Source organism: Paraburkholderia sp. IW21, assembly GCF_041321145.1.
In the GTDB taxonomy this organism is placed as follows: Bacteria; Pseudomonadota; Gammaproteobacteria; order Burkholderiales; family Burkholderiaceae; genus Paraburkholderia.
The window spans coordinates 344,127-726,889 of the sequence record NZ_JBGGWA010000003.1 but is presented as its reverse complement, the minus strand read 5'-3'; the positions used below and the strand labels follow the sequence as shown (position 1 = coordinate 726,889).

318 protein-coding genes, 9 tRNA genes and 6 pseudogenes (1 of these 333 only partly in view) are annotated in these 382,763 nt (G+C 62.2%); 220 read left to right on the top strand and 113 right to left on the bottom strand.

Translation table 11 applies throughout. The features are described from left to right. Window positions 1-384 (bottom strand): helix-turn-helix domain-containing protein (locus ACAX43_RS10445; RefSeq protein WP_370708296.1); only part of this gene is annotated, 384 nt, incomplete at its 3' end. Window positions 385-938: 554 nt separating this feature from the next. On the opposite strand from ACAX43_RS10445, the gene imuA reads away from it, so the two are divergent. Genes imuA through ACAX43_RS10430 form a run of 3 tightly spaced genes read left to right on the top strand, consistent with a single transcriptional unit; the run spans window position 939 to window position 7,091 of the window. Next, a complete protein-coding gene (imuA, locus tag ACAX43_RS10440) occupies window positions 939-1,778 on the top strand; it encodes a translesion DNA synthesis-associated protein ImuA (RefSeq protein ID WP_370708295.1) in 840 nt (279 codons plus the stop codon). Next, window positions 1,678-3,459, top strand: coding sequence for a DNA polymerase Y family protein (locus ACAX43_RS10435; RefSeq protein ID WP_370708294.1), 1,782 nt, complete (start codon window positions 1,678-1,680; stop codon window positions 3,457-3,459). The genes imuA and ACAX43_RS10435 overlap by 101 nt, the downstream gene beginning before the upstream one ends. 5 nt (window positions 3,460-3,464) lie before the next feature. Then, window positions 3,465-7,091 carry an error-prone DNA polymerase gene (locus ACAX43_RS10430; protein WP_370708293.1) on the top strand — a complete coding sequence of 1,209 codons (3,627 nt, stop codon included), beginning with the start codon at window positions 3,465-3,467 and terminating at the stop codon, window positions 7,089-7,091. A 174-nt stretch (window positions 7,092-7,265) separates the two neighbouring features. Here ACAX43_RS10430 and ACAX43_RS10425 read toward each other — a convergent pair whose 3' ends face one another. Together ACAX43_RS10425 and ACAX43_RS10420 are read right to left on the bottom strand one after the other, a co-directional pair. Then, window positions 7,266-8,186, bottom strand: a complete 921-nt coding sequence (locus ACAX43_RS10425) for a dTDP-4-dehydrorhamnose reductase family protein (RefSeq protein ID WP_370708292.1) — start codon at window positions 8,184-8,186, stop codon at window positions 7,266-7,268. A 13-nt stretch (window positions 8,187-8,199) separates the two neighbouring features. Continuing rightward, window positions 8,200-8,418 carry a heavy-metal-associated domain-containing protein gene (locus tag ACAX43_RS10420; RefSeq protein ID WP_370708291.1) on the bottom strand — a complete coding sequence of 73 codons (219 nt, stop codon included), beginning with the start codon at window positions 8,416-8,418 and terminating at the stop codon, window positions 8,200-8,202. A gap of 123 nt (window positions 8,419-8,541) precedes the next feature. On the opposite strand from ACAX43_RS10420, the gene cueR reads away from it, so the two are divergent. The 4 genes from cueR to ACAX43_RS10400 all read left to right on the top strand — a co-directional run bounded on the left by cueR (window position 8,542) and on the right by ACAX43_RS10400 (window position 11,289). Further along, window positions 8,542-8,964 (top strand): Cu(I)-responsive transcriptional regulator, encoded by a 423-nt coding sequence (gene cueR, locus ACAX43_RS10415; protein ID WP_370708290.1) that lies wholly within the window; start codon window positions 8,542-8,544, stop codon window positions 8,962-8,964. A 294-nt stretch (window positions 8,965-9,258) separates the two neighbouring features. Then, on the top strand, window positions 9,259-9,405 hold the full coding sequence (locus tag ACAX43_RS10410; RefSeq protein ID WP_370708289.1) for a DUF3563 family protein: 147 nt from the start codon (window positions 9,259-9,261) through the stop codon (window positions 9,403-9,405). 229 nt (window positions 9,406-9,634) lie between these two features. After that, complete coding sequence (locus tag ACAX43_RS10405; protein ID WP_370708288.1) at window positions 9,635-9,985, top strand: hypothetical protein; 351 nt, start codon at window positions 9,635-9,637, stop codon at window positions 9,983-9,985. A gap of 266 nt (window positions 9,986-10,251) precedes the next feature. Further along, complete coding sequence (locus tag ACAX43_RS10400) at window positions 10,252-11,289, top strand: ABC transporter substrate-binding protein (protein WP_370708287.1); 1,038 nt, start codon at window positions 10,252-10,254, stop codon at window positions 11,287-11,289. 21 nt (window positions 11,290-11,310) lie between these two features. On the opposite strand, the gene ACAX43_RS10395 is transcribed toward ACAX43_RS10400, so the two are convergent. Together ACAX43_RS10395 and ACAX43_RS10390 are read right to left on the bottom strand one after the other, a co-directional pair. After that, window positions 11,311-12,156 (bottom strand): 23S rRNA (adenine(2030)-N(6))-methyltransferase RlmJ, encoded by an 846-nt coding sequence (locus tag ACAX43_RS10395; RefSeq protein WP_370708286.1) that lies wholly within the window; start codon window positions 12,154-12,156, stop codon window positions 11,311-11,313. Window positions 12,157-12,348: 192 nt separating this feature from the next. Next, on the bottom strand, window positions 12,349-13,320 hold the full coding sequence (locus tag ACAX43_RS10390) for a potassium channel beta subunit family protein (protein WP_370708285.1): 972 nt from the start codon (window positions 13,318-13,320) through the stop codon (window positions 12,349-12,351). A gap of 223 nt (window positions 13,321-13,543) precedes the next feature. On the opposite strand from ACAX43_RS10390, the gene ACAX43_RS10385 reads away from it, so the two are divergent. Both ACAX43_RS10385 and ACAX43_RS10380 read left to right on the top strand, forming a co-directional pair. Beyond that, window positions 13,544-14,341, top strand: coding sequence for a 3-hydroxybutyrate dehydrogenase (locus tag ACAX43_RS10385; protein ID WP_370708284.1), 798 nt, complete (start codon window positions 13,544-13,546; stop codon window positions 14,339-14,341). A 10-nt stretch (window positions 14,342-14,351) separates the two neighbouring features. Next, entirely contained in the window at window positions 14,352-15,590 is a 1,239-nt protein-coding gene (locus ACAX43_RS10380) for a DUF3734 domain-containing protein (RefSeq protein WP_370708283.1), read from the top strand. Between the two features lie 218 nt (window positions 15,591-15,808). Here ACAX43_RS10380 and ACAX43_RS10375 read toward each other — a convergent pair whose 3' ends face one another. Further along, window positions 15,809-17,008: an amino acid aminotransferase gene (locus ACAX43_RS10375; protein WP_370708282.1), complete on the bottom strand. Its 1,200-nt coding sequence runs from the start codon at window positions 17,006-17,008 to the stop codon at window positions 15,809-15,811. Between the two features lie 508 nt (window positions 17,009-17,516). Between ACAX43_RS10375 and uvrB the strand changes: the two genes are divergently transcribed. Beyond that, window positions 17,517-19,610: an excinuclease ABC subunit UvrB gene (uvrB, locus tag ACAX43_RS10370; protein WP_370708281.1), complete on the top strand. Its 2,094-nt coding sequence runs from the start codon at window positions 17,517-17,519 to the stop codon at window positions 19,608-19,610. 341 nt (window positions 19,611-19,951) lie between these two features. Further along, the gene (locus ACAX43_RS10365; protein ID WP_370708280.1) at window positions 19,952-20,500 is read left to right on the top strand and encodes an iron transporter; all 549 of its coding nucleotides are present in this window, start codon (window positions 19,952-19,954) and stop codon (window positions 20,498-20,500) included. Window positions 20,501-20,529: 29 nt separating this feature from the next. Here ACAX43_RS10365 and ACAX43_RS10360 read toward each other — a convergent pair whose 3' ends face one another. After that, a complete protein-coding gene (locus tag ACAX43_RS10360) occupies window positions 20,530-20,664 on the bottom strand; it encodes a hypothetical protein (RefSeq protein ID WP_370708330.1) in 135 nt (44 codons plus the stop codon). On the opposite strand from ACAX43_RS10360, the gene ACAX43_RS10355 reads away from it, so the two are divergent. The 3 genes from ACAX43_RS10355 to ACAX43_RS10345 all read left to right on the top strand — a co-directional run bounded on the left by ACAX43_RS10355 (window position 20,630) and on the right by ACAX43_RS10345 (window position 23,273). After that, window positions 20,630-20,962, top strand: coding sequence for a cupredoxin domain-containing protein (locus ACAX43_RS10355; protein ID WP_370708279.1), 333 nt, complete (start codon window positions 20,630-20,632; stop codon window positions 20,960-20,962). The genes ACAX43_RS10360 and ACAX43_RS10355 overlap by 35 nt on opposite strands. A gap of 62 nt (window positions 20,963-21,024) precedes the next feature. Continuing rightward, a complete protein-coding gene (locus ACAX43_RS10350) occupies window positions 21,025-21,870 on the top strand; it encodes an FTR1 family protein (protein ID WP_370708278.1) in 846 nt (281 codons plus the stop codon). After that, window positions 21,867-23,273: a 4Fe-4S binding protein gene (locus ACAX43_RS10345; protein WP_370708277.1), complete on the top strand. Its 1,407-nt coding sequence runs from the start codon at window positions 21,867-21,869 to the stop codon at window positions 23,271-23,273. Before ACAX43_RS10350 ends, ACAX43_RS10345 begins: the two co-directional genes overlap by 4 nt. 294 nt (window positions 23,274-23,567) lie before the next feature. Here ACAX43_RS10345 and hemP read toward each other — a convergent pair whose 3' ends face one another. The 4 genes from hemP to ACAX43_RS10325 all read right to left on the bottom strand — a co-directional run bounded on the left by hemP (window position 23,568) and on the right by ACAX43_RS10325 (window position 26,078). Then, window positions 23,568-23,822, bottom strand: coding sequence for a hemin uptake protein HemP (hemP, locus tag ACAX43_RS10340; RefSeq protein WP_370708276.1), 255 nt, complete (start codon window positions 23,820-23,822; stop codon window positions 23,568-23,570). A 200-nt stretch (window positions 23,823-24,022) separates the two neighbouring features. After that, entirely contained in the window at window positions 24,023-24,505 is a 483-nt protein-coding gene (locus ACAX43_RS10335) for an SRPBCC family protein (protein WP_370708275.1), read from the bottom strand. Window positions 24,506-24,583: 78 nt separating this feature from the next. Beyond that, window positions 24,584-24,982, bottom strand: coding sequence for an OsmC family protein (locus ACAX43_RS10330; RefSeq protein ID WP_370708274.1), 399 nt, complete (start codon window positions 24,980-24,982; stop codon window positions 24,584-24,586). 217 nt (window positions 24,983-25,199) lie between these two features. After that, the gene (locus ACAX43_RS10325) at window positions 25,200-26,078 is read right to left on the bottom strand and encodes a pirin family protein (protein ID WP_370708273.1); all 879 of its coding nucleotides are present in this window, start codon (window positions 26,076-26,078) and stop codon (window positions 25,200-25,202) included. A 122-nt stretch (window positions 26,079-26,200) separates the two neighbouring features. On the opposite strand from ACAX43_RS10325, the gene ACAX43_RS10320 reads away from it, so the two are divergent. Then, window positions 26,201-27,187 (top strand): LysR family transcriptional regulator, encoded by a 987-nt coding sequence (locus tag ACAX43_RS10320; protein WP_370708272.1) that lies wholly within the window; start codon window positions 26,201-26,203, stop codon window positions 27,185-27,187. Between the two features lie 395 nt (window positions 27,188-27,582). On the opposite strand, the gene ACAX43_RS10315 is transcribed toward ACAX43_RS10320, so the two are convergent. From ACAX43_RS10315 to ACAX43_RS10280, 8 genes are all read right to left on the bottom strand, one after another. After that, a complete protein-coding gene (locus tag ACAX43_RS10315; protein WP_370708271.1) occupies window positions 27,583-28,002 on the bottom strand; it encodes an ExbD/TolR family protein in 420 nt (139 codons plus the stop codon). 16 nt (window positions 28,003-28,018) lie between these two features. After that, complete coding sequence (locus tag ACAX43_RS10310) at window positions 28,019-28,750, bottom strand: MotA/TolQ/ExbB proton channel family protein (protein WP_370708270.1); 732 nt, start codon at window positions 28,748-28,750, stop codon at window positions 28,019-28,021. A gap of 25 nt (window positions 28,751-28,775) precedes the next feature. After that, entirely contained in the window at window positions 28,776-29,513 is a 738-nt protein-coding gene (locus ACAX43_RS10305; RefSeq protein WP_370708269.1) for an energy transducer TonB, read from the bottom strand. Window positions 29,514-29,783: 270 nt separating this feature from the next. Continuing rightward, on the bottom strand, window positions 29,784-30,020 hold the full coding sequence (locus ACAX43_RS10300; protein WP_370708268.1) for a bacterioferritin-associated ferredoxin: 237 nt from the start codon (window positions 30,018-30,020) through the stop codon (window positions 29,784-29,786). A 216-nt stretch (window positions 30,021-30,236) separates the two neighbouring features. After that, the gene (gene murI / locus ACAX43_RS10295; RefSeq protein WP_370708327.1) at window positions 30,237-31,124 is read right to left on the bottom strand and encodes a glutamate racemase; all 888 of its coding nucleotides are present in this window, start codon (window positions 31,122-31,124) and stop codon (window positions 30,237-30,239) included. Between the two features lie 168 nt (window positions 31,125-31,292). Continuing rightward, window positions 31,293-31,772, bottom strand: a complete 480-nt coding sequence (gene bfr, locus ACAX43_RS10290; RefSeq protein ID WP_370708267.1) for a bacterioferritin — start codon at window positions 31,770-31,772, stop codon at window positions 31,293-31,295. A 189-nt stretch (window positions 31,773-31,961) separates the two neighbouring features. Further along, window positions 31,962-33,485, bottom strand: coding sequence for a fumarate hydratase (locus tag ACAX43_RS10285; protein WP_370708266.1), 1,524 nt, complete (start codon window positions 33,483-33,485; stop codon window positions 31,962-31,964). 55 nt (window positions 33,486-33,540) lie between these two features. Continuing rightward, the gene (locus tag ACAX43_RS10280; RefSeq protein WP_370708326.1) at window positions 33,541-34,107 is read right to left on the bottom strand and encodes a TIGR00645 family protein; all 567 of its coding nucleotides are present in this window, start codon (window positions 34,105-34,107) and stop codon (window positions 33,541-33,543) included. Between the two features lie 768 nt (window positions 34,108-34,875). Here ACAX43_RS10280 and ACAX43_RS10275 point away from each other — a divergent pair. Both ACAX43_RS10275 and ACAX43_RS10270 read left to right on the top strand, forming a co-directional pair. Then, window positions 34,876-36,072, top strand: a complete 1,197-nt coding sequence (locus ACAX43_RS10275; protein ID WP_370708265.1) for an acyl-CoA desaturase — start codon at window positions 34,876-34,878, stop codon at window positions 36,070-36,072. A gap of 242 nt (window positions 36,073-36,314) precedes the next feature. Beyond that, a complete protein-coding gene (locus tag ACAX43_RS10270; protein WP_370708264.1) occupies window positions 36,315-36,650 on the top strand; it encodes a hypothetical protein in 336 nt (111 codons plus the stop codon). A 115-nt stretch (window positions 36,651-36,765) separates the two neighbouring features. Here the strand turns inward: ACAX43_RS10270 and ACAX43_RS10265 are convergent, their stop codons facing one another. Further along, entirely contained in the window at window positions 36,766-37,902 is a 1,137-nt protein-coding gene (locus tag ACAX43_RS10265) for a sensor histidine kinase (protein ID WP_370708325.1), read from the bottom strand. A 455-nt stretch (window positions 37,903-38,357) separates the two neighbouring features. On the opposite strand from ACAX43_RS10265, the pseudogene ACAX43_RS10260 reads away from it, so the two are divergent. After that, window positions 38,358-39,794, top strand: a pseudogene (locus ACAX43_RS10260) (dihydrolipoyl dehydrogenase). Between the two features lie 84 nt (window positions 39,795-39,878). Next, window positions 39,879-40,304, top strand: coding sequence for an OsmC family protein (locus tag ACAX43_RS10255; RefSeq protein WP_370708263.1), 426 nt, complete (start codon window positions 39,879-39,881; stop codon window positions 40,302-40,304). Between the two features lie 206 nt (window positions 40,305-40,510). Here the strand turns inward: ACAX43_RS10255 and ACAX43_RS10250 are convergent, their stop codons facing one another. After that, entirely contained in the window at window positions 40,511-41,587 is a 1,077-nt protein-coding gene (locus tag ACAX43_RS10250; protein ID WP_370708262.1) for an alpha/beta hydrolase, read from the bottom strand. A gap of 359 nt (window positions 41,588-41,946) precedes the next feature. On the opposite strand from ACAX43_RS10250, the gene ACAX43_RS10245 reads away from it, so the two are divergent. After that, window positions 41,947-42,531: an RNA polymerase sigma factor gene (locus ACAX43_RS10245; protein WP_370708261.1), complete on the top strand. Its 585-nt coding sequence runs from the start codon at window positions 41,947-41,949 to the stop codon at window positions 42,529-42,531. 62 nt (window positions 42,532-42,593) lie between these two features. Here the strand turns inward: ACAX43_RS10245 and ACAX43_RS10240 are convergent, their stop codons facing one another. The 4 genes from ACAX43_RS10240 to ACAX43_RS10225 all read right to left on the bottom strand — a co-directional run bounded on the left by ACAX43_RS10240 (window position 42,594) and on the right by ACAX43_RS10225 (window position 48,039). Beyond that, complete coding sequence (locus ACAX43_RS10240; protein WP_370708260.1) at window positions 42,594-43,784, bottom strand: MFS transporter; 1,191 nt, start codon at window positions 43,782-43,784, stop codon at window positions 42,594-42,596. 75 nt (window positions 43,785-43,859) lie between these two features. Beyond that, a complete protein-coding gene (locus tag ACAX43_RS10235) occupies window positions 43,860-45,236 on the bottom strand; it encodes a nucleobase:cation symporter-2 family protein (protein ID WP_370708259.1) in 1,377 nt (458 codons plus the stop codon). Window positions 45,237-45,283: 47 nt separating this feature from the next. Next, window positions 45,284-47,569 carry a molybdopterin cofactor-binding domain-containing protein gene (locus ACAX43_RS10230; protein WP_370708258.1) on the bottom strand — a complete coding sequence of 762 codons (2,286 nt, stop codon included), beginning with the start codon at window positions 47,567-47,569 and terminating at the stop codon, window positions 45,284-45,286. After that, the gene (locus ACAX43_RS10225) at window positions 47,566-48,039 is read right to left on the bottom strand and encodes a (2Fe-2S)-binding protein (protein ID WP_370708257.1); all 474 of its coding nucleotides are present in this window, start codon (window positions 48,037-48,039) and stop codon (window positions 47,566-47,568) included. Before ACAX43_RS10225 ends, ACAX43_RS10230 begins: the two co-directional genes overlap by 4 nt. 164 nt (window positions 48,040-48,203) lie before the next feature. On the opposite strand from ACAX43_RS10225, the gene ACAX43_RS10220 reads away from it, so the two are divergent. The 3 genes from ACAX43_RS10220 to ACAX43_RS10210 all read left to right on the top strand — a co-directional run bounded on the left by ACAX43_RS10220 (window position 48,204) and on the right by ACAX43_RS10210 (window position 52,828). After that, window positions 48,204-49,130 (top strand): LysR substrate-binding domain-containing protein, encoded by a 927-nt coding sequence (locus tag ACAX43_RS10220; protein WP_370708256.1) that lies wholly within the window; start codon window positions 48,204-48,206, stop codon window positions 49,128-49,130. A 731-nt stretch (window positions 49,131-49,861) separates the two neighbouring features. Beyond that, window positions 49,862-50,896, top strand: coding sequence for a porin (locus ACAX43_RS10215; RefSeq protein WP_370708324.1), 1,035 nt, complete (start codon window positions 49,862-49,864; stop codon window positions 50,894-50,896). 375 nt (window positions 50,897-51,271) lie between these two features. Continuing rightward, window positions 51,272-52,828, top strand: a complete 1,557-nt coding sequence (locus ACAX43_RS10210; RefSeq protein ID WP_370708255.1) for a methyl-accepting chemotaxis protein — start codon at window positions 51,272-51,274, stop codon at window positions 52,826-52,828. Window positions 52,829-52,944: 116 nt separating this feature from the next. Here ACAX43_RS10210 and ACAX43_RS10205 read toward each other — a convergent pair whose 3' ends face one another. The 3 genes from ACAX43_RS10205 to ACAX43_RS10195 form a co-directional block, all read right to left on the bottom strand. After that, on the bottom strand, window positions 52,945-53,556 hold the full coding sequence (locus tag ACAX43_RS10205) for a hypothetical protein (RefSeq protein WP_370708254.1): 612 nt from the start codon (window positions 53,554-53,556) through the stop codon (window positions 52,945-52,947). Window positions 53,557-53,662: 106 nt separating this feature from the next. Further along, window positions 53,663-54,064, bottom strand: a complete 402-nt coding sequence (locus ACAX43_RS10200; protein WP_370708253.1) for a hypothetical protein — start codon at window positions 54,062-54,064, stop codon at window positions 53,663-53,665. A 139-nt stretch (window positions 54,065-54,203) separates the two neighbouring features. Further along, window positions 54,204-54,518 (bottom strand): ribbon-helix-helix domain-containing protein, encoded by a 315-nt coding sequence (locus tag ACAX43_RS10195; RefSeq protein WP_370708323.1) that lies wholly within the window; start codon window positions 54,516-54,518, stop codon window positions 54,204-54,206. A gap of 519 nt (window positions 54,519-55,037) precedes the next feature. On the opposite strand from ACAX43_RS10195, the gene sctC reads away from it, so the two are divergent. From sctC to ACAX43_RS10110, 17 genes are read left to right on the top strand one after another with little or no spacing between them, the layout of a single operon-like run. Further along, window positions 55,038-57,044 carry a type III secretion system outer membrane ring subunit SctC gene (gene sctC, locus ACAX43_RS10190; protein WP_370708252.1) on the top strand — a complete coding sequence of 669 codons (2,007 nt, stop codon included), beginning with the start codon at window positions 55,038-55,040 and terminating at the stop codon, window positions 57,042-57,044. Further along, window positions 57,034-58,131, top strand: a complete 1,098-nt coding sequence (locus ACAX43_RS10185) for an FHA domain-containing protein (RefSeq protein WP_370708251.1) — start codon at window positions 57,034-57,036, stop codon at window positions 58,129-58,131. The genes sctC and ACAX43_RS10185 overlap by 11 nt, the downstream gene beginning before the upstream one ends. Further along, window positions 58,109-58,372, top strand: coding sequence for a hypothetical protein (locus ACAX43_RS10180; protein WP_370708250.1), 264 nt, complete (start codon window positions 58,109-58,111; stop codon window positions 58,370-58,372). The genes ACAX43_RS10185 and ACAX43_RS10180 overlap by 23 nt, the downstream gene beginning before the upstream one ends. Window positions 58,373-58,384: 12 nt before the next feature. Further along, window positions 58,385-58,708: a hypothetical protein gene (locus ACAX43_RS10175; RefSeq protein WP_370708249.1), complete on the top strand. Its 324-nt coding sequence runs from the start codon at window positions 58,385-58,387 to the stop codon at window positions 58,706-58,708. A gap of 55 nt (window positions 58,709-58,763) precedes the next feature. Continuing rightward, complete coding sequence (locus ACAX43_RS10170; protein ID WP_370708248.1) at window positions 58,764-59,222, top strand: tetratricopeptide repeat protein; 459 nt, start codon at window positions 58,764-58,766, stop codon at window positions 59,220-59,222. Window position 59,223: 1 nt separating this feature from the next. After that, window positions 59,224-59,547, top strand: a complete 324-nt coding sequence (locus ACAX43_RS10165; protein WP_370708247.1) for an acyl carrier protein — start codon at window positions 59,224-59,226, stop codon at window positions 59,545-59,547. Next, window positions 59,547-60,467, top strand: coding sequence for a type III secretion system inner membrane ring lipoprotein SctJ (gene sctJ / locus ACAX43_RS10160; RefSeq protein ID WP_370708246.1), 921 nt, complete (start codon window positions 59,547-59,549; stop codon window positions 60,465-60,467). Before ACAX43_RS10165 ends, sctJ begins: the two co-directional genes overlap by 1 nt. Beyond that, window positions 60,464-61,039, top strand: a complete 576-nt coding sequence (locus ACAX43_RS10155; RefSeq protein WP_370708245.1) for a hypothetical protein — start codon at window positions 60,464-60,466, stop codon at window positions 61,037-61,039. Before sctJ ends, ACAX43_RS10155 begins: the two co-directional genes overlap by 4 nt. After that, window positions 61,033-61,812, top strand: coding sequence for a FliH/SctL family protein (locus ACAX43_RS10150; protein ID WP_370708244.1), 780 nt, complete (start codon window positions 61,033-61,035; stop codon window positions 61,810-61,812). The genes ACAX43_RS10155 and ACAX43_RS10150 overlap by 7 nt, the downstream gene beginning before the upstream one ends. Then, a complete protein-coding gene (locus ACAX43_RS10145; RefSeq protein ID WP_370708243.1) occupies window positions 61,809-62,780 on the top strand; it encodes a FliM/FliN family flagellar motor switch protein in 972 nt (323 codons plus the stop codon). The genes ACAX43_RS10150 and ACAX43_RS10145 overlap by 4 nt, the downstream gene beginning before the upstream one ends. After that, window positions 62,777-63,421, top strand: coding sequence for an EscR/YscR/HrcR family type III secretion system export apparatus protein (locus tag ACAX43_RS10140; RefSeq protein ID WP_370708242.1), 645 nt, complete (start codon window positions 62,777-62,779; stop codon window positions 63,419-63,421). The genes ACAX43_RS10145 and ACAX43_RS10140 overlap by 4 nt, the downstream gene beginning before the upstream one ends. Then, window positions 63,418-63,693, top strand: a complete 276-nt coding sequence (sctS, locus tag ACAX43_RS10135; RefSeq protein ID WP_370708241.1) for a type III secretion system export apparatus subunit SctS — start codon at window positions 63,418-63,420, stop codon at window positions 63,691-63,693. Before ACAX43_RS10140 ends, sctS begins: the two co-directional genes overlap by 4 nt. Next, window positions 63,690-64,418: an EscT/YscT/HrcT family type III secretion system export apparatus protein gene (locus tag ACAX43_RS10130; protein ID WP_370708240.1), complete on the top strand. Its 729-nt coding sequence runs from the start codon at window positions 63,690-63,692 to the stop codon at window positions 64,416-64,418. The genes sctS and ACAX43_RS10130 overlap by 4 nt, the downstream gene beginning before the upstream one ends. Beyond that, window positions 64,415-65,155, top strand: coding sequence for an EscU/YscU/HrcU family type III secretion system export apparatus switch protein (locus ACAX43_RS10125; protein ID WP_370708239.1), 741 nt, complete (start codon window positions 64,415-64,417; stop codon window positions 65,153-65,155). Before ACAX43_RS10130 ends, ACAX43_RS10125 begins: the two co-directional genes overlap by 4 nt. Before the next feature lies 1 nt (window position 65,156). After that, window positions 65,157-67,235 (top strand): flagellar biosynthesis protein FlhA, encoded by a 2,079-nt coding sequence (locus ACAX43_RS10120; RefSeq protein WP_370708238.1) that lies wholly within the window; start codon window positions 65,157-65,159, stop codon window positions 67,233-67,235. Window positions 67,236-67,273: 38 nt separating this feature from the next. Continuing rightward, window positions 67,274-68,575: a FliI/YscN family ATPase gene (locus ACAX43_RS10115; protein WP_370708237.1), complete on the top strand. Its 1,302-nt coding sequence runs from the start codon at window positions 67,274-67,276 to the stop codon at window positions 68,573-68,575. Then, the gene (locus tag ACAX43_RS10110) at window positions 68,572-68,991 is read left to right on the top strand and encodes a hypothetical protein (protein WP_370708236.1); all 420 of its coding nucleotides are present in this window, start codon (window positions 68,572-68,574) and stop codon (window positions 68,989-68,991) included. The genes ACAX43_RS10115 and ACAX43_RS10110 overlap by 4 nt, the downstream gene beginning before the upstream one ends. Before the next feature lie 62 nt (window positions 68,992-69,053). Here ACAX43_RS10110 and ACAX43_RS10105 read toward each other — a convergent pair whose 3' ends face one another. The 3 genes from ACAX43_RS10105 to ACAX43_RS10095 all read right to left on the bottom strand — a co-directional run bounded on the left by ACAX43_RS10105 (window position 69,054) and on the right by ACAX43_RS10095 (window position 75,235). Continuing rightward, complete coding sequence (locus ACAX43_RS10105) at window positions 69,054-70,628, bottom strand: hypothetical protein (protein WP_370708235.1); 1,575 nt, start codon at window positions 70,626-70,628, stop codon at window positions 69,054-69,056. A gap of 354 nt (window positions 70,629-70,982) precedes the next feature. Continuing rightward, window positions 70,983-71,948, bottom strand: a complete 966-nt coding sequence (locus ACAX43_RS10100) for a DUF1521 domain-containing protein (protein ID WP_370708234.1) — start codon at window positions 71,946-71,948, stop codon at window positions 70,983-70,985. Between the two features lie 233 nt (window positions 71,949-72,181). Continuing rightward, entirely contained in the window at window positions 72,182-75,235 is a 3,054-nt protein-coding gene (locus tag ACAX43_RS10095) for a hypothetical protein (protein ID WP_370708233.1), read from the bottom strand. A gap of 438 nt (window positions 75,236-75,673) precedes the next feature. Between ACAX43_RS10095 and acs the strand changes: the two genes are divergently transcribed. The 4 genes from acs (at window position 75,674) to ACAX43_RS10075 (ending at window position 80,353) form a co-directional block, all read left to right on the top strand. Next, a complete protein-coding gene (gene acs, locus ACAX43_RS10090) occupies window positions 75,674-77,656 on the top strand; it encodes an acetate--CoA ligase (RefSeq protein ID WP_370708232.1) in 1,983 nt (660 codons plus the stop codon). A 148-nt stretch (window positions 77,657-77,804) separates the two neighbouring features. Then, on the top strand, window positions 77,805-78,179 hold the full coding sequence (locus ACAX43_RS10085) for a DUF4212 domain-containing protein (RefSeq protein ID WP_370708231.1): 375 nt from the start codon (window positions 77,805-77,807) through the stop codon (window positions 78,177-78,179). Window positions 78,180-78,183: 4 nt separating this feature from the next. Continuing rightward, window positions 78,184-80,202, top strand: coding sequence for a sodium:solute symporter family protein (locus ACAX43_RS10080; protein ID WP_370708230.1), 2,019 nt, complete (start codon window positions 78,184-78,186; stop codon window positions 80,200-80,202). Window positions 80,203-80,262: 60 nt separating this feature from the next. Then, window positions 80,263-80,353, top strand: a tRNA-Ser gene (locus ACAX43_RS10075). Between the two features lie 78 nt (window positions 80,354-80,431). Here ACAX43_RS10075 and ACAX43_RS10070 read toward each other — a convergent pair. Then, the gene (locus ACAX43_RS10070) at window positions 80,432-80,578 is read right to left on the bottom strand and encodes a hypothetical protein (RefSeq protein ID WP_370708229.1); all 147 of its coding nucleotides are present in this window, start codon (window positions 80,576-80,578) and stop codon (window positions 80,432-80,434) included. A 206-nt stretch (window positions 80,579-80,784) separates the two neighbouring features. On the opposite strand from ACAX43_RS10070, the gene ACAX43_RS10065 reads away from it, so the two are divergent. Further along, window positions 80,785-81,027, top strand: coding sequence for a hypothetical protein (locus tag ACAX43_RS10065; protein WP_370708228.1), 243 nt, complete (start codon window positions 80,785-80,787; stop codon window positions 81,025-81,027). Window positions 81,028-81,099: 72 nt separating this feature from the next. Here the strand turns inward: ACAX43_RS10065 and ACAX43_RS10060 are convergent, their stop codons facing one another. Then, complete coding sequence (locus ACAX43_RS10060) at window positions 81,100-82,011, bottom strand: DMT family transporter (RefSeq protein WP_370708227.1); 912 nt, start codon at window positions 82,009-82,011, stop codon at window positions 81,100-81,102. A 123-nt stretch (window positions 82,012-82,134) separates the two neighbouring features. Here ACAX43_RS10060 and ACAX43_RS10055 point away from each other — a divergent pair, with 123 nt between their 5' ends. Together ACAX43_RS10055 and ACAX43_RS10050 are read left to right on the top strand one after the other, a co-directional pair. Further along, complete coding sequence (locus ACAX43_RS10055; protein ID WP_370708226.1) at window positions 82,135-83,055, top strand: LysR family transcriptional regulator; 921 nt, start codon at window positions 82,135-82,137, stop codon at window positions 83,053-83,055. Between the two features lie 122 nt (window positions 83,056-83,177). Then, complete coding sequence (locus ACAX43_RS10050; protein ID WP_370708225.1) at window positions 83,178-84,275, top strand: asparaginase; 1,098 nt, start codon at window positions 83,178-83,180, stop codon at window positions 84,273-84,275. Between the two features lie 21 nt (window positions 84,276-84,296). Here the strand turns inward: ACAX43_RS10050 and ACAX43_RS10045 are convergent, their stop codons facing one another. Beyond that, window positions 84,297-85,076 carry a hypothetical protein gene (locus tag ACAX43_RS10045; RefSeq protein WP_370708224.1) on the bottom strand — a complete coding sequence of 260 codons (780 nt, stop codon included), beginning with the start codon at window positions 85,074-85,076 and terminating at the stop codon, window positions 84,297-84,299. Between the two features lie 101 nt (window positions 85,077-85,177). Continuing rightward, window positions 85,178-86,134 (bottom strand): chemotaxis protein, encoded by a 957-nt coding sequence (locus ACAX43_RS10040; RefSeq protein ID WP_370708223.1) that lies wholly within the window; start codon window positions 86,132-86,134, stop codon window positions 85,178-85,180. Between the two features lie 403 nt (window positions 86,135-86,537). Here ACAX43_RS10040 and ACAX43_RS10035 point away from each other — a divergent pair. The 4 genes and pseudogenes from ACAX43_RS10035 (at window position 86,538) to ACAX43_RS10020 (ending at window position 90,747) form a co-directional block, all read left to right on the top strand. Then, a pseudogene (locus ACAX43_RS10035) lies at window positions 86,538-87,097 on the top strand (DUF4142 domain-containing protein). Window positions 87,098-87,443: 346 nt separating this feature from the next. After that, the gene (locus ACAX43_RS10030; protein WP_370708222.1) at window positions 87,444-89,171 is read left to right on the top strand and encodes a tetratricopeptide repeat protein; all 1,728 of its coding nucleotides are present in this window, start codon (window positions 87,444-87,446) and stop codon (window positions 89,169-89,171) included. A 102-nt stretch (window positions 89,172-89,273) separates the two neighbouring features. Further along, window positions 89,274-90,299: an aldo/keto reductase gene (locus ACAX43_RS10025; RefSeq protein WP_370708221.1), complete on the top strand. Its 1,026-nt coding sequence runs from the start codon at window positions 89,274-89,276 to the stop codon at window positions 90,297-90,299. A 130-nt stretch (window positions 90,300-90,429) separates the two neighbouring features. Continuing rightward, on the top strand, window positions 90,430-90,747 hold the full coding sequence (locus ACAX43_RS10020; protein ID WP_370708220.1) for a single-stranded DNA-binding protein: 318 nt from the start codon (window positions 90,430-90,432) through the stop codon (window positions 90,745-90,747). Between the two features lie 12 nt (window positions 90,748-90,759). Here ACAX43_RS10020 and ACAX43_RS10015 read toward each other — a convergent pair whose 3' ends face one another. Beyond that, the gene (locus tag ACAX43_RS10015) at window positions 90,760-91,650 is read right to left on the bottom strand and encodes a LysR family transcriptional regulator (protein ID WP_370708219.1); all 891 of its coding nucleotides are present in this window, start codon (window positions 91,648-91,650) and stop codon (window positions 90,760-90,762) included. Window positions 91,651-91,759: 109 nt separating this feature from the next. On the opposite strand from ACAX43_RS10015, the gene ACAX43_RS10010 reads away from it, so the two are divergent. The 7 genes from ACAX43_RS10010 (at window position 91,760) to rfbC (ending at window position 105,702) form a co-directional block, all read left to right on the top strand. After that, window positions 91,760-93,526 carry an acyl-CoA dehydrogenase family protein gene (locus ACAX43_RS10010; protein WP_370708218.1) on the top strand — a complete coding sequence of 589 codons (1,767 nt, stop codon included), beginning with the start codon at window positions 91,760-91,762 and terminating at the stop codon, window positions 93,524-93,526. Then, the gene (locus ACAX43_RS10005) at window positions 93,523-94,731 is read left to right on the top strand and encodes a CaiB/BaiF CoA transferase family protein (protein ID WP_370708217.1); all 1,209 of its coding nucleotides are present in this window, start codon (window positions 93,523-93,525) and stop codon (window positions 94,729-94,731) included. Before ACAX43_RS10010 ends, ACAX43_RS10005 begins: the two co-directional genes overlap by 4 nt. Before the next feature lie 76 nt (window positions 94,732-94,807). Then, complete coding sequence (locus tag ACAX43_RS10000) at window positions 94,808-96,121, top strand: MFS transporter (RefSeq protein WP_370708216.1); 1,314 nt, start codon at window positions 94,808-94,810, stop codon at window positions 96,119-96,121. Window positions 96,122-96,500: 379 nt separating this feature from the next. After that, window positions 96,501-97,115, top strand: a complete 615-nt coding sequence (locus tag ACAX43_RS09995) for a hypothetical protein (RefSeq protein WP_370708215.1) — start codon at window positions 96,501-96,503, stop codon at window positions 97,113-97,115. 239 nt (window positions 97,116-97,354) lie between these two features. Next, the gene (uvrA, locus tag ACAX43_RS09990; RefSeq protein WP_370708214.1) at window positions 97,355-103,240 is read left to right on the top strand and encodes an excinuclease ABC subunit UvrA; all 5,886 of its coding nucleotides are present in this window, start codon (window positions 97,355-97,357) and stop codon (window positions 103,238-103,240) included. Between the two features lie 811 nt (window positions 103,241-104,051). Next, window positions 104,052-105,047, top strand: a complete 996-nt coding sequence (locus ACAX43_RS09985; RefSeq protein WP_370708213.1) for a GlxA family transcriptional regulator — start codon at window positions 104,052-104,054, stop codon at window positions 105,045-105,047. Between the two features lie 103 nt (window positions 105,048-105,150). After that, window positions 105,151-105,702: a dTDP-4-dehydrorhamnose 3,5-epimerase gene (gene rfbC, locus ACAX43_RS09980; RefSeq protein WP_370708212.1), complete on the top strand. Its 552-nt coding sequence runs from the start codon at window positions 105,151-105,153 to the stop codon at window positions 105,700-105,702. Between the two features lie 29 nt (window positions 105,703-105,731). On the opposite strand, the gene ACAX43_RS09975 is transcribed toward rfbC, so the two are convergent. Continuing rightward, entirely contained in the window at window positions 105,732-106,622 is an 891-nt protein-coding gene (locus ACAX43_RS09975) for a DMT family transporter (RefSeq protein ID WP_370708211.1), read from the bottom strand. Between the two features lie 101 nt (window positions 106,623-106,723). Here ACAX43_RS09975 and ACAX43_RS09970 point away from each other — a divergent pair, with 101 nt between their 5' ends. After that, window positions 106,724-107,635, top strand: coding sequence for a LysR substrate-binding domain-containing protein (locus tag ACAX43_RS09970; protein ID WP_370708210.1), 912 nt, complete (start codon window positions 106,724-106,726; stop codon window positions 107,633-107,635). 129 nt (window positions 107,636-107,764) lie between these two features. Here ACAX43_RS09970 and ACAX43_RS09965 read toward each other — a convergent pair whose 3' ends face one another. Then, window positions 107,765-107,926, bottom strand: coding sequence for a DUF1328 domain-containing protein (locus ACAX43_RS09965; protein WP_006051149.1), 162 nt, complete (start codon window positions 107,924-107,926; stop codon window positions 107,765-107,767). A 204-nt stretch (window positions 107,927-108,130) separates the two neighbouring features. Between ACAX43_RS09965 and ACAX43_RS09960 the strand changes: the two genes are divergently transcribed. From ACAX43_RS09960 to ACAX43_RS09910, 11 genes are all read left to right on the top strand, one after another. Further along, window positions 108,131-109,108 carry a LysR substrate-binding domain-containing protein gene (locus tag ACAX43_RS09960; RefSeq protein ID WP_370708209.1) on the top strand — a complete coding sequence of 326 codons (978 nt, stop codon included), beginning with the start codon at window positions 108,131-108,133 and terminating at the stop codon, window positions 109,106-109,108. Window positions 109,109-109,990: 882 nt separating this feature from the next. Continuing rightward, on the top strand, window positions 109,991-111,481 hold the full coding sequence (locus ACAX43_RS09955) for a 2-hydroxymuconic semialdehyde dehydrogenase (RefSeq protein ID WP_370708208.1): 1,491 nt from the start codon (window positions 109,991-109,993) through the stop codon (window positions 111,479-111,481). Next, complete coding sequence (locus tag ACAX43_RS09950; RefSeq protein ID WP_370708207.1) at window positions 111,478-112,299, top strand: fumarylacetoacetate hydrolase family protein; 822 nt, start codon at window positions 111,478-111,480, stop codon at window positions 112,297-112,299. The genes ACAX43_RS09955 and ACAX43_RS09950 overlap by 4 nt, the downstream gene beginning before the upstream one ends. 11 nt (window positions 112,300-112,310) lie before the next feature. Continuing rightward, window positions 112,311-113,255, top strand: coding sequence for an acetaldehyde dehydrogenase (acetylating) (locus tag ACAX43_RS09945; protein ID WP_370708206.1), 945 nt, complete (start codon window positions 112,311-112,313; stop codon window positions 113,253-113,255). Between the two features lie 13 nt (window positions 113,256-113,268). Continuing rightward, the gene (dmpG, locus tag ACAX43_RS09940; protein WP_370708205.1) at window positions 113,269-114,312 is read left to right on the top strand and encodes a 4-hydroxy-2-oxovalerate aldolase; all 1,044 of its coding nucleotides are present in this window, start codon (window positions 113,269-113,271) and stop codon (window positions 114,310-114,312) included. Further along, window positions 114,309-115,082 (top strand): 2-keto-4-pentenoate hydratase, encoded by a 774-nt coding sequence (locus ACAX43_RS09935; RefSeq protein ID WP_370708204.1) that lies wholly within the window; start codon window positions 114,309-114,311, stop codon window positions 115,080-115,082. The genes dmpG and ACAX43_RS09935 overlap by 4 nt, the downstream gene beginning before the upstream one ends. Continuing rightward, the gene (locus ACAX43_RS09930) at window positions 115,079-115,510 is read left to right on the top strand and encodes a RidA family protein (protein WP_201075509.1); all 432 of its coding nucleotides are present in this window, start codon (window positions 115,079-115,081) and stop codon (window positions 115,508-115,510) included. The genes ACAX43_RS09935 and ACAX43_RS09930 overlap by 4 nt, the downstream gene beginning before the upstream one ends. 32 nt (window positions 115,511-115,542) lie before the next feature. After that, complete coding sequence (locus ACAX43_RS09925; RefSeq protein WP_370708203.1) at window positions 115,543-116,067, top strand: 3-hydroxyanthranilate 3,4-dioxygenase; 525 nt, start codon at window positions 115,543-115,545, stop codon at window positions 116,065-116,067. Between the two features lie 15 nt (window positions 116,068-116,082). Then, window positions 116,083-117,105 carry an amidohydrolase family protein gene (locus ACAX43_RS09920; protein WP_370708202.1) on the top strand — a complete coding sequence of 341 codons (1,023 nt, stop codon included), beginning with the start codon at window positions 116,083-116,085 and terminating at the stop codon, window positions 117,103-117,105. Window positions 117,106-117,161: 56 nt separating this feature from the next. Further along, window positions 117,162-118,391 carry a kynureninase gene (gene kynU / locus ACAX43_RS09915; protein ID WP_370708201.1) on the top strand — a complete coding sequence of 410 codons (1,230 nt, stop codon included), beginning with the start codon at window positions 117,162-117,164 and terminating at the stop codon, window positions 118,389-118,391. Window positions 118,392-118,519: 128 nt separating this feature from the next. Then, on the top strand, window positions 118,520-119,920 hold the full coding sequence (locus ACAX43_RS09910; protein ID WP_370708200.1) for an amino acid permease: 1,401 nt from the start codon (window positions 118,520-118,522) through the stop codon (window positions 119,918-119,920). A 36-nt stretch (window positions 119,921-119,956) separates the two neighbouring features. Here the strand turns inward: ACAX43_RS09910 and ACAX43_RS09905 are convergent, their stop codons facing one another. Then, window positions 119,957-120,913, bottom strand: a complete 957-nt coding sequence (locus ACAX43_RS09905) for a hypothetical protein (RefSeq protein ID WP_370708199.1) — start codon at window positions 120,911-120,913, stop codon at window positions 119,957-119,959. Window positions 120,914-121,540: 627 nt separating this feature from the next. Between ACAX43_RS09905 and ACAX43_RS09900 the strand changes: the two genes are divergently transcribed. Then, window positions 121,541-122,062, top strand: coding sequence for a hypothetical protein (locus ACAX43_RS09900; protein ID WP_370708198.1), 522 nt, complete (start codon window positions 121,541-121,543; stop codon window positions 122,060-122,062). 78 nt (window positions 122,063-122,140) lie between these two features. On the opposite strand, the gene ACAX43_RS09895 is transcribed toward ACAX43_RS09900, so the two are convergent. The 4 genes from ACAX43_RS09895 to ACAX43_RS09880 all read right to left on the bottom strand — a co-directional run bounded on the left by ACAX43_RS09895 (window position 122,141) and on the right by ACAX43_RS09880 (window position 126,599). Then, window positions 122,141-123,934, bottom strand: coding sequence for a hypothetical protein (locus ACAX43_RS09895; RefSeq protein ID WP_370708197.1), 1,794 nt, complete (start codon window positions 123,932-123,934; stop codon window positions 122,141-122,143). An 18-nt stretch (window positions 123,935-123,952) separates the two neighbouring features. Beyond that, window positions 123,953-124,993, bottom strand: a complete 1,041-nt coding sequence (locus ACAX43_RS09890) for a porin (protein WP_370708196.1) — start codon at window positions 124,991-124,993, stop codon at window positions 123,953-123,955. 224 nt (window positions 124,994-125,217) lie between these two features. After that, window positions 125,218-126,174, bottom strand: coding sequence for a 2-hydroxyacid dehydrogenase (locus ACAX43_RS09885; RefSeq protein WP_370708195.1), 957 nt, complete (start codon window positions 126,172-126,174; stop codon window positions 125,218-125,220). After that, complete coding sequence (locus ACAX43_RS09880) at window positions 126,171-126,599, bottom strand: VOC family protein (protein ID WP_370708194.1); 429 nt, start codon at window positions 126,597-126,599, stop codon at window positions 126,171-126,173. The genes ACAX43_RS09885 and ACAX43_RS09880 overlap by 4 nt, the downstream gene beginning before the upstream one ends. Window positions 126,600-126,802: 203 nt before the next feature. On the opposite strand from ACAX43_RS09880, the gene ACAX43_RS09875 reads away from it, so the two are divergent. Together ACAX43_RS09875 and ACAX43_RS09870 are read left to right on the top strand one after the other, a co-directional pair. Then, window positions 126,803-127,759: an alpha/beta hydrolase gene (locus tag ACAX43_RS09875; protein ID WP_370708193.1), complete on the top strand. Its 957-nt coding sequence runs from the start codon at window positions 126,803-126,805 to the stop codon at window positions 127,757-127,759. Window positions 127,760-127,798: 39 nt separating this feature from the next. Continuing rightward, window positions 127,799-128,746 (top strand): dihydrodipicolinate synthase family protein, encoded by a 948-nt coding sequence (locus ACAX43_RS09870; protein ID WP_370708192.1) that lies wholly within the window; start codon window positions 127,799-127,801, stop codon window positions 128,744-128,746. Window positions 128,747-128,811: 65 nt separating this feature from the next. Here the strand turns inward: ACAX43_RS09870 and ACAX43_RS09865 are convergent, their stop codons facing one another. Continuing rightward, window positions 128,812-129,471, bottom strand: coding sequence for a GntR family transcriptional regulator (locus tag ACAX43_RS09865; RefSeq protein ID WP_370708191.1), 660 nt, complete (start codon window positions 129,469-129,471; stop codon window positions 128,812-128,814). 254 nt (window positions 129,472-129,725) lie between these two features. Here ACAX43_RS09865 and ACAX43_RS09860 point away from each other — a divergent pair, with 254 nt between their 5' ends. The 13 genes from ACAX43_RS09860 (at window position 129,726) to ACAX43_RS09800 (ending at window position 148,702) form a co-directional block, all read left to right on the top strand. Further along, entirely contained in the window at window positions 129,726-130,646 is a 921-nt protein-coding gene (locus tag ACAX43_RS09860) for a fumarylacetoacetate hydrolase family protein (RefSeq protein WP_370708190.1), read from the top strand. 63 nt (window positions 130,647-130,709) lie between these two features. After that, the gene (locus ACAX43_RS09855; RefSeq protein ID WP_370708189.1) at window positions 130,710-131,717 is read left to right on the top strand and encodes an ABC transporter substrate-binding protein; all 1,008 of its coding nucleotides are present in this window, start codon (window positions 130,710-130,712) and stop codon (window positions 131,715-131,717) included. Window positions 131,718-131,926: 209 nt separating this feature from the next. Then, the gene (locus ACAX43_RS09850; protein WP_370708188.1) at window positions 131,927-132,523 is read left to right on the top strand and encodes a VOC family protein; all 597 of its coding nucleotides are present in this window, start codon (window positions 131,927-131,929) and stop codon (window positions 132,521-132,523) included. Between the two features lie 12 nt (window positions 132,524-132,535). After that, entirely contained in the window at window positions 132,536-133,279 is a 744-nt protein-coding gene (locus ACAX43_RS09845; RefSeq protein ID WP_370708187.1) for an ABC transporter permease, read from the top strand. After that, window positions 133,279-134,130, top strand: coding sequence for an ABC transporter ATP-binding protein (locus ACAX43_RS09840; RefSeq protein WP_370708186.1), 852 nt, complete (start codon window positions 133,279-133,281; stop codon window positions 134,128-134,130). The genes ACAX43_RS09845 and ACAX43_RS09840 overlap by 1 nt, the downstream gene beginning before the upstream one ends. Window positions 134,131-134,785: 655 nt before the next feature. Beyond that, window positions 134,786-137,560 (top strand): sugar ABC transporter, encoded by a 2,775-nt coding sequence (locus tag ACAX43_RS09835; protein ID WP_370708185.1) that lies wholly within the window; start codon window positions 134,786-134,788, stop codon window positions 137,558-137,560. Next, a complete protein-coding gene (locus ACAX43_RS09830) occupies window positions 137,550-141,572 on the top strand; it encodes a tetratricopeptide repeat protein (protein ID WP_370708184.1) in 4,023 nt (1,340 codons plus the stop codon). The genes ACAX43_RS09835 and ACAX43_RS09830 overlap by 11 nt, the downstream gene beginning before the upstream one ends. 34 nt (window positions 141,573-141,606) lie before the next feature. Further along, a complete protein-coding gene (locus ACAX43_RS09825; RefSeq protein ID WP_370708183.1) occupies window positions 141,607-142,158 on the top strand; it encodes a penicillin-binding protein activator LpoB in 552 nt (183 codons plus the stop codon). Window positions 142,159-142,250: 92 nt separating this feature from the next. Beyond that, on the top strand, window positions 142,251-143,657 hold the full coding sequence (locus tag ACAX43_RS09820; protein ID WP_370708182.1) for a PelD GGDEF domain-containing protein: 1,407 nt from the start codon (window positions 142,251-142,253) through the stop codon (window positions 143,655-143,657). Next, window positions 143,650-144,660, top strand: a complete 1,011-nt coding sequence (locus ACAX43_RS09815; protein ID WP_370708181.1) for a hypothetical protein — start codon at window positions 143,650-143,652, stop codon at window positions 144,658-144,660. Before ACAX43_RS09820 ends, ACAX43_RS09815 begins: the two co-directional genes overlap by 8 nt. Beyond that, window positions 144,657-146,321 carry a GT4 family glycosyltransferase PelF gene (gene pelF, locus ACAX43_RS09810; protein ID WP_370708180.1) on the top strand — a complete coding sequence of 555 codons (1,665 nt, stop codon included), beginning with the start codon at window positions 144,657-144,659 and terminating at the stop codon, window positions 146,319-146,321. The genes ACAX43_RS09815 and pelF overlap by 4 nt, the downstream gene beginning before the upstream one ends. Further along, window positions 146,321-147,694, top strand: a complete 1,374-nt coding sequence (gene pelG / locus ACAX43_RS09805) for an exopolysaccharide Pel transporter PelG (protein WP_370708179.1) — start codon at window positions 146,321-146,323, stop codon at window positions 147,692-147,694. Before pelF ends, pelG begins: the two co-directional genes overlap by 1 nt. Window positions 147,695-147,799: 105 nt before the next feature. Further along, window positions 147,800-148,702 carry an endo alpha-1,4 polygalactosaminidase gene (locus tag ACAX43_RS09800; RefSeq protein ID WP_370708178.1) on the top strand — a complete coding sequence of 301 codons (903 nt, stop codon included), beginning with the start codon at window positions 147,800-147,802 and terminating at the stop codon, window positions 148,700-148,702. A gap of 55 nt (window positions 148,703-148,757) precedes the next feature. Here the strand turns inward: ACAX43_RS09800 and ACAX43_RS09795 are convergent, their stop codons facing one another. Next, complete coding sequence (locus ACAX43_RS09795) at window positions 148,758-149,393, bottom strand: LysE/ArgO family amino acid transporter (protein WP_370708177.1); 636 nt, start codon at window positions 149,391-149,393, stop codon at window positions 148,758-148,760. A 97-nt stretch (window positions 149,394-149,490) separates the two neighbouring features. Here ACAX43_RS09795 and ACAX43_RS09790 point away from each other — a divergent pair, with 97 nt between their 5' ends. Then, window positions 149,491-150,384 (top strand): LysR family transcriptional regulator ArgP, encoded by an 894-nt coding sequence (locus ACAX43_RS09790; RefSeq protein ID WP_370708176.1) that lies wholly within the window; start codon window positions 149,491-149,493, stop codon window positions 150,382-150,384. 22 nt (window positions 150,385-150,406) lie between these two features. Here the strand turns inward: ACAX43_RS09790 and ACAX43_RS09785 are convergent, their stop codons facing one another. The 6 genes from ACAX43_RS09785 to ACAX43_RS09760 all read right to left on the bottom strand — a co-directional run bounded on the left by ACAX43_RS09785 (window position 150,407) and on the right by ACAX43_RS09760 (window position 155,683). Beyond that, window positions 150,407-151,828 (bottom strand): SulP family inorganic anion transporter, encoded by a 1,422-nt coding sequence (locus ACAX43_RS09785; RefSeq protein WP_370708175.1) that lies wholly within the window; start codon window positions 151,826-151,828, stop codon window positions 150,407-150,409. Window positions 151,829-152,052: 224 nt separating this feature from the next. Beyond that, the gene (locus ACAX43_RS09780; RefSeq protein ID WP_370708174.1) at window positions 152,053-152,679 is read right to left on the bottom strand and encodes a carbonic anhydrase; all 627 of its coding nucleotides are present in this window, start codon (window positions 152,677-152,679) and stop codon (window positions 152,053-152,055) included. A 28-nt stretch (window positions 152,680-152,707) separates the two neighbouring features. Next, window positions 152,708-153,022: a DUF4148 domain-containing protein gene (locus ACAX43_RS09775; protein WP_370708173.1), complete on the bottom strand. Its 315-nt coding sequence runs from the start codon at window positions 153,020-153,022 to the stop codon at window positions 152,708-152,710. Window positions 153,023-153,134: 112 nt separating this feature from the next. Continuing rightward, window positions 153,135-154,568, bottom strand: a complete 1,434-nt coding sequence (locus ACAX43_RS09770) for a heavy metal sensor histidine kinase (protein ID WP_370708322.1) — start codon at window positions 154,566-154,568, stop codon at window positions 153,135-153,137. A gap of 68 nt (window positions 154,569-154,636) precedes the next feature. Further along, a complete protein-coding gene (gene irlR / locus ACAX43_RS09765) occupies window positions 154,637-155,320 on the bottom strand; it encodes a heavy metal response regulator transcription factor IrlR (RefSeq protein WP_370708172.1) in 684 nt (227 codons plus the stop codon). A gap of 123 nt (window positions 155,321-155,443) precedes the next feature. After that, window positions 155,444-155,683: a hypothetical protein gene (locus ACAX43_RS09760; RefSeq protein WP_370708171.1), complete on the bottom strand. Its 240-nt coding sequence runs from the start codon at window positions 155,681-155,683 to the stop codon at window positions 155,444-155,446. Between the two features lie 853 nt (window positions 155,684-156,536). Between ACAX43_RS09760 and ACAX43_RS09755 the strand changes: the two genes are divergently transcribed. Beyond that, complete coding sequence (locus ACAX43_RS09755) at window positions 156,537-156,917, top strand: DUF4148 domain-containing protein (protein ID WP_370708170.1); 381 nt, start codon at window positions 156,537-156,539, stop codon at window positions 156,915-156,917. A gap of 72 nt (window positions 156,918-156,989) precedes the next feature. Here ACAX43_RS09755 and ACAX43_RS09750 read toward each other — a convergent pair whose 3' ends face one another. Beyond that, window positions 156,990-158,369 carry an NAD(P)/FAD-dependent oxidoreductase gene (locus ACAX43_RS09750; protein WP_370708169.1) on the bottom strand — a complete coding sequence of 460 codons (1,380 nt, stop codon included), beginning with the start codon at window positions 158,367-158,369 and terminating at the stop codon, window positions 156,990-156,992. Window positions 158,370-158,524: 155 nt separating this feature from the next. Between ACAX43_RS09750 and ACAX43_RS09745 the strand changes: the two genes are divergently transcribed. The 3 genes from ACAX43_RS09745 (at window position 158,525) to ACAX43_RS09735 (ending at window position 162,875) form a co-directional block, all read left to right on the top strand. Continuing rightward, entirely contained in the window at window positions 158,525-159,496 is a 972-nt protein-coding gene (locus ACAX43_RS09745) for a LysR family transcriptional regulator (protein ID WP_370708168.1), read from the top strand. Between the two features lie 267 nt (window positions 159,497-159,763). Next, window positions 159,764-161,392: a cytosine permease gene (locus tag ACAX43_RS09740; protein ID WP_370708167.1), complete on the top strand. Its 1,629-nt coding sequence runs from the start codon at window positions 159,764-159,766 to the stop codon at window positions 161,390-161,392. A gap of 91 nt (window positions 161,393-161,483) precedes the next feature. Then, on the top strand, window positions 161,484-162,875 hold the full coding sequence (locus tag ACAX43_RS09735) for an NAD(P)/FAD-dependent oxidoreductase (RefSeq protein WP_370708166.1): 1,392 nt from the start codon (window positions 161,484-161,486) through the stop codon (window positions 162,873-162,875). A 104-nt stretch (window positions 162,876-162,979) separates the two neighbouring features. On the opposite strand, the gene ACAX43_RS09730 is transcribed toward ACAX43_RS09735, so the two are convergent. Beyond that, on the bottom strand, window positions 162,980-163,351 hold the full coding sequence (locus ACAX43_RS09730; protein ID WP_370708165.1) for a cupin domain-containing protein: 372 nt from the start codon (window positions 163,349-163,351) through the stop codon (window positions 162,980-162,982). Between the two features lie 192 nt (window positions 163,352-163,543). On the opposite strand from ACAX43_RS09730, the gene ACAX43_RS09725 reads away from it, so the two are divergent. Continuing rightward, window positions 163,544-164,980, top strand: a complete 1,437-nt coding sequence (locus ACAX43_RS09725; protein ID WP_370708164.1) for an aldehyde dehydrogenase family protein — start codon at window positions 163,544-163,546, stop codon at window positions 164,978-164,980. Between the two features lie 85 nt (window positions 164,981-165,065). Here the strand turns inward: ACAX43_RS09725 and ACAX43_RS09720 are convergent, their stop codons facing one another. After that, a complete protein-coding gene (locus ACAX43_RS09720) occupies window positions 165,066-166,016 on the bottom strand; it encodes a LysR family transcriptional regulator (protein ID WP_370708163.1) in 951 nt (316 codons plus the stop codon). 117 nt (window positions 166,017-166,133) lie between these two features. On the opposite strand from ACAX43_RS09720, the gene ACAX43_RS09715 reads away from it, so the two are divergent. Then, a complete protein-coding gene (locus ACAX43_RS09715) occupies window positions 166,134-167,306 on the top strand; it encodes a M20 aminoacylase family protein (protein ID WP_370708162.1) in 1,173 nt (390 codons plus the stop codon). 144 nt (window positions 167,307-167,450) lie between these two features. Continuing rightward, a complete protein-coding gene (locus tag ACAX43_RS09710) occupies window positions 167,451-168,806 on the top strand; it encodes an MFS transporter (RefSeq protein WP_370708161.1) in 1,356 nt (451 codons plus the stop codon). An 882-nt stretch (window positions 168,807-169,688) separates the two neighbouring features. Here ACAX43_RS09710 and ACAX43_RS09705 read toward each other — a convergent pair. Both ACAX43_RS09705 and ACAX43_RS09700 read right to left on the bottom strand, forming a co-directional pair. Further along, on the bottom strand, window positions 169,689-170,942 hold the full coding sequence (locus ACAX43_RS09705; RefSeq protein WP_370708160.1) for an MFS transporter: 1,254 nt from the start codon (window positions 170,940-170,942) through the stop codon (window positions 169,689-169,691). Further along, window positions 170,939-171,895: a PRC-barrel domain-containing protein gene (locus ACAX43_RS09700; protein ID WP_370708159.1), complete on the bottom strand. Its 957-nt coding sequence runs from the start codon at window positions 171,893-171,895 to the stop codon at window positions 170,939-170,941. Before ACAX43_RS09700 ends, ACAX43_RS09705 begins: the two co-directional genes overlap by 4 nt. 505 nt (window positions 171,896-172,400) lie before the next feature. Between ACAX43_RS09700 and ACAX43_RS09695 the strand changes: the two genes are divergently transcribed. Then, window positions 172,401-173,783: an NCS2 family permease gene (locus ACAX43_RS09695; RefSeq protein WP_370708158.1), complete on the top strand. Its 1,383-nt coding sequence runs from the start codon at window positions 172,401-172,403 to the stop codon at window positions 173,781-173,783. Between the two features lie 343 nt (window positions 173,784-174,126). Further along, window positions 174,127-183,072: a hypothetical protein gene (locus ACAX43_RS09690; protein WP_370708157.1), complete on the top strand. Its 8,946-nt coding sequence runs from the start codon at window positions 174,127-174,129 to the stop codon at window positions 183,070-183,072. Between the two features lie 53 nt (window positions 183,073-183,125). Here ACAX43_RS09690 and ACAX43_RS09685 read toward each other — a convergent pair whose 3' ends face one another. Continuing rightward, a complete protein-coding gene (locus ACAX43_RS09685; protein ID WP_370708156.1) occupies window positions 183,126-183,308 on the bottom strand; it encodes a hypothetical protein in 183 nt (60 codons plus the stop codon). Between the two features lie 109 nt (window positions 183,309-183,417). Beyond that, complete coding sequence (locus ACAX43_RS09680) at window positions 183,418-184,419, bottom strand: NAD-dependent epimerase/dehydratase family protein (RefSeq protein ID WP_370708155.1); 1,002 nt, start codon at window positions 184,417-184,419, stop codon at window positions 183,418-183,420. Window positions 184,420-184,524: 105 nt separating this feature from the next. Here ACAX43_RS09680 and ACAX43_RS09675 point away from each other — a divergent pair, with 105 nt between their 5' ends. From ACAX43_RS09675 to hutG, 8 genes are all read left to right on the top strand, one after another. Continuing rightward, entirely contained in the window at window positions 184,525-185,421 is an 897-nt protein-coding gene (locus ACAX43_RS09675) for a LysR substrate-binding domain-containing protein (RefSeq protein WP_370708154.1), read from the top strand. A gap of 392 nt (window positions 185,422-185,813) precedes the next feature. Continuing rightward, window positions 185,814-187,337 carry a histidine ammonia-lyase gene (hutH, locus tag ACAX43_RS09670; protein ID WP_370708153.1) on the top strand — a complete coding sequence of 508 codons (1,524 nt, stop codon included), beginning with the start codon at window positions 185,814-185,816 and terminating at the stop codon, window positions 187,335-187,337. Window positions 187,338-187,374: 37 nt separating this feature from the next. After that, complete coding sequence (gene hutC, locus ACAX43_RS09665; RefSeq protein WP_370708152.1) at window positions 187,375-188,070, top strand: histidine utilization repressor; 696 nt, start codon at window positions 187,375-187,377, stop codon at window positions 188,068-188,070. 80 nt (window positions 188,071-188,150) lie between these two features. Further along, on the top strand, window positions 188,151-189,839 hold the full coding sequence (hutU, locus tag ACAX43_RS09660; protein WP_370708151.1) for a urocanate hydratase: 1,689 nt from the start codon (window positions 188,151-188,153) through the stop codon (window positions 189,837-189,839). A 20-nt stretch (window positions 189,840-189,859) separates the two neighbouring features. Beyond that, entirely contained in the window at window positions 189,860-190,459 is a 600-nt protein-coding gene (locus ACAX43_RS09655; RefSeq protein WP_370708150.1) for a HutD family protein, read from the top strand. A 97-nt stretch (window positions 190,460-190,556) separates the two neighbouring features. After that, complete coding sequence (gene hutI / locus ACAX43_RS09650) at window positions 190,557-191,786, top strand: imidazolonepropionase (RefSeq protein WP_370708149.1); 1,230 nt, start codon at window positions 190,557-190,559, stop codon at window positions 191,784-191,786. Window positions 191,787-191,801: 15 nt separating this feature from the next. Further along, the gene (locus ACAX43_RS09645) at window positions 191,802-193,187 is read left to right on the top strand and encodes a formimidoylglutamate deiminase (RefSeq protein ID WP_370708148.1); all 1,386 of its coding nucleotides are present in this window, start codon (window positions 191,802-191,804) and stop codon (window positions 193,185-193,187) included. Between the two features lie 95 nt (window positions 193,188-193,282). Then, entirely contained in the window at window positions 193,283-194,104 is an 822-nt protein-coding gene (gene hutG, locus ACAX43_RS09640; protein WP_370708147.1) for an N-formylglutamate deformylase, read from the top strand. Window positions 194,105-194,380: 276 nt separating this feature from the next. On the opposite strand, the gene ACAX43_RS09635 is transcribed toward hutG, so the two are convergent. Beyond that, the gene (locus tag ACAX43_RS09635; protein ID WP_370708146.1) at window positions 194,381-194,518 is read right to left on the bottom strand and encodes a hypothetical protein; all 138 of its coding nucleotides are present in this window, start codon (window positions 194,516-194,518) and stop codon (window positions 194,381-194,383) included. 317 nt (window positions 194,519-194,835) lie between these two features. Here ACAX43_RS09635 and ACAX43_RS09630 point away from each other — a divergent pair, with 317 nt between their 5' ends. Continuing rightward, window positions 194,836-195,501 (top strand): hypothetical protein, encoded by a 666-nt coding sequence (locus ACAX43_RS09630; protein WP_370708145.1) that lies wholly within the window; start codon window positions 194,836-194,838, stop codon window positions 195,499-195,501. Between the two features lie 52 nt (window positions 195,502-195,553). Here ACAX43_RS09630 and ACAX43_RS09625 read toward each other — a convergent pair whose 3' ends face one another. After that, window positions 195,554-196,111, bottom strand: a complete 558-nt coding sequence (locus ACAX43_RS09625; RefSeq protein ID WP_370708144.1) for a hypothetical protein — start codon at window positions 196,109-196,111, stop codon at window positions 195,554-195,556. A gap of 109 nt (window positions 196,112-196,220) precedes the next feature. Here ACAX43_RS09625 and ACAX43_RS09620 point away from each other — a divergent pair, with 109 nt between their 5' ends. Beyond that, the gene (locus ACAX43_RS09620) at window positions 196,221-197,120 is read left to right on the top strand and encodes a helix-turn-helix domain-containing protein (RefSeq protein WP_370708143.1); all 900 of its coding nucleotides are present in this window, start codon (window positions 196,221-196,223) and stop codon (window positions 197,118-197,120) included. 17 nt (window positions 197,121-197,137) lie between these two features. Next, a complete protein-coding gene (locus ACAX43_RS09615) occupies window positions 197,138-199,021 on the top strand; it encodes a DUF3857 domain-containing transglutaminase family protein (RefSeq protein WP_370708142.1) in 1,884 nt (627 codons plus the stop codon). Window positions 199,022-199,128: 107 nt separating this feature from the next. On the opposite strand, the gene ACAX43_RS09610 is transcribed toward ACAX43_RS09615, so the two are convergent. From ACAX43_RS09610 to ACAX43_RS09580, 7 genes are all read right to left on the bottom strand, one after another. Then, window positions 199,129-200,280, bottom strand: a complete 1,152-nt coding sequence (locus ACAX43_RS09610; protein WP_370708141.1) for a branched-chain amino acid ABC transporter substrate-binding protein — start codon at window positions 200,278-200,280, stop codon at window positions 199,129-199,131. Window positions 200,281-200,742: 462 nt separating this feature from the next. After that, window positions 200,743-201,204, bottom strand: coding sequence for a hypothetical protein (locus ACAX43_RS09605; RefSeq protein WP_370708140.1), 462 nt, complete (start codon window positions 201,202-201,204; stop codon window positions 200,743-200,745). Between the two features lie 200 nt (window positions 201,205-201,404). Next, window positions 201,405-202,271 (bottom strand): pyridoxal kinase PdxY, encoded by an 867-nt coding sequence (gene pdxY / locus ACAX43_RS09600; RefSeq protein WP_370708139.1) that lies wholly within the window; start codon window positions 202,269-202,271, stop codon window positions 201,405-201,407. A 265-nt stretch (window positions 202,272-202,536) separates the two neighbouring features. Continuing rightward, window positions 202,537-203,997: a glycogen synthase GlgA gene (gene glgA, locus ACAX43_RS09595; RefSeq protein WP_370708138.1), complete on the bottom strand. Its 1,461-nt coding sequence runs from the start codon at window positions 203,995-203,997 to the stop codon at window positions 202,537-202,539. A gap of 59 nt (window positions 203,998-204,056) precedes the next feature. Next, the gene (gene glgC / locus ACAX43_RS09590) at window positions 204,057-205,322 is read right to left on the bottom strand and encodes a glucose-1-phosphate adenylyltransferase (RefSeq protein ID WP_370708137.1); all 1,266 of its coding nucleotides are present in this window, start codon (window positions 205,320-205,322) and stop codon (window positions 204,057-204,059) included. Window positions 205,323-205,649: 327 nt separating this feature from the next. Continuing rightward, a complete protein-coding gene (locus tag ACAX43_RS09585) occupies window positions 205,650-206,648 on the bottom strand; it encodes an LLM class flavin-dependent oxidoreductase (protein WP_370708136.1) in 999 nt (332 codons plus the stop codon). Window positions 206,649-206,922: 274 nt separating this feature from the next. Next, window positions 206,923-208,122 carry an MFS transporter gene (locus tag ACAX43_RS09580; RefSeq protein ID WP_370708135.1) on the bottom strand — a complete coding sequence of 400 codons (1,200 nt, stop codon included), beginning with the start codon at window positions 208,120-208,122 and terminating at the stop codon, window positions 206,923-206,925. A 268-nt stretch (window positions 208,123-208,390) separates the two neighbouring features. Here ACAX43_RS09580 and ACAX43_RS09575 point away from each other — a divergent pair, with 268 nt between their 5' ends. After that, window positions 208,391-208,876: a DUF2569 domain-containing protein gene (locus ACAX43_RS09575; protein WP_370708134.1), complete on the top strand. Its 486-nt coding sequence runs from the start codon at window positions 208,391-208,393 to the stop codon at window positions 208,874-208,876. A 16-nt stretch (window positions 208,877-208,892) separates the two neighbouring features. Here ACAX43_RS09575 and ACAX43_RS09570 read toward each other — a convergent pair whose 3' ends face one another. The 6 genes from ACAX43_RS09570 to ACAX43_RS09545 form a co-directional block, all read right to left on the bottom strand. Further along, complete coding sequence (locus ACAX43_RS09570) at window positions 208,893-209,720, bottom strand: phosphodiesterase (protein ID WP_370708133.1); 828 nt, start codon at window positions 209,718-209,720, stop codon at window positions 208,893-208,895. Between the two features lie 45 nt (window positions 209,721-209,765). Continuing rightward, entirely contained in the window at window positions 209,766-210,812 is a 1,047-nt protein-coding gene (locus ACAX43_RS09565; RefSeq protein ID WP_370708132.1) for an ABC transporter ATP-binding protein, read from the bottom strand. Beyond that, window positions 210,809-211,717 (bottom strand): ABC transporter permease, encoded by a 909-nt coding sequence (locus ACAX43_RS09560; RefSeq protein ID WP_370708131.1) that lies wholly within the window; start codon window positions 211,715-211,717, stop codon window positions 210,809-210,811. Before ACAX43_RS09560 ends, ACAX43_RS09565 begins: the two co-directional genes overlap by 4 nt. Before the next feature lie 32 nt (window positions 211,718-211,749). Continuing rightward, entirely contained in the window at window positions 211,750-212,574 is an 825-nt protein-coding gene (locus ACAX43_RS09555) for an ABC transporter permease (RefSeq protein WP_370708130.1), read from the bottom strand. Beyond that, window positions 212,571-213,650: an ABC transporter substrate-binding protein gene (locus ACAX43_RS09550; RefSeq protein WP_370708129.1), complete on the bottom strand. Its 1,080-nt coding sequence runs from the start codon at window positions 213,648-213,650 to the stop codon at window positions 212,571-212,573. The genes ACAX43_RS09555 and ACAX43_RS09550 overlap by 4 nt, the downstream gene beginning before the upstream one ends. Window positions 213,651-213,741: 91 nt before the next feature. Next, window positions 213,742-214,824 (bottom strand): LacI family DNA-binding transcriptional regulator, encoded by a 1,083-nt coding sequence (locus ACAX43_RS09545; RefSeq protein WP_370708128.1) that lies wholly within the window; start codon window positions 214,822-214,824, stop codon window positions 213,742-213,744. Window positions 214,825-215,008: 184 nt separating this feature from the next. Between ACAX43_RS09545 and ACAX43_RS09540 the strand changes: the two genes are divergently transcribed. From ACAX43_RS09540 to ACAX43_RS09530, 3 genes are all read left to right on the top strand, one after another. Next, window positions 215,009-215,093, top strand: a tRNA-Leu gene (locus ACAX43_RS09540). Window positions 215,094-215,592: 499 nt separating this feature from the next. Beyond that, the gene (locus ACAX43_RS09535) at window positions 215,593-217,470 is read left to right on the top strand and encodes a filamentous hemagglutinin N-terminal domain-containing protein (protein WP_370708127.1); all 1,878 of its coding nucleotides are present in this window, start codon (window positions 215,593-215,595) and stop codon (window positions 217,468-217,470) included. 90 nt (window positions 217,471-217,560) lie between these two features. Further along, on the top strand, window positions 217,561-217,851 hold the full coding sequence (locus ACAX43_RS09530) for a hypothetical protein (RefSeq protein WP_370708126.1): 291 nt from the start codon (window positions 217,561-217,563) through the stop codon (window positions 217,849-217,851). 168 nt (window positions 217,852-218,019) lie between these two features. On the opposite strand, the gene ACAX43_RS09525 is transcribed toward ACAX43_RS09530, so the two are convergent. Next, the gene (locus tag ACAX43_RS09525) at window positions 218,020-218,331 is read right to left on the bottom strand and encodes a hypothetical protein (protein WP_370708125.1); all 312 of its coding nucleotides are present in this window, start codon (window positions 218,329-218,331) and stop codon (window positions 218,020-218,022) included. Window positions 218,332-219,125: 794 nt separating this feature from the next. Between ACAX43_RS09525 and ACAX43_RS09520 the strand changes: the two are divergent. The 5 genes and pseudogenes from ACAX43_RS09520 to ACAX43_RS09500 all read left to right on the top strand — a co-directional run. Further along, a pseudogene (locus ACAX43_RS09520) lies at window positions 219,126-219,389 on the top strand (filamentous hemagglutinin); the annotation flags it as partial. Window positions 219,390-219,430: 41 nt separating this feature from the next. Further along, window positions 219,431-219,508 (top strand): annotated as a pseudogene (locus ACAX43_RS09515) (peptidylprolyl isomerase); the annotation flags it as partial. Between the two features lie 6 nt (window positions 219,509-219,514). Further along, window positions 219,515-219,664 (top strand): hypothetical protein, encoded by a 150-nt coding sequence (locus ACAX43_RS09510; RefSeq protein WP_370708329.1) that lies wholly within the window; start codon window positions 219,515-219,517, stop codon window positions 219,662-219,664. A gap of 279 nt (window positions 219,665-219,943) precedes the next feature. Continuing rightward, window positions 219,944-220,588: a hypothetical protein gene (locus ACAX43_RS09505; RefSeq protein ID WP_370708124.1), complete on the top strand. Its 645-nt coding sequence runs from the start codon at window positions 219,944-219,946 to the stop codon at window positions 220,586-220,588. An 8-nt stretch (window positions 220,589-220,596) separates the two neighbouring features. Beyond that, window positions 220,597-221,100 carry a M48 family metallopeptidase gene (locus ACAX43_RS09500; RefSeq protein WP_370708123.1) on the top strand — a complete coding sequence of 168 codons (504 nt, stop codon included), beginning with the start codon at window positions 220,597-220,599 and terminating at the stop codon, window positions 221,098-221,100. Window positions 221,101-221,170: 70 nt separating this feature from the next. Here the strand turns inward: ACAX43_RS09500 and ACAX43_RS09495 are convergent, their stop codons facing one another. Beyond that, complete coding sequence (locus ACAX43_RS09495; RefSeq protein ID WP_370708122.1) at window positions 221,171-223,486, bottom strand: FdhF/YdeP family oxidoreductase; 2,316 nt, start codon at window positions 223,484-223,486, stop codon at window positions 221,171-221,173. Window positions 223,487-223,654: 168 nt separating this feature from the next. Between ACAX43_RS09495 and ACAX43_RS09490 the strand changes: the two genes are divergently transcribed. From ACAX43_RS09490 to ACAX43_RS09450, 9 genes are all read left to right on the top strand, one after another. Beyond that, window positions 223,655-225,088 (top strand): PLP-dependent aminotransferase family protein, encoded by a 1,434-nt coding sequence (locus tag ACAX43_RS09490; RefSeq protein ID WP_370708121.1) that lies wholly within the window; start codon window positions 223,655-223,657, stop codon window positions 225,086-225,088. A 21-nt stretch (window positions 225,089-225,109) separates the two neighbouring features. Next, window positions 225,110-225,421 carry a helix-turn-helix domain-containing protein gene (locus ACAX43_RS09485; protein ID WP_370708321.1) on the top strand — a complete coding sequence of 104 codons (312 nt, stop codon included), beginning with the start codon at window positions 225,110-225,112 and terminating at the stop codon, window positions 225,419-225,421. A 101-nt stretch (window positions 225,422-225,522) separates the two neighbouring features. Further along, a complete protein-coding gene (locus tag ACAX43_RS09480; RefSeq protein ID WP_370708120.1) occupies window positions 225,523-226,065 on the top strand; it encodes a nucleoside deaminase in 543 nt (180 codons plus the stop codon). A 161-nt stretch (window positions 226,066-226,226) separates the two neighbouring features. Further along, window positions 226,227-228,545, top strand: coding sequence for a putative bifunctional diguanylate cyclase/phosphodiesterase (locus tag ACAX43_RS09475; protein ID WP_370708119.1), 2,319 nt, complete (start codon window positions 226,227-226,229; stop codon window positions 228,543-228,545). Next, window positions 228,518-229,918 carry an FAD-containing oxidoreductase gene (locus ACAX43_RS09470; protein ID WP_370708118.1) on the top strand — a complete coding sequence of 467 codons (1,401 nt, stop codon included), beginning with the start codon at window positions 228,518-228,520 and terminating at the stop codon, window positions 229,916-229,918. Before ACAX43_RS09475 ends, ACAX43_RS09470 begins: the two co-directional genes overlap by 28 nt. Before the next feature lie 79 nt (window positions 229,919-229,997). Continuing rightward, window positions 229,998-230,384 (top strand): DUF488 domain-containing protein, encoded by a 387-nt coding sequence (locus ACAX43_RS09465; RefSeq protein ID WP_370708117.1) that lies wholly within the window; start codon window positions 229,998-230,000, stop codon window positions 230,382-230,384. Window positions 230,385-230,442: 58 nt separating this feature from the next. Further along, window positions 230,443-231,018, top strand: coding sequence for a TMEM175 family protein (locus ACAX43_RS09460; RefSeq protein ID WP_370708116.1), 576 nt, complete (start codon window positions 230,443-230,445; stop codon window positions 231,016-231,018). Window positions 231,019-231,020: 2 nt separating this feature from the next. Beyond that, a complete protein-coding gene (locus tag ACAX43_RS09455; RefSeq protein WP_370708328.1) occupies window positions 231,021-231,224 on the top strand; it encodes a hypothetical protein in 204 nt (67 codons plus the stop codon). 24 nt (window positions 231,225-231,248) lie between these two features. Further along, window positions 231,249-231,737, top strand: a complete 489-nt coding sequence (locus ACAX43_RS09450) for a metallophosphoesterase family protein (RefSeq protein WP_370708115.1) — start codon at window positions 231,249-231,251, stop codon at window positions 231,735-231,737. A 131-nt stretch (window positions 231,738-231,868) separates the two neighbouring features. Here the strand turns inward: ACAX43_RS09450 and proP are convergent, their stop codons facing one another. From proP to argA, 3 genes are all read right to left on the bottom strand, one after another. Next, entirely contained in the window at window positions 231,869-233,371 is a 1,503-nt protein-coding gene (proP, locus tag ACAX43_RS09445; RefSeq protein ID WP_370708114.1) for a glycine betaine/L-proline transporter ProP, read from the bottom strand. Window positions 233,372-234,031: 660 nt separating this feature from the next. Then, window positions 234,032-234,307, bottom strand: a complete 276-nt coding sequence (locus ACAX43_RS09440; protein ID WP_370708113.1) for an oxidative damage protection protein — start codon at window positions 234,305-234,307, stop codon at window positions 234,032-234,034. A 52-nt stretch (window positions 234,308-234,359) separates the two neighbouring features. Then, window positions 234,360-235,748, bottom strand: a complete 1,389-nt coding sequence (gene argA, locus ACAX43_RS09435) for an amino-acid N-acetyltransferase (protein WP_370708112.1) — start codon at window positions 235,746-235,748, stop codon at window positions 234,360-234,362. Window positions 235,749-235,771: 23 nt separating this feature from the next. Between argA and hrpA the strand changes: the two genes are divergently transcribed. Beyond that, complete coding sequence (hrpA, locus tag ACAX43_RS09430; protein ID WP_370708111.1) at window positions 235,772-240,130, top strand: ATP-dependent RNA helicase HrpA; 4,359 nt, start codon at window positions 235,772-235,774, stop codon at window positions 240,128-240,130. Between the two features lie 180 nt (window positions 240,131-240,310). Here hrpA and ACAX43_RS09425 read toward each other — a convergent pair whose 3' ends face one another. After that, window positions 240,311-243,043 carry an ESPR-type extended signal peptide-containing protein gene (locus ACAX43_RS09425; protein WP_370708110.1) on the bottom strand — a complete coding sequence of 911 codons (2,733 nt, stop codon included), beginning with the start codon at window positions 243,041-243,043 and terminating at the stop codon, window positions 240,311-240,313. A gap of 607 nt (window positions 243,044-243,650) precedes the next feature. Here ACAX43_RS09425 and ACAX43_RS09420 point away from each other — a divergent pair. The 4 genes from ACAX43_RS09420 to ACAX43_RS09405 all read left to right on the top strand — a co-directional run bounded on the left by ACAX43_RS09420 (window position 243,651) and on the right by ACAX43_RS09405 (window position 247,591). Further along, window positions 243,651-244,670 (top strand): beta-propeller fold lactonase family protein, encoded by a 1,020-nt coding sequence (locus ACAX43_RS09420; RefSeq protein WP_370708109.1) that lies wholly within the window; start codon window positions 243,651-243,653, stop codon window positions 244,668-244,670. A 48-nt stretch (window positions 244,671-244,718) separates the two neighbouring features. Further along, the gene (locus ACAX43_RS09415; RefSeq protein ID WP_370708108.1) at window positions 244,719-245,717 is read left to right on the top strand and encodes a sterol desaturase family protein; all 999 of its coding nucleotides are present in this window, start codon (window positions 244,719-244,721) and stop codon (window positions 245,715-245,717) included. A 183-nt stretch (window positions 245,718-245,900) separates the two neighbouring features. Next, window positions 245,901-246,746, top strand: coding sequence for an EI24 domain-containing protein (locus tag ACAX43_RS09410; protein WP_370708107.1), 846 nt, complete (start codon window positions 245,901-245,903; stop codon window positions 246,744-246,746). Between the two features lie 14 nt (window positions 246,747-246,760). Beyond that, complete coding sequence (locus tag ACAX43_RS09405) at window positions 246,761-247,591, top strand: competence/damage-inducible protein A (RefSeq protein ID WP_370708106.1); 831 nt, start codon at window positions 246,761-246,763, stop codon at window positions 247,589-247,591. A gap of 64 nt (window positions 247,592-247,655) precedes the next feature. On the opposite strand, the pseudogene ACAX43_RS09400 reads toward ACAX43_RS09405, so the two are convergent. After that, window positions 247,656-248,000, bottom strand: a pseudogene (locus tag ACAX43_RS09400) (rhodanese-like domain-containing protein); the annotation flags it as partial. Between ACAX43_RS09400 and ACAX43_RS09395 the strand changes: the two are divergent. The 6 genes from ACAX43_RS09395 to ACAX43_RS09370 all read left to right on the top strand — a co-directional run bounded on the left by ACAX43_RS09395 (window position 247,978) and on the right by ACAX43_RS09370 (window position 255,242). After that, window positions 247,978-248,058: a hypothetical protein gene (locus ACAX43_RS09395; RefSeq protein ID WP_370708320.1), complete on the top strand. Its 81-nt coding sequence runs from the start codon at window positions 247,978-247,980 to the stop codon at window positions 248,056-248,058. The pseudogene ACAX43_RS09400 and the gene ACAX43_RS09395 sit on opposite strands and share 23 nt — an antisense overlap. 162 nt (window positions 248,059-248,220) lie before the next feature. After that, a complete protein-coding gene (locus ACAX43_RS09390; protein WP_370708105.1) occupies window positions 248,221-248,508 on the top strand; it encodes a hypothetical protein in 288 nt (95 codons plus the stop codon). A gap of 48 nt (window positions 248,509-248,556) precedes the next feature. Then, a complete protein-coding gene (glnA, locus tag ACAX43_RS09385; RefSeq protein ID WP_370708104.1) occupies window positions 248,557-249,972 on the top strand; it encodes a type I glutamate--ammonia ligase in 1,416 nt (471 codons plus the stop codon). Window positions 249,973-250,160: 188 nt separating this feature from the next. Next, on the top strand, window positions 250,161-251,303 hold the full coding sequence (gene glnL, locus ACAX43_RS09380; RefSeq protein WP_370708103.1) for a nitrogen regulation protein NR(II): 1,143 nt from the start codon (window positions 250,161-250,163) through the stop codon (window positions 251,301-251,303). Between the two features lie 138 nt (window positions 251,304-251,441). Then, window positions 251,442-252,959: a nitrogen regulation protein NR(I) gene (gene ntrC / locus ACAX43_RS09375; RefSeq protein WP_370708102.1), complete on the top strand. Its 1,518-nt coding sequence runs from the start codon at window positions 251,442-251,444 to the stop codon at window positions 252,957-252,959. A gap of 150 nt (window positions 252,960-253,109) precedes the next feature. Continuing rightward, the gene (locus ACAX43_RS09370; protein WP_370708101.1) at window positions 253,110-255,242 is read left to right on the top strand and encodes a prolyl oligopeptidase family protein; all 2,133 of its coding nucleotides are present in this window, start codon (window positions 253,110-253,112) and stop codon (window positions 255,240-255,242) included. Window positions 255,243-255,268: 26 nt separating this feature from the next. Here the strand turns inward: ACAX43_RS09370 and xth are convergent, their stop codons facing one another. Then, window positions 255,269-256,045: an exodeoxyribonuclease III gene (gene xth, locus ACAX43_RS09365; RefSeq protein ID WP_370708100.1), complete on the bottom strand. Its 777-nt coding sequence runs from the start codon at window positions 256,043-256,045 to the stop codon at window positions 255,269-255,271. A 252-nt stretch (window positions 256,046-256,297) separates the two neighbouring features. Here xth and ACAX43_RS09360 point away from each other — a divergent pair, with 252 nt between their 5' ends. Together ACAX43_RS09360 and ACAX43_RS09355 are read left to right on the top strand one after the other, a co-directional pair. After that, the gene (locus tag ACAX43_RS09360) at window positions 256,298-256,585 is read left to right on the top strand and encodes a hypothetical protein (RefSeq protein WP_370708099.1); all 288 of its coding nucleotides are present in this window, start codon (window positions 256,298-256,300) and stop codon (window positions 256,583-256,585) included. Between the two features lie 113 nt (window positions 256,586-256,698). Beyond that, a tRNA-Met gene (locus ACAX43_RS09355) sits at window positions 256,699-256,775 on the top strand. An 88-nt stretch (window positions 256,776-256,863) separates the two neighbouring features. On the opposite strand, the gene ACAX43_RS09350 is transcribed toward ACAX43_RS09355, so the two are convergent. After that, the gene (locus ACAX43_RS09350; RefSeq protein ID WP_370708098.1) at window positions 256,864-257,562 is read right to left on the bottom strand and encodes an aspartate/glutamate racemase family protein; all 699 of its coding nucleotides are present in this window, start codon (window positions 257,560-257,562) and stop codon (window positions 256,864-256,866) included. Between the two features lie 210 nt (window positions 257,563-257,772). Between ACAX43_RS09350 and ACAX43_RS09345 the strand changes: the two genes are divergently transcribed. Continuing rightward, on the top strand, window positions 257,773-259,074 hold the full coding sequence (locus ACAX43_RS09345) for an amidohydrolase family protein (RefSeq protein WP_370708097.1): 1,302 nt from the start codon (window positions 257,773-257,775) through the stop codon (window positions 259,072-259,074). 103 nt (window positions 259,075-259,177) lie between these two features. Here the strand turns inward: ACAX43_RS09345 and ACAX43_RS09340 are convergent, their stop codons facing one another. Further along, the gene (locus tag ACAX43_RS09340) at window positions 259,178-261,286 is read right to left on the bottom strand and encodes a M3 family metallopeptidase (RefSeq protein ID WP_370708096.1); all 2,109 of its coding nucleotides are present in this window, start codon (window positions 261,284-261,286) and stop codon (window positions 259,178-259,180) included. 295 nt (window positions 261,287-261,581) lie between these two features. On the opposite strand from ACAX43_RS09340, the gene ACAX43_RS09335 reads away from it, so the two are divergent. Next, window positions 261,582-262,697, top strand: a complete 1,116-nt coding sequence (locus tag ACAX43_RS09335; protein WP_370708095.1) for an acyltransferase family protein — start codon at window positions 261,582-261,584, stop codon at window positions 262,695-262,697. 102 nt (window positions 262,698-262,799) lie between these two features. Here the strand turns inward: ACAX43_RS09335 and folD are convergent, their stop codons facing one another. From folD to fixL, 5 genes are all read right to left on the bottom strand, one after another. After that, window positions 262,800-263,660, bottom strand: a complete 861-nt coding sequence (gene folD / locus ACAX43_RS09330) for a bifunctional methylenetetrahydrofolate dehydrogenase/methenyltetrahydrofolate cyclohydrolase FolD (protein WP_370708094.1) — start codon at window positions 263,658-263,660, stop codon at window positions 262,800-262,802. Window positions 263,661-263,981: 321 nt separating this feature from the next. Beyond that, window positions 263,982-264,923, bottom strand: a complete 942-nt coding sequence (locus ACAX43_RS09325) for a DUF2950 domain-containing protein (RefSeq protein ID WP_370708093.1) — start codon at window positions 264,921-264,923, stop codon at window positions 263,982-263,984. A gap of 20 nt (window positions 264,924-264,943) precedes the next feature. Then, window positions 264,944-266,305, bottom strand: a complete 1,362-nt coding sequence (locus tag ACAX43_RS09320) for a DUF3300 domain-containing protein (protein WP_370708092.1) — start codon at window positions 266,303-266,305, stop codon at window positions 264,944-264,946. Between the two features lie 524 nt (window positions 266,306-266,829). Further along, complete coding sequence (gene fixJ / locus ACAX43_RS09315; RefSeq protein WP_090685570.1) at window positions 266,830-267,474, bottom strand: oxygen response regulator transcription factor FixJ; 645 nt, start codon at window positions 267,472-267,474, stop codon at window positions 266,830-266,832. Further along, entirely contained in the window at window positions 267,471-269,987 is a 2,517-nt protein-coding gene (gene fixL / locus ACAX43_RS09310; RefSeq protein WP_370708091.1) for an oxygen sensor histidine kinase FixL, read from the bottom strand. Before fixL ends, fixJ begins: the two co-directional genes overlap by 4 nt. 275 nt (window positions 269,988-270,262) lie before the next feature. On the opposite strand from fixL, the gene aceE reads away from it, so the two are divergent. From aceE to ACAX43_RS09290, 4 genes are all read left to right on the top strand, one after another. Then, window positions 270,263-272,959: a pyruvate dehydrogenase (acetyl-transferring), homodimeric type gene (gene aceE, locus ACAX43_RS09305; RefSeq protein ID WP_370708090.1), complete on the top strand. Its 2,697-nt coding sequence runs from the start codon at window positions 270,263-270,265 to the stop codon at window positions 272,957-272,959. Window positions 272,960-273,045: 86 nt separating this feature from the next. Beyond that, a complete protein-coding gene (aceF, locus tag ACAX43_RS09300) occupies window positions 273,046-274,677 on the top strand; it encodes a dihydrolipoyllysine-residue acetyltransferase (protein WP_370708089.1) in 1,632 nt (543 codons plus the stop codon). Window positions 274,678-274,985: 308 nt separating this feature from the next. Beyond that, a complete protein-coding gene (lpdA, locus tag ACAX43_RS09295) occupies window positions 274,986-276,791 on the top strand; it encodes a dihydrolipoyl dehydrogenase (RefSeq protein WP_370708088.1) in 1,806 nt (601 codons plus the stop codon). A 34-nt stretch (window positions 276,792-276,825) separates the two neighbouring features. Continuing rightward, entirely contained in the window at window positions 276,826-277,035 is a 210-nt protein-coding gene (locus ACAX43_RS09290) for a hypothetical protein (protein ID WP_370708087.1), read from the top strand. A 91-nt stretch (window positions 277,036-277,126) separates the two neighbouring features. Here ACAX43_RS09290 and ACAX43_RS09285 read toward each other — a convergent pair whose 3' ends face one another. After that, on the bottom strand, window positions 277,127-277,699 hold the full coding sequence (locus ACAX43_RS09285) for a phasin family protein (RefSeq protein ID WP_063496642.1): 573 nt from the start codon (window positions 277,697-277,699) through the stop codon (window positions 277,127-277,129). Between the two features lie 778 nt (window positions 277,700-278,477). On the opposite strand from ACAX43_RS09285, the gene pbpG reads away from it, so the two are divergent. After that, the gene (gene pbpG / locus ACAX43_RS09280) at window positions 278,478-279,662 is read left to right on the top strand and encodes a D-alanyl-D-alanine endopeptidase (RefSeq protein ID WP_370708086.1); all 1,185 of its coding nucleotides are present in this window, start codon (window positions 278,478-278,480) and stop codon (window positions 279,660-279,662) included. A 106-nt stretch (window positions 279,663-279,768) separates the two neighbouring features. Here pbpG and ACAX43_RS09275 read toward each other — a convergent pair whose 3' ends face one another. Then, window positions 279,769-280,575, bottom strand: coding sequence for an IclR family transcriptional regulator (locus ACAX43_RS09275; RefSeq protein WP_370708085.1), 807 nt, complete (start codon window positions 280,573-280,575; stop codon window positions 279,769-279,771). Window positions 280,576-280,754: 179 nt separating this feature from the next. Here ACAX43_RS09275 and ACAX43_RS09270 point away from each other — a divergent pair, with 179 nt between their 5' ends. Further along, window positions 280,755-281,477, top strand: coding sequence for a (Fe-S)-binding protein (locus tag ACAX43_RS09270; protein ID WP_370708084.1), 723 nt, complete (start codon window positions 280,755-280,757; stop codon window positions 281,475-281,477). A gap of 82 nt (window positions 281,478-281,559) precedes the next feature. Continuing rightward, window positions 281,560-282,975: a lactate utilization protein B gene (locus ACAX43_RS09265; RefSeq protein ID WP_370708083.1), complete on the top strand. Its 1,416-nt coding sequence runs from the start codon at window positions 281,560-281,562 to the stop codon at window positions 282,973-282,975. Between the two features lie 90 nt (window positions 282,976-283,065). Here ACAX43_RS09265 and ACAX43_RS09260 read toward each other — a convergent pair whose 3' ends face one another. Further along, window positions 283,066-283,647 (bottom strand): hypothetical protein, encoded by a 582-nt coding sequence (locus ACAX43_RS09260; protein ID WP_370708082.1) that lies wholly within the window; start codon window positions 283,645-283,647, stop codon window positions 283,066-283,068. A 269-nt stretch (window positions 283,648-283,916) separates the two neighbouring features. Between ACAX43_RS09260 and ACAX43_RS09255 the strand changes: the two genes are divergently transcribed. The 10 genes from ACAX43_RS09255 to iscX all read left to right on the top strand — a co-directional run bounded on the left by ACAX43_RS09255 (window position 283,917) and on the right by iscX (window position 291,166). Next, a complete protein-coding gene (locus tag ACAX43_RS09255; protein WP_370708081.1) occupies window positions 283,917-284,156 on the top strand; it encodes a hypothetical protein in 240 nt (79 codons plus the stop codon). Between the two features lie 173 nt (window positions 284,157-284,329). After that, complete coding sequence (locus ACAX43_RS09250; protein ID WP_370708080.1) at window positions 284,330-284,827, top strand: low molecular weight protein-tyrosine-phosphatase; 498 nt, start codon at window positions 284,330-284,332, stop codon at window positions 284,825-284,827. A gap of 131 nt (window positions 284,828-284,958) precedes the next feature. Beyond that, window positions 284,959-285,489, top strand: coding sequence for a Fe-S cluster assembly transcriptional regulator IscR (gene iscR, locus ACAX43_RS09245; protein ID WP_370708079.1), 531 nt, complete (start codon window positions 284,959-284,961; stop codon window positions 285,487-285,489). Window positions 285,490-285,563: 74 nt separating this feature from the next. Continuing rightward, window positions 285,564-286,787 (top strand): IscS subfamily cysteine desulfurase, encoded by a 1,224-nt coding sequence (locus ACAX43_RS09240; RefSeq protein WP_370708078.1) that lies wholly within the window; start codon window positions 285,564-285,566, stop codon window positions 286,785-286,787. Window positions 286,788-286,866: 79 nt separating this feature from the next. Beyond that, complete coding sequence (gene iscU, locus ACAX43_RS09235; protein WP_370708077.1) at window positions 286,867-287,280, top strand: Fe-S cluster assembly scaffold IscU; 414 nt, start codon at window positions 286,867-286,869, stop codon at window positions 287,278-287,280. 160 nt (window positions 287,281-287,440) lie between these two features. Then, window positions 287,441-287,764, top strand: coding sequence for an iron-sulfur cluster assembly protein IscA (gene iscA / locus ACAX43_RS09230; protein ID WP_370708076.1), 324 nt, complete (start codon window positions 287,441-287,443; stop codon window positions 287,762-287,764). 167 nt (window positions 287,765-287,931) lie between these two features. Then, window positions 287,932-288,459 carry a Fe-S protein assembly co-chaperone HscB gene (hscB, locus tag ACAX43_RS09225; protein WP_370708075.1) on the top strand — a complete coding sequence of 176 codons (528 nt, stop codon included), beginning with the start codon at window positions 287,932-287,934 and terminating at the stop codon, window positions 288,457-288,459. A gap of 110 nt (window positions 288,460-288,569) precedes the next feature. Beyond that, window positions 288,570-290,441 (top strand): Fe-S protein assembly chaperone HscA, encoded by a 1,872-nt coding sequence (gene hscA / locus ACAX43_RS09220; RefSeq protein WP_370708074.1) that lies wholly within the window; start codon window positions 288,570-288,572, stop codon window positions 290,439-290,441. 170 nt (window positions 290,442-290,611) lie between these two features. Then, a complete protein-coding gene (fdx, locus tag ACAX43_RS09215; protein WP_370708073.1) occupies window positions 290,612-290,953 on the top strand; it encodes an ISC system 2Fe-2S type ferredoxin in 342 nt (113 codons plus the stop codon). A 15-nt stretch (window positions 290,954-290,968) separates the two neighbouring features. Continuing rightward, entirely contained in the window at window positions 290,969-291,166 is a 198-nt protein-coding gene (gene iscX / locus ACAX43_RS09210; protein ID WP_007181290.1) for a Fe-S cluster assembly protein IscX, read from the top strand. A gap of 125 nt (window positions 291,167-291,291) precedes the next feature. Here the strand turns inward: iscX and ACAX43_RS09205 are convergent, their stop codons facing one another. The 5 genes from ACAX43_RS09205 to ACAX43_RS09185 form a co-directional block, all read right to left on the bottom strand. Then, a complete protein-coding gene (locus ACAX43_RS09205) occupies window positions 291,292-292,017 on the bottom strand; it encodes a glycine zipper 2TM domain-containing protein (RefSeq protein ID WP_370708072.1) in 726 nt (241 codons plus the stop codon). Window positions 292,018-292,335: 318 nt separating this feature from the next. Continuing rightward, complete coding sequence (gene lysS, locus ACAX43_RS09200) at window positions 292,336-293,892, bottom strand: lysine--tRNA ligase (protein WP_370708319.1); 1,557 nt, start codon at window positions 293,890-293,892, stop codon at window positions 292,336-292,338. 122 nt (window positions 293,893-294,014) lie between these two features. Then, window positions 294,015-295,119 (bottom strand): peptide chain release factor 2 gene (prfB, locus tag ACAX43_RS09195; protein ID WP_370708071.1). Its coding sequence is split into 2 segments (ribosomal slippage): window positions 294,015-295,037 and window positions 295,039-295,119, totalling 1,104 coding nucleotides; the frame shifts between segments, so codons are not numbered across the junction. A 110-nt stretch (window positions 295,120-295,229) separates the two neighbouring features. After that, window positions 295,230-296,936, bottom strand: a complete 1,707-nt coding sequence (gene recJ, locus ACAX43_RS09190) for a single-stranded-DNA-specific exonuclease RecJ (RefSeq protein WP_370708070.1) — start codon at window positions 296,934-296,936, stop codon at window positions 295,230-295,232. A gap of 16 nt (window positions 296,937-296,952) precedes the next feature. Further along, on the bottom strand, window positions 296,953-298,080 hold the full coding sequence (locus tag ACAX43_RS09185) for a regulator (protein ID WP_370708069.1): 1,128 nt from the start codon (window positions 298,078-298,080) through the stop codon (window positions 296,953-296,955). Window positions 298,081-298,148: 68 nt separating this feature from the next. Here ACAX43_RS09185 and ACAX43_RS09180 point away from each other — a divergent pair, with 68 nt between their 5' ends. From ACAX43_RS09180 to ftsB, 10 genes are all read left to right on the top strand, one after another. Then, on the top strand, window positions 298,149-298,445 hold the full coding sequence (locus ACAX43_RS09180) for a hypothetical protein (RefSeq protein ID WP_370708068.1): 297 nt from the start codon (window positions 298,149-298,151) through the stop codon (window positions 298,443-298,445). 384 nt (window positions 298,446-298,829) lie between these two features. Beyond that, complete coding sequence (locus tag ACAX43_RS09175) at window positions 298,830-300,083, top strand: lipoprotein-releasing ABC transporter permease subunit (protein ID WP_370708067.1); 1,254 nt, start codon at window positions 298,830-298,832, stop codon at window positions 300,081-300,083. After that, the gene (gene lolD / locus ACAX43_RS09170; protein ID WP_370708066.1) at window positions 300,076-300,819 is read left to right on the top strand and encodes a lipoprotein-releasing ABC transporter ATP-binding protein LolD; all 744 of its coding nucleotides are present in this window, start codon (window positions 300,076-300,078) and stop codon (window positions 300,817-300,819) included. Before ACAX43_RS09175 ends, lolD begins: the two co-directional genes overlap by 8 nt. A gap of 48 nt (window positions 300,820-300,867) precedes the next feature. Further along, complete coding sequence (locus ACAX43_RS09165) at window positions 300,868-301,656, top strand: TatD family hydrolase (RefSeq protein ID WP_370708065.1); 789 nt, start codon at window positions 300,868-300,870, stop codon at window positions 301,654-301,656. A gap of 113 nt (window positions 301,657-301,769) precedes the next feature. Continuing rightward, window positions 301,770-304,541 (top strand): DNA internalization-related competence protein ComEC/Rec2, encoded by a 2,772-nt coding sequence (locus ACAX43_RS09160; protein WP_370708064.1) that lies wholly within the window; start codon window positions 301,770-301,772, stop codon window positions 304,539-304,541. A 106-nt stretch (window positions 304,542-304,647) separates the two neighbouring features. Further along, complete coding sequence (locus ACAX43_RS09155) at window positions 304,648-305,451, top strand: alpha/beta fold hydrolase (RefSeq protein WP_370708063.1); 804 nt, start codon at window positions 304,648-304,650, stop codon at window positions 305,449-305,451. A gap of 152 nt (window positions 305,452-305,603) precedes the next feature. Beyond that, a complete protein-coding gene (locus ACAX43_RS09150; RefSeq protein ID WP_370708062.1) occupies window positions 305,604-307,277 on the top strand; it encodes a CTP synthase in 1,674 nt (557 codons plus the stop codon). Next, on the top strand, window positions 307,274-308,128 hold the full coding sequence (gene kdsA, locus ACAX43_RS09145; protein WP_097389693.1) for a 3-deoxy-8-phosphooctulonate synthase: 855 nt from the start codon (window positions 307,274-307,276) through the stop codon (window positions 308,126-308,128). The genes ACAX43_RS09150 and kdsA overlap by 4 nt, the downstream gene beginning before the upstream one ends. Before the next feature lie 318 nt (window positions 308,129-308,446). Continuing rightward, window positions 308,447-309,730, top strand: coding sequence for a phosphopyruvate hydratase (eno, locus tag ACAX43_RS09140; protein ID WP_370708061.1), 1,284 nt, complete (start codon window positions 308,447-308,449; stop codon window positions 309,728-309,730). Window positions 309,731-309,837: 107 nt separating this feature from the next. Then, on the top strand, window positions 309,838-310,269 hold the full coding sequence (ftsB, locus tag ACAX43_RS09135; RefSeq protein ID WP_370708060.1) for a cell division protein FtsB: 432 nt from the start codon (window positions 309,838-309,840) through the stop codon (window positions 310,267-310,269). A 19-nt stretch (window positions 310,270-310,288) separates the two neighbouring features. Here ftsB and ACAX43_RS09130 read toward each other — a convergent pair whose 3' ends face one another. The 3 genes from ACAX43_RS09130 to ACAX43_RS09120 all read right to left on the bottom strand — a co-directional run bounded on the left by ACAX43_RS09130 (window position 310,289) and on the right by ACAX43_RS09120 (window position 312,376). Continuing rightward, window positions 310,289-310,669 (bottom strand): hypothetical protein, encoded by a 381-nt coding sequence (locus ACAX43_RS09130; RefSeq protein ID WP_370708059.1) that lies wholly within the window; start codon window positions 310,667-310,669, stop codon window positions 310,289-310,291. 168 nt (window positions 310,670-310,837) lie between these two features. Further along, on the bottom strand, window positions 310,838-311,788 hold the full coding sequence (hslO, locus tag ACAX43_RS09125; protein ID WP_370708058.1) for an Hsp33 family molecular chaperone HslO: 951 nt from the start codon (window positions 311,786-311,788) through the stop codon (window positions 310,838-310,840). Window positions 311,789-311,851: 63 nt separating this feature from the next. Continuing rightward, the gene (locus ACAX43_RS09120) at window positions 311,852-312,376 is read right to left on the bottom strand and encodes a gamma carbonic anhydrase family protein (RefSeq protein WP_370708057.1); all 525 of its coding nucleotides are present in this window, start codon (window positions 312,374-312,376) and stop codon (window positions 311,852-311,854) included. A gap of 270 nt (window positions 312,377-312,646) precedes the next feature. Here ACAX43_RS09120 and ACAX43_RS09115 point away from each other — a divergent pair, with 270 nt between their 5' ends. The 10 genes from ACAX43_RS09115 (at window position 312,647) to ACAX43_RS09070 (ending at window position 321,785) form a co-directional block, all read left to right on the top strand. After that, window positions 312,647-313,555: a ferritin-like domain-containing protein gene (locus tag ACAX43_RS09115; protein ID WP_370708056.1), complete on the top strand. Its 909-nt coding sequence runs from the start codon at window positions 312,647-312,649 to the stop codon at window positions 313,553-313,555. A gap of 83 nt (window positions 313,556-313,638) precedes the next feature. Then, window positions 313,639-314,523 (top strand): alpha/beta fold hydrolase, encoded by an 885-nt coding sequence (locus tag ACAX43_RS09110; protein WP_370708055.1) that lies wholly within the window; start codon window positions 313,639-313,641, stop codon window positions 314,521-314,523. 102 nt (window positions 314,524-314,625) lie between these two features. Beyond that, window positions 314,626-315,456 carry a 3',5'-nucleoside bisphosphate phosphatase gene (locus ACAX43_RS09105; RefSeq protein WP_370708054.1) on the top strand — a complete coding sequence of 277 codons (831 nt, stop codon included), beginning with the start codon at window positions 314,626-314,628 and terminating at the stop codon, window positions 315,454-315,456. Window positions 315,457-315,599: 143 nt separating this feature from the next. Next, window positions 315,600-316,235, top strand: coding sequence for an L-threonylcarbamoyladenylate synthase (locus ACAX43_RS09100; protein WP_370708053.1), 636 nt, complete (start codon window positions 315,600-315,602; stop codon window positions 316,233-316,235). Window positions 316,236-316,282: 47 nt separating this feature from the next. Then, a complete protein-coding gene (locus ACAX43_RS09095) occupies window positions 316,283-316,945 on the top strand; it encodes a site-2 protease family protein (RefSeq protein WP_370708052.1) in 663 nt (220 codons plus the stop codon). Between the two features lie 6 nt (window positions 316,946-316,951). Next, a complete protein-coding gene (locus ACAX43_RS09090; protein WP_370708051.1) occupies window positions 316,952-318,154 on the top strand; it encodes a tryptophan--tRNA ligase in 1,203 nt (400 codons plus the stop codon). A gap of 14 nt (window positions 318,155-318,168) precedes the next feature. Next, window positions 318,169-318,780: a class I SAM-dependent methyltransferase gene (locus ACAX43_RS09085; protein WP_370708318.1), complete on the top strand. Its 612-nt coding sequence runs from the start codon at window positions 318,169-318,171 to the stop codon at window positions 318,778-318,780. Between the two features lie 43 nt (window positions 318,781-318,823). After that, window positions 318,824-319,735, top strand: coding sequence for a 4-hydroxy-tetrahydrodipicolinate synthase (gene dapA / locus ACAX43_RS09080; protein ID WP_169483937.1), 912 nt, complete (start codon window positions 318,824-318,826; stop codon window positions 319,733-319,735). 129 nt (window positions 319,736-319,864) lie between these two features. After that, the gene (gene bamC, locus ACAX43_RS09075) at window positions 319,865-321,004 is read left to right on the top strand and encodes an outer membrane protein assembly factor BamC (protein WP_370708050.1); all 1,140 of its coding nucleotides are present in this window, start codon (window positions 319,865-319,867) and stop codon (window positions 321,002-321,004) included. A gap of 7 nt (window positions 321,005-321,011) precedes the next feature. Next, window positions 321,012-321,785, top strand: a complete 774-nt coding sequence (locus ACAX43_RS09070) for an MBL fold metallo-hydrolase (protein WP_370708049.1) — start codon at window positions 321,012-321,014, stop codon at window positions 321,783-321,785. Window positions 321,786-321,934: 149 nt separating this feature from the next. Here the strand turns inward: ACAX43_RS09070 and ACAX43_RS09065 are convergent, their stop codons facing one another. Continuing rightward, on the bottom strand, window positions 321,935-322,633 hold the full coding sequence (locus ACAX43_RS09065; protein WP_054038214.1) for a Bax inhibitor-1/YccA family protein: 699 nt from the start codon (window positions 322,631-322,633) through the stop codon (window positions 321,935-321,937). A 302-nt stretch (window positions 322,634-322,935) separates the two neighbouring features. Between ACAX43_RS09065 and ndk the strand changes: the two genes are divergently transcribed. The 17 genes from ndk (at window position 322,936) to ACAX43_RS08980 (ending at window position 342,314) form a co-directional block, all read left to right on the top strand. Then, a complete protein-coding gene (ndk, locus tag ACAX43_RS09060; protein ID WP_012433533.1) occupies window positions 322,936-323,361 on the top strand; it encodes a nucleoside-diphosphate kinase in 426 nt (141 codons plus the stop codon). A gap of 173 nt (window positions 323,362-323,534) precedes the next feature. After that, window positions 323,535-324,686, top strand: a complete 1,152-nt coding sequence (gene rlmN / locus ACAX43_RS09055; protein WP_370708048.1) for a 23S rRNA (adenine(2503)-C(2))-methyltransferase RlmN — start codon at window positions 323,535-323,537, stop codon at window positions 324,684-324,686. A gap of 232 nt (window positions 324,687-324,918) precedes the next feature. Continuing rightward, complete coding sequence (locus tag ACAX43_RS09050; protein WP_370708047.1) at window positions 324,919-325,995, top strand: helix-turn-helix domain-containing protein; 1,077 nt, start codon at window positions 324,919-324,921, stop codon at window positions 325,993-325,995. Window positions 325,996-326,082: 87 nt separating this feature from the next. Continuing rightward, the gene (gene ispG, locus ACAX43_RS09045) at window positions 326,083-327,399 is read left to right on the top strand and encodes a flavodoxin-dependent (E)-4-hydroxy-3-methylbut-2-enyl-diphosphate synthase (RefSeq protein ID WP_370708046.1); all 1,317 of its coding nucleotides are present in this window, start codon (window positions 326,083-326,085) and stop codon (window positions 327,397-327,399) included. 20 nt (window positions 327,400-327,419) lie between these two features. Continuing rightward, window positions 327,420-328,760 (top strand): histidine--tRNA ligase, encoded by a 1,341-nt coding sequence (gene hisS / locus ACAX43_RS09040; protein ID WP_370708045.1) that lies wholly within the window; start codon window positions 327,420-327,422, stop codon window positions 328,758-328,760. A gap of 66 nt (window positions 328,761-328,826) precedes the next feature. Further along, window positions 328,827-329,456, top strand: a complete 630-nt coding sequence (locus tag ACAX43_RS09035) for a YfgM family protein (RefSeq protein WP_370708044.1) — start codon at window positions 328,827-328,829, stop codon at window positions 329,454-329,456. Between the two features lie 61 nt (window positions 329,457-329,517). After that, window positions 329,518-330,663, top strand: a complete 1,146-nt coding sequence (bamB, locus tag ACAX43_RS09030; RefSeq protein ID WP_370708043.1) for an outer membrane protein assembly factor BamB — start codon at window positions 329,518-329,520, stop codon at window positions 330,661-330,663. Between the two features lie 428 nt (window positions 330,664-331,091). After that, window positions 331,092-332,429 carry a ribosome biogenesis GTPase Der gene (gene der / locus ACAX43_RS09025; protein ID WP_370708042.1) on the top strand — a complete coding sequence of 446 codons (1,338 nt, stop codon included), beginning with the start codon at window positions 331,092-331,094 and terminating at the stop codon, window positions 332,427-332,429. 142 nt (window positions 332,430-332,571) lie between these two features. Then, window positions 332,572-332,808: an RNA chaperone Hfq gene (gene hfq / locus ACAX43_RS09020; protein ID WP_006051315.1), complete on the top strand. Its 237-nt coding sequence runs from the start codon at window positions 332,572-332,574 to the stop codon at window positions 332,806-332,808. Between the two features lie 30 nt (window positions 332,809-332,838). Further along, window positions 332,839-334,053, top strand: coding sequence for a GTPase HflX (gene hflX / locus ACAX43_RS09015; protein ID WP_370708041.1), 1,215 nt, complete (start codon window positions 332,839-332,841; stop codon window positions 334,051-334,053). 49 nt (window positions 334,054-334,102) lie between these two features. After that, the gene (gene hflK, locus ACAX43_RS09010) at window positions 334,103-335,485 is read left to right on the top strand and encodes an FtsH protease activity modulator HflK (protein WP_370708040.1); all 1,383 of its coding nucleotides are present in this window, start codon (window positions 334,103-334,105) and stop codon (window positions 335,483-335,485) included. 12 nt (window positions 335,486-335,497) lie between these two features. Next, the gene (gene hflC / locus ACAX43_RS09005) at window positions 335,498-336,400 is read left to right on the top strand and encodes a protease modulator HflC (protein ID WP_370708039.1); all 903 of its coding nucleotides are present in this window, start codon (window positions 335,498-335,500) and stop codon (window positions 336,398-336,400) included. A 44-nt stretch (window positions 336,401-336,444) separates the two neighbouring features. Next, window positions 336,445-336,636, top strand: a complete 192-nt coding sequence (locus ACAX43_RS09000) for a DUF2065 domain-containing protein (RefSeq protein ID WP_064266070.1) — start codon at window positions 336,445-336,447, stop codon at window positions 336,634-336,636. A gap of 204 nt (window positions 336,637-336,840) precedes the next feature. Continuing rightward, window positions 336,841-337,992, top strand: a complete 1,152-nt coding sequence (locus ACAX43_RS08995; protein WP_370708038.1) for an ATP phosphoribosyltransferase regulatory subunit — start codon at window positions 336,841-336,843, stop codon at window positions 337,990-337,992. A 205-nt stretch (window positions 337,993-338,197) separates the two neighbouring features. Beyond that, on the top strand, window positions 338,198-339,544 hold the full coding sequence (locus ACAX43_RS08990) for an adenylosuccinate synthase (RefSeq protein WP_370708037.1): 1,347 nt from the start codon (window positions 338,198-338,200) through the stop codon (window positions 339,542-339,544). 3 nt (window positions 339,545-339,547) lie between these two features. Beyond that, window positions 339,548-340,135 (top strand): phosphoribosyltransferase, encoded by a 588-nt coding sequence (locus ACAX43_RS08985; RefSeq protein WP_370708036.1) that lies wholly within the window; start codon window positions 339,548-339,550, stop codon window positions 340,133-340,135. A 292-nt stretch (window positions 340,136-340,427) separates the two neighbouring features. After that, window positions 340,428-342,314: a potassium transporter Kup gene (locus tag ACAX43_RS08980; RefSeq protein WP_370708035.1), complete on the top strand. Its 1,887-nt coding sequence runs from the start codon at window positions 340,428-340,430 to the stop codon at window positions 342,312-342,314. A 157-nt stretch (window positions 342,315-342,471) separates the two neighbouring features. Here the strand turns inward: ACAX43_RS08980 and ACAX43_RS08975 are convergent, their stop codons facing one another. After that, the gene (locus ACAX43_RS08975; protein WP_370708034.1) at window positions 342,472-344,823 is read right to left on the bottom strand and encodes a Tex family protein; all 2,352 of its coding nucleotides are present in this window, start codon (window positions 344,821-344,823) and stop codon (window positions 342,472-342,474) included. Between the two features lie 303 nt (window positions 344,824-345,126). Here ACAX43_RS08975 and ACAX43_RS08970 point away from each other — a divergent pair, with 303 nt between their 5' ends. The 3 genes from ACAX43_RS08970 (at window position 345,127) to ACAX43_RS08960 (ending at window position 348,794) form a co-directional block, all read left to right on the top strand. After that, window positions 345,127-346,113 carry a hypothetical protein gene (locus ACAX43_RS08970; protein WP_370708033.1) on the top strand — a complete coding sequence of 329 codons (987 nt, stop codon included), beginning with the start codon at window positions 345,127-345,129 and terminating at the stop codon, window positions 346,111-346,113. Window positions 346,114-346,241: 128 nt separating this feature from the next. Next, window positions 346,242-346,460: a DUF465 domain-containing protein gene (locus ACAX43_RS08965; protein WP_370708032.1), complete on the top strand. Its 219-nt coding sequence runs from the start codon at window positions 346,242-346,244 to the stop codon at window positions 346,458-346,460. A 63-nt stretch (window positions 346,461-346,523) separates the two neighbouring features. Beyond that, the gene (locus ACAX43_RS08960; protein WP_370708031.1) at window positions 346,524-348,794 is read left to right on the top strand and encodes an ATP-dependent DNA helicase; all 2,271 of its coding nucleotides are present in this window, start codon (window positions 346,524-346,526) and stop codon (window positions 348,792-348,794) included. 144 nt (window positions 348,795-348,938) lie between these two features. Here ACAX43_RS08960 and ACAX43_RS08955 read toward each other — a convergent pair whose 3' ends face one another. Both ACAX43_RS08955 and ACAX43_RS08950 read right to left on the bottom strand, forming a co-directional pair. Continuing rightward, complete coding sequence (locus ACAX43_RS08955) at window positions 348,939-349,199, bottom strand: hypothetical protein (RefSeq protein ID WP_093633513.1); 261 nt, start codon at window positions 349,197-349,199, stop codon at window positions 348,939-348,941. Window positions 349,200-349,432: 233 nt separating this feature from the next. Continuing rightward, a complete protein-coding gene (locus ACAX43_RS08950; protein ID WP_370708030.1) occupies window positions 349,433-350,683 on the bottom strand; it encodes a JmjC domain-containing protein in 1,251 nt (416 codons plus the stop codon). Between the two features lie 32 nt (window positions 350,684-350,715). Between ACAX43_RS08950 and ACAX43_RS08945 the strand changes: the two genes are divergently transcribed. After that, on the top strand, window positions 350,716-351,258 hold the full coding sequence (locus tag ACAX43_RS08945) for a peptidylprolyl isomerase (RefSeq protein ID WP_370708029.1): 543 nt from the start codon (window positions 350,716-350,718) through the stop codon (window positions 351,256-351,258). On the opposite strand, the gene ACAX43_RS08940 is transcribed toward ACAX43_RS08945, so the two are convergent. The 4 genes and pseudogenes from ACAX43_RS08940 to ACAX43_RS08925 form a co-directional block, all read right to left on the bottom strand. Continuing rightward, window positions 351,238-352,581: a hypothetical protein gene (locus ACAX43_RS08940; protein WP_370708028.1), complete on the bottom strand. Its 1,344-nt coding sequence runs from the start codon at window positions 352,579-352,581 to the stop codon at window positions 351,238-351,240. The genes ACAX43_RS08945 and ACAX43_RS08940 overlap by 21 nt on opposite strands. After that, window positions 352,568-355,255 (bottom strand): DNA mismatch repair protein MutS, encoded by a 2,688-nt coding sequence (gene mutS, locus ACAX43_RS08935; protein ID WP_370708027.1) that lies wholly within the window; start codon window positions 355,253-355,255, stop codon window positions 352,568-352,570. The genes ACAX43_RS08940 and mutS overlap by 14 nt, the downstream gene beginning before the upstream one ends. A gap of 158 nt (window positions 355,256-355,413) precedes the next feature. After that, window positions 355,414-356,847, bottom strand: a pseudogene (gene lplT / locus ACAX43_RS08930) (lysophospholipid transporter LplT); the annotation flags it as partial. 96 nt (window positions 356,848-356,943) lie between these two features. Then, window positions 356,944-357,747, bottom strand: coding sequence for an inositol monophosphatase family protein (locus ACAX43_RS08925; protein WP_370708026.1), 804 nt, complete (start codon window positions 357,745-357,747; stop codon window positions 356,944-356,946). A gap of 355 nt (window positions 357,748-358,102) precedes the next feature. On the opposite strand from ACAX43_RS08925, the gene ACAX43_RS08920 reads away from it, so the two are divergent. Together ACAX43_RS08920 and cysE are read left to right on the top strand one after the other, a co-directional pair. Then, a complete protein-coding gene (locus tag ACAX43_RS08920) occupies window positions 358,103-358,939 on the top strand; it encodes an RNA methyltransferase (protein ID WP_370708025.1) in 837 nt (278 codons plus the stop codon). A 179-nt stretch (window positions 358,940-359,118) separates the two neighbouring features. After that, window positions 359,119-359,964 (top strand): serine O-acetyltransferase, encoded by an 846-nt coding sequence (gene cysE, locus ACAX43_RS08915; protein WP_370708024.1) that lies wholly within the window; start codon window positions 359,119-359,121, stop codon window positions 359,962-359,964. A 98-nt stretch (window positions 359,965-360,062) separates the two neighbouring features. Here the strand turns inward: cysE and ACAX43_RS08910 are convergent, their stop codons facing one another. The 4 genes from ACAX43_RS08910 to ACAX43_RS08895 form a co-directional block, all read right to left on the bottom strand. Beyond that, a complete protein-coding gene (locus tag ACAX43_RS08910; RefSeq protein ID WP_370708023.1) occupies window positions 360,063-360,860 on the bottom strand; it encodes a UDP-2,3-diacylglucosamine diphosphatase in 798 nt (265 codons plus the stop codon). A gap of 36 nt (window positions 360,861-360,896) precedes the next feature. After that, a complete protein-coding gene (locus tag ACAX43_RS08905; RefSeq protein WP_370708022.1) occupies window positions 360,897-361,391 on the bottom strand; it encodes a peptidylprolyl isomerase in 495 nt (164 codons plus the stop codon). A 143-nt stretch (window positions 361,392-361,534) separates the two neighbouring features. Then, entirely contained in the window at window positions 361,535-362,116 is a 582-nt protein-coding gene (locus ACAX43_RS08900) for a peptidylprolyl isomerase (protein WP_370708021.1), read from the bottom strand. Window positions 362,117-362,165: 49 nt separating this feature from the next. Then, window positions 362,166-362,894: a tetratricopeptide repeat protein gene (locus tag ACAX43_RS08895; protein ID WP_370708020.1), complete on the bottom strand. Its 729-nt coding sequence runs from the start codon at window positions 362,892-362,894 to the stop codon at window positions 362,166-362,168. 268 nt (window positions 362,895-363,162) lie between these two features. Here ACAX43_RS08895 and cysS point away from each other — a divergent pair, with 268 nt between their 5' ends. The 13 genes from cysS (at window position 363,163) to ACAX43_RS08830 (ending at window position 377,756) form a co-directional block, all read left to right on the top strand. Beyond that, window positions 363,163-364,560, top strand: coding sequence for a cysteine--tRNA ligase (gene cysS, locus ACAX43_RS08890; protein ID WP_370708019.1), 1,398 nt, complete (start codon window positions 363,163-363,165; stop codon window positions 364,558-364,560). 47 nt (window positions 364,561-364,607) lie between these two features. Beyond that, on the top strand, window positions 364,608-365,669 hold the full coding sequence (locus ACAX43_RS08885; protein ID WP_370708018.1) for a DNA repair protein: 1,062 nt from the start codon (window positions 364,608-364,610) through the stop codon (window positions 365,667-365,669). Between the two features lie 125 nt (window positions 365,670-365,794). Beyond that, complete coding sequence (locus ACAX43_RS08880) at window positions 365,795-366,766, top strand: acetyl-CoA carboxylase carboxyltransferase subunit alpha (RefSeq protein ID WP_128589679.1); 972 nt, start codon at window positions 365,795-365,797, stop codon at window positions 366,764-366,766. 48 nt (window positions 366,767-366,814) lie between these two features. Then, window positions 366,815-368,317: a tRNA lysidine(34) synthetase TilS gene (tilS, locus tag ACAX43_RS08875; protein WP_370708017.1), complete on the top strand. Its 1,503-nt coding sequence runs from the start codon at window positions 366,815-366,817 to the stop codon at window positions 368,315-368,317. Window positions 368,318-368,702: 385 nt separating this feature from the next. Next, window positions 368,703-369,953, top strand: a complete 1,251-nt coding sequence (locus tag ACAX43_RS08870; protein ID WP_370708016.1) for an aspartate kinase — start codon at window positions 368,703-368,705, stop codon at window positions 369,951-369,953. A gap of 180 nt (window positions 369,954-370,133) precedes the next feature. After that, window positions 370,134-370,227, top strand: a tRNA-Ser gene (locus ACAX43_RS08865). A gap of 364 nt (window positions 370,228-370,591) precedes the next feature. Further along, complete coding sequence (locus ACAX43_RS08860) at window positions 370,592-370,924, top strand: hypothetical protein (protein ID WP_370708015.1); 333 nt, start codon at window positions 370,592-370,594, stop codon at window positions 370,922-370,924. Between the two features lie 99 nt (window positions 370,925-371,023). Then, window positions 371,024-371,170 carry a hypothetical protein gene (locus ACAX43_RS08855; protein WP_370708014.1) on the top strand — a complete coding sequence of 49 codons (147 nt, stop codon included), beginning with the start codon at window positions 371,024-371,026 and terminating at the stop codon, window positions 371,168-371,170. A gap of 146 nt (window positions 371,171-371,316) precedes the next feature. Further along, window positions 371,317-373,137: an extracellular solute-binding protein gene (locus ACAX43_RS08850; protein WP_370708317.1), complete on the top strand. Its 1,821-nt coding sequence runs from the start codon at window positions 371,317-371,319 to the stop codon at window positions 373,135-373,137. Between the two features lie 41 nt (window positions 373,138-373,178). Next, window positions 373,179-374,216 (top strand): microcin C ABC transporter permease YejB, encoded by a 1,038-nt coding sequence (locus ACAX43_RS08845; protein ID WP_370708013.1) that lies wholly within the window; start codon window positions 373,179-373,181, stop codon window positions 374,214-374,216. After that, a complete protein-coding gene (locus tag ACAX43_RS08840) occupies window positions 374,216-375,322 on the top strand; it encodes an ABC transporter permease (protein WP_370708012.1) in 1,107 nt (368 codons plus the stop codon). Before ACAX43_RS08845 ends, ACAX43_RS08840 begins: the two co-directional genes overlap by 1 nt. A 32-nt stretch (window positions 375,323-375,354) precedes the next feature. Continuing rightward, complete coding sequence (locus ACAX43_RS08835) at window positions 375,355-376,953, top strand: ABC transporter ATP-binding protein (RefSeq protein ID WP_370708316.1); 1,599 nt, start codon at window positions 375,355-375,357, stop codon at window positions 376,951-376,953. Between the two features lie 137 nt (window positions 376,954-377,090). After that, window positions 377,091-377,756 carry a C40 family peptidase gene (locus tag ACAX43_RS08830; RefSeq protein WP_370708011.1) on the top strand — a complete coding sequence of 222 codons (666 nt, stop codon included), beginning with the start codon at window positions 377,091-377,093 and terminating at the stop codon, window positions 377,754-377,756. 187 nt (window positions 377,757-377,943) lie between these two features. Here ACAX43_RS08830 and ACAX43_RS08825 read toward each other — a convergent pair whose 3' ends face one another. Further along, the gene (locus ACAX43_RS08825) at window positions 377,944-378,891 is read right to left on the bottom strand and encodes a patatin-like phospholipase family protein (RefSeq protein WP_370708010.1); all 948 of its coding nucleotides are present in this window, start codon (window positions 378,889-378,891) and stop codon (window positions 377,944-377,946) included. 428 nt (window positions 378,892-379,319) lie between these two features. On the opposite strand from ACAX43_RS08825, the gene gltX reads away from it, so the two are divergent. From gltX to ACAX43_RS08790, 7 genes are all read left to right on the top strand, one after another. Beyond that, window positions 379,320-380,729 (top strand): glutamate--tRNA ligase, encoded by a 1,410-nt coding sequence (gene gltX / locus ACAX43_RS08820; RefSeq protein WP_370708009.1) that lies wholly within the window; start codon window positions 379,320-379,322, stop codon window positions 380,727-380,729. Window positions 380,730-380,851: 122 nt separating this feature from the next. After that, window positions 380,852-380,927: transfer RNA gene (locus ACAX43_RS08815), tRNA-Ala, on the top strand. A 165-nt stretch (window positions 380,928-381,092) separates the two neighbouring features. Next, window positions 381,093-381,168 (top strand) — tRNA-Glu (locus tag ACAX43_RS08810). Between the two features lie 83 nt (window positions 381,169-381,251). Continuing rightward, window positions 381,252-381,328 (top strand) — tRNA-Asp (locus ACAX43_RS08805). Between the two features lie 61 nt (window positions 381,329-381,389). Beyond that, a tRNA-Glu gene (locus ACAX43_RS08800) sits at window positions 381,390-381,465 on the top strand. Window positions 381,466-381,560: 95 nt separating this feature from the next. Further along, window positions 381,561-381,637 (top strand) — tRNA-Asp (locus tag ACAX43_RS08795). A 143-nt stretch (window positions 381,638-381,780) separates the two neighbouring features. After that, a complete protein-coding gene (locus ACAX43_RS08790) occupies window positions 381,781-382,245 on the top strand; it encodes a GNAT family N-acetyltransferase (RefSeq protein ID WP_370708008.1) in 465 nt (154 codons plus the stop codon). A 39-nt stretch (window positions 382,246-382,284) separates the two neighbouring features. Here ACAX43_RS08790 and ACAX43_RS08785 read toward each other — a convergent pair whose 3' ends face one another. Beyond that, window positions 382,285-382,763 carry the 3' portion of a helix-turn-helix domain-containing protein gene (locus ACAX43_RS08785; protein WP_370708007.1) on the bottom strand. It continues 421 nt past the right edge of the window, so the window shows 479 of its 900 coding nt (coding positions 422-900); its start codon lies beyond the right edge, outside the window; its stop codon occupies window positions 382,285-382,287.

Here is a 382,763-nt window from a genome sequence, read left to right as displayed (position 1 = left end):
AACGGTGAAGTCGGCTTGCATCTGCTTGCCCGGCGCCGTCTCGAAGCGCACCACGGGCTCGGCTTCGGGACGCTTGTATGGCGCCAGGAATGCCTTGAGCTGACTGATACCGCCTTCATAGCCAGTTTCCTGCAATTCGCGAAGCAGAACCGTCGCCGGAATCCAGTGCGGCCGGGCAGCGGCAACGCGCTCCAGCACATAGTCCTTGAATGGGTCGAGCTTCGTCGCTCGCGGCTCCCGTTGTTTGTAACGGATAGCCTGTTCGTCCCGCAGATAGCGGCGCACGGTGTTACGCGATAAACCCGTTTGCCTCGCTATCTCCCGCACCGCCGTCCCGCGCCGGGCCAATACCTTGATTTCCACTGCTTGCTCCTGAGTCAGCATCGGCGGCAAAAGCCGCCATCGTCTACCAGGTGGGTCAGGTTTACTGCGGCGACAGGGTCATTTTTACATCGGCGCTAACAGTTGGCGGCAGGCGTCGACTACCGCCGCCTTCAGTTCTGCCCGATGCGTACGACGAATTCTCTTTGCTTCCATAGTGTCCACCTGGCTATCCTCGTGGACACTATCCTCACGTGCTATACCGCGTCGCTCAAGATGGGTTCGCCGTGCGCTTACAGTTCTTCTCCAAAGCACGCCAGTTCTTACCCTACTGCGGCATGCATGGTCGGACATTCGTACCCATCTCTCCCAAAATAGACCAACGCTGGCTTCGTTCGCTTAGCAGCCGCGCCAAAGAACAACTCTCTCCTCAGACGAAAGGCCTGCGTACAACGAGCTTTACCGCAGCCTGAATGTTTTTCCCGCGCGCATTTCGCTGCGCCCTCTGCCTTAACATCCGTCTCAGAATACTGTATAAATATACAGTTAAAGATCGTCGCCCCATGCTTGCCTAATGCCGAGCAGGGCGGAGCATTCCCTATTAAAAGAGCGTGTCTATGGCAGCAGCGATTCAGCTTGCGATGACCGCATTGTCGTCTCAATTGCGGCGTCAGATATGGCAGGGCAATGAGCTTGCCGAGGCGGATTCGTGGGTGATTTCCAGCGGCTATGCCGCGCTGGATCAGTTGCTGCCGGGACAAGGCTGGTCGGCCGGCGGCCTGACGGAGTTATTGATCGAACATGGTGGCGTAGGCGAAGTGCGCCTGCTGGCCAACGTGCTTCGACATCTTACGGCACACGCCGAGCGGTACGTCATGCTCGTGGCACCCCCTTATCAACCCTGTGCGGCGGCACTGAGGGCGTGGGGTGTCGATGTCAGGCGAGTCTTATGGGTGCGCTCGAGTGAGGACCAGGCCTTATGGGCCGCCACTCAGGCATTGAAGCAGGATGGCATCGGCGCGGTGCTGGTATGGCTTCCGAATGCTCGCGCCGATAAGGTTCGGCGTCTGCAGGTGGCGGCTCAGGAGTCGGCATCGCTGGCATTTTTGATCCGGCCTCTCGAATCAGCCACGCAATCTTCGCCCGCGCCGTTGCGAATGATCTGCGAGCCGCTCTTGCCCGCCAATGCGCAGACGATCAACCGTCGTCAATGGCTGCAGGAGATTGGCCTGTCCATCGACATATTCAAGCGCCGCGGGCCACCACTAACAGAGCCTCTGCGTCTCATTTTGCCGTTACAAAGCGTCTTGTTTCCGGAAAACCGAGTCGGCAGCAATCAAGGACGAGAGATCAAACATGTTGTGGATCGCAGTCACATTGCCACTCTTGTCACTGGAAGCGGTGAAGCCTCTCGTGCCGCTCCCGGATGGTTCGCCCGAGAAGCCGAATCGGTGTGAGCCGCGCGACGAGGCAAGCCGATCTCGAGGTACCGAAGACGTCACCGAGAGGCGTTGTTATGCGCTGGCCGATCACGCACACATCCTGCTGCCAGACTTCGACGCATTGCGTGCCGGGGTGCATGCGGGTCATTCGCGCTCGTATGCATTGGCTTTGGCGCCAGGTCTCAAGATGCTTGCTGCCGACACAGCCCGCGAAACTCAGGCATTCGAAGCAATGGCGCTCGCCTTGCTGACGTACACACCGAAGGTATCGCTCGCTCAGGCGCACACCTTGTTGCTGGAAGTCGGCTCCGGTTTGAGGTTGTTCGGCGGTTTGCGCGCGTTGCTGTCGCGGGTGTCCGCCACGGTGGCTGAATTCGGCTATACGGCGCGCATTGCCTGTGCACCGACAGCCTGGGGTGCATGGCTGTTGGCGCAGGCCCACGTCGATCGGCAGGGGCATCGTTGGCATGTGATAAAGGAATCTTCGCTTGCACGTGTCCTCGACCGCTTATCCGTGTTGTTGTTACCGGTTGCGCAGGCGCATCGCGATGCGTTTACGCATGTCGGTTGCACTACGCTGGCCGATTTGCGTCAACTGCCAAGGTCGGGTGTAGTGCGGCGTTTCGGTAGCGGCATTCTGGATCTGCTGGCGCAAGCGTACGGCACGCGTCCGGATCCGCGCGAATCGTTTCGTGCGCCGGCGTCGTTTCATGCGCAGTTGGAGTTGCCGTCGCGGGTCGATAACGCCGACGCGCTGTTGTTCGCGGCGCGTCGGCTGATCGTGCAGTTGGCCGGCTGGTTGAGCGCGCATCATGCGGCACTAAGTGGTTATACGCTGCTGCTCGAACATGAATTAACGTCACGTCATGCACCGAAGACGTCGAGTCTGAAGGTCGCGTGGGCCATACCGTCGCGCGATGCCGAGCATCTGATCTGGCTGTTGCGTGAGAAGTTGAATCAGACGGTTCTGGTGGCGCCGGTCATCGAACTGAAGCTGGTCGCGGATCAAATCGGCGAGTATGCCGGGCAGTCAGACACTTTGTTTCCGATGCCTGAATCAGACGGGGATTCGATCGCGCGTCTGCTCGAACGCTTGAGCGCGCGTTTGGGGCCGGAGAACGTGTTGCAGATGTCGGTGCAGGACGATCATCGGCCCGAGCGGGCAATGGTCGTCGAGCCTTACCAGGCGCAAGCGTTTTCACGCAAGAAACGTTCGCCGGCGAAGGGCCGGGCAAAAGTCAAAGCGGATAAAACCTGGCTAACCGAAGAGTTGCAGCACGCTGCATTGGAGAATGAGCGCGCAGACGGCGATGCGGCGATACAGGCGACATACACAGCACACACAGCCCGACAGCCTGACAAAACGGGTGACGATAAAAACAGTCACACGTTCGCAGCGCAATCTGGCGATGATCCGCCGGCTTTGCTCGATCTGCCCGACAGTGCGTTGCCGTCTCAGCCTCGCCCTGTGTGGATGCTCGACAAACCGCTACGTCTGATGATGTGTGACCAGCGGCCGATCTATCGTCGGCCGTTGAAAATGCTCACGCATACCGAGCGGATTGAGGCAGGGTGGTGGGACGGTAACCGCGTCGAGCGAGATTACTACGTCGCCGCCGACGATCGCGGCCATATGTTCTGGGTGTATCGCGAACGTCTTGGCGGGGAGTGGTATTTGCAGGGTTTGTTCGGCTGAGCATCATGGCAAATTCGCGGCCCTCATTCCTATTGGAGCAGGCGCGTGCGGCCCAATTGCCCGCGTATGCAGAATTGCATTGCCTGACTAATTTCTCGTTTCTGCGCGGCGCTTCGCATCCGCATGAACTGGTCAAGCAGGCGATGTCGCGCGGCTATAGTGCGCTTGCTATCACCGATGAATGCTCGTTGGCGGGCGTCGTGCGCGCGCACACCGCAGTGAGGGAAATCGAACAGGAGCGAGCCCGTCAGCAGAAGGAGCGTGAAGACAAAGCGAAAGCCGCGCAGGCAGGAACATCTTCAGACGACGCTGCAGAGCCAGGAGCCGCACCACAAGAGGTCGCACAACGAGCCGCACAACAACAGGAAGCCGCAGAAGAAGTCGCAGAGCCGCAAGCCGAGGAGGAAGAAGCGCTAAAACCGATTCCTCACCTGATCATCGGCAGCGAACTCAATCTGACCGACGACGCAGGCGAGCCGTTCTGCACACTGGTTGCGCTCGCAACCAACCGGAACGGCTACGGCAATCTTTCCGAACTGATCACGCTGGGCCGCTCGCGTGCCGACAAAGGCAGCTATCGCCTCAGCCCGTCGGACTTCACCGAATTGCTACCGCATCTCGAGCATCTCAAGGCGTTGCCCGATTGCGTCCTGATCCTCGTGCCGCAGCGCACGGCAACGCTCTCGCACACACTGCGTTGTACGCATTGGCTTGCCTCATTGGCTCCGCAACGTTCATGGATCGCACTCGAACTCTGGCAAACCGGCAGCGACGATCTTCAGATCGACGCGTTGCGAATAATTTCAAAAGCGAGCGGCTTACCTCTGGTGGCGGCAGGTGGTGTCCTGATGCATGCGCGATCGCGCAAGCCGTTGCAGGACACCATGACCGCGATCGGCCTCGTCAGGCCACTATCGGCTTGCGGCCACGCGCTCGAGGCCAATGCCGAACGGCATATGCGCACGCGCGTGCGGCTCGGCAAACTGTATCCGCGCGATACGCTCGAAGAAACGCTGCGTATCGCAGCCCTATGCCGCTTCTCGCTCGACGAACTCAAGTACGAGTACCCGGAAGAACTGGTGCCTGCCGGTGAATCGCCAGCAAGCTATCTGCGTAAGCTGGTCATGGCCGGCGCAATGGAGCGTTGGCCGGACGGCATGGATCTGAAGCGAATCGGTCAGATCGAGAAAGAGTTGATGTTGATCGCCGAATTGAAATACGAAAAGTACTTCCTGACGGTGCACGACATCGTGAGTTTCGCACGCTCCAGAAACATTCTGTGTCAGGGGCGAGGTTCGGCGGCGAACTCGATCGTATGTTACTGCCTGCATGTGACGGAAATCGATCCGGGGCAAATGAACATGCTGATCGAACGGTTCATCTCGCGCGCGCGGAACGAACCGCCTGATATCGACGTCGATTTCGAGCATCAGCGCCGCGAAGAGGTGATTCAATATATCTACGGCAAGTACGGCCGGCATCGCGCGGCACTGACTGCATCGCTGATCACGTATCACGCGCGCAGTGCGCTGAAAGACGTCGGCAAGGCGTTGGGGCTCGAAGTGTCGCTAATCGAGCGGATCAGTAAATCACAGCAATGGTGGGACGGCACGGATGCGGTCGCCAACTATCTGGCCGAAGCGGGCTTCGACGCCAGCTCGCACATCACGCAAAATCTGATTCGCCTCACCAAAGAGTTGCGCAATTTTCCACGTCATCTGTCACAACACGTCGGCGGCTTCGTGATCGCGAAAGACAAACTGTCGCGTCTCGTGCCGATCGAGAACGCGACGATGAAAGATCGCAGCGTAATCGAGTGGGACAAAGACGATATAGATGCGCTCAATTTGCTGAAAGTCGACGTGTTGGCGCTAGGCATGTTGTCGGCGATCCGGCGCGCGCTGGAATTTGTCGCGTTGCGGCGCGGTTTTCCAAAATTCAGGGTGCAGGATATTCCGCGCGAGGATCGGGCCGTCTACGAGATGTGCGGACATGCCGATACGATCGGCGTATTCCAGATCGAATCGCGTGCACAGCAAAGCATGTTGCCGCGGCTGAAGCCGAACAAGTACTACGATCTCGTGATCCAGGTCGCCATCGTGCGGCCCGGGCCGATCCAGGGCGGCATGGTGCACCCGTATCTGCGCCGCAAGCAGGGCCTGGAGATCGTGGACTACGCGAAGGATGAATTGCGGCCAGTGCTCGAACGCACGCTCGGCGTGCCGATTTTCCAGGAGCAGGTGATGCATCTCGCGATGGTCGCGGCGAAATACACCGGTGAGCAAGCCGACCAGTTGCGACGCGCGATGGCCGCATGGCGACGCACCGGCAACCTGGCGAAGTATCAGAAGGATTTGAGTGACCGCATGTTGGCGCGCGGGTACGAGAAGGAGTTTATCGAGCGCATCTGCAACCAGATCGAAGGCTTCGGCGAGTACGGCTTTCCGGAGAGTCATGCGGCGAGCTTTGCGTTGCTCGTTTATCTCAGCGCCTGGCTGAAGCGTTATGAGCCGGCCGCTTTTCTGGCGGGGTTGCTCAACAGTCAGCCGTTGGGGTTTTATTCGCCGTCGCAACTGGTGCAGGACGCGAAGCGGCATGGCGTCAAAGTATTGTCGCCTGATGTGACATTGAGCGACTGGGAATCGACCTTTGAAAGACGTGCTCATGAAGGGCAACGGATTTCATCGAGCGAGACCTGTTTGCATCGTCAGCAGGCCGTACTATCCGCGCAGCAATTGCGCGATCTGTCGCTGCGGCGTCTCACGGTGGGTCGAACGATCCGGCGCGCGGCAAAACGGTTGACCGCACGCGTGTTTCAGCCGTCGAATACCTATGGTGCGAGCGGTCCTGCCGTGCGCATCGGCATGCATCTGATCAAAGGACTTTCGCAGGCGGCGGCCGAACGCATCATGACAGCTCGCAACGACGCGCAGTTTGTCGACGTCGACGATCTGGCGCGACGCGCGGCATTGACGCGGCGCGATCTCGAAGCGCTCGCCGCGGCGAACGCGCTGGTCAGTATCGCAGGCCATCGGCGCGAAGCGTGGTGGGCGGTGACCGCGCAGCACACGGTGCCCAAGCTGCTGCGCGATGCGCCAATCGCCGAAGCGCCGCTCTCGTTGCCGCAGGCGGCCGAAAGCCGCGAGATCGTCGACGACTACGCGAGCCTCGGCCTCACGCTCAATCGTCATCCGCTCGCACTATTGCGCGCTCGTCTTGCCAGACAGCGTTTTCGCACGGCGGCCGAACTCGCTGCGTGTCAGCACGGCACGCTGGCGCGCGCCTGCGGCATCGTCACCGTGCGGCAGCGGCCGGGCACGGCAAACGGCACGGTGTTCGTTTCCATCGAAGACGAGACCGGTTCGATCAATGTGATCGTCTGGCCATCACTGGTGGAAAAGCAGCGCAAGATATTGCTGGGTGCATCGTTGCTGGCGGTGTATGGCGTCTTGCAGCGTGACGACGGCGTCGCTACCGGGGGCGACAATGCCGGCAACGTAGTTAACGCAATTAAAGCGGGCGGGGCGAAACAGAAACACAAAGGCGAGGTGATCCATCTCGTTGCGCATCGCCTCGAAGATCACAGCGAATGGCTCGGCGAACTCGCCACGGCGAGCCGCGATTTTCATTGATGCGGACTTGTTGCGGCTCCCTCGCATGCGCGACGCCAGGCCGGCGTATCGTCGGCCCGTAGAAGCGCGGGCAGCATCTATCGTGGCTAAAATCGCTGCGAAGTGTTAGGTCGACGCATCGTCGGGCCATGAAAATGCGGGAAGCACCTGTTGCGGCAAGCTCGCTGCGAGATGTCAGGCCGGCGTCTCGTCTCGCCACGGAAACCGGGCCAGCACCTGCCGGATCGCTGTGTCGAACGATGTGCGCCGACCGATGCCGAGCGCCTCGAGCCGATCCGAAGCGAGGTGGCAGTTATGCGGGCGCGGCGTCGCGTCGGTGGGCGTGTGCTGTGGCGTCAGGTGTGCGTCGAGTTGCAGCGCTTTGGCCAGACGCACGGCGATTTCATATTTGGTCATCGGCTCGTCGCCTGACCATTGCACGATGCCGCGGATCGCTTCGCCATGCGCATGCCGTTCGAGCATCTGTCGAATCACGAACGCGACGTCCGGCGTAAAGGTGGGATAACGGATCGCCCATGCATCCATGACCGCGGCCTTGCCATCGCGCGAAGCCGATGCGGCAATCGCCGGCACGAGACTCGTCACGGCCGATTCCGCCCAACTGACGATCGGTCCATACAGCAGCGGCAAACGCAGCACGCAGCCGAGCTCGGTGGTTTCAGTCAGCGCACGCTCGCCGTCGAGTTTGCTGTGCCCGTAGGCGTTGAGCGGCGCGGGCGCGGAGTCGTGCTGATAGGGCGGGTGAGTGCCGTCGAACACGTAATCGGTGGAGATCGACAGCGTCCATGCGCCGCGCCGGTTTGCTGCCGCGGCCAGGGTGCGCACCGCATCGACGTTCAACGCGCGGGCGAGCGCCGGATCGTGCTCACACACATCCGGCCGACGTTCCGCTGCGGCAATCACAAGCGCATCCGGCGCTTCGCGTTCGACAAACTGCTCGATCGCCCCTGGGTCGCGAATATCCAGCGCGATCGTGTTCGGCCCCGGCCTGCTGAACGCCGTGGCAATAACCTGCCAGTCGGCCTGCTCTGCCAGTTCGTCGACGAGAGCCCGGCCGACCAGCCCGGACGCACCAATGACAGCAACTTTGAACATGACGGGCGCTCGCTTAGCGGGCCGCGCCGCCGGTCACGCCCGTGACCGTGTAACCGGCCTCGTCGATGGCTGCCTTCAGCGTGTCAGCCGGTTGTACGGATTCGACCGCCACCCGACCGGATGCCAGATCGACCTGCACTTGCGCAACTCCATCGTGTTCACGGATCGCGTTCGTGACTGCCGTCACGCAATGCTGGCAGCTCATGCCTTCTACCTGGAATTCGATTGTCATTGGGATTGCCTCGAAAAATTGAATGTTGCGATGGTTGAATTATGCCTGCTGGAGCGCACTTGAGTGGCTGACCTTCCCATCATAGGAAGGTGTACGATCGACGCATACCTTGGGGAAACAGTCATGAATATCGGTGAAGCGGCCCGCGTGTCGGGCGTCACGGCGAAGATGATTCGCTACTACGAAAGCGTGGGCTTGCTGGCGGCCAAAGCGCGCACGAGCGCCGGCTATCGCGTATACGGCCCGCAAGAGGTCCATTCACTGCGCTTTATCCGGCAGGCGCGCCGACTGGGCTTTCTGGTGGAAGATATTCGCCGGTTGCTGGCGCTATGGCATGACCGGTCGCGCGCCAGTGCCGAAGTGAAGACGATCGCGCTGGAGCACGTCGCGGACCTTGATCGACGCATTGCCGAACTGACTGACATGCGCGATACGTTGTCGCATCTCGCTGACCATTGCCACGGCGATGAGCGCCCCGATTGTCCCATTATCGAACGGCTCGCCGACATCGATCTGGTATCGGGGAAGAGTTGCCATCAGATTTAACGGCATCGGGTGCAACCGGTGGCGGAATTTGTTGCAACCGAACCTCGATTTGCACCATAAATGTGCAAATTGATTGAGGTGGTATCTAGCCTTGTGAAAAAACTCATCTCATATCAATTAAATCAATGTTCTCAGTGCACCATGGATGTGCATTATTCCAAAATGGAATGCACATCATGCGGGCATTTCACTAGCAAGGTTGCACCATAGGGCTATAATTCGGGTTAACCCTTTTACGGGAAATCCCTGATGCACAACTCACCGGGGATTCGATCTGATTCCTTGGAGAACATCATGTTTGCATTCTTTCTTGAAAAGCTGAGCACCTGGTTTGAAACCGCAGAACGTAGCCGCCGTGAAGCCTATCTGGCGTCGTCGTCGGACATCGTTCAGCTTGAACAGCGCATCCGCTCGCTCGAAACCAACGGCTACTCGCTGTAAGGTTCATCGCATCAAGTTTGACCCGGCAGCGCGTGTTGCGCGGCCATCGCGGTAAAGTGTTGAGCCCCGTATAGACGGGGCTTTGTCACATCTGGACCCCGAAAACCTCCCGGCAAATGGCGCTCGAAGGCGATTCATGGCCAATCTCGACTAGCCTGAAGCTTGTCGCCGCGGTAAGGTAAGGCGTTTTCTGCGCAATCCGGCATTCTGACACTCAACCGGTCCGCCCATGCTTCCTGTCCGCTCGTACAAATCCGTCCTGGCTGTGGCCATCGCAGCCTCGCTGACAACAGTTTTCGCAGTACCGGCGACTTTCGCCGCGTCGAACCACGTCCGCAAGCCGGAGATACTCGACTCGCAGAGCGGCATTAGCGACGGCCAGAGCGGCACCGTGCTACAGACCGCGCCGCTCTCGCGGCAGCCGATCGTCGGGGCGCAGCCCATCGCGACGCCTACGGAGTTCGCACCGAATTCGTCGATACCAATCGTTGTGGCGCCCTACATCCAATTGCCCGTCGGCGGTGGCACGCCGCAGCCACCGCCACCGCCACAGTCTCGCCCGGTGCATCGTCCGCAATAAACGTCTTCCAGCGTCATCTCTCCCGGCAGCTTCTTTTCCATCAATTGACGCTTCGAGCGGCGAGCCATATATCAGGCCGCCGCGCCGACATATCGCGCGCTGTCGGCTAATGCGCGCGATATGTCAGCGCGCCATTCGGGTTTCGGCGCATGGCGCGAGCGAAACCATCCGACGACAATCGTTGCGCGCTCTCTCGCCACCGATGTGGGCCATGCACGTTGTGCTGCGCCATCGCATCGAATGAAAACAGAATAAGGAGACATCACATGCCTACTCACTGGATGCGGCGTGCCGCCGGCACCTGCGCCACGTTGCTCGCGCTTGTCACGCTGCCCGCCGTCTCGCTCGCCAAAGACACGCCGGAAAAGCCCACGCTGACAATGGCCGTCGGCGGTTTGCCGGGCCTTTACTATTTGCCGGTACTCGCCGCGCAGCAGTTAGGCTACTTCAAGGACGAAGGCCTCGACGTCACGCTCGAAGATTTTGCGGGCGGCTCGAAAGCGCTGGAAGCGGTCGTGGGCGGCAGCGCGGACGTGGGTGCCGGTGCGTTCGAGCACACGCTGTTCATGCAGGCAAAGGGGCAGCACTACCGCGCGTTCGTCCTGATGGGCCGCGCGCCGCAGATCGTCGTCGCGGTGTTGAAGTCGAAGGCCGACCAGATCAAGACGCTGGCGGACTTCAAGGGGGCTAAAGTCGGCGTGAGCGCGCCGGGTTCATCGACCGATCTCGTGCTCACCGTGGCCTTACGTAAGGCCGGCGTACAGCGCAATGAGATTTCGGCGATCGGCGTGGGCAGCGGCGCTTCGGTCCTGGCCGCAGTGAGCGGCGGTCAGATCGACGCGCTGTCCAATGTCGATCCGATGATGACCAAATTGACGCGTAGCGGCGCGATCAAAGTGCTGGTGGATACGCGCACGGTGAAAGGCACGCAAGAGGTATTTGGCGGGACGATGCCGGCGGCGACGCTCTATGCTTCTGAGACTTTCATCCAGAAGTATCCGAAGACGACGCAGGCGCTCGCCAATGCAATCGTGCGCGCGGACCACTGGTTGCAGACCGCGAGCGATGCCGACTTGCTGAAGATGGTGCCGCCCGCTTACCTGCTCAACGATCCGGCGCTCTATGTGGAAGCTTTCCACAACGTGCGCGACGCCTATTCGCCGGATGGCTTGATGCCCGCGGACGGTCCGGCGACCTCATTGCGCGCGCTGTCGTCATTCGATAGCCGGCTCGATCCGAAAAAGATCGATCTGAACGCCACCTATACCAACGACTTTGCCGGCAGGGCGGCGCAGCTCAAGTAAGCACTCTGGCGGTTGGCTAATTCAATCGCCGCGATATTCGACCTTGAATTGCGCGGCGTTGTCCTCGCCCAGCGCTTTGACGAGCCAGGGCATCTGTTCCTTCAGCGTTTTTGCCAGCGTGTACGGCGGATTCAGGATGAACATGCCGCTGCCGAACAACCCGAAGCCGTCGGTTGGCGGATTGCTGACGGTCAGGCTCACGTGCAGCCAGTTGCGCTCCTGGAGCTTCTTCAACTGATCGGGAAAGCGCTGCGATTCAAGACGCCTCACCTGCGGATACCAGACCGCGTAGGTGCCGGTCGGAAAGCGCTTCAGGCTTTCCTCGACGCAGCGCAGCGTGCGCGTGTAGTCGCGCTTGTCCTCGTACGACGGATCGAGCAACACCAGCGCGCGGCGCGGCGCCGGCGGCAGCAACGCGAGGATACCGTCGAAGCCGTCGCCCGCATAAAGCATCGCGCGGCGCCCCGCGTCGCGGAAGTTATGGCGCAGCACGTCGATTTCAGTGGTGTGCAGTTCGAACAGGCGCATGCGGTCCTGCTCGCGCATCTGCCGCCAAGCGATATACGGCGAGCCGGGATAGAAGCGCAACTGGCCGTCCGGATTCAGCGCGCCCACTTCGTCGGCGTAGTCGGCGAAGATCGACGGCAGGTCGTTGCGCTCCCATAGTTTGGCGATGCCGGTCTGGAACTCGCCGGTTTTGGTCGCGTAGCCTTCCTTCAGCGAATAGACGCCGGCGCCCGCGTGCGTGTCGATATACCAGTAGGCTTTGTCCTTCTGGCCGAGATAGCGCAGTAGCTGCAACACGACGGCGTGTTTCAGAACGTCGGCGTGATTGCCTGCATGAAAGGCGTGGCGGTAGCTGAGCATGATGAGGAGACGCTGAAAGAGGGCGTGCCGGTCCAGGGCGGATTCGGCGATGCGGGTGCAATGCGGCAGCACAACTGAAGTGCGGCGCGGTCGCGTATTGTACGCGACGCCGCGTTGCGCTCCGCAGTGCGTTGCGCGTGACATGGCCCTGATGGTGCGCGGGCCATGTTTCGCGCTCCGGCGAGCGACCAGTCAGTCGTAGGCGTCGCCAATGATCTCCTCGATCCGCTGCTTGATCTCCGGCGTGATCCGTGCGGCCACATCGGCGGATTTCATGTTCTCGGCGATCTGTTCGACCCGCGACGCGCCCGTGATCACCGTGCTGACATGCGGATTCTTCAGAATCCACCCTATCGCGAGCTGGCCGACCGTGCAACCCAGTTCGTCGGCCACGTCGCCTAGCTTGCCGACCACGTTGTTCTTGCCGGCATCGGTGACCTGCTTGCGCAGCCAGTCGTAGCCTTGCAACTGCGCGCGGCTATCGGCAGGTACGCCGTCACGGTACTTGCCGGTGAGCAAGCCGGACGCGAGCGGGCTCCAGGTGGTGAGCCCAAGGCCGATATCTTCGTAAAGCCGCTTGTATTCCTGCTCGACCCGCTTGCGATGAAACAGGTTGTACTGTGGTTGCTCCATGACTGGCTTGTGCAGATGGTGCCGTTCTGCGATCTCATGAGCAGCGCGGATTTCATCGGCGCTCCATTCCGACGTGCCCCAGTACAGGGCCTTGCCGCGCGTGATCATGTCGCTCATGGCCCAGACGGTTTCCTCGACGGGCGTGTTCGGATCAGGACGATGACAGAACACCAGATCGACATAATCGAGCTGCAGGCGTTTGAGCGACGCGTCGATTGCGTTCAGCAGATATTTGCGATTCAGCGTGTGGTACTGGTTCGGCGCTTCCGCGAGACCCCAGAAGAATTTCGTCGACACCACATAGCTCACGCGCGGCCATGCCAGTTCCTTGAGCGCCTGACCCATGATTTCTTCTGACTGGCCGGCGGCGTAAACCTCGGCGTTGTCAAAGAAGTTGACTCCCGCATCGCGCGCGGCCGCGAGCGATTCGCGCGCCGCACGATGATCCACCTGATTACCGTAGGTGACCCATGAGCCGATGGACAGTTCGCTGACTTGCAGGCCGGAACGGCCCAGACGTCGATAATTCATGCATTCCTCCTTGGTAGTGATGCCGCCGGAATCCCGCTGAAAACGTCTAGTTTAAAGAGATAAGTCCGCTTGTGCGTTTTGCGGATGTAGTTCACACGGTTCATGCACAATAGCAGCGTTGGCCGCAGTGCAGCATTCGGCCAAACGGCCTATGCCGTTTGGCGGACTTCACGCCGCCTGCGGCACGTGGTTTCATTGCTCATCAACTGCATGGAGGTTCTGGATGTCGTCATTGAACACGAATCTGAATGGCAAGGTTGCGGTGGTTACCGGCGCCGCGAGCGGCATCGGCAAGCAGATTGCCCTCACGCTTTCCGCAGCGGGCGCGGCGGTCGCGATTGCCGACCTGAACCAGGACGGCGCGAACGCCGTCGCTGAAGAAATCAAAAAGGGCGGCGGCAAGGCCATCGGCGTGGCGATGGACGTCACGAACGAAGACGCCGTCAACCAGGGCATCGAGAAAGTCGCCGCCGAGTTTGGGTCGATCGACATTCTGATTTCCAACGCCGGCATCCAGATCGTCAATCCGATCGAAAACTACTCGTTTTCCGACTGGAAGAAGATGCAGGCAATCCACGTGGACGGCGCTTTCCTCACCACCAAGGCCGCACTCAAGCACATGTACAAGGACGACCGCGGCGGCATCGTGATCTACATGGGCTCGGTCCATTCGCACGAAGCCTCGCCACTGAAGTCCGCCTATGTGACGGCCAAGCATGCGTTGCTGGGGCTTTCGCGGGTACTGGCCAAGGAAGGCGCAAAGCACAATGTGCGCTCGCACGTGGTGTGTCCCGGTTTCGTGCGTACGCCGCTTGTCGACAAACAGATTCCCGAACAGGCCAAGGAGCTCGGCATCAGCGAAGAAGACGTGATCAAGCGTGTGATGCTGGGGGGCACGGTCGACGGCGTCTTCACCACAGTGGAAGACGTCGCGCAGACGGTGCTGTTCCTGTCCACTTTCCCGACTGCGGCGCTGACCGGCCAGTCCTTTATTGTGAGCCACGGCTGGTATATGCAATAAGGAGGTGCCCATGGCGCAACGCAATCTCAAGCGGGCGCGCGTCGGCGCGCCCGGCGACGGGGAAGGCGAGGGCGCCGGTCCGGCGCCCGCCGCGCACCCCGGCCGGCACCTCCATTTGCCGAACTATGAAACCGTCGCGCTAATGCTCCAGGGCGGCGGCGCGCTGGGCGCCTATCAGGCCGGCGTCTTTCAGGGGCTTTACGAAGCCGGCATCGAGCCGAACTGGCTCGCCGGCATTTCGATCGGCGCGTTGAACACGGCCATCATTGCAGGCAATCCGCCGGAGAAGCGCGTCGAGCGGCTGCTGCAATTCTGGGAGACGATCTGCCAACCGGCGTTCGGCCCACCGTTGCCAGCCTTTATCGAACACGCATTTTTCAATTCCAGTGAAGCCGTTCGGAAGGCCTTCACGGCCAGCCAGGCGATGAGCGCTATCGTGGAAGGACAAAAGGGCTTTTTCGTGCCGCGCTTCCCGCCGCCGTTGCCCACCGTCTCCGGACCGCCGCAAATGGCGAGCTACTACGACACCACGCCACTGAAAGCGACGCTCGAAGCTTTATGTGATTTCGACCGGATCAATTCCGGTGAGATGCGCGTGTCGGTGGGCGCGGTGAATTGCGGTACGGGCAATTTCGCGTACTTCGACAACACGCATACGAAACTGAAGCCGGAACATTTCATGGCCTCAGGCGCGTTGCCGCCGGGCTTTGCGGCAGTCGAAATCGACGGCCAGTACTACTGGGACGGTGGCTTGATGTCTAACACGCCGCTCTACGAGGTGATCCAGTCCACGCCGCGTCGCGATACGCTCGCATTCCAGGTCGATCTATGGAGCGCGATCGGGCCCGTGCCGGACAACATCACCGATGTTCAAGGGCGTATGAAAGACATCCAGTACTCGAGCCGCACGCGTCTCGTGACCGATATGCTGCAACGCTCGCAGCGTTTCCGGCATGTGTTGCGCGAGGTGCTCGATCGCGTGCCGTCTGATCAGCGCGACGATCCGTGGTGCAAGCTTGCGGAAGATCTGTCGTGTTCGAAGCGCTACAACGTTGTCCATCTCATCTATCGGCAAAAGGAGTACGAAGGGCACTTCAAGGACTTCCAGTTTGGCCTGTCCACCATGCGTGAGCATTGGGAAAGCGGGCTGGAGGATATTCGCCACTCGCTTGCACAGCCTGATTGGCTGGCTATGCCCGACAATGACTCGGGTTTTGTCACGCACGATATTCATCGCGATTCGCGCTGAAACGGCAGCACGGTAAGCCGGGCGCTGACAGCAGCGCGGCAGTTGCCGGTAGTCGGCAACAGGAGCACGCGCCATCCGTAGGTGCCAGTCGCGTTGCGCAGACAATATGTGCCACCAGAGATAGTCAGCGGTCAATAAAAAACGGCGCCCAAAGGGCGCCGTTTCTACAAGCAGTTTCAGCAAAGCGCGTGCAATGAATGCTCGCGCTCCGAAGTGCCTTACTTCAGCACGTGAGCGATCGCGCTAGCCACCACGTCGAGGTTGCGCGTATTCAGTGCAGCCACGCAGATGCGGCCGGTGCTCACGGCGTAGATGCCGAATTCTTCACGCAGACGGTCCACTTGCGGCGCCGTCAGACCCGAGTACGAGAACATGCCGCGTTGTGCATTCACGAAGCTGAAATCGCGATTTGCGCCGCTTGCCTTCAGGCGTTCGACCAGACCGTTGCGCATGGCGCGGATACGGTCGCGCATTTCGGCGAGTTCCGCTTCCCACGTGGCGCGCAGTTCGGGCGAGGCGAGCACCGCTGCGACCACCGAGCCGCCATGCGTGGGCGGGTTCGAGTAGTTCGTGCGGATCACGCGCTTCAGTTGCGACAGCACACGAGCAGCTTCTTCCTTGCTTGCCGTGATGATCGACAGTGCGCCGACGCGCTCGCCGTACAGCGAGAACGACTTCGAGAACGACGACGACACGAACACATTCAGTTCCGATGCCGCGAACAAACGCACTGCAGCGGCGTCGGATTCGATGTTGTCGCCGAAACCTTGGTAAGCGATGTCGAGGAACGGCACCAGATTGCGCGCCTTGACGACTTCGACCACCTGCTTCCATTGGTCGACAGTCAGGTCGACGCCGGTCGGGTTGTGGCAGCACGCGTGCAGCACGACAACCGTGCCTGCGGCATAGCTATTCAGCGCGCTTAGCATGCCTTCGAAATTCACGCCTTGGGTGCGCGCGTCGTAGTACGGGTAGGACACGACTTCAAAGCCGGCGCCTTCGAACAGCGCGCGATGGTTTTCCCAGCTCGGATCGCTGATCGCGACCTTGGTGTTCGGGTTCAGGCGCTTCAGGAAGTCGGCGCCGATTTTCAGCGCGCCCGTGCCTCCCAGTGCCTGTGCCGTCACGACGCGGCCGGCGGCGATCAGCGGCGAGTCGTTGCCGAGCAGCAGCTTCTGCACGGCAGCGTCGTAGGCCGCGATGCCTTCGATCGGCAGGTAGCCACGCGGCAGCGCGGCTTCGACGCGGGCCTTTTCCGCCTCGCGCACGGCGCGCAATAGCGGGATCTTGCCTTCTTCATTGAAGTACACGCCAACGCCAAGGTTGACCTTGGTGGCGCGCGCATCGGCGTTGAAGGCTTCGTTCAGGCCCAGAATCGGGTCGCGGGGAGCAAGTTCGACGGCGGAGAACAGAGACATGATGGGTGGGCAGCAGTAGTGAAAAGAGGGCGGCTTCGAGCGCGGGCGGCCCGGCCAAAGGTGTCTGACGGACAATTCGGACGGAGGGCGGGCATCGGCGAGCGAGCGCAGCTTGGCATTGTAGCGAATCCGCGGGCATTTTTTGGGCGACAAAGCCCGTTGCACCGAATTATTTGCTTGAAAAACAGGCACTCCGGCGCCATGTGGCTGTAACGAATCTGTCCGGGACGAAGCCGGCGAAGGCTGGCAAGCCGCCCCAAACCGGCGGGAAATCGCCCCTGTATCGGCCGCCTGACGTGCGTAAGCGAAATGCGGCGCCCGTTGGCCATGAATGTCACGAGAAGCCACCCGAGCAGGGGTCCCAGCGGCGCAAGCAAGCCCCTACCAAGCCCCGAAAAGAGGGGCCGCAAGCATCCGCCGCCGCCGTCACTCCTGCGCAGCCCCGGCTCAGCCCGCGATCCCGCAACCCGTTAGAATAGTTCTTTGCCTAAGGCCCGGTGCCGCCCCCATGTCCGAACAACATCTGACTGAAGTTGACGATACGCTCGACGAATCCAAATTCGTCACGTTCGAAGGCTCGCCGTTCCAGCTTTACCAGCCGTATCCGCCCGCCGGCGACCAGCCCACGGCGATCGACACGCTCGTCGAAGGCGTCGAGGACGGTTTGTCGTTCCAGACGCTGCTCGGCGTGACCGGCTCCGGCAAGACCTTCACGATGGCCAATACCATCGCGCGGCTCGGCCGCCCGGCGATGGTGTTCGCGCCGAACAAGACGCTTGCCGCGCAGCTTTACTCGGAGTTTCGCGAGTTTTTCCCGCGCAATGCGGTCGAGTACTTCGTTTCGTACTACGACTACTACCAGCCGGAAGCGTACGTGCCGCAGCGCGACCTGTTCATCGAGAAAGATTCGTCGATCAACGAGCACATCGAGCAGATGCGGCTGTCGGCCACCAAGAGCCTGATGGAGCGGCGCGACGTGATCATCGTCGGCACGGTATCGGCGATCTACGGTATCGGCAATCCGTCCGAGTATCACAAGATGATTCTGACGTTGCGTACCGGCGACAAGCTCGGCCAGCGCGACATCATCGCCCGGCTGATCGCGATGCAGTACAACCGCAATGAAGCCGACTTCCAGCGCGGTTCGTTCCGCGTGCGCGGCGACACGATCGATATTTTCCCGGCCGAGCACGCCGAAATGGCGGTGCGCATCGAGTTGTTCGACGACGAGGTCGAAACGCTGCAACTGTTCGATCCGCTTACCGGCCGCGTGCGGCAGAAGATTTCCCGCTTCACCGTCTACCCGTCGTCGCACTACGTGACGCCGCGCGACACGGTGGTGCGCGCGGTCGAAACCATCAAGGACGAACTGCGCGAGCGGCTCGAATTCTTCTATAGCAACGGCAAGCTCGTCGAAGCGCAGCGGCTCGAGCAGCGCACTCGCTTCGATCTGGAAATGCTGCAGGAATTGGGCTTCTGCAAAGGCATCGAGAACTACTCGCGACACTTCTCGGGTGCGGCGCCCGGCGAGCCACCGCCGACGCTGGTCGACTACCTGCCGTCCGACGCGCTGATGCTGCTCGACGAATCACACGTGCTGATCGGTCAGTTGAACGGCATGTACAACGGCGACCGGGCGCGCAAAGAGAATCTGGTCGACTACGGTTTCCGCTTGCCGTCAGCGCTCGACAATCGCCCGCTCAAGTTCAACGAGTTCGAGCGCAAGATGCGTCAGGTCGTGTTCGTGTCGGCCACGCCGGCGGATTACGAGAAGAAAACGGCAGGGCAGGTGGCCGAGCAGCTTGTGCGTCCTACCGGCCTCGTCGATCCGGAAATCGAGGTGCGTCCGGCGCGAACCCAGGTCGACGATGTGCTCGCCGAGATCAACGAACGCGTCAAAGTGGGCGACCGAGTGCTGGTCACCGTGCTGACCAAGCGAATGGCCGAGCAACTGACCGAGTTTCTGGCCGATCACGGCGTCAAGGTGCGCTACCTGCACAGCGACATCGATACCGTGGAGCGGGTCGAAATCATCCGCGATCTGCGGCTGGGCACGTTCGACGTCCTGGTCGGGATCAACCTGCTGCGCGAGGGGCTGGATATCCCGGAAGTCTCGCTGGTCGCGATTCTCGATTCGGACAAGGAAGGCTTCCTGCGCGCCGAGCGCTCGCTGATCCAGACCATTGGCCGGGCGGCGCGTAACGTGAACGGCAAGGCGATTCTCTACGCGGACAGAGTGACCGACTCGATGCGCCGTGCCATCGACGAAACCGAACGGCGGCGCACCAAGCAGATCGCCTACAACCTGGAGCGCGGCATTACGCCGCGCGGGGTGGTCAAGCGCATTCGCGACATCATTGACGGCGTGTACAACGTCGACGATGCCCGCGCCGAGTTGAAGGAACAGCAGACTCGGGCGAAATTCGAGGACATGTCCGAGAAGCAACTCGCCAAGGAACTCAAACGTCTCGAAAAGCAGATGATGGAGCACGCGAAGAATCTCGAGTTCGAAAAGGCCGCGCAGACCCGCGATCAACTGGCGTTGCTTCGGCAGCGCGTGTTTGGTGCCAACGTGGGCGATCACATCCCCGGCGTGCAGTAAGCTCTCCCTCCCGCTCAAGGCGCGGCAATGTGCCGCGCCTTGTCTGCATAGACTGGCGACACGCCTCGCCACGCGTCAACACACCGCACCTACTTCCTTAAGTCTGCCTTAAGACCCTGCTGCCATAAGGCTTTGCGTGCGTCCGCATTTGTTCTCCCCGTCGATAAATGATAAACTCAACCAATATTGAGAATGGTTCGCATTAGCGTTCCATAAATGCGGTTCGTCAATGCGATTGGCTGCCGGTCCATCGCATCCGCTCAAGGACTGCGGCATCCAGGCATGCGCAACGCACTGTTCCAATGGGTTCGATTCCAGTCAGATAAAAACAAGGAGTTTCAATGCGGATTTCTTCATTTGTGCGGGGTGGCGCCGCCGCCGTGGCCGCGGTAGTGGCTCTTTCGGCAACGGCAGCGGAATACCCGATCGGCAAGCAGCAGATCCAGGGCGGCATGGAAATCGGCGCGGTCTATCTGCAGCCGATCACGATGGAACCCGAAGGCATGATGCGCAAGGCGTCGGATTCGGACATCCACCTGGAAGCCGACATCCACGCGGTCAAGAACAATCCGACGGGTTTCGCCGAAGGCGACTGGATGCCGTATCTGCAGGTGCGCTATGAACTGACGAAAGCCGGTTCGAGTCAGACCCAGAAGGGCGACATGATGGCGATGGTCGCCAACGACGGCCCGCACTACGGCGACAACGTCAAGCTGCAAGGCCCGGGCAAGTACCACCTGAAGATGATCGTCGAAGCGCCGATGCAAACCGGTCACATGGCTTTCGGCCGTCATGTCGACAAGGAAACCGGTGTGGGCCCGTGGTTCAAGCCGATTACGCTCGAGTACGACTTCACGTTCGCGGGTATCGGCAAGAAGGGCGGTTACTGATCGCCGCAAACGCAGATCGTTACGGCTTGTCACGCATCGCCGCGTGGCCCGGCGTGAATGAGTGAAATGCATGCAGCAGGCGGCGCGCGGACAACGAAACCCGCCGCGCCGCGTTTTCCGGAAAGGCTAATGAGAATTAACCGAAAGATCGCGATCTTTGCCATGACAGCTCTGCTGGCGGGTGCCGCGCACGCAGCCGACCTGCCGACCTTCAAGCTGGAAATGACCGACGGCAAGCTGAACCCGGCCCGCATCGAAGTGCCGGCGGGGCAGCGTATCAAGATCGAAGTGCGCAACACCGGCAAGGGCGCGGCCGAGTTCGAAAGCGTCCAGTTGCGTAAAGAAAAAGTGTTGGCGCCAGGCGCGGATTCGTTCGTCGTGATCGCTCCGCTGGAGCCGGGCGAGTACAAGTTCTTCGACGATTTTCATCAGCAGGCGCAGGGCGTGATCGTCGCGAAATAGCGGCCTGGGACGCGAGCGCGAGCAAGTCCCGCGTTCGCCACAGCAGGAGAAGGGAGAGCTAGATGGGTCAGATTTTGTTCATCGTATGGCGGGAAAGTGTCGAGGCCTTGCTGGTCGTCGGCATCCTGTACGCGTGGTTGAAAAATGGCGACGACGATGCGCGCCGCGGTTTGCCCTATCTGTGGGGCGGCGTCGCGGCCGGTGTCATCGCGGCGGTGGCGCTGGGCGCGGCGCTGGTCGGTTTCACCGAAGTGCTCTCCGGTGACGCGCAGGATTATTTCCAGACCGCGATGGTGCTGGTCGCGTGCGTGCTGATCGTGCAGATGGTGCTGTGGATGAAGCAGCACGGCCGATCCCTTAAGCGCGACATGGAAAAGTCGCTGCAAAAGAGTAAGCACGATTCGAACTGGTGGGGCGTCGCCTTGCTGGTCGCCTTGGCGATCGCACGTGAAGGCAGCGAAACGGTGATCTTCCTGTACGGCCTCGGTTTCGGCCAGTCCGGCCATGTGGACGGCAGCCAGATGCTCGCGGTGGTGATCGGCCTCGGCCTCGCATTCCTGACCTTCTATGTACTGCAATTGGGCGGCAAGTACTTCTCGTGGCGGCTCTTTTTCCGCGTCACCGAAATCATGCTGCTGTTCCTCGGCGCGGGCCTGTTCCAGACCGGTGTCGACAAGCTGATCGACAAGGAAATCCTGCCAACCCTCATCGACCAGATGTGGAACTCGTCGGCTATCCTCGACGATTCGAGCACCTTCGGTTCGCTGGTCGCGACACTCACCGGTTATCGCGCTCACCCGGCGCTGATGAATCTGATCGCCTACGCCGCTTACTGGGCCGTGGTCTATCTGCTGGTGCGCCGTGCGAATCGCAAACCGGCGCAGCAGACTGCAGGACGCGCGGCATGAGTACCGTCATGACCCGCCCCGGCCGTCTCGCAGCGGCCGGTCAGTGGATGCAGCGTCACGGCGGCCTGATCCGCGGCATTCAGTGGGTTGTGGTAGCGCTGTACGCGTTTCTGATTCTCGTACCGGCGGTGATGCCGTTGCCGGACGACACCGCGCATCTTTGGACCAACCTGACGCTCGCCGCGCAGTTCGTGTTCTGGGGCATCTGGTGGCCCTTCGTGCTGCTGTCGATGGTGATGCTCGGCCGTGTCTGGTGCGGCGTGCTGTGTCCGGAAGGTGCGCTCGCCGAGTTCGCCAGCAAATATGGCCGCGGCTGGGCGATTCCGCGCTGGATGCGCTGGGGCGGCTGGCCGTTCGTCGCGTTCGGCATCACGACCATCTACGGACAGATGGTGAGCGTCTACCAGTATCCCAAGGCAGTCCTGCTGGTTCTTGGCGGCTCGACCTTCGCGGCGATGATCATCGGCTTGCTGTACGGACGCGAGAAGCGTGTCTGGTGCAAGTATCTGTGCCCCGTCAACGGGGTTTTTTCGCTTCTGGCGCGTCTCGCGCCATTCCACTACAAAGTCGATGAAGACGCGTGGCGCCGTTCGTACAAGAACGGCGAGCATGGGCATCGCGTGATTCCGATCAATTGCGCGCCGCTGGTGCCGCTGCGCAATATGAAGGGCGCGTCGGCCTGCCATATGTGCGGCCGTTGCAGCGGGCATCGCGACGCGATCGCGTTGACGTGGCGCGCGCCGTCGTCGGAGGTCGTGCAGCTTGGCGACAAGCAGGCGAGCGCATGGGACACTGCGTTGATCCTGTACGGCCTGCTCGGCATCGCGATCGGCGCATTCCACTGGACCGCCTCGCGCTGGTTCGTCGACCTGAAGATGTTCTTCGCCACGTGGCTGGTCGATCACAACATCACCTGGCCGCTCGACACCAACGCGCCGTGGTTCCTGTTCACGCATTACCCCGAGCAGAACGATGTGTTCTCCTGGCTCGACGGCACGATGGTGATCGGCTACATCCTCGCCACGGCGCTGGTGTACGGCACCGCGCTGCTGGTGCTGCTGATGGGCGCGACGCGCATGCTGGGGCGTTTCAACACGGTGCGTCTGCATCATTTGACGCAAGGGCTGATTCCGATTGCCGGCGCGGGCGTGTTTCTCGGCCTGTCTGCGACCACGCTGTCATTGCTGCGCGCGGAACATGTGTCGTTGTGGTGGGCGTCCGACCTGCGCATCGGCATTCTGGCGATCGCCAATCTGTGGAGCGCGTGGCTGGCTTGGCTCGTCACACGCCGCTACAGCGAGCGCTTCGTTCAGCGCGGCCTTGCCATGGTGTGGTTCGTCGCGGCACTGGCCGTGGTCGATAGCGCGTGGTGGCTGATGTTCTGGGGCTGGGCCTCGAAGTAAGTCTGAACGTTTAGACGCGCTATCGAAACCCGATCGGCGCTTTGCTAAACCAAAAAAGCCGTGGAGATGACGACATCCCACGGCTTCTCATTTTCTGCATGTGCGATACACGTCGTTTCGTCTATCCGCATTGGGTGAGAACCAAAAAAGCGGCCTGGCTGGCTGCGACGGCTGGCTTGGTGTCTGCACGAAGGGGTCTAGTTCTCACGTGCAAGCCGTCGTGGCTGGCTAATGCCTAACACCTCTCGAGGAGGTGGTCCCCACAATACCCGGTACTTACCTCTCTATTCGTCCTTACTTCGTCAGGATCAGCTTGCCTAGGCGCGTCGCCCGCAACTGGTAGGTTTCGCCGTTATGCACAATGCTGACGTGGCTATGTCCTTGCAGCAGGGCGTCGCTGCGCACAACCCGATTCGACGTTTCGCCCGAACCGTCGGCGCGATCCGCTGCGGGCTTCGCGGTGGTCGCAGTCGATGCTTTCGGACGGCTGGTCAGCGCGGCCGCCGGGCGGCGCAGGCTGAGCGTGGAAGAGCGCGTGAGATCGGTCATTCGTTTTAGCTGTCGTCGATTCGATGGATCAATTCTAAATGATAACAATTCCTATTTACAAGAAAGAGAAATTGATCGGATCCGACTTTCGATAGCTGAACGACAAGGAAGCAAAGCGACAAGGGAGCGGTGCGGCCGCCTTTGTATAGCGGCCTCAAGCAATGCAGCGTGGCGGCGCGGGCAGAGCGCCCGCGCGCAATTCAATGCAGCGAACCGGGTTCCTGCCTGGTTTGCACGTACTGACGAATCAGCCGCACGGTATCGATATCGTTCTCGCGATACGCCGACTTCACGATTTCCTGCGTCTGCACGGCGTCCCGGTCGTCCGAGACGGGCAGGGTGGTCGTGTATTCGAAGCGCAGGAACAGTTGCAGCTCGTCGGGTTGCTCGATGGTCATGGTCAGCGAGCCGCCGACATAGTCCGCCGTCGGCAGAATGTCGTAGCGCACGCTCTGGCTATCTTGCAGCGTGACACGGTCGCGCACGGTGGCCTGGCCGTAGTGCAACTCCCGTTCGAGCGTGTTGCCTTCGCGCGAAAGGATGGTGCAACTGTCGAGTCCGATCACGAACAGTTGCGGCTGTTCGGCGCGCAGCACGAGACCTTCCCACAACTGCTCGCGGGTCATCGAGTCGACTAGTGGATTCAACGGATCGTTGATCTGGATAAGGTGTTCGAAATTCAAAACGACAGCGTCCTATGAAAGCGTTGCAATACGTGCGGCGTGGTCAGCCGATGCCTGCACGCCAGGGTCATTCGTGCATCAGGCGACGGCAAGACCCGAACGGATCGTAATCGAATGCGTGAGGATCTTGTGAACCGGGCACGCATTGGCAATTTGCAAGAGCCGTTCCCGCTGCTCATCGGACAGATCGCCTTCCAGCAGGATCTTGCGGTCGATGGTGGAGCCCGCATCGCCGGTTTCCATCGACAGCGCCACGCGCACGCCGGCAAGTGGCCAGTCTTTGCGCTGAGCGTACATCTTCAGCGTGATCGACGTGCAGGCGCCGAGGCTCGACAGCAGCAGCGCGACAGGCGTCGGCCCGCGATCACCGCCGCCAAGCGACTCAGGTTCGTCGGCGAGCCACGTGTGCTTGCCGTCGTCGAAAAAGACCTGGTAATTCGTCGAACCGATGTGGGCGGTGACGGTGGACTCTGCCATGCGCGCTCCTGAACAGGGACGGAAATCGCCGCGCGCCACGGTCCGTTAGGTTGAACGGCGCGGCGCGCGGCATGAATCGCTATTGTGAACGAATTTACCGGCCTTCGCGCCATGGGCTGAAGCGCGGGCGGTGTGTTGGGCCACGAGCGGGCGGTAGCGCGCTGGTAGCCACCGCGCTACCGCGATCTTCAGCGTCGGCGCGATTCGGCGCGGTCAATCAGTGCGTGATCGCACCCATGCGCCCGGCCTGATAGTCGACGACTGCCTGGCGGATTTCATCTTCCGTGTTCATCACGAACGGGCCGTAGCGCACCACCGGTTCTTTCAGCGGCACGCCGCCGAGCAGCAGCACGTCGAGCGGCTCGGTGCCGGCCGTGAGTGTGACCGTATCCCCGTCGTTTTGAAACACGACCATTTTCTGCGCGTCGATTTCCTGGCGCGCTTCGCCTTCGCCGTAGAAGCCCTTGCCGGAAAGGCTATAAGCAAACACGCGATAGTCGGCCGGCACCGGTTGCTGGATAGTTGCACCGGGTTGCAGCGAGAAATGCTGATACAGAATCGGCGTGCGGGTTTCGATCGCAGCTTTCACACCGAGCGCCTCGCCGGCGATCACCTTGACGCGCACCTTGCCGTCCGCGGACGTCGCCACGGGAATGCTCGACGACGGCATCTCCTGGTAGCGCGGCTCAATCATCTTGTCGCGGCGCGGCAGATTCACCCACAACTGCAAGCCGTGTACGCGCCCGCCGGTGCGCACGAACGACGGGTCCGGCATTTCGCTATGCACGACGCCTGCGCCTGCGGTCATCCATTGCACGTCGCCGGCATGCAGCGTGCCCGAATGGCCCGCCGAATCCTTATGGCCGAACTGGCCCTCGAGCACATAAGTGACCGTCTCGAAGCCGCGATGCGGATGGTCGGGCGCGCCTTTGGCCTCGCCCGGCGCATAGTCGATCGGGCCCATTTCGTCGAGCAGCAGGAACGGATCGAAGTCCATCAACAGGCGGGTCGGAAACGGGCGGTGGACGATAAAGCCGCCGCCTTCGGTCGTGCGAACGGCGGGAAACGTGCGTTCGATCGTGCGTGTCGTGCTCATCAAAGTCACCTCGAAAAATGGGGAATAGCGCTATTTTTGAAACATGGAGCTATTATAGGGACCGTTTTTCGCGGTGCCAGCCGTCGTCACGCAATGGATTGTTCTATTAATGGAACGATGAGATGAAGATCGATTCACACAATCTGAATGACCTGATGTATTTCTCGCAGGTCGTCGAACACGGCGGTTTTTCCGCCGCCGAGCGCGTGCTCGGTATCTCCAAGTCGCGTTTGTCACGCCGGCTGACCGAGCTGGAAGCGTCGCTAGGTGTGCGTTTGCTGCAGCGTTCCACGCGCAAGCTGGCGCTCACCGAAGCCGGACAGCTGTTCTACCAGCATTGTCAGGCGATGCTGAGCGAAGCGCAGGCGGCCGTCAACGTCGTGCAGCAACTGCGTTCGTCGCCACGCGGCAACGTGCGCGTGAGCGTGCCTGTGACGATCTCGCAGACCATTCTGTCGCAGATCCTGCCTGAATTCATGCATCGCTACCCGGAGGTGCGCGTGGTGATGCGGGTAACAAACCGCGTGGTCGATCTGTTCGAGGATTCGATCGATGTCGCGTTGCGGGTGCGCTCCGATCCGCCGGAAAACGCCAACATCGTCGTGCGGCCGCTGTGGCGCACGCAGCAAATGCTGGTCGGCGCGCCGAGCCTGTTGCAGCAGAATGCGCCGCCGCTGTTGCCTGCCGATCTGAACCGTTTCGACACGCTCGACGTGCCGACGGGCGACGGTCGCCACGTATTCAACCTGATCGCCCCTGACGGCACGCGCCACGCGCACGAACACGAACCGCGCCTCGTGACCGCCGATCTCATGACGATTCGCGAAGCGGCGCTGTCAGGCGTCGGTATTGCCGCGTTGCCGGAGATGATGTACGGCAGCGCGTTGCGCGCGGGGCAGTTGTCGCCGGTGATGCCGGGCTGGACCTTTCCGACGCCGCAGTTGTACGCGGTATTCGTCTCGCGGCAGGGGATGGTGCCGGCCGTACGCGCATTCGTCGATTATCTGGTGGAGATGCTCGATCCGGACGACGGTAAACACATCACGGGCGAGTGTCCTGCGCGCGAGGAGAAAGCCGCTGCGCAACCGGTGCTCGCGGTCGCGTCATAGCACGTCTTACGTGCTGCAAGATCGCTTTTAGCATTTAAGCGCGGCCTGTCATGAGTACTTTCAATGGCGGTTTGCTTGAATGCGCGCGCTCCTGGGCCTATAGTGAAATCCCTTCGCTAAGGAGTCTCTTATGCGAAAACTCATGGCCGCTATGATAGTCGGCCTGATAGGGCTGACCGCGCTGTCCGTGTCGATCACGGCTGTCGCATGCGGAGACTCGAGCTATCAGTCGTCTTCTGATGGCAAATGATCCGCCGCCCGAAGGCGCCGAGTGCGCACAAAAAAAGGCCTTCATCTGACGATGAAGGCCTTTTACTTTTACCCCTTGTTTCAAGGGGTTTTCCGCGGTTTCGGCGGCCACTGGGTGGCCGCGGCGCAGTGCGTCGATGCGCGACTCACTTACCTTTAGGCTGCGTGACGAAGCCGATCTTCGTGAGGCCGCCGGCCTGCGCCGCCGACATCACTTCCGCCACTTTTTCGTACGCGACTTTGCGATCCGCATCCAGATGCAGCTCCGGTTGCGGATTCGCTTGTGCGGCCTGCGCAATCTTCGCGCGCAGCGCAGCGTCGTCGACCTTCTTGTCGTCCCACAACACATTGCCACCCGCATCGACGACGACCGTCACTTGCGCGGGCCTGGTATCTTCCTTCTGACTGCTTGCGTGCGGCAGATCGATCTTGACGGCGTGACGAATCACAGGAATCGTCACCATGAAGACGATCAGGAGAACCAACATCACGTCGACGAGCGGCGTCATGTTGATTTCGTTCATCAGGCCGTCGTCATCGTCGCCGGCGAAGGGGCTCATTGCCATCGGAATGCCTCGTCGATCAGTTGGTGCGCGTGGCGAGGCGCAAACCGTCGCCGCGTCGGGACGACGACAGACGGGCGCCCGTCACGAAGAACGCATGCAGGCCATGCGCAAAGCGGCTCAGCTTGGCAACGATCGTCTTGTTGGCGCGCGTCAGTGCGTTGTAGCCGAGCACGGCCGGAATCGCGACGAACAGGCCGAACGCGGTCATGATCAGCGCTTCGCCGACCGGGCCGGCGACCTGATCGATGGACGACTGGCCACTCGCGCCGATCGCCAGCAACGCGTGATAGATGCCCCATACCGTGCCGAACAGTCCGACGAACGGCGCCGTGCTGCCGATCGACGCGAGAATCGCCAGACCGCTCTGCATGCGCGCGACGCTTTCATCCATCGTGTCCTTCAGGCAGCGCGTGACCCAATCCGACACGTCCATGCGATCGTGCAGATGCGGCTGGGTCTGGTGATGATGGTCGGCCGCTTCCTGGCCCGACAGCGCCAGCGCGAGGAACGGGTTGTCCTGCGGCGTCGACGATCCGGCGCCGAGCTTCTTCACGCCGTCGGCGAGATCGTCCGAATGCCAGAACGCCTGCTCGGCATTCTTCGTGAGACGCTTCAGGCGCATCACGTTCCAGCCTTTGACGACGATCACGCTCCACGACATCACCGACATGACCAGCAGCGCGAGCGCGATACCACGCGTCACGAAATCCCCTTGCGCCCACACGTGCGCCAATCCGTAGTTTTGCATTGCAATTCCTTTTTTAAAATCGGCCTCAATCGTTCAGATTGAAGTCGTAAGGCTGGGTATATGCGGCCCGAACCGGTTGGCCATTCTCGAGGTACGGTTTGCAGGCGCTCGCATGCACGGCGGCGAGCGCGGCGTCGTCAAGGCGACTGAAGCCGCTGCTCTTTTTCAGTTCGACGTTCTCTAGTTTGCCGGTCAGGCCGACCACGAACTTCACGTATGCGGTGCCGGTTTCGCCGCGTCGCTTCGAAAGCGATGGGTATTCCGGCCTGGCGATATTGCAGTCGAGGTGCGAGACGTTCTTCGGTGCGGTGATCTCCATCGTCTGACGGCCGATCGCCGGGGCAGCCTGAGGAGCCGGAGCAGCCATTGCGGCGGCCGCGGGCGGCGTCGGATCAGGCGCTGCGACCGGTGTAGGCGACGGCGCGGCGGCCTCCGGCAACGGCGTAGGCGTTGGCTTGGGCGTCGGTGTCGGCTTCGGCTGAACCTTGGGCTTGGTATGAACCGGCGGAGTGGGCTTAGGAGGCGGCGGCGCGATCGACTGCAGCGCGACGGGCGCGGCGACTGGCGCCGGAGCCAGCAACTGCGCAGTCATGACGCGCGATTCGAGCGGCGGCTGCACGGGTTCATGACGCAACGTCAGGACCACGGCCAGCAACGCGACGTGAACCGCGGCGACCGCGACAGTCGTGGTCAAGACACGGAAATTCATTCTGGCGGACGAAGCCGGCGTAGCGCCGGCTGAAACGGTATGCGAGGCCTGCATGTTAGCGTGGCGGCGCGCTGTTGGCACAGCGCGTCAGACAAGACGTCGTCATGTTCGGAAGATCAGCAGCGAAATGGACAAAGTAGTCACGAAACCAATCAGCAATTCCATCTCGAACTCCTTTTAACGGGTGAGCGGGTAGCTGGCTGGTACGGATACTGGCTTGCTGACGGCAGTGGGTACGCACGAAGCGACGCACGAAGCGGCGCATAAAGCGGTGGGGCAGTGAGCGCCGGAGGCGCGGCGTGGGCCGCGCCCTAAAATCCGGCCTCAGGCGGCCTTGCGTTCGTAAAACGTCAGCGGCACGGCTTGGGAGTGATGGTCGATGCCGCAGCGGCTGGCACATACGCCGCTTTTCATCATCACATCGCGCACGGAGTCCGCGCACTTGCCACAGCAGGAGGCGACGCCCAGTTCGAATTGAAGCTCGTCGAACGAATCGACGCCTTCCGCGATCGAGGCACGGATCTTTCGGTCAGAAACAGACTTGCAGACACAGACAATCATGGCAGGGCGTCATAGCTAACGTTAATGCGAATTATTATCATTTTGTTTGACCCGTTTGGCAAGCGTCCTGCGGGAATTTTTGTAACAAAACCAGACTGTTAGAAGGGATTTCGTCTGTGGGATGGATTTTGCGGGAGCGGCCGAAAGGGCGCAAATACGTCTAAAAAGCGCGCAAAAAGGCCGCGCGGCGGCCCCAAAGCGGGGCGCGGGCCGGCTTTATGCGGCTTGGGAATCCGGCGCTGCCGTGCGGCGCGAAGGGATCACGACCTGTTCAACCGCCGCATTGATCTGCAGAAGAGTCGCGGCAAGTTGTTGCTGATGCGTGCCGTCGCCGGTCGAATAGAAACGGGGCGGAGCGGTATCTGCGCCTTCCGGAGTGGCGCGCAGGCCGTGCTGGCCGAGCACCCGTTCCAGCTGACGCGCAATGGCCACGCTCGTATCGATCAGCGCCAGCCGGTCGCCGACGATGTCGCAGATCGCCGCATCGAGAAATGGGTAGTGAGTGCAGCCGAGTACCAGTGTGTCGGCGCCGGCGTCGAGCATGGGCTGCAGGTAGCTGTGCAGCAACGTGCGGAGTTCCGCCGAACCTACGTCGCAGCGTTCCACCGCCTGCACGAGCCCGTGCCCCGGCTGACAGAGGAAGCGACAATCCGCGGCGTAGCGCTCCAACAGCCCCTGAAAGCGGGCACTGCGCAAGGTTACCTGCGTGGCAAGCACGCCGGCGACCCGGGTTTTAGACTGCAACGCCGCCGGCTTGATGCCCGGTTCAACGCCCACCAACGGAACAGGCAGCTTTTCGCGGACCAGCGCGATCGACTGCGCGGTCGCCGTATTGCACGCGACCACCAGCGCCTTCGCGCCTTGCTTGACCAGCCATTCGCAGATCGCGAGAGTGCGGTCTGCGATGAAGTCGTCATCGCGTTCGCCGTAGGGGGCGTAGAGCGAGTCGGCCGCGTAGATGAGCGCTTCGTCGGGCAGTTGCGTGCGGACCGCGCGCAGCACCGACAAACCGCCCAGACCGGAATCGAAAATGCCGACTGGCGCCCGCGAATCGGCACGTGGGGTGACAATCCGGGCACTCGAAGACGGCGATTCGGCGGACATAGGCGAAGAGGACGCGCGCGGCGCAGCGGTCACGGCAAGCTCAAGAAAACAGGGAAGTGCGCAAGTATATCGTCCGCGCGGCGCCTATCCGGGCAAATAAGCCGACAAATGAAATGGCGTAGGCGCCAGCCCACGATCCGACGCGCGGGCTTTTGCAACGTGATTCGATCAGGATTCGATCGGACCCATCGCGGTTTGCTGGTAGTTCTGAATGCCGATCTTGTCGATCAGGTCGATCTGGGTTTCGAGCCAGTCGATGTGTTCTTCGGTGTCGTCGAGAATCTTCACGAAAATTTCGCGCGAGACGAAATCGCGAACCGATTCGCAATACACGATCGCTTCTTTACAGGTGCTTTGTGAAATCTGTTCGAGCTTCAGATCGCATTCGAGGATTTCTTTGGTTTCCTCGCCGATCAGCAGCTTGTGCAGATCTTGCAGGTTCGGCAGGCCGTCGAGCATGAAAACGCGTTCGATCAACCAGTCGGCGTGCTTCATTTCGCCAATTGATTCGTCGTATTCATGCTTGCCGAGTTTCTCGAGGCCCCAGTGCTTGTACATCCGCGCGTGCAGGAAGTACTGGTTGATGGCGGTGAGCTCGTTCTTCAGTTGAGCGTTCAGATACTCGATAACTTTCTTGTCGCCTTGCATGGGAATTCCTTATGGGGGCTTTGAATTTTCAACAACAATAAACGCCAGACCTGAAAAAGCCAAGGAAACAGACACATCTTTTAACTTTGTCCCCGGCGTCACGTGCCCCGTCTCGCGCAGCAATGAAAAAGCCGGGACCTGAACTGCAGCCCCGGCTTCTTGACAGACGTGACAGGCGTTAGCGGCGAATTAAACCGTCGCGACCGGAATCTTGCCGATCCTGGCTTGCCATTCCTTCGGGCCGGTCTGATGCACCGAGGTACCGGTCGAATCGACGGCGACCGTCACAGGCATGTCCTGCACGTCGAACTCGTAGATCGCTTCCATGCCCAGATCTTCGAACGCGAGAACCTTCGCGCTGCGAATCGCTTTCGACACGAGGTACGCCGCGCCGCCCACGGCCATCAGATAGGCGGCCTTGTGCTTCTTGATCGACTCGATCGCGACCGGGCCACGCTCGGCTTTACCGATCATCGAAATGAGACCGGTTTGCGACAACATCGTCTCGGTGAACTTGTCCATGCGCGTCGCGGTGGTCGGGCCTGCCGGGCCAACGGCTTCGTCGCGCACCGGATCGACCGGGCCGACGTAGTAGATCACGCGGTTCGTGAAGTCGACCGGCAGCTTTTCGCCCTTTGCGAGCATGTCGGCGATACGCTTGTGCGCAGCGTCGCGGCCCGTCAACATCTTGCCGGACAAGAGCAGCGTTTGGCCCGGCTTCCAGCCGGCGACTTCTTGCGGAGTCAGCGTGTTCAGGTCGACGCGCTTGCTGGTTTCCGTATTCGGTTCCCACTGCACCTTCGGCCATGCGTCCAGCGACGGCGCTTCCAGCTTCGCCACGCCCGAGCCATCCAGCGTGAAGTGCGCGTGACGGGTCGCCGCGCAGTTCGGGATGATCGCGACCGGTTTGCTCGCAGCGTGCGTCGGCGCGGCCATGATCTTCACGTCCAGCACGGTAGCGAGGCCGCCGAGACCTTGTGCGCCGATGCCGAGCGCGTTGACCTTCTCGTGCAATTCCACTCGCAGTTCTTCGATCCAGTCCTTCGGGCCGCGTGCGATCACGTCCTGAATGTCGATCGGATCCATCAGCGATTCCTTGGCCATGACCATAGCTTTTTCAGCCGTGCCGCCGATGCCGATGCCGAGCATGCCCGGCGGGCACCAGCCCGCGCCCATGGTCGGCACGGTCTTCAGAATCCAGTCGACGATCGAATCAGACGGATTCAGCATCGCGAACTTCGACTTGTTTTCCGAACCGCCGCCCTTTGCTGCGACTTGCACGTCGACCTTGTCGCCCGGCACGATCTCGTAGTGGATCACGGCCGGCGTGTTGTCTTTCGTGTTCTTGCGCGCGCCTTCAGGCGGGCTGACGATCGAAGCGCGCAGCACGTTGTCCGGGTTCAGATAACCGCGGCGCACGCCTTCGTTGATCATCTCGGTGACGCCCATCGTCGCACCGTCCCAACGCACGTCCATACCGACCTTTACGAACACCGTGACGATACCGGTGTCCTGGCAGATCGGCCGCTTGCCTTCGGCGCACATGCGGCTGTTGGTCAGGATCTGCGCGATCGCATCCTTGGCGGCCGGGCTCTCTTCGAGTTCGTACGCGCGGCCCAAGGCCTGGATGTAATCGAGCGGGTGGTAATAGCTGATGTACTGAAGCGAATCAGCAATGCTCTGAATCAGATCTTCCTGTTTGATGACGGTCATGGCTAGCTCAGTGGGGACAAGTGGCGCCTGGTGTTCCGATCGCGGGGCAGTGCGGTCAGTCGTGCGCCTTTAGGGGAGGGGAACTGTTCGAACCCAGCGCTTGCAACCCCGCGGGTTCCTGAAAATGTTTCGGATGCGTATGGGTGGTGAGGCGGTCGACAAATGCCATCACCAGCGCCGAGACGAGGAACGCGACGTGAATGATCACCTGCCACATGATGGTGTGCGTCGAATTCTGGTCGGGGCTGATGAAGGTCTTCAGCAAATGGATCGACGAGATGCTGATCAGCGCCATCGACAATTTGACCTTGAGCACGCCGGCGTTCACGTGGTCGAGCCATTCCGGTTCGTCCGGATGACCTTCCACACCCAGGCGCGACACGAAGGTTTCATACCCGCCGATGATTACCATGATCAGCAGGTTCGAGATCATCACCACGTCGATCAGGCCGAGCACGACCAGCATGATGTTGGTTTCGTCGAGCGTCATGGACGCTGTGACCAGATGCCAGACTTCCTTGACGAACAGGACGACGTATACGGCCTGGGCCACGATCAGGCCCAGATAGAGTGGCACTTGCAGCCAGCGGCTCATGAAGATGATGACGGGCAGCGGGCGCATCGGGCGGCGCTGACGGGCAGAGTCGGGTCGCGGGGCGGACATAGGCAAGATTCAGATGAAACGCAGGTAACGGAACACGGACTCAATGCGCTGATCCGAAGCGCAAACCCAACGCGCGGATCAGGCTCGCAAGCCGAGGCGCGGACGGCGCGGTGCACGGCCCGGGGAGGCCGAAAAAGCCCGCGTCAGGCGCGGTATTGTACAGCGTTTGCTGAATTTTCTGCCGCGCGGGAGGTAGTGGGCTTATGCCTATATCCGGATGCTGACCGGCGGCGCGCGAGAGTCGGCGTAGCAAAGCCCTGGCACGCGAGGCGCCGGCATCAGCAGCAGGCTGAACGTATGCGTGCAACTCGTAGCGATGGCACGAAGCGGTCAACCACGCCGGCGAGCGGCCGTTCCAGCTCTTGCGCGCGCGTTTTTCGTCCCGGTACGGGACCGTACCGACATCCCCGGCAGTTGCCTATACCGTCTGCTAAGTCACCTCGCGGTGACACCACGCGAAGGTCGGCATATAGACGAAATAACCCAACCGGATGTGGCCGATAGGCTGGCGTACATTCTCCCAATCGGGATACCTGTCATGAATCCGCTAACACTGTTTCTTCTCACCGCGCTCGTTTTCGCGTCGCTTGACATCTGGGCGTTGGTTCGGCCAAAACCGCTGCTTTGTAGCAGCATATGAAGGGTATGTCGGCTACGCAACTTCTTGGGTAACTGCCGCGCGCTATCTGGTCTTCACACGCGGCTATATCTATTACGAAGGTCGTTTTGTCTACCACGTCAATTGCATTTTTTTCCCACGGAATCCTTTCGCTATTGTGGTGGCAGGTTCTGCTGGTGACGCTAGTCTTGACTCACGTCACGATTGTCAGCGTGACCATTTATCTCCATCGCTGCCAGGCACACCGTGCGCTGGATCTGCATCCGATCGCGAGCCATTTCTTCCGATTCTGGATATGGATGACAACGGGCGTGCTGACGGGACCGTGGGCTGCGATTCATCGTAAGCATCACGCGAAGTGCGAAACCGCTGAAGATCCGCATAGTCCACAGATTCGTGGCATCTGGCAAGTGCTGCTTGCAGGTGCTGAACTTTATCGCGCCGAACTGAAGAACGAAGAAACGCTGCGCAAGTTCGGTCACGGCATGCCGGACGACTGGGTGGAACGCAACCTCTATTCACAATACCCGAATCTCGGCATCAGCTTGCTGATGGTGATTGACGTCGCGCTCTTCGGTGTTGTTGGGGTGTCGGTCTGGGCTGTCCAGATGATCTGGATTCCATTCTGGGCGGGTGGCGTGGTCAACGGCGTCGGACATTATCTGGGTTACCGCAACTTCGGCTCCGCAGACGCGAGCACGAACTTTATCCCCTTTGGCATCCTGATCGGCGGCGAAGAGCTACACAATAACCATCATGCGTTTGCCACCTCCGCGAAGCTGTCGAGCAAATGGTACGAGTTCGATATCGGCTGGATGTATATCTGCATCCTTTCTGCCCTGCGGTTGGCGAAGGTAAGGAAAGTGGCGCCGACGCCGCACCTGATCAAAGGCAGGATGGTGCTCGACGATAGTACGGTGCAGGCCATTCTCAGAAACCGCTATGAGGTGATGGCGCGCTATGCAAGGACGGCTGAACGCGCATATCGGCAGGAACTGGCGCATATGGCGCATATCAGCGGCTTTGAAAAACTACGGCTCATGCGCGACGTCAGGAATACATTTCGTGTCGTGGACCTGGCGCAAGAAGATCGGGGTCAACGGCGGGTGGCGGAAATATTTTCCCGCAATCAACGGTTGCGGACCTACGTCGAATTGCAAATCGATCTCGCGGCAATGTGGGAACGATCGAACAGGTCGCGCGAGCAGTTGCTCTTTCAGTTGCAGGAATGGTGTCACCGTGCAGAGCATAGCGGCATCCTTGCGCTTGAGGAGTTTTCGTTGCGCCTTCGCCAGTACGCGTGATTCGGCGAAACATTGATGGGACGCGCAGCAGGACTTGCCAAACTCCATCCGCCTCGAGTCGTGCTGACCATTTCCAGGCAGAGGTCTGCAGTTGCTTCGGATGCATGCTTCGACGCGACCGGGTCAGGCAAGGCGCTATGTGGGGCAATGGGCTTCGGCGTGCGCGGCGGGACCGAATAATGCGGAGCCCATGACAGCACCTGCATATCGTATGCGGGTCATGACTAGCAATGGAGCTTGTGATGAAACACACAAACAGATTGGTATGGGCTGGCGCGTTGGTACTCGTATTGTCGGGTCCTGCACTCGCTCAGTCGGGCGGTGGCGCAGGCGGCGGGTCTGGTGGAGGATCGTCGGGTGGTCCGACCGGCGCAGCGGGTTCGACCTCGATGGGCGGTCACGGTGCCGCGACCGCATCGCCGACGGAACAGGGGATGCCTGCGTCGGACGCGATGGGGATGAAACATACCGGTACGGCGGGTACGACCATGCACAAGCAGAGCAAGGCGATGTCAGGGAAAGGCAAAGGGGCCGCCGCTTCGGCAGCCGGGACGAGCGACAAGGGCACGCCGCAATAATCGTATGGGTGCTGACAAGCCAGGACGCGCAGCCAACCGGTAACAATCGTCGACGGATTGTAAAGTTGGGCGCGACTGGACAGCGGACGGCCTGTTGACCGGGCAGCAGCCATGCTCAGCTTGCCGCCGCCGCATATCGGGGCAGGCTGATGGTGAAGACGCAGCCAATGCCAGGCAAGTCCCGAACGCTTAGGATACCGTTATTTGCCTCGACGCTACGTCGCGCGATCGAAAGTCCCAGGCCCAAGCCGGTTCTGTCCTCGCCGTTCTGGGTGAAGGGCAGGAACATCCGTTCCGCATCGCCGGGCGGAAGACCGCCGCAGTGATCCTTCACGTCGATCAGGATGCGATCCGCCACGGCATACGCATCCAGCGTCACCTCGCTATGGGAATGCGTGAACTTGAAAGCGTTCTGCAGGAGGTTCCCTAGTGCAGCATAAAGCTGGTCACGGTCTCCGCTGACAGCCAGCCGCGGGTCCACGGCGGACACCGTCAACGCGCAGCCCCGGGCCTGGGCCGCAAGCTCGGCGGCGCGTTTGACTTCCGCGATAAAGCCGGCAACCGGAAACATTCTGGACTGCACGGAAATGCCGGCCGGCGTACGAACCTCATCTAGCGAATGGGCGATCAGATCGCGCAGTCCGTCCAGGCTTCGCTGCAGCACCGTCCCGGTGGCGCCGGACAGACTCAGATTTCCGGTTTTGGCGGCAGTGAACGCGAGCGTGGCGGTCTGGAGAAAGTTGCGCAACTCGTGCGCGAAGAATCCCAGCCGTTCATGCAGCTCAATCGCCTGCCTGTCCGCCACGGCAAAATCGCGCTGGTAGCTGAATTCGGTGACCGCGTCGGCAATCGCATTGTCCAGACAGCGGTTGAGCGTGCGAAACTCGTCAATCTGGAACGGCGCATCGCGCTCGTAGGCGAGATCTGTCACCGCCTGGCACAGGTCTCCATAGTCGTGCACGACCTGGTCAACCGTAAACCCGAGCGTCAGCAATTCCCGGCCGTGCTGTGCCGCTGTCTCGCCGATTTCGGATAGAGACGCCCCTCCGCCCGACGGACCTGAAATCCTTCGGCTGTCCATCGGCTCCGAAGTCTGCTCCATCCGCAGCGTTCTGATGAGCTGGTCCAGGAACAGCGGCACGCCGTTCTGAAGTTGCTGCGCGGTCGCCGCACGGCCGGGTCGCTGCGCCACCTTCGCACGGCACCGTTCTATCAGTTCATTGCGATTGTTCGCGAGAAAAACATGCATCATGAGCAACCCCTCGACGCCGCTTTGCGGCACTTCCATCAGTGGCTAACGGTCGCTGCGGGACGCAACCTGCTGCGACGCCGTCTTTGCTCGTGTGATTTCGATTCAACACGATTTGTCGATGTGGAAGCGGTGAAGACGCCGATATCGCGATGTGCGATATGGAAGCACGATCGCGCACGGCGCTTCATTTCCGACCCGGAATAGATCGTCTGGTCAGGCTGCGATACGCGCGCAAAATCTGCTGATGCACTCGCGATCGGCATGACCGATCCTTTCGGGCAATCCCGCACCTTTACCCACTCATACTACGCTCCTATTTCCCTCAGCGCGAAGGGCGCGGTCCGCGGGCATAGCGATTGCGGCAGCGGTTTTTGTACCATCCGTTGTGTCAGCGTTTCGCAAAATGCGATCGAACGATGGGGTGGCTTTCGGACGCGGTATTTCATGGGGACGTGATGCAATCCAGGGAAGTGGATGTCGCTATCATCGGTGCCGGTAGTGCGGGGCTCGCTGCGTTTCACGCGGCCCGCGCGGCAGGCAAACGCGTATTACTCATCGAATCGGGCGATCTGGGGACATTGTGTGCGCGCAGCGGCTGCATGCCATCCAAACTGCTGATCGCGGCCGCGAACGGGCTGCACGATGCCAGAGCGCTTGGCGCGCTAGGGGTCACCGGTCTCGAACACGCAAAGCCGGACGGCCGTGCGGTGCTGGCCTACGTGCGTGCCGAACGCGATCGTTTCGTAGCGTCGGTTCTGGCGGACATGCGCTCATTTCCCGAGGATTCCGTCGTGCAGGGGCACGCACGTTTTTTGTCGAATACGGTATTGACTGTCGACGACAGGTTCGAGATTCGCGCCCGCAGCGTGGTTATCGCGACCGGGGCAAGGGGCGTCATACCGGACAACTTAAAGGTACTCGGTGAACATGTTGTGCTCAGCGACGCGGTTTTCGAATGGGACACCCTGCCGGAGAGCGTGGGGATCTTCGGCGCCGGCCCGATTGCCCTCGAGTTGGGGCTCGCCCTCGCGCGACTGGATGTCAGGGTTCAGATCTTTGGCCGGGATGGCGCTGCTGCCGGGCTGACCGACCCTCAAGTCCGCGCTGCACTGGTCCATGCGTTGCAACGCGAGGTCGACCTGGACGTCGACGCGAAGATTCTCGAAACGAAACTTGAAGATGGAATGCCCACGGTCCGATATCGCGCGCCCGACGGCAGCGTGATGACCTCGCAGTTCGCGACCGTGCTGGCGGCGACCGGGCGGCACCCGGCATTAGACACTTTGTAACTGGACAAGACCACGCTCACGCTCGACCAACACGGTGTGCCGCTCTTCGACGACACGTCAATGCAGTGCGGCGACAGCACCATCTTCATTGCCGGCGATTGTGACGGTACGCGACCGTGGCTCACCGACGCCACGGATGAAGGCACGCTCGCTGGGTGCAACGCTGCGAGTTTTCCCGACGTGCAACATCACAAGCGCAGCGCTTCGTTGTCGATCGTCTTCACCGAGCCTCAAGCCGCGATGATCGGCGCCTCATACAAATCGCTCGCGGGTCGGGACATCGTGGTCGGCAAGGTGTCGTTCGAAGACCAGGGCCGGAGCAAAATCATGCGCAAGAACAGCGGAGCGCTTCACGTCTATGTGGATGCCTGCAGCGGAAAACTGCTCGGCGCCGAAGCGAGCGGCCCGGAAATCGAGCACCTTGCACACCTGCTCGCCTGGGCCGTGCAACTCGAGCTGAGAGCACAGGAGGTGTTGTCACTTCCGTTTTATCACCCGGTGGTGGAAGAAGGTTTGCGAACGGCTCTTCGCGACGCAAGCCGACAGCTTTGCGAGCGGCATGCTGAGCCGATGCCAATCATGGCATCGGCAGTGGGTTGCTGATACCTGTTCGGGCACCGCGAGCTGTGTTTTGTGGTGCGTGAGTGTCAGGACGAGGTGCTTGTTGTACAACCAAGGAGAGATCAGATGAAGAAGACTGCATCGGCAAAGTGGCAAGGCGGAATCAAGGATGGCGGGGGCTCAATCTCGACGGGGAGCGGTGTTCTGAAAGACGCGCAATACGGCTTTAACGCGCGTTTCGAAGATGGTCCGGGTACCAATCCTGAAGAGTTGCTGGGCGCCGCGCACGCGGGCTGTTTTTCGATGGCGCTTTCGCTGCAACTGGGCGAGGCCGGTATGGTACCGCAGAGCATCGAAACTACGGCTACGGTTACGCTGGACAAGTCTGACGGCGGTTTTTCGATTACGGCCGTTCACCTTGACGTGAGAGCCCGGATTCCGGGCGCGGAGAAACAGGCTTTCGAAAAGGCAGCCAATGCCGCCAAGGAAGGGTGCCCGGTTTCGAAAGTACTCAATGCGGAAATAACGATGGATGCGCACCTGGAGACGTGAGGTCGCGGCCGTGGATCCTGAGATGCGGATCCACGGCCGTATGCACATGCGAGCGATCCCATGCCGACAGTCCTTCCTCACGATTCGACTGCCGGCCAACTCAGGCACATGCTGGCGCGCGTCACTCGCCCAGACTATGCGGCGTTACGCGCGAACGGCCCGAATTCATTCGACGAGTGTTTGCACATTTTTCTTCAGCGCTTCCTCTACCGTTTTGCCGAAAATGCATTCCGCAAATCAGCCGACGCCTTTTGTTCGGCTTCCTTTGCTTTTGGGACGACGGCTCCCATGCCAAAGAACTCATGCGTAACACCGACGTAATTTTTATAAGACACCTTGACGCCCGCGCTACGTAACCGATCGGCATAAGCCTTGCCCTCGGAGCGCAACGGATCGATCTCATCAGTGATGATGGTCGCCGGCGGCAAACCGCGAAGGGATTCCGCTTTTAGCGGCGATACATAGGGATTGTTTGCCTCCTTGGCGTCCGGCGCGTACTGCTTGAAAAACCATTCCATCATCGGCTTGCTTAACGGCTTGGCGGTGGCATTTTCAAGGTAAGAGGGCGTACTGAAGTCGTTGTTGGTGATTGGATAGACGAGCAATTCATAGACCGGCATCGGCGTCTTTTTATCGCGTGCCATCATTGAAACCACGGTGGCCAGATTGCCGCCGGCGCTCTCACCGCCAACAGCGACCCGATGGGGATCGGCCTGAAATTCCCGGGCATGGCTCAGCACCCATTGATAGGCAGCGTAGGCATCGTCGCTGGCCGCCGGGAATGGGTGTTCGGGCGCTTGTCGGTAATCGACCGCCACGATGATTGCTTTTGCGCCATTGGCTAGCGCGCGGGGCGAGGCGTCGTAAGTCATGGTATCGGCAATGACCCATCCGCCGCCGTGGTAGTAGACCATGACCGGGAATGGACCCTTGCCCTTAGGGCTGTAAATATGAATGGGAATATCGCCGCCAGGGCCCGGAATGCTCATGTGCTTCAGACTGCCGACTTCCTCCGGTGCAGTACTTTTACCCTCCTGCGTCAAAACTTTTTTGACCGCATCAGCGGGCGTTGGCTGCTTACGGGCTTCCTCCGGCGTGAGTGTTTCAATTGGCTTGCCGCCGAGGCTGGCGAGCGCGTCCAGCACCTTTTGCATGTGCGGTTCGGCCTGGGCGGGAGCCGACATCTGTTTCGTGCCGGCTGGATCAGACTCGTCGGCATTGGCCGGTGCTGGTGAAAACGCCAGCAAACTTGCCGGCAGCAGGGTGAGAGCAATTTTGTGCATGGTGGGTAGCCTTTTGTTTAGACATGAAAGAAGCCGCGCAAGTCTTCGCGCTGCATTCCATTCCACGCGCAGCATAAAACGGACCCCGAAACTGGCTCACCGCTTATCGGTCAATCAATCGTGGTAACGAGCGTAATCAGGCTGATGATTGACTGCGATGCTGAGCAATCCTGCGCAGCTATCCATTGCGTAACGAAACGGCGGCGAGCGCCGCCGCTGAGTAGATCCACGAGCGTTAATCGGATGCGCAAGCATGACATCGCCGCGGCACGTTTTCTGCTTAATCGCTAGAGCTACCGTACCCCGCTGCCGATTGTTTCGACAGGTTCGTTGGTCGCGCAACCTATACGGACGGTCCCATGACGTCGGCCCTTTCTCGCAATTCAACGCCTGACGCGCTCACCGAACTTCTCCGGAGCGTCGCCAGCCAGGATGCCGTGGCGTTGCGCGCGCTCTATGATCGGACGTCACCGCAACTGTTCGGCATTGCGCTGCGCATACTGCAGCGGCGCGAGTGGGCTGAAGAAGTGCTGCAGGAAGCGTTCGTCAATATCTGGCGATATGCGGGCGATTACGAGTGCAACCGTTCCGCGCCGATGATCTGGTTGGTGGCGATCGTGCGCAACCGGGCACTTGACTGCCTGCGGCAGCAGAGGGCATTCGGCGCGAATGCGGAAACGCAATGGTCTGACGCATTCGATGACATCCTGCCAGCGTTGGATTCCGATCCGTCGGATCGGGTACTGGCGAGTCAGGAGGCGCGGCAACTCGCAGCCTGCATGGCCCGCCTGCGCGCATGCGAGCGCAACGCCGTGGCCCTCGCGTATCTGTACGAGCGGAGCTACGACGAGATAGCCGATGTTCTGAACGTGCCGATTGGCACGGTGAAATCGCAGATTCGGCGCGGGTTGAAGAAACTCAGGACACATCTTGCGGCGGTTTAGCGGGAAAAACCCAAGTTGGCGCGAGAACCCGCGAGCAAGGCTTTGACGTTGACTGTATTGCCTCAACGTTCTGAAAAGAGCGATCGCGTGAGCCCTTGGGACATAATCCACAAGAAGAGCGTGATGCCGGACAGCGTGGCCCCTGCAAGACACAGCCCTCTCCATCCCTCGGTTGCATAAGCAAGACTTGCCATACTCGAGCCGACCGCACCACCAATAAAATAGCTGGCAAGATAAATCGTGGTAATGCGGCTCCGGGCATTTTCGGTTAACGCGTAGATCACACTTTGATTCGAAATATGCAACCCTTGAACACCTACATCGAGCAGCACGATTCCCGACACGAGCAGGACCAGTGAGGTAGTGCCGCCCGCGATTAACGCAAAGGAGATCAGAATCGCCGCGGCGAATAACCCGGTTGCCCTATTGCCATATCCGCGATCGACGAGGCGGCCGGCGGAGTTTGCGGCCAGTGCGCCGACTACCCCGACCAGCCCGAACATGCCGATCTGGCCGTCGTTGAAACTGTAGGGGGGCTGACTCAGCAGGAACGTCAGGCCGGTCCATACCAGACTGAAGCAGGCAAAAGCCAGTGCACCGTACAGCGAACGCAGCATGAGGACGCGTTCGCTACATAAAAGCTGTGTGAGCGAGCCCATCAGACTGACGTAGTTGAAGCGGACTGTACGTGGGTTGCGTGGAAGCACGGTATACAGGACTATCGCCAGCAGCAAAACCGTCATGGCGGCAATTCCGTAGACCAGCCGCCAGTGCGTGTACTGCGCCACGATCCCCGCTGCGACGCGCGCAAGCAAAACACCGAGTAGCAAACCGCTCATGACGACACCGACGACACGACCGCGCGATTGCTCGTCTGCGAGCGACGCCGCTAATGGAATGAGTAATTGCGTCGAGCAGGACGTGATACCGAGGCAGATATTAGCGACTGCGAAGACGATATAGTTTGGACTGAGGGTGATGGCCAATAGCGCGATGACATTGGCGAGCAGGAGTCGAACGATCAACATGCGTCGATCAAGCACGTCGCCGAGCGGCACGATCAGCACGAATCCGCTCGCATATCCGAGTTGCGTGAGCGTGACCAGATATCCCAGGTCGGCCGGGGCCCTGTCAAAGGTCCGTGCAATCGTGGCGAGCAGGGGCTGGGAATAGTAGATGTTGGCGACGATGATGCCGCATGCGCAGGAAAACAGAAAGGTCATCCCGCGCGTAAGAGCAGGTTTCTCGTTCATGAAGTCGTGTCTTTCATTACGCATCCGCCGGGCTTCACCCACGTGCAGGCGGAACGCTTCTGGGACGAGGCCGTCTTAGTGCTTGGCGAGACCCATGGAGGCCCCCTCGTTGGTTAGCGAGTGAGGATCGGCGCGCGGTATCCCATTGAACAACAGGTTCAGGCCGACAGAAGTCACACAGGCCAACAGGATGCTACTGTGCAGGAAGGGCTGAATCCACTGCGGCAGCGCTTTGAAGATGGTCGGCGCAACGGTTGGCAGCAGCGACAGGGCGAGCGTGGCAGCGACGATATAGACATTGCGCCGACCGCTCTCGAAATCCACCTTGGCCAAAGTCCGGACGCCCGCCGCGGTCACGACACCGAACATGAAAATTCCCGCGCCACCCAATGCGGGCAGAGGCACCGATGCCACAACTGTCGCGAGCTTCGGCAATAGCCCGAGTAGACAGAGGATCACACCCGCGCCCACCGCGACCCAGCGGCTTTTCACGCCGGTGACGACCAACAGACCGATGTTCTGACTGTAAATTGTGTAGGGGAACCCGTTGAAGATGCCGCCGATCACGCTCGCAAGTCCATTGGCGCGCAAGCCATCGGCCATGTTCATTGCCGATAGCGGCTTGCCGACAACGTCGCTTGTTGCAAGAAAGAGGCCCATCGATTCGATCATGATGATGACCATCACCACGACGATGGTCGCGATCGCCATCGGGTCGAACACAGGCCAGCCGAAGTAAAAAGGCTTGACCATGTCGACCAGCGGCGCCTGCTCAACGCCATGGAAATTGACCATGCCGAACGGGATCGCCACCAGCATGCCGGCCGCCAGCGCCAGCAGCACCGACACATTTGACCAGAACCCCTTGAGCCAACGGTTGATCACCAGAATCATGGTGAACACGAACGCAGCCAGCGCAAGATGATGGGGTGCGCCGAAGTCCGGCGCGCTCCTGCCACCGCCAATCCAGCTCACGCCTACGGGAAAAAGCGACAGGCCGACCACCATCACGATCGAGCCGCCCACGATTGGCGGGAAGAACCGCACGAGTTTGCCGAACACCGGCGAGATCAGCATCGTCAGCATGCCGCCGGCCATCACCGCGCCGATCACGGCGGTCAGTCCGAGGCCTGGACTAGTGGCAATCACGAGGATCGGTGGGATTGCGCTGAACGCCACGCCCTGCATGACAGGCATGCGCACGCCGAAGCGCCAGAAGCCACCCGACTGCAGGATCGTTGCAATGCCGCAGGTGAATAGATCCGCATTGATCAAAACGGCGATCGATTCCTTCGGCAGCTTGAGCGTGCTGGCGATGATCATCGGAACTGCGATGGCGCCGACATACATCACCAGCACATGCTGGAAACCGAGCATGAACAGCAGACTTGGCTTCGGCACCTGGTCGACAGGCGCAGGTTCGGGACGTGCGAGTTCGTGTTGAGCGGGCATGGATTGTCTCCTGTCAGTTCTGGCATGACGCCAGTTATTGTGTGTATTCAGGACTCGGTTGCGGCCAGCACGAACGGCGTCGCACGCAGCCGCTTGCCGGTTGCGGCGAAGATCGCGTTGCCGATAGCCGGTACGACAGGCGGATTGGACAGTTCGCCAATTCCACCCGGTTGGCGTCCCGAGGGCGGCAGCACCTCGATCTCCAACAAAGGGGCTTCGTGCATGCGCAGAACGGGGTAGTCGTGAAAATTGCTTTCGCGCACCGTGCCGTGTTCGATATGAATTGCATTCATCAGCGCAGTTGAAACACCCCAATAGATGCCGCCCGCCAGTTGCTGTCGTACCGAACCCGGATCGACGGCCAGCCCGCAGTCGACCACACAGGTGATCTTGTGCACCTTGATGGCGTTCTCCTGGACGCCTACATCGGCAACGATGGCGATGTAGCTCTTGTAGCCTTCGTAAATGGCCACGCCCAGTCCGCGCCCTGTTCCGCCGATGTTGGGCGAGGCACCCGGTTTCCAGCCTGCGAGGCTGGCCGCCCGATCGAGCACCGCCCTCAACTCGGGCCGGCTCGCAAGTGCCTTGCGGCGATAGTCGACCGGATCCTGTCCGGCTGCTTGTGCAGCTTCGTCGACGAGGCTCTCGATCGCGAAGATATTCGGCACGTAGCTCACGGCGCGCCACCACCAGATCGGGAACCCGGGCTCGTGCCGTACCCACGCCAGGTCGAGCGACGGGACGTCATAGTAGAAATCGTCGCGCATGGCCTCGGTACAGCTCGGGTCCACCGGGACCTTGGCCAGAAAACCTGGATCGTCGGGTTCCTTGATCGATGGCACCACGGCACGCAGACTGAAGCCGAGCAAATTGCCCGTGGCGTCGAGCGCGGCACGCGCCTTATGCACGCTGGCAGTCTGGTAGAACAGTCCGCGAATATCGTCCTCGCGGCTGTATAGCAGCTTGACGGGCTTGCCCATGCGCTTCGAGATCAGGGTTGCTTCCAGGATCTGATGCAGTCCCTCGCGTGCGCCAAAGCTGCCGCCCGCTTCAGTCATATGAATGCGGACCTTGTCGCGCGGCACTCCCGCTATCGTTTCTGCCGCTTGCGCACAGCGCGACGGCACCTGGATTCCACCCCAGTACTCCACCGCATCCGGCTTCACCCACGCCACGACACTGAGCGGCTCCATCTGGGCATGAGCCTTGTAGGGCATGCTGTAGACAGCCTCCACGACATGCGCCGCCTCCCTGAACGCCGTGTCGGCATCGCCTTTTACCTTCGATTTTTTGCCGGAGTCGTCGATGTGCCTTGTCATCTCCCGAATGACGTCGTCGGAGCTGAAGTTCGCCAGATCGCTTTCTTGCCACTCGACCTTCAATACCTGTCTTGCGCGCTGAGCCGCCCAGAAATGGTCGGCGACGATCGCCACACCCGGCTGGCCGGCGCCATTTGCAACGGGCATGGGCGGCATGTTCTCGCGGAAATGCGCTATTACATCCGGTATTTCAATGGAGAAAACATCGCGTATGCCAGGCAACGCCTTGACTTCGACGGCGTTGAACGACTTTACTTTCGCATTGACTACCGGCGGATGGACAACGATGGCGGTCAGCATGTCCGGCAGCTTGACGTCAATGGCGTATTGCGCGCGCCCGGTCAACTTGTCGGCGACGCGATAGCTGCGGCGCTCCTTGCCGATGAGGACAAATTCGTCCGGCCGCTTGAGCCTCACCTCGGTGGGCACCGGTTGCGCCGCGGCGCCCTGGGCAAGATTGCCATAGACAATCCGCCGCCCGCTGGGTAGATGGACGACCTCGCTCGCCGCGGTCGTGCAACTGCCCGGATCGACCGACCAGCGCCGGGCGGCTTCCGCCACGAGCATCGCACGAGCCGTGGCGCCGGCGCGCCGCAAGGTGGTCCATTCCAGCGACACGCTCGTGCTGCCACCCGTTGCATGCATGCCCCACAACGGGTGGAGATAAGACTTCGCGAGTGGATCGTCCGGCTGGATCACCCGCACGCGAGCCCAATCGGCGTCGAGTTCCTCGGCCAGCATCAGGCCGAGTGCATTCTTGACACCGGTGCCGCTGTCGAACTTGTGGACCACCAGCAGCACCTGGTTGTCCGGCGTGATGCGGACCCACGCATTGGGCGCGAAATTGCCGGCCGTGCTGTCCGTGACCGGTGCTGCGTGGGCGCTGCGAATACTCACTCCGCCCGCGTGAATCTCGAGCAGCAGGCCACCGGCGAGCGCCGCACCGGTCTGCAGGAAGCGCCGGCGGCCTGCGGACACACGTTGTGCGCTGATGATTGCTTCGTCGCGCTTCATGCTGTGGTCTCCTTGCGGAGTGCGGCGGCGGCTCGATGGATCGCGCGACGAATGCGATCGTAGGTGCCGCAGCGGCATATATTGCCTGCCATCGCCGCGTCGATGTCGTGATCGCTGGGGTTGCGCGTGCTTCCAAGCAACGCGGCTGCCGACATTATCTGGCCGGACTGGCAGTAGCCGCATTGCGGTACATCCTCTTCCTGCCATGCCTTTTGCACGATGTGCAATGTTTGAGGTGAGCCAAGGCCTTCGATGGTGGTAATGCGCTTGCCCGCCACGGTCGCCAGCGGTGTCTGGCACGCCCGCACCGCCGCACCATTGACGTGAACCGTACAGGCGCCGCACAGGCCCATCCCGCAGCCGTATTTGGTTCCTGTGAGATTGAGTTCATCGCGCAGCACCCACAGCAGCGGGGTGTCGCCGGGCGCGTCGACCGTGCGGTCGGCGCCGTTCACCTTCAGCGTTGTCATTGTTGTCTCCTCAGGCACCGTCGGGCGCGGTGACCTTCTTGTATCGTCGGAATCGCAAAGCACGGCGACTGCGCGTGACGCTTTTTTGCCGCGTGATCAAAGACTATGTGCACAAATTCAATATGTGAAATATGATTTAGGAATCCAATCGATACGAGATGCATATGGATATCCGTCAGCTGCGTTACTTCATAGCGGTCGCCGAGGAAGGCAACTTCAGCCGGGCGGCCGAGCGCCTGCACATGTCCCAGCCGCCGCTGAGTCAACAGATCAAGGCTCTGGAGGATTCGCTCGGCGTCACGCTATTCATGCGTGGGCGCCTGGGAGCCCGGCTCACGCGTGCGGGGGAAGCGCTCCTGGTGCGCGCACGAAGTATCGTCAACGATTGCGATTCGGTGGAAAAGCTGGTGCGTAGGGTGGCCGACGGGCTTGAGGGCTATATCCGCATCGGCATCATCAACTCGGTGATGTATGGTCCGTTGCCCAGGACCATGCATCTGTTCCAGAAACGTAACCCGGAAGTGGAGTGGACGCTGCATGAGCTGTTGCCCGATCGGCAGCAGGAGGCCCTGATACGTGGGCAGATCGACGTCGGCTTTGCCTGCAGTTCAACAGAGCACCGCGAACTCCGGTCCATCCTGATCTACCCGCAACGACTCGTGATCGCGCTGTCGGGCAGTCATCCGCTGGCCGGACGCCGGTGCGTCACTCTGCGAGAGCTCGCTCACGACCCATTCGTCTTGCTGAACACGCAAAGCCCAATGATTCGCGGCATTCTGGCCGCCTGTGTTCGGGACGGCTTCGAGCCCCGTGTGCTGCATGAATCGGCTGATCCGGAGACGGTACTTAGCCTGGTGGGCGCTGGCGTGGGCATCAGCATTCTGCCCGAGTCGCTCTCCACCACGCCCCGCGAGAATGTCGCTTTCGTCAAAATGGACGAGCAGGTGATGAATGCCGACCTCTACGCCACCGTGCGGCTCGATGACTCCTTGCCCGCACTCGAACGATTTCTCGCGTTGCTGGCCGAGGTCACGGATGCATGGCGCCGGGAATCATCCGACAAGCGTGTCAACGAAGAGGGCGGCGCCTAGCATTGGATGAAGGTTTTTCTTTTGCCTGTCATACGCATTTTTTTCGCCTCCAATTTTATTTTGCCTCCTTGACAGCGAAATCTTGATGGCTGCATCATGCGTGCGTGGGTAGAAGCGGTCGATTGAACAAGCAGCGGTGCAATGCCGCAATCGTTCAACTGGAGATTGCTCACTGGCGGAGTCATTGTCAGTGGCGCTAATCGTCCATCGCAGCCCCCAAGACAATGCTCCCGAACGCAAGATGCAGTCCATCGGCCTTTGCCGCGGCCTGCTTGCCTTCAACCTGAAGCATTGCGAGGAGATCCCGCATGATTCTCGACACCCGCTGCTACCCGACAGATCTCGTCCGGTGCTCGTCGCTTTGGCCGCGTTCGTACAACCGGAAGAGGTCAATGAGACCTCCTGCATGAGTGATAGGTGACGTGCCGCATGCCGGACAGCGCATAGACAATTGGAATGGTTCTGAGTCTGGCGCTCCCGCGCAGCCGGTAAGCTGACGGGATCTGAATCGCTTATATGTAGGATAACAAACGAAATTTATTTTCGCGCGAACGATCCGCGAAGATTGGTTCGCCGGGCACGCTTTGCAGGTGAGACAGACGGAAACCACATGAATACGTGGCGAACCTGGCGGCCGCGATCAACGATCATCATTATCTGGAGACCATATGAAATCGGGACGACAAGAAGGCTGCCGTGAGGTGAAAGCGGCACTCGTGAGCACATTTTTTATGACAGCGCTGATGGCGGGGCCGGCTCACGCGCAATCCAGCGTACAGCTCTATGGGCAAGTGGACGAATGGGTCGGCGCGCAGACGTTTCCGGGTAACAAGCGCGCGTGGGTCGTCGCGGGGGGCGGGATGTCCACCTCGTACTGGGGCATGAAGGGCAGTGAAGACCTGGGCGGGGGACTCAAGACGATCTTCGCACTGGAGGCGTTTTTCCGCGCGCAGAACGGCCAGGCCGGGCGCTTCCAGGGCGACACCTTTTTCGCGCGTAACGCCTATGTCGGCATTCTGTCGCGGTACGGTACGCTGACAGCGGGCCGAATGACGTCGAATCTCTTCGTCTCGACGATCCTGTTCAACCCGTTCGTCGATTCATACCCGTTCTCGCCGATGATCTATCACACGTACCTCGGCACCAGTACATTTCCGGCGTACCGGACAGACCAGGGCGCGGTCGGCGACTCCGGCTGGAGCAACGCGATTGCATACGCCTCGCCGAGCTTCTCCGGGCTGACGGGTTCGATCATGTACTCGCTGGGTAATCAGGCAGGCGCGGCCGGCCGGCACAAGGACAGCGCACAAGTGCTGTACGTGAACGGCGCGTTCGCTGCGACCGCGGTCTACCAGTATGTCAACTACAAGAACGTGGCCGACGACTTCTCGACTCCTGCCGCGGCGAACGTCGTCGCAGGCCTGCGCAGCCAGAGCATCGGCCAACTCGGCGTGAGGTACGACTTCAAGATCATCAAGCTGTATGGCCAGTACATGTACACGGGCAACTCGGTCACCACCGGCGACTACCACGTGAACACCGGTCAGGCCGGCTTCACAATACCGCTTGCGGGTGGCAACGTGATGGCGTCGTACGCCTATTCGAAGGACTCGGGCGGTTTCGATCAGAACCGCAAGACCTGGGCGCTCGGGTACGACTATCCGCTCTCCCGGCGAACGGATGTGTACGCCGCGTACCTTAATGACAAGATTTCGGGCGAATCACACGGCGATACATTTGGCGTGGGCATCCGCGCAAAGTTCTAGGACTCGCTAATAAGGAGGAGCGCTCGAAGCGGTTCTGGAAGCGTGGCGTACGGCTTTTTCGGGCTGTTCCTCATTATTTCTGCGCAGCGAATCAAGCTGAAGACTGCACGCACGCATGTCCGCTCCAGGCGAGGGCGGACGTGGGCCGCCAAGGCGGAAGACGCGAAGCAGGGTCGTTCATGGCCCATCGCGCTATTAAGAGAACTCTCCCTATCTCAGCCACGTTTGCCGCCCTCCAATGCTTAGGCGTGCCGCCCATATCGAAACTGCTATGCGCAGATTTTGAAGTCAAGAACAGCGTGCGAACGGCCGATAGAGATAGGGCAACGACGACCGCCGAAATGGGCGGAGGGTACACGCATGACGAGGTTGACGATGAAAGTTATGGCGAAGTTCACCGTATTGCAAAGACTCCTGGCGGGGTTTGGCACTGTCGCACTGATCGGCGCCGCAGGCGCGGGTGTGGGCATGATCACGCTCGCGCGCCTGTACGACATCACCCAAACGATCGATGAGCAGCATCTTCGCGGCCTCTATTACCTGGGTGAAGTCGCCCGCAACAAATTCTCGGCCGACCTTGACGCAGCAAATCTGAACCACGTGAAGGCCGACGCGGCCCGCCAGCACCTGATCGACGACATCCTCGTCCGGCTGGCGGGAATGAATGACAATATGGCCGCCTACCGCAAGACGATCGCGACCCCGCGTGGCCGCGAACTCTATGCTGAAGTCGAACGCACCACGGCGGCCTGGACGCCGGTTCTGCGGCAGGAAGTGGGCCTGCAACCGGTGCCCCCGGAGTTCACCGACCACGACGCGCTGGTTGCTCGGGCGATTGCGTCGAGTGCCGAGATGAAAAAGGCGCTCGCTCAATTGACGGAGTTTGAAAAGGATGCCGCTAGCGAGGCATCACGCGGCGCGCGCGATATGTTTCTGCGAATGCGGCTGTTGCTGGGTTCGCTTGCAGTTGCCGGTTTTGTGATCAGCATGGGATTTGGTCTATTGATCTCACGGCAGTTGTCCCGGCAACTCGGTGGCGAACCGGCCGACGCTGCAGCGCTCGCGCAGCGCATCGCGTCCGGCGATCTGAGCGCGACGGTCGCCACGCGCCCAGGCGATCGAACCAGTCTCATGCATGCATTGAAGGAGATGTGCGAACGGCTGGGCGAAATGGTCCAGCACATTGGACGGTCAAGTGAATCCATTCTGGTCGCCTCCGGCGAAATCGCCCAGGGCAATGCGGATCTGTCGCAACGGACCGAAGAACAGGCCGCGTCGCTTGAGGAAACCGCATCGAGCATGGAAGAGCTGACGTCCACCGTGAAGCAGAATGCCGGACATGCGCAGCATGCCGCAAGCCTGGCACAGAACGTCGCCATGGCCGCGCAAACGAGTGGTGCAAAGGTCAATGACGTGATTGCCGCGATGCAGGGTCTGGTCGGCGACGCCGCGCAGATGGCCGCGATCATCGGCGCGATCGAAGGTATTGCGTTCCAGACCAACATCCTCGCGCTCAATGCGGCGGTGGAGGCGGCGCGCGCCGGTGAACAGGGACGTGGTTTCGCGGTCGTGGCGGCGGAGGTCCGCGCACTCGCGCAACGCAGCGCGTCGTCCGCGAAAGAGATCAAGGCGCTGATCGACACATCGTCCGGCAATGTGCACAACAGTTCGCAGATCGCGCGTCATGCGGGTGAAGCGATGGACGCGGTGGCTCAGGAAGTCGCACGGGTCACCGCATTGATGACGGAAATCGCTGCCGCGTCGGACCAGCAAAGCGACGGCATCGAGCAGGTGAATCGAGCTGTCGGTCAGATGGATTCCGTGACCCAGCAAAACGCGGCGCTCGTCGAGCAGGCTGCCGCTGCCGCGCAAAGTCTCGCCGAACAGGCTCACAACCTCAAACGGTCCGTGTCGGTGTTTCGCATGGCGTGAGGTCGGTTCGCAAAACAACCGGATCGATGAGGACTACGCCAGAGCGCGCGTTTTTCGCCAGTTTGCCGGATGGCCTGGTGCATCGCCCCCGCTGCGCCCTGGCTGGTGATGTTGCGTCAGTCGCCTGGCGTGCCGTTGTAGAGATCGTATGGCGTATCGCATGTCTGATCCCCCCGAACGAAATGCGCGACGACGCGGGGGCGGCCCGGGCCTGCGGCGCCTTGGTCTGTGATGATGCGCAGGGTCTTCAGGCGCAGCGGCGCGCCCGGCGGCACGACGACACAATCCGCGAGGAGTGCGGTCGACAGATTCTTCTGCGGGACCGATTCGTCGAAGATCGAAAACAGCCGGAACGCGCCGTCGCGCAGTTGTGCCGTAGCCGCGTGCCTCGCCCATGCGGCCGCGTTGGACGGCAGCACGAAGGCACACTGCGCGCCGAGATCCGCGAAGCGCCGACCGTGGCCGCGTTGCAGCGCGGCGAGACCATTGCGGGTGATCTGCGACACCCGGTATGAGGTGCCGAGGTAATCCGGCATCAACTGCAGTTCATCGAGGAAACGCTGCACGAGCGCATCTGGCGGCGAACCGCCGCGCAGCGACTCGCCGATATGGCGATGGCCGCCGTCGACGAAACCGGTAATGGCCGTGTGCAGTCCTGCATTGGCGCGCCGGACGAGGTCGTTGAGCCGAAGGAAATCGGCGGGACCGAGCCCGCGGGAATGGTTCATGGCGTCTTGAGATGGAAGTACCGGATGTGAAGCGGGGCGACCCTCCGTAGAGCCGCCCCGGCCCCGGCCGGCGTTACTGCGACGGCCGGCTGCTTTCAGCGCGCTGTCAAGCGGCGCCCGTTCCTGATGTACCTGCTTTGCCCATCATCGAAGTGACCATGCCGAGAAGAGGCGGCGCCAACTGCATCGCGGCGGAAATGGCGGTCTTGATGATGTCCATGATCTGACCCAGCGCGTTCGACATATCGGCACCCTTACCGCCTCCCTGTGCCCCTGCGCCGGCGCCTTGTGTGCCGAAGCCGTCATCGTTCGCGGCCGCGTGCCGGGCGTGATGCGAGGCTGCCGCGAAACTCGGCTGCGTATTGCCGATATCACCGGTGTCGTCAGGGGAAAACATTCGCACGGTGCTGAAGCTGGCGTGGGTTTGCACGCCGTTTTGCGCCGGCGCCGGCAGGTCGCCCATATCGAACGGCGTGCTGCCGCCGATGTCGTTGATCGCATTGCTCATTATCAAATCCTTATGATTAAGAAATTAAACCGGTCAGTTGTTTTTTTAGCTCGACTAATTGCGCCTGGTACTCGGCGATTGTCGTTCCGAAACATATTAAAAAAGTGAATGTAGCTATTGGGATAGACCTCCTTGACGGTTATTGAAGAGCGCTTCTTTGTGCCTCTGGATCGATCGTCCTCATGTCGATCAGATGTTTTTGTTCAATTATTTGAGTTACGCAAATAATCCTGATTAGTCCAGTGAAATTGCAGACGGTTTCTTGCGTCATATCAATTTCAAGGGCCCACTTTGAAATCAGCTTCCCTACTGTCAGAGATTCCTGACGCGCGATTTCTTCGATGATTCGCCAATAGATCTCCTCAAGTCGCAGACATGTTGCAAATCCGTTAATTCTGACGGAACGCAGCCTCGGCTTTGCGAGTAGAGGAGTGAAGTTGCAATACCGTGTCATCCGCATGTGAGTGCGTCTGTAGGAATCGGTGGATGCAAAATTTCTTTGAGGACTTCGAAGCCCGTCAACGCGCCGAATAACTTCGAGAGAATCTGAGCGTTGCAGTGTGAGTTGTGTGGTTCGTCTGTCATGGTCGGATTAATAAAATTGGCGGTTCATCAATCCTCTCTCTCCCTGAGCACAGCAGGTCATACAGATATACGACTTGCGAAAATTTGCATCTTCGCTCTATTTTTGGATAAGGGAATTTTTCCGGGTGAATTCGAAGCGGAAAGGAATGCCATGCATTGATGTTCTATCGGTGGGACGGAATGACGCTCACCGCGTTCATGTTGATCATCCGCGGATGTCATATATGTATATGACCTGGGATTGATGAGATGCCTTTAAATTTCTCGCTAACGTAGTCAATAACGCAGCCAGGGATTTTTAATGCTTATGATGTGGCGCATCGATTCGATTATCAAGAAGGGCAGCGGCAGAGTCGCATTCTTGCCACCGTGCGCGACCCGGGCCGCCATGCGTCACGTTGCGGGTCCGTTCGGCGTGGCCTGGGCCGCGTTGCTCATACCCGTGGCGAACGCCGCGACGCCGGTATGGCAAGGTGCGCCGATTCACTACGCAGTGAACGGCGCACCATTGCCCGATGTGTTGCGCGACGTGCTCGCCGTCGAGGGCTTGAGCGCCGACATCGGCCGCGATGTGAAAGGCGCGGTCAATGGCCGCTTTGACGACACGCCGGGCAATGTATTCACCCAACTGGTCGAGGCATACGGCCTCGTCTGGTATTTCGACGGCAAGGCGATGCATGTCGCGACCGCGTCGGACGTGCGCAGCCGGGTGATCCCGTTCGCGCCGATGACCCGCGAGGCGGTCGCGTCCCTGCTTCGCAACCTCGATCTCGACGACGCCCGCTTGCCGATCAAATACTCGGCGACGACCGTCAAGGTAGCCGGCCCGTCGAAATTCGTCGACGCGGTGGCCGAGGCGATCGACAAGGCCCAGCGACAGACCACCGTCAAGCCGTCATTCGACGAGACCGTGATTCGGGTTTTTCCGCTGCGCCACGCGCAGGCCCAGGACGTCCACTACACGGTCGGGTCGCGGGAGCAAGTCGTACCGGGCGTCGCTGCGCTGCTGCGCCGGCTGATGGCGGACACCTGGCAGGCCACTGCGTCCCGCACCCCCCGCTCGCGCGCCGATGCTCGCGCCGATGCCCGCAGCGCGCGCGGCGGGCCACCGCCGCTGCCGAGCCTTCTCGGCCTCGGTCTTGCCGGCGCGCCGCCCGATAGCGATGTCGTGCAACCGCCGCTGCCCGACTCCGACTCCGACACCACGCAGCCAGCCGCGACACCCGCGCGGCGCAACATCGTCGCTGATCAGCGCACCAACTCGGTCGTGATCAGCGACCTCGTGTCGATGATGCCGAATTACGAGCGCGCCATCACGATGCTCGACCAGCCGCAGGAACTGGTCGAAATCGACGCGGTAGTGATCGATGTGTCGTCGAATGCAGCGCGCTCGCTTGGCGTGAATTGGGGCGGCGCGAATGGGCGTATCAACGGCGCCTCGGGGACCGCGAGCGCGCCGCTCAACTTCGGCACCCCGGACCTGGTGACGTCGGCCAGCGCGGCGGCCGGATTGAATCTCGCCACGCTGGTCGGCAACTCGGCGCAATACCTGTTCGCACAGATCCATGCGCTGGAGGATGCCGGCAAGGCGCGCGTGCTGTCGCGCCCACAGGTCCTCACGCTGAACAACACGGAGGCGGCGCTGACCTCGCGCAGTACGGTGTATGTGCGCGTCGCGGGCAACCAGGCGGTCGACCTCTTCAACATCGATACGGGGCTCACGCTGAAGGTGACGCCGAGCGTCGAATCGACGGGCGACCCGCGCCGCAATATCCGGCTCAACATCCAGATCGAAGACGGCACGTTCAACACGTCGACATCGGTGGACGGCATTCCGAAGGTCGAGAACCACTCGGTCGTCACTCAGGCGATCGTGCGCGACGGCGAGAGTCTGCTGATCGGCGGCTATCAATATGAGCGCAGTGAAAACACCACGTCGAAAGTGCCGGTGCTCGGCGATGTACCGTATCTCGGTGCGCTCTTCCGCGCGACCCAGACCACGCACGAGCGTCTCGAACGGCTGATCCTGATCACGCCGCGCCTGAAGCGCCTGTCGGGCGACGGGGCGCCGAACGTGGCGCGGGCCGTCGGGGAAACGACGATGGACGCCGCAAGTGCGAGTCTGGATGCCACTCGAGCGCGAACGGCCGGTACCGCGACTGCGTTGCCCCCGTTGCCCGCGCTGTCGGCGCTATCGGCGGGTGCCGCGCCCGTTGCGACGCGACCGCTGCAACCGATGGCCGCCAGCATTGCACCAGACGTCGATGCCGCACTGCGGAAGCCGGCGCAGCCGGCGGCCCCCGGCACGCCGGAGTCAGCTACGTCACCTCCCGTGTTACAGCCCATTTTGCCGCCGGTGCGCAAGATGCCGTGGGAGAACCGCCATGACCGCTGATGCACAGATCGTCGTGATGGACGGCGTGCACGCCGGTGCAAGTGTGGTGCTGCCGTCCGGCAAGCCGCTGCGGATCGGCAGCGGCGGCGATGCCGACCTGATGGTGATAGACGAGGGCGTCGAAGCCCTGCACGCCACTGTCGAGTTGCGCGGCGCGGCGCTTGCACTGCTCGCCGAGCATGCGGAAGTCGCGGTGTTCGGCCGGCCCGTACCGTCTGGGCGGCGCGTGATGTTGGAGCGTGGCGCCTGGTTTTCGGTGGGCGTCGTCACCTTCCAGTTCTGTGGCCGCGATGCGCCAGGCGCGACGATGGCGCGTGACGCCGAACGTGCCTACCTGCTGCGCCATGCGCCGTTCGCATATCTCGCCAGGCGCTGGTCCGATGCGTCGCCCGTGACGAAAGCCATGGTGCTTGGGGTACCGGTCGCATTTGCTCTGCTGGCATGGACCACGTCGATCCAGTGGTCGGGCGGACCGCGCGCGACGCGCACCAACGATGCGTTCCAACTGGTGACGACGCATCTCGACCCGAAGTCCGGTGCGCTCGTCTACGAGGGCTATGTGCAGTCAGCCGCCGATCTGGCCGCGCTGACGGCTAGCGCGTGGTCGCGACAGCGGGCGCCGGTGATGCATGTGATCGTGCTTGCGCAGTTGCAGGAGCAAGTCGGCGAATTTCTCGCGCGCTACTACCGCGACGCCGAGGTGCGCGCCGCCGAACCCGGTGCGTTCACCGCGATGCTGCCCGGCGCCCATGGCTTTCTGTTGCCCGAATCGTGGGACTACGCGCGTGTCGCGCGCCTCGCGCGCGCCGAGATCAACGGGCTGCGTGGTCTCACTTTTCCTGGTCATGCCCAGCCGGGCGAGCGGGTGCGCGTGCCGCTCGAAGCGCTCGGTCTGAATCTGCTCGCCAGCCGTCACGTGGTCTGGCTCACGGATGCGCAGGGCGTGCGCTACTTCGTCGGCGCGCGACTGCCCATTGGACGGATCACGCGAATCTCGGCCTGCGCAGCGGATGTCACGCGCGACGACGACGGTTCGGTCTACGAATTCTTTATGGATGCTGCCCATGCCCCCAGAAGCTGCCGGTAAAAGTACGCTCGGCGCATGCGCCGATTTGCCGCTCGAGGCGCAACTTGCCGAAGCCGGGGGCGCCGGGCGCGAGGCGATCGCAGCACGGCTGACCGTTGAAATCGGCTGCATGAACAGCGCGCTGGCGACCGCGTCGCCGACTGTGCAAAAGGAACTGATTCTGCTTGTCGAGTGTTTGCGAGCGGCTCGGCAAGTGGTGGAACGAAGCGCCAGCTTCACAAACGCCCGCGATCAAAAGTAAGGAATAGAAAACATGAATCAGGTCAATACGACACTGTCCCCGAATCTGGCCGGCAATGGTTTTGCCGGCGGTGGCGGTGGCTCGACAGTCGGCGCGACAGGCGGCCTGTCGGCCCAGAAGGTTGCCGAGGTGCTGGCAAAGATCCTCGAAAAGCAGAACCAGGACTTCGACAGCAAATTGCAGCAGGCCGAAGGCGCCGACGACAAGCAGCAGAACGCGGCAATGATGAAGGTCCAGCAGGCGATGGGCGCGGTGAACACGACCCAGAGCATCGCGACCGCTTGTGTGCAGGGCCTGACCGACGCACAGAAGGAAACCGCGCGCGCATCCCACTAACGTTGTCTTAACCAGGACGAAGACGCCCTTGCGGCGTCTTCGGGAGCCATTGCAGATGCAGGACGACACACTGGAACTGCTGATTTCGATCGGTCACTACGCCCGCGTCTATCGGCGCTTCGACGAGGCACGCTATCTGTTCGACCGGCTCGCCTTGCTGTATCCGCAGCGGGCCTTTCCGTATCTCGGGCTGGGCCTTGTCGAGCTCGATCGCGCGAACTACCGCAGTGCGTCGCAACTGTTCGGCCGTGCGGTGCAGGTTGCGCCCGACAGCGCGCTGGCACACGCCTGGCTCGGCGTGTGCCAGGTGTTCGAAGGCCATTACGCGCTCGGCGCGCGAACGCTGATTGCTGTGGCAGAGGGCAGCGAACCCGGTGCGAGTTCGATGGCGGCGGCGTTTTTGAACCTGCCTGAATGCGCGCTCCACACCCGCGCCGCTCGCGCCGCGCAGGCGGCGCACGCTGCGGTTCCCATTTCAACCATTGAACGATTGATGATTCGAGGCGGCCATTGATATGTTGCAATTCCCTGTCACAACCATGCCGGTGCAAACCGGCGCATTGTCCCCCACGTCTGCTGCGAGCGGCGGGGTCGCCGGCGGAGCGGCCGACGGAGGTTCGCTGATCGAGCGCCTGCTGATGCGCGCGCAGGACGCGCAGGACACATCGGCGCTGCAGCTGTCGCAGCACCTCGATCAACTCGATTCCGGCCGCATCTCGACGTCCGACATGCTGCGTCTTCAGGCCGACATGGGCGCCTTCGCGGTGCGGGTGCAGATGACGGTACGCGCCGCCGACGAGACCGGCCGCGCCATCCAGACGCTGTCGCAGCGAAGCTGATGCGCCGCGCCCTGATCCTGCTGCCGGTCCTGCTTCTCCTCGCCGGCTGCAGAACCTCATTGTTCGAAGGTCTGGACGAGGACCAGGCGAATCGCATCGTCGCCGCGCTGAGTCATCACGGCATCAGTGGCTATAAGGAGCGCAACACGGACCGGACCTGGAACATCACGGTCGACGACGCCGATGCGGTGGTGGCCACCGAGCTGGCCAGCGCGTATGCGCTGCCGCGCGGCGGCCATGCGAATCTCGGCGAACTGTTCAGCCGCCAGGGCTTGATTTCGAGCCCCGAGGAGGACCGGGTCCGCTACGCGTATGGGTTGTCGCAGGAACTGTCCGAAACGCTCGAAAAGATGGATGGCGTGCTGCTCGCTCGCGTGCACATTGTGCTGCCCGAAAAGGATCCGATGGATCCGGCGCAGGACACGCTGCCATCGGCGTCGGTGATGATGCGTTACCGCAGCGACTACAACCTCGAACTGATGCGCGACCGGATTCGCGCGCTGGTGGCGGGCGGTGTCGAAGGCCTGACGCCCGCGCGCGTGTCGCTGACGCTGCTGGCGGTGACGCCGGTGCTGACCTTTCCAGGTCGCTGCGCGGACGGCGCGGACATCGCCAGCGCCGCGGGCGCGGTCGATGCAACGGCCTGCGGGCGTGATGGCGGAGTAGCGCCATCACGGACCACGGCGATGCTGTGCGTGTTGACGGTGCTGGTGCTGCTGGTAGCCGGATTCCTGTGGTTATGGCGCTCTGAGACACGCACGTGGTTCAAACGGAAAGTGCGCGGCGACAGCCCGGGAACAGCGCCTGGACATCTCGGGCAGACCAACCCGAAAGCGACGCGCGACGCGTCTGACGCAAACACCGCCGACACCGGCGTCGGTGTATCGAAGTCCGCAACCCGTACGGGAGGCGACGCATGAAACACGTCTACGCCTGCGCACCCGGCTATTGGGCGCATCACAGCTGGCTCGGGACGGGGCATCCCATCCGTAACGAGCGTGCCGCGCGTGCCGCGCATGCATTTCTGTTCGGCCGTTATCCGCAGCTGGTTCAGGTAGTCGTCCCCGATGTGCCGGCTGGGCTGCCGGTCTGGCCGCGGCCGGCGTGTGCGCGTTTGTGCCGTATCGTTGCCGCGCTCGCATTCGCCTGTTCGTTGCGCCGCGTGATCGCCGCGCAGACCCGCGCTGCGTTCGCGGCCGGCGTCGCGCCGGACGTGCTTGGTGCGATCCAACGGCACCCGCGTGCCAACACGGCCGACCTGACCGTCGAGCCGGCACCTTCGTTGTTCAGCCGGCGCGACATGACGGCGCTCGGGCTGGCGCTGGCGACACAAGCCGCCGTGGACTCCTGCCATGCGTTCTGGTGGAGCCTGCGCCTGCCGCGCGAGATAGCGGCTGCCGCGACGCGCTATCGCGTGCACGGACTGTCGGCGCTCGACGCGCGGGAACTGGTGGCCGCCGCGCGGCGTTTGATGGAGGGGCCGTCATGCTGATCTGTCGAAGGGGTGCGTGGCAAATTGAATCTGACGGGCATTTAAGCGCGTTCGAACTGGCGTCGCTCGAAGGACTCCGTACCGTCGAAAAGGAGCGCGCCGCCGAAGCAGTACAGGAGCGCGGCCGCCTCGCTGCGCAGGTGCGCGAACTCAAACGGCGCGCGTGGCGTCACGGTCACTCGGCCGGCAACGCGGCGGCGCTGCGCGAACACGTCGGACGCGCGGCTGCTGCGGCGTTTGCCGCACAGCGTCTCGAGGCCCGGCTGACGCAAATCGTGCTCTGTGCGGTGAGCGACATTGTTGGCGACCTGCCGCCATCAGCCGCGTTGACCAATCAATTGCGCCGCGCGCTCGCCGTGTCGCAGTCGCAACGGCTGGTTTCCGTGCGCGTTGCACCGGCGGTGTTCGAGGAAACGACGCAACTGATCGCAACGATCGAGCAGGAACTCGGCGCGCCGTTTTGCACGGTGCTGGCCGATGCGGGATTGCCCGTGCATTCGTGCGTCCTCGAGACCGAGGCCGGCGTGATCGATGGCGGTCTGAAGGTGCAGTTGCGGGCGCTCGAATGCGGCATCCGCGACGGTGTGGCCGCTGTGCTGCGCACCTACGACCTCGCTGACGGCGCGCGACGTACGGCACTCGACACGCTTGAACACGGCGTGCGGGAGACCCTGGCCGCGCTGGCCACGCCGCTTGCCCGACAGTCGACGCCTCCCCCTGCGCCTGACAGAGTTTGTGTCGTGCGCCGTCCATTCGTGAGGGAAGTGGCATGAATCTTTGGCCGGACCTGGAAACCCTCGCGCTGGCGGACGCCGAGCGCCACAACCTGGCGATCCGGCATTTCGGCCGGCCGCGGACGGTGAATGTCGGCACGCGCCGTTTCACGCTGGAGTTCGAACCGTGCCGGGCGCGTTATCCACTGCGAGTGTCCGGCATGGCCGCGCAAGCGCCGTTCAGCGCCGCGTGCGATGCCGGTGCACTGCTACCGGAGTTGACGCCTGACGTGATCGGCGAGCGCGGTGACACCGCCGTGACGCACGTCGTCGACGCGTTGAGCGACTACCTGTGCGCGCTCGAAGGCCTGTTCGGCTTCACGATCGACATCACCGCCGTCAGATTCGACACAGTCCCGCAGGCAGGCGAATACGGCATTGCCGTCACGCATGTGGCGAGCGGCCGCGCTGCCCATTTCTCGTTTTACGGCTCTGCGGTCGATGCATGGCTGCGACTCCATCCGCCGACACCACCGTCCCGCGACGCGCTGCTGCGCCGTCTGTACGTGCGGATGCCGATCTGTTTGCCCGGCCCGTCGATGTCGCTGCCGCGCGTGCGCAAGGTCGCGGTGGGCGACGCGCTGCTGTTCGACCGTCTTTCGTGTTACCTGCGCGTGCCCTTGCGGTTGGGTGCGTGCCGGATCTTGTTGAAGTTCACTGAGGAGTACACCTTGATAGACCATGTTCTGAATGATGAAACCCCGCCCGTCGAAGTGACCAGCGAACTGCTGCCGATCGACGCCCTGACGTTCGCGTTCGAAGCGGTGCTCGGCACGCTGTCGCTGTCGGTCGCTGAACTGGCCCATCTGCGGCAGGGATCGATCGTCGCGTTCCGGCTGCCCTCGCGTGAACGAACCGTCACGCTGCTGTGCCAGGGGATTCCATTTGCCCGCGGCGAGCTGATCGATATCGACGGTTCGCTCGGCGTGCGCGTGACCCGGCTGACCCAAGGGGACCTGCCGGCATGACTGCCCAACTCGACCAGCTGCAGGTTGTCAGCGTGTTCTTCATGCTCGGTCTGCTACCGCTCGCGGTCGTGATGACGACCTCGTTCACGAAGTTCAGCATCGTGCTGACGCTTCTGCGTTCGGCGCTCGGCGTGCAGCAGGCGCCGAGCAACCTGGTGATCTCGGGGATCGCGCTCGCGGCGACGCTGGTCGTGATGTCGCCGACCATCGCAAAGATTGAAGCCGCGCTGCCGGCCGGCGACAACGGCGAGGTTGCGTTGCCGCGTCCCGCCGAACTTCTGCAGGCGGTGCGCGGTCCGCTCGGCGAATTCATGCTGGCGCATTCGCGGCCCGACGAACGCAAGTTTCTCGTCGGCGCCGCGAAGCGTATCGATCCGGAGCGCGATGCGCGCGAGACCGATCTGCAACTGCTGATTCCCGCGTTTCTGATCAGCGAAATATCGAGCGGGTTCGAGGCGGGCTTTCTGCTCTATATCGCGTTTCTGTTGGTGGACCTGGTCGTCGCCAACGTGCTGACTGCCATGGGCATGATGATGCTGTCGCCGAGCACGGTGTCGATTCCGTTGAAGCTCTTCACCTTCGTGTCGGTGTCAGGCATCTCGAAGCTGATGCACGGCCTTATCGTCGGCTATGTCAAATGAACACGGTCCCGTCTCTTGCCACCTTGTCCAGCGATGCGCTCATGCTGGTGTTCTGGTTGTCGCTGCCCGCGCTTGCTGTCGCGACGGTCGTCGGTTTGCTGATCGGCTTATTGCAGTCGGTGACGCAGATTCAGGATCAGAGTCTGCCGTACGGCGCCAAGATTATCTGCGTCGGCGCAGTGCTGATCGTGACAGCGCCCTGGGGGAGCCGCGAACTCGCGCGCTTCCTCGCCCATGTATTCACCTTCATCGCGGCGGGGCGTCTGCATTGAACGCGAATTACATCGATTATCTCGAGGGCTTTGCGTTCTGCACGATCAGGCCAGCGGTGGCGCTATTCCTGATTCCGTTCGGCCAGAGCGGCTCACTCGGCATTCTGCTGCGGCTACCGGTGCTGCTCGCGCTGGCGGTGCTGCCGCAACAGGTCGGTTGGCCGCCGCATCTGCTAGCGGCCGGCTGCGTCGAAGCGGCGACCGGCGTTGCGCTCGGCCTGCTGCTCGGCACGGTCTTTCAGGCGGCGTCGGCGGCCGGCGCGGTGCTCGACCAGCAGGGCGGCTACGCGAGTGCGGCGATCTACGATCCGCACTTCCAGCAGGAAGCAGCGCTATTCGAAACGCTGTTCTCGCAGTTTGCCGCGTTGACGATGTTCACCGGCCCCGGCCTGCCACTCCTGTTCGGCTTTTTCACGGATGCGTGGGTACTGTGGCCACCGGGCCGTTGGCGCGTCGATCTGATCGACGTGTTCCGGCACATCGCGCTGCGCGACCTGGCCGGTTCGCTGACTGAAGGCGTGCGGCTCGCCAGTCCGTTGCTCGGTCTCGTGCTGCTAGTCGATGTCGCGTTCGGACTGATGTCACGACACGCGAAACGGCTCAACCCGTTCGCCACCGCGCGTACCGTCAAGGCGCTGATCCTGTCCTTTGCGGCGATGCTCAGCGTGCCGCCGCTGTTCGCGCAGCTGCGCATCGCGTTTGACCATGTGATTCATCTGCCATGAGCAACAAGACCGAAGCCCCGACCCCCAGGCGCATCCGCCGCGCCCGCGAGGACGGCGAGATCGCGAAGAGCACGCATCTGACGGTGACGTTCAGTGGCCTGTGCTGGTGGTTGTATCTGTTCATCGAGGCACCGCACCTGTACGCGCTTGGCACACGGCTGATGCTGCATGTGACGACCCTGGATGCATCACTTGCGTTCGGGGACCGGCTCGTATCGACGCTCGCTGCGTTAAGCGCCTTCCTGCCGTCGATACTGATCGCGCTCGGTGTCGGTGCGCTCGCGGGTCTGGTGCCGGAGCTGATGCAGACGCGTGGACTGCTCGCGTGGAAACGTGTGACCCCCGATGTGAAGCGTCTGAATCCGATCAACGGGCTCAAGCAGCTGTTCAGCCTGCGCCTGCTGTGGGACACGGTGCTCACGCTATTCCAGTTCGCCATCCTGCTGTTTCTGTTCGGGCAGGCGCTCGCCGCATGGTTGCGGCAACTCGTGCCCATCTGGGCTTTCTCGGTGCCGGTTCACCTCGGCTATACGGCGACGTCCCATTCGCATCTGCTGGCCTGGATGGCCGCCTCGCAGATCGTGCCCGCCGTCGCCGACTATTTCATCCAGCGCTTTCTCTGGCTGCGCAATTTGCGCATGGACAAGAGCGAAGTCAAACGCGAATTCCGCGACGACGAAGGCGACCCCTACGTTAAGAGCCGTCGCCGCGCACTTCATCGGGAGCTTGGCCAATAACATGTTGAACCGTTCTATTCTCAGCCGCTACGATCTCTCGGCCTTCTTTGTGCGTCACGCCGACGTGGCCGTCGGCATCGGCATGCTGACCGTGCTCGCGCTGCTGATCGTGCCCGTGCCGCCGTTTGTGCTCGATCTGTTCATTTGCGTGAGCTTCGCGTCCAGCCTGACAATGCTGACCACTACGCTGTATGTGTCGAAGGCCGCGGACCTCGCCAGTTTTCCGTCTCTGCTGCTGATCACCACGCTGCTGCGCCTGGCACTGGCGATTGCATCGACCAAGATGATCCTGCTGCATGCGCACGCTGGCCAGATCATCGGTGCATTCGGCGAAATGGTGGTGGGCGGCAATGTGGCAGTCGGCCTGGTCGTGTTCATCGTGCTCGCGGCGATCCAGTTCATCGTGGTCGCGAAAGGCGCGGACCGGGTGGCCGAAGTGGCGGCACGCTTCACGCTCGACGGCATTCCAGGCCGCCAGATGAGCATCGACGCCGACATGCGCAACGGCGTGATCAGCGCTGCCCAGGCGAGCCGGATGCGCGCCGCGCTCGAACGCGAGACGTACTTTTACGGCTCCCTCGACGGCGCGATGAAGTTCGTCAAGGGGGATGCCGTGGCAGGCGTCGTCGTCGCGCTGGTGAATATCGTCGGCGGCCTCGCGGTCGGCATCGCGCAACGCGGCATGTCGTTCGGCGATGCGCTGCACGCCTACACGATTCTCACCGTCGGCGATGGCCTGGTATCGCAGATTCCGTCGTTGATCGTGTCGGTGGCGGCGGGCATTCTCGTCACCCGCGTGGCCTCGGCCGATGGCGTGGACGCGCATCTCGGCGGCGACATTTACCGGCAACTGGCGGTGCATCCGAAGGCGATCGGCATGGCCGGGATTGCATGTTTGTCGTTGGCGGCGATTCCCGGTTTCCCGCACGTCCAGTTTTTGGTGGCGGGCGGTCTGCTGCTTGCGCTCGCGATCACGCTGATGCGCAACGCCGCGCTCGCGACGAACTCGCAGCGCGCACTGATGCCCGAGATGACGCGTGACGGCGGCAACTACGTCCCGCGAATCCTGGACGACGTCGAACTGGGCACCAGTGCGACATTGCGGCTGCGGCTCGGCCTGAAGGCCTTCGATGCGCTGCGGCCCGAAGCGCTGAACCGGCGGCTTGCCCAGTTGCGCCGCAATCTGATGGTCGACCTGGGCGTGCCGTTTCCGGGTCTTGCGCTGCTGCGCGACTCGCGGCTCGCCCCCGAGCGCTACATTGTCGATATCGAGGACGTGCCGTTTGCGAGCGGCACGCTGGTTGCCGCTCACACGCTGGTGAGCGGCGACGAGAGCCGCATTGCGTTCGACGGTATCGAAGGCTACCGGCCACGCGCCGCGAAATCGGTCTGGGTGCCGAACGCGACGGCGGCTTCGGTCAACGAGCCGGACATTCACAAGGCGAGCGTCGACGAAGCGCTGTGCGATCACCTGGCCGAAGTCTGCGAACGCTCGGCGGCCGATTTTCTCGGCACGCAGGAGACACGCTTCCTGCTCGATCAACTGGCGATCGAATTTCGCGAGCTGGTCGCGCAGGCGGGTCAGGCCGCGAGCACGGTGCAGCTCGCCGGCGTGCTGCGGCAATTGCTGCAGCAGCGTGTGCCGATCCGCAATCTCCGCGCGATTCTCGAAGCCGTGGTACGCGTGCCGGCGGGTGAGCGCACGATCGACCGGATGGTGCGGGAGGCGCGCATCCAGTTGGGGCGGCAGATCGTGCGCGGCTACGCTGACCTCGAGACATGGACGATCGCCGCGGCCGTGCTGGAGCCTGCGTGGGAAGCCAGTCTCGAAGCACAGATCAGAAGCGGCGTTGACGGCGAGCCGCAGTGCGTACTGTCCGCTGAAGACCTGACTCGCGCACAGCAGATCTTTGCCGCGGACCAGTCCGGGATCGACCTGATCGTGACGAATGCGGTACTGCGTCCGCACCTTGCGCGTTTGTCGCGCGACTTCGGCTGGCGCATCGAGGTGCTGGCGATCGAAGAGATTCCGCTCGACGTCTACCGCATTCAGACTGTCGCGACGCTCGGTGCGGCATAAAGGGGACCGTCATGCGATCGTCTGGAAAGAGTGTGCCCATGTTCATGTCCGCGCCGACGTTGTGCGGGCGGGTCGTCGAAGCGCGCGGCGTGATCGCGAGGGTAGTGGGCGTGTCGTTGCGAATCAGCGAGAAGGTGCGCCTGGTGCGCCCGGACACCCTCGAAGCGCAGTACGGCGAAGTGGTCGGCTTTGCGCACGACGGTGCGCTGGTGATGCCGCTTGCCGGTCTGGCCGGCCTCTCGGATATCACCGAGGTGCAGGGTTGCGGGTCGACGTGGGGCAGCGTCGATGCCGCCGGGTTGCTCGGACGCGTCGTGGACGGTCTCGGCAATCCACTTGACGGCGGCCCGATGCCGCCGCCATCGGCGACGGCTGTGAAAGGCACACCAAGCGACGCCATAGCGACGCTGAATCCGCTCGAACGGCCCGTCATCACTACGCCGTTCGCCACGGGCGTGCGCGCGATCGACGGTCTGCTGACCTGTGGCATCGGTCAGCGCTCCGGCATTTTTGCGCCGGCCGGCGGCGGCAAAAGCACCATCATGGGCATGATCGCGAACGGCGCATCGACCGATGCGATCGTGGTTGCACTGATCGGCGAGCGCGGCCGCGAGGTGGCCGAATTCATTCACGACCATCTCGAACACCGGCGCGCGTCGACCATCGTGATTGCCTCGACGTCCGACCGTCCCGCCGCGGAGCGGATCAAGGCGGCGGAACTTGCGTCGCAGGTTGCGGTGGGATTGCGCGCAACCGGACGCAACGTGCTGCTGCTATTCGATTCGCTGACACGCTATGCGCGAGCGCTGCGGGAGCTAGGACTTGCAATCGGCGAGCCGCCGCTGCGCGGCGGCTTTCCGCCGAGCGTGTTCGCGCAGTTGCCGCGTCTGATCGAATCAGCCGGTGTGACCGCGAAGGGCAGCATCACCGCGTTTTATACCGTGCTTGCGGACGAGGCCGATTTGTCGGATCCGGTGGCGGAAGAAGCGCGCTCGTTGCTCGATGGGCATATTCAGTTATCGTCGAAACTCGGCGCGTCAGGCCACTATCCGGCGATCGACATCCTGAAGAGCCGCAGCCGCTTGATGAATCGCGTCGCGGATACCACGCAACGCGCCGACGCGAACCGTGTGCGCGACTGGCTGGCGCGTTATGAGGAGGTCGAGATGTTGTTGCAGATCGGCGAATACGAGCGGGGTCACGATCCCGAGACGGACCGGGCGATCGATCAGCGCCCGGCGATCCAGCGCTTTCTACGTCAACCGTACGACCAGTGCAGCCCGTGGGCCGAGACGCGCGCGCAGTTGCACGGCTTGTGCACCGGCGATCGCCCGGCATGATGCGTGGCGCCGCGCAGGAGGCGGAGCTTTGGCAACTGCTCGCGCGCGTGCGCGGTTTGCGGGTGCGCCGCCGGCTGCGTGCACTGGCCGATGCGCGCCGGCGCGAGCGGCAGGCGGCGGCCGCGGTAGCTGAACAGGTTGTCGCGCTCGAACGATACGCCGCGGAACGGCAGCGCGTGCTCGCGTTCTGCCGGCGCGACCAGCGCGCCGGCGGGCAGTGGCATGCGACGCTGCGCGCGCACGACGCACGGGCGCCCGCGCTGCATCGGCAATTGAGCGACGCGCGGCACGCGCACGCGATGGCGTGCCACGAAGCGAACCAGGCGCTGCGGGACTGGAGTATCGAGCGGGTCGGGCATGACGACGCAAAACACCGCTGGCGGGTGGCGCTCGCGCGTGGCGTGCGCGGCGGATGACGGACGGGACGGGGGCTAGCGCTGCCGAAAAAGGCGGCGCTAGCCCGCCCGGTCAACGCCGGTTAGGCATGAGGATCAAACTGCACGAACATCTGCATCGCCCGGCGCAGATCGGCCGATTGATCGCGGCCGAAGTGGTAGTTGTTCAGATCGAACTGGGTCATGTAAGCCGGCGCAAACACGCCGTTCAAGACCATGCCGAACGCTGCGGCAGCACGGTCTTTCATCGGCAGGTTCGGGTCCGCAACGTCGCGGGCGAAGGTCCAGACTTCGCGCGCCGACGCGCTGGCGTGGGCGATTTCTCCTGCATTCACCTTATGCAAATTGTTGATGATGGCATCGGCGGACTGGTCCGATAAATTGATGTCGAGGCGTTTCAGCAGGTCGTTGACTATTTTCACGGAGCTGGGATACGAGCCCGGCACGTTGCCCGTTGGTGAGTCCGTCGCCATGTCGTGGAGCCGATCGCGGTTGGCCATGGGGTTGCCGCTGCCCGCGGTAGCGCCGGGGTTCCCGCCCTTGAGGCCGACGTCGTCGTGCACCTGCCAGTTGCCCTGTTCGTCGAGTCCGACGGGATATTGAAGCTTCGCGGAGTCGTCGGGTTGATAGACGCGCCACGTGCCGTTGTCTTTGTCGTATCGGACCGGCCAGTTTTGCTCGCGTGCCTGGATGTAAGGTTGGCCCTTCTCGTCCCTGAATACGCCCGGACTGCTCGGCTCAGCTTCGAGATTTCCCTTCGGTTTGCCGGCGTATTGCGCAGGGACATCGAAGTGCGAGCCGCTCGCAGACGGCGTGTTCGTCGTGGGTTCGTCTGCGTGCGGTGCATTGGCCTGCGGTTCACCTGCCTTGGATCGAGGCGTCCCGGATTGGGCCGGCTTCGATTGAACGGGCGCAACCGGTGCGCCGCCACTACCGGTAGATGGGCTCTCCGAAGGCGGGGGCTGCGTGCCGGGCTTCGTGTTCGAAGGGAGTTCGGATGAGGGTTTCTCTGCTGGTTGGCGCGGCTGGCCGCCCTTGACAGAATCGCCCGGCACCTCCGGCTGAACGTTCGGCTGCGGTAGTTGTGGATTGCCGTCCGGATCTTTCTCGCCTGCGGCCCCGCGCGTGATAGTGATTGCATCGCCGACAACGGGCAACTGTTTCAGTACGTCATCGACCTTCTTGCCGCTTTTCTCGCCGCTATGTGACTTATCACCCGTCGCTATATCGTTGATCTTGCCCATGGTTTGTGCCGGATGCGTTGCGCCATCCTTGAAGCCGCGCTTAAAGACGTCCCATTGCGTCTCGTCCTTGCTGGAGTCGTGCGGAGGAAGTGGCGCCGGGAAGCTTCCGAGATAGATGTGTTCGCCGTTAGGGCCCAGCTTCCAGTTGGTCCCGACATTGTGAATCTGCGTCGGGTCCTGAGTGGAACTGTCATTGGACGAGGCCGACCGCTGCGTACCACTGGAACCGGAGGTATCGAATACCACGGGCTGCGCCGCTGGTTGAGCAGCCTGCCCGCCGCGTTGCGCTGTCACGAACTGGTCAAACGCGTTCTGTTGATTGCTGGATGATGCGACTTTCATTTTGCGATCCTGAATTAAATCGACTGTAAAAATCGGCTTTGCCGAACACGTCTCCGGAGGAGAGGTGTGCATCCATTGGAACGCATGGAATCCGTGCAAGGGTCTTATTTGCCGCCGGATTCTCGTGTGTCTTTTCGCCGCATCATGCGGTGAAGATAGACAGGTGCGTGGGCGGTGCGGTGTGCGTGGGGGCGCAGTCGGTGCGCGTACAGGCAGGTTGCACGCGCTACCCGGGAAGGTCGGTGCGCGTACAGGCAGGACGCACGCGCTACCCGGGAAGGTCGGTGCGCGTACAGGCAGGACGCACGCGCGACCGGGGGCGGTCCGTGTGCAGGCGGTCGGATGCCGCCCCATGCGTCGATCGCGAGTGCGGCATCCATTGGAGGCAACGGCTGGCGCCGTTGTCCCCAGTAGCGTGGGGTGAGCTTACGTGTTGGCCTTGCGGATGTCGGCCGCCGTGGGCTCCTTGCCAGTGGTCGGATCGATCCAGCCACTGCCGTTGCGGTTGGCCTGGACGGTGTAGCCGTCCGGCGCGGCGGCGTCGAGCGCGCGACCGTCGCGGCTCTTCTGCACGCTGAGACCTGCCTTGTCCTCCTGGCTCAGCCCCGTGACCTGATAGGCCTGATTGCCGCGGGTGATCGTCACCTGATCCGCGTACGACACCGACTTGTTGTTCGCGCCCGGCTGGGTGCCGACCGTGACCTTGGTGTTGTCCGGCAGCATGAATGTCATCGGGCCGTTGAACATCGCGGTCGATTTGTTGGCACTGTTTTCGTGCTGGGTGAGGTGCGGGTCGCCCCAGACCTTCGTCGTATCGCCGGTTTTCGCGTTGGTCATGGTCATCGACGAGTCCGACTTGTTGAAGTCGAGCTTGTAGTCGCCGAGATTGATGCTCGCCTTGTTGTTGCTGACCGCGGTATTGCTCCACTGGGTCTGGTTGCTCTTGCCGGAGTCGTTGCAGCCGCAGTTGTTGCGCGACGAGATGTTGATGTTGGTCTGGGTGGAGTTGCCGTAGCGGTTGTCGCAACGGTTGTCATACCGATTGTCGTAACGACTATCGGAGCGATTGTCATACCGACCGGCGCTCGCAGGACTGACGTAGTCGCCACGATTGCCATTGCCACCCCAGTCGAGCGGTTGCGGGTTCGCGGCCTGACCGCGACTGCTGGTCGACCCTTGCGCGAAGAACGTGCTGCTCTGACCATTCTCCGAGGTCTGGCTGAAGACGGAGAACGATGTCTTCGAGAAACCGCTCAGCATATTCGACATCTGGCTGGACTGGTTGAAACCGCCATTGAACCCTGCGGCAGGCGAGCGCTGCGCTTGCGTGCCGCTGCCAAAGAAAGAGTTGATATTGCCCTGGAGTGAGAGCAACGGAGTGTTCAATTGCATGGCTGCTTGCATGTGGTGATTCCTGAACGAAAAGAGTCGGCTTGAACTGGACGGTCGGAGCCGCGTTGCCGACGGTATGAGATTGGCTCCGCTGAGGAAATAGTAGCGAGATCATGTTTTAATTCGGCATACTTATCTATAGAGATACGCGATGACAGATAAGTTGATTGATTCGTCAGCATGCGGTGATGGGACGCATCGTCGCTGCCGCACCGATCCCGGTCGCATTCATGTCATGGTTTCGACGGTCCCGGCTGGTTTGGACTGCCATGCGTTGGCGGTGGTGGCTCGTGAGGGTTTTGCGGCGACGGCCGGCCGGGCGGCACGCTGGTCGGCTGTAGCGTTGTATAAGCCGGTGTTGTTCCCGGCGGATAGACCAGTTCCTGCTCGCCTGTGTGAATGTTCTTCGCGAAGGTGGCCTCATTGATTGGCACCTCGGTCAGACGTATGCCGATGCGCGGAGCCCGCGTCCCGTCTTGAGACGTTGCCGTGGCGATTTCGTCGACTCTCAATACAGTGTTGGGCCGGAATAGCCATTCACTCTCGTTGGGGGCCAATGTGGTAACGCGATTAATAAAGGGCGTTGCCGACTTCGACTGGATGTCGTAAAGCGCTAACGCAGCCCCATGCCCGGCGTCAAATTCAGTGTCCGCCAAGCTTGCCTTTGCGTATTCACTTTTGCTGGCTGCGGACATGAAAGCCGGTGAATTGGTTACGTAGTCGCTCACTTTAAACTGACCCGCATAGTTGGCGGGGACATCCGCGATACGAATCAGGCGGCTGTCGCCGGGGGGCCTCGGCAGACTGCTCAGCGCGGTCTGCAAAGCCTGGGCGCGCGCGGCGGTGTCGCTTTCATAGGAGCGATCGCGCAACTGCCGATTGAGCTGGAAATTGACGTCGTCGTAGTCCGAGTCCTTCGAGTAGGTACCGCTGACATCATCCAGATACGTCCAGTCTCTGAGGGCGTGTTGCTCGTCGAATGGAAGAAGATTGAATGCGGTTCGGTAGAGTGTGGTGAAGCTCGGGTCGTCGAGCCAGTCGTTTGCCCCGGAGTGCCATGACGCGGGATCGAGCGTTTGCAACATGTTGGCGGACGGCGGGGTGCCGGTCGCGGTCGAGACGTGAAAGGTCTGCTCGAAGGGGGGGCCTTCCGGAGATCCCGAAGATCCCGAAGATGGCGGACTATTCGGGTTCATACCGCCTTTGAGCCCAACATTGTTGTGGACCTCCCAGTCACCTTGAGCGTTGAGCCTGACCGGATATTGAGGCCGGTATGCGTTATCGGGCTGGTACACGCGCCAGGTATTGTTGTCCAGGTCGAAACGAGCGGGGTAGGTCTTTCCGCCACTGGTGATGTAGTGCTGCCCGTTGTTGTCGATTAGTACATTTTTCCAGCCCATGGCGGCTTTCAGTGAATCGGCCTCGGGATGTACGGCATAGCTGTCAGGCAAGCTGGCCTTCGTCCCGCTGATGCGCTGCGATGCCTCGGCGGCGGCTGCGTCCACACTCAGGCCTTGCGTGGCAGCACGGGCCGCCGGCCGCGTGCTTTGCACGCCTGCCTGGCCGGACTGGACGGCTGGCCCAGATGGGAGAGGCGCCCCTTTGTCGTCCGTCGTGATCGGGCGCCCGGGGAGATGTTCCTCAGAAGCCGCGTTGATGATGGCACCGGCCTCCTTCGCGGCAAGCCGCTCGGCGAAAGCAGCCTCACCTCCGCCCGCGACGAGCCCAAGCAGGTTGGATGCGAGGTCGATGCCTAGCCGCGTGTTTTCCGACAGTGACGAGTGCGGGTCGAGCGCAGCCACGACAGGAGCGAACGGCGTCAGGCCGAGCAGAAAACGTGTGGCGCCTTCGAAAATCTGCTCGGCCAGCTTTTCCCCACGCACGCGCGGCGTGATCGAATAGTCCTTGTACGACGAGTCGTGCAGCACGGCGTTGTACCGGTCCGCGAGATCGCGGACATAGTCGGGACCGGCGGGCGGAAGGTTATTCAGGATGTCCAGATAGTTTTTCTGCGCGTCGACGCCGTAGGCGTTGAGTTTTCGTCCCGCTTCGACTGACCATTTGACGAGCTTGTCGTGCAGCGTGGGGTCGTCCTGCATCCGTTGCGTGAACGCCAGCAGCCGACGGTCAGCCAGCTCGTCGCGACCAGTGCCTGGATTGGTGCTGTACAACTGGCGGGCGATCAGCTCGTAGCGTTTGCCCGGGTCGGTGGTGGGCATGTCGGCTTCGCGGATGATCCGGTTGACTTCCCCGTCCGCCGCTTCCCATTTGCGGGCTTCTTTTGTCGTGTGTTGATCGATCGCTGTGCCGACCTTGTGCTGCAGGTTGTTCTTCAGCTCGGCCGCCAGTGTGAAATAGCGTTCACGTGCAGCCGGAGTGGCGGCGGTGACAAACCCCTGGCGCAGGCGCGTCAGTGCGCTGAGTTGCTGCCGGTCGCCCAATTCGGTCAGATAACCTGCACCGACTGGACGGTTGAAGACACTCAATGCGCGTTCGACCGGATCGTTCTCCGCGATAGTGGCGCGGCCGATCAGCGCGTCGCTCAATTGCGACAATTGTTCGTCGGCACGTCGACGGCCATCGGCGTCCTTGCTGTCGCGGAATGCGACGTCGAGCGTTGCAAGAGCGCCCGCGTAGGCCTGGTGCTCGGCCCGAGGCAGCGTGTTGATCTGGGCCTGAAGCGCATTGACGCTCTGCTCGAATTCCTGAACCTCGGCAGGGTAGCCTTTGAGGCTCATTTTCAGATCCGTCGCCAGCTTTGCCTGGTTCTGCTCGTCGGCGTCGTTGCTCCTCGACAGATGCGTCATGTTGGACAGCGTCTTTGTGTCGTATGTGGCCAGCAGTTGCTTAAGCTCGGTTTGGGTGGCGCCGATCAGCAACGGCCGCGCGGAGGGTGTGGAAGGAGTGGGCGCGGAGAGTGGGGCCCGTCCGGAGGGCGGCTCTACCGTGACGGGTTTCGCCAACGACACCGCCGACGTGAGATTCACTGAAGACGGCGTCGTTCTGGTGGTAGCACTGTCGGGAGTGCGCTGGTTTCGGTCTGCAGTCATGCCGCCCTCACCCTGAGATCGATGAGGCAACCCAGGCGGCACCCGTTCGTCGCCGCTCGTGCCATGCCGGGCGCGTAGGGACGCCTTGCCGGCATCAGTCGAATCGGATGAGGTGTAGCGGATCGGCGGCCGCCGCGCAGACTGTGGCGTGTCGGGCGGCAGAACGGTGTCGCCGGCCGCATCGAGACGTTGCTCGGTCACAGCGGAGCGGGTGGCACCGCCAGTGGACGTCGTCATATGAATGCTCCTGTTCCATGCAAGGTGAAGAGCCTGCGTGATCCGGGCTCGCGGATGAGCATCGATTGCGATGCATGCTCAGGAGACCACCCCAGGACCAACCCTGGGTGTCATTCATGTATGGCGGCGCTTTGCATCCGTGCGAGGGCGAAGTTCATGACAGAGCGCGAGCGCTTCAGTTAACATGGGAAACCTGCGCACGCGAGCCGATGGGGCGCAGGGCAGGCGGCGTAAGTGACGGGTAAGTTGCTGCAGTTATCGTGACTGCAATCCGACAAGGGGTTGCTCAGGTGACGCAGTGCCGCAGTGCCGCATGCCCGCCCGTTTGTCCGCGGATCAGGAGACACGCGCCGCATCGTCGCGTGCAACAACATGACAAGGCGCGTCACAGGTGCGCCGGCACAGGTTTTACGTTTCATCTTCACCAAGGGGTTGTCGATGTCTGCGATTGAATCGGTTCTTCAGGAACACCGTGTTTTCCCGCCCTCCGCTGAAGCAGCGGCTGGTGCGACGATCTGTGGCATGGATGCGTACCGGGCGCTGGCCGCCGAAGCGGAACGCGATTACGAGGGCTTCTGGGGGCGCCTCGCTCGCGAGACGCTCAGCTGGAACAAGCCCTTCACCAAGGTGCTCGACGAATCGAAGGCGCCGTTCTACACGTGGTTCGAGGACGGCCAGATCAACGCGTCGTATAACAGCATCGACCGCCACGTGGAAGCCGGCAATGGCGAACGCGTCGCGATCATCTTCGAAGCCGACGACGGCACCGTCACCAACGTCACCTATAACGACCTGCTGCAACGCGTGTCGCGCTTTGCGAACGCATTAAAGAAACGCGGGGTGCAGAAGGGCGACCGCGTTGTGATCTATATGCCGATGTCGATCGAAGGCATCGTCGCGATGCAGGCCTGCGCGCGCATCGGCGCGACCCATTCGGTGGTGTTCGGCGGCTTCTCGTCGAAGTCGCTCAATGAGCGTCTCGTGGATGTGGGCGCGGTCGCGCTCGTCACCTCCGACGAACAGATGCGCGGCGGCAAGGCATTGCCGCTGAAGAACATCGCCGACGAAGCAATCGCAATGGGCGGCTGCGACGCGGTCAAGAGTGTGATCGTCTATCAGCGCACCGGCGGCAAGATCGCGTGGAACGCAAGCCGTGATCTGTGGATGCACGAACTCACGCAGGCCGAATCGGATCAATGCGCGCCCGAGTGGGTCGGCGCCGAGCATCCGCTCTTCATCCTCTATACGTCGGGTTCCACCGGCAAGCCGAAGGGCGTGCAGCACAGCACCGGCGGCTACCTGCTGTGGGCCGCGCAGACCATGAAGTGGACTTTCGACTGGAAGCCCGCGGATGTGTTCTGGTGCACCGCCGACATCGGCTGGATCACCGGCCATAGCTACATCGCCTATGGCCCGTTGACGCTCGGCGGCACCCAGGTCGTGTTCGAAGGCGTGCCGACCTATCCGGACGCCGGCCGCTTCTGGGACATGATCGCGAAGCACAAGGTCACGTTGTTCTATACCGCGCCGACCGCGATCCGCTCGCTGATCAAATACGCGGAAGCGGACGAGAAAGTGCATCCGAAGAGCTACGATCTGTCGACGCTGCGCATCATCGGTACGGTCGGCGAGCCGATCAATCCGGAAGCGTGGGTGTGGTATCACGAGAACGTCGGCGGCGGTCGTTGCCCGATCGTCGATACGTGGTGGCAAACCGAAACCGGCGGCCACATGATCACGCCGCTGCCGGGCGCGACGCCGCTGGTGCCGGGTTCGTGCACGCTGCCGCTGCCGGGCATCATGGCCGCGGTCGTCGACGAAACCGGCCAGGACGTGCCGAACGGGCAGGGCGGCATTCTGGTGGTGAAGCGCCCGTGGCCGTCGATGCTGCGTAACGTGTGGGGCGATCCGGACCGCTACAAAAAGAGCTACTTCCCCGAGGAACTCGGCGGCAAGCTGTACCTCGCCGGCGACGGCGCGGTGCGCGACAAGGAAACCGGCTACTTCACGATCATGGGCCGCATCGACGACGTACTCAACGTGTCCGGCCACCGCCTCGGCACCATGGAGATCGAGTCGGCGCTGGTGTCGAACCCGATCGTGGCCGAAGCCGCCGTGGTGGGCCGCCCTGACGACACGACCGGCGAAGCCGTGTGTGCCTTCGTGGTGCTCAAGCGCGCGCGTCCGGAAGGCGAGGAAGCGGTGAAGATCGCCAACGAATTGCGCGCATGGGTCGGCAAGGAGATCGGTCCGATCGCCAAGCCGAAGGACATCCGCTTCGGCGAGAACCTGCCGAAAACGCGTTCGGGCAAGATCATGCGCCGCCTGTTGCGCTCGCTTGCGAAGGGCGAGGAAATCACTCAGGACGTGTCCACGCTGGAGAACCCGGCGATTCTCGATCAGCTCGGCGAGTCGCTCTGAGCCTGGGTTTGGCTGTATCAGGGGCAAGGGCGTGCCGCACGATGCACCCTTGACCGGACCCACGAATGGATCCCCCGGGCCAAGCCATTCAAGCCACCGCGCGGACAATCCCGATTGCCTGCTCGGTGGCTTTTTGATACATAGGCGCATGGCCGCGCCACACCACTCTTCTCACGCTACGCTCAATCCCGCGCCCGAACCCCCTGCGGTCTCGGCAGCGATGGCGCGCGCGCATCAGAAGTACTGGCGCTTCAATCTCGCGCTGATCGCCACGTTGATGACCGTGGGCTTCGTGGTGTCGTTCGTTTTGCCGCTGGTGGCGCCGGCGTTGGAGGAGGTGCGCTTCCGCGGCTTCAGGTTGCCGTTCTACTTCGGTGCGCAAGGGTCGATTCTGATCTACGTCGCGTTGATCGTCGTCTATATCGTGCTGATGCAGCGCGCAGACCGTCGTCTGCAACGCGCATTCGATGCCGATGCCAGTGCCAGTGCCGATTCCGGTGCGCCTACGGCGCGCGGAAACTGAGCCGATGAAGCTCACGCATCGGCTGATCCGCTCGTACGCGCTCTATACGCTAGGTTTCCTGCTGTTCATCTATGTGATGTGGCGTATCGAGCGCACGACCGGTCCCGGCGTGTGGATCGGCTATGTGTTCCTGTTCGTGCCGATCGCGGTGTATGCGGTGATCGGGTTGCTGTCACGCACGTCCGATCTCGTCGAATACTACGTCGCGGGGCGGCGCGTGCCTTCCGCGTTCAACGGCATGGCGACTGCCGCCGACTGGTTGTCTGCTGCCTCCTTCATCGGTCTCGCCGGGTCGATCTATGTGAGCGGATATGACGGTCTCGCGTACCTGATGGGCTGGACCGGTGGTTATTGCCTCGTCGCGTTCCTGCTTGCGCCGTATGTGCGCAAGCTCGCGCGCTACACGATTCCCGATTTTCTCGGCACGCGCTTTTCGAGCAACGCCGTGCGTGGGCTGGCTGCGTTAGCGGCGATCCTGTGCTCCTTCGTCTATCTTGTCGCGCAGATCCAGGGCGTCGGATTGATCGCGACGCGCTTTATCGGCGTCGACTTCGCGGTCGGCATTTTCTGCGGACTCGCCGGTATTCTGGTGTGCTCGTTTCTAGGCGGCATGCGTGCCGTGACGTGGACCCAGGTCGCGCAATACATCATCCTGATTTCGGCGATCCTGATTCCTGTGTCGATGATCGCGCACAAGGACGGCCTCGGCTGGGTGCCGCAGTTCAACTACGGGCGCTTGATGGAGCGCGTGGAAGGCCTGGAGAAGCAGGTGCGCGACGCGCCGCTAGAGCAGACCGTACGCGACGACTATCGGCGGCGCGCCGCGCTGGTGCAGATGCGCCTCGCCACGTTGCCGCAATCGTTCGTCGACGAGAAGCTGCGCCTTACGCAGGAAGTCGCGGACTTGCGGCGTCATAACGGCCCGCTACGCGAGATCAAGGAGCACGAAAAGGCGCTTGAACAGTTTCCACGCGATGCCGCGGCCGCGCAGATCGTGTGGACCCAGCGCCGCGACGAGATGCTGATGCGCGCGGCTGCACCGGTGCCGATGCATGAGCCGTTTCCCGTCACGAGCGATGAGGACCGGCGCACTCATGAGCGCAATTTCCTGTCGCTGCTGCTGTGCCTTTCGCTCGGCACTGCAAGCCTGCCGCACATCCTGACCCGCTACAACACGACGACCTCGGTGGCTTCCGCGCGACGCTCGGTCGGCTGGACGCTGTTCTTTGTCGCGCTGTTTTATCTGACGGTGCCGGTGCTGGCGGTGCTGATCAAGTACGAGATGCTGACGAATCTCGTCGGTCATCACTTCGCCGATTTGCCGCAATGGCTGACGCAATGGCGCAAGGTCGAGCCGAATCTGATCAGCCTGGCTGACACGAATGGCGACGGCATCGTGCGCTGGAGCGAGATCCAGATGCAGCCGGATATGGTGGTGCTCGCCGCACCCGAGATCGCGGGGCTGCCGTATGTGATGTCCGGGCTGATCGCGGCCGGCGCGCTGGCTGCGGCGCTTTCGACCGCGGATGGTTTGCTGTTGACGATCGCCAATGCCTTATCGCACGACGTCTACTATCACATGATCGATCCAACGGCATCGAGTCAGCGGCGCGTCACGATCTCGAAGATTCTGCTGCTGGGCGTGGCGCTGTTCGCGTCGTATGTGGCATCGCTTAATACGGGGAATATTCTGTTTCTGGTGGGCGCGGCGTTTTCGTTGGCGGCGTCCAGCCTGTTTCCGGTGCTGGTGCTGGGGGTGTTCTGGAAGCGCACCACGCGACTGGGGGCCGTGGCGGGCATGGTGGCCGGGCTGGTGGTGTGCATCTATTACATCGTGTCGACGTATCCGTTCTTCACGCAGCTGACGGGTTTCGCGGGCGCGCGGTGGTTCGGCATCGAGCCGATCAGTTCGGGCGTATTCGGCGTGCCGGCGGGGTTTCTGGTGGCGATCGGGGTGAGTTTGGCCGACCGGAAACCGGATGCTTATACAAGGGCGCTGGTGGACTACATCCGGCATCCTTAGGCGGGTTTGCGCAGGGGTGTGGCGCAAGGCGCGAAGTTTGCTATAATTCGGCTCCCCGCCGGAGAGATGGATGAGCGGTTTAAGTCGCACGCCTGGAAAGCGTGTATAGGTTAATAACCTATCCGGGGTTCGAATCCCCGTCTCTCCGCCAGAAATATCAATGAAAAACGGGCCTTTGGCCCGTTTTTCATTTGTACCCGCCAAACATTTAATTTGGCTTCGGGCATCACTAATGCCTGTGGTGCATCAGGTCCCGAAGATGATGTTCGTGGAACCACTGGGTGAGCTTCTCCCGGTTGCTGGTCGCTGCCCAGATCGCGGCGCCACACATAACCACGATGATCCCGATCAGAATCGCCAGCATTGAATCAGTCATGGCACACCTCCGTTGAAGTCATGGCCACGCTTAGATTTTAGGCGACGGTTTGCACCAATGCCTACCTTGGGTGCTGCCAGCTTGCGCGACGCCACGATCCTCTTCGCGTCATACGTCATCTCTCGATACAACTGATTGCGGTTCTCCCCGTTAGTCCCGAACCAATACCTTCCCATATCTCTCTAACTTGAATAGGGAGATAAATCATGATCAGACTATTCAGTATTTTCGCGCTGGCGGCAGGCCTCACGGGTTGCGTAGTCGCTCCGCCGTACGGTTATGGATACGGTTACGCGCCAGCCCCCGCATATGAATCCGGGCCAGGCTATTACGGCTATGCGCCCGGCTATTACGCGGCGCCGGCCGTTGATGTTGGCATCGGCTTCGGCTTCTTTGGCGGCCACGGCGGCCACGGCGGCCATGGCGGCCATGGCGGTCACGGAAGATGAGCGAGCGCGGCAGGGTAGCGTCGCGTTGATCGAAATGCCTATGCAGCGAATGGCGCGGGCTACCTCTATTCTTCATGCCTCCGCCGCGCTCACACGCAACGCCGTCCATCGCACCGTCGCGAGAATCGATGCAGCGACGATCAGCGCACCGCCGATCCACGCCATCGTCGAAATCCGTTCCCCTAACCAAAGACACGCGAACATTGCGCCGAATGCCGGTTCGCTGCCCATCAGCAGCGACACCCGCGTCGGGCTGCTGCGTTTGATCGCGAAGTTCTGCGCGAAAAACGCGAACAGCGTGCACGCGAGCACCAGATAGCCGACGTAGCTCCAGAACATCGCATGTCCGGCGAGCGACGGCACGGGCTGCCACTGTTGCGGCGCTATCAGCAACGCAAACGCCGCGCTGCCGAATGCCACCACGCCCGACTGAACCGCGGTCACCGACAAGGGCGGCAACGTCGAATCGCGCATCACGCGCTTGGTCACGCACACGTTCAATGCGCGCAGCAGCGCGGCGAGCAGAATCAGCGCATCGCCGGGATTGAAGACCAGCGTGCCGTCGCCTGCCAGCAGCCACGCACCGAACAGCGAAAGCGCAACCGCGGCCCATTCGATGCGGCTCGGCCTGCGCTTGAGCAGCCACCATTCGACGAGCGGCGTCAGCACCACGCACAGGCTGATCAGAAAAGCCGCATTGGCCGCGCGCGTCAGCAGAATGCCGAAGGTTTCGCACAGAAAGATGCCGAGCAGCAGCGCGCCCGCGATCAGCACGCCGCGCAGCGTGCGGGCATTGGCGGCGCGCAAATGACGCAAGGTGGGCGACAGGATCACGAAGGTGATGCCGAAGCGCATCGCCAGCAAACCGAGCACCGGATAAAACACCAACGCGCTTTTGACGACGCCGTAACTGGTGCCCCACACGACGGCGACCGCGAGCAGCATCAGGTCGGACAGCAGGAGCAGGCGATCTTGTTTCGACATGGCGGACCTCGAGCAGATGAACGCGTATTGTCGAACTTTGCATGCACGGTGATAATTGGGCCATTGCGCACAGCGTTTATGTCGCAAACGCATTAATAGAGTGAATCCCGCGAGCGTCCCACGATGAACCCAACCGAGCTTTTTGCCTTGCTGCCGGACATGGCCGTTTTCGCGCGCGTCGTCGATGCCGGCAATTTTTCGGTAGCCGCGCGTCAGCTCGGCAGCACGCCGTCTACGGTCAGCCGTCAGATCAAGCGGCTCAAGGACGCCTTGGCGACACGCCTGCTGGAACGGTCGACGCGCACGGTGCGGGTGACGGAATCGGGCGTCCAGGTGGTGCGATTCTGTCGCGACATGGTGAGCGCCGCGTCGGGTGCGGTCGATGCCGCCGGGCAACTGGCCGACAGACCGCAAGGCAAGGTGAGCGTCAGTGCGCCGACCGCGTTTGCGAAGACCGTGATTCACCCGCTGATTCCCGGCTTCCTGCGCGCCTACGAAAAAGTCGACCTGCAACTGCTTTTCACCGATCACGACGTCGACCCGCTTGCTGACAATGTCGATCTGGTGATCCGTCTGACTGAGCATCCTCCGCAGGGGCTCGCGGGGCGCAGGCTGGGTGCGGTGCGCTGGCTGGTGGTTGCGTCGCCGGCTTATTTGCGTGAGCGCGGGATGCCGGCGCAACCGCGCGATCTACTCCAGCACGATTGCATCTACCTCGGCGAAACTGCCGACGACAACCGCTGGCGCTTTCGCCGTGGCACGGAGACGCAAAGCGTCGACGTGAAAGGGCGTTACATTGCCAATCATGCCGGCGCGCGGCTCGAAGCAGCGCAGCAGGATTTCGGCATTGCGAGCGTGCCGGAGTTTGCCGCCGCCGATGCATTGTTAAGCGGCGAGCTGGTGCAGGTGCTGCTCGACTGGAATCTCGAAGCGCGCGCTTACGTGGGGTCGGTGTGGCTGTTGTATCCGTCCAACCGTTTCTTGCCGCCGAAAGTGAGGGCGTTCATCGACTATCTCGTCGAGCATATTCACGCAGCGGAGTGAGGGCCGGCTCAACCCGTCGTGCAGCGCGGACTTGGTTCCAGCGAAAGACGAACGTAGAATCGCTCGCATCACGACAATTCATAGCGATCGCAACAACCGAAGCGATCAGGAGGAGAACGAAAATGACCTTGCGCGAAACCGGGCCGATTGCGGCGACTGTCTATCGCGGCGAAGCAATCGAGAACACGCATGTCGCCCACGTCGCGGTGGTTCAGGCCGATGGCCGCCTGCTGTATTCATTCGGCGATCCGTCACGTATCACACTGGCACGCTCAGCGGCGAAGCCCGCGCAGGCTTTGGCCGTGCTAGAGACCGGCGCGCTCGAGCGTTTCGGTTTCGACGAAACCGATCTCGCGTTGATGTGCGCTTCGCACAGCAGCGAGCCGCGCCACGTCGAACGCACGCGGCAGATGCTGGCCAAAGCGCAGGTCAGTGAAGCGGATCTGCGTTGCGGCGGTCATCCACCGCTGTCCGACGCCGTCTACGTCGACTGGCTGAAGCGCGATTTCAAGCCGGGCCCCGTGTGCAGCAACTGCTCGGGCAAGCACGCCGGCATGCTGGCCGGCGCACGTTCGATCGGCGCGTCGATCGAGGGGTATGAACAGCCGGCGCATCCGTTGCAGGTACGCGTGAAGCATACCGTCGCCGAAGTGTGCGACTTGCCGGACGACGCAGTGCAATGGTCGATCGACGGCTGCAATCTGCCGACGCCGGCGTTCGCGCTCGACCGACTCGCGCGCCTGTTCGCGAAGCTCGCTGCTGCGCAGGACGCGGCGTCGGTCTCCTCTTCCGCTGCTTCTTCCATTTCGCCACGCACCGCCGCGCTCGCCCGCATCTATCGTGCGATGGCGGCGCATCCGGAATGGGTAGCGGGCGAGGGGCGCTTCTGCACCGCGTTGATGCGGGCGTTCGATGGTGCGCTGATCGGCAAGGTCGGCGCCGACGGCAGCTACGCAATCGGCGTGCGGGCTTCGCGTCGGACTGCGCAGCTTGGCGCCGACGGTGCGCTCGGTATTGCGGTGAAGGTGGAGGACGGCAACATCGCGATGCTCTATGCGGTCGTTGCCGAACTGCTCGCGCGTCTCGATATCGGCAGCCCAGAGCAACGTGCGCAACTTGACGCTTTTCACGCGCCGCGGATGATCAACACGATGGGCATCGAAACGGGCCATCTGGCATTTTCGCTTGCCCTCGAAGCGCATGCGCGCCCTCAGGCGTGAAGGCGCGCGGAAAGGCGTCGTCTAGACGTCGTCTTTCTTGAAGTGCGACTGTATGGACACCAGTTGATCGTCGCTGGTGGCCACGATCCACCGGCGGGCGCGCTCGACCATCAGGCGATTGTGATCCTTCAGCGCGCCCATCGACACGGCGGTTTTCCACGCGACCGGTGCGGCGCGGCTGGTTCTGCCTGACGGCGTACCGACCAGCAATGCATAGGGCCCAAGCGGCAGCGAGACGAACGGCATGGCCGGCTTGACGCGCACGCGCCAATCGATGAATGGCGAATCACTGAAGAGAAGTGGCGTGGGCAGACCATGCAGCACGGTGAAGTCATAGAGCGCGAGCTGTTCGCGCATTGGCATGTAGACCCGGCGAATATCGTCGACGAGCGCCGCGCGGATTTCGTCGTCGAACATGGCCTCCTGGGCGTAGCGGTCGACTGCTTGCTGCGCATCGTGCTGATAGGCGCTGAAGATCGCGAGGTCGATGCAATCGTGAACGGCGCGTTGGACTTCTGCAGCGGAACCGGCTTCTTCGGGTTTGCCGAGTTGCGCCGCACGCAGGAAGCGGGCGAGGGCGGCGTCCTGGGTTGACGGCCCGGTGGCCAAGGGGTCGTCGGTGGCGTCTTTGTCTAGCGGGACGTAGAGGTATTTTTCTGCCGCGAAGCGGGATTTTTTGCCGTCATCGAAGGTGATCTCGCCGGTGGCGCAGTTTATATAGCGAGTGCCGACTTGGCCGTGTTCCCACACGTAGTTTTTCAGGAAGGGGCGTAGGGGATGGAGTGGGTCTTGGTGCTGCATTTTGCCTTTGCACTCCGTACGGGTTGGGTTGGGGTATGGTCACATAGAATTTGGTTTTTATCGGATTTTTTTGCCTGTGCGGCAGGCAAAAGCCCCCATCATTACCCCCCAAGCGCATTACGAATAGCGTCAGCCAGCTCGGCAGCGGCAAACTTGGCCACGTACCCATTCGCTCCGGCATTCTTCACATGCGCCTCATTCGCCGCGCCGGTCAAAGAAGAATGAATGATCACGGGAATATCCCGGGTCCGCGCGTCAGCCTTGATCTGACGGGTCAACATAAACCCATCCATCTCCGGCATCTCGAGATCGGTCAACACCAACGCAATACTGTCCGTCACCCGCGTACCCGTAGCCTGCGCTTCACGCGCGGCTTGCTGCAACGTATTCCACGCCTCCTCGCCGGTCCTGGTCATCACGTAATCGGCGCCGATCGCGCTCAGCGCCTGTTCGATCAGCTTGCGCGCAAAGCCGGAATCGTCAGCGGCAAGAATTTTCGCGCCATGGCGAATGCCAAGCGCCTCGCCAACGGAGGTCGGGTCGACACTCGGATGCTGCGATGGAAACACGTCACGCAACACCTGCTCCACATCGATCACCTGTGCGAGCCGCGAGTCGCCGGTATTGCCGTCGATCCGCGCGATGCTCGTCACCAGATTGCCACCCGCCGCGCCCTCGGCGGACAGCACCTGATTCCATTCGAGGCGAACGATCTCGTCCACATCCTCGACCGCAAAGGCCTGCGTCGAGCGCGCGAATTCCGTCACCAGCAAAATGTTCAAACCCCGCGTCGGCTCGCATCCCATCAGGCGAGGCAAATCGATCACGGGAATAATTTGCCCCCGAATGTCGACTGCGCCCATCACGTACGGTGAAGCGCCGGCGATCGGCGTCACCGTCGGCATCGTCGAGATTTCACGCACCTTGAAAACGTTGATGCCGTACAGCTCGTGCGCGTCGCTGCCGGGAACGGAACCCAGCCGATACAGCAACAACTCGAATTTATTGGAACTCGTCAGGTTGCTGCGTTCGTCACTCGCGCGGTGATCTACTGCCATCAAATCTCTCCAGGAATTGCGGTGTGCGGGGTGCGCCATGCATGCGTTACGTTCGACCCTGGCGCGCGCCCTATCTTTTTGTTATCGGCGCCGCAGCGGGAAAGTTCAGTGAGTTCAGGCGGTTTGCTGAGGTTCTCTGGTTACCACGCAGATGCTATGCGGGTCAGGAAGACAGCGGCGGTATTACAGCAAAGATGGGTAATTCATATGAAGGTTACCTGGCGTTACAGAAGCGACAGCATCGTCTCACCTGCTGAATAACGCGCCTCCTAGAATGCACAGCGATAGGAGCGCGGCGCCGCCGGCTAGTCGCAAGCGAACTGCAAGGTAATCATGCAATCGCACGCGCGGGCCAAGGCGCACACGCATCGCAGCCATTTCGCTTCCGCTCCAAGGAGAACGTATGATCCGCTTGCCTCTCGCCGCCGTTACCAGTGCCTGCATGGCCGTCTTCTGGTCGTCGCTGCCGCAGCCAGCGCTCAAACTGCGCCGGCCCCGGCAGCAGCGGATGCCGGTCGTCTGCATGCCGCCGACCAGGCATTCATCGCCGACGCCACCCAGGCCGTCGCCACCCAACGCGACGCCGCGCGCATCGCCACGTCGCGCTCCACCGACCGCGACGTCAAGGCATTCGCCGAACGCGTGTCGCGCGACAACGCGAAAATCTCGGACGCGTTGCGCGCAGCCAGCCCGCGTGGCGTCGACGTGCCGAAGAACGACCCGGACACGGCGGTGCTCGCAAGCATCAACAACCTGCGCGGCGCCGACTTCGACAAGACCTATATCGAGCAGGTCGCGCTCGCCGGCGAACAGAAGGCCTTGTCGGCATTCCAGGCGGAAATCGCTTCGGGCCGCGACGAGCAACTGAAAGACGCGGCGAAGAAGGCGCTGCCGACCATCCAGGCGCACTGCGCGATGGCCCAGGATCTCGCGAGGCGTAAGCATCTGACCACTGCCCAGTAAGCCGCACACGTGGAAAAGTAAGGCACCCTGCGCGCGTCACGTTGCGGCGTGACGTGCGTCATAGCGGTATCACCACGCGGCAAGAACACGGCGAAAGAACACGGCGAAAGAACACGGCGAAAGAACACGGCGAAAAATCGCGACGTAATAGAGTCGCCATCAAGACCGGCAGCCGCCTTTTAGCTCGCGCTCAATCACGAGCATGTGCATGTAGCACGCTGAATTGCATTCTTTTCGGCGATAATCGGCTTCGTTCTTTTGAACCTGCCCTGCGCGGCGTCCAGCGCGATTCAGGCGGTTCGAAAGCGGTTTCCCGATTCCACGCGTATTCAATCAAGCTCACCTCATGAGCAAGCCCGCCAATCTGCCGCAACAGTTGGACCACATGCTTCGGCAAGCCGTCGCGCTTCAGCACAACGGTGCATTCGCCGAGGCCGAAGCGCTCTACCGCGAGATTCTCGAACTCAAACCACGTCATTTCGACGCGCTGCAATTGTTGGGCTCGCTCGCGCTGCAAGCGGGCCGTCTGCAAGAGGGCATCGAGCTGCTCGGAAAGGCACTCGCCATCAATGCGAAACAGGCGCCGCTCCATTCGAATCTCGCCTATGCGCTCAATGCCCTGCAACGTTTCGACCAAGCGCTTGCGGGTGCCGATCGCGCGCTCGCATTGCAGCCCAATTTCCCGGACGCACTGAACAATCGCGGCAATGCGCAGGCGGGTCTGAACTTGCCGCTCGAAGCGCTCGCCAGCTTTGATCGTGCGATCGCTTTGATGCCGGATTTCGCGCAAGCCTGGAACAATCGCGCCTGCGTGCTGCGCGATCTGGGCCGTTCTGCCGATGCATTGGCAAGCTGCGATCACGCGCTCGCACTGCAGCCGAATTATCCCGACGCATGGAGCAATCGTGGCAATGCGCTCAGCGATCTCAACCAGCCGCAGGAAGCCGAGCGTTGCTATCAGCGCGCACTTGAACTAGCCCCTGCATTCGCCGACGCCTGGAACAATCTCGGCCTGACCCAGATCGATCTCAACCAGCACGCTCAAGCGCTCTTGAGCTACGAGCGCGCGCTGACCGTGAATCCCGCAGCGGCAGAAACGCACTGGAACGAATCGCTTTGCCTGTTGCAACTGGGGCAGCTGGAAGCAGGGTGGCGGAAATACGAATGGCGTTGGGAGCGCAGCCGCATCAAGGCAAGCAGGCGCGCCTTTGCACAACCGCTTTGGCTGGGTGATTTTTCAATCGACGGCAAAACGATTCTGCTGCACGCCGAGCAAGGCTTGGGTGATACGCTGCAGTTTTGCCGCTATGCCGCGCTTGTGTCGAAGCTCGGCGCAAAAGTCGTGTTAGAAGTACCGTCCGAATTGAAACGACTGATGTCCACGCTCGATGGCGTGGATCAATTGATCGAAGCTGGGCAAACACTGCCGCCGTTCGATTGTCACTGCCCTTTATTAAGCCTGCCGCTCGCGTTCAAGACCGATCTCGCGAGTATTCCGGCACAGACGCCCTATCTGTTCGCCGACCCGCAAGCCGCTCGTGAGTGGCACGAGCGTATCGCGGCACTCCCGGCAGCGCGGTTGAAAGTCGGACTCGTTTGGGCTGGCGGAAACCGGCCGCATGTCGCCGAGCTCCGCAAGAACGACGCGCGCCGTTCGATTGCGTTCGAGCGGCTTGCGCCGATTCTCGATGTGCCGAACGTGCGGTTTTTCAGCCTGCAAAAAGGCCACGCAGCGCTCCAACTGCCTCGCGGCGAGCTGGCTTTCAACGTCGTCGACTACACCGAAGAACTCGACGACTTCGCCGACACCGCTGCACTGGTGGCAAACCTCGACCTGGTGATTTCGGTAGACACGTCCACCGCGCATCTGACCGGCGCGCTGGACAAGCCGGTATGGATTCTGAACCGCTTCGACACATGTTGGCGCTGGATGCTGGAACGCGCCGATACGCCCTGGTATGCGCAAGCGAGATTGTTCCGGCAGCCGGCATTGGGCGATTGGGACAGTGTGATTCGAAACGCACGTGATGCGCTGGTGGCGTTGAGCGCTGCGGCAAAGCCTGCGGCACACTAAGGGACCTCCTCCTCGCGACAATGCGAGTCCGCCGACGCATTTACCCAGACGCGCGTAGACTGAATGTCCCTTTATCGACGGCTAGGCCATGGAGAATCATCAATGGAATACAGACATCTGGGTGCGTCCGGTTTCAAGGTGCCGGTACTGAGTTTCGGCACGGGCACGTTCGGCGGCAAGGGCGAATTTTTCGAAGCGTGGGGCGCCACCGACGTGGCCGAAGCGCGTCGCCTGATCGACATCTGTTTCGATGCGGGCGTCACGATGTTCGACAGCGCCGACATCTATTCGAACGGCGCTTCCGAGTCGGTGCTCGGTGAAGCGCTCAAGGGCAAGCGCGACAAAGCGATCATTTCGACCAAGGCGACCTTCCGTTTCGACGACGGTCCGAACAGCGTCGGCTCGTCGCGTTTTCATCTGATTCAGGCGGTGGACGCCGCGCTCAAGCGTCTTCAAACCGATTACATCGACCTGTTCCAGTTGCACGGTTTCGACGCCAGAACGCCGATCGCCGAAGTCATGTCGACGCTCGACGATCTCGTGCGCGCCGGCAAGATTCGCTACACCGGCGTGTCGAACTTCTCCGGCTGGCACTTGATGAAATCGCAGGACACCGCGGACCGCTACGGCTATCCGCGCTATGTCGCGAATCAGACTTATTATTCGCTGGTCGGCCGCGATTACGAGTGGGAGTTGATGCCGCTCGGCATCGATCAAGGCGTGGGCGCGGTGGTGTGGAGCCCGCTCGGCTGGGGGCGTCTCACTGGCAAGATCAAGCGCGGTCAGCCGTTGCCCGATTCGAGCCGTTTGCACAAGACCGCCGACATGGGGCCGCCCGTGCCGGAAGACTATCTTTTCCGCGTGCTCGATGCGATCGACGAAGTCGCTGCCGAAACCGGCAAGACGGTGCCGCAGATCGCGCTGAACTGGCTGTTGCAGCGGCCTACGGTGTCGACTGTACTGATCGGCGCGCGTAACGAAGAACAGTTGCGGCAAAACCTCGGCGCCGTGGGTTGGAATCTGACGCCCGAGCAGATGGCGAAACTCGACGCCGCCAGCGCCGTGCGTCCCGCGTATCCGTACTGGCATCAGGAAGGATTCGTGGAGCGTAATCCGAAGGCGGTTTAAGCGCGTTTTTTCGGCAAACATCGCCGGCGTTTCCTTCACCCGTGCGGGTGGCGCCGCTTAACGTGGGATCATATGCGCCGTGCTGGGCGATATTGCTTTTTGCACGGTACGGAATAACGGGAGCAGGGCGATGATCGATGGACTGGTGGGCGGGCGGTTGTACGGCGAGGCGCAGATTCGCACGGGACAGAATGGGAAGCGGTTCGTGACCTGCAAGGTGCGGGCAACCACCAATGATGGCGATACGATTTTCGTCAATGTGATTGCGTTCGACGATGACGTGCAAACGGCGCTGCTCGCGCTGGGTGACGCGGATAGCGTCGCCCTTAGCGGGGCTTTGACGCCTAAGGTTTGGACCGACAAGAACGGGTTGATCAAACCGGCTATGGATATGGTCGCCCACAGGGTTCTCACGGCTTACGAGGGGCGCCGCGAGGGCGACGATTGAGACGCTTTTTTCTTACCGAGGGACACGCCCGGCGTCGCTGAGATACTCGACGAACCGGTCCGCGACAGGCTCCGGGCCGCCGCCCCTGCGCAATAGCAAAACCTGCGACAGAAGCGTTTCGCCGCGCAGGGGCAAAAAGCAAACCCGCGGGTCCTGCACCTGCCGCAAGGTAAAGGGCACCAACGCCACCCCCATCCCAAATCCGACCATCGTCACCACGGTCTGCCACAAGCGCGCCTCATGGCGAATCAAAGGGCTGAAGCCCGCGCCCACACACTGCGCAATGATCAGATCGTGATAATGCGGCGACACGGTGCGCGGAAACAGAATGAACGGCTCCTGCGCCAGCGCTCGCAGATCGACCCTGCGCTTTCGCGCCAGCGGATGATCGACCGGCAGGCAACACAAAAACGGCTCGGAAAAAATCGGCGTCGAAATCACACCCGAGGGAAAATTGCCCCAATGCGCGCAGCCCATGTCGATCTGCATTCTCTGGATCGCATGTACCTGCTCGCTGGTGTTCATCTCCTTGAGCACGATTTCAACGCCCGGGTAGTCTGCCTCGAAGCGGCTCACTGCCTGCGGCATACCACGGTACAACATCGAATTCACGAAGCCGATCCGCAAGCGGCCGGCCAGGCCGTGAGCCGATCGAACCGTGATGCGTTCAGCTTCGCTAGCCTGCAGCAGTAACCGGCGCGCTTCGCCAAGCAGCACCTGCCCGGCATTGGTCAGCGCGACCGTCTTATTGGTGCGCGCGAGTAGCTGCACGCCGAGCTGTTCCTCGAACTTGCGGATATCGAAACTGAGCGCCGGCTGCGAAATGAATAGCCGCTTGGCCGCGCGGCCGAAATGCAATTCCTCGGCGACCGCCACGAAATAGCGCAATTGCTTCAGGTCCACGGCAGTCTCCAGTTCTTTTATCGATAAGCTACATCTATCGTACCGGATAAAAGTTGTATTAGACGATTATCGAAGCCGCTTCTATGCTCCTTCCACAAAGGAGACACGCATGAGCGAAATCACCGCGCAGCCGGCACACGGCTCGTCCAATATTCCCGACAGCCGGGGCATCAACTTCTTCAGCAGCGATCCCGACCTCGCCCGTTTGCTCACCTTGCATCTCGGCGAGGCGCTTTACCAGGAACTCGAAAGCCAATTGGTCTCGCTGGGCCAGCGCGCGTCCGATGAACTCGACGTCTGGGCACTGTCCGCCGACAGGAATCCGCCGCAATTGCGACATCGCACGCGACGCGGCGAGGCGCTGCAAAGCATCGACAAGCATCCCGATTACGTCGCGCTGGAACGCGTGGCCTACGCGGAATTGGGGCTCGCGTCGATGAGTCATGACACCCGCGAAGGAAAGAAAGCGCCGCCGCCGCTGGTCAAATATGCATTGACCTTCCTGTTTGTGCAGGCGGAATTCGGCCTGTGCTGTCCCGTCAGCATGACCGATTCGCTTACGCGGACGCTGCGCAAGTTCGGCGCGCCTGAACTGATCGCGCGATTTCTGCCGATGCTGGCGTCGCGCGATTTCGACACGCTCTTTCAAGGCGCGATGTTCATGACCGAGCAGGCAGCGGGCTCCGACGTCGCGCGTATCGCAACGCGCGCGGCGCGCGAACCAGGCGCGAACGGCGAAGAAGCGTGGCGTCTGTACGGCGACAAATGGTTCTGCTCGAACGCCGACGCCGATCTCGCGATGGTGCTTGCGCGTGCGGACAATGCGCCGGCCGGCATCAACGGCCTCGGCTTGTTCCTGTTGCCGAAAACGTTGCCGGACGGCTCGCGCAACAGCTATCGGATCGTGCGTTTGAAGGACAAGCTCGGCAGCCGTTCGATGGCGAGCGGCGAGATCGTGCTGGAAGGCGCCGTGGCGTATCTGATCGGCGAAGTGGGGCGCGGCTTCCATCAGATGGCGGACATGATCAACATGTCGCGTCTGTCGAATGGCGTGCGTGCGGCGGGTTTGATGCGTCGCGCGCTGACGGAAGCGCTGCACATCGCGCGTAACCGCGAAGCGTTCGGCCGCAAGCTGATCGATATGCCGTTGATGCAGCGGCAATTGCTCAAGATGATGCTGCCGGCCGAACAGGCGCGTTCAATGTTCATGCGGATCGCCTTGCTGCTTGAGAAGGCCGACGCGGGCGATCGGCAGGCGGCGAAATGCGTGCGTATCCTCACGCCGCTGATCAAATTCCGCGCTTGCCGCGATGCCCGGCGCGTGACCGGCGACGCGATGGAAGTGCGCGGCGGCACCGGCTACATCGAAGAGTGGAGCGACGCGCGCCTCGTGCGCGACGCGCATCTCGGCTCGATCTGGGAGGGCACCAGCAACATCGTCGCGCTCGACATCGCGCGCGCGGCGAAACGGGATGGCGCGCTCGAACCGCTGCGCGCGTATCTACAGGATCTGCTGGGCGAAGCCGGCTTGCCCGCCGGGAGTCTCAAGTTGTTGCGGCTTACTTTGACGCGCGCTTGCGATGCACTGGCAGGCGTCGCCGAATCCGGCCGCGACGAATCGGTCCGGCAGGCAGGCACGGCGTTGTATCACGCGAGCACCGCCGTGCTGATGGCCTGCGAAGGCGTGCGCCTCGCGCCGGACTTCCGGCGTCTTGCGCTCAGTCATCTGGTGTTGCGGCACAAGCTGTTGCCGTCCGATCCGCTCGACCTGCAAACCTCATCGGATGAAAGCGGCGTGATCGATGCGCTGGTCAATGCACGCAGCGTCACGCTCGATCAGGCGGCGCGACTGCTGCCGGCAGGGAGCGGGCAATGACCGGACACGCAATGACCGAACGTGCGAGTCTGGGCGCGTTGCAAGGCATCAAAGTCATCGACCTGAGCCGTGTACTCGGGGGCCCCTACTGCACGCAGGCGCTGGCCGATCACGGCGCCCAGGTCATCAAGCTGGAGCCGCCCGCCGGTGATGAAACGCGCGGCTGGGGGCCGCCGTTCCACGGCGACACCGCGTGGTATTTCGCCGGTGTGAACCGCAACAAGCAGGGCCTCGCCGTCGATCTGTCGTGCGACGAGGGCCGCGACATTTTGTGGAAGCTGCTCGCAGACGCCGACGTGCTGGTCGAAAACTTCAAGCCCGGCACGCTCGCGCGCTGGCGCATGGATTACGAGCGCGATTTGCGCGAGCGCTTCCCGAAGTTGATTCATTGCGCGGTATCGGGCTTCGGTCCCGATGGCCCGCTTGGCGGCTTGCCCGGCTACGACGCCGCGATTCAGGCGATGACCGGCTTGATGAGCGTAAACGGCGATCGCGACGCTCCGGCGATGCGCGTCGGCTTGCCGGTCGTCGACATGGTCACCGGTTTGAATGCGCTCGCGGGCATTCTGCTGGCGCTGGCCGAGCGCACGAAGAGCGGGCGTGGCCAATCGATCGATATCGCGCTGTACGACTGCGGCGTGTCGCTCCTGCATCCGCACTTACCGAACTATTTCGGCTCGGGCCGCACCCCGCAGCGCAGCGGCAACGCGCATCCGAACATCACGCCTTACGACAGCTATCGCACCGCGACCGCGCCGATCTTTCTCGCCGTGGGCAACGACCGGCAGTTCGCGCGGCTGTGCGCGCATCTCGGCGCAGCGGAACTGGCCGACGATCCGCGCTACGTCGATAACCGCAGCCGCTGCGCGCATCGCGAGCCGCTGAAGGCGGCGCTCGAAAGCTTGCTCGCCTCGCACGACTGCGAGCCGCTCGCGCACGCGCTGATCAATGCAGGCGTGCCGTGCGGGCCGGTGCAAACCGTCGACGTCGTCGCGCGTCATCCGCATACGCTGCATCGCGGCATGGTGATCGAGATGGGCGAGTATCGCGGCACCGCGTCGCCGATCAAGCTGTCGCGCACACCGGCCACGTATCGAAGTGCGCCGCCGACCCTCGGCGGCGACACGCGCGAGGTACTCGACGCACTGGGCATCGACGCGGCGACCCAGCAGCGTTTGCTCGAAGCGGGCGTACTCAAAGCCTGACCGTAAGCAAGCAGTTTTCCGGTGACGGCACGAAGAAGCCGCGCCACTCAGAAGAACGACCTTGGAGACGAAACACATGAATCGCGCACCAGACGACCACGCCGCAGGGCGGCAACCCACTCGCGCCGCGGCCGCGGCATTTGTGGGCACCACGATCGAGTGGTACGACTTTTACATCTACGCTACAGCGTCGGCGCTGATTTTCGGCAAGCTGTTCTTTCCCGGCAGCGATCCGTTTTTCGCCACGCTGGCTTCGTTCGGCACATTCGCGGTGGGCTTTTTCGCGCGACCGTTCGGGGGGCTCGTGTTCGGCCACCTCGGCGACCGCATCGGCCGCAAGAAGGCGCTCGTGGCGACGCTGGCGATCATGGGCGTGGGCACGGTCGGCATCGGTTTCCTGCCGACCTATGCGAGCGCCGGCGTATGGGCGCCGGTGTTGCTGGTGCTGCTGCGCGTCGCGCAGGGCATCGCGATCGGCGGCGAGTGGGGCGGCGCGGTGCTGATGGCAAGCGAACATGCGCCGCAGGGAAGGCGTACTTTCTTCGCTTCGTTTGCGCAGCTCGGCAGTCCGGCCGGATTGATCCTGTCACTGCTCGCGTTTCGCGCGGTTGCATCCATGGATAAAGAAGCGTTTCTCAACTGGGGCTGGCGCTTGCCGTTTCTCGCGAGTGCGGTGTTGCTGGTGGTGGGTTTGCTGATCCGCGCGGGTGTCGACGAATCGCCTGAATTCAAGGCCCTCAAGGCACAACGGCGGGTTGCCGCGCTGCCGGTCGCCGAGGTGGTGCGCGACGCGTGGCGCACGGTGTTGTTGTGTCTCGGTGCGAATGTGATCGGCGTGGCCGGCGCGTGGTTCGTCAACACGTTCATGCTGAATTACACGACGCAGACGCTTGGGCTCGATCGGTCGCTGATTCTCGATTGTCTGTTCGTGGTGGCGTTCATTCAGTTGTTCACGCAACTGGGTTCGGGGTGGTTCGCGCAACGGATCGGCACAGGACGGTTTTTGAAGGGGGCGGCGGCGTTGGCGATGCTTTCGCCTTATCCCATGTTCGCTCTGGTATCGACCGGGCGGCCGGTTGCCATTGTGGTCGGCATCGCGCTGGCAGTGATGTGCATGTCGAGTTCTTATGCCGTGATGGCCGGGTTCATGTCGAACGCGTTCCCGGTGAGGGTCAGGTATTCGGCCATTTCGCTTTCTTATCAAGTGTGTGCCGCGCTGGCCGGCGGATTGACGCCTTTGATCGGGACCTTGCTCGCGCATCGGTATCCGGGCGCCTGGTGGCCGTTGGCCGTGTTTTATAGTTTTCTGGCGGGCGTGTCGCTGGTTTGTATTGGCACGTTGGAGCGCCGCAAGCAGGGTGCGGCGCGAGGTGTCGTCGAAGTGGCCTAAGAAAAAGGTATAGCTGGGATATATCCAGCTGAATGCGCAAGTCCCTTACGATCGAATCGAAGAGTGCATAAGGCCACGCAAAAATCTGTCATGGCCGATGTGCAAGCGCAGGCCGGAAGCGGCGGCACACGAGTGACATTGCAAGATGCGCGACGATCGTGGCGGCCCGCAGGCGCATTCGTGGCGAAAGTGGACGCGCGCCCGAATACTTGAAGCCGGTAAGCCGGTAAGCCGGTAAGCCGGTAAGCCGGTGAGCCGCGCCGGATCGAGTTTGTGCGAGGCGAGCAGGGTCTGCGCGTAGATAACTCTTCTAGGGCGATTCGTCGATGACCGTTTGATCGGTGAGTCGGGACGTGGGCCGGGAATAGGGAGTATCGAGATGAGCGTAACCGTCGTTCAGCGCAAGGCAGTCGATGCTGGAGAATATGGCGTACCGGGCAACGTGCGTGACGCAGCGTCGTCCGCACAGGAGGCACTGCAATCGAAACCGGATGAGCAGTCGGCGAGGCAGCACTCGATGCGTGAGCTGCTTCGTTCAGGGAAGGACCTGGCAAAATATGAAGCGCTGGGCAGCGCGCAAAAATCGGCACCGCCGGCGGGCACCGCTTCGCGGGCGATGCCGGACGAGCGGCCGGCCTTGCAGCCGTCCACGCTGGGCCGAGTCCAGCATGCCATGGCGCGTCAGCATCGTGCCCCGGACGCCCGTGCCGGCGACCCGGCAGCCGCGGCTTTCGATACCGCTGCGGCAACCGGCGAGAGAAATGGGGTGGACGTATCTGCTTTGTCGTCGGGGGTTGCCGTGTCGGGCAAGTCAGTCCCATCAACGGACAGCGGTGCGGGGAGGCTGGTTGACCAATACGACGGCGGCAGCCGCAAAGAATCACTTAACTATACTAACGATCAACGCGCGGCAGAGCAGCTTGCGAAGTATACGAGCCTCACGTTGACAGGCATGCCGCCGGCAACCGTCAAGGATAATTCACGCTACGGTTGAGTCGATGCGTAGTTGCCCGAGTCGACGGCCGTTCCCAAAGCGGCTTGGAGCAGCCCCAGGAACGGTACAGACAAATGGTGCCTCGCTTGGGCACGCGATAGAAAACTGTATAAATATACAGTATAGTATCCCGTTGCAACCCGGCCTTTGGCGTGTCCATCCGCCAGCCGGTGTCCCGAACTTGCGCGGTCGCGAGGCGTCCGTGAGAGGTGATCCACTCATTCAGACGGTCGGAAAAATTGGCATCTAACGGAATCATCCGCATTCGCGGCGCGCGCCAGCACAACCTGAAGAACGTCGATCTCGACATACGAACCGGCGAAATGACGGTCGTCACGGGGCCGTCCGGTTCCGGCAAATCGAGCCTCGTGTTCGACACGTTGTACGCGGAAGGGCAGCGGCGCTACGTCGAAACCTTCAGCGCCTACGCCCGGCAGTTTCTCGACCGCATGGACCGCCCGCAAGTCGACCGGGTCGACGGCGTGCCACCCGCCATCGCGATCGACCAGACCAATCCGGTGCGCAGTTCGCGCTCCACCGTCGGCACCATGACGGAGCTCAACGATCACCTGAAGCTGCTCTATGCGCGCGCGGCCGAGCTGTTCGATCGCAAGACCGCGCAGCAGGTGCGCCACGACACCCCGGAGACGATTTACGCGGAACTGCTCGAGCGCACCGCGGAGCATGATCCGCGGCTGGTCGTCACGTTTCCGGTCGAGTTGCCGGAATCCGCGTCCGAGCAGGAAGTGGAGCAATGGCTGTCGGCGAGCGGCTACACGCGCGTACAGGCGCAGCGTGAAGTCGATTCGCCCACCGGCAAGCGCAAGCTGCTCGACGTGGTGGCCGACCGCTTCCGCTTGAGCTCGGTCGACAAGCAGCGGGTGGTCGAAGCCATCGAGGCGTCGCTCAAGCGCGGCGGCGGACGCGTTGACATTTACGTGCTGCCCGCCGCACCGGAAGCACCGGAAGCGAAAGAAGCCGAGCCGCAAATCTGGCGTTTCTCCACCGGTCTGCACAGCCCCGAGAGCGACCTGCGTTACGCCGACCCGCAGCCGGCGCTGTTCTCGTTCAACTCGGCGTACGGCGCGTGCGAAGTCTGCCGCGGTTTCGGCCGCGTGATCGGCGTCGACCTGGGTCTGGTGATTCCCGACGCGCGCAAGACCCTGCGCGACGGCGCGATCAAGCCGATGCAAACACCGGCCTGGAAAGAATGCCAGGACGATCTGATGCGCTATGCGGCGAAAGCCGATATCCGCCGCGGCACGCCTTGGGGCGAGTTGACGGAGGCCGAGCGCGACTGGGTCATCAATGGTTCGCCGGACTGGAACGGCAAGTGGCAAAGCCATTGGTACGGTGTCAAACGCTTCTTCGAGTATCTCGAATCGAAGGCGTACAAGATGCACATTCGCGTGCTGCTGTCGAAGTACCGCAGCTATACGCCGTGCGAAACCTGCGGCGGCGCGCGTCTGAAAACGGAATCGCTGTTGTGGCGCCTCGGCAATAAAGCAAATGCGGACGAGGTGCTCGCACCCGAGAAGCGCTTCATGCCACGCGGCGTCGAGTGGAGGCGTCTGCAGCTCGAAGCCTTGGCGGGTCTGACCGTGCACGATCTGATGCTGATGCCGATCGAGCGCATCCGGCGGTTCTTCGACGAGATCAGCCTGCCGAGTGCCTTACTCGACGACGCACTCAAGCTTTTGCTCGCGGAAGTGCGCACGCGCCTCAAATATCTGTGCGACGTCGGCCTGGGGTATCTGACGCTCGACCGGCAAAGCCGCACGCTGTCGGGCGGCGAGGTGCAGCGGATCAATCTGACCACGGCGCTCGGCACGTCGTTGACCAAAACCCTGTTCGTGCTGGACGAGCCGAGCATCGGCCTCCATCCGCGCGATCTGAACCGGATCGTCGAAGCCATGCATCGGCTGCGCGACGCCGGCAATACACTCGTGGTGGTCGAACACGATCCGTCGGTGATGCTCGCGGCGGATCGCCTGATCGACATGGGGCCGGGGCCGGGCGAGCGCGGCGGTTCGATCATTTACGACGGCGCGCCTGAGGCGATCCGCTCGTCCGGCACGCTGACCGGCGAGTACCTCGGCGGCCGCCGGCATGTGGCGGACGCGGCCCACTGGTCGCAGCGTCCGGTGGATGCCGGCACGCCGCGCATCGTGCTGGAAGGGGCGACTGAACACAATCTGCGCGACGTCACGGTCGAGATTCCATTGCAGCGGCTTGTCTGCGTGACGGGGGTGTCGGGTTCCGGCAAATCCACCTTGCTGCAAGACGTTTTGTATCCAGCGATGGCGCGGCACTTCGGCCTCGCCACCGAATCGCCCGGTGCCTTCAAAAGCCTGACGGGCGCCGACCAGGTTACGGACGTTGTATTCGTCGACCAATCGCCGATCGGCAAGACCGCGCGCTCGAACCCGGCCAGCTACGTCGGCGCATTCGACGAAATCCGCAAGCTGTTTGCCAAGGCGCCGCTCGCACAGCAACGCGGTTACGGCCCCGGCATGTTCAGCTTCAATTCCGGCGACGGGCGCTGCCCGACCTGCGGCGGCTCGGGCTTCGAACACATCGAAATGCAGTTCTTGAGCGACGTTTACCTGCGTTGCCCGGATTGCGATGGGCGCCGCTATCGCGCGGAACTGCTCGAAGTGAAAATCGAGCGCGGCGAGCCGGCGCGTGCCTTGAGCATCGCCGACGTGCTGGAACTGACGGTGAGCGAAGCCACCGCCTACTTCGCCAAGGATGTCGAAGTATTGCGCGTGCTGCAGCCGATCGTCGACGTGGGTCTTGAATACGTGAAGCTCGGCCAGCCGGTGCCCACGCTATCCGGCGGCGAAGCGCAGCGGCTCAAGCTCGCCGGTTTCCTCGCGGAATCGGCACAGGCGCGCACCGCGCGCAGTGCGAAGCAGGCGGTCGCAAAACGCCTGTTCATGTTCGACGAGCCGACCACCGGCCTCCATTTCGACGACATCGCCAAGCTGATGCAGGCGTTCGGCAAGCTGCTGGCGAGCGGCCATTCGTTGATCGTGATCGAACACAATCTCGACGTGATTCGCGCGGCCGACTGGCTGATCGACCTCGGCCCTGAAGGTGGCGATGGCGGCGGCAGGGTGCTGTGCGCGGGTACGCCGGAAGACGTCAAGAATTGCCCGGAATCGCATACCGGCGAGGCGCTGTTGCAATACGACCGTGCCATGAACGCAGCGGCCGGACCTGCGTCGCAGGGTATTCCGCTGCAAAAGGCACTGAGCGCGGCGCGCGCGCGGCGGGTGATCGAAGGCGAGGACGTGGTGCGCATCGTCAATGCGCGCGAGCACAATCTGAAATCGCTGGACGTGGACATCCCGCACGGCAAATTCAATGTGATTACCGGCGTGTCCGGTTCGGGCAAGTCCACGCTGGCCTTCGACATTCTGTTCCACGAAGGGCAGCGCCGTTACCTCGAATCGCTGAACGCGTACGCACGTTCCATCGTGCAGCCGGCCGGGCGGCCTGAAGTCGACGCGGTGTATGGCATCCCGCCCACCGTCGCGATCGAACAGCGTCTGTCGCGCGGCGGCCGCAAGAGTACCGTGGCCACGACTTCCGAAGTGTGGCACTTCCTGCGTCTGCTGTATGTGAAGCTCGGTTTGCAACATTGCATTCACGACGGCACGCCGGTCACATCGCAAAGCGTCGAATCGATTGCGGCGCAGTTGCTGCGCGATCACAAAGGGCAGCACGTCGGCTTTCTCGCGCCGCTGGTCGTGAACCGCAAGGGCGTCTACACCGACCTCGCGAAGTGGGCGAAAGCGCGTGGCAATACGCATCTGCGCGTGGACGGCGAATTCGTGCCGGTGGACCCGTGGCCGAAGCTCGATCGGTTCCGCGAGCACACCATCGAGTTGCCGGTGACCGACCTCGTCGTCTCGGCGGACAACGAAACCGAACTGCGTGAGGCGCTCGATCAGACGCTGGAAATCGGCAAGGGCGTGATGCATCTGCTGGCGCCGCTCGACGGTTTGCACGACACGATCCGCGGCGGCCATTCCACGGCTAAACTCGGCACCGTGAAGGTGCTGTCCACCAAGCGCGCGTGTCCGGTATGCGGCACGAGCTACCCCGAACTCGACCCGCGCATGTTTTCGTACAACAGCAAGCATGGCTGGTGTACGACCTGCGTCGGCACAGGCCTCGCATTGACGCGCGAACAACGCGCGGCGTACGACGATACCGTGATCGTCGAAGACAGCCGCGGACGCGAGCAGAGCTTGCCGTCGGAGGAGCAGGAACCGGAAGGCCTCGTCGACGAGCCGTGTCCGGATTGTGTCGGCACGCGTCTGAACCCGACCGCGCGCGCGGTCACGTTCGGCGAGCGTGCCATCGTCGACGTCGCGCAATGGACGGTGTCCGACACGCGCGCGTGGATCGACACGTTGGAGATGAGCGGCCGCGATGCGGAAATCGCGCGTGACGTGGTCAGCGAAATCGGCAGCCGCCTGCAATTCCTCGAAGAAGTCGGGCTCGGTTATCTGAGTCTCGATCGCGCGGCGCCGAGCCTGTCGGGCGGCGAAGCGCAGCGCATCCGGCTTGCCGCGCAACTGGGCAGCAACCTGCAAGGCGTGTGCTACGTACTGGACGAGCCGACCATCGGTCTGCATCCGCGCGACAACCAGATTTTGCTCAACGCTTTGCGCAAGCTGGGCGAGAAGGGCAACACACTGGTAGTCGTCGAGCACGACGAAGATACGATTCGGCGTGCCGATCACATCATCGATATCGGACCGGGCGCGGGCAAGCGCGGCGGTACGCTCGTCGCGCAAGGGAGTGTGGCCGATCTGTCGGCGCAACCCGATTCGCTGACCGGACAATTTCTCGCGCATCCGATCGTGCATCCGTTGCAGCCCCGCCGCAAGGTGGTCGCGCCGGGCAAACGTGCGGTCGCGGTGCCGGAGAACTGGCTGACGGTGCACGGCGGCACGCTGCACAACCTGCGCAACGTCACGGTCGGCATTCCGCTTTCGCGTCTGGTGGCAGTGACCGGCGTGAGTGGTTCAGGCAAGTCGACGCTCGCGCGCGATGTACTGATGGCCAATTTGCTGGATGCGGTGGGACGCTCGGTGCTGTCGTCGCCCGCCACGCGGCGTGCGCGCGCGGCGGCCGAAACCCAGCCGGCTGCGAACCGCCGCTCGAGCGTGTTGGCTCGCACGGCGCCACGTGCGCCGCTGAACGTCACGCATGCATGGCAAGGATGCGATTCGATCAGCGGCTGGGAAACGATCGACCGCGTGCTCGAAGTCGATCAGACACCCATCGGCAAAACCCCGCGTTCGTGTCCGGCGACCTATATCGGTGTGTGGGACGCGATTCGCAAACTGTTCGCCGGCACGCTCGAAGCGCGTGCGCGTGGCTACACCGCATCGCGTTTCTCGTTCAACACCGGGGAAGGTCGTTGCCCCGCTTGCGAAGGACAAGGTGTACGGACCATCGGCATGAGCTTCCTGCCCGACGTAAAGGTGCCGTGCGACGTTTGTCACGGGCAACGCTTCAATCCCGAGACCCTCGCGGTCACGTGGCGCGGCAAGAACATCGGCGAGGTGCTGACCATGGAAATCGACGAAGCCGTCGAGTTCTTCGCGCCGATTTCGAACATCGCGCATCCATTGCAGTTGATGAAGGATGTCGGCCTCGGCTATCTCACGCTCGGCCAACCATCGCCTACGTTGTCGGGCGGCGAAGCGCAGCGGATCAAGCTGGTCACCGAGTTGAGCAAGGTGCGCGACGACATCACGCGGCGCGGTCAGAAGCCGCCGCACACGTTGTATGTGCTGGACGAGCCGACGGTCGGCTTGCATATGGCGGACGTCGCGAAGCTGATTCGCGTGCTGCATCGTCTCGCGGACGGCGGCCACAGCGTCGTCGTCATTGAGCACGATCTCGACGTGATCGCCGAGGCGGACTGGATTATCGATCTCGGTCCGGAAGGCGGTGTGGGTGGCGGCACGATCGTCGCCGCTACGGATCCGGAAGGACTGTCGCGCGTCGCCGCCAGTCATACCGGCGCCGCGTTGCGGCCCGTGCTCGCACGAACGCAGAACGACGCGGCAATGGTCGCAGGCGAGGGAACGAACGGCTAAGGCAAAGGAGCGCTCTTCGGACGATGCGGCGCAAGCGTATCGCGACTGGTTTGCGAACGGGTTTGCCATCGATGCCGCGCAGTTGACGCATTTTTATCGGCTGCTCGGCGTGCTCGGCTTCGAGTAGGTGCTCGTTTTGCGGCCCGTTTTAAGGACGCTGCACGGCGGTGCTGCAGGCGGCGTTCAATCATCTGATGTTTTCGAGGCATGACGCGAATGACCGTCGCATTAAGTCATATGAAAAATCCGGATGTTTCAATATAGAAACATTTTTAGTCGATTGAAAATTCAGCATCGAAATACGCAATCAGAAATGTATCGGTAAATGTGCGGCTTACCACATTGGCAGCGTCTATAAATTCCCGGTTTGCGAATAAAGGCCGGATTGAACGTTCATTATTCGCGAGCTCTGGTGTTCAAGTTTGAAACATTTCCATGCGAGTCAAGCGAATAGGGGTCGCAATTCCAGTGATCACGAGATAAATCCGATAGCGACGGAACAGCCTCGAAAGCGAGTCTGCATAAGCTTCCCAAGCCTGGAGAGGAGCTTCGGGCCGGTATCATTTGCCGCTGTCCGGAGCGCTTTGCGAACAGTCATATGAAACACGCAATAATGGGTTTCTTCATACATTGGATTTCTTTATTCTGTTTTGATTTTCAAATTTACTATAGCGAGCCATTCCGCTAACATCACGCATAATCCGTTAAACGGCGTTGCCGGCGGTTTTCACCCGCCGTAATTCAATTCGACCATATCGACCGGCCGACGGGGCAGCGGGGTCCACAACGTACGACTGATTGGGGAAAGATCATGCCGCACATGCACCTTGATACTGCGAGGATTACCTGGTTACATACGCCGACATTGAACGTGCGTAGTGCAGCGCGGCGAATCGGCGTGTTGCTGTTCGACGGCTTCTGGCTGCTCGGGCCGGGCACGGTGGTCGAGATGTTCCAGACCGCCAATGAACTTTCGGGCGCGCGAGCCGGCGACGAGCCGCCTTACGAAGTGCAGTTTCTGTCGATGGACGGTGGCAGTGTGGCCAGTTCTTCGTCGGCGCGAATCTGGACCGACCGTATCGACACACGCTACGGCAGCGGTTTCGACGTGTTGTTCATCGCAGGCGGCTACGGCGCGCATGAGGCCGCGCGCGACGAGCGGCTGCTGGGCTGGCTGCGCTCGGTGCAAACCCGTACCCGCGCGATCGAGACGATCGGCGAGGGCCGTCTCGTGCTGGAAGCCGCCGGGCCGGCCGAGCATGACAGCTTGCAGATCAACCGCTATCTGGGCAGCGCCACGACCGACGCCGCGTTCAGCGCCGCCAACGATCGTAACGACTGTGCGCGCAGCGCGCTGATGGTCATCAAACGGGACCTCGGCGCGGAACTCGCGCGCGGCGTCGCCGATCGGGTGATGCCGGGCATGGCCGCCACATGGATACCGTTGCCCGCGGAAGGCGGCACACTCAGCGTGGCCGAAAAAATCCGTGCCGCTGCGCGCTGGATGGAGGCGAACTGTGATCGTCAGGTGTCGGTTGCCGATGCCGCGCAAGTGGCCGCAATGAGCGAGCGAAATTTTCTGCGGCGCTTCAAGCATGAAATGCAGGTCACACCTTCCGACTATCTGCTGCAGGTGCGGCTGCGCATTGCCTGCAACTTCCTGACCGAAACAGAATTGCCAGTCGACAAGATCGCGCGCCGCAGCGGCACCGGCAACGGCGATCGCCTCGCGAAGATCTTCCGCAAGCGCATGGCGCTGTCGCCCACCGAATATCGCGCGCGCAGCCGGGTGGCGACCGAGGCTTAGGGTTGGGCAGGTGTCGTGCTGACGGTGCGCCTCATCGTCGTGTGACGCGGTCGCATCGGCGGCCGTGCTTTCGCCGGGCAGGCTTCTTACGAGCACAGTGGCCATGGGCAACAAGGTAATGGCGACAGCATTGCCGGAGGTGAAACTCATCGAGCCCGAGGTGTTTTGCGACGAATTCGGCTTCTGTTTCGAGAGCTTCAGCGCGGACGAATTTACTGACGGCGTCTCGCACGGGTTCAACTTCGTGCAAGACCGTCATTTGCGTGCAGTGCATGGCGTGCTGCGCGGGCTGCACTATCAGGTGCAGCGTCCGCAAGGCCGGCTCGTGCGGGTCGTGCTGGGGGAAGTGTTCGACGTCGCCGTGGACGTGCGTCTCAATTCTCCGAACTTCGGCAAGTGGACCGGCACTCATCTGAGCGCGGCCAACCAACGGCAGGTGTGGGTGCCACCGGGCTTCGCGCACGGTTTCGTGGTGCTATCCGACGTCGCCGAGTGCCTGTGGAAGACCACCGAATACTGGTTCCCCGAACTGGAGCGCTGTATTTTGTGGCGCGACCCTGATATCGGCATCGAGTGGCCGATCGAATTCGAGCCGACCCTCGGCGCGAAGGATGCAGCGGGCCGGCGTCTTTACGAAGCGGAAAATATCGCCTGAACGCTGCACTCGCAGAAGTTCAGCGATGCTCAGCGGGTCGCCGCTACGGCGCCCACGCTCGCGGCCACGACGAGCAGCGTGCCCGCTATCTGCAAGACACCCATCGGTTGATGCAGCACGACGAAGCCGGCCAGCGCGCCGATCGCTGGTTCGACACTCATCAGGATGCCGAACGATGCGGCCGGCATGTGCCGCAATGCCACCATTTCCAACGCATACGGCAATAGCGGGACCAGCAGCGCGAGGCCCGCGGTTGCCGCGATCTGCGTGGTCGCGATGTGTATGCCGCTTTGCGCGAGGCCGAACGGCGTGGCGACCAGCGCCGCTGCGATCAGCGACACCGACAGTCCTTCGAGTCCGGCGAACACGGTGCCGATCTTTTTCATCAGCACGATATAGCTGCCCCAGCCCAGTGCGGCCGCGAACGCGAGCAGCACGCCGAGCGGCTCGCCGATCCAGCCGGCGCGATCGCGCGAAAGCAGGACCACGCCGGCAATCGCCAGCGCCGGCCACAGTAGCGCTCGCGCACGGCGCACCGCGAAGGTCGCCACCGCTAGCGGCCCGAGAAAATCGATCGCGACGGCGAGCCCCAATGGAATTCGCTGGAGCGACGCGAAAAAGCATAGCGTCATGCCGGCCATCGCCGTCCCCAGAGCGCCCGCCGCGAGCCAATGCGAGCGCGAATAGGCGAGCAGGCGCGGGCGCACCAGCAGTGCGAGCACCACGGCCGCCCAGCAAAGACGCAGCCAGGTGGTGCTGAGCGAACCGTACGCTGTCATCGTCGGCGCGGAGAGCGCCGCGCCGAACTGCACGCTCGACATCGACAGCACGCACAGCAGCGCCGCGCCGGCCGCCGCGCTGGCTGGCTTCAGCGGGGGTTGGGTGGGATGCAGCGCCGGTTTGATCGTGGTGTCCTGCATGGTGGCCTCGGTACCGCTTTCGGATTCGTTGGACGCTATCTTATCGGTGCAGGCGATATTAAGATAAGTTGATATTTCTTATGATGACTTCAAGAAACGTGATGACCCGAGATCTCGACAGCAGTCTCCTGCGCGCGTTCGTTACGGTTGCGGAGACCGGCGCCGTGGGTGTGGCGGCGGTGCGCCTTGCACGCACCCAGGCGGCGGTCAGCATGCAATTGCGCCGGCTCGAAGAAGACCTGGGGCAGCGGTTGCTGGACCGCTCGCCGCGCGGCGTGCAGCTCACCGAAGCGGGGCATCTGTTGCTGCCGTACGCCTATACGATTCTCGGCGCGAGCGCCGATGCGCGGCGGGCATTGAGCGCGGGGCAGGTGTCCGGCACCGTGCGGCTCGGCATGCTGGAAGACATCGCAGTCGGGCGGCTGCCGCGCGCGTTGCGGCGCTTTTCGAGCGCTTATCCGCAGGTGGCGCTGGAGATCGTCGTCGATACCAGCCCAGCGTTATCGAACCGGCTGGCTGACGGCGGCCTCGACGTGGTCGTCGGCGATCCCGCGCTGGTCGACTCGGTGCCGTTGCTGACCTGGACACAGCCACTCTTCTGGGTCGGTGCCCGCGGGTTTAGCCGCGACAGCGAAGCGGCATTGCCAGTGGTCGCGTTTGGCGGCGCGTGTCTGTGGCAGCAGCAGGTGTTGACGGCGCTGCGGCGTGCGGGGATTGCGTGGCGCATTGTGTGCACCAGTACCAGTTTGCCGGCGGTGCAGTCGGCCGTTGAAGCGGGGCTTGGGGTGTCCGTGCTGCTCGACGGCAATATCCGTGCGGAGTCGATGCGCGTACTCGGCCAGGCCGATGGATTGCCCGATGCGCCGACTGCCGATTTTGGGCTCTTCATGCGTCCGGTCTCCGGCGTCCAGGCGGCCGCCGTGCAGACGTTACAGACTTTCCTCTGCGAAGAATTGCATCTCTGCTTGCGCGACAGCGAACCGCTCGCGCCGCTTGTGCCCTCTGCGGGCTAGTGCGTGGGCCCTGCGTTAAAAAAACACCGGCGCAGAGAGCAACTATTGCAATACGGTGTGGCAAGTATTGCAATAGTTGCTCTCTGCGCCGGGGCGGGTGTTGCTTCGCTTACTCGGTCAATGCGATGATCAACGTCGCATCACGCCCATCAGCAGCGTCACGAGGAAGATCACCACGAAGATAAAGAACAGGACCTTGGCGATTTCCGTTGCGCCTGCGGCAATGCCGCCAAAACCGAATACCGCGGCGATGATCGCGATGACGAAGAAGATTGCAGCGTATCGAAGCATGGGGCCTCCCACCGATGGATTGCTGGACTGAAGTTAAAAACGGCTACCCGTCGTGGGCACGCGGTGCTTGACGGGTTTTTTTGCCGGCGAGCGATATAGAGCAATAGGTGTGCCCAGCGTAGGAAGGGCACGTGGAGGCCTTAATCGGGCTGCCGATTTTGTGCTGTTACCATCGCGGATCATTGATTTCCGTCCACGTCCGCCATGCAACACAATCCGCTCAGCGAGATTTCCCTGATCCGCAAGCTGAAGCTCAATCAGTTGATGATCTTCGAACGCGTGCTGGAAACGCGCTCCGTCGTGCGCGCAGCTAACGAGATGCGCTTGACGCAGCCGGCCGTCACCAAGGTGATCCACGAACTCGAATCGTGTTTCGACGGCGCGCTGTTCGCGCGCTCGAATCGCGGCGTCGTGCCGACGGAGTTGGGATTGCTCCTCGGGCGACGGGTCAAATCGCTGATGGCGGAGCTGCGTTATATGACCGACGAGCTCAACGACTTCCGGCTCGGCACAAGCGGGCATGTGATCGTCGGCACGCTCATCTCGGCGTCGGCACGGCTGCTGCCCGCGGCGATCGCCATGCTGAAAGCGCGCACGCCGAACGTCCTGGTGACCGTGCGAGAGGGCACGACGGCGCATCTGTTCCCGGCGCTGGCGACGGGGGACCTCGATATCGTGGTCGGGCGTTTGCCGGAGCGCGAGTTGCCGATTGCGAGTGCTTTTCCGTTGACGCATGAGGCGCTCTTTGACGAGTCGTTGTGCGTGGTAGTCGGGAAAGGTTATGGGCCTGCAGCGGCTGATGTGACGCATCTGTCGGAGTTGGTCGGCTCGCCGTGGATTTTGCCGACGCCGGATTCGCCGGCGCGGCTTTCGGCGGAACATCTGTTTCGCGCGGCGGGGTTGCCGTTGCCGACGGATATTGTGGAGTCGTTGTCGTTGTTGACGAATATCGGGTTGCTGCTCGATACGCCGCGGATTGCCTTGATGCCGCGGGGCGCGGCGCAGCAGTTTGAAGATGCGGGGTTGTTGCGGATTCTGGATTTGCCCGAGAGTGGGGCGTTTGGCACTGTCGGGTTTTCTGTGCGCTCGCATAAGGAGCAGAGTGCGGCTTGCCAGGCTTTTGTTGAGTGCCTGCGGGAGGCGGTGGGGGTGGCTAGTGGGGGGGATGGTGTTGGTGTTTGAGGGTTTGCTTTGCCTTTGGCGGCGGCATTGGTTGTGGGCTTGTGGGGGGGGCTTCCTTGATTTGTTTGTGGTCTATTAGTGTTCCCCCTGTGCGGGGGGGCACCTACTTTTCTTTGCCGGCTGCAAAGAAAAGTAGGCAAAAGAAAGCAGCTCAAACCGCTAATTCTAAGCGGCTCCCGCAGTCAGCCAACGGTAGTGGCTCCGTGGAATCTGTGTTCTCGCACATTCGGCGCTAGTGACAAGGGCGTCATACTTCCGGCGGCGCTGCGCGCGCCGAAGCGTAGTTCATACAATCGCCTGCTGCGTTTTGCGTTCGCGTTTTCCCCCCACTGTGACTCGCCGTTATATCGCGGCAGTCACTGCGATTGCGACACACCCACGTCTCATTCGAGGTGCGGGTTCCCCCTTGAGTACAGAGGCACCTCGCCGAGGCGAAGCCGATGGCCCCCACATGCACAAACGAAGCTCCCGGTTTCCCATGCAGACCCGTCCGCGACGCACGTAGTGCGGAGTGGGAGCTGATGACGCCTTTGTCACTTCGGGTTGAATGTGCGAGGGCCCGGATTCCACGGGGCCACTGGCCCCTCCAAGCCAGGAGAGCCGCTTAGCATTAGCGGTTTGAGCTGCTTTCTTTTGCCTACTTTTCTTTGCAGCCGGCAAAGAAAAGTAGGTGCCGCCCCGCACAGGGGCAACGCTAATAGACCACAAACAAATCAAGAAAGGCCCCCCACAAGCCCACAGCCAAATGCCGCCGCCAAAGGCAAAAACCCCCCAACCCCTCTGATATTCCCCTTTAGCATACCCACCACCGAATCTTTGATTACCGCCCCGCGAGGACCCCCCTTTAGACTCCTGCAAACACTCAATCGAGCAGGAGACGTTGTGACCTTCACCCCGGCCGCCGCGCAGCGCGCTCAACCCTTGCTTCGCCATTACATCAATGGCGAATTCATTGCGACCGCAACCACATTCCCCAACATCAGTCCCGTCGACGGCCACGAACTCGCACAAGTCTGCGAAGCCGACGCCGCCACCGTCGACAGCGCAGTCCGCGCGGCAGCCGCCGCCCAACGCGCCGGCTGGCGCAATACCACCCCGGCTGAACGCGCCGACTGGCTGCATAAAATCGCCGACGGCATAGAAGCTCGTTTCGACGATTTCGTCGCGGCAGAAGTGGCCGATACAGGCCGCCCGCTCGAGCAAGCCCGCAAGCTCGACATCGCCCGCGGCATCGCGAATTTCCGCACCTTCGCGGACCTCATCCGTACCGCGAATAGCGAGTTCTTCGAAACGCATGCAGCCGACGGCAGCGAACTGATCAACTACGTCACGCGCAAACCGCTCGGCGTGGTCGGCATCATCTCGCCGTGGAATCTGCCGCTGCTGCTGTTCACGTGGAAAGTCGCGCCGGCCCTCGCAATGGGCAACTGCGTCGTCGCCAAGCCCTCGGAAGAAACGCCCAGTTCCGCCACGCTGCTCGCCGAAGTCATGCACGACATCGGTCTGCCGCCCGGCGTGTTCAACCTGATCCACGGTCACGGGCCGAACGCGGCCGGCGAGTTCCTCACGCGTCATCCTGACATCAGCGCGATCACTTTTACCGGAGAGTCGCGTACCGGCAGCACGATCATGAAGACGGTCGCCGATGGCGTGAAGGAGATCTCGTTCGAACTGGGCGGCAAGAATGCAGCTGTAGTGTTCGCGGATGCGGATTTCGATGCAGCCGTGGCCGGCGTGTTGAAGTCGAGCTTCACGAATGCCGGGCAGGTTTGTCTGTGCAGTGAGCGCGTATACGTCGAGCGGCCGATCTTCGAGCGCTTCGTCGCCGCGTTGAAGGAAAAAACCGAGGTGCTGCAAGTCGGCGCGCCTCACGATCCGGCTACCACGATGGGGCCGCTGATTTCACGCGGGCATCGCGAGAAAGTGCTGTCGTACTTCCGTCTCGCAGTCGAAGAGGGCGCAACGGTCGTGACTGGCGGCAAGGTCCCGCATTTCGGCGACGAGCGCGACCAGGGCGCGTTCGTGATGCCGACGATCTGGACCGGTCTGAATGATGATGCGCGCTGCGTTCAAGAAGAAATCTTCGGACCGGTGTGCCACATTGCGCCGTTCGATAGCGAAGACGAAGTGATCGGCCGCGTCAACGACAGCGCCTACGGACTCGCCGCGAGTATCTGGACGACGCAGCTCTCGCGCGGCCATCGCGTGGCGCGGCAGATCGAAACCGGCATCGTTTGGGTCAACGCATGGTTCGTACGCGATCTGCGCACGCCCTTCGGCGGCACCAAGCTCTCGGGCATCGGCCGTGAAGGTGGGCGTCACTCGCTCGATTTCTATTCGGAACTGACTAACGTTTGCGTGAGGATCGCATGAGCGAGGTTGACCTGAACGCCGCGCAACACATCGCCTACGCACTGTGGCAGGCGCAGCAGAGCGGCATGCCGGTCGAGCCGGTGCGCGCAGTCATTGCGGAGCTCGGGGGTGACGCACTCGAAGCCGCTTACGCGGTGCAGCGTTTGAACACCGAACGCAAGCTGGCGACCGGCCGCCGTCTGGTGGGCCGCAAGATCGGTCTGACGTCGAAAGCAGTACAGACTCAACTCGGCGTCGATCAGCCGGACTTCGGCATGCTGTTCGACGATATGTCGATTGCGGATGGCGAAGAGATCGCGATGCCGCGCACGCAGCAGCCCAAAGTGGAAGCAGAGATCGCGCTCGTGCTCGCGCGCGATCTGCCGCATGAACGTCACACGATTGCCGATCTGATCGGCGCAACGGCTTACGCGTTGCCCGCGATCGAGATCGTCGGCAGCCGCATTGCCAACTGGGATATCCGGTTGACGGACACGGTAGCCGACAACGCGTCGAGCGGTCTGTTCGTGCTCGGCAATCGTCCGGTCAAACTCGACGCTTTCGACGCGGTCAACTGCGGCATGGTGATGGAGCGGCGCGGCGATCAGGTAAGCGTCGGCGTTGGCGCCGCTTGCCTCGGCAATCCGCTCTACGCTGCGGTGTGGCTCGCCAACACCATGACGCGTGTCGGCGCACCGCTGAAAGCGGGCGATATCGTACTGACCGGCGCGCTCGGACCGATGGCCGGCGTGAATGCCGGCGACGTGTTCACCGCGCATATCGAAGGACTCGGCTCCGTGAGCGCGAGCTTCGCCCACCTCACTGAATCCGCGTCGTGACAGACAAAACCATGGACGATAAACAAGAAAAGCAGGCCGTCGCCATCATCGGCTCCGGCAATATCGGAACCGATCTGATGATCAAGGTGTTGCGTAATGCGAAGCACCTCGAAATGGGAGTCATGGTCGGCATCGATCCGGCTTCGGACGGTCTCGCCCGCGCCGAACGGCTCGGCGTGCCGACCACGGCGCGGGGGATCGACGGCCTCGTGGACATGCCGAACTTCAACGACATTCGCCTTGCATTCGACGCGACGTCGGCCGGCGCGCATCACCGCCATGCGGCCGTGCTGCGCGAACACGGTGTCACTGTGATCGATCTGACGCCGGCCGCTATCGGGCCGTTTGTGGTGCCCGTGGTGAATCTGTTCGCGCATCTCCACGCGCCGAACCTGAACATGGTCACGTGCGGCGGCCAGGCGACGATTCCGATCGTGCATGCGGTATCGCGTGTGGCGCCGGTGCATTACGCCGAAATCGTCGCGTCGATCGCAAGCCGTTCGGCAGGACCGGGCACGCGCGCCAATATCGACGAATTCACCGAGACCACCTCGAAGGCGATCGAAACCGTCGGCGGGGCGGCGCGCGGCAAGGCAATCATCGTGCTCAATCCGGCCGAGCCGCCTTTGATGATGCGCGACACCGTCTATTGCCTGACGGAAGAAGACGCCGATACGGACGAAATCGAAACCTCGATTCACGCGATGGTCGCCGCGGTAGCGAGCTATGTGCCGGGCTATCGTCTGAAGCAGGCCGTGCAGTTCGACCGCTATACCGCGGCTAACCCGCTCGCCTTTCATGCGAACGAGCGCCGTGCCGGTCTGAAGGTGAGCGTGTTCCTCGAAGTGGAGGGCGCTGCGCACTATCTGCCCTCGTATGCGGGCAATCTCGACATCATGACTTCGGCGGCACTGGCCGCGGCCGAGCAGATCGCGGCGAGCCGCGTGGCAGTGTGAAAGGAACGACGCAATGACCCATGGCAACAAGAAAATCTACGTGTCGGACGTGACGCTGCGCGACGGCATGCACGCGATCCGCCATCAGTACTCGTTGGAAAACGCGGTGGCGATCGCGCAAGCGCTCGATGAAGCGGGCGTCGACAGTATCGAAGTCGCGCATGGCGACGGTCTGTCGGGTTCCAGCTTCAACTACGGCTTCGGCGCGCATACCGATCTCGAATGGATCGAAGCGGTGGCCGGCACGGTGAAGCGTGCGCAAGTGGCAACGCTGCTGCTGCCCGGCATCGGCACCGTTCACGATCTGCGCGCGGCGTACGACGCCGGCGCGCGCATCGTGCGAGTCGCCACGCATTGCACCGAAGCGGATATTTCGAAGCAGCATATCGAATACGCCCGCTCGCTCGGCATGGACACCGTCGGCTTCCTGATGATGTCGCATATGACCACGCCCGAGGCGTTGGCGACGCAGGCCAAACTGATGGAAAGCTACGGCGCGCAATGCGTGTACGTGGTCGATTCGGGCGGCGCGTTAAATATGCGCGACGTCGCCGAGCGTTTCGATGCATTCAAGGCCGTGCTGGATCCGGCGACGCAAACGGGTATGCACGCGCATCACAATCTGTCGCTGGGTGTGGCGAATTCTGTGATCGCACTCGAACATGGTTGCGACCGCATCGATGCTTCGCTGACCGGCATGGGCGCGGGCGCAGGTAATGCGCCGCTCGAAGTGTTCATCGCAGCGGTGGATCGAATGAAGCTCAATCACGGCTGCGATGTGAAGAAGCTGATCGACGCCGCGGAAGATATCGTGCGCCCGTTGCAGGAGCGGCCGGTGCGCGTGGATCGCGAAACGCTCGCGCTCGGTTATGCCGGCGTGTATTCGAGCTTCCTGCGTCATACGGAAGCGGCCGCTGCGAAATACGGCTTGTCGGCGTTCGACATCATGGTCGAGCTCGGCAAGCGCCGCATGGTCGGCGGTCAGGAAGACATGATCGTGGACGTCGCGCTGGATATGCTCAAGGCGCGCGAACTCGCGCGGAAGGAGGCCGCATGATCGATCTCGACGCCATTGCCGAACGTATCGACAACGCCGCGCGCCACGCCGAGCCGATCGCGCAACTCACCACGTCCACCCTGTTTTCACTGGACGACGCCTATGGGATTCAACGCGCGTCGATCGAGCGGCGCATTCATCGTGGCGAGAGCATGGTCGGCGTGAAGCTCGGCTTTACGAGCCGCGCGAAGATGATCCAGATGGGCGTCGACAGCCTGATCTGGGGCTGGCTGACCGATGCGATGCTCGATGAAGACGGTGGCCGCGTCGCGCTCGATCGCTTCATTCACCCGCGCGTCGAGCCGGAAGTGTGCTTTCTGACGAGCCGTGAGATCGACCGTCCGTTGACCCCGCTCGAAGCGTCGCGCTATCTGGAGGCGGTGGCCCCGGCGATGGAGATCATCGATTCCCGCTACCGCGATTTCAAATTCACGCTGGAAGATGTGGTCGCCGATAACTGTTCGTCGGCGGGGCTCGTGATCGGTCCGTGGACCCGGCGTTTCGACGGTCTGCGCAATGCCGGCGTGGCGATGCGCATCGACGGCCGCATCGTGCAAGCTGGCTCGACGGCGGCGATTCTCGGCGATCCGCTGCGCTCGATCGTGCAGGCCTCGCGGCTGATTTCGCAAAGCGGCCTGGTGTTGCCGGCCGGCTCGCTGATCATGGCGGGCGCCGCCACCGCCGCTCATCCATTGCCCGTCGACGCGCACGTGCATTGCTTCGTCAACGGCCTTGGCAGCACCGAATTCACGACCTATCGACTCTCATGACCAACGAACCGACCATTCAAGGGCGCGTGGTGCCCGGCAAAGCCAAACCGCGCGGCCGCTTCCCGCATGTGACGCGCGCTGGCGACTTCCTGTTCGTCTCCGGCACCAGTTCGCGCCGTCCCGACAATACAATTGCAGGCGCCAGCGCCGATGAACTCGGCACCGTGCAACTCGACATTCGCGAGCAAACGCGCGTGGTGATCGAGAACATTCGCGATATTCTGCAGAGTGAAGGCGCGGACCTGTCGAACCTTGTCGAGATCTCGTCGTTCCTGGTCAACATGAACGACTTCGGCGGCTATAACGCCGTGTACGGCGAGTACTTCGACGAAACCGGTCCGACGCGCACGACGGTCGCCGTGCATCAATTGCCCCATCCGCATCTGCTGATCGAGATGAAGGCGATTGCATACGCACCGAAAAAATAAACACGCGCATAAAACACCACAAAGAGACAGCCATGCTCACGTACGGCAAACCGTTCAATTTCCAGCGCTGGATCGACGACCACGCGCATCTGCTGAAGCCGCCGGTCGGCAACCAGCAGGTGTGGCAGGACAGCGACTTCATCGTCACGGTGGTGGGTGGCCCGAACCATCGCACCGATTTCCACGACGATCCGCTCGAGGAATTCTTCTATCAGTTGCGCGGGAATGCGTATCTGTATCTGTGGATCGACGGCAAACGCGAGCGCGTCGATCTGAAGGAAGGGGACGTGTTTCTGCTGCCGCCGCATGTGCGTCATTCGCCGCAACGGCCGGAAGCGGGCAGCGTCTGCCTCGTGATCGAGCGGCAACGCCCGGAAGGCGTGGTGGACGGCTTCGAATGGTATTGCGATGACTGCGGACATCTCGTCTATCGCGTCGAGGTGCAACTGAAAAGCATCGTCAACGATCTGCCGCCGCTTTTTAACGGCTTCTATGCCTCAGAAGAAAAACGCCGCTGCGCGCATTGCGGCCATGTCCATCCAGGCAAGGCCGTCTAAACAAACAGAATCACGATGACACTTCGAATCGACATGCATTCCCACTTCTTCCCGCCGATCGCGCGAGAAGAGGCCGCACGCCTCGACGCGGAACACGCGCCGTGGCTGAAGATCGACGCGGACGGCGAACGCGGCATGATCATGACCGGCGAGAAGAGCTTCCGTCCGGTGTATCGCGCGCTGTGGGATCCGGCCGCACGCATCGCTGAAATGGATGCGCTCGGCGTCGATATCCAGCTGATGTGCGCGACGCCCGTGATGTTCGGCTATCGCTACGACGCGGTCGCCGCGCACGCCTGGGCCGCGCGGATGAACGACCACGCGCTCGAACTTTGCGCGCATGCGCCGCACCGTCTGATGGCGTTGGCGCAAGTCCCGTTGCAGGACGTCGAGCTCGCTTGCCGTGAAGCGACGCGGGCGCATCGAGCCGGGCATCGCGGCGTGCAGATCGGCAATCATCTCGGTCCGCGCGATCTCGACGACGAACACCTCGTGACGTTTCTCACGCACTGCGCGAACGACGGCATTCCGGTGCTCGTGCATCCGTGGGACATGATGACCGACGGCCGCATGAAGAAGTGGATGTTGCCGTGGCTCGTCGCGATGCCGGCGGAAACGCAATTGAGCATGGTGTCGCTGATTTTGTCGGGGGCTTTCGAGCGGATTCCGAGGTCGCTGAAGCTGTGCTTCGCGCACGGCGGCGGCAGCTTTGCGTTTTTGCTGGGTCGCGTACAGAACGCGTGGGAGCAGCGCGACATCGTGCGCGAGGATTGCCCGAATCCGCCGGTGTCGTATCTCGACCGCTTTCACGTGGATAGCGCGGTGTTCGACCAGGGCGCATTGCGACTCCTGGTCGACACGATGGGCGAGGACCACGTACTTCTCGGTTCCGACTACCCGTTCCCGCTCGGCGAGCAGAAGATTGGCGACCTGGTCGCGCATCACCCGCAGCTGAGCGACACAGCCAAAGAGAAGATCCTCGGCACCAACGCTCGGCGCTTTTTCGATTTGCCCACGACAGTCGCGCACGCCGCCTAAGCAGCAGACGCCACAGACTTTGCATTTGCAATAAGAACACACAGGAAACCAGCCAGATGATCACCCGGGAACACTGCGCCGCGCTCGACGCCGCCGACACCTTGGCCCACTGCCGCGCGCGCTTCGATCTGCCCGCCGACACGATTTACCTCGACGGCAACTCGCTGGGCGCGATGCCCGCGAATGTGCCCACACGCATCGAACGCGCCTTGAAGCAGGAATGGGCGCACGGTTTGATCCGCTCATGGAACGACGCCGACTGGTATCCGGCGCCGCAGCGCACCGGCAACAAGATTGCCAAACTGATCGGGGCAGGGCAGAACGAAGTGATCGTCGCCGATTCGACCTCGGTGAATCTGTTCAAGGTGCTGGTTTCGGCCACGCGCATGCGCCCGGGCCGCAACGTGATCCTGGCCGAGCGAACCAATTTTCCGACCGACGTGTATATCGCGTCGAGCGTCGCCGAAATGACCGGTTGCGCGTTGCGCTGCGTTGATCCTGACGACATCGTCGCGGCGATTGACGACACGGTGGCGATCGTGTCGCTGACGCACGTCAACTACAAAACCGGCAAGCGCTACGACATGGAAGCGGTGACGCGTCAGGCACATGAAGCCGGCGCGCTGATCGTGTGGGACCTGTGTCACTCGGCGGGCGCGATGCCGGTGAATCTGAACCGCTGCAATGCTGACTTCGCGGTGGGCTGCGGCTACAAGTATCTGAACGGCGGCCCGGGCGCGCCGGCCTTCGTGTTCGTCGCGTCGCGCCATATCGAAGCAGTGCGCCAACCGCTGACGGGCTGGCATGGTCACTCGAAGCCGTTCGAATTTACGCACGACTACGCGCCTCATCCCGACATTGACCGCATGTTGACCGGCACCGCGCCGCAACTCGGCGTGATCGCACTGGAGAGCGCGCTCGAAGCCTTCGACGGTGTCGATCTCGACGTGTTGCGCGACAAGAGCGTGGCGCTTGGCAATCTGTTCATCGAGCTGACCGATCAGGAACTGAGGGGTCTCGGTTGCACGCTTGCTTCGCCACGCGATGCCGGGCAGCGCGGCAGCCAGGTGTCGCTTGGTCATGCGGAAGGTTACGCGATCATGCAAGCGCTGATCGCGCGCAACGTGATCGGCGACTTCCGTGCGCCGGACATTCTGCGTTTCGGCTTTGCGCCGCTGTATGTGCGATACGTGGATATTTGGGACACCATCGCCCAGCTCAAGGACATCATCGCGACCAATGCATGGAATACGGATGAATTTAAGGCACGCAAATCGGTAACGTGATCCGCCGAGCGTATTTGAAGACTTAAGCAAGCATTGAAACGCTGCGATTGAAGCAATACAAGTAATACGACCAGGCGACACCGGCGGTTGCGTCCCTGTGCGCAACCGCATCCAGGAGGAGATACAAGATGACGCAAGAGCAGCGAGGCTTCGACACGATTGTCGAACGCGAGAAGGGGTTGCACCGGGGATTGTCCACGGGGCAGTTATCGATGATCGCGATTGGCGGTGCGATCGGCACCGGGCTTTTTCTCGGCAGTGGATTCGCTATCGGCTTTGCTGGCCCGAGCGTGCTGGTGAGTTATGCGATTGGCGCGCTGATTGCGCTGTTGTTGATGGGCTGCCTCGCCGAGATGACGGTTGCGCATCCTACTTCAGGTTCATTCGGCGCGTATGCCGAGCACTACATCGCGCCGTGGGCCGGATTTCTGGTGCGCTATGCGTATTGGTCGTCGATTGTGTTCGCGGTCGGCACCGAGGTGACGGCGATTGCCGTGTACATGAAGTACTGGTTTCCCGGCGTGCCCGGCTGGTACTGGATCGTCGGATTTTCCGCGGCGCTGATCGGGATCAACTCGGTGAGCGTGAAGGTATTCGGCGCAGTCGAGTATGTCTTTTCGATGCTGAAGATCGTGGCGATTGTGGGGTTCATTTTGCTGGGCGCCTATGTGGTGTTCGGCGCGCCTGCGAGTTCGGGGATCGGTTTTGTCAACTACACGTCGCACGGCGGCTTCTTTCCGAAGGGCGTGTGGGGCATGTGGGTGGCGGTGATCGTGTCGATTTTCAGCTATCTGAGCATCGAGATGATTGCGGTGGCGGCGGGTGAGGCACGCGATCCGCAGAGAGCGATTACGCAAGCGTTTCGCGCGACGATGTTCCGGTTGGTGTTCTTCTATCTGCTGACGTTGGCTTTGATGCTGGCGATCGTGCCATGGAATGCGGCGGGTACGGACGAGAGCCCGTTCGTGCGGGTGATGGCGGCGACGCATGTACCGGGGGCCGCGGGCGTTATTAATTTTGTGATCCTGGTGGCGGCGTTGTCGGCGATGAATAGCCAGCTCTATATCACTACGCGGATGATGTTCAGTCTTTCCCGTGCCGGCTACGCGCCGCGGCGATTGGGCGCTTTGAACCGCAAAGGGGTTCCGCTTGCTGCGTTGTGGCTTTCGACGATTGGCATCGCGTTGGCGACTGTTTTGAACGTGGTTTATCCGGATGCATCGTTTGTGTTGATGATGTCTGTTTCCATGTTTGGTGCCATGTTTACGTGGCTGATGATTTTTGTTACGCACTTGTTTTTTCGCCATAAGCACAAGGGGGTGCCGTTGGCGTTCAGGATGTGGGGGTATCCGCTTACTTCCGTGCTGGGCGCGGCGCTGATGGTAGGTGCGCTTGCAACTACGTGGTTTACCAGGGAGTTTCGGATGACCCTGGTGATTGGGGTGCCATTTGTTGTCGCGCTGCTCGTTGTTTATTTTGTCTGGTATCGGGGGCGGCGCGCCGAGGCGGCTCATACAGAGATGGCTTGATCGGAGATCATGGCGATAACGATTGGGTCAGCAACTCTACTTCGAAAATTCGTTGGGCACTTCGGTTACGCGACGCTGCGATATATGGCTCATCCATTCGGTGTCCGCGGAGTTGTCGTGACGTACGGTCGGCTGCGCGACTACCGTGTTGTGAGGACGCGCGTCAGTCGGCATCGTGACGGACGCATATTCGTCGATGCCGAGCCTTACCGGCGCAAACGGCGAGTACTCGCCTGCTGCCGACGATCGAGCCAACGAACGATGCGTCATGGCCTGTGGCGCGACGCGTTGCGATGCTGTGGACGATGATGCCACGGTGCTTAAGCGCCGTGCGGCGCCGATAGTCTGCGACGCAGGATGGTGCGCCGGGTGGCGTCCAGCGCGACTCGTTTCAGACATCCGACGGCGCGCATGGCGCGCTTCAACCGGATGCGGCGGCGAGGCGACCTGCGGGCGTTTTTGGGTGATCTCATGAGGCCCGACGCTAAGCGGCGGTACCCGTGCGGGCGCGTCTTTCGCGAGGTCCCGCTGCGGCGCCGACGTGGCGTCGCGTTCCATGTGACGCTGTGCCAGATAGCCGATGACGATCCACGCGCAAATCGCGGCGCCGCCGATTGCGCACGCACCGGCGGCACGCATCCCGACACGGTTCTCCCGGCTGCCTGGCGCCACAGGCGCCATGCGCATGGCGGACGCCACGGACGCCACCGGGGGCGCACTCGCGCCAGTCGGCCTGGCGATCGAATGGCGCGGCTCGGACAAAGGCTCGGACGGTTGTTCCGGCCGCGCGGACACCCAATGGCACATCGACCAGATGGTCTCGTCCTGGAGACAGACCGTTCGCAGAAACGCGCCGAGTTGTACAGGCAGGCTGCCTTCGAGAGGCAGCAGTGCCCACTCGCTGCCGAAGGGGCGGGGGACATGGCGGGACGCACGCGGCTGCGGCTGGCTGATGCTGCCTTCGATACGTACAAAAGGGCTGATCGTTGACATCGGTTCTTTCGCAGCGCCTCCCTGTAAAGTCCGGAGCCTATCGGCCGAGAGCCGGACGCTTTTCAAAAAACGCCCGCCACTGGCGGGCGCAATCACCACTCACGGCTCGGGAAGCCTCGGGATACCCGGTATTGAAAATTGAATGGGAATCTTAGCTCATTATCGGATGATGCTGTGGTTAATTACGTAGGAATAAAAAGCAAAATATCTGTTTGGCATGTGTCAAGTTGCTGCCTGTTGCAGTGCATTAATTTTCACCAAATAGTGAATTAAGCCTGATGGCGCGATTGTTGTTGATTAAGCGCTCGCTAAAATTAATATTAACTTCTCATTGTGATAAAACTTTAGTATTGTGGCGGCTCGCGTATTTAAATAAAAACCGTCGATGCCTGGAGGTTATAAATGACGAAAGCTCCGTTCTCTGACGTAGAAGTCTTCAGGTCGGTCATTACAAGCGGCGCGCAATTCGAGGGATATGTCAACGCAATAGGGCGCCCCAGGTTCGCTGTCAGTTGTGGGGGCGACGATCCGGGCGCAGCTCGGGCCGAGCCGGATGAATGGCTTTTCGCCGATGATATTGAATGCCTGATGCGGGCGTTTCTGGATTGGGATGCACGCGGTATCCATATGGAATTGGATCAGCCGGCAGCGGACGAAACGGAAGCGAGTGCGTGCTGGGGCGTCGTGGGACTGCCTGCTCATTTCAACGATGCCACGTCGAATCTGAACTGCGGGCTGCTCGGTGAGAGGTGGAAGGCGATGGGGGCTGACGGAGCCCGCCGGGCGTTCCTCGAATCGGTGTTCAACGACGCGTGGCTGTACGATTTCGTTACGTTGCGCTCGAACCGTTACGAGAGTTTCATCGAAGAATGGAAGTCAGATGACGACAAGAATGCCCGGCCGGACCACTATCGGGCACAGAAACATTTCGGCGTGGTCGCGGATACGGGTGAACTAGGTATCGGTATCGGACCATCGCAGTACTGGGTGTATATCGGCGTGGCGAGCGGCAGCCTGACGGCTCAACAGATCAGCGACGCCGGCCTGACCTGCGAAGGGCTGATCGGTCAGGCGTGCGTAATCAATGGGCTCGGCGAAGTTGAACGGATCGGCAATATGCCGATTCCGCGCGCAATTGCACCCCAGTGAATAAAAAAAACCCCTGCCGGCGAAAGCCGCCGGCAGGGCAAAGCGCTCAGCAAACAGATAGGAATAAATCCCACCGCATTACCGCGGCGGCCACGCTTTAGCCGGAGCACCCATCACAGGTTTTCCCAATAGCGGCGTCGACAACGCATAAGCACCATTTTCCGTAAAGGCCCAGATGATATTGCGGTCGTACTCGGTATAAATCGCCAGCACACCCTTGCCGAGGGTATAACTCGGCAGCTCGCTCTCGTCCGCCAGCGCCGGGACGAAATATCCTGCAATGGTCGGCTTTGCCGGATTGCGGACATCGAAAATCTGTACGCCGGCGTTATAAAACGAATACGGAATCACGCCCTGACGCGAGCCGCCCGGCTGACCGGTCGCGTTCGAACGCTTCGGGCCGAAGTTGCCGCCGCGCTGGCAGAAGCTCGTGAACGGCGCACCATCGGGGGGTGTCGGCTGCGGCAGCTTGGCCGCTACCTTCAGGTGCGACGGATCGCGTGCATCGACGACGAAAATATCCTTGTACGGCTCGTAGCAATCGCGGTTCATCGGATAGCCGCTGGTCAGCACGAAGCCCGTGCGTTCGTACTGGCTGACGTCGGCGTTGTCGTACTCCGTGCCCGCAAAGCTCGGCGCCGTATTCACATTGCCGAGGACCTTCGGCCTGGCCGGGTTGGACAGGTCGAACGAATAAAGACCCAGGCCGCCCATCGCGCCGAAGCCGATCTTGCCGCCTTCTTCCAACGGCTTCGGCAGGAAGATGGGAATACGCGAGCCCATCCACGAGGTGCGATTGCCCGCGCGCGGGTTCGTCAGATAGGCCTGTTCGTGTGCTTCGTCGCCAAGAATCTGCCCCGGCACCGAGATCTGCGAGACGAACTTCGGATCAGCGGGATCCGCCATGTCCCACACCTGATAGCCCGGCGAATACAGATAGTTCGGGTATTCGGTCAAACCGTAGCGGTCGTCCGGTGCGGCCGACAGGATCATATACTTGCCGCCGTAATATTCAGGTGCATCGAGCGAGCCCGAACCCTGCTGTTGACCGATCGGCGCATCGGGATGTTTGTAGTCAGTCGTGCGCGTGGCGATCAGCTTCCATTGGCTCGGCAACGGGCCGTCCATTTCGAAGACCTTGAAGCCCTTGAGCGAGTTGTAGTGGCGCTGTGCTTCAACCTTGTCGGGCTGCTCGCTCTTGTCGGTCATCAGGCCGTAGCGGCCGATTTCGAACGAGGCGACGAGCACCGGTTTGCCGAGCTTCTTGCTCCACACAATGGTTGCGCCGCCGAGATAGTCATGCACGTTGTTCGGGTCGAACTTCTCGGTGGGTCCCTTCGGTCCCCACGTGCCGCCCTGAGAAAACACGACCTTGCCGTTGGCGGGATCGGTGACGTCCATGATCCGCAAATAGTCGCGGTCGTGAATGTACAGATAACGGCGCCCGTCGAAGTCGGCGATATTGTTCCAGGCGTGGAAGGGTGAATCGACGAGGGGATAGAAGGCCAGAACCTTGACGTCCTTGGCATAACTCTTCTTGTCCCACGTCGTCATTTCGTCGGGGAAGTGCTGGCCCTGGTGCACTTCGGGCGTGGCCTTCGGCCACACGAACTGGCCGGTTGCCGGATCCATGCCGTAGTCGACACCCGGTTTGAGCGGGGCAGGCCGGCGCTCGGGCGTGAGGCGCAGCCATGCGGAGAGGTAGGGGTCCTTGACATTCGGCGTGCCGGGCGTGACCTGTGCAGCAGGTGCAGCAGATACCGAGGCGGGCGCGGTCTGCGCGACTTCCGTGCCGGCACACCCCGCCGCGGACAGGAAGGTCAAAAAGGCACCTGTTGCGAGAGCTGATTTCAGATTGCGTTTGCGAAGCATGGGCTTCCTCCTTTTTTATTAGAACGCGTGACGAATCCCGAACTGGAAGCCGCTCGGATTCTGTCCTCCGTTCGGATAGACCTGGAACGTCACCGGATAGGGGATAGGCACATCGTGCTGATGCGTCACGTGCGCGAAAGTCGCGTACAGGTCTGTCCGTTTCGACAAACCGTAGATGTAGCCGATCACGCCGCCGGTGGCGCTCGAAATACTCGTGTTGTTGTCGTCGTGACGATGCACCACGCTGGCATACACGCGATTGCGCCCGTCGATATTCCAGCGCGCGCCGATCTGCACATCCCAACCCTGCGAATTGAACGCGACGTACGGCGGATACGCGTAGTAGCCGTTGTAGGTGTGATAGATCACCGTCGGTTCGAAACCGCCGAACTTGTAGACGGCAGAGAAATAGTTATCGCGCGACGAGTGGATCTTCGAGGACTTGAAGATATCGCGCGTGTATTGCAATTCGCTCACGGCGCCGACGAAAATCGGGCCGTGCCGATAGTCGATACTGGTGCTCAGGAAGCGTCCCGCGCGGGTGCTGTCGCCCACGCCGGTTGTCGCCATGATCCGCCCGGTGAAGCCGTAGAAAGTCGGCGTCTTGTACTGGATCGCGTTATCCACGCGATACGACGCGTAGAAGAACTCCATGTTGTTGACCATACTGAAGTCGGCGGCCCAGCTCGGATCGGCGTAGCCCGCAATCCAGTATGAGGGCGTGAATTGCCGGCCCATCGTCACTTCACCCCAGTTGCCTTTCAGGCCCACGAACGACTGGCGGAACTGCGTCGACTGCACGCCGGTATTCGCGGAGAACATCGGCTCGACGGTGAACACCGCCTTGTTGCCGCCACCCAGATCCTCCACGCCGCTCAAGTTGAAGCGCGAGTTGTTCAGACCGCCGCTCGACATGCGGGTCACGTTTCCGCCGGCGCCGGAAGAAATCAGATGTTCGATATTCAGGTCGACATAACCCGACAACCAGACGCTCGACTGAGCGTGTGCCCCGGCGCATGCGAGCATGACGGCGCCTGACACGAGTGCCTTCTTTTTCATTCAATCTCCAATTAGGTCGTTGTTGTTTTCGTGGGGTAGAGCGTGCTGTCGTCGCGCGCGACAGCCGCGGTTACGTCCTTTTATGTCGTGTATACACAAACTGTAAAAAATTATACCCACGGCAAAATTTGGATTTCGAGCTTTATTTTTTTATACAAAACAGCGGTTTGGTTATAGCGGGTTGACCCTGATGGCATCGCGCGTCAAAACAGAGGCCGGCTTTCTTAGCCAGCGCGCACCGCGAATTCGACGGGTGTTTGTGCGAAGTGCTGGGACAGGCTCGCGAGCAGCGCGTCGCGCTGGGCGATCAATGAAGCGGGGGAGCGGCCCGCGATGTGCGGCGTGATGAGCACGTCGGGATGATCGAGCAGCGCGGGCGGCACCTCGGGTTCGTCTTCGATCACATCGAGTCCCGCCCCAGCGATCACGGCGTGAGCGAGGGCGTGGATCAACGCTTGTGTGTCGAGCACGGAGCCGCGCGAGACATTCACCACGTAGCCGTTCGGCCCCAAGGCTTGCAGCACCTCGCGATTAATCAGATGCTGCGTCGCGGCGCCCCCGTTGCAGGCGATCACGAGGAAATCACTGTGAGCGGCCAGCTCGGTGAGATCCGCGTAGTAGCGGCCCGGCGCATCGGCATGGGGCTGTCGTCCGTGATAGCCGAGCGTCATGTCGAAGCCCTGTGCACGCGCCGCGATCAGCCTGCCGATGCGGCCCATCCCGACAATGCCTAAGCGCGCGCCCGTCAGCGTGGGCCGCTCGGCGCGCGAGGCGCGCCAACGGCCGGCACGTACCGCCCCGGTAAGCGGCGCATAGCCGCGTGCGAGTGCAAGCAGCAGGCCCACGGCGTGATCGGCGACGGTGGCTGCATTCGCGCCGGGCGCATGTGTGACAACGACTCCGCGTCGCGCGGCGGCGGCTACGTCGACATTCTCGTAGCCCGCGCCGAACGCGCTGACGATCTCGAGCGCGGGCAGCAAAGCCATCTGCGCGTCGGACAAACCGGTCGAGCCGTTCGTCACCACTGCGCGCAGGTTCGCTGGATCAACGCCGGCTGGCAAGGCATCGCCCCAACCGTCGGGATGATAGTGAAGCGTGTAGTCGCGCCGCAGCGCGTCGAGGGTCGCGTCGGGCAACGCGATCAGCGCCAGCACAGGCGGGCCGCCCATGAATGGACTCATGAGCGTGGCTCCGCCGATTGCGCTGCCGGCGCCACTTCCTTCACCGCGCCTTGCCAGCCGTTTTCGGTGATGTCGAACACGGTGCCGTCGGGCATCCGGTACTTCACTTCGTAGAACACGTTCGGATCCTGTTCGTGGCGTCCCGTCAAATACGTGCCGCCCGCCGCGACCACGCGCGCCGCGGTGTCTTCGACGCTATCCACCCACATGCCGAAGTGGATCACGCCGCGCACGTCTTTCAGGCCCGCATAGCCGGGCACGGTCTCGTTCCTGAAGTTGAGGAGCGCCACGTTCATGGTGCCGTCCGTCATATAGACGCCGCGCATCGCGTTGCCCGCGCGGCGCATGCCGAATGCCTGCTCGAAGAATTGCGCGGCGGCTTCCGGATCGTCGACCGAAAGCGCGATGTGGCGGAGCTTGTCCATGGGATGTCCTTGGGTTGTGGAGGTGAATCGCCTGCGGGCGAAGGGAGGGTTGGCGTGACTGTGAATCAAGTGGGTCCGCAACTTCACCAGGTATACTACGTATAACAAATGTATACACAAAACCAAATTGATATACCAGAATGGTTCTCATATGCCGCCCGCAGCCGGTAGCGCCGAATCGCTGCGATGTATGAGGACCACCGATGCACACCTTGCAGGAACCGTTGGGCAGTCTTTCCGCCACGCTCAGGCAGCGCTTTGCGCAAATCGGGCCGGTGTGGGGGCGCGATATCAATACGCATCGCGATCTGGTGATCGACGCGTATTCGCCGTTGGTGGCGGCGGCTCGGGATGCGGGGGAGTCGTTCGAAATGGCGCGCGACGTTGCGTACGGCGGCCATGAGCGGCAGCGTCTGGATGTGTTTGCTTCTTCAGGGACGCGAGAGGCGGGCAATGCCGACGTGGTGCTGTTCGTCCACGGCGGCGCGTTCCTGCGCGGCAGCAAGAGCTTCAACGGGCTCATTTACGACAACGTGTCACGCTGGTTTGCACGGCAGGGCTGCGTTGCCCTGAACGTCGAATATCGTTTGGCGCCTGAAGCGCCATATCCCGCCGGCGCCGACGATATCGCCGCCGCCTTGGCCTGGGCGTACGCTCATGTCACGGAATTCGGCGGCAATCCGCACAGAATCTTTCTGGTCGGCCATTCGGCAGGCGGCGCGCACGTCGCCACGTATCTGTGCGATCCGCTCTTTGCCGAGTTGCGGGAAAGCGCGGCTGCCGTAACGGGCGCAGTCCTGATCAGCGCGCGCCTTGCGGCCGACGTGCTTCCCGACAACCCGAACGCAGCAGGCGTGCGCGCCTATTTCGGCACGGACGAAACGCGCTACGCCGCGCGTTCGCCGTTGACGCATGCCGCGCATGTCGACACACCGCTGATGGTGGTCGTCGCCGAATACGAGAACCCTTATCTGGATGCCTACGGCGCGGCTTTTTTCGAGCGCGTGCTGCAAGCGCGTCAACGCGCGGGCGACGCGGCGCCCAAACGCGCGCCGCGCTTCATGCAGATGCTGCGGCACAACCATACATCGGTGGTTGCGCATTTCGATTCGGGCGAGACGCTGTTAGGCGACGCGATGCTCGACTTTTTCAGCGCGTGATCGTCCACGTCTATCCGTCTAGCCCATCAGGAGAGCCCCATGTCCGTCAGCCGTCCGTCCGCATTTGCGAAGCCGCGCGTATTCGCGCCGGTCGTTACGCCATTCACCGCTCAACTGGGTGTCGATGCATCGCGTTTCGTCGCGTTCTGTCAGTGGCTGTGCGGGCAGGGTGCCGGGCTCGCGTTGTTCGGCACGAATAGCGAAGCCAACTCGCTGAGTCTTGCCGAGCGTCACGCGTTGCTGGACCAGGTGATCGAAGCCGGTATCGACCCCGCACAGATGTTGCCGGGCACCGGCGCATGCGCGCTGCCCGACGCGATTGCATTGACGCGCCACGCAACTGAAGCCGGATGCGCGGGCGCGTTGATGCTGCCGCCGTTCTTCTACAAAGGCGTCAGCGACGACGGCTTGTTCGCGTACTACTCGGAGGTGATTCAGGCGGTCGGTTCGGATCAGCTACGCGTGCTGCTGTATCACATCCCGCAGTTCACCGGCGTGCCGATCGCGCACACGCTGATCGAGCGGTTGATCGCGGCGTATCCGCAAACAGTGGTGGGCATCAAGGACAGCTCAGGCGATTGGGCCAACACCCAGGCGACGCTGGAAAAGTTTCCCGGCTTCGCGGTGTTTCCCGCTTCCGAGGCTTTGCTCGGCAAAGCGCTGCCGCTCGGCGCGGCCGGCTGCATTTCAGCGACGGCGAACATTCAGCCGCATGCGATCGTGAGCCTGCTGAATGCGGCGACGCTGGAAGAAAGGGCGGTGTGGGAAGGCAAGGTCGCGACTATTCGCCTCGCGGTGCAAGCGCAACCGATGATCCCCGCATTGAAAAGCATCGTCGCGCACTTCGCGAACGATCCCGAATGGACCCGCGTGCGCCCGCCGCTCACGCTGATGAATCCGGCGCAGTCAGGCGCGCTGTTGCAGCAGCTTCAGGCGCTGGATTTTTCGATGCCGTCGATGGCATCGCTCGCGCCGGTGGCCGCGTGAACATGCAGCGAGGGCCGGCACAGCAACGCACGCAGCATGCGCATCGCCGCGCGGCGCACAAAAACTCAGGCGTTCTCGCGCTCGACGCGCTGGCGCTTGAGCCGGCCGAGCACGACGATCGACAGCCGCGCTGTGTGGTCGCGCATGGCGTTGTAGGCGCGTTCCGGTTCGGAGTTGAGGATCGCGGAGACGATCTCGCGATGTTCGTCGGTGGCCGCTTCGAAGCGCGACGGCGAAGCTGGCTGCGCGGCGCGAAAACCCGCCAGACGCTGCCGTTGTACGGACATGATCGACGCCAGCGACTTGCTTTGCGCGCCCTTGCAGATCAGTTCGTGGAATTCGCGATTGAGCTGGAAGTACTCCGTTTCATCGCCGCGCGCGATCGCGGCGTTCATTTCGGTCTGGAGTTCTTCGAGCTGTTTCTTCTCGACGAGGCTCATGCGCTGCGCGCTCAACCGGCAGCACAGCGCTTCGAGTTCGCACATCGCCTCGAGCATGTCGGCCAGTTCGTCGATGCTGAATTTGGCGACCACCACGCCCTTGCGCGGGGTCAGCTCGACCATGCCGCGCGCGGCGAGTTCGCGCAGCGCTTCGCGGATCGGCGTGCGCGAGGCGTTGAAGCGTTCGGCGAGCGCGGCTTCTTCGAGCTTTTGGCCCGGTTCGAGCGTGCCGTCGATGATCTCGTCGCACAGCAGTCGGTAGATCTTGGAGGAGAGCGTCGTCATCGTGATGGTCGTGGGTTGAGCGAAACCGTGAGCAAGCGGCCCCATTATGCGCCAGCGGCCCCACCGCCTCAATCGCCACCGCGCATATTCGCCCTCTGCAGGCCCATGCAGTGTACGCGCGAACGTGTTCACGCCAAGATTAGTGTATACGAGAATTTCAATAAAAATACAAAAGGCGAATAAATGTATACGAAATATTGAATCCTCGACAGCAGCTAACTAACACCCTACAAACACAAAAAGCGAGGCAATACGTGATCTGGTTTGGTATCGCAACTTATGAACTGAATGGCCGCACGGCCACCGGCCTGGCGGTCGGCGACAAGCTCTACGACGCACACGCGGCGCTGAAGCAAACGGCTTCAGAGGCGCCGCTTGCCGATGTCGGCACCCTGATCGCCGGTTGGGAGGCCGGCGGCGCGGCAACCGTCGAACGGCTCGAAGCCGCGGCGCGAGCGATCGAGGCCGGCACGCTCGATGTCGCGCCGCTCGCCGGCCATAAGCTCTGTGTACCGTATCAGCCGCGGCGCATTTTCGCGGCGGCGTCGAACTATTACGAGCACGCGCAGGAGATGGGCACCGAACTGGCGCCGCGCGAGGAGAGCACGCCGTACATGTTCATGAAGGCTGAAACGAGTGTGGTGCCGACGCTCGCCAACGTGGTGATTCCGCCGCACGCGGAGCGGGTCGATTGGGAAGTGGAGCTGGCCGTGGTGATCGGCAAGACGGGCCGCCACATCGCCAAAGAAGAGGCGTACGACTATATCGCCGGCTACACGATTCTCAACGACGTCAGTGCGCGCGACCTGAATCGCCGCACCGACTATCCGTTCAAACACGACTGGTTTCGCGGTAAGAGTTTCGATACCTTTGGTCCGCTCGGCCCGTGGTTCGTGCCGCGCGCGTGTATCGCCGAGCCGCAGAATCTGCGCATGCGCCTCGCGGTGAACGGCGAAATGATGCAGGACGGCAACACGTCCGGGATGATTTTCAACATCGCCGAGCAGATCGAATATTTGTCGACGATCCTCACGCTGCAGCCTGGGGATCTGATCGCGACCGGCACGCCAACGGGTGTCGGTATGGGGCGCGGCATTTATCTGAAGGCGGGCGACGTGATGGTCGCTTCGATAGACGGGATCGGCTCGATCGAGAATCCGCTGGTCGCCGGCTGAGCGCATTCACTCACTCCACTCATAGCGGGGGAACACGACATGTTGCAGCGGATACGGCGCGCCGTGCGACGGTGGGTACATCCACAGAAGCAACAGACGGCGTTGGGCGCAGTTGCATTCGCAGCCGCGGCGCTCTTCACGAGCGCCCACGCGGCCGACGCGGTGCGCGTCAATCTGGCGTGGCTGCCGCAGGGCAGCACGGGTGGCATTCTGCTTGCGCAAGCGAAGGGCTACTACCGCGAGGCCGGACTCGACGTTAGCGTGATGCGCGGTTACGGCGGTCAGCGCACCGTCAATGAAGTGGATGAGGGCCTGTTCGAATTCGGCTACGGCGACCCGGTCAGCGTGATGCTGAACCGCGCGCACGGCGGCCACGCGGTGATGGTCGGCGCGATCAACACGCGCTGGCCGGGCGCGATGTGCTATCTCGAACGGCCCGGCTTCAAGGTGAACACACTGAAGGATCTCTCGGGGAGGACACTCGGCGGCGGTGGCGCCTCGCCGGTGCAGAACATCATGCCTGCCTGGCTCAAGCAGAACGGCATGGCGCCGGACGCGATCAAGACCGTGCGACTCGACCCGGCCGTGATCAACACGGCGCTGCTGCAAAAGCGGATCGACCTGTCCGAGTGCTGGGAAGGTGCGAGCCTGCCGGTGCAAGCGGCGTTGGCGAAGCGGGCGGGCCAGCAGCTCGGCAAGGTCTACTACCGGGATTTTGGTCTGGATATGATGGGTAACGGCATCGTCACCACGGATAGCTTCGTTGCTCGGCATCCCGACGTGGTCAAACGTTTTGTCGCCGCGACGTATCGTGGTTATGCGCTGATGCGCGCGCATCCACAGGAAGCGGCCGAGGCGATTGGCGCGCTTTATCCGGTGCTCGACAAGGCGATTCTGCTGCAGCAGATCGTCGAAACCAACGGCCTGATCGTCGACGATTCCGCGCAGCATAAAACCGGCTGGCTGCGTCCCGCTCGCATGGATGCAACCGCTGCTTTTGTGTCGCGTGCGTTCGGCACCGGCACGCGGGTGAAGCCGGCCGATCTCTATACGAATCAGTTTGTCGAATAAACCCGATTAGGCCCATTCGGGAGTGAGCGCATCTTTGAACAATGCGCTCACTCCAACCAGCCCGCGCGGCGCGTGGGCGCACGGCAACTATGTTGCATGGGATCGGAGTAGTGCTTTGCATGGGACTAGAGTAGGCGCTAAAGCGCCAACTCTAGTCGACAGCAGAAGTGCTAACTCTGGTCGACCACTTTGCAGGGGAGGAGACAGGCATGAACAGTTTGCGTCCGAAGCGGCTTGGACACATGGTGCTGATGGTGCGCGACATCAAGAAGTCCGCGCAGTTTTATACCGACGTGCTGGGCCTCAAGGTATCGGATTGGATCGGCGACCAGATGGTGTTTCTGCGCGCCGGCAGCGATCACCATGATCTCGCGCTTGCGCAGTTGCCGAAAGATTCCGCCGACTTCAACGATCTGCCGCGTTACTCGCGGCCGGGCCTCGAACACTTTTCGTATCTGATCGACAGCTACGAAGAAATGGAGCGCTCGGTGAAGGTGCTGCAGGAGCACGGCGTCGAGATTGTGCGCGGTATCGGCCGGCATGGTCCTGGCAATAACCTGTTTCTGGTCTTCAAGGACCCGGACGGCAATAACGTCGAGGTGTACTGCGAAATGACGCAAATCGGCGAACGCGACGCACACGAACCGCAGGTGTGGGAGCGCACGATCGAATCGTTCGATCAGTACCGCTTCGAGCGCTTTGTCGTGCCGCCGCCGCCGCATCTGGTCGCGCAAAAATCGGCACAAGCAGCGGCGCGGGCTGCGGCTCAAGATTCAGCGAAAGCCGATCCGTCCGATAACGAATAATTCGGAACCCTCATGAAGCGATTGATCGAAACCGTCTCGTTCTGGATCGTGATTGGCTTGATCTGGGAGTTCGGCGTGCGCTGGACGGGCACGCGCGACTATGTGCTGCCGGCGCTGTCGCAAGTGTTCGCCGCCGGTTGGGACATGCGCGGACAGTTGCTGTCCGATGCGTTCGCGACCGCCTGGGAAGTGTTCGCCGGTTTCGCACTGGCGCTCATCGGCGGCCTGGCGATCGGTTTGCTGGCGGGCATGTCGAGTATCGCGCGGCGCACGCTGTTTCCGCTCGTCACCGCGTTGCAGAGCATGCCGAAGATCGCGCTCGCGCCGTTGCTGATCGTATGGTTCGGCTACGGCTTTGCATCGAAGCTGGCAGCGGCCGTGCTGTTCGCCTTCTTCCCGATCGTGATCGCGACGATGGGCGGCCTGGCCGGCGTGCCGCGCAACCTGGATGAACATTTTCGGGCGCTCGGCGCCTCGCCGGCGAAGACCTTCTGGCACTTGCGTTTGCCCGCCGCGTTGCCCGCGTTGATCGACGGCTTGAAGATCGCGATGCCATTGGCGGTGATCGGCGCGATCGTGGGGGAGTTCATCGGTTCCGAGTCGGGGCTGGGGCATCTGATCGTGTTTGCGACGTCGAACGCGCAGACCGCGTTGTCGTTCGCGGCGATCCTGATGGTGACCGTGCTGGCGATGCTGTTTTACTGGGCCGTCGAACTGGTTTCGCGCGGCGTGTGGTGGCGAGGAGTGACGCTCTGATGGCATGGGTCGACAAGTTGCGTATCGTGCAGCGCGCCGCGGCAACCGGCGCACAGGTTCACCCCTTGCATCGCGACGAAACGGCGCCCGCGCTGATTTCCGTCGAGAAGGTCGGCAAGCGATTCGCCGCGCGGGGCGCAGCGGAGGCGTTCAGCGCGCTCGACGGGGTGTCGATGCGGATTCGCCAGGGCGAGTTCGTATCGATCCTCGGGCCGAGCGGCTGCGGCAAGAGCACGTTGCTGCGGATGGTGGCGGGCCTGGTGCCATGCGATGGCGGCCGGATTCTGCTGGGTGCCGAGCCGATTTCCGCGCCGGTGGCGGATATTGGGGTGGTGTTTCAGACGAGCAATATGCTGCCCTGGCTGACGGTCGGGGCGAATATCCGGTTAGGGGCGAAGTTGAGGAACGTGCCGCGCGCGCAGGTGGAGGAGCGGCTTCCCGCGTTACTCGAGACCTTGGGGTTGACGGCGTTTGCCGACCGGTACCCGCACGAGTTGTCCGGTGGGATGAGGCAGCGTGCCGCGATCGGGCAGATTCTGTTGCTCGGGCCGCGGGTGATGTTGATGGATGAGCCCTTTGGGGCGTTGGATGCGCTGACGCGGGACCGCTTGAATGTTGAGTTGCTGAGGATCTGGCAGCAGAGCACGCTGACTGTTTTGCTGGTTACTCACAGCATTCACGAGGCGGTGTTTTTGTCGGATCGGGTGTTGGTGATGTCTGAGCGGCCGGGGCGCATGGTCCATGACGTCAAGATCGATTTGCCGCGGCCACGGGAGCCGGATCGCGTTAAGAGTGCGCCGCGGTACGGCGAATATGTTTCGCAGCTTTCCAGGTTGATGGGCGTGTTCTAAGCCGGGCGGCTCCTGAAGGCCGTCAAACGTGTCACCCCGCCCGATTCATTGCTCACAAGGGTGCGCTTGCGTCGAGTAGGAGTTTTTTTCGTCTCACGTCGATTTACCGATTTAGATTTTTGGGGTTTCCCGTCACGTGTGGCGCTGTTCGTTATACGGGCGTAGCGCTAATCGCCTGACTCGAAGATTATTAAGTGAGTCGGTAAAAACTTATCAACAGAGGCGGCAGTGTATTTTTTGCCGACGCGTTATTGATCGGAGGATTTTCGGGCCGGGACGTGTGTGGGAGCGTTATGAGGCTATTTGCCACATAGTGTGGGCGACTCCGGGGCAGCGAGCGGCAGCGAGCCGGCGTGAGATTGCTTGTGCGCGGACTCGCAATCGTTTGCAGGTCGACTTAATGAAAGTCTGCTTTCGATATTTACCTTTCATATTCCGCTGCTGACCGAAGCGATCTTGAGTGGGTTGCATTTGGTGTGCTATCTTCTTGCGCTCACATCGCAAAAAAACAAAAGTCGGTTCCGCATTCCGGCGCAACGGTGGATTTGCGTTGCGTAAATAATGCCAACGGACCGGCTCAAAAATCAGCCAGCGGAAGATTTTTCCATTTGGAAAATAACACCGCTCGCCTTCAAAACGGGAACAGATTTTGGCCATGAAGAAGCGGACCCGGGCATGCGCCGGCGAGAACGCTTGCGCGGTTGCCGAGCGGGCGGGCGGGCAGTTTTTCACGCGGACTTTGATCGCGATACTGCTGGGCACGGTCGGCGTCACACCGCTCGTGACGCGAGCCCAAGCTGCCCCGTTGCAGTCCGCGGCTACCGCCGGCAGCGCAACGGTGGCTCAGCCCAACCTGGCTTTTTTCTACGCGGCCAATCCCCCGGTAGGCCTATTGCAGGCGTTCGATGCCGTCGTGATCGACCCCGCTACGGGATTCGATCCGCTCGCGCATCCGTTGCGTCACACCACGTGGATCGCGCGTACCACCGGTGCCGAGTCTGCTCAATCCATCGACGCCTTCATTACCAACCAGATCGAACCGCTGTGGCAGCGCGGTTATCGTGGTTTCCTGCTCGATACGCCTGCCGCCATCGCGGCTGCCGAGCGCATTCATGCCGCGCATCCGGATGCACGCCTCGTCGCGGGCGGCGCGGACGTCCTGCGTGTCGCGCTGCCGTATGCCAAGTCGCTCTACGCGGTGCAGGGCGAATCGCTGGTTCGCGGCCTCGACGAAAACGGCCGGCCCGTCGAGATCGCCGAGTCGTTGCGTGCGCAACGGATTGCGGCGGCTCGCGCGTTCACCCGGCAGACGGGCGTCGCGGTGGTGTCGGTGGAGTTTTGCGCGCGCGGCGACCGGCAGTGCGCCCGCGAGACCGCGGCGCAAGTCGTGGCGGCCGGCATGCTGCCGTACGTCACGAGCACGGCGCGCGACGTGGTCGGCATCGGCAAGATCGAAGTGGTGCCGCGCACGATTCTGGTCGTGCAGGACCGCGACACCAAAGACCCGCTCGACTCGAGTGTCGGCGTGCGCGATCTGGCAACGCCGCTCAATTACATGGGCTACGACGTCCAGTACGCCGACTTCTCGTCGGGTTTGCCGGACGACATCACGCCTGATCGCTACGCGGGCGTGGTGGCGTGGATCCAAGGCGGCGCGGTGCCCGATCCCGAAACCTGGCAGCGCTGGGTCGCAGCCCGGATGGCGGATCACATTCCCGTTGCGTTCCTCGGCCAATTCGGTTTCGACGCGGCCGCGTCGGCCGGTGCGGCGCTCGATCTGGAAGCCGTGTCCGGCAAGCTTGCGGCGCCGGTGACAGTGGTCAGGAGTGATCCGCTAATTGGTTTTGAAATCAGTTTGAAGCCCGAGCCGGGCGATCTGCAGGGCGTACGCATTGGCTCGCACAGCCAGAGTTTGCTGCGCGTATCGGCCAACGGCGTGCTGCTCGATCAGGTCGCGCTCACGCCGTGGGGCGGCTACGCGCTCACCCCGTACACCGCGGCGTCCCTCGACAGCATCGAGCAGCAGCGCTGGGCGATCCAGCCGATCGCTTTCATGAAAGCGGCGCTTCGTCTGCAGGACCTCCCTTCGCCGAGTGTCACGACTGAAAACGGCCGGCGTCTATTGATGTCGCACGTGGACGGAGACGGCTTCGCGTCGCGCACCGAATTCCCTGGGCCCGACTATTCCGGCGAAGCGCTGTACCAGCATATTTTTACCCGCTACCCCGTGCCGATGACGCTGTCGGTGATCGAAGGGGAAGTCGGGCCGAAGGGCCTGTATCCGAAGATCTCGCCGCGCCTCGAAGAGATCGCCCGCAAGATGTTCGCGCTGCCGTACGTCGAGATCGGCACGCACACCTATTCGCATCCGTTCCAGTGGGAGCAGGTGGACAGCAGGACCGGCAAACAGGTGGACCGTGGAGGCGGCGACGCGGCGTTCTCGCTGAACATTCCAGGTTATCACTTCAACATCGACCGTGAGATCACCGGCTCGATCGACTACATCAACACGCGTCTCGCGCCGCCCGGCAAGAAGACCGTGCTGCTGCAATGGTCCGGCGATTGCCAGCCGCCCGCGTTCGTCGTGCGCAAGGTATACGAGGCCGGCGTCTACAACTTCAATGGCGGCGATACCGTCATCACCAAATCGGCCAATAGCTGGACCAATATCGCGCCGATCGGCGTCGACAAAGGCCCAGGCGCCTATCAGGTCTACGCGCCGAACCAGGACGAGAATGTCTACACGAACGACTGGCAAGGCCCGTTCTATGGTTTCACGCGCGTGCTCGAAACTTATGCGATGACCGACCGGCCGCTGCGTTTCAAGCCCATCGACATCTACTACCACATGTACAGCGGCACCAAGATCGCGTCGCTGCGTGCGCTCGAACAGATCTTCACGACAGTGCTGAAACAGCCGGTGTTGCCGGTGTACGTGAGCGAGTACATTCGCAAGGTACTCGACTGGCGCACGTTTGCCGTGGCGAAGGAAGTGGGTCCGAATGCGAACGAGTGGCTCGTGCGCGGCAACGGCGAAGTGCGCGAACTGCACTGGCCGGTCGCCGCCACACCGTCGCTAGACCGGGCCTCGGGCGTGACCGGTTTTGCCTCCGGTCCGGACGGCATCTATATCCATATCGACGACGGCAACGCGCGCTTTGCGATCGGCGGCGCGGCAACGGTGCCGTATATCGAAGAAGCCAATGGTTTCGTGCGCAACTTCAGGCGCACGCCGAATGGCATGCGATTCGAGTTTGCCGGGCACTACCAGCCGTTCGTCAAGCTGGCGAATGCGCAGTCGTGCAAGGTGAGCGTCGACAATCAACCGGTTGCCACGCATCGTGATGGCGAATTCCTGCGTTTCGATACGGCGGCGACGGTCGGCCAGAAATTGAACTACGTGTCAGTCGAGGCGACCTGTGGTCGGTAATCGTCCCCGTATTGCGCCCACCTGGCTTGTCCTGCTGCTCGCGGGCGTCGTGCTGGTCACGCTTTACCTCGTGCATCCACGCGGTGGCTTGCGTACCCGCATGACGTTGACCGATGCGCCGAGCGCTCTCAGCATCGCCTATCTCGAAGCATGGCTGCGTGTACAGCCCAACAACACGGAATTCCTTTCGGTCCTCGGTACCCAGTACGTGCGTCTGGGACGCGACGAGGATGCACGCCGCATCGCTACGCGCATGGCGGCGATTCCCAGCGATGCCATGCATCGCGCGGCGCTGTTGCTGCGTCTGACGGTCGATACGCGCGAGGCTTTTGCGCTGCCCGCTAACAGCCCCGGCCGCGACGCGGCGCTGGCGCGTTTGCGCGTGCAACTGGCGAGTGCGTCTTCGCTGACGTGGTCGAACGCCGACCTGCAAATGCTGGCTGCGGCGGCCATCTCGGTCAATGCGCAACAGCTCGCCGCGCAACTGTATGCGCGCCTGGCCATCCAGGACGTGGCGCAGCAAGCGCGCTGGGACCGCGAAGTGGTGCGTTTTGCGATGTATGCAGGCGACTATCGCGGCGCGGCGAACGGCTGGTTCCGCCTGCAGGCGAGCGCGACCACGTTCGAGGCGCAGCGCCGCTATTTCATCGAGGGCATTCGGGCGTTGCAATCGGGTAATTTGCTCGACGACGCGCTCGCCGCCGCCGACGAACACGGCGCCGCGTTCGCCCACGATCACGAGACGCTCATCGTGCTGCTGAACCTGGCGCGCGCGGCGCATCGTCCGGATCGTGTGGATCGTTACGCCAAGGCGCTGGCCGGCTACGCGCAGGCCCAGCCCGACGATGCCGGCGCGCTGCGGCTGGTCGACTTCATCCGCCAACACGCGCCTCGCGATGAGGCGCAAGGGCAATACGCCTATATGGACGGCCCGCAGGCCGGATTTCGCATGGCCATGCGGGTTCGCACGCACGGTTGGGGCGATGCGCATCTCGTGCGGGTCGCTGCGTCCGCGAAGGTCGCAGGGGCCGTGCTTGCTGGGTCGGCACCGGCATCGAGCTCCGCCGCGGCTTCGGCCGTAGCGCCGGCAGCGGCGTCGAATACGGCATCGACCACCTCGGCCGCCGCGGCGAACGACGTCCCCGGCTTGCTGTATCAGTCGTTCCTCGAATCGAACGATCTGCCGAACGCGCAGCGAGTAGCCGCCGAACAGGTCGAAAAGAATCCGCGCTCCCCGGTCTGGACCAGGCGCCTCGCTCAGGTCGCCGAATGGAACCACGCGCCACCGCTCGCGCTGCAGATGTGGCTCGCCTACGCGCAGGCCACGCACGATCCGGAAGGTTGGAAAAACGTGATGCGCCTCGCGCCGATGCTGAACGACGACAATGCCTATCTGGCAGCGTTGATCCAGGCGTCGAACGCGGCACCCGCTGATCTCAAACTTATCGATTCGGTGGTCGCGGCCTATGAACGTCTCGGTCGGCCAGACGATGCGCTGGCATTCCTGCGCGGGCGCCAGCTCGATTCGCAGGCCGAAGCAATCGATTCCCGTCTGGCTTTGCTCGCCCAGCGGGCCGGGCATGACGACCAGGCGCTGGCCTACAACCGCAAGCTGAACCAGCTGTATCCGGCGAATACGCAATACGCACTGCGCACGGCAAGCATTCTGTATCGCCACGGCGACTACGAGGGCGCGCTCGCCACGCTGCTCACCGCGCGCAACGGCGCGAAGGACAGCGACGTGCTGTTCTGGCGCAATGTCGCGCAACTCGCGCGTCTTCTGCAACGCGACGACATCGCCAACGATGCCTACAAGTATCTGCTCGCGAGCGGCGAGGCGACGCCCGAAGACCTGAGCGCGATGACGTATTTCTATGACCCGTATCCCGCCGACGCGGGCCGCACGGCGGAATTGCAGTTTCGCCGTGATCAGTCGCAACGCGCGCTTCAGAGTGCCATTCACTATTACACGGATGCCGAGGAGTACGATCGCGTCACCGCTTTGCTGCAAAGCCTGATGCCGGAGCAACTGAGCGCCTCCGAACAGGACCCGGGCTTTCTGCAGGTGCGGGCCGAGTACTATCGTCAGATCGAGCGTCCGCTCGACGCGCTGCGCGACCAGCAAATCGCGGCGAGATTGCCTCACGCATCGCTCGATCTGCGTGCCGCGCTGTTGTGGACACTGGTCGACTACGGCACAGAGGCGCAACTCCGCGCCGCGGTGGCCGAGTGGCGCGATGCGCTTGCTCAGGCGCCGGCATTGTGGGGGCCGCTGGCGGCCGCCGAGATGCGTCTGAACCGGCCGCAGGCCGCGCTGAAATATCTGCGTTTGCAGTCGGCCTCGATGTCGCGCGATCCGCTTTGGCAGCTTGCCTACGCCGACGCGCAGGAGATGGCTGGCCGCAGCGATCTCGGCTGGTCGATCCGGCGCAATGTCTGGCGCCAGATGCAGCAGGAGGAGGCCGCCATCCGCGACAAGACGCCGCAAGGCCAGGCGCTGCTTCGCACGCGTGCTTCGCAGGACAGAGAAGCGCGTGAACAGATGCTCGGCCGCCGCGTCACGCTCGCGTCGATCTTCGAAAACGCGGACGTGTCGAAAGCTTTCCTGATCGATCTGCTCGCCGGCGACGCCGGTCGCAAGGACAACGCCGAGGTGCGCCGCACATTGCTCGGCGACGTGGCGGGTCTGCCGCCCGCGCAACCGGCTCAGGCGGAGCACGTGAAAGCCGCTGCAACGCCGCAGGCGCAGGCGCGTTTGACGTCCTCGGTGGCGAAGGATGTGGCGCTCGCATGGGCGATGTCGCACGAAGCGAATCCGATGGCGAAGCGTTGGCTGGCGCGCCAGTACGCGTCCGTTCTCGCCCAGCCTTCGGAGCAGCTGATTGCGCTTGCGCTCGCCGACAACGACAAGCCCGCGATGGAGCGTCTGCTCGATCAGCAAGGGGCCCGCTTGCCGCTCTACAGCCGGATCGATGCATCGATCGCGGTCGATCGTCCGGGTGCCGCGGAAAACCTCGCGTTTCAGGGGCTCGAAGGCGCACCCTACGATTCGGAACTGCATAGCCGCTTGCAACAGACCGCGTTGACGTGGCCGCAATCGCTCGACGCGACAGTGACCAGCTACGTCGAACATCCGCTCGATTACATCGAGCAGACGGTGGCGGGCAGCATCAAGGTCGCCGATCTGTATATGGTCGGCGTGACCGGCATGCAACGCTTTCAGCATTCCACGGATTCCGCGCAGTTGACCAACGTGCCGTCGGTAGACCGCTCGGTGGACTTTTTCGCGCGGCGCCAAACTTACGATTCGGCCTTCATGGTGACCGCGGGGCGCCGCGAAGCGCTCGACAGTTTTTACAGCGTGTCGGTGGGCGCCGAGTGGGGCAGGAATTCGCCGTTGTCCGTGGCGCTCAAGGCGGGCCGCAACCAGACGGCGCTCGAATCGCAGGCCCTGCAGGTGGGCGGAGTGAAGGACAACGTCGTCGGCACGGTGACGTACCGGGTCACGCAGCAACTGTATGCGACGGGTACCGTCGAAGCGGATCGCTTCTATAGCCAGGCACGTCACTATCTGGGCAGCGGCGTGTTGTCGAGCGGCGAGCTCGGATACCGGATTCGAACCGGCTACCCCGACTACACCGTGCGGCTGATCGGCGTGCATGGCGACTACAGCGCGACGGGCGAGGCCGATGGCCTGATCTCGCGGCTGATTCCGGTGAGCGCCGGTCCGGTCGGCGCATCCACGTTCGTGCCGCAGACGTATTCGCAATACGGGCTTTTCTTCGGTTTCGGCAACGATCTGATCGACCAGTACACGCGTGCGTGGCAGCCGTTCCTCGACGTCGGCGTGCTGCACGACTCGTTTCAGGGTTGGGGGCCGGAAGTCAGCCTGGGCCTCGCGGGCACCGTGTTCGGCGGCGATCACGCGGCACTGTTTTTCTCGCGTCAGCGCGTGTCGCGTCTCGGCACGCCGGTGACCCAGATCGGCGCGCGTTATAGCTGGTTTTACTGAATCGGATTTCGAATCCATCCAAGGAGAATTGTTCATGAACGGCATTAAAAGATTGGCTCGCACGAGCGCCTGGTGTGTCGCGGCAACCGCGCTGGCGCTGATCGTCAGCGCCTGCGGGACGGTGCGTCAGACCTCGGCTCCCACGCTGTCGAAAAGCGACAAGGTGGCGGTGGTCTCGATCGCCAACTACACGGAAACACCGGATGCCGGTCATAGCGCCGAATCGATCGCGGCTAACACGCTGCGCGCCGGCGGTATCGCGGATGTGCGCATCGCCCCAGCCGATTCCAGCCGCAATTCGCTGTTCGACACGACGCAACGCGCCGATGGCGACAAGACGCTCGAATGGGCGCGTTCGCAGAACGCCCGTTATATCCTCTCGGGCGCGGTCGAAGAATGGCGCTACAAGACCGGCGTGGACGGTGAGCCGGTGGTCGGGGTGACCTTCGAACTGATCGACGTATCGAACGGCGCCGTGGTCTGGAGCGCGACGGGTACGCGCACGGGCTGGAGCCGTTCGGGTCTGTCGAGCGTGGCCACCTCGTTGATCGGCAAGGTTCTGTCACCGCTGCAGGCGCGTCAGTAAGGCGCGCAAATAAGCTTATCCCCAAGGTTGCGGCTTGCGCCCGGAAGACGGCGCGCAAGCCGCATCCCGATATGTAAAAAAAGGAAATGGCCGTGAATACCGCAGCCGTGGAAACCAACTCGAACGCAGCGAAGCCGCGTCACGCGCATCCGTTCGGCAATCTCGGACGCGTGCGCCGCTTTCTGGCGCCTGCAGTGACGCGGCCGTTCGCGATCGTGGAAACCGTCGCGCTCGTGCTGGTCGTACTGGCCGTGACCCGTTGGCTTCATGCCGACGATCCGCTTCTGCTGCACACCGGTTTTCCGTGGCTGTGGCTGGTGTCGTTGCTGGTGGCCTTGCGCTACGGCAGCCTGCTCGGCCTGCTGGCCGGCGCAATCACGCTGGGTGCGTGGGCATTCTTCTATCCGGCCGGCGGCGCGTTTCCCGTGATGTTTTTTGCGGGCGGCCTGATCCAGACGATTCTCGCCGGGCATTTCGGCGATACCTGGGGCAGCCGCGCGGAGCGGGCGTCGTCTCTGAACGATTACCTGAACGACCGTCTCGTCGCGTTGACCAACAGCCACTACCTGATGCGGCTGTCGCACGAGCGGCTCGAAAAGGACCTGCTGTCCCGGCCGACGACGTTGCGCGATTCGATCACCGAGCTGCGTCGCTTGTCCGTCGCGACGGACACCGCGCTCGCGGTGCCGACTAAAGAGGGCGCGCCGCTGGCGGGCGCGAACGGTCTGCTCGAGTTCGTCGCGCAGGCCTGCCAGATCGAGGTGGCGGCGTTGTACCCGGTGCACGGCGGCAAGCTCGGCGCGCAGGCGATTGCACGAATCGGCGACTCGTTCGAACTCGAAGCGGGTGACGAACTCGTCACGCATGCGCTGAACACGCTGAGCGTCACGCATCTGAAGAACGAAGACACGGTCGTGCCGGTCAGCCAGTATCTGGTGTGTGCGCCGCTGGTGTCGGCGGATGGCGAGCTGCGCGCGCTCCTCGTCGTCAAGCGGATGCCGTTCCTCTCGCTCAACTTCGACAATCTGCAATTATTGCTGGTGCTGCTGGGCTATTACGCCGACGGCGTCGAGCACTCCGCCTTCGTGCAACGCATTCTCGACAGCGTGCCGAACTGCCCGTACGAATTCGCGCTCGACCTGAGCCGCCTCACGCGTTTGCAGCAGAAGGCGGGCGTGGCGTCCTCGCTGGTCGCGCTGGCTTTCCCGCGGGACGAAGAGGGCGACTCGCTGTTCGAGCACGTCATGCGCCGGCGTCGTTCGCTCGACGTGATGTGGCCGGTGCAGACGGACAAACATTCAGTGCTGCTCAATCTGATGCCGGCCACCGACGCGACCGGCATCGACGGTTATCTGGCGCGGATCGAAGCGAGCCTCACGGCACAGTTCAATACCGACCTGGAACAGGCGCGCGTCGGCGTGCATACGCTCCACCTCGATGGCGACGAGCCGGGTGCGGCGCTGCTGCGCCTTCTCAAACGAAGCGGCCTCGATGTCTAAGACCCTTTCCCTCATCGTGAGCGCGCTTGCCGCGCTGGTGGCCGCAGTCCTGCAATATCTGGCGATCGCCAGCCTGCAGCAGCCGGCCGGCACGATCGATCCGCTGCTGCGCTTTTTCACGTTCCAGGCGCCGGCAGGCCTCGCCGAAGCGGTCGCCTTCCGCTTCTGGCTGCCGCCGCGTTATCGCGAGCCGCGGGCGATGTCGTTGCTGCTGTTGTGGCTCGGCTGCACGTTCGTGCCGCTATTCGGCGGCGTCGTCGTGCTGACCAGCTGCATCTGGGCTGCGCTCTTTCCAGGCCGCAAGGAGAGCGATCAGCTCGCCGACGTGCCGCGTCCGGAGTTCGTTACCTATCTGGTCTCGCGTGTCTCGCACGGCGGCGGCGCACGGCTGCAGGCGCGTCTCGCGAACACCCAGGTGTCGGCCACCGACCGTCTGTCGGCGCTGGTGGCGATTCAGAGCATGCCGACCCGCACCACCGGCACCCTGCTGCGCGAACTGCTCGCCGATCCGCTCGAAGACATTCGCCTGATTGCGTACGGCACGCTGGATCACGCCGAAAACGAAATCATGCAGCAGATCTTCCGCATCAGTAAGACACTGGAAGCGGCCGACAACGACGCCGAGCGTCATGGGCTCAACCGTTTGCTGGCCGAACTCTATTTCGAACTCGTGTATCAGAACCTGGTGCAGGGCGCGGTCTATCGTCACACGCTGCAACAGGCGGACCGCTACGCGCAGGCCGCGCTCGAAACCGAACCCGGCGACGCCGCACTGTGGCTGATCCGCGGCCGTCTCGCCCTGGCCAATGGCTTGCCCGATGCCGCGCAGGAACATATCGCCCGCGCGCTCGAACTGGGCTTCCCGCGTGAGCGGCTGGTGCCGTGGCTGGCGGAGGCGGAGTTCCTGCGGGGCAATTATCCGAGCGTGTCCCAGCTTCTCGCGTCGCTGGGCAATGCTGCCGCGCTGCCCACACTCAAACCGGTTGTGAACTACTGGTCATGATGAAAGAACTCCCGATCCGCCGTGCCGCCGACGCCGATGTCTGCCTGTTGCTCGAAGGCACCTTCCCCTTCGTGCGCGGCGGGGTATCGAGCTGGGTCAATCAAATGATCCGGGCCTATCCGGCAACCCGCTTTGCGATTGTCTTCATCGGCAGCCGTCCGGAGGACTACGCGGGTGTCGCCTACGCGTTGCCGGACAACGTCGTGCACATCGAAGCGCACTACCTGTATGAGCAAGGCGCGGCCGATGTTCCGCAGCCGCGTGCGGTCAAGGGCGACGCCGCGGCGTTCGCGCGCTCGCAGGAATTGCACGATGCGCTGCGCGATCCGCGTAACGGCCTCGACGCCGGCGCGTTGATGGCCGGCATGATTCCGATGCTCGGGGAACACGGTGCGCTCAACGAGAAGGCGTTCCTGTCGAGCCGTGCGGCATGGGACACCATCGTCGATCAGTATCACAAGTACTGCACCGACCCCTCGTTCACCGACTACTTCTGGACTGTGCGCATCATGCACAAGCCGCTGTGGCAACTGGCACGCGTGGCCGAAAAGCTGATTCCGGCGCGCGTCTATCACACGGTATCGACCGGATACAGCGGCTTTCTCGGCGCACTGATGCACTACCGCACCGGTCGGCCGCTGCTCATCTCCGAGCACGGCATCTACACGAAGGAACGCAAGATCGATCTGCTGCAAAGCCAGTGGATTCGCGATAACCGCGGTGTTTTCGAACGCGATATTTCGCGCGTCAGCTACTTCCGCGAACTGTGGGTGCGCTTCTTCGAAGCGATCGGCAAGCTCGCCTACGACGCCGCCGACGACATCGTTGCGCTATACGAAGCGAATCGCCGGCGCCAGGTCACGGACGGCGCGCGCGCCGAGCGCACGCAATGCATTCCGAACGGAATTGACGTCGACGCGCTGGCGCCGCTGGTCGCCGAACGCAAGCCGCGTTCGCACAAGGTGGTGGCGTTGATCGGACGCGTGGTGCCGATCAAGGACATCAAGACGTTCATTCGCGCGATCTTCATTGCGTCGCGCACCTTGCCGGATCTCGAAGGCTGGATCATCGGGCCGGAAGAAGAGGATCCGGCCTATGCGCTCGAATGCCGCGCGCTCGTGGAAAGCCTTGGGCTCGGCCGGCATGTGAAATTTCTCGGCTTCCAGCGCATCGACGAGATGCTGCCGCAGATCGACGTGATCGCGCTGACCTCGATCAGCGAGGCGCTCCCGCTCGTGGTGCTGGAGGGCTTCGCGGCCGGCGTGCCGGCCATCACCACCGACGTGGGATCGTGCCGCCAACTGATCGAAGGCGTCGACGATGAAGACCGCGCGCTCGGTTCGGCCGGCATGGTGGTCCAGCTCGCCGATCCGGCGGCGTTTGCCCAGGCGGTGCTGTCGCTGCTCGCCGACGAGGCGCGCTGGCTCACCGCGCAGCAGGCGGGACTTGCGCGCGTGCGCCGCTATTACACGAAGACACAGATGATCGATCGCTATCGCGAACTGTATGACCGGCTGGCCGCGATGCCGGACCGCGAGCGCAACGGGCAGGGGCAGGGCGCCGACGCGGCCCGCTGCCCGATGCACCCCGGCACTCAATCGAACGGAACGCCGCTTCGCGCGCGCGCGGAGCCGCCCGTTCAGTCGCAGGAGACACGCTGATGGCGGGTATCGGCTTCGAATTACGCAAGATCATGCGCCGCGAGACGCTGGTGGGCGTCGCGCGTGCTTATGCGTATGCGGGTTTGATCAGTTCAGGGCCGCTGATCCTGTCGATCTTCGGCATCCTGATCATCGGACTCATCAGTCTCGCCTCGGTGATACCGACCTTTGCGATCGTGCAGTTTCAGGTCTCGGTGACCTATCTGATCGCGCTCAGCCTGGTGTTGACCGGGGTACTGCAGCTTTCCTTCACGCGCTTCATTTCGGACCGGCTGTTCGAAAAGCGCGACGACCTCGTGCTGTCGAACTATAACGGCGTGGTGCTGGTGTCGTCGCTGCTGGCGAGCGTGGTTGCCGTGATCGCGATGCTGGCGGGCTTTCGCGGCGAGCCGCTGATCTATCGCCTGTTGATGATCACGGGCTTCGTCGTGGTCAGCAATATCTGGATCGCCGTCATCTTCCTGTCGAGCGTCAAGCAGTACCGTCAGATCCTGCTGGTGTTTTTCGTCGGCTACGCCAGCGTGGTTTGCCTCGCGCTCGCGTTGAACGGCTATGGACTCGTCGGCCTGCTTGGCGGCTTCGTGGCGGGGCACATCGTTCTGCTCGGCGGCTTGTCGGGGCTGATCTACCGCAACTACCGCAGCGAGCGTCTCGTTTCGTTCGAAGTGTTCGAGCGGCGCTTCGCCTATCCGAGCCTCGCGCTTGTCGGGCTGTTGTTCAATATCGGCGTATGGCTCGACAAGTTCATGTTCTGGTATGCGCCGGGTACGGGCACGCAGGTCATCGGTCCGCTCCATGCATCGGTCATTTACGACATTCCGATCTTTATCGCTTACGTCTGCGTGATGCCGGGCATGGCGACCTTCCTCGTGCGCATCGAGGCGGATTTCGTCGAGTATTACGACGCGTTCTACGACGCGGTGCGCAGCGGCGCGACGCTGCACCATATCAACGAAATGCGCGACATGATGGTGGGCAGCGTGCGGGCCGGCCTGTACGAAATCATCAAGGTGCAGGCGGTGGTGCTATTGCTGATCATCTGTTTCGGCGAGCGGGTGCTCAGTTCGCTCGGCATTTCGCCGCTCTATATGCCGCTGCTCGTCGTGGACGTCGTCTCGGCGAGTTTGCAGGTGCTGCTGCTTGGTCTCCTCAACGTGTTTTTCTATCTGGACGGACGGCGTGTCGTGCTGCGGCTCACCGCGGCATTCGTGGTGCTGAACGGGCTCTTCACGGGCATCACGCTCAAGCTCGGCCCGGATTTTTATGGGTATGGTTTCGCCCTGGCACTGCTGGTCGTGGTGGTGGCCTCGGTGAAAGTGCTCGACCGGAAATTCATGTCGCTGGAATATGAAACGTATATGTTGCGGGGTTGAACGCCGGTTTCCGAATCGGGCGATCGTGCCGAATGCTGTCGCAGTCTCGGCAATCGGCTGACTACCGGCCGCGTTGCGCGCACGACATATAAAAAGGAATTGGATTTGACTGAGTACGATCGCGACGGATGGTTTTCATGGCACGCGAGTTTGCGCTTCCTGCGCAGACTCGCGCGCGTGGCCGCGCTCGGCGCGCTGGCTTCGGTTGCGCACGCGCAGGGTGCGGCGGGCACGCCGACCGGCCCGTCAATCGCGCTGTTCTATGGTGCGAATCCGCCGGTCGAGGAGCTTGCCGGGTTTGATGTCGTGGTAGTCGAGCCGGATGCGAAGTTCGATCCACGTGCCCATGCGAAGCAACATGCCGCGTGGTTCGCCTACGTGAGCGTCGGCGAAGTGAACGCGCACCGCGCTTATCTCAGTGCGATGCCTCGCGCGTGGCTGTCGGGCGTCAACAAGGCGTGGGCGTCCCAAGTCATCGATCAGACCGCGCCGGGCTGGCCCGCGTTTTTTGTCGACAAGGTGATCGCGCCGCTGTGGGGGAAAGGCTATCGCGGCTTTTTCCTCGACACGCTCGATTCGTATCAGCTGGTCGCCAAAACAGATGCCGCGCGCGCCGCGCAGGAGGCCGGGCTGGTCAGGGTTATTCGCGCGATCAAAACGCGTTATCCGAAGGCGAAACTGATCTTTAACCGCGGCTTCGAGGTATTGCCTCAGGTCCACGATCTTGCCTATGTGGTCGCCTTCGAGTCGTTGTATCGCGGTTGGGACGCGGCGAAACAGCAATACACGGAAGTGCCGCAAGCCGATCGTGACTGGTTGCTGATGCAGGCCGGCACCATCCGCGAAAAATACCGGCTGCCGGTGCTGGCCATCGACTATTGCCCCCCTGCCGACAACCTGTGCGGACCCGCCACGGCCGCGCGCATCAGCGACGCGGGTTTCGTGCCGTATGTCACCGATGGAGACCTCGCGACCGTTGGCGTAGGTCCGGGCAACCCATCCCAGTGAGCGGGCAGTGTCATTGACACGGCTGGACGATCGGCATCGCCGTGCCGGCGCGGTGTCACCGCAACTGCGTCACCGCCAATAGCAACACCATGCTGCCGATGGCTCCATCCAGCACCCGCCACGCCGTAGCCCGGCGAAACAGCGGCGCCAATGCACGGGCGCCGTAACCCAGCCCGATAAACCAGACCCCGCTCACCGCCATCGCGCCGAGCGCGAATGCCGCCCGCGCGCCGTCCGGTTCACGTGCGCCGGCCGTGCCGATCAGCAGGAAGGTGTCGAGATACACGTGCGGATTGAGCCACGTGAAGGCCAACGTCATCAGGATGATCGGCACGGCGCGTTGCGCGGGCGGCGCGCTCGTGCCCGGCGCGCCGCCATTTGCATCGGCGTCCAGCACCGCATGACCAGGCCGCACCGCGCGGCGCAGCGCGTTAATGCCGAACCACGCCAGATAGGCGAGTCCGACATACAGCATCGTGTGGATGAACACCGGATAGCGCTCCACCAATACCGACGCGCCGCCGACGCCCGCACCAATCAGGATGCAGTCCGACAGCGCGCACAGCGCGACGATCTTGCCGACGTGCGAGCGCATGATGCCCTGACGCAGAACAAAGGCGTTCTGCGCGCCGATTGTCACGATCAGCGAAGCGCACAGCGCCGCTCCGTGGGAAAAAGACAGCCAATTCATAATCGATCCAGTAGACGGGGAAAGCGAACGAGGCTAGTCTGCGGGTTTGCTGCTCATAAGAGAAGCTAATTTACTTAATGCAGATTAAGGAAAGCTAATGCTCGACTACGCCTTGCTCGATGCACTGGCCGCCGTGGTGCGTCACGGCTCGTTCGACCGTGCCGCCAGCGAACTGAATGTGACGCCGTCCGCGGTGTCGCAGCGGGTCAAGCTGCTGGAGGAGCGGGTGGGCAGCGTGCTCGTGAAACGCGGCCAGCCGTGTGTCGCGACCCCCTCGGGCGCGCTGCTGTGCCGTCATACTGAACGCGTGCAGTTGCTGGAAGCGGAGCTCGCCGGTCGGCTGCCGGCATTGCCCGGCGCGTTGGTGGAACCGTGGCCGGCGTTGCGCGTGGCCGTCAACGACGACAGCGTGGGCACCTGGTTTATCGACGCCGTGGCGCAGTTCTGCGTCGAACGGGAGATGCTGCTCGATCTGGTGATCGACGATCAGGACCACACCGCGCAGCGGATTCGCGACGGCAGCGTGCAAGGCGCGGTCACCACGCAAGCCGAGCCGGTGCAGGGGTGCCGCTCGACACGGCTCGGGCGCATGCGTTATCTGGCGGTGTGCACGCCGGCGTTTCGCGCGCACCATTTCGCCGGCGGCGTGACGCGCGACACGTTGCGGCGCGCGCCGTGCGTGGATTTCAATCCGAAAGATCAGTTGCAAAAGCGCTTCATGCGGCGCGTCACGCGCGCGGAGCTCGATCCGCCGTTGCACTGGATTCCGCACGTTGCCGGTTTTTTGCGCGCCTGCGTGACGGGCCTCGGCTGGGGCATGTGCCCGGAACGGATGATCGCGCCGCATCTGGCCAGCGGCGAACTCGTGGACATGGCGCCCGGCAAGCACATCGATGTCGATCTGTACTGGCAGAGCTGGCGTTTGTCGATCGGCTGGCTCGATGATTTCGGCGCGGTGCTGCGCCAGCGGGCGACGGAGTTTCTCGATTGAGCGCCGCCCCTGCCGGCTCGCGCTAGCGGCGCGCCGGCCACTGCTTGTATTCGACGCGCACCCCGCTAGCCCTCGCTCGCGCGGCGTAACTGTCGACCACCTGACGCACGTCGTGGTCGATATGATCGGCGTGGGTCGCATCGAGAATCAAGGTCGCCCCTGACGGAACCTGACCGAGATAGTGCTTCAATTGCGGTGTGCAGAAGAAGGTCGCGCTCTTTCGCACCGTCAGCAGATAGTGGTCGCCGTTGCGTGTGAAACTCAATACGCGGCGGATGTTGCGTTCGACCACCAGCACGACGCTCAGCGCGAAACCGATCGCGATGCCGATCAGCAGATCGGTCGCCAGCACGCCCACGATCGTGCCGGCGAACGGCACGAACTGGGCGAACCCCGCCTTACCCATCGACACGAACAATTGCGGCTTGGCGAGTTTGTAGCCGGTATGAATCAGGATCGCTGCGAGGCTTGCGAGCGGAATCATATTGATCACGCGGGTCAACGCGAGACAGGCGATCAACAGCATGACGCCGTGAGTCACGCACGACAGGCGGCCGCGCGCGCCCGCATGCACGTTGGCGGCGCTGCGCACCACCACGGCGGTGAGCGGCAAGGCGCCGAGCAGGCCGGCGAGCAGGTTGCCGACTCCTTGGGCCTTCAGTTCGCGATCGGGCGCCGCCTTTCGATGATCCGGGTCGATCTGTTCGAGCGCTTCGAGACTCAGCAAGGTCTCCAGACTCGCGACGATCGCGATCACCACGGCTACACGCCATACATCGGGACTGAGCCACTGCGTGAAATCGGGGAACGTGAATGCCTGACGTAGCGTATCCCATGAGCCGAGCGGCGGCATCGCGACGCGCTGTGTGGACGCGAGCGCAAAATCCGGCGCGAAGGTGTCGACGAGCGCGGTCGCGGCAATGCCGAAAGACACGACTGCGAGCGGTGCGGGAATCGCGCGCACGACGGCGAAGGCGCGCAATTCAGGCGTCTCCCATGCGAGGAGAAGCGCTAGCGAGACGAGCGCCAGCAACGGTATCGCGGCCGATATGTCGCCGTTGGCGAGACCCGCCGCCAGCGGCAGCTGATTCACGATCAGCAGAATGCCGATCGCGGCGAGCATGCCATTGATCACCGGCGGCGGCACGTAACTGGCCAATTTGCCGGCGCGCAGAAAACCGAACACCAATTGCAAGGCGCCCGCCAGCACCAGCGCGGTCAGAAACGCAGAGAAACTGCCCAGCGTGGCAAGCGCCTGCAGGACGATCACCACCAGACCGGCTGCCGGGCCGCTTACGCTGAGCCGCGAGCCGCTCAGCAGTGCCACCACGAGTCCGCCAATCACGCCGGCGAGAATGCCGGCGAATGGCGCCACACCTGAGGCTGTCGCAATGCCCAGGCATAGCGGCAGCGCGATCAGGAATACGCTGATGCCGGCCAGCATGTCGGTGCGCCAGGACGATGCCCGGCAAGTGTGAGGTGAACGGGCATGAGATGGAGTGGCGTGAGCTTGCGTCATCGTGGGACTTGCCTCGAAGCTGGGGGGCGAAATAGGGGGAGAGCGGCGCTCGCAGCGCAGGCGAGTCGCCGCATCGGAAGAGTGGGTTGCGCGGCGATCGTGCTGCTGTTTCGCATGCGCCGATAGCAAACGCGCGTGCGGCTCGGAGTTCAGCCGACTGCCTCCTGAGCGTCGGCGGCGTCGCTGAGCGCCCACTGCGGGTCGGTCAGCGCCTTCAGGCGGCCGTCGTGCATCGAGAAGATCCAGCCGTGAATCTGCACCGGGTGTTCCGCGCCTTGAATCAGCGGCATCGCACGCAGCGTCTTTATCTGGGCGAGCACGTTGAGCTCGGCGAGACGGTCGGCGCGTGCGTCGAAAGCATCCAGCAGACGGAGTTCCGCTGCATGCAGCGCGGCCAGCCGGCGAATCGGGTCGATGCGGCGATTGACATTCGGCAACGCGTCCGCCGGCGGCCGCAGTGCCGCTTGCACACCGCCGCAGCAATGATGGCCGCATACGATGATGTGCTGCACGCGCAGCACGACGATCGCATATTCGAGCACGCTCGCCAGACTGTCGTCGTGTTCGCCCACCAGGTTCGCGATATTGCGATGAACGAAGACCTCGCCCGGCATCGCGCGCGTGATGGCTTCGGGCACGCGGCTGTCGGAGCAGCCGAGCCACAATACGTTGGGCCGCTGGTCGCTGGCGAGGCGCTGGAAGTAGGCAGGATCGCGGGTGCTGATCTCGTCGGACCACGCGAGGTTTTCGACCAGCATGCGTTGGGGGTAGGTCATCGGTGCTCCTGGTATCGTTGGGTCCGCGTCAGTCCTTGCTGGCCCAGTAACGCTCGAATATCTGATTGCGGGCACGGTTCGCGTCGATGGTGCGCTGGCTCGGCGGGTAATCGGCCTCAGTGGTAGGGATGGTTCCAGCGCGGCGCGCTTCGATGAGTTCCTGATGGACTTGCGCGCGTGTCTTTCCAGGTGGGTGCGGGTGTGCGGTGGGCGCGCTTTGCGACGAGGGCGGGGCGATCCGGGGTGAGTCGCCCGGTGCCGGGCGGGTGTTGTCGTCGGCCAGCACAGCCGTGGACAGCGCGCTCATGAGAAGGGCGGTTAGAGCAACTCGCTTTGATTCCATATTTCTCTCCATACTTGATTGGCATGCCGAAGTGTTGTTCCGGTGTGAGCCATTCTGCTAGGGGAGCAATGAGGTGGCGGTGATCACGGGATGATAATTCTGTCATCTGCTTTCATTTGTCATGCCGTTTGCGGAGCCTCTGGCGGTGAATTTTAAGTGTCGGCAGAGCGGTGGGCCGCTTCGAAAAGCGCAGGCTGAATGTGGTGCGCACGTGCGGGATGCTCTCGACGCTGCATTCGCCGTGGTGTTCGTTCATGATCGACTTGACGATCGCAAGTCCGAGGCCGGTGCCGCGCGCCGAGTTGGAGCGCGCCGGATCGACGCGATAGAAGCGGTCGAAGATTCTTTCCAGGTGAGGCTCGGCGATGCCGGCGCCGCTATCTGAGACCGATAGCTGGGCGTAACGAAGCCGCTCGGTGCACTGCAGTTCGACCGTGCTGCCGCGCGGCGCGTGCGCCAATGCGTTCGACACCAGGTTGCTCAGCGCGCGCTGCACCAGCAGCACATCGCCTTCGAAGCGCGCGTCGCCCTTCACGACGATCTCCACACCCGCGTCCGCCGCCATGCTTTCGTAGTAGCCCGCGACCCGCAACGCTTCGCTGCGCGCGTCGACCTTTTGCAACGACAAGCGTCGTTGCGCGCTGTCGGCGCGGGCGAGGAACAGCATGCTGTCGATCAGGCGCGACAGGCGCTGGAATTCGTCCACGCTCGACTCGATCACCGCGCGGTAATCATCGGCGGAACGGGGTTGCGAAAGCGCAACTTGCGCTTCGGCCAGCAAGTTGGTTAGCGGCGTGCGCATGTCGTGCGCGAGGTCGGATGAGAATTGTGTGAGACGCGTGAAGGATTCGTGCAACCGCGCCAGCATCCGGTTGAAGGCGTGGCTCAAGTCCTTGAGCTCGCCTGGCATGTCACGTTCGGGCAGCGGCCGCGCGAGGCGGCTGCTGGAGATCTGTTCGGCGCGGGCCGTCAGACGGGCCAGCGGCCGCAGCCCGAAACGCGCGATCCACCAGGCCAGCAATGCGTTCACCAGGGTGCCGATCACGCTCACGAACAGCACATTGAGGGCATAGGCGCTTAGCAAGACTTGCTCTGAGCTGGCGTCGTATTGAACGACCACGCGCACGCGCGCGCCGGATTGCCCGCCGAGCGGCGCCATCGCCACCAGAAAACGCCTTGGCATGCCTTTTACCTTCACTTGCACGGGTGCAAGCCCGGCGTGCACCGCGAGCGTCTCGGCGTTCGGCCAGTAGCCGTTCGTGCGGGTGAGCGGCGCACCCTGCGCGTCGAACATCGCGATGTCGAGATTCTGATGGCCGTGCAATTGGTCGTACCAGATCTCGCGATCGGCGCGGATCGCGTCGAACCCGGGCATGGTTTGCAGGGTCAGTTGCAGGGCGGTGAGGGTCGCCGTCATCTCGCGCGCCGAGGAGGCGTCGAGGCGCGTCTTGAGGCCGTGATACAGCAGCACACCGTTGAATACGAGCAATAAGGAAGTCGATACCGCGAACAGGATCGAGAGCCGCGCCCTCAGGGTGTGCGGCATGAGCGGCGCGAGCGGCTTGACGAGCCATAGCACCGCCGGCGCAACGATAGAGCAGGCCCAGCGCCACATCATCGCGGCACACTACTGCGTTCTTCGAGCACGTAGCCCATGCCGCGCACCGTGTGGATCAGCTTCGGTTCGTAGTTGTCGTCCACCTTCGCGCGTACGCGCCGGATCGCGGCATCGACTACGTTGGTGTCGCTATCGAAATTCATGTCCCACACCTGCGAGGCAATCGTCGAGCGCGGCAGGATCTCGCCGTGGCGGCGCATCAGCAGCCATAACAGCGCGAATTCCTTGGCGGTCAACAGGATCGTGTCACCTTGGCGCGTGGCCTTGCGGCGCGTCAGGTCGAGCGCCAGATCCGAAACACGCAGCGAGGCGGCATCGCGTGCATGGCCACGCCGCAAGATCGAGCGGACACGCGCCAGCAATTCAGCAAAATCGAAGGGCTTCACCAGATAGTCGTCGCCGCCCATTTCCAGGCCACGCACCTTGTCGTCCAGGTCGTCGCGTGCGGTGAGCAGCAACACTGGGGTAGAGCGTGTGCGGCGCAGGTTTTTCAGTACGGTCCAGCCGTCCTGGCCGGGTAGCATTACGTCGAGGATGATCAGATCGTAGTCCTCGGTCAGCGCGAGATGCTGGCCGGTTACACCGTCTGCCACCCAGTCGGCGACAAACCCCGCTTCTGTCAGCCCCTTTCGGAGGTAGGTGCCGGTTTTCGCTTCGTCTTCGACGATCAGAATTCGCATGGTCGTTCTCCTGGTGACGCCCTCGCATGCCGCACCGCCAGCGCGATGCGGCATGCGAGAGCCGCGCGGATAGGGCCGCGCCTCGCGTCGTGAGCGACAGGCGCGAACGGGTAGGTACGCCCTTTACGATGGCGCGCGCGGGTAAGCGCCGGCGCCAACGAGCCGTATGCCTTGCTCGCCCCGATAGAGGCAGCATGGATGCGTGATGGGGTTCGGGTGGTGCCGCGTGAGTCCGGCTATCGGGATTGAATCTGCCGATGCGGTTGCGCGGATGCGGATGTAGACGAGCGCGCCGTGGACTGCGAGCAGCGCGATCGGCGAAAGACGGATCGCTTGAGTGTTCTCTTTCATATCGTCAGGCATGCATGGGACCTTACCGAAGCGGCGACTAATTTTGAGACGCTTGGTCGCGGAAATCGGATAGGCACATTTGTCATGGCCTCCTGAATGTATGCAGTACTTATACCATGGTGTGATTTAAAATAGCTGTCATTCCTGAAAGCCTGGCGTGAGTTGGAGGCGGATGGCTGTCTGTCGGGTCGACTGCGCCGGCCATACGTCGGAGGGGTTGCTGAAAGTGTCAATGTGCGTTTGCACGGTGCGTGCACGCGCGATAGCTTTGAACCTCGTGGGAAGCCGGCGAGGCTATCGCGGAGCCGTTCAGTTCGCAGCGTTCGTTGGCGGCTATCGCACGACGGGGCGTCGGTCCCGGCGAGGCGCGCTGCATGGCGGAACGCAGTTCAAGCGATAGCAAACCGTGCGTGAACGGCGAACTCGTACGATTCCGGGGTGGGGCGGTTGCGGATGCCGAGGACGACACGCCGCCGTTGAACAGATGGGCGGGCTGATTTAGCCAGAACGCAAGCGAGCCGATTGCGATGGCCACGAGGCCTGCCGCCAGAGAGAGCGTCTCGCCTTTGCATCTGCGCAGCCGCATCTTGAGCGCCGACATGACTGCTCTTATGGTTGAGGCGCGTATCGCCACGCATCGCGGTGATTGAACACGTCGCATGGGATTCCGGGTCGAAGTCGAGAACCTCCATCGTATGAACGCCTTGCCGATATCATGATGAGAAGAACATGACAATTCGGTCATGCAGTCGTCAAACGAGCTTGCGCCGATGCCCGTCGTGGATGACGGATTTGTCATGTGGCGCTCACCTTCGTGCATCGGGCCACACTTAGGATCGGAACTCAGTCAAACGGAGAATCGATCATGCGAAATGCAATGTGGTTGGCAGGATTCGTGCTGAGTTGCGCCTGTGCGAGTGCGGCGGTGGCCGTCGACACTATCCCGTTGCGGGAACCCACGCCGGGACCTCATGAGTTTTATAAATCGCACGAGCGGGTGTTGCCGAAGCCGCAGGTGGAGAGCCTGCGGCGTCCCGCAGTACCTGCGCTTCAACATGCCTTGAATGACCCGCAGGCGTCATCATTGTCCGCAGCGTCGCAGGCAAAGACACGCGACGAGGTGAAGCGCGAACTCGCCGTCGCGCGCGCGTCAGGCTGTATGGACGTGCCGGATAGCCAGTACCCGCAGCCGTGCCCGTCGCACGGCGCCATACGCTCGATGGCGGATGCGTTCAAGACCGAGTAGCGCTCGCGCAGGCGGTGAAGCGCACGCGTGCCACCCTTCGCGAGGGGGCGCGCGTGCGCTGTTCGAAAGCGCTCAATGCAGCCGGATCACCGGATGCACCCGTCTGCGCAACCAGTGGCTCGCCGTATCGAGCGCCATGCGCGCGAAGCCTGTCAATGTCATCACGTGGCGGCGATAGATGAGTTTGTAGACGGCGGTGGCCAGCCAACCGTCGATGAACACCGGCTGTGTCAGCAAGCTGTTGCTCAGGTTGCCGATCGTGCCTTCGCGGCCGAAGCCGACTAGCGTACCGGCGTCGCGATAGACGAATTCGGGCAGTGCCTCGCCCGCCACCCGGCACTTCAGCGCACGCGACAGAAAGAGGGCCTGTTGGTGCGCTACCTGTGCACGAGGCGCGAGAAACGCACCCGCGTTTTCGGCAGGGCAGGCCGCGCAATCGCCAAGGCCAAATATGTTCGCGTCGTTCGTGCACTGCAGCGTGCGGTTCACCTGCACCTGCGCGTTGCGATTCACCGCGATGCCGTCCAGCGTGCGCAAGACCGGTGGCCCGGAAATGCCGGCAGTCCAGATCGCGATGTCGCTGGCGAGCGGCGCGCCCTCGTTCGTCAGCACGGCATCGGCGCGCACTTCGGTGACGCGCGTTGCGTTCAACACTTCTACGCCGAGACTGTTGAGCATCCGTTGTGCGCGCACCGAAATCGTTTCGGATAGCGCCGGCAGGACGCGCTCGCTGCTTTCGATCAGCCGGATGCGGAAGTCGCGCACGGGATCGAGTGAAAACGGGCTGTACCGGTTCAGCAGACGCACCGTGTCGCGCACCGCCGCGGCCAGTTCGACGCCGGTCGCGCCCGCGCCGATGATGTTGATGGACACCGGCGTGTCCGCTTGCGCGGTCCGTGCACGGCGTGCGTGGTTCGCACGCAGGCAGGCATCGAGCAGCTTGCGGCGAAACGCTTCCGCATGCGCGACCGACTCGAGCGGTAATGCATGTTCGGCCGCCCCGGGCACGCCGAAATATTGCGTGACGCTGCCCATTGCCAGCACCAGCGTATCGAATGCAAGCTGCCGCGACGGCAGGATTTCGCGGCCGTCGGCGTCGTGCAGCGCGCTCAGTGTGATGCGCCGATTTGTACGATCGAGCGCCGCGAGTTCGCCCTGCTCGAATTCGAAGCCATGCCGTTGCGCCTGCACCGCGTATTGCAGCTGATGCGTGGCCGGATCGAGTTGGCCCGATGCGGCTTCGTGCAGCAAGGGCTTCCAGAAATGCGTCGGCCAGCGGTCGACCAGCACGACCTGCGCGAGGCCGGCGCGGCCGAGCATGTCGGACAGACGTGTGGCGAGTCCAAGGCCGCCGACACCGCCACCGACGATCACGATGCGATGTGCCGCCGCGCGTGCAGTCTGCTGCGTACATTGCGTAGTAGAGGTTGCTTGCTGATCGATTGCGGCCATGATCCTTATCCTCCTGAAGTTATCCGTGCCGAACCGGTGAAGGTGCTCCCGGGCTATACCGGGTATTCACCGGCCGCATCTGTCAGGGCCAGTATAGAATCGGTGAAAACCGCAGCACAATTTAATGTTTATATAGAACATATAGGTGTTCACTTATGTTAAAAGCCGCCACGTTCCGCCAGTTGAAAACCTTGCATACGGTCGCGAAGCTCGGCAGCGTGTCGCGCGCGGCCGAGGAACTGAAGCTCACGCAACCGGCCGTGTCGCTTCAGGTGCGTCTGCTCGAAGAGGCGGCGGGCGCACCGCTGCTGCAGCGGGTGGGGCGCGGTGTGCAGTTGACCGCGGCGGGCGAAATCCTCGCACGCTATGCGCTGGAAATTCTCGATCTATGGAACGGCGCATCGGACGACCTCGCCGCCTTGCAAGGCGAGCAGGGCGGCACGCTGCGCATCGGCGCGATCACGACCGCCGAATATTTGATCCCGCCTTTTCTGGTGCGCTTCACCGAGTTGCGTCCGCAAGTAAAGGTGCAGTTCAAGGTCGGCAATCGCGCTGACATCATCCGCATGCTGGCCACGCACGAGATCGATCTCGCGGTGATGGGCAGCGCGCCGCGCGAATTGCGCACGGTGGCCACCGCGTTCGCCAAGCACCCCATGGCGTTCGTCGCCTCGCCCGCGCATGCGTTGATGAAGAAAAAGCGCCTGTCGCTCGATGATCTGCAAACCGCGAATCTGTTCGTGCGCGAGCGGGGCTCGGGCACGCGCTCGACGGTGGAGAATCTGTTTCGCCTCGCCGGCCACAAACTGCATATCGGCTCCGAACTCTCGAGCAACGAGGCGATCAAGCAACTGGTCGAGGCGGGCCTGGGCGTCGCGTTTCTGTCGCTGCATGCGTGTTCGCTGGAATTTCAGGCCGGCTTGCTGGCGTTGCTGCCGTTGCCCGCCAATCCGATCGAGCGCGACTGGTATGTGATGCATGTGTCCGATAAGCGCCTGCCGCATGTCGCCGGGCTGTTCCGCGATTTTCTGATCGAGCACGGCATGTCCGGCGCGGTGCCGGTGCCGCTGCCAACCGTTGCCGCGGCGAAGCGGCGCCGTCAGGCGGGCCAGGCGCACCTGGCTTAAGGCGCGGATTCTCGCGATTTGCTTCGACGTTTGCGCGCTGCAAGGCTCGAAGCCAGTGCTCATGTGGCCTTTCATTGCCTTCGCATAGCCTTGCGGGGCGGGGCTTTCAGGTTACATCGCCCGCGATCGAAGTAAAGGTTGGGCGAGCGATATTTTTGCCCGCGTCGATTGTCTTTACAGTGGCGCCCAGACATCTGAGAAAAGTGGACGCCGCATCCTCGTGGCGAGCCATCGTGATTGACCTGGCCGTTACAGGAGTCGGAGACAATGAGCAGCAACAGCATCACCCAAGTCGAAACATTCGGCTTCGAACGCATTCCGGATCGCTCGCGTTATGCGCGGCCGATCGATCTGTTCCGCTTGCTGTTCGGCGGTTGCAATACTTTTTCCACGTCGGTGCTCGGCAGTTTTCCCGTGCTGCTCGGCTTGTCGTTCAAGGCAGGGGTCTGTTCGATCGTGCTCGGCGTGCTGATCGGTTCGTGCATCCTTGCGCCGATGGGCCTGTTCGGCCCGCGTAACGGCACCAGCGATCCGGTTTCGTCGGGGGCGCATTTCGGCATTCACGGCCGGATCGTCGGCTCCTTTCTCGCGGTGTTGACCGCGGTCGCTTTCTTCTCGCTGGCGGTGTGGAGTTCGGGCGATGCGCTCGTGGGCGGCGCGAATCATTTGCTTGGCCTGCCGGTCAACTGGATGACGTTGAGCTTCGCATACGGTCTCTTTGCGGTGCTGGTGCTCACCGTCTGCGTCTATGGTTTTCGCTTCATGCTGTGGGTCAACAAGATCGCCGTATGGGCGGCGAGCCTGCTGTTCGTGGTCGGCATCTTCGCGTTCTCCGGGCCGTTCGATAGCGCCTATGCCGGCAAGGTCGCGCTCGGCTCGATCGGTTTCTGGCCGGCCTTCGTGAGCGCCGTGCTGGTTGCGATGAGCAATCCGGTGTCGTTCGCCTGCACGCTCGGCGACTGGGCCCGCTATATTCCGCAGAACACGCCGAAGCAGCGCACGATCCTCGCGGTGATGCTCGCGCAACTGGCCACTTTCGTGCCGTTCTTCTTCGGTCTCGCCACGGCGACGATCATCGCCAGCAAGGCGCCGGATTTCATCGCGTCGAATAACTATGTGGGCGGTCTGCTGGCGATCTCGCCGAACTGGTTCTTTCTGCCGGTGTGTCTGATTGCGATCATCGGCGGCATGTCGACGGGCACGACCGCGCTGTACGGCACCGGGCTCGATATGTCGAGCATGTTTCCGAAGTTTCTGAACCGCGTGCGCGCCACGCTGCTGATTGGCAGCCTCGCAATCGGCTTCATTTTTCTTGGCCGGTTCGCGTTCAACCTGGTCGAAAGCGTGTCGACGTTCTCGGTGCTGATCAACGTCTGCAGTTGCCCGTGGATGGTGATCATGATTATCGGCTTCGTGACGCGGCGCGGCTTCTATCTGTCCGACGATCTGCAGGTGTTCAATCGCGGCGGCCGTGGCGGTCATTACTGGTTCACGCATGGCTGGAACTGGCGCGCGATGGGCGCGTGGATTCCGAGCGCGCTAATCGGCCTGTGCTTCGTCAATCTGCCGGATCAGTTCGTCGGCCCGCTCGGTCAACTCGCCGGTGGTCTCGACATCAGCATGCCGGTTTCGTTGGCGCTTGCCTGCGCGTTGTACATCGGGTTGTTGCAGTGCTTTCCCGAACCGGATGGCGTGTATGGACCGCTTGGCCGCCGTTGGTTGCGTGGCGGTTCACAGCGCAATGTGACCGTGCATCCGGTGGTGCCGGCGACTAAGCTTAAAGCCGGCGGCCCGCAATTGAAGGCGCAAGCGAAATCGCAAGCGCAAGCGCAGCAGCGCGGCACGCAACGCGAACGCGAACTGGAAGAAGCGCTGGACACGCAGGACGCTGGTTGACGATGACGATTCGATGCAATCGAACCGGACGGCACCCAGGCCACAATCAAACAGTAAAAGCAATGGTATTCAAGTTGATCAGGCAAACAAGATGAGCGAGTCAGTAAAGCGCGCGTTCGAAGGTGTAAAGCTGTTTCCGTTCTGGCTCGACAATCCGCGCGCGCCGGCTGTCGAACGGGAATTGATCGGTCCGACCTTCGCGGATCTGGTGGTGGTGGGTGGGGGCTTTACGGGTTTGTGGGCTGCGATTCAGGCGAAAGAAACCGACCCGTCGCTCGACGTCGTGCTGGTCGAAGCGGGGAAGGTCGCCTACGGCGCGTCGGGCCGTCCGGGCGGGATCATTTCCACTTCGGTGATGCATGGCCTGCCGAACGCGACCCGCGTCTTTCCGCAGGACCTCGATGTGCTGGAAAAGCTCGGGCAGGAAAATCTCGACGGCTTCAAGGCGTCGTTGACGCGCTACGGCATCGAAGCGGATGTCGAATGGAACGGCGAGATGACGGTCGCGGTCGATTCGGGCCACCTCGATCATCTGAAAGGCGATTACGAGTTGCACGTGGCGCACGGGCACGACGTGGTGTTGCTCGACAGCAAAGGTGCACGGGAACAACTCGATTCGCCGCTGTTCGCTGGCGCGATGTGGTCGCGTAATCGCAGCGGCACGATTCATCCGGCGAAGCTCGCGTGGGGCCTGAAAGCCGCTGCGCTGAAATTGGGTGTGCGTTTGCACGAACATTCGCCGATCACGCGCCTGGAAGATCTCGGCGCGACGATGATCGTGCACACGCAGGCGGGCCGCATCGAAACGCCGCGCGTGCTGCTCGGCACCGGCACCGCGGATGTGGGCGTGACCGATATCAAGCGCCGGGTGATGCAGGTGCGTGATCACATCATCGCGACCGCGCCTTTGAGCGACGAGCAGATGGCGCGCATTGGCTGGCGCAATCGCCAGGGCATCTACGATACGCGTACGCAGCTCAATTATTTTCGCCTTACCAAGGACAACCGGATCATCTTCGGCGGCCGCGTGAGTTATCACTTCGGCGGCGATCCGAACCCGGCGGCGGATCGTGACGAAAGCACTTACTACAAGCTCGCCGAAGCGTTCTATCGCACCTTCCCGCAACTGGGCGACGTGCGTTTCACCCATGCATGGGGCGGCCCGATCGACTACTGCTCACGCGGCGCCGTGTTCGCGCGCCGCTATCACGGCGGCAAGAGCGTGTTCGTCGCGGGCTATACGGGTTTCGGCGTGGCGGGCAGCCGCTTCGGTGCGAAGATGGGTCTCGACATGCTGTGGAATCGCGATACGCTGATTACGTCGCTGGATATTTCGCGCAAGGGGCCGTCGTACATTCCGCCGGAACCGCTGCGCTGGATTGCCGCGAAGATCACCTTCAACGCGTTCGACGGTGCCGACGATCGCGGCGGCTGGCGGCGTCTCTGGATCAATTCGATCAAGGCGCTGGGCTTCCCCATGTAGTTGCCCAGCTCGTGGGCGGTGCGGTTTTCCATAGCCGCCAATATAAAAAGCCGCACCTTGACGGGTGCGGCTCTTGATGAAGCAACGTAGTGATGTAGTGTGAATCAACCGCAGTACACGATGCTGTACTTCTTGGTCGCCACCGGCATATGCCACGTGCCCGAGAAGCCCTTGTGCAGGATGAAGGCGTCGCCGGCGGCATAGCGTTCGCTGCGGCCGTCGTCGCTGGTGACGACGACTTCGCCTTCGATCAGCACGCAGACTTCGTGGATCGGCAGGTCGGCCAGCTTCAGCGTGCCCGCATCGCATTGCCACACGCCGGCGGACAGCATGTTGGTCGCGTCCGAAAATGCGTTGAGGGCGTGCGGTGCCTTGGCACCTTCGAGAATGACGTCGGCGGGATCGTGCAGGGCAGGGTTCAGGCCGGAAGCGCCGGGGCCTTTAGCGTCGATGCGGGTGAAAGTGAGGGTGCTCATGTGTCTCTCCTGGTTGACTGGATTCGATGACGAAATCGAAGCAGAACCGGAGTCTGAGCCAAAGCTGCGTAGCGATGAATTTCGATTTGAAGACATTCAGATTGAGCGGCGTCGATGTAAAGCGTTCGATGCCGCTGCGGGCGCTTTTTCGGCCCCCCGTCTGACCCAACCATTCATGTAAAGGGTACGCCCATGCAACACGCCAAACAGTTCTATATCGACGGTCAGTGGGTCGATCCGCAAGACCCGGCTACCGCTGCCACGCTCGACGTGATCGATCCGTCCACCGCCACTGCATTCGCGCAGATTTCGCTCGGCAGCACGGCCGATGTCGATCGCGCCGTGGCGGCCGCGAAGCGTGCGTTTCCTGCCTACAGCGAAACCACGATCGCGCAGCGCATCGATTTGCTGCAAGCGATTCTGGACGTCTATCGCAAACGCTACGACGACATGGTGCATGCGATCAGCCGCGAGATGGGCGCGCCGCTGCAATATGCGAACGACGCGCAGGCGTGGACCGGCGTCGCGCATCTGGAGACGATGATCCGCACGCTCGATACGTTCGAATTCGAGTCCACGAAGAACAGCATTGTGATCCGCAAGGAAGCGGTTGGCGTGTGCGGCCTGATTACGCCGTGGAACTGGCCGGCGTTGCAGATCACCACCAAGGTCGCGCCCGCGCTCGCGGCCGGTTGCACGATGGTGCTCAAGCCTTCGGAGCTGGCGCCGCTCTCGGGTATCGTCTTCGCCGAAATTCTCGACGAAGCGGGCGTGCCCGCCGGCGTGTTCAACCTCGTGAACGGCGACGGCCTCACGGTGGGCGAAGCAATGTCGCGCCATCCTGACATCGACATGATGTCGTTCACCGGTTCGACGCGTGCGGGCGTGCAGGTCGCAAAGGCCGCGGCGGAGACGGTCAAGCGCGTGCATCAGGAACTGGGCGGCAAGTCGGCCAACCTGATTCTCGAAGATGCCGATCTGAAGCAGGCCGTGATGCGCGGCGCACGTGCCTGTTTCGACAACAGCGGTCAATCGTGCGATGCGCCCACGCGCATGTTCGTGCCGCGCGCACGCGTGGAGGAAGCGTTGGCGTATGCGAAGGAAGCCGCTGAAGCCCTGGTCGTCGGTCCCGCGGATGCCAGGGGCACCGATCTTGGACCCGTCATCAGCGAGCAGCAGTTCGACAAGATCCAGCGGCTGATCGGCGTGGGCATCGAAGAGGGCGCGACGCTGGTGGCCGGCGGCCTGGGCCGTCCCGCAGGACTGAAGGACGGTTACTTCGTGCGCCCGACGGTATTCGGCAACGTCACGCCGAACATGACGATTGCGCGTGAAGAGATTTTCGGACCGGTGTTGTCGATTCTGGGCTACGACTCCGAAGACCAGGCGATCGCGATGGCCAACGATAGTCTCTATGGTCTCGCGGGCTATGTGCAATCCGCCTCGCTCGAGCATGCGTATGCGGTGGCCAAACGCCTGCGTACCGGCACGATCTATCTGAACTATGCGGACTACAACCCCGATGCGCCGTTTGGCGGCTTCAAGCAGTCGGGCAATGGCCGCGAGTACGGCGAGTTCGGTCTCGAGGACTTTCTGGAGATCAAGGGCGTGGTCGGCTACTCGGGTTGAGCCGGCGTTACGTCGCTTCACCGCGCCAGCGCCAGCCTCTATCCGGTCAGTAGCGGGTAAATATTCAGGTCATTCGGTTACGTTGCTAGAGCAGCAATTCGATCGAATGAAACAGGCGGCGCTGTTCCGGGTCCTGCGAGCGCGCCCCTTCGTCGATCACTTCGCGCAAACATTCGAGAAAACACGTGGCCGCCGGACTCGTCGGCGCGCCGCGGCGTGACGTGATGCTGACGATGGTTTCATCCACCGTTTCGCGCAAGGGCAGCGCCCACAGATTCTCCTTCGCGATGCTCACCTCGACGAGCGGCCACGGAAAGATACTGAGCATGTCCGTGTGCGCGAGCAGGCCCAGCACGACCGCCAGCGAATGCGCGAGATGGATCGTGTGCGGCACCTTCATGCCGCGCTTGCGGAACAGGTTGTCCGAAATCGACTCGCGGCTCGCGGGGTCCCAGTTCAACACCCATTCAGCGTCTTCCAGCTCGAGCAGCGTGCGGCAACCGGCCTTCGGATGATCGCGGCGCGCGACCACCGCCGAATGCGTCGAAAACAGCGGCACGTTGTGAAACTCCGATTGCGGCGACGCGGGCGGTGGGCGGCCGATCGAAAAATCGAGGCTGCCGTCGCGCAGACGCGGTTGCACCACCGCGAGCAAACCTTCGAAAAATTCCAGCTGCACTTCCGGCATGCGTTGCCGGAACCGCTGCACGGTGGGCGACAGAAAGGTTAGCGCGACCCACGGCGTGACGCCGATCGACAGTTTGCCGGCCGCCGCGCCGCGCATCGCTTCGATCTCCGCTTCCGCACGCTGCAATTGACCGAGGACGAGCCGCGCATGCACGACCAGCGCGCGGCCGAACTCGGTAAACGCGACGCCGCTTGCACCGCGCACCACCAGCGGCGCGTGCAGATCGGCCTCCAGTTCGCGCATCGCCTTGGTCACGGCGGCCGGCGAAAGTCCGAGCGAGCGGGCGGCGGCGCGGATACTGCCGGTATCCGCAATGGCCGCCAAGGTGCTGAGTTGATGCAGTTTCATCTGACAAGCTTGTAGGAAGGTGGCAACCACAGGTTGCTGCTGCAACGATTCTACGCCTGCCGCCGGAATATCGGCGTCGCTATGCTGGGTTCACGCTTTCATAGACGGAGACGACACGTGAACACCATGGCTATTCCGGCGGGCATCGCCGAACTCGAAGACGAAATGATCGCGCTGCGCCGTCGCATCCATGCGCAGCCCGAGCTTGCCTATGAAGAGTTCGCCACCGGCGACCTGGTCGCCGAACGTCTGCAGGAGTGGGGCTACACGGTGCATCGCGGGTTGGGTCAAACCGGCGTTGTCGGCCAACTGAAAGTCGGCAACGGCACCCGCAAACTCGGCTTGCGCGCCGACATGGACGCACTGCCGATCCACGAAACCACCGGTCTGCCGTATGCCAGCACCGTCCCCGGCAAGATGCACGCATGCGGCCACGACGGCCATACGGCGATACTGCTGGCCGCCGCCAAGCACCTCGCGCAGGAAAAGCATTTCGACGGTACGTTGAATCTGATTTTCCAACCCGCTGAAGAGGGCCAGGCCGGCGCGAAAAAAATGCTTGAAGACGGGTTGTTCGACAAATTTCCGTGCGATGCCGTCTTCGCGATGCATAACATGCCGGGCTTTCCTACGGGCAAACTCGGCTTCCTGCCGGGCTCGTTCATGGCCTCGTCGGATACGGTGATCATCAAGGTGACCGGACGCGGCGGTCACGGCGCAGTGCCGCATAAAGCCATCGATCCGGTCGTGGTGTGCGCGCAGATCGTACTGGCGTTGCAGGCCATCGTCTCGCGCAATATCGCGCCGCTCGACATGGCGATCATCACCGTCGGCGCGATTCACGCCGGCGAAGCCCCGAACGTGATTCCCGAGACCGCCGAGATGCGCTTGTCCGTGCGTGCGCTGAAGCCCGAGGTTCGCGACCATTTGCAGGAGCGCATCACGGCGGTCGCGTGCGGGCAGGCTGCCGTGTTCGGCGCGCGGGCGCATGTGGATTATCAGCGCCGCTATCCGGTGCTCGTCAACGATGCGGACATGACCGGCCTCGCCCGGCAAGTCGCACTCGACTGGCTCGGCGAAGACGGCTTGATCGCCGACATGCAGCCGCTGACCGGCAGTGAAGATTTCGCGTTCCTGCTCGAGCGTTGCCCCGGCAGCTACCTGATCATCGGCAATGGCGACGGCGAGGGCGGCTGCATGGTCCACAACCCGGGCTACGACTTCAACGACGATTGCCTGGCCACCGGCGCGGCCTATTGGGTGCGGCTCGCGCAGAAGTTTCTGGTCTGACGCCGGCACCGGGCCGGAACAGGGCCGGAAAGGCCGCGAAGCCATCAAGGCCGTGTTGGAGTCAGTCAGACCCGGCACGGCCGCAAAGCACCATGTAAGGCCGCAGAGCCGCGCATCAGCAGGAAGTACACCACGGAGACACAGATGGACTATTCCGCTACACCGCAACCCCCAGGCGCCGACGCCTTGAACATGCAGAACATGTCGACGGCGCAGCCCGCCGAGCGCACGAGCCACGTTAAGGCGATCGCCGCGATCACGTTGGGCAACGGCCTGGAGTTTTTCGATTTCACGATTTACAGCTTCTTCGCGACAATCATCGGCAAGCTGTATTTCCCGGTGGAAGGACAGCTTGCGCAACTGATGCTTGCAGTCGGGACATTCGGCGTGGGTTTCATCATGCGGCCGGTGGGCGGCATTATCCTCGGCGCTTACGCGGATCGCGCCGGCCGTAAGGCGGCGATGAGTCTCACGTTGTGGCTGATGACGCTCGGCTCCGCGATCATTGCGTTCGCACCGACTTACGCGGTGATCGGCGTGGCCGCGCCACTGCTGGTGATTCTTGCGCGGCTGATACAGGGATTTGCGTTGGGTGGCGAGATCGGCGCATCGACGTCGTTATTGCTGGAGTACGGCAGCGACAAGACGCGCGGTTTCTATGGCAGTTGGCAGTTCGTGAGCCAGGGGTTGAACACGGTATGCGGCTCGCTGCTTGGCGTCGCGCTGGCGGCGGCGTTGTCGACAGCCGCATTGGAGAGTTGGGGCTGGCGTGTGCCGTTTGTGATCGGCATGGCGATGGGGCCGATTGGAATTTACATCCGGCGTCATCTGGATGAGACGTTGCCGGGCGTTGAGGACGGCAAGGGCAAAGCAGAGCCGGTGCCGGCTGCGCAGCCGGTGCGCCAGCTGTTTCACGAGCATGGCCGCGTGATTACGACTGGCGTGTTGACGACGATTGGCGGCACGGCGGCGAACTATATCGTGCTGTTTTATCTGTCCACTTACGCGATTCGGATTCTGCATTTGCCGATGTCGTCGGCGCTGTGGGCTGCCTGGACCGCGGCAGTGGTGACGGTGATCTGTTCGCCGTTTGCGGGGGCGTTGTCCGATCGTGTCGGTCGTAAGCGGGTTTTGTGGGTTTCGCGTGTGTTGTTGATTGTGACTGTGTATCCCGCTTTTATGATTATCAATGCGACGCCGAGTGTGCCTGTGTTGCTGTCGGTTGTTGCTGTGCTGGCGGTGTTTGTTGCTTTTACTGCCGTGCCCAATATCGTCATGCTGCCGGAGATGTTTCCGCGCGAGATTCGCGCTACCGGGATGTCGGTGGTTTATTGTCTTGGGGTTTCTATTTTTGGTGGGTTCGCGCAGTTTTTTGCCACCTGGCTGATTCAGATTTCTGGGAGTAATCTGGCTCCCGCCTGGTATTTGATCGGATGTGGGTTGGTGTCGTTGTTGCCGCTGCCTTTCATGCGGGAGACTGCGGGGCGGGCTATTGATTGAGGTTCGGGTTTTTTGCCTGCTCGGCGGGTTTTTTGGGGCGCTTATGGTGGTGGCCTTTCTTTGATTTGTTTGTGGTCTATTAGTGTTCCCCCTGTGCGGGGGGGCACCTACTTTTCTTTGCCGGCTGCAAAGAAAAGTAGGCAAAAGAAAGCAGCTCAAACCGCTAATTCTAAGCGGCTCCCGCAGTCAGCAAAGGGTAGTGGCTCCGTGGAATCTGTGTTCTCGCACATTCGGCGCTAGTGACAAGGGCGTCATACTTCCGGCGGCGCTGCGCGCGCCGCAGAGTGCTTCTTAAAGCCGAGCGCTACGTTTTTACGCTGGCGTTTCGCCTGGCTGGCGCCCGTCGTTGAATCGCCTCGGATTCTCCGGGGGCGCCCCCGTTTTATTCGGCATGCGAACCTTGTACCTGCATGCGCAGGCGCGACGCGTTGGTCGCTTTTGGGGCAACGGCGTTGCCGAAGCACCAGTAGATTCAGTTTCTCGCCGAGGCGAAGCCGACGCCCCCACCTTCCTGAACGAAGCCCATGTTTTCCCATGCAGACCGTCCGCGACGCACGTAGTGCGGAGTGGGAGCTGATGACACCTTTGTCACTATCGCCTGAAGGTCCGAGGGCTCGGATTCCACGGGGCCACTGGCCTCTCCAAGCCGGGGGAGCCGCTTAGAATTAGCGGTTTAAGCTGCTTTCTTTTGCCTACTTTTCTTTGCAGCCGGCAAAGAAAAGTAGGTGCCCCCCCGCACAGGGGGAACACTAATAGACCACAAACAAATCAAGGAAAGGCCACCACCGTAAGCACCCAGAAAAAAAAGCACTGCTAGGGCAAAAAAAAAAGAAAAGCCCCACCCCAAACCAACACCGCCGCCAAAGGCAAAAACCCCAACTTTTATCTAACCGCCGACTCCCCATCGGCCACCGGCGCCCCATCCTCTTCCGCAGCAGCATCCCGCGTCTCCGGCATCGCCGCCCACACCAGCAAAACAGCAAGCGCACCCGCAGCGGCCAAACCAAAAAAGCTCACCGCGTTACCAAAATGATCCGCCACAAACCCAGCAGCAGTCGTGCTCAAAGTAGCCCCAATCCCGGCAGCCAACCCGAACAACCCGATACACAGGTTATACCGCCCCTTACCGCCGGCCACATCGGCGGCAATCAACGGCAGCATCACACCGAATACCGCGGCGCTCAAACCGTCCAGCATCTGCACGGGCACCAGCAAATAAGGGCTGCTGATCCCGGCAAACAACAACGCACGTATCGGCAGCGCGGAAAAGCCGAGCAGCAAAATCGGCCTGCGTCCCCAGCGCTCGGCAGAGCGCCCAACCCATGGCGACATCATCGCCACGATCGCCTGCGGCACGATAATGCACGCGGCAATCACGAGCTGCACGTTGTCGCCCATGCCGGCCGTTACTTCGCCCGCGGCAAGATTCAACATCGCCGCATTCGACAAATGGAACAACACGATGCACGCCGCAAACAGCAACATCCGCTTGTCACGCAGCAATTCGCGCAGACTCTCGCGACGTTCGATCTGCTGCGGTGTCGGTGCGGCCTGGGGCAATTCGACCGTGTCGGTGCGCTGGATCATCGTGAGCGCAAACAGCGCAGGGACGGCCAGCGCCGCCGTCAGCCAGAACACCGCGCGTGCGGAATAGTATTCGCCGAATACGCCCATCAGTCCGGCCGCCACGGCACTCCCGATCGACGCCCAGCGCGCGTTGCGTCCCAGCCGGTCGCCGAGGTTCGCGCGTCCCACCAGCGCGAACGAGATCGCGGCCAGCGCCGGTGTCAGCATGCAGCTGGCAAAGCCGTGGAATACCTCGGCGGCGATCACCGGCAGCACGGTCGGACTCGCGGCCAGCAGCACCGCGCTCAGGATGATCGCGACGATCGCCCAGGCGGCGGCGCCTTTCTTGTTGCGCAAGGCGTCGACTGCGGCGCCGCCCGGCACCTGGCTCACCATTGCACTGATCGTGCCGACCGACAGCGCCATGCCGATCTCGCCCTGTGTCCACTTGTGCGAAGCGAGATACGACGCGATGAACGGTCCGAAACCCGTCTGCACGTTAGCGACGAAAAAATTCAGCCAATCGAGCGCGCGCAGGCTGCGCGCGGTTACCAGAGTGCGGCCTGTCATCGGGCCGCCCGTGCGTTGGAACCCGCGGTCACGGTAGCCGGTGCGGCGGATGCGGCAGCGGCGGGCGCGGGCGCAGGGGCAGGCGATACCGCGCGGATCGGTTTGTCGCTGGCGTAGGGCGGTGCCGCGTTGATCTGGGCATCGCTCAGATCGATCAGCGGATGCAGCGTCTTGTCTTTAGTGACGAAACGCAGCGCCGACCAGTTCGCGGCAATCGTGCGCCGCTCGGTGCTGACCATGCCGTTGACGTCGAGCACGACCGCCTGCGGTTGCGCGTTGGCGTCGATCAGCACGTCGATCACCCGGCCGACCTTGGCGCCGTTCGAACGCTCGACGTCCGCGTCGATCAGCGGCAATTGCGCGGCGCTGGACTTCGCCGTGGGAGTGGGTGCGGCCGCCACGGTGAGCGTGATCGGTGCAGTCTTCGCGGTCGGCGTGAAACGGAGCGCGCTCCACGGGAAATGGACCTTGCGGTCGCCAACACCCAGGAAGCCTTGCAGATTGACCACCATCTCGCGCGGTTTGCCGCTCGCGTCCGCGATCATATCGACTGCGCGGCCCACAACTTTGCCGTCGGACTTCTGCACTTCGCTATCGAGCAGCGCGCGCGCCTCGCTGCGCTCGATCGTGCGCAGCACGATCAGCGGCGGCGGCGCCGGCGGAGGCGGCGTGGGCGTGGCGACGGGCGGCGGTGGCTCGACCTTGTGCGGCTTGACGACCGGCTTTTTCGGTTTCTTGGGCTGCTCGGGCTCGGCCGCTTCCGTCTCGACCGGTTCCGGCGCGGAGGCCACCACCGGCGCGCTCGCGGGGGGTTCGACGGGCATCACCGTGGCTTCCACGATCGGCGCCTGCTGCGGGCCCCGCAGCAGGCTGCTGCAACCGGACAGCGCGAATAGCGCGAACACCGCGAGAATCAGAAGACGCCCGCCAGGACGCGAAAAACCGCCACTCATCAAGAAGGACTCCATGGGCCAGGGCGGACGGGTACTGTGGACCGCCGCAGTTAAGACAGGTACGGGCCAGAGTGTAACCCGCGGCGTCGCCCGGCCCGGTTATGCAGGCCTTCTGACAGGTGTCCCCGACGCACGGTTCATGCCGCGTTGCGCGCCCTTTACCCTGATTCGCGGCCGGTTTTCGCGCGCCAAACCTCTCGAAACCCCTTCACAGCTTCATGACAAACCGTAGGTGTAAACACGCGGACCGCCCGCCAGGTTTGCCGTGGCTTAAACGATATAAGCGTCGCGACATGTCGGGCATGCCATTCATGCGATGGGAGACATATTTGTGTTGCCCTACATTTCGGGACAGCAAAAGAAGAACGGAGCATGCGGGTTGTCCGGACGCATCGCAAACCGACGTTCAAACCTTGCCCTACCTCATTAGATCAACGCAACGAGACGAACCTGATGACGGCCGGAATACGGCCGTTTCAGCCCGCTGATAAAGGAGTCACTCATCATGATGGAACCCCACGCCCAACCGATTTCTGAAGTCGGCGTCGAATCATTCGACGGAAAAGGCTTTCTCGACCGCTACTTCGAAATCTCCTCACGCGGCAGTTCGCAGCGGACGGAAATCGTCGCGGGCATCACGACCTTCCTCGCGATGGTCTATTCCGTGTTCGTCGTGCCAGGCATGTTCGGCAAGGCGGGCTTTGACACCAGCGCGGTGTTCGTCGCCGTGTGTTTGACTACCGCGTTCGGCTCGCTGCTGATGGGCGTGTGGGCGCGTCTGCCGATCGCGATCGGTTGCGCGATTTCGCTGACCGCGTTCACCGCGTTCGGTCTCGTGCTCGGTAAAGGCTTGCATCCGAACGTCGCGCTCGGCGCAGTGTTCCTGATGGGCGTGGTGTTTACCGGCATCTCGGTGACCGGTGTGCGTTCGTGGATTCTGCGCAATCTGCCGACAGGCATCGCGCACGGGACGGGCATCGGCATCGGCCTGTTCCTGCTGCTGATCGCCGCCAACGACGTGGGTCTGGTCGTGAAGAATCCGGGCGCCGGTCTGCCGGTCTCGCTCGGCAATATCACGGCGTTGCCGGCGATCATGTCGGTGGCGGGTCTGGCCGCGATTTTCGGTCTGGTACGCCGTCGTGTGCCGGGTTCGATCCTGATCGTGATCGTCGCGATCTCGGCGATCGCCTTGCTGATCGATCCGGCGGTGGCGTTCCACGGTGTGTTCGCGGTGCCGTCGCTTAGCGCGCCGGGCCACGCTTCGCTGATCGGCGCAATGGACATCAAAGGCGCACTGTCCATGGCCGTCTTGCCGAGCGTGCTGGCGTTGGTGATGACGGCCGTGTTCGATGCGACCGGCACGATTCGCGCCGTTGCCGGACAAGCCGGTCAACTCGACGAAAACGGCCGCATCATCAACGGTGGCCGCGCATTGACGGCGGATTCGCTGAGCTCGATTTTCTCGGGCCTGCTCGGCGGCGCACCGGCGGCTGCGTACATCGAATCGACGGTCGGCGTTGCCGCCGGCGCGAAGACGGGGATGGCAGCGGCCGTGGTCGGTCTGCTGTTCCTGGTGGTGATGTTCTTCTCGCCGCTCGCGAGTCTGGTGCCTTCGTATGCAACGGCGCCGGCGCTGATGTATGTGGGCCTGCTGATGCTCTCGAATGTGAGCAAGCTGCACATGGACGACATGGTCGACTCGATGTCGGGCCTGATGTGCGCAGTGTTCATCGTGCTGACCGCCAACATCGTGACGGGCATCATGCTCGGCTTCGCGACACTGGTGATCGGCCGCGTGGTGAGCGGCGAGTATCGCAAGCTGAACGTCGGTACCGTGACGATCGCTGTCGTGCTGGTCGGCTTCTATCTCGGCGGCTGGGCGATCTGATTCTGCTGTATGCGCGCTTTGCGCGTTTTTGCTGTGACGCGAAAGCAGGGCGGTTTTTCTCTGCCGCTTTGCTCGAACGTGTAGTCGGTTGTTCTCCACCTTGACGCGGCGTGTTGCAGATGCTTTATCTGCGATGCGCCGCGTATCTTTTTTTGCCCGCTTCCCTTCGAATCCTCTTGCCGGGTTGAATGACGCCCTTGTTCGGGTGCGGCTTTATGCCATTCGCTTTTCAGCGAACTTGATGCAGACAATACGCCGGGTTGACTCAATATGCCGGGTTCGCGAAATTGCGCGAATCTGATGTGGACATATTCTTGCCGTTAAAGCCGATGCGAGGTTTGCCGTGCCGATCTACGAGGCCATAAACCATAAATTAATAAAACATAGGAATGGCGCCAAATCCGGGAGCAATGCGTCGCATCTGGAAAGTCAGGATAATGATTTGCCGCCAGGGGTGTCCGGGTATCGATCTCATGTGTCGATTGACCTGGCGGATGAAAGTGAGGATGAGGACTATTTCGAAGGCTTTCATCAATTTGAGGCGATAAATCTTCCGGTTATTGAGCGGCATGATCTGCAACGAACGCCGGAAGTCATGATGTTGCGGTCGGAGCACTCGCATCATGAACGCTCATTAACCAGATCAGGGTCTCCGTTTGATCCGTTAGAGCGCGTGGCGACCGAAAGCAGTGATGATGACGAATTCGCGGATGCCGCGGAAGAGGTCGGTCCGCCGGTGGTCCGTTACGAGGCCTTGGCCGACTGTCTGGTGACGCTCGCTTGCAGGATTCAACAAGAGACTGTCGCCGGGCTGATGTCAGGCCTGTCTGTCGAACAGCGGGTATTGTCGACGCAATACCGCTTTGCAAGAAAGTTAAATGCCGAGTTGTCAGCGGTTTACGAGGATGCAAATCTAAGTCTTCTGCAACGCTTCACCGAAATGGCGAAGATTATTTCCTGCTACGAAGAGTGGGTGCCGGAAAACATCAGATCGTTGCAACAGGGGTTGAAGTTGACGTCCAAAGTGGAGCGTTTGCTTGATATCGCACAGGGTGAGTATGGCGAAACAAACGTGAGAGGCGTGATCGCCGAGATTCGGGGCGTACTGAATAGTGGCGCGGTGCAATCAGCTTTATCGAGAGAGCGGAGCGAGCAGTTCCTGACGATCCTCGACAGGAGTGCGCAGACATTCGAGTTTCTAGCGAAGCTGAATAGCCTTGAGGACGGGGCCGGTTTTAGCGACTATTTAGAGTTGGTCGCGTCCGATCAGTTGATCAATGAGCTGGCGCCAGAGAGCTTAACTTCGCTGGTCAGTCTCGCTGCGGATGTAAAAAAGAGAATTGAGTTGCTATACGCTGGCGTGGGCAATCCATGTGCTGATTTCCCCACCAATGGGACGCACACGGAAAAGCTCGGCTGGCTGGTACAGATTCTGGAGGTCGATGAAGTTCGTCAGGCGTTGTCGCCTTTCCTCGGGCCTCAGTGGCTGGCTTTGTTGACTACTCCGCAGGCTGTGGTCAAGTTGCTCGGCGATTATCCTGACGAAGCCGGTTCCCTGGAAAAACTGCGCTGGATAGCGAGTCTGGAAAGTTCACCCAGTGCAAGGAAAATTACCGAAGGTACGCTGCTTCGGCCTGTCGTGGAGGGCATGAGCCGGGCAGTGGGTGGCAGCGATCAAACATTACCGATAATCGACTTCTTAACCAGACTCACCGCACAGGACGTCAGCCGGTTCGAACAGGCGAGAATGCTCGCATCGGCTCTGCTTGGCCCGGTGAAAACGAGGAACATGGTTTCTCTGCTGGCGCCGTTCTCGCCGGCGGCGAAGGTTGGTGCGGGCGTGTACGACTGGTATATGAACATTCCCGTCGGCATGACGTGGCGGGAGACGGCGCAATATTTTGTCGACGAGGCAGCGCACTACGTCAGAGATAAACCCGCGTTGATCACTTCGATAACCGGCGTGGATATCACTTATGCGTTATCCGTTGCCGAAATTATAAGAAAACTGCCGGCGATAAAGAGGGACTGGAGCTGGGAGGAAACAGCCGCGTGGTTGGTGCAGGAGACAATCAGGAATCCCCATGCCCGCTGGTACTTTGATCGTTTCCTGGAGGTGTGCCTGGCCTGGCAGTTCTATCAGATACTGACGCGGCAGGATGCCATTGAGGACCCCGAGGCGTTGCAGGGGGTCGTAAAAATTCTGCAATGCTATCTCCCCGATGGCGGCGAGGTAGTGATCGACGCGCTTCTGACTGTGTGGCCGCTATTGCCGGGGTTGATCGCGCTGAGAGAGGAGCTAGGCACGCTGCCCCCTACCGACTCGTGGATTACGTGGTTGAACGTTGTCGTCGAGCGTTCGAGGCAAAGCAGCCATCCCGCGATAGAAGGCTTGGCGGCCCGGATAGAGGCGCTTGCTTGCCGTCTCGGTACGCACGCAATGCTCAGCGTATCTGGAACCCTATCGAGTGCCATGGCGAGTGTGTTGGGCACGTTGCGCTCACCAGGACTGCGGGTCACGCCCCGCGGCGAGGAGCGCCCTCGAACTGACAACGCGCCAACCGGCGGCGCGCTTGATGCTATTGACGCGGCGACTGCCCGGCGCACCCAGGCGACCGTGGCGCTCGCGCGGTATCTCGCCCAACCCCTGGCGTCGTTGCAAGATGTGATCTCCGATTATGTCGACGCCCTCGCTGTCTTTGCATTCAAGAAAATGCCGCCGAACAGCGAAGAATTGGGCGTGACCTTTGCGTGTCTGATGGTTCTGGAAGCCCTCGACCGTGGCGGAAACATTCCAGATGAGACAACGAGCTCAGCAGCAAACACTGTACGGCCGGATGAGCTAGCCGCCGCAGCGCCATCCGGCCTGTCGTCGATACCTGATACGCGGCCTGTCATTTGGGGCGATGAGCAGGCAAAGCGCGAAAAAATACTCGCAGGGCTGTCGCTGGCGGCTTACTGGCTGGCGACAACGTGGGCGGCCTATAAAGTGCTGTCCCCGAGGTTCGGCTCTGTAGAAAATGAGGCGCCTGACGCGGCGATGGATGCCGGTTTGATCGAAGTAAAAATCGATGGCAGCACTGACCGAAAAGCAGATGCGAAAGTAGGTGAGGACATACCAGAGGCGGCGCAGAAGCTGGTAGACAATGCGGCCGACGATCATGAGCCTCCATCGACCGGAGGCGCGCGTCATTTTCTGAAAAAATATCGTGGCGAGCTGGCGGTTGGCGCGGCGGTGATGATGGGGGCCGGTCTAACCGCTTATTTTGTTGAAAAGTACTTTTTGTGCGACGACCTGGATGCCGCCATTGACAGGATACTGGGCAAGCTGGAGTTCATTGATGTCACGTCAATTCCAGAGTTTCAAGACTTACTTTCAGGCGGACATGCTCGCCAATCAAGAAGGGTGCTTTCCGAGGGCGCATTGGAGAGTTCCGAGGAAAAAATAAAGGAATATCTGTTGGCTCTGAGTGGGCGACTCGGTAAAGAAGGTCCGCTGAAAATATTCTTCGAAAATTTGACGGCTCGTCTACTCCCACACATTTTAAGTAAGCAGGGCGTGGTAGGCCGGCTGGGTGACGATTTTGCCCTGCTGGCTGAACTCGATCTGATGCTGATGAAAATGCAGAGGTACATTGTTTCAGTAATAATTGCTTTCGACAATTTCACCGATTTTAGAATGCTCCTGATGCTTAATCAGTTGCGAAATTTCATCTTGCAGGTGTTGCTGGATAAATACAACGACAGGACCCTGAGCTATTATGCGGCGCTGGTCAGCCAGAGAGAATTTCAGGAGTTAAATGAGTTCTGGAAAATAAAAATACCCGGAAGCTACCTGCGCTACCTCTTGCACGGCGAAGGGCTCTCGGATAAGGAAATTGAATTTTACTGCAACCTCCTGAAGACTACTCTGGAAGCTGCCATGCTTTCTGACAGTGTGTCGACGCGGGACGGCGCCGTGGGCTTCATTGGCGAAGACGGGGTTATCAAGTTGATTATCGAGGGGGTGGAGGGGACATTTAAATATTACGATGGAAAGCTTCTATGGGATGAGGCTCGCAGCGCAGAGGAGAAGGATGATGCCGAAAAGTCAGTTGATGCAGAGTTAATAGACAGAATCACAAAAGTGGCTGGATATCTGGAGCGAGCCTCAAAAGCCCTTTCGAAACCGGGCGCGCGAGATTTCACATATCCAGGCAGCGAAAAGGATTGCAAGGACTCGGTTTTTATAAAAGGACGTATAAGGGAAATCGTTGGGCCAGGCAACGAAATCGATCAGATAATTGCCGTGACCTACGCATGCGAGAATGAAAAAAGGGTTGCGCTGTTTAGTATTGAACAAATAGTTATGGGTCTTCATCTGAAACATGCGAATTATAAAAACAGAAATGCTGAAATTAAATGGCCGGTCGCTCTTGGGGATGAGCTAAAAGGAAAAATCCTGGCTATTTCCAATGAAATGAGTGAGGCGAAGAAGATCGTGGCTAATGCCGACCGGATTCGCGCTTACCAGGCAACCTTGAAGGGGGTCAAGATCGGCGGCATTGTCAAATATGTCGACAATGCGATCCGGCGTGAGGCGGCGAAACTCGGCATAACGGGGGACGTCAATATCGATACGCGGGTTGTCGTGTCGACAACCGAAATGAAACCTGCTCCGATTTCTCAAATGTTCCCCTCCAAACACATTTTCACCGTGGAAAATGAGTATCGGCTTGGGGAGATTTCGCTGAGAAAACTGAACTCCACGAGGGACATGAAAGTGTCCGATGCGCGCCTGGGACCAGTGGTAGAGCGTCTGCTGGCCCGGGATTTTCAGTCTGAGTACCAAGGCGAGGTAAGCAGCCTGATGGAGATGAAGCAAATAAAAGAAGCGTTTGATGCCGTCATGGTTTCCAAGATAAAGCCGCTTCTCGACCAGCCGGGGCGGCTGCATTGGATCAAGTATTCCGGTTTCGAGCTGGCCGGACTTTTGATGTATAGGAATGAGAATGATCGGATTAACATCCTGTCCTTGCTTGACGACTCCCTGAAAGAGTTCCTTTCTTTAAAGGATGTCGAAGAAAAATTCAAGCTGGACAAAGAATTGGCGCACTGGATGCTAGGACACAGTGTGGATACCTCGGCCGCCTGGATTTACGATAAATTTGGCCGCTATCCGACTGGAGCCGTAATTCCGATCAGTTTCGATGAAGACGCGAAATTGTCGAGTAGGCTGACCTATCACCAGATCGATTCGTCATCATTTTCTTTTTATCAGAATTTTCTTACGAGATTATACCGGGAAGCTGATTTGCTCGCCAAATCAAGGAGTGAGATTGACTGGCAGACTGCCCTGGACTGGCTGGAGGTGTTCGCCATTGCTGCGGCGATTTTCTCGTTGCCTTTAGGCCCGTTAGCCGGCTTTGTGATTGGTTTGGTAACGGAGGCGGGGCCGGCAATTGGAAGGGCGATTATAGAGGACGATCCAGAAGAGCAGGATTCGTATTTATGGGATGCTGCTATAAGTCTCATGTCTGAGGCTGCATTGACAGGAGCCCCGTATGGGTTAAGCGGAATCACAAAAAAAATCAGATCGTCGCCGAGTTACCGGAAATTAATTTCATGGATGGCGAGCGAGAATTCCGGAAAATCGACCAATATTTTAAGAAATAGAGCGCGGGGCGAATCTGGATCGTTGTCGTCACTTGAATGGAACAGAAAGCTTGATCACGAAGCTCGGGTTAGGGTGAATGCAAACATAGAAAAATCCATGTCGTGTGTCGGCGGCGTGCTACGGGACGCCCGGTTTCGAGGAAAGACTTCGCTTGAGACAGCGGCAGAGTTGGATAATATGAAAACATCCGGAAAATTATTACCGGACTTGAATCGCGATCAGAGTTTCTCGATAAAATTCAGGTCCATCAATCAGTGGGATCGTTTGCATCCAGACTCGCGAATCGATCACCTTGTCACGGTCATCGATCTGGATAATGTGAAGTACGTTATCGATCCTACGCCAATTTCGATGGAATCGGTTAAGGGAAGCGGCCAGACTGTGATGCTGGAGCAGGAATGGTTCAGGCGCCACCAGGAAGGGACGAAATCGAAATTAGTAAAATATAAGGATTTCTACAGTCTCAAGAAGGCGAAAAAATACAATGACCGGACATTCGTATTCGACGTCGATAAAACGGAAAGCGGTACGGTTGTCCTGAGTTCGCCTGCCTGGTATGAACCGGATTTAGGGAATTATGGTGGATTGAATGCCAACTGGCGGGCAAATGTCAGTCTTGAAGGCGTCACGCCCGATTCAGCGGGTATCTATCGGATCCCTCAGCCCGGAACGTCTACTTCGCTGCCTGTCGAGTGCTACATCCGCAATCAGGACGGCGGGGTATTTCGGGTGAAGTGGGATGACGACGCGCGTACCTGGCGTGTGATCAATCCCAGCAATACTTCAGGCTATGCGCCGCCGGTCAGGCGAAGCGGTAACGGAGCGTGGGTGAGACATCTCGATCTGGCGGGTAAGGGTGGGGCCCCCGTGCGTGCGCGGCAGACGTTGTTGACCGGCCAGCCGCTGAGTCAAATGACGCAGTTCATGAAAAATGGTCAGCGCGGGGCGTTGGAACACCTGGATGTCGCGCAGGCTGCGCTGAAAAACGGCTTGGATAGCGAGATGGTTGCCACGATCGCGGAGTGTCTGTGGGGCAGGCAATGGCTGGACAAATTTGCGCGTCCGCAACTCATTGAGAAGCTGGCAAGCAACCTGGAAATCATCCGAAAGCGCGTCAGGAAGTTCGATCCGGCCGCGCATGTGAGTTATTACAACACCAAGGCCAGTGCGGGACCCGAGGGGCCGGCGGCCAGTAGCAGCACAACAGTCGCGGAACTCGATCAGTGGAAGTATCAGGACGTGGTTCAGGATAAAGAACCCGGCACCTATGTGAATGCCTATGAAACCGGGGTGAATTTCATCAAAAGCAGGGATGACTTGGGAAAGGCATATATGGGGAGGGTCATCGTTCATGAAATGACCCATGCCACCGGGAAAACCGGGGAGTTGAGCACGGTTGACAATGCCTATATTGGAATTTTACGGGCGGACAAGAAACACGATCTGACCGCACTGGCCAGACTTCCCTTGGACCCGGGCGCGGCGGCTAACAATGCAGACTCTTACGCAACCTTCGTCCAGTACGTGACGCAGTTCAAGCGAAATCCTGAGAAATTCACTGAATTTAAGGCTGCCTTCGGAAAATGGAAGGCGGACAGGGTGCAAAACGCGGAGGCGGCGCTTTTATTCGATTTCAATGTGCCGCAGACACCTGCGGTGGGTCGCGTCATCCAACGTAATCTGCAGGATATGGCCTTGAATGTCGCCTGGCGACGGGCGGACGATCAAGGAAAGGTCAATCTGCTGATTCAGCGTTCGGCCAAACTTCCGGAGTTTATCGAGCTGGCTTATCTGGTCGGCGGTGATGTATTGGAACGATCTGTCGGTAAGAGCCTGCGGTTCGATTTCGATGGTGTGGAAAAGACCCGTTTTTCGTGGGGAGCGACCCATGACGTCGATCTGGAAAAACTTCGCGTTCGAATTGCCAACGATCTGCTCAGGTACAAGGAGGCGCAGGCACACCTGAAGTCATTGCAAAAAAATCCGCTCAAGCTGACCCGGCAGTTGGAAGAAGGGGCTTCTGTCGACGAGGCTGCCGCAGAATGGATTCTGGGCGCCAATCGTTCTGACAGGCGTGCGGTCGGCGATATGGTTAATACGTTGCAAAAATTCAAATCGGCCGATCTATTCGACAAATCTGTGATTGAGTCGATTCATCACGACGTCTATCGGCCGGCCGCAGGCGAAGTGCCTCGACATTTCAGAACGGCGGATGATCCGACGTTCATGAGTCTCGACATCGCCGACGAGTTTTTGCGGCGGCGACTCAACGATATCAGCACGGTGTCCGCTGGCGGCGGCGATCTGTTGTTTGCCGCCATGGCCCGTGGTCGTCCCTATGGCGATGGCAATATACGTACGGCGCGAACGCTATACGCATTGCATGAGCTGCGTTCGAACCCCTCGGCCTTCAGGCGCCTGACGGCCGAGGACGAGGACTTGCTGAGCGGATTGGCAATCCTTGCGCCCGCGAAGCCAGCGGGCGGCGCACCGCCGGCGCTTCCCCCGTCCGGGCCTCGTCCGGCCACGCCGAATCCGTCGACTATCCGTGTGGAAGTCGAGGTCGTGGGCGCGTTGCGATCCGCCGCGCAGCGCGAATACAAGATTCTGGATTTAGGCAGCGATGTCGAGGTGGGCATTGCCGAAACAGGAAAAAAATCCAGGCACATGACCGTTTGGCGGGCGGGAGAGAAGCCGCTTGATAATCCACCGGACGACATCATCGTGAGCGCCGGCGAACTGGACACAACAAGGCTTGGCGTGTCGAGTGGGGGCACCCCTGATTCCAATGTGATGACACTGCTTTTCTATCGGCCTGGCACCTATCGTATTGTCGATCGGAATCTGGCTTTTCTGATGAGAAGCACCTCGCGGTTCGGTACTGAAGGCGATGATTCAGGGGGCGTCGCCGGATTTAAATCCAGCGAGTTTCAGCTCTCGCCGAGCGGCACGTGGACGCATCCCATTGGGGCATCAAGTCAGTCTGTCCTTGACTATGCCGGCGGCCAGGAAAAGAACACGCCGACCGGTGCCGCGCTCAGCAAAGTGTCCGAATATACCGTGACGCACTACGAGTACGACGACCTTGAAATCCAGAAAATGGCGCTCATTCCCGGCCGTGCCGGGGCCGAGGTGCAAGGTGCCGACATCCTGAGTATTGCCGTTGATTCGCCGACCGGCGCGCGCATGTCGATCGACGAGGTGCGTCGTCAAGTTGCCGACGTCGGGCCCAACTACAAGCGTGTCCATCTGTGCGTATGCCGGCCGCTCGGCGAGGCTGCAACGTTGACGATGGATCAGTCGCGGAATCCTTCGGTTGCGGACCAGTTGCGGCTCAGCGAATCCGAATCCGAATCCGAATCCGATGTGACGGTCACGCCAGGTCGCGAAGCGGCATCCGGAACACGCGTGCCGATTACTCACCTTGTCACGCTGATCACCCTGGACAATGTGCGCGGAACGGCCGAAGAGACAGTGCAGGGCGTGATTGCGAAACACAACGGCGAATATATTGAAATCGATCCCGCTGTCGGGGACAAATTGTCTCTACCGGGCTATGAGGTGAAGGAGTGGCATGCGTCGACGCCTTGGGGAGACCTCAGCGAAGATGTGATCAACGCTGCGAAATTGTGATCAACGCTGCGAAGCGAACTCATGAAACGTCGGCCCGACTCGAATGGCGCCGCTCACAACGCCATGTCGAAAGCGGGCTTGAGGAACTGTTCGATCGCCATCACGACGAGTCCCATCGCGGCCGCTGACAGCGTCAACGTGCCGTACTCGTCGTAGCGTGAATCGTACAGGCACGCCGTGACGAAAAGAATCGCCAGCAGATTGGTCAGCCAGTCGAGATTCAGGGCCAAGTTCATCGATCAAATCCGGGCTCACGCGCGACTCGTATCGTCGAATCGCGCTATTACGTGAGCCGGATTCTAGCGAGTTGAGCTTACGGATTCGCAACGGCCGTGCTTACACAAATTACGCCCCGAAGGAAGTCCCCTTGGGGGACGCCCCGAAGGAAGTCCCCTTGGGGGGCGCCCCGAAGGAAGTCCCCTTGGGGGGCGCCCCGAAGGAAGTCCCCTTGGGGGACGTCATCTCGTGCTCGATCCAGTCGATCACCGACGTGAATTTGGGCTGCCAGCCGAGCAGTTTGCGCGCGCGCTCACCGCGCACGCGGCTGTTCGAACCGAGCCCGTACGAGGCCATTTCGTAGCCCCACTCCTTTTGCGCTTCTTCGAGCGGCCAGTCTTGCTCGCCCAGTTTCATCACGCGGGCGATCGCGGCGCTCATGTCGCGAAACGATGCTTCGCCGCTTTCGACAAAGTAGAAAGTGCCCGCCGGCGTCTTCTCCAGCGCAAGGCGATAGAGTTCGGCGACGTCGTCGATATGCACGTTCGACCAGATGTTGCCGCCGCTGCCCACATGCCGCACCACGCCGCTCTTTTGCGCCTGACGCACGAGCCGCGGCAACTGTACGCTCGCGCTGCCCGGCACGGCGCCATGGCCGTAGATCAGCGTGTTGCACAGCACCGCCGAGCGAATGTTCTGCCGCGCCGCGTTGAGCACCCACTGATCGATGGCGACGCGTGCCGCTTTATCCGCAGTCGGTTCGGGCAGGCTGTCTTCGTGATAGATGCGTGCGTCACCCGCTTCGCCGCCCGACGCATCGCCGACGATGCTCGAACCGCTCGTATGCAGAAACGGCTTGCCGGAACCGGCAAGGCCCTCGATCAGCGCTTTCACTGCGCCTTCATGGTCGCTGCTAGCCGCGTTGATCACTGCGTCGGCGGCTTTCGCTTCGGCGATCAGCTGTTCGCGGTCGTCAAGCGTGCCGATCACGGGTTCGATGCCGAGGCGCTGCAGCTCAGCGCTGTGTTCGGGCTTGCGGATCAAACCACGCACCTGATGGCCGGCGCGCACGAGGTGCGCCGCGATCGAACCGCCGATAAAGCCGCTTGCGCCTGTAATGAAAATCTTCAAGACGTTCTCCCTGGTGGAAATACGATGACATGCACGCAGTATCCGCCGTCCTGATTCTCGCAAAAAGCGTGTTAGTCTCAAATCAATCTTGATTCGAAATCAACAATGAAGACTTCTACCGACGAGTTGCTGGTGTTCGTCACCGTGATCGACTGCGGTTCGATCACTGCGGCAGCCGAGAAATTGCAGCAGACGGTCTCAGGCGTGAGCCGTGCGCTCACGCGCCTGGAAAAGAAACTGGACACCGCGCTGGTGCGGCGCACCACCCGCCGTCTGCATCTGACCGAAGAGGGCGAGGCGTTCCTGCGGCGGGCGCGGGCGATCCTCGACGCCATGGAAGAGGCCGAGGAATCCGTCACTCGTGGTCGTGAGCGGCCCTCGGGGCGTTTGCGTGTCGATGCGGCGTCGCCGTTCATGCTCCATTGCGTGGCGCCCCATATGAAGGCCTTTTCTGCGCTGTATCCAGAGATTCGTCTGGCGTTGTCGAGCAACGAGCGGATCGTCGATCTGCTCGAACAGAAGGTGGATATCGCGATCCGCATCGGCGCCTTGCAGGATTCGACCTTGCATGCGCGTGCCCTTGGCAGCAGCAAATTGAGGGTGGTCGCAAGTCCGGCGTATCTCGCCGAATACGGCGTGCCCAGTTCGGTGGAAGCGTTGCGCGCGCATCGCCTGATCGGCTTCACGGCGCCGGAGCATTTGAATCGCTGGCCGTTGCGTGAGGGTGGAAAAGGCGAGTCCGCGTCGCTGAAGATCGAGCCGGCGATCACCGCATCGAGCGGCGAGACCTTGCGGCAACTGGCACTGTCGGGATGGGGCATCGCTTGTCTTGCCGACTTCATGACCGCGGCCGACGTACGCGAACAGCGGCTGGTGCCGATTCTCGGCAACGTACTGGTGGACGAGCGGCAGCCGGTGAGCGCGGTCTACTACCAGAGCGCGACGCTGGCGGGGCGCGTGCAGTGTTTCCTGGATTTCATCGCAGCGCGGGTGAGGCTCTAACGAGTCCTGCGCGGGTAGTGCGGTTGGAAAAACTCCGCGGCTCGTGCTCGTATGAGTGCGCGGGCTTTTTTTGCGCCCTCAGTGCGCTCTCCTATAACTCTCTAAGTAATCCTCCGCGCGGCTTCGGCTGCGCCCCCACGGCGCGCCGAATCTTTTTGTCAGCTTGTCGAGGCGGAATTTGAACGTGTATATACAAGTTGGCGTCAATGAGAAGCAGCGGCGGCGCGGAGCGCTGTGTCACGTTCAGCCCTGCCCGAAGCGATGCGTATGCCGCGCAAACGTCCTGCCCTAATGGAAACCCCTAAGCCAGAAGCTGCAAAAACAAGTTGTATATACAAGACGCCACCGCTAGACTTCACTCAGATTGTATAGACAAGACAGGACACAACATCATGATGATTCTGAAGCCCGGCCACCTGACCCTCCCGCAACTGCGCCAGATCGCTCGCGAACACGTCGCGCTGCAACTCGATCCCGCCAGCCACGCCGCCATCGACGCCTGTGCCCAAGCCGTTGCCGATATCGCCGCGAAGGGTGAACCGGCCTATGGCATCAACACGGGTTTCGGGCGCCTTGCCAGCACGCACATCCCGCACGACCAGCTCGAACTGCTGCAACGCAATCTGGTGCTGTCGCATGCGGTCGGCGTGGGTGAGCCGATGTCGCGGCCGGTCGTGCGTCTCCTGATCGCGCTGAAGCTGTCGAGCCTTGGCCGCGGCCACTCGGGCATTCGCCGCGAAGTGATGGAAGCGCTGATCACGCTGTACAACGCCGACGTTCTGCCGGTGATCCCGGTCAAGGGTTCGGTCGGCGCATCGGGCGACCTCGCGCCGCTCGCGCATATGTCGGCAGCCTTGCTCGGCGTCGGCGAAGTGTTCGCCAGGGGCGAGCGCATGCCGGCCACCGAAGGTCTCGCGCTGGTCGGCCTGAAGCCGCTCACGCTGCAAGCGAAGGAAGGCCTGGCGTTGCTGAACGGCACGCAAGCGTCGACCGCGCTCGCGCTCTACAACATGTTCGCGATCGAAGACCTGTATCGCACCGCACTGGTGGCGGGCGCACTGTCGGTGGACGCAGCAGCGGGTTCGGTCAAGCCGTTCGACGCGCGCATTCACGAACTGCGTGGCCATCAAGGTCAGACCGACGCGGCAACGGCCTACCGTTCGCTGCTGCAAGGCTCGGGCATCAATGTCTCGCACGCCGATTGCGACAAGGTGCAGGACCCGTACAGCCTGCGCTGCCAGCCGCAAGTGATGGGCGCGTGCCTGGACCAGATGCGTCACTCAGCCGACGTGCTGCTGATCGAAGCGAACGCCGTCTCCGACAATCCGCTGATTTTTCCGGACACGGGCGAAGTGCTGTCGGGCGGCAACTTCCACGCCGAGCCGGTCGCCTTCGCGGCCGACAACCTCGCGCTTGCCGTCGCCGAGATTGGCGCGCTTGCCGAACGTCGCATCGCATTGCTGATCGACGCGACGCTGTCGGGCCTGCCGCCGTTCCTCGTGCGCGACGGCGGGGTGAATTCGGGCTTCATGATCGCTCACGTGACCGCTGCGGCGCTCGCCTCCGAGAACAAGACGCTCGCGCATCCGGCTTCGGTCGATTCGCTGCCGACGTCCGCGAACCAGGAAGATCACGTTTCGATGGCGACCTTCGCTGCCCGCAAGCTCGGCGACATCGCCGAAAACGTCGCGAACATCCTGTCGATCGAGTTGCTCGCCGCTGCGCAAGGCGTCGATCTGCGCGCGCCGCACAAGACCAGCCCGAGCCTGCAGAAAGTGATGGACGCGGTGCGCAAGGATGTCGCGCATTACGAGCTCGATCACTATTTCGCACCGGATATCGCGGCTGTCACGCGGCTTGTGCAAAACGGCACGATCGCGAAGCTGAGCCCGTTCTCGTTCGCGTCCGAACAGTAAGCTCCAACACCACCTTTCAAGCGCGCAAATCAAGCCAATGAACGCACCGGCCTACCAGGGCATCAAGGACTTCATCCTCGGCCGCATTCATGCGGGCGAATGGGCTGAAGGCGACCAGGTGCCCTCCGAAAACGAGCTCGCGCGCGAATTCAACGTCGCGCGCATGACGGTCAACCGCGCGTTGCGCGAGTTGACTTCGGAGCAGGTCCTCACGCGCGTGCAGGGCTCGGGCACGTTCGTGGCGCGTCCCAAGTACGAATCGACACTGGTGGCGATCCGCAGCATCTCCGACGAAATCGTCGCGCGCGGTCATCGCTATCAGGCGAACGTATTGCACATCGGCGCGAGCATCGCCGACGAAGCGCTCGCCGAGGAAATGCAGGTGAGCGCGGGCAGCCCGGTGTTTCATTCGCGCGTGCTGCATTTCGAAAACGACGAGCCGGTGCAACTCGAAGAGCGCTGGGTCAACCCGGCGGTCGCGCCCGAGTATGCGTTGCAGGACTTCACGAACACCACGCCGAACCAGTATCTGGTGCGCGTGGCTCCGTTGCAGCGCGTCGAGTACCGCATCGAGGCATTGGCCGCGGATGCCGATACGCGCGAGTTGCTGACCATGGATGAACTCGAGCCTTGCCTTGTGCTGCATCGGCGCACGTGGTCGCAAAGCCAGGTCGCTTCGATTGCCAATCTCTGGCATCCCGGCAGCCGCTATCGCTTCACCGGACATTTTTGATTTCGCCGCTTTTTTCGACTCATTTTCCGACTCATTTTCCGACTATCTCCCGAACCTTTTCGAGCATTCCGAGGGCCACCATGAACAACCCCAAACACATCGACCCGCGTCTGGACCCGACCCGCACGATCCGCGCACCGCGCGGCGCGGAAAAGACCTGCAAGACCTGGATTGCGGAAGCCGCGTACCGCATGATCCAGAACAATCTGGACCCGGAAGTCGCCGAGCATCCGCACGCGCTGGTCGTGTACGGCGGCATTGGCCGTGCCGCGCGTAACTGGGATTGCTTCGATCAGATTCTCGCGTCGCTGAAGGACCTGAACGAAGACGAGACGCTGCTGATTCAATCGGGCAAGCCGGTCGGCGTGTTCCGCACGCATGCGGACGCCCCGCGCGTGCTGCTGGCCAATTCGAATCTGGTGCCGCATTGGGCGACGTGGGAACACTTCCACGAACTCGATCGCAAGGGCCTGATGATGTACGGCCAGATGACGGCGGGCAGCTGGATTTACATCGGCAGCCAGGGCATCGTGCAGGGCACTTACGAGACGTTCTTCTCGGTGGCGAACCAGCATTTCAACGGCGATCCGTCAGGGCGCTGGATTCTGACGGGCGGCCTGGGCGGCATGGGCGGCGCGCAGCCGTTGGCCGCGACGATGGCCGGCTTCTCGATGATCGCGGTGGAATGCGACGAGACGCGTATCGACTTCCGTCTGAAGACCCGTTACGTCGACAAGAAGGCGAAGACGCTCGACGAAGCGCTCGCCATGCTCGACGAAGCGAAGAAGGCAGGCAAGCCGGTCTCGATCGGTCTGCTGGGCAATGCCGCCGACGTGTTCGCTGAATGCGTGACGCGCGGCATCACGCCGGATTGCGTGACCGATCAGACCAGCGCGCACGATCCGATTCACGGTTATCTGCCGCAAGGCTGGCGCGTCGAAGACTGGCGCGAACGTCAGAAGACGGCGCCGGACAGCATCATCACGCCGGCCAAGCAGTCGATGGCCAAGCAGGTGCAAGCGATGCTGACGCTGCAGGAACGCGGTGCGGCCACGCTCGACTACGGCAACAACATTCGTCAGATGGCGCTGGAAATGGGCGTCGAAAACGCCTTCGATTTCCCGGGTTTCGTGCCGGCGTATATTCGCCCGCTGTTCTGCGAAGGCAAGGGCCCGTTCCGCTGGGTCGCGCTGTCGGGCGATCCGGAAGACATCTACAAGACCGATGCGAAGGTCAAGGAACTGATCCCTGACGATCCGCATCTGCACAACTGGCTCGATATGGCGCGCGAACGCATCGCGTTCCAGGGCCTGCCGGCGCGAATCTGCTGGGTCGGCGTGAAGGATCGCTATCGGCTGGGCCAGGCGTTCAACGAAATGGTCAGGAACGGCGAACTGAAGGCGCCGATCGTGATCGGCCGCGATCACCTCGACACCGGTTCGGTGGCAAGCCCGAATCGCGAAACCGAATCGATGAAAGACGGCTCGGACGCCGTCAGCGACTGGCCCTTGCTCAACGCACTGCTGAATACGGCAGGCGGCGCGTCGTGGGTCTCGCTGCATCATGGCGGCGGGGTGGGCATGGGCTTCAGCCAGCACGCGGGCGTCGTGATCGTGGCCGACGGCACGGATGCCGCTAAAGAGCGCCTCGGCCGCGTGCTGTTCAACGATCCGGCCACCGGTGTGATGCGTCACGCGGATGCAGGCTATGAACTCGCCCAGGAAACGGCGCGCGAGGCAGGCCTGAATCTGCCGATGCTGGGCCGTTGATCGTGGCGGTTGTCGATAGCATGGCAACCACGGCGCTGATTCGCGGCGCCGACCTCGTGGCGGCGCCGTGGAAGAACGGCGGCGGCGTCACGCGTGAGGTGGCGGCGTTCCCCGCGGGCGCGGGGCTCGATGCGTTCGTGTGGCGCGTGAGCATCGCCGATGTGGCGCAAGCGGGGCCGTTCTCGCGGTTCGCGGGCATCGATCGCACGCTGGTGTTGTTGTCCGGCGCGGGGATGTTGCTCGATGAAGCGTCTGAGGGGAACAGTACGAACACGCATGCGTTGACGCAGCCGCTCGACATCGCACGTTTTGCTGGTGAAGCGCAAATCGACGCGCGCCTCGTCGACGGTGCTACCCGCGACTTCAACCTGATGGTGCGCCGAAGCGCAGCGGTGGGCGAGGCCGAAGTATGGCGTGGCGATACGCAGCACACTTTGTCCGCCGACGTGGGGCTGCTGTTCTGCGCAAGCGGTTCGGTGTCGGTCACGCTGGGTGGCGACGCTCAACCGCGAGTGCTTGAAACCGGCGACACGCTGCGCATCGACACGCCGAACGCGCTGTCATGCACGATTGAGGGCGCGGGCGCACTGCTCGCGATCAGCATCCGCTACACGCAATGATGACGACGGTTCGCGTGCGCGCTTAAATTTTGGCTCAGGCCTGGCGAAGCGCGCCGCGAACCCCCACGGACACGCAACGAGCTGCAAAGAGCACGCGATGAAGCAAACCGTCTGGCATCACCTGAAACTTTGCCCCCAGGGCGATCCCCAACACACGCTGCCCGACGCCGCGATTGCCGTTGAAGACGGCAAGATCGCATGGCTCGGCGCAGCCTCCGAATTACCCGCTGACTACGCCACATGGCCGCGCGAAGATCTGCACGGCGCGTGGGTGACGCCGGGGCTGGTCGATTGCCATACGCATCTGGTGTATGGCGGCCAGCGCGCGGATGAATTCGCCCAGCGCCTCGCCGGTGTCAGCTATGAAGAAATCGCGCGGCAGGGCGGCGGCATCGTCTCGACGGTGCGCGCCACGCGTGCCGCGGATGAAGATTCGCTGTTTCGCCAGTCCGCGGCGCGGCTCGAGCCGCTGCTCGCCGACGGCGTCACGGCGGTTGAAATCAAATCCGGCTACGGCCTCGATCTCGCCAGCGAGCGGAAGATGCTGCGCGTCGCGCGCCAGTTGGGCGAGCGCTATCCGGTGACGGTCTACACGACGTTTCTCGGCGCGCACGCATTGCCGCCTGAATTCGCGGGAAGAGCCGATGCGTATATCGACGAAGTCTGCACCACGATGCTGCCCGCGCTCGCCGACGAAGGCCTGATCGACGCCGTCGACGTATTCTGCGAGCGCATTGGTTTTTCGCTGAAACAAAGCGAGCGGGTGTTCAAAGCGGCGGAGCGCTACAAACTGCCGGTGAAAATGCATGCCGAGCAGTTGTCGAACGGCGGCGGCGCGGCATTGGCGGCACGCCACCATGCGCTCTCTGCGGATCACCTCGAATTCCTCGACGAAACGGGCGTGGCCGCGATGAAAGAGGCGGGCACCGTCGCCGTGCTCTTGCCCGGCGCGTACTACTTCATCCGCGAGACGCAGTTGCCGCCATTGGACATGTTGCGGCGCTATCAGGTGCCGATTGCGATTTCCACCGACAGCAACCCCGGCACGTCGCCTGCCACATCGCTCCTGTTGATGATGAACATGGCGACCACGCTCTTTCGTATGACCGTGCCCGAAGTACTGCAAGGCGTGACCTCGCATGCGGCGCGTGCGCTCGGCAAAGCGGAGTCGCATGGCTCGCTGCAAGCTGGGCGCGCGGCGGACTTCGCGGTGTGGTCGGTCGAGTCGCTGGCCGAGCTGGCCTACTGGATTGGACGGCCGTTGTGCGCGCGGGTCGTGCGCGCGGGCGAGACCGTTTATACGCGGCGTGAATCGAGTGTGAATTGAGCCAGAGCCTGAGAGATGACGCAAACTAAACCATCACTATTCGCCGATCACGCCTATCTTCCTGACGGCTGGCGCCGCAATGTGCTGCTGGAGTGGGACGCAAACGGCACGCTTACGTCGGTCACGCCCGATACGGCGGCCGTTCCGCAAGGTATTCAGAAAGCCGCCGGCCCCGTGTTGCCTGGCATGCCGAATCTTCACTCGCATGCGTTTCAGCGCGCGATGGCCGGCCTCACCGAATATCGCGCGAACGCGACCGACAACTTCTGGAGCTGGCGCGATCTGATGTATCGGTTTGCCGCGCGGATCACACCGGACGGGCTCGCGTCCATCGCGCAGTGGCTGTACATCGAGATGTTGAAGGTGGGCTATACGTCGGTCTGCGAATTTCATTACGTGCATCACACGCCGGACGGCAGCCGCTATGCAAACCAGGCTGAACTGGCGCAACGCGTGGTGGATGCGGCTTCGGCGAGCGGCATCGGCATGACGATGCTGCCCGTGTTGTATCAGTACAGCGGTTTCGGTTCGCGCGCACCACGCGAGGATCAACGGCGTTTCATCAATACGCCGGAGAGTCTGCTCGATCTGCTCGGCACGTTGCGCGCGGCGCGTCCTGAGAGCGCCGCATTGCGTTACGGCGTCGCGCCTCATTCGCTGCGCGCTGTATCGGCCGATTCGCTGCGTGAATTGCTGCAGGGCATCGATGCAAGCGCCCCGGTGCACATCCACATCGCCGAGCAAACCGCCGAAGTCGATGCATGCCTCGAAACCGAAGGCGCACGGCCGGTGCAATGGCTGCTTGATCGATTCGACGTGGACAACCGTTGGTGCCTCGTGCACGCCACGCATGTCGATGCGGACGAAACGCTGGCGCTCGCGAAAAGCGGCGCGGTTGCCGGTTTGTGCCTGACCACCGAAGCCAACCTGGGTGACGGCATTTTTCCGGCGCAGGAATATCTCGACGCGCAAGGGCGCATCGGCGTCGGCTCGGATAGCCATATCGGCGTCGACTGGCGTGCGGAGTTGCGTTTGCTCGAATACGGCCAGCGTCTTACACGGCGTCAGCGCAACGTGTTGGCATCGGCGCAGGCCACGCACGTGGCTGACCGTCTGTTCGACGCCGCGCTCGAAGGCGGCGCGCAGGCGACGGGCCGCGCGGTTGGCGCATTGCAAGCCGGTCGTCGTGCCGACTGGCTGGTGCTCGACCCGGCTCATTCGAGCATCGCCGAGCACGCGCCGGACGCGTGGCTCTCGGGCGTTGTATTCTGCGAGCATGGCGAGACGCCGATTCGCGACGTCTACGCGGGCGGCGACAAGGTCGTCGACAACCGCCGGCACCGCGATGAGGAGGGCGCGTACGCGCGCTATCGCATGGCGCTCGCCGACCTGCTCAAATGATCTGCTCAAATGAGTCGTTGAAGTGAAAGGCTCAAGTGAATTGCTAACGCACCTGAGCCTTCGATTTTTATCGATCCCCTCGATTCCGGACTGACATGACTGCTTCGCCTATTGCAACTACGCCGCCGGTCTTCTCGCTACACCAGGGAAGCCTGCCGCTGCTGATTTCGATCCCGCATCTGGGCACGCAAATCCCCGCCGATATCGCCGGGACGATGACGCCCGTCGCGCAACGCACAGACGACTGCGACTGGCACCTTGATCGTCTCTACGCGTTTGCGAAGCGCATGGGCGCGTCGATTCTGTCGCCGACGTACGCGCGTTATGTGATCGACCTGAACCGTCCGCCCGATGGCGCGAATCTGTATCCGGGGCAAGACACGACCGGTTTGTTACCGGTGGATACCTTCGACAAGGAACCCTTGTACCTTGAAGGCCATCTGCCGACCGACGCTGAAGTCGCGCGCCGGCGCGATGCCTACTGGAAGCCTTATCACGACGCGCTGGCAGGCGAGCTTGCTGCGCTGAAGGCGAAGCACGGCAAGGTGCTGTTGTGGGAAGCGCATTCGATTCGCTCGCACGTGCCGCGTTTCTTCGAAGGGCGTCTGCCGGATTTCAATTTCGGCACGTCGAATGGCGCAAGCGCGGTGACTGGCCTGGGCGAGGAACTGGCCGCTGTGGTCGAGCGCCATGGTGGTTATTCCGCTGTCGCCAATGGACGGTTCAAGGGCGGGTACATCACGCGACAGTATGGGCAGCCCTCGAAGGGGGTGCACGCGGTACAGCTCGAGTTGTCGCAGATTACGTATATGGAAGAGCAGATGCCGTATGCGTATGACGAAACGCTGGCCATGAAGGTCGAGCCTGTCCTTGAAGCACTCGTGGTGACGGCATTGGAGCGTGTCAAGGCAGGTTGACTGACCGGTCGCGCGCGTCGACCCGATCGGCGCGCTGTCGGTTGTTTTTCTTCTAATCCTCCCTCCGGCGTTCATGGCGCTTCGCGTTCCGCGAGGCTTCCGTGTCCTCGCACACTGCAAAGGTGTAACAGCATGTGTCCGTGATTGCATGCTGCTGGTTTCGCGCAGAACTTATAGAGCGTTGAACAGCATGCCGGTACGCGAGCCCGGGCGGCCATAAAAAAGCCCCGCATAAGCGGGGCTCTCGATGTCACCCTCGCGGGCGAGACCGGGCCATTAGCGGCAGCGGTTTTCCCAGTGATGGTGGACGCGCACTTTGTGGCATTGCTTGTGATGATGTTCGTAAGCTTGGGCGGGAGCGACCGCGCTGAAGGCGACTACGGTTGCCGCGAGAGCAAGAATGATTTTCTTCATTACAAAATCCTTAATCGACGTGGTGGTGCTAACGCTACAGCACGAGGCGTGCCGCAACGGCCCGAAAGGATGCCACAGATCGCCCGCTCAGCGCAGGAACGCTGGCCGAATGCATGGGTCCACTCAAAATGACGGGCTTCGTGACGTTTTCTCCCCGGACGGTGGCGCGCAGTAGCGTGTAATTTCGACCCATCTACTGCCGCCATAGGTTCGCTTCGGGATTGCGCGCCACGCCGCGAAACGGCTACCCTTTCAGAACGATGACGTGCGCGAGCGCGTCGTCCATACATCGGGCAAAAAAGATGGAAGACCCAGCGATGGAAGATTCCGACGAACTGCTGCTCCCGGTATGGCGAGCGAACCTCGTGCTGTTGACTCGCGAGGTTGGCGCGGCAACCCGGCTCGCGCGCATGATGACCTTTTCCGCGAGCCACCTGAAATTGATGTTGTCCGGCAAGCGCGAATTCAGCGAGGAGTTCGTGCGCGGTATCGAGGCGGTCACGGGTTTGCCGAATGGCTGGATGAACGTGCCGCATACGGAACAGGACATACCGGCCAACGCGCGTGAGGCGATCGACAACGAACAGCCGCTTGCGCGTTTTCGCGGCACTGCACATCCGGTGCGCAAGAAGACGGTGCTGCGGCCGCCCGAGCCGATTTTCGGCCAGACCGGGCCAGGCAAACGCCTGGAAGAGGAGGCGCTGGATGCCGAAGCGCATCGGCGCCTGGCGCATTTCCGCAAGGTCCGCGATCTGGCGATGCAGGACGTGCGGCGTTTCGAGCGGCATCTGAGTCAGGCGCCGGTCGAACTGGCATCGATGCGCTCGAAAGTAGAAGAGGTGATCGCCGCCGCCGATCTTGACGATCCGATTCAAGCCGACCTCGCGGGCCGGCTGGAGCAGATCGAAAAGCATCGGCATTTGCTGCTGCGGCATGTGGAGCGACTGCAGGCTTTGCTGGGGCAAATTGGGGAAGGGGTTTGATACCTGCCGCGGCGGGGTCACCGTGTTGCATGCAGACGAAAACCCCTTGGGGCTAGCCAGCCGACGAAGGCCTGCGCCGCGCATGGAACTCTGCCTCGAGCGTCCATGTCACCCCGTCCTGCGCGAGCGCGACCCCGGTCCACCGAAACGAATCCCGCGTGATATCGGTGAAATTCCATCGAATCGGCGTGCCGTCGGCATGCGTGCCGATCTGCACGAGATCGTCGCCGACGCGCCGGCCTACCAGCTCATCGCGCTGGCCGCTCAGCGGATTGATGTAAGTCACGCGCCACGCCCGCAGAGCCGGGTCCCACACCCGCAGCGTGGTGCCGTACATCGCGTCGCCGGCTGCTAGCCCGGCGTGACGCTCGCTGCGTGGCGGCATGATCCATACGTCCTGCACGGCGCGGCCCTCCAGCACCCAGCCGAAATGAATCTCGCCGCGGCGGCGCGCGTTGCCGAGGTCGACGCGGTAATGCACGACCTCCATGTCCCAACTGCCGATCAGCCAGCCGTAGACGTCGTCGGCGGCGTCGATGTCGGCGGCGCGCGCGGGCGCGCTCAGTGCGGCGTAAAAGCTGAGGTCGACGGTGTGGTCCAGTATGTTCATCGTGTGTGCTCCTTCGGGTGTTCAATGAAAGGGTCATCGCCGGAATCGGCAAAACCGCACCGGCCGCCGATGTGCTAAAACCACGATACGGACTCAGCCGAGGTGCATCTTGGGGAAAATTGCCGTTACGCTGCAGCAGGCACTCGCGCAACGCGCACGGGAAGGCGCACGCGGCAGCACCACCGCGCGTGGGTTGGCCGAGGGAGCGGGCTGGGACGTCGCGGACATCCTCTGCACCTTCGGCCCGCGCGACCAGCCGTTCGAAGAGCGGCACGCCGGCGTATGCATCGCCATGGTGGTGGCCGGCTCATTCGGCTACCGGGCAGCGCCGGGCCGTGAGTTGCTGACCCCCGGCGCGCTGCTGCTCGGCAACACCGGTGACTGTTTCGAATGCGGCCATCGGCATGGGGCCGGCGATCGGTGCATCGCGTTTCGCTATGCCCCGGCCTACTTCGAGCGGCTCGCCGCGGATGCGGGTATTGCGAGCGCTCATCTGAACTTCGGGCGCGCACGCCTACCGTCGCTGCGTGCGCTGTCACCACTGATCGCGCGGGCGTGTGCCGGCGCTTCGGATACGGGCGAAGCGGTGTGGGACGAACTCGCGGCCGAGCTGGCCGTCGCGGTTTTGAATGCGGCTGGTGCGTTGACTCGCCCGGAACGGACGGCAAGCGCCGCAGCCTGGTCACGCGTTGCGCAGACCGTGCGCCTGATCGACGACACACCTGCCGCGCCGCATACGCTCACGCGCCTCGCTGCCGCGGCGGCCCTTAGCGAGTTCTATTTCCTGCGCACGTTCCAGCGGGTGACCGGCGTGACGCCGCATCAATATGTCCTGCGCGCGCGTTTGCGAGCGGCGGCACTGCGCCTTCACGACGATAGCGCGAAGGTCGTCGATATCGCGCTGGATTGCGGCTTCAACGATCTATCGAATTTCAATCACGCGTTTCGTGCGGAGTTTGCGTCGAGTCCGCGTGCCTGGCGCGCGCGGGGCGCGGCGCGTCGCACATGATGCGGTGCGCGGCAGGCATGAAGCTGGCCGCCGCGTTGGCGCTGGTTGCGTGCGCAACCGTCGCGCATGCTGGTGGCGATGGCTCCAGCATCTCCAGCACCTCCAGCGACGACCTCTCCCCCTCGACGACGGAGCGCGACGTCCACCTCTTCGTGATCCAGAAAGACGGCTCCATTGAAGAACACGACGACACGGTCTTACGGGCCAACACGACGAGCGGCGTCGACGACATCGCGCAACGTTACGTGTGGTTCAACAAGGACATCGAGCAGGTGCAATTGCTGGCTGCCGAAACGATCGACCCGAATGGCGTCGCGCATCCGGTCGGCCCGGAGGCGATTCGCGACGTGCAGGAGCCGCGCTCGGCGGGCGCACCGAGTTTCGAAGACGGGGTGTTGCGTACGGTGATCTTTCCGGGCGTGGAGCCCGGCTCGCGCGTGCATCTGGCGTTTCGCAAGACGCGCACGAAGCCCTTGCAGGCCGGCACATTTGCATACCTGGTCGAACCGACGCGCGACCCCGTCGAGATGCAGCGCCTGATTTTCGATCTGCCCGCCGACGTGCCGCTCTATGCCGATGCACGCGGCTACCTTGCACTTCCACCGGTCACGGCGAACGGCCGCACACGCTACGAATTCGACTATCGGCACGGCCCGTATGCGCCGCTCGAAGCGGGCGCGGTGGGCTATGCGAACTGGGGCGACCGGCTGATGGTGTCGACAGTGCCGGACTTCGCAAGTTTTGCCGCGCGTTATCGCGGTCCTGCCGCCGACGCGACAATGAGCGACCCGGCGATCGTCCGGCTCGCGCAGAGCCTGACCGCCCGCGCCACCGACCCGCGCGCGAAAGCACAGGTGCTATATGACTGGATGCGCTTGAACATCCGCTACGTCGCGTTGTTTCTCGGTGAGACGGCGGCGATTCCGCATAAGTCGATCGATATCCTGCGCAACCGCTATGGCGACTGCAAGGATCACGTGGCGTTGTATAGCGCGCTGTTGGCGGCGGTGGGCATCCGCAGCGAGGCCGTGCTGCTCAACCTCGGGCCGTACTACAGTTTGCCGGACGTGCCCGGGTACGGAGAAAGCGCGATCAATCATGCAATCGTCTGGATTCCTGAGCTATCGCTATTTGCCGACACCACGGCAGGTGGCGTGGGTTTTGGTTATTTGCCACCCAGCGTGATGGACCGGCCGGTTTTGCTGGTCGACGACGGCGTGTTGGCGCGCACGCCGGCCACCCAGTTACGCGAGCGCATGGCGCGCCTGCAAATCGACGTCGATGAAGGCGGGGGGGCGAACTACGCTTATCGAGTGGAAGATGCCGGCTATACCGCGGAGCTCGAACGCAATATGTTTAGACGGGCAACCCGTCAACGTACGCAACAGATCGGAGCGAACCGTCTGTTGCAGACTGGCTTGCATGGCACGGCGCAATTGCGCACCGGGGACGTGGCCGCCACTGATGAACCCTTTTCCACGTCGATGCAGGGGCGAGTGGAGCATTTTGTCTGGACCGATGGGACTACCGCTGTGCCGGCCCTGACGAGCCTATCCGGCGGAATGGGCGGGCAGGTGCAGGTGTGGCTGGCAGAGCCTTCGAGGACGCAGCCTTGGGCGTGTATCGGCGGAGCGTTCGATGAGACGCTGGAAATGACGCTGCCGAGGTTCGCCAGCGTGACGGATGTGCCGCCGGATGCCACGGTGAAGGATCGCTTCTTCGAGTTTTCTTCTCGCTACGTGTTCGATCCTGCCACGCGGGTCTTGCAGGTCAGGCGACACCTTCGGGCCGCGTTTGGGCATCAGATGTGCACGGCCGATGAATTTGCCGGCGTGAAGGATGATCTTGTCCGGATCGAGCGGGATCTCGATGCCGAGGTGGTGGTGAAGGCTATGAAGTAGAGGGTGTTTGCCTCTGCGGCGCCTGGCGTCAGTGGATGCGCCTGCTGCGATGCCTTTCCATCGCAGCAGGCGCATCCACTTTTGTCGGCGCCAGAGGCAACAGGACCTTAACTGCCGCTCTTGGTGACGACCGGAACCCAATTCCCGCTCTTCACCTGATAGAGCGTCGACGCCCCGCTTTTCAATGCGCCATTGTTGTCAAAAGAAATCTTCCCGGTGACGCCGTCAAAATCAATTGCCTTGAGAACAGGTCGATAAACCGCCGGCGAGGTGGATTTAGCCTGCTGCATCGCCTTGATCGCGGCCCATGCCCCGTCATACCCAAACGGCGCGTACGACAGGATATCCACTCCGAACCGCTTCTTGAACTTCGCGGAAAAGTCCTTGCCGGCAGGCAACTGGGCCAATGGTCTGCCATATTCCCAGGCCATCACGCCTTCGGCCGGCTCGCCGGCGAGCTTGATGAAGTCCTGGTCCATCACGCCGCCACCGCCCACCAGTTGCGCGTTCATCCCCAACTGCTTCATGCGCTTCGCGAAGCCCGCCGCCTGCGTATCCAACCCGCCGAAGAAGATCAGATCCGCATTGGTCGACTTGATCTTGGTGAGCTGCGTGCTGAAATCCACCGCGTGATTGTCGGTGTACTCCCGCGCCACGAGGTTGCCGCCGTGGGCCTTCACGGCCTTCTCGAACTCGTCGGCCTCGCCCTGGCCGAACGCGGTGCGGTCGTCGACGATCGCAATGCGTTTGGCCTTCGTCACCTCGACGGCGTAGACGCCTGCATTGCCGGCGTTCTGCGCATCGGTGGAAATCACCATGAAGGTGTTCGCAAAGCCTCGCCCGGTAATGACCGGATTGGTGGCGGCCGGGTCGATCACGGGAATGCCGGCCTGTTCGTACACCTGCGAGGCGGGAATCGTCGTGCCGGAATTGAAGTGGCCGACGACCGCCGATACGCCCGCGTCGACCAGCTTCTGCGCGGCCTGCACGCCGATGCGCGGGTCGGCCTGGTCGTCCTCGGAGACGATCTGGAATTGCGCGACCTTGCCGCCGATCTTGATCTTCTGCGCATTGGCCTCTTCGATCGCCAGCCGGACGCCGTTCTCCAGGTCCTTGCCGTAGCCGGCGTTGGCACCGGTTAGCGGAGCGGCAAAGCCGATCTTTACCGGCAGGTCGTCGGCGAAACTGGCCAGCGGCGCGATCGCGAAGACAGCGCCAACGAACAAGGCAAGCGGTTTCAGCGTGTTGCAAGTACTCATGGTCTCTCCTTCCATCGACAAGTTTCAGGGTGAGAAAGCGGCAAGGCTGTAACGCTGGATCGGCGCGCAGGCAGCAGGTGTTGACTTTGCATGGCGCGCATCATGAAGACTACGGATGATCAGTCGCCATAAACAATGCTGGAATACGCCCATAGAAAGTCCTATTTGAGGGGCGCGCAGTGGCGTTCATATGCCGGTCAATCTGGCGCGAATATAGAAAACCAATTTGCAACCGTCTTGGCAGTTCGCGGCGCTTTGAATGAGCATTTCGGCATAGCCCGCGCAGCGCTTTGGCTGGCGGCCTGTGGGTGGCGGCACGCAGATGCGGATTGCGGCATATGCTTAAGAAACCGGCGCGAGCGCGCCGGCCGTACTATCGCGGTGCAAGCCGCGCAAACAAATCCGGACGCATGCGCCGGCGACAACAATCCAGGCTTCAGACCGCAGGCTGCTGCCAGGCCCTCAATGCTCGCCTTGCTGGCGCAGCAACTCTTCACGCAGACGCAGCAACGGCGCCTTGGTTTCTTCGTCGGCCCAGGTGTCGAGATCGTCGATCGCACGCTGGCAGCCATCGAGTACGAGATCGAGGTCCACCGGCACGCCGTTGTTCAGTGCGAATTGGATGGTCTCGGCAAACTGCTGGCACTCGTCCTCGCCGTACGAAATGTCGAGGTTGTCGGCAATCACTTCGGCGATGTTGCTGCGCGCCTTGTCGTCGGGCGTCACCATGTCGACGATGCCGCGCGCCACTGCCGGCGAATAGTAGAGCGCGATGTCGAGCCACTGTGCAGGATCGAAGTCGGCCTGGTCGAACTGGTTCTCGAAGTACTCGATCGCTTCCTGCTCGTGCGCTTCGTCGGCGTCGACGCTCATGCACAACTGCTCAAAAAATTCTTCCCGCTCGCTGCGGATATAACCGTCCATCGATGCCTCGTCTGCTGAATGCCGGATGCCTGAAAATGCGATGCGGGCGAGTAATTGCCTCGCCCACGCGGCACGCATTATAGGACGGCCGGCTGACAAGCGCGGGTCGTACGACCCACGGCGCTCGTCATGGATTGCTCGTGCGGCGCGGAACAGTGCCTTCCGGTGGCTACCCCGATCCCCTTTGCGGCCGACACTGTCTACGTCGTCTCGGCCATCCAGGCGTCGAACCATTCACGCGGTTGCGCGATTTCGTTCTGCGCGGCCACCAGTTCCAGCTCATAGCGCCCGGCCTGCCAGGTCGCCTTGACCACGGCGTTCACGGCCGCCAGCGTGTGTTCGAAGGCCGCGCGTATCGAATCGCCGAGCAGCGTGCGCGCGACAAACACCGCACTCGTCAGGTCGCCGACGCCCACCGGCTGCCGCGCGAACGGGTAAAGCGGGCGTTGCCCCATCCATGCCTCGTGCTCGGTCACGACCAGCATGTTGAAGCGGTCGGCGGGACTGTTGCGATCGAGCAGATGCTTGACCAGCATAAGCTTCGGCCCGCGGGCGATGACCTCGCGGCACGCGCTCACAGCCTCTTCGAGCGTGTCGATCTCGCGGCCTACCAGCCGCTGCAACTCGGTGTGGTTCGGCGCCATCGCGTCGGCCACTTCCGGCATGGTGCGCACGAGAAATTCCTGAATGCCCGGTTCGACCTTGCAGCCGCTCACGGCGCCCATCACCGGATCGCAGAAGTACCACGCGCGCGGATTGGCGGCCTTGACGGCCTTGACAATCTCCAGCACCGCCTGAGCCTGCTCGGGCGTGCCCAGATAGCCGGACAGCACCGCGTCGCAACGCGGCAGCATGCCGATCGCGCCGATCCCTTCGACCAGCTCTTCCATCTGCGAAGCGTCGATCGCACCCCCGGTCCAATGGCCGTATTGCGTGTGGTTCGAGAACTGCACGGTATTGAGTGGCCAGACGTTGACGCCGAGCCGGCGTATTGGGAACACGGCCGCGCTGTTGCCGGCGTGCCCAAATACGACATGTGACTGGATGCTCAGAACGTTTTTCGTCATGGTGTGGCCCGCGCAAGGGGTCATGCGCGATCAATGAAAGCGGGAAGGATTGCCGCGGTAGGGAACCGGCCTTGGCCCGGGCGCCTGACGCGACATGACTATGTCAGATGGTGCAAGAAAAATGCATGATCTGCGTAGTCAGGAAACAATACATGAGTTTGTCACGCGCGAGTTGATCCGTCCCCGTGCTGTTGCGTCGAACCATCAACACGCATCGACAGCGGGGTGATCCGGCTCAGGGCGGTTCGACGCCGCCAGCCCTTGCTCAGGCGAGTTCGCGATACAGCGACAGATAGCGCTCGGCCGACGCGCCCCAGCCGAAATCCTGACGCATCGCGCGACGCTGTGTCGCTTTCCACTCGGTACGGCGTCCATGGAGTGCAAACGCGCGGCGGATCGCCGCTGTCAGGCCCTTCGGCTCAAAATGTTCGAACACGAAGCCGGTCGCGAGATCGTCGGCGAGATTTTCGAGTGACGCGTCGACCACCGTATCCGCGAGGCCCCCGACGCAATGCACAAGGGGAAGCGACCCATAAGCCAGCGCATAAAGCTGCGTCAGCCCGCATGGCTCGAAGCGCGACGGCACCGCGATCACGTCGCTGCCCGCGACGATCGTATGCGCGAGCGTTTCGTCGAAACCCAGTTCGACCGCCACCGATTCCGGATGCGTATGCGCGACATGTTTCAAGCCGGTTTCGAGCGCCGGGTCGCCGGTGCCGAACACCACCAGTTGGCCGCCGCGTTTGACAATTTCGGGGGCCGTCTCGAGCAGCAGATCAAGGCCTTTCTGTTCCGTCAGGCGGCTCACCACGCCGAACAGCAGTGCATCGCTTTTCTGCGCGAGGCCAAAGCGCTTTTGCAGCGCTTCCTTGCAGGCCAGCTTGCCGGCCAGTCGCGTGGCCGTGTAGTGGTCTTCGAGCAGCGCGTCGGTGGCCGGATTCCACACGGTGTAGTCGACGCCGTTCAGGATGCCGCTCAACTGGTGCGAACGATGGCGCAGCAACGCATCGAGGCCGCCGCCTTGAGCGAGCGTCTGGATTTCGCGTGCGTAAGTCGGGCTGACGGTGGTGATGCGGTCGCTGTAGTAGAGGCCAGCCTTGAGGAACGACAACTGCCCGTAGAACTCGACGCCGTGCATGCTGAAGAAATCGTCCGGCAGCGCCATTTGACCGAACTGATGCGCCGGAAAGACTCCCTGATACGCGAGGTTGTGCACCGTAAAGATGCTGCGCGCGAACGAGCGGCCATGCTGGCGTTCAGCCGCCTTCAGATAGGCGGGCGCGAGCCCCGCATGCCAGTCGTGCGCGTGAATGATCTGCGGCGCCCACGCGGGATCGAGATGCTGCGCCAGTTGCGCGGCGACCCAGCCGAGCAGGGCGAAGCGCTGCGCGTTGTCGCCGTACGGCACGTGTTCATCGTTCAGATAAGGATTGCCCGGCCGGTCGTACAGCGTGCCGGCGCGGATCATGTAGACGATCAGGCCGTTCGACGGCAGCGTGCCCTGTTCCAGCGTAACCCCAGGCGAGTCGAAACGGCGGCCCAGTTGCGCCACCGGGCGCAAGTCGGCCAGGCCGGCCTCGACCGCCGGAAAGCCAGGCAGCAGCACGCGCACATCGGCGCCGCGCTCGATCAGCGCGGGCGGCAACGCGCCCGCGACGTCGGCGAGACCGCCCGTTTTGAGGAGGGGATACAGCTCGCTTGCGACGTGCAGGGCGCGAATCGTCATAGGCTGCGTTTAATCCTGTTAGTCATGCCTGTTAGTGCGAGGCAAGGCGGCGGCCCGCGTTACTCCACCGTCTGCCGCAGCGCCTCGGGCGTGACCAGCACGACGCCGTCGTCGGTGCGATAGAAGCGTTCGGCGTCGCTCACCGGATCTTCGCCGATCACCATGCCCTCCGGTATCGTGCAGCCGCGGTCGATCACCACTTTCTGCAGGCGGCAGCTCGCGCCGACGGTGACCTGCGGCAACAAGACTGCCTCATTGATATTACAGAATGAACTCACTTTCACGTTCGACGACAGTACCGAGCGCGAAATCTGCGACCCCGAGATCACGCACCCGCCGCACACGATCAGATTGTTGCCGGAGCCTTGCAACCCTTTCATGTCGCGGACGAACTTGGCGGGCGGCAACTGCTCCTGATACGTCCAGATCGGCCAATTGCGGTCGTACAGATCGAGCGTCGGGATGGTGGAGGCGAGGTCGAGGTTGGCTGCCCAGTAGGCGTCAATCGTGCCGACATCACGCCAGTACGGCTCCACGTTCGGGTCCGACGAGACACACGACATGCTGAACGGATGCGCGATCGCTGTTCCTTGCGTGACGACACGCGGCAGGATGTCCTTGCCGAAATCGTGATCGGTATCGATGCTCGAGATGTTCTCTTCGAGCAGCGAATACAGGTAATCCGCGCTGAACACATAGATGCCCATGCTCGCGAGCGCCATATCCGGGTGCCCCGGCATGGCGGGTGGATCGGCGGGTTTTTCGACGAAGCCGGTTACGCGGCGGTTTTCATCCACGGCCATCACGCCGAAGGCCACGGCTTCCATGCGCGGCACCTCGATGCAGCCGACCGTGCAATCCGCGCCGCTTTCCGCGTGATCCGCGATCATGCGCGTGTAGTCCATCTTGTAGATGTGGTCGCCTGCCAGCACCACCACGTATTTCGGCCGGATCGAGCGGATGATATCGAGGTTCTGGAACACCGCGTCCGCGGTGCCGCGGTACCAGTGAGCGCCTTCCACACGCTGCTGCGCCGGCCACAGATCGATGAATTCGCCGAATTCGCCCCGCAGAAAGCCCCAGCCGCGCTGCATGTGACGCAATAGCGAGTGCGCCTTGTATTGCGTGACCACTGCGATGCGGCGGATGCCGGAGTTCAGGCAATTGGAGAGCGCGAAGTCGATGATCCGGTATTTGCCGCCGAAGTGCACCGCCGGCTTGACGCGCTTGTTGGTGAGCGGCCCGAGCCGCGTGCCCCGGCCGCCCGCGAGGACAATGGCGAGGGTGGTGCGTTGCAGATCGTTCAGCCGTGCCGGAGTTTCCATGTCTGTCTCCTTGATTAGTATGCCCCGGATGGTCTTTCGCCTGGTTCTTTCCGCCTCTCTCCGCTAGTCTCCGCCAATGATTGGTGCTGCCGGGCGGCGCCGTTTTCGCGGACCTGTCTGCTAGTTCTAGCACCGATTTGCCGCGAGCGAGTAGTGTGAATTGTGCGGACGGCGCTTGCGAACGATCAACCCTTGCGCGGGCCGCATCCGTGCGCCACGACACATAGAGCGTGAGGTGAGCCTGCGCAATATGCGTGCCAAACCGGCCGACAAATAAAAAAGGGCGACCCTTGCTGAAAGGGCCGCCCTTTTTGTTTCTTGCCGATGTTATGACTTGCCGGCGCTCAACGCTTCATGCACTTGCGCTGCGATCTCAAACGATCGCAGCCGCGCGTTGTGATCGTAGATTTGCGCGGTGAGCATCAACTCGTCCGCGCCGGTCTGTTCGATGACGGACAGCAGTGCTTCGCGCACCGCGTCGCGATCGCCGATTGCGGTGCAGGCGAGTGAATGCGCGACGCTGTTCAATTCCATTTCCGACGCTTCGAGCCGCTCGACCGGCGGCTGCAACTGACCCGGCGTGCCGCGCCGCAGGTTGATGAACTGCTGTTGCAGCGAGGTGAAGAGATGCCGCGCGTCTTCATTGGTGTCGGCGGCGAACAGATTGACGCCGACCATTGCGTACGGTTTATCGAGCGTCGCCGACGGCCGGAATTGTTCGCGATAGAGCCGCAGCGCGGAGAGCATGTGATCGGGCGCGAAGTGCGACGCGAACGCGAACGGCAGCCCGAGCGCGGCAGCCAGTTGCGCGCTGAACAGAGAAGAGCCGAGCAGCCAGAGCGGCACATGCAGACCTGCGCCTGGAACGGCACGGATGCGCTGACCCGGCACGGGGTCGGCGAAATAGCGTTGCAACTCCACGACGTCATCCGGGAAAGACTCGGCGCTGTTTTGCAGATCGCGGCGCAGCGCGCGGGCGGTGCTCTGATCAGTGCCGGGTGCGCGGCCAAGGCCCAGATCGATCCGGTCCGGATAAAGCGAGGCGAGGGTGCCGAATTGTTCCGCGATGACGAGCGGAGCATGGTTCGGCAGCATGATGCCGCCGGAGCCGACGCGGATTTTCTCGGTCCCACCGGCGACGTAGCCGATCACCACCGCAGTGGCCGCGCTGGCGATGCCGGTCATGTTGTGGTGTTCCGCTAGCCAGAAGCGGCGGTAGTGCCAGCTTTCCGCATGCTGGGCGAGGTCGAGTGTGTTCTTGAACGCGTCTGCGGGTGTGGCGCCTGCGGTGACTGGCGACAGGTCGAGGATCGAGAAGGGGATCATTGTCTGTTCATTTGCTGTTTCTGGCGCTTTCGCGCGATGGGGCATTGTGGCGAAGGTTTTGGTTTTCTGCTGACAGGGTGGAGATGGCCATGTTCGTGGAAGGGGGTTTGGGTGGGCATCCTGCTCGCCGGGCGCCTTCAGCGTCACCACGCCCTCGGCCTCGCCGCTGCGGGCAACGACGGTGACGCGCTTCCAGTTACGCGCATCGACGCGCATGCAGAACGGGATCTCACGTTGCGCGAGTGCAAACAACAAGCGCCACGCAGGCAAAACCCTAATTTTTACCGCGCGCCGGAAGCCCCAAATGATTCCACGCCGCCAGCCCGGCAAAAACAACTCCAGCAACGCTAACCCCCACCCATCCGAAGGTCGGCCAAACCACCGCGCCGACACCCGACCCGATGGCTCCGCCAATGAAATACGCCACCATATAAACCGTATTCACGCGGCTCCGCGCCTCGGGCTTGAGCGCGTAAATCCGCGATTGATTGGAAATCTGTGCCGCCTGCACGCCAATGTCGAGGATGATCACGCCGATCACCAATCCGACAATGCTCTTCGCCGACGAGGCAAAAACAACAAACGAAATCGCCACCAGCACGATCGATATCGTGATGATCGCCCGCGGCCCGCGTCGATCGGAAAATTTGCCGGCCAGCGGCGCGGCCATTGCACCGGCAGCACCAACTATGCCGAACAGACCCGTCGCCTGCGGTCCAAGATGAAACGGCGCGCCCGCCAGCAGTAAGGCGAGCACAGACCAGAAAATACTGAACGCCGCGAACATGGCAGCGCCGGTCAACGACGCTTCACGCAGTTCGCGAAGCTCGACCAGCAGGTGCCACATCGAGACCAGCAGCTTGCCGTACGGCAATGTCGACGTCGGCTTACTCTTCGGCAGACGCAGAATGATCACCACTGCCAGCGCCAGCAGCGCGATGACCGAAGCGCCGAATACCGCGCGCCAGCCGAAATACTGGGCGACGATGCCCGCCGCAGTCCGTGCCAGCAAAATCCCCAGCAACAGCCCGCTCATCACCATGCCGACTGCATGGCCGCGCTCCGACGGCGGCGCGAGTTCGGCCGCGAACGGCACGGCCTGCTGCGCGATCGTGGCGAGTACGCCGATCGCCAGGCTGGCGATGATCAACACCGACAGCGTCGGTGCGGCAGCCGCCAGCACCAGCGCGACGCACATGCCGGCGATCTGCAACAGGATCAGCCGGCGTCGATCGAAGCGGTCGCCGAGCGGCGCCAACAACAGCATCCCGGCTGCATAGCCGAGCTGCGTCGCGGCCGGCACCGCGCCGACCCACGACGCGCTGTTCGGGAACGATTGCCGTAAATTGTCCAGTAGCGGCTGGTTGTAATAGATGTTTGCGACCGCCACGCCGGCGATCGTCGCGAGCAGAAGCAGCAACCCGCGCAACGACCGGTCGGCGGAAGCGGAAGTAGAAGCGTCGGAAGTGGACATGAGAGGGACTGTCGATGGACCGGCCCATGCACGGTCCTCAAGCGTGCCGATCATACCGGAGCAGTGCGGATCGTGCTGACGGCCCCTGATGCGTGCTGCCCGCATTGGAGGGACGTATAGGCAGAGCAGGCGAGAAACAGGCGCCGCGCAACCGGGAAGCGAAAGCCGCCTTGAATGCCGCACGGCAAAAATGAGATGGTCGTTCGGTTTTAGTTCGTAGAATCGGCACGCGCCGCGACAGGTGCCATTCAAACTATGACGTGAAAAGATGAACACAACGACACAACCCGCACCGCGGGCCATCGGCGGCTGGCTGCTGCTGGTCCTGATGTGCCTCGCCGCATGGGCGCTTTCAACCGCGCTCGCGATGCGCGATCCACTCAAGCTCATGCTCGAATGGGAGTTGCTGGCGGTGTTCGCGCGCCCCGAAACACATGGCTGGTATCGAACCGTGATCGCGATGGTCGGCTGCGACGTGATCACCGGCGTGTTCATTGTTGGCGGCGCGGGCTGGCTCGCGCTGCTCGCGCGGCGTAAATCGGTGCGTTTCCCGGTTCAGGCGCAGGCGTGGCTGTTGGCCATTGTCGTCATGCGAACCATTGCCTACCTGCTTGGCGATCACATGACCCGCGCCATTGGCATCGACATCGCCATTCCATTCGACGGTTTCATTCAGGCTCTCGTCGCCGCCGCGCTCGGGATCCCCTATTTCAGGCTGTCCCGGCGCGTACAGCAAACTTTCGTCGCCGCTTGAACCCCGGGCGACACCATCAGTCGATTAACTCGCCCTCAGACTCGTAAAACGGATACGGACCCTCTGCTGCATCGACATACGCGTGATGCGTGACGATGCCCGTCGCCGGATCATAGCGATGCAGCGCGTAAGCGGGTGGCTCCATCACGAATGCGGACGGCGCATCCTCGCGCAGATCGAGTCCGACCTGATGCGCGGGCGCCGGCACCGCTGAGGCAATCGTGCCGCCAAAACGCACGAACATCGGCCGATGCACATGGCCGCAGATCACCCGTTCGACGTTCGGGTAACGCGCGATCAACGCGGCGAGCTTGTCGGCGGCAACAGGATCGAGCCGCAATTCATCCATATGTCCGATGCCGCAGACGAACGGCGGATGATGCAACGCGACCACCGTAGGCTTGCCTTGGGCCGCATCGAGTTGCGACGCGAGCCATGCGAGCCGCGCGTCGCACAGATTGCCGGTGCTTTGGCCCGGCACCAGCGAATCGAGCGCGATCACCCGCAGCGGTCCGACGTCGACCGCGTATTGCACGAATTCGCCACCGCTGTGCAATTCGGCGCGCTCGGGAAACGCCGCCCGCAACGCGGCGCGTTCGTCGTGATTGCCCACCATCAGGAAATAGGGGATATCGAGCGGCGCGAGCAGCGTCTTGAGGTGCTCGTACTGTTCCGGATCGCCCTGATCGACGAGATCGCCGGTCATGATCACCGCGTCGGGACGCGGCTCCAATGCATTGAGCGCGGCGATGCAGCGTGCGAGATAGGCGCCGGTATCGACTCGGCGGTAAGCCAGCGCGCCGGGCCGTTTGATATGCAGATCGCTAATTTGAGCCAGCAGCATGGGGATGTCCTCTTTGTGACGCGCTAAAAACACAGCGCGGCTTCATTACGATAGCGCAATCAGCGCGTCCTGCACGATCGAAATGCCGACCGGCGTGCCGCGCGCGAGTTCGACGCGGCCCGCGACGTCGATCAGCAAAACGTCCGGTGCGGCACCACCGATCGTCAGCCGGGTGCGCTCGCCGAGAAACGCGGTGCTTTCGATGTTGCCGCGCAGGTGCGCACTGGCCGGGTCGGCAAGGTAAGCGTCTTCCGGGCGAAAGAAAATTTCGGAGGCTGCGTTCGCATTCGCGGCACCTGAGGGAAGCGGGACCGCGCCGCCCGTGGTCGTCAGCAGGCCATCGCGCCGCTCGCCCGCCAGCCGGTTGATCGTGCCGACGAACTGCGCGACCGTGCGATTCGCCGGGCGATAGTAGATGTCGCGTGGCGAACCGATCTGCTCGATGCGCCCCGCGCTCATCACGACGATGCGGTCGCCGAGTTCCATGGCTTCGGCCTGATCGTGCGTCACGTAGACGGTCGTGATGCCCAACTCGCGCAGCAGCGTATTCATCTCGCTGCGCAAGGTGTCGCGCAAACGTGCATCGAGTGCAGTAAGTGGTTCGTCGAGCAGCAGCACGCGGGGTTGCACAGCCAGTGCGCGGGCCAATGCAACACGCTGACGCTGACCGCCGGAGAGTTGATCGATCGGTTTGTCCGCGTGCGCGGTGAGACGCATCATCGCGAGCAGTTCGTCGACGCGTTGCCGTGCGGTTTGAGCCGGTACGCGTTTGATCTTCAGTCCGTAGCCGATGTTGCCGCGCACAGTCAGGTTCGGAAACAGCGCGTAGCTCTGGAACACCATGCCGACCTGGCGTTTTTCGATCGGCAGCGCCGTGACGTCTTCGTCGCCGAACGCGATGCGGCCACCGGCGTCGGGGGTTTCGAGGCCGGCGATCATGCGCAGCGTGGTGGTCTTGCCGCAACCGGACGGGCCGAGCAGCACCAGCGTCTCACCGGCGCCGATGTGCAGATCGAGCGGTTCGAGCACGCGCGTGCCGCGAAACGTTTTCGCGCATTGCGTGAGCGCGATGGGAACGGAGTCGAGTTTCATGGCGTAGGGGTGGACTTCGAAAGAGAGGCATCCGCGCGCTTTTTCCCCGCGTTGCGCTGGCCGGTCGCATCGACGCCGAGCCATTGCATCGCGACGAGCAGCGGCATCGTCATGATAAAAAACAGAATCGTGTACGCGCTGCCGATTTCGATGCGTAACGACGCATAGGTGTCGGCGAGACCGACCGGCAGGGTCTTGGTGTCGGGCGTGTGCAGCATCCACGTCAGGTTGAATTCGCCGATCGAGAGCGTCAGCACGGCCAGCGCGCCGGCGACGATCCCCGGCCGCGCATTCGGCAGCACGATCGTCACGAAGCGCTGAAAGAAGCTTGCGCCAAGGCTGGCCGCGCCTTCCTCGAGCGTACGCAGATCGCTGCTCGCGCATACGGCGGCGACCGCGCGCACCATGAACGGCAGCGTGAACACCACATGCCCGACGACGATAAACGCGACGCTCATGCGGAACATCGTGAAGCCGCCGTAAACCACCAGCAGTGCGAGCGCGGACGCGAGGCCGGGCAGGGCGATCGGCAGCACTAAGAATTCTTCGATGATGCGCGAGAGGCGCGTCTTGCTGCGCGCGAGCACGTAGCCGGCGGGGACGCCGGTCAGCAGCGTAATGAACACGGTCGCCGCAGCCACTTCGAGTGAGAGAAATACCGAGTCGTGATACTGCGTCCACACTTCGATCAGCCAGCGCAGCGTGAGTCCGCTCGATACGCCCTTGAAGTAGTTGACGGTGAGCCCTGCCACGATCGACATCACGACGGGCACGATCAGAAACGCGCACAGCAGCAGCGTAACGAGCCATTGACCGGCTGCAAGCCACGTGCGTGAGGTTGGCAGCCTGAGCCGCCGCGCGCGCGGTTTGGCAGCAGGCTGAACGGGAGCGGTGATGGAATTCATCGAAATCTTGTCATCCGGTTTGGAAACGCCACTCATGCGCTTGCCGCGACAGCGGAGCCGCTCACACTGCGCGCGAACGCGAGCACGAGCCACGTGACGATGCCGAGCACGATGGAGAGGCCTGCGGCCGTCACCATGTTCGCGTTGAGCGTGAACTCGGTGTAGATGGTCGTCGGCAATACGTCGATGTCAGTCGCGAGCGTGAAGGCGGTGCCGAACGCGCCCATCGCGGTGGCGAAGCACACGGCGCCCGCCGCGATCAAACCCGGCGACAGCGCGGGCAACACGATATCGCGCGTGATGCGCCACGGCGACGCGCCGAGCGAACGCGCGGCTTCTTCGAGCGAGGCATCGAGCTTGGTCGCCGATGCCATGACGGTGACGATCACGCGCGGAATCGAGAAGTACAGATAGCCGAGAAAGAGACCGCTCATCGAGTACGCGAACACCCAGCGATCACCGGTGAGTTTGAGCGACAGCGCGCCGATCAAGCCTTGGCGTCCTGCCAGCATGATGACCATGAAGCCGACCACGACACCTGGGAATGCCAACGGAAACGTCAGCAGCGCGAGCAACGTGCGCTTCAACGGAAACTCGCGGCGCGCCAGCAGCAAACCGGCGATCACCGAGAGCACCAGCGTCGCCGCCGTCACCGCCGCGGACAACGCGACGGTGGCGCCGAGACTCGACATGTAGCGAGGATTCGTCAGCATCGCGCGATAGGTGGCGAACGCGTGGCCGTTGCCGCTGATTTGCGCGAGCGCGCCCATCGGCAGCAGCCAGAAGGCGATGAACACCGCCAGCGCCGGCGCGATCAACGCGATGCGCCAGCGCAGCGGGAATGTGACGTCGCTCAATGCATCACCTGTAGATAACGCTCGCCGAAGCTCGACTGCTTCCCGGCCATCTTGCCGAAGTCGACCGGCTTGACGCGGGCGTAGTCGCTGGCAGGCAGGAATTTGGCGGCGGTTTCCGGGCTCATCGCATTCGCGCGCACCGGACGCAGATACGCTTCGGCCCACAGCTTCTGGCCTTCGTCCGACAGCACGAAATCGAGCACCTTCTTGCCGTTCGCTTCGTGCGGCGCGCCCTTCACGAGACTCATCACGTAAGGCACCGAGATCGTGCCTTCCTTCGGAATCACGAATTCGACGTTCGCGTGATCCTTGTACTTCGCGCGGTAAGCGTCGAAGTCGTAATCGAGCAGGATTGGAATTTCGCCGGACATCACACGCGCATAGGCGGTCTGCTTCGGCACGATCGGCGCGTTCGCCTTGAGCTTGCGGAACCAGTCGAGGCCTGGCGCGAAGTTGTCGAGCGTGCCGCCGAGCGCCTGATTCACCGCGACCGCGCCTGCATAGCCGACAAACGCGCTCGACGGATCCAGGTAGCCGATCATGCCTTTGTACTCAGGCTTCAGCAGATCGGCCCACGAACGCGGGACCGGCTTGCCTTCGAGTGCGTCCTTGTTGACGAAGAAGCCCAGCGTGCCCGAGTGGATCGCGAACCAGTAGCCCTGCGGGTCCTTCATGTTCGCGGGAATGTCGTCCCAATGCGCGGGCTTGTATGGCTGGATCACGCCTTTGTCTTTCGCCTGGAAGGCCGACGACACGCCGAGATATACCACGTCGGCGACTGGGCTCTTCTGCTCGGCCATCAGTTGCGCGATGGACTGGCCGGAGTTCTTGTTGTCGAACGGCACACGGATGCCGGTCTTTTGCTGGATCGCCTTGATCTGGCTCGCCCAGTCGGCCCATTCGGGCGGGCAGTTGTAGCAGATCGCGGTTTCATCGGCGTGGGCTGCTGCCGGCGCGAAGGCGGCGAGTGCGGCGGTGACGAGCATGCCGGCCGACAGCGCCGTGGCCGTGGTGCGGGCAAGGCGGTGCCAGAGCGGTTTGATCGACGATGCGAAGCGGGTGGACGAGCGGATCACTGCGGGTCTCCTGAAGAGGAAGAGAGCGGGTGGTTCGAGGTTCGAAGAGGGTGATTCAAGGGAGCGTTGGCGACGCGTCATGGCGAACGGATCATGCAAAGGGTCGGTCGGCACGCGCCGACGCATGCGCAGGCGCAGGCGCAGGCGCAGTTTCGTTACGGTTCGAAATTGCCGCGATGGTGGCGCCCTCGCGCAAGCTGTGCGGCAGCGTCAGCGTGAGCGACGTTTCACCGAATGTCTCGTAGGGGCCCGCTACGCGCGCCAGCAACCGCTGCCATGCGGCGCAGCCGATCTCGCGATTCGGCGCGCAGACGCTTGCCAGCGGTGGCGACAGCAGTTCGCCCATCGCGAGGCCGTCGAAGCCGAGAATCGACATATCGTGCGGAATCTGCAGACGCGCACGGCGCAGGCCGCGCATCACGACCATCGCCAGCAGATCGTTACTGCAGAAGAGTGCGGTCGGGCGGTTCGGACCGCTGGTCAGATGCGCGAGCACGGATGGCGATAATTCGTCGGCGTTGAAATCGACCTCGAGCGCCGGCGCAGGGGTGAGGCCGGCCTGCTGCATCGCCTGCGCGTAGCCGAGATGCCGCTGACGGGCACGGTCCGAGGCGGCCAGCGTGCCTGCCAGCATCAGGATGCGGCGGTGGCCGTGCGCGATCAGCATGCGCACGCCGTCGAACGCGGCAAGGCGGTTGTCGACCGAGACCGACGGACGCCGTACCGTGTCGTTATGCATCAGCACGTAGAGCAGGCCGGCGCGGTCGAGGTCGTCGAGAAGCGGATGCGTGTCGGCATCGGCAACGGTCAGGATCAGGCCTTCGACACGATGTTCGCGCAACGTTTCGATCGCGTGGCGTTCGCGGTCGGTGTCGTACTGCGTGGTCATCAGCATGAGCCGGTAGCCTTGCGCCGATGCGAGCTCGTCGATGCCTTGCAGGCATTCCGCGAACACAGGGTTGGCAAGCGTCGGCAGGATGACGCCGATCAGGCGCGTGCGTTCGCCGCGCAGTTGCCGGCCGAGCGGGCTGGGGCGGAAGTTGAGGGCGTCGATGGATTGGCGCACTTTGTCGAGCGTGACCGGGTTGACGGTGTGAGGCGCGTTGATCGCGCGCGAGACCGTGGCGATGGAGAAGCCCGCGTGGGCGGCGACATCTTTGATCGTCGGGATCATGGTTTCCGCTCTTCGTGTAAACGTTTTCGTGAGCGGATTATCGGGAAGGTTTGTGACTTCCGGATGACTCCGTATTCGGCTTCGAAGAGGCCGAGCGTGGATCTTGGGTGCGGCGCGTTGGCGCGGGTTGGGTGCGCTTGCCGTGCAATGGTAGAATTCGCGTCCGCGCGCGGTTCTGACCCCTGCCGGGGTGATGAAATTGGTAAACATAGCGGACTTAAAATCCGCCGCTTAACAGCTTGCCGGTTCAAGTCCGGTCCCCGGCACCAAGTACTGTTCCGACGTGTCCGATGTAGTCAAGAAACCCGCGATAGATAAACGATTCGCGGGTTTTTTGTTTCCGGATGGGTCGGAAGTGTGTATTGCCAGGGTATGAGGAGGTTTTTATAGGGGGGCGTTTGCCTTTTTTGCTTCCTTCTTTTGACTACCAACCAGGATTGACCCGGCAAAAGCTTTGTCGGCCCGCAGCGCTTTAGGCAGCACCTGTACCGGCATCTCGAAGCATTCGCGAAATATAAATGTAAGGTTACGCTTCTGGAATTAATGCACCGTCAATCTGTGTCTTGCAAAAGACAGGCGATCATTTCTTGACATTCATTCGTCGGAAGATTGGGTAAGATTCGATCCGAAAAACAAATTCGGATAAAAAATAATGCTACGGGTGCTCGTGAGAGCAGGTTGCGACTCGCCCAAAGAGAGGCGGCGCGGCAGGCAAATTCTTTTGAAGCGGCGGCAAACAGCAGAGCGGAACAGACACGACCGCTATGGATGAAAGCGACCGCATGCGTGATGGCGGCGGTGACCTATCTGCTTCCCGGCGTGCTTTCGCTGGACGAGGTCGCGCATGCCGCGCCGATTGTCGACCCGCGCGCACCTATTCCGTTTCAACCAGCCATCACACAGACCAGCATCGGTGTCCCCGCGGTCAATATCGCGGCGCCTAATGCCAACGGCATTAGCGTCAACAGCTACCAGTCGTTCAATATCGACAGCAACGGACTGGTACTGAACAACAGCCTCACATCTGGGACGCCACTGCTTGGCGGCACGCTTGCCGCTAACCCGAATCTCGCCGGCCGTGCAGCGAGCGTGATCGTCAACCAGGTCACGACGACTGGGGCCGCGTCGACGCTGGTCGGTCCGCTCGAAGTATTCGGCAGTCCGGCATCGCTCATCATCAGCAATCCCAATGGGGTATCTGTCAACGGCCTCTCGTTGACGAACGCCACAGGCCTCGTATTGACCACGGGCACGCCGCAATTCCTGACCGGTGTGGGAGGCCCTGCGACGGACTTCGCACACGCGGGTTCGCTTGCCTACAACGTGAGCTCGGGCAATGTGTCGATCAGCGGTCCAGCCGGCGTAAATGGCCCGGGGGCCGGTATCGAGGGCACGGTCGGCAACATCGACGTGATCGCGCAGACGATCAGCCTTAACGCGCCGCTGCGTGCAGACCAGCGTATCAACCTGGTTACCGGCAATCAATTGGTGAGCCCAACGTCATCGGACGCATCGGGCACGAACTATGGCACGGCATCCAACGGTGCGGTCAATACGGCTGCCGCGATCGGAAACAACGCAGTAGCGATCGATGCAAACCAGTACGGATCGGTGACGAGCGGGCGGATATATATCGTCGCGACGGCCGCCGGCATGGGCGTGAATACGCAGGGCGCGTTGACGGCGACGGCAGGCAATCTGACTGTCACGTCGAACGGCGACATCGCTGTGAACTCGACTTACGCACAGCAGGCGGCAAGTCTGGCGGGCGCCGGCAACGTGTCCATGTCCGGCAGCAATCTGGCGAATCAGTACACCGTTAGCGCGACCGGGGACGTCACTGCAGCGACAGCGTCCGTGCAGTCAGTGCAGGACCTGAACATGACCGCGGGCGGCGGCTTGAATGTCGGTACCGCGCAATCCAACGGCAGCGTCGATCTTCGGGCCGGTGCCGACATGTCGGTCGGATCGGTGCGGACAGGCAATAACCTGTCGATGACGACGACGGGCAGCACAGGCAACGGTGACATGACCCTCGGCGGCGCCGTGTCCGCGCCCGGCGTGATCGCGCTGAGCGCTGCTCGCGATGCGACCGTGAACGGGGCTATTGCTGGCGGCAGCACCGTGCAGGTTCTCGCACAGCGCAGTGCGACGGTTAATGGGCGCGTGTTGTCGACGGGCGATCTCACGCTGGTCGGTCAAACCGGCAACGTAAACACCACGGGAGATGTGCAGACGAGCGGGAATCTCAGCGCCACTGCCGGTCAGACGATGACGCTGGGCGGCAACGTTGCGGCAAACGGCAACACGACACTAAACGCGGGTGCCGATCTTGATGTCTCCGGCACCCTGTCGGGTAACGGCACTGGTGTGCTGGGCGCGGGTGGCAATCTCACGGCGAACGGCGCCGTGACCTTCGGCCAGAATGCGACGCTTACTGCGGGCCAGACCGTCAGCCTGCCCGGTGCTGTGACGGCGGGCGGAAACCTGAACGTGACCGCCGGCAATAGCCTGACCGTGGGTTCCGCGGCTGCGGCAGGCGATACAACACTGGCAGCTAGCGGTGGCGCTGCAACGATCAACGGTGCAATCCTCAGCGGTGGAAACACCGCCGTCAGTGCTGCGACGGACGTGACCTATCTATGAAGTGACGGTGAACGGTCAACAACAACGAATCGCCGTTACAGTCGGAAGCAACGGGTATATCGTGGGTGCGAATCCAAGGGGTAGCGTCAAATGAGAAAGATCAAAGTAATGGCCGACTATCAATGCCATCCCCTATGGGACATGTCGCCCGGAATGTACGGCGACATCGACCCGAATACGATGCCCCTCTCGGTGGAACTCAAGCGACAGTTTGCAGACTGGGCACGAGTGTTCGATGAAACTTTGAATATGTCAGACCCCGCAAGCTCCGGATTTAAAAGCGCGGAAGCAGAGACCGCTTTCAAAGCGAAGGGAGTTGAGCTTGCTGCGCAGCTGCAAAAAGAACTTGGAGGCGATTTTTTAGTCTCCGTCAAGGTGTAACTTGCCACAAACAGTGGAACAACCCCGGATAGCTCATCGATCGTTTGTCGAGGCGGTACGTGTTTGGCCGATAACTTTGCAAATGGCAGTGGCGTTACGCAGAATGCAGATGGAACCCTTAACGGTGTTTCTACCCAGAGCAGCAATAATGGGACTACTCTAACGTTGTCACAGCCGTTCAAAAACGGGCAAGTAGGGGTCACTACCGTAGGCGACATTGAGGCCGCTGGCGGAAAGATCGTCTACGATGGGACGTCGAATAACCCTAGCCACGCAACCATAAGCGGGCTCACGGCTGAGCAGTTGCAGAATCTTTTTACGCCAACAATAAAAAATCCAGCGAAGATTGGGAAATAACAGTTGACCATGCAAAAACCATATTTCTACGTCGATTTCAACGAAATGATCGACCCTAATACCGTACTGCTCTCTGCTGGCGACAGTAAGCTCGATGCGCGTGGTGTTACGGTTCAACTGCACGAAGGCATGCTTGTTAGCGTGTACATGGATGACTTGGATGCGAACGGGAACGTCGACAACTTGGTGGCGAATGGAGTCGTCACGAAAAATACAGAGGTCGGTTGGGCAGCGCACGTAAAGTGGTGCTGCCGAATCGACAGCGATGGCATTCGATCGCAATCGGAAATAACTTGATCAGTCTGAGATCAGAATAGGCTTGCGCCGGTATTTGCACGGCCAGCAGCATGATCAGAACCCGGCCTGAGCGCCGGGTTCTGCATTTGTGGGGAGTCAAGCGTCGCGGAGCTGCCGCCCGGGTTGTGCAATTCGCCAGCGGTTGAGCGTTCAGCGCGCGAGACTAAAATAGCCTTTGTGCCACTTCCCTGCGCGCATTGTCATTCTGATGCATTTCCCTTATTCCTTTCATCGCGCGCTGTAGCCATTCGTCGGCAATAGCGCGATGTGCGTCGTGTTGCGGGTCGGCTGGTTCGCTTGCCGGATTGCACGATTGGTCGTGGTGGTTCGCCATCGAAATCCCCTCCTTGAAGCTACAGCCTAAGCGGCTTTAAGGGTGGTTTTATATGTATTATATTGCCCTCTTACGTTACACAGCGCATCTGCCGTTAATTCTCTATCTTTAATCTTCGGCGGAGTTGCTTGCTAGACCTTCGAAGGAACTGTAGGTCTCTGTTGAAACCGACCTCACTGAAACATGCCGCTTACAACGGTCAGCACACGTAAAAGCTAAAAACTCGGGGAAGTACTTGAACACCAACATTCGAGGGACGAAGCGTTCGCCGCGCCTATCCCGCCTACTGTTCGTCATCACCATCGACGCAACCTTCGCAGTCACAGCGTCCGCAGCTCACGCCGCCGGCATCGTCCCCGACGGCGGCACAGCCACGGCCGTCATCACGTCTCCAGCCGGCCGCCAAACCGTCAACATCGCCCCCACGATCGGCGGTGTTTCGAACAACACCTACACCTCATTCAACGTATCGAAGGCCGGCGCCGATCTGAACAATGTCGGCATCAACGCGCGCACGATCGTCAATCAGGTAACCAGCACGAACCCAGCTTCAGAACGCCACCTGCCGATGGACATACTCAGGGTGTTCCGTTGCCAATCGCACAGGCGCTGGCGCAGTTATCTCCTGGCGGCGTTACACCTGCGCCGGTCGTCGTCGATAATGCACGCGTGCTGGTGAAGCTGGATGCAAAGCGGCCGACGGTGATCCCAGCGTTCGATCAGGCAAAGGGGGCGATCCGTCAGCAGTTGCAGGTGGTGGCGCTGGAAAAGGCGGCCGCGAGTCTGGTAGCGGGATTGCTAAAGGACGCACGCATCCAGCAATAGCGTATGGGAAATGCGAGCCGGTAGATTTTCAAGGGAATTGGTGTCTGACCGCGTTGACGAAGATCGCCGGCGGGAAGGAATCGAGAAGATGCGCACGACTGCTTCTGGTCATTGCGCTCGAGGTATATCGATCGATGAATATGTCCTGCACAGCCGCTAGATAGGCCTCTGCCGGGCAGATCCAGCCAAATCACTGCATGAAAAACCACCGATGCCGACCACGACGTCGGATTAATATAGGTTAGGCGTTCATGCGAGCGCCGCAGAGGGGAGAAACCAATGAAAAAAGGAAAGACGAAGTTTACCCGTCAGCACGCTGACGGACTGTTTCCCGATTTGAAGCCCACTGGCGCCCATGTCGGGAGCCGGCCCGATAATCCGTTCGGGGCAGGCGCATTCGAGACAGTCGGCCCGCAGGAGCGTGACGACAAATCGCTCTGGAAAGACAACCTCGTAACCTTGCCTATGGGGATCGAGTTGCCGCCCGGATATGAATCAGTTGCTCATTTGCGCGAGGCGATGGCGCGGGCGTGGGGTATGAAATGGGTCAGGGAAAGCAGGAACGAGGTCGTCGCGGAGTGCCCGGAAGGCTGGGCGGCCATTAGACCCAAAAGCGGCCCGGTGGAGTTGCGGGACGCGAACGGCGTTGTCCGGGCGCTGTACGGTTGGGCAGAGGATGCGGAACTCAGGATTTTGCCGCGGTATCTGGTGGAATCGCAGGAGAACAGCTCGAGCGGTCTCGGCAGTTTGCTTGTCCGTGATCGCGAGAACGGTCAAATTCTCGAGCGATCGTCGATCTGGTCCGCGCAGACGGGTACCAATCATCCGGATTGGGCCAGACTGTCCGCGTGGCTCGACAGGCAGTACCCGCTTCATCGGGATCCGCTGCGGCTCTGGGCGGATTGCGAGAACAATCTGCGTTGAACACCACCATGTCCCACCTGAAATACCTGACAGGTTACCCGGCGCCGCTACAGGAAAAAGTCAAGAAGCTGATCGCCGAGGAACAATTGGCCACGTACCTCGCGAAGAGGTACCCCAACTCGCACGAGGTGCAAACCGACAGGGCGCTTTACGACTACTGCGCGGAACTGAAGCGCGAACACCTGCGCAGCGGCGCGCAAATCGACAAAGTCACCTACGACAGCAAGCTCGACGTAGTGCGCCATGCACTCGGCCTGCACACCAGCATCTCCCGCATACAGGGCGGCAAGCTGAAGGCGAAAAAAGAAATCCGCATCGCCTCGTTATTCAAATCGGCGGCCCCGGAATTCCTGAAAATGATCGTCGTGCACGAACTCGCTCACCTGAAAGAAAGCGACCACAACAAGGCGTTCTATCGCCTTTGCGAGTTCATGCAACCGGGCTACCACCAGATCGAATTCGATCTGCGCTTATATCTCACGCACCGCGATCTGACCAAAAACCAGACCTGAGCGTCAAAGCGTCAAAGCCGCAGGCGTCGAGCTTTGGGCGCCACGCGGAAAGCCTTGCAAGCGGCATCCGTCAAGCAGCCGCCGCCTCGACCGCCGATGCACTCAACAACACCGGAATCGACTTCGAAGTCGGCGTCCCCGCGCCGTCGGCGACCGAAGAGAGCGGCACCAGCGGATTCGTCTCCGGATAGTAAGCGCCGAGACACCCACGCGGGATGTCGTACTCCACCAATAGAAACCCGGCCGCGTGACGCTCGATCCCATCGGCCCACACGCTCGTGATATCCACGCGCTGGCCCGCAACGAAACCCAGCATTGCCAGATCGTCCTTGTTGGCGAACAGCACACGCCGTTGTCCGTACACGCCGCGATAACGGTCGTCGAGACCATAAATCGTCGTGTTGTACTGGTCGTGCGAGCGGGTCGTCATCAATGTCATTAGCCGCTCGCCATGCTCGGCGCGAGCGCGATGAATCGGCGTATCAACGTCAATCGCATGCACCAGGAATTGTGCCTTGCCACTCGGCGTTTGCCAGATCCGCTCACGCGACGCCACGCCGAGGTGAAAGCCGCCCGGGTTCTTGAGGCGCTCGTTGTAATCCTTGAAGCCGTCGATCACCTTCGCAATGCCGTCACGGATCAGCGCGTAGTCGGCGGTCTGTGCGAGCCAGTCCACCTTGTCGCTGCCGAGCGTGGCGTGCGCCATCCGTGCGACGATCGCAATCTCCGACAGCAGATTCTCCGACGCCGGCTTGTTCATGCCGTACGAGATATGCACCATGCTCATCGAATCCTCGACGCTTACGCCTTGCGCCACGCCGTTCTGCAGATCGATTTCGGTGCGGCCGAGCGTCGGCAGAATCAGCGCGTCGCGGCCATGCACGAGATGGCTGCGGTTCAGCTTGGTCGTGATGTGCACGGTGAGATCGCACGAGCGCATCGCGTCCCACGTGCACGGCGTATCCGGCGTCGCGATGGAGAAGTTGCCGCCCAGGCCGATGAACACCTTCACCTTGCCGTCGAGCATCGCCTGGATCGTGTTGACGACGTCGAGGCCATGCTCGCGCGGCGGCTCGAAATCGTAGACTTCGCCAAGCCGGTCCAGGAATTCTTGGGTCGGCCTTTCTTCGATGCCGACCGTGCGGTCGCCCTGCACGTTCGAGTGTCCGCGCACCGGGCACAAACCTGCACCGAGGCGGCCGATATTGCCGCGCATCATCATCAGGTTCGACAGGATCTGCACCGTCGGCACCGAATTCTTGTGCTGCGTGAGGCCCATGCCCCACGTCGAAATCACCGCGCGGCCCTTCGCATAGATGTCGGCGAGCTTCAGCACGTCTTCGAACGGCACACCGGATTCGGCGACGATGGTGTCCCAGCTTTCGGCGCGCAGGTCATTCGCGAACGCAGCGAAACCAACGGTATGTTCGGCGATGAACGCGAGGTCCAGCACGCGGTCGAGACCTGAGGCCAAAGCTTCGTCGTCGAGTTCGATCACGCGTTTGGCGACGCCCTTGATCAGCGCGAAATCGCCACCGACTTTCGGCCGGATGAACACGGAGCTGATCTTCGTGCTGCCCATCGTAATCATTTCTACCGGATGCTGCGGGCTCGCGAAGCGTTCGAGACCACGTTCCTTGAGCGGATTGATCGAGACGATCGTCGCGCCACGCTTCGCGCACTCGCGCAATTCACCGAGCATGCGCGGATGGTTGGTGGCCGGATTCTGGCCGAAAATCAGCAACGTATCGGCGTGTTCGAAGTCGTCGAGCGTGACCGTGCCCTTGCCGATGCCGACCGTGTGCGGCAAGCCGCGGCTGGTCGCTTCGTGGCACATGTTCGAGCAATCAGGGAAGTTGTTGGTGCCGTACATGCGCACGAACAACTGGTAGAGGAACGCGGCTTCGTTGCTGGCGCGGCCCGAAGTGTAGAAGGCGGCGCGATCGGGGTTGTTAAGACGCTTCAGGTGGTCGGCGATCAGGTCGAAGGCTTCGTCCCAGCCGATCGGCACGTAGCGATCGCGCACCGCGTCGTAGACGAGCGGGTCGGTCAGGCGGCCGTGCTGTTCGAGCTCGAAATCGGACTGCGCCATCAGTTCTTCGACCGTGTGTGCCTCGAAGAACGCCGGCGTCGCGCGCTTGCTGGTCGCCTCGGCGGCCACGGCCTTGACGCCGTTTTCGCAGAACTCGAAGGTCGACGCGTGTTCGCGATCCGGCCACGCGCAGCCCGGGCAGTCGAAGCCGTCCGGCTGGTTCTGTTTGAGCAGGGTGCGGTAGTTGCCACCCGTGACCTTTTCCTTGAGCAGGTTGATGGCGACGTATTTGAGCGCGCCCCAGCCCGCGGCGGGGTGCGTGTACGGTTCAATGCGAGCTTCGGGTTTCTTCATGATCTTGCCGCCGGAGGGGCCTGGACGAGGCTTAAAGCCAATACGTAGAAGCCTACTGTGTTCCAAAACCTGCGCTGCATACAGAAAATCGGAAAGCGAAGGGATACAGTTGATTGATATTTGTCATAGACTGGCGCTCCAGCCCGCGCTTTTGCCTGAGCCAGATCCTTGAAACTGTACGAAAAACTCGCCGATGAAATGACCGAAGCCGTGCGCCGCGGCGTCTTCGGCGCGGGCGAGCGGATTCCGTCCGTGCGGCAGGCGAGCCAGCAACACGGGGTCAGCATCAAGACCGTGCTGCATGCCTATGCGTTGCTGGAAAGCCGCGGGATCGTCGAGAGCCGCCCGCAGTCAGGCTATTTCGTGCGCGATGCGGCCGCCGTGGCAGCGGCGCTCGGCGAATCGCGCCTGAGCCGCCAGCCGGCTGCCCAAACGCAGCCGGTGGCCGCCGCGGTCGACGTGAGCCGGCTCGTGCTGTCGACTCTGCGCAGCATCCGCGCGCACGACGCCGTGCCGCTCGGCTCACCGTATCCTGATCCGTCGCTGTTCCCATGGCGGCGCATCAACCAGTACGCGAACGCGATTGCCCGGCGCCAGGCGAGCTGGAATCTGATCGACGATTTGCCGCCCGGCAATCCCGAGCTGATCCGGCAGATCGCACGGCGCTATGCCGAGAACGGCGTGCCGGTGGCGCCGGAGGAAATCATCATTACGCTCGGCGCGACCGAGGCGATCAACCTGAGCTTGCAGGCGGTCGCCAAACCGGGCGATACGGTCGCCGTCGAGTCGCCGACCTACTATGCGATGCTGCACGCCATCGAGCGTCTCGGCATGCGCGCGATCGAAGTAGCGACGCATCCGGTCCACGGCATCGATATCGAGGCGCTCGCCCAGATCATTGCCGGGCAGAAGATCGCCGCGTGCATGGTGATGCCCAACTTCCAGAATCCGCTTGGTTTCCAGATGCCCGACGCGCGCAAACAGCAACTGGTCGAACTGCTCGCCGCGCACGAGATTCCCGCGATCGAAAACGATGTGTATCAGGAGCTGTACTTCGGCGAGACGCGGCCGTCGACCTTGAAGAACTTCGATACTAAGGGGCTGGTGCTGCATTGCGCGTCGTTTTCGAAGAGCCTGACCGCGTCGTACCGGATCGGTTGGGCGATGCCGGGACGCTACCGCGCGCAGGTCGAGAAGCTGAAGTTTCTCAATACGCTGACTACGCCGTCGGTGCCGCAAGTCGCCGTCGCCGATTATCTCAGGCAGGACGGTTATGATCGGCATCTGCGGCATGTGCGCAAGGTCTACCGGCAGCAGGCGAGCATCATGACGGCGATGGTGCTGCGGTTTTTCCCCATCGGCACGCGTACCTCGACACCGCGAGGCGGTTACGTGCTGTGGGTGGAATTGCCCGGCCGCGTCGATTCGATGCGGCTCTATGAGGCGGCGCTCGCGCGCGGCATCACGGTCGGGCCGGGCATGATGTTTTCGATGCGTAACGATTTTCGCCACTTTATCCGGCTCAACTACAGCTATCCGTGGACGGCGCAGACCGAGGCGGCACTGAAGACGCTGGGCGAACTGGTGGCGCGGATGGCTTGAGAGGAGACACGAATGACACCCATGGATAACGACGACGAACTCGATCCGGTGCTGGTCGCCGTGCTGGCGCAACTGTGGCGCGCGCATCGGGAAGCGCCTGGCGGCGCGTGGTCGCTCGCCAGACTGTCCAAGCAGGCGGGCGTGCCGATGAGCGGCTTGCGGCGGCAGTTGACGGCGCTTGTCGACGGCGATCTGGTGGAGACCACCTTCAACGAGGAGGGCACGGGCACCGCGCGCTTGAGCGAGATCGGCCAGGGCTTGTGCGCGGCGCTGTTCGGCGATGCGGAGCCACCCGACGACAATCACGCGGACCCGGTGTCGAAGTTCCACTAAGCCCACGGTTGCCCTGGACCAAAATCGTGCAAGCGTCGATAGTTCGCCGCCGAAGTAACCAATTGTTTGGTTTGCCTAACTATGTTTAAAGGAGATCGCCCATGAGTCTTACCGTCCCGACCGATGCCGATGGAGCGGCGACCATTTATCCGCCACAAGGTTTAACGCCGTCGCACGAGCAGATCGTGCGGCATCTGCGGCACTCGAGCCGGGTGGCCGAGCGCGCGACGCTGCTCGGGCACCATCCGTTCGGCGCGGTGCTGGTTGGGCCGGATCAGGAGACCGTGTTGATGGAGCAGGGCAATGTCGACACGGTGAATCACGCCGAAGCGGTGTTGGCTCGCGTGGCGGCGTTGAATTTCACACCCGGGTATTTGTGGAGCTGTACGTTGTACACATCGGTTGAACCTTGCTGCATGTGTGCGGGCACGATGTATTGGGCCAATATCGGCCGAGTCGTGTTTGGAATGACCGAGAAGCGATTGCTGGAGGCGACCGGGGATCATTCGGAGAATCCGACGATGAGTGTGGATTGCCGGTATGTGTTCGATCATTGCCAGAAGCCCGTCGAGGTGATTGGGCCGGTGGCGGAGGTCGAGCGTGAGGTGATGGACGTTCAGCGGAGATTCTGGAGCGGCAGGTAGCGGCAATAGCCTGGACTGAACGTTCTCAGGCACGCGCCGTGCGGGCGCTCTGAGTAGACGCCCGGCTCGCGAACACGGTCTGAAGCCGGACCCCGACGCACTCGCCTAAACCCCGGTGCGTCGCGTACACTAATCTGCCGATGCCGGATCAGGGCGCACATATGATTTGCGAAACGACATCAGATTCCACGATGGGAGCAACGCCTGAAGGCACCCGCTATGGGCCGAATCGGGCCGAGGGGGTATTGGCGTCGGAGCGTACGGTGTTGCGGCTGATTACCCGCAACACGCCGCTACCGGAATTGCTCGACGAAGTATGCCGCCGCGCGGAAACGCTGCTTGGCGAAGGCGCGTCCTGTTCGATCCTGCTGCTGGACGCTGACGGCGTGCATGCGAGAGTGGGCGGCGCGCCCTCGATGCCGGCGCACTTCAGCGCCGCGCTCGACGGCCTGGCGATCGGCCCCCAGGCGGGGTCCTGCGGCACGGCGATGTATGAGCGGCGCATGGTCGCGGTCGAAGATATCGAAACCGATCCGCTGTGGGCCGGTTATCGGCACCTGGCGTTGCCGCTCGGCTTGCGTGCGTGCTGGTCGGTGCCGTTCGAAAACGACGCCGGCACCGTGCTCGGTGCGTTCGCCGTCTATCACCGCGCGCGGCGCCGTCCGAGTGCCGAAGAAGAAGCGATGCTGCACGACATCAGCCACAGTGTCGGTCTAGCCGTCCATCAGGACGCCATGGCGCAGCGTCTCGCGCACAGCGAGGAGCATCACCGGCTGGTCGTCGACCATCTGAACGAAGGCATTGTCGTGCAGTCGCGCGACGGCGTGGTGCTGGCCTGCAACCCGAGCGCGCAGCGCATTCTGCGCGCAAGCGACGAACTGGTCGGCCACGACATTCTGACGGTGATGGTGCGTGCATATCATGAGAACGGCTCGCCGGTCACCGAAGCCGATCGCCCGACTACTCAGGTGCTGGCAAGCGGCCAACCTTTGATAGGCGCCACAATTGGTCTGGAGTTGATCGACGGCGATATCATCTGGATTACTGAGAATGTTGTGCCGATCATCAAGCCCGGCGACAGCGAACCCAGTTCGGTGCTGATCTCGTTTACCGACATCGGCCCGGTGCGCGAGGCGCAACGGCAACTCAAGTTTCTGGCCACGCGCGATTCGCTTACCGGTCTCTACAACCGTGCCTATCTGACCGAGCGGATGCGCGATCTGTGCGCGCCGGGTGGTGCGGTCGGTATGGGAGAGCTGGCGCGGGTCGCCGTGCTGTTCGTCGATCTGGACGGGTTCAAGAAGGTCAACGATACCGCTGGTCACGAGGCCGGGGACGTGCTCCTGTGCAGCGTGGCGGAACGGTTGTCCGCGTGCATCGCGCTGGACGACACGCTCGCGCGAGTGGGCGGCGACGAATTCGTGATCGTGGTCAGCGCTTACGAAAACACGGCTCATCTGATCGCGCTGGCTCAGCGGATCCTCGACATGATCGCGGTGCCGTTCGCGGTGGCGGACAACGAGTACTACCTGGGTGCGTCGATCGGCATCAGTCTCTTTCCCGAAGACGGGCAGGACGTGCCCACGCTCATGCGCAACGCCGACTCGGCGATGTACCACGCAAAACAATGTGGCCGCAACAATTTCCAGTTCTTCACCGCCGAGCTGAATCGGCATTTGCAACGCCGCTTCACGATTGAACAGTTGTTGCGGCGCGCGCTTGCCAGCGGAGAGCTGAGCCTTGTGTATCAGCCGATCGTCGACAGTCAATGCGGCCACACGATCGGCGCCGAGGCGCTGCTGCGCTGGTACAACAGCGAACTGGGCAATGTCTCGCCGGTGGAGTTCATCCCCGTGGCGGAAGACGCCGGCCTGATCGTCGAGATCGGCGCCTGGGTGCTGGCGCGGGCCTGCGAACAGGTGGCGCAATGGCGGCGCACGCTGGCGCCGGATTTGATCGTCGCGGTGAATCTGTCGCCGCGCCAGTTCAGCGAGGGTCTGGTGGAGCGGATCGAGCGCTGTCTCGCGCAGTCCGGGCTCGAGCCGGCGGCGTTGGAGCTGGAGATCACTGAACGGCTGTTGATGAGCGACAGCGACACCGTATTGCCGATGCTGAGCGCGTTGAGCGCGATGGGCGTGCGTATTTCCGTCGACGACTTCGGCACGGGTTATTCGTCGCTATCGTATTTGAAGCGGTTTCCGCTGCATAACCTGAAGATCGATCGCTCTTTCGTTGCGGGATTGCCGGATCATCGCGATTCGATTGCGATCACGCAGGCGGTGGTGGCAATGGCCCATTCGCTTGGGATGAATGTCACGGCCGAAGGGGTGGAGACGGCCGAGCAGGCGGCGTTTTTGCGCGGGATCGATTGCGATAAGCAGCAGGGGTATTTTTATAGCCGGCCGGTTGGCGCGAGTGCTTATGCGCGCAGTTTGTGCACGGGAGATCTGTCATGCCACAGCACTTCGACGCAGTCGTGATCGGTACGGGACAAGGCGGCGCGCCGCTCACTGTCCGTCTCGGCCAAAGCGGCCGTAAAACCGCGGTCATCGAACGCGCGGCCTTTGGCGGGACTTGCGTGAATGTCGGCTGCACGCCGACCAAGTCGTATGTGGCCAGTGCCCGCGCGGCGCATGTGGCGCGCCACGCGGCGGACCTGGGTGTGCAGGTGAGCGGGGCGGTCAGTGTCGATCTGGCCGCAGTCAAGGCCCGCAAGGACGGAATCATCGGCGAGTCGCGCGACGGCGTCGAGAAATGGCTGCGCGGCGCGGATAACGTCACCGTCTTCAACGGCCACGCGCGCTTTACCGGCGCGCATACGCTCGCCATCAGCGGGCCGCACGGCGCACTGCTCGACGAACTCAGCGCCGACGAAATCTTCATCAATACCGGCACGCGCGCAGTCGTGCCGCCGCTCGAAGGTCTCGAGCGAATTCGCTACTACACCAACTCCACGCTGCTCGAACTCACGGAATTGCCGAGCCATCTGGTGATTGTCGGCGGCAGCTATATCGCGCTCGAATTCGCCCAGGTCTTTCGACGCTTCGGTAGCCGGGTGACGGTGCTGGTGCGCGGCGACCGCGTGCTCACGCGCGAGGATGCCGACCTCGCCGAGTCCGTGCAAAAGGTGCTGGCGCGCGAGGGCATCGCGTTCCGCTTCGGCGTGCAGCCGTCCCGGGTCGAACCGCATCCGCATCACGAGAACGAAGTGTGCATCGGCTTCGAGCAGAACATTCCCGCGCTCGAAGCATCGCACCTGCTGTTCGCCACCGGCCGTGAACCGAATACCGATGATCTCGGGCTGGACGCTGCCGGCATCGCGAAGGACAAGCACGGCACGATTCCCGTCGACGGCCAGTTGCGCACTAACGTGCCGGGTGTGTGGGCAATCGGCGACATCAACGGACGCGGGGCCTTTACCCACACTTCCTACGACGACTTTCAGATCGTCGCGGCCAATCTGCTCGACGGCGGCGCACGCAGCGTCGATACGCGGATCATGGCGTATGCGGTGTTCGTCGACCCGCCGCTCGCGCGCGTCGGGCTCTCGGAGGCCGATGTGCGCAAGGCCGGCCGCGACGCACTGATCGCCACCATGCCGATGACGCGGGTGGGCCGCGCCCGCGAACGCGGCGAGACCGACGGTTTCATGAAGGTACTGGTCGACGCACAGAGCAAGCAGATCCTCGGCGCGGCGATCCACGGCATTGAAGGCGACGAAGCCATCCACACGTTTGTCGATATCATGACGGCCGGTGCGCCGTATCCGACGCTGCAGTACGCGATGCATATTCATCCGACCATCGGCGAACTGGTGCCAACCTTGCTCGCTGGGCTCAAGCCGATGAAATGAGCGGTGCCGCCTTTCCTGGCACGGAGTGAGGACTTTATGGTTCTGCCCGACAGCGGCCGATAAATCATCAGGGAAAAACATGAGCATCAGCATCGTTCAACTAGGGTCTCCGAGGGCGGCCGACGAAGGGGTGCGGATCGGTACTGTTCGGCGCCCGCCGCGCGGAATACCCCGGTCTGAATTCGCCTCGCGCGACTACTACGATGTGTGGCTACCTAATCTGTCGCCTGGCGCGACGTTGATGAAAGAAGGAAAGGCGGCCGCCAGCAACGCCGATTGGGACGCGTTTGTGAAAAAATTCCGCACCGAGATGAACGATAGCGATACCAGTAAGGTGTTGGACTTGCTTGCCGCACTGTCAAAGGCGGCGCATTTTTCCATCGGGTGCTACTGCGAGGACGAAAACCGGTGCCATCGCAGCGTTCTTCGTCAGTTGTTACACGAGCGCGGTGCGCTGATCAGGTAATGCTCCGGGACGAGCATTTGCATTCACACTCGCGACGATACGATCAGGAAACCAACCGATGGGCAAGGGACGCGTCGAAGCCTTCAGCGATGGCGTGATCGCCATCATCATTACGATCATGGTGCTCGAACTGAAGGTGCCCGAGGGTTTCGATCTCGCTGCGTTGCGCCCGGTGGTTCCCGTGTTCTGCGCCTACGTGTTGAGCTTCATCTACGTCGGTATCTACTGGAACAATCATCACCACATGTTCCATGCCGTGCAGAAGGTCAACGGCGCGGTGCTGTGGGCCAATCTCCATCTGCTGTTCTGGTTGTCGCTGCTGCCGGCCGTCACCCATTGGGTCGGCGAAAGCCATCTGGCTTCGTGGCCGACCGCGATGTACGGCGCCGTGCTGTTCATGGCGGCGATTGCCTATTTCATTCTGACCCGCGTGCTGATCCGCGAGCACGGCAGGGAGTCGACGATCGCGAAAGCGCTCGGCAACGACTTCAAGGGCAAGGTCTCGGTCGTCGTCTATCTGGTGGGCATCGTGCTGGCATTCGTTCAGCCGTGGCTCTCGGCCGCGCTCTATACGCTGGCCGCGGCGTGGTGGCTGGTGCCTGACCGCCGCATCGAACACCTGATGGAGGCGTAAGCATGCTGCTTGCACTCAAGCTCGCGCTGGTGCCCGCGTTTCTCGCCGCGCTGACCGTGGCGGGGCGTGTGTGGGGACCGTCGGTGGCGGGATGGCGGGCGGGGTTGCCGGTGGCGGTGCAGGGCGCGACCAAACGGATGCTCGGCGCGAAGCGGCCGGTGCAGACCTTGACTCGCGAACTTGCCGAACAGCAGTCGGCAGGCTGAGGCCGTCTGGCCGATACTGGCATCATGACTTCGCGCACCCAAAGCTCCCCGCCTGTTCGCATCGGCCTGATTTCCGACACGCACAACCTCGTGCGCCCTGAAGCCCTGCAGTATCTCGCAGGCTGCGATGCGATCATCCACGCGGGCGATATCTGCAATCAGGCGGTGCTCGATGCACTGGCGCAGATTGCGCCGGTCACGGCAGTGCGGGGCAACAACGACATCGGCGAGTCGGTCGCCGCACTGCCGACGCACGTCAAACTGACCGTCCAACAGGTGACGATCCTCGTCGTGCACGACCTCGCCGACGTGGGCGACGATCCGCGCAGTGAAGGCATCGACGTGATCGTGACGGGACACTCGCACAAGCCCGCGATCAGCGAGCGCGACGGGGTGCTATTCGTTAATCCAGGCAGCGCCGGACCCAGGCGTTTCAAGTTGCCGATCTCCGCCGGCATGCTAATCGTTGAAGGCGCGCACGCGAGCGCGACGCTTGATTTTCTCGTGACATAAAAAACGGGCCGGCAGATCTGCCGGCCCGTTTTCGGACACGCTAACGCTAATTGCTGCAGTTGACTGCCGACGCCCACTGCGGCGTGTGATATGCGTACTGCTTCAACTGCTAGCTACCGCGCAACCCGGAATCACGCACGCGCCGTTGCTGCCGCTGCGTAGCGTTCATCCATCTCTGCCGCTTCATGCTCGCCGCGCAGCACCGCATGCGCTTCCGCACGCGTCGCGACACAGGGGCCCGAACCGAGCAACGGCTTGCGGGCCGTTTCGTGCAGTGCGAACACCGATACGATACCGATCAGCGACGCACCCATCAGGTAGTACGCGGGCATCATCAGATTGCCGGTGCTGTCGACCAGCCATGCCGTCACGAGCGGCGTCGTCCCGCCGAACAGCGACACCGAAATGTTGAAGCCGATCGCCAGCGCGCCGTAGCGGATCTTCGTCGGGAACAGCGCCGGCAGGGCCGACGGCATCACGCCGGTAAAGCATGACAGCAGCACGCCAAGAATCATCAGGCCGCCGAACACCGGCAGTACCGTGCCCATGCGGATCAGGAGCAGCGCGGGAATCGACAGCGCGAACAGGCCCACGCAACCGAACAGCATCACCGGCTTGCGGCCGATCGTGTCGGACAGGTGGCCGGCTGCGAGCGTCATCGGCATCATCAGCACCATGACGAGCAGCACGAGGAACAGGCCGTGCGTTTCGTTGAAGTGCAGCGTGGCCGACAGATAGCTCGGCAGATACGACAGCGCCATGTAATCGGTGACGTTGAAGATCAGCACGAGGCCAACGCACAGCAGAAGCGGCTTCCATTGTTGCGCGAGCAACTGACGGAACGATTGCTTCGGCGCGGCTTTATCTTCGGCTTCGCGTTGTTCAGCCTGCTTCTTGAACGCGGGTGTTTCTTCGAGCTTCATCCGGATATACAGACCGACCAGACCCAGCGGACCCGCGATCAGGAACGGCACACGCCAGCCCCACGACAGCAGTGCGTCGTTCGACAGTGTCGCTGTCAGGACCGCAACCGTACCCGCGCCGAGTACGTAGCCGATCAGCGTGCCGAACTCAAGGAAGCTGCCCATGAAGCCACGGCGCTTATCCGTCGAGAATTCAGCGATGAAGGTGGCGGCACCCCCGTACTCGCCACCCGTCGAAAAGCCTTGCACCAGACGCGCGACGAGCAGCAACCCCGGCGCGAAAATGCCGATCGTCGCGTAGCTCGGGATCAGGCCGATCGCGAAGGTGCCGAGCGCCATCATGATCATCGTCATGGCCAGCACGCGCTGACGGCCGATGCGGTCGCCCAGCGGTCCGAACACCATGCCGCCGACCGGCCGCACGAGGAACGCCGCGGCGAACGTGCCGAAGGTGGCGAGCAACTGGGCGGACGGGCTCGACGACGGGAAGAACACGTGGCCGAGCGTGACAGCGATGTAGCTGTACACGCCGAAATCGAACCATTCCATCGCGTTGCCGAGCGCCATGGCGCCGACGGCCCGCTTGAGGAGAGATTTGTCGACGACCGTGATGTCGTCGAGGGAGAGGCGTTGTTCTTCTTTGTGGTGTCGCCAGAAGCCGTTGCTGGAAGCGGTCAAGGTGAAAACTCCAATGACTGCGACGAAACTCATGAATGCGCATGAACGTTCCGCCACGGGTGCTGGGGAAGTGCAGTTTCGTGAGCAGGGCGATGGCGTCTCTCTCGCTCGAAAGCGATAAAAGGGGCGCGAAAAAGAAAATAAAACGCCCGTGCCTCGCGAACTATTCGCGAAAAAACACTCGTCTAGATTGTGCTGACTGTTGCATCTGCGTGGCCGTGAAAGGGGGGCAGATGCATGAGGACGCTGGGGTGGCTGAAAGCTGGCCCACGCGCCGCTGGAAGGCTCGAAACGAAAAAGGCCGGTGCTGTATTCGCCGCTCATGGTGTGAGATGAAGCGGGGAAACGACCGACAAGCCTTCTTGTATAAAAAACTGTTCAATTCAGCACGGCGCCGCGCAGGAAAATGCACGCCGCAGCGGCATGAAAAGAACGTGAATGAAGGTGAAATGCTGTTGGAACGGTGCACATGATAGCATGATGACCGAGGATCGTGCAAACCTGGTAGCTGGAAGGAGACTGTGCGAGGGCGCTAATCCCTTGCGGGGTGGGGGATTGAGCGGATTACGGCGGCATGCAAAAAAGGCTTAAAAGCGGCCGGAAACGCGCCGCAAAGCAGGCGAAAAAAATCCGCGCTCGCGGCGCGGATTTTTGTCAGGCGGATCGCCAGGGCTGGCGTGCAACCGAAAGCCGTTACTCAGCCACCGGCGGCACGTAGCCTTGCGCCGTATCCGCGCCTTCGCCGAAGAAGAACTTTTCGGTCTGCTTCATCAGATATTGGCGCGCGCGCGGATCGGCCATGTTCAGGCGGTTTTCGTTGATCAGCATGGTCTGCTGCTTCAACCAGGCCTGCCAGGCTTCCTTCGAAATGCTTTCGTAGATCCGCTTGCCAAGTTCGCCCGGCAGCGGCGGGAAATCGAGGCCTTCGGCTTCCTTGCCGAGCTTCGCGCATTGAATCATACGAGCCATGCTGTGCTTCTCCTGTAATCGATGTGGGGTGGCAGTCGCCTGTATGGGACGCTCAGAGCTGCTTCATCAGCACGAGCGACTTGCGCTGCCAGTTATAGAGTCTGCGGCGGTCTTCAGGCAGGTCGTCGACCGTGACTTTAACGAAGCCGCGCTTGAGGAACCAGTGTTCGGTACGCGTGGTGAGCACGAAAATGCGCGTGAGGCCGCGCGCCCGGGCGCGTTGTTCGATGCGCTTGAGCAGGCGTTCGCCGTCGCCGGTGCCTTGCGCTTCCGGCGCAACCGTCAGGCAGGCCATTTCACCGATGCGCTCTTGCGGGTACGGGTATAGCGCCGCGCAGCCGAACAGCACGCCATCGTGCTCGATCACCGAGAAATGGTCGATGTCGCGCTCGATCTGGTGGCGGCCGCGCCGCACCAGCGTGCCGTCGGATTCGAGCGGCTCGATCAGCGAAAGAATGCCGCCGACGTCGTCCGGCGTGGCTTCACGCAGGCTTTCGAGGTTCTCGTACGAGATCATCGTGCCGACGCCATCGTGCAGGAACAGTTCGAGCAGCAGGCTGCCGTCGAGCGCGTAGGGGATGATGTGCGCCCGTGCCACGCCGCCGCGGCAGGCGCGGATCGAATGTTTCAGGTAGAAGCCCGCGTCGCCGGTGACTTCGCCGCTTTCATGCAGCTTGTAGGCGTCGTCGAGCGACAGTTCGCGGACCAGTTCAGGACCTTCTTCGCCGGCTTCCATCAGGCCCGGCGTTTCGGTCAGGAACACAATCTTGTCGGCACGCAGGGCGATCGCGGCAGCCGAGGCGACGTCTTCCATGGCCAGATTGAACGCCTCGCCGGTGGGCGAGAAGCCGAGCGGCGAGAGCAGCACCAGCTTGCGGCTTGCGAGCGAATGGCGGATCGAATCCGCGTCGATCTTGCGCACCACGCCGGTGTGGGCGAAATCGACGCCGTCCAGAATGCCGACCGGCCGTGCCGTCACGAAGTTGCCCGACACCACGCTGATGTGCGCGTGCGCCATCGGCGTGTTCGGCAAGCCCTGGCTGATCGCGGCCTCGATGTCCAGCCGCACTTCGCCGGCCGCTTCTTTCGCGGACTCCAGCGCGCGCGCGTCGGTGATGCGCATGCCGTGCGAAAACTCGGATTCCACGCCGTGCAGGCTCATCTGTTCTTCGACCTGCGGTCGCGAGCCGTGCACCAGTACGATCTGGATGCCCATGGCCTGCAACAGCGCGATATCGGAGACGAGCGCATTCAGGAGCCCCTGATGCACGACCTCGCCGCCGAAACCGACGACAAACGTCTTGTTACGGAACGCATGGATGTAAGGGGCGACTGAGCGCATCCAGTCGACGAATTGCGCGTGCTGGGCGAGATTTTCCGTTGCCCCGGCGGGGGCCGGAACGCTCGCGGGCGCGGGGACGAGGTCGGTTTGGGAATTCATGCCGGGGATTATAATGCGCCCCCATGTCGAATGTACCCAAAAGTCCCGCTACGGCGAACAAGAATGCGGCGCCGGCCGCCGATCAGGTGAACGCCGGCGACGCGCAGCGCCGCAATGCGCAGGACGCCAACCGCAACACGCCGCCAGCGGCGCGCGAGCCGCGACGTGCGGCCGAAGGCGCGGACGCGCCTGCGCAGAAAAATAATCCGCCACGTGACGCGCGCCGCGAAGCAGGCGCGCAGGTGCCGAAAACGGCTCATGAAGCGCGCGAGCCGCGGCCGCGAGGCGATGCCAGGCGCAAGCAACCGGCCGGCAGCGGTGCCGCGCCTGGGCAAAAAGCGCCGCAAGCCGGCGACGCCGAACGCAACGCCCGTCGCGAACCACGTCCGCCGCGCGTGCAGCGCGTCGTCGAACCGAATCCGATTCCACCGATCACTTTTCCCGAGGCGCTGCCGGTCTCCGGCCGCCGCGACGAGATCGCCAAGGCGATCGCGCAGAACCAGGTCGTGATCGTGTGCGGCGAGACCGGCTCGGGCAAAACAACCCAGTTGCCGAAAATTTGCCTCGAACTTGGCCGAGGCCTCGGCGCCGGTGGCGCCGGCCTGATCGGCCACACGCAGCCGCGCCGGATCGCCGCGTCGGCGACGGGCCGCCGCATTGCCGAAGAACTCGGCACGCCGTTCGGCGAAGTGGTCGGCTACAAGGTGCGCTTTACCGACAATCTGTCGCCGGGCGCATCGGTCAAGCTGATGACCGACGGTATTCTGCTGGCCGAAACGCAGACCGATCCGCTGCTGAAAGCCTACGACACGCTGATCATCGACGAAGCGCACGAGCGCAGCCTGAACATCGATTTTCTGCTCGGTTATCTGAAGGAAATCCTCGTCAAGCGTCCCGATCTGAAGCTGATCGTGACCTCGGCGACGATCGACGCGGACCGTTTCGCGCGCCATTTCGGCAGCGAAGAAAAACCCGCGCCGGTGATCGAAGTGAGCGGCCGTCTTTATCCGGTCGAGGTGCGCTATCGGCCGGTCGCGGAGGACAGTCCGGCGGTGAAGGCGGCGGAAGGCTCTTCCTCATCGTCTTCGCGTGAATCGCGTGAGAGGCCGAAAACCCAGCGCGAAACGGACCGCGATCTGATGGAAGCGATCGTCGACGCGGTCGACGAGTTGTGTCGCGAAGGCCCCGGCGACGTGCTGGTCTTCCTGCCCGGCGAGCGCGAAATCCGCGATGCGGCCGAGGCGCTGCGCAAACATCACCCACCGCATACGGAGATTCTGCCGTTGTTCGCGCGCTTGTCTGCTGCCGAACAGGAGCGCGTGTTCCGCACGTCGAACGCGCGCCGCATCGTGCTGGCCACCAACGTCGCGGAAACTTCGCTGACGGTGCCTGGTATTCGCTATGTGGTCGATACCGGCCTCGCGCGCGTGAAGCGCTACTCGTATCGCAACAAGGTCGAACAGTTGCAGGTCGAGTCGATCTCGCAGGCCGCCGCGAATCAGCGGGCGGGGCGGTGCGGGCGCGTCGCGGATGGCATCTGTATTCGTCTGTACGAAGAAAGCGACTACCAGGGCCGAGTCCGTTTTACCGATCCGGAAATTTTGCGCTCATCGCTGGCTTCGGTGATTCTGCGCATGAAGTCGCTGCATCTGACGGAGATCGAAACCTTCCCGTTCATCGAGCCGCCGCCAGGCCGCGCGGTTGCCGACGGTTACCAACTGCTCAACGAACTCGGCGCCGTCGATGACGACAACCAGCTCACCCCGCTTGGACGCGAACTCGCGCGCTTGCCGCTCGATCCACGCGTCGGCCGGATGATTCTCGCGGCGCGCGATCAGCAGGCCTTGAAGGAAGTGCTGATCATCGCCAGCGCGCTGTCCGTGCAGGACCCGCGTGACCGGCCGATCGAAGCGCAGGAGCAGGCCGACCAGGCGCATCGCCGGTTCGCCGATGAGCGCTCCGAGTTCCTGCAATGGCTGAAGATCTGGAACTGGTTCGAAGAAGCGATCGCGCACAAGAAGTCGAACAGGCAATTGCAGGACGAGTGTCGCAAGAATTTTCTGTCGCAACTGCGGTTGCGCGAGTGGCGCGACGTGCATTCGCAACTGCTGACGGTGGTGCGCGAGCACGGCTGGCGGCTGAACGAGGCCGAGGCGACGTTTGAGCAGATTCACCTTGCGTTGCTGACGGGCTTGCTGGGCAACATTGGCCTGAAAGCCGATGACGAACCGTATTACCTCGGCGCACGCAGCATCAAGTTCTATTTGTGGCCGGGCTCGGCGCTGGTGAAGAAGGCCGGCAAGTGGGTGATGGCCGCGGAACTGGTCGAGACGAGCCGTCTCTACGCGCGTTGCATTGCGAAGATCGAGCCGGAATGGATCGAGCGGATCGGCGCGCATTTGCTGAAGAAGTCATTGTCCGAGCCGCATTGGGAGAAGCGCGCGGCGCAGGTGTCGGCGTTCGAGCGAGCGGTGCTGCACGGGCTGCCGATCTATCATCGGCGGCGCGTGAGCTTCGGCAAACAGGACCCGGCGCGCGCGCGCGAATTGTTCATTCGCGGTGCGCTGGTGGAAGGCGAATTCGATACGAAGCTCGCGTTCTTCGCGCATAACCGCAAGCTGCTTGCCGATATCGAGCAGCTGGAACACAAGTCGCGCCGCCAGGACGTGCTGGTCGACGACGAACTGATTTTCGGCTTCTACGATCAGGCATTGCCGCAGGGCATTTACACGGGCGCATCGTTCGAGCGCTGGTATCGCGACGAGTTGAAAAAGAGCGGTCAGCCGGAAGACAAGCTGCGTCTGCTGTATCTATCGCGCGACGATCTGATGCGGCACGAAGCGGCCGGCGTGACGACCGATCTTTTCCCGAAGCGGATGACGATGGCAGGCGTCGAGATGGTGCTGACGTATCACTTCGAGCCGGGTTCGCCACGCGACGGCGTCACGCTGGCGGTGCCGCTGTATGCGCTGAATCAGGTCGACGCGCGGCGGTGCGAGTGGCTCGTCCCGGGCATGCTGAAAGAGAAGGCGCAACTGTTGCTGAAATCGTTGCCGCAGAAGCTGCGGCGTCATTGCGTGCCGCTGCCCGAGTACGCGGCGGGTTTCGTCGAACGGCATGGCGGACCGCGCTTCGGCGCGGGCGGTTTGCTCGAGTCGCTGATCGCCGATATTCGCGAGCAGACGCAGGTCGCGATGAAGCAATCGGACTTCAAGCTCGAGACGTTGACGCCACATCTGTTCATGAACTTCAAGGTCGTCGACGAGCATGGGCGGCAGCTCGCGATGGGCCGCAATCTGTCGCAGTTGCGCGCGGAACTGGGCGTCCAGGCGCAGCAGCATTTTCAGAAGATTGCGTCCAGTGCGGCGGGTGCGGCGTTAGCGGGGGCGGGCGGCGGTGGTGTCGCGGTGGGTTCGCAACCGGCAGGCTCAGCGGGATCGGACAGCCCAGCAGGCGGTGCGGCACAGCGAGGCAAGGGCACGGCGGGTTCCGGTCCGCAAAGCGCGCCGCAAGACGGCGCAACAGGCACCGCGCTGTACGAAAAACTTACAACGTGGAATTTCGGCAAGCTTCCCGATTTGCTCGAAATTCGCCGCGGCGGGCAGACGCTGTTCGGCTATCCGGCGCTGGTGGATCGCGGCACGCACTGCGACGTCGAGGTGTTCGATTCGCCGGATGAAGCCGCGCGCATTCATCGCGCGGGATTGCGGCGTCTCTTTGCATTGCAGCTCAAGGAGCCGATCAAGTTTCTGGAAAAGAATCTGCCTGGTCTGCGCGAAATGGCGATGCAGTTCATGCCGCGCGGCACGCAGGAAGCGTTACGCGATCAACTGATCGACACCGCGCTTGATCGCGCCTGTCTGCAAGACCCGCTGCCCGACGACGTCAGTTTCCACACGCGCCGCGACGAAGGCCGCAGCCGTCTGACGCTATTGGCCCAGGAAATTGCGCGGCTGGTCGGGCAGATTCTCAGCGAATACGCGACGGTGACAAAAAAGCTGATGCAGGCGAAGACGTTCACGGCGGCCCATGCGGATATGTCGAATCAGCTTGAAGCGCTGATCGGCAAACGCTTCGTGGTCGATACACCGTATCCGCAGCTGGCGCATTTCCCGCGTTACCTGAAGGGTATCGCGATGCGTATCGACAAACTCAAGGCGGATGCCGCGCGGGATGCCCGGCAGTTTGCCGAATTCCATCCGCTGTCGCAGAACTACCAACGCGCGCTCGCGCAACGCGGCGGCGTGCTGGATACGCGCTTGTCGGAATTCCGCTGGCTGCTCGAGGAATTGCGCATTTCGCTGTTCGCGCAGGAGTTGCGTACGCCGATGCCGGTGTCGGTGAAGCGTCTGTACAAGGTGTGGGAATCGATGCAGCGCTGAGAGCGCTTCAGGGGGAGTTGGGGTGAGTTAGGGCGCGGCGCATTGTTTGCACCGCATTTGACAAAAAAAAGCGCGCGACGCCGGTTCAATGAAGAACCCGCATCGCGCGCAAAGGATGCAGGTCCGCCCGGACCCGCATCGGCTCGCTATTTCCCGTTATTTGTCTGCTAGCGCTGGTGCTTACCAGTGCATGCCGGCGCCGACCGACGCGCCGAACTGGCCACGCGAGTCACTCGTGCCCTGGATCTTGTAGACCCACTTGCCGGTTTCCGACAACTGCGACACGCCGATCGCCACCGCCGATTGGCCGCCGTAGGTGCCGGCGGCCATTGCCACCATCCCGTGACCCGGCAAGACCGCTTGCGGCAAGCCCGCCACCGCCAGCGCCGACGCCGTGCCGCCGTAGGCATCGCGACGGGCTGAACGGATCTGGTCGTTGGTATAGCTGTTGGCCTGGCCAACTGCGCCGCTCACGCTCTGCTGCAGCTGATTGACGTTGACCGCGTCCGTGCCTTGCACGCCGGCTGCGACGTTGGTGATCTGCCGCTCCTGGCCCGCTGCGCCGACCGATACCGTATTCGCCCGATCCGCGACCGAGCCCTGGCCCAACGCGACCGAGTTGTCGGCGCTTGCGTTAGCTGCCGCGCCGAGCGCGGTGGCGTTGTTGCCGCTTGCGACCGAATTTGCACCGATTGCCACAGCGTTGGTGCCCGTGGCTTGCGCGTTCGCGCCCGATGCGACCGAGTGCGTGCCGGTTGCCACCGCGCCTTCGGTATCGCGATCGCCTTCCGCGCTGAAGAACGGATTGGCGGTATTGACCGTGATGTTGCTGACTGCGCCGTTGATGGCCGCGTTCAGCTGACCGAGGTTGACGGCATCGCTTGCGTCGACGCCGTCGGCGACGTTGTGAATCGCGGTGCCTGCATCGCCGCCGAGCGTCACGCTGTTCTTGTTGACGCTGCCGTCGGCGTTCTGGTCGTACATCACTGCGCCGTCCAGCCTGGCGGCCGTGGCGGCAGTTTGATCGCTGACTGCCTTCAACTGGGAGACGTTGACGGCGTCGGTGTCGGCGGTGCCGGCTGCGACGTTGGTGATCTGACGTTCGCTGCCCGCCGAGCCGACCGAGACGCTGTTTGCGCGATCGGCGATGGAGTTTTGGCCGAGCGCGACGGAGCCAGCGACAGTGGCGCTCGCGCCTTGGCCCAATGCAACCGAACCGCCGGCGCTGGCCTCAGCCATGTTGCCGAGCGCGACGCTGCCGAACGCGGTGGCCGAGGAATTGCTGCCGATTGCGGTGGCGAGCGGGCCGGTTGCCGTTGCGCCGCCGCCTACCGCCGTGTCGCCGACGTCGCTGGCGATGGCTTTGGCGCCGACCGCCGTCGAGATCACGCCGGTTGCCGTGGCGAGGGTGCCGACGGCGGTGCTGTCGGTAGCGTTCGCGAATGCGGACGTACCGGCGGCAAAGGATTTCGCGCCCGACGCGCCGGCCCCGCTGCCGATTGCGACTGAATGGTCGCCGGTGGCGGAGGCGTCGTCACTGCTGCCCTCGATACCGGTCGCCTTGAAGTAGCGCGAGGCGCTGGCGGTAGCAGCCTGCAGTTGGCTCAGATTGACGGCGTCGGTGGCTTGCGTGCCGTCTGCGACGTTGGTGATCTGGCGTTCGCTGCCCGCCGAGCCGACCGAAACGGTGTTGGCGCGATCGGCGATCGAATTTTTGCCCAATGCGACCGAACCGCTGGCAGCGGCGCTTGAACCTTGGCCTAATGCGACCGAACCGTCGGCGTCGGCTTCGGCCATGTTGCCGAGCGCGACGCTGCCCAACGCCGCTGCGGATGAATTGGTGCCAATTGCAGTACTGCCTGCGCCCGTTGCTTCCGCACCGGCGCCCACTGCGGCGGCCCCCGAGGCGCTGGCGACGGAGTTGGCGCCGAGCGCTGTCGAGCTTCCGACGCTCGAGGAGGCGTTGTAGCCGACTGCGACGGAGTTGGTCTCAGTTGCGCTGGCGTTGACGCCGGCCGCGAGCGCGTGCGTGCCGCTGGCAACTGCATCGTCCGACCCGTCACCGGCACCGTTGGCCTTGAAGTAGTGCGTGCCGTTTTTAGCGACGGCGTCGACCTTGCTGTCGACGGCACTCAACTGGCTGACGTTGACGGCATCGGTCTCGGCGGCGCCCGCTGCGACGTTCGTCACGCGACGTTCATTGCCAGCGGAGCCGACGGATACTTCGCCTGCCGCAGTGGAACCTGCAATTGTGGCGGGGTCCGCGCCGAAGCCTTGGGCCGCCTTGCTCAGGTCAGCGGTGGTGGTTGAATCTGCACCAAGCGCGACACTGTTGGTGTTTGTGGCCTGCGCGTTGTAACCGATAGCGACGCTGCTGTCGCCAGTGACCTGCGCGTTGGAGCCGAATGCGACCGAGTTCGCTCCGCTCGCTGCACTATAGGCACCCACGGCTGTTGCGCCGACTGCGCCCGAAGTGGCCCAGCCGCCGAGGGCGATACCGGACTCCTCCAGTGCCCACGCTGCCGTACCGGCCGAAACAGCGCCAAAGCCCAGTGCGTGCGCATTGCTGCCGAACGCAACTGCACCTGATCCCGCTGCCAACGAGTTAAAACCGACTGCGGAGGAGATTTCCCCGGAAGCCACGGCGTTCGCACCGGCTGCCAACGAGGAAATTTGAGTTGCCGTTGCGCCGCGATCCGTTCCGCTAGCCGACTGTGTGGCCACGAAATAGTTGGGTGCTGTCTCCGCCTGCGCGACCGAAGCACCGGCAAAGAGCGCTGACCCGGCCAACACGACCTGCGCTACGGCTACCTTCGTTGCCGCTCCCCGTTTTGTCTTCGACCGAGCCGTTTCCGACGTGGCCACCCACGTTCCCGTCGCTTCACACCAAACCGATTTGTAAATCTTATTCATACTTTCAGAAACTCCGCGGAATTACGAGCGTGGACGGCACGTGAAAGCATTTTGATTCGGAAAAGGCGTCATCGCCCCTGGGGTGTCGCGCACAAATAGAACATATCGACCGCGGTTATTTCCGGCGATCGTTTTCCGTGTCCTGCTGAATTTATCGCGCGTCCGAATCGCCTGCGTCACGCTCTTAAGTCCACAGGATTAAGTGCATGGGCGATGATCGGCGGGATTGTCAGACCTGGCGCGGCTGCGGCGATATAAGCAAATTCCTAATTGGTTGAAAATAAATAATCGTTTGTAAATTATTTTTAATTAATGTTATGAAGTTGTATAAAACAAAGAATAATCTTATTTTGTCTTATAGAAAATAGATTGATATAAGAATGCAATAATTTGTTATTTGTAAATTAAAATGATTTTATAAAAATTATCCGACCGTTTTTCCTACGTTGAATTGACGTCGTAGCGTCGATCCGCCGGAATTGCCTGACAAGGCCGCGCGTGGACTCCCTTGCCATGTTGTTTTTCCGCGCGCCATACCCGCATCCACGTCAACCGCTCGCGCCGGCAAACGTTCTACAATGACGGTTGTTCTCAGAAGTGAGTTTTCATGCGTAAATTTTTTCTTCCCGGCTTGACTGCCACGTTCGCCGCGGGTGCGGCGCTGGTCGCCGCCGCAGGCTTTTTTTCTCCGGCGGCGCACGCCAACAACGTGATCGTGCTCAATTCCGGCGAAGCCACGCTGAGCCTGATCGACGAGACGACCCACCAGGTCGTCGGCACGGTGCCCACGGGCAAGGAGCCGCATCACTTGATGGCCACGCCGGACAATTCGTCGTTGATCGTCGCCAATTCGGTGTCGAACAACCTGATGTTCGTCGACCCGAAGTCGGGCAAGGTGCAGCGCTGGGTTGAAAACATCGAGGATCCGTACCAGATCGGCTTTTCGCCCGACCGCAAGTGGCTCGTCACCACCGGCCTGCGTCTGGACCGCCTCGACATCTATCACTACGACGGCCAGAAGAACCAGATGACGCTGGCTTCGCGTCTGCCGCTCGCGGTGATGCCGAGCCACATGGCGTTCACCAGTGACAGCAAGACGGTCTTCGTCACGCTGCAGATCTCCGGCGAACTGGCCGCGATCGATCTGGCCACGCAAACCGTCAAATGGAAGATGAAGGTCGGCAAGGTGCCGGCTGGATTGTGGATGACGCCGGGCGAGAAGTACCTGCTGATCGGCATGACCGGAGCGGATTACGTCGCGGTGGTCGACTGGCGCAACCAGAAGATCGTCAAGACGATCCAGACGGGCAAGGGGGCGCACAACTTCCGTTCGCTGGCGGACGGCAAGCACGTGGCGGTGTCGAATCGCGTCGCGAGCACGATCAGCATCATCGACGAAGACACGCTCACCAACGTCGGCGACATTACCGGTTTGATGCCGGGGCCGGACGACATGGAACTTTCCGCCGACAAACGCTATCTGTGGGTTACGTTCCGCTTCGCGAAGCATGTCGGCATCATCGACCTGAATACGCGTAAGCTGATCCAGACGATTGCCGTCGGCCGTTCGCCGCATGGCATCTATTTCTTCAATCGCGCGCCGGTCACGGCGCCGAACGGCGCCTGATGCAATACGTTACCGAGCCGCCACGAATGAAGTAAACGGGCCAGCACCATGTTCCATCTGATTTTTTCTTCTCTCGACAGTTTCGTCTCAGCGGTGCAGACGCTGCTGTACGTCGACGTGGTGCAGCCCCTGCTGTTCCGCTTCGATTTGATGGACTACGACGAAGACACTTACGACAGTCTCTACTGGGTGATCGTCGGCGTCTTCGAGGTACTGGCGATGTACGCGGTGCTGCGCCCGCTCGAGGCACTGCGCCCGGTAGAGCAGTGGGAAAACCGCAAGTCAGTGCGCGTCGACGTGATTTACACGTGGATCGCCAAGCTCGGCATCCTCAACCTGTTCTTCTTTTTCGCGCTTCAGCCGTTCTTCGACAACGTCCAGGCCTGGCTGCGGCTGCACAACATCGCGAACATCGAATTCGACAATCTGTGGCCGGGCGTCACCACGCTGCCGCTCGTCACGTTCGTGATGTATCTGCTGGTACTCGATTTTGCCGGTTACTGGTATCACCGCTGGGAGCATAGGATCGGCGTGTGGTGGGAACTGCACGCGGTGCATCACAGCCAGCAGCAGATGTCGCTGTGGTCCGACGATCGCAACCATCTGCTCGACGATCTGCTGCAAGCATCGTTTTTCGCGGTGATCGCCCTGGTGATCGGCGTGCCGCCGTCGCAATTCGTCGTGCTGGTGGCGATCACGAACCTCGCGCAGAGCGTGCAGCACGCGAACATTCGTCTTTACTTTGGGTGGCTCGGCGAGCGGCTGGTGGTCAGCCCGACATTCCATCGCCGTCACCATGCGATTGGCTACGGCCACGAAGGGCTGCAGTACGGTTGCAACTTCGGTGTGCTGTTCCCGTGGTGGGACATGCTGTTTCGCAGCGCGTCCTGGAATCGCGAGATGGAACCGACCGGCATCCGCGATCAGCTCGAAGGCCGCCGCTACGGCGAGGGTTTCTGGGCGCAGCACTGGCTAGCCTTCGTGCGCATCGCCGGGCGGCTTGCGCCGAAGCGCCGCACCGAAGGCAGCGACACTGCCGCCGTTTGAGCATTCTTCCCCTCGCGCCGCCGGTTTCCCCGGCGGCGCGTCACGTGGTTTATCCTGTCCACGTTTGCGCGCGCGTTCCTGGTTCGTTTTCCGGTCCGCATTCTGGTTCGTTTGCGGGTCTACCCGTCGGTTCGCCGCGCAGTTTCCCTTATTCCATCGTTTCGTTCACCGGCACTGGCTCGCATGAATGATCTGTTGCGCTCGTTCGGGCGCGCGCTTGCAAGCGCGCTCCACCCGCGCATGCTCTGGCTGACTTTCGTGCCGTTTCTCGCGGCAACCGTCGTGTGGGGCGTGATCCTGTGGTTTTCCTGGCAGACGCTGGTCGGCGCCACCCGCACGTGGCTCGAAAGCTGGTCGTTCACGGTCACGCTTTATCAGCTGTTCGACTGGCTGGGTTTTTCCGCGCTGCACGCGGTGATCGCGCCGTTCATCGTGATTGCGGTGACGATGCCGCTGATCGTCGTCACGGTGCTGCTGCTGATCGCCACGCTGTCGATGCCGGCGGTGATCCGCTATCTGTCGGCGCGGCAATTCGCCGGCCTTGAAATGCGCCGCGGCGGAACGTGGTACGGTAGCTTGGGGCAGGCATTGTGGACCACGCTCGTCTGTCTGGTGCTCCTGATCGTCACGTTGCCGCTCTGGCTGGTTCCGCCGTTCTTCGCGCTGATTCCGCCGCTGCTGTGGGGCTGGCTGACGTATCGCGTGATGAGCTACGACGCGCTGGCGCTCCATGCGACGCGTGACGAGCGGCGCGCGCTGGTGCGCCGCTTCCGGCTGCCGCTGCTGTTGATCGGCATTGCCAGCGGATTGCTGGGTTCACTGCCGACGCTGCTGTGGGCGTCGTCGCTATGGCTGATTGTGCTGTTCCCGGTGGTCACGGCGGTGATGATCTGGATCTATGCCTTCATCCTCGTGTTCTCGGCGCTGTGGTTCGGCTACTACTGTTTGCGCGCGCTGCAACGCATGCGCGCGGATGAGCACGGCGTGCGGCAAGCGGCGCCGGTTCCTTACCGACGAATTACTGACTAAGCGAAGAGGCGGCAATGGCATTTGGCGTCATCATCATCGGCGACGAAATCCTGTCGGGCAGGCGTATCGACAAGCATCTGCCGAAGGTCATCGAGTTGCTGGGCGCGCGTGGGCTGACGCTCGGCTGGGCGGAATACATCGGCGACGAGCCGGAGCGCATCACGGCGACGCTGCGACGCACGTTCGCGTCGGGTGACATTGTGTTTTCCACGGGCGGCATCGGCGCCACGCCGGACGATCACACCCGCCAATGCGCCGCGGCCGCGCTCGGCGTGCCGCTCGAACTGCATCCGGAGGCTGCGAAGCTGATTCAGGAGCGCATCCGGGAGATGCATCCGGCGAACGCGGCCACGCCGCTCGATCTCGATTCGCCGGAAAACCGGCATCGTTTGAACATGGGCACGTATCCGCAGGGCGCGTCGATCATTCCCAACGGCTACAACAAGATTCCCGGCTTCTCGATCAAACAGCACCACTTCGTGCCGGGCTTCCCGGTGATGGCGTGGCCGATGATCGAATGGGTGCTGGATACGCAGTACGCGCATCTGCACCATGCGACGCCTCATGCGGAAAAGTCATTGCTGGTGTTCGAGTTGCCGGAATCGCGGCTCACGCCCTTAATGGAAAAGATCGAACGCGATTTTCCGGGTGTGCGCATGTTCAGTCTGCCGAGCGTGGGTGATGCGGCGCGCGGCGGCGTGTACGCGCGGCATCACATCGATCTGGGCGTGAAGGGCGAGCCGGAAGCGGTGGCGGCGGCCTTCGTGAAGCTGCGCGAGGGCGTGCATCTGTTGGGCGGCGATATCGTCGAGCTCGAGGCGGCCGCGGCCAGATCGCGCGGCTGATCGAGAAGATCGAAGGGTGCCCGTTGCTACCCTGACGCGGGCAGCAAGATCAAGCAGCAAACACTCAAGCGCCGATCCACGGCAAGCCGCGAAAGCACCAGCCTGACACGGTCTTCCGATGCCCTTGGCCGTCCTTGTCGCCTTCAAAGCCTTCCAGCAGGTCGTACGCCTTCGTAAAACCGGCCTGGGTGGCGGCGATCGCCGCAAGCTTCGAGCGCGCGGCGCTGCGGCACAGAAACAGTACCGGCGTATCGGGCGAGGCCGCATGGCTCAACTGATCAAGGAATTCCTGGTTCGGCACGGCGCCCGGATAGCGCGTCCATTCCACATGCGCATATTGCCCGTCGCCGATGACCGGCCGGCCGACCCAATCGAGTTCGGCACGGGTGCGCACGTCGACGAGACGCGCGCGCGGATCGAGTTGCAGCAGTTCAAACGCCTCGGCGGGCGATATCGCGCCGGCGTAAGGCAACTGGTTCTCGGTGCGGCGTTTGTCCGCCTTGGCGTACAACTGTTCGAGCGTGCTCATGATCGCAAGTCTCCTTCGGACCAAATGACCATTCTAGCGCGACGTACGGTGCGCACGCGGTCCAACGGTGGGGCGTCGTCCGTGGCCGTAACACGATCGCATGCTCAATATTGGTGCATATTCACAGGGATGCACCAAAATAAAGATGTTCCGCGTGGATGATTTTGCAAATGCACGAATGTGGTGCGTGACGCGGCTCAAAGATTTCGGGGCTGGATGTCGGACGGTGCGCTCATTCCCCGCAAACGCGCGTGAGTGTGGATTTGCGCCGGGTTGGCGCATGCATGGCACGGAAGCTGCTTTATTGGTGCCGATCGATTTGTTCCAGCGGGCTTTTATGTGCATCCTCAACGATCCAGGGGTGGACGCGCCGGGACGGGTCAGCTAGATTGGGCGGCGGCTGAATCCGCCGAATTCGTTAATCAGGAGATAGGTTATGAGTAAATCCGTGGCCGACGTCGTTCAACTCGTCAAAGACGAAGACGTCAAGTTTGTCGACTTTCGTTTCACCGACACGCGCGGCAAAGAGCAACACGTTTCGGTGCCGGTGTCGGCATTCGATGAAGACAAGTTCGAAAGCGGCCATGCGTTTGACGGTTCGTCGATTGCCGGCTGGAAGGGCATCGAAGCATCGGACATGTTGCTGATCCCGGACGCGAACACCGCCTTCATCGACCCGTTCTACGAAGAGTCGACCCTCGTCTTGACTTGCGACGTCGTCGAACCGGCTGACGGCAAGGGCTACGAACGCGACCCGCGTTCGCTCGCCAAGCGCGCTGAAGCGTACCTGAAGAGTACGGGTCTGGGCGACACGGCCTTCTTCGGTCCGGAACCGGAATTCTTCATTTTCGACTCGATCAAGTGGGGCACGGATCAGTCGGGCACCTTCGTCAAGATCGGTTCGGAAGAAGCACCGTGGTCGTCGTCGATGGACTTCGAAGGCGGCAACACCGGCCACCGTCCGGGCACGAAGGGCGGCTACTTCCCGGTCGCTCCGGTCGACACGTTCCAGGACATCCGTTCGGAAATGTGCCTGTTGCTCGAACAGATCGGCATCCCGGTCGAAGTGCATCACCACGAAGTCGCGGGCCAGGGCCAGAACGAAATCGGCACGAAGTTCTCGACGCTGGTGCAACGCGCCGACTGGCTGCAGCAAATGAAATACATCATCCACAACGTCGCGCACACGTACGGCAAGACGGCAACGTTCATGCCGAAGCCGGTGGTCGGCGATAACGGTTCGGGCATGCACGTTCACCAGTCGATCTGGAAGGACGGCACGAACCTGTTCGCGGGCAACGGTTACGCAGGTCTGTCGGAATTCGCGCTGTTCTACATCGGCGGCATCATCAAGCATGCTCGCGCGCTGAACGCGATCACGAACCCGTCGACGAACTCGTACAAACGCCTCGTGCCGCACTTCGAAGCACCGGTGAAGCTCGCTTACTCGGCGAAGAACCGCTCGGCATCGATCCGCATTCCGCACGTGTCGAACCCGAAGGGCCGCCGTATCGAAACGCGTTTCCCGGATCCGATGGCGAATCCGTACCTGTGCTTCTCCGCGCTGATGATGGCGGGTCTGGACGGCGTGCAGAACAAGATTCACCCGGGCGAAGCTGCCGACAAGAACCTGTACGACCTGCCGCCGGAAGAGGATGCAAAGATCCCGACCGTGTGTGCCGGCCTCGACCAGGCGCTGGACGCACTCGACGCAGACCGCGAATTCCTGACGCGCGGTGGCGTGTTCACGGACTCGATGCTCGACGCGTACATCGAACTGAAGACGGGCGAGCTGCAACGCTATCGTCAGTCGGTGCACCCGATCGAATTCGAAATGTACTACTCGCTGTAAGCGGCAATGGCGCTTCGCCCTTCAAACGGCGAAACGCTTTGCCCGACGCTCGCGATCGGTCACGAAGGGACGGCGGCGCCGTCCCTTTTTTGTTAGACCGCACTCAACGTTTGCGCGGCGTGGGCAAGAGGCAAGACAACAAGCGGTACACCTGATTTATCACCATCTCCTATCGGCCAGACTGCAAGATGGTTCTGAAAAATCTGATGAAGGCAAGAAAAGGACACGAGCAGGCGCTCTCGGACGAGGTTCAGCTTGTAAGTTCCGGTTTGCTGCCGGGTTTCGAGGCATTGCCGACAGTCGTGCTGGTGCTCGAAAAGCGCACGCTGCGCGTCGCGTTTGCAAACCCGTCGGCCGAGTCGATGCTGGAGCTTTCGCGAAAGCAACTGACGCAGATGGCGTGGCCGGACCTCTTCTCGAATGCGGACGAACTGGTCGCGACCATTACCGCGATCGCCGCCCACCGTTTTCACGCGACGCATCTGGACGCCGTACTCGAGCGCCCGGGCCACGAGCCGCTGCATGTGCATGCGATCGTCGGCTTTCTGGAAAGCGCGCAAGACTATGTGCTGCTCGAACTGTTCGAGAACGAGCGGCATTTACGCAGCGACCGCGAGGAGCGTATCAACGACCTCACGGCGGTCAACAAACAACTGATCCGCAACCTTGCGCACGAAATCAAGAATCCGCTCGGCGGGATTCGCGGCGCGGCGCAATTGCTCGAGTTCGAACTGGGCGAGCGCGAACGCGACGAGTTGCGCGAGTACACGCAAGTCATCATCAAGGAATCGGACCGGTTGCAAACGCTGGTCGATCGCTTGCTGGAGCCGCATCGTCATCCGCATATTGTCGGCGACGTGAATATCCACGAAGTGTGCGAGCGCGTGCGGCAGGTGATTCTCGCGGAGTTTCCGCGTGGCCTTACGATCGAGCGCGACTATGACGTCAGCGTGCCGGATCTGCGCGGCGACAAGGAACAACTGATCCAGGCGCTGCTGAACATCGTGCGTAACGCGGCCGAAGCGCTGCGTGAACGCATCTCGCAAGGCGACGCACGCATCGAATTGCGCACCCGCATTGCGCGCAAGATCACCGTGTCGAAACGCTTATGTAAGCTGGCACTGGACTTGCATGTCATTGACAACGGCCCAGGCATCCCCGAGGACATCCGTGACCGCATTTTCTATCCCCTCGTGTCGGGGCGCGAGGACGGTAGCGGTCTCGGTCTGACGCTTGCGCAGACTTTCGTGCAACAACACGATGGGCTGATCGAAGTGGAAAGCCGGCCGGGCCACACCGAGTTTCAGATTCTGCTGCCGCTCGACTGCTAACGCCAAACCTGGTGAGAAACGCCGGGCCGCCCCAAGTTTTCCGCCCCGCAGGTAGTCCCCTCGGGGGATCACCCCCTCGGGGGCCTGGCGCGAAGCGACAGGTGGGGCTCTTCTTATCAAGACTTCTGACCGACCTATATGAAGCCGATCTGGATAGTAGACGACGATCAATCGATTCGCTGGGTGCTTGAAAAAGCGCTCGCTCGCGAAAACTTCGCGACACGCAGCTTCGCGAATGTGCGCGAGGCTTCCGCGGCGCTCGATCACGACAGCCCGCAGGTGCTGGTGTCCGACATCAGGATGCCTGGCGGCTCCGGCCTCGAATTGCTGCAAACCGTTCGTGACAAGGTGCCGGGCTTGCCCGTCATCATCATGACGGCGTTCTCAGACCTCGATAGCGCGGTTGCCGCATTCCAGGGTGGCGCGTTCGAATACCTCGCCAAACCGTTCGACGTCGACAAGGCGGTCGAGCTGATTCGCCGGGCGGTCGACGAGAGCATGCGTGGCGAACAGACGTGGGACGACCGCGTTGCCGAGGCGCCGGAAATGCTCGGCCAGGCACCGGCCATGCAGGACATGTTTCGCGCGATCGGCCGGCTGTCGCATTCCGCCGCCACCGTGCTCATTACCGGCGAATCAGGCACCGGGAAGGAACTGGTCGCGCGTGCGTTGCACCGACATAGCCCACGCGCGAACGGTCCCTTCATCGCGCTGAACACAGCGGCGATCCCGAAGGATCTATTGGAATCCGAATTGTTCGGTCACGAGCGCGGCGCCTTTACCGGCGCGCAGGCGATGCGCCAAGGGCGCTTCGAACAGGCCGAGAACGGTACGCTGTTCCTCGATGAAATCGGCGATATGCCGTTCGATTTGCAGACACGCTTGTTGCGTGTGCTGTCGGATGGGCAGTTCTATCGCGTCGGCGGCCACAATCCGTTGCGCGCCAATGTGCGCGTGATTGCGGCGACGCACCAGAACCTCGAATCGCGTGTGCGTCAGGGTCTGTTTCGCGAGGACTTGTATCACCGGCTCAATGTGATCCGCTTGCGCTTGCCGGCGTTGCGCGAGCGCAGCGAAGATATTCCGCTGCTCACGCGCCACTTCCTGCAAAAGAGTGCGCGCGATCTGGGCGTGGAGCCGAAGCGCGTGTCCGAAGAGGCGCTTGCTTATCTGGCGTCGCTGCCGTTTCCGGGCAACGTGCGTCAACTGGAAAATCTCGCCAACTGGCTCACGGTGATGGCGCCGGCGCAGACCATCGAGATCAAGGATTTGCCGCCCGATCTGGGTCCTACGCAAGCAGGGGTGACCGATCTCTCGAACGGCGGCAATGGCGTGACCGGCACGGGTGAGGCGGGCGTAGCCGGCGGTGCGCCGATCAACGGCACCGGCGCGGCCATGCATCCGGCGACGGCTGCCGGCATGCCGGTCGCGACCACCGTCAGCGCCTGGGAAGGTGGCTTGCGTACCGAAGTCGCGCGGATGCTGCGTGAGAATGCGGCCGACGTCATGGACGAACTCGCGCGCCGCTTCGAAGCAGCGGTGATTCGCGAGGCGCTGGATTTCACGCGCGGGCGCAAGGTGGAGGCAGCGGAGCGCCTCGGCATCGGTCGCAATACAATCACGCGCAAGATTCAGGAGCTCAACCTCGAACCCTGAGGCTTGCGTGGTCACAGCCGGGGGCGGTTGAGAAGCCGCCCCCGCCTGTCGCTCCTTCGGGTGCCCTTAAAGCCGTCCCGGCGCGCATTATCGCGGGCCCCCGGCCTCACGCAAGGCATAATCAAAGCTGTTTTCATTCGACAGCTGATAATGCCCGCTTCTCCCGTCTCTTTCTCCTGGCCGCTTTCTCCCGATCCCTTTCTGTCGCTCGAAGCGCTCGACGACCCTGACGCGCTCGCGTGGGTCGAAGCGCAGAACGCCCGCACGCGCGCCGCGTGGTGCAGCAGCGAGGGATTCGAGTCGCTCAAAAAGCGGCTTGCCGACGCTTATCTGCCGCGCGAGCGCCCGGTCATTCCCGATCGCTGGAAGGAGTGGGCGTACGATTTGTGGCAGGACGACCGCCATCCCAAGGGCATCTGGCGGCGTACGACGTGGGCGGCCTGGCGCAGCGGTGCACCCGTATGGCAGAACCTGCTCGATTTCGACGCACTCGGCGCGGCCGAAGGCACGCCGTGGGTTTGCGTCGAACTCGACATTCTTTATCCGGACGGCGATCGCGCGCTGATCACGCTGTCGCCGGGCGGCTCGGATGCGCTCGTGGTGCGCGAGTTCGACATCGACGCGCAATGTTTCGTCGACGACGGCTTCGTGATCGCGAAGGCCGGCAAGCACACGGCTTCGTGGATCGATCGGGATACGCTCTACGTCGGCTGGGACAACGGCCGCAAGACGCTGACGCGCTCCGGCTATCCGCGCGAAGTAAGGCGCTGGACGCGCGGCAGTGCGCTGGCCGAGGCGCCGGTGGTCTTCAAGGGCGCATTCGGCGATATCGGTGTGGAGGCCCACTACGATCCGATCGAGCGCCGCCACACGGCGGTGAGCAGCGTTGATTTCTTCGATTCGCATACGTACTACCTCGATAGCGTCGATGGCGTCGCGGACGATGCCTGGCGACAGTACGACGTACCGTCGTACGTCGCGGTCGGCGGCTGGCAGGGCTGGCTGCTGCTCGAGCCGCGCCTCGACTGGGATTGCAACGGTGTGCGCTATCCGGGCGGCGCGTTGCTGGCGATCCGCGAGGCCGCGTTCCTGCGCGGCGAGCGTGACGTGGTGCCGCTCTTCACGCCGACATCGCAAACCTCCGCCTGTGAGTGGGCGCACACGCGCAATCATCTGATCGTGTCGTATCTGGAAGATGTGCGGAGCAAGACCTCGCTTTGGATCCCGTCGCAAGCGGCCGATCAAGCCTGGCACTGGCATCAACGCCTCTTTCCGTCGCGTGACGGCGAAGAGGCCGACGTTTCACCCGTCGAGCCGACGCTGAACGACGAAGTGTTCGTCGATACCGACGATTACTTGCAACCGCCTGCATACTGGCTCACCGACCTCACGCGGGACAACCTGACCGATTGGGCGTTGCTCGACCGCTGGCCGGCTCAGTTCGATGCGGCGCCGTTCGTCGTGACGCGCGGGCACGCGGTGTCCGCGGATGGCACGCGGGTACCGTACAGCGTGATCGGACCGCGGGACGCGCAACGCGCCATAGAAGCGCCGCAAACGCACGACTCAACCTATCAGCAAACGCGCCCATGCCTGCTCAACGGTTACGGCGGTTTCGCGATTCCATTGCTGCCGAGCTATCTGACCGGGCAGGGCATCGGCTGGCTGGCGCGGGGCGGCGTGTATGTGGTGGCGCATATTCGCGGCGGCGGCGAGTTCGGCACAGCGTGGCACATGGCGGCGCAGGGCGAGCATCGGCAGCGCGCGTTCGACGATTTCATCGCGGTGGCCGAGGCGCTCATCAGTTCAGGCGTGACGAGCGCCGCACAGCTCGGCATTCAGGGCGGCAGCAATGGCGGCCTGCTGGTTGCGGCGTGCATGGTGCAGCGTCCCGAGTTGTTCGGCGCAGTAGTATGCGAGGTGCCGCTGCTCGACATGCGCCGGTATCACCTGCTGCACGCCGGCGCGTCATGGATCGATGAATACGGCGATCCGGACGAGTTCGACGAAGCGCGCGTGCTGGCCGCGTATTCGCCCTACCACCGCGTGAGTGGGGACGTGGCGTATCCGCCCGTGCTGTTCACCACGTCGACTGCCGACGATCGCGTCCACCCCGGACACGCGCGCAAGATGGCCGCGCGCATGCAGGCGCTAGGCGCGGACAACGTCTGGTACCGGGAGAACACGGAAGGTGGCCACGGCGGCTCCGATGAGCTGGAGCAGGCCGAGCATGATGCGATGGTGTTCGAATTCCTGTGGCGCTGTTTGAACGGATCGGTGTAGGCGTTTCGGAACAGGCTGACCGCCGTTCAGCCGATTTGCGCGACAACCGGCGCGTGGTCGGACGGCTGCTCCCACTTGCGCGGCACCTTGTCAATATCGCAGGACGAGCACACATCGGCGAGCGCCTTCGACAGCAGAATGTGATCGATGCGCACGCCCGCATTGCGGCGGAATGCCATCATCCGGTAGTCCCACCACGAGTAGATTTTTTCCGGCTGCTCGAACTGACGGAACGCATCGAGCAGGCCGAGTCCGATCAGCCGCACGAACGCGGCGCGCTCTTCGGGCGACACCAGATTCTGGCCTTCCCACGCTTTCGGATCGTGCACGTCGCGATCTTCCGGCGCGATGTTGTAATCGCCGAGCAGCGCGAGCTTCGGGTAGAGCGCCATTTCGCGCGCGATCCAGTCGTGCAGCGCAGCAAGCCAGCGCAGCTTGTAGGCGAACTTGTCGGTGCCCGGCGCCTGGCCGTTGGGGAAGTACGCGGAGATGATGCGCACGCCCTCGACGGTTACGGCGATCACACGTTGCTGGGGATCCTCGAAGCCGGGGATATTGCGCACGACGGTGCTCGGGTCGACGTTCAGGCCGTCGCGCACCAGAATGCCGACGCCGTTATAGGTCTTCTGGCCCGCGAACCAGCTCCGGTAGCCTTTCTCTTCGAGTGCGGCGCGGGGGAATTTGTCGTCAGTCAGCTTCAATTCCTGCAGGCACAGCACGTCGGTCTGGCTGGTGCTGAGCCAGTCGATCACATGCTGCTCGCGTACTTTGAGGGAGTTGACGTTCCAGGTGGCGATTTTCATGAAGTTCTCACATTCTTTGGGCAAAGTCTTTGAGGCGCGTTGGCCCTCGTTTTTGCTCTATTTTGCTTTATCTACCCGTCTCGCGGCCCGCATCCGGGTCGGCGGAAGCGGGCTTATGCCGATAGCCTCGCATCTTAGCGCGCGAGACGAGCCTCGGTGAAAATTGCCCCGGCGGCATTGAAAAATAAAAGCCCGATCCTGTCATGCCGCGGCGTATAGTGGGATCACATTTACACGCATCGGGGATGGTCCATGGCCCAACTTTATCCAGCCCTTTATAAGGACTTCGAAGTGCATCCGCTGGTGTTTTCGCGGGAGTTCGACAAGTTCGATGGTCACAAGCGTCATGCTGAAGGCTACGACGTAGCGGTACGCGTGTGCCGGCCGGGCGCGATCGGCGGCTCGAAGGCAAGCCGCGTATTTCGTCTCGTGCTGCCGTCCACATTTTCCGATTTCGGCGTCGCGAAGCGTAGTGCGAGCCAGTACGGCGCGGACATCATCGACGGCAAAGTGGCAGGCGCGACGGTCGAGGATCTTTGAGTTGCTGCTCACCTGGTGCGCGAGTGCGGACACGCGTTGCGCGGTTCGTTTGAAACTATTTGATCCGATTGTTTGACGTCTTGCTGACAACCCGCTATAATTTTTTTCTCTGACGCGGGGTGGAGCAGTCTGGCAGCTCGTCGGGCTCATAACCCGAAGGTCGTAGGTTCAAATCCTACCCCCGCAACCAAGCATTGTTGAAAGCCCGCTAGCGCAAGCTACGCGGGCTTTTTAACTTGTGGCGTCGCCACACCGCATGCGCTTCGCGCGTTCTGCATTCACTCCGAATCGATCGCCCATTCCACCGCCGCTTGCGCATGCAACGCGGTCGTGTCGAACACCGGCAACGCCGAATCTTCCGGCTTGATCAGCAAAGTGATTTCCGTGCAGCCGAGAATCACCGCTTGCGCGCCACGCGCGGCCAGTCCTTCGATCACTCGTTGATACACCGCGCGCGAGCCGTCATCCACTTTGCCGTGGCACAGCTCGTCGTAAATGATGCGATGCACATCCGCGCGCCCGGTTTCATCGGGAATCAGAGTCTCGAGGCCGTAGCGCTCGCGTAAGCGCCCCGTGTAGAACGTCTGCTCCATCGTATAGCGCGTGCCGAGCAAGCCCACCCGTGCGATGCCCGCGGCCCGCAGCGCATTGCCGGTCGGATCGGCGATATGCAGGAATGGCACGCCGATCGCCTGTTCGATCGATTCATATACGCGGTGCATCGTGTTGGTCGCCAGCATCACCAGGTCGGCGCCCCCTTGTTCGAGTTGGCGTGCGGCATCGGCCATCTGTTTGCCGAGCGCGGTCCAGTCGCCGGCGCGCTGGTTTGCCTCGATCGGCGCGAAGTCGACCGTCAGCATCAGGCTGCGAGCGTTGTGGTGGCCGCCGAGGCGCGCCTTGGCGTGGCGGTTCAGGAGCTTGTAGTACTCGGTGGACGATTCCCAACTCATTCCGCCGATCACGCCGATCGTTTTCATTCGCTTGCTCCGTGGGTGGATGGATGATGTATGCACAGCCAAAGCCGAACGCTAAACGTTGAACGTCGAGTATAGGCGGGCGCCATGGGGCACAGCCGGTACGGATTTCCTGCCGCCCGCCGGTACGGCGTCGTGATAAAACGCCGTCACGCGCTTTCTGACGCCGCTAGAATCGTAGTCATTCAAAAAGCGGTCAACAGGGAGCGATTCATGGATCTGATCATCCGCCGGGCGATGCTGCCGCCGAGCGCCACGCCGCAGAAAAAGCAGCATAAGCAGCCGGTCGACATCGGCATCGAAGCGGGCCGCATCGTGGCTGTCGAGCCCAATCTGGCCGCCAGCGCGCGCGAAGAAATCGACGCCGCCGGTTCGCTCGTCACGCCGCCCTTCGTCGATCCGCATTTCCACATGGACGCCACGCTGTCATACGGTCTGCCGCGTGTGAATGCGTCGGGCACCTTGCTGGAAGGCATTGCGCTTTGGGGCGAACTGAAGCCGGACCTGACGCAGGAGGCGCTGATCGAGCGCGCGCTGCAGTACTGCGATTGGGCTGTTGCGCGCGGTCTGCTGGCGATCCGCAGCCACGTGGATGTATGCGATCCGCGCTTGCTCGCAGTCGAAGCGCTGGTCGAAGTAAAGCGCCGGGTCGCGCCGTATCTCGACCTGCAACTGGTCGCGTTTCCACAGGACGGCGTGTTGCGCAGTCCCGGCGCATTCGAGAATCTCAAGCGAGCGATTGCAATGGGCGTCGACGTCGTCGGCGGGATTCCGCATTTCGAACGGACCATGGCCGACGGTGCCCGATCCGTGCGCATGCTCTGCGAGTACGCGGCGGAGCAGGGCTTGCGCGTCGACATGCATTGCGACGAATCGGACGATCCCATGTCGCGCCATATCGAAACGCTCGCAGCCGAGACGCACCGGCTCGGCTTGCATGGGCGCGTCACCGGTTCGCACCTGACCTCGATGCATTCAATGGACAACTACTACGTCAGCAAGCTCTTGCCGCTGATGCGCGAGTCGGGCGTTGCGGCGATCGCCAATCCGCTGATCAACATCACGCTGCAAGGCCGCAGCGACACGTATCCAAAGCGCCGCGGCATGACACGGGTGCCGGAGATGATGGCCGCGGGCATCAACGTCGCGTTCGGGCACGATTGCGTGATGGACCCGTGGTATAGCCTCGGCTCGGGCGACATGCTCGAAGTCGCGCACATGGGCTTGCATGTCGCACAGATGACGGGCGTCGACGGTATGCAAGCGTGCTTCGATGCGGTCACCGTGAATGCCGCGCGCATTCTCGGGCTGGAAGACTATGGCATCGCGCCGGGAAGCGCCGCCAATCTCGTGCTGCTCGACGCACGCGACCCGGTCGAGGCGATCCGCTTGCGTGCCGCGCGGCTCGCGGTGGTGAGCCGTGGCAAGGTGGTGAGCTGTGCGCCTGCGGCGCGCGCAGCGTTGTCGCTGGAAGGGCGTCCTGCGCAGGTGGATTTCAAACTGCATCGCGGCTAGCCGGAGCGCGCAGCACGCACGAATAGAAAAACCGGTGGTTGCTCACGCAAACCACCGGCTTTCTTGTCGGCGCTATCGAACACGTCGGGGCTTCAACGCATGATCAATGTACCGCGCCTGGCGTCATGCCGTTGTGCCGCAACAAGGCATCGATATTCGGTTCGCGGCCGCGGAATGCCTTGAATGATTCCATCGCGGGACGGCTGCCGCCCACTTCCAGAATCTCTTTGCGATATCGCATGCCGGTCGCCTGATCGAGCACGCTGCCACTTGCGGCTTGAGCGGCTTCCTCGAACGCGGCGTAGGCATCGGCGGACAGCACCTCTGCCCATTTGTAGCTGTAGTATCCCGCCGCATAACCGCCCGCGAAAATATGGCTGAACGTATTCGGCCAACGCGAGAACGAAGCTTGCGGCACCACGTGGAAACGCTCGTTGATCTCGCTCGCGAGTTCGGTCGCGTTCTTCGTGCCGGATGCGTCGAAACCGGTGTGCAGTTGCATGTCGAACATCGAGAAGACGATCTGGCGCAACGTGCCGAGACCGCTCTGGAAGTTTTTCGCGGCGAGCATCTTGTCGAACAGATCCCGCGGCAGCGGCTTGGCGGTTTCGACGTGCGAGGTCATGTCGCTCAACACGTCCCACTCCCAGCAGAAGTTTTCCATGAATTGCGACGGCAGTTCGACCGCGTCCCACTCGACGCCGTTGATGCCCGACACGCCCAGTTCGTCGACACGCGTAAGCATGTGGTGCAGACCGTGGCCGAACTCGTGGAACAGCGTGATCACTTCATCGTGCGTGAAGCAGGCGGGCTTGCCGCCGACCGGCGCCGAGAAGTTGCAGGTCAGATACGCGACCGGCGTTTGCACGCTGCCGTGCGTGTGCTTGTGACGGCCCCGCGCGTCGTCCATCCATGCGCCGCCGCGCTTGCCTTCGCGCGCATACAGATCGAGGTAGAACTGGGCGACGAGGCCGCCGTCCTGATTCTCGACGCGGAAAAAACGCACATCCGGATGCCACACGGCCGCTTCATCGCGGCGGATGCGCACGCCGAACAGCGTTTCGGTGACCTTGAAGAGACCCTTGAATACCGTGTCTTCCGGGAAGTACTGTTTGACTTCGTTCTCGGAGAACGAATAGCGCTTCTGACGCAGACGTTCGGCGGCGAACGTCATGTCCCACGGCTGCAGGTCGGTCATGCCAAGTTCGTTCGCGGCGAATTCGCACAGTTCCTTCCAGTCCTGTTCAGCGTGCGGACGGGCGCGCGTGGCGAGGTCTTCGAGGAAGGCCATCACTTGCGCCGGCGACTCCGCCATCTTCGGCGCGAGCGAGACCTCGGCGAAGTTGTTGTAGCCGAGCATGTGCGCTTCTTCGGCGCGCAATTTCAACTGATCGGCGAGCACCGCCGTGTTGTCCCACTCGGGTTTGCCGTTGCCATATTGCGGACCGAGTTCGGAAGCACGCGTCACATACGCGCGGTACACGGCTTCGCGCATCGCGCGATTTTCCGAGTACTGCATCACCGGGAAATACGACGGGAAATGCAGTGTGAATTTATAGCCGGTCTTGCCTTCGCGTTCGGCCGCTTCCTTCGCGGCCTCGATCACGTCTTCCGGCAGGCCGGCCAGTTGTGCTTCATTACCGGCTTCGACGAGATAGGCGTACGCGTTCGTCGCATCGAGCACGTGATCCGAAAACGCTTTCGACAAACCCGCCTGGCGTTCCTGCAATTCGGCGAAATGCGGCTTCTGGTCTTCCGGCAATTCCGCACCCGACAGGCGGAAATCGCGCAGCGCATTGCCAAGGATCTTCTGGCGCTCGCCGGTCAGCGACGCAAAATCGCTGCTGGCGTGAAGCGCCTTGTACTTCTCATACAGCGCGAGATTCTGACCGACGCTCGACCAGAATTCGGTGACGCGCGGCAGGTTCTCGCCGTACACGGCGCGCAGTTCCGGCGTATCGGCGACGGCGTTCAGATGGCCGACCACGCTCCAGGCGCGCGACAGCGGCTCGGTGGCGCGCTCGACCGGCTCGACCACGTCGGCCCACGAAGCGGGCGTGACGGGCTGGGCGGCGCGCTCGACGGCGGCGGCAGCGTCGGCGAGCAGGACATCGAGGGCGGGCGTGACGTGTTCAGGGCGGATGTCGCCAAAGCGCGGCAGGTCGGAGAAATCGAGGAGCGGATTGTCGTGATTCGAGGGGGTAGGGGACATAAGGCTTCCTGTCTGACGCGGGTGAACGGGTAATCGGTGCATCGACGGGCGCGCGATGACGCCCCGATAACACCGCATAGAGACATTATTGGGGCAGGGCGCGCCGATTCCAATCCGTCGGCAGACAAATTATCAGATGTCACGGCTCTGTGCGCGGGACGGGCATGCCGCACGGGTTTTAGGTGGACGGCATGCGCCGCTGCGCTTTTGTGCGAAAGCGAACGGTGCGAATTGCTGCCATGCCGCATTCTGGCGTGTCGCTATCCGTCAGCGACGCTTTCTTCAAGAGGTATCGATGAACCCGCTTTCGCACGCTCTCTCGCGCAACGGCAACAACTTCGACCTGGTGCGGCTCCTTGCCGCCGTGGCCGTCGTGTATGGCCACTCGTATCTGCTGCAGGCGCCGGACGGCACGACTGATTGGGTCCAGAACGCGCTCGGGTTCGACGGCTTCGGTGCGCTTGGCGTCTACGCATTTTTTCTGCTGAGCGGCATGCTGGTGACCGCCAGCTTCGACCGGCAACGCTCGGTGCCTCGTTTCGCCGCGTTGCGCATCGCGCGCCTGTGGCCGGCGGTGGCGGGCGGCTCGCTGGTGGCGGTGTTCATCGTCGGGCCGCTGTTTACGACGCTGCCGCTGCGTGACTATTTCGCCTCGGGCATGACGTGGGCCAACCTCGACAATTTCTCGACCATCGTGCTGAAAACCGGCTGGGCGCTGCCCGGCGTGTTCGAGCACAACCGCTTTCCCGTCGACGTCTGCGCGCCGCTGTGGACGCTGCCGCTCGAAGTGCGCTGTTATCTGATCGTGCTCGTGACCGGCATGCTGGGGTTGCTGTCCAGCGCACGGGGCGCGGCGCTGGCGGCGGCGCTTGGGTGCGCCGCGTTTGTCCTGCACGTGCATCTGCCGCATCTGCAGATCAGGGTGCGTGACTTCAGCGAAACGCCAGGCGGCTATTCGTTCTGGCCGGAGCCGTTTTTCATGCTGGGGATGCTGCTGTACGGATGGCGCGAACGGATCGATATCAACGGCCTGACGGCGCTGGCGTTGGCGATGGTGTTTCTGGTGTTCCGAGATACGGCCGGCGCTCAGCCATTGTTCTATCTGGCCTTTGTCTACGGAGTGCTGTGGGTGGGTACGACGCCGCTCTTGCGGCGTTTCGTGCCACGTCACGATTACTCATATGGGATTTATCTGTACGGCTTCATGGTGCAGCAATGCATCGCGAGTATCGCGCCGCAGTTGAGCCATGTGGCGGCGGTGCTGATCGCCGCGCCATTCATCCTGCTGTGCGCGGCGCTGTCGTGGCACTTCGTGGAGCGGCCGGTGCTGAAGTGGGGCCGCGGGCGCCTTGCGCGTCGGCAGACGCCGCTTACCGCGGGAATCGCGGCAGGGGATCGTGCCGCGCATTGACAAGAGTGGTTGGTGCCAGGATTTGATGCCCCAGGCTTTGAAGCACTGAGTTCGAAGCACTGCATGCCGGCGAACGCGCTTCGCCGGCATGTCTCTTCAGCTTTACGCCTTGCCTGCCGCTTCGCGTTCGGCGGCTTCGATCGTATTGACGAGCAGCATCGTGATGGTCATGGGACCGACGCCGCCCGGCACCGGCGTGATATAGCCGGCCACTTCGCTGACGCCCGCGAAATCGACGTCGCCGCACAGCTTGCCGGCTTCGTCGCGATTCATGCCGACGTCGATCACCGCCGCGCCCGGCTTCACCATGTCTGCGGTAAGAATGTTGTGCAGGCCGGTGGCGGCGACGACCACGTCGGCGTTACGCGTGTGCGCGGCCAGATCGCGCGTTTTGCTATGGCAGATCGTGACGGTCGCGCCCGCTTCGAGCAGCAACAGCGCCATCGGCTTGCCGACGATGTTCGAGCGGCCGATCACCACCGCGTTCGCACCTTGCAGTGGAATCTCGCAGGCGGCCAGCATCTTCATCACGCCGTACGGCGTGCACGGGCGGAACAGCGGCCGGCCGGTCATCAGCGCGCCGGCGTTGGCGACGTGAAAACCGTCGACGTCCTTTTCCGGAGCGATTGCCTCGATCACCTTGTGGCTGTCGATATGCGGCGGCAGCGGCAGTTGCACCAGAATGCCGTGGATGCGCGGATCGTGGTTCAGTTCGTCGATGCGGGCGAGCAGCTCGGCTTCCGGCAAATCGGCTGGATAGCGATCGAACGACGAACCCAGCCCGTTGTCGTGGCACGCCTTCACCTTGTTGCGCACATACACTTCGCTGGCCGGATCGGCGCCCACCAGCACTACGGCGAGGCCCGGCTGGTGCCCGCGGGCGGTGAGGGCGGCGGCGCGCGTGGCGACTTCGGCGCGCAGGGTCTTGGAAAGGGCTAGGCCGTCAATCAGTTTGGCAGTCATGGTCGGTCGAGAGGGGCGGTTTGGAAAGCGGAGCAGGGCGCAGGCGTTGTGCGTAGCCCGCGCGATGACGCTTTTCAGCGAAAACGGGTCGGCACGTGAAAAGCGCGCGGCGCAAATCAGCGATAAGCAGCGCTGCAAAGTCCGACATTATACCGGCCCGGCACCGCGCACCACGTAAGGATTCCGGGTCGCGCGGGGGGCTGTGGATTCGCGCCGCGTCGGCCGGGTATGCAAGTGGTGGGTGTCAGCGTGAACACTCGCCGTGGCGGGCGGCCGCGCACGGCTTGTATGCCGCCCCGGCCGTCGAGGACTTCTCTGCTGTTATTGCTGCACCGGCTGCCAGCTATCGTCCGGATCGAACGATTTAACAGCGGCCGCGGCACGCGCGGTTTGTGGTCCCAGGTTCTTCTGATAGACCTGACCGTCCTGATTGACGATGAAACTCATCACGCCGGTCTTGCCGTATTCGGCCGGCGAGGCGATCAGGCCGAACCCTTTGGTCAGCACGCCGCCCTCGATGTAGTTCTGCGCGCCACCCTTCGCGTGCGAACCTTGCGCCGTCAGGATCCGGTAGTGATAGCCGTGATAGGCGTCTTTCGGCAGTGTGCCGTTGGGCATGGTGGCGGCGAGCGGTCCGAGCGGGCTTTCCGTTTCGCCGGGCGCCGTCGCCCAATACAGGCCGTCATGCTGGCCCGGCGTGCTGACGAAGCGCTGTGCATAGTGCTGGGTCAGGTTGTGATAATCGTTTTGCGAGTCGACGTAGGCGAGCGAGGTCAGAATCGCCGAGCGTTCGTTGCGGCCGATGCGGCGCGTCAGCATTTCGTCCTGCGCGGCGGGCGGATCGAAACGCCACCCGTGTCCGGCTTGCACGAGCGGAATCGGCAAGGTCCATCCACTGTCGCCGACCGCCAGGTGAGCGGTCGCGCGACCCTTGCTCTTCACCGGATCGCCGACGATCTGATGGCCTTTCGACCATGCGCCGAGGAACTGATAGATGTCGTCCTCGCCGATGCCTGCGGATGGAATGAAGCGATGGAAGTCGTTGCCGAGCACATGCTTGAGCGCACCTTCGTCGTTGCGCGCGAGGGCGTCGACGAACGCATTGGCGGCGGCGTCGGCACTGGGGTAGACCGCCTGCGCGTGGGCGGCGCTCGTGCCGAGCAGCAGCACCGGCGCCACCACCAGGGTCCCGGGAGTGCCGAAGGCGACGGCGAGTGTCAGAACGTGGGCGCGCAGAGCGCCGCGTGGGAATAAGCGAATCATCAGGGACTCCTCTTGATCGTTCAACGGTTGCGGCCGATGTGACGCTCACCACCGCCGCCGCCACCCAGCCTGCCACCACCGCTGTTGCCGCCCAAGCCGCCGCCCGTGCGTTGCTGACCGCCGCCGTTCGCGCCTAAGCCGCCGCCCGTGCGTTGCTGACCGCTGCCGTTCGCACCGAGGCCGCCGCCTGTCCGTTGCTGGGCACTGCCATTCGCACCGAGGTCACCGCTGCCGGAGCGGTTCGCGGCTGCGTTGCGGCTCGTCTGGCCGCGCTGCGTGTCCTGCCGCGCGGTGTTGCCGTCGCCGGCGCCGCGCAGCGCGTTATCGCGATTGACGTTCTGCGCGCGGTTTTGCAGATCGGTGTTCGCCGTGCCGCCCTGATGAATGCCTTGCACGCGCTGGCTCGCACTGCCGCTCAGGTTCTGGCCGGTGCGGCTTTGCAAGGTCTGCTGCGCCTGGGCGCGGGCGTCGTCACGACCGCGATAGGCATCGCGCTGCGCGCCCCCGAGGTTGTTGTTGACGTTGCGGTTGATATTCGCGTTGTTGACGTTGCGATTGACGTTGGTGTTGCGGTTCCAGTTCGTCGTGCTGCTGTTCACGTTGAGCCGGTTGTTCACGTTGATGTTGTTGTACCGGTTCACGTTGATGTTGACGTCATGTGTGTTCCAGTTGAAGCCACCCCACAACGAGTTGGCAACGGCGACGCCGGCACCGAACGCAAGTCCGGTGGCGAAACCCGTTGCGATTGCATAGCCGGGCGGCGGCGGGACATACACGGGCGGGTACGCGGGATAGGGCCACGTGCCGTAGACGACTGTCGGGTTATAGGTCGGCACATACACCACTTGCGGATTGGCCGGCACGATCTGGATCGTGCTTTGCTCGACCACGACCTTCTGCTGCGAACTGGTCTTCAGATTGCCGGCCGCTTGCGCCTGCTTGCGCAAGCGTTGCACGGAGTCCATCACGTCATTCGACTGGCCGAGAAAGGCGGTACCGAGTTGCGAAACCCAGTCGGGCTTCGACGCCATCGTCGCGAGGACCTGCGGGAAGGCGACCAGCGATTGCACGCTCGGGTCCCATGGTTCCGAAGCAACGGCTTTGACGGCGTCGTCGCCTTGCAGCCTGGCGTTCGCCTTCGACCATGCGGCCGCGGCCTGCACGTCTTGCGGGAAGGTGGCGGCCATCAGCACCTGTGCGAGCAGTGCGTCGGGATACAGCGCAATAGGGGCGGTCAGCGAATCGAGTTGCTGGTTCGACATCTTCGCGGCGCTTTGCGCATAGGCGAGGCCTGGCGTAGCGAGACCGATGAAGAGGGGCGCCCCCGCGAGTGCGGCGCAAACAAGCATCACGCGCGAACGGTGTGCTCCGGATCGTTTCACGATGAAATCCTCCCGGCTGCGTTAGACGCGCGAAGTCGATGCGCAGCGCATGCTGCGTTGCTTCGGCGCGATGAAAAAAAGAAGGAAGTAAAGAGTGGAATGGACGGCCCTGGTGTGGCCGAACCGATCGATAAGACACGTACGACAGCGAAGCGGCCATGCCACTTCACCTGCTTTACACCGCCTCGCGATGCCGGGTACGCCAACTGCAGTTCGTCTGTCCTGCATTCATCGGGCATCAGCGCTTCCTGCTAAGGAGTTCTGCGTAAATTAAGGGGCGCGGCCTGGCTTGTCAATCTGGTCAGAGGAAAGAAATTGTTGCCGTTCGACGTAAGTCGATGCTGATTGGCGCGCGCAATGCTGAATAGATAACGAGGCGTCGAACCGTGCGGTTCGACGTCATTGCATTGGGGCGGACAGCGGAAGGGGAGAAGCGGAATGGACACGGGCGGGCCGGACTTTCGACAGTCCGGCCGCGTTACGACTCAACAGCGATCAGGTGTGGCGTTCAGCGCTTACGGCACTCATTGCGCCTGTTGCGGCTTGTTCGACAGCGCCAGTCGCAGCAGATCGGCGACCGTGTTGACGTTGAGCTTTTCCATGATGTTCGCGCGGTGTGCTTCGACCGTCTTGATGCTGATGCCGAGGTCGTCGGCGATCTGCTTGTTCAGGCGGCCCGCGATAATGCGCTCGAGCACCTGATGCTCACGCGCGGTCAGTTTGCCCAGACGTTCGGCGGCGGCGCGTTGTTGCTGAACGCTGGTGCTTTCGCTGCGCGCCTTGTCGAGCATGCGCTCGACCAGCTTGCGCAGTTCGGCTTCGTCGAACGGCTTTTCGATGAAGTCCATCGCGCCTTTTTTCATCGTCGACACGGCCATCGGCACGTCGCCGTGACCCGTCACGAAGATGATCGGCAGCGACGCATTGTCGGCGATCAGGCGTTCCTGCAACTCGAGCCCGCTCATGCCGGACATCCGCACATCGAGAATCAGACACGCGATCTGGCCCGGATGCGTATGCGGCTGCCATGCGTCGATGAACTGCTCGGCGCTGGAGAAGCATTGCACGCGGTAGCCGTTCGCCTCCAGCAGCCAGCGCAGCGAATCTCGCACGGCCTCGTCGTCGTCGACGACAAAGACAGTTTCCTGTGTGGTGACTGGGCTGTTCATAGCTCTCCCGTAACGGTTTGTGGTGTCGGCGCCTCTGACCCGCCGTTGCTCGGGCCGTCAGGCTCTCCAATAGGCAGACTGCAATGGAACGTGGCCCCTGTGATATGGCCGTCAGACTCGACGTTGTTCACCACCCACAGACGACCGCGGTGCGATTCGATAATCGAACGGCAAATGTTCAGCCCCATGCCCATACCATCGGACTTGGTGCTGTAAAACGGTTCAAAGAGACGCTCGGCTGTCGCTTCGTCGACGCCCGGTCCCTGGTCGACGACGCTGATGCAGACAAACCCGCTTTCCAGCCGCACGACCACGCGAATCACGGGGTCGACCGCGTTCGGGCGTGCATCGTGCATGGCCTCGGCGCCGTTCTTCAGCAGGTTGACCAGCACCTGCTCGATCAGCACCGGATCGACGTAGATCACCGGCAGGCGCGAGCGCAGATCGGTCACGATACGAATCTTGCGTTTGCGCGCTTCGAGTTCGGCCAGACCCACGGCGTCGGCGACGATATCGGCTACGCGGGTGGCCTGGCGTTTCGGCTCGCTGCGTTTCACGAACTCGCGAATGCGCTTGATGATCATGCCGGCCCGCACTGCCTGCTGGGCGGTTTTCTCGAGCACGGGCAGAAGATTGTCAGGCGTCGTCCGACCGGATTTAACCAGTGCCACGGTTCCCGAGCAATAGTTATTGATCGCGGCGAGCGGCTGATTGAGTTCGTGCGCGAGCGAAGAGGCCATTTCGCCCATCGTCATCAGGCGGCTGGTGAACTGCAGCTTTTCGTCCTGCTGGCGCGAGAGTTCCTGAGCCTGCTTGCGCGTGGTGATGTCGGTCGCGATCTGCATCTGCGCGAGGTGGCCGTCCACCCACTGGATGTACTGGCGGCGCACTTCGAACCACTTCTGGATGCTCTGCACGTAGACTTCCTGCGCGTCGGCGGTGCTTTCGGTCAACGCGGCGGCGGGCAGGCCCGCATAGGCATCCACCATATCGATCGAATCGGACGATGCCTGTGCGCTATCGAACCCGCCGCCGGCCAATTCCAGATGACCGTCCGGGCGGATGCCGAACAGGTGGCGGTAGTAGCGGTTGGCAAACAGCAGTTCGGCTTCGTCGGCGGCCAGCACGGACACGGCCGCGTCGAGGCTCTCGAGGACCGTCGTGAAGCGCTCGTGCGCGGCGGCGAGTTCTTCGCGTGCGCGTTTCGGCTCGGTGATGTCGGTCATCGACGACATCCAGCCGGTCTGGCGGCCCGAGCTGTCGATCAGCGGCGACACATACAGGCGCGCATGGAACAGCGAACCGTCCTTGCGGCGCACTCGCAATTCGAAGCCCGAGGAGGGCGCCTTGCCGCGCAGCGTCATGTCGAGCTGACGTTGCATCTCCGGGTAAGCATCGCGCGGCCAGTAAGCGAACGGCGCGTTCTTGCCGACCAGATCGCTCTCGTCCCAGCCGGTCATACGGCAAAACGCCGGATTGACGTGAGTGATGCGGCCGTGCATGTCGAGCACGCGCATACCGATCAGCACCGAGTTCTCCATCGCGCGCCGGAAGAAGGCTTCGGCGTACAGCGCCTGCTGCGCCTCGAAGCGCTGCCGCGTGTGCTTCCACAGGCTCCACAAACTCCACAGCACGAAGCACGACAGACCGGCCACCAGCCAGACGAGCGTGTTGTTGGTGAAGTTGGTCATCTGCGGGAACGCGTACACGCGTACCGAGACGCCCTGGCCCGGCGGGTCGAGCGGCAGGTCGTAGAACATGTCGCGCGGCAGGCGCGGGCGCGTCGACGTGGTAGTCAACTCGCGGTTGTTCACGTCGATGATCGAGATTTTGTATTTCGCCGACAACTCGGGAGGAATGTCGTGCTTCAGGATGCCTTCCACCGAGAACACGGCGGCGATCGTGCCGAGGAAGTCGCGGTCGCGATAGACCGGCGTTTGCAGCGTGATGTAGCCGTTGCCGAGGTCGTCGTAGATCAGCGGCGAGTACACCTGGCGGCGCGTATTGCGCGCCTCGTTGAAGGCGGCTTTGACGGCTTCGTCCATCTGCGCGTCGTTCGGCTTGGCAAGGCGCTGGCCGAATACGGGGAGTGCGGTATTGGGCCAGCGCGGCTGCTGCTGGCTCGTGTACCAGTTCATGTAGAGGATCTCGGGATGCCCCTGCATGATGTCCGTGGTGGACACCTGGAATGAATGCGGATCGGCGTGTCCGGCGACGAGATCGCGGGCCAGCGCCTGAATCTGCTCCTGCGCGCCGGTCATGGACAGGCGGATCTGCTGCTGCGCCCACGCGACGTTACGGTAGAGCGTGTCTTCCTGCTGCTGCTGTTCGCGCCGGTTCAGGCTCCACAGAATCAGGCTCATGACGACCAGGAAAACCAGGATCGACAACAGCGGCGTGAGCAAATAGGAGTTCGACCACCACGGTCCGTGGTGCCAGCGGGATGACGGCGTCGAATCCGCCGGCGAACCGGTGGTGCGCGCCGAGCGTGCGAAAAGCCGTTCGGTCAACATGCGTGGCATTGTAGCGCAGCGTGTCGCTGGCAAATGGCGCAAAAAAGCGCTGAAGGTACAGTTAATCGGCGCAAACTAGCCGTCGTATCCGTCGATCGGCAGTCAACCCAGGTTGCGCCGCAACAATTTTCCGCATTATGAGAATGAATCTCGTAATTCGAAAATTTTGTTGCATGGACGTCGGGACCCTTATTACAATCGGCCAAAGCTGCCGCGGCCGTGCTTCGTCCGCGTCGTCTGTTCAAAGAGCGTTCCTCTATATCCAGGAGACGAGCATGTCCGCTGTACCCGACGAAGTCATGAAATATGTCGCCGCCGAAAAAGACGACGATCCCCAGGAAACCGGCGAATGGCTGGAAGCGCTGGATGGCGTGATTTCTGCTGTGGGCCCCGATCGCGCTCACTATCTGATCGAGAAGCAAATCGAATTCGCCCGTGTTCACGGCGAACATCTGCCGTTCTCTGCCAATACCCCGTACATCAATACAATTCCTGTGTCGCGTCAGGCGCCGATTCCCGGCGACCAGGACCTCGAACACCGCATTCGCTCGTACACGCGCTGGAACGCCATCGCCATGGTGCTGCGGGCGGGCAAGGACACGAACGTCGGCGGCCACATCGCATCGTTCGCGTCGGCCGCCACGCTGTACGACGTCGGCTATAACCATTTCTGGCACGCACCGTCGGCCGAACATGGTGGCGATCTCGTGTTCGTGCAGGGCCATTCGTCGCCGGGTGTGTACTCGCGCGCGTTCCTGCTCGGCCGTCTGCAAGAAAGCCAGCTCGACAACTTCCGTCAGGAAGTGGGCGGCGAGGGCATCTCGTCGTATCCGCACCCGTGGCTGATGCCGGACTTCTGGCAGTTCCCGACCGTCTCGATGGGCCTCGGCCCGATCATGGCGATCTATCAGGCCCGCTTCATGAAGTACATGCAGGCGCGCGGCATCGCGAAGACCGAAGGCCGCAAGGTCTGGGCATTCCTGGGCGACGGCGAAACGGATGAACCGGAATCGCTCGGCGCAATCGGCATGGCCGGTCGCGAACGCCTCGACAACCTCGTGTTCGTGATCAACTGCAACCTGCAGCGCCTCGACGGCCCGGTGCGCGGCAACGGCAAGATCATCCAGGAACTCGAAAGCGAATTCCGCGGCGCAGGCTGGAACGTCATCAAGGTCATCTGGGGCAGCCGCTGGGATGCGCTGTTCCAACGCGACAAGTCGGGCGCACTGATGCGCCGGATGATGGAAGTGGTCGACGGCGAATACCAGACGTACAAGTCGGAGTCGGGCGCGTTTGTTCGCGAACACTTCTTCAACACGCCGGAACTGAAGGCGCTGGTCGCCGAATGGTCCGACGAGGACATCTGGAATCTGAATCGCGGCGGCCACGATCCGCACAAGATCTACGCGGCGTTCCAGGAAGCATCGAATTCGCAGGGCCAGCCGACCGTGATCCTCGCGAAGACGATCAAGGGCTATGGCATGGGCGAAGCCGGCCAGGCGATGAACATCACCCACCAGCAGAAGAAGATGCAGGTGGATCAGCTGAAGAAATTCCGCGACCAGTTCCGTCTGCCGATCAGTGACGAAGACCTCGTCCACGTGCCGTACCTCAAGTTCGAAGAAGGGTCGAAGGAACTCGAGTACATGCGCGCTCGCCGTCAGGAGCTCGGCGGCTATCTGCCGGCGCGTCGTCAGAAGGCCGAGTCGCTGCCGGTGCCGGAACTGTCGGCATTCGAGCCGCTGCTCAAGGGCACGGGCGAAGGCCGCGAGATCTCCACGACGATGGCGTTCGTGCGGATCCTGAACATTCTGCTGAAAGACAAGGCGCTCGGTAAGCGCATCGTGCCGATCGTGCCGGACGAGTCGCGTACCTTCGGTATGGAAGGCCTGTTCCGTCAGATCGGTATCTGGAATCAGGAAGGCCAGAAGTACGTGCCGGAAGATTCCGACCAGCTGATGTTCTATCGCGAATCGGAAACCGGCCAGATCCTGCAGGAAGGGATCAACGAAGCCGGGGGGATGTGTGACTGGATCGCCGCCGCGACGTCGTACTCGACGCACGGCGAGATCATGATCCCGTTCTACATCTTCTACTCGATGTTCGGCTTCCAGCGTATCGGCGATCTGGCATGGGCGGCGGGCGATATGCGTTCGCGCGGCTTCATGCTGGGGGGCACCGCTGGCCGCACCACGCTGAACGGCGAAGGTTTGCAACACGAAGACGGCCACTCGCTGCTGTGGGCGGCTTCGGTGCCGAACTGCATCAGCTACGACCCGACCTTCGGTTACGAGCTTGCGGTCATCATGCAAGACGGTCTGCGCCGCATGGTTGCCGAGCAGGAAGACGTGTACTACTACGTCACGGTGATGAACGAAAACTACGAGCACCCGGCGATTCCGCAGGGCGATGCAGTAGCCGCCGACATCATCAAGGGTATGTATGCCTTCCGCAAAGCTGAAGCGGACAAAAAGGCGCCGCGCGTTCAACTGATGGGCGCAGGCACGATCTTCAACGAAGTGATCGCCGCTGCCGATCTGCTGAAGAACGACTGGGGCGTCGCTGCCGATTTGTGGAGCGTGCCGAGCTTCACCGAACTGGCTCGCGAAGGCCACGAAGTGCAGCGTTGGAACCTGTTGCACCCGACCGAAGAGAAGCAAGTCTCGCACGTCGAGAAGCTCCTGAAGGACGCACAAGGTCCGGTCATCGCCTCGACCGACTACGTGCGCGCGCTGACGGAACAGATTCGCGCGTTCGTGCCGCAGAAGTTTGTCGTGCTGGGCACGGATGGCTACGGCCGTTCGGACACGCGCGAAAAGCTGCGCCACTTCTTCGAAGTCGACCGCTACTGGGTCACGGTTGCCGCGTTGAATGCACTGGCAGATGAAGGCACGATCGAACGCAAGGTCGTCGCCGAGGCGCTCAAGAAGTACAACCTTGATCCCGCCAAACCCAACCCGATGACCGTCTAAGGCATCATTCCCCGTGTGCCACGGCGTGCGCGCCCGCCCCTGATCGACAGGAGCGGGTTGCGTGCGCGGCCCAGGAGACACTAACAATGAGTCAAGCGATCGAAGTCAAGGTGCCGGACATCGGCGATTACAAGGACATTCCTGTAATCGAGGTGCTGGTAAAGGCGGGTGATACCGTCGAGAAAGAGCAATCGCTCGTTACGCTGGAATCCGATAAGGCGACCATGGATGTGCCGAGTTCGGTAGCCGGTGTCGTCAAGGAAGTGAAGGTCAAGGTGGGCGACAACGTGTCGGAAGGCTCGTTGATCGTCGTGCTGGAAGGCGCGGACGCTGCCGCGCCGGCCCCGGCGCCCGCTGCTGCAGCGGCCCCTGCGCCGGCTCCCGCTGCCGCTGCAAGCGGCGGTGGCCTGCAAGAAGTCAAAGTGCCGGATATTGGCGATTACAAAGACATTCCCGTGATCGAAGTCTCGGTGAAGGTCGGCGACCGCGTCGAGAAAGAGCAGTCGCTGGTAACGCTCGAGTCCGACAAGGCGACCATGGACGTGCCGAGCTCGGCCGCCGGCGTCGTCAAGGAAGTGAAGGTCAAGGTCGGCGATAACGTGTCGGAAGGCTCGGTGATCATTGTGCTGGAAGCCGATGGCGCCGCTGCTGCTCCGGCTGCCGCACCTGCGCATAAGCAGGAACCGGCCGAGAAGCCATCGGATGCGCCGGCTGTTCCGTCGCCCGCGCCCGCTTCGCCCTCAGCGCTCGCACAAGCGCCGCTGATTCCGGCCGGCGAGGGTGGTGCACGGCGTGCCAGCCATGCGTCGCCGTCCGTGCGCAAGTTCGCGCGCGAACTCGGTGTCGACGTGACGCAAGTGCAGGGCACGGGTCCGAAGGGCCGCATCACGCAAGCGGATGTGACCGGCTTCATCAAGGGTGTGATGACGGGGCAGCGTGCTGCACCGGCAGGCGCTGCGGCATCGGCGGGTGCGGGTGGTGGCGAGCTGAACCTGCTGCCGTGGCCGAAGGTCGACTTCACCAAGTTCGGTCCGGTCGATCCGAAGCCGCTGTCGCGCATCAAGAAGATTTCGGGCGCGAACCTGCATCGCAACTGGGTCATGATTCCGCACGTCACAAACAACGACGAAGCGGACATCACCGACCTCGAAGCGCTGCGCGTGCAGTTGAACAAGGAAAACGAAAAGGCCGGCGTGAAGATCACGATGCTGGCGTTCGTGATCAAGGCGGTCGTGTCCGCCCTGAAGCAATTCCCGACGTTCAATGCCAGCCTTGACGGCGATAACCTGGTGTTCAAGCAGTACTTCCATATCGGGTTTGCTGCCGATACGCCGAATGGTCTGGTCGTTCCGGTGATTCGTGAGGTCGACAAGAAGGGTTTGATCGATATCGCGAAGGAAATGACCGAGCTTTCCAAGGCCGCGCGTGATGGCAAGCTGAAGCCGGATCAGATGCAAGGTGGCTGCTTCTCGATTTCTTCCCTGGGTGGCATTGGCGGTACGAACTTCACGCCGATTATCAATGCGCCTGAAGTCGCCATTCTTGGGTTGTCGCGTGGTGCGATGAAGCCGGTTTGGGACGGTAAGCAGTTTGTTCCGCGTCTGATTTTGCCGCTGTCGTTGTCGTATGACCATCGGGTGATTGATGGCGCGGCGGCCGCGCGGTTCAATGCTTATCTGGGTGCGATTCTTGCCGATTTTCGGCGTGTGATTCTTTGATCTGGTGACGTCGCTGTAGCGCCGGGAGCGTGGGTTTTTGTTGGTGATCCACGTCTCTCGATGAACTTGATTTCATGTCGGTCTACCAGTGTCGCCTCTGTGCGGGGCGGCACTTACTTTTCTTTGCACCCCAAGGGTACTTCCTGCGGGGCGTTTTCCAAAGAAAAGTAAGCAAAAGAAAGGCGCGTCCTTGGGCGGACGGCAAAGACTGTTTCTGTCCAACACGCTGCCAGTTTCTGCGCTGTTTTTAGGCTGCTTGTTCTGTTCGCGCTGCCTCATCATCACGATCAATAAGAGAAGGGGACACTATGAGTCTCGTCGAAGTAAAAGTGCCGGATATCGGTGACTTCAAGGACGTCGATGTCATCGAAGTCAATATCAAACCGGGCGATGTCATCAAGCACGAACAGGCGCTGATGACGCTCGAGTCCGATAAGGCCTCCATCGAAGTGCCGAGCGATACCGCCGGTACAGTCAAGGAAGTACGCGTAAAAACCGGCGACAAAGTTTCGCAAGGCACGGTCATCGCCATCGTCGAGTCGTCGGCTGACGCCGCACCGGCTAAAGATGCACCGAAGGCCGCGGCCAAAGAACCTGAGAAAGCGCCGGCTCAAGCGGATGCAAAACCGCAAGCTGCGCAAGCCGCAGCCGCGCCTAAAGCTGCCGCTCCCGCTCCGCAAGCCGGCAGCTTTTCCGGCAACGCGGATATCGAGTGCGACATGCTCGTGCTCGGTTCGGGCCCCGGTGGTTACTCGGCTGCGTTTCGTTCGGCCGACCTCGGCATGAAGACGGTGCTCGTCGAACGTTATGCAACGCTCGGCGGCGTGTGTCTGAATGTTGGCTGTATTCCGTCGAAGGCACTGTTGCACACGGCGCTCGTGATCGACGAAGCGGAAGCGCTCGGCGCGCACGGCATTACGTTCGCCAAGCCGCAAATCGATCTCGACAAGCTGCGCGACTTCAAGTCGGGCGTCGTCAAGAAGCTCACCGGCGGTCTCGCCGGCATGGCCAAGATGCGCAAGGTCGAAGTCGTGACGGGTAACGGCTCGTTCGTCGATCCGCATCACATGGAAGTTCAGACCGAGGGCGGCAAGAAGGTCGTCAAGTTCAAGCAGGCGATCATCGCCGCTGGCTCGGAAGCGGTGAAGCTGCCGTTCATTCCCGAAGATCCGCGTGTGGTCGATTCGACCGGCGCGCTCGAACTGCGGCAGATTCCGCAACGCATGCTGGTGATCGGCGGCGGCATCATCGGGCTGGAAATGGCCACGGTGTACGCCACGCTCGGCGCGCAGATCGATGTGGTCGAAATGCTCGACGGCTTGATGGCCGGCGCGGATCGCGATCTGGTCAAGGTCTGGGAAAAGTACAACAGCAAGCGTTTTGCCAACGTCATGCTGAAGACCAAAACCACGGGCGCTGAAGCGAAAGACGACGGTATCTACGTGTCGTTCGAAGGCGAAAAGGCGCCCGCTGAAGCGCAACGCTATGACCTCGTGCTGGTCGCCGTCGGCCGTACGCCGAATGGCAAGAAGATCGGCGCGGACAAGGCCGGCGTCGCGGTAACGGATCGCGGCTTCATCGACGTCGACAAGCAGATGCGCACCAACGTGCCGCATATCTTTGCGATCGGCGATATCGTCGGTCAGCCGATGCTCGCCCACAAAGCCGTGCATGAAGCTCATGTTGCCGCCGAAGTCGCGCACGGCGAAAAGGCGTACTTCGACGCACTGCAGATTCCGTCGGTGGCCTACACCGATCCGGAAGTGGCTTGGGCGGGCAAGACGGAAGACCAGCTCAAGGCCGAGGGCATCAAGTACGGCAAGGCGGTGTTCCCGTGGGCTGCTTCGGGCCGCGCGATCGCCAATGGCCGCGACGAAGGCTTCACCAAGCTGCTGTTCGACGAAGAAACGCATCGGGTGATCGGCGGCGGGATCGTCGGCCTGAATGCGGGTGACCTGATCAGTGAAGTCTGTCTCGCGATCGAAATGGGTGCGGACGCAACGGATATCGGTAAGACGATTCACCCGCATCCGACGCTCGGCGAATCGATCGGGATGGCCGCCGAGTTGTACGAAGGCGTCTGCACGGACCTGCCGCCGCAGAAAAAGAAGTAATGCCGCTCGGCCCGTCTGCATGCAGGCGGGCACGATGAAGCAGAGAAAAAAATGGCGCGCCCCGCAAAGGGCGCGCCATTTTTTTCAGCAAGCAGGTAAAGCGTTTGTCGTTTTCGAACGGTTAAACAATATCCGCCGAGCGGCGTCAGGCAGCCGGGCGCGTCAGGCAGCGGAGAAAAAAATCCCGGCCTTTCGCCGGGCAAACGATACGCTATTCAACGTATCGGAGCGTTCGGCCATGTAGACCCGTGTGAGCGGCAACGGCGCGACGTTGTTGCTTGCAGCAACGCCGGCCCTGCATGTGAGCCGGACCGGCGTAATGTGATGCTTGAACCTTAAACAGTCTTCTTGGCCGAGCGCGATGCTTGCGCAGCAGCTTGCGAAGCTGCCTTCGATGCGGCCGTTGCGGCTGCATTGAAGTTGCTTTCGGCGATCTCGACAGCTTGCTTGGTCGCCTTGTGGACCGTTTCGTACGTGGTGTTGGCGGCGGTGATCGCCGACTTCATCACGGCGACAGCGGTTTCCGAACCGGCCGGTGCATTCTTCGCGACATTTTCGACGAGCGCCTGGACCTTGCGGTTTTGCTCTTCGAATTGGGCTTCAGCGACGCGGGTGAATTCACCTTGCGTTGCCGAAACGATTTCATATACGTGACGGCCGTACGACAGCGCCTTCTCAGCCACCGGCTGCGCGAGGCTCGCCTGCAGCGCCAGCAATTCCTGCGCGTCCTTCACCGACAGGGCACGTTGGGCATTTTCCTGGCTTTCGGCGAGCGTGGATTTCACCACTTGCAGGTTCAGCTCCACCAGCTTTTCGACGCCTTCAAATGCTTTGGTCGTCAGGCCGAACAACGTTTCAAAGTTGGCTTTCTGGGCTGCAGCGAATTGCTCAGGGGTCAGCAGAGTCATGGTTTACGCTCCTGGATAGCGGTCTGTCTGTGCGGACCGCATTGGGTTGGTGGCGAGACGCTTTAGCTCGTCTCCCCGGACCGCGATGTTTTGTGCATCGCAGCAATGGTTCCCATTTTAGGATGGTCGCGAGGAATGTCAAGCGCTTTTTGTGCGTTGCACAATATCGATAAATTGCTGATAAAACAGCATGTTATGCAGTAAGCATGACATACAGGTGACGCAGGCCACTTGAGCTGGCGCACCACGCTGGTGCGCAAGGAAATCACGCTTTTTACTGACCGTGTGACGCATTCGGATTGCCGTCTTAAAGGGGGGGGGTCAGATACATCGACCTAACGTGTAGGAAAAAACTCACGCGGCTGCGGATTTGTTGTAAACCATAAAGTGTCACGGAACGTTAATCTTGCATACCGGTCGAATGCGCGTTGGCGGTTTCCAGCAGGCGTTTAACAGGTTGCTGCGAGACCCTCGGCGACGCTCCTTTGCGCGGGCAATGCTTGACACGCTTGCACGCGACCGTATTTCCCCTGATCAAGGTCGTCTCGAAATTGCCGTTATGCTGAAAGGATCACTGCGATTCCGGCGCATGGCGGCATCGGCGAGGTGAAGCGCGCTGGCGATCGTTTTTTTCGATCGAAGCGCGGCACTTATTCGTGTTTTTGCGATCGGAGCTTACAAGCCGGTTTAAGGAGCGCGTATAAGTGCTTCAAATTGCTAATTTTTCGTTGTTTTACTACACTTGCGGAAACCTCTCGCCGCTCCCTACCGAACACCCATGAAAACCGACATGTTTTCGTCGCTAAAAGTGATCCACGGCGCGGCCCGCAGCACCGCTCTGTCGGTGGCCGCCTCCATGGTCATCGCAGCGGCGTTCGCCACGCCTGTCAGCACTTTTGCCGCCACGCCCGCTGCAACTGCAAAAACCTCCAAACACGCGAAAGCAGCCAGGAAGCCCGCCGCGGCCCCCGCCGACAAAGTGTCGAGCAAAAAGGCCGGCAAAGGCGCAGCCGCGAAGACCGTTGCCGCCGCTGATGACGGCGCGCCGCGCGCGAGCGCCAAGCGCAAGCGCGTGACGTATTCGTTGAACGGTCGCCACCACTCCGTGGTGCGCCGTGTCGCGTACGAACCGCGTTCGCCCACCGTCGGGCAGGCTTTCGGTCTGCACGAAACGCCGGATGCGCTGATGCTGCGTTCGAGCGTTGCCTACGTGATCGATCAGAACACCGGCGAATCGCTGTTCGACAAGAACTCGCGCGCCGTGGTGCCGATCGCGTCGATCACCAAACTGATGACCGCGATGGTGGTACTCGATTCGAAAGAGCCGATGACCGACCAGATCGAGGTCACCGACGAAGACCGCGATTACGAGAAAAACACCGGTTCGCGTTTGTCGGTGGGCTCGGTGCTCTCGCGGGAAGACATGCTGCATATCGCGCTGATGGCCTCGGAGAACCGTGCGGCCGCGGCCCTGTCGCGTTATTTCCCGGGTGGCCGGCCGGCATTTCTCGCGGCGATGAACGCGAAGGCCAAGCAGCTCGGCATGACCGATACGCACTTCGAAAACCCGACGGGTTTGACGAGCCAGAACGTGTCGAGCGCGCGCGACCTCGTGAAGATGGTCAACGCGGCGTATCAATATCCGTTGATCCGCAAGTTCTCGACCGATCGCAGCTACGAGGTGTACACCGGCAAGCGTTCGTTGGCGTACAACAGCACCAACGCGCTGGTGCGTAACCCGACGTGGGACATCGGTCTGCAAAAGACCGGCTTCATCAACGAAGCGGGCGAGTGCCTCGTCATGCAGGCGACCATCCACGGTCGTCCGATGATCATGGTGCTGCTCGACTCGTCCGGTAAGTACTCGCGCTTTGCCGACGCGACGCGTCTGCGCACCTGGCTCGATAACGGTGGCGATCAGCCGCGTATCACCAGCGCGGATGCCGGCGGCGCGGGCACCTGAAGCGCTCGGGTTGCTCTAGCGGCCGGTGGACGAACGAACCGGCTGGAAAAACAAAAGCCTCGCATCTGCGAGGCTTTTTTCTTGAGCCGGAGAAGCAACCAGCGGCTTATGCGTGGTGGGAATGCGTATGCTCCTGCGGCGCTTGCGGCCGATAACCGAGCGACGCGGAAATCAATAGTGCCGTTTGACTCAGTTGCCCAAGCCACGAGTCCTGCAAGCGGTCCGCCGGGGCTGATAGCGAGAGACCCGCGACCAACTTGCCGGTGTCGTCGTAAATCCCGGCTGCGATGCAGCGCACGCCCAGTTCCAGTTCTTCGTTATCGCGCGCGCAGGCTTGCTGGCGCACGTGCGACAACTCCCGCTCCAGCTTGGTCAGATCGGTGATGCTGTTCTGCGTGTGGCCGGACAGGCCGGTGCGCGTGGCGTACGCCCGCACGCGGGTCGATTCGTCCGCGGCGAGGAAAAGCTTGCCCACTGAGGTCAGATGCAGCGGCGCCCGGCCGCCAATGGCACGCACCACCTGCATGCCGGAGCGCTCGGAATAGGCGCGTTCTATGTAGACGATCTCGTCGCCCTGACGGACCGACAGATTGACCGTCTGCCCCGTCTGACGGTGCAGTTCGCGCATCGGCGTGAGCGCCGCGTCACGCACCGACAGCCGCGCCTTCACCAGATTGCCCAGTTCGAGCAGGCGCATACCGAGACGGTAGGTGCCGGGATCCGACCGGTCGACCAGCCGGCACATCACCATATCGTTCAGGATGCGGTGCGCGGTGGACGGATGCAGCTCCGTGCGGATGGCGAGTTCTTTCAGGCTGACCGGGTCGCTATGCGCAGCGAGTGCGTCGAGCAAGCGCATCATGCGTTCGATCACCTGGATCGACGTTTTGGGATCCGGGTTCGTATCGCTCATGGGAGGAATCGGTTGACGCGTCAAACAGCGGAAATTGATTGTATCCCGTATTGTGAAAAGAAGGAAAGCGGTTGGAACGCCTATTCCAATTTAACGTGGCATTCGTCCTATGCCTTCCGGCCGTTGGTATTGTGCGGCAAACAGCGGATAATCAGGCACGTTTTCCCCGAGGAGGGCTCATGCGAGTCGGATTGTTCGTTACCTGCCTGATCGACCTGATGCGTCCGGAGATCGGTTTTTCGGTCATCAAGCTGATCGAAGGCGCCGGTTTCGAGGTGGTGGTCCCACCCGCGCAAACCTGTTGCGGGCAGCCCGCGTACAACTCGGGCGACCGGCGCATCGCGCGCGATCTGGCCGAGAAAACCTTGCGTGAATTCGAACAGTTCGACTACGTGGTGGTGCCATCCGGTTCGTGCGGCGGCATGATCCGCGCGCACTACGGCGACCTGTTCGCCAACGATCCTGAACTGATGAACCGCTTCGGCCGGCTGCGAGCCAAGGTGTTCGAGTTGACCGATTTCCTTGTCAATGTGGCCAAGGTGCAGTTACAGCCGCGCGAGTTCGCGGGCGAGGTGACGTACCACGATTCCTGCTCGGGGCTGCGCGAACTCGGCGTCAAGGCCCAGCCGCGCGCGCTGCTCGCCCAGGTTGGCGTGGCAGTGACCGAAATGAAGGATTGCGAGCACTGCTGCGGCTTTGGTGGCACCTTCGCGATCAAGTACGGCGACATCTCGACGGTGATCGTCGACGAGAAATGCGCGAATATCAGTGCGAGCGGCGCCGGCGCGGTGGTGCTAGGCGACCTCGGCTGCATGCTCAATATTGAAGGCCGCTTGCGGCGCACCGGCGACACCACCACCCGCGTGCTACACATCGCCCAGGTGCTGGCCGGCGACGCGTAAAGGCGCGGTCGTACGCCAAGCCGCGCACTTCATTCGGCGCATCCCATTCGCGCACTTCATATGGAACACGCTCAAGGCCGCCATGCAAGTCCAAACGATGCAATTCAAGGCCCGCGCGGGCCAGAAGCTCGCCGACCAGCGTCTGCAGCAGAACCTCACCAAACTGTCGACCAAGTTCGTGTCGGCCCGCGCCGCGGCCATTACCGAGATCGATTTTCCCGCCACCCGCGCCGCGCTGAAGGAGCGCCGCGATCGCGCGCTGGAGAATCTCGACGTCTGGCTTGAAACCTTCGAACGCGAAGCGACCCGGCGCGGCGTTACGGTGCTGTTCGCGGAGACGACCCACCAGGCCGCGCGCCTCGTCGGCGATATTGCGCGCCGGCACGATGTGAAAAAGGTGATCAAGACCAAGTCGATGGTCACCGAGGAAATGCGCCTGAACGAAGTGCTCGGGCAGATGGGCGTTCAGTCGATCGAAACCGATCTGGGCGAATACATTCTGCAGATCAACGACAACGAACCGCCGAGCCACATCATCGCGCCGGTGGTCCATAAAGATAAGGACGAGATCGCCGATCTGTTCGCGAAGACGCACGGCCGGCCGCGCCTGACCGAGATCCCCGACATGACGCGGGAAGCGCGCGAGATGCTGCGTCCGCACTTCATGACCGCGGACATGGGCGTGACGGGCGGCAACTTCGTGGTGGCGGAGACGGGTTCTGTGGTGCTGGTCACGAACGAGGGCAACGAGGGCATGTGTACGGTGATGCCGCGCGTGCATGTTGCGGTCACTGGCATCGAGAAGGTCTTGCCGACCCTGGAAGATCTGGCGACGGCGATGCGTCTGTTGCCGCGCTCGGCAACCGGCCAGGCGACGTCGAACTATTTTTCCGTGCTGACGGGGCCGCGCGCCGTGGGGGATCAGGACGGTCCTGAGCACATGTACGTCGTGCTGGTCGACGGCGGGCGCACGGGGCTGATCGGTGGCGACTTCCAGGAGATGCTGCGCTGTATCCGTTGCGGCGCCTGCATGAACCATTGCCCGGTGTACCAGAAAGTGGGCGGTCATGCGTACGGCTGGGTTTATCCCGGGCCGATGGGATCGGTGCTGACGCCGAGCTACGTGGGAATCGATAAGGCGCTCGATCTGCCTCAGGCCGCGACCTTGTGCGGCGAGTGCAACAGCGTATGTCCGGTAGGAATTCCACTGTCCGATCTGCTGCGCAAGTTGCGCGAGAAGCAAGTGGAGCGGCACCTACGGCCTTGGCGCGAGCGGGCGGGGCTGGCGGTGTGGGGTTTCCTCGCGCTGCACCCGGAGGCTTATGCGCTGTTCACCAAGCTAGCGGTTCGCGTGCTGGAGCGAATGGGCGGGCGAAATCGTTCGATCGCGAAGCTGCCGTTGGGCGGTGCAGGCTGGACCAATACGCGGGATATGCCGGCGCCGGTCGGCCGCACCTTCAGAGAGCTGTACGCCGCGCAACGCAGTCATATCGGCTGAGCAGGCGGGGCGCGCTGGCGTCATATTGGCGTGACTGTCGGAGCATGGCGCGAACTGGCCCCGCCTGCCGCCGGGGCCCTCTGGGTGAGATTAGTGGTCCGACATTCCACCGGGCTGTCGGCCGGAAGGGTTTATGGCCGGCGCGTTACCTCTGTTGCCGCGCCCATTGCTATTGCCCGCCTGCTGTGGCGGCGGGGGCGGTGGCGGACCGCCGGCGCCCGGACGCGGTGCATTCGATCCACTCGGCCCCCGTGGTCCGCCAACGGCACCTTGAGGCGGAGGTCCTCCACGTGCGCCGCCGCCGTTTGGCTGACCGTGCCAGCCACCGTTGCCACCATTGTCACCGTGGTCGCCGTGGTCGCCGTGGTCGCCGTTGTTCCCATGATTGCCGTTATTCGGCCGGCCCCGGTCCGGATAACCCGGATAACCTCGATAACCCGGTCCCGGCCCAGAGTAGCGGCCCGGCCCGTCGTAATAGCCCGGGCCCGAGTAGTTGCCATAGCCCATGTAGACGTTGGTTTGCGGTACAACCGGCACGCCGGTGGCGTAGCCGTCGTAACTGTCATAGCCGCTGTAACCGTTGCCGTACATCGGCGTGCCGTCCGGATAGACTGCGCAGCCGCCGAGCAAGGCAGCGACCGCGAGTCCGACGAGTGGAGCGAATCGTTTCATTTGGTGGACCCGTGCGAGAATTTTATGTCTCTGTAAGACAGCTATTATCGCTAACCGTCGCACCAGCTTTGTATGTGTTTGTAAGGATTTCTTTTCCGTGCCAGGACCATCCCAATGTCCTGTGCGGCGAAATCGTCAATGAATGTGCCCTCCAACGCAACGCTGTATCTCGCGCCGATGGGTTTTTCCCGATTGCGAATTTCTATAGCATGTCGAATAGGCATAGTGGGTCGCAAGCTCATGAGCTCTTAATCGGACGAAACGACATCATGAAAAAGATAATATCGGTGTACTGGCCCTTTGCCATCGTTGTGCCGCTTGCCGTGGCGGCCTCTCTGCATATTCGCGGCGACGCCGCTTCCCGCGCGTCGCAAGCCCCGCTGGCTGCCGGGCAACTGACCGCAGAACTGGCGCGCGCCGTCTCGTATGGCATGGTTGACAGCGGCCCAACGCTGCCGGCCAAACCCAGACGTGCCGTGACGGCCATGCCGGTGGCCGAAGCATCTTGATAAGCGCAACAGGGTCGCACACCGCCGCGCACACATTGCTCCGGCCGGAGAGTCGGGACCACGCCCGGCCGGTTCAATGCGGAGTGCGGCGCGTTTTGGCCGAGCTTTGTATAATCGCGGCACCGTTTCCTAACTTGCCGATTCGCCCGCGCTTAGCGTCTGAAAAGCCTCTGATGAAAACCGTGTCCATCTGCTTTGTCTGTCTCGGGAACATCTGCCGTTCGCCGACCGCGGAAGGCGTGATGCGCCATCTGGTCGCTGAGGCGAAGCTCGCGGAGCGCATCCTGATCGATTCCGCCGGCACGGGCGACTGGCACATCGGCCAGCCGCCTGACGACCGCGCGCAACATGCCGCAGGCCGTCGCGGTTATGCACTGGCCGGCTTGCGCGGACGCCAGATCGCGGCAGCCGATTTCGAGCGTTTCGATCTTTTGATCGCGATGGACGACAAAAACGTCGCCGCACTGCGCCAAGCCTGTCCGGCGGAGCAGCGCGACAAAATCCGCCTGCTGATGGAGTTCGTGCCCGAAGCGGATAGCCGTTGGGGGGGCGCCCGTGAAGTCGTCGATCCGTATTTTGGAGACGCGGAAGGTTTCGAGCAGGTGTTGGATCAATGCGAAGCAGCCTGTCGAGGTCTGATCGCAGCGTTGCGTCCCCAATTGATGGCATAAGTCCGACCGGGCAGCGCTCGGCTTATCTAGCAATTAAGCAAATGACCCAAATCACGGTAGGGATACTTGACTAATTCAGTCATGTATTTATACTTGACCAAACTTGTCGAGAATTGCGGTTCCCACACCCTATGAGACTCACTACGAAAGGTCGTTTCGCCGTCACGGCGATGATTGACCTGGCACTGCGCCAGGAGCAGGGCCCGGTGACGCTTGCGGGTATTAGCCAGCGCCAACACATCTCGCTGTCCTACCTGGAGCAGTTGTTTGGCAAGCTGCGTCGTCACGAAATCGTCGAGTCCGTGCGCGGACCGGGCGGCGGCTACAATCTGGCCCGCCGCGCTGAAGATGTGACCGTCGCCGACATCATTATCGCGGTCGACGAGCCGCTCGACGCCACCCAATGCGGTGGCAAGGGCTCGTGCGAGGGCACCAAACAGCACGACGGCCACTGCATGACGCACGAATTGTGGTCGACGCTGAACCAGAAAATGGTCGAGTACCTGGATTCGGTCTCCCTGAAGGATCTGGTGGATCAGCAGCGTTCGCGCGAAGGCGTGCCGGCGGTGTTGCGCGACCGGCGCAATGAGGCGCCGGCGGTCGAACCCGCCCGCGTCGTGCCGAAAGGGCCAAATTCTGTTTTCAACATGGCCGGTTCCTAGGCGCGGCAATCTGAATGTACCGCCGCCTGATAGAGAACCCAGAAGCCAGAGCAATGACGTCCCCGGAGCAATTGATGAACAACGACACTCTCCACCTGCCCATTTACATGGACTACAGCGCGACGACGCCGATCGATCCGCGTGTGGTGGACAAGATGATTCCGTACTTGCGCGAGCAGTTCGGCAACCCCGCATCGCGCAGCCACTCGTATGGCTGGGCTGCGGAACGTGCGGTTGAAGAAGCGCGCGAGAACGTCGCGGCGCTGGTGAACGCTGATCCGCGCGAAATCATCTGGACCTCGGGCGCGACGGAGTCGGACAACCTCGCGATCAAGGGTGCCGCCCACTTCTATAAAAGCAAGGGCAAGCACATCATCACGGTGAAGACGGAGCACAAGGCTGTGCTCGACACCTGCCGCGAGCTCGAACGCGAAGGCTTCGAAGTCACCTATCTGGATGTGAAAGACGACGGTCTGATCGACCTCGAAAAGTTCAAGGCCGCGCTGCGCCCGGATACGATTCTGGTTTCGGTCATGTCGGTGAACAACGAAATCGGTGTGATCCAGGACATCGAAGCGATCGGCGAAATCACGCGGGAAAAGGGCATCATTTTCCACGTCGACGCCGCGCAAGCCACCGGCAAGATCGCAATCGATCTGCAAAAGCTGAAGGTCGACCTGATGTCGTTCTCGGCGCATAAGACGTACGGTCCGAAGGGTATCGGCGCGCTGTACGTGCGTCGCAAGCCGCGTATCCGTATTGAAGCGCAGATGCACGGCGGCGGTCACGAGCGCGGCATGCGTTCGGGCACGCTGGCTACACACCAGATCGTCGGCATGGGTGAAGCGTTCCGTATCGCGCGCGAAGAAATGGCGACGGAAAACGAACGTATCCGTATGCTGCGCGACCGTCTGTTGCGCGGCTTGCAGGACATGGAAGAAACCTATGTGAACGGCGACATGGAAAAGCGTGTGCCGCACAACCTGAACATCAGCTTCAATTTCGTCGAAGGCGAATCGCTGATCATGGCGGTGAAGGACGTGGCGGTGTCGTCGGGCTCGGCTTGTACGTCGGCTTCGCTGGAACCGTCGTATGTGCTGCGCGCATTGGGCCGTAACGACGAACTCGCGCACAGCTCGATCCGCTTCACGGTGGGCCGCTTCACGACCGAGCAGGATGTCGATTACGTGATCAACCTGCTGAAGAACAAGATTTCAAAGCTGCGCGACTTGTCGCCGCTGTGGGAAATGCACAAGGACGGGATCGATATTTCGACGATCCAATGGGCAGCGCACTGACGCGCCGGCAGGATATCGAAGCAACGTCGAACTCATCGAATTGCAATTAGCAGGTTGAAACGGATCAAGGAGTGTCATCATGGCTTATAGCGACAAGGTTCTGGACCACTACGAAAACCCGCGCAACGTCGGTTCCTTCGCGAAGGACGACGATGCAGTCGGCACCGGCATGGTCGGCGCGCCCGCGTGCGGCGACGTGATGAAGTTGCAGATCCGCGTGGGCGCGGACGGCATCATCGAAGACGCGAAGTTCAAGACGTACGGCTGCGGTTCGGCGATCGCGTCGAGTTCGCTCGTCACCGAATGGGTGAAGGGCAAGACGCTCGACCAGGCAATGACGATCAAGAACACGCAGATCGCCGAAGAACTGGCGCTGCCGCCGGTGAAAATCCACTGCTCGATTCTCGCGGAAGACGCAATCAAGGCAGCGGTCGCCGACTACAAGCAACGCCATGGCGCAGCTGTCGTCGAAAGCGACAAGCAACACGCTTAAGCGGTGGTCGAGCGCGGGTGAGTGCGCAGTGGAGTGACTCGAAGCGGGCGGTGCAGGTAAAAAAGCGCCACCTGGCTTGAGCGATATTTGGTGCAGGCAGGGTAGCAGTGCGTCAGGAGGCATTTGAATGCCGAACACGCGCGGGGCAATGAGAAACGCTATGGCAATTACGTTGACCGAAAAGGCAGCACAGCACGTCCAGAAGTATCTGACTCGTCGCGGCAAGGGCGTCGGGTTGCGCTTGGGCGTGCGCACGACCGGCTGCTCGGGTTTGGCCTACAAACTCGAGTACGTGGATGAACTCGCGGCCGAAGACGAAGTGTTCGAATGCAACGGCGTGAAGATCATTGTCGACCCGAAGAGCCTCGCCTATATCGACGGCACAGAACTCGACTTCGCACGCGAAGGGTTGAACGAAGGCTTCAAGTTCAACAACCCGAACGTAAAGGACGAGTGCGGTTGCGGCGAGTCGTTCCGCGTGTAACTTGGAACATTTCCGCGTGCAGCGGACAAAAGGCGGCGCGGGCCGCCTTTTTAGTTTGATCCGCGCATCGGGTTCGCTGAACGTACCGCTGAATCGCTGCTGCTCTTTCGATCCGCGTTTTTAGCCTGCACTCCGGTGCGTTTTCCTGAACGGACTCCTTTTATCCGATGGCCTCGCTGAACGACAGCCACTTCGACCTGTTCGATCTGCCGGCGCAATTCGCGCTCGACGCATCGGCGCTCGATCACGCCTACCGCACGGTGCAAGCGCAGGTCCATCCGGACCGCTTCGCGGCGGCCGGCGACGCGCAGAAGCGCATCGCGATGCAATGGGCGACACGTACTAACGAGGCGTATCAGACGCTGCGCGATCCGCTAAAGCGCGCGACCTATCTGCTGCACCTGCGCGGCATCGACGTCGGCGCGGCGAACAATACCGCGATGGAGCCGGCGTTCCTGATGCAGCAGATGGAGTGGCGTGAAGGCATCGAAGACGCGGCTGCGGCGAAGAACGTCGATGCGCTCGACGCCTTGCTGATCGAATTGCGCGACGAAGAGCGCATGCGTTTCGACAAGCTCGGCGCGCTGCTCGACAGCGGTGTGAATCAGGCGGCGGGCGAGGCGGTCCGGCAATTGATGTTCATCGAGCGGGTGGCGTCGGAAATCGGCACGCAGATCGAGCGGCTCGAAAACTAGCGGTCCGGCGTGTGCCGACGCCGCGCATGAATGCAGCCATAACAGTCGTAGCATTACATCCAGCAACGCGAAAATTCAGGACGGGGCAAAGCAGCCCCGAGAAGATCCAGATGGCCTTACTGCAAATCTCCGAACCCGGCATGGCGCCGGCGCCCCATCAGCGGCGTCTCGCGGTCGGTATCGATCTCGGCACCACCAATTCCCTCGTCGCCGCCGTGCGCAGCGGCGTGCCCGACGTGCTGCCCGACGAGGACGGCTATGCGCTGCTGCCGTCGGTGGTGCGTTACCTGGAAAAGGGCGGCCGCCGTATCGGCCGCGCGGCCAAGGCTGAAGCCGCGCTCGATCCGCGCAACACGATCGTGTCGGTCAAGCGCTTCATGGGCCGCGGCAAGGCGGAAGTGGAAGGTGCCGAAAACGCGCCCTACGATTTCGTCGACGCGCCCGGCATGGTGCAGATCCGCACCGTCGACGGCGTGAAAAGCCCGGTCGAAGTATCGGCGGAAATCCTCGCCACGCTGCGTCAGCGTGCGGAAGACTCGCTCGGTGACGAGCTGGTCGGCGCGGTCATCACGGTGCCCGCGTATTTCGACGAAGCGCAGCGCCAGGCGACCAAGGATGCTGCGCGTCTGGCCGGCCTGAACGTGCTGCGTCTGCTGAACGAGCCGACGGCGGCTGCGATCGCCTACGGTCTTGATAACGGCTCCGAGGGTCTTTACGCGGTCTACGACCTGGGTGGGGGCACCTTCGATCTGTCGATTCTGAAACTCACCAAAGGGGTGTTCGAAGTGCTGGCCGCGGGTGGCGATTCCGCGCTCGGCGGCGACGATTTCGACCACGCCCTGTATCGCCACGTGCTTGAGCAGGCGGGCATCGCGCCGCACACGCTCGCACCGGAAGACGTCCGCCTGCTGTTGGACAACGTGCGCGTGACCAAGGAGGCGCTGTCCGATGCGCCTGATGCAAGGCTACAGGCGACGCTCGCCAACGGCACCCAGCTCGATCTGACGATCGACGAGGCCACTTTCGAGACCATTACTCAGGCGCTGGTTCAACGCACGCTTGGGCCCACGAAAAAAGCCCTGCGCGACGCCAAGGTCGCCACGAAGGACATCAATGGCGTGGTGCTGGTCGGCGGTGCGACGCGCATGCCGGTGATCCGCCGCGCAGTCGAGTCGTTTTTCGGCCAGCCGCCGCTGATCAATCTCGACCCGGATCAGGTCGTCGCGCTCGGCGCGGCGATCCAGGCCGATCTGCTCGCGGGCAACCGTGGCGCGGAGGGTGACGACTGGCTGCTGCTCGACGTGATTCCGCTGTCGCTCGGCGTCGAAACGATGGGCGGTTTGACCGAGAAGATCATCCCGCGCAATTCGACCATTCCGGTCGCGCGCGGGCAGGATTTCACGACCTTCAAGGACGGCCAGACGGCGATGGCGATCCATGTCGTGCAAGGCGAGCGCGAGCTCGTCAGCGATTGCCGTTCGCTCGCCCGTTTCGAACTGCGCGGCATTCCGCCGATGGCGGCCGGCGCGGCGCGGATTCGCGTCACGTATCAGGTCGACGCGGACGGCCTGCTGTCCGTGTTCGCGCGTGAACAGGGCTCGGGCGTGGAAGCGTCGGTGGTGGTCAAGCCATCCTACGGTCTTGCCGACGACGACATCGCCAGGATGCTTGAAGAGAGCTTCTCGACCGCCGAAGTCGACATGCGCGCCCGCGCGTTGCGCGAGGCACAAGTCGAAGCACGGCGTCTGGTCGAAGCCACCGACGCCGCGCTTGCCGCCGACGCCGAATTGCTCGACGACAGCGAACGGGCCGAACTCGATACGCTGCTCGCCGCGTTGCGCAATATCGCTGCAAGCGAGGACGTGGTCGCGATCGAAGCCGCGACCCAAGCGCTCGCCGAAGGTACCGACGAATTCGCCGCTCGCCGCATGAACAAGGGCATTCGCCGCGCACTGGCCGGCCGCAAGCTCGACGAGATCTGAACCTTGCGGTAGCGCAAGTGCGGCGCCGAGCCCGCAGCCGGAGCGCCCGCAGCCGGGACGCCCGGGAATTTGGATTCGCGCGGCGCGGACTTAAAAAGTCCGCGCGGCGCCAGTAAAATGGTACGGAGCCTGTTTGCGGCAGCCGTGCCGCAGACCCAAACGGAAAATGTATGCCTCAAATCGTTGTGCTGCCTCACGTCGAACTGTGCCCGGAAGGCGCGGTGATCGATGCCGTGCCCGGCAAGAGCATCTGCGACAGTCTGCTCGAACACGGCATCGAAATCGAGCATGCTTGCGAGAAGTCCTGCGCGTGCACGACGTGTCACGTGATCGTGCGTGAGGGTTTCGCCGCCTTGACGCCGTCCGAGGAAGACGAGGACGATCTGTTGGACAAAGCGTGGGGGCTCGAACCGGCCTCGCGCCTGTCGTGCCAGGCGAGGGTGCCGGCGGAGCAGGATCTGGTCGTTGAAATTCCGCGTTACTCGATCAATCACGCGAAGGAAAATCACTAACTGGAGGATGCAGCCATGAAGTGGACCGATACGCAAGACATCGCGATGGCCCTGACTGACAAGCACCAGGACATCGATCCGCAGCAGGTGCGCTTCACCGATTTGCACCGTTGGGTCACCGAGCTGGAAGGTTTCGACGACGACCCTAACCGGTCGAACGAAAAGATCCTCGAAGCGATTCAGGCTGCATGGATCGAAGACGCGGATTACTGAGCACAAGTACTGAGTTTTACGCCGGCGGCGCAGCGCGATTGATTCCGCTCCGGCCGCGGCAAAGAAAAAGGCGATTCCATCGGAATCGCCTTTTTAACGCCTGGAGAATTTCAGGCTGCCAGTGGTCAGCTTGCCACGAGCGTGCCGTTTTCGACCCGCACGCGCTGGCCTTGCTGGAACGGCGGCGCTTCGTGATAAGTGAAGTAGCGCGTTTTGCCGTTTTCCATGCGTACCCGCACCGAATACGACGTCGTGCTGCGGATGTGCTTTTCGACCGAGTTGCCAGCCAGGCCACCGCCGAGCGCACCCAGCACAGTCATCGCGGCACGGCCGTTGCCGCTGCCGAACTGATTACCCACTACGCCCCCGGCCACTGCGCCGCCGACCGCACCGATACCGGTGCCGTGGCCTTCCTGCCGCACCGCCGAGATGGCGGCGACCGTGCCGCAGGTCGAGCAGTAAGCCGGTTGCGACGGCTGTTGCTGAGCGTACTGCGGCGCCGGCTGGGCTTGTTGCTGCTGGGCGTACTGCTGTTGCTGTGCCGGCGTCGGTGCGCGTTCAGGCGCCTGTTGCTGCGCGGCCTGTTGCGTTGCTGCCTGTGCGGCTGCCTGCGTGGTTGCCTGCTGTGTGGCCAAATTTGCCGGGGCTGCGGAATCGACCACACCAGGTTGCGTGGTCACTTGCGCAGCCTGAGTCTGATCGGTTTGCGCGCCGTTGCTCGACGCCTTCGGGAACAGGCCCGTAACAGCTGCCGTCGCGGCGAGACTGGCGATGATGACCGCGCCTGCCGCGGTAGCGACGAGTGGGTGAAGACGACGTGGTTGCGTGGTTTTGGTATCTGGATTATCCATATTGGCCTCCGTCTGGAGCAGAGTCGGTTGTTGTTGAGACCGAGTGTCGGGGAAATCGATCCCGGGAGGGTTTCAATTTGTAACCATTTCCGGGCAATCATCGCGACCAGGTCGCGTCAAAGCGCCTCGCGCGCGGCGGGGTGCCTGATTTCTTTAGGGGAAGCCGCAGGCGAGGAGAACGGCAGCCCGGTGGTCGACTCGCACCTTTTACCGATGGTTACAAACCGTCAGCTGGCGGCAGGCGGTGCGTTTCACGCGCTGCAAGAAGAAATGCCCGGCATCGAGCCGGGCATTTCTTTAATGCGAGCAGCGCAAGGATCAGTCTTCGCGGCGCAGATGCGGGAACAGAATCACATCGCGGATGCTCGGGCTGTCGGTCAGCATCATCACCAGACGGTCGATGCCGATGCCGCAACCGCCGGCCGGCGGCATGCCGTATTCCAGCGCGCGGATATAGTCGGCGTCGTAGAACATCGCTTCTTCGTCGCCGGCGTCTTTCTGGTCGACCTGCTTCTTGAAGCGCGCGGCCTGGTCTTCCGGATCGTTCAGCTCCGAGAAGCCATTGGCGATTTCGCGGCCGGTGATGAACAGCTCGAAACGCTCGGTGATGCCGGCGACCGTATCCGACTCGCGCGCCAAAGGCGACACTTCAATCGGGTAGTCGATGATGTACGTCGGCTCCCACAATTGCGACTCGGCCGTCTCTTCGAACAGCGCCAGTTGCAATGCCCCGACGCCCGCGTTCAGGAACTGCGGCTGCGAAGCGTTCACGCCGAACTTCTTCAGCTCGGTGCGCAGGAATGCGTCGTCGGCGAGTTGCGTGTCAGTGTACTCAGGCGCGTATTTCTGGATCGCCTGGCTGATCGTCAAGCGATGGAACGGCTTGGCCAGATCGAGCTCGCGGCCCTGGTAGCTGATCGTGGCGCTGCCGAGCGCGTCGATCGCCGCCTGGCGGATCAATTGCTCGGTGAAATCCATCAGCCATTTGTAATCGGTGTACGCCGCGTAGAACTCGATCATCGTGAATTCCGGATTGTGGCGCACGGAGACGCCCTCATTGCGGAAGTTACGGTTGATCTCGAACACGCGCTCGAAGCCGCCGACCACGAGGCGCTTCAGATACAGTTCCGGCGCGATGCGCAGGAACATTTGCATGTCGAGCGCGTTGTGGTGCGTGGTGAACGGCTTGGCCGCGGCGCCGCCCGGAATCGGATGCAGCATCGGAGTTTCGACTTCCATGAAGTCCGCATCGGCCATGAACTTGCGGATCGACGAAATCGCCTTGGTGCGCGCGACGAAGGTCTTGCGCGTTTCCGGCGTGACGATCAGATCGACGTAGCGCTGGCGATACTTCATTTCCTGGTCCGACAGGCCGTGGAACTTGTCCGGCAACGGACGCAGCGACTTCGACAGCAGACGCAGTTCGGTACACCGCACCGAGAGTTCGCCCTTGTTGGTGCGGAACAGCGCGCCGCGCGCCGCGACGATGTCGCCCATGTCCCACTTCTTGAAGGCGTCGTATGTTTCCTGGCCGACGTCGGCCGGCGTGATGAAGAACTGGATCTGACCGGAACCGTCGCGCACGGTCGCAAAGCTCGCCTTGCCCATCACGCGCTTGAGCATCATGCGGCCGGCGATCGCGACCTCGAGCGGATTCGCTTCGAGCGCTTCCTTGTCGGCATGCTCGTATTGCGATTGCAGATCTTCAGCGTGGTGCGTGGGACGGAAATCGTTCGGATAGGCGACGCCGTGCTCACGCAGTTCGCGCAGCTTTTCGCGGCGCTCGGCGATGATCTTGTTGTCGTCCACCTCGGGTACGGCATTTGGCTGGGCCGCATTCGGCTGGGCCGCAGTCGGCTGGGTCGGTTCGGTCATGATGATTTGGTATTCGGTGGCCCGCATCAGGATGGCTCGCATGCGGGTGGCCAGTCAGTAAAAAACCTCAGGCGGTAAAAAGAGACGGCGCGGCGATGCCATGCATGCCGCGCCGGTTGCGCTTAGACGCCTTGTTTCAGGCTGGCGCTGATGAACGGATCGAGGTCGCCGTCGAGCACGCTCTTGGTATTGCTGATTTCGACGTTGGTGCGCAGATCCTTGATACGGCTGTTGTCCAGCACGTACGAGCGGATCTGATGACCCCAGCCCACATCGGTCTTGCCGGCTTCGAGCTTGTCCTGCTCGGCCTGACGCTTGCGGATTTCCGCTTCGTACAGGCGCGATTTCAGCATGGCCATGGCTTCGGCGCGGTTGCGGTGCTGCGAGCGGTCGTTCTGGCACTGCACGACGATGCCCGACGGCATGTGCGTAATCCGCACAGCCGAATCGGTCTTGTTGATGTGCTGGCCACCCGCGCCGGACGCCCGGTAGGTGTCGATGCGCAGATCGGCCGGATTGATGTCGACTTCGATCGAATCGTCGACTTCCGGGTACACGAACACCGACGAGAACGACGTATGACGGCCGCCCGAGGAATCGAACGGCGACTTGCGCACGAGGCGGTGCACGCCGGTTTCGGTGCGCAAAAAGCCGTACGCGTATTCGCCTTCGATCTTGATCGTGGCGTTCTTGATACCCGCGACGTCGCCGTCGGTCTGTTCCAGCACTTCGGTCTTGAAGCCCTTGCGTTCGCAGTAGCGCAGATACTGGCGCAGCAGCATGGACGCCCAGTCGCACGCTTCGGTGCCGCCGGCGCCGGCTTGAATGTCGAGGAAGGCGTTGTTCGGATCGGCCGGGTTCGCGAACATCCGACGGAATTCCATGTCGGCGACGCGCGACTCGAGCCCTTGCGCATCCGTTTCACAGGCGAGGAGCGTTTCCTCGTCGTCTTCTTCGCGGGCCATTTCGAACAGATCTTGCGCATCGCGCAGATCGTTGTCGAGCGAGGTGATTTTGCCGACGACGTCGTCGAGCAGTTTCTTCTCCCGGCCGAGGGCCTGGGCGTGCTTCGAGTCGTTCCAGACGTCCGGGTCTTCGAGTTCCCGGTTGACTTCGATTAGACGCAGTGCTTTGTCGTCGTAGTCAAAGATACCCCCGTAGCGAGTCCGCGCGAGTGCGCAGGTCCGCCAGTGAGGCTTCGATCGCGTTGAGACGTTCCGCTTCCATGTCGATCTTTTATAGCTTCGTAAAAAGGGGAAATTATAGCCGATCGGCGCGCCGCGCCGGCGGCTCCTGAGCGATCCGGCGCGTGTTTGGGATTGATTTTGCTGTGTTTTTCAGCTCGCCGCGTGCTCGACGATCAATTGCACCCGCGACACGCCGTTCCAGGTGTCGCTCGCCAGCCGATAGGCGACGGTGGTGCGCGCCGGCAGCGTCTCGGTGTGGTTGAACCAGATCGCGTTGAAGCGCTGGCGGCCGCGCACGAGTTGCAGTTTCAGATGCTTGTCTTTTACCAGCGCCTGTGACGCGATGTCGAATTCGCCCGAAAACACCGGCGCCGGGAAGCCCTGGCCCCATACCGCGGCGTCGAGCATTTCGACGAACTGCGGCGTGAAGTAGGCGTCTTCGAGTTCGCCGTCGGTTTCGACCGTGCGCGAGAGTGCCTCTTCGGAGAGCCATTCGCGGCCCACTGCCTCGAACGCGGCGGTGAAGCGCGGCACGTCGGCGGCGGCGATCGTGAGGCCCGCAGCCATGGCGTGGCCGCCGAATTTGACGATCAGGCCAGGCTCGCGCTTCGAGATCAGGTCGAGCGCGTCACGCAGATGGAAGCCTGAGATCGAGCGGCCCGAGCCTTTGACGAGCTGGCCGCTGTCATTGGCCAGAGCGAAAGTGAACGACGGCCGGTGGAATTTTTCCTTCAAGCGTCCGGCGACAATGCCGATCACGCCCTGATGCCAGCTCGGATTGAACAGCGTGATGGTGGTCGCGCCGTCGGGATTGATCGCGGAGAGGTCCTCGAGCGCCTGCTGCTGCATGCCCGCTTCGATCTCGCGGCGCTCGCGGTTCATCGTGTCGAGCTGCTGCGCGAGGTCCCATGCGCGGCCGATGTCGTCGGTGGTCAGGCATTCGATCCCGAGCGACATGTCCGACAGGCGGCCGGCCGCGTTCAGGCGCGGCCCGAGTGCGAAGCCGAGGTCGAAGCCCGACGCACTGCGGGCGTCGCGCGCGGCGGCGCGAAAGAGGGCGGCGATGCCCGGTTGCATCTTGCCTTTGCGGATCCGCTGCAAACCTTGCGCGACCAGCACGCGGTTATTGCCGTCGAGCTTCACCACGTCGGCGACCGTGCCGAGCGCGACCAGATCGAGCAGGCCATCCAGACGCGGCTCGGGGAACGCATCGTTGAATGCGCCGCGGCGGCGCAATTCCGCGCGCAACGTCAGCAGCACATAAAACATCACCCCGACGCCCGCGATACATTTACTCGGGAACGTGCAGCCCGGCTGATTCGGATTGACGATCGCGCGCGCGTCCGGCAGTTCGTCGCCGGGCAGATGGTGATCGGTGACCAGCACGTCGATGCCGAGCGCGTTGGCCGCCTCCACGCCGTCGACGCTGGCGATGCCGTTGTCGACCGTGATTAGTAGTTCCGGCTTGCCCGACGCGCTGCGGGCGGCCAGCGCGACGATCTCCGGCGTCAGGCCATAGCCGTACTCGAAGCGGTTCGGCACCAGATACTCGATCTGGCCGCCGAACATCCGCAGGCCGCGCACCGCGACCGCGCAGGCAGTGGCGCCGTCGCAGTCATAGTCGGCGACCACCAGCATGCGGCGCTTGCCCTGAATCGCGTCGGCGAGCAGTGCGGCGGCGTCTTCGCAGCCTTTGAGTCCCGCGGGCGGCACGAGCCGCGCGAGACCGGTTTCGATTTCATCGGGCATGCACACGCCGCGGGCGGCGTACAGGCGTGCCAGCACCGGATGGAGGCCGTGGCGGGTGAGGACTTCGGCGTCGACCGGGGAGCCGGCGCGCGTAACGATTCGAGTCATTCGGAAAGGCCGTGGATCATTCGATGAAGAGCGAGGCGAGCACGCGCCGCCGCCAGAATTTGCGCAGGTCGCCACGCGTGACCTTGAGCGTCACCGAGCCGGTATCGCCGCATAGCGTCAGGCCGAGTTCGCTGAGTTGGCCGGCTTGCAGCGCTTCGAGCGCTGGCTCGAACCAGTCGGTTTGCAACGCGGCGAAGGCGTCGTTCCAGCGTGCCCAGTCCTGCTCGATGTAGGGTGCGGAGAAGGGATCGAGTTCGACCAGCGTAGTGCCGCTGGTGTTGGCATTTGCATGGGCTGCGGATGCGCTGCCCGAAGCAACAGCCGGTAGCGCGCCGAACGACGCGGGCGGCGCACCGGTCGCGACGCCCGCAGTCATGGCGAGGCCGCGCGTCGCCGCCGCGTCGGAGAACACCCGTGCGAAAGGGCTCGTCACGGGCTGCGCCGTGCCCTGGGCGTGAAACCAGATCGAGTTGACCGCCGGCAGGCCGCGCGCCTCGCGGGCTTCATTGACCGGATGCTCGAACCACGCCATTTGTACTTCGTTCTGCAGCTTCATCCATGCGCGCGAACGTTCGCCGGAATGCGCCTCGTGCGGCAGCCAGATTTCAATGTTGCGGCCGCTCGCGCGCAACGGCGACGCCCCTGCCAGGGTGCCGAAGCCGTCGCCTGACAAATACCAGCGCGCGGGCCGCGGCGCTTCGATGCGCACGCCGAGTTCCTCGATCAAGGGCCGGGCGACCGCCAGCAGCGCCGTGGCTTCGTCATCGGACAGTTCGAGCGAGGCCGGATCGATCAGCACCAGATGGTCATGCGCGATGCGTACGTGGACCGGCTGCACGCAGGCCCACGTCGCGGTGCCGGGTTCGCCGCCGTCGGCGCGCAGCATGTACGGAGCAAGCGGCGCTTCGTCGGCGGCGGCTGCTCCGCTGGGAAGGGCGCCGAACTGGCGCGCCACCCAGCGCTCGTGCGGCAGCGTGCGCTGAAAATCCTCGCCGACCACCCGTTCGACCAGCGTCGCGCGGGCGATCAGCCGGTCGAGCGCCGGACTCTGAATGGCGTGCAGGGCGGTGGAGGCGTCCGCTGCGGCGGGCAGCGCGAAGGGAAGGAGGAGATGAAGACGGTTGGCGTGCATGATGCTGCGCATTGTAGGGCAAAGAGTGCGAGTATTCCGTCCATATCGGCGGATTCGGGCGCCGCACCCGGGCCCTCCCGATGGCAGCAGCCGAGCGCGGCGGCACCGCGCCCATGACGACGGAGACGGACATGCCGCGTGAACTGAAAACCGAGCAGGAACTGCTTGGGCTGGTGGTCAAGGCGCTCGACGCCAACCCGGCCACGGCCGGCTGGATTCCGACCGGATTCCACGAGACCGTCGAAGACGAGGACGGCTGCAATTGGGATATCACCCACCTGCATCGCGACCGTAAGGACGCGGATGTGCGCGAAGTGGCGAGCAGCGAGGCGGCCGGGATCATCAACGATCTGCGCCGCCATTACAACCTGCGTTAGCGTCCGTGTCCGCTCAAAGGTAGCGCGGGCAGGCCGGTTTTCGCCACGAGCCCGGCGCTCACGGTCGCCGGCAGGCGGTTGCGCTCGCCGTGAACCGTATGCGCAGGGCCTTTGCGCGGGTGCGCCGCATTGTATGGCAAACTTCGCGCTTGATTGACGGCGGCGGCTGCAGCGGTGGAGCGGCGGCTTCGGTGGCGCGGGGTTTGCCAACGACGCCGGAAGACATTCCAGGGTACCGGAATGTCATACCGGAACCATCCGCCTTGCCGCGACACCAATGATCACGACGCTCGGGCCGCATGACAGGCGCGACAGCTTCAGGTTGCCGCGGTCATGCGCAGCAAAAATGCCGCAGAGTGCCGAAGAACGCAGAAAAGGATTCGCTTGAAATTTCCCTACGAATGGCAGATTGGCTGGCGCTACACCCGCGCCGGCAAACGCACGACCGGTAACGGCTTCATTTCCTTCATCGCGCTGGTGTCGATGTCGGGCATCGCGCTCGGCGTCGCGGCGCTGATCGTCGTGTTGTCCGTGATGAACGGTTTCCAGAAAGAAGTGCGCGACCGGATGCTGTCGGTGCTGGCGCACGTCGAAATCTTTTCGCCGACGGGTTCGATGCCCGATTGGCAACTGACCGCCAAGGAGGCTCGCCAGAACAAGGAAGTGATCGGCGCCGCACCGTATGTCGAAGCGCAGGCATTGCTCACGCGCCAGAACGCCGTGAGCGGCGTGGCGCTGCGCGGGATCGAACCGACGCTCGAGCCTGAAGTTTCGGACATCGATAAGGAAATGAAGGGCGGCAAGCTCACAGACCTCGTGCCCGGCGACTTCGGCATCGTGCTGGGCGCGGATCTCGCCACCAATCTCGGCGTGACGGTCAACGACAAGATCACGCTGGTCGCGCCTGAAGGCACGATCACGCCGGCCGGCATGCTGCCGCGGCTAAAACAGTTCACGGTGGTGGGCATCTTCGAGTCGGGGCATTACGAATACGACAGCACGCTCGCGCTGATCAACATCAAGGACGCGCAGGCGCTCTTCCGGCTGCCCGCGCCGACCGGCGTGCGGCTGCGTCTGACCGATATGCAGCGGGCGCCGGAGGTCGCACATCAGCTTGCGCGCAGCTTGTCAGGCGATTTGTACATTCGCGACTGGACCCAGCAGAACAAGACCTGGTTCTCGGCGGTGCAGATCGAAAAACGCATGATGTTCATCATTCTCACGCTGATCATCGCGGTCGCGGCGTTCAATCTGGTGTCGTCGCTGGTGATGACCGTGACCAACAAGCAGGCTGACATCGCGATTCTGCGCACGCTCGGCGCGCAGCCCGGCTCGATCATGAAGATTTTCGTGGTGCAGGGCGTGACGATCGGCTTTATCGGCACGGCGACCGGCGTGGCGCTCGGCTGCCTGATCGCGTGGAGCATCCCGTGGCTCGTGCCGATGATCGAGCATCTGCTCGGCGTGCAATTCCTGCCGCCGTCCGTGTATTTCATCAGCGAGTTGCCGTCCGAACTGGTTCCCGCCGACGTCGCGCGAATCGGCATCATTGCGTTCACGATGTCGGCGTTGGCGACGCTTTATCCGAGCTGGCGTGGTGCGAAAGTCCGTCCTGCCGAGGCACTGCGCTATGAATGACCGTTCCGCTAGCCTATCCATGGCCTCAGAAGAAACCGCGCGGCATCCCTATGTGCTGGAAGCAACCGGCATTTCGAAATCGTTCGTGCAGGGCGGCCTCAATGTGCAGGTGCTCAACAACGCGCAACTGAACGTGCGGCGCGGCGAAAAGCTGGCGATCGTCGGCGCGTCGGGCTCCGGCAAGAGCACACTGCTGCATGTGCTCGGCGGCCTCGACGATCCGAGCGCGGGCCATGTCTCCGTAATGGGCAAGCCCTTCACGAAGCTCTCCGAACGCGAACGTAACGATCTGCGCAATCGCGCACTCGGTTTCGTGTATCAGTTCCATCATTTGCTGCCGGAATTTACCGCGCTCGACAACGTCGCGATGCCGCTGCGGATTCGCCGCATGACGACCGAAGCCGCGCGAAGCGACGCGCTTGCAGTGCTGGAGCGCGTCGGCATGGGGCATCGGGCGAAGCATCGCCCGGGTGAGTTGTCCGGTGGCGAACGTCAACGTGTGGCGATCGCGCGGGCCTTGGTCACCAAGCCCGCGTGTGTGCTGGCCGACGAGCCCACCGGCAATCTCGACGGCGGCACCGCAGACACCGTGTTCAACCTGATGCTCGAACTGTCGCAAACGTTCGACACCAGTTTCGTGATCGTCACGCACGATCCGGAACTGGCCGGACGTTGCGACCGGATCATGCGGCTGCGCGACGGCGTGTTGCATGAAGAACCGCCGGTCCCGGTTTAGTCGCCGCGCGGGAACCAAAGCGATGCACTGCCGTTAGCGAGGCGCGCCATGTGGATCGATACGCACTGCCATCTCGACGCTGCGGAATTCAACGCCGACCGCGACGAAGTCGCGGCGGCGGCGCGTCGAGCGGGGGTGGGGCGTATCGTGATTCCCGCGATCGGCCGCGAGAACTTCGCGACAGTGCGTGAGCTCGCGCACCGGATCGACGGCGGCGCCTACGCGCTGGGCATCCATCCACTTTTCACGCCAGGTGCCCAGGAGCGCGATCTCGAACTGCTTCGCATGGAAATCGAAGCGAGTCTTGAAGATCCGTTGTTCGTCGGCATCGGCGAAATCGGCCTGGATTATTTCGTCGAAGGCCTCGACGACGCGCGCCAGCAGTTCTTCTACAACGGTCAACTGCAGCTCGCGCGGGAATTCGATCTGCCGGTGATCTGCCACGTGCGCAAAGCGCAGGATCAGGTGATCAAAGGGCTGCGGCGACATCAGATTCATCGTGGCATCGCACACGCCTTCAACGGCAGTTTCCAGCAAGCTCAGGCGTATATCGACCAGGGTATGCATCTTGGTTTCGGCGGCAATCTGACCTTCGAGCGGGCGCGGCAAATCCGGCGCCTCGCCGGGCAATTGCCGTTCGACGCACTCGTCGTCGAGACCGACGCTCCCGATATCGCGCCGTCCTGGATGTACAAGCAGCGCAATTCGCCGGAGCAGATTCCGGGCATCGGCGCGGGGCTCGCACAACTGCGCGGCATGACAGCCGACGAAGCCGCCCTAGGCACAACGGCTAACGCGCTCGCTGCGCTGCCGCGGCTCGCGCTTTCCTCTGCATAATTGAACTCGATGGTCGAGGTGGTTCGCGCCGGGCGGAACACACGCCCGGCGGCCGCGCTGACGCCTGCGCGCCGAGCGTTGCGTCAATCCGGCGTCTGCTGGGCGGAGGACAGATGCGGGCATGGTGGTGCGGGTTTGCGTTGGGGGTGATCTGGCTGCAGCGACAGGCTGCATTGCCGGCTTGGAGCGGTTGGGGCGCGTTGATCGCGGTTGCGTGCGTGGCGCTCGGTACAGCGGTGTGGGGATTGCGCGGCCGTTCTTCGGACGGATTGCGCGGCGATTCTTCGGGCGGGTCAGGCGGCGGCACTTCGGGCATTGCGGATGATCATGCAGGGCGTTCAATTTCGCTGAAACGCCGCGCCTGGGTCGATACGCGCTTACGTTCATTCGTTGGTTGGGGCGCCATCTGGATAACTGCCTTTTGCGTAGGCTTTGGTTATGCCGCCTGGCGGGCGGAAGCGAGGCTCGCGGTCAGCTTGCCGAGCGCGTGGGAAGGTCGCGATATCGAAGTCGTCGGCAGTATCAAGGGGCTGCCTTCATGCGACAACAAGGGCGCGCGCTTTCTCTTCGAGGTCGAATCGGCCGACGTGCCGATCACCACTTTTCCGCGCGTGATTCAGCTGTCATGGATTGCCGAGGATGCGCCTGCGCCGCTGCTCGAACCGGGTGCGCGCTGGCGTCTGACCGTGCGCCTCAAACGCCCGCACGGCAATGCGAACTTCGGCGTGCGTGATGCCGAAGCCGGTTTGCTTGCGCGCAATGTGCGCGCCACGGGCTATGTGAGCGCGCCGGTTCACGCTTTGCGTTTGCCTGGCAACGCGCGCGGCGTGGGTGTGACGGTCGATCGCTGGCGCGCCGCGCTGCGCGCACGGATCGACACGGTGCTTGCCGCGGCGCCGCATCGCGGCATCGTGGTGGCACTCGCCATCGGCGCACAGGACGAAGTCAGCGCAGCCGACTGGCTGCTGATGCGCGGCACGGGCACCAGTCATCTGGTGGCGATTTCGGGCTTGCATATTGGTTTTGTCGCGGGTCTCGCGGGTTGGCTCGCCGGTGCGGTGTGGCGGCGCTCGGGGTTCACCGGCCGCAACTGGCCGTTGCTGCTGCCCGCGCAGATTGTCGCGGTGACGGGCGGCGCGCTGTTCGCCGGATTGCATGCGGCATTGGCCGGCTTCAACGTGCCGGCGCAGCGCGCGCTATGGATGGCGGGAGTCGTGGCGCTGGCCTTTATCAGCGGGCGCAATGTCGCGCGTTCGGTCGTGCTCGCGTGGGCGTTGGGACTCGTGCTTATGATCGACCCGTGGGCGGTGGTGTCGGCCGGATTCTGGCTTTCGTTCTGTGCGGTAGCGGCGATTCTGTTCGCGATGTCGGGCCGGCCCCGCGTGCAGGATCACGAGCAGCGTCGAGACGAAGAGGGCGAGAGCGGCGCGACGCAGATAAGGTTCTCGCGCCTGTTTTCCCTGTGGTCCGCCCTGCGCCGCCCTATGCGCGCTTTCGGTGTACGCCTGCGCGAGGCTGCGCACGTGCAGTTCGCCGTCACGGTCGCGCTTGCGCCGCTCACCGTCTACTGGTTCGCGCAGATTCCGCTGATCGGTCCGCTTGCCAATGCCTTTGCGATTCCATGGGTCAGTTTGCTGGTGACGCCGGCAGTGTTGGCCGGCGTCGCATTGCCCGCCCCGTTCGATGCCTACGCGTTTCGCGCCGCGCACGCGTTGCTCGATCTGCTGCCCGTGGGCTTGCAGATGCTGTCCGGTCCCGCATGGACGCTGTGGCGGCTGCCGCAACCGGATGCCTGGGCGCTTGCCGCGGCGGCGGTCGGCGTTATCTGGTGTCTCGCGCCGCGCGGCTGGCCGCTGCGCTGGGCCGCGCCGCTGACGTGGCTTCCGCTCCTGATGCCGGCACCGCCCGGACCGCCGCACGGCAGTTTCCGTCTGACGGCGCTGGACGTCGGTCAAGGCACGTCAGTGCTGGTCGAAACGGCGCATCACGTGTTGCTGTTCGATACCGGGCCGGGCCCGGAATCGACGCATGCCGGTGAACGGGTCGTCGTGCCATTTTTGCAGGCGCATGGCGTCACAGCGCTCGATACGCTGGTTATCAGCCACGCCGATTCTGACCATTCAGGCGGCGCGCCCGCTGTACTGGACGCGATCGAGGTTCGTCAAATGGTGGCGGCATTGGCGCCAGCGAATGCGTTGTGGTCGAACGCAAAGCAACGCGGCGCGGATACGCTGCCCTGTGCGGCGGGCCAGCGCTGGCAGTGGGACGGCGTCGAGTTCGCGATGCTCTGGCCGGATGCCGGGCCGCTGCAGGGCAAACCGAACGCGCATTGCTGCGTGTTGCGGGTGAGTACTTTGCCTGCCGCGGGCAGCCTGTCGAGCGCGGAGAACATCTCGCTTGCGGAGGGTTTGCCGGCTGCAGAGGGCCTGCCGGCCCGGCGTGTTCAAGCGGCGCCATTACGCATGGGAGCGTTGCTGGCGGCGGACATCGAAGCGCCGGTCGAACGCATCCTGCTCGCGCGCGATCGCGACGCGTTGCGCGCTCAGGTACTGGTCGTGCCGCATCATGGGAGCAAGACGTCGTCGACCGAGCCGTTCCTCGACTCTATCGAGCCGCTCATCGCGCTATTTCAGGTAGGCTATCGCAACCGTTTTCATCATCCGAACGCGGGGGTGTTCGAGCGTTACAAGGCGCGGCATATCGAGCTTGCGCGCAGCGATGCGGACGGCGCGGTGCGGGTCGACATCAACCCCAACGTCGAGCCCGAGGGCAGTCTGGAAGCTCGCCCGGAAGTCGGGCCGGGACGCAGCCCGGACTCGAGCGGTGCCGCGCTCACGCTCGAGCGCTATCGCGACACGCAGCGCCGCTACTGGATGGACCGCTGACGGATGGCCCGCCGCACAGATAGAAGAAACGCGCCGCTGGGCTCGGAGCCTGCACGAAAAGCCAGGACGAGAGCCCGCACGCAAAACAGAACGGAGAGAGCCGCACTTGAAAAACATCATCCACTTCTCGCACGCGAACGGTTTTCCGGCGTCCACCTACCGGACGATCTTCGCCGAACTCGCCGACGGCTATGAGCTGCGCTCCATCGAGCGCATCGGCCACGACGCGCGCTACCCGGTCACGCAGGACTGGCCGCATCTGGTCGAGCAGTTGCTCGACGACATCGGCCGTTCCTATGAGCGACCCGTGTGGCTGGTGGGCCATTCGCTTGGCGGTTATCTGTCGTTGATGGCCGCGCTGAAAAAGCCGCAGTGGGTGAGGGGAGTGGTGATGCTCGACTCGCCGGTGATCGCCGGCTGGCGCAGCAGCATGCTGCGCGTGTCGCAATGGACCGGGCTTGACGAGCGCCTGTCGCCCGCGGCTGCCACCCGCACGCGCCGCACCCAGTGGGCCAGCCGCGACGAGGCGTGGCGGCACTTCCACTCGAAGCCGGCGTTCGCGCGCTGGGACGAGCGCATGCTGTCCGACTACATCGACTTCGGCATTCCGCAGGACTCGCCTGACGGCGGGCGGTCGCTCGCCTTCGATCGCCGCACCGAATATCAGATCTATAAGACCTTGCCCCACACGCTAGGCGCGCGCCTCGCGCGCGGCGCGCCGGTGCCGGTGGGTTTCATCGCCGGCACGCGTTCGAAAGAAATCCGTCAGGCGGGCCTCGAGGCCACTCGCCGCGCGACCGGCGGTCATGTGGAATGGATCGAGGGGAGCCATCTTTACCCGATGGAAAAGCCGCTCGAAACCGCGCGCGCGGTGCAGCGAATGTTGCACGAACTGCAGCGGCGGTCCTGACTGCCCGCTGCGCATAGCGCAAAAAACGGTGCATGATCGGCGCACGGCGATGGCCATCGCCGTGGCCCGTGCGCGTGCGGATGTCGCCAGGATTTTGCTGGGTTGAGACCCTGCTTTACGGTATAATCCGTTTTTCCCGCGAGCATCCAGCGATGACCAAATATGTTTTCGTCACCGGCGGCGTAGTATCTTCCCTCGGCAAGGGTATTGCCGCCGCTTCCCTCGCCGCGATCCTCGAATCGCGCGGTCTTAAAGTCACTCTCCTCAAGCTCGATCCCTACATCAACGTCGACCCCGGCACGATGAGTCCGTTTCAACACGGCGAAGTGTTCGTGACGGAAGACGGCGCGGAGACTGACCTCGACCTCGGCCACTATGAGCGCTTCATCAGCACGAAGATGCGCAAGGCCAACAACTTCACCACGGGCCAGATTTACGAATCGGTAATCCGCAAGGAGCGCCGCGGCGACTATCTCGGCAAGACGGTGCAGGTCATTCCGCACATCACAAACGAAATCCAGGCGTTCATCGAGCGCGGCGCAGCTTCTGCGACGTGCGGTGAGCCGGACGTCGCCATCGTCGAAGTGGGTGGCACCGTAGGCGATATCGAATCGCTGCCGTTCCTCGAGGCCGCGCGTCAGATGAGCCTGCGCATGGGCCGCAACAGCGCGTGCTTCGTGCACCTCACGCTGGTGCCTTGGGTCGCCACCGCCGGCGAACTGAAAACCAAGCCTACCCAGCACAGCGTGCAGAAGCTGCGTGAAATCGGCATCTCGCCGCACGTGCTGCTGTGCCGCGCCGACCGCCCCATTCCGGACGACGAGCGCGCCAAGATCTCGATGTTCTCGAACGTGCCGGAAGACGCGGTGATTTCCGTGTGGGACGCCGACAGCATCTACAAGATTCCGCAGATGCTGCACGACCAGGGGCTGGACGCGATCATCTGCGAAGAGCTCAAGCTCACGCCGAAGCCGGCCGATCTGTCCATGTGGTCGAACCTCGTCGAAAAGCTCGAGCACCCGACGCACGAAGTCACGATCGGCATGGTCGGCAAGTATGTCGATCTGACCGAGTCGTACAAGTCGCTGATCGAAGCGCTGCGCCATGCGTCGATGCACACGTCGACCAAGGTCAACATCGAGTACATCGACTCGGAAGAGATCGAGGCGCAAGGCGTGGAAAGCCTCAAGCATCTGGATGCCGTGCTCGTGCCAGGCGGCTTCGGCCGTCGCGGCACCGAAGGCAAGATCGCGGCGATCCGCTATGCGCGTGAAGCGAACGTGCCTTATCTCGGCATTTGCCTCGGTATGCAACTGGCCGTGATCGAATTCGCTCGCGACGTGGTCGGCCTGAAGGATGCGAACAGCACCGAGTTCGATCAGGAAACCGAAAACCGCGTGGTCGCGTTGATTACCGAGTGGTACGACCGTGAAGGCCGCGTTGAAAAGCGTACCGAAGAATCGGATCTGGGCGGCACGATGCGTCTCGGTTCGCAACGCTGCCCGATCAAGCCCGGCACGATGGCCGAAGAGATTTATGGCAAGGACGTGAACGAACGCCATCGCCACCGTTATGAAGTCAATAACCGCTTCGTGCCCCTGCTTGAAGCCGGCGGCCTTATCATCAGCGCCCGTACCCCGAGTGAAGATCTGCCGGAAATGATGGAATTGCCGCGCAGCATGCACCCGTGGTTCGTCGGCGTGCAGTTCCATCCGGAATTCACGTCCACGCCGCGTGACGGCCATCCGCTGTTCAAGTCGTTCGTCGAAGCGGCGCGCGCGCATGAGCAGTCGCGCATGGCGAAGAAAGTCAGGGAGAAAGCATGAAACTGGGCGATTTCGAAATCGGGCTCGACAAGCCGTTTTTCCTGATCGCGGGCACCTGTGTTGTCGAATCCGAACAGATGACGATCGACACGGCAGGCCGGCTGAAGGAAATCTGCGCGAAGCTGAACATCCCGTTCATCTACAAATCGTCGTACGACAAGGCCAATCGCAGCAGCGGCAAGTCGTTTCGCGGTCTGGGCATGGACGAAGGTTTGCGCATCCTGTCGGAAGTGAAGCGTCAGCTCGGGTTGCCGGTGCTGACGGATGTTCACGCTGAGCACGAGATCGAGCAGGTTGCGTCGGTGGTCGACGTTCTGCAAACGCCTGCTTTCCTGTGCCGTCAAACGGACTTCATTCATGCTTGCGCGCGTTCGGGCAAACCGGTCAACATCAAGAAAGGCCAGTTTCTCGCACCGCACGACATGAAGAACGTGATCGACAAGGCGCGTGATGCGGCGCGTGAAGCGGGTCTCTCGGAAGACCGCTTCATGGCGTGCGAACGCGGCGTGTCGTTCGGCTATAACAACCTCGTGTCGGACATGCGTTCGCTCGCGATCATGCGCGAAACCAACGCGCCGGTCGTGTTCGACGCGACTCACTCGGTGCAGTTGCCGGGTGGGCAGGGCACGAGCTCGGGCGGTCAGCGCGAATTCGTGCCGGTGCTGGCGCGTGCGGCCGTTGCAACGGGCGTGGCGGGTCTCTTTATGGAAACCCACCCGAAGCCTTCGGAAGCCAAGTCGGACGGTCCGAACGCGGTACCGCTGCATCGCATGGCTGACCTGCTCGAAACGCTTGTTACGCTCGATCAGGCCGTCAAGCGCGCGCCGTTCCTCGAAAGCGATTTCAACTGATTCAGGCGTTTGGCCGGCCGCGATTCCCGCATAGCCGGTACAGTCGTGGGCATGCGGCGAATGCGCGCAATGGTCGTCGAAAGCATCGAGGCGCGTAGTGTGCTGGGGAGCTACTCTGCATGGGACCGGAGTAAGCGCTGAAGCGCTAACTCCGGATCGACAGCGTTGCATGGGACCGGAGTAAGCGCTAAAGCGCTAACTCCGGATCGACAGCGTTGCATGGGACCGGAGTAAGCGCTAAAGCGCTAACTCCGGATCGACAGCGTTGCCCGGTGCAGTTTCACAGTAAAGAATTCAACGTCATTTCTTGAGGAAACCATGAGTGCTATCGTAGATATCATCGGTCGAGAGATTCTCGATTCGCGAGGCAACCCCACCGTCGAATGCGACGTGCTGCTCGAGTCGGGCACGATGGGCCGCGCTGCGGTGCCGTCGGGTGCGTCAACAGGTTCGCGCGAAGCGATCGAACTGCGCGACGGCGAAACCGGCCGTTACGGCGGCAAGGGCGTGCTGAAGGCCGTCGAGCACATCAACACCGAAATCTCCGAAGCGATCATGGGCCTCGACGCTTCCGAGCAGGCCTTCCTCGACAAGACCCTGCTGGAACTCGACGGCACGGACAACAAGTCGCGCCTCGGCGCGAACGCGATGCTGGCCGTGTCGATGGCGGTTGCGAAGGCTGCTGCTGAAGAAGCCGGTCTGCCGCTGTACCGCTACTTCGGCGGCTCGGGCGCGATGCAACTGCCGGTGCCGATGATGAACATCGTCAACGGCGGCGCGCACGCGAACAACAGCCTGGACATCCAGGAATTCATGATCGTGCCGGTCAGCCAGCCGAGCTTCCGCGAAGCGCTGCGCTGCGGCGCCGAAGTGTTCCACGCGCTGAAAAAGATCCTGAGCGACCGCGGCATGAGCACGGCAGTCGGCGACGAAGGCGGCTTCGCGCCGAACTTCGGCAGCAACGACGAATGTCTGTCGACCATCCTGCAAGCCATCGAAAAGGCTGGCTACCGCGCGGGTGAAGACGTGCTGCTCGCGCTCGACTGCGCAGCCAGCGAGTTCTACCACGACGGCAAGTACCAGTTGGCGGGCGAAGGCCTGCAACTGTCGTCGACCGAATTCGCGGATTACCTCGCGAATCTGGCCGACAAGTTCCCGATCGTTTCGATCGAAGACGGCATGCACGAAAGCGACTGGGCCGGCTGGAAAATCCTGACCGACAAGCTCGGCAAGAAGGTCCAACTGGTGGGCGACGATCTGTTCGTCACCAACACGCGCATCCTGAAGGAAGGCATCGAGAAGGGCATCGCCAACTCGATCCTGATCAAGATCAACCAGATCGGTACGCTGACGGAAACCTTCGCGGCCATCGAAATGGCGAAGCGCGCCGGCTACACGGCTGTGATCTCGCACCGCTCGGGGGAAACCGAGGATTCGACGATCGCGGACATCGCGGTCGGGCTGAATGCCGGTCAGATCAAGACGGGTTCGCTGTCGCGTTCGGACCGCATCTCGAAGTACAACCAGTTGCTGCGCATCGAAGAAGACCTTGGTGATATCGCCAGCTACCCGGGCAAGTCGGCGTTCTACAATCTGCGCTAATGGCCTGTTCGATAGCGCCGACCGATGAGCCGGTTATCCTTCGTTTCTGATTGACCACGCCGCCCTGCGTTTAGCGCAGGGCGGCGTGTATTTATTGTGCTTACTTCATGCGGCTCGTCACTGCTGTCTTGATCGTTCTGCTGGCACTGATCCAGTACCCGCTCTGGTGGGGCCATGGCGGCTGGCTGCGCGTGCATGAGTTGCAGCAGCAACTGGCCCAGCAACTGCAGAAAAACACTGATTCGAAGCTGCGCAACGAGCGTATCCAGGGCGAAGTCCAGGATTTGCAGAACGGCACGGCTGCGGTTGAAGAGCGGGCGCGCTACGAAATGGGTATGGTGAAAAACAGCGAAGTGTTCGTGCAGTTCGTGTCGCCTAACGCACCGTTGCCGAGCGCGAACACGCCTTCGGTCACCACGTCGACGCGTGGTGAAGTGTCGGCGTCGCCGCTGCATATAGTGCCGAATCCGGAATCGCGTGCGAAGCCGGATCGCAAGCATCGTGGCAAGGCCGCGAAAGATAAGAAGGCCACGCACTAAGCTTGTTCAGCATGTGCCGTTACCAGCCCCAGTATGGCGCGTAACCTACGCCGACTCCGGTACCCCAGCCGCGCCCCCATCCGCCGCCGTAATAACTGCCGTACACGCTGACCGGCGGCGAGTAATAACGTGAGTACGCTTGAGCGGCGTTCTCGGCGGCAATGGCCTGGTTCTGATCGGACAGTACCTGACGGTCGATCGCATCGTAGCGCTCGCGTTCTTCAGGCGTGAGCGGCCGGGCGGTGCTGGCCATGCCCGACTGTTCGGCCGGTAGCCGGCTATAAATCGGCGAGGGGCCGGGAGGGTCCATCACGCAGCCCGTCAGCGCAACGCTGCCGGCGATGACGGCCAGCACGGTGAACGAGCGCATGCAATGCTTCAACGAAGTAGGGGTGTTCATTTTTGCTCTCCATCGGTCGGATGCCTAAGCAAACCATGCGCAGCGCGCACCGCCCACGATCCAACGCAATGATCAACGATAACGCGCCGCCCGGGTCCTGAAAAGGCAGCGGGCGGCGCGTTATTTTACTGCGGTAATACAGGCGCCATCAGCCGCCTCTGAGCGGCTTCAGTGCCGTTGGTCGGCTGCTGGCGTGACGCCCTGCGAGAGCGCATTGGCGACAAAAAGTTGCGCCACGTCGACCGGATCGAATTCGTACCGCTGGTTACAGAATTCGCAATGGATCTCGACGTGACCGCGTTCTTCGATCACGCTGTCCACTTCCTCGCGGCCCAGCATCTTCAACATGGCGCCGACTTTTTCGCGCGAGCAACTGCATTCGAAACGTGTCGTTGCCGGCTCGAAATGCTGCACGTTCTCCTGCCAGAAGAGACGGCGGAAAATCGTTTCCGGCTCTTCCTTCAGCAGCTCGTCTTGCGACATCGTGCCGCCCAGCGTGCACACGCGCTCCCACGTATCCGCGTCCAGGTCGCCCGGATGCGGGACAATGCCGCCGTCGCCCGGCAGCTTTTGCAGCAGCATGCCGACGGCGCGCTCGGTGTTCGCCGCGAGCCACAGGCGCGTGTCGAGCTGCTCCGAGTGATGCATGTAATGCTCGAGTACTTCGGACATCGACTTGAGTGGGCCGTCCACACCCGACAGCGGCACGATACTTTGATACGGTTGCTGGCCGGGCTGCTTGTCGCGCGGGTCGAGCGTGATCACGCAGCGGCCGTGACCGCTCGCGTTGACCAGTTCGATCATGGAGGTGGTCTCGTCGATCGTACTGGCCGCTTCGCCTGAGAGCTTGGCGGTGGCGCGCATGGACAGATCGGAGCTGCACTGCACGACCAGCATCTTGGCCGGCCCGTCGCCAAAAATCTGCATGACGAGCGTGCCGTCGAACTTGAGGTTCGCGGAAAGCAGCGCGCACGCGGCCATCATCTCGCCCAGAATCGTCCGTACGGGCGCCGGGTAATCCCGGCGCGTCAGCACTTCCTGCCACGTATTGCGCAGCGAAACGATCTCGCCGCGCACCGGCGCCGCGCTGAACATGAATTTTTGCAACTGGTCGCTCACAACTTTTCCTCGGTCGAATGACGCAGCCTGATGCTGCGCCTCGCGCGCCGCGCGCCCGGCTGATTAGCCGATGCGCACGAGCTGCGCCTTGAAATACTCGCGGCGCTCGGCATAACTCGCCGTGCCGCGCTGCATATTGGCGATATCCGTCTCGGTCAGTTCGCGCACCACTTTGGCAGGCGCGCCGAGAATCAGCGAATTGTCGGGAAACACTTTGCCTTCGGTGACGATGGCGCCCGCTCCGACCAGACAGTTGCGGCCGATTACCGCCCCATTCAAGACCACCGCCTGTATCCCGATCAGCGAGCCTTCCTTGATCGTGCAGCCGTGCAACATCACCTGATGGCCGATCGTGACGTTCTGTTCGATCGTCAGCGGGAAGCCCGGGTCGGTGTGCAGCACCGCGTTTTCCTGCACGTTGCTGCCGGCGCCCAGGGTGATCGGCTCGTTGTCGCCGCGAATCGTCGCGCCGAACCAGACGCTCGAATTTTCTTCTAGCGTCACATCGCCGATGATGTTCGCCGAATCGGCGACGAATACGCTTTCATGAATGGTCGGGGCGGCTTCGCCAAGCTTGTAAATTGTCACGTTGTCTCCTCTTGATCGGGCGCCAGGCGTTGCGGGGGCTGGCTGGCGCTGCCAAATGCGTCGAAAACGCGCTTATGGGCCCGGTTCGTCCCGCCGGACCGGCGCACCAGGCGCGCGCGATGGTCGAATCGAGTATTGTAAACGGTTGTGTGGTTGGGCCGCTTGGCGCTGTCACAAAGCAGGACGGCAGCCAATCCCGCGCTTAGCCGTTGCGCGTGCCGCGTCGCTTTTATCTTGCCTGTTGCCGTTCCCTTTACCGACCTGGTCGCCATGATTTCCGCTGCTCCGTCTGTTTCGCCTGCGCCGCTCACATCCAACCCTGTGAACTCCTCGAACCGCGCGAATTGCGCGCGCACTGCGGCGCTTGCCGCCTTACGCGAAAACGATCCCGTGGCCAAGGCTGCGGCGGCACGCGCGCTCCATGCCGCAACGCTCGACGGTAGCCTGGCGTGTCCCGCAGACCTCGATCTTGCCGAGCCCACAGACCTGCCGGGCCGTCCCGCACGCCCCGAACTGGTCGATCCACGCAAACTCAAGCGCCGCAGCATGCAATCGTCCGAAGGACGCGCCGTCTTGCTGCATGCGCTTGCACACATCGAATTCAACGCAATCAACCTCGCGCTTGACGCCGTCTGGCGCTTTGCCGGCATGCCCGCCGCGTTCTACACCGACTGGCTCAAAGTAGCCGCCGAAGAGGCGCATCACTTTTCGCTGCTGGTCGCGCGGCTTGCGGAATTCGGCCATGTCTACGGCGATTTTCCCGCTCACGACGGACTGTGGGATATGTGCGAGCGCACCCGCGGCGACCTGCTGGCGCGCATGGCGCTGGTACCGCGCACGCTGGAAGCGCGCGGTCTGGACGCCTCGCCGCCGATCCGCGCGCGCCTGCAGCAGGCGGGCGACGAGGCGTCCGCGGCGATTCTCGACGTCATCCTGCGCGACGAAATCGGCCATGTGCTGATCGGCAATCGCTGGTTCCGTCATCTGTGCGAGCAGGGCGGGCTCGACCCGCACGACACCTACACGCGCCTCGCCGAGCAGTATCACGCACCGAAATTACGCGGTCCGTTCAATTTCGAGGCGCGCCGCGACGCGGGTTTCGACGAAACCGAACTGGCCGCGCTGGTTGCGCTGGCCGGCCTGGATGCCCAGGATTCCGCAACGTCGGCCTCGGACTGAAGCTTTTTTCACTGCCCGACTCCTCGCACCGTCCGGCTATCTCGTTATAATCGAACGACCATTCTTTTTCGGGCGCGCCGTTCATGAATACCTCCCAGTCTGAGTTCATCGCCGTGCGCGGCATCCGTCTGCACGTGCGGCGGTGGGGCAACCCGGATGCGCCGATGCTTTTCATGCTGCACGGCTGGATGGACGTCGCGGCGTCGTTCCAGTTCGTCGTCGATGCATTGGGCGGTGACTGGCAGGTGATTGCGCCGGATATGCGGGGTTTTGGCCTGTCGGACTGGCCGGTCGCCGAGCGCGGCGGCGGCAACTACTGGATGCAGGACTATCTCGCCGATCTCGACGCGCTGCTCGATCACTATGCGCCGACGGGCGAGGTCAATCTGGTCGGCCACAGCCTCGGCGCGAACATCGTGTGTCTGTATGCGGGCGTGCGGCCGGAGCGGGTGCGGCGCGTGGTCGACCTGGAGGGCTTTGGTCTCGCGCCCACGCACTCGGCGCAAGCGCCGAGGCGCCTGCGTAACTGGCTTGACGAATTGCGCGATCCGCCGCAGTTGAAGCGCTACGCGTCGCTGGACGACGTCGCTGGGCGTCTGATCAAAACCAATCCGCGCCTCGACCCGCAGCGCGCGCAGTTCCTCGCGCAACATTGGTCGAAACCGGACGGAGAAGGGCGCTTCATGCTGCTCGCCGATCCGGCGCACAAACTGCGCGGCCCCACGCTGTACCGCCTCGACGAGGTGATGGCTGTGTGGCGCAAGGTGAGCGCCAAGGTGCTGCACGTGGAGGCGGCCAATTCGCCGACGCTGGCGCAGATCGCCGGCGAGATTCCGCTCGACGAATTCAAGGCGCGTTTTCAGGCTTTCCCCCACTGGCGCGAGAAGATCATCGACGAAGCGGGACACATGGTGCACCACGACCAGCCGGAGCAGGTGGCGGCGCTGATCGAGGGCTTCTGCGCCTGAAACTGACCAGGAATTTCAGGGATCAGGTCGGCTTCGCGAGATAGCTCCGCGGCCACTTACTGCGTTGCAGTAAAATGAGCGCAGAATCTTTTCAAGGCTAAGATGAACGCCGATCTTCACTGTCACTCCACCGTATCCGACGGCCAGTTCGCGCCGGCCGATGTCGCGCGCCGCGCGCACGCGGGCGGCGTGACGCTGTGGGCGTTGACCGATCACGATGAACTGGGCGGTCAGCACGAAGCGCGCAGTGCCGCTGAAGCGCTCGGCATGGGCTACCTGAGCGGCGTGGAGATTTCGGTCACCTGGGCGTCGCGCACCGTGCACATTGTCGGCCTCGGCATCGATCCTACGAGTTCGACGCTGATCGACGGTCTCGCGCGCACCCGCAACGGCCGCGCGGCGCGTGCCGAAGCGATCGGCGAACAGCTGGCCAAGCTGGGCATTCCCGATGCCTATCAAGGCGCGCTCAAATTCGTCTCGAACCCGGACATGATTTCGCGCACGCACTTCGCCCGTTTCATGGTCGAAAGCGGCTACGCCAGTTCGACGCAAGACGTGTTCAACCGCTATCTCGGCGACGGCAAAGCCGGCTGCGTGCCGCATCGTTGGGCCAAACTGGCCGATGCGGTCGGCTGGATCCTGGCGGCCGGCGGCGAGGCGATCATCGCGCATCCAGGTCGTTATGCGTACTCGCCAGTCGAATTCGACGCGTTTTTCGGTGAATTCATCGACCTCGGCGGCAAGGCGATCGAAGTAGTCACGGGCAGCCACACGCCGGATCAATACCGCGAATACGCGGATGTCGCGCGCCGGTTCGGCTTCGAGGCGTCGCGTGGCTCGGACTTCCATGCACCCGGCGAAGGTCGGGTCGATCTCGGCACGCTGCCGCCGCTACCTTCCGATCTCAAGCCCGTCTGGGAACGCTGGCTGTGATCGCGCGCCGTGCCACGGCGGCACGATATGCGCGCAGGCTATCATCCGGGGCGTGTGCTTTCGCCCGATCCTCCGTCCGGTTTTCAGTCCGGTTTTCAGTCCGCTTTTCGGTCTGTAGCCACCCGTAGCCACTGCAAGTCACCATGTCCCAATACTTTCGGCTTCATCCGGATAACCCCCAGCCGCGCCTCGTCAAGCAGGCGGTGCAGATCATCAACGATGGCGGCGTCGTCGCATTGCCGACGGATTCGAGCTACGCGCTAGCCTGTCATCTCGACGACAAGGACGCGGTCGAACGCCTCAGGCGGATTCGCGGGCTCGGCGAGAAGGCATTGCTGTCACTGCTGGTGCGCGATCTGTCGGAGTTGTCGAACTTCGCCATGGTCGACAACCGGCAGTACCGCCTGATCAAATCGGTCACACCGGGCCCCTATGTTTTCGTGCTGCAGGCAACCAAGGAAGTGCCGCGGCGCCTGTCGCACCCGTCGCGCAAGACCATTGGCCTGCGGGTGCCGGATCACGCGATCACGCTGGCGATTCTCGAAGAGCTCGGCCAGCCGCTAATCGGCTCCACGCTGATCATGCCGGATGAAACGCAGCCGCTGAACGACCCGGAGGAAATCCGCGCTCGGCTGGAGAAGCAGCTGGATCTGGTGATCGATAGTGGCCCGTGCGTGTGCGAACCCTCGACCGTGATCGATTTGACCGGGCCTGAGCCGGTGCTGGTGCGGGCAGGGCGCGGTTCTCTCGCGCCATTCGGTCTCGAAGAGACGGCATGAGCGAAAGCGGACAGACGCACGCAATCGCGTTGTTACAATAGCGAGTTATGGATTCTTCCCTGATACAAACCATTGCGGTTTACGCGTTGCCGGTGATTTTCGCGATCACGCTTCATGAGGCCGCGCATGGCTACGTCGCGCGCTGGCTCGGCGACAATACCGCGTACGTGCTCGGCCGTGTCTCCGTCAATCCGATGCGGCATATCGATCCGCTCGGCACGATCGCGATTCCTTTGCTGTTGTACTTCGCCACCAGCGGCGCCTTCATGTTCGGTTACGCGAAGCCCGTGCCGGTCGCTTTTGGCAACTTGCGCAATCCGCGCTGGGGCAGCCTGTGGGTTGCGGCGGCCGGGCCACTGTGTAATTTTGCCCAGGCGCTGGTGTGGGGCCTGGTTGGCGTCGCACTTGCGGTGTTGAACGTCGACGAGCCGTTCTTCACCCGCATGGCGGGAGCCGGCGTCGGTGTGAACCTCGTGCTCGGCGTGCTCAACCTCTTTCCGCTGCCCCCGCTCGACGGCGGCCGCGTGCTGATGGCGCTGTTGCCGCCGCGGCAATCGATCGCGCTGTCGCGTCTCGAGCCGTACGGCTTTTTCATCGTCATGGCGCTGGTCATGACGGGTACGCTGACGCGTTATTGGCTGAGCCCGCTCGTTACGCTCGGCTACGGTGCGATTACCGCAATTCTGACTCCACTTGTTTCGCTTTTCTAAATAACCATGTTCCCAGACCGTATCTTCTCCGGCATGCGGCCCACCGGGTCGCTGCACCTCGGCCACTATCACGGCGTGCTGAAAAACTGGGTGCGGCTGCAGTCCGAATACCCGTGCTTCTTCTGTGTGGTCGACTGGCACGCACTGACGACGCACTACGAAACGCCCGAAGTGATCGAAAAGAACGTGTGGGACGTGCTGACCGACTGGCTCGCCTCGGGTATCGATCCGGCCCAGGCAACGCTCTTTATCCAGAGCAAGGTGCCCGAGCATGCGGAACTCGCGTTGCTGCTCGGCATGAGCACGCCGCTCGGCTGGCTCGAACGCGTGCCGACCTACAAGGAGCAGATGGAGAAGCTGAAGGACAAAGATCTGTCCACCTACGGCTTCCTCGGCTATCCGGTGCTGATGGCGGCGGACATTCTGCTGTATCGCGGCTCGCTCGTGCCGGTCGGTGAAGACCAGGTGCCGCACGTGGAAATGACGCGTGAAATCGCACGCCGTTTCAACTACCTGTACGGTCGCGAGCCGGGCTTCGAAGAGAAGGCCAACGAGGCAGCGAAGAAGCTCGGCGGCAAGCGCGCCAAGCTCTATCACGAACTGCGCAATGCCTACCAGCAGGAAGGCGACGACGAAGCACTTGAACAGGCTCGCGCGATGTTGCAGGAATCGCAGAGCCTGTCGATGAGCGATCGCGAGCGTCTGTTCGGGTACCTCGAAGGGTCGCGCAAGATCATTCTGGTCGAGCCGCAGGCCATGCTGACCGAAGCGTCGCGCATGCCGGGTCTGGACGGCCAGAAGATGTCGAAGTCGTACGGCAACACCATCGGCCTGCGTGAAGATGCGGAAACGATCACCAAGAAGGTCCGCACCATGCCGACCGATCCGGCCCGCGTGCGCCGTACCGATCCAGGCGATCCGGACAAATGCCCGGTGTGGCAACTTCACCAGGTCTACACGGACGAAGCCACGCACGAGTGGGTGCAGAAGGGCTGTCGTTCAGCGGGTATCGGCTGCCTTGACTGCAAGCAGCCCGTGATCGAAGGCATTCTGCGGGAGCAGCAGCCGATGCTCGAGCGCGCGCAGAAGTACATGGACGATCCGTCGCTGTTGCGTGCGATCGCCGCCGACGGCTGCGACAAGGCCCGCAAGTTCGCCACGGAGACGATGCGCGACGTGCGCGAGGCAATGGGCTTGTCGTACAACTGATCCACGCTGAAATGATGAGTACTTCCGTCTCCGCTTCGCCCGTTTGCTCGCACGGAAACGGCGAGCCGTCGCACTGGGTGCGCCACTGGGCGCATCTGGTCGCGGCGGGCGGCGCGGTGCTCGACGTGGCGTCAGGGGCGGGGCGGCACGCGCGGTTTTTTGCATCGCTGGGCCATCCGGTGACCGCGCTCGACCGCGATGCGGCCGCGCTGGACGTCATGCGCGACGAGCCGCTCATCACCACGCTCGCGGTTGACATCGAAGGCGCCGCCTGGCCGCTGCCCCGGGACGCGAAATTCGCTGCGATCGTGGTCACGAACTACCTGCATCGGCCGCTGTTTCCGCAGCTTTTGCACTCGCTCGCGCCCGGCGGCGTACTGGTATACGAGACCTTCGCGCAAGGCAACGAAAGCGTCGGAAAGCCGTCTAATCCGGCGTTTTTGCTCGCACCCGGCGAGCTGCTCGACGTGGTGCGCGGCCACCTCCGGGTGGTCGCATTTCAAGATGGTTTCCTTGCGCAGCCGCGCCCGGCTTACGTCCAGCGGATCTGCGCAATTATGGAGGCGGATCGCTCAGCCGACCGCGCAGAGGCGGCATCCCCGCCTTGTTACGAGTTGGCTGGCTAATCCGCTACAATCGCGGTTTACCTGATCAAATTCATGGCGTTTCATGACTAACGGCAACCAAAGCACTGACGGCGTTCAGATTCGCGGCAGCATTCCTGCCATCATCACCCCGATGCTCGAAGACGGCAGCCTCGATCTGCCGGCGTTTCGCAAACTGATCGACTGGCACATCGCAGAAGGCACGAACGCACTCGTCGTGGTCGGCACGAGCGGCGAGTCGGCTACGCTGTCGGTCGAGGAACACGTGCTGATGGTCAAAACCGCAGTCGAGCACACGGCGGGCCGGATTCCGGTGATCGCGGGCTCGGGCGGCAACTCCACCACTGAAGCCATCGAGCTCACCCAGCAGGCCAAAGAGGTCGGCGCGGACGCCACGCTGCAGGTCGTGCCGTACTACAACAAGCCGACCCAGGAAGGCATCTACCGCCACTTCGCGAAGATTGCCGAAACCGTCGATCTGCCGGTGATCCTGTACAACGTGCCGGGCCGCACCGTCGCGGACATGAGCAACGAAACCATCCTGCGTTGCGCGCAGGTGCCGGGCATCATCGGTGTGAAGGAAGCGACCGGCAACATCGATCGCGCCGCGCATCTGATCAAGTCGGCGCCCGCGCACTTCGGCATCTACAGTGGTGACGATCCCACCGCGATCGCGCTGATGCTGCTCGGCGGCCATGGCAATATTTCGGTCACCGCCAACGTCGCGCCGCGCGCGATGAGCGATCTGTGCAAGGCCGCGCTCGCCGCGGACGCAAAGACCGCCCGTGAGATTCATCTGAAACTCCTGTCGCTGCATAAGAACCTGTTCATCGAATCGAATCCGATTCCGGCGAAATGGGCGTTGCAGCAACTGGGTCGTGTGCAGGGCGGAATCCGCCTGCCGCTCACGCCGCTCGACGCGCAATACCACGAAGTGGTGCGCGGCGCGTTGCGCGAAGCGGGCCTGCTGGGCTAAGCGGGCTCAAGCCAGCACGCCCGGCGCTCAAGCAAGCCTGCCACCGGCACTCCCTTAACCGACGTCGATCCAGCCCACGTTCCCGGCACACAGAACCAGGCACCGCGTTCCAGCATCACGAAGGACCTCATGAAACGTTCCGCACTTTCCCTCCACGCAACCCGCATGGCGGCGCTGGCGCTTGCCTTGGTAACGCTCGCCGGCTGTGACACGCTGAACGACTGGTTCGCCTCCGACCGCGTCAACTACAAGGGCGCGGGCAGCGCACCGCCGCTCGCCGTTCCCGGCGATCTGACCACCACGCCGACCGATCAGCGCTACGTGGCGCCCCCGGCCAATCTGGCGCTGGGCGGCTCGCCGCAACGCGCGGTCACGGCAGCGGGCAATTCCACCGAAGGCCAGCCGAATGCGCAAGATCCGCTGGGCATGCACATCGAACGCGACGGCGACCGCCGCTGGCTGGTAGTCGACGGCCGTACACCGGAACAACTTTGGCCGCAGTTGCAGGAGTTCTGGCAGGAAAACGGCTTTGCGCTGAAAACCGACGCGCCCGCCACCGGCATCATGACCACCGACTGGGCTGAAAACCGCGCCAACATTCCGGACGACTGGTTCCGCCGCACGATCGGCAAGGTGATCGACTTCGCGTACTCGTCGGGCACCCGCGACAGCTTCCGCACGCTCGTGTCGCGCGGCCCGGCTGGCGCCACGGACATCTCGATCACCCATAGCGCAATGGAAGAAATGCTGACGGGCCAGGACAAGACATCGTCGCGGTGGGAAGAGCGTCCGCGTGACCCGGCTCTGGAAGCACTGTTCCTGAGCAAGTTGATGCAGAAGTTCGGCCTGACCGATGCACAGTCGAAGCAACTGCTGACCGACGCACGCCCGGCCACCGCGCCAGCCACGCTCGACCAGAGCGCGGGCGCGTCGACACTCGATCTGCAGGAATCGTTCGACCGCGCATGGTTACGCGTGGGTCTTGCGCTCGACCGCACTAACTTCACCGTCGACAACCGCGATCGCTCGAAAGGTATCTACTACGTGCGTTACGCGGACTCGATGCAGGAGCTGAAGAAAGAAGGGCTGTTCGGCAAGCTGTTCTACAGCGGCAATTCGTCGAAGAAGCCGGGTCAGGAATTCCTCGTCAATGTGCGCTCGAAGGGTGACACCGTGACGCAGGTAGCGGTGCTGGACGCGAACGGGCAGGTGGACAACTCGTCCGACGCGCAGCGCATCGTGACGCTGCTGCACGCGCAGCTGAACTAAGCGGGCCGTGCGGTTCGCGAGTCTCGGCAGCGGCAGTGAAGGCAATGCCTTGTTGGTGGAAGCGCAAAGCGGCGCGACCACCACGCGCGTTCTGCTCGATTGCGGCTTTTCGGCCAAGGAAGTCGAGCGGCGTTTGACACGGCTCGGCGCGAGCGTCGAAGGTCTCGACGCCATTTTGATTACGCATGAACACAGTGACCACATTGGCAGCGCGCTGACGCTGGCGCGCAAGTGGTCGATTCCGCTGTACATGAGCTGGGGCACCGCCCGCGCGGTGGGCGCCGACGAAGCCGATGTCGACCTGCAGGTGCTGTGGGGCGACGAGGCGGTGGCGATCGGCGACCTCAGCATCCTCCCTTACACCGTTCCTCACGATGCCCGCGAGCCGCTGCAATACGTGCTCTCCAATGGCGCGAGCCGGCTTGGCGTGCTAACCGACGTCGGCACCTCCACCCCGCACATCAGCGCGGTGCTGAGTGGTTGCGATGCGCTGGTGCTCGAATGCAACCACGATGTGCGAATGCTGGCGGGCAGCCGGTATCCGCAGTCGCTGAAGGCGCGTATTGGCGGGAATCATGGACATCTGAACAACGACGCAGCGGCTGAAATTCTGGCCTCGCTTGACCGTTCACGCTTGCGCCATCTGGTCGCGGCGCATCTGAGCCAGCAGAACAACTCGCCGGAACTGGCACAGGCCGCGTTGGCCGGCGTGTTGGGCGCGGCGTCCCCCGAAGTTGTGGTCGCTTCGCAGGATGAAGGCTTTGCGTGGCTGAGTTTGTGATCCGATTCTGATTGCCCGACGTCGCAAGACGCAGTGACTCCCCGCTGACGCGACGGCAGTGCAATGGAAAAAAAAAGGCCCAAGACGATTGCTCGTCAAGGGCCTTTTCTTCCAAGGCGGCCGTTGCAGGCGCCGCGCCTTGCGTCAGACTAGTTGCGGTTGCCGCCGAAGATGCCGAGCAGCGCGAGCAGGTTGACGAATACGTTGTACAAATCCAGGTAGATCGCGAGGGTTGCGGTGATGTAGTTCGTCTCACCGCCGTTCACGACGCGCTGAACGTCGAACAGCATGTAGGCCGAGAAGATCACGATTGCCAGCACGGATACCGTCAGCATCAACGCCGGGAGGTGCAGAAACACGTTAGCAACCGAAGCCAGCAGCAGCACGATCACGCCCATGAACAGCCACTTGCCGAGCCCCGAGAAGTCACGCTTGCTGACCGTGGCGATCGTGGCCATGGACGCGAAGATCACACCAGTGCCACCGAACGCGAGCATGATCAGCGACGGGCCATTCGAAAAACCGAGTACGAAGCTCAGGATGCGCGAGAGCATCAGGCCCATGAAGAACGTGAAGCCGAGCAGCACGAAGACGCCGATGGCGCTGTCTTTGGTTTTCTGGATGGCAAACATGAAGCCGAAGGCGATCGCGAAGAACGCCAGCATGCTCATGCCAGGGCTGGTGGCGGCGAACAGCGAGAAACCGGTTGCCACGCCCACCCATGCGCCAAGCACTGTCGGAATCATTGACAGCGCGAGGAGCCAATAGGTGTTCCGCAGTACGCGATTGCGCGTTTCGACCGTGCTGACCGCGCCATTGCGGCCAAAGCTATACGGATGATCGTTCATGGTCTCTCCTTACCTCAGAAGCGTGTTTCGTAATGGTGGTGTAGCGGGTTGTGCACTGGACTCTACTGCGCGCCGGCCGGGATTTTTGCCGCCAGTCGCGCAGTATCCATCCCTAAGATTGGCGCGGCGGAGCGGAGTTTCAATACCCCAGAAAAAGTCCACACGGCCTACGCTACCAGTATTCAAAAACTCCTGCTTGGAGTCTTTCGATACTGTAAGGGTTCAATCGCAATCATACACGGGAACATGCTACAATAGCGGATTCATTTGAATCTGTAACCTCTTAATTTTTTGGAGTTTTTATGGCGATCGAACGCACCCTGTCGATTATCAAGCCGGACGCAGTGGCCAAGAACGTGATCGGGCAGATCTACAGCCGTTTCGAAAACGCTGGTCTGAAGATCGTGGCTTCGCGCATGGTTCATCTGTCGCGCGCTGACGCGGAAAAGTTCTACGCTGTGCACGCCGCACGCCCGTTCTTCAAAGATCTGGTCGATTTCATGATCTCGGGCCCGGTGGTCGTGCAAGCGCTGGAAGGCGAAAACGCGATCCTGAAGCACCGTGACCTGATGGGTGCAACGGACCCGAAGAAGGCGGAAAAGGGTACGATCCGCGCCGATTTCGCTGACAGCATCGACGCTAACGCGGTGCACGGTTCTGACGCAGCTGAAACGGCCGCTGTGGAAATCGCGTTCTTCTTCCCGCAAGTGAACGTCTACTCGCGTTAAGCAATTTGCGCCAGCCGGGCGATTCGTGCGCAGCCGTTTGATTTGTCGCACGAATCCGCACGAACAGTCCGGCAAAGTAGTAAGGTAAAGCAGCAGGAATGGGCGCGAACGGCATTGCGTTCATGCAGCTTGTTGCATGAATGTAGTCTCGCACTGAAATGGCAGGATTCGATATGACGAGCAGTCCCACCGTCAACCTTCTCGATCTCGACGCCCAAGGGCTTGTCGCCTACTGCGGCAGTCTGGGCGAGAAGCCGTTTCGCGCCAAGCAATTGCAGCGCTGGATACACCAGTACAACGCTGCCGACTTCAACGGCATGACCGATCTGGCGAAGTCCTTGCGCGAAAAGCTCAAAGGGCGCGCAACGATCACGATGCCCGACATCGTCAGCGACACTATTTCGACCGACGGCACACGCAAGTGGCTGATCGACGTCGGCAACAGCAACGCAGTCGAAACCGTGTATATCCCCGAAGAAACGCGTGGCACGTTGTGCGTGTCGTCGCAGGCCGGGTGCGCGGTGAACTGCCGTTTCTGTTCGACCGGCAAGCAGGGTTTCTCCCGTAATCTGACCACAGGCGAAATCATCGGCCAGCTGCGCATGGCCGAGTTCGCGCTGCGCGCGACGCGCGGGACGGACGGTGGCCGTGCCACGGGTGGTGACGGCAAAGGCGAGCGCGTTGTCACGAACGTCGTGATGATGGGCATGGGCGAGCCTCTGCTCAATTACGACGCGGTGGTGCCTGCCATGCGCCTGATGCTGGACGATAACGCGTACGGCCTGTCGCGCAGGCGCGTCACGCTGTCCACCTCGGGCGTGGTGCCGATGATGGACCGGCTCGGCGCCGATCTGCCGGTGGCGCTCGCGGTATCGTTGCATGCGTCGAGCGATCCGCTGCGCGATATGCTGGTGCCGCTGAACAAGAAGTATCCGCTGCGCGAATTGATGGCAGCGTGCCAGCGTTATTTGAAAGTCGCGCCGCGCGATTTCATCACGTTCGAATATTGCATGCTCGACGGTGTGAACGACAGCGAAGCGCAAGCGCGCGAATTGCTGGCCGTCACGCGTGACGTACCGTGCAAATTCAACCTGATTCCATTCAATCCGTTCCCCGAGTCGGGCCTCATCCGCTCAAAGCCGGAACAGATCAAGCGGTTTGCGCAAGTGTTGATGGATGCGGGCGTCGTCACTACGGTGCGTAAAACACGCGGCGATGATATCGACGCTGCCTGCGGTCAGCTGGCCGGTGCGGTGAAAGATCGCACGCGCCTCGCTGAGCGCACCGGGAAGGCGGCCAAGATTATCGAGGTTCGCGCCGTGTAATCGTGCGAGGCGCCCCGTGCGAGGCGCGCAGGGCGCGGGCGGTCTGCGGAAAGTTCCGTGAACAGGCGAAAGTCCTCCACGTCACCCGCGATTGAAAAGAAAGTTTGCAGAAGCGATCGGAAGCGGCACAGAAGGCCGCACATTTTGTTATAAACGGTCTGCGATTCGGGCGTGGCGCTTTGGGCCGGCCCAGTCGCACAAGTGAAAAAGAATCGACGCTAAAGGATTTGGGATGAGTGAGCCGCAGCACCCGCAGCCGCACGACATAGACACAAACGAAAACCATCCGGCGCCGGTCGCACGGGTGGTGGTGCAGCCTGTTGTGCAGCCGGGCCTGGATTCGTTGGCGGCGGTTGGCGCGCGCTTGACCCAATTGCGTGAATCGAAAGGCTGGACGATCGAAGACGTGTCGGCGCGCCTGAAGGTGTCCGCCATCAAGTTGCGTGCGCTCGAATCGGGGGACCTCAGTCACCTGCCGGACACGACTTTTGCGCTCGGCGTGATGCGCAGCTACGCGAAGATGCTCGGCGCTGATCCCACGCCGTTCACGCAGGCGTTGCGCCGCGAGAAGGGCGTGCCTGCGCCGGACCTGTCGATGCCGGCATCGTCGGGCAAGGATTTGCCGCGCGGCCGCGTGTCGCTGTCGCTGGGCGGCAGTGGGCAAAAGAGTCGCTCGTGGCTGTGGGGCATTGCGGCGGTGATCGTCGCGGTGATCGCGCTCGGCATGTGGCATACCAATGGCGGTGATTCGTCGGCGTGGCTCGCACGTTTGAAGGCGAGTGCGAACGGTACGGCAGGTGGCGCGACCGGCGCATCGGGCGCGGTGGCGCAAGGTCAAGCGGCAGGTTCCGAGGCAACTGCGCAAGACGCGGCTTCCGCGCCGGAAACGCAGGCCGCAGTAGATAACGCAGCGTCGGCTACACCGATGCCTGCACCGTTGGCGACCGGCACGGCGCCAGCCGTCGCGGCAGCAGCAGTCGCGCCTAAGGCCGGTTCGCAGGTCCAGGCTGCGGCGCAAGGCGCGAGCGCAGCGGATGCGGCAACGGCTGTCCTGTCCGGGGGGGAGGCGATCATCGCGTTGCGCGTGACGCAAGACAGTTGGTTCAGCGTGCGCGGCAAGGATGGCAAGGAGGTGTTCTCCGGCCTCGTGCGCGCAGGCGATACGAAGGAAGTGACGGGCGCTGGCCCTTTCAAGGTCACGGTTGGCAACAGGGCAGGTCTTGAGTCGCTTACGCTCGATGGCCACCCGGTCGATCCGTCGAAATATTCGGCAGCCAAGGGCAATGTGGCGCGCTTCGCGTTGCCTTGACAGATACGGTATGCGTCGCGGTCAGCGGGCCGCAGCGCTTTTTCAATTCAGGCGCTACTTTTTTTTTGTGTAGTGCATGCGGCGTAAATGGGTTTTTCGATGCAATCCGAAGCTCAATCCCAATCCAGTAGCAAGATCGTTTCAAACGAGCCGGTGTTTGGCGGCCACGCCGCGCGGCGCAAGTCGCACGCGGTGGATGTCCGTTGGGGCGGTCAGCTTGTCACCATCGGTGGCGATGCGCCTGTGCGCGTGCAGTCGATGACCAATACGGATACCGCGGACGCGATCGGCACGGCAATCCAGATCAAGGAATTGGCACAAGCCGGTTCGGAACTGGTGCGCATCACGGTCAACACGCCGGAAGCGGCTGCGGCCGTGCCGGCCGTGCGCGAGCAACTCGACCGCATGGGCGTGTCGGTGCCGCTGGTCGGCGATTTTCACTACAACGGCCATTTGCTGCTGCGCGACTACCCCGCGTGCGCGGAGTCGCTGTCGAAGTACCGGATCAATCCGGGCAATGTCGGCCACGGCGCGAAGCGTGACACGCAGTTTGCGCAGATGATCGAAGCGGCCGTGAAGTACGACAAGCCGGTTCGGATCGGCGTGAACTGGGGCAGCCTCGATCAAGATCTGCTCGCGAAGATGATGGACGAAAACGCTGTGCGTTCCACGCCGTGGGAAGCGCAAAGCGTGATGTACGAAGCGCTGATCCAGTCGGCGATCGGCTCGGCGGAGCGCGCGGTCGAACTGGGTCTTTCGCGCAACAAGATCATTCTGTCGTGCAAGGTTAGCGGCGTGCAGGATCTGATCGCTGTCTATGGCGAGCTGGCGCGCCGTTGCGAATTCGCGCTGCATCTCGGCTTGACCGAAGCGGGCATGGGTTCGAAGGGCATCGTGGCGTCGACGGCGGCTTTGTCCGTGTTGCTGCAGCAAGGTATCGGCGACACGATCCGCATCTCGCTGACGCCGGAACCAGGTGGGCCGAGAACGGGTGAAGTGATTGTCGGCCAGGAAATTTTGCAGACCATGGGCCTGCGTTCGTTCACGCCGATGGTGATCGCGTGCCCGGGTTGTGGTCGTACCACCAGCACGTTGTTTCAGGAACTGGCGTCGCAAATCCAGACCTATCTGCGGACGCAGATGCCGGTATGGCGCGATCAGTATCCTGGCGTCGAGAAAATGCACGTCGCGGTGATGGGCTGCATCGTCAACGGTCCGGGCGAATCGAAGCAGGCGAATATCGGCATCAGCTTGCCGGGTTCGGGCGAAAATCCGGCCGCGCCGGTGTTTATCGACGGCGAGAAGGTCAAGACGTTGCGCGGCGAGAATATCGCGCAAGAATTCCAGCAAATCGTGAGTGACTACGTCGAGCGCCGCTATGGCCGCGCCGAAGCACTCAACTAAATACCGTCAATCGAAGACAGATGACTGAACAGAAGAAAAAACTCGAAAAGTTGTCCGGCGTGAAGGGCATGAACGACATCCTTCCGCAGGAAGCCGGGTTGTGGGAGTTTTTCGAAACGACGGTCAAGTCGATGCTGCGTTCGTACGGATACCAGAATATTCGCACGCCGATCATCGAGCATACGCAGTTGTTCAAGCGCGGTATCGGTGAGGTGACCGATATCGTCGAGAAAGAGATGTACAGCTTTACCGACGCGTTGAACGGCGAGAACCTGACGATGCGCCCGGAAAACACCGCGGCTGTCGTGCGTGCGACCATCGAGCACAACATGCTGTACGACGGTCCGAAGCGCCTGTGGTACATCGGACCGATGTTCCGTCATGAGCGCCCGCAGCGCGGCCGTTATCGGCAGTTCCATCAGGTCGGCGTGGAAGCATTGGGCTTCGCCGGCCCGGACGCCGATGCTGAAATCATCATGATGTGCCAGCGTTTGTGGGACGACCTCGGCTTGATGGGCATCAAGCTCGAACTTAATTCGCTGGGTCTCGCGCAAGAGCGTGCGGCATATCGCATCGAGTTGATCGCTTACCTCGAAAAGCACATGGACGTGCTCGACGAAGAGGCGAAGCGCCGCCTGTACACGAACCCGCTGCGCGTGCTCGACACGAAGAATCCGGCAATGCAGGAAGTCGCTCGGAACGCGCCCAAGCTGATCGATTTTCTCGGCGAAGAATCGCGCGCGCACTTCGAAGGTCTGCAGCGCATTCTGAAGGCGAACAACATCCCGTTCACGATCAATCCGCGTCTCGTGCGCGGTCTCGATTATTACAATCTGACCGTGTTCGAATGGGTGACCGACAAGCTTGGCGCGCAAGGTACTGTCGCGGCCGGCGGCCGCTACGATCCGCTGATCGAGCAGCTCGGCGGCAAGCCGACGGGCGCGTGCGGCTGGGCAATGGGCGTCGAACGTATCCTCGAATTGCTGAAAGACGAGCAGCTCGTGCCGGAAGACGAAGGTTGCGACGTGTACGTGGTCCATCAGGGCGACGCGGCGCGCGAGCAAGCCTTTATCATCGCCGAGCGTCTGCGCGATACGGGTCTCGACGTGATCCTGCATTGCAGCGCGGATGGTCAGGCGGCGAGCTTCAAGTCGCAGATGAAGCGTGCTGACGCGAGCGGCGCGGCATTCGCGGTGATCCTCGGCGAAGACGAGATCGTCAACGGTACGGTCGGTGTGAAGCCGCTGCGCGATACAGGCGCGAACGGCGGTAAAAGCGAGCAACATAACGTGCCCGCCGAAGACTTGACCGAATTTCTAATCAATGCGATGGTTGCAACCGCCGAAGACGGCGACGACTGATCGCGATGTCGTCGAGCCCATTGGTTCGACATGCACACGTATCAAGAAAGAGGAAATCGCCGGGCGATGAGTTACCACGACGAACAAGAATCGATTGAAGGTCTGAAAGCATGGTGGGCGCAGTGGGGCAATGCAACCACGTGGATTGTGCTGGTGGTGCTGGTTGCAGCAGCCGGCTGGAACGGCTGGAATTTCTGGCAACGGCGCGAGGCGACGGAAGCCGCGGTGCTGTATGACCAGGTGCAGCAAGCCGTGGCATCGGGCGACAAGGCGAAGATCACGCGCGTCGCCACCGACATGGAAGACAAGTTCAGCCGCACCGCGTATGCGCAGATGACCGCGCTGGGCGCGGCCAAGGCGCTGTACGCCGCGGGTGACGAAGCCGCCGCGAAGGCCCAGCTTCAATGGACTATCGATCACGCGAAAGACGACGAGTTCAAGCAGATCGCCAAGCTGCGTATGGCTTCGCTGCTGCTTGACGACAAGGCTTACGACCAGGGTCTCGCATTGCTCGCCGAACCGCAGTCCGATGCGTTCAAGGGCATTGTGGCGAACGGCCGCGGTGACCTGCTCGCCGCTCAAGGCAAGCGTGACGATGCGCGCGTGGCCTATAAGCTCGCGCTCGACTCGCTGTCGAAAAACGATAGTTCGGCACGCCAGTTGATTCAGTTCAAGCTGGACGCACTGGGCGGCTGATCGCCGCATGTAACGACCAACCGGTCTCCATTAACTAATTTCCTGAATGCTTCGTCCACCGATGAATCTGCTGAAACGTTACGCTGTGCCCGTTGCCTGTGCGATGACCGTGCTCACCATGGCGGCTTGCTCATCCACGAAAGACGAGCGCCGCGTGCCGACGCCGCTCACCGAGTTCAAACCCGTGCTCGACGTGCAGCAGGCGTGGAAGACCAGCGTCGGCAAGGCGGGTCGTTACCTGTTCTCGCCTGTCGCGGTCGGCAATGCGGTGTACGCGGCCGGCGCGAATGGCTCCGTTGCGAAGATCGACGCGCAAACAGGCAAGGACATCTGGCGCGTCAAGTTGCACGACGATCTTTCGGCGGGCGTCGGCAGCGACGGTACGCTGACGGCAGTCGGCGGCCTGAAGGGCGATGTCTACGTACTCGGCGCGGACGGCAAGCAGTTGTGGGCCGCCAAGGCGCCTGGCGAAATCATCTCGCCGCCGCTGGTCGGCAACGGCCTCGTCGTGGTGCGCACGGTCGACGGTCAGATCGTTGCGTTCAACGCGCAAACCGGCGAGCAGAAGTGGAACTATCGCAACCGCGCGGTGCCGCTCAATCTGCGTGTGTCTTCGGGCATGACGTTCGCGGGCGACGCGGCCGTGCTGGCCGGTTTTCCGGGTGGCGCCTTCGCCGCGATCAACCTGCAGACGGGCGACAACTACTGGCAGACGCCGGTGTCGTACCCGAAGGGCGTGACGGAAGTGGAGCGGATCAACGACGTGACGGGGCCGCCTACGCTGGTCGGGTCGGAAACCTGCGCGGTGACGTTCCAGGGTCAGATTGGCTGCTTCGATGCGAACTCGGGCCGTGCGTTGTGGGAAAAGGCGTTCTCGAGCACAAGCGGTCTGGCGCAAGATGATCGCGCCGTGGTGGCGGCCGACGACTGGTCGGTGGTGTCGGCGTTCGACGTGAGCAACGGCACGCCGCTGTGGAAGAACGACACGCTCAAGAACCGTGAACTCAGCGTCCCGTTCATACTGGGTCACGCTGCCGTGCTGGGCGACTATCAGGGCTACGTGCACTTCCTGTCGCGCGATGACGGCACGCTCGTGGCCCGCGTGAAGACTGACGGCAGCGCGATTACCGCGGCGCCGGTGCTGGCCGGGGAAACACTGGTAGTGCTGACGCACGACGGCGACCTGTACGGCTACCGCCCGCGCTAATCGCGCGCAGTTTCATAGGTAAGCAGGTGCAGTCAAGCGCGCAGGCCGGCTTCGCCGGCCGCGCGCGTTTTTGTTGTACAGCAGGGTAACCAGAAGAATTCCGCCGGACTGGCTGGTCCGGCAAGTCGGATCAGAAACGGCCCAGGTGGCCATCGGTGGCTGCTTGCGGCGCTACCTTCGACGGCATTGCAGAGAATCGCAATCGAACTGGCGTGCGAGTCGTCGAGTAAGAAAGACTGAACCTGGCGGCCCATTGGCGCTGCCCCATACAGCCAACCCTCCGTCCGCCCGGGTGCGCATATTGACAGCACATCCGGGGCTGGTCGAATTCGTGATAATTTTCGTCAAACGCTGCCGTGTAGCGGCCGCATGGCGTCGCTACGCGGGCGGTCGATTTCGATCCCGCGTTTCACCGTGAACAACATCTGATGAAACCCGTTATTGCCCTCGTTGGGCGCCCCAATGTGGGGAAATCCACGCTGTTCAACCGTCTCACGCGTACGCGTGATGCGCTGGTTGCCGACCTGCCCGGTCTCACCCGCGATCGCCATTACGGCGAGGGGCGCGCCGGCGAGCGGCCGTATCTGGTCGTCGATACCGGTGGCTTCGAGCCGGTCGCCAAGGAAGGCATCCTGCACGAGATGGCGCGTCAAACCCGCCAGGCGGTCGAAGAATCGGACATCGTCGTGTTCATCGTCGACGGCCGCAATGGTCTCGCGCCGCAGGACAAGACGATCGCCGACTACTTGCGCAAGGTCGGCCGGCCCATCTTCCTCGTCGTCAACAAGGCGGAGGGGATGAAGTACAGCGCGGTGGCCGCCGACTTCTACGAACTCGGTCTGGGCGATCCGCGCGCGATCTCGGCTGCGCACGGCGACGGCGTCACCGAAATGATCAACGAGGCACTCGGCGTTGCGTACGCCGGGCAGCCGGAAGAGAGCGACGTCGAAAAAGAAGCGCGCGGCGTGAAGATCGCGATCGTCGGCCGGCCGAACGTCGGCAAGTCGACCTTGATCAATGCGCTGGTGGGCGAAGAGCGCGTGATCGCGTTCGACATGCCGGGCACCACGCGCGATTCGATCTACGTCGACTTCGAAAGGCAGGGCAAGCCGTACACGTTGATCGACACGGCAGGCTTGCGCCGCCGCGGTAAGGTATTCGAAGCGATCGAGAAATTCTCGGTGGTGAAGACGCTGCAATCGATCTCGGACGCGAACGTCGTGATCCTTCTGCTCGACGCGCAGCAGGACATCTCGGAACAGGACGCCCACATTGCCGGCTTCGTGGTGGAGCAGGGGCGGGCGCTGGTGGTGGGCGTGAACAAATGGGACGGTCTGGATCCGCATGTGCGCGAGCGCACCAAGGCCGACTTGCAACGCAAACTAAAATTTCTCGAATTCGCCAAATTCCATTTCATTTCCGCAGCGGAAAAAACCGGAATTGGCCCGCTGATGCGCTCAGTCGACGACGCCTACGCTGCGGCAATGGCCAAGCTGCCAACGCCGAAGCTTACGCGCGCGCTGATCGATGCAGTCGAATTCCAGCAGCCGCGCCGACGTGGTCCGGTGCGCCCGAAATTGCGTTACGCGCACCAGGGCGGGCAGAATCCGCCGATCATCGTGATTCACGGTAATGCGCTCGATGCGATCACCGAAACGTACAAACGCTACCTCGAAAACCGCTTCAGGGAAACTTTCAAGCTGACTGGGACTCCATTGCGCATAGAGTTCAGATCATCGACGAACCCTTACGCGGACAAAGGCTGAAACCCGCGTGTGTGTTGGGTTTGGCCCCCGGGGCCGGCCTCTCGCGCAAAAACGAAAATCGGCTATAGTGTAGCGGTTGATGGCGGATCTCTTTTTCTTCGTCGTCAATTCAGTCAACCTGCAAAAAAATACGGAGTTTGCTATGAGCAACAAAGGGCAATTGTTACAAGACCCGTTTTTGAACGCACTGCGTAAAGAGCATGTGCCGGTGTCGATCTACTTGGTCAACGGCATCAAGCTTCAAGGGAACATCGAATCGTTCGACCAGTACGTCGTGTTGCTCCGGAATACGGTCACCCAGATGGTCTACAAGCACGCAATTTCGACTGTCGTGCCTGCCCGTCCGGTGAATTTCCACCCGGATTCCGAACAGTCCTAACCCCCGTCGCGGCCGGCGTAGCGTCGCCCGTTGGCGATTACTCCCGGCCGCCTCATTTTGATACCCTCCAATTTGATCAATGCAGCGCTTGTCGGCATCGACTTCGGTAAGATCGATTTCGAAGCCAGTCTCGAAGAACTCAGCTTGCTCGCGCAAAGCGCGGGCGCGAATCCCTTAGTCACCCTCACCGGGCGCCGGTCCAGTCCCGATGCCAAGATGTTCGTCGGCAGCGGCAAGGCCGAAGAATTGCGTCTTGCGTGTGAGGCGAACGACATCGAACTCGTCATTTTCAATCACGCTCTGGCACCCGCGCAGCAGCGCAATCTGGAGCAGGCGCTTAATCGCCGCGTGATTGATCGCACCAGTCTGATCCTCGATATTTTTGCGCAACGCGCCCGCAGCCATGAAGGCAAGCTGCAGGTTGAGCTCGCGCAATTGCAGTATTTATCGACGCGACTAATCCGCGCATGGACCCACCTTGAACGTCAGAAAGGCGGTATCGGCTTGCGCGGCCCTGGTGAAACGCAGCTTGAAACCGACCGCCGTTTGATCGGCGAGCGCATCAAGGCGCTCAAGACCCGGCTCGAAAAGCTGCGCCGTCAGCACGGCACGCAGCGTCGTGCGCGCAGCCGCAATCAGACGATGTCCGTGTCACTGGTCGGCTACACGAACGCGGGCAAATCCACGCTCTTCAACGCGCTGACGAAGGCCCAGGCGTACGCCGCCGACCAGCTGTTCGCCACGCTGGATACCACGTCGCGCCGCGTCTATCTCGGTGACGAAGCGGGGCAGGTCGTGGTGTCCGATACGGTCGGTTTCATCCGCGAACTGCCTCACCAACTGGTTGCGGCTTTCCGCGCCACGCTCGAGGAAACCATTCACGCCGACCTGCTGCTGCATGTAGTCGATGCGTCGAGCGCGGTGCGGCTCGATCAGATCGATCAGGTGAACGAGGTGTTGCACGCGATCGGTGCGGACACCATCCGCCAGGTGCTGGTGTTCAACAAGATCGACGCGGTGCCGGAGTTGGCGGCCCGTGGCGACGCGGTCGAGCGGGATGAGTATGGTAATATTTCGCGCGTCTTTTTGAGCGCGCGCACGGGGCAAGGGCTGGATACATTGCGCGCTGCCATCGCTGAAATCGCTACTGCCGAACCTCTTCCCGACATGCTGGTCGATCAGTCGGAAGAAGACCGGTCGGCAGCGCCACGCGACGACCGCAAGGTCCCAGAACTCGGGCACTGACCCGTTCCAATTGCACTGACCCGCTGTCTACTCTGGTGAACGAACACAGGTGAACGATTACAACGAGCGGAGTATCTGGCTGCGCATGCGCGCCATGCTGTCACTGAACGATCCGCGCTGGGGCCGGGGCGACGGCAATGGCGACCGGCAACGGCCCAACGAACCCAAGCGTCCGCCGACCAAGGACGGCGAAGGCCCGCCCGATCTCGACGAGATGTGGCGCGATTTCAACCGCCGTTTGAGCCGGGTATTCGGCCGCAAGGGCGGCGGTGCGGGCGGCGGCCGTCCGGACAATGGTCGTGGCGCGCGTATCGGCGTGGGTGTCGTGATCGGTGTGCTGATCGCGATCTATCTCGGCAGCGGCGTGTTCGTCGTGCAGGATGGCCAGGCCGGCGTCGTCATGCAGTTCGGTAAGTATCGCTACACCGCGGGGCACGGTGTGCATTGGCGTCTGCCGTATCCGTTCGAAGCGCATGAACTCGTCAATATTGGCCAGATCCGCCAGGTAGAGATCGGCCGTAACAACGTAGTGCGTCTCGCCAACGTGAAGGACGCGTCGATGCTTACGCACGACGCCGATATCGTCGACGTGCGCTTTGCCGTGCAATACCAGGTGAAGAAGCCGACCGACTACCTTTTTCGCAGCGTCGATCCCGACCAGGGGGTGATGCAGGCCGCGCAAGCGGCGGTGCGCAGCATTGTCGGCGCGCGCAGCACGAACGATATCCTCTATCAGGATCGCGAAACGATTCGCCAGCAACTGATGGCGTCGATTCAGCAATCCCTGGATGAATACCAGTCCGGCCTTGCCGTGACCGGCGTGACGATTCAGGGCGTGCAGACGCCCGACCGGGTGCAGGCGGCTTTCGACGATGCCGCCAAAGTCCGTCAGGACAACGAGCGCGCCAGGCGCGAAGCGCAGGCCTACGCCGCAGCGCTGCTGCCGCGCGCGCAAGCCGACGTGGCGCGCCAGATCGACGAAGCGAAAACGTACAGCGACAAAACGGTTGCCCAGGCGCAAGGCGATGCCGAGCGCTTCAAGCAAGTCTACGCGCAGTACTCGAAAGCGCCCGCTGTGATTCGCGAGCGCATGTACCTGGAAACCATGCAGCAGATCTATTCGAATACGACCAAGGTGTTTGTGGACAGCAAGAGCGGCAACAACGTGTTGTATCTGCCGCTCGACAAACTGGTCGAGCAGACGCGCCAGCGCGTTGCCGATGCCGCTGCGGCTGCCTCCGGCGCTGCCGCTGTGTCGGGTGCCGCCGCGCCGCAAGCGGCAAGTAGCACTGCGGCGCCGTCTGCCGCGGCTACTGCTTCCTCCGCTTCCTCCGCGGCCGCCACGCCTGCCAGTTCGCCTGCAGCCAGCAGCGACGCACTGCGTTCACGCGACTCCTTCCGCAGCCGTTTGCGCGAAGACGACGTTCAATAAGGAGCGCACATCATGAACAAGATCATTGCGCTCATCCTGGCTGTCGTCATCGTGCTGTTTGCCGCGTCGTCGATGGTATTTGTTGTCGATCAGCGTCATATGGCCGTGCTGTCATCGCATGGCGACACCGCGCCGACACTGCTCGGCCCGGGCTTGCATGTCAAATTGCCGCCGCCGCTGCAAACGGTCACGCTGGTCGACAACCGTATCCAGTCGCTCGATGCGCCGGATGAAGACCGCTATGTCACGTCGGACAAAACCGATCTGCTGGTTAATCCGGTCGTCAAATACCGTGTGACCGATCCGCTGAAGCTGCTCGCCCAAACCAAGGGTGACGTGCAAAGCCTGCAGGACCGGCTGGCGCTGCTGTCGCGCAGTGCGCTTGGCGACGCGTTCGGCAAGGTCACGCTGACCGATGCGCTTGCGAAGCAGCAGGCCGTTGCCGACGAAGCGCGCGGCACGATGGATAAAGCCGCGGCATCGCTGGGCGTTTCGGTGCTCGACGTGCAACTCACGCGAGTCGATTTCCCGGCGGCGATGGCCGACTCGGTTTACAAGCGCATGATCGCCGCACGCGAGCAGGTGGCGGCCGACGAACGCGCGAAGGGCGCGGCCGAGGCCGGCCAGATCAAGGCGAATGCGGTCGGTCGGCAACAGGCGATTCTCGCGGACGGCTACCGCCAGGCCCAGACTATCAAGGGCGAGGGTGATGCCAAGGCAGCGGAAATCGCCGCCGGCGCATACGGCAGCGACCCGCAGTTCTACCAGTTTTACCAAAGCATGCAGGCGTACAAGAACACCTTCAAGCCAGGCGACGTAATCGTGGTCGACCCGAGCAGCGAGTTCTTCCGCTTCATGCGTAGCCCGACCGGCGCCGCTGCCCCGGACGCTCCCGCGGCCCCGCGCAAACACTGATAACCGGAACGCCGCGGCATCCGCATCGCGGCCCTTTCATTCGTATGGACATAGCCGGCTCGTTACTGCTCGCGATCGCATTGATGCTGATTATCGAGGGGATGTTCCCGTTCGTTTTTCCCAGCGCCTGGCGCGACACGTTCCGTAAAATAGCGGAGCGGCCTGCGCATCAGATTCGCGTCGGCGGGCTGATCGTGATGGTGCTCGGCCTGATTCTGCTGTTTATCGTGACCTGAAGAAGCACTGTGCTCGCGACCTGATAGCCCGCGCGGTTGCGTCGCGATTGGCTATCGGCAGCGAGTGTCGCGACGTCGCCGAAGCTGGCTGCGAAATGCAGTTCCGATGCCTGCGGCAGCCGCCAAAATCGAGCCGCTGCCCGCCATTCACACTCACTTACCGGCGCACCCAGCCGCCGTGTTCAACGTCGTAGGACTGTATCGATGTCGACCTGGTTACTTCCCGAGAATATCGCCGACGTGCTGCCGTCGGAAGCCCGCAAGATCGAAGAATTGCGGCGTCATTTGCTGGACCGCTTCCGCTCGTACGGTTACGAGATGGTCATGCCGCCGCTGCTCGAATACATCGAGTCGCTACTCACGGGCGGCGGGCACGATCTGAATCTGCGCACCTTCAAGCTCGTCGACCAGTTGTCCGGGCGCACGCTTGGTCTGCGCGCCGACATCACGCCGCAGGTCGCGCGTATCGACGCGCACTTGCTGAATCGCCAGGGCGTGACGCGCCTTTGCTATGCGGGCAACGTCGCGCATACGCGTCCGCGCGGGTTGCATGCGACGCGCGAGCAGATCCAGATCGGCGCGGAAATCTATGGCCACGCCGGCCTCGAAGCAGATCTGGAAATCCAGCAATTGATGCTTGATGCGCTGCGTCTGGCCGGACTCGCGAAAGTGCGGCTCGATCTGTGCCATGCAGGTGTGCTCGCCGCGCTGATCGAAGCGGAGCCGGCTGCGGCCGAATTGGGCCAATCGCTCTACGACGCATTGGCGGGCAAGGACGTACCGCGTCTCGTCGAGTTGACCACCACTCTCACGCCGGTCACGCGCGATGCGTTGCGCTCGCTGCCCACGCTCTACGGCGACGCTTCGGTGCTCGACGAAGCCCGTGCGCGCCTGCCGAACGCACCGGCCATCGCGCGCGCGCTCGACGACCTCGCGTTCCTCGCCAGCCAGGTGGACGGCGCCGAAGTGATGATCGACCTGGCGGATTTGCGCGGCTACGCGTACCACAGCGGCGTGATGTTCTCGGCGTATGTGGACGGCGTGCCGAATGCGGTTGCGCGCGGCGGCCGTTATGATCACGTCGGGCAGGCCTATGGCCGGGCACGTGCGGCAACCGGCTTCTCGCTCGATCTGCGCGAAGTCGCGCGCATCTCGCCGGTCGAAGCACGGAGCAGCGCGATTCTCGCGCCGTGGCAGCACGACGAAGCATTGCGCACCAGCGTCGCGGCGCTGCGCAACGCCGGCGAAGTGGTAATCCAGGCGTTGCCTGGGCACGAACACGATCTGGACGAGTTCGCCTGCGACCGTGTATTGGTCGATCGCAACGGCACGTGGGTGGTCGAGCCTCGTTCCTGAGCACGCGCGAACAGACCGCTCGGAGGAGTGATCCCGAGGGCATTTGAAAAGGCGTCCAAAGCGTCGCCGTACACGGGCGCGGCTATCCGCCGCGCTATTTTCGATATACCCACCATAACGTGCATACCGTTGAGCGGAAACGGAAAAATTCGGAAGGTTCCGCGAACATAGGTAGAATACGTTTTTAACCAGCTTACGAAACAACATGTCTGCCAGCGCAGTGAATGTGAACCCCGGGCGCAACGTCGTCGTCGTGGGGACCCAGTGGGGTGATGAAGGCAAGGGCAAGATCGTCGACTGGCTGACGGACCACGCCCAAGGCGTCGTTCGCTTCCAGGGCGGTCACAATGCCGGTCACACGCTTATCATCGGCGGCAAGAAAACCATCTTGCGTTTGATTCCGTCGGGCATCATGCATCCCGGCGTCGCGTGCTACATCGGCAATGGCGTCGTGTTGTCGCCGGAAGCGCTGTTCAAGGAAATTGGCGAGCTCGAAGCCGCCGGAGTCGACGTTCAGAATCGCCTCTTCATTTCCGAAGCCACCACCCTGATCCTGCCGTACCACATTGCCATCGACCAGGGCCGCGAAGCGCGCCGTGGTGCGAGCAAGATCGGCACGACCGGCCGCGGTATCGGCCCGGCCTACGAAGACAAGGTGGCGCGCCGCGGTTTGCGCGTGCAGGATCTGTTCGAGCCGGAAAGCTTCGCCGAACGTCTGCGTGAAAATCTCGATTACCACAACTTCGTGTTGACGCAATACCTGGGTGTCGCCGCTGTCGACTTCCAGCAAACGCTCGACACGATGCTCAGCTATGCCGACCGTCTGAAGCCGATGGTGATCGACGTGTCGCGCCGTCTGTACGACGAAAACGCAGCCGGCAACAACCTGCTGTTCGAAGGCGCGCAAGGCACGCTGCTCGACATCGACCACGGCACGTATCCGTACGTCACGTCGAGCAACTGCGTGGCCGGTGCGGCTACCGCGGGTGCAGGCGTCGGTCCGCAAAAGCTGAACTACATCCTCGGCATTACCAAGGCGTATTGCACGCGTGTCGGTTCGGGCCCGTTCCCGAGCGAACTGTACGACGCGGATAACGCCGCGCGTCAGGAACCGATCGGCCTGGAACTCGCCAAGGTCGGCAAGGAATTCGGCTCGGTTACCGGCCGTCCGCGCCGCACCGGCTGGCTCGACGCCGCCGCGCTGCGCCGCTCGATCCAGATCAACGGCGTGTCGGGTCTGTGCATGACCAAGCTCGACGTACTCGATGGCCTCGACGAAGTGAAGCTGTGCATCGGCTACACGGTCGACGGCGAGAATATCGACCTGCTGCCGCGCGGTGCATCGGAAGTCGCGCGTTGCGTTCCGGTGTACGAAACTTTCGCAGGCTGGAAGGAAAGCACCGTCGGCATCACGGAATGGGACAAGCTGCCGGCCAGCGCGCGTGCTTATCTGTCGCGCGTGCAGGAAGTCGCGGGCATTCCGATCGACATGGTGTCGACCGGTCCGGATCGTGACGAAACGATTCTGCTTCGTCATCCGTTCAAGGTTTAAGCCATGGTGCAAGGTGTACCCATGATTGCGATGAAAGATCCGCGCAATGACGACAAGAATCTGTGGGTCGGCTGGGACGAGTATCACCGGCTGATCGAATTGCTGGCGTTGGCCGTGCATGAATCGGGTTGGAAGTTCGACAAGATACTTTGTCTCGCGCGCGGCGGTTTGCGCGTCGGCGATCAGCTCTCGCGCATCTACGATCTGCCGCTGGCGATTCTGGCCACCAGTTCGTATCGCGAAGCAGCCGGCACGGAGCAGGGTGATCTCGACATTGCGCAATACATCACGATGACGCGCGGCGAGTTGTCCGGCAACGTGCTGCTGGTCGACGACCTGGTCGATTCGGGTGTGACGCTGGCGCGCGTGCAGCAGCATCTGAAGGAACGCTATCCGGCGATCACCGCGGTGCGTTCGGCGGTGCTCTGGTACAAGGGCTGCTCGAAAGTAAAGCCTGATTACCACGTGCAGTATTTGCCCACCAATCCGTGGATTCATCAACCGTTCGAGGAATGGGATACGGTGCGTCCGCACAACCTCGGCGCGTGGATCAAGCGCGGCACTGCGCAGCAGGAGCAGTCGGAGAGGTGAGGTACGCTGCGGCGTTGCGCGTGTCGAGTCGTGGATAGCGCACTGCCTGCAAGACGGAGCCCGGTCGGGCTCCGTTTTTTTATGTGCATGCATCACGTGTCCTGCGAACGGCGCCCGCAAACCGCGCGTGCCGGAGCCAGCGAACATCTTACGCAGCAGACGCGCCCAAATCGCAGTGCTACACTGCGCGGACCCTCCACGTGGTGTATCCACAACAAGCCGGGCGGCGCTAAGCGGGCAGTTTAGAATAGCGGTCGTTTTTTCCGCTCAGGGAACGGATTTCCTCGCGTTTATGACAGATAACAATCACGTGCACAAACAGCCTCTGCCTTCCCTCGCGATTGCCGCGATCGGAGTGGTGTTCGGCGATATCGGCACGAGCCCCTTGTACTCCCTGAAAGAGGCCTTCAGTCCGTCCCATGGTATTCCGCTGACCGATCAATCAATTCTGGGCGTGATCTCGCTATTGTTCTGGGCGATCGTGATCGTGGTCGGCATCAAGTATGTGTTGTTCGTGATGCGTGCCGACAACAACGGCGAAGGCGGCGTCCTCGCGCTGATGGCGCTGGCGCTGCGCTCGCTCGACGAGAAGTCGAAAATGGCGGGCCTGCTGATGATGCTCGGCATCTTCGGCGCCTGCATGTTCTATGGCGATGCGGTGATTACGCCTGCCATTTCAGTGATCTCGGCGGTCGAAGGTCTGGAGATCGCGGCGCCCAATCTGTCCCATCTGGTGTTGCCGCTCACGATGGTGATCCTCGTGCTCCTGTTCTGGATTCAGCGTCACGGAACGGCCACCGTCGGCCGCCTGTTCGGTCCGATCATGGTGTTGTGGTTCCTGGTGCTCGCGGCGCTTGGTCTGTGGCATATCCTGCAGTCGCCGAATGTGGTTCGCGCACTGAATCCGTACTACGCCTACACCTTTATGGCCGCACACGTGCTGCAGGCCTACGTCGTGCTCGGCTCGGTCGTGCTGGTGCTGACCGGTGCGGAAGCGCTCTATGCCGACATGGGCCACTTCGGCGCCAAGCCGATCCGCATGGCCTGGTACTTCCTCGTGATGCCTTCGTTGGTGCTCAACTATTTCGGTCAGGGCGCGTTGCTGATGCACGACCCGAAGGCGATCGAAAACCCGTTCTTCCTGCTCGCGCCGGACTGGGCCTTGCTGCCGCTCGTCATACTGTCCACGGTGGCGACCGTGATCGCATCGCAGGCGGTGATCTCCGGCGCCTATTCGCTGACGAGCCAGGCGATCCAACTCGGCTACGTGCCGCGCATGAAGATCCTGCACACGTCGGAACTGGCGATCGGCCAGATCTATGTACCGGTGGTGAACTGGATGCTGCTGTTCATCATTCTGTGCATCGTGATTGCATTCAAGAGCTCGGATAACCTCGCCGCTGCGTACGGTATCGCGGTGACGGCGACGATGGTGATCACCACGATCCTCGCTTGCGTCGTGATGGTGAAGGTGTGGAACTGGAACAAGTTCCTGGTGGCGCTGATCATCGGCGTGTTCATGACGGTCGACCTGGGCTTTTTTGGCGCCAATCTGCTCAAGGTTGCGGAAGGTGGCTGGTTGCCGCTCGGCATTGGCGCGCTGCTGTTTTTCCTGCTCATGACCTGGTTCAAAGGCCGGATGATCGTCAAGGAACGCACGGCCGCCGACGGTATTCCGCTGATGCCTTTCCTGCAGGGTTTGCTCGCGCATCCGCCGCATCGCGTGTCGGGTACGGCGATCTATCTGACCGGGAGCGACTCACTCGTACCCGTGAGCCTGCTGCACAACTTGAAGCACAATAAGGTGCTGCACGAGCGCACCATTTTCCTGACCTTCGTGACGCGCGACATTCCGTATGTGAACGACGCGGAACGCGTCACGGTGAAGGATTTCGAAGGTGGCTTGTATCTCGTCAAGGCCGCGTATGGTTTCAACGAAACGCCCGATGTGAAGGCGGTGCTGCTCGAGGTGGGCCGCACGCACGACACGACGTTCGAGATGATGGACACGTCGTTTTTCCTCGCGCGCGAAACGGTGGTGCCGACGCAGTTACCTGGCATGTCGGTATGGCGCGAACGTGTGTTTGCATGGATGCATCAGAACGCCGCCAAGCCGACCGACTTTTTCAGCATCCCGGCCAATCGGGTCGTGGAGTTGGGGACGAAGATCGAAATCTGACGACGGCTCCTGTTCGGAGGCGCCTTGCAGGCCGAGGCGTGATAAGCGATAAAAAAGCCCACGCAAAATTGCGTGGGCTTTTTGTTGGTCGCTCAGTGTTCGCTGCCCAGTCTCGTGAGTGTCAGTACGCGAGCGAATCGCACACTGACGAGCGAGCTTACTTCTGCTTGAGCTTGGCGAATGCCGCAGCCATTGCGCCGCCGGCTTCCGGCTCACGCGAGCGCGGTTGCTGCGCGCCGCGTCCACCGCCGCCCGAGCGGCCGGCGCCGCCGCGATCCTGCTGGGCGCCGCCAGCGCTGCGCGGGGCCGCCGCCGCGCCGAACTCGTCGTCCAGACGCATGGTCAGCGCGATACGCTGGCGCTTCACGTCGACTTCAAGCACCTTCACCTTGACGATCTGGCCGGCTTTGACGACTTCGTGCGGGTCTTTGATGAACTTCGTCGACATCGCCGACACGTGCACCAGACCGTCCTGATGCACACCGATGTCGATGAACGCCCCGAAGGCCGCGACGTTCGTCACGACGCCTTCGAGCACCATGCCCGGCGTCAGATCGCTGACCTTCTCGACGCCTTCGCGGAAGGTCGCGGTCTTGAACTCGGGGCGCGGGTCGCGGCCCGGCTTTTCGAGTTCCAGCAGAATGTCGCGCACGGTCGGCAGGCCGAAACGTTCGTCGACGAATTCCGCCGGCGACAGGCCGCGCAGTGCGTCGCGATTGCCGAGCACTTCACCGACATGCTTGCTGATCTTCGCGAGCATCCGTTCGACGACCGGATACGCTTCCGGGTGCACCGACGAGCGGTCGAGCGGATTCTCGCCGTTGTTGATGCGTAAGAACCCGGCGGCCTGTTCGAACGTTTTGTCGCCGAGGCGCGGCACCTTGCGCAGATGTTCGCGAGACGGGAACGGGCCGTTCGCATCGCGATAGTCGACGATGTTGCGAGCCAACGTGGCATTCAGACCCGACACGCGCGCCAGCAGCGCGACCGATGCCGTATTGGCATCCACGCCGACTGCATTCACGCAATCCTCGACCACGGCATCCAGCGAGCGGGCCAGTTCGCGCTGATTCACGTCGTGCTGGTATTGGCCGACGCCAATGGCCTTCGGCTCGATTTTCACCAGTTCCGCGAGCGGATCTTGCAGGCGGCGTGCAATCGACACGGCGCCGCGCAGCGACACGTCCATGTCGGGGAATTCCTTCGCCGCGAGTTCGGAGGCCGAGTACACCGACGCGCCGGCTTCGGAGACGACGATCTTCTGCATCTTGAACTCCGGATGACGCGCGATCAGTTCGCTCGCGAGCTTGTCCGTTTCGCGCGATGCAGTGCCGTTGCCGATACTGATCAACTCAGCCTGGGTTTGCGCGCAGATGCGCGCGAGCTTGGCGAGCGAGCCGTCCCAGTCGCGGCGCGGCTCGTGCGGATAAATCACGTCGGTGGCGAGCACCTTGCCAGTCCGATCGACCACCGCGACTTTCACGCCGGTGCGCATGCCCGGATCGAGGCCGATCACGGCCTTCGGGCCTGCGGGAGCGGCCAGCAGCAGGTCTTTCAGATTGCGCGCGAACACGCGAATTGCTTCGTGCTCGGCTTCGTCGCGCAGATTGGTCAGCAGTTCGTTTTCGATGTGCGGCTGCACCTTCACGCGCCAGCACCAGCGGCACACGTCGGAGAGCCACTTGTCGGCCGGGCGGTTCTGATTGGCAATGCCGAAGTGGCGTGCAATCAGCGCTTCACCCGGATGCGGCACCTGCGCGTCGAGCTCTTCACCCAAGCCGAGCTTGACCATCAGCACGCCCGCATTGCGTCCGCGGAACAAGGCCAGCGCGCGATGCGACGGTACGGTTCTGATGGTTTCCGCATAGTCGTAATAGTCGCGGAATTTTTCTTCTTCCGCGTTTTCCTTGCCTTCGACCACTTTCGACGACAGCACGCCCTGATTGAACAGGTAATCGCGCAGCTTGCCGAGCAGATCGGCGGTTTCGCCGAACTGTTCGGAGAGAATGTCGCGCGCGCCGTCGAGCGCGGCCTTGACGTCGGCGACACCTTTCTCGGCGTCCACGTAGGCGGCGGCTTCGGTTTGCGGGTCGAGCAGGGGATTGGCCAGGAGCGCATCGGCGAGCGGCTGCAAGCCGGCCTCGCGGGCGATCTGCGCACGCGTGCGGCGCTTGGGCTTATAAGGGAGATACAGGTCTTCCAGCACCTGCTTGCTGTCGGCGCCTTCGATCGCGGTGCGTAGCTCGTCGGTAAGCTTGCCCTGTTCGTCGATGCTCGCGATGATCGACGCGCGCCGGTCTTCCAGCTCGCGCAGATACAGCAGGCGTTCCTCGAGGTTACGCAGCTGCGTGTCGTCGAGATTGTCGGTCACTTCCTTCCGGTAACGGGCGATGAACGGAACAGTCGCTCCTTCGTCGAGAAGTTGCACCGCGGCCGCGACCTGGCGCGGCTGGACGGACAGTTCGGCGGCGATGCGCTGTACGATCTTGAGTGCTACGGTTTCCGTCATAAGGTCTTGGTGTTCCTGCTGCTCAATCAAAGGCCGCGCGGTAACCGCACGTGAGGGCACGTGGCGCCACGCCTGGCGTGCGCGCTGCGACCAGGTTGCTGGAGCGGGGCATTTTGCCATAAATGCCAAAGGGCTCAACCGCAGGGTGATAGAATTTCGGGCATGTTCCGTTGACCCTCTACGACGTTGCCGATCTCCTTGTCCCTCAACCGCTTGGGCTCCCGCTTGGTCTCTCGCTTGTCACAACTGCCGCCGGCTTTATTGCGTTCGCCCCTCACCTCGCTGATATCGGCGGCGCGGTCCGTGTTCAAGTCCGTGCTTACGTCCCATGGGATGTATTTCGCCTCGTGTGCCTCGTGCGTCATGGCCGCTGCGCTGGCCATGTCGGCGCCGGCCGCGGCGCAGTCCGCAGTGCCGCTCGGCAGCAGTGCGGTGCGGCCCGCAGAGAGTTTCGCACCGGCCGCCGCGTCGGGTGCGCAGGCCGCGGGCACGACCGGCGCCATGCAGGCCGCCAATCCCGCGAACGCTGCGAGCGCGGACAATGCCGATAACGTGCAAGCGTCGGACAATGCATTCGACGCGCGGCAAAAAGTCCTCGATCAGCGTGGTGCGGAAAACAACTACCGCTACGCCGTAGCCGAGCACAACTGCTACAGCAAGTTCTTCGTCAACCACTGCCTGAACAAGGCGCGCGACGGTATGCGCTCGGTGCAGGCCGACATCCGCAAGGAACAGCTCGCGCTCGACGGTGAACAGCGCGTCCAGCATGCCCGCGAGCGTGATGAGCAGGCTGCGCTCAAGCGCGCGAGAGACGAAGCGAGCGCGCCCCAACGGGCCGCCGATGACGCGCGTAACGCGCAGGCATACGAGGACAAGCAGCGTCAACACCAGCTTGACCAGGCACAGCGCAAGGCCGAGGCGCCGCAGCGCAGCGCCAACGCACAAGCCTATCAGGACAAGCTGCGCCAGCATGCGCTGGATCAGGCGCAGCGCGGTATCAGCCCGTCGCAAGCCGCGGCCAACCAGCAGGCGTACGATCAGAAACAGGGCGACTTCCAGCGCAAGCTCGACGAGGCACGCCGGCAGGGCGCACAAAAGGCGCAGGAGCGCGTGCAGAAGCAGAAGAGCTTTGAGCAGAAGCAGGCCGACGCGGCGCAGCATAAAGCCGATGTCGAGGCGCGTCAGAAGCAGGCCGCCGAGAAAGCCGAGCAGAAACGTCAGGACCAGTTGAAACAGCAGCAGCAACTTGAAGAACAGCAAAAGCAGCAACAGCAACAACAACAACAGTAGCGGTGCTGTAGCAGGCTCGGTAGGGTTGTAGCGGGGCAGTCGTCGCCGTAACGCGTTTTAGGCCGGACAGCAATCTCAGGCACCGGGCTGCGCCACGCAGCCTGTGCCGCTTACGAGAGGAGGCGAGCATGCGCGATCAACATCACGTCATCACCACAGACACACTTCGCGACCGTATTCTGCAGCTGGAATCGGAGCATAGTGGGCTCGATCGCTTGATCGACCGAATGTCGGATGAGCTCGGCATCGACGACTTCGAGTTGCAGCGCCTGAAAAAGCGCAAACTCAAAGTCAAGGACACCATCATCTTGCTGCAATTGCAGCTCGAACCGGACGTACGCGCCTGAGTTCGCGGCCTGGCAGGCGCCGGGTCGTGCCATGCGCGCCGGACTTTGCAGGAAACGCTTGCTTTGAATTCATCGCTTGAAACTTCACCACGCGCCACGGTGGCCGACGACGCTCCGGCGGCCGGCGTTCCGGTGGCCGGCGCAGCGGCGCCACGTCCTAACGCGTCTGCGCTCTCCGCGTCGTTGAATCCACGCCGCGTGGCCGAACTGGACGATATTTTCGCCGACAACGGCCTGCTTGCCCGTCAGATCGACGGCTACCGCTCGCGTGCGTCGCAGATCGAGATGTCGCGCGCTGTCGCCGCGGCGATGGAAGCGTCGGGCCGCGCGATGCCCGAGCCCGCCATGTTCGAAGCGCAAAAGCGTCCGGCGCGGCGTCTCCCGTCGCCAGGCGGCGATGCTGCAGCCGAAGCGCCCGAAACCGACGGACCGAACGGTCTCGACGGCAGTGAAAACACGCTGATCGTGGAGGCGGGGACAGGCACCGGCAAGACTTATGCGTATCTCGTGCCGGCCATGCTGTGGGGCGGCAAGGTGATCGTCTCCACCGGCACCAAGCATTTGCAGGATCAGCTCTTTCAGCGCGACATTCCGACCGTGCGCGATGCGCTCGCCGTGCCGGTCACGGTGGCGATGCTCAAGGGCCGCGCGAACTATCTGTGCCATTACTATCTGCAGCGCACAGCGGATAACGGCCGTCTGCCGTCGCGCCAGGAAACCTCGTATCTGCAGGACATCGTCCGGTTCGCCAAGATCACGCGCACCGGGGACAAGGCAGAGCTCGCGAGTGTGCCGGAAACAGCCGCGGTGTGGTCGATGGTTACGTCGACGCGTGAAAACTGTCTTGGCCAGGAGTGCCCGCATCACAAGGAGTGCTTCGTGATGCAGGCGCGCCGCGAGGCGCAGCAGGCCGACATCGTGGTGGTCAATCACCATCTGTTTTTCGCCGACATCATGTTGCGCGATACCGGCATGGCTGAATTGCTGCCTACGGCCAACACCGTTATCTTCGACGAAGCGCATCAATTGCCGGAAACCGCGACGCTGTTTTTCGGCGAGACGCTCTCTACCACGCAATTCCTCGAGCTCGCCCGCGATTGTGTGGCTGAAGGTTTGGGACATGCGCGGGAATCGGTCGACTGGGTGAAGCTCGGCTCGACACTCGAACGCGCCGCGCGTGACGTGCGGCTTGCCTTTAAGGAAGACTCGGTGCGTCTGTCGATCGGCCAGCTGCCCGACGATCATCCGTTATTTCCCGCGCTCGAGACGCTCGAAGCCGAGCTCGACGCATTGGCTTCCGCGTTGGCCGGTCAGGCCGAGCGCGCCGAATCGCTCGGCGCGTGTTTGCGGCGCGCGCGCGAGTTGCAAGGCGTGCTCGCGGGCTGGACGACGCCGCCCACCGAGACCGAGCGCGCGACGGCGGACGCAGCCTCAGCGGACGTCAAGGCTGAGCGCGCCGATCCGAACGAAAAGGTGCGCTGGATTGAAGTCTTCGCGCACACGGTGCAGTTGCACGAAACACCGCTGTCGGTTGCTCCGATTTTCGCAAAGCAGCGCGCGGGCGTACCGCGCGCGTGGATCTTCACGTCGGCCACGTTGTCGGTGCGTGGCGACTTCTCGCACTATGCGGCGCAGATGGGCCTGAACGCAAAACGTTCGATGACGCTGCCCAGTCCCTTCGACTATCCGACACAAGGGCTGCTGTATGTGCCGCGCAATTTGCCGCAACCTTCATCGCCGATGTTTACCGACGCCGTGTTCGACGCTGCGTTGCCCGCGATCGAAGCATCGGGGGGCGGCGTGTTCATGTTGTGCACGACGTTGCGCGCAGTGGACCGCATCTCGGCCAAGTTGCGCGACACCATCGAAGCGCGCGGCTGGGACTATCCGCTGCTCGTGCAGGGCGACGCAAGCCGCACCGAGTTGCTCGATCGCTTCCGTGCGTACGGCAATGCAATTCTGGTGGGTAGTCAGAGCTTCTGGGAAGGGGTGGACGTACGTGGCGATGCGCTGTCGCTGGTGGTGATCGACAAGCTGCCGTTCGCGCCGCCCGATGACCCGGTCTTGTCGGCGCGCCTCGACGCGCTGACCAGGAAAGGGTTGAGCCCGTTCGCCGTCCATCAGTTGCCGCAGGCCGTCATTACGCTGAAGCAGGGCGCAGGCCGTCTGATTCGCGCTGAGACCGATCGCGGCGTGTTGATGATCTGCGACACGCGTCTCGTCGACAAACCGTATGGGCGCCGTATCTGGCAGAGCCTGCCACCGTTCAAACGCACGCGTGAGATCGAGGTAGTGCGCGAGTTCTTCGAAGAGCGCGCAACGCCGGCTCAATAAGTATGAGTGGATGCCGTTGTAAAAGCGGCTCCTGAATGACAAAACGCCACGGACGTGAATCCGTGGCGTTTTGCTTTACTGCCCGGGAAATCGAGGTGATTTCCCGATGCAGCTTTCGCCCGGAGGCGAACCCTATGCGACAGCTTACTGGCTTGCGCCCGAAGCCGGAGCAGCAGCCGAAGCAGCAGCGCCTGCGTCCGAAGCAGCGGTCGTAGCCGAAGCAGCAGCGTCGCTCGCAGCAGCAGCCGCACCCGATGCAGCAGCAGCCGAATCCGAAGCTGCAGCAGCCGGTGCCGAAGCAGCAGCTGCGTCGCTAGCCGGGGCAGCGGCTTGATCGTTGCTCTTGTTGCATGCAGCCAGTGCCACAGCTGCCAACAGGGATGCTACGAGGAGGGATTTCTTCATGATCACGTCCTTTTATGGTTAAAGGTAAGCAACAGCGCAAAATAATACCGGTAAATGTGCTCCAACACCGACCCGGGCCGCTGGTGGAGACGCTCTTTTTAACGAGCTGGAATCTTCCCTACGGCTTGGGCGGAAATTATATGCACTTTTGTACTGACAATCCATAAATCCGGGGTCAATACGTTGTCTTTCTCATACAAAATTTCACAGTACGGTATAACAAGCAGGCAGAGTTACGCAAGCTCGCCCACTTCTATCCAGCCCGCACAATACCACTCGTGCAGCAGTGCTGTCACCGATGAATCGTGCGAGAGTGTTACAAAGCGTTTCGCACTCATACAGCGGTAATTAGCGAGGTCAAACAGCCACTTTTTCGCGCCGTCAAACGATGTTTCCTCTCCATTTACGAAGAAAAAACGACGGTTGTACAACAAATTAGTCCTGCGGTCCAACCGAATGCCGGACTTCGACGCCTGGCTGATGAAACGGGCTTCATTAAGCGGCCGTTGCGGTGTATCGAAGACGACGCTTGGCTTCGGTTCGCTGAGATAAGTGCCCAGAAACGAAGCAATGTCCTGCTCATTCCATTTGACTCGAGCAAGGATCGCGCCAACTCTTTCGATCAATGCGTCTGGCAACTCTGCCGGACGATCGACGGCGGGTTGTTGTGGATCGCGGTAAAGCGCTTGGGGTCGTGCGGCCGACTCGCCGCGCTCGGCCAGATGGTAGAGGAATTGCGCGGTTAACTCGCCCGCCGAAGGTGCGCGAAAACCGATCGAACAGGTCATGCATTCGCCTTCTGCGACACCGTCATGGGCGATATGCGGCGGCAGGTACAACATGTCGCCGGGCTCGAGCAGCCATTCCTCTTCCGCTTCGAAATGCTGTAAAACTTTCAAAGGCAAGCCGGGCTGCAATGTCAAATCTTTCTGCGCCCCGATGCGCCAGCGGCGCTTACCTTTTACTTGCAAAAGAAACACATCGTAGGAATCAAAGTGGGGGCCCACGCCGCCGCCGTCGGTCGCATACGAAATCATCAGGTCATCGAGGCGCGCGTCCGGCACGAAGCGGAAGCGATCGAGCAAGGCCCGCGCGCGATCGTCGTGGAGGTCCACGCCTTGTACGAGCAGCGTCCATGCGCGCTGCTTCACCGACGGCAGTTCGTCCGGCGCGAACGGGCCGTGCTCCAGTTGCCATTTGTTGCGAAAGTGAGTGATCAGGCGCGCTTCGACCTCGTCCTGATCGACTAGCTCGAAAAACTCGTCGCGCGACAGCGGCGCCTCCACGTTCGGGATCGCCTGGCGGATCAGCAGCGGCTTCTTTTGCCAGTACCGGCGCATGAATTGCGACGGTGTCAGATTGCCGAGCAGCGGCGTGGGCGTGTCGGGAGAGGGCGGCAGGCGAGGGAGCGGCGGCTTTGAAGCCGGTGAAGAATTCCGTGCCGAAGCTGCATCGGCCGGGTGGTCAGTGGGCCGCTTGGGCATCGTATAATGTGAGTTGTATTCTGGAGAATCGAATGAAAATCGCAAAGAACACCGTCGTGTCGGTCGCTTACAAGCTGTCGGATGCGCAGGGCAATCTGATTGAAGAAAGCGACGAACCGATGGTCTATCTGCACGGCGGCTATGATGGCACGTTCCCCAAGATCGAGGAAGAGCTCGACGGCCATGAGGCCGGCTTCGAGACCCAGGTCCAGCTCGAGCCGCAAGACGCGTTCGGTGAGTACGATCCCGATCTCGTGAAGATCGAGCCGCGCGATCGCTTCCCGGAACCGCTTGAAGTCGGCATGCAATTCGAAGGCACGCCGGAAGAAGGCGACGAGGATCTCGATTCGCTCGTCTACGTCGTGACCGACGTAGCGGAAGACAAAGTCGTACTCGACGGCAACCATCCGCTCGCCGGCATGGCGCTGCGTTTTGCGCTGACCGTCAAGGACGTGCGTCCGGCAACTGAAGACGAAATCCAGCATGAGCATGCGCATGGCGCGGACGGTCTCGAAGTCCTCGATGAAGACGACGACGAAGCCGAAGACGACAAGTCAGGGCCCACGCTGCACTGAGCTTGCAGGTACACCGGGCGCGCTTGAAGGGCCCGGTCCATGCGGCAAAATGATCGGGCCTGGCGGCGGGGCGGACATAGCGGGCCCATACTCGCCGCCGCCTTCATCCGCAGGCCTGCGTTGCTGCTGATCCGGTGGTTGCTGATCTGGCTGTGACTGGCCGGGCGTCTGGAACAGCGGCGGCAACTCGGAAGCGGGCCCGAGCGCAGGCACGGCCGGCATCGACGCTGCCTGCTCTTCGCGCGGCGGCACAGGCGGTGCCGTGGGCATCGGCATTTGCCTTGGCACGTCGCGCACACTCACGCGGAACGGCGGTTTCCTGCCCAGATCTGCTTCAATCTGAATCCACTGGTTAAGACGATCATGCGGCGCAAGCGCGACGCGCGTGAGATTCGTCACCAGCATCCCCTTGTCATTCCGTAGCGGCTGATCGATCACGAAGCCGGCGCTCGCGCGTTCGTCGTCGCAATGAATCACGAGTACCGGTCCGCGAAAAATCTGCGCGAGTTTGACGAGGCTGCGTTTGAACTCCAGAAAACCGTCGCGGCGCGAGTTGCGTGTAAAGCGCAGCCATGCGAACCGGTCGGGCCGTTCGTAGCGCTCCGGATCAGGGTCGCCCTGAATGAACACGACTATCGCGCGCGCGTCGCGGCGTTTCGCGTATTCGGCGGCGTGTTCGAGCCAGAATGCATTGGCGATCACGCGATCTTCGAATTCGCCATTGCGGCCGCCGGCGGTCAGATAGTGATTATTCGGACTCGGCGCGTTCAGGCCGACGAACACGGTATCGCCAACTTGCCAGCGAATGTTTTCGCGATACGGACGAAAGCGCGACACTTCGCTCTCACGCGTCAACGCAATCGGGGCCTGTCCCATCGAGGCGGCGTCGGCGAACCATGTTTGACGCAACTGATCGAGTCGTTCGACAGGATCGAAGGCGCCGGCTTCAGCGGCGCCGCAGTCGGCCCAGTCATGCTGGCCCGGAATGAAAAAAAGGGCGCGCCGCGACGTGTCGAGGAGCGCGTGACGCCGTTCGTATAACGCGTCGCGGCAGGCTTCTTTCGCGCCCTTCAGATTGCCGTCATAGACGATGAACAACACTTCGCGCTCCCGGCTGATCGCTTCGATCAGGCGCTGCGTGGGTGCTTCGTCCGCTGGGCTTTGCATCGTGTTGGCAATGACCGCGAAGGCGTAGCGCGGCGCTTCGGCGCGTGCGAACGACACGAGCGGCACGAAGCTGCCCGTGATCATGACGGCAAAGGTCAGCGCCGCGCAAAATGTGCGCGGGCGCGGCGAAGGTCTGTGTGCGTCAATGATCTGCATCCGGCGCGGCGGCCAGCTCGTGTAATTCGTACAGCAGATCGAGCGCTTCGCGCGGCCGCAGATCGTTCGGATCGATCGCGCGCAGACGCTCGACGAGCGCCTGCATGGCCGGCGATGCCGCCGCCGTTTGCGGCTTGCCATCGCGTTCGTCGTCGGCGTCTTCGACCAGCATCGGCATGGGTGCTGCGAACAGATCGAGTTGCGGCGCGGGTTGTGCCGCCGATTGCTGTTCGAGATGCGCGAGATGCTTGCGCGCCGCGCGAATCACCGCGCTGGGAACACCGGCCAATTGCGCGACCTGCAGACCGTAACTCTGATTGGCCGGCCCTTCGCTGACCGCATGCAGGAACACGATGCCGTGCCCATGCTCGACCGCCGAGAGGTGCACATTGGCCGCGTGCGGAAACTCGGCCGGCAACTGCGTCAACTCGAAGTAGTGCGTGGCGAACAGCGTATGGCAGCCGTTGTGCGCAAGCAGATGCCGGGCGATGGCCCAGGCCAGCGCGAGGCCGTCGAAGGTCGACGTGCCGCGGCCAATTTCGTCCATCAAAACCAGACTTTGCGGTGTGGCGTCGTTCAGGATCGCTGCCGCTTCCGTCATCTCGACCATGAAGGTCGAACGGCCGCCGGCCAGATCGTCGGCCGCGCCGATGCGCGTGAAGATCCGGTCGATCGGCCCGAATGCCGCGCGCCGTGCCGGCACATAGCTGCCGACATAGGCAAGCAGCGCGATCAAGGCGGTCTGCCGCATGAAAGTCGATTTACCGCCCATGTTCGGGCCGGTGATCAGCAGCAGTTTGCGTTCGGGGGTGAGTGTGCAGTCATTGGCGATGAACTGCTCGACCTGCGCCTCGACGACCGGATGCCGACCCTGTTCGATTTCGATGCCGGTATCCGGCGAAAACGTGGGCGCGACCCAATCGAGCGCGCGGGCGCGTTCGGCGAAAGCCGCGAGCAGATCGAGCTCGGCGAGCGCCGCGGCGACCCGCTGACAGTCCGGGATAAATGGCAGCAGTGCTTGCAGCAACGCGTCGTAGAGCGAGCGTTCGCGGGCCAGCGCGCGGTCTTGCGCGGACAGCGCCTTGTCTTCGAAGGTTTTCAGTTCCGGCGTGATGTAGCGCTCGGCGTTTTTCAGCGTCTGACGGCGGCGATAGTCGTCCGGCACTTTGTCCGTCTGGCCGCGCGTGACTTCGATATAAAAGCCGTGCACCTTGTTGTACTCGACGCGCAGATTGCCGATGCCGGTGCGTGCCCGTTCGCGCGTTTCGAGGTCGATCAGGAACTGCCCGCAGTTCTCCGAAATATCGCGCAACTCATCGAGTTCCGCGTCGTAGCCGCGTGCGATCACGCCGCCGTCGCGCACCATGGCGGACGGCTCCTGCGCGACCGCACGCTTGAGCAGCTCGACGCACGCTTGCGGTGGTTCCAGCGACGCCTCGATGCGTGCCAGCGAATCCGCATTGGACGAAACGGCCGCGAGCTGCGTACGCAGCTCGGGCAATGCGATGAACGTATCGCGCAGGCTCGATAGATCGCGTGGCCGCGCCGACAGCAGCGCCAGACGCCCTGTAATTCGTTCGATATCGGAAATCTGCCGCAACGCGCCGCGTAGCGAATCGACGCTCGCGCCCGGCGGCGCGTCGAGCAACGCACCGATGGCTTGCTGACGTGCTTGAGCCACGGCGGCTTCACGCGGCGGATGATGCAGCCAGTGACGCAGCAGACGGCTGCCCATCGTCGTGCAGCAGGTGTCGAGCAGCGAGCATAGCGTGGGCGATTCAGTGCCGCGCAGCGTTTCCGTGAGTTCGAGATTGCGGCGCGTGGCAGGGTCGAGCCCGATATATTCGGATTCGTATTCGACTTTCAGACTACGCACGTGGCGCAGTTGCTGGCCTTGCGTGGCCGCCGCATACAGCAGCAACGCGCCGGCCGCGCCGCATGCCGCGGTCAGCGAATGCGCGCCAAAGCCGTCGAGGCCAGCCACTTCCAGCTGGTCGCACAGGCGCTGCGTGCCCGAAGCGATGTCGAAGTGCCAGACCGGTACGCGGGTGAGGGCGCCGGCGTTCACGGGCGGCGTCCAGTTCGCCGAATCGGCGCCGGTGTCGGCCACCAGAATTTCCGCGGGACGAATCCGTTCGAGCGCGGCGGCCACCTGGTCGGGTGCGACTTCGGCGAGACGCAACGCGCCGCTCGCCAGATTCAGCCACGCAAGCCCGACGCTGGTCGCAACGCCGCGGCGGTTGTGCGCGACGCACATGGCCAGCAGGAAGACGTCGCTCTTGTCGGACAGCAGCGCTGCATCTGTCAGCGTGCCCGGCGTCACCACACGCATCACCTTGCGCTCGACAGGGCCTTTCGACGTAGCCGGATCGCCGATCTGTTCGCAAATCGCGACGGATTCGCCAAGCTTCACCAGCTTGGCCAGATACTGTTCGACCGCGTGATGCGGCACGCCCGCCATCCTGATCGGATTGCCTCCCGACGCGCCGCGCTGCGTAAGCGTTAAATCGAGCAGGCGCGCGGCTTTTTCCGCATCGTCGAAAAAGAGCTCGTAGAAATCGCCCATCCGGTAGAACACCAGCGTGCCCGGATGATCCGCCTTGATGCGGAGATACTGCTGCATCATCGGCGTGTGTTGTGCGACGTCGTTGGCCGCTGCGGTTTGAATGCCCATCCTCGGTGTCTTTTTGCGTTAGCTGTTCAGGGCGTGAGTTTAACCTGCCGGCGTGGCGAGCGGACCCTGGCCGGACGGCCAATCGCCATGCACACCCCATGCCGCCGCGCAAACTCTTGAACTAGCTCACCCGAGCTCGCCGCGCGGCCATTGCATCTTCACTCCTCCATCAGCGCCCGCATATCCACCGTGCGCTCATTCACCGCGCTGCGCCGTTTGGCGAGCCACATCATGAACGTGATGAAACTGCCGAACACGACGATGATCCATTGGGCCGGCATCTTCGCCGTCAGCAGCAGCGCGTAGGCGCCGAGCATCAGCAGCACGGCCAGATTCTGGTTGAAATTCTGCACGGCGATGGAATGACCCGCGGTGAGCAGCGTTGCGCCGCGATGCTGGAGAATCGCGTTCATCGGCACGATGAAGAACCCGGACAGCGCGCCGAGCAGGATCATCAGCGGATAGGCGAGCAGGAGATAGATCGGCAGGACATACGAACCGATGCGAATGCCGGCGCCCGCCGGAAACAGGTCCTTGTTGTAGAACGCCACGGCGATCGCTACCGCGCCGGTGAGGATGCCGATCGGCAGCACGCGCAGCGAGCTGCGCAACGGAATCAGCGCGGCCGCGCCAGATGCGCCGACGGCGATGCCGAGCCCCGTGACGCCTTGCATCACCGCCGCCTTCGACAGCGACAGCCCGAGGTTGACGTTCGCCCATTTGAGCACCAGCAATTGCAGTGTGACCGCGCCGCCCCACATCAGCGTCGTGACCCATAGCGCGATCTGCGCGAGCTTGTCGGCCCACAGCACATTGAAACAGTGATAGAAGTCGCCGACCAGTTTCTGCGGCTCGGTGAGGCGGTTCGGATAACGCGCGCCCGTGTCCGGAATGAAGATGTTGATCGCCGCGGCGATCGCGTAAGTGACCATCACCGCGAACATCGCCAGATCGGCGGAGGAGCGGATCAGCGGCAAATGGGCATGCGCGACGAATTTATCGGCGAGCGTGCTGATCAGGGCGCCCCCGACCATCGTGCCGACAATGGTCGACAGAACGGTGGCCGATTCGAGCCACGCGTTCGCCTTGATGAGTTTTTCCGCGGGCAGGAGCTCGGTGAGAATGCCGTATTTGGCCGGCGAATACGCGGCGGCGCCGAACCCGACCACGCCGTACGCAATCATCGGATGGACGCCGGCGATCATCATCAGGCAACCGCTCGCCTTCAAGGCGTTGGAAACGAACATGACGTGCCGCTTTTGCATCGCATCGGCGAAAGCGCCGACAAACGGTGCGAGCAACACATAGGAGACGGTGAAGAAGATCTGCAGCATCGGCGTGACCCAGGCGGCCGAGCGGATCACCGATAGCAAGGCGATGGCGGCGATCAGCAGTGCATTGTCCGCAAGCGACGAAATGAACTGCGCCGCGATGATGGTGTAGAAGCCTTTTTTCATGAAGCAGATCGGAAACTGCGCGAAAGTCTGACGCGAAGCAGGACGCTGCGAAAACGCGCGAAACGCAGCCGGCGATCCAGCGTGCCGGCGCGGCTTCCCGCTTTGTAGCACGAACGCCCGCCCGATGCAGGCGGGCCAACAAAAAAGCGGCCGAAGCCGCTTTTTCTTTTTCCCGAGGCCGAAGCGGCCGAGCCGGCCGGATAGCGGCCCCGCGTCCGCAGACCTGAGACCTTAAGCCGATTGCTGGCGCGTACGGCTATAGCGCGACAGGATCGGGATCATCTGCGCGTAGACCTTCGGATTGCCCGCGACGATTTCGCCGATGTGGAGGAAGTCCGAGTCGCCCGTGTAATTGCCGACCAGACCGCCGGCTTCCGTGATCAGCAGGCTGCCCGCGGCGACGTCCCACGGATTCAGGCCCTGTTCGAAAAAGCCGTCCATACGGCCGGCAGCGACGTTTGCCAGATCGAGCGCGGCCGCGCCCGGACGGCGCAGGCCGGCGCAGGCTTCGGTCATTTCAGCGAACTGGCGGCCGTAAGCTTCGAGGCCGTCTTTTTCGCGGAACGGGAAGCCCGTGCCGATCAGGCCGTCAGCCAGGCGGTCACGCTTGGCGACACGGATGCGGCGATCGTTCAGGAACGCGCCGCGGCCGCGCGAAGCAGTGAACAGGTCGTTGCGGGTCGGATCGTAGATCACGGATTGCGTCACGATGCCCTTATGGGCGAGCGCGATCGACACGCAGTAATATGGGAAACCGTGGATGAAATTGGTGGTGCCGTCGAGCGGATCGATGATCCACTGATATTCGGACTCGTTGTCCGACTTGCCGGATTCTTCGGCGAGGATCGCGTGATCGGGGTAGGCGGTTTTGAGCGTATCGATGATCGCCGCTTCAGACGCTTTGTCGACCTCCGTGACGAAATCGTTGTGCTGTTTCTTGCTGACCTGGAGGAGATCGAGGTCGAGCGACGCGCGAGTGATGATCTGGGCTGCGCGGCGCGCGGCCTTCACAGCGATATTGAGCATGGGATGCATGAGACTGGATCCTTGTGCCGGGGCAGCACGGCTGCTTACCGGTAAATGAGCGCTGGATGAGCGCTAATTGAGCGCCATCAAAGATGGGCGCGGAAACAGCACGGAACGCACGTCCGATACAGGACCCGGTGCGCATTCCGCCGACGGAGACGAATTGAATAAGAACGAAGCGCCCATGCAAAGCCGGGCGCGAATATCGGTATTTTACCTGAGTCCGGGGCGCCGCGGCAGCGGTTGCTGCCTGGCGTGAGTTCTTCGCATCTGTTAATGCGGTTTTGCACGTGGGCGCCGTGCAATTCGGAGGCGGCGCGGGTTGGCGCTACCATACGCGTTCTTTAGCCTGGCGAATTCCATCGTGGAACACACTCACCATTCTTCCGATCCTGCCGTGGCCGACCTCCGCGGCGGTTTCACATCGACGCGCTTTGTGCTCGTCGAACCCAGCCATCCCGGCAACGTCGGCGCCGCGGCGCGTGCGCTGAAAACCATGGGGTTCTCGCGCCTCGTGCTGGTGTCGCCGCGCGTGCCGCATGTGCAGAGCGATCCGGAAGCCATCGCGATGGCGAGTGGTGCCGACGACGTGCTGGCGTCCGCGCACGTCGTGCCGACGCTCGCCGATGCGTTGAACGGCGTGCATTGGTCGATCGCGATGACCGCGCGGCTGCGCGAATATGGGCCGCCGCAATGGACGCCGCGTGCCGCGGCCGGTGTCGCGCGCGAGCAGGCGGCGCAGGGCGAGATCGCATTGGTGTTCGGCAACGAGCGCACCGGCTTGTCGAACGAGGACGTCGAGCGTTGCAGCGCGCTTGCGCATATTCCGGCCAATCCTGCCTATAGTTCGCTCAATCTGGCGCAGGCTGTGCAGGTGTTGGCGTATGAATTGCGCACGGCGTATTTGTCCGCTGATGACGCAATGGGCTCGGCGCCTGCATCGGTTCAAGCCGGCTCAGGGTTGGGCGAGCCGGTCGGCGCGCGAGCAGCGAGCGACGAAATCGAAAGCATGTACGCCCATCTGGAAAGCGCACTGGTCGCGCTCGAGTTTCTCGATCCGGCCAATCCGAAAAAACTGATGTCGCGGTTGCGGCGCCTGTTCGCGCGTTCGGGGCTGGAGCGGGAGGAAGTGAATATCGTGCGCGGCATCGCCAAGCACATTCTGCTGAAGACCCAACCACCGGGCGGCGACGCGTCTTAAGGGCCACGCCCCAATCGACGACCTTGCCGGCAGCGTGGGCTTCCGGCAGGTTTCGCGCAATCGCCCTACAATCGCTCCAAACGTTCTAAGCAAAGCTGCCGATCTGCTATGCGGCAAGCCATCCGCCGTGCGTGGTGTTTCACGCATGCGGGTTTTTCTCCCACGACACAGTCCCTGCCATGTTCACGAGACTTCGCGAAGACATCGCCACGATCCGCGAGCGCGATCCCGCCGCCCGCAGCGCCTGGGAAGTTCTGACGTGTTATCCGGGTCTGCACGCGCTCGTGCTGCACCGGCTCGCGCATGCCTGCTGGCAGGCTAAACGCCGTTGGCTCGCGCGTTTCATCTCGCAGATGGCGCGCTTCATCACGGGCATCGAAATCCATCCGGGTGCGACGTTGGGCCGCCGCGTGTTCATCGATCACGGCATGGGCGTGGTGATCGGCGAGACCGCGCAAATCGGCGACGACTGCACGATCTACCAGGGCGTGACGCTCGGCGGCACGTCCCTCACGCGCGGGGCGAAGCGGCATCCCACGCTTGAGCGAGGCGTGATCGTCGGCGCCGGGGCGAAGGTGCTCGGCGGTTTTACGATCGGCGCGGACGCGAAGATCGGCTCGAACGCAGTGGTCACGAAGCCAGTACCGGCACGTGGCACGGCGGTGGGTAATCCGGCACGGATCATCGTCCCGGCGGCGGCTGCCGTGGCTGCCGCTGAGGGTTCGGCCGCGGCCAATGCCGACTCCAGCGGTGCTTCGCGCGACGCAAAACGTACGGCCGAAAGCACCGCATTCTGTGCATATGGCATCACGCCGAATGCGGACGATCCGGTGTCGCTGGCGATTCATGGCCTGATCGATCACGCGGCCACGCAGGCGAAGCGCATCGACGAGATTGTCGGCGCGCTGGAGCGGCTGGGCACGAGTCTGGAAGGGCTGCAAGGCGCCGATGCGGCGCTGCTCGATCTGCGGCGCCTGTCGGCCGCGATCGCTGGAAAGGCGGAAGGGGCGGTGGCGGAGCGCTAATGTTTCGCGAGAATGCGTCCTGCGAGACACCCGCAACCGATGTTCGCACGCGGCACACACGGAGCGACATCGTCCTCCGGCGCTTGCCTTGGCGCCAATCAATCCAGCGGCAACGCCCGAATCCCTTCCGCGTCGACCCGCAGATAACCGCCACGGCGCTCGCCGTGGTCGAGATCCCAATCCGGCAACACCCAGCGCGTGCCGCCCGGTTCGCGATGCCGCGCCGGCCGATGCGTGTGCCCATGGATGATCGTGGCCGTTTTCGACGACTTGAATAACGCGGCGACGCCCTTCGGTGTCACGTCATACTTCGGTGAGACCGGCCGCGAACGGCCTTGCTCGCTTTTCGAACGCATGTTTTCCGCAAGCGCCTGACGCCAGCGAAACGGCCACGCGAGAAACAGCATCTGGGCGACACGGCTGCGCGCAAAGCGCCGGAAATATTGATAGCCGCGATCCGCGGTGCACAACCCGTCGCCGTGGGCGAGGGCAATACGCGTGCCGAAGGCCGTGATCACGAACGGATCGGGCAGCCAGATCGCGCCGGCCGCTTTCATGAAGCGCTTGCCCAGCAGAAAGTCGCGGTTGCCGTGCATGATGTAGAGCCCGATGCCGCGCTCCGACAACGTGTGCAGCAGCGCCGCCATACGCGCGACGAACGGCTCGACGAGCATGTCGTCGCCGATCCAGTACTCGAACAGGTCGCCGAGAATGAAAACCGAATCGGCCTGCTCGGCCGTGACGCGGATGAAGTGCTCGAACGCGGCGACCGTGCGCGGAATCGCCTCGCTCAGATGAATATCGGAGAGGAGAAAAAACGGGCGTGCGGCGTGCGGGCGTTTGCCCTCGCCAGGCACGCCCGCGGCGACGCTTCGCAGCGGCGTTTCTTGCAGCATTGAAGGTGCCTGATTTCAGTTCAAACGAGCCGACGTTCAGTCGACGATCACCGCTTTTTCGATCACGACGTCGTCGGCCGGCACGTCCTGATGGAAGCCCTTCGAACCCGTCTTGACCTTCTTGATCTTCTCGACGATGTCCATGCCTTCGACCACCTTGCCGAATACGGCGTAGCCCCAGCCCTGCGGCGTCGGCGACGAGTGGTTCAGGAAGTCGTTGTCGTTCACGTTGATGAAGAATTGCGCGGTCGCCGAATGCGGGTCGTTCGTGCGAGCCATCGCGACCGAGCCGTTGACATTCTTCAGGCCGTTGTTCGCTTCGTTGGTGATGGCTTCAGCTGTCGGCTTCTGCTTCATGCCGGGTTCGAAACCGCCGCCCTGGATCATGAAGCCGTCGATCACGCGATGGAACACGGTGTTGTCGTAGTGACCGGCCTTCACGTAGTTAAGGAAGTTCTCAACCGACTTCGGCGCCTTTTCAGCGTCCAGTTCGAGTTTGATGACGCCGTGGTTCGTATGCAGTTCAACCATGATGGAATCCTTTGATGAACGGGGTGGGTAAAAGGCGCGGCCGCTCGTCAGGTGAAATGCGATGACGACGGGCCGCGCCGGGGGCGTAGATTTAGCGCGTACGCATTCTTGTGCAGCCTGCTTTCGTGCTGTCTTTCCTGCTCTTACTTGCCGACAACCGTGGCCGACTCGATCACGATCGGCTTTTGCGGCACGTCGCTCATCGGGCCGCGCGTGGTGGTGGACGTACTTTCGATCTTCTTCACGACGTCCATGCCGCTCGTGACCTTGCCGAACACTGCGTAGCCGTTGCCGTCCGGATTCGGATAGTCGAGACCGGCGTTATCCACTGTGTTGATGAAGAACTGCGCGGTGGCCGAATTCGGATCGCTGGTGCGCGCCATCGCGAGCGTGCCGGCCGTGTTCTTCAGACCGTTACGGCTTTCGAGCGGAATCGGCGCGCGCGTGGGCTTCTCAGCAAAGCTCTGGGTATAGCCGCCGCCCTGAATCATGAAGCCGCGAATCACGCGGTGGAAAATCGTGCCGCTGTACTGGCCGGACTTCACGTAGTCGAGGAAGTTCGCGACCGACTTCGGCGCCTTCTCAGGAAACAACTCGACGCGGATGTCGCCTTCCGTGGTCTTGAGGAGGACGGACGGATGCGTGGCCTGCGAACCGGACTGGGCAAAGGCGGGGGCGTTTGCGATCAGGGCGGCGCTGCCGAGCGCCAACATCAACCATTTCATGAAGATCCTCGGGGTTGGAAAAAACGTGTTGCCGGAAATTCTGACGGCCTTATCTCGACGGCGCCATGTAGGGCGGCATGGCGAGCGAGCCATTCGAGCCGCCGTACTGGAAGCTCGGCGTCTGCGTCATGTTCGAGGTGGCGCGCGTGGTGTAGTCGTCAGGCGTGACGGCCGCTTTCTTCGCCGGCGCTTTGGTCCTGGGCGGCGAGACGATCTTCTGGATGTCCGCGAGGCGCTGCGAGGTCGTGGCGCTCGCGTTGCCGAGGCTCTGCGCGCGACGGTAGGCTTCGTTCGCCATGCGCAGATACAGGTCGCCGAGATTTTCGTACGCGAGGCCGTAGCCCGGATTCACCTTGGTCGCCGTTTCCAGCGCCGCGCGTGCTTCGGCATAACGGCCGTGCTTCGCATAGAGCGCCGCCAGGTTGTTATACGGCTCGGGCAGCTCGGGATACGTTTGCGTGAGTTCGGTGAACGCGGCGATCGCCTCGTCGTCGCGATTCAGATGGGCCAGCACCGCGCCGCGCTTGAACTTCGCCTGCGCGTCACGCGGATTCGAGGCGATGCGCGCGTCGAGCTGGGTGAGCGAGGCTTCCCAGTTCTTCTGCGCAATCGACGCGTCGATCTCCGGCGTATTGTCGCGCACGGCGGGGCCTGACGGTATCGTGGCGGTTTTCTGCGCGTACGCGGCAGTGCCCGGCAAGACCGTGAGGGCGACGGCGCAGAATGCCGTCGCGGCGAGGGTCGCAGCGCTGCGCGCGCGGCCGCTGGAAGGTTTCATAGGCTCAGGTCTGGATGTTATACTCCGACCCATTCTAACAAAAGGTCTGCGCGTTCCGTCGAACCGCAAACTGTCTTTTCGCCACTCGTGGTCGTCTCCGCCTTGATCGCAGCCTGACCGCCGCACCAGGTGCACCGGTTTGCTGCTGTGCGTGTTGTAGTACAAAGCGGCAGTACAGAACGCACCCGCCGTCTTCTCGCGGGGCGCCTCATGCACGAAACAGCACGAAACACATTGCGGATTTCTTTCGGCCCACGCACCGTTCTCTATGGAATCACTGCGCATCTACAACACGCTCGCGCGTGACAAGCAAACTTTCGTGCCGATGCAAGATGGCGTCGTGCGGATGTACGTCTGCGGGATGACCGTGTACGACTATTGTCACGTCGGTCATGCGCGGGTGATGGTCGTGTTCGACATCGTGCAGCGGTGGTTGCGCACGCTCGGTTACGACGTGACCTACGTGCGCAATATCACGGATATTGACGACAAGATCATCCGGCGCGCGGTCGAGAACGGCGAAACGATCAAATCGCTGACCGATCGCTTCATCAAGGCGTTGCATGAAGACGCGGACGCGCTCGGCATCGAGCGGCCCGATCTGGAGCCGCGCGCCACCGATTTCATTCCGCAGATGCTCGGCATGATCGAGACGCTCGAGGCGAACGGCTACGCGTATCAGGCGAGCGACGGCGACGTGAACTACGCGGTGCGCAGGTTCGCGGGCTACGGCAAGCTGTCGGGCAAGTCGCTTGAAGATCTACGGGCGGGCGAACGCGTCGCCGCCAACGACGCGAAGCAGGACCCGCTCGACTTCGTGCTGTGGAAACAGGCGAAGCCGGACGAACCCGCCGACACCGGCTGGGAGTCCCGATATGGGCGCGGCCGGCCCGGCTGGCATATCGAATGCTCGGCCATGGGTTGCACGTTGCTCGGCAATCAGTTCGACATTCACGGCGGCGGTCAGGACCTGCAGTTTCCGCACCATGAGAACGAGATCGCGCAGAGCGAAGCTGCGACCGGACAAACGTTCGTCAATTACTGGATGCACAACGGCTACGTGCAGATCGACAATGAGAAGATGTCGAAGTCGTTGAACAACTTCTTTACGATCCGGGAAGTATTGGCGCAGTACGATGCCGAAGTCGTGCGGTTTTTTATCGCGCGCGCGCATTACCGTTCGCCGTTGAATTACAGCGACGTGCATATCGACGACGCCCGCAACGCGCTGGCACGGTTGTACACCGCGCTAAAAGACGTCGCGCCGGACGGTGTGGAGATCGACTGGAACGAAGCGCACGCGCAACGTTTCCAGGCAGCAATGAACGACGACTTCAACACGCCGGTTGCAGTGTCGGTGTTGTTCGAGTTGGCAACTGAAGTGAACCGCACGCGCGACCCCGCGCTGGCTCGTCAATTGCGCTCGCTCGCGCAGGTGATCGGGCTGCTCGGCCGCGAGCCGCGTGCATACCTGCAGCAGGCTGCGGGCGCCGCCGCGGAAGGCGCGCTCGAAGTTGCCGCGATCGAGGCGAAGATCGCCGCGCGCGTGGCCGCCAAGCAGGCGAAGGACTATGCGGCAGCAGACCGGATCCGGGCGGAATTGCTCGAGGCCGGCGTTGCACTTGAAGACAAACCCGGCGGGTTGACCGAGTGGCGGCGCGTGTGAGCGCACCTCGTACTTCCCTTTGATCGACTCGCCAGGCAGGAGGCAGGATGGCAACGGCCACGAAGACGCCGGCTAAACGCGCTACGTCTCAAACAAACGCGGCAGCCGCGGCAAAGTCGACACGAACGTCGGCTCGCACGGGTAGCGGCGCGGTAAAGAAGGCATCGTCGAAAGCCGTCGGGGTGGCGGCAAAGACCGGCACGAGCGCGGCGGCGGGTGCCGCGAAAAAGGCCGCGGTCAAGCGCGCGCTGAACGGCGCTTCGGCGCCCGTGTCCGCTTCGCCGCGCGCTAAAGCGTCGCGGGCGCCGCGCGCAAAAAGCAATGGCGCATTGCCCGCCGAACTCGCTGGCGACGTGCAGGCGCTCGCGCGCGACACGCACGAAGGTGAAGTGGTGCGCAAGACGCGCGCGTCCGCAAGTGCGGGCGGCGAAGCCGCGAGCGATGTCGAAGTCGCGGTGCCGGTTCAGATCGGTGGCCTCACGCCTGAGGTCACGCGCCCGGCGTATTGGGACAAGGCATGTGCGGATCTCGTCAAGCGCGACCGCATTCTGAAGAAACTGATTCCGAAATTCGGCCCGGTGCATCTGCTGAGCCGCGGCGATCCGTTTGTCACGCTTGCGCGTTCGGTGGTCGGGCAGCAGATTTCGGTGGCGTCCGCGCAGGCGGTCTGGGCGAAAGTCGAGGCAGCGTGCCCGAAACTCGTGCCGCAGCAGTTCATCAAGCTCGGTCAGGACAAACTCACCGCGTGTGGGTTGTCCAGGCGCAAGGCGGAATACGTGCTTGATCTCGCGCAGCACTTTGTTTCTGGCGCGTTGCACGTCGGCAAGTGGACCTCGATGGAAGACGAGGCGGTCATCGCCGAACTCACGCAGATCCGCGGCATCGGCCGCTGGACCGCGGAAATGTTCCTGATCTTCAATCTGTCGCGTCCGGACGTGCTGCCGCTCGACGATCTGGGGCTGATCCGCGCGATCAGCGTCAATTACTTTAGCGGCGAACCGGTTACGCGCAGCGAAGCGCGTGAGGTCGCGGCAAACTGGGAACCGTGGCGCACTGTTGCGACCTGGTATATGTGGCGTAGTCTCGATCCGTTGCCGGTCGACTACTGAAGAACCAGAAGCGATACCATCTCAATAAACTATCAATTTACTGAATTCGATAGTTGCGAGGGGGTTTTGACATCGGCGCGCGCGGTTAGAATACGCGCTGCCGGTAAGTCCAAGGATTACAACCAATGAAGACCACCTTTCTGGATTTCGAACAGCCGATCGCTGAACTCGAAGCGAAGATCGAAGAATTGCGCTTCGTGCAGGACGATTCGGCCGTCGATATTTCGGAAGAGATCGAGCGGCTGTCCAAGAAGAGTCAACAGCTCACCAAAGATCTGTACGCGAACCTCACCCCGTGGCAGGTTTCGCAAATCGCCCGACACCCCCAACGCCCGTATACATTCGACTACGTGAGCGAGCTGTTTACCGATTTCCACGAGCTGCACGGCGACCGCAATTATGCGGACGACCTGTCGATCGTGGGCGGCCTTGCGCGCTTCAACGGCCAGGCCTGCATGGTGATCGGCCATCAGAAGGGCCGCGACACCAAGGAGCGCGCGCTGCGCAACTTCGGCATGCCGCGTCCTGAAGGCTATCGCAAGGCCGAACGCCTGATGCGTCTCGCCGAAAAGTTCAGCCTGCCGATTTTCACGTTCATCGATACGCCGGGCGCGTACCCGGGCATCGGCGCGGAAGAGCGCGGCCAGTCGGAGGCGATCGGCCGCAATCTGTACGTGATGGCTGAACTGAAAACGCCGCTGATCGCCACCATCATCGGTGAAGGCGGTTCGGGCGGCGCGCTGGCGATTGCTGTCGGCGATAGCGTGCTGATGCTGCAATTTTCGACCTATTCGGTGATTTCGCCTGAAGGCTGCGCGTCGATACTGTGGAAGAGCGCCGCCAAAGCGCCGGAAGCCGCAGAGGCGTTGGGTCTGACCGCGCATCGTCTGAAGGCGCTCGGGTTGATCGACAAGATCGTCAACGAACCGCTCGGCGGCGCGCATCGCGATCCGAAGGGTATGGCCGCCATGCTGCGCCGTGCGCTCGCCGATTCGCTGCGCCAGTTCCAGGGCATGAGCATCAACGACCTGCGTCAACGCCGTTTCGAACGGCTGATGTCGTACGGCAAGTTCAAGGAAACGACGCCGGGTGCTTAAGCCCGCGCGCGTTCTCTTTCGTTCTTCAGCGCTTCACGCGCTAGCAACGTGACTTCCACCGCCGATTCGCCCGCCGACCGCCTCGTTCTCGAGGCGGTCGGCTTGGCGCTGTCCGCGCTTCCCGCGAGCGCACGCATTGCGGTTGCGTTCAGCGGCGGCGTCGATTCGAGCGTGCTGCTCGATGCGGCGGTGCGTGTCGCAGGTGCGTCGCGTTGTGTTGCGCTGCATGTGCATCATGGCCTCAGCGCTCACGCCGACGAGTGGCTCGCGCACTGCGAAGCATTTGCACAGGAACGTGGTGTCGAATTCGCGGCGCAGCGCGTCGAGGTGCCACGTGATGCGGGCGTGAGTGTCGAGGCCGCGGCGCGCGATGCGCGTTATCGCGCGCTGGACGCAATGTGCGCCACGCGCGGCATTCACACGCTATGGCTCGCGCAACATGCTGACGACCAGGCGGAAACGGTGCTGCTGCAACTGCTGCGCGGCGCTGGTCTGGCGGGTCTTGCGGCGATGGCGCCCGAGTACTCGCCGGCAAGCGCCTCCGCCGTGCGCGTGAGGCCTTTGCTCCATCTGCTGCGCGCGCAACTCGAGGACTATGCGAGTGTCCGCGATCTAGGTTGGATCGACGACGAGTCGAATGCGGACACCCGCTACGCCCGCAATGCATTGCGCCATCAAGTGACGCCGGCGCTAGCGGTCCACTTTCCAGGTTTTCGCGACGCACTCGCACGCACCGCAGCGCATGCGGCATCGGCGCAGCGTCTGCTCGACGATCTCGCGCGCGTCGATATGGCCACAGCGGCACGCGACCAAGGCCGCGCGCTATCGCATGACGCGCTGCTCGCCCTCGACGACGATCGTGCGCTCAACCTGCTGCGCTACTGGATGCGCACGTTGGGTCTCGTTGCTGCCTCGACCGCGCGTCTCAGGGATGCGTTGCGCCAGTTGCGCGAAGTCGACGAAGCAGGCGAAGGCCATGGTTTGCGCATCGATCATGCAGGGCAGGCATTGCGCAGTTATCGCGGCCTGGTCTATTGGGAAGCGGGCGATAGCAGCGAACCCGCCGACGAAACCGCGCTCGCCGAGCGCGCAGTCAGCGAACTCGCATGGCAGGGTGACGCGATCTGGCGTTTGCCGCAATGGCGGGGCACTTTTGTGTTTGTCGCTGTCGAGGCGAATCTGGACGGGGCTGCCGGCGATGTTTCCGATGTCGCCGGCGACGCCCGCGGCAATACCGATGCAGCGTGGGGCGATCCCGATACGCTTCCCGTCCGCGTTCTACGCTGCGCATTGTTGAGCGTGCGTTCGCGCAGCGGTGGCGAACGGATGCGCACGAATGCTGCACCAGGCAGCCCGAGCCGTACGCTGAAAAACCTGTTCCAGGAGCGTGGCATTCCCGCATGGAAGCGTGACGTGCCGCTGCTTTACGTGGGCGACGAGCTGCTGTTCGTGCCCTTGCTCGGCCTGAACCGCGCAGCGTTGCCTGAGCGGGTCACTGCGGCGGAACCACGCGTCAGGATCATCTGGCGCGACGATCTACTGATCGCCTGACCGACCGGTCGGACACATCCTGTATCGGTCCGGTGAATCCCCGAAATGGGGCGCAAAGCCGCACCGGGTAAGCCTTTGCAGTCCGTAATATGGACCTGTCGACGGCCATTTTGGCTTGTCTTTTTGCGCTCAATCGGGTAATTTAACTTGTTTGCCCGACCCGATTTCGCCTTCGCTTTTGTCGCTGTCGTCGGTATCCGAGCGTGATCCGTCGTTTCCGGTAAGCCACTAGCGATCATTCCCGGGCAAATCCGCGCGTGCTGCACGCGCGCTGCATCTACGCCGCCACACACTTTGCCGTCGTTCACAAGACGTTGCGCTCCTGTGCTTTTGTGCGGTCGTCTCCAGCGCGCCAGCGCGGTTTATCCTCCAGTTCAGAACGACAATGGCACTCATCGTACACAAATACGGCGGCACCTCGATGGGCTCGGTCGAGCGCATCAAGAACGTCGCCAGGCGCGTCGCGAAATGGCACAAGGCCGGCCACAAGATGGTCGTCGTGCCGTCGGCAATGTCCGGCGAAACCAACCGCTTGCTCGGTCTCGCGAAAGAAATCACGAGTCAGCCGAGTCCGCGCGAACTCGACATGATCGCCGCCACCGGCGAGCAGGTCAGCTCGGGTCTGCTCGCGATCGCGCTGCAGGAAGCCGGCGTCGACTCGGTCAGCTATGCCGGCTGGCAAGTGCCGGTCAAAACGGATAGCGCATTCACGAAAGCACGTATCAGCGAAATCGACGGCGAGCGCGTGCTGCGCGATCTCGACGCAGGCAAGGTGGTGGTGATCACGGGCTTCCAGGGTATCGACCCTGACGGCCACATCACCACGCTCGGCCGTGGCGGTTCGGATACGTCGGCAGTCGCGGTCGCCGCTGCGCTGAAAGCGGACGAGTGCCTGATTTACACGGACGTCGACGGCGTCTACACGACCGACCCGCGCGTGGTGGAAGAAGCGCGTCGCCTCGATCGCGTGACGTTCGAAGAAATGCTGGAAATGGCAAGCCTGGGTTCGAAGGTGTTGCAGATCCGCTCGGTGGAATTCGCCGGCAAATATCAGGTGAAGACGCGTGTGTTGTCGAGCCTGACCGATCCGCTCATCCCGCTCGACGCTGAAATGAAGTCGGGCACCCTGATTACTTTTGAAGAAGACGAGACCATGGAAAAAGCAGTCATCTCGGGCATCGCGTTCCAGCGCGACGAAGCTCGTATCGCCGTGATGGGTGTGCCCGACAAGCCGGGCATCGCGTATCAGATTCTCGGCCCGGTGGCGGACGCGAACATCGACGTCGACATGATCATCCAGAACCAGAGCGTCGATGGCAAAACCGCATTCACGTTCACGGTCGGCCGCGGTGACTATCAGCGCGCCATGGACATCCTCACCGGCCAGGTGAAGGGCCATGTGCAGGCTGAGCAGGTGCTGGGTGATCCGAAGGTGTCGAAGGTGTCGGTGGTGGGTGTTGGTATGCGCTCGCACGTCGGTATCGCGAGCACGATGTTCCGCACGCTGTCGGAAGAGGGTATCAACATCCAGATGATCTCGACCTCCGAAATCAAGATTTCGGTGCTGATCGACGAGAAGTACATGGAGCTCGCGGTGCGCGCGCTGCATAAGGCGTTCGAACTGGATCAAGCGTAATGCAGCAGAGGGTGAGGCAATCAAGAGCGCCTCATTCGCTCAAGCGCGGCTAATGCGTAATAAATGCGTCGTGAATGACAAATCTGGCGCAAAAAGTGTGCGGTAGAGATTGACCTTCACGGTGCGGCCCGCTATTATCTTGGCTTCGTTGCGCTGACTCCCTGCGCAACCGAAAGTTTGGGAGACGTGGCCGAGAGGTCGAAGGCACTCCCCTGCTAAGGGAGCATCTGGGCCAAAACCTGGATCGAGGGTTCGAATCCCTCCGTCTCCGCCAGCAATGGCGGCGAAACCCCGCAGAGTCTAGGCTCTGCGGGGTTTTGTTTTTTCGGGCGCGATTTCGTGCCTCACGGACGGCGCGCATGGGCCCGCTTAGTCTGCTGGATGGCGCATGCCTAAACTTTGGATACCGAAGCAGTTGCCTGTCGCACGTCGATTTTTTATGCCGATACGCCGGTCGAATTGAGTTGGCTATTACGATCAAGTCGCACTTTCACCGGAAATGTCTTGCCTGTAACGAGACGTAACCAGGCGGCCACATGTGCGATGTTGTGCATCAGTTATTACAAAGTTGAAATACGAGGATGGCCGCCTTGCGCTATATTTCGGCCAACAACACACATACTTCTAAAGGGTGATCAATGAAGTCCGCACGACTTGTTCCACTTCTGATCGGGGTTTTCGGGTTGGCTGCGTCGGGTGCTGCAATGGCCGGGGGGCTCAACATTGGTGTCAACATCGGCATTCCCGCGCCGGTCTACGTCGCGCCGGCTCCGGTCTATGCACCGCCTCCGCCGCCCGTTGTCTATCAACCGGCTCCCGTGTATTACGGCGGCCCGGCGGTCGTGACCGGCTGGCACGGCGACCGTTACTGGGACGGGCGCCGCTACTGGGCGCGTGACGACTGGTATCGCCGTCATCCCCCGGGCCGCTACGGGCGCGACCACTACGACAATCGCCGCGGCTGGCATTGAGCAGGCAAAAAAAGCCGCACTTGACGCCTTCGCCGCGTCGAACAGAAACCGCCCGAAATGGGCGGTTTCTCATTGCGCTCGCGAAATCAGCAAGCCGAAATGCAACGCGACGTCGACGCACCGGCAACCGCTTCGCGCGGCGCACAGCCGATCGAATGGGCGAGGCCGTTCCAGCGCTCCTTCAGCAAGGCGCGGATTGCGTGGGTTTATTGGGTAGAATTCTCGCACATTGCAATTACCCGCTGACCAACAAGGCCCCCATGACAACTGGCTCGCGATGGGTTCAAACGCCTCATGCACTTCGGTGCAGCGTGATTCACAGGCTCTCGCGTGTCGGTCTACCGGTTGTGTGGCGTTCATGGCGTTCGGCGTGCGTTGTCGCGCTATGCGGCATGTTCGCGCTGGCCGCTTTGCTCGCAGCACCCGAGGCTCATGCGGTCTATGCGATCGCGCAGTACGGCGCGCCGAAATACCCGCCGGATTTCAAGCACTTCGATTACGTCAACCCGGATGCGCCGAAGGGCGGCACGCTCGTGCTGGCCAATCCGAGCCGGCTCACCAGTTTCGATAAATTCAATCCGTTCACGCTGCGCGGCAATACCGCGCCCGGTGTGGACCTGCTGTTCGAAAGCCTGACCGTCGGCAGCAGCGATGAAGTCGCCTCCGCCTATGGACTGCTCGCCGATGACATCAGTATCGCGCCGGACGGCCTGTCGACCACCTTCCACATCAATCCGCGCGCACGGTTTTCGAACGGCGATCCCGTCACCGCGGCTGACGTCAAGTTTTCGCTCGACACGCTGAAGAGCCCGCAAGCCGCCCCGCAATTCGCCTCGATCTTCGGCGAGATCATGCGCGCCGTGGTGGTGGATCCGCATACGATTCGTTTCGAGTTTCATCAGCGCAATCGGGAATTGCCGCTGCTGGCGGGCGGTATGCCGGTGTTCTCGCACAAGTGGGGGATGAAGCCGGACGGCAGCCGGATCGCGTTCGATCAGTTGGCGTTCGAGAAGCCGATTGCCGGCGGGCCTTATCTGATCGAACGGTACGACAACGGCCGCACGATTACGTATCGTCGCGACCCGAACTACTGGGGCAAGGCGCTGCCGGTACGCGTCGGCATGAATAACTTCGATCGCGTTGTCTACAAGCTGTATTCGGATAGTACGGCGAGGCTCGAGGCGTTCAAAGCAGGGGAGTACGACGCGCTGGTCGAGTACGTCGCGCGTAACTGGGTGCGACGCGACGTCGGCAAAAAGTTCGACAGTGGCGAGCTGATCAAACGCGAGTTTGCGCAACATAATGGCACCGGTATGCAAGGCTTCATGCTGAACACGCGGCGGCCATTGTTTCAGGACGTGCGCGTGCGCAAAGCGCTCGATCTCGCGCTCGACTTTCAGTGGCTGAACCGTCAGTTGTTCTTCAATCAGTACACGCGGATCGACAGCTTCTTTGCCAACACGGATTTGCAGGCGAAAGGCTTGCCTTCGCCGGGTGAGTTGGCGTTACTCGAGCCGTGGCGCGCGAAGCTCGATCCCGCCGTATTCGGTGCGCCGCCGAAGCAGCCGGACACCGATCCGCCGGGCTCCCTGCGCGCCAATTTATTGCAGGCGCGTGCGTTGTTGCAGCAGGCGGGTTGGACCTATCGCGACGGCGCGTTGCGTAATGCCAAAGGCGAGCCGTTCCAGTTCGAGATCCTCGACGATTCCGGCTCGTCCGCGCAGATGGAGCCGATTGTCGCGACTTTCATTCGCAATCTGCAGAAGCTTGGTATCACCGCCACGTTTCGCGTGTCCGATTTTGCGGTCTATCAAAAGCGTCTCGACGCATTCGATTTCGACACGACCACCATCCGCATGCCGGACGTGCAGGTGCCCGGTTCCGAGCAGATCGACCGCTTCGGCAGCAAGGCCGCCGACACCCACGGCTCGGACAACATGATCGGCCTCAAGTCGCCGGTGGTTGATGCGATCCTGAGCGCGCTGGTGCACGCGCAGACGCGCGAGCAACTGGTCGACGCGACGCACGCCCTCGACCGGGTGCTGATGCATGGCTACTATGTCGTGCCACACTGGTACAGCGCGACGCACCGTGTGGCATTCAAACGCGGCCTCGCGTGGCCCAAAACCTTGCCTCTGTACTATGGAGCGGAAGGCTGGATCACATCGATGTGGTGGTTTGCACGGCCGCAGCCGCAAGCTCAGGCGCATTGAAAGCGTCTATTCATTACTGCCTTCGCACCGGAAACGCCGCCATGTGGAGCTACATCCTCAAACGCCTGCTGTTGATGATCCCGACCTTGCTCGGCGTGTTGACGCTGACTTTCGTCGTGATCCAGTTCGTCCCGGGTGGCCCGGTCGAACAGATGCAGCACGAGTTGCGCAAAGGCGCGGAGAACGGCGCGCCATTTGGTCTGCGCGCCCATAACGGTGTCGACGCGCAGCAGGTCGCGCAATTGAAAGCGCTATATGGATTCGATAAACCGCCGCTTGAACGCTATGTCCTGATGCTCAAACGGTTCTCGACGTTCGACCTCGGTCAAAGCTATTTCCGCCATCAAAGCGTGTGGTCCCTGATTGTCTCGAAGCTGCCGGTATCGATCAGCATCGGCTTATGGACCTTCTTTCTCACGTACCTGATATCGGTGCCCCTGGGCATAGCCAAAGCGGTGCGCAACGGCTCGCGCTTCGATATCGCGACGAGTCTGGTCGTGCTGATCGGCTACGCGATTCCCGGCTTCGTGCTCGGCGTGCTGCTGCTCGTGCTGTTCGGCGGCGGCACGTTCCTGCAACTGTTTCCGCTGCGCAATCTCACCTCGGATAACTGGGCGCAACTGAGTGTCGGCGGCAAGATCGTCGACTACCTGTGGCATATCACGCTGCCGATCACGGCCTCGGTGGTAGGCAGTTTCGCGGTCGTTACGATGCTGACGAAAAACGCCTTCCTCGACGAGATCCGCAAACAATACGTGCTGACCGCACGCGCCAAAGGTTTGTCCGAGAAACGCGTGCTGTGGAAACACGTGTTTCGCAACGCGTTGCTGCCGTTGATCGTGGGCTTTCCGGCGGCTTTTATCGGCGCGTTCTTTACCGGCAGTCTGTTGATCGAGACCCTGTTCTCGCTCGACGGCCTCGGCCTGCTGTCGTACGAATCGGTGGTGCGGCGCGACTATCCGGTCGTGCTCGGCACGCTCTATCTATTCACGCTGATCGGTCTTGCGACCAAGCTGATTTCCGATCTTTGCTATGTGTGGGTCGATCCCCGCATCCAATTCGAACAACTGGAGCGCTGATGAATCGAGCCCGCCTTTCAGCCGATGCGGCGGCGCGCACCGAACCGGTTCGCGCGTTCGTGTCGCCAACGCCCGCGCGCCGCGTCTGGCAGCGGTTTCGCCAGCAGCGCCTTGGCTACTGGAGTCTGATCATATTCGTCGTCGCGTTTGCGGCGAGCCTCGCCGGGCCGCTGTGGTCGAACGACAAGCCACTCGTCGTGCGTTACGAAGGGCAACTGTATTTCCCGATGTTCAAGACGTACGCGGAGACCACCTTCGGCGGCGACTTCCCGACGCCCGCCGATTATCTCGATCCGTATATCAAGCATCGTTTCAACACGCCCGGCAACTTCGCGCTTTATCCGCCGAACCGGTACTACTACGACACGCTGAATTACTTCTCGAAGGCGCCGAACCCCGCGCCGCCGTCGCGCGATAACTGGCTCGGCACCGACGACCGCGGCCGCGATCTCTTCGCGCGCCTGTTGTACGGTTTCCGCGTGTCGGTGGAATTCGCGCTGGTGCTGACGTTGATCGGCACCGTGCTCGGAATTGCCGCGGGCGCCGTGCAGGGTTATTTCGGAGGACGTATCGATATCGTCGGGCAGCGTCTGATCGAAATCTGGAGCGCACTGCCTGAGCTTTACCTGCTGATCATTTTCTCTTCCATCTTCGAGCCGGGATTCATTCTGCTGATCGTGCTGCTGTCGCTGTTCGGCTGGATCGGTTTGTCCGACTATGTGCGCGCGGAGTTTCTGCGCAACCGTCACCAGGACTACGTGCGCGCCGCGCGGGCGATGGGGCTCTCGAACTGGCAGATCATGTGGCGGCATGTGCTGCCCAACAGCCTGACGCCGGTGATCACGTTCCTGCCGTTCCGCATGAGCGGCGCGATTCTGGCGCTGACGAGCCTCGACTTTCTCGGCTTGGGCGTGCCGTCGCCGACGCCGAGCCTGGGTGAGCTTCTCGCGCAAGGCAAAGCGAATCTCGATGCATGGTGGATATCATTGTCGACCTTCGGTGTGCTGGTCGCGATGTTGTTGCTGCTGACCTTCATGGGCGATGCGCTGCGCAACGCACTCGACACGCGTATCTCCGATGCGATGCGCGCCGGAGGCAATCAGTGAGCGCCACAGTGGGGAGCAACGCAGACCAAAGCATGGCGCCGCCGCTTCTGGAACTCGACCATTTGCACGTCACCTTCGGCGACACCGTCGCGGTGCACGACGTGACGCTCGCGATCCAACGCGGCGAGCGGGTCGCGCTGGTCGGCGAATCGGGTTCGGGCAAGAGCGTGACCGCGCTGTCGATCCTGCGTCTGTTGAGCGACGCGCAGGTGAGCGGCTCGATCCGTTTCGACGGCGAAGATCTACTCGCCAAAAGCGAGCGCGAGATGCGTGGTATGCGCGGCTCGGACATCGCGATGATCTTCCAGGAGCCGATGACGGCGCTCAATCCGCTCTATACGGTCGGTGACCAGATTGCGGAGACCATCGTCGTGCACGACGGCGTACCGGCGAGTGAGGCGCGCAAACGCGCCGTGGCGTTGCTGGGACGTACAGGCATCGCCGAGCCCGGCAAGCGCGTGAACAGCTATCCGCATCAGCTCTCGGGCGGTCAGCGGCAGCGTGCGATGATCGCGATGGCGCTGGCGTGCCGACCCCGTCTGCTGCTGGCCGACGAGCCGACCACGGCGCTCGACGTGACGATCCGCGCGCAGATCGTCGACCTGCTGCTGGCGTTGCAACGCGACGAAGCGGAAAAGCGCGGCATGGCCGTGCTGCTGATCACGCACGACCTGAATCTGGTGCGCCACTTCGCGCAACGCATCGCGGTGATGGAGCGGGGCGTGCTCGTGGAAAGCGGCCCGGTCGAGCAGGTGTTCGAATCGCCGCGGCATCCGTACACGCAGCGCCTGCTGGCGAGCCGGCCGCAGCGCACGGTGGTGCCGGTCCTGCCGATTTCACCGGTGCTGCTCGAAGCGCGCGACGTCTCGGTCGATTTCAAAACGAAGCTGCCAGGCTTCAGCGGCTGGTTTCGTTCGGGGCACTTCCGCGCGGTCGCGGATGCGAATGTGTCGGTGCGCCAGGGTGAGACGCTGGGGATCGTCGGCGAATCCGGTTCGGGAAAATCGACGCTCGCGATGGCATTGCTCGGTCTGCAACGCACCGTGCACGGCGAGATCGAGTTTCAGGGCAGGGCGCTCGGCAGCTATCGCGGCGCCGAACAAACCGCCTTGCGCTCGAATATGCAGGTCGTCTTTCAGGACCCGTTCAGTTCGCTTTCGCCGCGCCAGACCATCGAGCGGATCGTCGGCGAGGGGCTGGCGCTGCATCGGCCGCAGATGAGTCCACAGGCGCGGCGCGACAAAGTGGTTTCGGTGCTGCGCGAAGTCGGCCTCGACCGCACGGTGTTGTACCGCTATCCGCACGAGTTTTCCGGCGGCCAGCGTCAGCGGATTGCGATCGCGCGCGCTCTGGTGCTGGAGCCACGCATTCTGATCCTCGATGAACCGACCAGTGCGCTTGATGTTTCCATCCAGCAGCAGGTACTGAAACTGCTCGCCGGGTTGCAACAGAAGTACAACCTCGGCTTCGTTTTCATCAGCCACGATCTGGCCGTGATCGGGGCGATGGCGCATCGTGTGGCGGTGATGCAAAACGGTTCAATCGTTGAAAGTGGGGACGTTGAGCAGATTTTTGCGACACCTGCGCACCCCTACACTCGAAAGCTGCTGAAAGCGGCGCTTGAGCAATAATTTTTCACCCTTTCGCCAATTGCGTGCGTGTCTCGATTGTATTTTTCTATTTGTTTTGACACGCAAATACTTACTGGCTAGTATCGACCAAACTTTTTTCCGTAGACCACTGATTTTTAGGCAAAAAATACCGACCAATGCAGCACAGAAACCTAACCCAGGCTTGCACGCGCGTCGTCGCCGGGATGTTCATTGGCGTCTTGATGGCAGCAGCTCCCGGCGCTTTCGCCGACGAAGTAAGCAGTTTTAATCAGAATGCCTCATATTCGACCCCTGGCGGGTCGAATTCTTTGTCCCCCCTCAGTTCGCAATCGGCCGCTCCCGAAAGCAACGGCGGCGCCAAATCGTTCCTCTCCGGCATGGCTGGAAAAGCGGGCGACGTGGTGGTCGGCGCGCTGAACATGATCGGCGTTCGCTACCGTTGGGGTGGTAATACGCCCGATTCCGGGCTGGATTGCAGCGGCTTCGTTCGCTACGTGTTCCAGGACACGCTCGGTATGGCGCTGCCACGCCGCGCCGAGGAAATGAGCCGCGTCGGCGAAAAGGTTCGCGTCAGCGACCTGAAGCCGGGCGATCTGGTCTTCTTCAACACGATGCGCCGCACGTTCTCGCACGTCGGCATCTACATCGGCGACAACAAGTTCGTGCATTCGCCCTCTACGGGCAGCACGATCCGCGTCGACGATCTGGATAGCGGCTATTGGGAAAAGCGTTTCACGGGTGCGCGCCGGATCGAGACGTCATACCAGGAAGGCGAAGATCTGCGTAAGCGTGTGAATGCGACGATCGGTGGCAATCAATAACTGATTTAGCTTGGCGCCAGCGGTTTGGTGGCACAAAAAAGCCTGCTTCGTTCGAAGCAGGCTTTTTGCATTGGGCGCTCGCTGGCGTATCGGCGAATTGTCGCGCTTTGTCCGGGCTGTGTCGGTGCTGCGTGCGTGACGGCAACTCCCGGGCGCCGGTTGGTGCAACCGACGCTGGCCGGGCGGGTTACACCGTGGTGCGGCTCGCAGCCAGCTTGCGGTGCAACTCAGGCATCATCTTCGCCACCGCTTCCTCGCCCGCCAGAATCGCTGCGTTGCGCTGCGAAAAATCGCTGCCGCTCATGGCGGCCAGATTCGGCCGGATCACGACGTCGGCGTACTTGTCGAGCTCATAGGCCTTGATCGTCTGGCCCATGATCGTGAAGGTCTGCATCAGCACGTCGAACGAGCTTGCGGTGAGGCCGCTTTCGGGGCGCTGCGAGATATCCACGGCGATCACGAAGTCCGCACCCATCTTGCGCGCGAACGAGGCGGGTACCGGGCTCACCAGGCCGCCGTCCACATATTCGTGGCCGCCGATTTTCACCGGCTCGAAAATCGACGGCACGCTGCATGACGCGCGCACCGCGATGCCGGTGTTGCCGCGCTGGAACAGGATCGGCTGCCCGGTCCTCAGATCGGTGGCGACCACGCCGAGCGGCTTGACCATCTTCTCGATCGGACGGTTGTTGAGCGTCGTATTCAGGTAGTTCTGCAGGGCGACGCCTTGCAGGAAGCCGCGTGTGCGGAACGGCATGGCCCAGTCGCTGATCGACGCTTCGTCCATGGTCAGCGCGAGCTTGTTCAGCGCAAAGCCGTTCATCCCCGATGCGTACAGTGCGCCGACCACCGAACCCGCGCTGGTGCCGGCCACCAGATCGACCTGAATATTGCGCGCCTCGAGTGCCTTGATGACGCCGATGTGCGCGAAGCCGCGTGCGGCGCCGCCGCCTAGGGCGAGGCCGACGCGAATCGGCCGCTGCGGTTTGTCGAGCGGGGGCGTGTTGACGGTGGGCGCGGTAGCAACCGCTGTGCTGTCGGTTTTGCTGCCCGTCGTAGTGCAGGCGGCGAGCACCGCGGACGCGGCGGCCAACGAGAAACGACGGCGGGCAAGGCGGGGGGCTGACGGTTTCAACGCATTCTCCAGCAACGGCACGGGCGGCGTAATCGGCATAAGCCGGTGCCGCGATCAGGCGGATAGTCAAACGGACAGAAATCGCCGGTGGCGATCTACGCGCTGTGGTTCTATCCCCACCCGCAGCGCGCGCACATCATAAATCAAAGGCTCGGGCGCGCGGCTACCCGGTAATAAAACGTTGCAGAGCAAGCCCTCGGGTGCCCTGAACTGTTCACTTTCGTGCCGCTTGTGCGCTGCTCTCGCACTGCCATTGGCCATTCGGACGAGGGCGGGCAACACGCCTTCGGAAGGTATAATTCGGCTCTCGCATTTATTTCCTTCGTGTCCGTGCAGGGCGCTTGTCTGCCGCACGGGCGCGGTCCGCTGCCGCGCTTCGCTGGCGATGTTTGCCACGGCGCCGGCGCCTGTCTTCCGAGTAACCGCTAATGACCACCTCCGTCCGTACCCGTTTCGCACCGAGTCCCACCGGCTTCATCCACCTCGGCAACATTCGCTCCGCGCTTTATCCGTGGGCGTTCGCGCGCAAGATGAAAGGGACCTTCGTGCTGCGGATCGAGGACACCGACGTCGAGCGCTCCACCTCCGAATCCGTCGACGCCATTCTCGAAGGTATGGCATGGCTCGGCCTCGATTTCGACGAAGGTCCGTTCTACCAGATGCAGCGCATGGACCGTTACCGCGAGGTGCTCAAGCAGATGCAGGACGCGGGCCTCGTGTACCCGTGCTACATGTCGACGGAAGAGCTGGATGCCCTGCGCGAGCGTCAACGCGAGGCCGGCGAAAAGCCGCGCTACGACGGTACATGGCGCCCGGAACCCGGCAAGGTTCTGCCCGAGCCGCCGGCGGGCGTGCAGCCTGTGTTGCGCTTCCGTAATCCGCTCACCGGCGTGGTTGCGTGGGACGACGCCGTGAAGGGCCGCATCGAAATTTCAAACGAAGAACTCGACGACCTCGTGATCGCGCGCCCGGACGGCACGCCGACGTACAACTTCTGCGTGGTGGTCGACGATCTGGACATGCGCATCACGCACGTGATTCGCGGCGACGATCACGTGAACAACACGCCGCGTCAGATCAACATCCTGCGCGCGCTCGGCGGTGAACCTCCGGTTTACGCGCACTTGCCGACCGTACTGAACGAGCAGGGCGAGAAGATGAGCAAGCGTCACGGCGCGATGAGCGTGGTGGGTTATCGCGACGCCGGTTTCTTGCCGGAAGCGGTGGTCAATTATCTGGCGCGTCTGGGCTGGTCCCATGGCGACGCGGAAATCTTCACGCGTGAGCAATTCGTCGAATGGTTCGATCTGGAGCATCTGGGCAAGTCGCCGGCTCAGTACGACCACGACAAGCTGAACTGGCTCAACGCGCACTACATCAAGGAAGCGGATAACGCACGCCTCGCCGAGCTTGCAAAACCCTTCTTCGCCGAGCTGGGTATCGCTGAAGCCGCCCTTGCGCAAGGCGCTGATTTGACGTCGGTGGTGGGCTTGCTGAAGGACCGTGCGTCGACGGTGAAGGAAATCGCGGAGAACGCGGCGATGTTCTATCGCGCGCCGGCGCCGGAAGCCGAAGCGCTTGTGCAGCACGTGACCGATGTCGTGCGTCCGGCACTTGCCGATCTGGCTGCAACGCTTAAAACGGTGGAGTGGACCAAGGAAGCGATCGCTGCCGCATTGAAGGCAACGCTCGGCGCACACAAGCTTAAGATGCCGCAACTCGCCATGCCGGTTCGTCTGGTGGTGGCGGGCACCACGCATACACCGTCGATCGACAGCGTGTTGATGCTGTTTGGCCGCGATGTAGTCGTGGGTCGTATTGAAAAAGCGTTGGCCTGAGCGCGTTCTCGCCTGCATTGAGAGGGTTTGCGTGCGACTTGCGAAAAAAGTCGCATGCGATTGCTCAAAGGGTATTTACAAAGCGCAAATTGGCCTCTAAAATCTCGTTTCTGTTCTGCAAGGGGGGTATAGCTCAGCTGGGAGAGCGCTTGCATGGCATGCAAGAGGTCAGCGGTTCGATCCCGCTTACCTCCACCATCAGAGCAGAGTGAAGTGGTTCCAAAGTCTGGAGCTTGTAGCAAAAAAGACTTCACAAACAGTTGTAACGTAGTTAAAATAGCGGTCTTTGCTGTTGACGAAACGAAATAACTGATAAGTTAGCGTAAGTTAGCAGCGAGTTAAAGACAGATCTGAAAAGATTATGTCCCCTTCGTCTAGAGGCCTAGGACATCACCCTTTCACGGTGAGTACAGGGGTTCGAATCCCCTAGGGGACGCCAAACATCAGCGTCGCTTTGTAGCAGTAAAGCAGCGCAGCTTGCAGAGAAAAAACCAACGCTCGCAAGTCAAGATGGGCAAAACTGGAGTGGTAGTTCAGTTGGTTAGAATACCGGCCTGTCACGCCGGGGGTCGCGGGTTCGAGTCCCGTCCACTCCGCCAGACAAAGCCCGTTCATAGAAACGTGAACGGGCTTTTTCATTAAAGGTGTAAGCAGTACGTTGTCCCCTTCGTCTAGAGGCCTAGGACATCACCCTTTCACGGTGAGTACAGGGGTTCGAATCCCCTAGGGGACGCCAGGACATCGGCGTCGCTCAGTGAGCAGCATGGGTCAGCAGCATGAGCGGTGCAGTGGGTGAATGAGCAAAGCTCACAAGCCACGGTGCAAAAATCTGGAGCGGTAGTTCAGTTGGTTAGAATACCGGCCTGTCACGCCGGGGGTCGCGGGTTCGAGTCCCGTCCGCTCCGCCAGATTTTAAAAAGCCCACTTCGAAAGAAGTGGGCTTTTTTTATTTCCGAGGTCCATCCTGCCTGGGTATGCTCGGGACAAACAGCCATTGCCAGCGCGCACGGGCTGTTTTACCGTTGACCCGACTCATCTTCGTCGTTCCGCCATGTTCGATCCAACCGAAGCTCCGTCACTGTTTCATCTGCGCCGCGCCGGCATGGACGATTTCGAGTTCGCCGAGGCGCTGACCCGCAATAACATGGGCGGCTACTATCACCGGCACCATCTGGTCTGGCGTGGCGATCTGTTTCTCGGAAGCTGGCGGGAGTCGGAGAATTTCATTCTCGAAATGGACGGCAAGCCGATCGGCGTGCTGCGCATCACCCAGGAAGGGGATTCGCTCCATATCCGCGACGTGCAGATTGCCGAAGGGCATCGGCGGCTTGGTGCCGGTACGTATCTGCTTGATATGTCGCATCAATGGGCACGCGAGCGCGGACTGCACGAGTTGCAATTGCGTGTGTTCGTCGACAATCCTGCCGCCCGGCTGTATCAGCGCAAGGGCTATAAGCTGACCGGGCCGCGTCTTGCGCAACTCGGTGCGATCCGTCATCTGGCGCGGCGCGTTTGACGGGATCAGCCGCACCAGGCTACCGCAGCCGGCGAACGATCATCGCTCGAAACCATTCGAGGTATCCGTGCGTTCTTGTGCCGTCTCCTCGTCGGCGTCTGCATCGCCACGCTCCCCGTTCTCCACACGATGCTCAGACCCACGCTCGATGAACGCGCGAGGACTTTCGCCGAATGCCCGCCGGAACATCGCCGAGAACGCGCTCTGGCTCTGATAGCCCAACTCCTGCGCGACATGCGACAGCGGCCGCCCCTGGCTCAACAGCGGAATCGCGCGCGCCAGAATCGCCTGCTGACGCCATTGCGAAAAGCTCACGCCGAGTTCCTGACGGAACAGCCGCGCAATCGTGCGCGTGCTCGCCCCCACGCTCGATGCCCATTGCTCCAGCGATTCGCCGTGCGTCGGGTCCGCGATCACCGCCTCGCACAGCGCGCGCAGGCGCTTCTCGTTGGGCATTGGGACAGACAGAGGCAGCGGTTCCGAACGCGTCAGTTCGTCGAGCGCGAGCGCGCCTAGCA

Excerpts from the sequence above, each read along its gene's own strand:
- ACAX43_RS09545 (WP_370708128.1), bottom strand. The coding sequence starts at position 214,824 with ATGATCCCGACGATCAAAGATGTCGCCGCCCACGCGGGCTTCTCCATC.
- ACAX43_RS10345 (WP_370708277.1), top strand. The coding sequence starts at position 21,867 with ATGAGTACCGTCATGACCCGCCCCGGCCGTCTCGCAGCGGCCGGTCAG.
- ACAX43_RS09130 (WP_370708059.1), bottom strand. The coding sequence starts at position 310,669 with ATGAACACCCCTACTTCGTTGAAGCATTGCATGCGCTCGTTCACCGTG.
- ACAX43_RS09580 (WP_370708135.1), bottom strand. The coding sequence starts at position 208,122 with ATGTCCACTTCCGACGCTTCTACTTCCGCTTCCGCCGACCGGTCGTTG.
- ACAX43_RS08855 (WP_370708014.1), top strand. The coding sequence starts at position 371,024 with ATGCAACGCGACGTCGACGCACCGGCAACCGCTTCGCGCGGCGCACAG.
- ACAX43_RS09655 (WP_370708150.1), top strand. The coding sequence starts at position 189,860 with ATGGCAACCACGGCGCTGATTCGCGGCGCCGACCTCGTGGCGGCGCCG.
- ACAX43_RS10380 (WP_370708283.1), top strand. The coding sequence starts at position 14,352 with ATGGCGCAACGCAATCTCAAGCGGGCGCGCGTCGGCGCGCCCGGCGAC.
- ACAX43_RS09095 (WP_370708052.1), top strand. The coding sequence starts at position 316,283 with ATGGATTCTTCCCTGATACAAACCATTGCGGTTTACGCGTTGCCGGTG.
- ACAX43_RS09100 (WP_370708053.1), top strand. The coding sequence starts at position 315,600 with ATGTCCCAATACTTTCGGCTTCATCCGGATAACCCCCAGCCGCGCCTC.
- ACAX43_RS09795 (WP_370708177.1), bottom strand. The coding sequence starts at position 149,393 with ATGAATTGGCTGTCTTTTTCCCACGGAGCGGCGCTGTGCGCTTCGCTG.
- ACAX43_RS08870 (WP_370708016.1), top strand. The coding sequence starts at position 368,703 with ATGGCACTCATCGTACACAAATACGGCGGCACCTCGATGGGCTCGGTC.
- ACAX43_RS09895 (WP_370708197.1), bottom strand. The coding sequence starts at position 123,934 with ATGCTTCGCAAACGCAATCTGAAATCAGCTCTCGCAACAGGTGCCTTT.
- ACAX43_RS09790 (WP_370708176.1), top strand. The coding sequence starts at position 149,491 with ATGCTCGACTACGCCTTGCTCGATGCACTGGCCGCCGTGGTGCGTCAC.
- ACAX43_RS10305 (WP_370708269.1), bottom strand. The coding sequence starts at position 29,513 with ATGCAGGCCTCGCATACCGTTTCAGCCGGCGCTACGCCGGCTTCGTCC.
- ACAX43_RS10185 (WP_370708251.1), top strand. The coding sequence starts at position 57,034 with ATGACCGCTGATGCACAGATCGTCGTGATGGACGGCGTGCACGCCGGT.
- glgA (WP_370708138.1), bottom strand. The coding sequence starts at position 203,997 with ATGACGATTCGCGCCCTGCACGTCGCAAGCGAGCTGTATCCCCTCCTC.
- ACAX43_RS09350 (WP_370708098.1), bottom strand. The coding sequence starts at position 257,562 with ATGAAAACGATCGGCGTGATCGGCGGAATGAGTTGGGAATCGTCCACC.
- ACAX43_RS09880 (WP_370708194.1), bottom strand. The coding sequence starts at position 126,599 with ATGGACAAGCTCCGCCACATCGCGCTTTCGGTCGACGATCCGGAAGCC.
- ACAX43_RS09625 (WP_370708144.1), bottom strand. The coding sequence starts at position 196,111 with ATGAACATACTGGACCACACCGTCGACCTCAGCTTTTACGCCGCACTG.
- ACAX43_RS08880 (WP_128589679.1), top strand. The coding sequence starts at position 365,795 with ATGAAGACCACCTTTCTGGATTTCGAACAGCCGATCGCTGAACTCGAA.
- ACAX43_RS09605 (WP_370708140.1), bottom strand. The coding sequence starts at position 201,204 with ATGGACGGTTATATCCGCAGCGAGCGGGAAGAATTTTTTGAGCAGTTG.
- ACAX43_RS09475 (WP_370708119.1), top strand. The coding sequence starts at position 226,227 with ATGATTTGCGAAACGACATCAGATTCCACGATGGGAGCAACGCCTGAA.
- ACAX43_RS10000 (WP_370708216.1), top strand. The coding sequence starts at position 94,808 with ATGAATCGCGCACCAGACGACCACGCCGCAGGGCGGCAACCCACTCGC.
- ACAX43_RS08895 (WP_370708020.1), bottom strand. The coding sequence starts at position 362,894 with ATGAAACCTTCCAGCGGCCGCGCGCGCAGCGCTGCGACCCTCGCCGCG.
- ACAX43_RS09115 (WP_370708056.1), top strand. The coding sequence starts at position 312,647 with ATGATTTCCGCTGCTCCGTCTGTTTCGCCTGCGCCGCTCACATCCAAC.
- ACAX43_RS10170 (WP_370708248.1), top strand. The coding sequence starts at position 58,764 with ATGCAGGACGACACACTGGAACTGCTGATTTCGATCGGTCACTACGCC.
- ACAX43_RS10375 (WP_370708282.1), bottom strand. The coding sequence starts at position 17,008 with ATGTCTCTGTTCTCCGCCGTCGAACTTGCTCCCCGCGACCCGATTCTG.
- ACAX43_RS09285 (WP_063496642.1), bottom strand. The coding sequence starts at position 277,699 with ATGACTCTGCTGACCCCTGAGCAATTCGCTGCAGCCCAGAAAGCCAAC.
- imuA (WP_370708295.1), top strand. The coding sequence starts at position 939 with ATGGCAGCAGCGATTCAGCTTGCGATGACCGCATTGTCGTCTCAATTG.
- ACAX43_RS10235 (WP_370708259.1), bottom strand. The coding sequence starts at position 45,236 with ATGCCCGCTCAACACGAACTCGCACGTCCCGAACCTGCGCCTGTCGAC.
- ACAX43_RS10105 (WP_370708235.1), bottom strand. The coding sequence starts at position 70,628 with ATGCACACCTCTCCTCCGGAGACGTGTTCGGCAAAGCCGATTTTTACA.
- ACAX43_RS10250 (WP_370708262.1), bottom strand. The coding sequence starts at position 41,587 with ATGCACAAAATTGCTCTCACCCTGCTGCCGGCAAGTTTGCTGGCGTTT.
- ACAX43_RS09275 (WP_370708085.1), bottom strand. The coding sequence starts at position 280,575 with ATGAGCGATACGAACCCGGATCCCAAAACGTCGATCCAGGTGATCGAA.
- ACAX43_RS08940 (WP_370708028.1), bottom strand. The coding sequence starts at position 352,581 with ATGCAGATCATTGACGCACACAGACCTTCGCCGCGCCCGCGCACATTT.
- ACAX43_RS09825 (WP_370708183.1), top strand. The coding sequence starts at position 141,607 with ATGAACGGCATTAAAAGATTGGCTCGCACGAGCGCCTGGTGTGTCGCG.
- ACAX43_RS09335 (WP_370708095.1), top strand. The coding sequence starts at position 261,582 with ATGAACCCGCTTTCGCACGCTCTCTCGCGCAACGGCAACAACTTCGAC.
- ACAX43_RS09770 (WP_370708322.1), bottom strand. The coding sequence starts at position 154,568 with ATGCCGCACACCCTGAGGGCGCGGCTCTCGATCCTGTTCGCGGTATCG.
- ACAX43_RS08910 (WP_370708023.1), bottom strand. The coding sequence starts at position 360,860 with ATGCTGCAAGAAACGCCGCTGCGAAGCGTCGCCGCGGGCGTGCCTGGC.
- ACAX43_RS09840 (WP_370708186.1), top strand. The coding sequence starts at position 133,279 with ATGGCATGGGTCGACAAGTTGCGTATCGTGCAGCGCGCCGCGGCAACC.
- ACAX43_RS10230 (WP_370708258.1), bottom strand. The coding sequence starts at position 47,569 with ATGAAGCGCGACGAAGCAATCATCAGCGCACAACGTGTGTCCGCAGGC.
- iscA (WP_370708076.1), top strand. The coding sequence starts at position 287,441 with ATGGCAATTACGTTGACCGAAAAGGCAGCACAGCACGTCCAGAAGTAT.
- ACAX43_RS10065 (WP_370708228.1), top strand. The coding sequence starts at position 80,785 with ATGATCAGACTATTCAGTATTTTCGCGCTGGCGGCAGGCCTCACGGGT.
- ACAX43_RS09975 (WP_370708211.1), bottom strand. The coding sequence starts at position 106,622 with ATGCAGGACACCACGATCAAACCGGCGCTGCATCCCACCCAACCCCCG.
- dapA (WP_169483937.1), top strand. The coding sequence starts at position 318,824 with ATGACTAACGGCAACCAAAGCACTGACGGCGTTCAGATTCGCGGCAGC.
- ACAX43_RS08885 (WP_370708018.1), top strand. The coding sequence starts at position 364,608 with ATGGCAACGGCCACGAAGACGCCGGCTAAACGCGCTACGTCTCAAACA.
- ACAX43_RS09610 (WP_370708141.1), bottom strand. The coding sequence starts at position 200,280 with ATGAGTACTTGCAACACGCTGAAACCGCTTGCCTTGTTCGTTGGCGCT.
- cysE (WP_370708024.1), top strand. The coding sequence starts at position 359,119 with ATGTTCACGAGACTTCGCGAAGACATCGCCACGATCCGCGAGCGCGAT.
- ACAX43_RS09165 (WP_370708065.1), top strand. The coding sequence starts at position 300,868 with ATGTGGATCGATACGCACTGCCATCTCGACGCTGCGGAATTCAACGCC.
- ACAX43_RS10060 (WP_370708227.1), bottom strand. The coding sequence starts at position 82,011 with ATGTCGAAACAAGATCGCCTGCTCCTGCTGTCCGACCTGATGCTGCTC.
- hutG (WP_370708147.1), top strand. The coding sequence starts at position 193,283 with ATGACTGCTTCGCCTATTGCAACTACGCCGCCGGTCTTCTCGCTACAC.
- acs (WP_370708232.1), top strand. The coding sequence starts at position 75,674 with ATGTCTGCGATTGAATCGGTTCTTCAGGAACACCGTGTTTTCCCGCCC.
- iscR (WP_370708079.1), top strand. The coding sequence starts at position 284,959 with ATGAGACTCACTACGAAAGGTCGTTTCGCCGTCACGGCGATGATTGAC.
- ntrC (WP_370708102.1), top strand. The coding sequence starts at position 251,442 with ATGAAGCCGATCTGGATAGTAGACGACGATCAATCGATTCGCTGGGTG.
- ACAX43_RS10145 (WP_370708243.1), top strand. The coding sequence starts at position 61,809 with ATGAATCTTTGGCCGGACCTGGAAACCCTCGCGCTGGCGGACGCCGAG.
- ACAX43_RS09420 (WP_370708109.1), top strand. The coding sequence starts at position 243,651 with ATGCGTAAATTTTTTCTTCCCGGCTTGACTGCCACGTTCGCCGCGGGT.
- ACAX43_RS09180 (WP_370708068.1), top strand. The coding sequence starts at position 298,149 with ATGGCAGCAGCCGAGCGCGGCGGCACCGCGCCCATGACGACGGAGACG.
- pdxY (WP_370708139.1), bottom strand. The coding sequence starts at position 202,271 with ATGACGAAAAACGTTCTGAGCATCCAGTCACATGTCGTATTTGGGCAC.
- ACAX43_RS09250 (WP_370708080.1), top strand. The coding sequence starts at position 284,330 with ATGAAAACCGTGTCCATCTGCTTTGTCTGTCTCGGGAACATCTGCCGT.
- ACAX43_RS10050 (WP_370708225.1), top strand. The coding sequence starts at position 83,178 with ATGACCTTGCGCGAAACCGGGCCGATTGCGGCGACTGTCTATCGCGGC.
- ACAX43_RS09735 (WP_370708166.1), top strand. The coding sequence starts at position 161,484 with ATGAGCGAGTCAGTAAAGCGCGCGTTCGAAGGTGTAAAGCTGTTTCCG.
- glnL (WP_370708103.1), top strand. The coding sequence starts at position 250,161 with ATGGTTCTGAAAAATCTGATGAAGGCAAGAAAAGGACACGAGCAGGCG.
- ACAX43_RS09750 (WP_370708169.1), bottom strand. The coding sequence starts at position 158,369 with ATGGCCGCAATCGATCAGCAAGCAACCTCTACTACGCAATGTACGCAG.
- ACAX43_RS09675 (WP_370708154.1), top strand. The coding sequence starts at position 184,525 with ATGAAGACTTCTACCGACGAGTTGCTGGTGTTCGTCACCGTGATCGAC.
- ACAX43_RS09890 (WP_370708196.1), bottom strand. The coding sequence starts at position 124,993 with ATGAAAAAGAAGGCACTCGTGTCAGGCGCCGTCATGCTCGCATGCGCC.
- ACAX43_RS08990 (WP_370708037.1), top strand. The coding sequence starts at position 338,198 with ATGTCTGCCAGCGCAGTGAATGTGAACCCCGGGCGCAACGTCGTCGTC.
- ACAX43_RS10395 (WP_370708286.1), bottom strand. The coding sequence starts at position 12,156 with ATGCTCAGCTACCGCCACGCCTTTCATGCAGGCAATCACGCCGACGTT.
- ACAX43_RS09745 (WP_370708168.1), top strand. The coding sequence starts at position 158,525 with ATGTTAAAAGCCGCCACGTTCCGCCAGTTGAAAACCTTGCATACGGTC.
- ACAX43_RS09085 (WP_370708318.1), top strand. The coding sequence starts at position 318,169 with ATGAGTACTTCCGTCTCCGCTTCGCCCGTTTGCTCGCACGGAAACGGC.
- ACAX43_RS08945 (WP_370708029.1), top strand. The coding sequence starts at position 350,716 with ATGAAAATCGCAAAGAACACCGTCGTGTCGGTCGCTTACAAGCTGTCG.
- ACAX43_RS10040 (WP_370708223.1), bottom strand. The coding sequence starts at position 86,134 with ATGGCAGTAGATCACCGCGCGAGTGACGAACGCAGCAACCTGACGAGT.
- ACAX43_RS09645 (WP_370708148.1), top strand. The coding sequence starts at position 191,802 with ATGACGCAAACTAAACCATCACTATTCGCCGATCACGCCTATCTTCCT.
- eno (WP_370708061.1), top strand. The coding sequence starts at position 308,447 with ATGAGTGCTATCGTAGATATCATCGGTCGAGAGATTCTCGATTCGCGA.
- glnA (WP_370708104.1), top strand. The coding sequence starts at position 248,557 with ATGAGTAAATCCGTGGCCGACGTCGTTCAACTCGTCAAAGACGAAGAC.
- ACAX43_RS09105 (WP_370708054.1), top strand. The coding sequence starts at position 314,626 with ATGAACGCCGATCTTCACTGTCACTCCACCGTATCCGACGGCCAGTTC.
- ACAX43_RS10350 (WP_370708278.1), top strand. The coding sequence starts at position 21,025 with ATGGGTCAGATTTTGTTCATCGTATGGCGGGAAAGTGTCGAGGCCTTG.
- xth (WP_370708100.1), bottom strand. The coding sequence starts at position 256,045 with ATGAAAATCGCCACCTGGAACGTCAACTCCCTCAAAGTACGCGAGCAG.
- ACAX43_RS09705 (WP_370708160.1), bottom strand. The coding sequence starts at position 170,942 with ATGACAGGCCGCACTCTGGTAACCGCGCGCAGCCTGCGCGCGCTCGAT.
- ACAX43_RS09405 (WP_370708106.1), top strand. The coding sequence starts at position 246,761 with ATGGCATTTGGCGTCATCATCATCGGCGACGAAATCCTGTCGGGCAGG.
- ACAX43_RS09960 (WP_370708209.1), top strand. The coding sequence starts at position 108,131 with ATGCAACACAATCCGCTCAGCGAGATTTCCCTGATCCGCAAGCTGAAG.
- ACAX43_RS09265 (WP_370708083.1), top strand. The coding sequence starts at position 281,560 with ATGCAAGTCCAAACGATGCAATTCAAGGCCCGCGCGGGCCAGAAGCTC.
- ACAX43_RS09370 (WP_370708101.1), top strand. The coding sequence starts at position 253,110 with ATGCCCGCTTCTCCCGTCTCTTTCTCCTGGCCGCTTTCTCCCGATCCC.
- ACAX43_RS10315 (WP_370708271.1), bottom strand. The coding sequence starts at position 28,002 with ATGGCAATGAGCCCCTTCGCCGGCGACGATGACGACGGCCTGATGAAC.
- recJ (WP_370708070.1), bottom strand. The coding sequence starts at position 296,936 with ATGACTCGAATCGTTACGCGCGCCGGCTCCCCGGTCGACGCCGAAGTC.
- ACAX43_RS10210 (WP_370708255.1), top strand. The coding sequence starts at position 51,272 with ATGAAAGTTATGGCGAAGTTCACCGTATTGCAAAGACTCCTGGCGGGG.
- ACAX43_RS09965 (WP_006051149.1), bottom strand. The coding sequence starts at position 107,926 with ATGCTTCGATACGCTGCAATCTTCTTCGTCATCGCGATCATCGCCGCG.
- ACAX43_RS10280 (WP_370708326.1), bottom strand. The coding sequence starts at position 34,107 with ATGCGCCCGCTGCCCGTCATCATCTTCATGAGCCGCTGGCTGCAAGTG.
- ACAX43_RS10205 (WP_370708254.1), bottom strand. The coding sequence starts at position 53,556 with ATGAACCATTCCCGCGGGCTCGGTCCCGCCGATTTCCTTCGGCTCAAC.
- aceE (WP_370708090.1), top strand. The coding sequence starts at position 270,263 with ATGTCCGCTGTACCCGACGAAGTCATGAAATATGTCGCCGCCGAAAAA.
- ACAX43_RS08900 (WP_370708021.1), bottom strand. The coding sequence starts at position 362,116 with ATGAAATGGTTGATGTTGGCGCTCGGCAGCGCCGCCCTGATCGCAAAC.
- ACAX43_RS08925 (WP_370708026.1), bottom strand. The coding sequence starts at position 357,747 with ATGCATCCCATGCTCAATATCGCTGTGAAGGCCGCGCGCCGCGCAGCC.
- cysS (WP_370708019.1), top strand. The coding sequence starts at position 363,163 with ATGGAATCACTGCGCATCTACAACACGCTCGCGCGTGACAAGCAAACT.
- ACAX43_RS10300 (WP_370708268.1), bottom strand. The coding sequence starts at position 30,020 with ATGATTGTCTGTGTCTGCAAGTCTGTTTCTGACCGAAAGATCCGTGCC.
- ACAX43_RS09240 (WP_370708078.1), top strand. The coding sequence starts at position 285,564 with ATGAACAACGACACTCTCCACCTGCCCATTTACATGGACTACAGCGCG.
- cueR (WP_370708290.1), top strand. The coding sequence starts at position 8,542 with ATGAATATCGGTGAAGCGGCCCGCGTGTCGGGCGTCACGGCGAAGATG.
- ACAX43_RS10095 (WP_370708233.1), bottom strand. The coding sequence starts at position 75,235 with ATGACGACGTCCACTGGCGGTGCCACCCGCTCCGCTGTGACCGAGCAA.
- ACAX43_RS10400 (WP_370708287.1), top strand. The coding sequence starts at position 10,252 with ATGCCTACTCACTGGATGCGGCGTGCCGCCGGCACCTGCGCCACGTTG.
- ACAX43_RS09255 (WP_370708081.1), top strand. The coding sequence starts at position 283,917 with ATGAAAAAGATAATATCGGTGTACTGGCCCTTTGCCATCGTTGTGCCG.
- ACAX43_RS09150 (WP_370708062.1), top strand. The coding sequence starts at position 305,604 with ATGACCAAATATGTTTTCGTCACCGGCGGCGTAGTATCTTCCCTCGGC.
- ACAX43_RS10270 (WP_370708264.1), top strand. The coding sequence starts at position 36,315 with ATGAAACACACAAACAGATTGGTATGGGCTGGCGCGTTGGTACTCGTA.
- ACAX43_RS09325 (WP_370708093.1), bottom strand. The coding sequence starts at position 264,923 with ATGATTCGCTTATTCCCACGCGGCGCTCTGCGCGCCCACGTTCTGACA.
- argA (WP_370708112.1), bottom strand. The coding sequence starts at position 235,748 with ATGAATTCCCAAACCGACCTCGTCCCCGCGCCCGCGAGCGTTCCGGCC.
- ACAX43_RS10285 (WP_370708266.1), bottom strand. The coding sequence starts at position 33,485 with ATGACCGTCATCAAACAGGAAGATCTGATTCAGAGCATTGCTGATTCG.
- ACAX43_RS09425 (WP_370708110.1), bottom strand. The coding sequence starts at position 243,043 with ATGAATAAGATTTACAAATCGGTTTGGTGTGAAGCGACGGGAACGTGG.
- ACAX43_RS10215 (WP_370708324.1), top strand. The coding sequence starts at position 49,862 with ATGACAGCGCTGATGGCGGGGCCGGCTCACGCGCAATCCAGCGTACAG.
- ACAX43_RS09740 (WP_370708167.1), top strand. The coding sequence starts at position 159,764 with ATGAGCAGCAACAGCATCACCCAAGTCGAAACATTCGGCTTCGAACGC.
- ACAX43_RS10165 (WP_370708247.1), top strand. The coding sequence starts at position 59,224 with ATGTTGCAATTCCCTGTCACAACCATGCCGGTGCAAACCGGCGCATTG.
- ACAX43_RS09290 (WP_370708087.1), top strand. The coding sequence starts at position 276,826 with ATGAAGCAGAGAAAAAAATGGCGCGCCCCGCAAAGGGCGCGCCATTTT.
- ACAX43_RS09930 (WP_201075509.1), top strand. The coding sequence starts at position 115,079 with ATGACCAACGAACCGACCATTCAAGGGCGCGTGGTGCCCGGCAAAGCC.
- ACAX43_RS10080 (WP_370708230.1), top strand. The coding sequence starts at position 78,184 with ATGAAGCTCACGCATCGGCTGATCCGCTCGTACGCGCTCTATACGCTA.
- ACAX43_RS09390 (WP_370708105.1), top strand. The coding sequence starts at position 248,221 with ATGCTCAATATTGGTGCATATTCACAGGGATGCACCAAAATAAAGATG.
- ACAX43_RS10180 (WP_370708250.1), top strand. The coding sequence starts at position 58,109 with ATGCCCCCAGAAGCTGCCGGTAAAAGTACGCTCGGCGCATGCGCCGAT.
- pelG (WP_370708179.1), top strand. The coding sequence starts at position 146,321 with ATGGCGGGTATCGGCTTCGAATTACGCAAGATCATGCGCCGCGAGACG.
- ACAX43_RS09775 (WP_370708173.1), bottom strand. The coding sequence starts at position 153,022 with ATGGAATCAAAGCGAGTTGCTCTAACCGCCCTTCTCATGAGCGCGCTG.
- ACAX43_RS10430 (WP_370708293.1), top strand. The coding sequence starts at position 3,465 with ATGGCAAATTCGCGGCCCTCATTCCTATTGGAGCAGGCGCGTGCGGCC.
- ACAX43_RS09910 (WP_370708200.1), top strand. The coding sequence starts at position 118,520 with ATGACGCAAGAGCAGCGAGGCTTCGACACGATTGTCGAACGCGAGAAG.
- ACAX43_RS10030 (WP_370708222.1), top strand. The coding sequence starts at position 87,444 with ATGAGCAAGCCCGCCAATCTGCCGCAACAGTTGGACCACATGCTTCGG.
- ACAX43_RS10245 (WP_370708261.1), top strand. The coding sequence starts at position 41,947 with ATGACGTCGGCCCTTTCTCGCAATTCAACGCCTGACGCGCTCACCGAA.
- ACAX43_RS10240 (WP_370708260.1), bottom strand. The coding sequence starts at position 43,784 with ATGAACGAGAAACCTGCTCTTACGCGCGGGATGACCTTTCTGTTTTCC.
- ACAX43_RS10410 (WP_370708289.1), top strand. The coding sequence starts at position 9,259 with ATGTTTGCATTCTTTCTTGAAAAGCTGAGCACCTGGTTTGAAACCGCA.
- ACAX43_RS10310 (WP_370708270.1), bottom strand. The coding sequence starts at position 28,750 with ATGCAAAACTACGGATTGGCGCACGTGTGGGCGCAAGGGGATTTCGTG.
- ACAX43_RS09950 (WP_370708207.1), top strand. The coding sequence starts at position 111,478 with ATGAGCGAGGTTGACCTGAACGCCGCGCAACACATCGCCTACGCACTG.
- iscX (WP_007181290.1), top strand. The coding sequence starts at position 290,969 with ATGAAGTGGACCGATACGCAAGACATCGCGATGGCCCTGACTGACAAG.
- ACAX43_RS10025 (WP_370708221.1), top strand. The coding sequence starts at position 89,274 with ATGGAATACAGACATCTGGGTGCGTCCGGTTTCAAGGTGCCGGTACTG.
- ACAX43_RS09780 (WP_370708174.1), bottom strand. The coding sequence starts at position 152,679 with ATGACCTACCCCCAACGCATGCTGGTCGAAAACCTCGCGTGGTCCGAC.
- ACAX43_RS09185 (WP_370708069.1), bottom strand. The coding sequence starts at position 298,080 with ATGCGCAGCATCATGCACGCCAACCGTCTTCATCTCCTCCTTCCCTTC.
- ACAX43_RS09900 (WP_370708198.1), top strand. The coding sequence starts at position 121,541 with ATGGAATTGGATCAGCCGGCAGCGGACGAAACGGAAGCGAGTGCGTGC.
- ACAX43_RS09865 (WP_370708191.1), bottom strand. The coding sequence starts at position 129,471 with ATGACGACGCTCTCCTCCAAGATCTACCGACTGCTGTGCGACGAGATC.
- ACAX43_RS08840 (WP_370708012.1), top strand. The coding sequence starts at position 374,216 with ATGAATCGAGCCCGCCTTTCAGCCGATGCGGCGGCGCGCACCGAACCG.
- ACAX43_RS09570 (WP_370708133.1), bottom strand. The coding sequence starts at position 209,720 with ATGCTGCTGGCTCAAATTAGCGATCTGCATATCAAACGGCCCGGCGCG.
- hisS (WP_370708045.1), top strand. The coding sequence starts at position 327,420 with ATGACTGAACAGAAGAAAAAACTCGAAAAGTTGTCCGGCGTGAAGGGC.
- ACAX43_RS09850 (WP_370708188.1), top strand. The coding sequence starts at position 131,927 with ATGAACAGTTTGCGTCCGAAGCGGCTTGGACACATGGTGCTGATGGTG.
- ACAX43_RS10140 (WP_370708242.1), top strand. The coding sequence starts at position 62,777 with ATGACTGCCCAACTCGACCAGCTGCAGGTTGTCAGCGTGTTCTTCATG.
- ACAX43_RS09440 (WP_370708113.1), bottom strand. The coding sequence starts at position 234,307 with ATGGCTCGTATGATTCAATGCGCGAAGCTCGGCAAGGAAGCCGAAGGC.
- ACAX43_RS09560 (WP_370708131.1), bottom strand. The coding sequence starts at position 211,717 with ATGAATTCCATCACCGCTCCCGTTCAGCCTGCTGCCAAACCGCGCGCG.
- ACAX43_RS10405 (WP_370708288.1), top strand. The coding sequence starts at position 9,635 with ATGCTTCCTGTCCGCTCGTACAAATCCGTCCTGGCTGTGGCCATCGCA.
- ACAX43_RS09260 (WP_370708082.1), bottom strand. The coding sequence starts at position 283,647 with ATGAAACGATTCGCTCCACTCGTCGGACTCGCGGTCGCTGCCTTGCTC.
- ACAX43_RS09505 (WP_370708124.1), top strand. The coding sequence starts at position 219,944 with ATGAAAAAAGGAAAGACGAAGTTTACCCGTCAGCACGCTGACGGACTG.
- ACAX43_RS09500 (WP_370708123.1), top strand. The coding sequence starts at position 220,597 with ATGTCCCACCTGAAATACCTGACAGGTTACCCGGCGCCGCTACAGGAA.
- ACAX43_RS09495 (WP_370708122.1), bottom strand. The coding sequence starts at position 223,486 with ATGAAGAAACCCGAAGCTCGCATTGAACCGTACACGCACCCCGCCGCG.
- pbpG (WP_370708086.1), top strand. The coding sequence starts at position 278,478 with ATGAAAACCGACATGTTTTCGTCGCTAAAAGTGATCCACGGCGCGGCC.
- ACAX43_RS08850 (WP_370708317.1), top strand. The coding sequence starts at position 371,317 with ATGTTCGCGCTGGCCGCTTTGCTCGCAGCACCCGAGGCTCATGCGGTC.
- ACAX43_RS10155 (WP_370708245.1), top strand. The coding sequence starts at position 60,464 with ATGAAACACGTCTACGCCTGCGCACCCGGCTATTGGGCGCATCACAGC.
- bamB (WP_370708043.1), top strand. The coding sequence starts at position 329,518 with ATGAATCTGCTGAAACGTTACGCTGTGCCCGTTGCCTGTGCGATGACC.
- ACAX43_RS10325 (WP_370708273.1), bottom strand. The coding sequence starts at position 26,078 with ATGAGCACGACACGCACGATCGAACGCACGTTTCCCGCCGTTCGCACG.
- hutI (WP_370708149.1), top strand. The coding sequence starts at position 190,557 with ATGAAGCAAACCGTCTGGCATCACCTGAAACTTTGCCCCCAGGGCGAT.
- ACAX43_RS10360 (WP_370708330.1), bottom strand. The coding sequence starts at position 20,664 with ATGGCAAAGATCGCGATCTTTCGGTTAATTCTCATTAGCCTTTCCGGA.
- proP (WP_370708114.1), bottom strand. The coding sequence starts at position 233,371 with ATGAGTTTCGTCGCAGTCATTGGAGTTTTCACCTTGACCGCTTCCAGC.
- ACAX43_RS09065 (WP_054038214.1), bottom strand. The coding sequence starts at position 322,633 with ATGAACGATCATCCGTATAGCTTTGGCCGCAATGGCGCGGTCAGCACG.
- mutS (WP_370708027.1), bottom strand. The coding sequence starts at position 355,255 with ATGGGCATTCAAACCGCAGCGGCCAACGACGTCGCACAACACACGCCG.
- ACAX43_RS08860 (WP_370708015.1), top strand. The coding sequence starts at position 370,592 with ATGAAGTCCGCACGACTTGTTCCACTTCTGATCGGGGTTTTCGGGTTG.
- ACAX43_RS09875 (WP_370708193.1), top strand. The coding sequence starts at position 126,803 with ATGCACACCTTGCAGGAACCGTTGGGCAGTCTTTCCGCCACGCTCAGG.
- ACAX43_RS08835 (WP_370708316.1), top strand. The coding sequence starts at position 375,355 with ATGGCGCCGCCGCTTCTGGAACTCGACCATTTGCACGTCACCTTCGGC.
- ACAX43_RS09720 (WP_370708163.1), bottom strand. The coding sequence starts at position 166,016 with ATGAAACTGCATCAACTCAGCACCTTGGCGGCCATTGCGGATACCGGC.
- ACAX43_RS08955 (WP_093633513.1), bottom strand. The coding sequence starts at position 349,199 with ATGAAGAAATCCCTCCTCGTAGCATCCCTGTTGGCAGCTGTGGCACTG.
- pelF (WP_370708180.1), top strand. The coding sequence starts at position 144,657 with ATGATGAAAGAACTCCCGATCCGCCGTGCCGCCGACGCCGATGTCTGC.
- ACAX43_RS10320 (WP_370708272.1), top strand. The coding sequence starts at position 26,201 with ATGAAGATCGATTCACACAATCTGAATGACCTGATGTATTTCTCGCAG.
- ACAX43_RS09160 (WP_370708064.1), top strand. The coding sequence starts at position 301,770 with ATGCGGGCATGGTGGTGCGGGTTTGCGTTGGGGGTGATCTGGCTGCAG.
- hutC (WP_370708152.1), top strand. The coding sequence starts at position 187,375 with ATGAACGCACCGGCCTACCAGGGCATCAAGGACTTCATCCTCGGCCGC.
- hemP (WP_370708276.1), bottom strand. The coding sequence starts at position 23,822 with ATGACCGATCTCACGCGCTCTTCCACGCTCAGCCTGCGCCGCCCGGCG.
- hfq (WP_006051315.1), top strand. The coding sequence starts at position 332,572 with ATGAGCAACAAAGGGCAATTGTTACAAGACCCGTTTTTGAACGCACTG.
- sctJ (WP_370708246.1), top strand. The coding sequence starts at position 59,547 with ATGCGCCGCGCCCTGATCCTGCTGCCGGTCCTGCTTCTCCTCGCCGGC.
- ACAX43_RS09205 (WP_370708072.1), bottom strand. The coding sequence starts at position 292,017 with ATGGATAATCCAGATACCAAAACCACGCAACCACGTCGTCTTCACCCA.
- hrpA (WP_370708111.1), top strand. The coding sequence starts at position 235,772 with ATGTCGAATGTACCCAAAAGTCCCGCTACGGCGAACAAGAATGCGGCG.
- ACAX43_RS09695 (WP_370708158.1), top strand. The coding sequence starts at position 172,401 with ATGATGGAACCCCACGCCCAACCGATTTCTGAAGTCGGCGTCGAATCA.
- ACAX43_RS10355 (WP_370708279.1), top strand. The coding sequence starts at position 20,630 with ATGAGAATTAACCGAAAGATCGCGATCTTTGCCATGACAGCTCTGCTG.
- ACAX43_RS09270 (WP_370708084.1), top strand. The coding sequence starts at position 280,755 with ATGCGAGTCGGATTGTTCGTTACCTGCCTGATCGACCTGATGCGTCCG.
- ACAX43_RS10055 (WP_370708226.1), top strand. The coding sequence starts at position 82,135 with ATGAACCCAACCGAGCTTTTTGCCTTGCTGCCGGACATGGCCGTTTTC.
- ACAX43_RS10255 (WP_370708263.1), top strand. The coding sequence starts at position 39,879 with ATGAAGAAGACTGCATCGGCAAAGTGGCAAGGCGGAATCAAGGATGGC.
- ACAX43_RS09410 (WP_370708107.1), top strand. The coding sequence starts at position 245,901 with ATGAATGATCTGTTGCGCTCGTTCGGGCGCGCGCTTGCAAGCGCGCTC.
- ACAX43_RS09995 (WP_370708215.1), top strand. The coding sequence starts at position 96,501 with ATGAGCGTAACCGTCGTTCAGCGCAAGGCAGTCGATGCTGGAGAATAT.
- ACAX43_RS09575 (WP_370708134.1), top strand. The coding sequence starts at position 208,391 with ATGAACACAACGACACAACCCGCACCGCGGGCCATCGGCGGCTGGCTG.
- ACAX43_RS09340 (WP_370708096.1), bottom strand. The coding sequence starts at position 261,286 with ATGTCCCCTACCCCCTCGAATCACGACAATCCGCTCCTCGATTTCTCC.
- ACAX43_RS09000 (WP_064266070.1), top strand. The coding sequence starts at position 336,445 with ATGGACATAGCCGGCTCGTTACTGCTCGCGATCGCATTGATGCTGATT.
- ispG (WP_370708046.1), top strand. The coding sequence starts at position 326,083 with ATGGGTTTTTCGATGCAATCCGAAGCTCAATCCCAATCCAGTAGCAAG.
- ACAX43_RS09730 (WP_370708165.1), bottom strand. The coding sequence starts at position 163,351 with ATGAGCACCCTCACTTTCACCCGCATCGACGCTAAAGGCCCCGGCGCT.
- ACAX43_RS10435 (WP_370708294.1), top strand. The coding sequence starts at position 1,678 with ATGTTGTGGATCGCAGTCACATTGCCACTCTTGTCACTGGAAGCGGTG.
- uvrB (WP_370708281.1), top strand. The coding sequence starts at position 17,517 with ATGTCCGAACAACATCTGACTGAAGTTGACGATACGCTCGACGAATCC.
- ACAX43_RS09885 (WP_370708195.1), bottom strand. The coding sequence starts at position 126,174 with ATGAGTCCATTCATGGGCGGCCCGCCTGTGCTGGCGCTGATCGCGTTG.
- iscU (WP_370708077.1), top strand. The coding sequence starts at position 286,867 with ATGGCTTATAGCGACAAGGTTCTGGACCACTACGAAAACCCGCGCAAC.
- ACAX43_RS09345 (WP_370708097.1), top strand. The coding sequence starts at position 257,773 with ATGGATCTGATCATCCGCCGGGCGATGCTGCCGCCGAGCGCCACGCCG.
- ACAX43_RS10175 (WP_370708249.1), top strand. The coding sequence starts at position 58,385 with ATGAATCAGGTCAATACGACACTGTCCCCGAATCTGGCCGGCAATGGT.
- ACAX43_RS09845 (WP_370708187.1), top strand. The coding sequence starts at position 132,536 with ATGAAGCGATTGATCGAAACCGTCTCGTTCTGGATCGTGATTGGCTTG.
- ftsB (WP_370708060.1), top strand. The coding sequence starts at position 309,838 with ATGCGGCTCGTCACTGCTGTCTTGATCGTTCTGCTGGCACTGATCCAG.
- ACAX43_RS10020 (WP_370708220.1), top strand. The coding sequence starts at position 90,430 with ATGATCGATGGACTGGTGGGCGGGCGGTTGTACGGCGAGGCGCAGATT.
- ACAX43_RS09700 (WP_370708159.1), bottom strand. The coding sequence starts at position 171,895 with ATGAGTGGCGGTTTTTCGCGTCCTGGCGGGCGTCTTCTGATTCTCGCG.
- rfbC (WP_370708212.1), top strand. The coding sequence starts at position 105,151 with ATGGGCAACAAGGTAATGGCGACAGCATTGCCGGAGGTGAAACTCATC.
- ACAX43_RS10195 (WP_370708323.1), bottom strand. The coding sequence starts at position 54,518 with ATGACACGGTATTGCAACTTCACTCCTCTACTCGCAAAGCCGAGGCTG.
- ACAX43_RS08830 (WP_370708011.1), top strand. The coding sequence starts at position 377,091 with ATGCAGCACAGAAACCTAACCCAGGCTTGCACGCGCGTCGTCGCCGGG.
- ACAX43_RS10220 (WP_370708256.1), top strand. The coding sequence starts at position 48,204 with ATGGATATCCGTCAGCTGCGTTACTTCATAGCGGTCGCCGAGGAAGGC.
- ACAX43_RS09585 (WP_370708136.1), bottom strand. The coding sequence starts at position 206,648 with ATGATCCCCTTCTCGATCCTCGACCTGTCGCCAGTCACCGCAGGCGCC.
- kynU (WP_370708201.1), top strand. The coding sequence starts at position 117,162 with ATGATCACCCGGGAACACTGCGCCGCGCTCGACGCCGCCGACACCTTG.
- der (WP_370708042.1), top strand. The coding sequence starts at position 331,092 with ATGAAACCCGTTATTGCCCTCGTTGGGCGCCCCAATGTGGGGAAATCC.
- ACAX43_RS09460 (WP_370708116.1), top strand. The coding sequence starts at position 230,443 with ATGGGCAAGGGACGCGTCGAAGCCTTCAGCGATGGCGTGATCGCCATC.
- ACAX43_RS10110 (WP_370708236.1), top strand. The coding sequence starts at position 68,572 with ATGATGCGTGGCGCCGCGCAGGAGGCGGAGCTTTGGCAACTGCTCGCG.
- fixL (WP_370708091.1), bottom strand. The coding sequence starts at position 269,987 with ATGTTGACCGAACGGCTTTTCGCACGCTCGGCGCGCACCACCGGTTCG.
- hutU (WP_370708151.1), top strand. The coding sequence starts at position 188,151 with ATGAACAACCCCAAACACATCGACCCGCGTCTGGACCCGACCCGCACG.
- ACAX43_RS09785 (WP_370708175.1), bottom strand. The coding sequence starts at position 151,828 with ATGCTGGCCGGCATCAGCGTATTCCTGATCGCGCTGCCGCTATGCCTG.
- ACAX43_RS08980 (WP_370708035.1), top strand. The coding sequence starts at position 340,428 with ATGACAGATAACAATCACGTGCACAAACAGCCTCTGCCTTCCCTCGCG.
- ACAX43_RS08965 (WP_370708032.1), top strand. The coding sequence starts at position 346,242 with ATGCGCGATCAACATCACGTCATCACCACAGACACACTTCGCGACCGT.
- ACAX43_RS09725 (WP_370708164.1), top strand. The coding sequence starts at position 163,544 with ATGCAACACGCCAAACAGTTCTATATCGACGGTCAGTGGGTCGATCCG.
- ACAX43_RS09920 (WP_370708202.1), top strand. The coding sequence starts at position 116,083 with ATGACACTTCGAATCGACATGCATTCCCACTTCTTCCCGCCGATCGCG.
- ACAX43_RS09110 (WP_370708055.1), top strand. The coding sequence starts at position 313,639 with ATGAATACCTCCCAGTCTGAGTTCATCGCCGTGCGCGGCATCCGTCTG.
- ACAX43_RS10120 (WP_370708238.1), top strand. The coding sequence starts at position 65,157 with ATGTTGAACCGTTCTATTCTCAGCCGCTACGATCTCTCGGCCTTCTTT.
- irlR (WP_370708172.1), bottom strand. The coding sequence starts at position 155,320 with ATGCGAATTCTGATCGTCGAAGACGAAGCGAAAACCGGCACCTACCTC.
- ACAX43_RS10115 (WP_370708237.1), top strand. The coding sequence starts at position 67,274 with ATGTTCATGTCCGCGCCGACGTTGTGCGGGCGGGTCGTCGAAGCGCGC.
- ACAX43_RS09685 (WP_370708156.1), bottom strand. The coding sequence starts at position 183,308 with ATGAACTTGGCCCTGAATCTCGACTGGCTGACCAATCTGCTGGCGATT.
- ACAX43_RS09465 (WP_370708117.1), top strand. The coding sequence starts at position 229,998 with ATGAGCATCAGCATCGTTCAACTAGGGTCTCCGAGGGCGGCCGACGAA.
- sctC (WP_370708252.1), top strand. The coding sequence starts at position 55,038 with ATGCGTCACGTTGCGGGTCCGTTCGGCGTGGCCTGGGCCGCGTTGCTC.
- ACAX43_RS10070 (WP_370708229.1), bottom strand. The coding sequence starts at position 80,578 with ATGACTGATTCAATGCTGGCGATTCTGATCGGGATCATCGTGGTTATG.
- kdsA (WP_097389693.1), top strand. The coding sequence starts at position 307,274 with ATGAAACTGGGCGATTTCGAAATCGGGCTCGACAAGCCGTTTTTCCTG.
- ACAX43_RS08975 (WP_370708034.1), bottom strand. The coding sequence starts at position 344,823 with ATGACGGAAACCGTAGCACTCAAGATCGTACAGCGCATCGCCGCCGAA.
- ACAX43_RS10385 (WP_370708284.1), top strand. The coding sequence starts at position 13,544 with ATGTCGTCATTGAACACGAATCTGAATGGCAAGGTTGCGGTGGTTACC.
- ACAX43_RS09760 (WP_370708171.1), bottom strand. The coding sequence starts at position 155,683 with ATGCCTGACGATATGAAAGAGAACACTCAAGCGATCCGTCTTTCGCCG.
- ACAX43_RS10390 (WP_370708285.1), bottom strand. The coding sequence starts at position 13,320 with ATGAATTATCGACGTCTGGGCCGTTCCGGCCTGCAAGTCAGCGAACTG.
- fixJ (WP_090685570.1), bottom strand. The coding sequence starts at position 267,474 with ATGAACAGCCCAGTCACCACACAGGAAACTGTCTTTGTCGTCGACGAC.
- ACAX43_RS10100 (WP_370708234.1), bottom strand. The coding sequence starts at position 71,948 with ATGCAATTGAACACTCCGTTGCTCTCACTCCAGGGCAATATCAACTCT.
- fdx (WP_370708073.1), top strand. The coding sequence starts at position 290,612 with ATGCCTCAAATCGTTGTGCTGCCTCACGTCGAACTGTGCCCGGAAGGC.
- ACAX43_RS09985 (WP_370708213.1), top strand. The coding sequence starts at position 104,052 with ATGCCGCACATGCACCTTGATACTGCGAGGATTACCTGGTTACATACG.
- dmpG (WP_370708205.1), top strand. The coding sequence starts at position 113,269 with ATGACCCATGGCAACAAGAAAATCTACGTGTCGGACGTGACGCTGCGC.
- ACAX43_RS08950 (WP_370708030.1), bottom strand. The coding sequence starts at position 350,683 with ATGCCCAAGCGGCCCACTGACCACCCGGCCGATGCAGCTTCGGCACGG.
- ACAX43_RS09635 (WP_370708146.1), bottom strand. The coding sequence starts at position 194,518 with ATGAAGAAAATCATTCTTGCTCTCGCGGCAACCGTAGTCGCCTTCAGC.
- ACAX43_RS09050 (WP_370708047.1), top strand. The coding sequence starts at position 324,919 with ATGAGTGAGCCGCAGCACCCGCAGCCGCACGACATAGACACAAACGAA.
- ACAX43_RS10010 (WP_370708218.1), top strand. The coding sequence starts at position 91,760 with ATGAGCGAAATCACCGCGCAGCCGGCACACGGCTCGTCCAATATTCCC.
- ACAX43_RS09535 (WP_370708127.1), top strand. The coding sequence starts at position 215,593 with ATGAAAGCGACCGCATGCGTGATGGCGGCGGTGACCTATCTGCTTCCC.
- aceF (WP_370708089.1), top strand. The coding sequence starts at position 273,046 with ATGAGTCAAGCGATCGAAGTCAAGGTGCCGGACATCGGCGATTACAAG.
- ACAX43_RS09870 (WP_370708192.1), top strand. The coding sequence starts at position 127,799 with ATGTCCGTCAGCCGTCCGTCCGCATTTGCGAAGCCGCGCGTATTCGCG.
- ACAX43_RS09480 (WP_370708120.1), top strand. The coding sequence starts at position 225,523 with ATGAGTCTTACCGTCCCGACCGATGCCGATGGAGCGGCGACCATTTAT.
- ACAX43_RS10200 (WP_370708253.1), bottom strand. The coding sequence starts at position 54,064 with ATGAGCAATGCGATCAACGACATCGGCGGCAGCACGCCGTTCGATATG.
- ACAX43_RS09755 (WP_370708170.1), top strand. The coding sequence starts at position 156,537 with ATGCGAAATGCAATGTGGTTGGCAGGATTCGTGCTGAGTTGCGCCTGT.
- ACAX43_RS09090 (WP_370708051.1), top strand. The coding sequence starts at position 316,952 with ATGTTCCCAGACCGTATCTTCTCCGGCATGCGGCCCACCGGGTCGCTG.
- ACAX43_RS10150 (WP_370708244.1), top strand. The coding sequence starts at position 61,033 with ATGCTGATCTGTCGAAGGGGTGCGTGGCAAATTGAATCTGACGGGCAT.
- ACAX43_RS09035 (WP_370708044.1), top strand. The coding sequence starts at position 328,827 with ATGAGTTACCACGACGAACAAGAATCGATTGAAGGTCTGAAAGCATGG.
- ACAX43_RS10420 (WP_370708291.1), bottom strand. The coding sequence starts at position 8,418 with ATGACAATCGAATTCCAGGTAGAAGGCATGAGCTGCCAGCATTGCGTG.
- folD (WP_370708094.1), bottom strand. The coding sequence starts at position 263,660 with ATGACTGCCAAACTGATTGACGGCCTAGCCCTTTCCAAGACCCTGCGC.
- ACAX43_RS09485 (WP_370708321.1), top strand. The coding sequence starts at position 225,110 with ATGGATAACGACGACGAACTCGATCCGGTGCTGGTCGCCGTGCTGGCG.
- ACAX43_RS09565 (WP_370708132.1), bottom strand. The coding sequence starts at position 210,812 with ATGAAACTCGACTCCGTTCCCATCGCGCTCACGCAATGCGCGAAAACG.
- ACAX43_RS09630 (WP_370708145.1), top strand. The coding sequence starts at position 194,836 with ATGGAAGATTCCGACGAACTGCTGCTCCCGGTATGGCGAGCGAACCTC.
- ACAX43_RS10005 (WP_370708217.1), top strand. The coding sequence starts at position 93,523 with ATGACCGGACACGCAATGACCGAACGTGCGAGTCTGGGCGCGTTGCAA.
- ndk (WP_012433533.1), top strand. The coding sequence starts at position 322,936 with ATGGCGATCGAACGCACCCTGTCGATTATCAAGCCGGACGCAGTGGCC.
- ACAX43_RS10425 (WP_370708292.1), bottom strand. The coding sequence starts at position 8,186 with ATGTTCAAAGTTGCTGTCATTGGTGCGTCCGGGCTGGTCGGCCGGGCT.
- ACAX43_RS09615 (WP_370708142.1), top strand. The coding sequence starts at position 197,138 with ATGAAGCTGGCCGCCGCGTTGGCGCTGGTTGCGTGCGCAACCGTCGCG.
- ACAX43_RS10265 (WP_370708325.1), bottom strand. The coding sequence starts at position 37,902 with ATGATGCATGTTTTTCTCGCGAACAATCGCAATGAACTGATAGAACGG.
- ACAX43_RS09835 (WP_370708185.1), top strand. The coding sequence starts at position 134,786 with ATGAAGAAGCGGACCCGGGCATGCGCCGGCGAGAACGCTTGCGCGGTT.
- ACAX43_RS09935 (WP_370708204.1), top strand. The coding sequence starts at position 114,309 with ATGATCGATCTCGACGCCATTGCCGAACGTATCGACAACGCCGCGCGC.
- ACAX43_RS09470 (WP_370708118.1), top strand. The coding sequence starts at position 228,518 with ATGCCACAGCACTTCGACGCAGTCGTGATCGGTACGGGACAAGGCGGC.
- bfr (WP_370708267.1), bottom strand. The coding sequence starts at position 31,772 with ATGCAAGGCGACAAGAAAGTTATCGAGTATCTGAACGCTCAACTGAAG.
- ACAX43_RS10085 (WP_370708231.1), top strand. The coding sequence starts at position 77,805 with ATGGCCGCGCCACACCACTCTTCTCACGCTACGCTCAATCCCGCGCCC.
- ACAX43_RS08845 (WP_370708013.1), top strand. The coding sequence starts at position 373,179 with ATGTGGAGCTACATCCTCAAACGCCTGCTGTTGATGATCCCGACCTTG.
- hscB (WP_370708075.1), top strand. The coding sequence starts at position 287,932 with ATGGCCTCGCTGAACGACAGCCACTTCGACCTGTTCGATCTGCCGGCG.
- glgC (WP_370708137.1), bottom strand. The coding sequence starts at position 205,322 with ATGGAAACTCCGGCACGGCTGAACGATCTGCAACGCACCACCCTCGCC.
- bamC (WP_370708050.1), top strand. The coding sequence starts at position 319,865 with ATGAAACGTTCCGCACTTTCCCTCCACGCAACCCGCATGGCGGCGCTG.
- ACAX43_RS09415 (WP_370708108.1), top strand. The coding sequence starts at position 244,719 with ATGTTCCATCTGATTTTTTCTTCTCTCGACAGTTTCGTCTCAGCGGTG.
- ACAX43_RS09905 (WP_370708199.1), bottom strand. The coding sequence starts at position 120,913 with ATGTCAACGATCAGCCCTTTTGTACGTATCGAAGGCAGCATCAGCCAG.
- ACAX43_RS09815 (WP_370708181.1), top strand. The coding sequence starts at position 143,650 with ATGTCTAAGACCCTTTCCCTCATCGTGAGCGCGCTTGCCGCGCTGGTG.
- lysS (WP_370708319.1), bottom strand. The coding sequence starts at position 293,892 with ATGACCGAACCGACCCAGCCGACTGCGGCCCAGCCGAATGCGGCCCAG.
- ACAX43_RS09455 (WP_370708328.1), top strand. The coding sequence starts at position 231,021 with ATGCTGCTTGCACTCAAGCTCGCGCTGGTGCCCGCGTTTCTCGCCGCG.
- ACAX43_RS09970 (WP_370708210.1), top strand. The coding sequence starts at position 106,724 with ATGACCCGAGATCTCGACAGCAGTCTCCTGCGCGCGTTCGTTACGGTT.
- ACAX43_RS08995 (WP_370708038.1), top strand. The coding sequence starts at position 336,841 with ATGTCGACCTGGTTACTTCCCGAGAATATCGCCGACGTGCTGCCGTCG.
- ACAX43_RS08985 (WP_370708036.1), top strand. The coding sequence starts at position 339,548 with ATGGTGCAAGGTGTACCCATGATTGCGATGAAAGATCCGCGCAATGAC.
- ACAX43_RS08790 (WP_370708008.1), top strand. The coding sequence starts at position 381,781 with ATGTTCGATCCAACCGAAGCTCCGTCACTGTTTCATCTGCGCCGCGCC.
- gltX (WP_370708009.1), top strand. The coding sequence starts at position 379,320 with ATGACCACCTCCGTCCGTACCCGTTTCGCACCGAGTCCCACCGGCTTC.
- ACAX43_RS09530 (WP_370708126.1), top strand. The coding sequence starts at position 217,561 with ATGAGAAAGATCAAAGTAATGGCCGACTATCAATGCCATCCCCTATGG.
- hutH (WP_370708153.1), top strand. The coding sequence starts at position 185,814 with ATGATGATTCTGAAGCCCGGCCACCTGACCCTCCCGCAACTGCGCCAG.
- ACAX43_RS10125 (WP_370708239.1), top strand. The coding sequence starts at position 64,415 with ATGAGCAACAAGACCGAAGCCCCGACCCCCAGGCGCATCCGCCGCGCC.
- murI (WP_370708327.1), bottom strand. The coding sequence starts at position 31,124 with ATGTCCGCCGAATCGCCGTCTTCGAGTGCCCGGATTGTCACCCCACGT.
- lolD (WP_370708066.1), top strand. The coding sequence starts at position 300,076 with ATGAATGACCGTTCCGCTAGCCTATCCATGGCCTCAGAAGAAACCGCG.
- hflC (WP_370708039.1), top strand. The coding sequence starts at position 335,498 with ATGAACAAGATCATTGCGCTCATCCTGGCTGTCGTCATCGTGCTGTTT.
- ACAX43_RS10225 (WP_370708257.1), bottom strand. The coding sequence starts at position 48,039 with ATGACAACGCTGAAGGTGAACGGCGCCGACCGCACGGTCGACGCGCCC.
- ACAX43_RS09450 (WP_370708115.1), top strand. The coding sequence starts at position 231,249 with ATGACTTCGCGCACCCAAAGCTCCCCGCCTGTTCGCATCGGCCTGATT.
- sctS (WP_370708241.1), top strand. The coding sequence starts at position 63,418 with ATGAACACGGTCCCGTCTCTTGCCACCTTGTCCAGCGATGCGCTCATG.
- ACAX43_RS10365 (WP_370708280.1), top strand. The coding sequence starts at position 19,952 with ATGCGGATTTCTTCATTTGTGCGGGGTGGCGCCGCCGCCGTGGCCGCG.
- ACAX43_RS10330 (WP_370708274.1), bottom strand. The coding sequence starts at position 24,982 with ATGGCAGAGTCCACCGTCACCGCCCACATCGGTTCGACGAATTACCAG.
- ACAX43_RS09710 (WP_370708161.1), top strand. The coding sequence starts at position 167,451 with ATGGACTATTCCGCTACACCGCAACCCCCAGGCGCCGACGCCTTGAAC.
- ACAX43_RS09925 (WP_370708203.1), top strand. The coding sequence starts at position 115,543 with ATGCTCACGTACGGCAAACCGTTCAATTTCCAGCGCTGGATCGACGAC.
- ACAX43_RS09360 (WP_370708099.1), top strand. The coding sequence starts at position 256,298 with ATGGCCCAACTTTATCCAGCCCTTTATAAGGACTTCGAAGTGCATCCG.
- ACAX43_RS08905 (WP_370708022.1), bottom strand. The coding sequence starts at position 361,391 with ATGGTTGAACTGCATACGAACCACGGCGTCATCAAACTCGAACTGGAC.
- lpdA (WP_370708088.1), top strand. The coding sequence starts at position 274,986 with ATGAGTCTCGTCGAAGTAAAAGTGCCGGATATCGGTGACTTCAAGGAC.
- rlmN (WP_370708048.1), top strand. The coding sequence starts at position 323,535 with ATGACGAGCAGTCCCACCGTCAACCTTCTCGATCTCGACGCCCAAGGG.
- hscA (WP_370708074.1), top strand. The coding sequence starts at position 288,570 with ATGGCCTTACTGCAAATCTCCGAACCCGGCATGGCGCCGGCGCCCCAT.
- ACAX43_RS09945 (WP_370708206.1), top strand. The coding sequence starts at position 112,311 with ATGGACGATAAACAAGAAAAGCAGGCCGTCGCCATCATCGGCTCCGGC.
- ACAX43_RS10045 (WP_370708224.1), bottom strand. The coding sequence starts at position 85,076 with ATGCAGCACCAAGACCCACTCCATCCCCTACGCCCCTTCCTGAAAAAC.